Source organism: Maribacter sedimenticola (genome assembly GCF_900188415.1).
GTDB classification, from domain to species: domain Bacteria; phylum Bacteroidota; class Bacteroidia; order Flavobacteriales; family Flavobacteriaceae; genus Maribacter; species Maribacter sedimenticola.
Genome location: NZ_FZNV01000002.1, coordinates 43,339 through 504,711, shown reverse-complemented (window position 1 = coordinate 504,711; position 461,373 = coordinate 43,339). Strand labels below are relative to the sequence as shown.

Annotated in this window: 389 protein-coding genes, 3 tRNA genes, 1 pseudogene and 2 riboswitches (1 of these 395 only partly in view); of the genes and pseudogenes, 192 read left to right on the top strand and 201 right to left on the bottom strand. The window is 37.7% G+C overall.

All coding sequences use genetic code 11. From position 1 onward, the window contains the following. The 3 genes in view from mltG to dapF are tightly spaced (each overlapping or abutting the next) and all read right to left on the bottom strand, a layout consistent with a single transcriptional unit that may run on beyond the window. Nucleotides 1-767, bottom strand: partial view of an endolytic transglycosylase MltG gene (mltG, locus tag CHB68_RS07190; protein WP_089260179.1) — the 5' portion only. It extends 277 nt beyond the left edge of the window; the window shows 767 of its 1,044 coding nt (coding positions 1-767); the start codon lies at nucleotides 765-767; the stop codon falls past the left edge of the window. Beyond that, complete coding sequence (locus tag CHB68_RS07185; RefSeq protein ID WP_089260178.1) at nucleotides 767-1,291, bottom strand: GNAT family N-acetyltransferase; 525 nt, start codon at nucleotides 1,289-1,291, stop codon at nucleotides 767-769. Before CHB68_RS07185 ends, mltG begins: the two co-directional genes overlap by 1 nt. Then, entirely contained in the window at nucleotides 1,285-2,061 is a 777-nt protein-coding gene (gene dapF / locus CHB68_RS07180) for a diaminopimelate epimerase (RefSeq protein ID WP_089260177.1), read from the bottom strand. The genes CHB68_RS07185 and dapF overlap by 7 nt, the downstream gene beginning before the upstream one ends. A 127-nt stretch (nucleotides 2,062-2,188) precedes the next feature. Between dapF and CHB68_RS07175 the strand changes: the two genes are divergently transcribed. The 10 genes from CHB68_RS07175 (at nucleotide 2,189) to CHB68_RS07130 (ending at nucleotide 14,093) form a co-directional block, all read left to right on the top strand. Then, nucleotides 2,189-3,580, top strand: a complete 1,392-nt coding sequence (locus tag CHB68_RS07175) for a S1C family serine protease (RefSeq protein WP_089260176.1) — start codon at nucleotides 2,189-2,191, stop codon at nucleotides 3,578-3,580. Between the two features lie 118 nt (nucleotides 3,581-3,698). After that, nucleotides 3,699-5,147: a glyceraldehyde-3-phosphate dehydrogenase gene (locus tag CHB68_RS07170; protein ID WP_089260175.1), complete on the top strand. Its 1,449-nt coding sequence runs from the start codon at nucleotides 3,699-3,701 to the stop codon at nucleotides 5,145-5,147. Nucleotides 5,148-5,291: 144 nt separating this feature from the next. Beyond that, on the top strand, nucleotides 5,292-5,912 hold the full coding sequence (locus CHB68_RS07165; protein ID WP_089260174.1) for a tRNA (guanine-N1)-methyltransferase: 621 nt from the start codon (nucleotides 5,292-5,294) through the stop codon (nucleotides 5,910-5,912). A 36-nt stretch (nucleotides 5,913-5,948) separates the two neighbouring features. Continuing rightward, nucleotides 5,949-6,392: a GNAT family N-acetyltransferase gene (locus tag CHB68_RS07160; protein WP_089260173.1), complete on the top strand. Its 444-nt coding sequence runs from the start codon at nucleotides 5,949-5,951 to the stop codon at nucleotides 6,390-6,392. Between the two features lie 14 nt (nucleotides 6,393-6,406). Further along, nucleotides 6,407-7,081, top strand: coding sequence for a tRNA (guanosine(37)-N1)-methyltransferase TrmD (gene trmD, locus CHB68_RS07155; RefSeq protein WP_089260172.1), 675 nt, complete (start codon nucleotides 6,407-6,409; stop codon nucleotides 7,079-7,081). A 137-nt stretch (nucleotides 7,082-7,218) separates the two neighbouring features. Continuing rightward, nucleotides 7,219-7,569: a 50S ribosomal protein L19 gene (gene rplS, locus CHB68_RS07150; RefSeq protein ID WP_089260171.1), complete on the top strand. Its 351-nt coding sequence runs from the start codon at nucleotides 7,219-7,221 to the stop codon at nucleotides 7,567-7,569. A 642-nt stretch (nucleotides 7,570-8,211) separates the two neighbouring features. Further along, entirely contained in the window at nucleotides 8,212-10,428 is a 2,217-nt protein-coding gene (locus tag CHB68_RS07145; RefSeq protein ID WP_089260170.1) for an NADP-dependent isocitrate dehydrogenase, read from the top strand. 114 nt (nucleotides 10,429-10,542) lie between these two features. Continuing rightward, nucleotides 10,543-12,942 (top strand): TonB-dependent receptor, encoded by a 2,400-nt coding sequence (locus CHB68_RS07140; RefSeq protein WP_089260169.1) that lies wholly within the window; start codon nucleotides 10,543-10,545, stop codon nucleotides 12,940-12,942. Nucleotides 12,943-12,946: 4 nt separating this feature from the next. Beyond that, the gene (locus tag CHB68_RS07135) at nucleotides 12,947-13,861 is read left to right on the top strand and encodes a DUF4249 domain-containing protein (RefSeq protein ID WP_089260168.1); all 915 of its coding nucleotides are present in this window, start codon (nucleotides 12,947-12,949) and stop codon (nucleotides 13,859-13,861) included. After that, complete coding sequence (locus tag CHB68_RS07130) at nucleotides 13,848-14,093, top strand: DUF6095 family protein (RefSeq protein WP_089260167.1); 246 nt, start codon at nucleotides 13,848-13,850, stop codon at nucleotides 14,091-14,093. Before CHB68_RS07135 ends, CHB68_RS07130 begins: the two co-directional genes overlap by 14 nt. Here CHB68_RS07130 and CHB68_RS07125 read toward each other — a convergent pair. After that, nucleotides 14,083-14,775 carry a DUF4294 domain-containing protein gene (locus tag CHB68_RS07125; protein ID WP_089260166.1) on the bottom strand — a complete coding sequence of 231 codons (693 nt, stop codon included), beginning with the start codon at nucleotides 14,773-14,775 and terminating at the stop codon, nucleotides 14,083-14,085. The two genes, CHB68_RS07130 and CHB68_RS07125, sit on opposite strands and share 11 nt — an antisense overlap. 104 nt (nucleotides 14,776-14,879) lie before the next feature. Between CHB68_RS07125 and CHB68_RS07120 the strand changes: the two genes are divergently transcribed. Together CHB68_RS07120 and CHB68_RS07115 are read left to right on the top strand one after the other, a co-directional pair. After that, the gene (locus CHB68_RS07120; RefSeq protein ID WP_089260165.1) at nucleotides 14,880-15,971 is read left to right on the top strand and encodes a M42 family metallopeptidase; all 1,092 of its coding nucleotides are present in this window, start codon (nucleotides 14,880-14,882) and stop codon (nucleotides 15,969-15,971) included. A 46-nt stretch (nucleotides 15,972-16,017) separates the two neighbouring features. Continuing rightward, nucleotides 16,018-16,572, top strand: coding sequence for an NUDIX hydrolase (locus CHB68_RS07115; RefSeq protein ID WP_089260164.1), 555 nt, complete (start codon nucleotides 16,018-16,020; stop codon nucleotides 16,570-16,572). On the opposite strand, the gene hisS is transcribed toward CHB68_RS07115, so the two are convergent. The 6 genes from hisS to rpsF all read right to left on the bottom strand — a co-directional run bounded on the left by hisS (nucleotide 16,561) and on the right by rpsF (nucleotide 22,878). Then, nucleotides 16,561-17,937 carry a histidine--tRNA ligase gene (gene hisS / locus CHB68_RS07110; protein ID WP_089260163.1) on the bottom strand — a complete coding sequence of 459 codons (1,377 nt, stop codon included), beginning with the start codon at nucleotides 17,935-17,937 and terminating at the stop codon, nucleotides 16,561-16,563. The two genes, CHB68_RS07115 and hisS, sit on opposite strands and share 12 nt — an antisense overlap. A gap of 82 nt (nucleotides 17,938-18,019) precedes the next feature. Then, nucleotides 18,020-18,496, bottom strand: a complete 477-nt coding sequence (locus CHB68_RS07105; RefSeq protein WP_089260595.1) for a DUF6495 family protein — start codon at nucleotides 18,494-18,496, stop codon at nucleotides 18,020-18,022. A gap of 59 nt (nucleotides 18,497-18,555) precedes the next feature. Then, nucleotides 18,556-21,663: a TonB-dependent receptor gene (locus CHB68_RS07100; protein WP_089260162.1), complete on the bottom strand. Its 3,108-nt coding sequence runs from the start codon at nucleotides 21,661-21,663 to the stop codon at nucleotides 18,556-18,558. 102 nt (nucleotides 21,664-21,765) lie between these two features. Next, nucleotides 21,766-22,218, bottom strand: a complete 453-nt coding sequence (gene rplI, locus CHB68_RS07095; protein ID WP_089260161.1) for a 50S ribosomal protein L9 — start codon at nucleotides 22,216-22,218, stop codon at nucleotides 21,766-21,768. A gap of 13 nt (nucleotides 22,219-22,231) precedes the next feature. Next, entirely contained in the window at nucleotides 22,232-22,528 is a 297-nt protein-coding gene (gene rpsR, locus CHB68_RS07090) for a 30S ribosomal protein S18 (protein WP_027067300.1), read from the bottom strand. Between the two features lie 5 nt (nucleotides 22,529-22,533). Then, nucleotides 22,534-22,878, bottom strand: coding sequence for a 30S ribosomal protein S6 (gene rpsF / locus CHB68_RS07085; RefSeq protein ID WP_089260160.1), 345 nt, complete (start codon nucleotides 22,876-22,878; stop codon nucleotides 22,534-22,536). 230 nt (nucleotides 22,879-23,108) lie between these two features. Between rpsF and CHB68_RS07080 the strand changes: the two genes are divergently transcribed. Next, a complete protein-coding gene (locus CHB68_RS07080) occupies nucleotides 23,109-23,801 on the top strand; it encodes a LytR/AlgR family response regulator transcription factor (protein ID WP_058103007.1) in 693 nt (230 codons plus the stop codon). 53 nt (nucleotides 23,802-23,854) lie between these two features. On the opposite strand, the gene priA is transcribed toward CHB68_RS07080, so the two are convergent. From priA to nadC, 4 genes are read right to left on the bottom strand one after another with little or no spacing between them, the layout of a single operon-like run. Then, the gene (gene priA, locus CHB68_RS07075) at nucleotides 23,855-26,311 is read right to left on the bottom strand and encodes a replication restart helicase PriA (protein WP_089260159.1); all 2,457 of its coding nucleotides are present in this window, start codon (nucleotides 26,309-26,311) and stop codon (nucleotides 23,855-23,857) included. Between the two features lie 5 nt (nucleotides 26,312-26,316). Next, the gene (locus tag CHB68_RS07070) at nucleotides 26,317-26,757 is read right to left on the bottom strand and encodes a DUF2147 domain-containing protein (RefSeq protein WP_089260158.1); all 441 of its coding nucleotides are present in this window, start codon (nucleotides 26,755-26,757) and stop codon (nucleotides 26,317-26,319) included. Then, entirely contained in the window at nucleotides 26,754-27,722 is a 969-nt protein-coding gene (locus CHB68_RS07065) for a YihY/virulence factor BrkB family protein (RefSeq protein ID WP_089260157.1), read from the bottom strand. Before CHB68_RS07065 ends, CHB68_RS07070 begins: the two co-directional genes overlap by 4 nt. After that, the gene (gene nadC / locus CHB68_RS07060) at nucleotides 27,723-28,580 is read right to left on the bottom strand and encodes a carboxylating nicotinate-nucleotide diphosphorylase (protein ID WP_089260156.1); all 858 of its coding nucleotides are present in this window, start codon (nucleotides 28,578-28,580) and stop codon (nucleotides 27,723-27,725) included. A gap of 64 nt (nucleotides 28,581-28,644) precedes the next feature. Between nadC and rlmH the strand changes: the two genes are divergently transcribed. Then, complete coding sequence (gene rlmH / locus CHB68_RS07055; RefSeq protein ID WP_089260155.1) at nucleotides 28,645-29,118, top strand: 23S rRNA (pseudouridine(1915)-N(3))-methyltransferase RlmH; 474 nt, start codon at nucleotides 28,645-28,647, stop codon at nucleotides 29,116-29,118. A gap of 113 nt (nucleotides 29,119-29,231) precedes the next feature. Here the strand turns inward: rlmH and serA are convergent, their stop codons facing one another. From serA to CHB68_RS07030, 5 genes are all read right to left on the bottom strand, one after another. Further along, nucleotides 29,232-31,124: a phosphoglycerate dehydrogenase gene (gene serA / locus CHB68_RS07050; protein ID WP_089260154.1), complete on the bottom strand. Its 1,893-nt coding sequence runs from the start codon at nucleotides 31,122-31,124 to the stop codon at nucleotides 29,232-29,234. Between the two features lie 141 nt (nucleotides 31,125-31,265). Beyond that, entirely contained in the window at nucleotides 31,266-32,051 is a 786-nt protein-coding gene (locus tag CHB68_RS07045; RefSeq protein WP_089260153.1) for an alpha/beta fold hydrolase, read from the bottom strand. Nucleotide 32,052: 1 nt separating this feature from the next. Continuing rightward, a complete protein-coding gene (locus CHB68_RS07040) occupies nucleotides 32,053-32,757 on the bottom strand; it encodes a DUF3307 domain-containing protein (RefSeq protein ID WP_089260152.1) in 705 nt (234 codons plus the stop codon). Nucleotide 32,758: 1 nt separating this feature from the next. Further along, nucleotides 32,759-33,364: a SatD family protein gene (locus CHB68_RS07035; RefSeq protein ID WP_089260151.1), complete on the bottom strand. Its 606-nt coding sequence runs from the start codon at nucleotides 33,362-33,364 to the stop codon at nucleotides 32,759-32,761. Nucleotides 33,365-33,460: 96 nt separating this feature from the next. After that, nucleotides 33,461-33,913 (bottom strand): methyltransferase family protein, encoded by a 453-nt coding sequence (locus tag CHB68_RS07030; protein WP_089260150.1) that lies wholly within the window; start codon nucleotides 33,911-33,913, stop codon nucleotides 33,461-33,463. A gap of 60 nt (nucleotides 33,914-33,973) precedes the next feature. Here CHB68_RS07030 and CHB68_RS07025 point away from each other — a divergent pair, with 60 nt between their 5' ends. From CHB68_RS07025 to CHB68_RS07005, 5 genes are all read left to right on the top strand, one after another. Next, nucleotides 33,974-34,561 carry a non-canonical purine NTP diphosphatase gene (locus CHB68_RS07025; protein WP_089260149.1) on the top strand — a complete coding sequence of 196 codons (588 nt, stop codon included), beginning with the start codon at nucleotides 33,974-33,976 and terminating at the stop codon, nucleotides 34,559-34,561. Next, complete coding sequence (locus CHB68_RS07020; RefSeq protein WP_089260148.1) at nucleotides 34,548-35,192, top strand: DUF4337 domain-containing protein; 645 nt, start codon at nucleotides 34,548-34,550, stop codon at nucleotides 35,190-35,192. Before CHB68_RS07025 ends, CHB68_RS07020 begins: the two co-directional genes overlap by 14 nt. A 157-nt stretch (nucleotides 35,193-35,349) precedes the next feature. Then, nucleotides 35,350-37,152, top strand: a complete 1,803-nt coding sequence (locus tag CHB68_RS07015; RefSeq protein ID WP_089260147.1) for a DEAD/DEAH box helicase — start codon at nucleotides 35,350-35,352, stop codon at nucleotides 37,150-37,152. A 74-nt stretch (nucleotides 37,153-37,226) separates the two neighbouring features. After that, entirely contained in the window at nucleotides 37,227-37,997 is a 771-nt protein-coding gene (locus tag CHB68_RS07010) for a carboxypeptidase-like regulatory domain-containing protein (RefSeq protein ID WP_089260146.1), read from the top strand. Between the two features lie 51 nt (nucleotides 37,998-38,048). Then, entirely contained in the window at nucleotides 38,049-39,746 is a 1,698-nt protein-coding gene (locus CHB68_RS07005; protein ID WP_089260145.1) for an alpha-amylase family glycosyl hydrolase, read from the top strand. 192 nt (nucleotides 39,747-39,938) lie between these two features. Here the strand turns inward: CHB68_RS07005 and CHB68_RS07000 are convergent, their stop codons facing one another. Both CHB68_RS07000 and CHB68_RS06995 read right to left on the bottom strand, forming a co-directional pair. Beyond that, a complete protein-coding gene (locus tag CHB68_RS07000; protein ID WP_089260144.1) occupies nucleotides 39,939-40,469 on the bottom strand; it encodes an SRPBCC family protein in 531 nt (176 codons plus the stop codon). Between the two features lie 41 nt (nucleotides 40,470-40,510). Beyond that, nucleotides 40,511-41,164, bottom strand: a complete 654-nt coding sequence (locus CHB68_RS06995) for a TrmH family RNA methyltransferase (RefSeq protein ID WP_089260594.1) — start codon at nucleotides 41,162-41,164, stop codon at nucleotides 40,511-40,513. Nucleotides 41,165-41,215: 51 nt separating this feature from the next. On the opposite strand from CHB68_RS06995, the gene CHB68_RS06990 reads away from it, so the two are divergent. After that, nucleotides 41,216-41,896 (top strand): SIR2 family NAD-dependent protein deacylase, encoded by a 681-nt coding sequence (locus CHB68_RS06990; protein WP_089260143.1) that lies wholly within the window; start codon nucleotides 41,216-41,218, stop codon nucleotides 41,894-41,896. On the opposite strand, the gene CHB68_RS06985 is transcribed toward CHB68_RS06990, so the two are convergent. Next, nucleotides 41,865-42,338, bottom strand: coding sequence for a heme-binding domain-containing protein (locus CHB68_RS06985; protein WP_089260142.1), 474 nt, complete (start codon nucleotides 42,336-42,338; stop codon nucleotides 41,865-41,867). The genes CHB68_RS06990 and CHB68_RS06985 overlap by 32 nt on opposite strands. A 34-nt stretch (nucleotides 42,339-42,372) precedes the next feature. Between CHB68_RS06985 and CHB68_RS06980 the strand changes: the two genes are divergently transcribed. The 3 genes from CHB68_RS06980 to CHB68_RS06970 all read left to right on the top strand — a co-directional run bounded on the left by CHB68_RS06980 (nucleotide 42,373) and on the right by CHB68_RS06970 (nucleotide 45,405). Next, the gene (locus CHB68_RS06980; RefSeq protein ID WP_089260141.1) at nucleotides 42,373-42,939 is read left to right on the top strand and encodes a hypothetical protein; all 567 of its coding nucleotides are present in this window, start codon (nucleotides 42,373-42,375) and stop codon (nucleotides 42,937-42,939) included. 115 nt (nucleotides 42,940-43,054) lie between these two features. After that, a complete protein-coding gene (gene purB, locus CHB68_RS06975) occupies nucleotides 43,055-44,398 on the top strand; it encodes an adenylosuccinate lyase (RefSeq protein WP_089260140.1) in 1,344 nt (447 codons plus the stop codon). Between the two features lie 119 nt (nucleotides 44,399-44,517). After that, on the top strand, nucleotides 44,518-45,405 hold the full coding sequence (locus CHB68_RS06970) for a mechanosensitive ion channel family protein (protein ID WP_089260139.1): 888 nt from the start codon (nucleotides 44,518-44,520) through the stop codon (nucleotides 45,403-45,405). 54 nt (nucleotides 45,406-45,459) lie between these two features. On the opposite strand, the gene CHB68_RS06965 is transcribed toward CHB68_RS06970, so the two are convergent. The 6 genes from CHB68_RS06965 to CHB68_RS06940 all read right to left on the bottom strand — a co-directional run bounded on the left by CHB68_RS06965 (nucleotide 45,460) and on the right by CHB68_RS06940 (nucleotide 49,171). Beyond that, nucleotides 45,460-46,269 (bottom strand): mechanosensitive ion channel family protein, encoded by an 810-nt coding sequence (locus CHB68_RS06965; RefSeq protein WP_089260138.1) that lies wholly within the window; start codon nucleotides 46,267-46,269, stop codon nucleotides 45,460-45,462. A gap of 149 nt (nucleotides 46,270-46,418) precedes the next feature. Next, nucleotides 46,419-46,958 carry a DUF4252 domain-containing protein gene (locus tag CHB68_RS06960; protein ID WP_089260137.1) on the bottom strand — a complete coding sequence of 180 codons (540 nt, stop codon included), beginning with the start codon at nucleotides 46,956-46,958 and terminating at the stop codon, nucleotides 46,419-46,421. Nucleotides 46,959-47,022: 64 nt separating this feature from the next. Beyond that, nucleotides 47,023-47,565, bottom strand: a complete 543-nt coding sequence (locus CHB68_RS06955) for a DUF4252 domain-containing protein (protein WP_089260136.1) — start codon at nucleotides 47,563-47,565, stop codon at nucleotides 47,023-47,025. Between the two features lie 112 nt (nucleotides 47,566-47,677). After that, the gene (locus tag CHB68_RS06950; protein ID WP_089260135.1) at nucleotides 47,678-48,235 is read right to left on the bottom strand and encodes a DUF4252 domain-containing protein; all 558 of its coding nucleotides are present in this window, start codon (nucleotides 48,233-48,235) and stop codon (nucleotides 47,678-47,680) included. 5 nt (nucleotides 48,236-48,240) lie between these two features. Continuing rightward, a complete protein-coding gene (locus CHB68_RS06945; protein WP_089260134.1) occupies nucleotides 48,241-48,675 on the bottom strand; it encodes a hypothetical protein in 435 nt (144 codons plus the stop codon). Further along, nucleotides 48,662-49,171, bottom strand: coding sequence for an RNA polymerase sigma factor (locus CHB68_RS06940; RefSeq protein WP_089260133.1), 510 nt, complete (start codon nucleotides 49,169-49,171; stop codon nucleotides 48,662-48,664). Before CHB68_RS06940 ends, CHB68_RS06945 begins: the two co-directional genes overlap by 14 nt. 230 nt (nucleotides 49,172-49,401) lie before the next feature. Here CHB68_RS06940 and CHB68_RS06935 point away from each other — a divergent pair, with 230 nt between their 5' ends. Together CHB68_RS06935 and CHB68_RS06930 are read left to right on the top strand one after the other, a co-directional pair. Beyond that, complete coding sequence (locus tag CHB68_RS06935; RefSeq protein ID WP_089260132.1) at nucleotides 49,402-50,931, top strand: S41 family peptidase; 1,530 nt, start codon at nucleotides 49,402-49,404, stop codon at nucleotides 50,929-50,931. Nucleotides 50,932-50,958: 27 nt separating this feature from the next. Then, nucleotides 50,959-52,425, top strand: a complete 1,467-nt coding sequence (locus CHB68_RS06930) for a S41 family peptidase (protein ID WP_089260131.1) — start codon at nucleotides 50,959-50,961, stop codon at nucleotides 52,423-52,425. Between the two features lie 57 nt (nucleotides 52,426-52,482). On the opposite strand, the gene CHB68_RS06925 is transcribed toward CHB68_RS06930, so the two are convergent. Beyond that, complete coding sequence (locus CHB68_RS06925; protein WP_089260130.1) at nucleotides 52,483-54,354, bottom strand: TonB-dependent receptor plug domain-containing protein; 1,872 nt, start codon at nucleotides 54,352-54,354, stop codon at nucleotides 52,483-52,485. Between the two features lie 70 nt (nucleotides 54,355-54,424). Beyond that, nucleotides 54,425-54,680, bottom strand: a riboswitch (cobalamin riboswitch). 70 nt (nucleotides 54,681-54,750) lie between these two features. Here CHB68_RS06925 and CHB68_RS06920 point away from each other — a divergent pair. The 6 genes from CHB68_RS06920 (at nucleotide 54,751) to CHB68_RS06895 (ending at nucleotide 60,263) form a co-directional block, all read left to right on the top strand. Beyond that, complete coding sequence (locus CHB68_RS06920; protein ID WP_089260129.1) at nucleotides 54,751-55,899, top strand: ABC transporter substrate-binding protein; 1,149 nt, start codon at nucleotides 54,751-54,753, stop codon at nucleotides 55,897-55,899. Next, entirely contained in the window at nucleotides 55,900-56,931 is a 1,032-nt protein-coding gene (locus CHB68_RS06915; RefSeq protein ID WP_089260128.1) for a FecCD family ABC transporter permease, read from the top strand. An 18-nt stretch (nucleotides 56,932-56,949) separates the two neighbouring features. Next, on the top strand, nucleotides 56,950-57,732 hold the full coding sequence (locus CHB68_RS06910; RefSeq protein ID WP_317043817.1) for an ABC transporter ATP-binding protein: 783 nt from the start codon (nucleotides 56,950-56,952) through the stop codon (nucleotides 57,730-57,732). Between the two features lie 113 nt (nucleotides 57,733-57,845). Further along, nucleotides 57,846-59,195: a DNA recombination protein RmuC gene (rmuC, locus tag CHB68_RS06905; protein ID WP_089260126.1), complete on the top strand. Its 1,350-nt coding sequence runs from the start codon at nucleotides 57,846-57,848 to the stop codon at nucleotides 59,193-59,195. A gap of 120 nt (nucleotides 59,196-59,315) precedes the next feature. Beyond that, nucleotides 59,316-59,681 (top strand): 6-phosphogluconate dehydrogenase, encoded by a 366-nt coding sequence (locus tag CHB68_RS06900; protein ID WP_089260125.1) that lies wholly within the window; start codon nucleotides 59,316-59,318, stop codon nucleotides 59,679-59,681. Nucleotides 59,682-59,717: 36 nt separating this feature from the next. Beyond that, nucleotides 59,718-60,263 (top strand): acyl-CoA thioesterase, encoded by a 546-nt coding sequence (locus CHB68_RS06895; protein ID WP_089260124.1) that lies wholly within the window; start codon nucleotides 59,718-59,720, stop codon nucleotides 60,261-60,263. Here the strand turns inward: CHB68_RS06895 and pgl are convergent. After that, nucleotides 60,244-60,969, bottom strand: a complete 726-nt coding sequence (gene pgl, locus CHB68_RS06890) for a 6-phosphogluconolactonase (protein WP_089260123.1) — start codon at nucleotides 60,967-60,969, stop codon at nucleotides 60,244-60,246. The genes CHB68_RS06895 and pgl overlap by 20 nt on opposite strands. Nucleotides 60,970-61,003: 34 nt before the next feature. Further along, on the bottom strand, nucleotides 61,004-62,536 hold the full coding sequence (zwf, locus tag CHB68_RS06885) for a glucose-6-phosphate dehydrogenase (protein ID WP_089260122.1): 1,533 nt from the start codon (nucleotides 62,534-62,536) through the stop codon (nucleotides 61,004-61,006). Nucleotides 62,537-62,721: 185 nt separating this feature from the next. Here zwf and gndA point away from each other — a divergent pair, with 185 nt between their 5' ends. Genes gndA through CHB68_RS06865 form a run of 4 tightly spaced genes read left to right on the top strand, consistent with a single transcriptional unit; the run spans nucleotide 62,722 to nucleotide 65,868 of the window. Continuing rightward, nucleotides 62,722-64,122: an NADP-dependent phosphogluconate dehydrogenase gene (gene gndA, locus CHB68_RS06880; protein WP_089260121.1), complete on the top strand. Its 1,401-nt coding sequence runs from the start codon at nucleotides 62,722-62,724 to the stop codon at nucleotides 64,120-64,122. A gap of 10 nt (nucleotides 64,123-64,132) precedes the next feature. Beyond that, the gene (locus tag CHB68_RS06875; protein ID WP_218822489.1) at nucleotides 64,133-64,672 is read left to right on the top strand and encodes a DUF3124 domain-containing protein; all 540 of its coding nucleotides are present in this window, start codon (nucleotides 64,133-64,135) and stop codon (nucleotides 64,670-64,672) included. Between the two features lie 32 nt (nucleotides 64,673-64,704). After that, the gene (locus tag CHB68_RS06870) at nucleotides 64,705-65,040 is read left to right on the top strand and encodes a n-acetylglutamate synthase (protein WP_179213158.1); all 336 of its coding nucleotides are present in this window, start codon (nucleotides 64,705-64,707) and stop codon (nucleotides 65,038-65,040) included. A gap of 15 nt (nucleotides 65,041-65,055) precedes the next feature. Further along, the gene (locus tag CHB68_RS06865; RefSeq protein WP_089260118.1) at nucleotides 65,056-65,868 is read left to right on the top strand and encodes an SDR family oxidoreductase; all 813 of its coding nucleotides are present in this window, start codon (nucleotides 65,056-65,058) and stop codon (nucleotides 65,866-65,868) included. Between the two features lie 7 nt (nucleotides 65,869-65,875). On the opposite strand, the gene CHB68_RS06860 is transcribed toward CHB68_RS06865, so the two are convergent. The 6 genes from CHB68_RS06860 to CHB68_RS06835 all read right to left on the bottom strand — a co-directional run bounded on the left by CHB68_RS06860 (nucleotide 65,876) and on the right by CHB68_RS06835 (nucleotide 80,623). Beyond that, nucleotides 65,876-69,904, bottom strand: coding sequence for a hybrid sensor histidine kinase/response regulator transcription factor (locus tag CHB68_RS06860; protein WP_089260117.1), 4,029 nt, complete (start codon nucleotides 69,902-69,904; stop codon nucleotides 65,876-65,878). Between the two features lie 65 nt (nucleotides 69,905-69,969). Continuing rightward, a complete protein-coding gene (locus CHB68_RS06855; RefSeq protein ID WP_089260116.1) occupies nucleotides 69,970-71,505 on the bottom strand; it encodes a glycoside hydrolase family 28 protein in 1,536 nt (511 codons plus the stop codon). Nucleotides 71,506-71,511: 6 nt separating this feature from the next. Then, nucleotides 71,512-73,821: a GH92 family glycosyl hydrolase gene (locus CHB68_RS06850; protein WP_089260115.1), complete on the bottom strand. Its 2,310-nt coding sequence runs from the start codon at nucleotides 73,819-73,821 to the stop codon at nucleotides 71,512-71,514. A gap of 54 nt (nucleotides 73,822-73,875) precedes the next feature. Further along, nucleotides 73,876-75,666 carry a hypothetical protein gene (locus tag CHB68_RS06845; protein WP_089260114.1) on the bottom strand — a complete coding sequence of 597 codons (1,791 nt, stop codon included), beginning with the start codon at nucleotides 75,664-75,666 and terminating at the stop codon, nucleotides 73,876-73,878. A 209-nt stretch (nucleotides 75,667-75,875) separates the two neighbouring features. Further along, nucleotides 75,876-77,537, bottom strand: a complete 1,662-nt coding sequence (locus CHB68_RS06840; protein ID WP_089260113.1) for a RagB/SusD family nutrient uptake outer membrane protein — start codon at nucleotides 77,535-77,537, stop codon at nucleotides 75,876-75,878. A gap of 17 nt (nucleotides 77,538-77,554) precedes the next feature. Then, nucleotides 77,555-80,623 (bottom strand): SusC/RagA family TonB-linked outer membrane protein, encoded by a 3,069-nt coding sequence (locus CHB68_RS06835; RefSeq protein WP_089260112.1) that lies wholly within the window; start codon nucleotides 80,621-80,623, stop codon nucleotides 77,555-77,557. A 368-nt stretch (nucleotides 80,624-80,991) separates the two neighbouring features. Here CHB68_RS06835 and CHB68_RS06830 point away from each other — a divergent pair, with 368 nt between their 5' ends. Then, entirely contained in the window at nucleotides 80,992-81,363 is a 372-nt protein-coding gene (locus tag CHB68_RS06830) for a GIY-YIG nuclease family protein (RefSeq protein WP_394339887.1), read from the top strand. A 39-nt stretch (nucleotides 81,364-81,402) separates the two neighbouring features. Here the strand turns inward: CHB68_RS06830 and CHB68_RS06825 are convergent, their stop codons facing one another. The 4 genes from CHB68_RS06825 to rpmH form a co-directional block, all read right to left on the bottom strand. After that, nucleotides 81,403-82,620 (bottom strand): Pycsar system effector family protein, encoded by a 1,218-nt coding sequence (locus CHB68_RS06825; RefSeq protein ID WP_089260111.1) that lies wholly within the window; start codon nucleotides 82,618-82,620, stop codon nucleotides 81,403-81,405. A gap of 52 nt (nucleotides 82,621-82,672) precedes the next feature. Then, complete coding sequence (locus CHB68_RS06820; protein ID WP_245838857.1) at nucleotides 82,673-83,968, bottom strand: hypothetical protein; 1,296 nt, start codon at nucleotides 83,966-83,968, stop codon at nucleotides 82,673-82,675. Nucleotides 83,969-84,187: 219 nt separating this feature from the next. Further along, a complete protein-coding gene (carB, locus tag CHB68_RS06815) occupies nucleotides 84,188-87,040 on the bottom strand; it encodes a carbamoyl-phosphate synthase large subunit (protein ID WP_089260110.1) in 2,853 nt (950 codons plus the stop codon). Between the two features lie 89 nt (nucleotides 87,041-87,129). Then, nucleotides 87,130-87,297, bottom strand: a complete 168-nt coding sequence (gene rpmH, locus CHB68_RS06810) for a 50S ribosomal protein L34 (protein WP_027067351.1) — start codon at nucleotides 87,295-87,297, stop codon at nucleotides 87,130-87,132. A 255-nt stretch (nucleotides 87,298-87,552) separates the two neighbouring features. On the opposite strand from rpmH, the gene CHB68_RS06805 reads away from it, so the two are divergent. Continuing rightward, complete coding sequence (locus CHB68_RS06805; RefSeq protein WP_089260109.1) at nucleotides 87,553-88,068, top strand: hypothetical protein; 516 nt, start codon at nucleotides 87,553-87,555, stop codon at nucleotides 88,066-88,068. A 6-nt stretch (nucleotides 88,069-88,074) separates the two neighbouring features. Here CHB68_RS06805 and CHB68_RS06800 read toward each other — a convergent pair. Together CHB68_RS06800 and CHB68_RS06795 are read right to left on the bottom strand one after the other, a co-directional pair. After that, nucleotides 88,075-89,030, bottom strand: a pseudogene (locus CHB68_RS06800) (transglycosylase SLT domain-containing protein). Between the two features lie 64 nt (nucleotides 89,031-89,094). Further along, nucleotides 89,095-89,757: a YqiA/YcfP family alpha/beta fold hydrolase gene (locus CHB68_RS06795; protein WP_089260108.1), complete on the bottom strand. Its 663-nt coding sequence runs from the start codon at nucleotides 89,755-89,757 to the stop codon at nucleotides 89,095-89,097. Nucleotides 89,758-89,935: 178 nt separating this feature from the next. Between CHB68_RS06795 and CHB68_RS06790 the strand changes: the two genes are divergently transcribed. Then, nucleotides 89,936-90,232 carry a GNAT family N-acetyltransferase gene (locus CHB68_RS06790; protein WP_089260107.1) on the top strand — a complete coding sequence of 99 codons (297 nt, stop codon included), beginning with the start codon at nucleotides 89,936-89,938 and terminating at the stop codon, nucleotides 90,230-90,232. Nucleotides 90,233-90,270: 38 nt separating this feature from the next. Here CHB68_RS06790 and mtaB read toward each other — a convergent pair whose 3' ends face one another. From mtaB to CHB68_RS06775, 3 genes are all read right to left on the bottom strand, one after another. Beyond that, entirely contained in the window at nucleotides 90,271-91,599 is a 1,329-nt protein-coding gene (gene mtaB / locus CHB68_RS06785; RefSeq protein ID WP_089260106.1) for a tRNA (N(6)-L-threonylcarbamoyladenosine(37)-C(2))-methylthiotransferase MtaB, read from the bottom strand. Between the two features lie 84 nt (nucleotides 91,600-91,683). Next, a complete protein-coding gene (locus CHB68_RS06780; protein ID WP_089260105.1) occupies nucleotides 91,684-92,859 on the bottom strand; it encodes a GlmU family protein in 1,176 nt (391 codons plus the stop codon). 160 nt (nucleotides 92,860-93,019) lie between these two features. Continuing rightward, complete coding sequence (locus CHB68_RS06775) at nucleotides 93,020-93,289, bottom strand: type B 50S ribosomal protein L31 (RefSeq protein ID WP_089260591.1); 270 nt, start codon at nucleotides 93,287-93,289, stop codon at nucleotides 93,020-93,022. 180 nt (nucleotides 93,290-93,469) lie between these two features. Here CHB68_RS06775 and CHB68_RS06770 point away from each other — a divergent pair, with 180 nt between their 5' ends. The 7 genes from CHB68_RS06770 to CHB68_RS06740 all read left to right on the top strand — a co-directional run bounded on the left by CHB68_RS06770 (nucleotide 93,470) and on the right by CHB68_RS06740 (nucleotide 100,189). After that, entirely contained in the window at nucleotides 93,470-93,991 is a 522-nt protein-coding gene (locus CHB68_RS06770) for a DUF4199 domain-containing protein (protein ID WP_089260104.1), read from the top strand. A gap of 47 nt (nucleotides 93,992-94,038) precedes the next feature. Continuing rightward, nucleotides 94,039-95,001, top strand: coding sequence for a glycosyltransferase family 2 protein (locus tag CHB68_RS06765; RefSeq protein WP_089260103.1), 963 nt, complete (start codon nucleotides 94,039-94,041; stop codon nucleotides 94,999-95,001). Nucleotides 95,002-95,039: 38 nt separating this feature from the next. After that, nucleotides 95,040-96,749, top strand: a complete 1,710-nt coding sequence (locus tag CHB68_RS06760; protein ID WP_089260102.1) for a phospho-sugar mutase — start codon at nucleotides 95,040-95,042, stop codon at nucleotides 96,747-96,749. Continuing rightward, nucleotides 96,749-98,578 (top strand): ABC transporter ATP-binding protein, encoded by a 1,830-nt coding sequence (locus tag CHB68_RS06755; protein WP_089260101.1) that lies wholly within the window; start codon nucleotides 96,749-96,751, stop codon nucleotides 98,576-98,578. Before CHB68_RS06760 ends, CHB68_RS06755 begins: the two co-directional genes overlap by 1 nt. A gap of 74 nt (nucleotides 98,579-98,652) precedes the next feature. Beyond that, nucleotides 98,653-99,219 (top strand): RNA polymerase sigma factor, encoded by a 567-nt coding sequence (locus CHB68_RS06750; protein ID WP_245838856.1) that lies wholly within the window; start codon nucleotides 98,653-98,655, stop codon nucleotides 99,217-99,219. Between the two features lie 33 nt (nucleotides 99,220-99,252). Further along, on the top strand, nucleotides 99,253-99,759 hold the full coding sequence (locus CHB68_RS06745) for a hypothetical protein (RefSeq protein ID WP_089260100.1): 507 nt from the start codon (nucleotides 99,253-99,255) through the stop codon (nucleotides 99,757-99,759). Beyond that, nucleotides 99,752-100,189, top strand: coding sequence for a hypothetical protein (locus tag CHB68_RS06740; RefSeq protein WP_089260099.1), 438 nt, complete (start codon nucleotides 99,752-99,754; stop codon nucleotides 100,187-100,189). Before CHB68_RS06745 ends, CHB68_RS06740 begins: the two co-directional genes overlap by 8 nt. Before the next feature lies 1 nt (nucleotide 100,190). Here the strand turns inward: CHB68_RS06740 and CHB68_RS06735 are convergent, their stop codons facing one another. Beyond that, nucleotides 100,191-101,213: a WD40/YVTN/BNR-like repeat-containing protein gene (locus CHB68_RS06735; protein ID WP_089260098.1), complete on the bottom strand. Its 1,023-nt coding sequence runs from the start codon at nucleotides 101,211-101,213 to the stop codon at nucleotides 100,191-100,193. A 152-nt stretch (nucleotides 101,214-101,365) separates the two neighbouring features. Here CHB68_RS06735 and CHB68_RS06730 point away from each other — a divergent pair, with 152 nt between their 5' ends. Beyond that, nucleotides 101,366-102,580, top strand: a complete 1,215-nt coding sequence (locus tag CHB68_RS06730) for an RsmB/NOP family class I SAM-dependent RNA methyltransferase (RefSeq protein ID WP_089260097.1) — start codon at nucleotides 101,366-101,368, stop codon at nucleotides 102,578-102,580. 9 nt (nucleotides 102,581-102,589) lie between these two features. On the opposite strand, the gene CHB68_RS06725 is transcribed toward CHB68_RS06730, so the two are convergent. The 4 genes from CHB68_RS06725 to CHB68_RS06710 all read right to left on the bottom strand — a co-directional run bounded on the left by CHB68_RS06725 (nucleotide 102,590) and on the right by CHB68_RS06710 (nucleotide 108,379). Then, nucleotides 102,590-105,259, bottom strand: a complete 2,670-nt coding sequence (locus CHB68_RS06725) for a carboxypeptidase-like regulatory domain-containing protein (protein ID WP_262494222.1) — start codon at nucleotides 105,257-105,259, stop codon at nucleotides 102,590-102,592. Between the two features lie 23 nt (nucleotides 105,260-105,282). Next, nucleotides 105,283-106,056, bottom strand: a complete 774-nt coding sequence (locus CHB68_RS06720) for a GLPGLI family protein (RefSeq protein WP_089260095.1) — start codon at nucleotides 106,054-106,056, stop codon at nucleotides 105,283-105,285. Between the two features lie 208 nt (nucleotides 106,057-106,264). Further along, nucleotides 106,265-107,860 (bottom strand): zinc-binding metallopeptidase family protein, encoded by a 1,596-nt coding sequence (locus tag CHB68_RS06715; protein WP_089260094.1) that lies wholly within the window; start codon nucleotides 107,858-107,860, stop codon nucleotides 106,265-106,267. Nucleotides 107,861-108,013: 153 nt separating this feature from the next. Further along, entirely contained in the window at nucleotides 108,014-108,379 is a 366-nt protein-coding gene (locus CHB68_RS06710; protein WP_089260093.1) for a winged helix-turn-helix transcriptional regulator, read from the bottom strand. Nucleotides 108,380-108,655: 276 nt separating this feature from the next. On the opposite strand from CHB68_RS06710, the gene purL reads away from it, so the two are divergent. The 8 genes from purL to CHB68_RS06670 all read left to right on the top strand — a co-directional run bounded on the left by purL (nucleotide 108,656) and on the right by CHB68_RS06670 (nucleotide 122,449). Then, nucleotides 108,656-112,378: a phosphoribosylformylglycinamidine synthase gene (gene purL, locus CHB68_RS06705; protein ID WP_089260092.1), complete on the top strand. Its 3,723-nt coding sequence runs from the start codon at nucleotides 108,656-108,658 to the stop codon at nucleotides 112,376-112,378. A 191-nt stretch (nucleotides 112,379-112,569) separates the two neighbouring features. Then, nucleotides 112,570-114,339 (top strand): AMP-dependent synthetase/ligase, encoded by a 1,770-nt coding sequence (locus CHB68_RS06700; protein WP_089260091.1) that lies wholly within the window; start codon nucleotides 112,570-112,572, stop codon nucleotides 114,337-114,339. A gap of 256 nt (nucleotides 114,340-114,595) precedes the next feature. After that, on the top strand, nucleotides 114,596-115,045 hold the full coding sequence (locus CHB68_RS06695) for a MarR family winged helix-turn-helix transcriptional regulator (RefSeq protein WP_089260090.1): 450 nt from the start codon (nucleotides 114,596-114,598) through the stop codon (nucleotides 115,043-115,045). A gap of 15 nt (nucleotides 115,046-115,060) precedes the next feature. Further along, a complete protein-coding gene (locus CHB68_RS06690) occupies nucleotides 115,061-117,466 on the top strand; it encodes a 3-hydroxyacyl-CoA dehydrogenase/enoyl-CoA hydratase family protein (protein WP_089260089.1) in 2,406 nt (801 codons plus the stop codon). 7 nt (nucleotides 117,467-117,473) lie between these two features. Then, the gene (locus CHB68_RS06685; protein WP_089260088.1) at nucleotides 117,474-118,664 is read left to right on the top strand and encodes an acetyl-CoA C-acyltransferase; all 1,191 of its coding nucleotides are present in this window, start codon (nucleotides 117,474-117,476) and stop codon (nucleotides 118,662-118,664) included. Nucleotides 118,665-118,709: 45 nt separating this feature from the next. Then, on the top strand, nucleotides 118,710-119,066 hold the full coding sequence (locus tag CHB68_RS06680) for a four helix bundle protein (protein ID WP_089260087.1): 357 nt from the start codon (nucleotides 118,710-118,712) through the stop codon (nucleotides 119,064-119,066). A 48-nt stretch (nucleotides 119,067-119,114) separates the two neighbouring features. Then, nucleotides 119,115-120,926: an acyl-CoA dehydrogenase family protein gene (locus tag CHB68_RS06675; RefSeq protein ID WP_089260086.1), complete on the top strand. Its 1,812-nt coding sequence runs from the start codon at nucleotides 119,115-119,117 to the stop codon at nucleotides 120,924-120,926. A gap of 101 nt (nucleotides 120,927-121,027) precedes the next feature. Further along, nucleotides 121,028-122,449: a pyridoxal phosphate-dependent decarboxylase family protein gene (locus CHB68_RS06670; RefSeq protein WP_089260085.1), complete on the top strand. Its 1,422-nt coding sequence runs from the start codon at nucleotides 121,028-121,030 to the stop codon at nucleotides 122,447-122,449. Here CHB68_RS06670 and CHB68_RS06665 read toward each other — a convergent pair whose 3' ends face one another. Further along, entirely contained in the window at nucleotides 122,450-124,252 is a 1,803-nt protein-coding gene (locus CHB68_RS06665; protein WP_089260084.1) for a glycoside hydrolase family 15 protein, read from the bottom strand. It abuts the gene before it with no gap. 103 nt (nucleotides 124,253-124,355) lie between these two features. Between CHB68_RS06665 and CHB68_RS06660 the strand changes: the two genes are divergently transcribed. The 8 genes from CHB68_RS06660 to CHB68_RS06625 all read left to right on the top strand — a co-directional run bounded on the left by CHB68_RS06660 (nucleotide 124,356) and on the right by CHB68_RS06625 (nucleotide 134,918). Next, complete coding sequence (locus CHB68_RS06660; protein ID WP_089260083.1) at nucleotides 124,356-126,569, top strand: bifunctional alpha,alpha-trehalose-phosphate synthase (UDP-forming)/trehalose-phosphatase; 2,214 nt, start codon at nucleotides 124,356-124,358, stop codon at nucleotides 126,567-126,569. Nucleotides 126,570-126,590: 21 nt separating this feature from the next. Continuing rightward, a complete protein-coding gene (locus CHB68_RS18420) occupies nucleotides 126,591-128,114 on the top strand; it encodes a nuclear transport factor 2 family protein (protein ID WP_143815177.1) in 1,524 nt (507 codons plus the stop codon). 4 nt (nucleotides 128,115-128,118) lie between these two features. Beyond that, nucleotides 128,119-129,294 (top strand): MFS transporter, encoded by a 1,176-nt coding sequence (locus tag CHB68_RS06650; protein ID WP_089260082.1) that lies wholly within the window; start codon nucleotides 128,119-128,121, stop codon nucleotides 129,292-129,294. A gap of 135 nt (nucleotides 129,295-129,429) precedes the next feature. Further along, complete coding sequence (locus CHB68_RS06645) at nucleotides 129,430-130,761, top strand: M28 family peptidase (protein WP_089260081.1); 1,332 nt, start codon at nucleotides 129,430-129,432, stop codon at nucleotides 130,759-130,761. Nucleotides 130,762-130,806: 45 nt separating this feature from the next. Beyond that, nucleotides 130,807-132,423: a M1 family metallopeptidase gene (locus CHB68_RS06640; protein ID WP_089260080.1), complete on the top strand. Its 1,617-nt coding sequence runs from the start codon at nucleotides 130,807-130,809 to the stop codon at nucleotides 132,421-132,423. Between the two features lie 101 nt (nucleotides 132,424-132,524). Next, nucleotides 132,525-133,640, top strand: coding sequence for a DUF2914 domain-containing protein (locus CHB68_RS06635; protein ID WP_089260079.1), 1,116 nt, complete (start codon nucleotides 132,525-132,527; stop codon nucleotides 133,638-133,640). Nucleotides 133,641-133,753: 113 nt separating this feature from the next. Continuing rightward, the gene (locus tag CHB68_RS06630; protein WP_089260078.1) at nucleotides 133,754-134,359 is read left to right on the top strand and encodes a YkgJ family cysteine cluster protein; all 606 of its coding nucleotides are present in this window, start codon (nucleotides 133,754-133,756) and stop codon (nucleotides 134,357-134,359) included. A gap of 88 nt (nucleotides 134,360-134,447) precedes the next feature. After that, nucleotides 134,448-134,918: a GAF domain-containing protein gene (locus tag CHB68_RS06625; protein WP_089260077.1), complete on the top strand. Its 471-nt coding sequence runs from the start codon at nucleotides 134,448-134,450 to the stop codon at nucleotides 134,916-134,918. A 79-nt stretch (nucleotides 134,919-134,997) separates the two neighbouring features. On the opposite strand, the gene CHB68_RS06620 is transcribed toward CHB68_RS06625, so the two are convergent. Continuing rightward, nucleotides 134,998-138,393: a ThuA domain-containing protein gene (locus CHB68_RS06620; RefSeq protein WP_089260076.1), complete on the bottom strand. Its 3,396-nt coding sequence runs from the start codon at nucleotides 138,391-138,393 to the stop codon at nucleotides 134,998-135,000. 122 nt (nucleotides 138,394-138,515) lie between these two features. Here CHB68_RS06620 and CHB68_RS06615 point away from each other — a divergent pair, with 122 nt between their 5' ends. The 3 genes from CHB68_RS06615 (at nucleotide 138,516) to CHB68_RS06605 (ending at nucleotide 141,911) form a co-directional block, all read left to right on the top strand. Continuing rightward, a complete protein-coding gene (locus CHB68_RS06615) occupies nucleotides 138,516-139,112 on the top strand; it encodes a YdeI/OmpD-associated family protein (protein WP_089260075.1) in 597 nt (198 codons plus the stop codon). A gap of 117 nt (nucleotides 139,113-139,229) precedes the next feature. Next, a complete protein-coding gene (locus CHB68_RS06610; protein WP_089260074.1) occupies nucleotides 139,230-140,654 on the top strand; it encodes an amidohydrolase family protein in 1,425 nt (474 codons plus the stop codon). A 12-nt stretch (nucleotides 140,655-140,666) separates the two neighbouring features. Further along, entirely contained in the window at nucleotides 140,667-141,911 is a 1,245-nt protein-coding gene (locus CHB68_RS06605; protein ID WP_089260073.1) for a metal-dependent hydrolase family protein, read from the top strand. A 21-nt stretch (nucleotides 141,912-141,932) separates the two neighbouring features. Here CHB68_RS06605 and CHB68_RS06600 read toward each other — a convergent pair whose 3' ends face one another. From CHB68_RS06600 to CHB68_RS06560, 9 genes are all read right to left on the bottom strand, one after another. Next, nucleotides 141,933-142,553, bottom strand: a complete 621-nt coding sequence (locus CHB68_RS06600) for a DUF998 domain-containing protein (protein WP_089260072.1) — start codon at nucleotides 142,551-142,553, stop codon at nucleotides 141,933-141,935. A gap of 102 nt (nucleotides 142,554-142,655) precedes the next feature. Next, nucleotides 142,656-142,928: a DUF1272 domain-containing protein gene (locus tag CHB68_RS06595; RefSeq protein WP_317043816.1), complete on the bottom strand. Its 273-nt coding sequence runs from the start codon at nucleotides 142,926-142,928 to the stop codon at nucleotides 142,656-142,658. A gap of 70 nt (nucleotides 142,929-142,998) precedes the next feature. Beyond that, nucleotides 142,999-143,898, bottom strand: a complete 900-nt coding sequence (locus CHB68_RS06590; RefSeq protein ID WP_089260070.1) for a sterol desaturase family protein — start codon at nucleotides 143,896-143,898, stop codon at nucleotides 142,999-143,001. Nucleotides 143,899-143,972: 74 nt separating this feature from the next. Next, entirely contained in the window at nucleotides 143,973-144,956 is a 984-nt protein-coding gene (locus tag CHB68_RS06585) for an aldo/keto reductase (protein WP_089260069.1), read from the bottom strand. 412 nt (nucleotides 144,957-145,368) lie between these two features. Further along, nucleotides 145,369-146,544: a serine hydrolase domain-containing protein gene (locus tag CHB68_RS06580; RefSeq protein WP_089260068.1), complete on the bottom strand. Its 1,176-nt coding sequence runs from the start codon at nucleotides 146,542-146,544 to the stop codon at nucleotides 145,369-145,371. A 230-nt stretch (nucleotides 146,545-146,774) separates the two neighbouring features. Next, nucleotides 146,775-147,140 (bottom strand): hypothetical protein, encoded by a 366-nt coding sequence (locus tag CHB68_RS06575; RefSeq protein WP_089260067.1) that lies wholly within the window; start codon nucleotides 147,138-147,140, stop codon nucleotides 146,775-146,777. Between the two features lie 195 nt (nucleotides 147,141-147,335). Next, nucleotides 147,336-148,460: an alpha/beta hydrolase gene (locus tag CHB68_RS06570; protein WP_089260066.1), complete on the bottom strand. Its 1,125-nt coding sequence runs from the start codon at nucleotides 148,458-148,460 to the stop codon at nucleotides 147,336-147,338. A 245-nt stretch (nucleotides 148,461-148,705) separates the two neighbouring features. Beyond that, nucleotides 148,706-149,440 (bottom strand): DUF3667 domain-containing protein, encoded by a 735-nt coding sequence (locus CHB68_RS06565; RefSeq protein WP_089260065.1) that lies wholly within the window; start codon nucleotides 149,438-149,440, stop codon nucleotides 148,706-148,708. Nucleotides 149,441-149,558: 118 nt separating this feature from the next. Beyond that, nucleotides 149,559-152,786, bottom strand: a complete 3,228-nt coding sequence (locus tag CHB68_RS06560; protein ID WP_089260064.1) for a S41 family peptidase — start codon at nucleotides 152,784-152,786, stop codon at nucleotides 149,559-149,561. A gap of 147 nt (nucleotides 152,787-152,933) precedes the next feature. Between CHB68_RS06560 and CHB68_RS06555 the strand changes: the two genes are divergently transcribed. The 7 genes from CHB68_RS06555 to CHB68_RS06525 all read left to right on the top strand — a co-directional run bounded on the left by CHB68_RS06555 (nucleotide 152,934) and on the right by CHB68_RS06525 (nucleotide 160,249). After that, a complete protein-coding gene (locus CHB68_RS06555) occupies nucleotides 152,934-153,524 on the top strand; it encodes a methyltransferase domain-containing protein (protein WP_317043807.1) in 591 nt (196 codons plus the stop codon). A 370-nt stretch (nucleotides 153,525-153,894) separates the two neighbouring features. Further along, nucleotides 153,895-157,146 (top strand): VPS10 domain-containing protein, encoded by a 3,252-nt coding sequence (locus CHB68_RS06550; protein WP_245838855.1) that lies wholly within the window; start codon nucleotides 153,895-153,897, stop codon nucleotides 157,144-157,146. A 22-nt stretch (nucleotides 157,147-157,168) separates the two neighbouring features. Continuing rightward, the gene (locus CHB68_RS06545) at nucleotides 157,169-157,894 is read left to right on the top strand and encodes a DUF2490 domain-containing protein (protein WP_089260062.1); all 726 of its coding nucleotides are present in this window, start codon (nucleotides 157,169-157,171) and stop codon (nucleotides 157,892-157,894) included. Between the two features lie 111 nt (nucleotides 157,895-158,005). After that, on the top strand, nucleotides 158,006-158,599 hold the full coding sequence (locus tag CHB68_RS06540; protein WP_089260587.1) for a superoxide dismutase family protein: 594 nt from the start codon (nucleotides 158,006-158,008) through the stop codon (nucleotides 158,597-158,599). 74 nt (nucleotides 158,600-158,673) lie between these two features. After that, on the top strand, nucleotides 158,674-159,207 hold the full coding sequence (locus tag CHB68_RS06535; protein ID WP_089260061.1) for an RNA polymerase sigma factor: 534 nt from the start codon (nucleotides 158,674-158,676) through the stop codon (nucleotides 159,205-159,207). Between the two features lies 1 nt (nucleotide 159,208). Beyond that, nucleotides 159,209-160,000: an anti-sigma factor gene (locus CHB68_RS06530; RefSeq protein WP_089260060.1), complete on the top strand. Its 792-nt coding sequence runs from the start codon at nucleotides 159,209-159,211 to the stop codon at nucleotides 159,998-160,000. A gap of 66 nt (nucleotides 160,001-160,066) precedes the next feature. Further along, the gene (locus tag CHB68_RS06525; protein WP_089260059.1) at nucleotides 160,067-160,249 is read left to right on the top strand and encodes a hypothetical protein; all 183 of its coding nucleotides are present in this window, start codon (nucleotides 160,067-160,069) and stop codon (nucleotides 160,247-160,249) included. 14 nt (nucleotides 160,250-160,263) lie between these two features. Here the strand turns inward: CHB68_RS06525 and CHB68_RS06520 are convergent, their stop codons facing one another. Further along, nucleotides 160,264-161,313 carry a VOC family protein gene (locus CHB68_RS06520; protein WP_089260058.1) on the bottom strand — a complete coding sequence of 350 codons (1,050 nt, stop codon included), beginning with the start codon at nucleotides 161,311-161,313 and terminating at the stop codon, nucleotides 160,264-160,266. Then, on the bottom strand, nucleotides 161,306-162,010 hold the full coding sequence (locus tag CHB68_RS06515; protein WP_089260057.1) for a glycosyltransferase: 705 nt from the start codon (nucleotides 162,008-162,010) through the stop codon (nucleotides 161,306-161,308). Before CHB68_RS06515 ends, CHB68_RS06520 begins: the two co-directional genes overlap by 8 nt. Before the next feature lie 220 nt (nucleotides 162,011-162,230). On the opposite strand from CHB68_RS06515, the gene CHB68_RS06510 reads away from it, so the two are divergent. Next, nucleotides 162,231-163,019, top strand: coding sequence for a DUF547 domain-containing protein (locus CHB68_RS06510; RefSeq protein ID WP_089260056.1), 789 nt, complete (start codon nucleotides 162,231-162,233; stop codon nucleotides 163,017-163,019). Nucleotides 163,020-163,024: 5 nt separating this feature from the next. Here the strand turns inward: CHB68_RS06510 and CHB68_RS06505 are convergent, their stop codons facing one another. Further along, nucleotides 163,025-164,122, bottom strand: a complete 1,098-nt coding sequence (locus tag CHB68_RS06505; protein ID WP_089260055.1) for a BamA/TamA family outer membrane protein — start codon at nucleotides 164,120-164,122, stop codon at nucleotides 163,025-163,027. A 109-nt stretch (nucleotides 164,123-164,231) separates the two neighbouring features. Here CHB68_RS06505 and CHB68_RS06500 point away from each other — a divergent pair, with 109 nt between their 5' ends. Continuing rightward, nucleotides 164,232-166,478, top strand: coding sequence for an efflux RND transporter permease subunit (locus tag CHB68_RS06500; protein ID WP_089260054.1), 2,247 nt, complete (start codon nucleotides 164,232-164,234; stop codon nucleotides 166,476-166,478). Nucleotides 166,479-166,814: 336 nt separating this feature from the next. Here CHB68_RS06500 and CHB68_RS06495 read toward each other — a convergent pair whose 3' ends face one another. The 3 genes from CHB68_RS06495 to CHB68_RS06485 all read right to left on the bottom strand — a co-directional run bounded on the left by CHB68_RS06495 (nucleotide 166,815) and on the right by CHB68_RS06485 (nucleotide 169,755). Continuing rightward, nucleotides 166,815-168,095, bottom strand: a complete 1,281-nt coding sequence (locus CHB68_RS06495; RefSeq protein WP_089260053.1) for a tetratricopeptide repeat protein — start codon at nucleotides 168,093-168,095, stop codon at nucleotides 166,815-166,817. 129 nt (nucleotides 168,096-168,224) lie between these two features. Then, nucleotides 168,225-169,022, bottom strand: coding sequence for a DUF4331 family protein (locus tag CHB68_RS06490; RefSeq protein WP_089260586.1), 798 nt, complete (start codon nucleotides 169,020-169,022; stop codon nucleotides 168,225-168,227). 22 nt (nucleotides 169,023-169,044) lie between these two features. Beyond that, on the bottom strand, nucleotides 169,045-169,755 hold the full coding sequence (locus CHB68_RS06485) for a DUF4331 family protein (RefSeq protein ID WP_089260052.1): 711 nt from the start codon (nucleotides 169,753-169,755) through the stop codon (nucleotides 169,045-169,047). Between the two features lie 214 nt (nucleotides 169,756-169,969). Here CHB68_RS06485 and CHB68_RS06480 point away from each other — a divergent pair, with 214 nt between their 5' ends. Further along, nucleotides 169,970-171,172, top strand: a complete 1,203-nt coding sequence (locus tag CHB68_RS06480; RefSeq protein ID WP_089260051.1) for an LETM1-related biofilm-associated protein — start codon at nucleotides 169,970-169,972, stop codon at nucleotides 171,170-171,172. A 24-nt stretch (nucleotides 171,173-171,196) separates the two neighbouring features. Here CHB68_RS06480 and CHB68_RS06475 read toward each other — a convergent pair whose 3' ends face one another. The 9 genes from CHB68_RS06475 to CHB68_RS06435 form a co-directional block, all read right to left on the bottom strand. Then, nucleotides 171,197-171,961 (bottom strand): LytR/AlgR family response regulator transcription factor, encoded by a 765-nt coding sequence (locus tag CHB68_RS06475; protein WP_089260050.1) that lies wholly within the window; start codon nucleotides 171,959-171,961, stop codon nucleotides 171,197-171,199. Continuing rightward, nucleotides 171,958-172,308 carry a 2TM domain-containing protein gene (locus tag CHB68_RS06470; protein ID WP_089260049.1) on the bottom strand — a complete coding sequence of 117 codons (351 nt, stop codon included), beginning with the start codon at nucleotides 172,306-172,308 and terminating at the stop codon, nucleotides 171,958-171,960. Before CHB68_RS06470 ends, CHB68_RS06475 begins: the two co-directional genes overlap by 4 nt. 2 nt (nucleotides 172,309-172,310) lie before the next feature. Continuing rightward, complete coding sequence (locus tag CHB68_RS06465; protein ID WP_089260048.1) at nucleotides 172,311-172,649, bottom strand: 2TM domain-containing protein; 339 nt, start codon at nucleotides 172,647-172,649, stop codon at nucleotides 172,311-172,313. Next, nucleotides 172,640-172,930 (bottom strand): 2TM domain-containing protein, encoded by a 291-nt coding sequence (locus CHB68_RS06460; protein WP_089260047.1) that lies wholly within the window; start codon nucleotides 172,928-172,930, stop codon nucleotides 172,640-172,642. The genes CHB68_RS06465 and CHB68_RS06460 overlap by 10 nt, the downstream gene beginning before the upstream one ends. A gap of 17 nt (nucleotides 172,931-172,947) precedes the next feature. Then, the gene (locus CHB68_RS06455; RefSeq protein ID WP_089260046.1) at nucleotides 172,948-173,232 is read right to left on the bottom strand and encodes a 2TM domain-containing protein; all 285 of its coding nucleotides are present in this window, start codon (nucleotides 173,230-173,232) and stop codon (nucleotides 172,948-172,950) included. Between the two features lie 359 nt (nucleotides 173,233-173,591). Beyond that, on the bottom strand, nucleotides 173,592-174,914 hold the full coding sequence (locus CHB68_RS06450; protein WP_089260045.1) for a 2TM domain-containing protein: 1,323 nt from the start codon (nucleotides 174,912-174,914) through the stop codon (nucleotides 173,592-173,594). Between the two features lie 203 nt (nucleotides 174,915-175,117). Continuing rightward, entirely contained in the window at nucleotides 175,118-176,248 is a 1,131-nt protein-coding gene (locus tag CHB68_RS06445; RefSeq protein WP_089260044.1) for a Gfo/Idh/MocA family protein, read from the bottom strand. A gap of 10 nt (nucleotides 176,249-176,258) precedes the next feature. Then, a complete protein-coding gene (locus CHB68_RS06440) occupies nucleotides 176,259-177,122 on the bottom strand; it encodes a sugar phosphate isomerase/epimerase family protein (RefSeq protein ID WP_218822488.1) in 864 nt (287 codons plus the stop codon). Between the two features lie 19 nt (nucleotides 177,123-177,141). Next, complete coding sequence (locus tag CHB68_RS06435; RefSeq protein ID WP_089260042.1) at nucleotides 177,142-180,633, bottom strand: PVC-type heme-binding CxxCH protein; 3,492 nt, start codon at nucleotides 180,631-180,633, stop codon at nucleotides 177,142-177,144. A 160-nt stretch (nucleotides 180,634-180,793) separates the two neighbouring features. Between CHB68_RS06435 and CHB68_RS06430 the strand changes: the two genes are divergently transcribed. Beyond that, nucleotides 180,794-181,663: an AraC family transcriptional regulator gene (locus CHB68_RS06430; RefSeq protein ID WP_089260041.1), complete on the top strand. Its 870-nt coding sequence runs from the start codon at nucleotides 180,794-180,796 to the stop codon at nucleotides 181,661-181,663. Between the two features lie 62 nt (nucleotides 181,664-181,725). Here the strand turns inward: CHB68_RS06430 and CHB68_RS06425 are convergent, their stop codons facing one another. Next, the gene (locus CHB68_RS06425) at nucleotides 181,726-181,992 is read right to left on the bottom strand and encodes a hypothetical protein (RefSeq protein WP_179213157.1); all 267 of its coding nucleotides are present in this window, start codon (nucleotides 181,990-181,992) and stop codon (nucleotides 181,726-181,728) included. A gap of 81 nt (nucleotides 181,993-182,073) precedes the next feature. After that, complete coding sequence (locus CHB68_RS06420; protein ID WP_089260040.1) at nucleotides 182,074-182,550, bottom strand: Hsp20/alpha crystallin family protein; 477 nt, start codon at nucleotides 182,548-182,550, stop codon at nucleotides 182,074-182,076. Between the two features lie 304 nt (nucleotides 182,551-182,854). Between CHB68_RS06420 and CHB68_RS06415 the strand changes: the two genes are divergently transcribed. The 6 genes from CHB68_RS06415 to CHB68_RS06390 all read left to right on the top strand — a co-directional run bounded on the left by CHB68_RS06415 (nucleotide 182,855) and on the right by CHB68_RS06390 (nucleotide 187,962). Further along, the gene (locus tag CHB68_RS06415) at nucleotides 182,855-183,052 is read left to right on the top strand and encodes a glycosyltransferase (protein ID WP_089260039.1); all 198 of its coding nucleotides are present in this window, start codon (nucleotides 182,855-182,857) and stop codon (nucleotides 183,050-183,052) included. Between the two features lie 33 nt (nucleotides 183,053-183,085). Next, nucleotides 183,086-183,646, top strand: coding sequence for a hypothetical protein (locus tag CHB68_RS06410; protein WP_143815176.1), 561 nt, complete (start codon nucleotides 183,086-183,088; stop codon nucleotides 183,644-183,646). 110 nt (nucleotides 183,647-183,756) lie between these two features. Further along, complete coding sequence (locus CHB68_RS06405; protein WP_089260037.1) at nucleotides 183,757-185,229, top strand: potassium/proton antiporter; 1,473 nt, start codon at nucleotides 183,757-183,759, stop codon at nucleotides 185,227-185,229. A 1-nt stretch (nucleotide 185,230) separates the two neighbouring features. Beyond that, a complete protein-coding gene (locus CHB68_RS06400; protein WP_089260036.1) occupies nucleotides 185,231-185,605 on the top strand; it encodes a hypothetical protein in 375 nt (124 codons plus the stop codon). A gap of 107 nt (nucleotides 185,606-185,712) precedes the next feature. After that, complete coding sequence (locus CHB68_RS06395) at nucleotides 185,713-186,186, top strand: hypothetical protein (RefSeq protein ID WP_089260035.1); 474 nt, start codon at nucleotides 185,713-185,715, stop codon at nucleotides 186,184-186,186. A gap of 225 nt (nucleotides 186,187-186,411) precedes the next feature. Beyond that, complete coding sequence (locus tag CHB68_RS06390; protein ID WP_089260034.1) at nucleotides 186,412-187,962, top strand: NAD(P)/FAD-dependent oxidoreductase; 1,551 nt, start codon at nucleotides 186,412-186,414, stop codon at nucleotides 187,960-187,962. Between the two features lie 192 nt (nucleotides 187,963-188,154). On the opposite strand, the gene CHB68_RS06385 is transcribed toward CHB68_RS06390, so the two are convergent. Next, nucleotides 188,155-188,391, bottom strand: a complete 237-nt coding sequence (locus CHB68_RS06385; protein ID WP_089260033.1) for a hypothetical protein — start codon at nucleotides 188,389-188,391, stop codon at nucleotides 188,155-188,157. A gap of 468 nt (nucleotides 188,392-188,859) precedes the next feature. On the opposite strand from CHB68_RS06385, the gene CHB68_RS06380 reads away from it, so the two are divergent. The 11 genes from CHB68_RS06380 to CHB68_RS06330 all read left to right on the top strand — a co-directional run bounded on the left by CHB68_RS06380 (nucleotide 188,860) and on the right by CHB68_RS06330 (nucleotide 204,511). Continuing rightward, nucleotides 188,860-190,164 (top strand): DEAD/DEAH box helicase, encoded by a 1,305-nt coding sequence (locus tag CHB68_RS06380; RefSeq protein WP_089260032.1) that lies wholly within the window; start codon nucleotides 188,860-188,862, stop codon nucleotides 190,162-190,164. A gap of 53 nt (nucleotides 190,165-190,217) precedes the next feature. After that, nucleotides 190,218-190,910 (top strand): Type 1 glutamine amidotransferase-like domain-containing protein, encoded by a 693-nt coding sequence (locus CHB68_RS06375; protein WP_089260031.1) that lies wholly within the window; start codon nucleotides 190,218-190,220, stop codon nucleotides 190,908-190,910. A gap of 416 nt (nucleotides 190,911-191,326) precedes the next feature. After that, complete coding sequence (locus tag CHB68_RS06370; protein WP_089260030.1) at nucleotides 191,327-191,674, top strand: hypothetical protein; 348 nt, start codon at nucleotides 191,327-191,329, stop codon at nucleotides 191,672-191,674. Beyond that, the gene (locus CHB68_RS18725; protein WP_245838854.1) at nucleotides 191,667-193,832 is read left to right on the top strand and encodes an ATP-binding protein; all 2,166 of its coding nucleotides are present in this window, start codon (nucleotides 191,667-191,669) and stop codon (nucleotides 193,830-193,832) included. The genes CHB68_RS06370 and CHB68_RS18725 overlap by 8 nt, the downstream gene beginning before the upstream one ends. A gap of 6 nt (nucleotides 193,833-193,838) precedes the next feature. Continuing rightward, nucleotides 193,839-195,959 (top strand): ATP-binding protein, encoded by a 2,121-nt coding sequence (locus CHB68_RS18720; RefSeq protein ID WP_245838852.1) that lies wholly within the window; start codon nucleotides 193,839-193,841, stop codon nucleotides 195,957-195,959. A gap of 6 nt (nucleotides 195,960-195,965) precedes the next feature. Continuing rightward, nucleotides 195,966-198,083 (top strand): sensor histidine kinase, encoded by a 2,118-nt coding sequence (locus tag CHB68_RS18670; protein WP_245838850.1) that lies wholly within the window; start codon nucleotides 195,966-195,968, stop codon nucleotides 198,081-198,083. 18 nt (nucleotides 198,084-198,101) lie between these two features. Next, nucleotides 198,102-201,749 (top strand): sensor histidine kinase, encoded by a 3,648-nt coding sequence (locus CHB68_RS06350; protein WP_089260029.1) that lies wholly within the window; start codon nucleotides 198,102-198,104, stop codon nucleotides 201,747-201,749. An 18-nt stretch (nucleotides 201,750-201,767) separates the two neighbouring features. Further along, the gene (locus tag CHB68_RS06345) at nucleotides 201,768-202,142 is read left to right on the top strand and encodes a response regulator (protein WP_047245016.1); all 375 of its coding nucleotides are present in this window, start codon (nucleotides 201,768-201,770) and stop codon (nucleotides 202,140-202,142) included. A 4-nt stretch (nucleotides 202,143-202,146) separates the two neighbouring features. Then, complete coding sequence (locus CHB68_RS06340; protein ID WP_089260028.1) at nucleotides 202,147-203,187, top strand: adenylate/guanylate cyclase domain-containing protein; 1,041 nt, start codon at nucleotides 202,147-202,149, stop codon at nucleotides 203,185-203,187. 164 nt (nucleotides 203,188-203,351) lie between these two features. Beyond that, the gene (locus tag CHB68_RS06335; RefSeq protein WP_245838848.1) at nucleotides 203,352-203,897 is read left to right on the top strand and encodes an HD domain-containing protein; all 546 of its coding nucleotides are present in this window, start codon (nucleotides 203,352-203,354) and stop codon (nucleotides 203,895-203,897) included. A 20-nt stretch (nucleotides 203,898-203,917) separates the two neighbouring features. Beyond that, nucleotides 203,918-204,511 carry a Pycsar system effector family protein gene (locus CHB68_RS06330; protein ID WP_222430287.1) on the top strand — a complete coding sequence of 198 codons (594 nt, stop codon included), beginning with the start codon at nucleotides 203,918-203,920 and terminating at the stop codon, nucleotides 204,509-204,511. A 105-nt stretch (nucleotides 204,512-204,616) separates the two neighbouring features. Here CHB68_RS06330 and CHB68_RS06325 read toward each other — a convergent pair whose 3' ends face one another. The 4 genes from CHB68_RS06325 to CHB68_RS06310 form a co-directional block, all read right to left on the bottom strand. After that, on the bottom strand, nucleotides 204,617-206,098 hold the full coding sequence (locus CHB68_RS06325) for a hypothetical protein (RefSeq protein ID WP_089260026.1): 1,482 nt from the start codon (nucleotides 206,096-206,098) through the stop codon (nucleotides 204,617-204,619). Beyond that, a complete protein-coding gene (locus CHB68_RS06320) occupies nucleotides 206,095-208,314 on the bottom strand; it encodes a hypothetical protein (RefSeq protein ID WP_089260025.1) in 2,220 nt (739 codons plus the stop codon). Before CHB68_RS06320 ends, CHB68_RS06325 begins: the two co-directional genes overlap by 4 nt. A gap of 98 nt (nucleotides 208,315-208,412) precedes the next feature. After that, nucleotides 208,413-209,738, bottom strand: a complete 1,326-nt coding sequence (locus tag CHB68_RS06315) for an adenylate/guanylate cyclase domain-containing protein (protein ID WP_089260024.1) — start codon at nucleotides 209,736-209,738, stop codon at nucleotides 208,413-208,415. A 9-nt stretch (nucleotides 209,739-209,747) separates the two neighbouring features. Beyond that, nucleotides 209,748-210,944, bottom strand: coding sequence for an FIST signal transduction protein (locus CHB68_RS06310; RefSeq protein WP_089260023.1), 1,197 nt, complete (start codon nucleotides 210,942-210,944; stop codon nucleotides 209,748-209,750). A gap of 402 nt (nucleotides 210,945-211,346) precedes the next feature. Between CHB68_RS06310 and CHB68_RS06305 the strand changes: the two genes are divergently transcribed. Both CHB68_RS06305 and CHB68_RS06300 read left to right on the top strand, forming a co-directional pair. Further along, on the top strand, nucleotides 211,347-212,843 hold the full coding sequence (locus CHB68_RS06305; RefSeq protein WP_089260022.1) for a M28 family peptidase: 1,497 nt from the start codon (nucleotides 211,347-211,349) through the stop codon (nucleotides 212,841-212,843). A gap of 52 nt (nucleotides 212,844-212,895) precedes the next feature. Then, nucleotides 212,896-213,639, top strand: coding sequence for a DUF6090 family protein (locus CHB68_RS06300; protein WP_089260021.1), 744 nt, complete (start codon nucleotides 212,896-212,898; stop codon nucleotides 213,637-213,639). Nucleotides 213,640-213,949: 310 nt separating this feature from the next. Here CHB68_RS06300 and CHB68_RS06295 read toward each other — a convergent pair whose 3' ends face one another. Together CHB68_RS06295 and CHB68_RS06290 are read right to left on the bottom strand one after the other, a co-directional pair. Continuing rightward, nucleotides 213,950-214,933, bottom strand: a complete 984-nt coding sequence (locus CHB68_RS06295) for an SDR family oxidoreductase (RefSeq protein WP_089260020.1) — start codon at nucleotides 214,931-214,933, stop codon at nucleotides 213,950-213,952. A 46-nt stretch (nucleotides 214,934-214,979) separates the two neighbouring features. Beyond that, nucleotides 214,980-215,360, bottom strand: coding sequence for a glyoxalase superfamily protein (locus tag CHB68_RS06290; protein ID WP_089260019.1), 381 nt, complete (start codon nucleotides 215,358-215,360; stop codon nucleotides 214,980-214,982). 136 nt (nucleotides 215,361-215,496) lie between these two features. On the opposite strand from CHB68_RS06290, the gene CHB68_RS06285 reads away from it, so the two are divergent. Further along, nucleotides 215,497-216,330, top strand: a complete 834-nt coding sequence (locus CHB68_RS06285; RefSeq protein WP_245838846.1) for an endonuclease/exonuclease/phosphatase family protein — start codon at nucleotides 215,497-215,499, stop codon at nucleotides 216,328-216,330. Between the two features lie 57 nt (nucleotides 216,331-216,387). Here the strand turns inward: CHB68_RS06285 and CHB68_RS06280 are convergent, their stop codons facing one another. Both CHB68_RS06280 and CHB68_RS06275 read right to left on the bottom strand, forming a co-directional pair. After that, nucleotides 216,388-217,521, bottom strand: coding sequence for a M23 family metallopeptidase (locus tag CHB68_RS06280; RefSeq protein WP_089260018.1), 1,134 nt, complete (start codon nucleotides 217,519-217,521; stop codon nucleotides 216,388-216,390). A gap of 62 nt (nucleotides 217,522-217,583) precedes the next feature. Next, nucleotides 217,584-218,417: an alpha/beta fold hydrolase gene (locus CHB68_RS06275; protein WP_089260017.1), complete on the bottom strand. Its 834-nt coding sequence runs from the start codon at nucleotides 218,415-218,417 to the stop codon at nucleotides 217,584-217,586. A gap of 127 nt (nucleotides 218,418-218,544) precedes the next feature. Here CHB68_RS06275 and CHB68_RS06270 point away from each other — a divergent pair, with 127 nt between their 5' ends. The 3 genes from CHB68_RS06270 (at nucleotide 218,545) to CHB68_RS06260 (ending at nucleotide 221,100) form a co-directional block, all read left to right on the top strand. Then, nucleotides 218,545-219,153, top strand: coding sequence for an FMN-binding negative transcriptional regulator (locus CHB68_RS06270; RefSeq protein ID WP_089260016.1), 609 nt, complete (start codon nucleotides 218,545-218,547; stop codon nucleotides 219,151-219,153). A gap of 306 nt (nucleotides 219,154-219,459) precedes the next feature. Next, complete coding sequence (locus tag CHB68_RS06265) at nucleotides 219,460-219,954, top strand: CIA30 family protein (protein WP_089260015.1); 495 nt, start codon at nucleotides 219,460-219,462, stop codon at nucleotides 219,952-219,954. Nucleotides 219,955-220,164: 210 nt separating this feature from the next. Continuing rightward, a complete protein-coding gene (locus tag CHB68_RS06260; RefSeq protein WP_089260014.1) occupies nucleotides 220,165-221,100 on the top strand; it encodes a LysR substrate-binding domain-containing protein in 936 nt (311 codons plus the stop codon). A 1-nt stretch (nucleotide 221,101) separates the two neighbouring features. Here the strand turns inward: CHB68_RS06260 and CHB68_RS06255 are convergent, their stop codons facing one another. After that, complete coding sequence (locus tag CHB68_RS06255; RefSeq protein ID WP_089260013.1) at nucleotides 221,102-221,512, bottom strand: lipocalin family protein; 411 nt, start codon at nucleotides 221,510-221,512, stop codon at nucleotides 221,102-221,104. A 77-nt stretch (nucleotides 221,513-221,589) separates the two neighbouring features. Next, nucleotides 221,590-221,787 carry a hypothetical protein gene (locus CHB68_RS06250; protein WP_089260012.1) on the bottom strand — a complete coding sequence of 66 codons (198 nt, stop codon included), beginning with the start codon at nucleotides 221,785-221,787 and terminating at the stop codon, nucleotides 221,590-221,592. Nucleotides 221,788-221,930: 143 nt separating this feature from the next. On the opposite strand from CHB68_RS06250, the gene CHB68_RS06245 reads away from it, so the two are divergent. Beyond that, the gene (locus CHB68_RS06245; protein WP_089260011.1) at nucleotides 221,931-223,199 is read left to right on the top strand and encodes a D-alanyl-D-alanine carboxypeptidase/D-alanyl-D-alanine-endopeptidase; all 1,269 of its coding nucleotides are present in this window, start codon (nucleotides 221,931-221,933) and stop codon (nucleotides 223,197-223,199) included. Here the strand turns inward: CHB68_RS06245 and CHB68_RS06240 are convergent, their stop codons facing one another. The 4 genes from CHB68_RS06240 to CHB68_RS06225 all read right to left on the bottom strand — a co-directional run bounded on the left by CHB68_RS06240 (nucleotide 223,200) and on the right by CHB68_RS06225 (nucleotide 226,742). Beyond that, entirely contained in the window at nucleotides 223,200-223,700 is a 501-nt protein-coding gene (locus CHB68_RS06240; RefSeq protein WP_089260010.1) for a peptide-methionine (S)-S-oxide reductase, read from the bottom strand. Between the two features lie 23 nt (nucleotides 223,701-223,723). Further along, nucleotides 223,724-224,305: a GDP-mannose pyrophosphatase NudK gene (gene nudK / locus CHB68_RS06235; protein WP_089260009.1), complete on the bottom strand. Its 582-nt coding sequence runs from the start codon at nucleotides 224,303-224,305 to the stop codon at nucleotides 223,724-223,726. Between the two features lie 136 nt (nucleotides 224,306-224,441). Further along, a complete protein-coding gene (locus tag CHB68_RS06230; protein WP_089260008.1) occupies nucleotides 224,442-225,038 on the bottom strand; it encodes a gluconate 2-dehydrogenase subunit 3 family protein in 597 nt (198 codons plus the stop codon). 3 nt (nucleotides 225,039-225,041) lie between these two features. Continuing rightward, the gene (locus tag CHB68_RS06225; protein ID WP_089260579.1) at nucleotides 225,042-226,742 is read right to left on the bottom strand and encodes a GMC oxidoreductase; all 1,701 of its coding nucleotides are present in this window, start codon (nucleotides 226,740-226,742) and stop codon (nucleotides 225,042-225,044) included. A 318-nt stretch (nucleotides 226,743-227,060) separates the two neighbouring features. On the opposite strand from CHB68_RS06225, the gene CHB68_RS06220 reads away from it, so the two are divergent. Next, the gene (locus tag CHB68_RS06220; protein WP_089260007.1) at nucleotides 227,061-228,629 is read left to right on the top strand and encodes a M81 family metallopeptidase; all 1,569 of its coding nucleotides are present in this window, start codon (nucleotides 227,061-227,063) and stop codon (nucleotides 228,627-228,629) included. Here CHB68_RS06220 and CHB68_RS06215 read toward each other — a convergent pair whose 3' ends face one another. From CHB68_RS06215 to CHB68_RS06195, 5 genes are all read right to left on the bottom strand, one after another. Then, on the bottom strand, nucleotides 228,630-229,358 hold the full coding sequence (locus CHB68_RS06215; protein ID WP_317043806.1) for a DUF2461 domain-containing protein: 729 nt from the start codon (nucleotides 229,356-229,358) through the stop codon (nucleotides 228,630-228,632). Between the two features lie 192 nt (nucleotides 229,359-229,550). Next, nucleotides 229,551-230,348 (bottom strand): TIGR00266 family protein, encoded by a 798-nt coding sequence (locus CHB68_RS06210; RefSeq protein ID WP_089260006.1) that lies wholly within the window; start codon nucleotides 230,346-230,348, stop codon nucleotides 229,551-229,553. A 53-nt stretch (nucleotides 230,349-230,401) separates the two neighbouring features. Continuing rightward, nucleotides 230,402-230,905 (bottom strand): hypothetical protein, encoded by a 504-nt coding sequence (locus tag CHB68_RS06205; RefSeq protein WP_089260005.1) that lies wholly within the window; start codon nucleotides 230,903-230,905, stop codon nucleotides 230,402-230,404. Nucleotides 230,906-230,956: 51 nt separating this feature from the next. Continuing rightward, the gene (locus tag CHB68_RS06200) at nucleotides 230,957-231,424 is read right to left on the bottom strand and encodes an FKBP-type peptidyl-prolyl cis-trans isomerase (RefSeq protein WP_089260004.1); all 468 of its coding nucleotides are present in this window, start codon (nucleotides 231,422-231,424) and stop codon (nucleotides 230,957-230,959) included. 61 nt (nucleotides 231,425-231,485) lie between these two features. After that, the gene (locus CHB68_RS06195; protein ID WP_089260003.1) at nucleotides 231,486-231,944 is read right to left on the bottom strand and encodes a DUF4442 domain-containing protein; all 459 of its coding nucleotides are present in this window, start codon (nucleotides 231,942-231,944) and stop codon (nucleotides 231,486-231,488) included. Nucleotides 231,945-232,139: 195 nt separating this feature from the next. Between CHB68_RS06195 and CHB68_RS06190 the strand changes: the two genes are divergently transcribed. The 7 genes from CHB68_RS06190 to CHB68_RS06160 all read left to right on the top strand — a co-directional run bounded on the left by CHB68_RS06190 (nucleotide 232,140) and on the right by CHB68_RS06160 (nucleotide 238,478). Continuing rightward, on the top strand, nucleotides 232,140-232,622 hold the full coding sequence (locus tag CHB68_RS06190; protein ID WP_089260002.1) for a DUF4870 domain-containing protein: 483 nt from the start codon (nucleotides 232,140-232,142) through the stop codon (nucleotides 232,620-232,622). Nucleotides 232,623-232,803: 181 nt separating this feature from the next. Next, nucleotides 232,804-233,139, top strand: coding sequence for a PadR family transcriptional regulator (locus CHB68_RS06185; RefSeq protein WP_089260577.1), 336 nt, complete (start codon nucleotides 232,804-232,806; stop codon nucleotides 233,137-233,139). A gap of 2 nt (nucleotides 233,140-233,141) precedes the next feature. After that, the gene (locus tag CHB68_RS06180; protein ID WP_089260001.1) at nucleotides 233,142-234,929 is read left to right on the top strand and encodes a PspC domain-containing protein; all 1,788 of its coding nucleotides are present in this window, start codon (nucleotides 233,142-233,144) and stop codon (nucleotides 234,927-234,929) included. Nucleotides 234,930-235,025: 96 nt separating this feature from the next. Continuing rightward, a complete protein-coding gene (locus tag CHB68_RS06175) occupies nucleotides 235,026-235,757 on the top strand; it encodes a head GIN domain-containing protein (RefSeq protein WP_089260000.1) in 732 nt (243 codons plus the stop codon). An 86-nt stretch (nucleotides 235,758-235,843) separates the two neighbouring features. Further along, a complete protein-coding gene (locus CHB68_RS06170; RefSeq protein WP_089259999.1) occupies nucleotides 235,844-236,857 on the top strand; it encodes a dipeptide epimerase in 1,014 nt (337 codons plus the stop codon). Continuing rightward, complete coding sequence (locus CHB68_RS06165) at nucleotides 236,857-237,894, top strand: aminotransferase class I/II-fold pyridoxal phosphate-dependent enzyme (protein ID WP_245838844.1); 1,038 nt, start codon at nucleotides 236,857-236,859, stop codon at nucleotides 237,892-237,894. The genes CHB68_RS06170 and CHB68_RS06165 overlap by 1 nt, the downstream gene beginning before the upstream one ends. 137 nt (nucleotides 237,895-238,031) lie before the next feature. Then, entirely contained in the window at nucleotides 238,032-238,478 is a 447-nt protein-coding gene (locus CHB68_RS06160; RefSeq protein WP_089259997.1) for a hypothetical protein, read from the top strand. A 68-nt stretch (nucleotides 238,479-238,546) separates the two neighbouring features. Here CHB68_RS06160 and trxB read toward each other — a convergent pair whose 3' ends face one another. Continuing rightward, a complete protein-coding gene (gene trxB, locus CHB68_RS06155) occupies nucleotides 238,547-239,530 on the bottom strand; it encodes a thioredoxin-disulfide reductase (protein ID WP_089259996.1) in 984 nt (327 codons plus the stop codon). A gap of 228 nt (nucleotides 239,531-239,758) precedes the next feature. On the opposite strand from trxB, the gene CHB68_RS06150 reads away from it, so the two are divergent. Beyond that, a complete protein-coding gene (locus tag CHB68_RS06150; protein WP_179213156.1) occupies nucleotides 239,759-240,454 on the top strand; it encodes a LytR/AlgR family response regulator transcription factor in 696 nt (231 codons plus the stop codon). A gap of 5 nt (nucleotides 240,455-240,459) precedes the next feature. On the opposite strand, the gene CHB68_RS06145 is transcribed toward CHB68_RS06150, so the two are convergent. The 8 genes from CHB68_RS06145 to rpiA form a co-directional block, all read right to left on the bottom strand. Continuing rightward, the gene (locus CHB68_RS06145; protein WP_089259994.1) at nucleotides 240,460-241,596 is read right to left on the bottom strand and encodes a formylglycine-generating enzyme family protein; all 1,137 of its coding nucleotides are present in this window, start codon (nucleotides 241,594-241,596) and stop codon (nucleotides 240,460-240,462) included. 29 nt (nucleotides 241,597-241,625) lie between these two features. Then, nucleotides 241,626-244,814: a glycoside hydrolase family 2 TIM barrel-domain containing protein gene (locus CHB68_RS06140; RefSeq protein WP_089259993.1), complete on the bottom strand. Its 3,189-nt coding sequence runs from the start codon at nucleotides 244,812-244,814 to the stop codon at nucleotides 241,626-241,628. 224 nt (nucleotides 244,815-245,038) lie between these two features. Beyond that, on the bottom strand, nucleotides 245,039-246,601 hold the full coding sequence (locus CHB68_RS06135; protein WP_089259992.1) for an arylsulfatase: 1,563 nt from the start codon (nucleotides 246,599-246,601) through the stop codon (nucleotides 245,039-245,041). Nucleotides 246,602-247,105: 504 nt separating this feature from the next. Further along, nucleotides 247,106-248,797 (bottom strand): erythromycin esterase family protein, encoded by a 1,692-nt coding sequence (locus CHB68_RS06130; protein ID WP_179213155.1) that lies wholly within the window; start codon nucleotides 248,795-248,797, stop codon nucleotides 247,106-247,108. 219 nt (nucleotides 248,798-249,016) lie between these two features. Then, the gene (locus tag CHB68_RS06125) at nucleotides 249,017-249,583 is read right to left on the bottom strand and encodes a hypothetical protein (RefSeq protein WP_089259990.1); all 567 of its coding nucleotides are present in this window, start codon (nucleotides 249,581-249,583) and stop codon (nucleotides 249,017-249,019) included. A gap of 139 nt (nucleotides 249,584-249,722) precedes the next feature. Next, the gene (gene fsa, locus CHB68_RS06120; protein WP_089259989.1) at nucleotides 249,723-250,376 is read right to left on the bottom strand and encodes a fructose-6-phosphate aldolase; all 654 of its coding nucleotides are present in this window, start codon (nucleotides 250,374-250,376) and stop codon (nucleotides 249,723-249,725) included. 25 nt (nucleotides 250,377-250,401) lie between these two features. Next, nucleotides 250,402-252,432 (bottom strand): transketolase family protein, encoded by a 2,031-nt coding sequence (locus CHB68_RS06115; protein ID WP_089259988.1) that lies wholly within the window; start codon nucleotides 252,430-252,432, stop codon nucleotides 250,402-250,404. A gap of 470 nt (nucleotides 252,433-252,902) precedes the next feature. Next, nucleotides 252,903-253,580 carry a ribose-5-phosphate isomerase RpiA gene (rpiA, locus tag CHB68_RS06110; RefSeq protein WP_089259987.1) on the bottom strand — a complete coding sequence of 226 codons (678 nt, stop codon included), beginning with the start codon at nucleotides 253,578-253,580 and terminating at the stop codon, nucleotides 252,903-252,905. A gap of 292 nt (nucleotides 253,581-253,872) precedes the next feature. Here rpiA and CHB68_RS06105 point away from each other — a divergent pair, with 292 nt between their 5' ends. From CHB68_RS06105 to CHB68_RS06060, 10 genes are all read left to right on the top strand, one after another. Then, on the top strand, nucleotides 253,873-256,269 hold the full coding sequence (locus tag CHB68_RS06105) for a heavy metal translocating P-type ATPase (RefSeq protein ID WP_089259986.1): 2,397 nt from the start codon (nucleotides 253,873-253,875) through the stop codon (nucleotides 256,267-256,269). 250 nt (nucleotides 256,270-256,519) lie between these two features. Then, complete coding sequence (ccoS, locus tag CHB68_RS06100) at nucleotides 256,520-256,696, top strand: cbb3-type cytochrome oxidase assembly protein CcoS (protein ID WP_089259985.1); 177 nt, start codon at nucleotides 256,520-256,522, stop codon at nucleotides 256,694-256,696. Nucleotides 256,697-256,805: 109 nt separating this feature from the next. Then, a complete protein-coding gene (ccoN, locus tag CHB68_RS06095; protein WP_089259984.1) occupies nucleotides 256,806-259,010 on the top strand; it encodes a cytochrome-c oxidase, cbb3-type subunit I in 2,205 nt (734 codons plus the stop codon). Between the two features lie 5 nt (nucleotides 259,011-259,015). Further along, nucleotides 259,016-259,207, top strand: a complete 192-nt coding sequence (locus CHB68_RS06090) for a CcoQ/FixQ family Cbb3-type cytochrome c oxidase assembly chaperone (RefSeq protein ID WP_089259983.1) — start codon at nucleotides 259,016-259,018, stop codon at nucleotides 259,205-259,207. Further along, nucleotides 259,204-260,160, top strand: a complete 957-nt coding sequence (locus CHB68_RS06085) for a cbb3-type cytochrome c oxidase N-terminal domain-containing protein (RefSeq protein WP_089259982.1) — start codon at nucleotides 259,204-259,206, stop codon at nucleotides 260,158-260,160. Before CHB68_RS06090 ends, CHB68_RS06085 begins: the two co-directional genes overlap by 4 nt. Before the next feature lie 46 nt (nucleotides 260,161-260,206). Further along, nucleotides 260,207-261,625: a cytochrome c oxidase accessory protein CcoG gene (gene ccoG / locus CHB68_RS06080; protein WP_089259981.1), complete on the top strand. Its 1,419-nt coding sequence runs from the start codon at nucleotides 260,207-260,209 to the stop codon at nucleotides 261,623-261,625. Between the two features lie 15 nt (nucleotides 261,626-261,640). Then, nucleotides 261,641-262,087: a FixH family protein gene (locus CHB68_RS06075; RefSeq protein WP_089259980.1), complete on the top strand. Its 447-nt coding sequence runs from the start codon at nucleotides 261,641-261,643 to the stop codon at nucleotides 262,085-262,087. 6 nt (nucleotides 262,088-262,093) lie between these two features. Beyond that, nucleotides 262,094-262,798 carry a sulfite exporter TauE/SafE family protein gene (locus CHB68_RS06070; RefSeq protein WP_089259979.1) on the top strand — a complete coding sequence of 235 codons (705 nt, stop codon included), beginning with the start codon at nucleotides 262,094-262,096 and terminating at the stop codon, nucleotides 262,796-262,798. Nucleotides 262,799-262,816: 18 nt separating this feature from the next. Beyond that, nucleotides 262,817-263,305: a GTP-binding protein gene (locus CHB68_RS06065; RefSeq protein ID WP_089259978.1), complete on the top strand. Its 489-nt coding sequence runs from the start codon at nucleotides 262,817-262,819 to the stop codon at nucleotides 263,303-263,305. Between the two features lie 64 nt (nucleotides 263,306-263,369). Then, nucleotides 263,370-264,821 (top strand): vanadium-dependent haloperoxidase, encoded by a 1,452-nt coding sequence (locus CHB68_RS06060; protein ID WP_089259977.1) that lies wholly within the window; start codon nucleotides 263,370-263,372, stop codon nucleotides 264,819-264,821. A gap of 80 nt (nucleotides 264,822-264,901) precedes the next feature. Here the strand turns inward: CHB68_RS06060 and CHB68_RS06055 are convergent, their stop codons facing one another. Both CHB68_RS06055 and hemN read right to left on the bottom strand, forming a co-directional pair. Beyond that, the gene (locus CHB68_RS06055; protein WP_089259976.1) at nucleotides 264,902-265,723 is read right to left on the bottom strand and encodes a universal stress protein; all 822 of its coding nucleotides are present in this window, start codon (nucleotides 265,721-265,723) and stop codon (nucleotides 264,902-264,904) included. Nucleotides 265,724-265,767: 44 nt separating this feature from the next. Then, a complete protein-coding gene (gene hemN / locus CHB68_RS06050; protein WP_089259975.1) occupies nucleotides 265,768-267,129 on the bottom strand; it encodes an oxygen-independent coproporphyrinogen III oxidase in 1,362 nt (453 codons plus the stop codon). A gap of 186 nt (nucleotides 267,130-267,315) precedes the next feature. On the opposite strand from hemN, the gene CHB68_RS06045 reads away from it, so the two are divergent. From CHB68_RS06045 to CHB68_RS06005, 9 genes are all read left to right on the top strand, one after another. Further along, nucleotides 267,316-267,705, top strand: a complete 390-nt coding sequence (locus CHB68_RS06045) for a DUF983 domain-containing protein (RefSeq protein ID WP_089259974.1) — start codon at nucleotides 267,316-267,318, stop codon at nucleotides 267,703-267,705. Between the two features lie 7 nt (nucleotides 267,706-267,712). Beyond that, nucleotides 267,713-268,345, top strand: a complete 633-nt coding sequence (locus tag CHB68_RS06040) for a Crp/Fnr family transcriptional regulator (RefSeq protein ID WP_089259973.1) — start codon at nucleotides 267,713-267,715, stop codon at nucleotides 268,343-268,345. Between the two features lie 69 nt (nucleotides 268,346-268,414). Then, nucleotides 268,415-269,212, top strand: a complete 798-nt coding sequence (locus tag CHB68_RS06035; RefSeq protein WP_089259972.1) for a sulfite exporter TauE/SafE family protein — start codon at nucleotides 268,415-268,417, stop codon at nucleotides 269,210-269,212. An 83-nt stretch (nucleotides 269,213-269,295) separates the two neighbouring features. Beyond that, nucleotides 269,296-270,711, top strand: a complete 1,416-nt coding sequence (locus CHB68_RS06030) for an MBL fold metallo-hydrolase (RefSeq protein WP_089259971.1) — start codon at nucleotides 269,296-269,298, stop codon at nucleotides 270,709-270,711. Between the two features lie 122 nt (nucleotides 270,712-270,833). Then, nucleotides 270,834-272,243, top strand: coding sequence for an MBL fold metallo-hydrolase (locus tag CHB68_RS06025; protein ID WP_089259970.1), 1,410 nt, complete (start codon nucleotides 270,834-270,836; stop codon nucleotides 272,241-272,243). 207 nt (nucleotides 272,244-272,450) lie between these two features. After that, nucleotides 272,451-273,113, top strand: coding sequence for a peroxiredoxin (locus tag CHB68_RS06020; protein WP_089260576.1), 663 nt, complete (start codon nucleotides 272,451-272,453; stop codon nucleotides 273,111-273,113). An 85-nt stretch (nucleotides 273,114-273,198) separates the two neighbouring features. After that, complete coding sequence (locus CHB68_RS06015) at nucleotides 273,199-273,543, top strand: rhodanese-like domain-containing protein (protein ID WP_089259969.1); 345 nt, start codon at nucleotides 273,199-273,201, stop codon at nucleotides 273,541-273,543. 18 nt (nucleotides 273,544-273,561) lie between these two features. After that, on the top strand, nucleotides 273,562-274,203 hold the full coding sequence (locus CHB68_RS06010) for a Tll0287-like domain-containing protein (protein ID WP_089259968.1): 642 nt from the start codon (nucleotides 273,562-273,564) through the stop codon (nucleotides 274,201-274,203). Between the two features lie 3 nt (nucleotides 274,204-274,206). Then, nucleotides 274,207-274,476: a heavy-metal-associated domain-containing protein gene (locus CHB68_RS06005; RefSeq protein WP_089259967.1), complete on the top strand. Its 270-nt coding sequence runs from the start codon at nucleotides 274,207-274,209 to the stop codon at nucleotides 274,474-274,476. Nucleotides 274,477-274,503: 27 nt separating this feature from the next. Here CHB68_RS06005 and CHB68_RS06000 read toward each other — a convergent pair whose 3' ends face one another. Continuing rightward, nucleotides 274,504-275,385 (bottom strand): sterol desaturase family protein, encoded by an 882-nt coding sequence (locus tag CHB68_RS06000; RefSeq protein WP_089259966.1) that lies wholly within the window; start codon nucleotides 275,383-275,385, stop codon nucleotides 274,504-274,506. A gap of 226 nt (nucleotides 275,386-275,611) precedes the next feature. Here CHB68_RS06000 and CHB68_RS05995 point away from each other — a divergent pair, with 226 nt between their 5' ends. Both CHB68_RS05995 and CHB68_RS05990 read left to right on the top strand, forming a co-directional pair. Next, nucleotides 275,612-275,818, top strand: coding sequence for a YgaP family membrane protein (locus CHB68_RS05995; protein ID WP_089259965.1), 207 nt, complete (start codon nucleotides 275,612-275,614; stop codon nucleotides 275,816-275,818). A 130-nt stretch (nucleotides 275,819-275,948) separates the two neighbouring features. Next, on the top strand, nucleotides 275,949-277,259 hold the full coding sequence (locus tag CHB68_RS05990) for an NAD(P)/FAD-dependent oxidoreductase (protein ID WP_089259964.1): 1,311 nt from the start codon (nucleotides 275,949-275,951) through the stop codon (nucleotides 277,257-277,259). Nucleotides 277,260-277,314: 55 nt separating this feature from the next. Here CHB68_RS05990 and CHB68_RS05985 read toward each other — a convergent pair whose 3' ends face one another. Both CHB68_RS05985 and CHB68_RS05980 read right to left on the bottom strand, forming a co-directional pair. Beyond that, nucleotides 277,315-278,649: an OprD family outer membrane porin gene (locus CHB68_RS05985; protein WP_089259963.1), complete on the bottom strand. Its 1,335-nt coding sequence runs from the start codon at nucleotides 278,647-278,649 to the stop codon at nucleotides 277,315-277,317. Nucleotides 278,650-278,654: 5 nt separating this feature from the next. Continuing rightward, nucleotides 278,655-279,692, bottom strand: a complete 1,038-nt coding sequence (locus CHB68_RS05980; RefSeq protein WP_089259962.1) for a c-type cytochrome — start codon at nucleotides 279,690-279,692, stop codon at nucleotides 278,655-278,657. 182 nt (nucleotides 279,693-279,874) lie between these two features. On the opposite strand from CHB68_RS05980, the gene CHB68_RS05975 reads away from it, so the two are divergent. From CHB68_RS05975 to CHB68_RS05950, 6 genes are all read left to right on the top strand, one after another. Then, nucleotides 279,875-280,402 (top strand): DsrE family protein, encoded by a 528-nt coding sequence (locus CHB68_RS05975; RefSeq protein ID WP_089259961.1) that lies wholly within the window; start codon nucleotides 279,875-279,877, stop codon nucleotides 280,400-280,402. A gap of 210 nt (nucleotides 280,403-280,612) precedes the next feature. Continuing rightward, nucleotides 280,613-281,092, top strand: coding sequence for a Dps family protein (locus CHB68_RS05970; protein ID WP_089259960.1), 480 nt, complete (start codon nucleotides 280,613-280,615; stop codon nucleotides 281,090-281,092). A gap of 261 nt (nucleotides 281,093-281,353) precedes the next feature. Beyond that, on the top strand, nucleotides 281,354-282,667 hold the full coding sequence (locus CHB68_RS05965; protein WP_089259959.1) for a cytochrome ubiquinol oxidase subunit I: 1,314 nt from the start codon (nucleotides 281,354-281,356) through the stop codon (nucleotides 282,665-282,667). Then, the gene (locus CHB68_RS05960; protein ID WP_089259958.1) at nucleotides 282,664-283,683 is read left to right on the top strand and encodes a cytochrome d ubiquinol oxidase subunit II; all 1,020 of its coding nucleotides are present in this window, start codon (nucleotides 282,664-282,666) and stop codon (nucleotides 283,681-283,683) included. Before CHB68_RS05965 ends, CHB68_RS05960 begins: the two co-directional genes overlap by 4 nt. Before the next feature lie 66 nt (nucleotides 283,684-283,749). Next, complete coding sequence (locus CHB68_RS05955; protein WP_089259957.1) at nucleotides 283,750-284,310, top strand: YeeE/YedE family protein; 561 nt, start codon at nucleotides 283,750-283,752, stop codon at nucleotides 284,308-284,310. Nucleotide 284,311: 1 nt separating this feature from the next. Beyond that, nucleotides 284,312-284,725: a DUF6691 family protein gene (locus tag CHB68_RS05950; RefSeq protein ID WP_089259956.1), complete on the top strand. Its 414-nt coding sequence runs from the start codon at nucleotides 284,312-284,314 to the stop codon at nucleotides 284,723-284,725. Between the two features lie 7 nt (nucleotides 284,726-284,732). Here CHB68_RS05950 and CHB68_RS05945 read toward each other — a convergent pair whose 3' ends face one another. The 8 genes from CHB68_RS05945 to CHB68_RS05910 form a co-directional block, all read right to left on the bottom strand. Next, nucleotides 284,733-286,487: a DUF4369 domain-containing protein gene (locus CHB68_RS05945; RefSeq protein ID WP_089259955.1), complete on the bottom strand. Its 1,755-nt coding sequence runs from the start codon at nucleotides 286,485-286,487 to the stop codon at nucleotides 284,733-284,735. Continuing rightward, nucleotides 286,480-288,693, bottom strand: a complete 2,214-nt coding sequence (locus CHB68_RS05940) for a tryptophan-rich sensory protein (RefSeq protein WP_245838841.1) — start codon at nucleotides 288,691-288,693, stop codon at nucleotides 286,480-286,482. Before CHB68_RS05940 ends, CHB68_RS05945 begins: the two co-directional genes overlap by 8 nt. Nucleotides 288,694-288,716: 23 nt before the next feature. Further along, entirely contained in the window at nucleotides 288,717-290,012 is a 1,296-nt protein-coding gene (locus CHB68_RS05935; RefSeq protein ID WP_089259953.1) for a BatA domain-containing protein, read from the bottom strand. Nucleotide 290,013: 1 nt separating this feature from the next. Continuing rightward, a complete protein-coding gene (locus CHB68_RS05930; RefSeq protein ID WP_089259952.1) occupies nucleotides 290,014-290,913 on the bottom strand; it encodes a DUF58 domain-containing protein in 900 nt (299 codons plus the stop codon). A 21-nt stretch (nucleotides 290,914-290,934) separates the two neighbouring features. Next, the gene (locus CHB68_RS05925; RefSeq protein WP_089259951.1) at nucleotides 290,935-291,939 is read right to left on the bottom strand and encodes an AAA family ATPase; all 1,005 of its coding nucleotides are present in this window, start codon (nucleotides 291,937-291,939) and stop codon (nucleotides 290,935-290,937) included. 12 nt (nucleotides 291,940-291,951) lie between these two features. Then, the gene (locus CHB68_RS05920) at nucleotides 291,952-292,572 is read right to left on the bottom strand and encodes a DUF4159 domain-containing protein (protein WP_089260575.1); all 621 of its coding nucleotides are present in this window, start codon (nucleotides 292,570-292,572) and stop codon (nucleotides 291,952-291,954) included. A 94-nt stretch (nucleotides 292,573-292,666) separates the two neighbouring features. Further along, nucleotides 292,667-293,983, bottom strand: a complete 1,317-nt coding sequence (locus CHB68_RS05915) for a TldD/PmbA family protein (RefSeq protein ID WP_089259950.1) — start codon at nucleotides 293,981-293,983, stop codon at nucleotides 292,667-292,669. A 25-nt stretch (nucleotides 293,984-294,008) separates the two neighbouring features. Then, nucleotides 294,009-295,649 carry a TldD/PmbA family protein gene (locus CHB68_RS05910; protein ID WP_089259949.1) on the bottom strand — a complete coding sequence of 547 codons (1,641 nt, stop codon included), beginning with the start codon at nucleotides 295,647-295,649 and terminating at the stop codon, nucleotides 294,009-294,011. Between the two features lie 419 nt (nucleotides 295,650-296,068). On the opposite strand from CHB68_RS05910, the gene CHB68_RS05900 reads away from it, so the two are divergent. Further along, nucleotides 296,069-296,536, top strand: a complete 468-nt coding sequence (locus CHB68_RS05900; RefSeq protein WP_089259947.1) for a pyridoxamine 5'-phosphate oxidase family protein — start codon at nucleotides 296,069-296,071, stop codon at nucleotides 296,534-296,536. Nucleotides 296,537-296,611: 75 nt separating this feature from the next. Here CHB68_RS05900 and CHB68_RS05895 read toward each other — a convergent pair whose 3' ends face one another. Then, nucleotides 296,612-297,370 (bottom strand): RNA polymerase sigma factor, encoded by a 759-nt coding sequence (locus CHB68_RS05895; protein ID WP_089259946.1) that lies wholly within the window; start codon nucleotides 297,368-297,370, stop codon nucleotides 296,612-296,614. A gap of 156 nt (nucleotides 297,371-297,526) precedes the next feature. On the opposite strand from CHB68_RS05895, the gene CHB68_RS05890 reads away from it, so the two are divergent. After that, nucleotides 297,527-300,022, top strand: coding sequence for a cation-translocating P-type ATPase (locus CHB68_RS05890; protein ID WP_089259945.1), 2,496 nt, complete (start codon nucleotides 297,527-297,529; stop codon nucleotides 300,020-300,022). Between the two features lie 11 nt (nucleotides 300,023-300,033). Here the strand turns inward: CHB68_RS05890 and upp are convergent, their stop codons facing one another. The 4 genes from upp to CHB68_RS05870 all read right to left on the bottom strand — a co-directional run bounded on the left by upp (nucleotide 300,034) and on the right by CHB68_RS05870 (nucleotide 302,686). Next, on the bottom strand, nucleotides 300,034-300,687 hold the full coding sequence (upp, locus tag CHB68_RS05885; protein ID WP_089259944.1) for a uracil phosphoribosyltransferase: 654 nt from the start codon (nucleotides 300,685-300,687) through the stop codon (nucleotides 300,034-300,036). Nucleotides 300,688-300,795: 108 nt separating this feature from the next. Beyond that, complete coding sequence (locus CHB68_RS05880) at nucleotides 300,796-301,557, bottom strand: SDR family NAD(P)-dependent oxidoreductase (protein ID WP_089260574.1); 762 nt, start codon at nucleotides 301,555-301,557, stop codon at nucleotides 300,796-300,798. 5 nt (nucleotides 301,558-301,562) lie between these two features. Further along, nucleotides 301,563-302,195, bottom strand: coding sequence for a WG repeat-containing protein (locus CHB68_RS05875; protein ID WP_179213153.1), 633 nt, complete (start codon nucleotides 302,193-302,195; stop codon nucleotides 301,563-301,565). Between the two features lie 80 nt (nucleotides 302,196-302,275). Beyond that, nucleotides 302,276-302,686 carry a hypothetical protein gene (locus CHB68_RS05870; RefSeq protein WP_089259942.1) on the bottom strand — a complete coding sequence of 137 codons (411 nt, stop codon included), beginning with the start codon at nucleotides 302,684-302,686 and terminating at the stop codon, nucleotides 302,276-302,278. Between the two features lie 90 nt (nucleotides 302,687-302,776). On the opposite strand from CHB68_RS05870, the gene CHB68_RS05865 reads away from it, so the two are divergent. From CHB68_RS05865 to CHB68_RS05845, 5 genes are all read left to right on the top strand, one after another. Further along, a complete protein-coding gene (locus CHB68_RS05865) occupies nucleotides 302,777-303,931 on the top strand; it encodes a PAS domain-containing sensor histidine kinase (protein WP_089259941.1) in 1,155 nt (384 codons plus the stop codon). After that, complete coding sequence (locus CHB68_RS05860; RefSeq protein ID WP_089259940.1) at nucleotides 303,928-304,977, top strand: response regulator; 1,050 nt, start codon at nucleotides 303,928-303,930, stop codon at nucleotides 304,975-304,977. Before CHB68_RS05865 ends, CHB68_RS05860 begins: the two co-directional genes overlap by 4 nt. Before the next feature lie 99 nt (nucleotides 304,978-305,076). Continuing rightward, on the top strand, nucleotides 305,077-305,922 hold the full coding sequence (locus tag CHB68_RS05855; RefSeq protein ID WP_089259939.1) for a universal stress protein: 846 nt from the start codon (nucleotides 305,077-305,079) through the stop codon (nucleotides 305,920-305,922). A gap of 16 nt (nucleotides 305,923-305,938) precedes the next feature. Beyond that, nucleotides 305,939-306,781 (top strand): universal stress protein, encoded by an 843-nt coding sequence (locus CHB68_RS05850; RefSeq protein WP_179213152.1) that lies wholly within the window; start codon nucleotides 305,939-305,941, stop codon nucleotides 306,779-306,781. A gap of 35 nt (nucleotides 306,782-306,816) precedes the next feature. Then, nucleotides 306,817-307,659, top strand: coding sequence for a universal stress protein (locus tag CHB68_RS05845; protein WP_089259937.1), 843 nt, complete (start codon nucleotides 306,817-306,819; stop codon nucleotides 307,657-307,659). Nucleotides 307,660-307,700: 41 nt separating this feature from the next. On the opposite strand, the gene CHB68_RS05840 is transcribed toward CHB68_RS05845, so the two are convergent. Next, the gene (locus tag CHB68_RS05840; RefSeq protein WP_089259936.1) at nucleotides 307,701-307,994 is read right to left on the bottom strand and encodes a thioredoxin family protein; all 294 of its coding nucleotides are present in this window, start codon (nucleotides 307,992-307,994) and stop codon (nucleotides 307,701-307,703) included. A gap of 114 nt (nucleotides 307,995-308,108) precedes the next feature. Between CHB68_RS05840 and CHB68_RS05835 the strand changes: the two genes are divergently transcribed. From CHB68_RS05835 to CHB68_RS05800, 8 genes are all read left to right on the top strand, one after another. After that, the gene (locus tag CHB68_RS05835; protein ID WP_089259935.1) at nucleotides 308,109-308,945 is read left to right on the top strand and encodes a universal stress protein; all 837 of its coding nucleotides are present in this window, start codon (nucleotides 308,109-308,111) and stop codon (nucleotides 308,943-308,945) included. A gap of 3 nt (nucleotides 308,946-308,948) precedes the next feature. After that, nucleotides 308,949-309,803 carry a universal stress protein gene (locus CHB68_RS05830; protein ID WP_089259934.1) on the top strand — a complete coding sequence of 285 codons (855 nt, stop codon included), beginning with the start codon at nucleotides 308,949-308,951 and terminating at the stop codon, nucleotides 309,801-309,803. Between the two features lie 65 nt (nucleotides 309,804-309,868). Then, nucleotides 309,869-310,708: a universal stress protein gene (locus CHB68_RS05825; protein ID WP_089259933.1), complete on the top strand. Its 840-nt coding sequence runs from the start codon at nucleotides 309,869-309,871 to the stop codon at nucleotides 310,706-310,708. 20 nt (nucleotides 310,709-310,728) lie between these two features. After that, complete coding sequence (locus tag CHB68_RS05820) at nucleotides 310,729-311,142, top strand: hypothetical protein (protein ID WP_089259932.1); 414 nt, start codon at nucleotides 310,729-310,731, stop codon at nucleotides 311,140-311,142. Nucleotides 311,143-311,202: 60 nt separating this feature from the next. Then, nucleotides 311,203-312,102, top strand: a complete 900-nt coding sequence (locus tag CHB68_RS05815) for a mechanosensitive ion channel family protein (RefSeq protein ID WP_089259931.1) — start codon at nucleotides 311,203-311,205, stop codon at nucleotides 312,100-312,102. A gap of 1 nt (nucleotide 312,103) precedes the next feature. Then, entirely contained in the window at nucleotides 312,104-312,946 is an 843-nt protein-coding gene (locus CHB68_RS05810) for an ATP cone domain-containing protein (RefSeq protein WP_089259930.1), read from the top strand. A gap of 4 nt (nucleotides 312,947-312,950) precedes the next feature. Next, nucleotides 312,951-314,321, top strand: coding sequence for an MBL fold metallo-hydrolase RNA specificity domain-containing protein (locus CHB68_RS05805; protein WP_089259929.1), 1,371 nt, complete (start codon nucleotides 312,951-312,953; stop codon nucleotides 314,319-314,321). A gap of 97 nt (nucleotides 314,322-314,418) precedes the next feature. Further along, complete coding sequence (locus CHB68_RS05800; protein WP_089259928.1) at nucleotides 314,419-315,057, top strand: hypothetical protein; 639 nt, start codon at nucleotides 314,419-314,421, stop codon at nucleotides 315,055-315,057. Here CHB68_RS05800 and cls read toward each other — a convergent pair whose 3' ends face one another. The 15 genes from cls to CHB68_RS05725 form a co-directional block, all read right to left on the bottom strand. Next, nucleotides 315,058-316,464, bottom strand: a complete 1,407-nt coding sequence (gene cls / locus CHB68_RS05795; RefSeq protein WP_089259927.1) for a cardiolipin synthase — start codon at nucleotides 316,462-316,464, stop codon at nucleotides 315,058-315,060. Between the two features lie 144 nt (nucleotides 316,465-316,608). Beyond that, a complete protein-coding gene (locus CHB68_RS05790; RefSeq protein ID WP_089259926.1) occupies nucleotides 316,609-317,358 on the bottom strand; it encodes a LytR/AlgR family response regulator transcription factor in 750 nt (249 codons plus the stop codon). Nucleotides 317,359-317,364: 6 nt separating this feature from the next. After that, a complete protein-coding gene (locus tag CHB68_RS05785; protein ID WP_143815175.1) occupies nucleotides 317,365-320,397 on the bottom strand; it encodes a sensor histidine kinase in 3,033 nt (1,010 codons plus the stop codon). Between the two features lie 42 nt (nucleotides 320,398-320,439). Continuing rightward, the gene (locus CHB68_RS05780) at nucleotides 320,440-321,468 is read right to left on the bottom strand and encodes a hypothetical protein (protein ID WP_143815174.1); all 1,029 of its coding nucleotides are present in this window, start codon (nucleotides 321,466-321,468) and stop codon (nucleotides 320,440-320,442) included. A 9-nt stretch (nucleotides 321,469-321,477) separates the two neighbouring features. Then, a complete protein-coding gene (locus tag CHB68_RS05775) occupies nucleotides 321,478-322,368 on the bottom strand; it encodes an SH3 domain-containing protein (protein WP_089259923.1) in 891 nt (296 codons plus the stop codon). An 18-nt stretch (nucleotides 322,369-322,386) separates the two neighbouring features. After that, entirely contained in the window at nucleotides 322,387-322,950 is a 564-nt protein-coding gene (locus CHB68_RS05770) for a hypothetical protein (RefSeq protein ID WP_089259922.1), read from the bottom strand. 236 nt (nucleotides 322,951-323,186) lie between these two features. Then, nucleotides 323,187-325,334, bottom strand: coding sequence for a VIT and vWA domain-containing protein (locus tag CHB68_RS05765; RefSeq protein WP_089259921.1), 2,148 nt, complete (start codon nucleotides 325,332-325,334; stop codon nucleotides 323,187-323,189). A gap of 258 nt (nucleotides 325,335-325,592) precedes the next feature. Beyond that, a complete protein-coding gene (locus CHB68_RS05760) occupies nucleotides 325,593-325,928 on the bottom strand; it encodes an L-rhamnose mutarotase (protein ID WP_089260573.1) in 336 nt (111 codons plus the stop codon). Nucleotides 325,929-325,931: 3 nt separating this feature from the next. Beyond that, nucleotides 325,932-327,257: an L-fucose:H+ symporter permease gene (gene fucP, locus CHB68_RS05755; protein ID WP_089259920.1), complete on the bottom strand. Its 1,326-nt coding sequence runs from the start codon at nucleotides 327,255-327,257 to the stop codon at nucleotides 325,932-325,934. 6 nt (nucleotides 327,258-327,263) lie between these two features. Continuing rightward, nucleotides 327,264-328,046 (bottom strand): L-fucose dehydrogenase, encoded by a 783-nt coding sequence (locus CHB68_RS05750; protein WP_089259919.1) that lies wholly within the window; start codon nucleotides 328,044-328,046, stop codon nucleotides 327,264-327,266. A 48-nt stretch (nucleotides 328,047-328,094) separates the two neighbouring features. Further along, nucleotides 328,095-328,925, bottom strand: a complete 831-nt coding sequence (locus CHB68_RS05745; protein ID WP_089259918.1) for an amidohydrolase family protein — start codon at nucleotides 328,923-328,925, stop codon at nucleotides 328,095-328,097. Next, nucleotides 328,925-329,782, bottom strand: coding sequence for a fumarylacetoacetate hydrolase family protein (locus CHB68_RS05740; protein ID WP_089259917.1), 858 nt, complete (start codon nucleotides 329,780-329,782; stop codon nucleotides 328,925-328,927). The genes CHB68_RS05745 and CHB68_RS05740 overlap by 1 nt, the downstream gene beginning before the upstream one ends. Nucleotides 329,783-329,823: 41 nt before the next feature. Continuing rightward, entirely contained in the window at nucleotides 329,824-330,597 is a 774-nt protein-coding gene (locus CHB68_RS05735; RefSeq protein ID WP_089259916.1) for an SDR family NAD(P)-dependent oxidoreductase, read from the bottom strand. Then, nucleotides 330,587-331,918, bottom strand: a complete 1,332-nt coding sequence (locus CHB68_RS05730; RefSeq protein ID WP_089259915.1) for an L-fuconate dehydratase — start codon at nucleotides 331,916-331,918, stop codon at nucleotides 330,587-330,589. The genes CHB68_RS05735 and CHB68_RS05730 overlap by 11 nt, the downstream gene beginning before the upstream one ends. Nucleotides 331,919-332,023: 105 nt before the next feature. After that, the gene (locus CHB68_RS05725; RefSeq protein ID WP_089259914.1) at nucleotides 332,024-332,884 is read right to left on the bottom strand and encodes an AraC family transcriptional regulator; all 861 of its coding nucleotides are present in this window, start codon (nucleotides 332,882-332,884) and stop codon (nucleotides 332,024-332,026) included. 228 nt (nucleotides 332,885-333,112) lie between these two features. Between CHB68_RS05725 and CHB68_RS05720 the strand changes: the two genes are divergently transcribed. Continuing rightward, a complete protein-coding gene (locus tag CHB68_RS05720; protein ID WP_089259913.1) occupies nucleotides 333,113-335,215 on the top strand; it encodes a thioredoxin domain-containing protein in 2,103 nt (700 codons plus the stop codon). A 14-nt stretch (nucleotides 335,216-335,229) separates the two neighbouring features. Here the strand turns inward: CHB68_RS05720 and CHB68_RS05715 are convergent, their stop codons facing one another. The 6 genes from CHB68_RS05715 to CHB68_RS05690 form a co-directional block, all read right to left on the bottom strand. After that, a complete protein-coding gene (locus CHB68_RS05715) occupies nucleotides 335,230-338,541 on the bottom strand; it encodes a VCBS repeat-containing protein (protein ID WP_089259912.1) in 3,312 nt (1,103 codons plus the stop codon). A gap of 206 nt (nucleotides 338,542-338,747) precedes the next feature. After that, complete coding sequence (locus CHB68_RS05710) at nucleotides 338,748-340,241, bottom strand: SusD/RagB family nutrient-binding outer membrane lipoprotein (RefSeq protein WP_089259911.1); 1,494 nt, start codon at nucleotides 340,239-340,241, stop codon at nucleotides 338,748-338,750. Between the two features lie 11 nt (nucleotides 340,242-340,252). Further along, nucleotides 340,253-343,408: a SusC/RagA family TonB-linked outer membrane protein gene (locus CHB68_RS05705; protein WP_089259910.1), complete on the bottom strand. Its 3,156-nt coding sequence runs from the start codon at nucleotides 343,406-343,408 to the stop codon at nucleotides 340,253-340,255. Between the two features lie 220 nt (nucleotides 343,409-343,628). Further along, a complete protein-coding gene (locus tag CHB68_RS05700) occupies nucleotides 343,629-345,980 on the bottom strand; it encodes a glycoside hydrolase family 20 protein (protein ID WP_245838839.1) in 2,352 nt (783 codons plus the stop codon). A 16-nt stretch (nucleotides 345,981-345,996) separates the two neighbouring features. Further along, nucleotides 345,997-347,136: a glycoside hydrolase family 10 protein gene (locus CHB68_RS05695; RefSeq protein ID WP_089259909.1), complete on the bottom strand. Its 1,140-nt coding sequence runs from the start codon at nucleotides 347,134-347,136 to the stop codon at nucleotides 345,997-345,999. Next, on the bottom strand, nucleotides 347,111-348,151 hold the full coding sequence (locus CHB68_RS05690; RefSeq protein ID WP_245838837.1) for a carbohydrate-binding family 9-like protein: 1,041 nt from the start codon (nucleotides 348,149-348,151) through the stop codon (nucleotides 347,111-347,113). The genes CHB68_RS05695 and CHB68_RS05690 overlap by 26 nt, the downstream gene beginning before the upstream one ends. Before the next feature lie 218 nt (nucleotides 348,152-348,369). Here CHB68_RS05690 and CHB68_RS05685 point away from each other — a divergent pair, with 218 nt between their 5' ends. The 4 genes from CHB68_RS05685 to CHB68_RS05670 all read left to right on the top strand — a co-directional run bounded on the left by CHB68_RS05685 (nucleotide 348,370) and on the right by CHB68_RS05670 (nucleotide 354,627). After that, nucleotides 348,370-349,455: a sensor histidine kinase gene (locus tag CHB68_RS05685; RefSeq protein WP_089259908.1), complete on the top strand. Its 1,086-nt coding sequence runs from the start codon at nucleotides 348,370-348,372 to the stop codon at nucleotides 349,453-349,455. Beyond that, nucleotides 349,452-350,156 carry a LytR/AlgR family response regulator transcription factor gene (locus CHB68_RS05680; protein WP_089259907.1) on the top strand — a complete coding sequence of 235 codons (705 nt, stop codon included), beginning with the start codon at nucleotides 349,452-349,454 and terminating at the stop codon, nucleotides 350,154-350,156. The genes CHB68_RS05685 and CHB68_RS05680 overlap by 4 nt, the downstream gene beginning before the upstream one ends. A gap of 85 nt (nucleotides 350,157-350,241) precedes the next feature. Next, nucleotides 350,242-351,075, top strand: a complete 834-nt coding sequence (locus CHB68_RS05675) for an AraC family transcriptional regulator (RefSeq protein WP_089259906.1) — start codon at nucleotides 350,242-350,244, stop codon at nucleotides 351,073-351,075. 285 nt (nucleotides 351,076-351,360) lie between these two features. Continuing rightward, entirely contained in the window at nucleotides 351,361-354,627 is a 3,267-nt protein-coding gene (locus CHB68_RS05670; RefSeq protein ID WP_179213151.1) for a ThuA domain-containing protein, read from the top strand. A 65-nt stretch (nucleotides 354,628-354,692) separates the two neighbouring features. On the opposite strand, the gene CHB68_RS05665 is transcribed toward CHB68_RS05670, so the two are convergent. The 7 genes from CHB68_RS05665 to CHB68_RS05635 all read right to left on the bottom strand — a co-directional run bounded on the left by CHB68_RS05665 (nucleotide 354,693) and on the right by CHB68_RS05635 (nucleotide 362,303). After that, complete coding sequence (locus tag CHB68_RS05665) at nucleotides 354,693-355,373, bottom strand: ABC transporter ATP-binding protein (RefSeq protein WP_089259904.1); 681 nt, start codon at nucleotides 355,371-355,373, stop codon at nucleotides 354,693-354,695. A gap of 12 nt (nucleotides 355,374-355,385) precedes the next feature. Then, nucleotides 355,386-356,648 (bottom strand): ABC transporter permease, encoded by a 1,263-nt coding sequence (locus tag CHB68_RS05660; protein WP_089259903.1) that lies wholly within the window; start codon nucleotides 356,646-356,648, stop codon nucleotides 355,386-355,388. Next, nucleotides 356,645-357,727 carry an efflux RND transporter periplasmic adaptor subunit gene (locus CHB68_RS05655; protein ID WP_089259902.1) on the bottom strand — a complete coding sequence of 361 codons (1,083 nt, stop codon included), beginning with the start codon at nucleotides 357,725-357,727 and terminating at the stop codon, nucleotides 356,645-356,647. Before CHB68_RS05655 ends, CHB68_RS05660 begins: the two co-directional genes overlap by 4 nt. A 98-nt stretch (nucleotides 357,728-357,825) precedes the next feature. Next, nucleotides 357,826-360,084, bottom strand: a complete 2,259-nt coding sequence (locus CHB68_RS05650) for an alpha-L-fucosidase (RefSeq protein WP_245838835.1) — start codon at nucleotides 360,082-360,084, stop codon at nucleotides 357,826-357,828. A 393-nt stretch (nucleotides 360,085-360,477) separates the two neighbouring features. After that, nucleotides 360,478-360,551 (bottom strand) — tRNA-Pro (locus CHB68_RS05645). A 128-nt stretch (nucleotides 360,552-360,679) separates the two neighbouring features. Beyond that, the gene (locus CHB68_RS05640; protein ID WP_089259900.1) at nucleotides 360,680-361,615 is read right to left on the bottom strand and encodes an alpha/beta hydrolase; all 936 of its coding nucleotides are present in this window, start codon (nucleotides 361,613-361,615) and stop codon (nucleotides 360,680-360,682) included. Beyond that, the gene (locus CHB68_RS05635; RefSeq protein ID WP_089260570.1) at nucleotides 361,608-362,303 is read right to left on the bottom strand and encodes a M15 family metallopeptidase; all 696 of its coding nucleotides are present in this window, start codon (nucleotides 362,301-362,303) and stop codon (nucleotides 361,608-361,610) included. The genes CHB68_RS05640 and CHB68_RS05635 overlap by 8 nt, the downstream gene beginning before the upstream one ends. A 175-nt stretch (nucleotides 362,304-362,478) precedes the next feature. Between CHB68_RS05635 and CHB68_RS05630 the strand changes: the two genes are divergently transcribed. Both CHB68_RS05630 and CHB68_RS05625 read left to right on the top strand, forming a co-directional pair. Next, nucleotides 362,479-363,606: a glycoside hydrolase family 130 protein gene (locus CHB68_RS05630; RefSeq protein ID WP_089259899.1), complete on the top strand. Its 1,128-nt coding sequence runs from the start codon at nucleotides 362,479-362,481 to the stop codon at nucleotides 363,604-363,606. Nucleotides 363,607-363,630: 24 nt separating this feature from the next. Beyond that, entirely contained in the window at nucleotides 363,631-365,415 is a 1,785-nt protein-coding gene (locus tag CHB68_RS05625; protein WP_089259898.1) for an arylsulfatase, read from the top strand. A 56-nt stretch (nucleotides 365,416-365,471) separates the two neighbouring features. On the opposite strand, the gene CHB68_RS05620 is transcribed toward CHB68_RS05625, so the two are convergent. The 4 genes from CHB68_RS05620 to CHB68_RS05605 form a co-directional block, all read right to left on the bottom strand. Further along, the gene (locus CHB68_RS05620) at nucleotides 365,472-366,290 is read right to left on the bottom strand and encodes a sugar phosphate isomerase/epimerase family protein (RefSeq protein ID WP_245838833.1); all 819 of its coding nucleotides are present in this window, start codon (nucleotides 366,288-366,290) and stop codon (nucleotides 365,472-365,474) included. 13 nt (nucleotides 366,291-366,303) lie between these two features. Further along, nucleotides 366,304-367,026 (bottom strand): gluconate 2-dehydrogenase subunit 3 family protein, encoded by a 723-nt coding sequence (locus tag CHB68_RS05615; RefSeq protein ID WP_089259896.1) that lies wholly within the window; start codon nucleotides 367,024-367,026, stop codon nucleotides 366,304-366,306. A 3-nt stretch (nucleotides 367,027-367,029) separates the two neighbouring features. Continuing rightward, the gene (locus CHB68_RS05610; protein ID WP_089259895.1) at nucleotides 367,030-368,751 is read right to left on the bottom strand and encodes a GMC family oxidoreductase; all 1,722 of its coding nucleotides are present in this window, start codon (nucleotides 368,749-368,751) and stop codon (nucleotides 367,030-367,032) included. Between the two features lie 132 nt (nucleotides 368,752-368,883). Next, the gene (locus CHB68_RS05605; RefSeq protein ID WP_089259894.1) at nucleotides 368,884-370,254 is read right to left on the bottom strand and encodes a sialate O-acetylesterase; all 1,371 of its coding nucleotides are present in this window, start codon (nucleotides 370,252-370,254) and stop codon (nucleotides 368,884-368,886) included. Nucleotides 370,255-370,404: 150 nt separating this feature from the next. Between CHB68_RS05605 and CHB68_RS05600 the strand changes: the two genes are divergently transcribed. Further along, nucleotides 370,405-371,769: a Gfo/Idh/MocA family protein gene (locus tag CHB68_RS05600; RefSeq protein ID WP_089259893.1), complete on the top strand. Its 1,365-nt coding sequence runs from the start codon at nucleotides 370,405-370,407 to the stop codon at nucleotides 371,767-371,769. Nucleotide 371,770: 1 nt separating this feature from the next. Here CHB68_RS05600 and CHB68_RS05595 read toward each other — a convergent pair whose 3' ends face one another. The 7 genes from CHB68_RS05595 to CHB68_RS18540 form a co-directional block, all read right to left on the bottom strand. Further along, on the bottom strand, nucleotides 371,771-372,787 hold the full coding sequence (locus CHB68_RS05595) for a LacI family DNA-binding transcriptional regulator (protein ID WP_089259892.1): 1,017 nt from the start codon (nucleotides 372,785-372,787) through the stop codon (nucleotides 371,771-371,773). Nucleotides 372,788-372,947: 160 nt separating this feature from the next. Then, a complete protein-coding gene (xylA, locus tag CHB68_RS05590; protein WP_394339886.1) occupies nucleotides 372,948-374,264 on the bottom strand; it encodes a xylose isomerase in 1,317 nt (438 codons plus the stop codon). A 10-nt stretch (nucleotides 374,265-374,274) separates the two neighbouring features. Then, nucleotides 374,275-375,762 (bottom strand): xylulokinase, encoded by a 1,488-nt coding sequence (locus CHB68_RS05585; protein WP_089259890.1) that lies wholly within the window; start codon nucleotides 375,760-375,762, stop codon nucleotides 374,275-374,277. A gap of 231 nt (nucleotides 375,763-375,993) precedes the next feature. Beyond that, nucleotides 375,994-376,635 (bottom strand): response regulator transcription factor, encoded by a 642-nt coding sequence (locus tag CHB68_RS05580; RefSeq protein WP_089259889.1) that lies wholly within the window; start codon nucleotides 376,633-376,635, stop codon nucleotides 375,994-375,996. A gap of 642 nt (nucleotides 376,636-377,277) precedes the next feature. Beyond that, on the bottom strand, nucleotides 377,278-378,990 hold the full coding sequence (locus CHB68_RS05575) for a PorP/SprF family type IX secretion system membrane protein (RefSeq protein WP_089259888.1): 1,713 nt from the start codon (nucleotides 378,988-378,990) through the stop codon (nucleotides 377,278-377,280). 77 nt (nucleotides 378,991-379,067) lie between these two features. After that, nucleotides 379,068-380,294 (bottom strand): TolB-like translocation protein, encoded by a 1,227-nt coding sequence (locus tag CHB68_RS05570; RefSeq protein ID WP_089259887.1) that lies wholly within the window; start codon nucleotides 380,292-380,294, stop codon nucleotides 379,068-379,070. Between the two features lie 157 nt (nucleotides 380,295-380,451). Beyond that, nucleotides 380,452-380,595, bottom strand: a complete 144-nt coding sequence (locus CHB68_RS18540) for a hypothetical protein (protein ID WP_179213150.1) — start codon at nucleotides 380,593-380,595, stop codon at nucleotides 380,452-380,454. Between the two features lie 235 nt (nucleotides 380,596-380,830). On the opposite strand from CHB68_RS18540, the gene CHB68_RS05565 reads away from it, so the two are divergent. Next, nucleotides 380,831-381,283, top strand: coding sequence for a ferritin-like domain-containing protein (locus CHB68_RS05565; RefSeq protein ID WP_089259886.1), 453 nt, complete (start codon nucleotides 380,831-380,833; stop codon nucleotides 381,281-381,283). Between the two features lie 175 nt (nucleotides 381,284-381,458). Here CHB68_RS05565 and hpf read toward each other — a convergent pair whose 3' ends face one another. From hpf to sbnA, 5 genes are all read right to left on the bottom strand, one after another. Further along, nucleotides 381,459-381,761, bottom strand: a complete 303-nt coding sequence (gene hpf, locus CHB68_RS05560) for a ribosome hibernation-promoting factor, HPF/YfiA family (protein WP_089259885.1) — start codon at nucleotides 381,759-381,761, stop codon at nucleotides 381,459-381,461. An 11-nt stretch (nucleotides 381,762-381,772) separates the two neighbouring features. Next, complete coding sequence (locus tag CHB68_RS05555) at nucleotides 381,773-382,171, bottom strand: VOC family protein (protein ID WP_089259884.1); 399 nt, start codon at nucleotides 382,169-382,171, stop codon at nucleotides 381,773-381,775. A gap of 91 nt (nucleotides 382,172-382,262) precedes the next feature. Further along, entirely contained in the window at nucleotides 382,263-383,732 is a 1,470-nt protein-coding gene (locus CHB68_RS05550; RefSeq protein ID WP_089259883.1) for a type III PLP-dependent enzyme domain-containing protein, read from the bottom strand. Then, the gene (locus CHB68_RS05545; protein WP_089259882.1) at nucleotides 383,707-385,542 is read right to left on the bottom strand and encodes an FAD/NAD(P)-binding protein; all 1,836 of its coding nucleotides are present in this window, start codon (nucleotides 385,540-385,542) and stop codon (nucleotides 383,707-383,709) included. The genes CHB68_RS05550 and CHB68_RS05545 overlap by 26 nt, the downstream gene beginning before the upstream one ends. Then, nucleotides 385,536-386,540 carry a 2,3-diaminopropionate biosynthesis protein SbnA gene (gene sbnA / locus CHB68_RS05540; RefSeq protein ID WP_089259881.1) on the bottom strand — a complete coding sequence of 335 codons (1,005 nt, stop codon included), beginning with the start codon at nucleotides 386,538-386,540 and terminating at the stop codon, nucleotides 385,536-385,538. The genes CHB68_RS05545 and sbnA overlap by 7 nt, the downstream gene beginning before the upstream one ends. Nucleotides 386,541-386,867: 327 nt before the next feature. Between sbnA and CHB68_RS05535 the strand changes: the two genes are divergently transcribed. After that, a complete protein-coding gene (locus CHB68_RS05535; protein ID WP_089259880.1) occupies nucleotides 386,868-387,332 on the top strand; it encodes a (2Fe-2S)-binding protein in 465 nt (154 codons plus the stop codon). A gap of 53 nt (nucleotides 387,333-387,385) precedes the next feature. Then, the gene (locus tag CHB68_RS05530; protein ID WP_089259879.1) at nucleotides 387,386-389,590 is read left to right on the top strand and encodes a xanthine dehydrogenase family protein molybdopterin-binding subunit; all 2,205 of its coding nucleotides are present in this window, start codon (nucleotides 387,386-387,388) and stop codon (nucleotides 389,588-389,590) included. Between the two features lie 67 nt (nucleotides 389,591-389,657). Here the strand turns inward: CHB68_RS05530 and mqo are convergent, their stop codons facing one another. The 10 genes from mqo to CHB68_RS05480 all read right to left on the bottom strand — a co-directional run bounded on the left by mqo (nucleotide 389,658) and on the right by CHB68_RS05480 (nucleotide 402,117). Then, nucleotides 389,658-391,154: a malate dehydrogenase (quinone) gene (gene mqo, locus CHB68_RS05525; RefSeq protein ID WP_089259878.1), complete on the bottom strand. Its 1,497-nt coding sequence runs from the start codon at nucleotides 391,152-391,154 to the stop codon at nucleotides 389,658-389,660. A gap of 147 nt (nucleotides 391,155-391,301) precedes the next feature. Continuing rightward, a complete protein-coding gene (locus CHB68_RS05520) occupies nucleotides 391,302-392,627 on the bottom strand; it encodes a DUF3570 domain-containing protein (RefSeq protein ID WP_089260569.1) in 1,326 nt (441 codons plus the stop codon). 22 nt (nucleotides 392,628-392,649) lie between these two features. Further along, nucleotides 392,650-392,862: a DUF4266 domain-containing protein gene (locus tag CHB68_RS05515; RefSeq protein WP_089259877.1), complete on the bottom strand. Its 213-nt coding sequence runs from the start codon at nucleotides 392,860-392,862 to the stop codon at nucleotides 392,650-392,652. Beyond that, entirely contained in the window at nucleotides 392,859-393,803 is a 945-nt protein-coding gene (locus CHB68_RS05510) for an FAD:protein FMN transferase (protein WP_089259876.1), read from the bottom strand. The genes CHB68_RS05515 and CHB68_RS05510 overlap by 4 nt, the downstream gene beginning before the upstream one ends. 36 nt (nucleotides 393,804-393,839) lie before the next feature. Then, a complete protein-coding gene (locus CHB68_RS05505; RefSeq protein WP_089260568.1) occupies nucleotides 393,840-394,277 on the bottom strand; it encodes a thioredoxin family protein in 438 nt (145 codons plus the stop codon). An 82-nt stretch (nucleotides 394,278-394,359) separates the two neighbouring features. Continuing rightward, nucleotides 394,360-395,502, bottom strand: a complete 1,143-nt coding sequence (locus tag CHB68_RS05500) for an efflux RND transporter periplasmic adaptor subunit (protein ID WP_179213149.1) — start codon at nucleotides 395,500-395,502, stop codon at nucleotides 394,360-394,362. Nucleotides 395,503-395,512: 10 nt separating this feature from the next. Further along, nucleotides 395,513-399,847: a CusA/CzcA family heavy metal efflux RND transporter gene (locus tag CHB68_RS05495; RefSeq protein WP_089259875.1), complete on the bottom strand. Its 4,335-nt coding sequence runs from the start codon at nucleotides 399,845-399,847 to the stop codon at nucleotides 395,513-395,515. A 78-nt stretch (nucleotides 399,848-399,925) separates the two neighbouring features. Next, the gene (locus CHB68_RS05490) at nucleotides 399,926-400,327 is read right to left on the bottom strand and encodes a hypothetical protein (protein WP_089260566.1); all 402 of its coding nucleotides are present in this window, start codon (nucleotides 400,325-400,327) and stop codon (nucleotides 399,926-399,928) included. A gap of 71 nt (nucleotides 400,328-400,398) precedes the next feature. After that, nucleotides 400,399-401,328 (bottom strand): L,D-transpeptidase, encoded by a 930-nt coding sequence (locus tag CHB68_RS05485; protein ID WP_089259874.1) that lies wholly within the window; start codon nucleotides 401,326-401,328, stop codon nucleotides 400,399-400,401. Nucleotides 401,329-401,364: 36 nt separating this feature from the next. Next, complete coding sequence (locus CHB68_RS05480) at nucleotides 401,365-402,117, bottom strand: LOG family protein (RefSeq protein ID WP_089259873.1); 753 nt, start codon at nucleotides 402,115-402,117, stop codon at nucleotides 401,365-401,367. 343 nt (nucleotides 402,118-402,460) lie between these two features. On the opposite strand from CHB68_RS05480, the gene pta reads away from it, so the two are divergent. The 6 genes from pta to CHB68_RS05450 all read left to right on the top strand — a co-directional run bounded on the left by pta (nucleotide 402,461) and on the right by CHB68_RS05450 (nucleotide 407,709). Next, entirely contained in the window at nucleotides 402,461-404,554 is a 2,094-nt protein-coding gene (gene pta, locus CHB68_RS05475) for a phosphate acetyltransferase (RefSeq protein ID WP_089259872.1), read from the top strand. A 10-nt stretch (nucleotides 404,555-404,564) separates the two neighbouring features. Next, complete coding sequence (locus tag CHB68_RS05470) at nucleotides 404,565-405,749, top strand: acetate/propionate family kinase (protein ID WP_089259871.1); 1,185 nt, start codon at nucleotides 404,565-404,567, stop codon at nucleotides 405,747-405,749. 196 nt (nucleotides 405,750-405,945) lie between these two features. Next, nucleotides 405,946-406,275, top strand: a complete 330-nt coding sequence (locus tag CHB68_RS05465) for a YtxH domain-containing protein (protein WP_089259870.1) — start codon at nucleotides 405,946-405,948, stop codon at nucleotides 406,273-406,275. 5 nt (nucleotides 406,276-406,280) lie between these two features. Continuing rightward, entirely contained in the window at nucleotides 406,281-406,625 is a 345-nt protein-coding gene (locus tag CHB68_RS05460) for a hypothetical protein (protein WP_089259869.1), read from the top strand. Nucleotide 406,626: 1 nt separating this feature from the next. Next, a complete protein-coding gene (locus tag CHB68_RS05455) occupies nucleotides 406,627-406,881 on the top strand; it encodes a DUF6327 family protein (RefSeq protein ID WP_089259868.1) in 255 nt (84 codons plus the stop codon). A 39-nt stretch (nucleotides 406,882-406,920) separates the two neighbouring features. Next, on the top strand, nucleotides 406,921-407,709 hold the full coding sequence (locus CHB68_RS05450; RefSeq protein WP_089259867.1) for a patatin-like phospholipase family protein: 789 nt from the start codon (nucleotides 406,921-406,923) through the stop codon (nucleotides 407,707-407,709). Between the two features lie 69 nt (nucleotides 407,710-407,778). On the opposite strand, the gene CHB68_RS05445 is transcribed toward CHB68_RS05450, so the two are convergent. Further along, nucleotides 407,779-408,924, bottom strand: a complete 1,146-nt coding sequence (locus tag CHB68_RS05445) for a site-2 protease family protein (protein WP_245838832.1) — start codon at nucleotides 408,922-408,924, stop codon at nucleotides 407,779-407,781. 54 nt (nucleotides 408,925-408,978) lie between these two features. Here CHB68_RS05445 and CHB68_RS05440 point away from each other — a divergent pair, with 54 nt between their 5' ends. Next, a complete protein-coding gene (locus CHB68_RS05440; RefSeq protein WP_089260564.1) occupies nucleotides 408,979-409,914 on the top strand; it encodes a 1-phosphofructokinase family hexose kinase in 936 nt (311 codons plus the stop codon). A 15-nt stretch (nucleotides 409,915-409,929) separates the two neighbouring features. Here the strand turns inward: CHB68_RS05440 and CHB68_RS05435 are convergent, their stop codons facing one another. From CHB68_RS05435 to thiS, 10 genes are all read right to left on the bottom strand, one after another. Then, the gene (locus CHB68_RS05435) at nucleotides 409,930-411,234 is read right to left on the bottom strand and encodes a TolC family protein (protein ID WP_089259866.1); all 1,305 of its coding nucleotides are present in this window, start codon (nucleotides 411,232-411,234) and stop codon (nucleotides 409,930-409,932) included. 1 nt (nucleotide 411,235) lies between these two features. Continuing rightward, nucleotides 411,236-414,316, bottom strand: coding sequence for an efflux RND transporter permease subunit (locus CHB68_RS05430; RefSeq protein WP_089259865.1), 3,081 nt, complete (start codon nucleotides 414,314-414,316; stop codon nucleotides 411,236-411,238). Further along, on the bottom strand, nucleotides 414,316-415,395 hold the full coding sequence (locus CHB68_RS05425) for an efflux RND transporter periplasmic adaptor subunit (protein ID WP_089259864.1): 1,080 nt from the start codon (nucleotides 415,393-415,395) through the stop codon (nucleotides 414,316-414,318). Before CHB68_RS05425 ends, CHB68_RS05430 begins: the two co-directional genes overlap by 1 nt. A 295-nt stretch (nucleotides 415,396-415,690) precedes the next feature. Then, a complete protein-coding gene (gene thiH, locus CHB68_RS05420; RefSeq protein WP_089259863.1) occupies nucleotides 415,691-416,812 on the bottom strand; it encodes a 2-iminoacetate synthase ThiH in 1,122 nt (373 codons plus the stop codon). Next, complete coding sequence (locus tag CHB68_RS05415) at nucleotides 416,805-417,578, bottom strand: thiazole synthase (RefSeq protein ID WP_089259862.1); 774 nt, start codon at nucleotides 417,576-417,578, stop codon at nucleotides 416,805-416,807. Before CHB68_RS05415 ends, thiH begins: the two co-directional genes overlap by 8 nt. Next, complete coding sequence (gene thiE, locus CHB68_RS05410) at nucleotides 417,575-418,228, bottom strand: thiamine phosphate synthase (protein ID WP_089259861.1); 654 nt, start codon at nucleotides 418,226-418,228, stop codon at nucleotides 417,575-417,577. The genes CHB68_RS05415 and thiE overlap by 4 nt, the downstream gene beginning before the upstream one ends. Then, nucleotides 418,225-418,989 (bottom strand): hydroxymethylpyrimidine/phosphomethylpyrimidine kinase, encoded by a 765-nt coding sequence (locus CHB68_RS05405; protein ID WP_089259860.1) that lies wholly within the window; start codon nucleotides 418,987-418,989, stop codon nucleotides 418,225-418,227. The genes thiE and CHB68_RS05405 overlap by 4 nt, the downstream gene beginning before the upstream one ends. After that, nucleotides 418,982-419,569: a thiamine phosphate synthase gene (locus CHB68_RS05400; protein ID WP_089259859.1), complete on the bottom strand. Its 588-nt coding sequence runs from the start codon at nucleotides 419,567-419,569 to the stop codon at nucleotides 418,982-418,984. The genes CHB68_RS05405 and CHB68_RS05400 overlap by 8 nt, the downstream gene beginning before the upstream one ends. 144 nt (nucleotides 419,570-419,713) lie before the next feature. Further along, the gene (gene thiC / locus CHB68_RS05395; protein WP_089260563.1) at nucleotides 419,714-421,573 is read right to left on the bottom strand and encodes a phosphomethylpyrimidine synthase ThiC; all 1,860 of its coding nucleotides are present in this window, start codon (nucleotides 421,571-421,573) and stop codon (nucleotides 419,714-419,716) included. Between the two features lie 29 nt (nucleotides 421,574-421,602). Continuing rightward, nucleotides 421,603-421,806, bottom strand: coding sequence for a sulfur carrier protein ThiS (thiS, locus tag CHB68_RS05390; protein ID WP_089259858.1), 204 nt, complete (start codon nucleotides 421,804-421,806; stop codon nucleotides 421,603-421,605). Between the two features lie 117 nt (nucleotides 421,807-421,923). Then, nucleotides 421,924-422,020, bottom strand: a riboswitch (TPP riboswitch). Between the two features lie 350 nt (nucleotides 422,021-422,370). Here thiS and CHB68_RS05385 point away from each other — a divergent pair. The 6 genes from CHB68_RS05385 (at nucleotide 422,371) to pafA (ending at nucleotide 431,447) form a co-directional block, all read left to right on the top strand. Further along, nucleotides 422,371-425,142, top strand: a complete 2,772-nt coding sequence (locus CHB68_RS05385; RefSeq protein WP_089259857.1) for a TonB-dependent receptor — start codon at nucleotides 422,371-422,373, stop codon at nucleotides 425,140-425,142. A 194-nt stretch (nucleotides 425,143-425,336) separates the two neighbouring features. Next, nucleotides 425,337-426,014 (top strand): response regulator transcription factor, encoded by a 678-nt coding sequence (locus tag CHB68_RS05380; RefSeq protein WP_089259856.1) that lies wholly within the window; start codon nucleotides 425,337-425,339, stop codon nucleotides 426,012-426,014. After that, nucleotides 426,011-427,255, top strand: a complete 1,245-nt coding sequence (locus CHB68_RS05375) for a sensor histidine kinase (RefSeq protein WP_089259855.1) — start codon at nucleotides 426,011-426,013, stop codon at nucleotides 427,253-427,255. Before CHB68_RS05380 ends, CHB68_RS05375 begins: the two co-directional genes overlap by 4 nt. 45 nt (nucleotides 427,256-427,300) lie before the next feature. Beyond that, nucleotides 427,301-427,723 carry a PepSY-like domain-containing protein gene (locus tag CHB68_RS05370; protein ID WP_089259854.1) on the top strand — a complete coding sequence of 141 codons (423 nt, stop codon included), beginning with the start codon at nucleotides 427,301-427,303 and terminating at the stop codon, nucleotides 427,721-427,723. 18 nt (nucleotides 427,724-427,741) lie between these two features. Next, nucleotides 427,742-429,772: a phytase gene (locus CHB68_RS18820; protein WP_317043803.1), complete on the top strand. Its 2,031-nt coding sequence runs from the start codon at nucleotides 427,742-427,744 to the stop codon at nucleotides 429,770-429,772. Between the two features lie 34 nt (nucleotides 429,773-429,806). After that, on the top strand, nucleotides 429,807-431,447 hold the full coding sequence (pafA, locus tag CHB68_RS05360; RefSeq protein WP_218822487.1) for an alkaline phosphatase PafA: 1,641 nt from the start codon (nucleotides 429,807-429,809) through the stop codon (nucleotides 431,445-431,447). 357 nt (nucleotides 431,448-431,804) lie between these two features. Here the strand turns inward: pafA and CHB68_RS05355 are convergent, their stop codons facing one another. Both CHB68_RS05355 and CHB68_RS05350 read right to left on the bottom strand, forming a co-directional pair. Further along, nucleotides 431,805-432,530: a LytR/AlgR family response regulator transcription factor gene (locus CHB68_RS05355; protein WP_179213148.1), complete on the bottom strand. Its 726-nt coding sequence runs from the start codon at nucleotides 432,528-432,530 to the stop codon at nucleotides 431,805-431,807. A 2-nt stretch (nucleotides 432,531-432,532) separates the two neighbouring features. Next, complete coding sequence (locus CHB68_RS05350) at nucleotides 432,533-433,639, bottom strand: sensor histidine kinase (RefSeq protein ID WP_089259852.1); 1,107 nt, start codon at nucleotides 433,637-433,639, stop codon at nucleotides 432,533-432,535. A gap of 143 nt (nucleotides 433,640-433,782) precedes the next feature. Here CHB68_RS05350 and CHB68_RS05345 point away from each other — a divergent pair, with 143 nt between their 5' ends. From CHB68_RS05345 to CHB68_RS05330, 5 genes are all read left to right on the top strand, one after another. Continuing rightward, complete coding sequence (locus CHB68_RS05345) at nucleotides 433,783-434,151, top strand: hypothetical protein (protein ID WP_089259851.1); 369 nt, start codon at nucleotides 433,783-433,785, stop codon at nucleotides 434,149-434,151. Nucleotides 434,152-434,207: 56 nt separating this feature from the next. Continuing rightward, complete coding sequence (locus CHB68_RS05340; RefSeq protein WP_089259850.1) at nucleotides 434,208-434,906, top strand: outer membrane beta-barrel protein; 699 nt, start codon at nucleotides 434,208-434,210, stop codon at nucleotides 434,904-434,906. Between the two features lie 21 nt (nucleotides 434,907-434,927). Next, entirely contained in the window at nucleotides 434,928-435,959 is a 1,032-nt protein-coding gene (locus CHB68_RS05335; protein WP_179213147.1) for a S1C family serine protease, read from the top strand. A 91-nt stretch (nucleotides 435,960-436,050) separates the two neighbouring features. Continuing rightward, nucleotides 436,051-436,209: a hypothetical protein gene (locus CHB68_RS18530; protein WP_179213146.1), complete on the top strand. Its 159-nt coding sequence runs from the start codon at nucleotides 436,051-436,053 to the stop codon at nucleotides 436,207-436,209. 61 nt (nucleotides 436,210-436,270) lie between these two features. Continuing rightward, the gene (locus CHB68_RS05330) at nucleotides 436,271-437,338 is read left to right on the top strand and encodes an adenylate/guanylate cyclase domain-containing protein (RefSeq protein WP_179213145.1); all 1,068 of its coding nucleotides are present in this window, start codon (nucleotides 436,271-436,273) and stop codon (nucleotides 437,336-437,338) included. Between the two features lie 546 nt (nucleotides 437,339-437,884). Here the strand turns inward: CHB68_RS05330 and CHB68_RS05320 are convergent. The 3 genes from CHB68_RS05320 to CHB68_RS05310 all read right to left on the bottom strand — a co-directional run bounded on the left by CHB68_RS05320 (nucleotide 437,885) and on the right by CHB68_RS05310 (nucleotide 440,238). Then, nucleotides 437,885-437,959 (bottom strand) — tRNA-Pro (locus tag CHB68_RS05320). 39 nt (nucleotides 437,960-437,998) lie between these two features. After that, nucleotides 437,999-438,087: transfer RNA gene (locus CHB68_RS05315), tRNA-Ser, on the bottom strand. Nucleotides 438,088-438,198: 111 nt separating this feature from the next. Further along, entirely contained in the window at nucleotides 438,199-440,238 is a 2,040-nt protein-coding gene (locus tag CHB68_RS05310) for an HD family phosphohydrolase (RefSeq protein ID WP_089259846.1), read from the bottom strand. 122 nt (nucleotides 440,239-440,360) lie between these two features. Between CHB68_RS05310 and CHB68_RS05305 the strand changes: the two genes are divergently transcribed. Continuing rightward, nucleotides 440,361-441,536 carry an acetyl-CoA C-acyltransferase gene (locus CHB68_RS05305; protein ID WP_089259845.1) on the top strand — a complete coding sequence of 392 codons (1,176 nt, stop codon included), beginning with the start codon at nucleotides 440,361-440,363 and terminating at the stop codon, nucleotides 441,534-441,536. Nucleotides 441,537-441,545: 9 nt separating this feature from the next. Then, nucleotides 441,546-442,298, top strand: a complete 753-nt coding sequence (locus tag CHB68_RS05300) for a C40 family peptidase (protein ID WP_089259844.1) — start codon at nucleotides 441,546-441,548, stop codon at nucleotides 442,296-442,298. A gap of 47 nt (nucleotides 442,299-442,345) precedes the next feature. Here CHB68_RS05300 and CHB68_RS05295 read toward each other — a convergent pair whose 3' ends face one another. Both CHB68_RS05295 and gyrA read right to left on the bottom strand, forming a co-directional pair. Next, nucleotides 442,346-443,608, bottom strand: coding sequence for a tetratricopeptide repeat protein (locus CHB68_RS05295; protein ID WP_089259843.1), 1,263 nt, complete (start codon nucleotides 443,606-443,608; stop codon nucleotides 442,346-442,348). Nucleotides 443,609-443,647: 39 nt separating this feature from the next. Then, nucleotides 443,648-446,182 (bottom strand): DNA gyrase subunit A, encoded by a 2,535-nt coding sequence (gene gyrA / locus CHB68_RS05290; RefSeq protein WP_089259842.1) that lies wholly within the window; start codon nucleotides 446,180-446,182, stop codon nucleotides 443,648-443,650. 258 nt (nucleotides 446,183-446,440) lie between these two features. Between gyrA and CHB68_RS05285 the strand changes: the two genes are divergently transcribed. Next, a complete protein-coding gene (locus CHB68_RS05285) occupies nucleotides 446,441-448,993 on the top strand; it encodes an ATP-dependent Clp protease ATP-binding subunit (protein ID WP_089259841.1) in 2,553 nt (850 codons plus the stop codon). 208 nt (nucleotides 448,994-449,201) lie between these two features. Beyond that, nucleotides 449,202-449,603, top strand: coding sequence for an STAS/SEC14 domain-containing protein (locus tag CHB68_RS05280; protein WP_089259840.1), 402 nt, complete (start codon nucleotides 449,202-449,204; stop codon nucleotides 449,601-449,603). A 2-nt stretch (nucleotides 449,604-449,605) separates the two neighbouring features. Here CHB68_RS05280 and CHB68_RS05275 read toward each other — a convergent pair whose 3' ends face one another. Continuing rightward, nucleotides 449,606-451,159 carry an NAD(P)H-hydrate dehydratase gene (locus CHB68_RS05275; protein ID WP_089259839.1) on the bottom strand — a complete coding sequence of 518 codons (1,554 nt, stop codon included), beginning with the start codon at nucleotides 451,157-451,159 and terminating at the stop codon, nucleotides 449,606-449,608. Between the two features lie 266 nt (nucleotides 451,160-451,425). Between CHB68_RS05275 and thrA the strand changes: the two genes are divergently transcribed. The 8 genes from thrA to CHB68_RS05235 all read left to right on the top strand — a co-directional run bounded on the left by thrA (nucleotide 451,426) and on the right by CHB68_RS05235 (nucleotide 460,183). Beyond that, nucleotides 451,426-453,867 (top strand): bifunctional aspartate kinase/homoserine dehydrogenase I, encoded by a 2,442-nt coding sequence (thrA, locus tag CHB68_RS05270; RefSeq protein ID WP_089259838.1) that lies wholly within the window; start codon nucleotides 451,426-451,428, stop codon nucleotides 453,865-453,867. A 23-nt stretch (nucleotides 453,868-453,890) separates the two neighbouring features. Beyond that, entirely contained in the window at nucleotides 453,891-454,817 is a 927-nt protein-coding gene (locus CHB68_RS05265; RefSeq protein ID WP_089259837.1) for a homoserine kinase, read from the top strand. Nucleotides 454,818-454,853: 36 nt separating this feature from the next. Continuing rightward, entirely contained in the window at nucleotides 454,854-456,149 is a 1,296-nt protein-coding gene (gene thrC, locus CHB68_RS05260) for a threonine synthase (protein ID WP_089259836.1), read from the top strand. 98 nt (nucleotides 456,150-456,247) lie between these two features. Beyond that, nucleotides 456,248-457,336 carry a glycine cleavage system aminomethyltransferase GcvT gene (gcvT, locus tag CHB68_RS05255; protein WP_089259835.1) on the top strand — a complete coding sequence of 363 codons (1,089 nt, stop codon included), beginning with the start codon at nucleotides 456,248-456,250 and terminating at the stop codon, nucleotides 457,334-457,336. Continuing rightward, complete coding sequence (locus CHB68_RS05250) at nucleotides 457,333-458,247, top strand: glutaminase (RefSeq protein ID WP_089259834.1); 915 nt, start codon at nucleotides 457,333-457,335, stop codon at nucleotides 458,245-458,247. The genes gcvT and CHB68_RS05250 overlap by 4 nt, the downstream gene beginning before the upstream one ends. Next, entirely contained in the window at nucleotides 458,244-459,071 is an 828-nt protein-coding gene (locus CHB68_RS05245; RefSeq protein ID WP_089259833.1) for a sugar nucleotide-binding protein, read from the top strand. The genes CHB68_RS05250 and CHB68_RS05245 overlap by 4 nt, the downstream gene beginning before the upstream one ends. Nucleotides 459,072-459,079: 8 nt before the next feature. Next, a complete protein-coding gene (locus tag CHB68_RS05240) occupies nucleotides 459,080-459,376 on the top strand; it encodes a 4a-hydroxytetrahydrobiopterin dehydratase (RefSeq protein ID WP_089259832.1) in 297 nt (98 codons plus the stop codon). Between the two features lie 96 nt (nucleotides 459,377-459,472). Continuing rightward, the gene (locus tag CHB68_RS05235; protein ID WP_089259831.1) at nucleotides 459,473-460,183 is read left to right on the top strand and encodes a YebC/PmpR family DNA-binding transcriptional regulator; all 711 of its coding nucleotides are present in this window, start codon (nucleotides 459,473-459,475) and stop codon (nucleotides 460,181-460,183) included. A gap of 127 nt (nucleotides 460,184-460,310) precedes the next feature. Here CHB68_RS05235 and CHB68_RS18525 read toward each other — a convergent pair. After that, on the bottom strand, nucleotides 460,311-461,373 hold a 1,063-nt coding region (locus tag CHB68_RS18525; protein ID WP_179213144.1), incomplete at its 5' end, for a T9SS type A sorting domain-containing protein.

Sequence of the window (461,373 nt, the reverse complement as noted above, 5' to 3'; positions counted from 1 at the left end):
TTTCCCGTTTCTTTTTTTATGGCATAGATTACGGTTGGATCTGCTTGTAACAACATATTTTTTCTTATCCTGTTCAAATAAACTCCCGCAACCCGTGGCCGCTCATCTACTTTGGCAGTTTCCTTATGTACTATGGAAGCCAATGCCATAACTTCGTTTGGAGATAACCCCAAAGCATTTGCCTTGTCCTTACGTTCCTTGGTCCAAAAACGTTGATATTCCTTCAGCATTCTATCCCTAAATCCTGTAGCAGATGTATTCCAGAAAAATTCATAACTGTTAGGAATATATACCGCTAATTTATTGGCATCATTAAAACCATTTTCATCCAAAAAAGGTTTATCCTCAAACGCTGCCAACAATGCCATACTATCCGCCTCTATCTGTGCCGCTATCCTACCCGCCAAATCCTGTAGGGTCTCTTGATTATTAAATGAAACCTTCACCGGTAAGTTGCCGCTTCTTAGGGAGTTTACCAGCTCATTATTATTCATGCCCTTTTTAAGCCTGTATTTACCCGCTTTAATATTCTGTAGATATCCTTTCTTGTCCGCTGCAGATTTAAATGATTCCCAATTGTCTATATAAGGTGTCAATTGTTCTTTCAATAAATCTGTTGAAGCATCGGTAGGAATGTACACATAAGCTTCTTTCGTTTCAAAACTGGTATTGGGCGTAAAAAAAGTACTATAAAGAATATAGGCAAATATTGCTCCACCGATTAATCCCAATACTACTACCCCTAAAATAATTCGCTTAATGTTCATTACGTATTCAATTTTTGCAATAAAATTTCATTCTTGTATGTACTCCCCACACGTACCCAATCTTTTTTTACACCTACGGGAATGAAACCTAATTTCTGGAACAAATGCATACTTGCTATATTATCTTCCAATATATTGGCATATACCTGCCGTAATCCCAACACCTGAAATACATAATTACACAATAAACTTATGGCTTCTGCCCCAACACCTTTATTACGCTGTGCCTCATCATGAATAACTATTCCGAGACCTGCCCGTTTATGGTAGGGGTCAAAATCAAATAGATCGATCAATCCAATTGTCTTATGTTCAAGATTGCAGATTACCAAACGTAATTGCTTTACATCATAAATATCCCTATGGGCATTGTCCAAATACAGCTGTAGCACATCTTTGGAATAAGGTGTAACCGTGCCACTTATTTCCCAGACCAAGGTATTGTTTTCCAATTCATATAGGAAATTCAGGTCCTTTTGTTCCAAGGCCCTTAAATACACTATATTTCCTTTTAATGTTACCACTCCATTTCGCCTTTAAATACTTGTTTAGCCGCACCTTTTAAATAAATATCAGTGTAAGAGCCATTATTATATTTAAAATCAACACTTAAATTACCGCCCAATGCACTTATTGCAATTTGGTTGGCACTAGTCTTTCCTAAATGGTGCATTGCCAAGGCTACCGCAGTAACCCCGGTACCACACGAAAGTGTCTCATCTTCTACACCACGTTCATAAGTGCGTATATTAAATCCGTTCGTTGTATTTGCTTCAACAAAATTAATATTACTTCCTTTCTCTCCATACACCCCGTACCGTAAACGAGCTCCTTCTTTTTTTACATCATATAGCTTTAGACCTTCCACCATTTGCACATGGTGTGGCGAGCCTGTATTCATAAATAGGGCGTTGGACTTTTCCTTTATTTCACTAACATCCTGCATTTTTAAACTTACCATGTCCCCCTGTATTAGTGCCTTATGGGGCCCATCTATGGCCATAAACTCCATTTCATCATCAACTATACCTAAAAAATGGGCAAAGGCCACAATACATCTTCCGCCGTTACCGCACATGGTACTTTCATTACCATCCGCATTAAAATATACCATCCTAAAATCTGTGTCATCATCATTTTCCAATAAAATGAGGCCATCTGCACCTATTCCAAACCGTCGATCACATAAATGCGCGACCAAGGTGCTATCCGTATGGGAAAAGTCCCCGTTTCGGTTATCGATCATGACAAAATCGTTCCCTGTACCCTGATATTTGTAAAATGTATTTTTCATGTTATTTTAAAGTGACAAATATACCACATAATTAAGTTGCAAAGAGTAGTTAAAAAGTAGTTAAACGCTTATAAATACTCATAAAAACCAGTAATTTTACAGGTAGTTTGCTAAATTTAAATAGATTATGAAAAAAATAGCTAGTCTTCTTCTTGTAGCAGTTTTTGCAGGTGCAATTACCTTAGTGGGATATAAATTTTTCATCGAGAAAGAAAACTTTACCATTATTACCCAAACCAGTGAGAATGGTTTTGTCAATACGAGCTATACACCCACTTCCGCAAAAGGAGCGGGTATAAATGAAGTTGATTTTACCACAGCTGCAGAAAATACGGTCAACGCTGTAGTTCACGTGGCCAATATTACCCTCAGGAAAAGCCCCACCACCATATTTGATATTTTCTATGGGCATGGCGGTAGTACCGTTCCCCAAATTGGAACGGGATCAGGAGTCATTATTTCATCTGACGGATATATAGTCACAAACAATCATGTCATTTCCAAAGCAAATCAGTTACAGGTTACCTTGAACAATAATAAAACATATGATGCGGAATTGATTGGGACAGATCCCAATTCAGATATAGCTTTATTAAAAATAGATGCAAAGGAAAAACTTCCTTATTTGGCATTTGCGGACTCTGACCAGACTAAGATTGGGGAATGGGTCCTTGCCGTTGGCAATCCGTTTAACCTTACCTCTACGGTAACTGCAGGTATCGTTAGTGCCAAAGCGCGTAATTTGGGCAAGCACCAATCCTTTATCCAAACGGATGCCGCGGTAAACCCTGGAAATTCCGGTGGTGCATTGGTAAATACAAATGGTGACCTGGTGGGCATCAATACAGCAATATCATCCCAAACTGGTTCATATATAGGATATTCCTTTGCAGTGCCCAGTAATATTGCCAAAAAGGTTGTTCAGGATATACTGGAATATGGAAATGTACAAAAAGGATTTATGGGTATTAGTCCCGCTCCTGTAAATACACGTGATGCCATTGAAAAAGGAATCAATAATATAGATGGTGTATATATTGAACGTATAGAGCCTGAATCCGCTGCAGAAGAGGCAGGTATGAAAATTGGGGATATTATTAAAAAAGTGGACGAAATTACCGTACACAAATATCCCGACCTAACCGGATATCTTTCTACCAAACGACCTGGCGACACCTTAAATGTTGTTATCGACAGGGATAAGGAACTTATGGAATTGCCGCTAACACTAAAAGAACGGCAACAGTTGGTAGTTCCAGAAATGGGTCTTGAAGTCAGAAACCTGACCGAACATGACAAGAAAGTGTATAGGACCAAAACCGGGGTTAAGATTATTGGTGTGCCCGAACGGTATAGAGGATATGGTTTGTCCGAAAAAGTGATCATAAAAGTAGATGAGGTAGAAATTGGGAATATTGACGATGCATATAATGCATTTGGCGCTATTTCAAAATATGATAAAACGGTCATTACCATGTTGGGATCCAATGGTGAACGAGATCGATTGATTTTCCAATAGTAAACTTCTAAAAATTAAAGCCTTCGCAACAACGAAGGCTTTTTTAATAATAATTCACATTAAAAGCTATTAATTTTCATAATTTCGCAAAAAACAACAAAAAACCCATCAACTGATTATGGTTCCAACCACCACGTATGAAAAGGAATTGGCCTTTCAGGCCGATCGAAGAAAGGCTACAACAGAATTCATAAAAATTGTAAGTGACCTATGGTATGATAAATCGATAGAAATTGTTCTGTTCAAGAACCAAGTAATCGATAAAAATGTAAGTGACATTATCCATTTGCATGAATATGCAGGTGAGTTTGTCCAGAAACCAATATCAATTTTTGATTCCGTAGAAATTTTACGCGCAATATCAAGTATTCCTTTACCTCCTGCCAAATTGGACATTGGTAAACTAACATATGAATTTCACTCTGACGATAATACCTTTGACAATGTAAAGGAATTTGTGTTCGATAAATTAAAAACCGCACAGAACTATAAAAGTATAGAACCAAAGGATGTTGTGCTTTATGGTTTTGGCAGAATTGGCAGATTAGTTGCCAGGGAATTGATGTCCAAAACCGGTAAAGGAAACCAAATGCGGTTAAGGGCCATTGTGGTTAGAGGAAAGGATACTAGCGAAAATCTTGAAAAAAGAGCCAGTTTATTACGTACCGATTCCGTACACGGAATATTTAACGGTACCGTAAATACCGATCATGAAAACCAAAAATTAATCATTAACGGCACAACGGTCCATGTAATCTATGCCAACGCACCGGAAGAAATAGATTATACAGCATACGGAATCTCCAATGCCCTAATCATTGATAATACAGGGGCCTTTAGAACAAAGGAACAGCTAGAAAGGCATTTAAAGGCCAAGGGAGCAGAAAAAGTATTACTTACCGCTCCCGGTAAAGGAATAGCCAATATTGTACATGGTGTCAATCATTTAGAATACGATCCTGATAGCGCCCAATTATTTTCAGCAGCATCCTGCACCACAAATGCAATCAGTCCTATCCTAAAAGTTATTGAAGAAACCTTAGGTATAAAACATGGACATTTGGAAACGATTCATGCATATACCAATGATCAGAACTTGGTGGATAACATGCACAGTAAATATCGTAGAGGTAGGGCCGCAGCATTGAACATGGTAATTACGGAGACCGGTGCCGGAGAGGCGGTTGCCAAGGCTTTACCCTCCCTTCAAGGCAAGCTGACTTCAAATGCCATTAGAGTGCCCGTACCAAACGGTTCCTTGGCCATTTTAAATATAGAAGTTGACCAAAAAACTTCCTTGGAAGGTATCAATACCATGATCAAAAAATATGCTTTGGAAGGAGATTTGGTAGAGCAGATAAAATATTCGCTCAACAAAGAACTTGTATCTAGCGACATCATTAGCACTTCTGCTCCATCTATATATGACAGTTGCGCTACCATAGTTTCAGATACAGGAAAAAAAATAGTACTTTACATATGGTATGATAATGAATACGGTTACTCGCATCAAGTCATACGATTAGCTAAATATATTGCCAAAGTGCGCCGCTTTACCTATTACTAATTTTAAGAAAAAACATCTTTTTTTTAATACGCTACGTACATTAATAAAGGCTTATAACCTTTGCCCTTTTTTTTTTCTAAATTGACTTTAATAAATTACTTTAGCCCACTCTAAATCATTTTTTTTAATACAAGAACCTATTACATGAAATTCAATAGAATACTATTAGTTCTGGCATTCCTACTTGTTGCAAACCTACAATATGCACAAGAAACTGAAGAAGATGACAAACTATCTTTGGATGAAGGACCCATTAGCAATCAGTTCGACTATATATCCAAACGCTCCGGTAATTACAGGGCAGATGGAGTCAGGTACGAGGTCGTCAAGGAATCCAACTTATTCAAGATACGTAAAAACGTATTGGATTCCATCGCTGCTATGAACAAAAAAACGAGTGAACTTAAGGCTACAATATCCGAACATGAGACAACCATTAGTTCTTTGAATAAAAAGTTGGAAGAAACCACTACTAACCTAGTGGCGGTAACAGAAGAAAAGGATAGCATGTCATTTATTGGTATTCCGGTATCAAAAGGAACCTACAATTTTATATTATGGACCATTATTGGAGGGTTGTTCCTGTTACTGGGCTTATTTATTTATAAATTTAGAAACAGTAACATCCTAACTCAAGAGGCAAAACAGAATTTATCCGAACTTGAGGTAGAATATGAAGATCATCGAAGAAGGGCACTGGAACGAGAGCAAAAAATCAGTAGGCAGCTTCAAGATGAAATCAATAAACAGAAAAAAACGAAATAAATACACAAGCTCCTTACCAAGGAGCTTTTTTTTACCATGAATACTATTTTACAAGTTGATTTAGCACAAGTTAGGGATATGGTTCATCTCTTTGACGGCTACCGTATTTTTTACGGACAGCAGTCAAATATCCACGCCGCAACTTTATTTTTGAACGAGCGAATCAAAAACCAAGAATCAATCATTTTTACATCATATATAGATGGCAAGGCCGTAGGCTTTGTACAATTATACTTTACGTTTTCATCTGTAAGTCTAGAACCCTCCCTAATTTTGAACGACTTGTACGTTGATCCTATTTTTCGCAATAAAAACATTGGAAAAGATTTGTTGCTAAAAGCCCAAGAGTATTGTACTTCCCATAATTATAAAGGTTTGGCCCTAGAAACTGCCGTAGACAATCCTGCCCAGAAATTATATGAAAAATTAGGCTGGAAGAAAGATTCGCATTGTTTTCACTACTTTTGGTCGGTTAAATAATCCGCTTACACACCATGCGTATAGACATCATTACGGTATTACCCGAATTATTGACCAGTCCTTTTGAAGCTTCAATACTTAAAAGAGCCATTGAAAAGAATTTGGTTGAAGTCCATTTTCACAACCTCAGGGATTATACCACAACTAAATATAGAAATGTAGACGACTACCAATTTGGTGGTGGAGCAGGAATGGTACTCATGATTGAACCAATTGACAAATGCATATCCAATTTAAGGTCACAACGAGATTATGATGAAATCATATATATGACCCCAGATGGCGAAACCCTAAATCAGCAAATGGCAAATCAATTGTCCATGGTAGACAACATCATAATTTTGTGCGGCCACTATAAAGGTGTTGACCAAAGAATAAGGGACGCCTATATTACTAAGGAAATTTCAATTGGCGATTATGTGCTCTCCGGTGGCGAATTGGGGGCAGCCGTCCTTTGTGATGCAGTAATTAGACTTTTACCCGGCGTACTCAATGATGAAACCTCTGCCCTAACCGATACTTTTCAGGACGGGCTTTTGGCCCCACCGGTTTATACAAGGCCAGCGGAATATAAAGGTATGAAGGTACCCGATGTACTTTTAAGCGGTAATTTTGGCAAAATAGAGGAATGGCGCGAAAACCAGGCCATGGAGCGAACCGAAAAACTACGTCCGGACTTATTAAAATAAAATATAACCCCTATAATTTTAAAAATCGCAAAAAATACTTGTAGGTTATAAAATTAGTATTATTTTTGCACCCTGTTAGAACAACCTCTGACGAAAATCGTGAATGTTGCTTTGACCTAATTCCAATTAACAATACAATGGAATCATTAATAAAATTTGTACAAGACGAATTCGTAACCAAAAAAGAATTCCCAAAGTTTTCATCTGGTGACACTATTACAGTGTACTATGAGATTAGAGAAGGTGAAAAGACCAGAACACAGTTTTTTAAAGGTGTAGTAATTCAACGTAGGGGAACCGGCGCTACTGAAACTTTTACCATCCGTAAAATGTCAGGTACCGTAGGTGTAGAGCGTATCTTCCCTATCAACTTACCTGCTCTTCAAAAAATTGAAGTTAATAAGCGTGGTAAAGTACGTAGATCTAGAATTTACTATTTCCGTGAATTGACCGGTAAGAAAGCCAGAATCAAAGAAGTTAGAGGATAATAAATATCCGCAGTCATATAAAAGCTCCGTTTCAACTATGAAACGGAGCTTTTTTTATTAACAATTGTGAACAACACAAGTTTACAACCTGTTGATTAATAAATAGTTAAAAAAAACGAAAACAAACAAAATTTTTTATATCTTGAGGTGTGATTGTTAAATAAGGATAACCAAGAAATCCGATGTTAAGGTCATTTCAAAGTTTGCGTTCTTTGGATTATTACTGAACTTGATAGTTGCAATGCAATAAATTCAAGTGAGTTAAAACAAATAAGGCTGTCGCTTTATCCTAGTTTTAATGAATTAATTATTAGGACTTATGTAAGTAAGCATTATGTAATTAATGAAGGTAATAAAAATGAAATATGATGTTATCCTGAACGGCTTGTTAGGGATGTCCATTATTTCAAACGTTGAATCAGTGAAGCGGGTGCAATCAAGGGTTGCCGTTTTAATGAAAAATTAAAACAAACTGTCCGTAAACTTTTTCTAAAAAGCCATATCAATGTACTTGTACAATGATATGGCTTTTGTTATTTCACAAATCTTCCTTTCTATCCTTAAATATTCAGGCAAATCCTATCTTTTTAGCCTATATAAAATTGTATATTTGTTCCGCTTTAATTAAAAACAAAACCAAATATGTCCAAAATATTTTATACCAAAACTGACGAGGCGCCAGCATTGGCAACAGAGTCATTTTTACCTATTGTAAAAGCTTTTACCAAAACTTCGGGAATACAGATTGAAACCAAGGATATTTCACTTGCAGGCAGAATAGCCGCAACTTTTCCAGAATTTTTAACGCCAGAACAAAGGGTATCTAACGATTTGGAAGAATTGGGCAAAATGGCCAAAATGCCGGAAGCAAATATTATTAAGCTACCTAATATCAGTGCCTCCGTACCGCAATTGAACGGCGCCATTAAAGAGCTGCAGGCAAAGGGATATAACTTACCCAATTATCCTGACGAGCCTAAAAATGACCAAGAAAAAGAAATAAAGGCTAAATACGATAAGATTAAAGGTAGTGCCGTAAACCCCGTGTTAAGAGAGGGCAACTCTGACCGTAGAGCTCCAAGAGCCGTTAAAAACTACGCCAAACAAAATCCACATAGTATGGGGGCCTGGAGCACAGATTCCAAAACCCATGTTGCTACTATGGGCGAAGGTGATTTCCAAGCCAATGAAAAATCCTTGACCGTGCCCAACGCAACTGCCGTACAAATAAAATTGGTAAGCAACGGTGCTACATCCATATTAAAAGAAAATATTGACCTATTGGCCGGTGAGATTATCGATGCCACCGTTATGAGTAAAACAGCGTTATTAGACTTTCTTAAAAAAGAGATTAAGGACGCTAAAGATAAGGGTGTATTATTTTCCGTGCATTTAAAGGCTACAATGATGAAAGTATCGGACCCAATTATCTTTGGACACGTAGTAGAAACGTTTTTAAAGCCGGTATTCAAAAAATATGAGGCCACATTTGACAAGTTAGGTATCAGTCCTAACGACGGTATGGCCAGTTTATATCAGAAGATAGCACAATTACCTTCCGAAGAAAGCAGCCAGATTCAAAAAGATTTGGATGAAGCTTTTAATGACGGTCCAGATTTGGCCATGGTAAATTCAGATAAGGGAATTACCAATCTACATGTACCAAGTGATATAATTATTGATGCTTCAATGCCAGCAATGATTAGAAATTCAGGAAAAATGTGGAATTCCGAAGGTAAATCACAAGATACCAAAGCTGTTATTCCAGACAGTAGTTATGCCGGTATTTATACTGCAACAATAGATTTTTGCAAGAAACATGGTGCTTTTGACCCCACCACTATGGGCACGGTACCTAATGTAGGCTTAATGGCACAAAAGGCAGAAGAGTATGGCTCCCATGACAAGACTTTTGAAATTCAAGAGTCTGGTAAAGTTCAAGTAGTGGACATTGCTTCCGGAAAAGTGCTTTTAGAACATGAAGTTGAACAAGGGGATATTTGGCGTATGTGCCAGGTGAAAGACGCCCCCGTGCAGGATTGGGTGAAATTGGCCGTATCAAGAGCAAGGGCCACCAATGTCCCTGCAATTTTTTGGTTGGATAAAAACAGGTCCCATGATGCGGAACTGATAAAGAAAGTCAATGTTTATCTAAAAAACGAAGACACCCAAGATCTTGATATTCAAATTATGGCTCCTACGGCAGCTACGGAATTCACCTTAAAAAGGATGAAGGCCGGTAAAGATACCATCTCCGTTTCAGGAAATGTTCTTAGGGATTACTTGACCGACCTATTCCCAATTTTAGAAGTGGGTACCAGTGCAAAAATGTTATCGATCGTTCCTTTAATGAACGGTGGAGGATTGTTCGAGACTGGAGCAGGTGGTTCCGCTCCCAAGCATGTGGAGCAATTTATGGAAGAAGGACACTTGCGTTGGGATTCGTTGGGAGAATTTTTGGCCTTAGGCGTTTCTTTGGAATTTTATGGTGAGAAAAATGATAATGCCAAAGCTAAGATCCTAGGGGATACATTGGACAGTGCCACTGAAAAATTCCTATTGAACGATAAGTCTCCATCAAGAAAAGTAAAGGAACTGGATACTAGAGGTAGTCATTTTTATTTAGCCAAATATTGGGCGGAAGCTTTGGCCGAACAGAATGACAACGCAGATTTAAAAGCTATATTCACCACGGTAAGCAGTCAAATTAACCAACAAGAAGACCAGATTCTTCAGGAATTGATCGATGTCCAAGGTTCTGAACAAAATATAGGCGGATATTATAAACCAGATGAAGTACTAGTAGAAAAAGCTATGCGTCCTAGTACAACGTTAAATAATATTCTTAATACCCTATAAAAGCAATAATATTTACAGTCAATACCCTTAACCATTGGTTAAGGGTATTTTTATTGGGTCAATTTTTAACTTAGGAACATCTTACTTTTCTAAGTATTTTTACAAAAAAAATTGATGAAGGAATATTTACTCATTATTCTTTTTTGTGCTTTTCTTTTTCCGTCTGTTTCTTGTGCCCAACAAAAGTATACGCTAAGTGGTACCATTTCAGAAAATCAAAGTAATGAAACACTAATTGGGGTTACCGTTGCGTTTCCTGAATTACAAACAGGGGTTACTACCAATGAATACGGTTTTTACTCCATCACCCTACCAGAAGGAACCTACAAACTCCGTATCAGCTATTTAGGTTTTACCGATATCACACAGGAAATCGTCTTATCCGAAAATAAAAAAATAGATTTTTTTATGAACGAAGAGGCCGAGCAGTTAGATGAAGTAATTGTTAGTGAGAACGTGGAGAAAATGGATATTAGAAAACCTCAAATGAGCGTCAATACCTTATCCATTGGCACTATTAAAAAAATACCGGTTATTTTAGGCGAGGCAGATGTCATAAAATCTATTCTTTTACTACCTGGCGTAACAAATGCAGGTGAAGGTGCATCTGGTTTTAATGTTCGTGGTGGAGCTGCCGATCAAAATCTAATTTTATTGGATGAGGCCATAATCTTTAATTCTTCTCATTTATTTGGTTTCTTTTCTGTATTTAATCCAGATGCAATAAAAGATGTAAAATTGTATAAAGGGGGGATTCCGGCTCGTTATGGTGGCAGGGTTTCTTCTGTACTGGATATCTTTCAAAAAGAAGGAAATAGCAAGGAATTTAAAATGAATGGCGGTATAGGAGCCGTGGCAAGCAGACTATTGTTGGAAGGCCCAATTAAAAAAGATAAGTCCGCCTTCTTGATTGGTGGAAGAGCTTCATACGCACACCTTTTTTTACCCCTGTTCGATATTGATAATACCGCTTATTTTTACGATTTAAATACCAAATTAAATTATAGGCTTAACGAGAAAAACAACATTTTCCTAAGTGGTTATTTTGGAAGGGATGTTTTTGGAATCAATGATAGTTTTGTAAACACTTATGGTAACGCTGTTGGAAATTTTAGGTGGAATCATCTATTCTCAGATAAATTATTTTCCAACCTATCATTAATTTATTCCGACTATTATTACGGCCTAAAATTGGATTTTGTTGGGTTTAACTGGAATTCAGGCATACGTAATTTTAATGTAAAATATGACCTTAAGCATTACCTAAGCGACAAACTTCAAGTAAACTACGGTATCAACAATGTATATTATCAATTTAATCCGGGTAAGATTGAACCTAGCAATTCCGAATCCGGAATTGTAGAAGAGCAATTAATACAAAAATACGCCAATGAATTTGCCGCTTACATTGATGTGGAACAACGTATTACGGATAATTTAAGCGTTGGTTACGGATTACGCTATAGTCATTTTATGCGTTTAGGCCAAGATGAGCTAAATGTCTATGCCAATAACAATCCTGTGGAATTTGATCCTTTATTACTAATCTATAAGGAAGCGGAGCCCATAGATATAATCAATCCCGGTAGAGGCACCACATTATCTACTTTTGGAAATTTTGAACCTAGAGCTTCCCTTTCCTATACAATGACAGCGACCAGCTCGGTCAAGGCCAGCTATACCAGATTGGCACAATACCTACATCTCTTATCCAACACAAGCTCCCCTACCCCTTTAGATGTCTGGACGCCAAGTGGGCCATTTATTGAACCACAGTTGTTGGACCAATATGCCCTTGGCTATTTTAAAAATTTGGCAGATGGGGATTATTCTGTGGAAAGTGAAGTATTTTACAAAGATGTACAGAATAGAATTGACTATATAGACGGTGCAAACCTTATAGCCAACAATGCCATTGAACAGGTTATTCTAAACGGTGAAGCAAGAGCGTATGGTCTTGAACTTTTGTTACGTAAAAATGAAGGTAATTTACAAGGATGGCTAGCATACACACTATCTAAATCTGAACAACGAACACCGGGAAGAGCAGCGGTTACCGATAATGGCAGGAGTAATTTGGAATCTGGCATCAATTTTGGCAATTGGTACAATACACCGTATGATAAAACCCACGATATATCCGTATTCGTTAGCTACGATTTAAATAAAAAATGGAGCTTTAGCAGTAATTTCACTTATCAAACCGGTCAACCTACCAATTACCCCATAGGCCAATTTGAATTTGAAGGGTTAACCATTCCATACTATGGACAACGAAATAGCGAGCGCTTACCGGACTATAATCGTCTTGACTTATCCGCAACTTTGACCCCTAGAAAAAATTCGGATAGAAAAATTAAGGGAGAATGGGTTTTTAGCCTTTACAACGTCTACAACCGTCGTAATGCCGCTTCAATTAATTTTAGACGTAATGATGACACCGGGGCCAATGAAGCTGTTAGAACCTCTATATTTGGCATTGTGCCCGCAGTAACTTATAATTTTAAACTGTAAGATCATGAAAAAACTAGCATTGATCCTATTGATGATCTTAGTTGCATCCTGTGAGGATGTAATAGACGTGACCTTACCGGAAAACGATACAAGACTTATTGTCAACGGCGTTATACGCGTAGATGAAACGGAAGAATATGTGCCTATTGAAATCACGGTAACACAGAGTAGTTCCTTTTTTGAAACCAATACTGTTGCCAATATAAAGAACGCTGTTATATATTATGGCACACCAAATATAGATGCACCCGAAATACTTGAAGGAGGCGGAGTTTCTAATTTAACCGAACTTGAACCTGGTAGTGGTAAATGGGTGCCTGATCCATCATTTGATAGTGATCAAAGAATTAGGGTTCAAAATATTAATGAAGGAGATGTTTTTCAACTTATTATCGAGACCGAACAAGAACGCTATTTTGCTTCTACCACATATGTAAAATCAGTACCAATAGACAGTTTGGAACAAGGGGATCAAACTCTATTTTCCGGAGATGAAACCGAGGTCATTGTAACTTTTACCGATAATGGAGAACGAGATGATTTTTATATTCTGGATTTTGACTTTAATGAATATTTAGTTACCGAAGATGAATTCTATCAAGGTCAAACATTTGTATTCTCCTATTTTTACGATGCCGATCTGGCCTTGGATACAGATGATACCGTAGAAATAAGTCTATTGGGTGCTACAGAGGCATTCTATAACTATATGAACCAAATTATTGTACAATCAGGTGGTGACCAGGGTCCTTTTCAAACTCCTGCAGCTACGGTTAGGGGCAACATTACCAATATAACCGGTATTGACAATGATGATGTCAAAGATAATGTAGAGCGGTCAAACAATTTTGCACTAGGTTATTTTGCAATTGTGCAGGAATACAAAAAAAGTATTGTTATTCAACATGAAGAGAACTGATAAAGATTTGCTTGTTAAAGGCCTTAAAAGACTAGCAACCACGGTAGTGTTAATGTTTACTGCACCGTTTGTATTATGGCAAGCTTTTAAAAATCAAGAGCATCCGTTATTTTGGCCTGTGTGCATTTTGGGGATTATTTTAGCCGGCTGGGCAGTCATTATGGGGTTTAAAGGAATATCCACCATTGTTGAATCCGTCTTCGGCAAAAAACAAAAAACAGCTAATCCTTAGGTACTTTGGTCGTTTTTTTCCATTTGTTGTAAAGTTGGTCATAATCATAGTCCAACACGGTTGCCTGCCGTTCCAATTTCCCTTTTGAAAAAGCGCGCTGTAAGATATCCTCTATAAGATAATCCTCTTCAATCTGGTCCGGATGAAACTCTTCCTTTATACTGATTTTAAATAATTTGGCAGTGGTATTGTACCAAAATGCACGCCATCCATTTCTTAAGTCCTTTACCAAATCAAATGCGGTAGAACCCGTTTGTCTATAGATCAGTTTTACCAAAATTTGGCCTTCTGTACGGGTAAGCTTTTTTAACTCTTCAGAAAATTCCTCTTCAATATATTTCTGAACCTTTTTTGTATACTTATTACGTTTTCGCTTATTCTTTATACTTGCCAAACTATCATTCAATTCCACCAACCGTTCTGCGGCAAGTTTGGCATAAGGATAGACTTTTTCAGTTTTTCTACGCAGAATATAATACCGCAATTTATCGTCATATGACGAAAATTTAAGTTTCCCAAAAACATAGGCCTCTTCAAGTGCAATTGAACTTTGTATCAATGAGTCACCTGCAACAATGATCATTCTTTCGGAAATGGAATCCAATTCCTGTTCCTCTACTTGGGAAAAACATAATGGTATGGAACCTCCTATAATTAAAAAGAATACGAATACATATTTCATTGACACAGGTTAAGCAAAAGTCTTGCCAAAATTAACGATTAATACAAAAGGTTATTATTAATACAACGCTAATATTGTTAAGTTTGTATCTTAAAATTATGTAGATGGCGAATAAAAAAATAATTACGGATAAGTCCTTGGACTTTTTTGAAAAATACTTAAATAATGCTGCACCAACCGGTTATGAATGGGAGGGGCAAAAATTATGGATGAACTATCTTAAACCTTATGTGGATACCTTCATTACCGATACTTATGGTACGGCCGTAGGTGTTATTAACCCAGATGCCAAATACAAAGTGGTTATAGAAGGTCATTCCGATGAAATATCTTGGTACGTAAACTATATTACGGACAATGGTTTGATCTATGTCATAAGAAATGGAGGTAGCGATCACCAAATAGCAACTTCCAAATGGGTAAATATCCATACTAAAAAGGGTATTGTAAAGGGCGTTTTTGGATGGCCTGCCATACACACCCGCAAAGGCGAAAAAGAGGAACTTGCTCCAAAATTGGACAATATCTGTATTGATATAGGCGCTAAGGATAAAACCGAGGTAGAGAAAATGGGCGTACATGTAGGATGCGTTATAACCTATCCTGATACATTTCATGTTTTGAACGGTGATAAGTTTGTATGTAGGGCAATAGATAACCGTGCCGGTGGTTTTATGATTGCAGAAGTGGCCCGTTTACTTCATGAAAATAAAGTTAAACTACCTTTTGGTCTTTATATTACCAATTCCGTTCAAGAGGAAATTGGACTTCGCGGGGCAGAAATGATTACACAGACCATAAAACCCAATGTGGCCATTATTACGGATGTATGCCATGATACCACCACACCAATGATCGAAAAGAAAACCCAAGGTCATACTGAAATAGGATTGGGACCTGTAATTTCCTATGCCCCTGCTGTACAGAATAAACTCCGTGAGCGTATAATAGAGACCGCAGAAGCAAAGAAAATACCTTTTCAACGAATGGCCGCATCCAGATCAACAGGTACGGATACCGATGCTTTTGCCTATAGCAATGGCGGCGTTGCATCTGCATTGATCTCTTTACCTTTAAGGTATATGCACACAACGGTTGAAATGGTTCATAGGGAGGATGTTGAAAATGTAATTCAACTTATTTATGAAACATTATTAAATATTAAGGAAGGGGAAACCTTTAGTTATTTCGATTAAACTTTAAAATCCCTCCTCATTAATATGGAGGGATTTTTTTTTACAAATGGATGAACTAATTGATATATTAAATAAGGATGGTTCCGCTACAGGTACATCTCAAATGAAGTCTATTGCCCATGCAGAGGGGCTATTTCATGCAACGGTACATATTTGGCTCTTTACAAAAAGGGGACAAATTTTATTGCAGAAACGGTCTATAACCAAAGATACATTTCCGGGATTGTGGGATGTTTCCGTTGCTGGCCACATAGGGTTCGGAGAAACCGCACTTTATACTGCAATAAGGGAAGTAAAGGAAGAAATAGGGCTGGATATCCAAAAAGAACAACTTATAAAAATCGGAATTTTCAAATCGGTTCAAAACCATTCCAATACGTTGTTGGATTGTGAATTTCACCATACCTATATTTCTGAATTATGCGTACCGGTAACCTCATTGATTAAACAACAAAGTGAAGTAGATGACCTTAAGCTAATGTCCTTGGAAACTTTCCAAACAGAAGTGGAAAACATAAATACCACGCAATACGTTCCCCATTCGCTACAATATTACAGCACAATTATCAAAGCCATACAACATCAGCTGCTAGAGGGTTGAAATAAACTTATCCAATTCAGAAAATGAATAGGTAGTCTGTTGACCACTTTCCATATGTTTTACTATAAAGGAATTTGAATTCAATTCTTCCGCGCCCAAAAGAATGACATACGGTACTTTTCTATTGTTGGCATATTTAAATTGCTTCTGGATTTTGGCATTGGACGGATACACATCTGCAAATACACCATTTTTGCGTAATACGGTTATCAACTTTAAGGAGGCAAGTGCCTCTTTTGCCCCAAAATTAAGACAAAGCACATCCAATGTTCTATCTACGGACTTCGGAAAAAGGTTTAGTTCCTCTAACACCAAGTAGATTCTATCCAATCCAAATGAAATTCCCACTCCGCTCACATCCTTCAATCCAAAAATACCGGTAAGATCATCATATCTTCCTCCACCGCCAATAGAGCCCATTTTAACACCTTCTGGAGCTGCTACTTCAAAAATAGCCCCAGTGTAATAATTTAGTCCTCTGGCCAAAGTTACATCTATAGTAAGTTTTGCGGTCTGCAGACCAATGGACGAAATGGTTTCCAGGATATACCGGAGCTCCTCCAAACCTTTCTTACCTTCCTCTGAACTTTCAAGTAAGGTTTCCAAACGTTCTAATTGATTTACATTACTGCCCTGTGGTTCAAACAAAGGTGACGCTTTATCAATAGCTTCCTTGGAAATGCCTTTTGACAGCATTTCCTTCTTTACACCTTCTTCTCCAATTTTATCCAATTTATCCAAAGCAACCGTAAAATCTATCAATAAATGTTTGGCACCGATTACTTCCGCAATACCGGCCAAAATTTTACGATTGTTCATTTTAATGGTTACGCCGTCTAACTTTAAATCTGCAAATACCGCATCATAAAGCTGTATGAGCTCCACTTCCTGCAGCAATGAGTCTGAACCAACCACATCCGCATCGCATTGAAAAAACTCTCTAAAACGGCCTTTCTGTGGTCTATCTGCACGCCAAACCGGTTGAATTTGATAGCGTTTAAAAGGAAAATCCAATTCATTCTGGTGCATAACCACGTAGCGGGCAAAAGGAACGGTCAAATCATACCGTAATGCCTTTTCCGTTATTCTAGGAGCTATAGTTGCCGAGTTTTTAGAACTATAGGTAACATCGTCTACCTTGCTTATAAAATCGCCCGAGTTTAATATCTTAAAAATTAAACGGTCTCCTTCTTCCCCATATTTACCTAATAAGGTTTCGGAATTTTCAAAAGAGGGTGTTTCTATAGGTTGAAAACCATAGGTTTGAAAATTTTTCTTTATACTATCGAAAATATAATTACGTTTTGCAATTTCTGAAGGAGAAAAATCTCGCGTACCCTTTGGTATGGATGGTTTTTGTGCCATGAATGTTTGATTGATTTACAAATATAACCTTCATTGACCTAGACTACAATGAAGAAGAACTAATAAATAAATGCAAGTAGTTTTATGATGGTTCAATTACATTCTCAAACCATTGGTACAACTCCCCTTTGGTTATGACCGCACCTTGTTGCAGCAACAAAAACTTATCTACGTTCTTATCATCGGTATAGGCTTTGGAAGCCGTAAGGTATTCTACAAAGTCCGATTGCCAATTTTTCTTGAACCAACCAAAGCCTTCTTTTGTGGTGAGGTCAACTTCTGGGTTCATTACTTTGACCGAAATTAATTTCATTTCTTTATCCGTGAGATGAAACAAATGCATTTGATCCTTAGAAATATTTTCCAAGTAGCCTACCTTGGTCAACACTCCTTCCCACACCAAATCACTAAAAATATCTATTTCCTCTTCTGCAATTTTTGGCTTATCCTTTTTTATCTTCTCCCACTCATCTCCCGTAATGGACTGTGTAGCCAAAAAATTAATGAATTCTTGGTGCAATTCTTCCAATTGTTCCTTTGTAAGTCTTGTATACTTCATATTGCAAAAATAAAAAGCCCCAACAGAATTGTCAGGGCTTTTTAACTTTATTTCACTTTTTAAAAAATATAGCGTAGACCAAATTGGGCTTGCCATCTTGACAATAGACTTGCATCATAACCAAAAGTTTCCGTTAAATCTGGATTAAATGTATAGGTAGGTACGTTTGTATCCGAATCTACAGATACACCAACCGGCTGTATATTATTTGGTTGTTGCACCAAGCCCCATTCAGAACTGATCATATTTCCAATATTCAATACATCTATACTGAATTGTATAGTATTTGTTTTAGTGGCAGATACATTAAACTTATAATCCTGAAGAATTTTAAGGTCCCATCTACCTCTCCATGGCGCCAATGCCCCATAGCGTTCTGCATACTGTCCTCTTCTACCGCTCAAATAATCGTCCTGCTCAATATAGTTATTGAATGCAGCTCCCTGTCCAGCAGCTGAAAATTGCATTTGATCAATTTCTGCTGGTGTAGGTACATAGATCAAATCATTGATCCCGGAACCGTCACCATTAATATCACCTCCATATGTGTAGTTGAATCTTCCTCCTTGTGCATATTCAAAGAATGTTGAAATGGTTGTCCCCCATTTATCATTGCCATAAGTCCAATTTTTACTGGCCACACCAATGAATCTATGCTTATCCCCATATTTTGAAGGTGCCAGAACATCTGCATTGGCGTCGTTGACCACTGGGTTACCTACAAAGGCATCTGATGTAATCTCCGCTTCAATAGAATTTACATCCTTGGCGTCCAAATAGCTATAAGCCACCATAGTATACAGACCGTTATCAAAAGTTTTCTCAGCTTTTAATGATGCGTTCCAAATTCTACCCTTGTTGGAATTGGTAAATACATACGGACCTGCTCCTAGACCAAAACTATTCAATAAATCGGCATCTGTATAAATTGCCCTTGTATCCACGCCGGATAAATTACCGGAAGGGGACGTCAATGCCCAATTCTGGACATGGGGACCATTAATATCTTTGGTGTAGGAGACATCAGCAGTAAGTACCAGACCGTTATCCAAACGCTTGTCCGCACCTATGTTGGTTCTCCAAACTTGTGGAAATTTATATTCTGGATCTACAGCCTGAAGGAAAAATACATCTGGGGCAGCTATTTGGTTTCCTAACCATACAAATGGGAAACGTCCTGTAAATAATCCTGACCCACCACGTAATTGCAATGAACGATCTCCGTAGACATCATAATTGAAACCTACTCTTGGAGAAATCAGCCAATCATTGGTTGGCATTTGGGTATTATCAATAAATACCGTTTCTCCTGTATTTGGGTTTTGATAAGGTTGATCTGCAATTACAAACGCCCTATCTATAACATCTTGTGCTTTTTCTGCAGAATCATAAAACAAAGGCTTATCAAACCTTACGCCGTAGGTCAACTTGAACTTTTCACTCAAGTTCCATTCGTCTTGTACATAAAATGCCAATTGACCCACATTGGTTTCTGCCAGTGCCCAACCTTCACCATCCGGAACACTATTATTTGCGTTAAAGGTTGATAGCGGGCCTGCAAAGTCATATGTGGTTGCATCGAAATCTGCTATATCCACACTACCGAACAAATCAAAACCATAAGCAGTAAGGTTAAATGAATTGTCGAACATAAATTTTTCCAACGAAAAACCTACAGTATAGGTATGATCGCCCTTATAGAAATTAAGATTGTTCGTTACCTGAAATACTTTTTGATCCAATCTGTTATTTGCGGAAAACGGTTCATGACCCGCAATAATGTAATTAGAACCATCCTTGGATATATTAATTGATGGCGCTGGAGTGGAAAATGGATTTCTATAGTCGTTGAAATGGGTATACCCTACCTGTAATTTATTCGTAGCAGTTTCCGATAGGGTACTGTTCAATTCAATTTGAACCGATTTTAATTCATTGTTGATCTCATAACCGGAGTTCTGGAATTGAAGCGTATTGGCACTTGGCCCTCTAAACTGAATAGCAGTAGGGTGCGCCGGCTTTTCCTTACTGGCGTTCAAGAAATTATAAATGACCGCCAATCTATTGTTATCATCAATATTCCAGTCTAATTTAAGCAAACCCTTTGTAGACTCTGCCTTATGCACAAAACCTTCATATGCACCGGGATCATAACCAACTGCCAATAATTGATCTCTCACTGCAATTAAGTCGCTCTCTAACACCCTAGATTCGTTAATTGCACCAGAACCTGTATTAGGCACCCAACCATTGGTTCCTAAATCTGTTCTATCATCTTTTTCAAAATTGGCAAAAAAGAATAGTTTGTTTTTTATAATAGGGCCACCTATACTTACACCATATTGATTTTGTTCCAATTTTGGTTTAACAACATCTTCTCCTTTTACCTTGCCCCCGGTCATATCCTCATTTCTAAAAAAACCATAGGCAGTACCATGGAATTCATTAGATCCACTTTTTGTTACCGCATTAACGGATGCTCCGGTGAAACCTGACTGTGTAACGTCATATGGTGCAGTAGAAACCTGTATTTGGTCTATGGCATCCAAGGAAATAGGTTGAGAATCTGTCTGGCCGCCAGGTGTTGCCGCATCTAATCCAAATGGGTTATTGAATATGGCACCGTCCAACGAAAAATTATTGAACTGATCGTTTCTACCCCCAAAAGAATTACCGCTGGCCGTTGGTTCCAATCTTGTAAAATCCTGTGCTGGTCTGGTAATTGTAGGCAAACGTGTCAGCTCCCTTCTGCCCACATTGGTCTCTGCCCCTGTCCTATCACTATTAAAAGTCCCTGAACGATCAGATACTACGGTCACCTCGTCCAAGGATTGACTTTCGCTAGTTAACTGGGTATCTACATTAAATGTTTGGCCCAAGGATAAATAGACATCATTTAGGGTATAGGTCTTAAAACCAACATATGTAATTTCCAATATATAGGGACCGCCTACACGGAGGTTTAATAAATTGAATCTACCATCTTCATTTGTAATGGAACCATACTTTGTTCCCGTTGGAGTATGGACCGCTACAATATTGGCGCCAAACAAAGGCTCCTTTTGATCATCTACGACCAAACCCCTAATGTTGGAGGTCGTAACCTGAGCGTAACTTGTTACTGTTAGTATCAAAAATAACAGTTGAAACAATACTTGTTTTTTCATAAAATTAGTTTTGAGGTGGTTATGAGTTATCGGCCAAAAATAAGCATAAAAAAAAGAGCTATGCATGCATAGCTCTTTTTAAATTATTAACAAATCTTGTTATTACTTTTTCTCGGCAACAACTTCAAATCCAAAATCAACGATAACCTCACGGTGTAATCTGATCTGTGCATTATATGGTCCGGTTCTTTTAACCGCACCACCCAAGATGCTAATGAATTTTTTATCGATTTCATGCCCTTCTTTTCCAAGTGCATCTGCCAAATCACCGTTAGTTACAGAACCAAACAATTTATCTGCAGCTCCTGTTTTAGCAGTTATCTTCAATTCCAAAGCCTTTAATGCCTCTTCTGTCTTTTTGGCGGCATCAATTACTTTTTTCTCTTTGTGTGCTCTTTGCTTTAGGTTTTCTGCCAAAACTTTCTTAGCCGATGTAGTAGCCATAGCGGCCAAGCCTTGAGGAATAAGGAAATTTCTTCCATATCCGTTCTTAACATTTACTATATCGTCTTTAAAACCTAAATTCTGTACGTCTTCTTTTAATATAAGCTCCATGATACTTTTCTTATTATTTTAATAAATCAGCAACATATGGCATTAACGCCAAATGACGAGCTCTTTTTACCGCTTGGGCTACTTTTCTTTGATACTTCAACGAAGTTCCTGTAAGTCTTCTAGGTAGTAATTTACCTTGCTCGTTTACCAACTTCAATAAAAAATCCGCATCCTTATAATCCACGTACTTAATACCGGATTTTTTAAAACGACAATACTTCTTTTTTGTGTTGGTCTCAATGTTCAATGGAGTTAGATACCTGATCTCCCCATCTTTCTTTCCTTTTGCCTGTTGTTGTAATGTTGCCATAATACTTAAGCTTTAGCGGTTTTTTTGTTTCTTGTTCTTCTTTTTTCTGCCCATGCAATGGCGTGCTTGTCCAATTTAACGGTCAAGAAACGCATAACACGTTCATCTCTTCTAAATTCCTGCTCGTAAGGCATAACGACCTCACCGTTGCTAGTGAATTCGAACAAGTGATAAAATCCACTCTTCTTGTTTTGGATAGGGTAAGCTAATTTCTTTAGCCCCCAGTTCTCTTTGGCTACCATTTTGGCGCCATTCTTAATTAAGAAATCCTCGAATTTCTTAACTGTTTCCTCTATCTGAACATCAGATAGAACGGGATTCAAAATGAAAACAGTTTCGTAATGGTTCATATTATATTTGTTTTAAGGAGTGCAAAAATAGATATTATTTTAAAATAATTATAAGAAATGTGAATATTCTTCGTTATTGAATGGTAACAACATTAAAAAAATAAACCAAATCTTAAACATATGATCATTACCAAGTACACGATCAACACTGCATTGTTCACATCTTTTGTTGTAGTTCAACAGGTTTTTTCGGTTATTTGTCGATGATTTAACCCCACAAATCAGCCCTTATGAAGTTAAGAAGTATCATCGTTGACGATTCGTCCATGCAAAGGATGGCCGTAGCAAAGTTGGTAAACAATCATCCTAATTTAACTATGGTAGCAGAATACAGCAATGCTATCGAAGCAAAAAATGGAATCAAGAACCATGAGATCGACCTTATTTTTCTTGATGTTGAAATGCCAATTATCACAGGATTCGACCTACTCGAGTCCCTAGAAAACAGTCCTCAGGTAATATTGATTACCGGAAAACCAGATTATGCACTAAAAGCATTTGACTATGATGTAACGGATTATTTACATAAACCCATTACCATGGCACGCTTTGATGCATCTGTGAAAAGAGCGGTTGCAAATTATGAACAAATGCATCGCGTGAACGAAGATGAAGAACACATTTTCGTAAAGAGCAACCTTAAGAAAAGAAAGGTTATATTAAATGATATTAAGTGGATAGAAGCACTTGGCGACTATATAAAACTAGTAACCGATGAGGCAAATATCGTAATCTTATCAACAATGAAATCTTTTGAAAAGCAATTGCCGGAAGACAAGTTTTTAAGAATACACAAGTCTTATATCATTAACCTAGAGAAGGTTGAAAAATTCAACAGTAAAAATGTTGAGGTTAGCGGTAGATCAATACCACTGAGCAGAAACAAAAAAACAGAATTGGCCGAAGCGCTAAGTAACGTATAAGAAATATGAGATAATTCTACTTTAAAAGACCGCCTAACAGCGGTCTTTTTATATTATATATGGTCTACATTATAAATTACCCGTACACTACGGTACATGGATACCGCCTTAAAGGATGTTTCTATGCGCCTAATATTGGCTTTAGTCCTTGCCAAGGATTCCCCACTATGCACCTTTACAATAATATGCTTTAAATATTGATTTCTTATCCTGGCAACAGGCGGATACTCCGGACCCAAGACCGTTCCTCCAAAATTTGATCGTAACGCCCCAGCAAACCAATCTGCAGCCTCATTGATTACATTGTAGTTTTTATGTTTAAACGTGACCTTAATGATCCTACATATTGGCGGATACTTAAATTGCCCCCTTTCATACAGCTGTTCCGCATACATATTTTCATAATCGCCCGTGGTAACCTGCTTTAAAATTTGATGGTAGGGATTATAGGTCTGTATAAGGACCTTACCCCGCTTTTTCGTTCGTCCAGCCCTTCCTGAAACTTGGGTCAATAATTGATATGTACGCTCGTGGGCCCTATAATCCGGGAAATTCAATAAGGAATCCGCATTCATAACACCTACCAAGCTCACATTCCTAAAATCCAGACCCTTGGTCAACATTTGCGTACCTACCAAAATATCCAATTCCTGTTGTTCAAAAGCTGTTATTATTTTTTCGTACCCATGTTTTCCGCGGGTAGTATCCAGATCCATACGGCCAACCTTTGCGCTGGGAAATAATGCAGAAACCTCTTTTTCTATCTGTTCCGTACCAAAACCTTTGGTATCCAATTCTGGACTACCGCATGCAAAACAACTTTCTGGTAAAGCGGTATGATGTCCACAATAATGGCAGCGCAACTGGTTTCTGTATTGATGATAGGTCAAGCTTACATCACAATTGGGACATTGAGGCGTATGGCCACATGTTAAACATTCCAGCAAAGGGGCAAAACCCCTTCTGTTCTGGAACAAAATGATTTGACCGCCTTCGTTTAGGGTTTCATCTATACCCACGAACAGTTGTTCAGAAAAATGTCCTTTCATCCGCTTTTTACGGGTTGCTTCCTTTATATCCACAAGCTCCATATCCGGCATGAGCACATTGCCATATCTTCTCGTAATTTCCGCATAGCCATATTTATGTGACTGTGCATTAAAATAACTTTCTATACTAGGGGTTGCCGAACCCAAAAGTACATTTGCCTTGTGCATAAGGCCAAGCACTATAGCAGCATCACGCGCATGATATCTGGGAGCCGGATCAAATTGCTTAAAGGATCCCTCATGCTCTTCATCTACAACTACCAAACCTAATTTGCCAAAAGGTAGAAACATGGCCGATCTAGCCCCAATGACCAATTGCGCCTTTGGCTTGCCCTGCAATACATTCTGCCATACTTCTACCCGCTCCTGAACATTATATTTAGAATGATATATTGCAATCTTATCACCAAAATATTCCTGTAGCCTGCTTATCAACTGGGTAGTCAAGGCAATTTCCGGTAACAGATACAATGCTTGAAGACCTTTTTCCAAACATTCCTCCAAGAGCTTTACATATACCTCGGTTTTACCGGAAGATGTTACTCCTTTCAGCAACGTGACCTTATCTTCTTGAAAAGATGCTTTAATATCCAGCAAGGCTTGTTCCTGATACTCGTTCAGCGCTTTACTATCAACATGCTCCGTACCACCATCATAGTTTACCCTATCGGTTTTTATATAATATTCCTCTAGAATAGCCTTGTCCACCAAAGATTTAATAATAGCTTTTGAAGTGTTGCTCGATTTTTCCAGCTCGGAAACCTTTATTGGTTTTCCGGTACTTCCCTGTAATTGAAATAAAGTGAGTACAACTTGGCTTTGTTTAGGTGCCCTATTTAAGGTATGTAATAGGGCCTCTAATTTCTCATCCGTTGTATACTGGGAACCTAACCGAACATAGCGGACCAACTTAGGTTTATATTGTTCATATACCTCTTCTTTAAGCACAATGACTTTTTTGGCCAATAACCGTTCTAGGACGGGCAAAATGTTTTTCCGTTCCACAATGGCAGAAACTTCTTGAACCTTAAGGACAGATTGATGCTGCAATGCCTCGAACACTAAAAATTCATCGTCCAGCAAATCATTTTCATCAATCTCATAAGCCGTATTACGGAGTACCAAGGTTTCACTTTCCAACAAAAATGCACTTGGCAGTGCACTGCGCACCACTTCCCCCAATGTGCACATGTAATATGAAGCTATCCATTCCCAATGTTTTAACTGTGTATCATGTACAATAGGATAATCATCTAAAAGCTGGTGAATCTCCTTAGCTTCATAGGCTTGTGGCGGGTCTTGGTGTATACTATATACCAAACCTGTATAAATTTTTGATTTGCCAAAAGGTACCGCAACACGCATACCAGGCTTTAACAAACCAGCTTCTTCACTTGTAATACTATATGTAAATAGACGCTCTAACGGAATGGGCAATATGACATTGATAAAGTTTGCCATACCAATTACCCCTCTACGCGGACCCAAGTTTGCGTCCTATAGATAAAGGCCAAATACCCCCTTACCTTCAATTCATCTGAATTATCAGGATTCAACCAAATCTTAAACCTGAATGTCATGGCCTGTTCTGGGTCAAAAAGCCTTTTACCTTTCCACTCCCCATCATCATTTCGTTCTCCTGCCGTAATAATTTCCATGCCCTCTACCGGTTTATCCTTTAACTCCCCATCGCATTTAACACAGGTTACCCCCTCTTTACCTTCTTCCAATATTTTAATGACCTTACCATACATTAAACCGTCCTTTTCATAAATTTCTATGACCCCTTTTGGTAATCCGGTACGATCATCTATGGTTTTCCATTTACCAAATACGGATTGACCGTATGCACTTACCGTACACATTATTATACATAGGTAACTAAACTTTATAATTAGGTCTCTCATTCTTTTCTTGTGATTTTTCTAAGTGTATTCAGGGAGGCATTAAGCTCAAACCCCAACAGCAATATATTGGAATTTAACCAGATGTATACCATTAATATCAATAAACCTCCCAACGCCCCATATAATTCATTATACCGTGCAAATTTCTCTACATAAATACCGAACAAATATGAAGTGATTAAAAAAAGAATGGTTGTCATTAATGCTCCAAAGGAAAAAAACCTAGCTTGCTTTCCTTCCCTGGTTCCAAAATAATATAAGATTGCCGTAGTAAAGTACGATAGAACAATAAAAAATAACACTTTTGCAATTTGGACACCTACTACTTCCTCTTCACCAAGAATGTATCCTCCTTGCCTTGCTGCAAATTCCGATAAATAGCCCAGTACGTAAAATTCAAAATATACAAAGGCCACAAAACCAAGGATTATTAAAATGGCCAAAATAAGACCTACCATTAACGCATAAAGATACTGCCTGAAAAAATGACGTGTAAGCTCTATATGATACGATGTCTCAAAACCCCCAAAAATGGAGTTGACACCATTGGCAATTAGAAAAATGGACAATACAAAAGATGAAGAAAGAAGCCCACCTCTCTTTTGATCCTTGATCTGTTGAAACACCTCTCCAAAATATTCTCCTGTGGCCGTGGGCAAAAATGATTCCAAGAACAATCTAAACTGTACCTCAAAATCTCCATGTTCAATATTAATATAGGGTAATAAAAAAGGGACCAAAGTCACCATAAAAATCAATAAAGGGAAAAGTGCCATAAACAGGCTAAATGCAATTGCACTTGCGCGTGTGGACAAAGTTCCTTTTAATATGCCCAAAACATACATTTCCAAAAGGTCATATACAGATAGCCCCTCAAAGCCTGGCAACCTAATCTCTTTCAATAACTTTACGAGCCAGTTAATAATAGGGATTTTATCTAGTTTTTCTTCGACCTCCAATGACATTTACACCGCTTTTAAGCTTAAGTCCATATTATATACAGAATGGGTCAAAGCCCCAGAGGAAATATAATCTACCCCACATTCAGCATATTCCCTAATGGTTTTTTCATTAATACCCCCAGAAGATTCTGTAAGGCATGTATCTCCAATTAATTCTACTGCTTTACGGGTATCTTCATAATTAAAATTATCTATTAAAATCCTGTACACACCACTGGACTGTAAAATTTCCTTTATTTCTTCCAAATTTCTTGCTTCCACGATAATCTTTAGATCTTTGCCGGTAACTTCTAAATATTTTTTTGTCTTTTCGATAGCTTTGGTAATTCCTCCTGCAAAATCTATATGGTTATCCTTTAACATAATCATATCATACAATGCGAATCTATGATTTTCCCCTCCTCCTATTTTTACCGCCCATTTTTCCAATGCACGTATTCCCGGTGTAGTTTTTCTGGTATCCAAAATTTTTGTTCCCGTGCCATTTAATAAATTGACGAACATATTGGTCTTTGTTGCAATAGCACTCATTCGTTGCATGGCATTAAGTACTAAACGCTCCGCCTTTAAAATACTTTGTGAACTTCCTTCAACATAGAATACAATATCACCATATTTAACAGATGACCCATCCTTAATCTTTACATCAATTGTTAAATCTGGGTCTACATAGTAAAAGACCAGTTTTGCAAAATCTACACCAGCTATTACACCTTCGTCCTTTACGAGTAATTTTGCCTTTCCGGTAGCGGTATTGGGTATACAGGCCAATGAACTATGGTCTCCATCACCCACATCCTCACGAATGGCATTGGCTATTATTAACTTTATCTCCTCCTTAAATTGTGCTTCTGAAATCATATATTAGAATGTATTGCTATGCTAATTTACAAATCCATTTGTGAAATTGATTTACTTTTGAACTATGACTATAAAACTTTTGGCCATTGGCAAAACCGATAGTTCCCAATTACAAGAACTAATTGATGTATACGATAAACGATTACAGCACTATATCAATTTTGAAATAGAGCTGATACCCGATTTAAAGAAAACCAAAAATCTATCCGAAGAACAACAAAAAAGCAAAGAGGGCGAATTGATTCTTAAAAAAATAGCCCCTACCGATGTACTTATAGTCCTTGACGAAAAAGGTAAACACTACTCCTCTGTAGAATTTTCTACTTTTTTACAGAAAAAAATGAATTCAGGTATAAAGCAACTGGTCTTTCTAATTGGTGGACCTTATGGCTTCAGTCATGAAATATATGCCAAAGCTTCTGGTAAAATCAGTCTATCCAAAATGACCTTTTCACATCAAATGGTGCGCTTATTCATTACAGAACAAATATATAGGGCCTATACCATTTTAAGAAACGAACCGTATCATCACCAATAGATTAGCCTTTGTAACCGTTTTAAACTTTTTATATGTACAAAAAAAGTCCGAATTTGAGTACTTAACCCAATTTCGAACTTTTTAAGATGTTATGTTCAAATTTCTAAGAACTTTTAATATAGGACCCTAAACTTAATGGTATTCTCTACTTTTTTCAAAGCCTTGATTACATCCTTATTATATTCCCTATCCAAATCCGTTATTACATAGCCTACTTCATTATCGGTAGATAAATATTGACTGGAAATATTCAACTCATATTCTGCCAATACCTTATTGATTTTGGCCATAATACCAGGTACGTTTTTATGAATGTGTAAGAAACGGTGAGATTTATTTTGCTTTGGCAAACGTATGTTTGGGAAGTTTACCGCATCTACCGTATTACCGGAATTGATATAATCCATAATCTTGTTGGGTACAAAGTCCGCAATATCCCTTTGTGCCTCTTCTGTACTGCCACCCACATGTGGAGTTAATATTACATTGTCAAAACCTTGAAGTTTTGTTTGGAAACTACCGTTACTGGCAGGTTCATCCGGATATACATCTATGGCCGCACCGCCAATATGACCTTCTTTTAACGCATCTGCCAAAGCATCTATGTCCACCACAAAACCACGAGACAAATTAATAAGCATGGCTCCTTTTTTCATTTGCTTTATCTCACGTGCCCCAATAAAATTCTTATTGGCCTTATTATCGTCTATATGCAACGTGACCACATCCGATACGTTTAGCAAATCTTCCAATGAGTTGCATTTTACCGCGTTGCCCAAGGCCAATTTGTCATCCACATCATAATAATATACCCGCATGCCCATGGCTTCTGCAAGTACGGATAATTGTTTACCAATATTTCCATAACCTACAATTCCCAAGTTCTTTCCACGTACCTCACGAGAGCCTGCAGCCGTTTTTTGCCATTGCCCTTCGTGTATTTCCCTACTACGATCAAATACACTACGCATTAACATAATGATCTCACCAATGGCCAATTCTACTACTGATCTTGTATTGCTGTAAGGAGCATTGAATACTACAACACCTTTTTTCTTAGCATGTTGTAGATCTATTTGGGTAGTTCCTATACAAAACGCACCTACTACCAATAATTTATCCGCGGCGTCCAAAACTTTTTGGGTAACCTGGGTCTTTGACCTTATACCCAAAACATGTACGCCCTTGATTTTTTCAAGTAGCTCCTCTTCTGGCAAGCTGTGTTTAATAAGTTCTACGGAAAATCCGTCTTCAGATAGATTTTCAAATGCAGCGGTGTGCACATTTTCTAATAATAGGACCTTAATCCTATTTTTTGGGTACGAGATATTTCTTGGCAATTTATTCACAAATAAAAATTCATCTAAACTTGGTGTAACATAATCCGCATTGTTTGCGGCCTTTTCTCTATGCACGTTCTCGGTATATGCAAAAAATTTATCTGCAATACCTGCCTCGCGCATTACGTAATCACTATACCCATCTCCTATTACTTGAACCTCTCCGTCCAAATCCATTTGCCTAAGACAATCAATTTTGCCATTATGCTGAGATAGTACATTTTTTTCATCAAAACCAATGATATTACCTTCTTCGTCGAATTTAAATGTATTTGCATACACTCTTTCAGACGGAATATTATATTCCTCTACAATTGGATCAATAAATTCTTTAAAACCACAGGATATTACATAGATATCATCTGCGTATTTCTGAAAAAACTCTTTATTGGATTCAATAGATTTTGAAATCTTATTACGTAGTTCCTTTACCAAACCGTCCAAATCTTCCTTTTTGGCATTGAGCAACTTGATACGACGTTCCAAGGATTCCGTAAACGAGATATCTCCATCAATACCCAGATTAGTAATCTTCTGTATTTCCTTGATCACATCTTCTTTATTGGACTTACCCTCTAAGGTCATTTCCGCAAGAACATCCAATGCCTCTACCCTGGTCAAAGTACTATCGAAATCAAAAACGTATTTTCTACTCAATTCGGTCATTGCCAACTACTGTTTTAGATTTAGGTTTCTGGTTAAAATTAAGCATCAAAAGTAAAAATTAAATTTGTCCTGTTAAACGATATCCTGTAAATAAAACAAAAAGGATTGGTTATGATGCATATATAATCAAAAGACATAGACCTACTCCAAAAATTGTAGTATTACGCTGGCAAAACCCTTGGTCTTATATGTCTTGTTATGATCTCCTTTTACTATGGCAAACTTACCGTTTTTAAAGGCTTTGCTCAAACTTTCTGAATTTCCGTTTTCAAGATCCTGATCTCCGCGCACCACCAAAACTTCCGTTTTAACGGCCTTCAATTCTTTTTTTAAAGTTACAGGTTGATATTTCTGCTGCAAATGCAATGACCTTAGATCTGCATTGATCGACTTTGCATAATTGACCGCACCAATAGTTAGTTCGTTTACATCTCCGTTGAATGCATTTGCGAACATGATCCGCCTATCCCACTGTGGGTTGATAAAATCTATTCCCATACCGCCCAGTACCGCTTTTGATATTCGTTTATCCTCGGTCAACAATTTGGCCAACAGAATACTTCCCCTGGAATATCCAATTGCTAAATATGCAGTGATCCGCAAATGATCCATTAATAATTTAAGATCCATAATTTCGGAATTACCGGCATATGCAGCATCCTTCTGGGGTTTTCCAGATTCTCCATTTCCCCTTAAGTCTGGTATTATTACCCGGTAACCATTTGCCAACAAATCTTTTTTTAGTTCGGTATTGTCCCATGACTTTCGTGTATTTATAAACCCATGTATTAACAATACCGGCTTTCCTTCCCCTTCATCTGTATATACAATAGGTACCCCATCAAATGAAACAAAGGTATTTTCCTGGGCACCACCAATTGAACAAAAAAGTATAAGGCATGTTATTAGAACACTTTTTCCACACATACTAATGGTATTGAGACATATATAATAATCCGGCCAAAATTGCCAAACCAAAACTAACCAGAGTTCCTATCAAAATATATTCCGTAAGCTTTCTATTGTTTCGTTCCTTAAGGTCATTAAACCGGAATACGGATTTAGCGGCTATCAATAGACCAATGACCTCCCACCTGCCAATAACGATGAAGATCAAAACAAATAGACGCTCTATCATTCCAATATATTTACCGGCATTTGGCAAGGATTTATGATCTGTTTCTATCTGGTTGGCCATGCCTTCCAAAACTTTACCCATTATGATCGCTGCCGGATAAGTTACAAATACAATTGCCGTAACCAAGTACCAGTCCATATCCTGAAACAACAAAACGGTCCTTCCACTTAGATCCCCATAAAATACACATATGTATATCAATAACACATGTAATCCTTGATCTATAAAAAAAGGAATGCTCTTATTTTTAAACATGGGATCGGTATATAATTTAAGAATATCTATACCTAAATGGCCAATAGCTATGACCATCGCCATTTTCCATAGGGCAAGGTCCCACAATAAAAGCATATAAAGTACAAAATGCAGTAAAACATGTAAGTACAAATACTTGGAGGAAACTTTATTGGATTCCTTATGTACCACCCACTTAGTTGGCTGAAGGACAAAATCCCCTATTAAATGTGCCAAAATCAATTTTATAAATATCAACATCTTAAATTTCCGTGATTATCTCTTTATAATAATTCAATAAATCCAATACCAAATCCAGCCTGGCACGTTTTAAACGTTGGCTAACCGCAGATTGCTTTATTCCCAGTTTTTGGGCTATTTCTTTTTGGGAATCATCAGGATGATCTAAGACCAAGGCTACAATTTCTGCAGATACCACACTCCAATCATCCATAAAATCAAGTGCTAATTGCAACATTAGGTTCAAAGTACGATCATATTGGGCCACGCCTGTTGCAATGCTTAAATTGACCTTGCTATCCTTGAGCGATTCAAAATTCCTACCTGAACGTTGGTATGCAGGACCATTAGATTCCGTTACCCCAGAACCTATATAGGTTTCTAACCCTATTCCTATTCCCATTCTAACATCAAGACCCTTTATGGTCTTAAGCATTGCCTTTATTCTTATTGCAGTAAACAGCGCATTTTGTTTGGTAACCTTTAATTGAAATTCATCTCCTCTATAAATTTCCCAATTCATGGGCGATGCACCAAATTGATTAAAATATGTTTTTAACATTTCAATCCATTGTGAGGATGGATAATTTTCAGAATTTATAATGTCACCTGTTATAATTGCAATCATAACTATTATTTAAAACACTAATATATTCAATTATAAGCAAATTAACTAATATTTTTAAGTATTAGTGATTTAGATAATATATACATTGTAAATTGTCTAAAACCAACGTCTGGTCAACGTACAATATTCCTTATATGCACGCCCAAATTTTTCCTTTAAAACCAATTCTTCCGGAATTATCTGAAAACGGTTCATATAAGCAACAAATGCAGCGGCTACCAGAGTATTAAACGCATTGCCCAAATACACTCCTAAGGCCAATAACGTAAGCAACATGGCTAAATACATAGGATTTCTAGAGTATTTAAAAATACCATCTACCACTAATTTGGCCGCCTTGTCCGGACGGGTTGGATCCACGGTAGTCTTTGCCCTATAAAATTGAAATAAGGATATAAAAACAATTACAAAGGCTGAAACCATTAAAGCCTTAAAAAGCAACATGCGTCCAAAAAAATCAAAATGGCCAAAAGGCAATACAAAATCAAGACCGTACATTAAAAAGCCAAAGACCAAAAACACCAAAGCGGGAGGTAACTTTAATTCCATTTTATAAAATTACTACTTTTGAAAATCAAAACTAATTAATTGGTCCCCCAAATTATTGCAATGAAACTTGTTTTTGCTACACACAATCCTAACAAATTAATAGAATTACAAAAATTGGTTCCTCCTTCGTTAGAACTAATAAGCTTAGAAACGCTGGGGTGCCACGAAGCCATTCCAGAAACCGAGAATACTTTGGAAGGCAACGCAAGATTAAAGGCCAATTATATTACGAACACCTATCAATTACCATGCTTTGCAGATGATACAGGACTGTTGGTAACCTCACTAAATGGTGAGCCCGGCGTTCTCTCCGCACGATATGCCGGTCCTGAAAACAATGCACAGGCCAATATGTCTAAATTATTGACCAAATTAGAAGGGTCAAAAGATCGTTCGGCTTATTTTAAAACCGTTATAGCACTAAATCTAAACGGTGAAACCCATATATTTGAGGGAAAGGTGGATGGTGAAATTACCATGTCTCAATATGGAGAACAAGGGTTTGGCTATGACCCCATATTTAAACCTACAGGCTATGACCAAACATTTGCACAATTACCTTTGTTCGAAAAAAATAAGATTAGTCACAGAGGCAGGGCGTTTCAAAAATTAATAGCGTATTTAAAGCATACTAATGTCACAAGATAAAAACTACAGGGAAACAGTAGAAGTTTCGGTCGCATCTGAAAAAGCGGAAGCCATAGGCGGTGTCCTTATTGCAATATTTGCCGCCCTCATGGCTATTTCACAAATGGTAAACGGAGAGCTGGAGGAAGAAATGATGATCGCACACAACAATGTAGTCAGCTACTCCAACTGGTACCAATCCAAAAGCATCAAGGAAAGTCTCAAGGAAAGTGAATATGACTATTTAAACGCCTTGATCAGCACAGGAATCGTTACCGAAGATAAAATTCCCATTGTAGAAGAAAAAATTAAAGCGGTACAATACAAGATAGAGAAATATGGAGCCGAAAAAACTGAAATTCTAAACGGTTCCGCCAGTGTAGGACAAGATAACTGGACCCAAGACCTTGAAGGCGAATTAGGAAAAATAACCGGTGTCAAGGAATGGCAAGAACTGGCAGCATCTTATGATTATGCCACCAAAAAATTTGACTATGGTATGCTTTTTTATCAAATATGCATTGTATTGGGCGCTGTCTGTATAATTATTTATGATAATCCCTTGTTGCAAAAAAGCCTAATCGTACTTATGATTATATTTGGCATTATAGGAAGCATCCTATCTATATACGGCTATGTATTGGCTCCTTAATACTTTCCTATTTATTATACTAGTCCAATAATTCGTAGTACCTTTGCAAATTAATTAACGCCGCTGGTATAGCATGTGTTGCGCTGAGTCTAATTTAAGGTTATATCGATAATCGCTCTATGCAACATTCATATTTGCGATTTAGTATAACATATTTATGACAAAGTTTGAAGCACTGGGACTGCAGAAGTCCTTATTAGATGCTGTTACCGACATGGGTTTTGAAAATCCATCTGAAGTACAAGAAAAAGCAATTCCAATTTTATTGGAAAGCGAAACCGATCTAGTTGCCTTGGCACAGACCGGTACCGGTAAAACCGCCGCATTCGGTTTTCCATTAATCCAAAAAATTGATAGTGACAGTAGAACCACACAAGGTTTGATCCTATCTCCTACCCGTGAGCTTTGCTTACAGATCACCAAAGAAATGCAAGCCTATTCCAAATACGAGCGCAACATCAACGTTGTAGCCATTTATGGTGGCGCCAGTATTACGGAGCAAGCAAGGCAAATTAAGCGTGGTGCCCAAATTATAGTGGCCACCCCCGGTAGAATGAAGGATATGATCAGTAGAAGACTGGTAGACATTTCCAAGATCGACTATTGTATTCTTGATGAAGCTGACGAAATGCTGAACATGGGCTTTATGGAGGATATCAAGGATATCCTTTCCGGAACCCCCAACGACAAATCTACATGGCTGTTCTCTGCAACCATGCCCAAGGAAGTCGCCATTATTGCTAAAAAATTCATGCACTCACCACAGGAAATTACGGTGGGAGCCAAAAATTCAGGCGCTACTACGGTACAGCACGAATATTATGTTGTAGGCGGACGTGATCGTTATCCTGCGCTTAAAAGATTGGCAGATACCAACCCGGACATATTTGCAGTTGTTTTTTGTAGAACCAAGAGAGACACCCAAAAGGTTGCTGAAAATTTAATAGAAGACGGATATAATGCAGGTGCACTGCATGGTGACTTGAGCCAAAACCAACGAGATTTGGTAATGAACTCGTTCCGTAAACGCCAAATTCAAATGTTGGTAGCTACGGATGTTGCTGCACGTGGAATTGATGTTGACGATATTACCCATGTAATCAATTACCAGTTACCGGACGAAATAGAAACCTATACACACCGTAGCGGAAGAACGGGACGTGCAGGTAAAACCGGAATTTCAATGGTTTTGATCACCAAAAGCGAACAACGCAAGATCAGGGCAATCGAAAACAAGATCAACCAAAAGTTTGAATTGAAAAAAGTACCCACGGGAATGGAAATCTGTGGTATTCAACTTCATCATTTGGCCAATAAAATCAAGGATACCGAAACCAGTTCTGATATAGACAGTTACTTACCCGCCATTAACGAAATATTGGAAGGTATAGATCGTGAGGAACTGATAAAAAAATTGATTTCCGCGGAATTCACAAGATTCTCAAACTATTATAACAAATCCAAGGACCTAAATTCACCTGATGGCGGAAAGGACAGGGGAGATAGCAGAAGAGGTGGTGAAATACCTACTAATGGTGCGGTTCGTTACTTCATCAACGTTGGTGAAAAAGATGGGTATGACTGGATGTCATTGAAGGATTTTGTACGAGATACCGTTGGTCTGGGACAAGAAGACGTATTTAAAGTAGATGTAAAGGAAAGTTTTTCTTTCTTTAATACTGAATCTTCATCCACGCAACAAATTTTGGACAAGTTTACAGATTTTAAGGTAGATGGTAGATTTGTTAATGTGGAAGTATCCAAAAACCCCGGTGGCGGTGGCGGCGGTAAACGTAGAAGCTTTGGCGGAGGCGGTGGCTTTAAAGGCAAAAGAGGCGCAAAAAGGGATGATGACAGAAGTGGTTCCGGCAAGGGACGAAGAAGGGAACGGAGCAAATCTGATAGTCCAAACTCGGGAAAAAGAAGATCAGGCACTAAAAGAAGAGGTGATTTCTTTTAGTTAATTGTATATTAAAAAATACGCTTCGGCGTATTTTTTTGTTTTGTTTGCATATTAAACCCCTTGTTAACAGCATGAAGCATATTCTAGTCTTATTTTTTATTTGTTTATCATTTATTGGTTTTGCCCAGGACGGGGATGACGCACAACGTATAAAAGCAGTAGTTATCAATGCGCAGACAGCTTCCCCTTTAGAAAGTGTGCACGTTGTCAATTTAAACCAGGTATTTGGTACAATAACCAACGAAAAAGGGGAATTTACCATTACAGCGGCAGTAAATGATACGCTATACTTTTCATTTCTTGGTTTTAAATCACAAAAAGTACGCGTAACCAATGACATGTTCAAATTTGAAAATACTGAAATTGCCCTTACTGAATTGGCCTATGCCCTTGAAGAAGTTATTGTAAGGCCTTATCAACTTACCGGCTATTTAGAAATTGACGTCAAAAACCTTCCGATCAACAATGCATACCAATATAGTATTTCTGGATTGGGCGTAAGCTATGAGGGCGGAAACAAGAACCCTAGCGCGGTAACAAAGGTATTGGGTGCCATATTAAATCCTGCTGACCTGTTACGGAATCTATTTGGCAAAAAACCCGCACAATTACGTAAATTAAGGCAAATGCGCGAAGACGACGAAATAAGAAATCTACTTGCATCTAAATTTGATCGTGAAACTTTGACGGAATTTCTTCAATTGGAAAAAGTTGATATTCAAGACATCCTTAATAATTGCAATTACTCCAAATCATTTATCACAACGGCCAATGACCTTCAAATTTTGGATGCCATAAGCAGTTGCTATGAAGAATACAAAGTTCTAAATAGAAAAAAATAATATTTTTTAGACTCGGTTCCTTGTTATAGCTTTAGCAAAAATAACACGGAAATGAAATCTAACATACTTGCCATACTTTCTATTTTTCTTTTTGTAGCCTGCCAGTCTACCGTTAAAGAGAATAAAGAAAAAACCCAGAATTCATCCCTCACAACAGGTCAAGCGGTTACTCCAAACCCAAATTTTCAATGGGAATCTGCCACAATCTATTTCTTACTTACCGATCGTTTTAATAACGGCAACCCTAATAATGATATTAATTATGGGCGCGATCAAGAGACTGGCAAATTAAGAGGGTTCATGGGCGGTGACATACAGGGAATAATCCAAAAAATTGAAGATGGTTATTTTACGGACCTTGGTGTTAATGCAATTTGGTTTACTCCGGTAATTGAACAAGTGCATGGCGCAACGGACGAAGGTACCGGTAACACATATGCCTATCATGGATATTGGGCCAAGGATTGGACCTCTTTGGACCCTAATTTTGGTACCGAGGAAGATTTGAGGAATTTGGTAAAAAAGGCACACAATAAAGGAATTCGCGTTCTGTTGGATGTAGTTTTGAACCATACCGGCCCGGTAACGGACCAAGATCCGGTCTGGCCGCAAGAATGGGTCAGGACCTCACCAACGTGTGAATTTACAACCTATGAAAATACTACAAGTTGTACCTTGGTTGAGAACCTTCCAGATATACTAACAGAATCCAATACAGCTGTAAAACTACCCGATGCCTTATTGGCCAAATGGAAAAAAGAAGGTAGACTTAGTGAAGAACTAGACGAGCTTGACGTATTTTTCAACAGAACAGGACACCCCAGGGCACCCCGCTTCTATATCATGAAATGGCTTACGGATTATATACACCAATTTGGAATAGATGGCTTTAGGGTAGACACCGTTAAGCACGTCAACGAAAACGCATGGGCAGAATTATATACGGAAGCTGCTGCTGCATTTAAGCTTTGGAAGCAAAAAAATGCATCATTGGTCTTGGACGATAATCCGTTTTATATGGTGGGCGAAGTTTACAACTATGGTATCTCAAGCGGAAGGGATTTTGATTTGGGGGATAAAAAGGTTGACTATTACGCCAACGGTTTTAAGAGTCTTATCAACTTTGAACTAAAGACAGACGCAGAAAAGGAGTATGAAACCATATTTAAAAAATACAGTAAACTGTTGCACACAACCTTAAAGGACAAAAGCGTGGTTAATTATCTTACCTCACATGATGATGGCCAACCGTTTGACAAAGAGCGTAACGACCCGTTTAGGGCTGCCAACGTATTATTATTGACCCCAGGAGCCTCTCAGATTTATTATGGTGATGAAACGGCAAGAAACTTAACGATTGAAGGTACTCAGGGTGATGCCACACTGCGGTCCTTTATGAATTGGAACGAATTGGATAGCATTCCACAAACAAAAAACATTCTGGAACATTGGCAGAAAATTGGGCGTTTTAGAAATGATCACCCAAGTATCGGTGCAGGAATCCATAATCGCCTTACTGAAAAACCTTATGCTTTTAGTAGATATTTCTCTAACGAAAAGTACACGGATAAAGTCGTAATTGGACTAGACCTTCCTAAAGGTAAAAAATCAATCTCCGTAAAAGGCATTTTTGGCAATGGCACAAAATTATATGATCGGTATACGGATACCTATGTCGTTGTGGCCAATCAACAGGTTGAATTGGAAAATGAGTTTAACACTGCTATTCTGGAACTCGCCGAGCAATAATTATTTGATTTCATATAATCACATGATAATTAATTAGAACGAATAAAGAGCAGCTGTAATAGTTAGTACCCAATATAAATAACGATAGCAAAATTGATATAGACCGCTTTAAAGTTTTATGAACTCAAAATGTCAATTCTGTGCCTACGAAAAATTCTAACCATTTAAGATGGTTTGTTCACGAATAACTAATTATTCACCTTGCAGTTGAGCCTTTAAATTTTGCAACCCTTGTTCAAAATCTTTGCCTACCATTTTATCCATGTTCATAAACAACATCATTATACTCATTGGAAATTTATTCTGCCCGGCAAAGCCCCATGTTAATTTACTTTTATTAGGGCCTAATTCTATTAAATCCATATAACATTCAGATTCGGACTTATAAGGTTTTAAGAACCTTAAATCTTGTTCCACACGCTTTCCTTCTACAATTTTGGTGATTTCTTGCTCCCCCTCTCCTACTTCTTTATTACCGTTCCAGTAACTGACAGCACCTACAGTACCATCTGTACCAATAATTTTTTGTTCCATGTTAGGATCCTTTCTAGACCAAGGTGACCATTGGGTCTGCTTTTCCAAGTATTTAATATGTTCCCAAACCTTACTAGTTGGATGATTTAATTCTATACTTCTATAGACATGATAATTTTTAGGGGCAATCAAGGCAAGTACCAATACAATGAACAATACTATTCCTAAAATAATGATGAGGGTATACATGTTGGTGGTAAATTGGTTATTTACAACAAGTTAATAAAAAATTAATTATCCCGTTCATATCGTTCAAGAATATCATCAATGCTTTTAATGGATTTTTTGGTCCAATCTAATCGCTTGGCGATCATTTCATCGGGAGTTAGTTGCCAATCTATTTCGGTTGCTTTTAATTGTGCGGTCAATTGTTGAAGGATTATTGCAGCCGAGACGGAAATGTTCAAACTTTCCGTAAAGCCTACCATTGGTATTTTTAAGGAGGTATCCGCATTATTTAATACATATTCACTTAAACCTTTTCTTTCCGTACCAAAGAACAAGGCTATTTTATCCGTTACTTGAAAGTCTTGAAGTAAGGAACTATTGGCATGGGGGCTTGTTGCAACAATTTTATAACCTTGGCCGCGCAATGCAACCATAGCTTCACTTGATTCCTGATAACGTATAATATCCACCCATTTTTGGGCGCCCATTGCAATTTCGCTATCCAAACGTTGACCGTATTTACGCTCAATAACGTGTGCTTGCTGTATTCCAAAAGACTCACAGCTACGAATGACCGCACTGGTATTGTGCATTTGATATACATCTTCTATGGCTACCGTTATATAATTGGTCCTTTGGCTCAATACCTCATTAAAACGCTCGATTCTTTCCTCGGAAATAAATTGCTCCAAATATGTTAAAAGCTTTTCATTTATCATGTTGACAAGATAAGAAAAGTATATTTTTAAGCTGAAATGAACGACTATATGAAAAACATTGTTGTATTGACCGGAGCTGGAATTTCTGCAGAAAGTGGATTAAAAACCTTTAGAGATGCCAATGGGTTATGGGAAGGTCATGATGTTATGGAGGTTGCCACCCCAGAAGGGTTCAATAAAAATCCGGAGTTAGTGCTTGAATTCTATAACCAACGCAGAAAGCAGCTACTGACCGTTTCGCCCAACCAAGCCCATAGGGCACTGGTAAAGTTGGAGCAGCTCTACAATGTTACGATAGTTACCCAAAATGTCGACGATCTTCACGAAAGGGCCGGCAGTAGCCATGTTGTGCATCTTCATGGAGAATTATTAAAGGCCAGAAGCACAAAAAATCCACATGATATATTTTACTGTTCCAATAATATCTGCGTAGGTGACCTCTGCAAGAATGGTCATCAAATTAGACCACACATTGTTTGGTTTGGCGAAGCGGTACCATTATTGGAGGACGCCGTTGCGTATACCCAAATGGCAGATATTTTGATCATCATAGGAACTTCTATGCAAGTATATCCTGCCGCTAGTCTAATAGATTTTGCCAGACCGGAAACCCCTATATATTTTGTTGATCCCAATCCTGCTTTAAGCAGTGCAAAAAATTTAACCGTAATTTCCAAAAAAGCGGTAGAAGGGGTCCCTACTTTGGTAGCTTCCCTAATTGATAAATAACTCGAGTGCGCTTTACCCAATCTAAAATTTCATTTTTTTCAATTTCGGTCAGTGCGGCCTCACGGTGCAAATAGGTATATGAAGTCAATGGCATTTCTTCATTGCCTACCACCTCTTCAATTTCCTGTAACAAATGATTTTTTTTATCCAATGTGTAGTGCTCCCATTTTGAAAAATTCAAATGTTCCTTACCTTCCTGTACATGGTCAGCGATCCAATAAGATATAGGCGCAATATTATTGTACCATGGGTAGGCCGTATTGTCACTATGACAATCAAAGCAAGAATTTTTAAGGGTATTTTTAAGGCTTTGTGACGGGTTTGTTTCCTTAGTAAAAATTACGGTATGATCACCTGGGGAAATATTTTTTGTAGGACTATAAAACTGCATGGCAACCAATATCAAAACCACGCCTAGGCTAATTTTTTTTAGTATTTTCATATTTGGGGGAAATATGAAATAAAGATACAATTTTATGACAAAGGAAATGCTTTGTAATGCTTTGAATTACATCAATGCATCACGGGAGAAAAGAGGTGAAATGGCGGCAACCATTTTATCCCAACCCTCATTAATACCTTTGCTAATCGAAATTATGAAAGACGATAAGGCTCCGTTGTCCGCCAAGGCCAGTTGGGTGTTGGAATTTGTTGCCAAAGATGATATTCACCATATATTCCATAACATACAACCTTTTAAGGATGCTTTGCCTTATCTATCACTTGAATCTTCCATTAGGCCCGCATCCAAGATTTGTGAACTATTGGTAAGCTATCATTACGGCGACGGCCCAAAATACAAACTCACCAAAACAGAATTAAATACTATTGCAGAGGTAGCTTTTGATTGGTTGATAGGTGAGCATAAAGTGGCCACCAAAGCGTATGCAATGACCACATTATTCTCACTAGGAAAAAGTATTGATTGGATACATCCAGAATTGGAGCAAATCTTGAAACTTAACTTTGAATATGGGAGTGCCGCTTATAAAGCCCGCGCAAGGATGACATTGAAAGCAATTGAAAAGCTTAAAAAGGACTAAGACATCTACCCGTATACCTAATTTTAAATAAATGCCCTTGTAACTTCTGCGCATAAGTGTTTTAAACTATAGCGCTAATAGGTATATTTGCCGCTTAATAATACAACCATTGATTATGTCTCTTAACGCACTTAATGCCATTTCTCCAATTGATGGCCGCTATAGCTCAAAAACCAAAGCACTATCTCCCTTTTTTTCTGAAGAAGCACTTATAAAATACAGGGTTAGGGTAGAAATTGAATATTTCATAGCACTATGCGAAATACCATTGCCCCAATTGGCCGATTTTGATAGCAATAAGTTCGAAGCGCTCAGAAAACTATATACAGATTTTTCTACCGCTGATGCACAAGAGATTAAGGAAATTGAAAAAACTACCAATCATGATGTCAAAGCTGTAGAATATTTTATAAAAAAAGCGTTCGATTCTTTGGGCTTGGCAAAGTATAAGGAATTTATCCATTTTGGATTGACATCCCAAGACATTAACAATACTGCTATTCCGTTATCGATCAAGGAAGCCATGAACGATGTTTATGTTCCCCAGTATCAAGAATTACTGGAGAAAATCAACGCCCTATCAGAAGAATGGAGCAATGTACCCATGCTTGCCAGAACACATGGGCAACCTGCATCCCCTACCCGTTTGGGCAAGGAAATTATGGTCTATGTAGTACGCTTAAAAGAGCAATTTAATTTATTGAACGATATCCCTAGCGCTGCAAAATTTGGTGGTGCTACAGGAAATTTTAATGCACATTTGGTGGCATACCCATCTATAGATTGGAGAACGTTTGGTCGCAATTTTGTTCAGGAAAAATTAGGTCTTCAACATTCATTTCCTACAACGCAAATAGAGCACTATGATCATATGGCCGCTTTATTTGATTGCCTTAAACGCATCAATACCATTGTCTTGGATTTAGATAGAGATTTTTGGACCTATGTTTCCATGGATTATTTTAAACAAAAAATTAAGGCTGGTGAAGTTGGCTCTTCCGCAATGCCGCATAAAGTGAACCCTATAGATTTTGAGAATTCCGAGGGTAATCTTGGTATTGCCAACGCCGTTTTTGAACACCTGTCTGCCAAACTACCCGTCTCCAGATTACAAAGAGACCTTACGGATAGTACCGTTCTACGTAATGTAGGAGTACCTTTTGCACATACGATGATCGCTTTTCAATCTACCCTAAAAGGATTGAACAAACTATTATTGAACAAAATAAAGTTTGAACAAGACCTTGAAAATAACTGGGCCGTAGTTGCAGAGGCAATACAGACTATATTAAGACGAGAAAGTTATCCTAATCCTTATGAAGCTTTAAAGGGTCTAACACGCACCAATGAAACTATAAATAAAAATTCCATTGCCAATTTTATCGATACTTTAGATGTATCCAATGAAATTAAAGAAGAGCTAAAACAGATTTCTCCAAGCAATTATACGGGAATTTAAGTCACTTTTAATTCATTTACATTTTTCTTTGGTTCATTTCGATTAAAGCTAATGATTTGACTTTCAAAATTTTAGTTTTGTGTTTTAACATTATTAATTAAACACAAAATTAAACGTATATGCAAGCAAATTTCTCAGTAGAAGAATCAGTTAGTAGTCTTTGGGAAAAATTAGGGGGCTGGTTAGATGCCATTATTTTAAAATTGCCAAATTTGATAATGGCAATTTTGGTCATGTTCTTATTTTATTTATTGGCCAGGGGAATACGTAAAGTTTTACGAAGAACCATCCTAAGGAAAATCTCTCAAGTATCCATACAGGAAATTATTGCAAAAGTCGTTTTCGTAACCATTATTTTAATAGGGTTTTTTATAGCTCTTGGCGTATTGGACCTTGATAAAGTGCTTACCAGTATTTTGGCCGGTGCAGGTGTTGTTGGTTTGGCCATAGGTTTGGCCTTACAGGGCACACTTAGCAATACATTTGGCGGATTGATATTGTCCTTTATGCCTCAGCTTAAAATAAATGATTTTATAAAGGCAGACGGTGTATCTGGATTTGTTACTGAGATAAGTTTACGCAATATCATTATAAAACAACCGGACAATAATGTTGTGGTTATTCCAAATTCAAAATTTATTGACGGTTCCTTTACCAATTATTCCATGAACAACAGAAATAGAATTTTTGTTCATTGCGGTGTTGGTTATGAAAGTGATCTACAAATGGTAGAAGACTTGACAGTGAAGATTATCCAGGATAATTTTAAACAGAACGACGGGGAATCCGTAGAGTTCTTCTTTACTGAGTTTGGAGATAGCTCCATTAATTTTATGGTTCGGTTTTGGGCAGATTGTGTCAATGTAAAACAAGAACATGCTGCAAGACATAAGGCCATTAAATTGATCAAGACACATTTTGATGATCGGGAAATCAATATTCCGTTCCCAATACGTACCTTGGATTTTGGCAAGAACAGTCTACAAATGGTCAAAGACCAAGCATAAATAAAAAATCCCGTTGTAAAACTACAACGGGATTTTTATTAAAATTCAACTAATCTATTTATTAATTTGTACTTCATGTGGATAAGGTATTTCAATACCAGCTTTATCCAATGCATGTTTACTTCCTTCTACCGTAGCAAAAAATACATCCCAATAATCTTCTGGCTTACAAAAAGGTCTTACCACCAAGTTTACGGAACTATCTGCCAGTTCTGAAACATTAACCGACGGAGCCGGATCTTTTAGCACTTTAGGGTTGGCCACCAACATCTCTAACAAAACTTCCTTGGTTTTTTTAAGATCAGAACCGTAATCCACACCTACCGTTGTATCTACCCTCATTTTACCTTCTGCTGTATAATTAATGATATTACCGTTGGCCATGGCTCCATTTGGTACAATAGCCAATTTGTTCTGTGGGGTAATTAATTTTGTGGTGAAAATTTCAATTTCCTTTACATTTCCCAAAACACCTTGTGCTTCGATCAAATCACCAATCTTGTAAGGTTTAAATATGATTAAAAGCACACCTCCTGCAAAATTGGACAGTGATCCCTGTAAAGCCAAACCTATGGCCAAACCTGCCGCTGCAATAACAGCTGCAAAACTGGTGGTTTCTACACCTAATACGGATATTACCGTAATAATCAAAAAGATGGTAAGTGCCCACTTTACCAAACTCAACAAAAATTTCTTTAAAGATTCATCGTAATCTTGGGCGGCCATTCCTTTTCTTATTACCCCTACCAATTTCTTTATAATCCATGAGCCTATCAAATACATTATAATGGCCATAATTACTTTTGGCCCATATTCCATTACCAAATCAATTCCTTTGTCAATCCATAATTGTGCTTTCTCCATGTTTTTCAATTTTAGGTTGTTATTTATTGTTCTTATTTATAAGACACCATAATTTGTTTAAAGTCACTTTAATCGCTCTCTACTGCGTTAACAAAAAAAAAGCCCGTTATCTAAAAATAACGGGCCGTTTATAGTTAAAACTCAAAAACTCAACCTTTAAAAAAACTTCCTAACTGTTCCAAGCCTTCTCCATTAAAGTCCGATTTTTCCATAGCTTGCAACAATTGAACGAAACTGGCGGGATTCATATCGTCACCCAAGACACGAACGAGAATCAACCCTTTTTCATCATTATCGCCGTAAATAACAATTTCGTCTATTGAATCGTCATCACCCTTTAATTGTATAGTGGCTTTACCAAAGGAGGTATTCATTTTCATTAATTCGCTAAAATCACCACCTTTTAAAATATTCTTTATCGCTACCTTTTGCGTTTCATAATCGGCCGCGTTCACTTCATTTTTCTTGAAGGCCAGAATATTTAGCTTTTTGAGAGAATTTGCGGTCTTTGCCTGGGTCTCGCTTAAATTGGCCTTTTCTACGTTTAATATATTTGCCGGGATATCAAATGACATAAAGTTGGGGTTTTCCGCATTTGCAACAAAATATTGCTGTAGGCTCTGTTCAGAAGAACACGAAGTAACTACCACGACCAATAAAACAACCAAAATCCTTTTTATATTTTTCATACTATTCAGTTATTAAATGACAAAGGCCTTTTCCAAAAGGAAAAGACCTTATATCCTATTTTATCTATTTGCCCGATGCCTTGTTCAAATCCTTTGGCAAATTCATTTTATTGGTCAATGAACCAATTTTATTTAGATCAATATCACCCGTAAGACTTACCAATACGGTCTCCAATTTGCGACCATGATCACCGACCTCAACATTTTCCAAACCGGATACGAACATTAACAGTTCTGTGACATGGTCCTTTTTGGCTCCATCCCTAACATAGAATTTTACATTAACATCTTTATCCTTTACACGCATCAGTTCCTCAAGTTTAGAAGATTTAAGATATTTTTTAACGGTCGCCGTCATATCTGCCGAAACCCCGGCATCCTCTGTCATAAAGACCTTAACATTCTTTAATCCACTTGCGATGTCCATAAATTCCTTAGCTTCAGCATCATCGCTCATACCGCCAATTTTAGAGACCAGGTCTATCATCCCCTTATTAACGATTACAGAACCTACGTTGTCCATATTCTCGTATTTGTCGAATACAGATTGTGAAAAGCCCATTAAGGGTACCATTGCCATTAAAAATACTACTGCTACTTTTTTCATGATTGTTGTTTTTAGATCACTTCACTTAATTAGTTTCCATGATCGATTAATTGATGAATATTAGTCGTTCATTTATGATGCGTTGTGTAAGGGCCACCATATCCTGAACTTGTTACTTATTTCCCTTATTTCCTGCTTTACCTAATTGATCGCCACCAGGTAAATCCATCTTATCGGTTAATTTTGAAACTGATTTTAAATTGATATCTCCCGTTAAGGACAATAGTACGGTTTCCAATTTTTTACCGTTGATATCAATATCCATTTCCTTCATGCCGGTCACGAACATTAGCAATTCCTTTACGTGATCACTATCCTTGCCTTCCTTGACATAGAATTTCACATTAGAACCGCCATCGCGTACGCGCATTAACTCTTCAAAAGATGAACTCTTTAACCGGTTGGTCACCCAATTATCCACATCCTTGGAAATGGCCGGGTCCTCCGTTGTTATTACTTTAAAACTGGTGATTGAATTGACCAGTTCAAAAAACTCCTTTGCCTCTGGATCATCTGAACTTACACTCATTTTACCGAGCATCTGAAACATTTTTGGCTGCATGGCAACAAATGTCACCTTATCATTGTCCTCATACTTTTCAAATATATCCTGTGCTTTAGAAAGTATTGGGGCCAATACCAACAGGGCCAATAGTATTATCTTTTTCATTTTATTTACTTTTTCGTTAAAAATTTATTCGTTGTTTTCTCAAATTCCTCTAAGTGATAGAGTTGCTCTGTGCCTTTATTGAAATTCATTGCCAATAACGCAAAGGCCTCTTTTGCGGACTCTATTTCCTCTTGGGTATACTCATCTGCCAAAGTAACCGGCGCCGGTGTAGGTTGATAAAAGTATAGCCCACATATAAAGACTGCAATTGCAGCTACAGAAACCCATTTTAAATACTGTTTTCTAGGTTTTAATGGGACCGGCTTTGTAAAGCGTTCTTTTTTTGCCTGGGTAAAATAATTGAACATAGGGGCATGCTGCGCTAAATGTGGTGCAACATCGTCACCTGAGAAATACGACCTTAACATTTCTTCCTCTGCTACCGTAGTGGTCGCTTCAAAATATTTCTCTATTAATCTTTCTATATTATGCAATTCCATAATTATGCTTTTCCATTAATTTTTCTCTTACCGTTTTTCTTGCCCTGGACAATGCAACCCGTATAGCTGTAGGTTTCATATCCAGTAATTTTTCTATTTCATCGTAATCATATTGTTCCACATCCCTTAATTGTAACACCATTTTCTGCTGTTCCGGCAACTCATCCATAATACGTTCTACCCAATTGACACTATCCTTAGCTTCTACCTCGTTCTGCAACGATGTACTGGAATCCGTATAATTACTATGAACCAATTTTAAATTTCCAGCTTGTTTTGACTTTAATCTATCCAAACAAAAATTTTTGGTCATGGTCATGGCAAATGCCTCTACGTTATTATAGGATGTAATTTTACTTTTCTTGGACCATAATTTGATCAGTATCTCTTGCGTAGCGTCCTCAGCTTCTTCCGTAGATACCAACAACCTTTTGGCCATGCGAAAAAGTTTATCCTTAAAAGGCATTACAATATTTAAAAACTCTGTTTGTTTCATTTTTGGTTTGGCTGTTCATAAGCTTGCTAACAGGCTTACAAAATGAAGACGAAGTAGAACGATTTTTGTTACAATTAATTTTTATTCTGATGACTTGTGAGTAAATTTAACATCTTAAAGCTTGTAAATTACGTACATAAATGAAAATGCATTTACTTAGGTGCTATACAAACATTCTATTTTTGGAATGTTTTTTGTTCTTTAGGTAAATATTCACTAAAAAAATTATTATGAAAAAATTTTTCCTATCCCTACTGTGCCTAGGGTTAATTGCAACTTCTTGTAACAAAAATGACGACGACCCCATTATTGAAGAAGAAGAAAAAGAAGAGATTGAACCCCCCGTTGAGGAAGAAGAAGTTGTTGACATTGAAGTACAGAATTTTTTATGGCAGACCCTAAACCTATATTATTTTTGGCAGGGCGAAGTTACGGATCTTGCGGATGACCGTTTTGATACACAAGCTGCTTATGAGGCCTATTTAACGGAAAATGATAATCCAGTAGACCTGTTGGAAAATAAGTTGCTTTTTTCCGAGGACAGATTTACCTTTTACGATGAAAATTATAGAGAATTGGTCAACAGTTCTGCAGGGGTATCCAAAAGTAACGGTCTACAATTTGGACTTTCCTTGATCGGCAATACGGATGATGTATTTGGTTATGTAGAATATATTATCAAAAACTCTGATGCAGCCGGTAAAGATATTAAAAGAGGTGATGTTTTTATTGGTGTTAACGGTACCCGGTTGAACAGGGATAATTATATTTCGCTTTTGTTCGGCGATAATGATACGTATACGCTTAACATGGCCGAAATAAATAATAATACCATAAGCCCTACCGATAAGGAAGTAACACTGAACAAGGTAGAAGGTTTGGTAGAAGACCCAATTCATGTTACTGAAATCATTACTGCTGGCGACAGGAAAATCGGCTATTTCATGTACAATCAGTTCGTTTCTGGTACAGAAGATGAAATGAACGCAATTTTTGCCGATTTTAAAGCGCAAAACATCACGGACTTGGTATTGGATTTAAGGTATAATCTTGGAGGTCGTGGCTCAACTGCCGCCGTATTGGCCAGTTTAATCTATGGTACCAATACCAACGACCTTTTTTATAGAACCAGGTACAATGATAAACTACAATCGCAATTTGACAGTAGTTTTACCGATAATTACTTTGTAGGTACTACAGGTACGCAAGATGGTAATAGCGATGCGGCATTGACATCGTTAAATTTACCTCAAGTATACATTATAGCCACAGGTAGCTCTGCCTCAGCCAGTGAATTGGTCATGGTAGGCCTTGAGCCATACATTAATGTGGTACACGTTGGTACGACCACCATAGGTAAAAACCAAGGTTCAGTCTTATTTGTAGATGACCCGGAAGGCGGCAATGTATATGATCCAGAAAGAGAAGATCAAATTAACCCCAACGTGCAGTGGGGATTACAGCCTATTATAAGTAAAGTGGAGAACGCCAGTGGGTTTTCTGACTACTCAGAAGGTTTAAATCCAGATATTGAACTTGACGAAGATATTACCAACCTTGGAATTTTGGGAGATGCAAATGAGCCCCTATTGGCAAGGGCTATTCAGGAAATCGTTGGTCAAGGAGCCAAAAGAAATTTTGAGGTACAGATACCTGCAAACCTTATTTCCAGTTCAAAGCTTCATAATCCACGTAACGCCACGCTTTTGCTTAATAATGGTAGAATGCCTACCGGTGATTTACTATTGCCCAAAGAATAAATAAGGAATAGTTTAGTTTAAACATATATGAAAAAGAAATTTTTGGCGCTTCTCATCTTTTGCCTTGTACTATCATGCTCAAAGGATGAGGATTTAACCTTGCCCACTACGGTAGACCCAGATGGCTCCGCAGATGTAGAGGTACAGGATTTTATGTGGAAGGCCATGAACTTTTGGTATTTCTGGCAAGAAAATGTAGATGACCTTGCAGATGACCGGTTTACAAATACTACTGAAGGTAGGGCAGAATACACCGCATTTTTAGATTCTGAAAACAGTCCTGCTGCGTTCTTTGTAAACAAGCTTCAGTATATTGAGGACCGTTTTAGTTTTTACAACGATGATTATAGGGAACTCACCAATTCTTTAGCCGGTATTTCAAAAAGTAACGGATTGGAATATGGTCTGGTACGTTTTCAGGATAGTGAAGAACTGTTTGGTGTGGTTCGTTACGTTGTTCCCAACTCCAATGCTGCAACTACCAGCATCAAAAGGGGCGATTTGTTTACGGGAGTGGATGGACAAACATTGACCTTATCCAACTATCAGCAACTCTTATTTACTGGCAACGATACCTATACGTTGAATATGGCCGAATTTGTCAATGGCTCCATAAGCCCTACTGATGAGGAAGTAGAACTTACCAAAGAAGAAGCTTTAGCGGAAAACCCAATTTTAATTTCCAAATCCTTTGAAATTGGCGGTGCCAATATTGGTTATATCATGTATAATCAATTTACCAACGAATATGATGATCAGTTATATAGTGCCATACAAGCCTTAAAATCAGCAGGTATTACCAGCTTGGTGATGGATTTAAGATATAATCCGGGTGGCTCGGTAAATACAACACGTTTGCTTGCAAGCATGATTTATGATACCAATACTTCTAATATTTTTTTAAGGAAAAGGTACAATGATAAATTGCAGGAGCAGTTTAACGATAGTCAGTTAGAGGTATATTTTACGGACAAGATAGATGGTACCACCATTAATAGCTTAGGACTTGATAAATTATATGTGCTAACATCCGCTAGTTCTGCCTCGGCAAGTGAATTGTTGATCAATAGTTTGGAACCTTATATGGACGTTATTCAAATTGGGGATGTTACAAGAGGTAAGAACGAATTTTCAACCACTTTGGTAGATGATCGTGACAATTCCTATTTATATACCCCATCAAGGGTCAATAAAATTAATCCTGACAATCAATGGGCCATACAGCCCTTAATAGGTAGAAACGAAAATGCGGAAGGTTTCTTTGACTATACCTCTGGATTACAACCAGATATTTTTTTAAAGGAAGATTATGGCAATCTAGGTATTTTAGGTGATCAAAATGAACCTTTATTGGCAAGGGCCATACAGGAAATAACGTCAGAAACGGGCAAGCGCGATTTTACGGTCCATAACCCTATAGATATCATCGGAAGTTCAAAGATGACAAATCCTATGAACAACAAAATGATTGATGATACGGTCTATGACCAATAGTTTTCATTTAACTTTAATAAAGAAAAAAGGGCAGCTTATCAGCTGCCCTTTTTTTTGCTATAAATTTAGTTTAAACCCTAATCTTAAATTTAAACCTTTAGTCGTATAATCAACTAATTCTGTATATTCTGCATTCAAAAGATTATCAACACCTACAAAAGCTCCGAAATTATCCGAAAACTGATGTTTCACCTGAAGGTTTACCAATGAGAAACTATCTAAGTTTACATTGGTAAAGGTGGCAAAATCAGTATCGGTACGATCAGATACAAACTGATAAGATGCGCCTAAAAATGTATTATCCGCAATAGTGTAACCAATTGTAGCGTTGACCTTGCTCTTTGGTATTCTCAATGCCAAACCTTCTTTTGAATTGGTATACGTGTAGTTGGCGTTAATAGTTAAATCTTTTGTTGGTACAGCAGAAAACCCTACTTCTACCCCATTAAAATGTGCTGTATCTACCAAATTGCGATACTGACTTTCAAACGTATTTGGGTCTATGGTTACATAATCGATTCTATCATCTTCGGTTCTATTAAAATAAACCGCATTTATCATAAACCTATCTGAAAGTCTATATTCTAAACCTCCTTCAATAGTAGTATCCTCTTCAGGATTCAAATCTGGGTTTGCACCAAATGGCCCATATAGCTGTGATAAATTAGGCGCTATATATGAGGTAGCAAATGAACCTAAAAACTTCAGATATCCAGAATTAATATTTATTCTATATGATGGATTAAAATTGTAGATAAAATTAGAACCATAATCACTATGATTATTTAAACGCACACCTGCATTTAGGTTAATTCCACGCTCACCCACATACACAACATTTATATAAGGGTCTACTGTATTTGTGTTTTGCTCTTCACTGAACAAAGTCTGACTGTCTATATAATTTAAACCTACAATAGTATGTATGTTCTCATTAAATGTATACTTATTGAATACATCTAAAATATAAGATTGTGAATCGTATGCCGCGGGAAAGCTTGAAACAAAAGACCTGTCTATTTGATTAAACGCCGTATTTACATGAATACTTCCTTTTTCATACCCATACGTTGAAGCTAGACCAAAACGAGATTGCTCACCGGAAAACGAGAAATCGGCATCTTCAATTGGAAAACCGTTGTCATAATCACTGTTCAGTTTATTATAAAATGCAGAAGCTGTAACGCCAAAACGTTCTGTAAATTGATAACCTACTTTCAAATTACCATCAACTCGTGAAAAAACATCTACTTCAGTACCAATAGCTGCAGATAGCCCATCCGTAAATTGATGTCCGCCAGAGGCCAATACAGAGAGTTTTCCATGTTTTGCCGATACATTTACCGTATTGGAAAAATCAGAGATATTAAAGTTTTGGTCATCCTGAGATTGATTGGTTCCCATACTCGAAATTACCTCCATAGCAAGTCCCTCTTTCTTTGCCTTTTTGGTAGTAATATTAATTACAGCTGTTGCCGCAGAGTTACCATAAAGTGTACTTGCAGCTCCTTTTAAAATTTCAATGCTTTCGATTTGTGAAGTATTTAATAAACGTAAATCAAACTCTGCACTGGTACCTGATGGGTCAGAAACCTGAATTCCATCAATTATCACCAATACCTGGCGGTTATTTCCTCCCCTAACATAGGTTGATAAATTTTGACCGGCATAACTTCTTGTACCATTTATTTCTATACCGCTTTTGGTATTGATGATTTCGGCAACGGACCTACCTTGATTTTGCTCCAATTCTTTTTGAGAAATGGAAATGACTGTTTTACCGGAGTTTTCACGCTTTAGCTCAAATCGTGAATCACTCACCACGACCTCGTCTAGTTGTAAAATGTTGGTTGAATCCTGTTCTTGTTGCGCTCCTACTTTAGCGCATAACAATAATGTGACCGTAGGCCACAAAAAATAATTTTTCATTCGTTTAAATTCATAAACGGGAGCATAGTATGTCTGTACCCATACGTAAACCTTTATCCCGAAAGTTTAACATTGTTGTTTGAATAAGGCAGGTCTCCTGACTCGTTTTATGTTATTTTGCCTTCCCATGTTTCTATACCGGATTAGAAAACAAAGTGGCTATGCAGTAAATAACATCCTCTTAAACGAGGTACCAATTAAAACCTATTCGTCAATAGATGTGGTCGGTATAAACTTACAGTTGCGGGAACAGTTCCGGATTTACACCGGATTCCCTTTTAATTTCACTGCCATAAGCAGCGAAAACCAAAATTCACGGCGAAAATAAACATTTTGTTTAATCTTTCTAGGTAAACTTTTATAATACTACTTTTGAAAAATAGATGTAAAATACAAATGCTTAAACAACTTCTCTTACTCAGTTACTTACTCTTTTTATGTGGGTGTAAACAACAAAAGACAGAATCGCCCCCACTAGAATCTGCAGTTGAAAATGTAGCTATTAGTCATGCAAATGGTTTTACAATAGAAAAACAAGCCTCTGGCATTACGATTCTTAAAATATTGGCACCTTGGCCAAATGCGGAAGCTTCTTTTACGTATGCATTGATTCCTAAAGAGAAACAAGCATTTATATCGTTGGATAAAAATCAATATGACGCCATAATTTCCGTACCAATCGATAATATTGTAGTAACCTCAACTACCCATATACCTGCACTTGAAGCTTTGGGAGCTCTGGATAAGCTTGTAGGGTTCTCAGATACCAAATACGTATCTTCTAAAGCCGCGCGAAAACGAATTGACGCTGGCCAAATCAAAGAACTTGGCATCAACGAAAGCTTAAACACAGAAGCTGTTTTAGCCCTTAAACCCGACTTGGTAGTGGGTTTTGCCGTTAGTGGCAGTAATAGCGCTTACGAAACATTACAACGCTCTCAGATACCCGTAATTTATAATGGTGATTGGGTTGAAGAAACACCATTGGGTAAAGCGGAATGGATTAAATTTTTCGCACCCTTTTTCAATAAAGAATCTGAAGCAGATGTCATTTTCGCTGAAATTGAAAAGTCCTACCTCGATGCAAAAAAATTAGCAGAAACTGCAGATACAACGCCCACTGTACTTAGCGGCGCAATGTATAAAGATGTATGGTATTTACCGGGTGGTAAAAGTTGGGCGGCAAATTTTCTTAAAGATGCCAACTCAAATTACTTATGGAAAGAAACACCTGATAGCGGTAGTCTATCCTTAAGTTGGGAAAATGTTTTACTCGAAGCCAAAACTGCTGAATATTGGATTGGACCGGCGCAGTTTAAGTCGTACACTGAAATGGAATCCTCGAGTGCACATTATGCTCAGTTTGATGCGTTTAAAAATGAAAAAGTATACACTTTTGCCAATACCGTTGGTGAAACCGGTGGTAATCTGTATTATGAACTAGCACCTCAACGCCCAGATATTGTGTTGAAAGATTTAATTCATATTTTACATCCCGGTCTTTTACCCGAGCATGAACCTTTCTTTTTTAAACCACTAAATTAATTGGTTAAACAACCTACATATAGTATCCATTTTATTGCTTTACTGATAGTACTGCTTTTTTGTTTGGGCTTAAATATCAGTCTTGGTTCTGTCAGCATTTCGGTCATGGACACCATGAATGTTATTTTTGGTGCCGATATTACCGATTCATCAACTTCATATATTATTTGGAATTATCGTATACCGAAAGCCCTAACCGCCATTTTAGTTGGTAGTGGTTTGGCCTTAAGCGGTCTATTAATGCAAACCCTGTTCAGGAATCCACTTGCTGGCCCGTATGTATTGGGTATCAGTTCCGGGGCAAGTTTAGGCGCAGCGTTATTGATTATGGGCTCCTCCCTATTTTCAGGAATTATGACGTTTTCCGCTTTTAACGACATAGCTTTGGCAGTCGCAGCAAGTACAGGTAGTTTTCTTGTGCTTTTAGTTGTGCTTACCGTAGCCATTAAAATAAAAGATACCATGGCACTTCTTATTATTGGTTTAATGTTTGGTAGTATTACGAGTGCTATTGTAAGTGTACTCTCCTATTTTACAAAAGCTGAAAAATTACAGCAGTATATCTTTTGGGAATTTGGAAGTCTAGGTAATCTTACCTGGACACAATTATCAATTCTGTGCCTTTGTACATGCATAGGCATACTATTAAGTATATTTTCCATTAAATCTCTCAACGCATATTTACTAGGTGAGAATTACGCAAAGAGTTTAGGTATCCATTTGAAAAAATCGCGTTATACCATTATCATTGCCACCGGACTTTTAGCCGGATGTATAACCGCATTTGCAGGACCCATAGCGTTTATTGGTTTAGCGGTACCCCATTTAACCCGACAACTATTTCACACAACCAACCATAAAATTTTAATACCAGCTGTTCTATGTTGTGGCGCTATCTTAATGTTGATTTGCGATACAATTGCGCAACTACCAGGTTCAATGAGCGTATTGCCAATTAATGCCATAACAAGCTTGTTTGGGGCTCCTGTAGTCATTTGGTTATTGGTCCGGAAAAAGAAAATGATGTTTTAATGCAAACGAGATAAAGTTATCAAAGACAAAAACATAAATAGCACACTGACTGTCAGTAATTTATCTATTGGATATGACAAAAAAGTCATTGCCGATAGTATTTCATTCGACTTAAAAAAAGGGGAACTTGTTGCTATTGTTGGCGTTAACGGCATTGGTAAATCTACATTACTACGCACCATTGCCGGATTTCAACCAAAACTATCCGGTTCCATACAAATTGAAGGAAAAGAATTAGCAAATATTGATTCGTTGGACTTGGCCAAAAAGGTGAGTGTAGTACTTACAGAACCTATCGCTTCTAAGAACATGTCCGTAAAAGAGTTATTGGCATTAGGAAGACAACCATATACAAATTGGTTAGGGAAATTATCTGATGATGACATAGCATTCATTACCAAAAGTGTTAAGCTATTGGAGCTAACCCCGTTTCTCGATAAAAAATGCTTTGAATTAAGCGACGGACAATTGCAACGTGTAATGATTGCTAGGGCCTTGGTTCAAGACACAAGTATGATTCTTTTAGATGAACCTACTACGCATTTAGATTTATATCATAAAGTGCAGATTTTAAAACTCTTGAAATCTATAGCTCATCAAACCGAAAAAACAATTCTTTTTACGAGCCATGAAATAGAATTGGCCATACAGTTATGTGACAAAATGTTGATTTTAGACGGACATACCAATTCGTTTGAAGAGCCTTGTAAACATATTGAACATAAAAATTTTGAAACTTTATTTCCTGCAGAACTGATTTCATTTAATGCCAACTCTGGTTCTTTTAAAATTAAAAAATAAAGGGTTTAAAATCCATATCAATTTAGGTCTTCCTTATGTTGAATAAATCAGGATAGGTGCTTTATATTTTTAATACCTGATCCAGTATCTTTACTGTATCACATTAAACACTCATGAACGAATTATATATTTACTTCCTAATTGCTATTCTATGCCTTGCAATCGGCTATTTTCTAGGTAATTATATACAGCAATTAAAAACAACTTCTAAGCAAAGTGCTTTGGAGGAGCGCGAACAGCAAATGCAAGCTAATTTATCGGTTTTACAAGAACGCCTTAAAGAGACAGAGCAACAGAAACTTTCGCTACAATCAGAAAAGGAACAGCTTGGTAACAGAATTGTACGGGCACAAGCTGATATGGAGCACTTGCACGATAAAAACCGTGAACAGAAAGAAGAGGTAGAAAAGCTACAGGAAAAATTTACAAAGGAATTTGAAAACTTAGCCAATAAGATTCTAGAAGAAAAAAGCTTAAAATTCACGGAGCGGAATGAGAAAAATATTAAAGATATTCTAACCCCTTTAAATGATAAAATACAGCTTTTTGAAAAGAAGGTAGAAGCTAGTCAGAAAGAGAATATCAGCATTCATTCTGCCCTGAGAGAACAACTGTTGAATCTTCAATCTCAAAACTTGAAAATTACCCAAGAGGCTGAAAACTTAACCAAAGCCTTAAAAGGTGATAGTAAAATGCAAGGGAATTGGGGCGAATTGGTTCTAGAACGTGTTTTAGAAAAATCAGGTTTAGAAAAAGACCGAGAATATACGGTTCAACAAAGTTTTACTAGAGCTGATGGTAGTCGTGTACTTCCCGATGTCATCATCAATCTGCCCGATGGCAAAAAAATGATCGTAGATTCTAAAGTGTCACTTACTGATTATGAGCGTTATGTAAATGCTGATGAAGAGCTTAAGGATTCCTATTTAAAAGACCACATCAACTCATTACGTAGGCATGTTGCCCAGTTGTCCGCTAAGAAATATGAGGACCTTTATGAAATGGAAAGTCCCGATTTTGTATTGATGTTCGTTCCCATAGAACCCGCATTTGCAATAGCGATTAATCAAGATAGTTCATTATACAATAAAGCCTTTGAGCAGAATATTATCATTGTTACTCCCTCTACCCTTTTAGCTACGTTACGTACTATAGACAGTATGTGGAATAATGAAAAACAACAACGAAATGCCATTGAAATTGCACGACAAGCAGGCGCGCTCTATGATAAGTTTGAAGGGTTTGTTGGGGATTTAATGAAAGTGGGCAAAAAAATGGATGAGGCAAAAAGTGAATACAAAGGGGCTATGAACAAACTGGTAGAAGGCCGCGGCAATATTGTAACGAGTATTCAAAAATTAAAGAAAATGGGTGCCAAGGCCAAAAAAACGATTCCGGAAGCTGTTTTAAATAGAGCTTTGGAAGATGAAGACATAAAGGAAGAACCAAAATTGGAATTATAAGAAACTTTAACAACTACGGTATAACATATTAAAGGTTTACTAGTAAAACTAAAATTTCAGCTATATCTTGACCTCGCATTAATTTTGTTGTTGAACAGATTTATTTAAAATATAAACCACATGAAAAAAATACTTTCACTAATAGTTTTTGGTGTTATAGCACTGGGAGCCATTTATTATGCCTTTATCTACTTTGTGTCATTTAGCGAAGGAGTGCGTTCCGGTGAATTGATCAAACTTACCCGTAAAGGCGTTATTGCAAAAACATGGGAAGGTGAGATCAGTCAAGGAATATCCGGTGCACAAATTTTTTCTTTTTCTGTTCTGGACAAGGACAAAGAGGTCATAGAAAAGTTAAAGGAATACCAAGGCCAGTACGTTAAGGTAAATTACACAGAGCGTTATGCCACTTTTTTCTGGTTGGGAGACACTAAATATTTTATTACCGATGTAGAACGTGAACAATCTCCACATTTTAGAAATTAGTTGAATTTATAATTGTTTAAAGCACATCCCCAACAGATGGAAAAGTATAAAAACGTAAAGGAATCAAGGGTATCCATAACAGAACTTATGCTACCCTCACACTCCAATTTTGGAGGCAAGGTTCATGGCGGCTATATTTTAAACTTAATGGATCAAATAGCATTTGCATGTGCATCCAAACATTCACAACAATATTGCGTTACGGCATCTGTCAATAGGGTGAATTTTCTTAATCCAATTGAAGTGGGCGAGCTGGTTACCTTAAAGGCAAGCATTAATTATACGGGGCGTACCTCAATGGTGGTTGGTGTACGCGTGGAATCTGAAAATATTACCTCAGGAAAGAAAAAGCATTGTAATTCCTCTTATTTTACAATGGTTGCCAAAGGAGATGATGGCAAAAACGTTCCCGTTCCCGGACTAATCATATCCGATGATCAAGGGGTACGCCGTTTTGCAAGGAGCAAATACCGCAAATTAGAAGCCCAGGAACGTGATACCAAATTTGAATCAAAGACGTTTAACCCGCAAGCCTATATCAAGGAGTTGGAAAATGAAAATATTAAGATTGATCTAAAGTAAGCAGTTTTGCCGCTGCGGCATCCAAGAACCAAACTAAATCCTTAGTCTTTGGAGATACATGACTTGCAGGGTAATCCAAATAGTCCTCTTCCCGATCAATTATAACCTTTACTTTCTCCGCCTTACTTTCTCCAGTAACCAAAAACGTTACTGTTTTAGCATTGTTGATAATCCTACCGGTCAATGAAACCCTAAGTTGACCCGATTCCGGATGCATGGCCACCTCACAATTGTCCGGTGAGACCCACAACTTTAATTCATGTGGAAATATGGATGCCGTATGCCCGTCATCTCCCATTCCAAGTATGACCAAATCAAATTGTGGCAAACCCAATTCCTTGGGCAACAGATCTTCTAAGAGTTCACCATAACGTTTTGCCTCTTCCTTTGGATTTTCTTCACCTTTGATTCTATGGATATTTTTCTCCGGTATATTAATTTTGGACAACAAATGTTCTACCGTCATCTTATAATTACTCTCGTCATCATCCGGTGCTACACAACGCTCATCTCCCCAATAAAAATGAATAAGGTTCCAATCTACTTTATCGGAAAATTTTTCCGCTAGGACATCAAAGACTATTTTAGGGGTACTACCACCAGATAACGCCACATGAAATGGGCTTTTAGTGGATGATTTTTCTATAAAATACTTTGAAAATTCCTCTGCAACCTTTTCTTTATTTTGATAAACTTTAATTTCCATTCTCTATACTATATTTTATAACGTATTACAGGTTTTAGCAAATTACACAGAAACCTGGGTCATCGGCTAAATTTTCACTAGGGTTGCGCCACTCCCCTAGACCCTCTATCAAATCATTGGCATTTTCCGGACCCCAAACACCTGCGGCGTATCCGTACATTTTAACATCTTTACCATTTTTCCAGTAATCCAAAATAGGATCAACAAAGGCCCATGCCGCCTCCACTTCATCTGCCCTGGCATACAAGGTGGCATCTCCTTGCATAGCGTCCAATAACAGTCGCTCGTAAGCTTCCATAACATGATTTTCGGTCAAGCTAGAATAGTAGAAGTCCATATTGGCACGTTCCACCTCAAAACCTTGGCCCGGAACCTTAACACCAAATTTCAACAATATACCTTCATCTGGCTGTATCCTAATAATTAATTTATTGTCTTTATTGCTTACACCGGATTCCTTAAAAATTTGATGATGTGGTGTCTTAAAATGTATGACCACCTCTGTTACCTTTGTGGGCATACGTTTGGCCGTTCTTACATAAAAGGGTACATCTGCCCATCGCCAATTATCAACAAAAAACTTAATGGCGGCAAAGGTTTCCGTTGTTGAATCCTCGTCCACACCATCTTCTTCCCTATATCCCTTAACTTCCTCCCCTTCTATTTTAGAGGCCACGTACTGTGCCCTTATTGTATTTTCATAGAGGGTTTTTTCATCTGTCATTATCTTAAGGGACTTCAACGCCTTTAACTTCTCATTACGTATTTCCTCTGCATTGGCACTTAATGGGGGTTCCATTACGATCAAGGCTACAATCTGTAATAGATGACTTTGAAACATATCCCTTAACGCCCCACTCTTATCGTAATATCCTCCACGTTTTTCAACACCCACGCTCTCCGCATTTGTAATTTCTACGTGGTGTATGTAATTTCTGTTCCATAACGGCTCAAAAATACTGTTGGCAAAACGGGTAACCAATAAATTTTGAACGGTCTCCTTGCCTAAATAATGATCGATTCTAAATATCTGTCCTTCTTTAAAATAGGAATGTAGCCCTTTGTTAAGATCCTGTGCTGTTTCTAAACTATATCCAAACGGTTTCTCAACGATCAGCCTTCGCCAACCATTGGTCTGATCGTTTAATCCTTGATCGGATAAATTTTTAGCTATAGGCTCGTAAAGACTTGGTGGGGTAGATAAATAAAAGATATGGTTTCCGTTAGTGCCATATTTTTGATCAAGGTCAGAAATGCGTTTTTCCAAACGTTCATACGAAGTATCATATTCTGAACCCAAGTCCTCATAAAATAGTTTATTGGCGAACTTTTGAATAAATTCCTCATCAAACTGCTTACGGTCCTCCTCAAGATAAACACTTTCCAAAACTACCTTGTTCCTGAATTTTAGATCACCAAGGTCACTTCTACTAACACCAAGCACTACAAAGTTCTCCGGAAGATGATTGCCCTTATATAAATTAAAGATTGCGGGAATTAATTTTCTTGCGGTCAAATCTCCAGATGCTCCAAATATGATGAGCATTTGATTGTCTGTGTTCTTCATAAACGCTTTCTATACTATTTTTAGAATATATTGATAAGAAAAGCAAATTTACGTTGCTTTGCAACTGCATTAACCATTAAAGTCAATATTTTAAATTAATTTTGAACTATACCGTATAGGGCCTAGGAATTCCTATAACAAAATAAATTCCTAAAGTGATAATTTAATTCTATAAACAACTTTTTATGTACGATTTTGGATTGGTAGGTCTTGGAGTAATGGGACGTAATTTTATACTTAATGTTGCGGATAACGGATTCTCTGCCTTTGGGTATGATCTAGATGCCGAAAAGGTGAATTCCTTAAAAAATGAAGGAGGAAATTTAGAGCAAGTAGATGCCTCTACCAATATTAAGACCTTTGTAAAGAATCTTAAGCAGCCACGTAAAATAATGTTATTGGTACCTGCCGGAAAAGTTGTAGATGCCGTAATAGAATCATTGTTACCACATATTGACAAAGGCGATATCATCATTGATGGCGGTAATTCCTTTTTTACCGATACCGACCGTAGGGAAGCTACGTTACAGAACCGGGGCATCAATTTCTTTGGGGCCGGGGTTTCAGGAGGTGCCAAAGGAGCTCGTAAGGGCCCAAGTATTATGCCCGGCGGATCCAAATCTGCCTATGAGCATATAAAGCCCATATTTGAAGCTGTATCCGCAAAATATAATGGTGAACCCTGCGTAGCTTATTTAGGTCCAAAATCTGCAGGTAATTATGTTAAAATGGTGCATAACGGTATTGAATATGGCCTAATGCAACTTACTTCCGAAATATATGATGTATTAAGAAAAGGGGGCAATCATGATAATGATGAATTACATGACATTTTCGCCAGTTGGAACGCTGGTAGGTTACAGTCTTTTCTTGTTGAAATAACCTCTGAAATCTTTAAGCAAGAGGACACACTGGTCAAAGGCCGTTTGGTTGATCAAATTTTGGATAAGGCCAAGCAGAAAGGTACGGGTAAATGGACCAGCCAAAATGCGATGGACTTGGGTATACCAGTCCCCTCTATAGATGTGGCCGTTAGTATGCGCGAGATTTCTGCATTAAAAGATGAAAGATTCAAGGCAGATGCCCTTTATGATAGACCAACCGTGCAACATATGGAAAAGGCACAATTGACCGATCTTTCAGAAAAGGCATTGTATTTCTCGTTTATTGTTACCTATGCCCAAGGATTGCACCAATTGGCAGATGCCTCTAAAGAATATGGATATCAACTGGATATTTCTGTCATTGCTAAAATATGGAGGGCCGGTTGTATTATCCGTGCAGGCCTACTAGCAGATATCACCGAAGCTTTTAAGGCGGAGCCTGCATTACCCAACCTTTTGCTCTCTGCCACATTTGTGGATAAGATCAAAGATACCGTTGATGCAGCCAGGAAGTTAGTTGCCTTTGGGGCAACAAACGGTATACCGCTTCCAGGACTATCCAATTCACTTACCTATTTTGATGCCTATACCTCTAGTAAGTTACCGCTGAACCTTATTCAGGCTCAACGCGACTACTTTGGGTCTCATACCTATGAGCGATTGGACAGAGAAGGAATTTTCCATACCGAGTGGGAAGCTTAATATCACAAAATTGAAAACATCCGTATTTAAAATATTTGGATATTGTACAATGGCACTTTTGGTACATACCATGAGTTCATGTAAAGAGGTCAACCCCAAGGAACAACCTGTAGAAATTTTGGATGACCATACATTGAACAGAAGGGCAAATGCCACCATTAGCGATTCATTATTGCGACAGGTTTATGTGCCAATCTATTCCGATATCTATAACCAGACGAGGGACACAAGGACGTTACTTACCGCTACGTTAAGCATACGAAACACCAGTATTCGTGATAGTCTATTCGTTAGTAAAATAGATTATTATAATACTCAGGGAGATTTGGTTAGAAGTTATCTTGATGCCCCTATTTACCTTAAGCCTATGGAAACTATTGATTATGTTATAGAACAGCAGGACACCTCAGGAGGTAGCGGTGCCAATTTTATCATAGATTGGTATTCCAAGAAAAAATTGAATCCCCTGTTCCAGGCAGTAATGGTAGGTGGTCTTGGCGCACAGGCTTTTTCCTTTACAACGGAAGGTGTTGAAGTAGAGCAAGAATAGACCTTTTTTAATCTGGTATTGGCAAGTTTATTATGAACTATGACAACAAACGTTTTAAAGTTGTTACAACTTCAGAAAATGGGGAAACCGGGAATGGAACCATTTTTCTTTATAAACAAAACGGTGCTGTACTTACTGCCACCTATTCAGGAGGCCAAATTACAACAGGACACATACTCGGTATTGTTGATGCCAACGGAACAATAGATATGCGCTATCATCAAATTAATGTGCAAGGTGAGCTCATGACAGGCATATGCCGATCAACGCCCCAAGTTCTGCCAAATGGAAAAATTAGACTTCATGAGCAATGGCGTTGGACATCAGGAGATAAATCCGAAGGTGTTTCCATTATAGAAGAGATTTAAGCTAAAAACAGTACAATGCAAACGTTCCACAATAAGATTGCCCTCGTAACCGGAGGAGCTTCGGGTATTGGAGAAATCATGGTTAGATTACTCCTTGAAAGAGGAGCTACGGTCATTATATGGGACATTGACGATAGTGCTTTTACCAGGTTGCAATCTACTTACGGCACTTTGGGCTCTTTGGTGCTTATGAAGGTTGACGTTACCGATATCCAAAGTATACATGCTACGGCAAAAAACGTCTTAAACAACTTTAACGGGGTAGATTTTCTTATTAATAATGCAGGTATCATTGTAGGCAAGTATTTATCTGAACATACCGTAGCGGATATTGATAGGACCATGCAAATTAATGCCAAAGCCCCTATACACGTTACCCATGCATTTATAAATTCCATGATGGAGAGAAATACGGGTCATATATGTAATATTGCTTCGTCCGGCGGCTTATTATCTAACCCAAAAATGTCCGTGTACGTAGCAAGTAAATGGTCCCTAATAGGTTTTTCCGAAAGTGTACGCCTAGAAATGGAACAATTAAACAAGAACATTAAGGTAACCACCGTAATGCCTTATTATATAGCTACCGGAATGTTTAATGGAGTACGTTCAAAAATTCCCATCTTGGAACCTGAAGCAACTGCATTGACCATCATTACCTCTATAGAGAAAAACAAAAAAATGGTTACGATACCCGGTTATATGTATAGATTGATACGCTTTGCGCAAGCTGTACTACCAATAACAACTTTTGATTGGCTTACCGGTAAAGTCCTAGGGGTATATCATACCATGGACCATTTTACTGGAAGACCACCTAAAGAATAAAAGTTTTCTATTTTAATAGCTTACTGGGGGGATATCCAAATTGTTTTTTAAAGCAACGGCTAAAATATAACGGATCATTAAACCCAATTAAATTCGTAACCTCAGAAACATTGTACTTTTTTGATTTTAATAAGGACGCTGATTTTTTCAATCGTACCGTCCTAATAAATTCCGTAGGTGCCAAATCTGTCAGTTCCTTTATTTTCTGATATAATTTAGAGGAGCTCATTCCCAACTCTTGGCATAGAAAAGAAGTTGATAAATCTGATTTATCCAAATTGGAATTGATCAACTCCGTAACCTTGAGCATAAGCGACTTATCTACGGGAGAATGCGTGAGCAAGCTGACCTCACTTTCTGTTTCGGCCGCAAATTTTGCTTTAAGATCCAAACGTGTTTTAATAATATTCTCTATCATTAATCTTAACAATGACGGATCAAAAGGTTTTACCAAATAACCGTCCGCACCTGTGCCATATCCTTTGACCTTATCCTTATTATCTGACAATGCAGTCAATAATACTACGGGAATATGACTTATAAATTGATCGTTCTTTAGTTTCTCACAAAACTCGAGTCCGTTCATTACGGGCATCATTACATCGGATACACATAAGGTAGGTCTTATCTGCCTACAAATAGTCAATGCCTGATCTCCATTTTCCGCTTCATATACTTTATAAAATCCAGACAAATAATCCACTAAATATTTTCTTAGTTCCGCATTGTCATCTATTACCAATATTTTTTGTTTTAATCCGGTATCTTGAATAATTTTTTTGGGTGCATCTTTCAATTCTTCGTTTTTGCTATGTTTTGGCAACGAAAGTTCAAACACCTCATCGTCCTCATAAAATCTACGTTCTATAGGCAATTCTACCATAAATATGCTACCCTTGTCCAAATTACTTTTTACCTCAATGCTACCTTTATGAAGTTCCACCAATGATTGTACTAATGAAAGACCAATTCCTGACCCCGTGTTGTTTTGTTTAGTAGAGGTGGCTTGGTAAAACCTATTGAAAATCTTTTTCTGACTTTTCTTGGAAATACCTATCCCATTATCACTTACTTCTATATTTAATTTTCCTGTTTTTTCATTATAGCGTAAATAAAGTTCTACGTTACCAAAGTCCGGCGTAAATTTTAATGCGTTGGATAATAGATTATACAGAATTTTATCAAATTTGTCATTATCTATCCAACCATGTATATCTTCATTTTCTGTGATAAAGCTTAGTTCAATATTCTTGTTATTGGCCAATTCCTTATATGAATCGAATATATTTTTTGAATAGGCCAAAATATCCGTTTCCATTGTTTTTAGCTTAAGTTCACCACTTTGTGCTTTTCTAAAATCAAGAACCTGGTTTACCAAAGAAAACAACCTGTTTGCATTGTTATGAATTAGCTCATACCTGCTTTTTTGGTACGTTGTCACTTGCTGTGCATTATCTTCCAACAGTTGTTTAACAGGTCCTAAAATAAGGGTCAGTGGTGTTCTGAGCTCATGTGAGATATTCGTGAAGAAACGTAATTTTTCATTGTTCAATTTAACATCATGTTCCCTATTGACCTTTTCCGTCAATAATTCTTGTTTTAATCGAATACGATTCTTAATCTCCCTCCTTACCAAATAAATTACCGAACCTAAAAGAATCAAAAATAATAGGATTGCCTTGGGGGTCATCCAAAAAGGGGGGGTAATCTCTATTTGATAAGATGCGGTCTCACTCCATTGTCCATCACCGTTCCTGGAACGAATCTTGAATATATAATCCCCTGGAAATAAATTGGTATACTGTACCGTACGGGAAAAACCTGTGGTAGTGATCCATTGATCATCAAAACCCTCTAACATATATTCAAAACTGTTCAGCTTTTCGTTGGCAAAAGTAGGTTCTGAAAATTGCAACGAAAAATTTCGGTTATCATAGTTGAGCTCTACCTTTTTAGAAAGGTTGATATCCGATCGTAACGGAACTTGGCCGTTGACTTCCATACCAGGCGTAACTTCTTTGTTCTGTATCCTAAACGCAGTTATAACCGGTGTTGTACTAGATAGGTTCCTCTCCAATGTTTCCGTAGAAAAATGGATAATACCACTTTTGGCGCCAAGATAAATATTCCTGCCATCTGCGGTGTAAAACCCCCCGGAGCTAAATACGTCTAATCTATTACCACTATTTACTTGATAGATATTTGCCTCATTGGTCAAAGTATTGAGTTTTGCAATACTGTTATTGTTCATATTGAGCCACAGGTTATTATCACTATCGTTCAAAATATCGGTTACCCATCTGCCCGAAAGTTCTTTATGTTTTAAGTAGGTCTGAAAACTATCTGATGTACGGTCATAATAACTAAATCCATATCTTGAGGAAGCCCAAATAATATCGTTATCATCTTTAAGGATATCACTCACGTTATTAGCATCAGGAAAGTTTATTTTTTCGTCCGAAAGTGCATCATAAACCTTAAATTCCCCAGAATCCATACTTAAACGAACAATACCTGTCTCTGTTGCGGACCATATGTCATTACCATCCTTGACCATGGTATTGATTTGAAAACCATCTAAAAATCTTTGATCATAAGGTGTTACGCTTAAATTTTCCGTATTCAAGAGTACTGCTCCCTCACCAAAAGAACTTACTAAAATAGTATTTGTGTTGAGCTGTGTAAATGCCAACACTGGCGAAGCCGTAAAACCGGTCTCAATGACTTTTGCTTTATTACGGATGTAGTCATATACCTGCACTTTGCCGTTCCATAGTCCACAATAGAAAAGCTTACCATCTACCGTATAAATACTGGCCATATCCGTACCAATGTCCAATAATGCTTCATACCCATTACCATTGGAAACAAAAAGACCGTTATTTCGCGTAGCTACAATGATCCTATCATCAAATGCTTTTGAGAATCCCCTGATTCTAGGGGCCTTGTTACCTATTAGTCTTGAGATATCCTTATTGAGCGCAAACTGATTTTCAACCGGATCATACTTGTCCAGACCATCTTCGGTGCCTATCCACAACACACCAGATTTATCAAAAAACAATGCCGATACCAAATTGTCCACCAACGATGTACCGTCTGACAAAACGGATTGGTGAAGTTCATACTTCCCTGTGGTCAAATCTTCCATTTGATGGCATACCACTACCCCATCTAAAGTCCCTAACCAATATTTGCCATCAGGGGCCCTTGCCAATGCCAAAAAATACGGTCCTAGATTATTACCTTGTTCATTTTTAGAAATAACCAAATTGTTAAAGCCATCTATTGCCAAATCTAACTTATACAGTCCCTCACGTGTTCCTATAAATAGGTCTCCCTTATGATCTTGATCTATGAAATTTATATAGGGGTTTATTTCGGTACTATTGGGAATATCCAAAGTATACCTTTTAATCTGTTGAATGGCTCCTGATGCATTTAAATAAATTTTTGCCACCCCGCCAGAGCCATAACTACCGATCCAGATATTACCTTCCTTATCTTCAAATATATCTTTAACGTAGTTAAACCCCTCTATTTCAACATGCTCAAAACTATCTTTATCAGGATACAGGATACTTAAACCCTCATTCTTAGTTCCTACCCAAATCCGTTGAAATTGATCAATATATATAGATCTGATCTCTTGATCTGGCAAGGCATCTTTTTTATTGTCCTCAGGAAGATAGGTATGGAACGTGTGGGTATCCATATTAAAACGAGTTAGTCCGCCACGGGTACCTATCCACATGGTATTGGTCCGCTCATCTATCTCAAGGGCGGTTATATCATCGTTCAACAATGTTTTTTGTCCTGGAGAAGTACTTAGATATTGTTTGAATTGATAGCCATCAAATCTATTAAGCCCGGAAAATGTACCAAACCATAGAAAACCATGTTTATCTTGGTTAATATATCTAACCGAATTATGGGAGAGCCCGTTGTTATCATTATAATGATTGAATTTCAGGTTTTGCGAACTTAACTGTAAGCTCACCAACACCATCAACATAAAACTATAACAATATTTCATTGAATTTTCACTATCTATTTATTCTCATAAAATAGGCATTTAAACGCTTAACAAACAAACTTTACCTAAAGCTTTTCTAGTTGTTGCAAAAGCTCCTCATCTATAGAATTAATTGATGCATCTTTGAGGATAATCTCACTTTTATTACTTTTTGGCACCTCTAATCTTGAAAGTGTAATATTGGAGACATCATCAAATATTATGGCAGGTCTAAAATCCTCATTTTCCAAAGTAAAGATGATATTTTTCATAGTAATGCCCGTTACATGACGTACATATAGCCCATACGCAGGAAGCTCTCCAAACATTGAAAATTCTGGATAGCCTTTTACCTCTTCCTTTACTTGATTTAATCTACTCAATGGCACATAGGCCATTCCTTTTGACGCCCTGCCCGGATATCTAATCGTAATATTTTCTAATTGAACATTTTCTACATGGTACCCTTCAATACCTGTAATAGAAGATGGAAATGGATTATGAAAGAAATTTACTTCTGGTCCCCTTAAATCATAATCGATATCGGGCCTGCCAAATGGCACCTGAACATCTATATTCGTTATACTAACATCCTTGACTACACCTGGTCTGTCCCCTGATCGATGACCCAAACGTATAAATAATGCATTACCGGTATTTAAGGCCGTTATGTTATTTACCTTAACGTTTTCTATAATTCCCCCATCAACCGATTCTATGGCAATGGCAGATCTAAACGTATCAAAAACTTTAATGTTCTCTATGGTTACGTTCTTGAAACCACCTAAGGATGCCGTACCAAACTTAATGGCACTGGCGCTGGACCTAATGGTGCAATTTGCAATATATATACCATCATTATAATGGTCTTTAGAATGCGATTTTAAACAAATACCGTCATCTGCAGCATCTATATTACAATTGGTTATACTTACATTTTTACAATCTACAATGTCAAAACCATCGTTGTTCCAATAGGCTCGGTTATGAATAGTGACACTGTCATACCTAACATCCGTACATTGCTCAATGGTCTGGAGCCAACTGGCGGAACTCTTTAGGGTAACATTGGAAAAATTTACATTGGTACACCTAAGTAAATTTATCAATTCTGGTCTATGCAACTCATTTGGCCGCATGCGTTTCTTGTTATATTTAGGGTCTATACGCTCCCCAATGTGGTGAAGACTATCTATGGCCAATGCCAATTTCCTCCCTTGTCCATCTATAGTTCCTTTACCGGTTATAGAGATATTATTGGCTTCCTTTGCCACGATCAGAGCCAGGTTACCCTGCTCCAATTTTTTATATTGATAGGCGTCTGTAGTGCCCAATAATATAGCACCCTCGTTTAATTGTAGATGTACATTATCCTTTAGCTCAATGGTACCTGATAAATATGTACCCTCTGTTAAAACAACCTTACCTCCCTTAGCTTTATGTGCCGCATCTATAGCTTGCTGTATGGCTTGCGTACTTAATTCCTCTCCTTTGTCCGATGCCCCAAAATCAGTTACTTGGTACTCTTTTATGTTTTGGAGTTGCGTTTGGCCCATTGTGGTACAGTGGGTCAACAATAACAAGGTAAATACTAATGGTATATATAATGGATTCGTTTTCATTCCTGTTTAATTTGCACTGTTTTTCATATTCAATATCAATTCTCCTCCTTTTACAATATCTGAATGCCGTATGTTATAATTGGGCAATTCCGTACCATTGAATACCGGTATGTCAGAATATATATTGGATGCATTGTTGTCCTTTGCCTGTATGGTAAATGTTTCTCCTTGATAATATCCAGGATGAAGTTTAATGCTAATTTTATTGAAGATAGGACTCCCTATTTGGTATTCAGGATTTTCCTCAGTGCCTCCGTTCATTTGAAATAATCCTATTTTATATAATACATTAAGGCTTCCCATTAACCCCTGATCTTCATCGCCATTATATCCTGTATTTGGTGCTAGTCCGCTAAAGGCTTTTTCAACAACCTTACGGGTCCAATACTGCGTTAAATCTGGTCTACCCAGTTTATTGAACGCAAAAGGGGTCTGTATAGAAGGTTGATTACCTAGGTTTACGGGAATTCTTCTATACTCCGGATGCAGTTCACTTTCATGGGAATTTCCCGAGGTAAAATTCAATTCCTCTGCCTTTATAAATTGCGCGTTTAATTTTTCAACGGCAGTATCCTTTCCTCCCATTAAAGCACTTAAGCCATCCATGTCATGGGGAACAAACCAGGTAGATTGGGCCGCATTAGATTCTACAAACCCGTTTTCATATACGTAGGGATCAAAATCTTTTGACCATTCCCCCTCCACATTCCTAGCCTGCATCCATCCGCTAGCAGGATTGAATACATTTTTGTAATTCTTTGAACGATTTTCAAAATATTGCCGATCTTCCTCCCTGCCAATTTTTTTGGCCAATTGAGCCAAGGTAAAATCTTGATAGGCATACTCCAAGGTTTGTCCAGATCCATCTAAATGAATACCAAATTTACCCTCTGGCAAAGGCCAAGGCACATAGCCTTTCTCCAAATAATATTTTAGCCCTCCACCTATATCCGTATCATGTTCATAACCTGCTTTGCCCATGATTCCTCCAAGCATATGGTTTTTTTTCAGAGCAGAATAAATGGTATCCAATTGTTCGTTTACAATTCCTTTTTGAATGGCAGATACAATAAAGGGTGTTGAGGATGCGCCAGTCATTACATTGGTATAGTTGCCGCCAGATGGTCCTCTTGGTACCAGCCCACCATCTTTATAATACTGCATTAACGATTGGCTAAATTCATGCATAATATCAGGGTATACCAATCCCCAAAGGGTATTTATCGTCCATTGCGCACCCCAAAAGGAATCCGAGTTATAGTGGTTAAACTTTGGAGTTCCTTGCTCATTAAGGGGTAATTGCCCTATTCTAAACTCCTTGCCCGTGTTGTCCGGATACGCCCCATTGACATCACTAATAATCCTTCTTCCCTGTAAGGCATGCCACAGATCGGTATAAAATCTTCGTTGGTCCTGATCGGAACCCCCTTCTATCTGAATACGGGACAACATTGTATTCCATTCCAACTTGGACTCGTTTACAGTTTTACTAAAGTCCCAATGGGGAAGTTCCGTAATTATATTGGTCTCCGCATTATTGATAGAGGTATATGAAATACCAACCTTCATCAACACAGGATCTTCAGTGTCGTTCAATACCACCATATAATTATTGGTCTGCTCATCCTGTTCAATAGTACCTATGGGTGTATTGAACTTTATTTTAAAATATGTAGTCAACGGTTTTGGCCTTCTTCTGGTAGGTGTCATCACAAAACTCCCGGAAAGTTCCATATTGGAATCTTTTTGCAGGGTGCCATCAATATTTTCGTTTGGTCCCAATACGGTATTCAAATTCAATAGAACCGATCGTGACTTAGTTCCTTTAGCATAGGTATATTTATGAAAACCTACCCTCTTTGTACTGGTCAATTCTGCTGTGATACCATACCGCTCTAATTCCAAATAATGATACCCCGGTGATATAATTTCCTCATTATGGTCAAAACTTGAATAAAAATCAGTAAAAATAGTGCTATCCCTTTCTGTTGTGGTTTTTATAGGCATAACGGAAAGACCGGACATTTGCCATGCATGTATATGGCTAAATCCTTTAATAGTGTCCACTTTGTAACGATAACCACTACCCCAAGCACCATTAATTTCCGTATCTGGACTTAGGTTTACCATACCAAAAGGCCTGTTGGCAGATGAAAAGAAAAACCAACGTGAATTTTCAGTATCCAATTGTGGGTATACCAAATCTACCAGTTGTACTTCCATATCATTCTTATCCTTTTCGCAAGAGGTAAGGCACAAGGCTAGAATTATCAATTTTAAACTATCCCAGAATAAAGATTTTTTCTTGTTGACCATTGGTGTGGTTTATTGATTGCTTACTTATAATTTTATATCGATTTTACTTCAACCTTAACTTAAGGTTAAGCTATGGGCAAAAGGTGTAATACCTGTTATATATACATATTCGCCATCTGTTTGTAGTGTTCCGTTATGATATCCGTATTGTTCACTTTCCAATCTAGAAACCCGATCATGCATGTACAGCCCCGGCCCAAATGTAATTTGATCCTCTCCTACCTGATACATTCCAAAACCCGATTTAAGTAAATGTTTATCGGTATCCAAGGTTGTTGTTCCGGTTAACGTACCCCCTTTTTCAAAACACATCTCTAAGGTAACTTCCACATGGGGCGGTCCATCTACCTTGATATCAATGTTAAGTTTTCCGTTATGCTCAATTAATGTTATGTCCGTAACCTGTGTTTTAACATTACTCTTTTTCCTAGAATCAAAGTCCATTTTGTTCCAAAATCTTTTATCGTGAGATTCTGACAATTTATAATCCCCATTATACAAATGATACTGCTTTTCTAAAGGCTGGTAATAATAGGCTTCTTTCTTTTCATGTAATTTATAGGATGTTCCTTGTTTTGTAATTCCTTCGCTTCTAAAATAACCCATTCTAAAGAATGATGTTGACAATCGCATGTGTTTTAATATCACCGCTCCCTTACGATACGTTAGAAAATTTGGGTTCGATGATTTCCCCGATACAATTTCCAACGGCCTATCAATACCACCAAATAAGGCCATTGTAATATTACCTCTCTTTATCCTAACCAAATGGGACGACGAAAACATCTTTTCATACTCCTCAAGTATAAGATTGGATTTAGGCAACTCATACCCCAATTCTGGCTCAATCATAAATTCTATCAAGGAACGGGAAAGAATAACCGAATCAAAATCAGCAAATCCTTCTATTTGTTTCGTCATATATACCAGTAAAGGATTTTTAGTCCGTAGAGCCATATATCTATACTGCACATAAAACTTGGTTATTGTAGAAGGTCGTAATTGATCTTGCCTTCGAGAATCAATAGAGACTACATCACCATTTGGCTCTGTATAATAGCAATAAGTAATCAAGTTTTTAAGAACCGAATCTAGAAGCGCTGGCCTTTGTAGTGTTTTTGCAATGGTTATCAATGCCCTGTTGATGACGGCGGAATAATTGGCACTACGCTCAAGATAATGACCATCATTATTGGTATAAACACCTTCCGCCAACCATTGCTCTATCCTATTGACGTATTTTTCGTCAGGATAAAGTTCATAAATTCCCGCTAAAGCTGCACAGACCACCCATCTATGGTTTGGGGTATGTACACCACCAGTTACCATTGCTTCCCCGGCATTTAAGATAAATTTTTCTATGCTTTTTGTCAAAATATTGGTGTTCTTGAAGTTGTCTTTTTTCAAAACACTCATTGCACCACATACATGCTCCAATACAAATGCCGTATCCGGAGGTGATTGCCGGTTTCCTCCAGAATCCAACGTACCATCTTCATATTGACCTTTCAATAAAATATCAGCATAAAGTTGCAAAGCTTCCAATACGCGTTGTGACCGATAAAAGTCTGAATCCTTATGGGAAAAAGAAGCTGCCATAACGGATATATTCCTGGCAACATTTCTAAAGGAAGAAAATCTTGTTGAACTGGACAATTTCTCTTCATTTAACAATGATTTGACACTTTGATCATTAGCCTCTAAAAATCTTGATATTAGTAACTTATCACTTTTTTTATCTACAAATTTTGTACCCATTGCCCATATACCTTGACTATACCATAATCCGGCCATGGCCAAGCTACCCACTGATAAAAATTGTGCACGACTTATATTATTTTTCATGGTATGTTATAATGGTAAATGATTTCTTCCTTTAAATGTACTATTTCATTCTCTTAATTGACCCTGAACCATTCAATATCCTAAGCTGATAGTAGTCTTTAGTGAATTTCTTACGTATTATAAAAATGAATAGAAGAAGGGCGGACAAACCAGTCCGCCCTAACTAACAAAAAACTGCTCACTCAACTAACAAATTTTCATGTATGCTTTTAATATCCAGGATTTTGCTCAATGTTATTATTGGATAAAATAATTTCCGTGGCCGGAATTGGTCTTAACAAATGAACAGATGGATCAAATGAACCATGGTCCACTACATGCGGGTTGTATTGATTAATACGCTCCTGCAATTTTCCGGTTCTTTTCAAATCGTTCCACCTACTGGCTTCACCGGCTAGTTCCAAGGCTCTTTCATTTAAGATATCGTCAATTGTTACGGTAGCATAAAAATCCGCTTCTCCTGTTGCTCTTTCCCTTACAATATTGATATGGGAAAGCGCCTGTGCAGGACTTCCCGCTCCCAAATAAGCTTCTGCTGCAATTAAATGCGTTTCTGCAATCCTAAATACAAAAGTATCCCGGTAACCACCTTCAAGCTCATCAAAACCAACATCTTCAAATTTTTTGAATATCGGGAAATTTGCAAAGATTGTATTATCCGTATACTGATAATTAACTCCGGCCACATTTTCCGGCGAATCATTAAAGTAATATTCATCTGGCTGATACACATAGTATCTGTTTAATTTATCCGATAGGTCATCTTCTGAAATCGCCTGCTTTGGAAAATAGATGATGGTATCACCAACCGCAATGTTATCCGTACCTACCGCATCCTCAGTATCTGTATACAACACCCTATGAAAGGTTGCCTCATCCCTGGTATCGTTTTCATCAAAAAGGGAATAGAAAAATTCTGTAGGCATAACATCACCACCTCTTATACCGTATGGGTTTTGTCTGCTCATACCCGGTAATTCATTTACTGCAAATCTTATGATTGAATGCTTGGTGTTGTTTCTATCCTGAAAATCTCCTCCGGAACCATATTGAATGGAAAACAAGATTTCATCGTTTACCTGATTGTCATAATCAAAAACTTCAGCATAACTCTGTGTTCTGATATCATATCCACCTATAGCAGTTTCCGCCAAACTTGCGGCCGTACTAAAATCATTACTATCTCCAAAAGATGTATAAGCCCTAGTCAAATATACCTTTGCCAATAGATGCTGTGCCGCTCTCTTTGAAAGTCTGCCGGTTGCGGGCACATCCTCCAAATTTGGAATGGACTCCTCTAAATCGGTAATTATTTGTGCATATGTTTCCTGCTCACTAGCACGGACATAATCAGAACTAATTTCATTGATTTCCTCTAAGGTAAGTACTACCCCACCAAACTGTTGCACCAGATTAAAATAAGCCATAGCACGCATTGTTCTAGCTTGTGCAATACCATTGTCCCTTGCAGGAATATTAGAAGGTGTCCATTCTATTTCATTGGTATATCGGTTTATTGCAATATTGGCTTTACTGATAACATTATAATTATCTCGCCACTCATTGGCAAACTCCCCTGTACTACTATTAATGTTTACATATACGTTTAAAGGGTGTAAATCTGTATTTATATTGCCCTGGGTGGTAAATATATCCGTACCGAGCATATGGATATCATATCCTTTGTACACGGCCCGTAATGAGTTATATACACCAACAACCAGCCTATCTGCATTGTCTTCCGTTATAAAATCCTCCCCTGTTAAATTAGAGAAATTTTCCTCTTCAATATATTTATTACAAGAATAGGCAGTAACAGCTAGAGCTGCAAGCATAAGCAACCGCCCTACATTTTTTTTATATCTATTCATTTTCTTAAATTTTATTTTTAGAATGCTACTTTTAAACCAATTAAGGTAGTCCTGGTCTGAAAACTCATATCATATGAATTCTGTAAACCTGTTTCTGGATCGGGTCCTTGAAAATCCGTGAACGTAAAAGGATTTTGAACATCTATGGACAACCTTGCGCTGGTCATATGAAATTTATCCAACAAGGTTGCAGGAAAACTATAGCCTAGACCAATATTTCCAATTTTAACAAAAGACATATCCTCAAAAAAGTATTCACCTTGTGTTGGGCCTATTCCCGGTAACGGGTTTTCTGCATTTGGTGAATCAGGTGTCCAATAGGCAGCATCTATCTTACTAAACCTCGTTTCGCCATTGGTATCATGATGTTGATGAAATTCCGAATGGCCAAAAACACCTTGTCTTGTATACATCATCACTGACATATCCAAATTCTTGTATTTAAAATTATTGGTCATACCCCCCGTCCAATCAGGTGCCGTAGTCCCAATTACGACCTTATCATTGGCGGCATCAAGTATACCATCATTATTCTGGTCAACATATTTATGTTCCCCTGGTACTGCATTATATACTGCGGCCTCAGCTGCTTCGTCTATTTGCCAAATACCATCCTTTTCATAAGAATATATAGCATCTGATGGCTGGCCCACTATTAAGGCACTATGCCTACCAAATACTTGTAAGTCCAAATCTCCTTCCAACTTCAAAATCTCATTTTTGTTCTTGGCAAAATTTAAACTGGTATTCCAGCTAAAATCCTCTGTCTGTATATTCTTGGTATTCAAGGTAAATTCTATACCTCTATTGTTCATAGAACCAAAATTCCCTACCGCACTGCTAAATCCGGTAACATTCAACAAGTTTCTTGAAAATATGGCACCTTCCGTGGTCTTGTCATATAATTCCAACGAAAAATTAACCCTGTTGTTCAGCATACCAAAATCTACACCTAAGTTCACCTCGTCTGAAACTTCCCATGTCAATTCCGGATTTGAAAGACCGTTTACAATATTTCCGTTCGTTAGATCATCACCAAATAGATAATTGCTATTGTTCAAGAAAGCGAACGATCTATAGGGCGATACCGTATTGTAGTTTCCGGATTTACCATAACTGATCCTGAATTTTAAGTTGGTCAACCAATCTGCATTCTGTAAAAATTGCTCTTCACTGGCACGCCATGCAAAAGCAGCGGATGGAAAGAAGTTCCATTTGTTACCTTCGGCAAGTTTAGAGGCTCCATCATATCTACCTGTAAAAGTGAACAAGTACTTATCATTGACATTGTAATTTATACGTCCTGCCACAGAAGCCGTGGTTTCCTTTTCATAATAAGAACTATATTGCCTAACATCCGTACCGGCGCTTGTATTATAAAAACCGTGAAAATCCGGAACATTCCTGGTTTCTATATTATTTCCTTCCAATTGGTTGTAATATACAGAAGTGATTAATGTTGCACCCAGTTTCTGCTTGTCCGTAATGTCAAAATTAAAATCGGCCGTATTATCCCATGTATATGAGTTCCTTAAATCTACCCCATAATAAGCCCTGGTCCTGGAGGGATCGTTTCTTGCAGATTTAGTAAGTAGTCCCCTATGCTCACCATTTCTGGTAGATGATAAATTAGGGGAGAACGTAGTTTTTAACTTTAACCAATCGCTAGGCTCATATTGAACATAGAAATTAGAGATTACATTTAAAATCCTTTGATTGTTTTTCCATGCCCCGTTTACCTCATAATACGGATTTACGAATCGCTGGTCCTCGTTATCAGGATATAATATCAATTCACCATTATCATCAAAAGGATCTGCGGTAACCGGCAATCTATAGGCGCTTCTAAATAGTTCCCTACTTCCTTTTTCTTGTTCTGAATAGGAGAGATATGCCCGTAGACCTATGGTAAAACGATTCATCTTTTTGGACAAGGAAGTTGAGGCGGTATACCGCTCATATGCCTGGTCATTACCTACGACACCCTCATCTTTTAAGTAACCTATAGAACTGCTGTATACCAAACCATTTTGCCCTCCGGACATAGAAACTGTATGGCTTGACTGAACCGCTGTCCTGGTAATATAGTCTATCCAATCAAAATAATTTCTATTGGCAATATTGTCCGTTTCGCCATTATCAAAGAATGATTGGCTTCTATTAATCGTATAATTATCAAAATCTGCAGGGGTAGGATCTGGTGTTGAACTATTCAACCATTCTGCCTTCCATTGCTGTGCCCTTAAATTATCATCTATAAATTCAATATATTCATCTCCGGACATGATATCCACCAAATTGCTCGCGGAACTTACCCCAAAAGAGGCGTCATATGAAAATTGTGTTTTACCTTCAATACCGTTCTTGGTGGTAATTATAACAACACCGTTAGCTCCCCTTGATCCATAAATAGCAGTGGCCGAAGCATCTTTTAGAATATCCATTTGTTGAATATCCGCAGGATTTAAAATATTGATGTTATCCAAGAATATCCCATCTACCACGTATAAAGGTCTGGATAAATCTGCCGTAACATCATCACTCTGCCCATCCGCATTTGCCTGGTTACTATTGGTAATTACCGTATTACCCCTTACCCTAATGGATAACGGTGAACCAGGCTTGGAATTTAAACGCCTTACATCTACACCGGCAACCGTTCCACGAACCGCCTGACCCAAATCCGTTCTGCGCTGTTCCGTTAATTCCTCTGCTCCGATAGATGCTACAGCGCCCGTTAAATCTGTTTTCTTAACGGACCCATAACCAATGACTACGACTTCATCTAGCTTTGCCGTATCCTCCATAAGAACTACATCTATTGTAGTTTGATCCTGGTAGATAATTTCTTGACCCTTAAAACCTAGATAACTGAATACCAACGTTTCTCCTTTAGAAACCCTTATTTGATAATTTCCATCAAAATCAGTTACCGTTCCGTTAGAGGTTCCTTTTACCATAATGTTTACACCGGGTATAGGAGTACCGGTTTCATCATTCACAACCCCAGAGAGTTGATCTTGGGCCCATAATGTAGAGCCCAGGCCCAGACAAATGACCCATATTAATTTTTTAAGTCCGTTCATAAGTTGATTGTTTAGTAGTTACGGACCGAATATATTTTAGCTTAAGGAAATTAATATGGACAAATCATTCCGAAACATGGATTTAAAGTTTACAAAACAATTAATTGATTGATTTTCAGTTATTTATAGGTTGTAAAAAATTAACATTTTATTTACAAACAATTTATTTTTTAAAAAAATACATGCATATTCTTCAATTTTATAGTATGAATTTTAGCAAAACAAAACAATATTGACATGGATTTATTAAGATTAATAAATTTTACACCCTACTATTGCGATTTTAAAAAAGATGATTGCCTATATAATGCAAAAAGGTTGATTTTCTTTTGTTTTATAAACCCTAACTTGTATGTAGAATTGTTATAATGATATTCACTCCATTAGGTATGGCAAAAGCACAATATTCCATTTATGTTATTGAACTATCCAAGAAAATATATACTGAAAACAAAAAGTTCAGGGAGGCCAACCCTCAATTTAATGGTGTCCTGGAATGTTTGTATGTAGGTATGACCAGCAAAACACCCAAAGAACGTTTTGAACAACATAAAAATGGCACATTAAGTAAAAAAGGAATTAATATTTCATCATCCATCGTTAGAAAATATGGGCTCTATCTTAGGGGAAGCCTATACAATCATATTCCATTAATACCAACTAAAGTAGAGGCGTTAAAGATGGAAAAACAATTGGCATTGGAATTGCGCAGAAAAAAATATGCGGTCTGGTTCAATTAATATAGATTGTCCTGTAAAGCATTACACGTTTTTCATAATCTATTGTACTGCCGGAGTGACGGCATCTAACAGTTCATCCTCCATACCAAAATATTTTAAAGCGAAGCCGAAAGCAATTACGGATAATATAACGCCAACCAAAAATATGGTATAGGTCCAACGTAGCAATCTATACTTGTGCTGAAGTACTTTTCCTAAATAGTAAAGATCTATGGTCAAGGAGTCATATATTGACTCTTTATTTTTTATTATGTTCCTTATTTTTGATTTAAAATCTGAAAGATCCATTGAATGAAAGTTGCCAAAAAATAAAAAATTGGTATCCTTTTTCTTTATATCATCTTCCATAAGATTAGCGTTATCCACTTTGGGTCTGGTTGCTAAAACGGACATAATCATAGAAGCAATACTAAACAATATAAAGATTACTGTTGGGTAAATTAAATATGAATTGGAGGGCGCATCCAACTTGGGCAAAAGATTGGCCAATAACAATGAAATGATAATAGCATTGACCGATAGTAAAATATTTGCTTTTGTATCTGCTATATCACTTAATTTAATATGGTTTCTTAATTCAATACGGTAAAGGGATTGTATAGCACGTTGAGGACTCTCATCTTTCAATTTTGCCTTTAGCGTCTCTTTTTTATAATTCTTTTCCGCTTTTTGGATGGAAGAAATTAAGGAAAGCATATTATCTTCCTTTTTTTCCTGCCAATTTTCCTTGGCATAATCCGTATAGAACGTATGCTGAACCCTAAGTTTTTCCACATATTCCATTCGCCATGTATGCAGATCCGGAACTTTTTTCTCAAAATTTTGAAGTTCTAAACGCAATAATTGTAAAAGTTCCTCAAAATCATTAGAAGCATAAAAATAGGTATTGATATCCTTAACCAATGCTTCCTCATTAGTTGTAGGATGTTCATTGGACCAAGCTTTTTCAATAAGCTTACCAACTTGATCTATTTCTTCTTCCGCAACTTCTTCTTGCCTTAAAAAATCTACGGCCAATTGTACACTTTCTGTAATGTGCCCATCATAATCTTTAGCGTATCCTGCATTTAAAAACCAAATTGCGACCAATACAAGATTTTGATCTATTTGGGTGTTATCCTCCTCTAAAATCAATTCCGCTTTTTTCACCAACTTATTGGTATACCCTTGACTATGAAAAAGAAAATTTTTATTCAATTGTTCCGCTAACAAAATTTTTACATATTTGGCCGCTTTTTTTACATGGGTAGAATTCATACTTGTGGTATTTACCTTATTTCTTTATTATGACTTTTAATGTTTTGATTTATTATCTTTCATTGTTATCGTTCCCCGAACAACTGAAACAGGCCAATTGGGTGTCATTCAACTTTAAATCCTCTGAGCCGTTTAATGGTTCGGTTACTGGTTCTGCGGAAGCTACAACATCATGAAATTCCTTGGCATAGGTTACCAAATCATTCCTTCTTTGCTTTATTTTACCAATCAAATTATCGGCATCCAATTCACGAATTTCTTTAGGCCATACCGCAAATGCCTTGGTAATTTCCTCATCTGATAATAATACTTGCAGTTCCCTAGCTTCCACCTCAAAAATATTTTCATCAAAATCTCTCATAAAATAAATATCAAAGGGAGAAACCAAACCTTTTAAAAAATCAATATCACTTTCAAATGATTGAACCTCCGGCAGAAATGTATTATTGGAAATTAATGTGGGGAGTACGCCCTCAAGATTAAAGAACGCATTATCTCGATCACAGGGCATGGGAATTGCTACCTTCATCTCTGAACTATCCTTGATTGCCCACCCCCACTGTTTGGAATGGCGGTCCCAATCACCAATAAGCAGATCGAACAACCTGGCCCTTACCAAGGCGCTATGATCAACAATTACATTTTTATTTTTCTCAAATTTAAGTTCTTGTAGATCCTCAGTATCAAGCAATGTCCTTACCGCATTTATTCCTAGCCACTGTGCGTTTCCTTCTGTCTCATATTCCAATAGAAATAAACGGTTACCGAATTTCTCGTTATAATTGCCCAAAAAGTCCTGTTCCGGAACAAAGACCAACCGTGGTCTGGTATTTAATATTTTTGCCGCATCAGCTAATTTGGCGACCACCAAGGCTGCATAAGGATGTTGTGCAGAAATACCATCCACCACTATATTTTCCAATCCAAGTGATTCTGCCACTTTAGGAATTAATGGCGAGGGATCTTTACTAACACTTCTAAGGGTAAGCAATGTACCATCTGCTGTTTTCAACTTTAAGGAATGTGTCTGGTGACCCCCACCCTCTTCTAAAATATGTACCCCGTCAAGTAAGGTATCCAAAAAGACGATAGGTACTTTTACTGGAGTTGACCACGCTTTTCTATATTGCTCTCCTTGCATTATGTTCTTAATAGTATTGCCTTCATAAAGTGTGCTGGCCGCAACCAAAACAGAATCAAATTCCCTGAAATTGATTTGTTTCATTTCTTCACGACCAACAATTTCACAAGTGTCGAAGGTTTTAGAAGTACTGGAAAGCGACCAATACGTGAAACCCACAAAAAGTGCTATCACAATAATTACAGCTAAAAGAACTTTTTTGCCCATTTCTACAGTTAAATTCCTATACTGTAAGATTACCTATTTTTTGAACGAACTTAGTTTGCTATAAATTTTTATTTTAACCTTAAACAATAATTTTAAAAGGATAATGTAGATTGTAAAGAATATTGCTGAAAGTTATCGTTACACTAAAAATCCGGTACAAAAAAAGGGGTAAACAACGGCCTTGGCCATGTTTACCCCAAATTTTCTGATTTAAATTTTTTATTTACTTAAATACATTTTACGCCTTGCGTAAAGATTGTAAAACTCATCGTCCTTAAGACTATCTATAAATAATATACTTTCACCTGTACTCTTCATTTCAGGCCCCAAATTCTTATTGACATTAGGGAATTTATTGAAGGAGAATACCGGTTGTTTAATTGCAAAACCTTCCAATTGTGGATTAAATGTGAAATCCTTCACCTTTTTTTCTCCCAACATTACCTTGGTAGCGTAATTTACATAAGGTTCCTTATACGCTTTTGCTATAAACGGCACCGTACGTGATGCTCTTGGATTGGCTTCAATAATGTAGACTACCTCATCCTTGATAGCAAATTGTATATTGATTAGACCTACTGTATTCAATGCCAATGCAATTTTCTTGGTATGATCTTTTATCTGCTGCATTACCAATTCCCCTAAGTTAAAAGGTGGCAATGTAGCATTGGAATCCCCGGAATGTATACCGCAAGGCTCAATATGCTCCATTATACCAATAATGTAAACATCTTCCCCATCACAAATGGCATCTGCCTCTGCTTCTATTGCACCGTCTAGATAATGGTCAAGCAATAATTTATTATTTGGTATTTTGCGAAGAAGGTCCACAACATGCTCTTCCAATTCTTCTTTGTTGATTACAATTTTCATTCCCTGACCACCCAATACGTAAGAGGGTCTTACCAATAATGGAAAATCCAATTCTTCTGAAAGGGTCAATGCTTCATCTGCCGTTTCTGCTACCCCAAATTTTGGAAAAGGAATATCATTTTCTTTTAACAGCTCTGAGAAGCTTCCCCTATCCTCTGCCAAATCTAGCGATTCAAAACTAGTACCTATGATCTTAATACCGTATTTGGATAATTTCTCCGCCAATTTCAATGCGGTTTGACCACCTAACTGAACAATTACACCTTCTGGTTTTTCATGACGGATAATATCATAAATATGTTCCCAGAATACAGGCTCAAAATATAGCTTGTCCGCAGTATCAAAATCGGTAGAAACCGTTTCTGGATTACAATTGATCATTATAGTCTCATAACCACATTCTGCCGCGGCCAAAACACCATGTACACAACAGTAATCGAATTCTATACCCTGACCAATACGGTTAGGTCCCGAACCTAGAACTACAATTTTCTTTTTATCGGTAACTATACTATCATTCTCCACATAACGGGCACCTTCAGCAGTTTCAATTTCTGCTTCAAAAGTAGAATAGTAATACGGTGTCATTGCCTTAAATTCTGCGGCACAGGTATCTACCAGTTTATACACCCTGTTGATGTTCAGTTCGGTACGTTTGTTATAAACTTCGCTTTCATAACAATCCAACATATGGGCAATTTGTCTATCAGCAAAGCCTTTTTGCTTGGCCTCTAACAACAAATCCTTAGATAAAGTTGCAATGGTGTATTTGGATATTTCCTTTTCCAAGAAATGAAGCTCCTCATATTGCTTTAGGAACCACATATCTATTTTGGTGATTTCATGAATCCTACTCAACGGAATTCCTATTTGAATGGCGTCATAGATCACGAAAACACGGTCCCAACTTGGAATGGTCAATTTACTGATGATCTGCTCATAATTTTTATAGCCTTTACCATCCGCTCCCAATCCATTTCGTTTTATTTCTAGGGATTGAGTTGCTTTATGTAAGGCCTCTTGAAATGAACGCCCAATACCCATAACTTCCCCTACGGATTTCATCTGAAGCCCTAATGTCCTGTCCGAACCTTCAAACTTATCAAAATTCCAACGAGGTATTTTTACGATCACATAATCCAAGGTTGGCTCAAACAATGCCGATGTAGACTTTGTAATCTGATTATCCAATTCATCAAGCGTATAACCTATTGCCAATTTAGTTGCAACCTTTGCTATAGGATACCCAGTAGCTTTGGATGCCAATGCCGATGACCTTGATACACGTGGGTTAATCTCAATTGCTATTATATCTTCTTTCTCATCTGGACTAACGGCAAACTGCACATTACACCCTCCTTCAAAATCTCCAATACTGCGCATCATATGAATGGCCATATCACGCATTTTTTGGTATGTTTTATCAGATAGGGTCATTGCCGGCGCCACGGTTATGGAATCTCCGGTATGAATACCCATTGGGTCCATATTTTCTATAGCACAGATAATTACGACGTTATCGTTCTTATCCCTTAATAGTTCCAGCTCATATTCTTTCCATCCCATCAAGGCCTTATCGATCATTACCTCATGAATAGGTGAAATCTCCAGACCATAACTCAACTGTTCGTCAAAATCCTCTGCCTTATAAACAATAGAAGCTCCCGCACCGCCAAGTGTATATGAAGCCCTAATTACCAATGGAAATCCAAATTCCTGGGCAATTTCCTTTCCTTGCAAGAATGAGGTTGCCGTTGCCTGTGGTGCCATGCCTACACCTATTTTCAACATAAGTTCCCTAAACTGCTCCCTATCTTCGGTTATATTGATTGCGTCGATATCCACACCGATCAACTCTACTCCAAAATCTTCCCAAATACCCTTTTTATCGGCCTCTATACAAAGGTTCAATGCTGTTTGACCTCCCATGGTGGGCAAAACCGCATCAATTTGTGGATGGGCCTTTAAAATTTCAACAATAGATTTTGTGGTCAACGGTTTTAAGTATACATGATCCGCCATAGAGGGATCCGTCATAATGGTTGCCGGGTTACTATTAATTAAGATAGTCTCTATACCATCTTCACGTAATGAACGCAAAGACTGACTACCGGCATAATCAAATTCACATGCTTGGCCTATTACAATTGGGCCTGATCCTATTAATAAAATTGAGTTTAAATCTTTTCTTTTCGGCATTTTTGAAATATATATTTTGGGAATTGGTCAAAAAAAAGGTGTTACTTTCAGAAAAGTAACACCTAAATATTTTAAAAACTATACAATCATTATTTTTTATGTCTTGTTTCAGAGGAAACAGTCAATTTCTTTCTTCCTTTTGCTCTTCGTCTAGCAAGAACCTTTCTACCGTTTACGGAAGCCATACGCTCACGAAAACCATGTTTGTTCTTTCTCTTTCTCTTTGACGGCTGATATGTTCTTTTTTGTCCGGGCATCTCTTAAACCTTTTCTATTATTTGATATTTTACAGAATCCTCTGTGAAACTGGGCGCAAATATACAAAGAGTTTTTTCTTTGGCAAGTGCTTATGAAAAAAATATTTTTATAATTCCGTACGGCTGAAAACAATGCTTTTGACTAATTTTGCCAGAATTAAACTTTAGTAGTGCCGTTGCCTATATTTTATTGGACTTACATGTACATACCATAGTATAGGCCAACAACCAATTAGATAAAAACAAACCTAAAACATGTTCAATAAAAATTTAAAATTAGTCATAGCCGGACTCATCATTGCTTTTGCCATTTATCAATTTATAGAAGGATATATAGGTAATGGTATAAGCCTTCTATTGTTATCCACTATTTTTATCTTCCTTTATTTCAGAAATGAAATCATTCTTTTGGCATTTATGCGCATGAGAAAACAAGATTTGGAAGGAACAAAGAAATGGCTCGATAAAATAAAAAAACCAGAAGCGGCATTGACCGTAAAACAACAGGGATATTTTAATTACCTACATGGCATTATATTCTCACAGACCAATCTTACCCAAGCGGAAAAATATTTTAAGAAAGCCCTAAAACTTGGCCTGACCATGGATTATGATGTAGCCATGGCCAAACTAAGCCTTGCCGGTATAGCCATGCAAAAAAGACGTAAAAGAGAGGCGACTACGTTACTGAACGAAGCTAAAAAATTGGATAAAAACAATATGTTGACCGATCAGATTAAGATGATGCAACAGCAAATGAAAAAAATCTAATTATTTCTACTTACCCATTACATAGTATCCTTTATTAGGAATTTCTATAGTATATTTTTACCGGAGGCATTATTTAAATGAGGCTCCCTTAACCAAGGATTGTGGCGCTTTAAAATTTTGTAATTGATTTCGTATTCCTGTGCAAAGTCGGCAAAATCACTTACAGGTGTATCTACCTCTACCGTAAAGGTCGGTACTGCAGTATACATATCATCCTTATCGATATGAAATCCATATTTCTCAGGATTGGAAAGTATTTCCTTAATGGCCATAATCCTAAATACATACCTACCGGTTTCGCTACCCAATAAAAGATCCCAATACGTATCTACCTGTTGAATCTTTAAATATTTGTTCACGGCCCCAGGGCCTGCATTATATGCTGCCGCTGTCAATGCCCAACTACCATACCTCTCCTTCCATTTCTTTAAATATTTACAGGCAACTTCCGTGGACTTTTCCAAATGATAGCGTTCATCTACGTTAGCGTTAACCTCAAGACCGTATTCCCTACCAGTATCTCTCATTATTTGCCAAAATCCTGTTGCACCTGCGGGTGAAACCACATTGGTAAGACCACTTTCCGCAACTGCCAAATATTTAAAATCATCTGGAATACCATTTTTAGCCAATATTGGTTCTATGATCGGAAAATATTTGTTCGCCCTTTTCATTAACAATAAGGCATTGGACTGCCAATAGGTATTGACCAAAAATTCCCTATCCACACGCTCCATAATTTCTGGATCTTGCTGTGGTACCACCTCGCCGGCAAAATTTAAGTCCTCCGGAATATCTATAGACGAGATTCTATACTCAGATGCTACATTAATTTGTACACTATCATTGGCAACCACTGTAGCGTTTAAATTATTTACACTAGTAGATTGTACGGCAAAAATTAAAGTTCCCGCTACAAAAACGACGCCCAAAAGCATCAATATATTCTTTATGACTTTCATATATGACAATTTAAAAATTTTCAACCTCTAATAGGTTTCTACCAAAGGTATATATAGAACTTTCTTATTCCAAAATAATTGCAGGCAAGTTCTCATTAAACCATTTTGCGCGATGTATTATCATTGTATGCGTACCGTTGGGAACCGTAATACAATCCTTTATCTTGGTTATGGGAAATACCGTATCCTTTTCTCCGTGAATGTGTACTAAATTATTGGGCAACTCACTTTGTTTCCAATGAACCATTTTGTCAATACACCAATCTATATAGTTTGTATCTCTAACGGACATATAACGCTTATACAAGTCCAACCTTTTGACCACTGGTTCACCAAAGGCATATTTGGCCAGAAATTCAACATTATTCACTAAACTGGTAGGTAAAATTTTATGAACGCCAGTATAACGGGCAAAATTCATCTTATTGGGCATTTCTTGGGTCAACTTAATGCTTGATATTATAATTATTTTTTTTACCTCTATAAATTTCGACATTTCCTGCACCAATAGCCCTCCCAAAGAAACCCCGAGCAATACACTGTTCCCATGTTCTATCTTTTGACACATCTGTTCTGCATAGCTTGTAAACGTACAGTTATGCGGAGGTATATCCCATTCTAAAAAATGCATCTTAAAATGCGTGTTGGGCAATTTTATATATTCAAATATAGCTGAACTAGCAGCCATACCGGGCATACAATAAACATGTATTAAATTATCGTTCATACGCATCAAACCATGTAAAAGATAGGAAATTAGGGATTTTTTAACTACTTTTGGTACAGAGTGTGAAAATCACCTATAACGATATAGGAAAAATTACGTACAGCATTTCAACAACAATAAATTACGATAGGAGAACGTCGTAATTTTTTTGTCTAGTACCAACACAAAAATAATCTATATGAACGATGTTATCATTAAGGACAATTCTTTTTTGCGCCAATTTGAAACGACCGTAAACGGTCATCTTGCCAGAATAGAATATTCTTCTCAAGAACGCAAAGTATTTCTTACCAAATTAGTTGTTCCTGAAGAAATTACCGAAGAAGGTTTTAGGGAAAATTTCATCAAAGCCGTTCTTAGCACCATACAGGAAAAAAATCTAAGAGTGGTACCTACGAGTCCGCACATTGCAGGATTTTTAAGAAAAAATCGATTACAGTATAAAGAAATGCTTCCTATCGGTATTCGAATTTAAGACATGTAAAAAGCCTTTCCGTTGGAAAGGCTTTTTTTTTATACTTCTACACTTTGTTTTATAAATTCAAACCTCACTAAACCATCATTGGCTATTTCGGTCAATCTTACCTCATGCAAGGTATTTACCAAGTCCGGGTCCCAAGGTGACTTTACCTTAACGTAGTTTTCCGTAAAGCCATGGATATACCCTTCTTTATTTTCCCCTTCAAACAAAACCGTCAGCTCGTTTCCTAATTGGCTTTCATAAAACGCCCTTCTCTTTTTTACGGAAAGCCCACGTAACATTTTGCTTCGCTTACTCCTTACCTTTTTTGGAACAACACCTTCCATATTTGCAGCGGGAGTATTGTCCCTTTCAGAATATGTAAACACATGTAAATAAGAAATATCCAAATTATTTAGATAATGATAGGTCTCCAAAAAATGTTCCTCTGTCTCACCTGGAAAACCAACAATGACATCTACACCAATACAACAATTTGGCATGATAGTCTTTATGCGTTCAACACGCTCAGTATACAGTTTGGTCATATACCTGCGCTTCATCAATTTTAATAACCTATCGCTACCACTTTGCAAAGGAATATGAAAATGAGGTACAAAGGTATTGCTCTGGGCAACAAAATCTATGGTTTCATCCTTAAGTAGGTTAGGCTCTATAGAAGAAATGCGCAACCTATGGATGCCCGATACGTTGTCCAACGCCTGTACCAGGTCTAGAAAAGTATGTTCATGTCTTTTGTTCCCAAATTCACCTTTACCATAATCACCTATATTAACACCTGTCAAGACAATTTCCTTAATTCCCTGAGCAGAGATATCTTTGGCATTCTGCAATACATTTTGCAAGGTGTCACTTCTGGAAATACCACGTGCTAACGGTATAGTACAATAGGTACACTTATAATCGCAACCATCCTGCACCTTTAAAAAGGCTCTTGTACGGTCACCAATGGCATAACTACCTACGTAAAAATCAGCGTGCGCAATTTCACACGAATGAATTTCACCATGGTCATTCTTGGTCAAATCATTAATGTAATCCGTAATCTTGAACTTTTCCGTGGCACCAAGTACTAAATCTACCCCATCTACATCTGCCAATTCTTCTGGTTTTAACTGGGCATAGCACCCAACCGCAGCAATAAAGGCATCTTCATTATTTTTTTGTGCCTGCTTAACAATGGTCTTGAATTTTTTATCCGCATTGTCCGTAACCGAACAGGTATTGATTACGTACATATCTGCCCTTTCGGTAAAATCTACACGCTCAAATCCTTCATCGGTAAAATTTCGGGCAATGGTAGATGTTTCCGAAAAATTCAATTTACATCCTAATGTATAAAAAGCTACCTTTTTTTTCATCCTACTATTTCTTGCAAGGTGCAAAAATACTTAAAGTTTATTGGAGCCACCAAGAACCAAAGTACCTCATAAAATACACGCTGCTTAATATTTTCTCCATTTTTTGGTAATCTCGAACACATGCCTTAAAATATCCGCCTCTATTTCGTTGAATTCCACACCCCTTCTTGCCATCATTACCTTAGCTACATCAAATGCCTTTTCTGGCTGATAGGAAGAAAATCCAGAAGCGCCTCCCCAACTAAAGCTAGGGACAAAATTTCTAGGAAATCCCGGGACGTAGATATTACTGTTTACCCCAATAACCGTACCCGTATTGAACATGGTATTGATGGCCGTTTTACTATGGTCCCCCATCATGAGTCCGCAAAATTGCAGACCGGTCTGCTCAAAACTTTCCGTAGCATAATTCCATAAACGCACTTTTGCATAATTGTTCTTAAGGTTAGAGTTATTGGAATCCGCACCTATATTACACCATTCTCCCAATACCGCATTACCTAAATACCCTTCATGCCCTTTACTGGAGTAGCCAAAAATTACCGAATTGCTTACTTCACCACAAACTTTACTATAGGGACCAATGGTAGTCGCCCCATAAAGCTTACCTCCCATTTTAATGATAGCGTGGTCACACAATGCCAAACCTCCCCTAATAAGACTACCTTCCCATATTTCTGAATTCCTACCTAAATATATTGGTCCGTCAGTGGCATTTAATATACTATATTCCACTTTTGCCCCTTCTTCCAAAAACACCCGCTCAGGATGTATTACCTGATTGGTCTTGGGTATAGGGCAACTTGTTCTGCCTTTGGTCAAAAAATCAAAATCTGACTGTAAAATAGTGGCATTTTTCTCAAAAATATCCCATGTATTGTTTATCTGCTCTAGAGTCTGATCAAAAACAATTTGCTCAAAAACAGAAAGTTGTGCATTATCCTTAACACTTGCACTGCAATAGGCCACCACCATTTCATCTTTCATGAGTACTTGACCCATTTTTAAAGAACCAATTGCCTTTAACAATGTATTTGATGGTAAGATGGATGCATCAATAAACACATTCTCGCTCTCTATGTGCAATGGAAACTTAGCCCTTAAATAATCTTCGGTCAAGGACGTAACCCCAACTTTTAAGTAAGCCGCCCAGCGTTCACGCATCGTCATAATACCAACCCTAATTTCAGCAACCGGACGTGTAAAGGTAAACGGCAATAAATGATCCCTACGTGGACCATCAAAGAGAATATAATTCATACAAGATGATTTTTAACAAAATTAATAAATATCCGCAGAGGTACTATATTTTATGGTTAAGTGTTCCTAAAACCAAGTTGAATGCAAAAAGAAACGCCCTCGAACAAATTCGAGGGCGCTATATTCTAGTATATAAGAAAAATTAATTGTACACCAATTTCTACTCTTCCTTCTTTTCTTCCTTAGCAAATTTCTTGTACTTGTTCTTAAATTTATCGATACGACCTGCGGTATCCAAAAATTTAGCCTTACCAGTGTAAAACGGATGTGATGTTCTTGAAATTTCCAATTTAACCAAAGGATATTCAACACCTTCAACCTCTAAAGTCTCTTTTGTTTCAGCTGTTGATTTAGTTAAAAATACTTCATCATTAGACATGTCCTTAAAGGCCACTATCCTGTAATTTTCTGGGTGTATATCTTTTTTCATTTTAAAAACTTTATTGCGCCCATTCCGACGGGCACTCATTTTAAGGCTGCAAATTTAGTGAAAAACTCCAAAGTACCAATTAGAAACAACAAAAAATATAAAAAAATAAATTGCAGACTTATGTAACATTGTCATACATTACCATACCTATATAGAAATCAACCTTTAAAAATAAAAATCATGGAAGAAAACCAACCAAAAACTGGCAAGTTTGCCTTGAATTATGGGCTTGTTACTGGAATTATCGGAGTTATATTCGGCATCATGCTCTATATCATGGACATGCATTATGAGCAAGGAGCGGCCGTACAAATTACACAGACCTTAATTCTTGCCGCAGGTATTGTTATGGCAATCATACAATTTAAAAAGACGGGCAACGGACTTTTATCAATTTCTGAAGCTTTAAAAGTTGGTGCAGGTGTAGCTCTAATTGCAGCAATTGTAGGATTATTGTATTTCTTTTTACTTTCCAATGTCATAGAACCTGACTATTTAGATAAAGTATACGAAATAGGTAAAGTAAAAGCTATGGCAGACAACCCTAGCCTTACCGAAGAGCAAATTGATCAAGGTATAGAGATGCAAAAAGGGTTTGCATGGGTCATGTATCCTATAGGTCTTATAATTAATGTTGTAATTGGACTGATCATTGGCCTAATCACCGGTCTTATTCTAAAAAAAGAAGAAGCGGCTTATTAATACCTAAGTAATTGTAGTATTTTTGGGGGCAATACCAGAAGTAGCACATGCAATTATCTATTGTAATTCCATTACTTAACGAAGAAGAATCACTTAAGGAACTTCATGATTGGATTGTATCCGTAATGCAATCCAATCATTTTTCTTATGAAATACTTTTTGTGGACGATGGCAGTACGGACGGTTCCTGGAATGTCATCAACCAACTTTCACAGAAAAACCCATTTGTAAAAGGAATACATTTTCAAAGAAACTTTGGCAAATCACAAGCCTTGCACGCCGGTTTCAAGGCGGTTACAGGTGATGTAATTATCACCATGGATGCAGACCTACAGGATAATCCAGAAGAAATACCCCAGTTATACCAAATGATAACCGAACAAGGTTATGAGCTGGTATCCGGTTGGAAAAAGAAACGTTATGATTCTATAATCTTCAAAAACACCCCATCTAAATTATTCAATTGGGCCGCCAGAAGAACATCTGGAGTTCGTCTTCATGATTTTAACTGCGGTTTAAAGGCCTATGCCAAGGATGTGGTCAAAAATATTGAAGTTTCTGGAGAAATGCACAGGTATATCCCCGTATTGGCAAAAAATGCGGGTTTCTCAAAAATTGGGGAAAAAGTAGTTCAACACCAAGCCCGCAAATACGGCAGCACTAAATTTGGTATGGAAAGATTTATAAACGGTTTTTTAGATTTATTGACCATTTGGTTCGTATCAAGATTTGGAAAACGGCCCATGCATTTGTTCGGTGCCCTTGGTGTACTTATGTTCTTTATTGGCTTTTCTTTTGCCATTTATTTAGGTATCGATAAATTATTCATAAATCCGTTTGGAAGATTGATTACGGATCGGCCTCAATTCTATATTTCATTGGTTGCCATGATTATTGGTACTCAGCTGTTCTTGGCAGGGTTTCTTGGTGAAATATTGATCAGGTCCAAAAAGGGGGAAAACAGATATATTGTATCCGAAGAAATTAACACGTCGCTTTCTGATAACTAAAATTCTCATTAACTTAATAGCATATAAACAACAACCATATGGATAATATCCTTGACACGGCCAAAACATGGCTGACCGATTTTTTTGATCCTGCAGTCAAAAAAGAAATTGAACACCTGATCGCCAATGATCAAGAGGAACTGAACGACCGTTTTTATAAAAATATGGAGTTTGGTACAGGTGGCATGAGGGGCGTAATGGGCGTAGGAACCAATAGAATAAATAAATACACCTTGGGCAAAAGTACGCAAGGACTTAGTAATTACCTGAATAAAGTCTATACAGGTGAGGAAATTAAGGTCGTAATAGCTTTTGATTGCCGTAATAATAGCGATACTCTGGCAAGAACCGTCGCAGAAGTGTTTTCTGCCAATGGTATCAAGGTTTTTCTATTTTCAGAATTACGGACCACCCCAGAACTTTCATTTGCCGTAAGGTATTTAGACTGCCATGCCGGTATAGTTTTAACGGCATCCCACAACCCACCAGAATATAATGGATATAAGGTTTACTGGACGGATGGCGGACAAATTGTACCACCACAGGACGGAGAAATTATAGCGGAAATCAACGCCCTTGGTTTTGAAGATATCAAATTCACTGCCAACAATGCCCTTATACAAGTTATTGACAAAGAAGTTGATGATGCCTTTATTCAACAATCGGTTCAGGCCGGTAGTTTCAATGCAGATGGCAAAGATGATTTTAAAATTGTGTTTACCTCTTTGCACGGAACCTCTATCACCGCAATACCGGAAGTATTAAAACAAGGTGGGTATGATAACGTTACCATTATAGAAGAACAAGCAAAACCAGATGGTAATTTTCCCACGGTGAAATCCCCTAACCCAGAGGAGTCGGAAGCACTTTCCATGGCCGTAAAAAAAGCTGAAGAAATTGGTGCGGACATGGTTGTAGGTACTGATCCAGATAGTGACCGTTTAGGTATTGCCGTGCGTAATCTTGAAGGTGAAATGGAAATTGTTAACGGAAACCAAGCTATGGTTTTAATGACAAAATTCCTTCTTGAAAAGAGAAAGGAAAAAGGCTTTAAAGGAAATGAATTTATTGCCACAACAATTGTATCTACCCCAATGATGGAGGCTATGGCTAAAGCTTACGGAGTAGAGTTCAAAACATCACTTACTGGTTTTAAATGGATCGGTAAAATGATCAAAGACTTCCCTGAATCTGATTTTATTGGTGGAGGCGAAGAAAGCTTTGGATATATGGTAGGTGATTTTGTCCGTGATAAAGACGCGGTTACCTCTACCCTATTGGCATGTGAAATAGCCAGTCAGGCAAAAGCTAATGGCAGTTCTTTCTATAAAGACCTAATTCAATGTTATGTTGATTATGGCTTCTATAAAGAGCATCTAGTTTCCATTACCAAAAAAGGCATTAGTGGTGCCGAGGAAATTAAGCAGATGCTTAAGGATTTTAAAGAAAACCCAGTGGAATCAGTTGCTGGCTCCAAGGTTAAATGGATCGAAGATTACAACACATCAATCGCAAAAAATGTATTGACCGGTGAAGAAAAGGCCATTGATATTCCAAAATCCAACGTATTAATATACGAAACCGAGGATGGTACCAGAATTGCCGCAAGGCCTAGCGGTACGGAACCTAAGGTTAAATTTTACATCAGCACGAATACAAAATTGGAGAAGACTGAAGATTACAAAAAAGTATCGGCAGAACTTGATCAGAAAATCAAGAATATTCTTTCTGAGCTTAACTTAGGTTAATGAACTATTTTAAAAAGATCCTTCGCTTTGCGAAGCCTTACAGGATATATGCGCTACTGAACATTATATCCAATATTTTTTATGCACTGTTTTCAACATTGGCAATGATATCCTTATTTCCAATGTTGAACGTGCTCTTTAAGCAAACAGAGAAAATATATACCAAACCAGAATGGACAGGTATTTCTAATTTAAAAAATTATGTAACCGACACTTTAAACTTTTTTGTTACGGAACAAAGCGAACAAAGTGATCCCGGAGAGGTGCTCATGCTTATGGTTGGGTTGATCATTACAATGTTTCTTCTTAAGAATCTTTTTAATTACTTAGCCATGTACTTCATTACATTTCTGCGCAATGGCGTTCTAAAAGATTTGCGAAACGAACTGTATGATAAAACAATAGAATTGCCCATATCCTATTATTCCGAAAAAAGAAAAGGCGATACAATTGCCCGTATTACATCAGATGTATTGGAGATTCAACATTCGTTTTTATCTATATTGGAATTAATTGTAAGAGAACCGTTGACCATAATTTTTACAATTGCAGCCATGTTGGCTATTAGTCCCAAGCTAACATTGTTTGTATTTTTATTTCTACCGCTCTCCGGTTTTCTAATTTCATTGATAGGAAAATCCTTAAAACGAAAATCTGACAAGGTTCAAAATGAACAAGGTTTCTTTTTATCCATCTTAGAAGAAACTCTAGGTGGGTTACGAGTCATTAAAGCATTTAATGCGGAATCTGTATTTGCCAAAAAATTCCAATCCTCCACAAAAAGGTTTTTCAATTTTTCCAATAGTCTGCTCAATAGACAAAACTTAGCATCCCCAACGAGCGAGTTTTTTGGTATTGCCGCCATAGGCGTAATTCTTTGGTATGGAGGTCAAATGGTTCTTGTAGACAAAACATTGGAAGCTGAACTCTTTATTACGTATATGGCACTGTCATATCAGATACTAACTCCTGCCAAATCTATAAGCAAAGCATCCTATAGTGTCAAAAAAGGTAATGCGGCGGCTGAACGTGTTTTAGAAATTTTAGAGACAGAGAACCCTATTGCAGAGATTAAAAATCCTATTGAACTAACGTCATTTGACAGTGATATAAAACTTCAGCATATTTCGTTTAAATATGAGGATGAATACGTACTTAAAAACTTTGACCTGACGGTAAAAAAAGGTACGACCGTAGCCCTTGTTGGGCAATCCGGTAGCGGCAAAAGTACCATAGCCAACCTTGTTACAAGATTTTACGATGTCAACGAAGGTGAAATAAGTATTGACGGCAACAATATTAAAAACCTGAGTAAAAAATCGCTCAGAGGTTTAATGGGCCTTGTTACCCAAGACTCCATTCTGTTCAATGATACCGTAAAAAACAACATAGCGCTAGGAAAGGAAAATGCTACGGAAGAAGAGATTATGGCTGCGGCCAAAATTGCCAATGCACATGATTTTATCATGGAACTACCTAAAGGCTATGACACCAATATTGGGGACAGTGGCAACAAATTAAGTGGAGGACAAAAACAACGGCTGTCCATTTCAAGGGCTGTCTTAAAGAATCCGCCCATTATGATTTTAGACGAAGCAACATCTGCCCTGGACACTGAGAGCGAACGTTTGGTTCAGGATGCCTTGGAGAAAATGATGAAGAACAGAACCTCCATAGTAATAGCCCACCGTTTATCTACCATTCAAAACGCGGACAACATTGTAGTTCTGCAAAAAGGGGAAATTGTGGAACAAGGTACCCATACCCAATTGTTAGCGTTGAACGGCACTTATAAAAAATTGGTACAGATGCAATCGTTGGCATCCTAAAGGCCGCTTATATTGAACAAGTAGTAGCGAAAATTAACGTTGCCGTTAAACCTTTTTATAATTTCTTAGTCCTAATGATGAACAAACCTCAAGAACCATTGATAGCAGAGGAAACACTTGTACAGGAACTCAAGACCCAGAATACCCAGGCAAAAGCCTTTGAGGTATTGGTAAGTACGTACAAAGAACGACTCTATTGGCAGATCAGGGGCATTGTACTAAATCATGACGATGCTGATGATGTGTTGCAAAATACGTTCATCAAAATCTATAAGAATATTGATGGCTTTAAAGGTGACAGTCAACTTTTTTCATGGATGTACAGAATTGCTACCAATGAAGCCTTAAGTTTTATTAAACAAAGGGCAAAAATTCAAGGTTTGAACGATGTGGACTACCAAGAGAAGCTGGTTGCCAATTTACAAAGTGATGTTTATTTTGAAGGTGACGAAATACAGTTAAAGTTGCAGAAAGCAATTGCAACCTTGCCCGAAAAGCAAAAATTGGTGTTCAATATGAAATATTTTCAAGAACTAAAATATGAACAGATATCGGAAATTCTTGAGACATCCGTAGGGGGACTAAAGGCCTCTTACCATCTTGCGGTAAAAAAAGTAGAACAATTTTTAAAAGAGGATTAAACTATTTATGTATTTGATAGTCAAATAAGTATCATGAACAATAAAAACAAACATCCGTTTAAAACTCCAGAAGGCTATTTTGATAGTTTTCAGGATAAACTTATGGCTCAATTATCAGATGATCATGTAGCTATACCAAAGGACAATGCTTTTAAGGTTCCCGATAATTATTTTGAAAACTTCAATGAAAAGCTTACTAAAAAGCTATCTGAGGACACCAAGGTAATACCATTGTTCCCAATCAAGAAAGTAATAGCTATTGCAGCATCCGTAGCGGCTATTGCACTTGTTTTTTTCGGTTATCAATGGAACAATGTAGAAGATGTCAATTTTAGCGATTTGGCCAATACCGATATTGAGGCCTATTTTGAAAATACGGAGTTTGATCTAACCTCTTATGAAATAGCAGAAGTGCTGCCTTTTACAGACGCAGAGTATTCCAATATGTTGAGCCTACCTATTGATAATGAAAACATATTGGATTATTTAAGTGATAATATAAATGATTTTGAAGAACTTAATTTACAGGAAAATGAATAAATATATTGTAATACTATTTATGCTTTTTACCGCTTTCTCTTTTAGTCAAAATAAAAAAGATTGGGAAAAAATAAAATCCTTAAAAGTAGCCTACATTACAGAGAAATTATCCTTGGACAGTAGGGAAGCACAAGAATTTTGGCCTATATACAATGAATATGAGGAGAAAAGACATGCTTTAGGTCGTAAAGACCATAATGAAATTAGGAGCAAATTAAAGAACAGTGATGATCTTACGGAAAAGGATGCCAAAAAATTACTGGCGTTAAAAATTTCCATTGAAGAAGATGAAGAGGAACTGGACAAGGCCTTACTTTTGGAAGTCAGTAAAGTTACTTCTGCTAAGAAAGCATTGCTTTTACTAAAGGCCGAAGAGGATTTTAAACGTGATCTGATCAAACAATATCGCCATAACAAAGGTGGTAAATAGCCTATTGAAATTTAATTTTGGCAATGCGGTTCTTGCCTGCGGCGTAAGCTATGCTATCATTTTGAAACCTAAGGGTGTAAAATGACTCTTTTGAAAGTTCTCTCCAACTGTTACCCCTGTCAGATGAATAGGAGATACCGGTGAAGCCAACCGCAACTATTCCGTAACCATTGGTTCCCGGCACAAATTGTACACAACTTTTATATCCTGGTTCCATGTTGTTGGCCAATAGATTCCAAGTTTTTCCTCCATCTACCGTAATGGCCTTATTGGCATTGGCATCATCTGGTTCAGTATAATCGCCCCCAATGGCAATTCCCGTATTGGCATTGTAAAAATCTATGGAATAAATTCCTTCCGTAGGTTGGGTATTGCGGATGGGCGTACCGAACGCTTGCCATGATTTACCTTTATCCGGAGAGAACAAGATTCTACCCGAGGTGGTGGCCAACCAAATATTATCCCCTATAGTTTTGATATTGCTATTACTGGCAGCAAAAGCACCTTCACCCACAATACCTTCCGGTAGTAGGCTACAGGGTATCTTGGACCAAGTATTTCCTCCATCGGCGGTTGTGATAATACTTAAGCACCCCCCTACGCTATCACCAAGTGCTATACCGTCCAAATCATTTAAAAATGTCATGGCATCATAAAAAACACCTTCTCCCTCCTCTTTGTATACCACTTGCATCTGTCCATTACCACCCGTTTTATACAATAGAGCCGGTGATTCTATGGACAACATAAAAAAATCATTAGATGTATGTGCCACAGCCCTAAAATGCGGATTTCCTTCTGGTGAAGAAATCGTATTGGCCCTTACTTTTCCAGTACCTAATTCAATAGTGCCAAAAACACCGTTATTGGCCGCAAAAGCCAAACTATTACCCATAAGCTCAATAGCTCTTACACTTATAGAATCGGTATAAAGGGTTTCAATTGTCGCAGATGTAAATGTCACCGGTTGTTTACTTTCGGTACAGGAAACCAGTAAAACAATTAATAGAAATACATAGCGCATGATATTATCGTATAAAGTTTCTCAAAAATAAATGGAATCACTTCTAAAACAATACCTTTGCACCCTAATTTTTTGAAAGACCACAACTTAAAAGTTGCAAGCTTTTTCTCAGTGACACAATCTTTCAACCATAATAAACAATATCTCTTCTCATGAAATTACATAGAAATCTCGTGTTTGCCGTAATAGATGCCCTTAATCTCATTTTTAACGAAAATGAATATGCGGACAAGGTCGTTCAGAAAGTACTTCGTTTTGACAAACGATGGGGTGCTCGCGACCGAGGATTTATTGCCGAGACCACTTATGAAATGGTAAGGTACAAAAGATTATATGCAGAAATTGCAGAAGTAAAGGCACCTTTCAGCAGGCCCGACCTGTTTCGTATGTGGGCCGTTTGGGCGGTTTTGAAAGGAATAAAATTACCGGATTGGAAACAAATAGAACCCACACCGGAAAGAAGGATAAAAGGAAAATTCGACGAGCTTTCCAAAATTAGAAAATTTAGGGAAGCTATTCCAGATTGGATAGATGAACTGGGTGAAAAAGCTTTGGGCGATAAGTTGTGGACAGAAGAAATAGCCAAACTCAATGAGCCGGCTGAAGTTATCTTACGTACCAATACTTTAAAAACCAATAAAGAAACATTAAGAAAAGCATTACTGGACGAGAATATTGTAGCCGAACCTATACGTGGTTACCCAGATGCCTTAAAATTGGTTGAGCGTGCAAATGTATTTGTAACACAAGCCTTTAAAAATGGTATGTTTGAAGTACAAGATGCTTCCTCTCAGTTGGTTGCCGCATTTTTGGATGTAGAACCTGGTCAACGGGTAGTTGACACCTGTGCAGGTGCCGGTGGAAAATCATTGCATTTGGCTTCCTTGATGGAGAATAAAGGACAGCTGATTTCCATGGATATTTATGGTAGCAAGCTTAAGGAACTAAAAAGAAGGGCAAGACGTAACGGAGCACACAATATTGAAGTTAGGGAAATAGATTCTTCCAAGGTATATAAAAAATTATATGGTAGTGCAGATAGAGTGCTTATAGATGCCCCATGTACGGGATTGGGCGTTTTAAGAAGAAACCCAGACTCCAAGTGGAAAATGCAACCCGAATTTCTGGATAAAATTGTGCAAACGCAACATGAGATTATTAGAAACTATAGCAAAATCGTAAAACCTGGTGGAAAGATGGTCTATGCTACTTGTTCCATACTGCCACAAGAAAATAGTCATCAAGTACAGTCTTTCCTTAAATCTGAAGAGGGTAAGGATTTTACGTTGGTTAAAGACAAAAAAATATATGCCTCAAAGAGTGGTTATGATGGTTTCTTCATGGCTTTATTGGAAAAAAGCAATTAATTAAAAAATTCAAAATCTATAAGCAAGTTTCAATAGTAATATTCTTGGCAACAACCTATATTCAGTTGTTGTATTACCTACATCATTAATAGAGAATGTTCTAAAAGTGTTATTGTCAAATAAGTTCCTACCATCAAAAAATAACGTCCACTTATTTTTCTTTAAAACATACTTTGCGGTCACATCTAAAAAGTAGTAAGTATTTACACCTTGAAGATTGCCAAAGAAATAGCGTTCGGTTTTAACGTCTAAAGTTAACTTATCGGTAAAGGCAAAAGCTAAGTCCAAATAACTAGTGTTATTAGTGAATTTATTATTTAACGTGCTAATTTCTATTGAATTTGATAACCACTCGGTTCCTACATTGTAATTAAAAAAACCGCTAAAAGCAGATTTTAATTTTATTTGGTAACTGTTAGTTTGATTTTTAACTATCCTAAGGCCAGTATCATTAATATTATTCTGAAAATTAGATTTTGAGTACCCTAAACTAAGTTTAAGAGTAGATTTCAATTTCCTAAAATAAAAGTTTGAATATGCAGCAGCATTTAAAAATTCTCTATCCTTAATTAGTATTTTCTCCGACAATGAAAAATTTGGATCATACGAAGTATTGGTTGAGAAAAAGTCATTGTTCTTCATATAATTTAGAGACAATCCCGAAAAAAAACGGCTTGAAAAGTCGCCTACTTTATAATTGAAAGAATAATTAAATGCGTTTAATTGATTAAAATCTCCTGTGCCCTTCGAAAAAAACCTAAACCCTGTAAGCGAATAATTGTTAGAGGTACTTAAAACATCAGCGTTATTAGTTGTTATACTTACCGATGTTTCTAATTCATTAGATTTATTTATTTCCCAGTTAAGACCTAAGCTTGGATTAATAAAAAATACTGATTGACTCTTGTTGTTTTCTGAAAATTCTAAATTATTGAAGAGTTGGTGAAAATCTAATTTACCTATAAACCCAATCTTATTTATTTTAAAAAGATACTTGGTTTTAAAATACAAATCATTTGTTCTATATTCTAAAGTATTCTGAAAGCCATCTGGATTTTCTAAAAGTACATCGTTATTTTTTATATTAAAAATTGATTGTAAATCATCTATTCGCAGTTCGTTACCTAACTTAAATTCTAGTAAATTACCATTTTGTTTTTTTTCTAAAAGATGACCTTCTACCCCAAAAAATTGATATTGATTCTCACTTATTTGAGAAATATTATTAGCATTTGAGATTTCAGGAAACAAATCTTGATATAAAAAACGGTTAATAGTAAAGTTTTGTGGCGAACTTTCTTTTATATATCGCCCAGTTAATAAGAAAACTTTTTTATCAGCAAACCTATCAGAGTAACCGATTTTATAGTCAAAAAGATTATTATTAGATGCTAATGATTGCAAAGTGGAAAGTCCGTTAAAATTTAAATCAGAGTTATCCTTAAAATTAGAGTAATTAAATTTTGTTGTTGATTCCAACATTTTACGTTCTGATATATCATACGTTATATCTATCTTACCAAAAGCAGTAAGCTTGTTATTTGATATTATAACGTCCTCTGTGTTTGTAAAACTAAATCCACTAGAATTAAAATTATCTATAGTATTGCTAAAAAACTGAATTTCGTCTGTATTTAAAAACCCCAAGGTTTTCAATTTTACTTTATTAGACAGGTTATAAATAGCATTCAAAGAAAGTAGTTCCGCATTATTAAAGTTAGTTCTGCTCTCTTTAAAATCATTAATACCACCACTAATATTGTTTAAGGTCTGTAATCGCTGATTATCACCTATACTTGAGGGCTCACCAGAACGGTAGGGTCTTATTAATTGATTAATATCACCTGTAGAATCATCCCCGGTATTATTAAGATTACTTAAAAAATAAAACTTTTTCTTTTTACTGAAATTAGCCAGATTACCTTTAATGGTATAAAAATTAGATAATTCTAAGCCATATCCCATGGTAATATCCCCAAACCAAATGTTTTTAGCTTCTTCCTTAAGTTTCAAATTAAGCGCAACTTTATCGCTATTTTCAATACCTTTTAATAATCTACTATTAGAATATTTTTGAAGTAACTCAACACTCTCCAAAGGGTGTACCGGCAAACTTTTTGATAATATTTTATATCCTTTTTCAAAAAAATCATCACCGTCTACCATCAATTTTTCAATTTCTTGGTTTCCAAACTTTATAGTCCCGTCAGAATCTACATTTATTCCAGGTAAATTTTTAAGCAAATCTTCTAGTATTACTTCATTTCCTCTTAAAAATGTTTTTACTTTATATACAACCGTATCCTTTTTAATATCAATAGGTAGATCTGCATTGACAATTACCTCATTTAATTCAAAAAGTTTCTCTTTAAGTTCAATATCCTTTTTTAAATTTTTAGTGTTCTTAGTAATAGAGATGGGCTGTATTAGTTTTTCATAACCTAACATAGAAACAATGAGGTTAAAATCTCCTGTTTCATCTAACTCTAGCTCGTAAAAACCGCTATTGTTACTATAAGTATAAGCAACAGTTATTGAATCTTGTGATTGAAGTAATAGACTACTGTAAGGAATTGGTTTTTGGAAGGCATCCATAATAAAACCAGTAATTTTTGTTTGGGAAATAATCGTGCCTGTCGACAGAAAACTTAAAATCAGAAAAAAAAGTTTTATCCGCACATTACCTTTGTTTATAAAATCTATTATTCTTTATTTGAATCGTTCTTTTCCCACTCATATATAAGCTCAAGTCTTGGTGGCTCTGTATAGCTAGAAGATACGATAGTAGTATTTCTATCGGTATTCAGAGAACTGACATATGCAAAAAACTCTTTTTGCTTTTCAGGCTTTTCTTTGGTTACAAATTCTTTTAAGGACATTTTTTTAGTCCCTACCGGAATCTGTATGTTTTCACCTTGGTTTTGGGTACTATATTTTGATAACCTGAAAAGTATTAAACCCTCATCATCTGTAGCTTCTACGATCAATCCAGGTAAACCCTGTAATTTCCATGGACCATAAGGCACGGGGATGTCATTTGCAAACCAGACTATATAAGTTCTACCCCTAAAGTATCCAGTAGCCTTCTGACATATTAAAGTATTTAGATTTTTGAATTCCTGTTCTATTTTCCAATTAATATTCGGTATTTCTTCTTCAAGAATATACACTTCTCTAAATCCGTAAACTTTATTTAAAAAGATTTTTAACTCTCTATTTAAATAATATTCTGGTCTATCATCAGAATCAGGTAAATTTATTTGCACGTTTCCATTTTCATCCAATGTTCTTTCTTCTTCAACAAGTGCCTCTGATCTTAATAAAGTATAATTTGAATGATTGGATGTAAATTTTAAAACTCCTTTACTTTTGTAATTAATTATTTTATTTACATATACATATTCTGCGACACTAGTTATTTGAGAAAATGAAAAATATCCAACTAAAAAAATCAAATAAATAAATTGTTTTATCATAGCATTCGTTTTAATGACAAAACCTTTATAATAGGTTTTGTCATTAGATTTCTTTTACTAATTGGACTCCAGAAAAGAACAATTTCATTCTAGCATCAAATTCAGCTACATTGGCTGCAGCAGTAAAATTTGGATGGCATAATTTCTACAAATGAGGTGTGTTCTATAGTTACTAGTTATATAAGTCTATTTAAGTTAAACTAAAATACTACTCTGATTTCAATGTTGGATACTCAATCCCCAACTGCTCTAAATAAGTATCATACTTAGTCTCGTCATAATAGAATTTTTCCAAAGCTGGTCTAAATTGTTCTTGTTTATCCTTGTTCAGGTAAATTGGAGGCATATCACTTTCTGAAATCATAGGTTGATATTTGGTATCCTTTTGTTGTTCATTGTTAAAATAGTCCCACGCACCTTTCATCAATTCGGGTTTTAACAGAAAATCCAATATGGTCATGGCTTCAACCTTTGCTCCGGCTACAACTCCTTTATGTGCTATTGGTGTGGCCATGGCAATGGCATTGCTCCAATGATGGCCTTGAAGTCCGGGTATGTTAGACGGATACCTCAGGGTAACCGTTGGAACTTTCCAAGAAATATCGCCAATATCATCAGAACCACCACTTACGGGTTCAATTACAGGAAGGCCCAAATCAGCTAATTCCGTAGATAGACCTTCTACCTTTTCCGAACCGACTTCTGTCTGTACCGCCTTTGCCAATTTTTGGTCCGCCTCTGACCATTCCGGCAAACCTACTTGTTTTATATTCCCGTACATAGTTTCGGCAATAACCTTATTATAGTGCCTTGGCCAGGCAGTACCCAAAACCTTGGAGGTCATGGTAGTGCCGGTCATCATAGCCGCTCCTTTTGCCATATCGTTGGCCATGGCATACATTTCCATGATCCCTTCATATTTAATATCCCTAAAATAGAACCATATAGATGCTTTTGAAGGTACCACGTTTGGCTGATCTCCAGAATCCGTAAATATAGAATGGGAACGTTTTAAGGGGTGTAGGTGCTCACGCTTATAGTTCCAAGCTATGTTCATTAGTTCAGCAGCGTCCAGGGCACTTTTTCCTCGCCAGGGAGATCCTGCGGAATGTGCGGCTTCACCATCAAAACTATATTCAACGGATATTAGACCGGTGCCCCTTGTGGGTCCATAGGAGACTCCTAAATTATTGCCCACATGTGTAAAGATGCACATGTCTATATCATCGAACAAACCATCTCTAACGTACCACGCCTTTGCGGCCACAAGTTCTTCGGCAATACCGGGCCAGACCAATAATGTACCTCCTATTTGCTCTCGTTCCATAATCTTCTTTACGGCAAGGGCAGAAGAAATATTCATTGGAATTCCGGAATTGTGACCTTCACCATGGCCAGGCGCACCTTCTACAATGGGCTTGTGATAGGCTACACCAGGATATTGTGATGCTTTAGGAATGCAATCCACATCACTTCCCAAAGCTATAACAGGGCCCTCACCATTGCTCCAAGTAGCAAACCACGCCGTAGGTATGCCAGATATTGAAGTTTCTATTTCAAATCCGTTTTCGGTTAATATCCCGGTAAGGTATTTGGACGACTCTACTTCCTGGAAGCCTAATTCGGAAAAACTGAAAATTTTATCGACCATGACTTGGGATTGCTTCTTATTATCCTCGACTATGGATGCGACTTCGGCCTTTAATTTTTCAATTTGTTTGTTTGATCTTTTCTTTTGGGCAATTGCACTACTCATCATAGAGAGTGAGCAAATTGCCGCTAATAGGATAGTTTTTTCTTTCATGGTTGGTTTGAATTAGCTTCCAAAAAGATACGCAAATTCAATCGCCCTACCGTGGCTCTACATTAATTTTTGTCTAATTAAGAACCAACAACCCATTTTTTTGATATTAATAGTAATTTTTGCATGCCAAAACCATACTATTGTAAAGCTGTATTAAAACAACGGCAACTGTTGGTTCTGCGGCGCGTCTGGCACAACTACTTTTTCCGTCTGTTGTTTTTGCCCCCAACGCATCATAGCTTGTACAACAGGTAACAATGACTTTCCTGCGGGTGTTAAAGTATATTCCACACGTGGCGGAATTTCTCCATATAATGTGCGGTCCAATATGCCCGTCTTTTCCAATGATTTTAATTGTTTGCTTAACATTTGGCGATTTATCCCATCTATGGCTTCAAATAATTTATTAAATCTATTCGTACCCTTAGAAATATGATATAAGAGTATGGGTTTCCATTTACCTCCTATCATATCCATACATTTTGATAGCGCCTGTATATCGCTTTTATGCTTTGTCATTTTGTCCCAAATTTAATATTGATGCCTATTTTAGTCGTGTAAACACTGCCTTTATAAAAGTCTTAAAAACAGACTATAATTTAATCTTAAATAAAAATCTAAAATTAAAACCTAATTTAGAAACTATCGGCAATTTTTAGTTCATTGGATAAAGGTAAAACAAAATCCTACTTTTTTCATTAACAATTACTGTTTAAAAGTGTTTCAAATTACCGTGAAAAGTAACTGCTAAAACCTTAATTTTGTACTTTAAAAATCAATACCAGACTCGTTATAATGATTCACTTTTTTGGGGAACCTAGCAAAAAGGTTTTTGCGGTACAGACCGCTAAGGAACTTTCAACTGAAGATACCGGTAAACTTATATGGTTGTTTGGCAACCTACCGAAAATAAATGCGGCGTCACTTGACGCCTTTTTTGTTGGGCCTCGTGCCGCAATGATAACTCCCTGGAGTACCAATGCTACTGAAATCACCCAAAATATGGGTATTGAGGGTATCATTAGAATTGAGGAATTTAATGCCGTAGATGAGCATTTTACAGGATTTGATCCAATGATTTCGCAGAAGTATAAGGTATTGGACCAAGATGTGTTCACTATTAGCGTTGCACCCAAACCTATATTGGAAATTGAAGATATCCAAGCCTTTAATCTACAAGAAGGTTTGGCCCTCAACGAAGAGGAAGTGCAATACCTGGAAAACTTGAGTAAAAAAATAGGTCGCAAATTGACCGATTCAGAAGTTTTTGGTTTTAGTCAGGTCAATTCTGAACATTGTAGGCATAAAATATTCAACGGTACATTCGTAATCGACGGAGAGGAAATGCCTACCTCCTTATTTAAATTGATCAAGAAAACATCCCAGGAACATCCTAATGATATCATATCTGCCTATAAGGACAATGTAGCTTTTGTAAAAGGACCAAAGGTGGTACAGTTTGCCCCTAAAAGTGCAGATAGACCAGACTTTTATCAGGAAAAGGAATTTGATTCCGTTATCTCCTTAAAAGCGGAAACCCATAATTTTCCTACTACGGTAGAACCTTTTAACGGGGCGGCAACCGGTGCAGGTGGTGAAATACGGGATCGCTTGGCCGGCGGAAAAGGGTCCTTACCTTTAGCTGGAACGGCCGTATATATGACCGCATATTCCCGTTTGGAACAAAACAGACCTTGGGAAAAGGGAATGCCAGAAAGAAAATGGTTATACCAAACACCAATGGATATTTTGATCAAAGCATCTAACGGTGCTTCCGATTTTGGAAACAAATTTGGTCAGCCGCTCATCTCTGGCTCGGTTTTAACCTTTGAACATGATGAAGCTTCCTCGCCTTTTGACAGTACCGATGACAATATGTCGTCAGCTTCACAAAATCAACGCAGATTAGGCTTTGACAAAGTTATTATGCAAGCTGGTGGTATAGGCTACGGGAAAGTTGAACAAGCCATTAAGGACAAGCCCCAAACCGGAAATAAAATTGTAATTCTTGGGGGCGATAATTATAGGATCGGTATGGGCGGTGCGGCTGTGAGCAGTGCAGATACGGGGGAATTTAGTTCCGCGATAGAACTTAATGCTGTTCAACGCTCTAATCCTGAAATGCAAAAAAGGGCCGCAAACGCTATACGCGGTATGGTGGAAAGTGATGAAAATACCATTGTCTCTATTCATGATCACGGAGCTGGTGGTCACCTTAACTGTCTTTCTGAACTTGTTGAGGAAACAGGCGGAAAAATAGATTTGGATAAATTACCCGTTGGCGACCCTACATTATCAGCCAAGGAAATTATAGGCAATGAATCACAGGAGCGTATGGGGTTGGTCATTGGTAAGGACCATATAGATCTATTAAAACGAATTGCCGATCGCGAACGCTCACCAATGTATGAAGTGGGCGATGTTACAGGTGATGATCGTTTTACGTTCGAATCCAAGACCAATGGAGATAAGCCAATGGACCTGGAACTTTCAGATATGTTCGGCAGTTCTCCAAAAACAATTATGACCGATAACACCGTAACTCGAAATTATGCCAATGCCAACTATTCGCTTGAATATTTTCATGATTACTTGGACGCGGTTCTTCAACTAGAGGCAGTGGCCTGTAAGGATTGGCTCACCAACAAGGTTGATCGTTGCGTAGGTGGTCGTGTTGCCAAACAGCAATGTGTGGGGCCGTTACAGTTACCTTTGAACAATTGTGGTGTAATGGCTTTGGACTTTAAAGGCAAGGAAGGGATTGCCACTAGTATTGGGCACTCCCCCATCTCTGCGCTTATAGACCCATCCGCAGGTAGCAAGAACAGTATTGCAGAAGCTTTGACCAACCTGGTTTGGGCGCCGTTAAAAGATGGTTTGGCCTCCGTTTCCTTATCCGCCAACTGGATGTGGCCCTGCAAAAATGAAGGAGAAGATGCCCGCTTATATAAAGCAGTACAAGCTGTTTCCGAATTTGCAATTGAATTAGGCATCAATGTACCCACTGGAAAGGATTCCCTTTCCATGAAACAAAAATATAAGGATGGTGATGTAATATCTCCGGGTACCGTGGTTATATCCGCTGCGGGTAACTGTAACGATATTACCAAGGTTATAGAACCTGTTCTACAAAAAGATGCCGGGTCTATCTATTACATTAATCTATCTAAGGATGCCTATAAACTAGGAGGTTCTTCATTTTCACAAACAAGGAACAGTATTGGTAGCGAAACCCCAACCATTACGGACTCCGCATACTTTAAAGCTGCTTTTAACACCATACAAACCTTAATTAAGGAAGATAAAATTGTTGCAGGGCACGATGTTGCCTCCGGCGGGTTGATTACAACACTTCTGGAACTGTGCTTTGCGGACACTGAACTAGGGGCCGATCTTGACCTTACCTCATTGGGCGAGGCAGATACCATAAAAGTTCTGTTTTCTGAAAATGCAGGAGTTGTGCTACAAGCAAAAGATGACAGTATAGCAAACATTTTTGCATCTAACAATATAGATGCCATTAAATTGGGTACCGTTACGAGCAAAGCCGTTCTTACCATAAAAAACAATGGTATGGAAATGGGACTAAATATAGAAACCTTACGGGACACTTGGTTCAAGACATCATTCCTTCTTGACAATCAACAGACTGCAAATGGTCTGGCCAAGGACAGATTTGAAAATTATAAGGTTCAACCTTTGCAATATACCTTTTCCAATAAGACCCCTATAAGCGTGCCAAGTAAAGCCTTAAACGCAACCAAAGACAGACCTAAGGCCGCCATTCTCCGTGAAAAAGGCAGTAACTCTGAACGCGAAATGGCCAATGCAATGTATTTGGCCGGTTTTGATGTGAAAGACGTTCATATGACCGATTTAATTTCAGGACGCGAGAATTTAGAGGACATTCAGTTCTTAGGAGCTGTTGGAGGTTTCTCCAACTCAGACGTTTTGGGAAGCGCCAAAGGATGGGCGGGTGCCATCAAGTACAATGAAAAGGCCAACACCGTTATCAAGAACTTCTTTGCTAGACCAGATACGCTATCGGTCGGTATATGCAATGGTTGCCAATTGTTCATGGAACTGGACCTAATAAATCCGGAGCATGAAACCCATGGTAAAATGACATATAACGATTCCCATAAACACGAAAGTAACTTTACATCCGTAGAAATACAGAAAAACAATTCCGTAATGCTTTCCTCATTGGAAGGAAGCAAATTAGGGGTTTGGATTTCTCACGGGGAAGGTAAATTCTCATTACCGCTTTCTGAGGACAACTATGATATCGTTGCCAAATATGGTTATGAAGGATATCCGGCAAATCCAAATGGTAGTGATTTCAATACGGCAATGCTTTGTGATAAAACCGGTAGACACCTGGTGACAATGCCCCATATAGAACGTTCTATTTTTCCATGGAACTGGGCACATTATCCATCAAATAGAAAGGATGAAGTTTCACCTTGGATTGAAGCCTTTGTGAATGCCAAAGATTGGATTCTTAATCACAAATAATTAAATTTTGAGCATTATGCACACATAACCCATTCATTTGCAATTTATTGTAGACGAATATTTAGAATTAGCCCGAACCCTGTTGAACTTTCAGATTAAGAAATTTATAATCATAGGCTATTTTATTTGTCAATACAATTTTAAAATACCGAGTTCTTTCATTATTTTGCAAAAAAGTTTATAATCTGCATATGCAAAAAATAACCCGTCTATTCGATATACCTTATTATCAATTAGAGCATTTTAACCTTGAAAAAGCTCTTGTAACCAAAAAAAACGGGAAATGGATCGCCACTTCCACGCAAGAGTATATTAATAAAGCAAATGCCATAAGCAGGGGTTTGCTTCGCTTAGGAGTTAAACCTAATGACAAAATAGCCGTTATCTCATTGACAAACAGAACGGAGTGGAATATTTTGGATATTGGAATATTACAGATCGGCGCACAGAATGTACCAATTTATCCCACTATTTCTGAAGAGGATTATGAATATGTGCTAAACCATTCAGAAGCACAGTATTGTTTTGTATCGTGTACAGAGGTATTGACAAAGGTCAACAATATCAAGGGCAATGTAAAATCCCTTAAAGGAGTATACTCGTTCAATGAAATAGATAATTGCCCTAATTGGCAAGAAGTATTGGACCAAGGTGCGGATACGACCAACCAAGAAGAAGTAGAAACGTTAAAGAATAACGTTCAACCATCTGATCTTGCAACTTTAATCTATACTTCGGGTACCACTGGAAGACCAAAAGGTGTAATGATGAGCCATAATAATTTGGTGTCCAATGTTGTAGCAAGTAAAGAACGTGTTCCCTCTAGCACCAATGATACAGCGTTAAGCTTTTTACCCGTTTGCCATATTTTTGAACGTATGATTCTTTATCTCTACCAATATTGCGGAATTGAAATTCATTTTGCCGAAGGGTTGGATAAAATAAGTGATAACTTAAAAGAAGTAAAACCAAATTTAATGACCGTAGTACCCAGGTTGTTAGAAAAGGTATATGAATCTATAATTGCAAAAGGATCAAGTCTAACGGGTATAAAAAAGAGTCTGTTCTTTTGGGCCGTTGGTGTAGGTCTAAAATTTGAACCTTATAAGGTCAACGGGTGGTGGTATGAATTTAAACTTTCCATAGCACGCAAGTTAATTTTCAGCAAGTGGCAAGAAGGCCTAGGAGGTAATCTTGGCATAATGGTGTCCGGTAGTGCCGCTTTGCAGCCCCGTCTAAGTAGAATTTTTGGCGCCGCAGGTATTCCTGTAATGGAAGGTTATGGTCTCACCGAAACTTCACCTGTCATCTCTGTAAACGATGTACGTAACAACGGGTGGAAAATTGCCACCGTAGGTAAGGTCATTTCAGATGTGGAAGTAACGATTGCCGAAGATGGCGAAATTTTATGCAAGGGTCCTAACGTAATGATGGGTTATTATAAGGATCCGGAAAAAACCGCCGAAGTCATCAAGGATGGCTACTTCCATACAGGGGATATCGGTGAAATAGACCATGAAGGTTTTTTGCGGATTACCGATCGCAAAAAGGAAATGTTCAAAACTTCCGGCGGTAAATATGTAGCACCCCAATTGTTGGAGAACAGATGCAAGCAATCCCGTTTCATTGAGCAGATTATGGTTATTGGTGAAGGTGAAAAAATGCCCGCTGCACTTATTCAGCCCAATTTTGATTATATCTATGAATGGGCCAAGAAGAATAAAATTACCGTAGGTGAAAATTCTGATATTGTACTTAATGAAAAAGTAATTGCAAGATTGGACGAAGAAGTTACCAAGGCCAATGAAAATTTTGCCAAATGGGAAAAAATTAAACAATTTAGGCTTACACCGGACATTTGGAGCATTGAGGGCGGACATCTTACCCCTACAATGAAATTGAGGAGAAAAATCATCAAGGAAAAATACATTGACCTATACAATGATATTTATGGATATTAAGACCATATTCCACCAAAATTAGAAAAGCCCAAACGGAATTTTAACCTACTGCCCGGGTTTAATTAATCTATATGGATTAACTTGGTATTATACCAAGTTAATCTTTTACCCAATTCTTATTAAATACGGCATTCCGTAATTTTATATAGGCAATTGTACCAAATTCAAAAAAGGAATAGGTTTTGCTTAAATATTTCATAAATTTATTATGCATGCATAATAAATTTTATTATATTTGGGCTGCAACCACCAGCGTATGAAAGAAGTAACAATTGATTATGCACTTAGAGCTACATGGCAAGCCGTAGCTAGAATGTATAATGAAGAAGCAAAGAATTTTGATTCTACAATGGCAGTAGGTTTTACTTTATTGAGTATTGACCCCAAAACGGGAACTCCATCTACCGCTTTAGGACCTAAAATGGGCATGGAAGCTACAAGTCTTTCCAGAATCTTAAAGAGTATGGAAAAAAAAGGGCTCATTCTAAGAAAGCCTAACCCAGATGACGGAAGAGGGGTATTAATCTACTTGACCGAAATGGGCCTGGAAAAAAGAAACCTTTCTAAAAGTACCGTACTTCAATTTAATGAAGCTATTAGGCAAGAAGTGGACCAGGAAAAAATTCTGAACTTCTTTGAGGTTACGGAAACCATCAATAAACTAATTGCGGACAAAAAATTATTTTCAAAAAATATATCAAATTAATACCGATTAAACTACATGAACAAGCATATTAAAAAAGTAGCAGTTATCGGCTCTGGAATAATGGGTAGTGGCATTGCTTGCCATTTTGCCAATATTGGAGTCGAAGTATTACTATTGGATATCGTACCAAGAGAACTTACGGAAAAGGAAAAAGCCAAAGGCTTAACACTTAACGATAAAGTTGTTCGTAATAGATTGGTTAACGATTCATTGGCTGCAGCACTAAAATCTAAGCCCTCCCCTATTTATCATCAAAAATTTGCAGATAGGATATCTACTGGAAACTTAGAGGATGATATTGCAAAAGTGGCCAAGGTTGACTGGATCATTGAAGTAGTTGTTGAACGACTTGATATTAAAAAAATGGTGTTTGAAAACTTGGAAAAGCATAGGACTCCAGGTACATTGATTACATCCAATACATCGGGTATTCCTATTCATTTTATGAGTGAAGGCCGTAGTGAGGATTTTCAGAAACACTTCTGTGGAACACACTTTTTTAATCCCGCACGATATTTAAAATTGTTTGAAATTATTCCTGGACCCAAGACTTCTCCTGAAGTACTGGAATTTTTAAACGGATATGGAGAAAAATTTCTAGGTAAAACATCGGTTATCGCAAAAGATACCCCTGCTTTTATAGGTAATAGAATAGGCATATTCAGTATCCAAAGCCTTTTTCATATGGTCAAGGATATGAACATGACTGTAGAAGAAGTAGATAAATTGACCGGTCCGGTAATAGGTCGTCCAAAATCCGCAACGTTTAGAACCGTAGATGTTGTTGGTCTGGACACTTTAGTGCACGTAGCCAACGGAATTGCGGATAACTGTAAGGATGATGAAAAGTTAGAACTCTTTAAACTGCCTGGTTTCATCAATACCATGATGGAGAACAAGTGGTTGGGTAGTAAGACCGGCCAAGGTTTTTATAAAAAATCCAAAGATGAAAAGGGCAAGACAGAAATTTTGACCTTGGATTTGGATACCATGGAGTACCGTTCCAAGAAAAGTGCAAAATTTGCCACATTGGAACTTACCAAAACAATAGATAAGGTCGTTGATAGATTTAAAGTATTGGTTGCAGGAAAAGACAAGGCAGGTGAGTTTTATAGAAAGAACTTTGCGGCCCTATTTGCCTATGTATCACATAGAATACCTGAAATTACGGACGAACTTTATAAGATTGACGATGCCATGAAAGCTGGGTTTGGTTGGGAACACGGACCTTTTCAAATTTGGGATGCCATTGGTGTAGAGAAGGGAATAGAAATAATGAAAGCGGAAGGGGAAACACCTGCTGCTTGGGTAACAGAGATGCTCGCAGCCGGAACTACTTCTTTTTATGCCGTTAAGGATGGCGCTACCTACTATTATGATATTCCAAAAAAATCGATAGAAAAAATACCTGGCCAGGATTCGTTTATCATTTTGGATAATATTAGAAAATCCAAGGAAGTATTTAAAAATAGCGGCGTAGTCGTTGAAGATTTAGGAGACGGAATCTTGAATGTAGAATTCCAATCCAAAATGAATACGATTGGGGGCGATGTTCTTGCCGGACTTAATAAGGCAATTGACCTTGCCGAAAAAGATTTTCAAGGTCTTGTTGTTGGTAATCAAGCCCCAAACTTTTCTGTTGGTGCTAATATCGGTATGATATTTATGATGGCCGTTGAGCAAGAGTATGATGAATTGAACATGGCAATAAAAATGTTTCAGGATACCATGATGCGCATGCGCTATTCCGCCATACCCACAGTATCCGCACCCCACGGTATGACTTTGGGCGGTGGCTGTGAGCTGTCATTACATGCAGATAAAGTCGTAGCCGCTGCAGAAACCTATATAGGTTTGGTTGAATTTGGAGTTGGTGTAATCCCAGGTGGTGGCGGTTCTAAGGAGTTTGCCTTGCGAGCACAAGATTTGTTTCATAAAAACGATGTTGAACTGAACGTACTTCAAGAATACTTTTTAACAATAGGTATGGCCAAGGTATCCACTTCTGCCTATGAAGCGTTTGATCTAGGAATTTTACAATCGGGCAAGGATATTGTGGTGGTGAATAAAGACCGACAAATTGCTACCGCTAAGGCCCATGCTCAATTAATGGCCGAGGCAGGGTATACCCAACCTGTAAAACGTAAGGATATTAAAGTTTTAGGCAAGCAGGCTTTAGGTATGTTCTTAGTAGGTACGGACTCTATGCAAGACAGTAACTATATAAGTGAGCATGACAAAAAGATTGCAAATAAATTGGCATACGTAATGGCCGGTGGTGATCTGTCTGAACCAACACGCGTATCGGAACAATATCTTTTGGATTTAGAGCGTGAAGCATTCCTGTCATTATGTACGGAACGTAAGACATTGGAAAGAATTCAGCACATGTTAAAAACAGGTAAACCATTAAGAAACTAAAAAGGATATGAAACAAGCATATATAGTAAAAGCATATAGAACGGCAGTAGGAAAAGCGCCAAAAGGGGTTTTCCGTTTTAAAAGAGCTGATGAATTGGCCGCCGAGACCATTCAGCATATGATGAGTGAAGTACCCCAATTGGATAAAAAACGTATTGACGATGTTATTGTGGGCAATGCTATGCCAGAAGGTTCACAAGGTTTGAACATGGCACGTTTAATATCACTTATGGGATTGGATATTGTGGATGTACCGGGTGTGACCGTAAATCGTTTTTGTTCTTCAGGAATTGAAACGATTGGTATTGCAACGGCAAAAATTCAGTCAGGAATGGCAGATTGTATCATAGCAGGTGGTGCAGAAAGTATGAGCTCCGTTCCCATGACAGGTAATAAACCGGAATTAAACTATGATTTGGTAAAATCTGGCCATGAGGATTATTATTGGGGAATGGGTAATACCGCAGAAGCCGTTGCTAAGCAATTCAAAGTGTCAAGAGAAGATCAAGATGAATTTGCTTACAACTCACACATGAAGGCTTTAAAGGCACAAGCAGAAGATCGTTTTCAAGATCAGATTGTTCCTATAAAAGTAGATCAGACATATGTAGATGAGAATGGCAAAAAAGCAAATAAAAGTTATACCGTTTCCAAGGATGAGGGACCAAGAAAAGGTACCAGCAAAGAAGCTTTGGCCGGTTTAAGACCTGTGTTTGCCGCAGGTGGTAGTGTAACAGCCGGTAACTCCTCGCAAATGAGCGATGGTGCCGCTTTTGTTCTTATCATGAGCGAAGAAATGGTCAAAGAGCTCAATATTGAGCCTATTGCACGTTTGGTGAATTATGCCGCTGCTGGTGTAGAGCCTCGTATTATGGGTATTGGACCTGTAAAAGCAATTCCAAAGGCACTAAAGCAAGCTGGTTTAAAACAAGACGACATTGAGTTAATTGAATTGAACGAAGCATTTGCCTCACAATCCTTGGCCGTTATGCGTGAGCTTGACCTAAACCAAGATATCGTGAATGTTAATGGTGGAGCAATAGCCTTAGGACATCCATTAGGATGTACCGGAGCGAAACTTTCTGTTCAATTGTTTGACGAAATGCGTAAGCGTAATATGCAAGGCAAATACGGTATGGTAACAATGTGCGTGGGTACAGGACAAGGTGCCGCAGGTATTTTTGAATTTTTAAACTAAACGATAGAATTTAGATATTAGAATAAAGAGATAAGATTAAGATAAATGGCTTTCAGGCATAACTATAGAAATTTAAAAATTTGGAAGTTAGGGATAAGCATAGCTAATGATATATCTGATACTATCTTAAGTTTCCCTAAGCACGAGAGATTTGATTTGAGCTCACAAATGAGCAGATGTTCTATCTCTATTCCAAGCAATATTGCAGAGAGATCTGCAAGAACAGATAAGTCGTTTAGTCATTTTTTAAGTATCTCTTTAGGTTCATCTTTTGAACTAGGAACACAACTACTAATAGCATATCATAGAAATTATATAACTGATATTAAATTAAAATTACTCGAAGACAAGATTGAAGAATTTCAGAAAATGACCATGGGGTTTCAAAATAGCCTTGTATAATTCTCTTTTCTATTCTCTCAATTCTAATTTCTAAAAACAATTAATAACATGAGTGCAGAAACAATAAATAAAGACATTCTTAGAGGAGGACAATTTCTCGTCAAGGAAACCAATTGTGAAGATATTTTCACCCTAGAGGACTTAAATGAGGAACAACGAATGATGCGTGATAGCACCAAGGAATTTGTTGACAGGGAATTGTGGGCGCATTGGGAACGTTTTGAGAAAAAAGATTATGCGTATACGGAAGAAACTATGCGCAAAGCCGGTGAATTGGGCTTATTGAGTGTTGCCGTTCCAGAATCCTATGGTGGAATGGGAATGGGCTTTGTCTCTACTATGTTGGTCTGTGATTATATTTCTGGCGCTACAGGTTCTTTTAGTACTGCATTTGGAGCGCATACCGGTATTGGCACCATGCCTATAACGTTATACGGTACAGAAGAGCAGAAGCAAAAATATGTACCTAAATTGGCTTCAGGTGAATGGTTTGGTGCATATTGCCTTACTGAACCAGGTGCCGGATCAGATGCAAATTCCGGTAAAACAAAAGCGGTGTTATCAGAAGATGGGAAAACGTATAGCATAACCGGTCAGAAAATGTGGATTTCAAATGCTGGTTTTTGTAACCTGTTTATCGTATTTGCCCGTATAGAGGATGATAAGAATATTACAGGATTTATCGTTGAAAATGACCCTAGTAATGGCATATCATTAGGAGATGAAGAAAAGAAATTAGGAATTCACTCCTCCTCTACCCGTCAGGTATTTTTCAACGAAACAAAAGTTTCTGTGGATAATATGCTCTCAACAAGAGGAAATGGCTTTAAGATAGCAATGAATGCATTGAATGTAGGTCGTATTAAATTGGCGGCTGCATGTTTGGAAGCCCAAAGAAGGGTAATCAATGAAGCAGTAAATTACGCTAATGAAAGAATCCAATTCAAAACTCCCATTGTTAACTTTGGTGCTATAAAAGCCAAATTGGCAGATATGTCCACCAATGCCTATGTAGGAGAATCTGCCTGCTATCGTGCCGCAAAGAATATTGAAGACCGTATTGCTATTAGGGAAAGTGAAGGTAATACCCACCAAGAAGCCGAATTAAAAGGTGTGGAGGAATATGCAATTGAGTGCTCAATATTAAAGGTAGCGGTATCCGAAGATGTTCAACATACCGCTGATGAAGGTGTTCAGATTTTTGGTGGAATGGGCTTTAGTGCAGATACACCAATGGAATCTGCTTGGAGAGATGCAAGAATTGCACGTATCTATGAAGGAACCAATGAAATCAATAGAATGTTAGCTGTAGGTATGCTTGTTAAAAAGGCTATGAAAGGTCATGTAGACCTATTAGGACCTGCAACTGCCGTTGGTGAGGAACTTATGGGAATTCCTTCCTTTGATACTCCTGATTTTTCTGAATTGTTTGCTGAAGAAAAAGATATTTTAAAAAGACTTAAAAAAGTGTTTTTAATGGTAGCTGGATCTGCAGTTCAAAAGTACGGACCTGAATTGGAAAAGCACCAACAATTAATGTTGGCGGCATCTGATATCCTTATTGAAGTATATATGGCAGAATCTGCCCTATTACGTACGGAAAAAAATGCGAAACGTTTTGGTGAAGAAGCACAGGCTACGCAAATAGCCATGTCCAAACTTTATCTTTTCAATGCCGTTGAAAAAATCATCAATAAAGGTAAGGAAGCTATAATCTCCTTTGCAGAAGGTGATGAGCAACGCATGATGCTAATGGGACTTAAACGCTTTACAAAATATACGAACTACCCTAATGTAGTAGCTTTACGCACACAAATTGCCGATAAAGTTGCCGCAGACAATGGGTATACCTTTGACTAGTTCAGATTACCTTTTTGTTGTTTGGTAAAATGAATAGGAACCGCTCTTTTAAGGGCGGTTTTTTATTTGCTCAAATTCTAACATACCGCTAATTTTGAACAATGCACAAGGAACTACTCAAACAAGTATATAGTCCATCTGAATTTAATTCCATTGGCCATTCACTTATTGACCAATTAACCGAACACCTGGAGAACAAGCTTTTTCAATTATCCAGTACGGCGATACCATGGAATACTCCTGAGAACGAGCTACAATTCTGGAAAGAGTTTTTGCACCATGGGGACAAAGCGGATATATTCAAGGAAATAACAAAACATACCACTTATATCCACCATCCCCATTATATGGGCCATCAGGTTGCCCCTCCTGCTCCTATAACCGCTCTTTCTGGATTGATAAGCTCGTTATTGAACAACGGAACAGCAGTTTATGAAATGGGTATGGCGTCAAATGCCATAGAACGCATAATAACTGAAAAACTATGCGAAAAGATAGGATATGGCCCCCACTCTGCCGGGTTCCTTACTTCTGGCGGAACCCTAGCCAACCTAACCGCTTTGTTGAGTGCCCGCAAGGCCATTACCCAAGCAGATATATGGAACAAGGGTATGGTGAACCAACTAGGTATTATGGTTAGTGAAGAAGCTCATTATTGTGTTGATCGTGCTGCGCGTATTATGGGCTTGGGTGCGCAAGGTATCGTTAAAATTCCCGTAACCGATAATTTTGCAATGAATACAGACGTGTTACTTGCAAAATATGAAGAAGCTAAGGCAAAAGGCATTGAAATATTTGCAATAGTTGGTAGCGCACCATCTACGGCAACCGGAATTTTTGATGACTTATCAAAGATTGCCGCATTTGCCCAAAAAATGAATATATGGTTTCATGTGGACGGTGCCCATGGAGGTGCAGGGATATTTTCAGAAAAATACAGGCATACCTTAAAAGGAATAGAACATGCGGATAGTGTGGTGATAGATGGACATAAGATGATGATGATGCCCGCATTGACGACTGCTCTCCTTTTTAAGGATGAAGTCAATGCCAAGGCCACGTTTAGCCAAAAAGCAGACTATTTATTGTCAGACTCGGAACATGAAGATTGGTATAATTCTGGCAAACGTACCTTTGAGTGTACAAAGAATATGATGGCCATCCATTGGTATACGCTACTAAAATTTTATGGTGAAGAAGTTTTTGACGCTTACGTAACCCAATTATATGATATGGGAAAACTGTTTGCGGACCTTATTGAAGATGAGCCCAATTTTGAAGTTGCCATAACCCCAATGTCCAACATTGTTTGCTTTAGATATTGTTCCCCATCTTTGACCTTAGAACGTGAGAATGCGCTAAATGCAAAAATTCGCCAATCTTTGTTAGAAGATGGCGAATTTTATATTGTACAAACCAAATTGAGGCAAAAATTCTATATGAGGATTACCGTAATGAATCCGTTTACGAACATTGCCCACTTTAAGAATCTCTTACAAAAAATAAAAAGATTCGTATTATAATCAATCTCGTAACGACTCTACCATTTGATCTTCACTGTCTTTCTTTGAAAAGTTAATGGCACATTCTATTAACGCTAGATGTGAATAGGCTTGTGGAAAATTACCGAGCAATCGTTTGGTCTTGAAATCTATGTCCTCACTAAATAATCCTAAATGATTGCTATAGCCCAATAAACGCTCAAAATATTCCAAAGCCTTCTTACGCTCGCCAATTTTAAACAAACTATTGATATACCAGAACGTACATACGGTAAAGGAAGAAGATGGCAGTCCAAAATCGTCCTCATTTTTGTAACGGTACAATAGTCCATCATTACTTAACTCTTTTCCAATGGCATGGACCGTACTAATGTAACGTTCATCTTTGGCATCCACACATCCGTAGGATTCCATTAACAAAACTGAGGCATCCAATTCCTTAGAACCGTAAGATTGGGTGTAGGCGCCAACTTCATCATTCCACGCGTTGTCATAGATATCTTTCCATATCTCCGCTCGTATTGGCTCCCATTTTTCAATTTTATGCTTCTTATCAAGCATTTCCGCTACTTTGATCGCCCTGTCCAATGCGGTCCAACACAATACCTTAGAAAATGTAAAATGTCTGTCCTCAGCTCTAAATTCCCAAATACCCTTATCCGCATCTTTCCAGTTATTACTAACGATCCAAACAATTCCTTTGGTAATGGCCCATAGATCCTCCCCGTTATCGATATCAACACTAAACTTTACCATTTGCTCATATATGACATCCATTAAAATACCATAAATATCATTCTGCTTTTGGTGATAGGCCGCATTACCTACTCTAACGGGTTTGGAACCTTTGTAACCGGCCAAGTGATCCAATGTTTCCTCCGTTAACTTCTTCTCCTTATTAATCCCGTACATTATCTGTAGTTTTTCTGCCTTATCCGGGATTAAATCAATAATAAACTGCAAGTAGCGTCTTGCCACATTTTTATGGCCAAGTTCAGATACTACCTTGATTACCATAGATGCATCACGGATCCAACAAAAACGATAATCCCAATTCCTAACCTCACCTATGGTTTCTGGCAAGGAGGTTGTTGCCGCAGCCAGTACGGCACCGGTCTTATCATAACTCAATAACTTTAACGTGAGGGCACTTCGTGAAATTTCCTCGTTGAATTTTTTATAGGTTGGCGTTAAATTGGACCAATTCAACCAATAGACCCTTGTATTTTGTAAATCTAAATAAGCACGTTCCGTAGTAGGCAACAACAGTTTTTCATTATAGCCTATTAATATATATCCATCCTCAGTAAGTTCTATTTGCTCAGAATTTACAATACGTTCTTTAGCAAAGGATGAATATAGAAATATGGTATCAAACTTTACATCATGGGTTAAACTGGCCACAAAATCCTTTTTTATAAAGGATTCCGTTGTTCCTATAGCATATTCAAGCTTTGGATCATATAGTACCGAGAATTTGGGTGTACCGGATACGTATTTAAAATAGCGAATCAATTCTGGCGGAGCATGATATGCGTTACCTTCCTTCCTATACCTTGGCATAAAATCATGGATCTCAAAATGATGTTCCCCAGATTTAAAGGAAGTGATCAATATATTGGTATATGGTTCATATTTCTGGGTAATTTTATAACTATCATCAACATGTATTTCAAAACTACCCCCTATTTCCTCATCCAGTAATTTTGCAAACACAGATGGACTGTCAAATTCTGGCAAACAACACCAATCTATGCTTCCTGTTTTTGATATTAATGCTGCACTTCTACAATTTCCTATTATTCCGTAGTCTAAATTATCCATTCAATAAAATTCTTGATTCATTTGAGGTTTCAATTGGTATTGCCCTCCTTTTTCACGAAATTTAGAAAAATAATTTTCAAGAAGAAGCAAATAAATCTCTTTTATGGCTAAAACTATCATTATCTCAAATAGATTACCTGTTCAATTACAAATTAGCAATGGAGACATTACGGCCGTTCCAAGCGTAGGAGGATTGGCAACCGGTATGAAATCCGTTCATTCTGGTGGAGATAGTCTGTGGATCGGATGGAGCGGACTTACGGATGAGGAAATACCAGAGGAACTTGTTTCTAAAATTGACAGCGCCCTAGCCGAACATGGTTCCAGCAAGGTAAACCTTACCGAAAAGGAAGTGGATGGTTTTTACTATGGTTTTAGCAACAGGACCATTTGGCCCTTATTTCATTATTTCTTGGAATATTCCGAATTTGAACTGGAAAGTTGGGAAATCTACAAAGCGGTCAATCAAAAATTTGCCGATGCCATTTTAGAAAAGGCCAATAACGATGATACGATTTGGGTACATGATTATCAATTAATGCTTGTACCACAAATGGTGCGTGCAGAAAGGCCGGATATTTCAATTGGTTTCTTTTTGCATATCCCATTTCCCTCTTATGAGATTTTTAGAACATTGCCATGGCGTAAAGAGGTACTTTCCGGGCTTTTGGGCTCTGATCTAATTGGTTTTCACACCTATGATTACGAACGTCACTTTTTAAGTTCCGTAAGAAGGCTTTTAGGCTTAGAAGTAAGCTTTAATGATATTTATTTGGATGACCGTATTATTAAGGTGGATTCTTTTCCTATGGGCATTGACTATAAAAAGTTCAGCAATGCGGCCAAAGAACATTCCCAACGAAGCGAAGACGAAAAATCAGAACTTCAAAAAAGGTTGGATACCCATAAGAAATCTGCTCCAGATGCAAAATTCTTTTTGTCCATTGACCGCCTTGATTACACAAAAGGTATAGCCAAACGTCTTAAGGCATTTGAGTACTTTTTGAACAAATATCCGCAGTATAAGGAAAAAGTACGTCTTATTATCCTTGCCGTTCCTTCTAGGTCAAACGTTCCCCAATACCAGTTATTGAAAAGGGAAATAGATGAATTGGTGGGCAGAATCAATGGTGAACTATCTACCGTAAGCTGGACACCTATTTGGTATTTTTATAGGTCTATGCCTTTTGATAATCTGATCGACCTATACACATCATCGGATATTGCATGGTTAACCCCCATTAGGGATGGTATGAATCTGGTAGCCAAAGAATATATTGCTACAAGGACAGATCAGACCGGAGTGTTGATATTGAGCGAAATGGCAGGTTCTGCCAATGAGATGAACGAATCCTTATTGATCAATCCAAATAACTTTGAACAGATCGCCGATTCTTTGAACGAAGCCTTGAACATGCCTAAGGAAGAGCAGATTTCACGTAATGCCCTGTTGCAAAAAAGATTGGAACGCTATAATGTAGAAAAATGGGCCAATGACTTTATGAACTCCTTGATCAATCAAAAACATAATAATCAAACTTATGTGTCTAGCCGTTTATCCGTGGATGTGATGAACGTGATCATGAAAGAGTATAAGAATGCAAAAAGAAGGTTGGTCTTCTTGGATTATGATGGCACGTTGGCCGGTTTTCATAATGACCCTCAAAAAGCTTCACCTGATGAAGCGTTGTACGAACTGCTAGATCAAATTTCTTCACAGGAAAATACGGATATGTATTTGATCAGTGGAAGGGACAAGGAAACATTTACCAAATGGTTCCTTCCCAAAAAATACAATATGATCGTTGAACATGGCGTATGGATCTCACAAGGTGGAGAAGAGTTTAGAATGCTTGAAACGGTCAAAAAAGATTGGATGGAAAAAATTCTACCGGTTCTTGAGTCTTTTGTTGATCGAACACCTGGAAGTTTTATTGAAGAAAAGAATTACTCTTTAGCTTGGCACTATAGAAACACCGATCCAGATTTTGGACAAAAGAGATCGGTAGAACTAAACACGGTATTAACCAGTCTTATAGCCAATGATGATCTCAGCGTTCTAAATGGCAACAAGGTTATGGAAATAAAAAGCAGTAACGTAAACAAAGGTAGAGCCTCTATGCGAGTTTATACGGAGCATGAATATGACTTTGTTTTTGCTATTGGTGACGATTGGACCGATGAATTTATGTTTCAGGAATTACCTGATGACGCCGTAACCGTTAAGGTTGGCAGGCAAAAAACACAAGCTAAATACTTTGTGGACAACACTAAAAACGTGCGTTCCATTTTAAAAAGGTTTGCAGAGAAGCATTGATATTTACCTCAATTTAATTTTATGAAATTTAAGTGTTTTTGGCTATTGCTTAGTATTATGCCCTTTATTCATCTGCAAGCCCAACAAAGCACAGAGGTATATTTGACCAATTTGGAAATGGAAATTGATTCCTTGTATATAAATAATGCCATTAATATTTCCAATAACGAAGGCTATGATAATCAGCCTTCGTTTTTTGATAATGACAATTTGTTATTTGCAGCTACGAGAAACGGTCAAACGGATATTGCGTTGTACCATATTAACGACAGGTCTATTTCATGGCTTACCAATACCCCAAATGGCAGCGAATATTCCCCAGCGAAAATACCTGGGAAAAATGCGGTTTCAGCTATTAGATTGGATGACAATGGTTTACAAAGACTTTATGAATATAATTTGGACACCAATGAACACGGCGTTCTTTTGGATAGTTTAAAAGTTGGTTATCATGTGTGGTTTTCTAAAGACTTACTGGTCTGCACGGTTTTGCGCGAAAATAGAATGGACCTAGTTATATCCAACTTAAAAAATCTTACCAATATTACGGTTCAACAAAATGTGGGCAGATCTTTACATAAATTACCTGATAGTGATCTTATAAGTTATATTTCAAAATCTAACACCACAAATATGGTCAAATCGTTAAGTCCTCAATACTTAAATACAGAGGATATCATATCATTGCCAGAAAATTCAGAAGATATTAGTTGGTTGAAAAACGGAAGCCTAATTACTGCTTTTGACAATAATATTCTATCGTTTAATCCAAAAAAGGATAAGAATTGGAAAATGGTCTACCAAATCAATAATCCAGATGTGAACAGTATCTCTAGGTTGGCCATAAGTCCGCAAGGAAATTATTTAAGTTTTGTTTCCAATGATTCACAAAAAAGAATTGTTGACCAGCAAGTTGAAACGTTCAATGCCCGAGATGTCAATGCATTTGCAAATTGTTTTTCCGAAAACGTTATTGTATCTAATTATCCAATGGATACACTGTATGTTGGACGACAAATTCTCAAGGAAAAATATCAACGTTTCTATGATAGAACACCGTCTGTAGAGGTAAAAGTCGCCTCTAGGATACATCTGGGGCAGACCGTCATAGACCAAGAACAGGTTACCATTGGTGGAAAACAGCATCAACAAGTTGCAATATATAAAGTTGATGGACTTATAAACAGTATGACCTTTATCCAGGATTTACCCACTAAATATGATCCGGAAATACTTGTACAACGCCAGCTTGAAGGTTATAACCAAAAAAACATCAATACTTTTTTAAGCCCGTACGCTGAAAATGTAAAAATTTATGGTGACAATGGCGTACTTAGAACAGCGGGTATTGAAAACATGCGAAATCGATATTCTGATTTTTTTGCAACGACACCAGACCTACACTGTGAATCAAAGAATAGAATCGTGATCGGTAATATTGTCATAGATGAAGAATTTATAACTGCCAACGGTAAGTCCTTCTCGGCAATAGGTATTTATGAAATTGAACATAATAAAATAGCCAAGGTTACCTTTTTACATTGATCTATTGAAGCAAACGCTACATATACTCCCTATTATAATAGTTTCACAGTTTGCCTGTACCTCAACTTGGTTTGCGGGCAATGCCATTATACGATCGTTGGCCAAAAATTTAAATTTTGGTCCTGATATTGTTGGTTATGTCATCTCATCAGTACAATTCGGATTCATAATAGGCACATTGATTTTTGGAATTCTAATGATTGCCGATCGATTTTCGCCCTCAAAAGTTTTTATGGTGTGCGCTTGTTTGGCTGCTTTATCCAATTTAACCCTTATTGCACCTAATTTGAACATCTCTGGTTTATTGCTTGCTAGATTTGGTACCGGCTTTTTCCTTGCCGGTATCTATCCGGTAGGAATGAAGATTGCAGCCGATTATTATGAAAAAGGACTAGGGAAAGCTTTGGGCTTTTTGGTGGGCGCCTTGGTTTTAGGTACTGCATTTCCTTTTCTAATAAAAGGTACATCTTGGGCAAATGATCCTAATAGTGTTATAAAGCTTACTTCTGGTATAACCGTCTTGGGAGGTTTTCTACTAGTAGCACTTGTACCTAACGGTCCCTACAGGGTGGCAAGCACCTCTTTACAATTAAATGCAGGTCCAAGACTTTTCAAAAATCATGATTTTAAAAAAGCCGCTTTTGGGTATTTTGGCCACATGTGGGAGCTTTATGCCTTTTGGGCATTTACCCCTATTGCCTTGCAATGGTTTTCTAATAAGACCGACAACGATTTATCGGTTTTTTTATGGACGGGAATCGTAATTGCGCTCGGTGGGCTATCCTGTGCTTTTGGAGGAATGATCTCTCAACGTATAGGAAGTAAAAAGGTTGCATTGAAAGCGTTGCTTACATCCGGCATATTCTGTTTTATTTCGCCCGTAATATTCGTATTGCCCGTATATCTATTTTTGACATGTTGGTGTTTATGGGGAATAGCCGTTACAGCAGATTCTCCTCAGTTCTCTAATCTGGTAGCCTCTTCTGTATCCCCACAATTAAAGGGTACAGCGCTTACTATTGTAAATTGTATTGGTTTTGCAATTACTATTGTTAGTATTCAGCTCCTTGGATTGCTTCAAACAATTATCCCAATTAATTTGTTATTCATACTGCTAGGTATAGGCCCATTATTAGGTGTCTACTACCTCATCCAAAAGAAAACGAAAAAAAGCTATTGAAAACAACTCTTTAAAACTTTTTAATTACGGTTAGACCGGATATAGTTTTTCGCATCAAATTATGGCCGCCCTTATATTTTACTTAATTTTAGAAGCAAATTGCCAACACTATATTTTCCTATTAAAAAACTTGAAATGAAAAACCTTTACCTATTCCTATTTTTAGCTTTTACGTTTGTAATAAACGCCCAGACCGATCAACGCATTTATGATATTATAGATGCAGTTTCTGCCGAACGTATTAAAAACGATGTTACCAAACTGGCAAATTTTGGTACAAGGCATACATTAAGCGATACGGTTTCCAGTACCAGGGGAATTGGTGCTGCAAGAAGATGGATCAAAAGCGAATTTGAAAAAACCTCAGCTGCATGTAATGGTTGTCTAAATGTGTTCTTTCAAAAAGATTTGGTAAAAAAAGGAGCCAATCAACGTATTGTAAAGGATGTTGAAATTGTAAATGTCCTGGCAATACAAAAAGGAACAACTTATCCTAATAGATTTATCATCATGAGTGGTGATATAGATTCACGTGTTAGTGACCCTACCAATTTTACAGATGATTCACCGGGCGCAAATGATAATGCTAGTGGAATGGCCGGTACCTTAGAGGCTGCCCGCGTACTTTCTAAATACACCTTTGAAAACAGTATAATCTATATGGGACTTTCCGGAGAGGAACAAGGTCTCTTTGGCGGTGGTGGCGTAGCTCAATACGCTAAGGACCAAGGCTGGGAAGTTATCGGTATTTTTAATAATGACATGATAGGTAACATTAAAGGTGTGGACGGCACAATCAGCAACGTAGATTTTAGAATTTTTTCAGAGCCCGTTCCCCCTACGGAAACAGAAGAACAAAGAAAGGCAAGACGTTTTTATGGAGGTGAAGTAGATGGCGTTTCTAGACAATTGGCTAGATATGTTCACAAAAACGTAACGCTGTATATGCCCGAAATGAACCCAATGATGATATACCGTCTAGACCGTTTTGGTCGTGGTGGTCATCACAGGCCATTTAATGACGCAGGTTTTCCAGGTATACGTATCATGGAAGCCCATGAAAATTATACCCAACAACACCAAGATATACGTGTAGAAGATGGCATTGCCTATGGTGATGTACTGGAACACGTAAATTTTGAATATGCCGCTAAACTGACCGCGGTAAATGCTATCAACCTGGCATCACTGGCCTGGGCGCCACCAGCACCTATGACCGTTAAGATTGGCGGTATCGTTCAGCCTGCGGCAAAATTTCAATGGAGTAAGGTAAATGGTGCCAAAGGTTACAAAATCTATTGGAGGGATACTACTTCCCCTACTTGGGACAATAGCCGTTATGTTGGCGATGTCACTGAATTTGTTTTGAACGGTATTGTAATCGATAATTATTTCTTTGGCGTATCTGCAGTTGGTGAAAACGGATTTGAAAGTCCCGTTGTATTTCCAAATGGAATATTTAGGTAAACACCTTTTAACATTATTGAATCCCAAACTATTTTAATCGCAAACATGAGAAAAACAGCATTTGCAATTTGTTTAGGTCTTGCTGGACTTTTACAAGCCCAAACTTTTACTGAACAAGATACCCTTAGAGGCAGCATAACTGCAGAACGCGCTTGGTGGGATTTAAATTACTATCATTTAAATATTGAAGTTGACCCTGCCGAAAAATATATCAACGGTACCAACACTATACGTTACAAAGTATTACAACCGCATCAGGTCCTACAAGTTGACCTACAACCTCCTTTGCAGATTGAAAAAGTTATGCAAGACGGAAAAGTTTTGGATGTAGAGCATAACGGCAATGCCCATTTTATTACATTGACAAAACCACAGATTAACGGTGATTACAATGAGGTAATTATCACATATTCCGGAAAGCCCAAAGAAGCGGTCAATGCTCCTTGGGATGGCGGATTTTCTTGGAAAAAAGATAATAACGGCAAAGATTTCATTGCCACTTCCTGCCAAGGTCTGGGAGCAAGTGTATGGTGGCCCAATAAAGATCACATGTATGACGAGGTAGATAGTATGTTGATTAGTGTAAAAGCCCCAAAAGGTCTAATGAACGTATCTAATGGACGACTAAGAAGTATCGACAAAGAAACCAATACCTATCATTGGTTCGTTTCCAATCCTATTAACAATTATGGAGTAAATGTAAATATTGGAGATTACGTTCATTTCGATGAAATATACCAAGGAGAAAATGGTGCCCTGGATATGGATTACTACGTTTTAAAGGATAATTTGGAGAAAGCAAAAGAGCATTTTAAAGATGCCCCAAAAATGATGAAGGCTTTTGAACATTGGTTTGGTCCCTACCCGTTCTATGAAGATTCGTTTAAGCTGGTTGAAGTACCTTATCTAGGCATGGAGCATCAAAGCTCCGTAACTTATGGCAATCAATATCTAAAAGGGTATTTGGGTAGAGACCTATCACGATCTGGATGGGGACTAAAATTTGATTTTATCATTATCCATGAAGCGGGTCATGAATGGTTCGCCAATAATATCACCTATAAGGATGCAGCGGATATGTGGGTGCATGAAGGTTTTACCTGCTATTCTGAAAGCCTGTTCTTGGACTATCATTATGGTACTGAGGCAGCGAACGCTTATGTTCAGGGTATTCGTAAAAATATACGCAACGATAGACCAATCATTGGTATATACGATGTTAATTATGAAGGTAGTGGAGATATGTATTATAAAGGCTCCAATATATTACATACGTTAAGACAGGTTGTCAACAACGATGAAAAATGGCGCACGATACTACGAGGTCTAAACAAGGAATTTTATCATAAAACAGTTACTACGGCACAGATTGAAACATATATTGCCGAGCAGATGGACTTGAACTTAAAACCTTTCTTTGACCAGTATTTACGTACTGTTGAAATTCCTGTCCTGGAATATAAAATTAAGGACAATAAATTCATGTACCGGTACACCAATACTAATACAGACTTTAGGCTTCCTATACGTATTTATTTAGAAAACAACCCCTTTTGGATCAAACCTGGCAATAAGTGGCAAACCAAAAAACTTAAGGGCGATCTAAGTACACTAGCAGTAGACCCAAATTTTTATATCAATAGCCAACAGGTAAATGAATAACAAGCGTATTAAGTACAATGGTTATAAGGTATAAATGTTGGCCTTAGCGTCAAGGGTGCACAAATAATTGTGTTATTTTTAGTGCATACCATCCTTAATCAATGAAAAGAACTTTCGTAAAATTTAGAAATAGTGCTTTTAGAAGTTTTATTCGAAGGCATTCTAAATACGCCCCCATCCTTTTCTTCATTGGGGGTTTTATATTTGACACATTGACCTTAGGCCGCATAGATCGTACTTATGACCTAACGGTTCTATGCCTACACATGACATCCCTTTCCATTACCCTTTACCTCTACAATTTGGCAGACGACGGTAAATGGAAACATACATTCCTTGAACGATATACAGAGTATCTGCCCTTGGCAATTCAATTTTTCTTTGGAGGTCTTTCCAGTGCGTATGTCATCTATTTTTCAAGAAGTGTCTCCTTATCCAAAACGGCATCATTTTTTATAATTCTGGTCCTATTATTGATTGCCAATGAATTTTTAAAAAAAAGAATCTCCAACAAATACCTGCAATTTGGGGTTTATTATTTTATCAGTTTTACCTTCTTTGCATTTATGGTACCCGTATTCCTAAAGGAATTGAACAATATGGTCTTTTTGATTTCTGGCGGAATAAGCCTATTATGTACCTTGGTTCTTTTGACCTTTATTTACAGTAAAAGTCCTAGCACAAGAAAAGAAATACAATTAGGCAAGATGATCGGTATTATATTGGTCATATATGCGGTAATAAATCTGTTCTATTTTATGAAGCTCATACCTCCGGTACCCCTTGCCCTGGATAAAGGAATCGTAGCCCATAACATTGAACTGAAGAATAATGAATACCACGTTACTTATGAGGCAGAAGATTCTTATGTTTTCTGGCGAAAACATAATTTGGAATTTAGCTATACTCCAGACCAGAATGTCTATATCTTTTCTTCAATCTTTGCTCCTACCAATTTAAAAAAAGCGGTTTTTCATCGTTGGAGATGGTATAACCCAAAGACCGAAGAGTGGGAGAATTTAGATGACATTGGTTATGATATTACCGGTGGTAGAGATGGAGGCTTTAGAGGATATACGTTCAAAAATAATATTAGGCCCGGGGAATGGGAAGTACAAGTGCTAACCGAGGAAGAGCAGGTCTTGGGGGTGATCGGGTTTACCATTATTGAGAGAAATACCAATTATGGCAAAAAACTAAAAACAGAGCGATTTTAGTTGGTTTTACTACGTACCCCCATTCATTTATAGTAAAAAAATTCATAATTTTTCAAAGCTTTTGGTCGTTGTATGCAAACTTAGCCTACCTTCGTTCCCCTAATTTTTATTGATTGTCAATATACCATAAAGTCCGAGCCGTAGAACGTGTTTTCTACCAATTGGAAAAGGAGGTGGGCTCCTTTCAAAAATCCACTGGGTTAGGCTGTGTTGCCGGTTGCGGCAAGTGTTGCACAAAACCGGATATCAATGCCACTGCTTTGGAATTTCTACCTTTTGCCTATTCATTATTCAAGAATGGAGAGGCGGAGCTATATTTGGACCAATTGAACAATGATCGCTCTACAACACTTTGTCCTATACTGAATTCAATTTTATCCCCCGGGGAAATAGGTTTTTGTTCAGATTATGCACATAGGGGTCTAATTTGTAGACTATTTGGTTTTTCAGCTATGCTCCACAAGAACAATAAGCCTACGCTAGTAACATGTAAACCTATTAAGGAAGGAAAACCGGAAGCCGTCCTTCATGCAGAAAGACATATTGCCGCAAATAAAAATTATCCCCTAATCAGTGATTATTACATGCAACTTAGGTCAATAGATGCTTCATTGGGAGAAGAACTATACCCTATTCGCATAGCTATTGCAAAGGCCATTAACGCCGTACTAGGCTATTATGCTTATCGCAGACCGCCCAGAGGAACTAAAGTTGCTTAAAATATATATGACTTCAAAAAGATAAAAATGTACATTTATTGGTCTAAATAAGATACAACCCCTTTAGTGGGCATGAACACAAATTATAATGAGTATTACTTCTGAAATTCCTAAAACAATAACTGACGAATTAGGGAATGATCACCCAAATTGGGAACTGGTCTTAAACGCCACCTTGAATTTTTTCGATTGTACCACGGGTACCATACATACACTTGACCAAAACTCACTATTACAATTGACGGCCCATAAAGGAATTCCCGAATTCTTAATACCTAAACTTACCACCATCCCCATAGGAAAAGGTATGGCCGGTATTGCTGCAGAACGAAAAAAACCAGTAGAAATGTGCAATTTACAAACCGATGATTCTGGTGTAGCCAGACCCTCTGCCAAGGATACTAAAGTAGAAGGTTCATTGGCCGCACCCCTATTACATGACAATACCCTTTACGGTACTATTGGAATAGCAAAACCTATCCCCTATGACTTTTCCGAAAAAGAAATATCCCTATTGATGCAAATTGGAAAATTGATCAGTAAGAAAATGATCAAATAAAAAGTATGTAAACAATAGAATCTAATTATATATCAAAAAAAAAGCCCGCTATTAGCGGGCTTTATCATTTTTGAATTTCCTATTTAAAAATAGCACTGGTCAAGGCCAGCTGTGAAAGTTCCTTACCTTCCTCCCCTTTAAAGGTTACATAATACGGGACGGTACCTGAAATCGTTCCCGTTATGGGAACTGTGAACATGGTACCTTGCGTGCCTTCTGGCTGTGCATTTAATCTTCCAGATCCAACAAGAGGACCATCTGGAGTGTTCTCATGGATTTCAAAATCAAAATACATAGTAGGAGGCGATTGCCATCCAGCGGTAAAAGAAACTGATTTTACTCCTTTTAAAGATATGTCTTCCAACATGAACCAACCGCTAGATTTTCCTATCAGCAGTAAATCCATGCCACCAAATTGCATAGCCTGCATTCCGTCAAGCTTCATCTGGTCATTAAATTTTAAGGTACTGCTAGGTATTGCTATTGATTTGGAACCTGTTAACGGTATGGTACCTTCCCCACCATCATCCGTATAACTTGCCGTAATTACGAGCATATGCCCTGGTGTAGTCGGTGCTGCGGTTATACTGCCTTTGGCAGGTAATGATTTCTCCTTCTTCTGCTCTCCGGACAATGAAAGAATATATAACGCAATCTGTCTAGACTCATCTGAAGTAATTTTTGGGTGTGCGGGCATGGTAACCTCTCCCCAAACACCACTACCACCGGTAACGATTTTACCCTGCAGATATCTGGCGGCATCACGCCTATCCTTATACTTCATTGCAATATCCTTATAATTTGGTCCTATGGACGCTTCTGCTTCCTTATGACAGGTTTTGCAGTCCATTGCCTGTGTAAGTGCTTTTCCGGTCACCGCCGCTGATACCTGCTGATGTCCTAAATTCATAGCTACTTTATCCATGCCTTCCAAATAATCGACACTAACAAAAATATTGTCCGAATCTATAGGAGTCCCATCGGCGTCAGTAACGGTAACATCGTAAGCTATCTTTTGTCCCGGCAGGTAAAAAGAGGGGGTTTCCCCACCTAATGATATATTAATCTCCGGCCTTGAATTTCCTGCTACAATACTTGAACTTTCACTTGTAGCGGACGCTCCTTTATCATCGCTAACGGTAACGTTCAATTTATAGGAACCTGCATCATTATACGTGTAATTTACACTTGGATCCGTCGTTTCCTTGGTATTTCCGTTTCCAAAATCCCAAAGATATTGTACGGCATCGCCCTCACGATCATTGGATACTACATTGGCCGTTACGGTCAACGGTAATTTACCCGATGTTTTATCAATTGTAACTTCGTTTATTAAAGGTGGCCTGTTTCCGCCATTGAACTCTATGTATCCCAAGGCTGAATTTGCATTCTGTGAAAACCATCCACTACCATATTCCAACAAATAGATCTTACCATTGGGACCTACTTCCATATCTATAAGGTTGTTCAGTTTTATTTGGGGTGCAAATGGCTCCATTTTACTAAAACTGCCATCCTCCGCTAAATGAACGGCAAACATCCACCCACGCATCCAATCATATATTATGACCTTGCCGTCATAATAACTCGGTAGTTTTTCATCACCTTCATATAAATCGGAATAGTATGTTGGACCGGCCATTGCATTTCTACCACCAGTTGTTGTTTGTGGAAAGCTAGCGGACTCATCATAAGGGTAATATACATAAGCTGGTATTGCTGGTGGTAATTCATTTAGCCCCGTATTGTTTCGGGAGGTGTTCATTGGTCTTTCCGGATTAAATTCCTCACCAGTTTCGCCCGTTTCATAGTTATATTCCTTGTAAGCAAAGTTGTCCCCAATAAATAAAGGCCAACCAAAATTGCCCGGTTTACGCGCCTGGTTCATTTCATCATATCCTTTAGGACCTCTTGTGGACAAACTATCTGCCCTGGCATCTGGCCCTACATCTCCCCAATACAGATAGCCCCTTTTGATATCTACGGATATCCTATACGGGTTTCTATGTCCCATGGTATAAATTTCCGGTCTTGTTTTCTCGGTTCCTACGGGAAACAAATTTCCTTCTGGAATAGCATAACTACCGTCTTCATTGACCTTAATCCTTAAAATCTTACCTCGTAGATCATTGGTATTGGCCGATGTTCTTCGGGCATCATATTGTTCATGACCCGGGGTATCGTTCAACGGGGCAAACCCATTGTTTACATATTTTTGGTCCGGCTCATTAAATGGTGTAGAATTGTCTCCCGTTGAAAGATAAAGGAGATTATCGGGTCCAAAGGCAATGGATCCTCCCGTATGGCAGCATATTTCCCTTTGGGAATCTACTTCAAGAATCACTTGTTCAGATTCTAGGTCAAAATTACCGTCCTTATATTTAAAACGCGATAATCTATTGACCCAATCATCTCCTGTTGGTGCGTAATATAGATAGATCCAATTGTTATTTTCAAAATCAGGATCTTTTTGTAGGCCCATTAATCCCTCTTCCGCATTTACTCCCGGGGTGTTCAAGGTTTTGCTGTACACATCCAATTTTGCAACCTCGGTCAATGCTTTTGTCTCATCATTATATAAGATAACTTCTCCCCTACGTTGGGCAATCAACACATCACCATTGGGCAAAACGGCCATTTCAGTAGGTTCAAAAAATCCTCCTTCATTTAATGTAACCTTTGCAAAACGGTCAGCATCTGGGGGTATTTGTGACGATACCTTGGAATAGTCCAAATTTAAATTGTTACCAATGGCATATTGTATTCCGCCCAATACATGTTTTAGAAACAGCTCCTCGGAAAAACTGGCATCGGTATGGCCTCCTCCTGTATAAAATGCGCGTCCTCCATCAAAATCATGATACCAAGCAATAGGATGGAAATCTCCATTGGCCCCTCCTTCATAAGTTGACTCGTCCAAGGTCATCAATACCTTAACTTCTGGATTGATATTTTTGTAATTGTAGAGTTCATCTGTCCTGTTCCAAACCGTGTCCGTGAAAAATTCCGTGGCTTTAAAGGTATTGTCCTTAATGATAAAATCCGCCGTAGGCGTACCACTAGGATGGCTTAGAAATTGGGCGCCGGCAAGTTTATTGTACCATCCCCAGTCATATTCCGTATCTGCCGCTGCATGAATACCCACATAGCCACCCCCGGCCTGTATATAACGTTCAAATGCTGCTTCTTGATATTGGTCCAGCACATTGCCCGTGGTACTTAAAAAAATAATGGCGGCATACTGCCCTAAATTTTCCTCGGTAAAGAGTGATGCATTTTTAGTGGTATCTACCACAAAGCCGTTCTCCTTACCCAATTTTTGAATTGCCGCTATCCCGGCAGGAATAGAAGCATGTTTAAACCCCATGGTTTTAGAGAAGACCAAGACCTTAGGTTCTCCCTCCCGTTTATTGCCACCACAAGAGACAATAGTAAGTGCAAAGCCCAAAAGCAGCACCAGTAACATTTTTTTCATACGTAAGTTGTTGATTAGTTGTTGTTGAATTGCTAAAAGTAGGGCGTGTAATTGTAAATACCAATACTTTAAATACCAAAGATTGTATTTTTATGAAAATTTAACCCTTAAAATGTAGGATTATGACAAAAATACCTGAATTCTATTTCAAAAATGATACTGAATTTAGAGAATGGCTACACAATAACCATATGCAATATACGGGGATACATCTCATTTTTTATTCCGTTGCCCATATAAATGAAAGCATGCGCTGGGAAGAGGCGGTACAAGTAGCTTTATGTTACGGCTGGATAGACAGTACGGTTAAAAGTTTGGGTAACGGTAAGCGCAGGCAATATTTTTGTCCTAGAAAACCTAAGAGCGTTTGGAGCAAAGTCAACAAAGACCATATTAAATTTTTGAAAGCTGAAGGTCTTATGCACTCTGCCGGATTGGATGCCATACAAGTTGCAAAGCAGAATGGTTCCTGGACCGCTTTGGATGATGTTGAAAGCGGAATAATCCCCAAAGACCTTCAAATAGCCTTCAATGCCAATGCACAAGCTTTTACCCACTTCAAGAATTTTACCCATAGCCAACGGAAAAGCTATCTGTATTACTTGAACCAAGCCAAAAGACAAGAAACCAGAGATAAAAGAATTATAGAAATTATTTACCATTGTGATCAAAACCTTAAATACAGAGGCAATGGAGGTTGGCAAACTTCCAAAAAATAAAAAACAGCTTATCCGTAACCCTTAGTATAAAATCCTACATGTTATAAAATGCCGTTTCCTTTAAAAGAATGATCTATCATATATTCTTTTTACCTTTCCTTGACCAAAATACAATACATGATGAAAATTTGGAAAACGGGAAAGATATTTACCGCAGGTGCAATCATATTCCTTTTTGGTTGTAAGGAAACTAAACCAACCTATGATGTAGTTTTTAAAAACGGAAACATCATCAACCTAGAAGATGGTAGTATTGTCAATGCCGATATTCTGATAAGGAACAATAAAATTGATACCATATCCACAAACACCGACTTTAATTCGTTTGAGGCCAATACCATAATAGATGCCAAGGGCAAATATATTGTCCCCGGCTTTTGGGACAACCACACACATTTTAGGGGTGGCGACTCGTTAACAGAAGCAAACCAAAAGTTTTTAAACCTTTTTATGGCCAATGGAATAACCACGGTCAGGGATGCTGGCGGAGATTTAACGACTGCCGTTCTTTCATGGCGTAAGGCCATTGCCGAAAATAAAATGATCGGTCCAAGAATTTTTACATCAGGACCAAAAGTTGATGGCGTTGGAGCTACTTGGGCCGGTTCTTTGGAAGTGGACAGTGACAATGATATTGCAAAAGTGTTGGATTCATTGCAATCCATACCCACAGACTTTGTAAAAATCTATGATAGCCGCATTACTGCGGACCATTACTTGCAGACCATTGCAGAGGCTGAAAAAAGAGGTCTAATTACATCTGGTCATATGCCCTTTACCGTTGAATTGGATGCTACAATTAATGCCGGTATAGATGCCATTGAACATTTATATTACATTATGAAAGGTTGCTCTACCAAAGAAAAGGCTATTACCCAGCAACTGCTAAAAAATGAAATTGGATTTTGGGATGCCATGCCCTTACTACAGTCTTCCTTTGCAGATTCAACTGCCTTAAGAACATTCAAGAACCTTAAGGATCATAACGTATTTGTGGTACCTACCCTTCATATAGGAAGAGTACTTAGTTATTTGGATGAAGTAGACCATACCAATGACGACTATCTAAAATATATTACACAGGGCGTACAAAAAACCTATAGAGGAAGAATTGCGCGTGTAGAACATGCTACGGAACAACAAGTTGCGGACCGCAAGGCATTGGACCAATTTTTTGGGGAACTTGCCCTTAAACTTCAACAAAACGGCGTATCCCTCTTGGCGGGTTCGGATAGTGGTGCCTTCAATAGCTATACGTACCCAGGTATTTCCCTCCACAAAGAAATGGAAGCTATGGTCAACATTGGTATTTCACCATTAGATGCGTTAAGGGCTTCCGCGTACAATGGTGCCCTATTTTTAAAACAGGATGCCGATTATGGAAGCATTGCGGCCGGTAAATACGCAGATATTGTTTTACTGAACAACAATCCGCTGGAAAACATTAGACATACTAGAGATATCTTTATGGTCCTGTCCAACGGAAATTTACATACAGCATCAGATCTGCAACAACTTTTAAAAGAGGCCGAAGTCAATTAAACATTATAAATTATGAGATTAGCATTCTTTATCTGCCTATTCTATTCAGCATCCGGTTTTGGGCAAATACTCTTAAAACCAGACCGGGTTTTTGATGGTACCGAACTGCATGAGAATTGGGTCGTTTTAGTAGAACAAAATCAAATTACCTATGTGGGCAAGTCAAACGGCGTAGCGCTACCGGTGCATACCCAAGAAATAGTATTGTCGGGGAGTACTTTAATGCCGGGCATTATTGAAGGACATTCCCACGTATTGCTGCATCCTTATAACGAGACGGATTGGAATGACCAAGTTTTAAAGGAATCGCCAGTGGAACGTGCCATAAGAGGCACCGTACACGTAAAAAATTCATTGATGGCGGGTATTACCACTATGCGGGATTTGGGCGCTGAAGGTGCAGGCTATACAGATGTGTATTTAAAGAAAACCATTGACCAAGGTATTATAGATGGACCGCGTTTATTGGTTGCCGGACCTGCAATTGTGGCAACAGGAGCATACGGACCAAAAGGTTTTCATGACGGGGTAAGTGTTCCCCTTGGCGCAGAACCAGCAAGTGGGGTGCAGCAATGTATGGAAACCGTACGTAGACAGATGGGCCATGGTGCGGACCTGATCAAAATATATGCAGATTACCGATGGACGCCAGGAGCCGATTCCCAACCAACATTTTTACAGGAAGAAATCAATGCCATGGTTGAAACCGCCTCTACAGCAGGGAAATATGTGGTTGCCCATGCCAGTACCCCAGAAGGTATGAGACGTGCCATCTTAGCCGGCGTGGAAACTATTGAACATGGCGATGGCGGTACTTTGGAAATTTTTAAGTTGATGAAGGAAAAAGGAATTGGACTATGCCCTACCCTAGCTGCCGGAGACGCCATTACCCAATACCGTGGCTGGAACAAAGCTACGGACCAAGAACCCGAGCGAATAGTACAAAAACGCAACTCCTTTAAAAAAGCCTTGGAATCTGGTGTGCAAATTGTTTTTGGTGGTGACGTAGGTGTATTTCCACATGGTGAAAATTACCGCGAAATGGAACTAATGGTAGCATATGGAATGAAACCCATAAAAGTATTGCAAACTGCAACGTCTGGCAATGCAAACATGTTTCATCTAAAACGCTTAGGACAGTTGAAAACAGGTTTTTTAGCCGATATCATTGCCGTAAAAGGAAATCCTACCAAAGATATATCTACTATGAAAAATGTTTCTTTTGTGATGAAAGATGGGGTAATTTATAAGGAATAGATTAGTTGAACTAATATCTATTTATTGGCTGTCCTTTATGTTCAAGGCACTGGAAATTATAAAAATGATAAACGAGGTTTCAATTACCCGTTGCAACAAACCACGGTACCCAGATTCCGCATTTGAAAATAAAACAAAAATGAAAATGGCACTTATAATACCTGTTATTAATGCAATTTGAAATAATCGTTGATGAGATTCGGTTTTCTTCAATCCTAGACCAATGGCGATAATACAAAGTGGTAGAAAAATATACGTCAACGAAGCCACCGCATTATGAATTAATTGTGCCGTACTGGAATTGCCTATGGCGGTTGGACAACCAGCATCGCATGGAAATAAGCCCACAAGGATGGTTCCCAGGCCATAAAAAATAGCAAGTCCAAAAAATCCGGATTTAATCAACCTTGAACTAGGAAGATATTTTGGTGCGCTAAAACAGAAAATGGTGGTCAAAATTCCGCTAGGTACATAACCGAAGTGCTGTAAATACAATCCGTATTCAGTATTAGAGGCAAACGATTCACTAATGTATTGACTAACTACACTATAATCATCTATTAACAATGGACCAACAATAGCCGCAATAGCAAATAAGCTAACTCCTACAATTCCGATATACGCGACAAGTCTATTGTTCATTTTAATCTCTTGGTTGGTTATATGTAATAGACGAAATAACCCATATATTGTTACTTTATATATGGTGATAAATACTATATCTAAATAAAACTAAAATTGACTCTACCTTTTATTTGGTGCTATATGCTTATTTGGTTCTAAATATGTATTAATTTTAACCGGTTTTAAGACCTTATCTTTTCGTGGAGGATGCTTAATCATTCCATTTTTTGGTCTGCTTGGTCGCTTTTCAAAACCTCCTCCACAATTTGGGCAAACATTATGTAAAATATTTTCAACACAGTCTTTACAAAATGTGCACTCATAGGTGCATATCATGGCCTCTATACTGTTATTGGGTAATGCTTTGTCGAAATTCTCGCAGTTGGTTCTAATCTCCAGTATAATTCATTCATTATAAAATATAAAGGAAGGTACAACATAAACTTACAACACCTTTTTAGAATTAGTTTTGGGCCTTATTATTTTCTTTCCATTCTTTTCTTAAATCAGATGATAAAATACTAGTACCATCATGTTTCCATCCGGGTGGTTTTACCAAATATTTTAACCTGTTCCACAATGAGGTTTTGGAAGTAAAGAAATCGCCCAACATTTTATACCATTCCATAAAGGCAATTTTTACTGGGTTATAGGTGTCTATATTCTTTACCAATCCATAGACAGGTTTTTCGTCTTCCGGCTCAAAAGTTCCGAACATCCTATCCCAAATTATAAAGATTCCTGCATGGTTTCTATCCAGGTATTGGGGGTTAGTTGCATGATGAACCCTATGGTGACTTGGTGTATTGAAAACAAATTCGAACCAGTTGGGCATTTTGTGTATCAGTTCCGTATGTATCCAATATTGATAAATTAAACTTACGGACATTTGTACCAATACCATAACAGGATGAAAACCAATTATTATTAAGGGAATCCAGAAAATAAACGTATAAAATCCACCGGACCAGGTCTGTCTCAATGCCGTACTTAAATTATAATTCTGTGAAGAATGGTGAACAATATGACTGGCCCAAAACAGTCTACTTTCGTGACTTATCCTATGAAACCAATAATAACAGAAATCTTCGGCAAAAAGTAATATCAACCATGCCCACCATGAAAACGGTATCTCAAATAGGTGAAATAAATTATATAAAGCATAAAAAACACCCAATGCCAGGCCTTTGGTAAACAAACCTATAGCTACATTACCCAGACCCATAAGTATTGAGGTACCGGCATCCTTAAATTCGTAATCTTCCAATTTTAACTTAACGGTCAAAATAACTTCCAATACCACCGTTGCCGCAAAAAAGGGAATTGCGTAATGAATTAAATTAGGAATTTCCGGTATCTCCATATGTTTATATTGCCCTATACAATTTACGAAACTATTGTAATCCCAGCAATTTGTTTATAATAGAAGTTGCTCATCTAATATACCCCGCGTATGTGTGCATGCACCTTTTCTTTATAAAAAGTGTCCAAATCGTTCATTAGTTTTTTAGATAATGGAGTTAATTCACTTGCTTTGGCATTATCTTTAATATGGTTAGGAGAACTTGCTCCAGGTATTATGGTAGTTACCTCTTTATGGTCCAAAATCCACCTTAGTGCCATCTCAACCATACTTATTTCCGAGGGACAAATTGTTTTAAGCTCATTGGCAAGTTGCACCCCTTTATTGAACGGTAGACCCGCAAAGGTTTCACCTACATTAAAAATTTCACCATCCTTATTAAAATTTCTATGGTCGTTTTCCGAAAATGTGGTACCCGAACTAAATTTACCGGTGAGCAATCCACTGGCCAAAGGCAAACGTACAATGATGCCCACACCTTTATCAGCGGCCTGTGGTAATAACTCTTGAGTCAATTTTTGTCTAAAAATGTTATAAATAACTTGGAGCGATTGTAACCCTTCCTGCTCTAGGCAAATGAAACCTTGTTCCACACTTTCGACACTAGCCCCAAAATGGGCAATTTTGCCTTCTTGCTTCAACGCTCTTAACCACTCAAAAATCTTACCCTTCTTTAATTCTTCTGTTGGAATACAATGCAATTGCAACAAATCTATACAGTCTACATTTAACCGTTCTTTTGAAGCTTCTACACTGTCTCTTAATGCTTGTTCGGAATATTTATCTGGAAAAACATTTGCGCCTCGCCCAAATTTAGTCGCAATTTTTATGTCGGCTTTTGTAGTTTTTAGAAATTCTCCAATGAGTTTTTCACTTCTGCCATCTCCATATACATCTGCGGTATCAAAAAATGTAATGCCACTAGCTACGGCTTCTTCCAATATTTCAAAAGCCTTATTTTCTTGGATGCCATTGCCCCAATTGCCGCCAATCTGCCAACAACCTAAACCCACTTCACTTATTTCAAAACCTTTATTACCAAGTATTCTATTTTTCATTCAAGTATTTTATTTTCTATATACCATTGATTAAGATAAAAACCAATGTATAAATTTTGTTCGTTATTTATCTACTTTAATACTTTAGACTAAATATTGGGTCATTAAATAAATACAACCAAAACTTTCACCAAGTACCATTTTGATTTTTTTTAAACGATGGCTTTTTACTAAGATATTTCGCCCTTTTCAGGGTTGGTTGCTTCACTGACGAATTTGCTATAAAAAAATTACTATTATATCGTAAAACTTTGGTTGCTTGAATCTGTGGATTGTTTACTACCTAATTTTTATAAGAATAATGGTGTAGCTATATTTTATTTTTATGTAAATTATTTTCACTAATGCGGGAAAACATGCAAGCTTAATACACTATGGCACTGCCATCATTTATATACGTTTAGCCTAATTATTATTTCTTAAGCGTGGGGATTATTCTATCTCGCAAAACTCTATAAGTTGACTTTTCTGGCTCACTATTAATATTCCAACCATTAAAGACAATTATTAACTTGTGTTTTGGCGCCATCATTAAGTATTGCCCACCATATCCGTTAGCTGAATAAATACCGACGCTGCCATCTTCGGCGTATTCAGGAATCCACCATTGATACCCATACCCTGTTACATCGCGCCATTGCGGTTTTACATTTTTAAGTAAAGGACTTGTAGATGTGGAGACCCAACTTTCAGATACAATTTGCTTACCATTCCATTTCCCTTTATTTAGAAATAGGGCACCAATGGTAGCCAAGTCTTCTGCCTTAAGATACAGCCCACCTTCCGTATCTATTTCTCCATCGGGTGTTTCTTTCCAGTAGTAATCTGTAATGCCAAGTGGCTCAAAAAGTTTTTCTTCTGCCCATTTATCTATTCGTTTTCCTGTAATGGTTCTTACGATTTTACCTAAAAGCACAGTACCTCCACCATTATACACGAATTTTGTACCTGGTATGGTATCCATAGGTTTGCTCAGTACATATTCTATCCAGTTATCACTTGCTTCCAATAAAAAACAGTCATTTGTATGGTCATTATGATCGGTTTCTTCATTCCATTGTATTCCACTTCTCATAGTCAATAAATCTTCAATAGATATACTCTGTTTTCGTTCATCTTTAAAATCAGTATCATAACCAATCAGCAAAGGCATTGCTTTGGTGCTAACATTATAATCCTGGTTCAAATCCAACGCAATACCCAGAAGGATCGAGGTAATGCTTTTGGTTACAGATTGAAGGGTGTGCAATTCGCTTTTTTTATAATAGGGATGCCAATTGGTATTATTGAAATTGTATTGATGATTAGTGGTGTCATATTTTTGAACGATTGTCTCATAATCCTGGTTATACCTAAAATCTGCCAATAGCTTATCATTTTGTATGACCAGAAAGCGGTCAATTAATCCATAATCCCCATTATTTATTTCTGAGTTAACAGAATCTATTACAGCAGAAAGAGCATTTTGGGAAGAGACCTTTTGTGTATCATTAACCGCTTCTTTATTTTCTGATTTACAACCAATTAAAGTAATTGCAAGCAAAACTAAAAGTGATATTCTTTTAATCATGTCCATTAAAGTTTTCATAATTTTCGTTTTAATTGGGTATAACGTCTCGTTTAAGCTTAGTGGCGAGATAAGGAAACATTTCGTTTCCGCCTGCCGGCAGGTCTACTCACGTAGCATAAACTTTTTGTTTTGGTTATATTTTTATTTCCATGCAAAATCCTAAAAATTTGGAGGACTTTATAACAATATGCAAACCTTACAATTAAGCCCGTAGTACATATTGCTTATGGGTTTTGTACACAAAAATTTTATTCCTCTATCAGTGTAATGGTTAGGTCGAGAAAGCCTTCATTATAACTAACCAAATCTAGCTGATAGGTGTAATTACCATTAGTCAGCGGTGTTTCGCCAACATAATCAATTGGTTGTATAATATACGTTTCCTCTCCAATATTCAATTCTACATAGGCATATCGATAGGCCTTGTTGAAGTTTTTGTATTCAGAAACTTGGTTGGACTTTAAATTACCATAGTTTGTGGTATTGACTATAATATTTTCGAAGTCCATATCGGTGACATTAGATAAGCGAATGTTTACATCATTATTGGAATCATCTTTTGAACAATTAGAGAAAAGACAAATTGCAAAAATTAAGATTAAAATTTGTTTCATTTTTATTGTTTACTGTTTAGATAAGTCAATCACATTAAATTGATTATAACTATTTGCCAACGCTTTAGTATAATCGCCAGTTACAGGCTGTATAGGTTAATATTCGTTTTACACTGACCTTTCTTTATTGTTCATGTTTTTGTTTTCGTTCTTAGCCGCTATTATTTATGTACCGTGTTGTAAAATGTGTTTTAATTAGTTTGTTCCGTTTTTCGCATCAATAAGTCCCTTTTGCATTTCTTCCTTAAATTGTGAATCTGGGTAATCGACAAGACCTGCTTCAAAATATTTGATCGCATTTTGGTAATCTTTGTGTTTTAAATAAAATTGGCCAAAACGATTTTGCCAGTAGCCTGAAGAATATCTTTTGGTCGTCAAGACGTCACTGAATTCATTCATAAAGAAATTAAAATATTCAAAATTATCCCTGTTCCATGCTAACCAAATTAATGCATTTTTTGTGCTATTATCTATTTGTCCATTCCCCCCAAAACGTCGTGCTTTTTCTTTGAAATAAGTAGTCAGGTAATTCATTCCGCCTAAATCTATAAATTGTTGAATACTTTCAAAAACTGGTGAATCGTAATTATGATAATAGTATTTCAAACCTTTAAATAGCGCTAAATGGGCTAATGTTTCATGCACTTCATCATTAAACAAATCGTATTTCCAAATAAGGTTCTTAGGATTGTTCTCTTTTAATATTTTATGGAATGCATCTGTTGAACCTATATAATAAATATCTTTTCTGGAGTTGGCCATAAACAGATATTTATCTTCTTTTGATGTAAACTCTTTCACTAAATCTTCAGAAGCATAACCACCGTCAGTTATAATAGCTCCATTAAATTCACTTGTTGTTAAAATTAATTCACTTAAATAATAAGCGGCAGCTTCCCACCCAAAAATGACCCTTTCATTATTTGTCCTGTAATTAGTATCTATGTAGTGTACTATTTCATTAATTAAGAATTCAGTAAACTTTTTACTTTCATCATTGAACAATGTTCTTCTTAATGGATTGCTATTGTTGATACCTACAACAATCATTTCTGGTATAGCACCAGGAGTTCGTAGGCTTTTTTGAATTGCTACGCCGCTTAAAAAATACCATTGTCCATCTAAAATATATAGAACAGGATAGTCTTGACTTGAATCTGAATAACTATCTGGTAAGTAAATTTGAATTGTCCTATCTTGATTTAATATAGCAGACTTAATAGTATGATTAACGCCAATAGTAATTTGAGAGGTATTTTCCTGTGCTATACCAATTGTACTGACAAAACCGCAAATGATAAAAATGAACCTTAACTTCATGGATTTGAGTTATTATTTGAATTTCAAAACATTCGTCAACGTGTTTGTACACTATTAGTTGCGTGGTTTAAGTACTAAATTTAGCAAATAAATCACAGATAGAAAGTGCTCTAGGACTTTGGCAAGTAGGCTAAAAATCTGTAATTAAATTTATACGGTGTTGCCAATTCGTTATTTTTAATCGTTCATATTATTCAATCATTCAGATTTCCATATTCAGCGTTTGAGTGAATTTAGTCAGCATTTTAATTCGTAAGCTTATTAATTTCAAGTAAAGCAGCAAGTGTAATAAATCTCAAAATATGTGATATTATAAGTACCAATAACACTCTTAAAACTAAATATATTTTTTTGTATCGGTATCCTGAAAAAAATTGATAAAAGAACCAAAAAGCATAACCAAAACCAATTAACGCATATATATTAATTAGTGGTCTTATCAGCGATTTATCATCAATGAAAGCAAATGATAAGGTAAGAGGTAATCCCAGTACAATTAAACCAGACCAAGAATAGATATTCATTATTAAATGTTCAGCAAAATTCAGTTTGCTTCTTCTAAAAAACAGATAACTGGAAATAGTTGTGACACAAATAACAATTAAATAGGTGAGTTGCGGATAAGTTTCGAAAATTTGATCCAGTGAATCCCCAGAATTCTTAAACATTTCCGGTAATGCCTCATTACTATTTACATTGCCAAAATCGAGCAAAAATTCAATTGCAATTAGCAATATTAATAGACTAAAAGCATTAATATGTCGTATTCTTTTTCCTTGAATATATTCTCTGATGCTATGCCCAGGTCGTGTAAAAAGCTCTTTTATAGTGAAGAAAAAACTTTTGTTAACGTTAAAAATTCCGTTTAATACTCCATTATCAAAAATATAACTAAACGAAAACCGGTGTGTTGATGTTTTTTGTCCACAATTTGGGCAGAAATTTTCCTTGACCGAATTATTACAATTTAAACATTGCATTTATTTGTGTTTTTTTCTTTAATTAAAGATTGCATTCCACAATGAATGGCAACAACTAAAAAATAGTACCAGTAACTATATTAAGTTGTTGCGCGTATAAATTTAATTGTGGAAATAACTATTCTACTTCTTTCATCAATACCTCAATGGACTTTTCCAATTGTTGATCAATACCCTTTACAATTATTTCTGGTTGGTTTTTAATTAAAATATCTGGATTGGTTTCGTTGTTCTCCATCCACTCACCTGCTTTGTTCTTTGCACTTATTGGAACAACGCCCCAACGCCCACCATTGGGCAAACGTTCCCAACCGGCCCAACTACAGGTTCCCGGTACCGGCATACCAACCGTTTTACCAATTTTTAAATCAACATATCCACTTGCAAAGCATGAACCATCACTGTACATTGATTCATTGAACATGGCCAATGTAGGCTTGGTCCATCTAGACGTAGGTTCACCGCCTACTACCCTGGTCTCCGTTTCATAGGACAAAAAGGGTACTCCCGTAAAGAACATGGCCAAATCCGCAACTAAATCTCCACCTCCATTAAACCGCGTATCTACAATAACCCCCTTCTTGTCATTAAACTTACCCAACATTTCTTCATAAATGCTTCTATAAGGCCCGTCACTCATACCGGGAATATGCACATAGCCCAATGTACCGTTACTCTTTTTCAATACATCCTTTTCATTGATGTTGACCCAGCGCTTATACAACAATTTATTTTCTTCGTTCAAGGAAATGGGTTTTACCGTAATTTGCTTTCTTTTGTTATTGTCTCCCAGAATATCCAACAATGTGAATTCCCCTTCTATCCGGTTTAAGTAAAAGGCTGCATCTACTGTCGTATCTATTTCAATACCGTTTATCCTTTCAATGATCATTCCCGGTTCTATATCAAATCCGGCTTTGTCCAAGGGTCCATTTTTAATGACCTCCATAATCCTTAATCCTTTACCCAAATAACCATAATCTATAAAAATACCAAGAGAAGCTGTCTTATCGCCGTTTTCAATTGTATCGGTGAACCGGCCTGCGGCATGGCTTACATTCAACTCTCCCAACATTTCCGAAATCATTTCTGCGAACTCATAATCATTACCAATGTGCGGCAAATACTTTTCATATTCGGTACGCATAAAGTCCCAATCTACACCATGAAAGGTAGAGGTATAAAAAATTCCCTTTGTCCTTAACCATATGTGATCGAACATATATTCTCGCTCCGCATCCACGTCCAAAACCATTTCGGCATTTAGTTTTACCGGTTCTGTCTTTTTTGCAGTTAAATCAACTTTTGAAATCTTACCGTCCGCTAAAAGAAACAAATTTTCCTTTTTTGTATCCCATTGCAAACTTCCGGATTTGGCTCCCAAGGCAACCAATTGTTTGGTGTTCTTGGTCCGTATTTCGGTTTCCCATAGATTAAGATTTTTCTCAAAGCGGGTCAGGTAGTATAATTTTTCTCCATCCTTGGACAACACGGCATCCGCCAATAAAGAAGAGTGAATGGTTAAACGGGATTTTCTTTGTTCCACATCTTCCAAATCAAACATCAAGGGTTTTACCTCTTCTTTATTATCCGCTTTCTTTTTCTTCTTATCATCATTGGAAGCCGCTTCCTTTTTTTCCTTTTCCGCATCCTCTATCAGTTTTAACAAATCATACTCTTCCTTGGATTTGTTGAACTTGTCCCACGAATTTTTATTTAGGAACATACTGTACACATCTAATTCTGACCTACCGCTTGTAGCGTAACTTTTAAGACCATCCCTATTGGAGAAATATAGCAACTGGTTTCCTTTGTCTACCCATTTTGGCGAACCATCATAATAGCCACTTTGCGTTAAATTCTTCCTTTGCTTGCCATCCTTGGAAATCAGCAATACTTCTGAATTACTTAATGATACCCCCCAGCTTACCAGCAGCCAATTACTATCTGGGCTCCATTTAAAATATTGATCTCCATCTTGCATATGGTAAAGCTCCTTAGGGGTTAGCAATGTAAATTCTTCCTTTGTTTTTAGATTCTTCACTTTTAAGGTTCTTCTGCCTTCTACATAGGCCATATAGGTGCTGTCCGGGGAGAATTCCGGTAAATAATTGTCCTTGTTTGAACTCACTAGTGTATCCTCCCTAAAAACGGTTGCAGCAAAAAAATAAGGCTCCTGTGATCGTGCTTTTGAAGTTTTAAAAATGGACCACTTGCCATTTCGTTCACTTGCATAGGCCACACTTCGGCCATCTAGCATGAACTTTACAAATCTTTCCTGTTGCGGAGTATTGGTAATTCGTTTGGTCAACGCACCATCTACCGAGGTAACAAAGACTTCCCCCCTGCTTATAAAAGCTATTTCCTTTCCATTGGGCGCTATATCCATTTCACGTACACCACCGTTAATGGAAATATACGCGGTAGGGTTATTTTCTTCTTGTGTTCTAATAATGATATTGACCTTTTTTGGATCTTGACCCTCCTTAAGGGTATAAATTTCACCGTCATAGCCAAAGGCCAATATATTGTTTCCTATACTTAAAGAGCGGATGGGATGTGTCTTGAAATTGGTTAGTTGGGTAGGCTGAAGGTTTTCATCCAAACTTTTGGAAAATACGTTGAACGACCCTTTGCGTTCACTTAAATAAAATATGGTCTTTCCATCCTTTGCAAAAACCGGATTACGGTCCTCCCCCTCAAAATCGGTTAATTTTACATGCTCCCCTGTTACGGGTGTATACGACCAAATATCTCTGGTAATGGCAGATACGTGATGTTTTCTAAATACATCTTCATATCCTTTTTTATCATGATACACCATTTTTGTACCCTCATTGTTTATTTGAACATCTTCTGCAGGAACGGTCAGTACCTGCTCCACGCGCCCTCCTTCCTTGGAGACACTATAGAGTTCCGGTTGTGTGCCAGTAGGATACTGTCTGTGCGCAACGGCATCTAACCGGGTTGCCCCAAATAACACCTTATCATTTTCCGCGGAAAAACAAAACGGTGTTTCATCATTGCTATGAAACGTTAGTCGGTTTGCGGGACCACCATCTGCATTCATTACAAAAACATCAAAATTTCCATACCTATTGGACGAGAAAGCAATGTGCTTGCCATCCTTACTCCATACAGGAGCGTAATCATGGGCGGCATGAAACGTTAGTTGTTTGGCAAGACCACCAACTGCATCAACGGAGAATATATTGCCCTTATAGGTAAACGCTATGGTTTTACCATCTGGCGCTATAGATGGATACCTTGCCCATTTAGGGTTGGTTTGGGCAAAACCGGCAAGGGTAAAACAAGCCAAAATTATGGCACAAATAAATTTTCTCATACGTTATTCGTTAATGGTTAGCTGGTGGGTAAGGTAGGAAATTGATTTGTTTGCCACAAAGGAAGAATGACCAATGGATGGGTTTTCTACATACTTGGCATTACCCTTAAATCTGTTTAATTTTATAAATCAATAAATATCCTGATTTTGAACGAAGAGCAATATTGGACACAGCGCTATAAGAAACACCACACCGGATGGAACATTGGATACCCGTCTACCCCAATAAAAGATTATATAGACCAGCTAGAGGACAAAGAAATTAAAATATTGATTCCCGGTGCAGGGAATGCCTATGAAGCGGAATATTTATGGCAACAAGGATTTAGGCAGGTACATATTTTAGATATTTCTATTTTACCATTACAAGCTTTTATTGAACGAAATGAAAGTTTTCCTAGATCACAGGTGCATCATGGGGATTTTTTTGATTACCATGACCAGTTCGACCTTATCCTGGAACAGACGTTCTTTTGCTCCTTTGTACCTACGGATGAAAATAGAAGGGCCTATGCCAAACATATGGCCAGCCTTTTAAAACCTAATGGTAAACTTGTTGGTGTCTGGTTTGATTTTCCCTTGACAGAGGACATGGAAAATCGCCCATTTGGGGGAAATAAAAAATTATATATCAGTTATTTAACCCCTTATTTTAAAACGATCACTTTTGATCGCTGTTACAATTCCATCCCCCCAAGATTAGGTAAAGAGTTGTTCGGTATTTTTGAGGTTCTGTGACCATAATTTGTAGCAAGCAGTCTTCTACTCGCTTTTCGTTGTCCCAAGTCCTTTTTTGGTTATTCTGGTTGCGTTCAATTAACAGTTTGGATCTTTGCCACATCTTACATTATCGAGATGTTAGGAACACTGATCTTATGGATTGCATCTTACCTTGCTATTAAAAAACTGAACATTGCTCGCTGATTCTGCCACGGATACGAACAGCAGCACACTGAATATCGTAGATCGGCAACAATCAACCAATAACCAACACCAAAACTGTTAAAGGATTATAGATTCTTCAAAAGTATTCACTGTTAACATCCTTTTAAGAATACTTCCCTTTCTTTTCTGCTATTTTTAGAAACATAACTAACAAACCACTCAAATGACAAGAAAATTACTCTCCATTTTGATGCTTTTCGCATCTGTTTTACTTACTGCCCAAGAATTTAAAATGGACCTCGTACAGGACCTTAAACCCCGTAATATTGGACCTGGCGGTATGAGCGGCCGGGTTACGGCAATTGATGTCGTTATCAGCAATCCAGATATTATGTATGTAGGAACAGCTTCGGGAGGTTTATGGAAATCTACCTCAGGCGGTATAAAATGGGAACCTATTTTTGACAAAGAGGTCACGGCGTCCATAGGTGCGGTCGCTATTCAACAAAATAATCCTTCCGTAATCTGGGCAGGGACCGGTGAAGGTAATCCTAGAAATAGTTTAAATGGAGGGTACGGTGTCTTTAAATCCTTGGATGGGGGAAAAACCTGGAAATCCATGGGGCTTGAAAAAACGAGACACATCCACAGAATAAAAATAGACCCCATGAATCCTAATACCGTATATGTGGGAGCCATTGGTTCCCCTTGGGGCGAGCACCCGGAACGTGGTGTCTTCAAAACTACGGATGGTGGCGAAACTTGGGAGAAAGTTCTCTTTGTAAATAATAAAACCGGTGTGGCGGACTTGATCATGGACCCCACAAACCCCAATAAACTGATTGCGGCCATGTGGGAACACAAACGTGAGCCTTGGTTCTTTAACTCCGGTGGTGCCGGCAGTGGACTATATATGACACATGACGGCGGTAAGAATTGGAAAAAATTGACCGAAGAGGATGGGTTGCCCGCAGGTGATCTAGGAAGAATTGGTGTGGCCATAGCCGCAGGCAAACCTAATGTAGTCTACGCTTTGGTAGAGGCCAAAAAGAATGCGCTCTATAAATCTGAGGATGGCGGATTTAAATGGAAAAAGGTCAATGATAAAGGAGATATAGGCAACAGGCCTTTTTATTATTCCGAAATTTATGTAGACCCGGAAAACGAAAACAGGGTATTTTCTGTCTTTACCTATGTCAACGTATCCCAAGATGGCGGTAAGAACTTTGAACAATTAATGCCGGCCTATGGAGTGGATAACGGGGTACATCCAGATCATCATGCTTTTTGGATACATCCGGAGAATGGTCAGTTCATGATGGACGGTAACGATGGCGGACTCAATATCTCTAAAGATGGAGGTAAAACATGGCGCTTTATCGGCAATTTGCCGGTGGCCCAGTTTTATCATATAGCCACGGACAACGATTATCCGTACAATGTTTATGGCGGAATGCAGGATAACGGTTCTTGGCGTGGACCAGCCTATGTTTGGAAAGCACAGGGCATTAGAAACAGTTACTGGCAAGAAATCAGTTTTGGAGACGGTTTTGACGTAGTTCCCGATCCTGAAGATTCCAGATATGGCTATACCATGAGCCAACAAGGTTTTGTACAACGTTTTGATCACGAAACGGGTAACAACTATATTGTTAGGCCTACCCCGCCAGATGCAAAAACAGAACTGCGGTTTAATTGGAACTCGGCCATTAGCCAGGACCCTTTTGATAATAGCACCGTATATTTTGGAAGTCAATTTGTTCATAAGAGTAGTGATAAAGGTTTGACCTGGGAAATAATTTCCCCTGACCTGACCACGAATGATCCAGAAAAACAAAAACAAAGTGAAAGTGGTGGACTTTCCATGGATGCAACAGGTGCAGAAAACCATACCACGATTTTGGTCATTGAACCTTCTTCAGTAGAAAAGGATATGTTATGGGCTGGATCAGATGATGGTCGTGTGCACTATACCCAAAACGGTGGTAAAACCTGGACAGAGGTAACCGCCAATTTAAAAGGTCTGCCCAAAGGAAGTTGGATTCCCCAAATTAAAGCATCTACACGCAATAAGGGTGAGGCCCTTTTAATTGCCAATGACTATAGAAGGTTCAATTACACCCCTTATGCCTATAGAACAAAGGATTATGGCAAAACATGGACCAGGATTGTAGATGCCAACGATGTGGAAAGTTATACCTTATCTATTATTGAAGATCCTGAAAATCCTAATCTAATGTTCTTGGGAACGGATGACGGGCTATACCTATCGTTCAACGCTGGAGAAAAATGGCAAAAATGGACCGAAGGATTTCCAACAGTATCAACAAAGGACCTGGCCATACACCCAAGGGAACAAGATTTGGTCATTGGTACATTTGGAAGGGCCGCATGGGTGTTGGACGATATACGTCCGTTACGAGCCTTGGCAACGGATTTAAGTATATTGAACAAGGACGTTGAGCTATTTAATCCTCCTACCGCTTATCAAGCAGCCTATCAACAACCAACGGGAAGCCGTTTTGGTGGAGATGCCCTTTACCAAGGTGAAAATAGAAAACAAGGTGCAATGATTACGTATTACCTGAAAACGGGCAAGAAAAAGGGCAACGCAAAAAAAGATAAGGAGGAAAAAGGTACCACAAATAAAGCCGATAAGGGCAACGTAGCCAAGGATTCTTCATCTACGGAACAGCCCAAATTAACCGGGGTACAAAAAAAGGATTCCGTACAGTTTGATTTTTATGATGGTGACCGACTTATAAGAACCTTAAAGTATAAGACGCCTGAAAAACCTGGGTTTCATAGAATATACTGGGGAATGGATGAAAAAGGACCGGACAGGCCATCCAGAAAAATTCAGACCAGGAAAAGGGAATCCGGCGGTGTAGACGTTAAACCGGGAACGTATACTATTAAAATGATGTATGGGGATGCAATTGAAGAATCCTCCATTACCGTAAAATCAGACCCACGTTTACAAATTTCACCAGAAGCAATCAATGCAGTATATACCAATGGAAAGCTTTTGGAGTCCTATATGCAAAAGGCTACGGATGCCGTTAAGCAATTGGTAGAAAGTAAAACAGTTGCAGAACAATTTCAGAAAGACCTCAAGAAATTGGACGAGAAGAAATACAAGGAACAAATTGAAGCATCCAAGGATATTATCAAACAAACAGATTCTGTAATAGCCCTCTACCTGGGCAAGGTAGATAAGCGTCAAGGAATTACCCGAAATAAGGAAATTACGGTAATGCAACGGCTTCAAAACGCAAGAAGCTATGTAGGATCCCGCAAAAATGGTATGACCGCCACAGAAACCCAATTAATCAATTTTGCCAAACAGGAATTAGGAACCGCATTGGACAAAACAAATAGTTTTTATACGGATGATTGGGCAAAATACAAAGCGGCAATGGAACGTTTGGACCTATCGCCATTTAAAGAAACCAAAACATTTAATATCAATTAATAGATAAAGAAGAGGATAAAAAATGAAGAACATTATAGCTATAATGGCATTATGTATTACTACACTACATGTCAATGCCCAAAATGAAGGTACGGGTGAAGATGATTTTGGCAGTTGGTTCATGTATTTTGGCACTAATAAAGTTTCAGATAAATGGAGTGTTCATACAGAAGCTCAGTTTAGATATTATGAAATGGCATCCAATTTTAACCAATTGTTATTGAGGACAGGTGCAAATTATCATATCAATGACAACGCTATAGCTACTTTAGGATACGGTTTTATAGAAACGGATCCTACCTTTAGTGCTTTTGATATTCTAGGTGATGATGTATTTTTTGAAAACAATTCCATATCGGAACACAGGATCTTTGAACAGTTTATTTTGAAAAATAAGGTATGGGAATTTAAATTTGAACATCGTTACCGATTGGAACAGCGTTTTGTGCAGGACAATTATACCAAGGTAAGCAATACCTTGCACCGGGCCAGGTACAGAATACAGATGACCTTGCCCCTAACCGATATCTTTTTCTTAAATTTCTATGATGAAATTTTCATAAACCTACAGGACAATGCTTTTGGTCAGAACCGTGCCTATGCCGCACTTGGGGTAAATGTAACTGAAGATTTAAGCATGCAATTTGGATACCTAAAAAATCATTTTACAGGGGCTAATTTTGACCGTTTGCAGGTTGGGGTATTCTATAATACGGATTTAAGCGGTCTGTTCAAGAAAAAGGAATAATTTTCAGCCTCATATAAATGCAATCGTTTTTCATGTTAAAATCGATTGTATATGAGCAAAGATTGTAGGTATTAATATGTAACTTTATGGTCTAACCTAAAAAACATGAATATGAAAATATTAAAATTTGAAATAGCATTTTTAGCGCTAATTGCAGCTTTTAGCTGTAAAGAGGTCAAAAAAGAGACCAATGAGGCCAAAGAAGAAGTAGAGGAATTTATGGAAGAAGCCAAAGCGGAAATGAACGAAGAGGTCACTACCATTAAATTCATGATGGAACCCAAGAGCGATAGCGAAGTAAAAGGTGAAGTTACTTTTACCGAAGAGGATGGTAAAGTAAGCATGACGGCAAATTTAACCGGTCTTTCTGAAGGAGAGCATGCCATACATATTCACCAAACTGCAGATTGTTCTTCTGCTGATGGAACATCTACCGGTGGACATTGGAACCCTACCAATGAACCACATGGAAAGTGGGGAGCTGCAGAAGGCTACCATAAAGGAGACATCGGTAATTTTACCGCTGATGCAGATGGTACTGCCAATGTTGAGTTTTCCACAGATGAGTGGTGTATTGGTTGTGGTGATGAAAACAAGGATATTCTTGGTAAAGGTGTAATCGTTCACCAAGGTGTTGATGATTTTACCTCGCAACCCAGTGGCGCAGCCGGGGCACGTATAAGTTGTGCGGGCATTATTGAATAGAGTTAAATATAAAATTTATAAAAGCTGTTCTAAGAGCAGCTTTTTTTATTTTTAGCGAATATAAAAATTGATGTATGCAACTAGACCTATTGGTTGAGCAGTTCAGGAAAAAAGACCCCAACGCTTTCAAAACACTACACGAAATGTATGCAGATAATATCTGTGGGGTCATCAATACCATTGTAAAAGATGACGGAGTAGCTCAAGAAATCTGCCAAGACGTATTTATTAAAATTTGGAATAATGCAGAAAGCTATAATTCCAGTAAAGGAAGGTTCTTTACATGGATATTGAATATAGCCAGAAATGCGGCTATCGATGAAATACGCAGTAAAACGTATAAAAATCAAAAAAAGAACCTTTCTGCAGATTACTTCGTAGGTATTTTAGAAAGCAGGGAAGAGGAACATATGGCGGTAGATACCAAAGGGTTAAGAAAACTCGTGAAAAATTTAAAGGAAAAATGTGTTCAGATCATTGAACTATTATACTTTAGAGGTTATACGCAAAAAGATGCTGCCGAAGAGCTGAATATTCCTATAGGAACTGTAAAAACAAGAAATAGAAGTTGCATTTCCCAACTAAGGGAAAACATGGAAAGCATATAGAATGGATGTACAAAAATACATAGCATCGGGAATATTGGAACTTTATGTGGCCGGTATCCTTTCTGATAAGGAAAATTTGGAAATAGCCAACTATGCCAAGGAATATCCGGAAATCAAAAAGGAAATTGAAGCCATTGAAGCTTCCATATTGACCTTATCCAAAAAAGCATCTCCGGGTGTTTCTTATACCTTTCAATCCTTAATGGACAGAATTAACAAGGGAGGTAAGGTTATTTCAATGAATAAACGATCTAGTTCCGCTATGACGTATATTGGTTGGGCCGCCTCATTATTATTGGCAATTGGTCTGTTCTTTATGTACCAACAAAATCAGGAACTTAAATCTAACATTGAAGTTGTTGAACAACAAAATACTTCTTTGGAACAGCAAATAGCGGACACTGATTCTTCATTGGAAAAAACGCAAGAATTATTGAATACGATTAGGGACAAGGATATTAATGTTATTGCCCTTGGCGGGCAGACGGTATCCCCTACCTCCTATGCAAAGGCTTATTGGAACAAAAAAGAAGAAAAGGTTTACATAGATGCCAAAGGCTTACCAGAACCACCAGATGGTTTTGTGTACCAAGTCTGGTCTTTGAAATTATCGCCCCTTACACCAACAAGTATGGGACTCCTTGAAGATTTTACTACAGATGAGAACAAGGTATTTGCTTTGAACAATCCTAACGAATCAGAGGCATTTGGTATTACACTTGAACCAGCGGGCGGAAGTGAATCTCCCACCTTGGAACAATTATATACACTTGGTGTAGTGTCCGCTTCTTAAAAAATATATGTATAGTTTAAAAGGGCAGTTAGTTATTAACTGCCCTTTTTTTATTATTTTTCGCCCATGGATTTAAAGAAAATTTTTGGGACCGTATTGACCTTATTAGGTATTGGCGGTCTGGTATACGCGGCAATCTTATTTGGAAACAGTTCCGGCACTACCAAACAACTTATTGTATATGGAGTGTTGGGCGCAATATTTTTCTTTTCGGGCATTGGATTGATACGAACGACGAGTAAGGGTTAAATGATTATTGAGGGCTATAGGTCTTTGCTTACCTTATGCAGACCAAGACTTTTAACCAACCATTTAGGTAGTGTTTTATACGGATCTCTTTTCTTGAGATTTAAATAAATGCCCAATGATTTTACGATAGGTACCTTATGGGTTTCTACCAATTCTATCAACGTACCGTCCGGATCTTCTATATAACTAAAGTGACCCGCGGCATCTCCCATATCAAAACTGTTGGAACTATCCACCGTGAAGGGCGTTTTCAGAATCTTGGCCTTTTCCCTTAAGGAGTCCATACCCTGTACATCAAAACAAAGATGTATATAACCCAAATCTCCCCATAAACGGTCCTTGAAAATTTTTGTAGGCGTACCTTGTAGCATTTCTACCAATTCTAATTGCGTAGGACCCAATAAATCTCCAAAACCACCTATATGCTTACGATTTTGACCAAGGATTACCTTTCTATACTTTTTATTGGCTGCAGTACCATTAGTCTCTATATCATCATACAGCACTACCGTATAACCCAACATCCTTTTATAAAATTCTATGGATTGCTCCATATTGCTAACTCCTATAACAGCACCCATAACACCACCACATATAGACTTTTCCGCACTGAACATATAGGAATCCTGTACCATTTGCACTTTATTTCCAAATGGATCATCAAAATAAAAACTGGCACTATGTGGTAATGTTTTTATGATATCGGTTAACTGCAATACCCCTATTTGTTCTAGGTAACCATGCATGGCAACAAGGTCCTTACACCTGATCTTCATGGCATATATTCCAAGATCACCCAGAACAATATCATTTTGAGCAGCTGCAGGAAGCCTATCCTTAAATTGCCAAATTTCCAGACCGCCACCCCCCATTAAATTTAATGATAAATAGGCATCACGCTTTTCTGCCTTACCATTGGTATACCGTGTCATTAACGACGCAACTGCCTCATCCTTAAACAATAACACATTAAAACCTAAATGCTTTCTATACCAATTAAATACGGTTTTAGTATCCAGGACCCCAATACCAATTTGCTGAATACCATTTATTACCTCAACCATTATATGGGGTTCGTATCAATTTATTATGAAGACTTTTTAATGTGCAACTGGGACAACCCAATTTGAACAACATTACTAAAAGCAAATTGGAAAGGTTAATCCTAAGATAAGAATTACACTCATACTTACGGGCAGAGACCACTAGATCATTTTTTATAATGGTATATGGCACCTTGCCCTTTTTCATTCGGTTAAAAAATTCAAAATCCTCCATAAGCACCTGTTGCTCATCAAACGCGCCTAAATTGTTAAAAACAGATTTACGTATGAACAGACATTGGTCTCCCCCTCCGGTAAAAAAACCATCCCTTGCGGTAAACGATGCGTTCATTTTAAGAAACCATGTTTCCTTATCAAACCTATAGGAAAAGAAACCGGCATCAAAACCATTCTCCAAGCGGTCTAAAATATTATCCAAAAAATTGGCCGGTGGTAAGACATCCGCATGTAAAAAAACCAAAACATTGCCCATAGCCATTTGTGAAGCTTCATTCATTTGGGCCGCACGACCTTTGTTAATACAATTGATTACATTAACTTTTGGAATACTGCTTAGCGATGACGTTGCGTCATTTGTTGATGGGGATGCGGCAATGATAACTTCCAGAAGTTGCCGGTGATGTAAAAAAACCGCACTGTTAAAAAGACGTTCCAAATTAACATACTCATTATGTGCTGGTATTATTATACTGATCATATATTCGTACTACTTTTGGAAAATTTTTACCTTAGAAATACCGTCTTTCAATTTTTAATGTTTTGACTTTCCTCTACCTACGCAAATTGATGAAAATAGTTTTAATTCTGATACAAATTATAAAAAAAGGTCTTTGTAATCACTTAATTATTGATACGACTAACAATCCACAAACCTTTTCCCCATATTTACGTAATTAAGATACTCTAATAGTATATATATGAAAAATTACCTGTATTCCTTGTTGGTGTTCTGCTTTACATTCTTGGTCCATTGTGAAAATATAAACGCACAAACTTCGACAGATACACCAGAAGACTTTAATAAATTGTCAGAATTATTTCTACAAAAAATTATCGATAAAGAAAACACGCAAGAGCTACAGGATATTTTCGCTAATACCACCATTGCAACACTTGACGAGGCCCTGGATTCCAATGCTAAACGGTTGGCATTTTGGATAAACATCTACAATGCGTATATACAGGTGATATTACAGAAAAACCCAGAATTATATGATGATCGTGGCAGTTTTTTTAAAAAAGAGCAAATTAAAATAGCCGGAGAAACCATTTCGTTTGCCAAAATAGAACACGGTCTTATACGAAAGTCACAATTTGAATATGGCCTTGGCTATATTAGAAAATGGTTTCCTAATAAATTTGAACGAAAATTACGTGTTAACGATCCCGTGTATCATATTCATTTTGCCTTAAACTGTGGTGCAAAGGACTGTCCGCCCGTAGCAATATATGAGTGGCAACGTTTAGATGAGCAGTTTAATAAAGGTACCCAACAGTATCTTGAAAGAACCACCGACTATGACCCAAGAACCAAAGTTGCTACAATTAGTTCTTTATTTAATTGGTTTAGGGGCGATTTTGGTGGGAAAGGCGGTATCAAGAAAATATTGAAGAATAAAGGTTTTATTCCTACTACCAAGGGTATAGACTTGGAGTATCAAAATTATGACTGGACTTTGGACCTCAATAATTTTATTGAGCTTTAATAGGTTTAAAATGCCTCGTTTATGGTAAAATAAAATTGACCTCCTTCACTGGAGATTCCATAGTCTACCCGTAATCTTGTACCTTCCTTTTTGTTGACTATATATCTGAACCCACCACCAAATGCACTTTTGTAGGAGGTATTAATGGCCTGGCTCAACGATGGTATTACAGTTCCAGTAGCACCAAATACAGCTCCTTTAAATCTTCTATAAATAGGAAAACGCAATTCCGTTGCCAAACTAATTTCATTCTTATCAAGATAACGCCTGTTATCAAATCCCCTTGTTCTCTTAGTTCCCAAATAATTTAAATCCTGAAATGGCGTACCATTACTACGGGTACCAAAAAATAAGTTGGAAGCTAAAATGATATCACCTTTTATTCGCTGATAATAGCGGGTATCCAGCTCAAATTTCCGATAGGTGAAATCAGATCCCAGCCATGGGGCACTATTGTAAAAGACCCCCTCTATATACCAACCTTTTGTAGGGTGAAATATATTATCACGTGTATCGTAAAGGGCCAACAATCCAATATTGGATATTGTTCCCCCATCCTTTCCTATAATATCCGCTGTTGCATCAAGAAGTCCATTAGGTTCTGGCTCCAATACATTATATCCATCAAATTCATAGCCCAAACCAACAGAGAATCCTTGAAACAATTCCCTATATGCAGCTAGGCGAAACCTAGGAAAATCTGCAGTATACAGTTCTTTGTCCTCCTCTATGGAATCCATTCCCAAACCGTAATAATTATAGAAATATTTATAATAGCCCAGCTCTCCCTTAAACCTCCAACGTTCCTCATCCAAATAAAATTCATATGGCATGAACATTAAAAACTGTTTTTTAGAGGTAAAGGTAATGCCCAGTTGTACGGAAGAGGGTCGCGTAGTTGTTTTTTCACCCTTTAACCTAAATGTGGATAGACCCAATGCCCCATATCCCAAACCGGTTTCCGGTGTATAGAATACTACGGGCAAGACATTTAATCTTAAGTTTTTTATAGTGTCCTTATCCACTTGCTGTGATTGTCCATGTAAAAGGCAACACCCACCTGTAAACAACACAAAAAGTATTCTTGCTATATTTTTTTGCATATGGGTAAAATAACAACATAATAGTTGCTATTAATGCTCTTAATGCAGTAAATACTAACTAGAATGGTAAATTTGCACAGGAATTATAATTTTCACCTCACTTCGTTATATGAAGGTCAACCTAGGTCTACTCAAAAAAATATGTATAGGGGTATTTGTATTGTTGGGCACAGTATCCGCCACTCAATTGGGCAATTTAAAATTCTCCTTTGATTTTAGTCAGTTCTTTCCCGAAGAGGATCCGGACTTGGCGTTTTATGATGATTATGTAGAGAAATTTGGTACAGATGACAACTTCTTGCTTATAGCTGTAAAAAACAGTCCCAATATCTTTCAACAGGAATTTCTAACCAATTTTAATTCCTTTTCCCGTGAAAGTAAGGGTTTTGAACATGTGTTGGAGAGTAGTTCCTTGACCACCCTATCCTACCCGCTAAAAACATCGTTTGGTTATACTACCCTACCCATTATACATATTGATGATACTTTACAATATGAAAAAGACTGGCGCAAAATTCAGGAAGATTCCTTATTTACCAATGTACTCATAGATGCACATAGATCATCAATTGTACTGGCCTTAAAAACCGAGGATAATTTGGATTATAAACAGTCCGGTGTGTTATTGGACAGTGTACGTGCCTCCTTAAAAAGGCATCATTTAAATTCCTACCATATTTTGGGAAGGGCGTTTTTTTACGAGGCCATAGTGGATATGCAGAAAACAGAGGTACTAACCACCACCATTGTTGCCTCTATCCTTGTTTTTATAATCCTACTATTGGTTTATCGTAGTATGCCCGTTGTCTGGATTTCCGTATTTTCCATAGCCCTTTCATTGTTACTGTTCATGGGACTATTAGCAGTTTTGGGGAAAGAACTAAATGCCATGGCCGTATTTTATCCTGTGCTAATGCTCATTGTTGGTACGTCAGATGTTATTCATCTTACGGATAGTTATATACGAAAACTTCAAAACGGCTTACCGCGCTATACCGCTATACTATCTTCGTTAAAGGAAGTAGGTATGACTACCTTATTGACCTCGGTAACCACTGCTATAGGTTTTGTAACTCTTTTATCTTCTAGATTGGTCAGTATCCAAGACTTTGGAATCAATGCCGCAATTGGTGTTTTAGTTGCCTATTTTACGGTCATTTTCCTGACCGGTTCATTATTGATCAGTCTACCGGAAAAAAAACTGATTGGGGGCAAAAGTGTATCTACAAAATGGACAACCTATTTATTGCGCCTAAATACATTTACTAGGGAATATCCTAAAAGTATAATTTTTGGGACCGTAGTTTTTACACTACTCTGCTTTCTAGGAATTTATCTCATAAAAACCGATTATGAATTTAAGCAAGCCTTACCGGCAAGAAGTAAGATTGCTGCAGATTTTGATTTTTTCCAAGAAAATTATGCAGGTTTTAGACCACTGGAAATTGCAGTAACCAGCAAGCCAAAGTTCAAAGTGACCGATTTTGAGGTTGCGCAAGAAGTTGAAAAATTATTGATCCATTTAAAAACCCTTAAAAGCATTGGCAACGTACAATCTGCAAACTTGCCCTATAAAATCATCAATAAGGCCTACCATCTGAACAACGTTGATTATTTTAAACTCCCACCAGACAAATCTACTTTTGAAAAATATAAAAAAGATGCCAATCGCTTAGTACGCAAACAATTGAGACAGTTTATCTCTGAAGATGAAACCGTGGCCCGTATCAACGGAAAGTTGCAAGACGTAGGAACGGACAGCCTTAGCGTAGTTTATAAAAGTATTACTGATTTTGCCACAACCCAGATGGATACTTCTATCGTTACGGTAAAGATTACAGGCAAAAGCATCTTACTGGATAAAAATTCAAAATACATTAGAAAAAATTTATTGGAAGGACTGTTGTACGGTCTTCTTTTAATTGGGGTGATCATGGCATTTATTTTCAGGGACATTAAAATTTTCCTGATATCACTTGTGCCCAATATTCTTCCAATTTTATTTGCCGGTAGTGTACTTGGCTTTTTAAATATACCGCTAGAGGCATCATTATCCGTGGTTTTTGCAATTGTATTTGGCATAGCGGTAGATGATACCATTCATTTCTTGGGAAAATACAAACTAGGAATTACCCAAGGGCTAAGCAAAGAGGCCGCGCTGGAAAAAACCTTTGTACAGACCGGTAGGGCATTGGTCATCACCACCATTATCCTGTTCTTTGGATTTATGGTCATGTTATTCTCAATTCACCAACCCAGTAGAACAATAGGATTGATCATAAGTGTAACCCTGGTAACGGCCTTAATACTGGATTTACTCCTGCTACCGGTACTTTTAAGAAAATTGATTAAATAGAATTATTGGTTTTATTAAGCGTTTTTTGAAGAGATCTATACGCGAAAATTGTTTTTCCAACCAATAAAATCATTAAGCTAATCCATAATGTGAAGAGTAGGTATTCCATAACATTACTAGTTTTAGTGACAACATTTAGTTAACGTATTTAAGATGCTGGGGCATTTTAAATGTATTTGGTCGATAAATATATGCATTTCATCCATACAAATCTTAAAATCTGTTAATTTTTCGACGAAATACCTAAAAAATAACAGAGCCGCGGATAAACCACGGCCCTGAAAAAAAACAATCCAACCTAAAACAAACCAGAAATGAAAATAATTGGGCAATTAATTACAAATCTTGGATCTGCTTTTCCATATGGGGCCCTAGTTCATATAACGCCCCTATTAATTCTCCTTTAAGTTCCTTGACCTTGTCATAGATACCATTGGCTTTATATACTTCTGCCGCCTGATACAATAAAGCGGGCTCAAAGGTTTTTCCATAAACATGGGTATCCATTAATTCCATAGCCTTTTCTTTATCACCCTTTCTTAAATGGCTAAATGCCAGCCAGCTATATGCCTCTGGCGTAGGTCTGTTCATTACTTCACGATTAGCCAAATTGAGCGCTTTGTCGTATTGTTTGGTTTCGTCCAAGTACAATCCTAAATTGTATGCATTGTACATGTCACCATAGGCCGGGTCCTGAACCAAGGTAAAATAGCGATCTAAATTTTTTGTACGAACCAAGTCGTTACCCATATAATCCGCTATTTCCGCTTTTAGTAAAAAGTAGTCCGGAGCACGGTATGTCTCGGTCACGGAATCCAAAATTCTAATGGCTTCCTTAGGATTGTTATCATTAGAAAAAAGAATCCAGGCAATACCTTTTTTGGCATAGGCATTATGTTTATCAATGGCCAACGCTTTTAGATAATGGTCATATGAATCCTTTATTCGCCCTGCATGTCCGTAATAATCCGCCAAGTTGGTATAACTCCACAGCATAAGTTCACTGTTTTTAGCCGACTCCGCTTTTTTTCCTGCCAATTCCATAAATTTTATGGTCGTATCCAAATCTCCCTTATAATCGTTCCATTTGGCAAGACGAATCATATATCCAAAATCTGACATATTCCTTATACTATCCAAATACTTTTCCGCTAGCGTATAATTGCCCAACTCCATATGGATATCAAAATAAAGGCGTTGTCCCTCTACTTTACTTCCATTTATCGCCATGGCCGAATCCGTTAATTGTAAAGCTTCCTTAAAACGGTGCTGTGAAATAAAATTTCTTGCCAAAGCCCTGTAATAACCGGCCTTACCAATTGCCGCAATCTCTACGGCCCTTTTAAGACTTTGCTCTGCCTTTTTCAAGTATTGGATATTCCCAGTCTGTTGAAAGTATCTGCTGTATTCACCGCCTACTATACCAAAACTGGTAAGCTGCATACTATCTGGCCTAATTTTAGAGTTCCATAAATCAAAATATTTAGATGAAGTGCTCAATTCCTCTACTTCTAAATAGTTATTATAATCCGCTTGTTGTGCTATACTCCCATTATTCTCTTTGGAACTACAGGAGGATATCAATATCATTATTATTAAAAGCCTTACAAATTTCATTAGGTTGTGTTTTATTTTGGATTGTTTAAAAAAAGGGGAGCTTTTCAACTCCCCCGCCCTTCTTTTTCATAAGCAATTAGGGTTGTGCCTTTCTTATCATAGCTATTACGATAAGGGGAAGGCAACTTTTTATTCTGGAGCTCCCAAATATGGGAAGGTAGTACCTACAGTTGCGGTAAGCCCAACACCGTCTGAAGTTAACCTTGGTAAATCTGCCATACCGTCATCATTGGTATCCTGTCCACTAAATCTAGCACCGTCACCACCACCGAACAATAAGATCAATGAAACATCGATTACATCATCTTGAGGGGTTCTTCCGGTTAGTCCTACTGCACCTTCATAATTTGGAGCACCACTACCTCCGTTAAAATATGTTGTTGGCAAATTTGGTGCTACTTCCAATACATCGTTGGCCAATACAGTTGTCAAAACCGTAGCCGTAACCGGGTTATTGGTATATCCATCATCTGTAGGTCCGTTCAAAATATCACCTAAAATATTAGGCTCAAAATTTACCGCTTCTGGGTCAGCTCCTAAAATGTTGGCATAAACATCATGGTATGCTTCCAATCTTGCTTCAAATGCAGCTTGAAACGTTGCTTCCATTTCAGAAGGGATAGAAACGTTATGCATTTCCTTCGTGGCCTCATCTGCACTTAATACCGTATTGATACCTGGTCTACCCATAAAATCTGCCTGTGCGTAGGTCCCAGAGAAATCCGGTTCCATAGGCTCCATAGCATCTTCACAAGGTTCACAGGTTGAACCGCCGCAATCCACGCCGGTCTCATCACCGTTCATAATACCATCATTACAGGTTGCAGTATCTACAACCGGTGTATTATCATCATCATTGTTACAAGAAGCCAAAGCCATCATTGCACAAAGCGACAAAAACGTATATTTTATATTTTTAAATTTCATTTTATTACTTTTTATAAGGTTATTATTGTTTAACATTGGTAGTTACCCAAGTTTTGTAAACAGGTAGTTGTAATACATTAACAGCGGTTGTTTCGCCTAACATACTATTTGGTATTTCAATGACAATGGACATTGTGTTTGCACCATCAAAAGTATCTACTGCGGTTTCATCATCATCGTCTGTTGTATTGGGGTCTCCAGCCGGTTTAAACCCTAAGGGAGCCGTACCACCAATTACTTCGTTAAACTGAAAAAAATCAAAGAAAAATGCATCTTGCCTAGGGCCTGCAAATAATGATACCCCGTCTGCCGTAGTTTCTACAATTGCAGTTTCAGCCGAAATATCTACCGAACCTAAAGGGGAATCTACCATAACGGTACCGTTCAATCCGGTTTCGCTAGGTGCAACGGGTCCAAAAAAGTACATTTTACCGTTTCGTGGAATGGCCTGAATGACCAAATCTTCTACAAGATCACCGGTTCTGTCTATATTGATTTCCATCAATACGTTTTCATCAAATGTACCATAGGCCAAATCTGGCAGCACATTGGTTTGTAAGTCTACCGCAAAAACGGTATTGTCCGAACCTTCTGTAGGTTCAAACGCATAAAAATCGGCAATGTCTGCCGTTGTGTTGGTTACCCCGGGCGCATCAATATGATCTGCCGCAACTAAAAGGCCCCCAACTAAGGCCAAAGCCCCAAGTCCCATAAATAATTTTGATTTTTTCATTATCTTATTTTTAGATTAGAATCACCCTTACTTACGAGACATTAAATTGAAGGTTCATTTTTTTTCAAAAAAAAATTAAAATATCCTATATAATTCACTAAAATTCAGAATACAACAATTATAAATACCCTTTTTTATAAGACTTTAGATAATATACATTACTTAACCAACCTTATAATATTTGGCTAACTTTGCGCATTAAAACAGTGAAAGTATGAACCCGTCTGCCTCTGGCTGGATTGAAAAATATGGCTCGGTCGTTCAAAAGAACCAAAACGCATATCCAAATTTTGATACCCTATATTCCGCTTTGAGAAAAAATGGATTTGTGTATGGACTAAATGCGGACATACCCCATTTCATACGACCGGAACATACCTTATCGGAAGATGAAAAGGCAAAGATAAATTTATTGAATGCCCTATATTTTACCTATAAGATAGAAGCGCACTCCACAGATTATACTGTTTTTATTACCGAGGTCTTTAAATTTTATCAAATTCTTAAAATTAACAAAGTAGGTTTTTTCGATAAATTGCTTACAGGAAACAAAACTTCCTCAAAGTTGGAAAAACTCATGGCCTCCCGTATATATATAGAGGACAACATTTTCAGCAAAACATTCAATAACCTTATTACCAACTCCTTACTGTTTATTGATGTATTGCTTTTTAAACATTATTTAAACCATGCCGTTAATTTAAAGTCAAAAGCCGAAGAAATTGAATATTTGGCCATTAACATTACGTACCATGCTTTAAGTTCCAAGGAGGCTAAACGAAAGGATAACAAATTATCCCAATTACTGGCTTCATCATTAACCTATATAGAATGTGCCAGTCATACCTTTGATGGGTCTTATAGAGATCGATTGCTTAACAATAAGGATATATGGGAAAATAGATATTTTCTGGATATGGCCTGTTTGACCGTTTGGGAAGACCACTCCTTAGATTATACGGAGTCTGATTTTATTTTTGGAATAGGAAAGGATTTGGGACTTGCCAATGCTATTATCTTGGAATCCATTACCCATGTTACCGCTTTTTTTAAGCTTAATATGCATACTATTCATTATTTGAAGGAGAAAAATCTGGCCCATCAATTTTACGACAGTATGGGTAAGATCGTAAAAAAATTAATTCTCAGAAATAGCAAACGTCTGGTTAAAGAGCTTTCACAAAGTGCGGAATTGGTTTCCTTATTATCCAAATCTACGGTGAGGGACCTCAGTAATGATGAAAAGAGAAAAGTACAAAACCAACTCTTGGATATTTTTAAGAGCATACCCTCATTGGCCATTTTTATTTTGCCCGGTGGGGCTATACTACTACCTATATTTATCAAATTAATTCCTAAATTACTGCCGTCTGCCTTTGACGAAAATAGGATCGATGATGAAGATTTTACTGATTAAGCAAAACAGCATTGACCATTATGGTTATTCCAGCCACAATTTAAAGTCTTTTACCTTTTCCCTACTTACTATAATTTCCAATTGTGGATTGTTGTTCAATTTAATCTGTAGTCTAGAATTGGTGTAGGAGATGATATCCTTTATATAATCCACATTTATAAAGTATTTGCGACTTACCCTAAAAAAGGTTTGTGGTTTCAATTCCGGTTCCAACTGTTCTAATGTAGTATCCAATAAATAATTGCGTCCATCCTTGGTCGCCGCATAGGTCCCTTTATTTTCACTAAAGAAACACTCTACATCTTCTGCATTGATGATCTTTAAATGTTGCCCTACTTTTGCCGTAAACCTTTTTTTGTATTCCCGTTCTAACGGATTTACCAATAATTTCTTGATGTCCTCAAAATCCAAAGCTATTTTATTGGGCTCTACGGCTGTTTTAAAACGAGTACGGTATTTATTTACCGCCTGTTCCAGGTCTTCATCATCAATAGGTTTAAGGATATAATCTATACTGTTCAATTTAAACGCCTGTAAGGCATATTCATCAAAAGCCGTTGTGAATATTATTGCACTATGCACCTCAACCACATCAAAAATTTCAAAGGATAGACCGTCTGATAACTGGATATCCAAAAAAATTAAATCTGGATGCTCATTGTTCTGAAACCATTCTATGGCCTCGTCAACGGAGTGTAACATAGTCGCTATGGTTACATCTAGTTCTTCCAGCATTCTAGATAGTCTGCGTGCCGCAGGTTTTTCATCCTCAATAATAATGGTCTTCATAATTCCTTTTGTATAATATCCTGTATCATTTTTTGTTCCCACTTAATCAGCATTTCAGGCTTGGTCCACTTAAAACGAACTAAACGTATCCTGAAGACTACCAGCGCATGAATTGTTAGAACAATTGACCAAATTATTGGAATACTTGCAATATTCCACATAACCCATTGCTTAAATCCATTGTCCGTAATAGCCGCTATATCAAACCAATTAAATATATCTTTTGACACAAATAAAATCAATACGTTGGCCGTGATGAACAATCGACAATGTTTGAAAAATTTTTTAATACTTTCAATACGTAGAAGGGCCCTTTTCTCTTTACTATGTTGTTCCAATTTGTTCATGCCTATCTAAATTTATCTGCTTCCTTTTGCTCTTGTTCTACAAATTTTCGTATTTGCCTTTCCTCCCAATCTTTTGAGAAAAAGGGATTAAAATGATATACCCTTGCCCCATGAAATGCTAAACCAATCCCCCAAAAAAACGGCGTAGAAAAAGTTCCAAAGTTAAAGAACGCTTCATTGAAAGATTCCCCGCTGTTCATTCTGGCCATAACGGTCAAACTCATTATAAAGAGATTTACCAAAATGTAGACAAATAAATGAATATAAAATCCTTTTAACTCCTTAACCTGTTTTTTGGCTCTTGCCAATTTCTCGTTTTGTTCAAATTCGTTTATTTCCATCGTTGTTCGTTTTCTTCCTGTTGAATAAATTCGCGTAACTTTCTTTCTTCCCAGTCCCTACCAAAGAAAGGATTAAAGTTAAAGATTTTAATCGCCTTTAAAAAAAGGCTAATTGCGAATGCAAATACCACCCATAAAAACCAAGGGTAACGCCATTCATTAAAATAATAATTTATTGCGGCTACGATTACTATTGTACCTAAGGCCGAAAATACCTTGCCATAGAACTCCTTTAACTCAACAACCCGCTCTTTTGCTTTATTATATTTTGTATTGTCCATGATGCCTATATTTTTTATTAAAACTCATTCATATATTCCTTGATCTTTCTCTCCTCCCATTTCTTTCCGAATAAAGGATTATATCCATATGCGTAAAGACCGTTCATCAACAAACCAAACCCCCATCCTAGCGCAGGAAAAATAGCCCATGGAAATTCAGTAGTCCTATAATTTATATACGCCAAAATGGGTATTACTATACAGTAGGCCAATAGATTTCCGTAAAATCCTTTTATGGCATTTACTTTTTCCTTTGCTTTTTGATACTTATAGTTTTCGCTGTTCATTAAATTGGTTTCCATCTTAATTTGTTTTAGGTTATTATTTGTTTTCTATACCTCAAATCTCGGTAGAAAGTGCAGGTTTTAAAAAATAGAACTACCCAGTTGTAAATTTTAATGACTGAATTGTAAAAAGTGGTCGTATACAATATTAAAAGCCAAATTACCATGCCCGTACTATATAGAAGTTTGATGATGGTACGTGTAAATTAACTCGTAAAATCCCCTAAAAGCGGACCATGAAGCTTAAAATAATTGATTAGGGATAAGGACATAACCATCCTTAAAATGTGAGATATTATAAAATTATCCAGTACTATTTATATAGGTGTATAGCTATCATACGGGTCGGGTATGGGTATTTAAGCAATGATGAAACCCTAAAAGTTCTCATCCTCCATATATTGTTTTATTTTGCGTTCTTCCCAGTTCTTACCAAAGAACGGATTATAGCCATAGGCTTTAAGACCATGGCCCACAAGACCAAAACCCCAACCCAAAGCCGGAAAGATTACCCAAGTAAAACTTGTTGTTCTATAATTGATATAGGCAAGTACGGGTATCACTATACAATACGCCATAAGGTTTCCATAAAACCCTTTAATCATCTCAACGCGCTCCTTTGCCTTTTCATAGCGTTTACTACTTATAAAGGATTCCTGTGTTTCCTTAAATGCAATTTCAGTGGTCAACATAGGTAAACGTACCTTAAACTCCCGGTCGCTTTTAAAAATCTGCATTTCTTCTTTGGTAAGAATGGCATATCGTTGACGTATATTCTGTAGGCCTACCCCACTACTTTTTTTAACCACTTGTTTTTCCTGCAAATTATTACTTACGTACAAATAGTTGCCCTCTTCATAAATTTTGATATGAAGTGGTTTGGCAGACGTTACAATATTGTGCTTTACGGCATTCTCCAATAATAATTGTAGGGATAAAGGAACAATTTTGGCTTCTGGATTTAAGGCCTTTTCCGGAATTTCAAAAATGATACTGTCCTCAAAACGCATTTTTAACAAGCGCACATAGGTTCTGGCAAATTTAAGTTCTTCATCTACCGAAATCAGATTTTTACTTTTCTGCTCCAATACATATCTATAGACCTTGGATAGGGATGTGGTAAATTTTTGAGCCTGATCGGGATCTTCTTCAATTAAACTGGTCAATACATTTAAACTATTGAACAAAAAATGGGGGTCTAATTGATTTTTAAGTGCATCGAACTTTGCAGAGGCAGAACCTGCTATGATCTTTTGTTCCTTTACCTTGGTATCTTGTAGAGCCTTATAAAAATAAAAAGCGTGCAAAAAGAGTGAAACAATAAGGGTAATGACCAAAATGCCCAAGTAATGACCAAGATTCTCGGTCTCTAAAAATTTAGAGAAGTCATTTCCAAAAAGTACTACCTCTATAAAACATCTTAGTAGGGCAAATGCTAAAATAGTTAGAAGTATAGAACCTATGGCACCATACCACAATCGTTTTTGAGTATGTTTTTCCCAACTATATATTTTGGAGATATATTGGTTGAAATATGCATTTACAAAGGTCAGTACAAAGGAATAGAGAAAAGTTATACCTGCAAATTGAAGCTCCCCAAACCACGTAATAGTGTCCCAGTCGGAAAATAAAAGATTAATGATTACAATGACCAGGGTAATGATTACCCCTATTTTTAACACTTTTAAAAAATTACCCATACCCTTGATCAATTAACACTACGCCAAATATGCAGTACCCCTTCCAAAATTCTAAAAATAGGTATTTGTTTCATAACCTGTAATCTTAAACTGGATCATAATGCAAGCCTAAAATTGCATTCCTTTATATAAAACAAAAAAAATTACAGTCCGAAATGTCAAAAATGACCTCCGAACTGTAATTAGGGTTGGTTGCTTGGTTGTTAACTTGTAAACGTAAAACTGGGTAATTTTATAAGTTCACCGCCTTTCATGGCAGATTCATGGGACAGTATTCCTACACAAGTGATATTTGCGGACTGTCTAGCATTTGGATAGGGCGAAGTACCTTTTAGCAAGGCATCTATAAAAGCATGTACCAAATGCGGGTGAGAGCCCCCATGTCCCGCTCCTTGGGTAAAGGACAAATGCTGATTATCATCTTCATCATATACTCCTTCTGTCGTGAATGATTGAATTTCCTTTGGTAACAGTTTTGCAAAATCTGGACTTTCCACTTCTTCCGGAATTTCCGGTTCCGGTTTTTTAGCGGTATGGACGACCAAAGGTTTGCCTTCAATTAAAGGCCATTCCACTGATTTTTTGGAACCATAGACTTCTATACTTTCCCGGTACTGTCTGGCTACATCAAACAGGGAACGGTATACCTGGGCACTTAAATCAGAATTTCTAAACTTAATATGTGTAGTTTCTACGGCATATGGCGAATTGTATTCCTTTATAAGTTCCTCACGTATAGTTCCGGAACCAAAACAAGAAACATATTCCGCTTCATCTCTGGTCAAACCTAACACCGGGCCAACACAATGGGTAGCGTAATGCATTGGCGGTAAACCAGGCCAGTAATTTGGCCAACCGTCCATATCCTGTTGGTGGCTAGCTTTTAAAAACTGAACCTTACCCAATTCTCCATTATCGTATAGCTCCTTCATATATAAAAACTCACGCGCATAAACCACGGTTTCCATCATCATGTAGGTAAGACCTGTTTGCTCTGTTAACTCCACTATTTGTTTACATTCATCCACCGTCGTAGCCATGGGAACAGTACAAGCAACATGCTTGCCCGCCCTTAATGCCTGGATAGACTGTTCCCCATGGTTTGGTATAGGCGTATTTATATGAACAGCCTCTATTTCATCATCCTTTAGTAGTTCTTCATAAGACGTATATCTTTTAGCTATACCAAATGCATCTGCAATTTCATTTAATTTATCTTCATTACGTTGGCAAACCGCCACCAGCTCCGCATTAGGGTGCTTCTTGTAAATAGGAATAAATTCTGCACCAAAACCTAGTCCTATGATGGCTACTTTTATCTTCTTTTCACTCATTTTTGATCTCTTAATCGTTAAACGTTCTTTTTAAAAATTCCAATCCTTGTTTAGCAAAAGAATCTTGGTCATCGGCTAATTTTCTCCAGATATTTACAGCAGCGGCCAACTCCTTTATTTCTGGTGTAAAACTTTCAATTACCATTGCGCCGTTATACTCAATATCCTTTAGACCATCAGCAAAATCTTGCCAAGGAGTTAGACCGGTTCCCGGAATTCCCCTATGGTTTTCAGAAACCTGTACATGTATCAATTTATCACCAACGGAGTTTATGGCCTTACGTATGTTGTTTTCCTCTATGGTCATATGAAAACCATCTAACGCAACTTTAACACAATCTTCATTGATGTCCCCAATTAAGCGCATTACTTCATCTGCGGTATTTATAAGGTCGGACTCAAACCTGTTCAAGGGTTCCAATGCAATTTGTAATGCATGTTCCCGAGCCAGGGATGCAAGCTTTCCTAAATTCTTTACCGATCTATCCCATTCTATTTTACGTTGTTCATCTGTTGCCAACCTGGCCTTACCTACGGCTGCATATAATGGACCTGCCACAAAATCAACCTCCAAGGCTTTTGCCTGTTCAAAACATCTTTTGGCAAATTCAAAACAATTTTCATGGAGAATTGGGTCTTCCGCGGTCAAATCCTTATCATCCCCAAATACAATACATACGGTAGGCGTTAAACCATTATCGCTTAAAGCCTGTTTAACTTGGGCAACATCTACAAGCGAAGGGTTTTCCAATGGAATTTCCACCACATCAAAACCCATACTTTTTATCTTGGGAAAAAGTGCGATCGAATTGGTCGTAAACGGTGACTGCCACAACCAAGTACTTACGCCAAATGTTATGTTACTTTTCATCATTGCTATATTTATTCCTCAATTATTCTACAATCATTACCCCTTGCATAATTCTCCAATGCCCAGGGAACGTACAAATGAAAGGATATTCCCCCGGCGTAGAAGGAGCTTTGAACTTTAGGGTATAGGTTTCATCTGGATTCAACAATGGTGTCGCAAAAAGAACATCACTCATTTGTGGTACATAATTTAACTGTGCCGCATTAGGGTCAGCGGCCATCTTATCCGCCGCGGTACCCACTACCTCTTTTTTTCCGGGTTTGGTAATTACTAGATTATGCTGCATAAAATCAGGATTCTCTAAAACCAAGGCAACTTGTTCACCCGCCTTAACCCTAAATTGAGTTACATCATATTTCATTTCATTGGTGATGGTTTTCATCTGTATGACTTTAGCATTGTCATCCTCTATTTCATCTGCCAAAGATTCTGTGGCACCTTCTCCATAATACTTCATCAATAGCGTGGCGATATCGGTGTTGGAATATGTTTTGGCCAATTGCCCAGTACTATTTTTTTCTACCTTATATTTCCATTGTCCATGAATCCTGATCAACTCATCACCTGATTTAATATATAATTGCCAAAAATTACCATAAAGTCCACCTTCTCCACCATTATCCTCTACCCTTACGGCAATTGTGTTTTTTCCTGACCTTAAGACTCCCTTGGGAATATCATAAGTTCTATTGGAACTATAACTAGAAGCCATTCCACCAACTTCAACACCGTTAACGTACGTAATATCAGAATCATCAATAGGTCCCAGGGAAAGAATACTGGCCTCTTTTGCCATTGCGCCCGGTACATTTACTTCTTTTCTAAACCAAATTACACCGTCCATGTCCAAACCGGCATCCTCTATATACTGGGGAATTTCCATAGACTCCCAGTTGCTATCGTCATATGTTGGCGAACTAAAATCGCTAACCTCATTACCGGGAGCTTTAAAACCGGGATTTGCTTCCATAAATGCATTTAGATATCCACTTACATGTTTTGCCGCAGCGGCATATAACGCTTTAAACAACCATAGGTCATTGATAACTTCATCATTTTTTCCAAGATCGTGTAGTAATGAACCTACTTTTTGTGATGATGGCCTTGATGTAAAATAGATAAGGGCGGACAATTGTACATTGGGATCGCGATCATTTAAAGTATTGGCCTTGAACAATGCATCATCACTATCATCATTCTTAGGCAATAACTGAATGGCCGCCTTACGTACTGCAGAGGCTTTATGGTACAAAGCTCCCTTAACAACACCCACTGCATTGCTATCGGTATCCATGGCATCCAAACCATCAATAGTCCAAAGGGCATGCATTGCCGCATTGCTTAAGCCTTCATCATCTACTTGTTTGGTATTTACCAATTTATATAGATCGTTCAACACATCTGTCTTACCTCTTTCTACCAATAGGCGCTGTGCCGTTAACCTCCAAAATTGATTATCGCTACCCAAAGCTTCGAGTAGAGCGTCTGGGTCATCCTTGGATAATTGCATTTCCTCATAGGTATAATCATGTTTGGGTACAATACGCCAGATTCTTCCATGTCCTTTATCACGTAACGGATTAACATAGGCATTTCCCTCTCCATTTTCGGCATCATAACCACCCCTTTCCGTATTGGGCGTGGGGTTATGCTGTACAATAAAATTATACCAATCCGCTATCCAAACGGCACCATCAGGGCCGGTTTTAGCATCTACAGGTGAACTCCACTCATCTGAGGAGGCAAATAGATTTCCTGCATCTTCTTCCAAATATCCTGCGCCATCCCTTACAATTTTTGCTTGATGCACCACACCACCGGTTGGCTCACATACAAAAGCAATACGGTTCCAATATTCCTTTGGATATGCCCTTGCGGTATAGAAATGATGGCCAGCAGCTGCCGTAAATCCTCCAAAAACATCTACTTGCCTTACGTTGGGCGTAATAGGCTGCATAAAATAATGGCCGTCTATTTTTGCACTTCCGTCTTTTCCAATACCTTCTACATGGTCCAAGGTGGCATTAGGAATCCCTACAAATACACTATGGGTATTATTGGCCGTGGATGCAAAAATTGAATTATCCTCTGTAAGCCCCAAACCCCACGTATTGTTGCTAGTATTGGTCAATACTTCAAACGTCTTACGCTTGGGATGAAACTTGTATACATTTTGATTGAATTTATATTCCTCTCCAAAAATCTCACCGTCAAACCCGGAATATCCTACTACCCCATAAAGGTTATTGTCTATACCATATTGTAGATTGGACGGTCCTGCATGGGTATCGAACGTACCCCAACCGTCTATAAGAATCTCTTTTACATCGGCCTTATCATCACCATCTGTGTCCTTTAAAAAAATAAAATGTGGAGCTTGCGATACGACAATGCCTCCGTCATAAAAGGTAAAACTGGTAGGTATATTCAATTTATCCGCAAAGATGGTTACCTTATCTGCCTTACCGTCTCCGTTGGTATCCTCCAAAATTTTCACTTTATCATCACCTTCACTATTATCATTACGTACCGTATTGGGATAATCTACGGTTTCAATGACCCATAGCCTACCTTTTTCATCCCAGTTCATAGCAATTGGATTAATAATCTGTGGCTCCGAAGCAAATAGTTCAACTTTGAAACCGGCAGGAACCTGAATTAATTTCTTTGATCCTTCTGGCGACAACGGTAATTGATATTTTGGCGCGGGATCTCTCTTCTCATAATTGGGAATATTTGCGCGTTCCTCATAAGTTAAGGTCGGCATATCTTTCATAAAACCCTCCCAATTCTTTTTTACCTGATCATTGACCGCCCAAAGTATTCCGTTCTTTACCAAGTCCTGAAATCCTTTGTTCTGCCATGTTCGTTCATCATGTCCATAAGCGGTATAAAAAACCTTACCCTCTCCTAAACGTTTAACCCATGTCCAAGGTTCACGATGGTCTTCCTCAACCCTTTCCATTAAAACGGTAATATCATCTGCAATTTTATCATGTACATAGGTTTCGTCCCATGTTTCAAAAGGGGTCAGATTTTTTGTGATAGGATGTGACTTATCTACAATATCCGCAGTAAAGGTACCGGTATCGTGACTCATGAATTGCGCCCCTACCAAATTGATGTATTCAGGAGAATTTTTAAAACAGAAGCTAGCGGAATGAATAGGAATAAACGCATTACCTTCCTTTACAAAATTGAGCAGGGCGTTCTCCTCTGCTTTTTCCAATTCCTCATGATTGGCATACACAATGAGTCCGTCATATTTTGCAAGATTTTCGGTATTTAGGTCAGAAGGCTTTTCTGTATACGATATATTAATACCATCCTTGGTCAACGCCGAAGCCAATATTGGAAAATATTCCCTTGAGTTATGGTGCTCTATTTCATGTCCTAAGAATAAAAGTTCTATCCTTCGAGGAGCATCATCCGTTTGTTTCTTTTCGGTGGGTGAACATGCCGCAAAAAACAAGAGTATAATTAGTACTTTGAGCGACGGGTAGTTGATTTTCATAATGAGCGTTGTTTTGTTATCTCAATATTACATAAAATAGTACCTTGAAAATCACTCTTATTTACCACATACTGACTGTATTTTATCATTTCATTTTATAAATGATAGTTTTATTGATAAATTAGTATGCAATTACGACCTTTCAATTTGTAACACTTTAATGAAATCTGCTCTTCAAAAATCTCCGATTCCAGAAACAAAGGCCTATTTGGCTAGAACGTTGAACGAACCGGTTTTTGACCCACACTGGCACTTTCATTCTGAATATCAATTGTTCCTTGTGCTGGAAGGAAGTGGCACCAGGTTTATTGGTGATAACGTAAAATCCTATAAAGCGGGAGATATTACCTTTACAGGTCCAAATCTACCACACATGTGGCGTAGTGAGCATGTGCATGAACAGGAAAAAAATATTGCATGGTCCAAAGGGGTGGTAATTTATTTCCATGAAAATTTTTTGGGGGAGAATTTATTGAAGACCGATGAGGCCATACGCTTAAGACAGGTGTTTCATAAAAGTCGTAGGGGTATGGAATTTACTGGCACGACCGCCACAATTTTACAGAAATTAATGCTGGAGTTATTGGACAAAGATGGCTTTGAAGGAATTCTACATCTATTAAAAATACTGGACTTCATTAGCCAAACCAAGGAATATGGTATATTGGCCAGCCCCGGTTATACCAATACCCTACGCGAAGCCGATACCCAACGTATGTTCAATGTCTATGCTTTTGTAATGAATAATTTTAAACGTAGGATGACATTGGATGAACTGGCTCAATTGACCAATATGACACCTACCTCGTTTAGTAGATATTTTAAACTTCATGCCAATAAATCATTTTCTGAATTTGTGAGCGAAATACGCATAGGCCATGCCTGTAAACTGCTTATAGAACAGAAAATGAATGTATCCCAGGCTTGCTATGAAAGTGGATTTTCTACCTTATCCAATTTCAATAAACAGTTTAAGAACATTACCCAACGTACGCCCTTGGCCTACAAAAAAGAATATGAAGTCTATTAATAATTAATGGTACCCGTTATATAAATTTGACTGTGGTTTATATGGCTTAAAAATTCAGCATGCTATATTTTAGAATATGTTGTTTTTGATTTTATTGGCACCGTTATGAACAGTCCACCGGTATCCATGGCATGTACCAACTTGTACTGATGGAAAATGTCTGACTTTCGTTCACCATTTTGGTACCATACACATTCTACGTAGCTATTATTATATAAAACGCCAAAGATGGGATTCTTTTTTGAAACGTATTTGAGCACTTGCATTTTAGGCGAATTGAGCAATCCTTTGACCTTTACCCAATCACCTGGTTTAAACTTTCTTGACATAATACTACCTTTTAAATGATTGAACATTTTGGTAGTTAGGAGGCCTATTGGCCTCCTATTATACCATTCTTTAAACTGTAATTAAGAAATTTTAATATTCCTTGCCGGCTTTTGTTTGGCCTCTTCTTTTTTGGGCAAGAGAATACTTAAAATACCATCCGTGTAATTGGCATTGATCTTATCATCATCTACGGTTTCAGGTAAAGTAAATGATCTTTTAAAAGAAGCATAGCCAAACTCCCTTCGTGTATAATTGGAATTTTTTTCTTCCTTATCTTCCTTGGTTTCCGTAGATATGGACAAAACTTGATTATCTAGGTCAATATGAAAATCAGATTTTTTAAGACCCGGTACTGCCATCTCCACCATAAAGGCATCGGCAGTTTCCTTGATGTTTACTTTAGGTAAGGTTATTCCGGTATTAAAATTAGAGGTGAATACCGATGGTAAATCCCGGTTAAACAAATCATCGATCCAATTAGACCATAATGGGAAGTTTACATTTGAAGTAGTGTTTGTTAAACTTCCGTTTTTAGGAACAGTTACTAAATTGCTCATAACTACAAAATTTTAAATTAAACATTATTTCAAATCTGAAATCGTATAGACTTCATTATCATACAAGCAAATTAAATACCAAATTAGAACAATACCATAAGTTGATTATGATTCAATTATAAATTCTGTCAAATTATCAGAAGTGATGTCAAATTTTCTTTTTTCAAAAATGTCAGATTGACATTTTTAAATGACACCATTGCACCTATTATAGCTTTCTCTTTATTGTACCTATATTTTATCTGTTTTACCTTAATTTAAGGTCTTTATTGTTATGGGTCAAATTTGCCATCTTTTTTAATTTATGAACCACGATCAACCAATACAATTACCTGAACCAATTTCCATAACCCTTGTCATCCCTTGCTATAATGAGGAGTTTCATATAGAACATACGTTAAGACAAATTACTTCACATCTTCTTGAATACCCTGCCTTTTCTTTTCAAATCTTGGTCTTGGACGATTGCAGTACGGATAGTTCCCTGGCTATTTTAAAATAAATTGCCAAAAACAATCCGGTAGATATCACAATTTTGAGTAATGAAAGCAATATGGGAATCGTAACCTCAACCAAAAGATTATTGCAAACCGCGCTGTCCCTAGGACCACATTATATTCTAAAATGTGATATGGATACCGATGTACCCCATAAATTGGCCATTTCAATGTTCTTGGAGTTCATTGAGCAAAACAGATCCAGCAAAATACAAATTCTTATAGGTGAACGCTTTGTTGCAGATCAAAGCCAACTATCACCACTGGAAATTTCGGAGCAAGAAAAAATGAGGGTCTATCTAATGGAAGGTTTAAAAATTAAAAATTACAACCCTGTTTCTTCAGGAACGGTACTATTCACAAAAAGTGTCATTGAACAACTTTTGCAACTGCCCATTGTAGTCTCCTATGATATGAAATGGGGATTGGATTTTTTATTATGTCTACTGGCCCATCAATTAAATTTTCCCGTGCAGAAAGTAACTATTACCAATGGCAACTATAGCCCCAGTCGACGTAGTAATGCCAAAATCAAAGCACAATATGCAGCGTATTATAACGTACTTCAACTCGTGGAAAACTATAAAAAGCACAATTAGTACCACTCCATAATTCGATGTCAAAAATTATATAAACAAAACCGTACAATACATAGCTTAATACAATCAATACAGTAAATTTGCAGGTGTAAAATTGGCACTTTGAACGCATGAATTTAACCATAGAAAACATATTACTGGTGGGCTCCTTATTGCTATTTATTAGCATTATAGTCGGGAAAACCTCGTATAAGTTTGGTGTGCCTACCCTTATTCTATTCTTGGCCATAGGTATGTTGGCAGGATCGGACGGTATTGGCGGCATTAGGTTCAATGATCCACAACTTGCACAGTTCATAGGAATTGTATCGCTTAATTTTATCCTATTTAGTGGTGGCCTGGATACCCACTGGAAAGCGGTTAAACCTATTTTAAAGGAAGGCTTGGTACTTTCTACCCTTGGGGTATTGCTTACCGCGGTTACCCTAGGTACCTTTGTGTACTATATTACGGATTTCACCATCTATGAAAGTATGTTGCTTGGCTCTATAGTCTCATCAACAGATGCGGCGGCGGTATTCTCTATATTGAGGTCAAAAAATTTAGCCCTTAAAAACAACTTACGGCCCACCTTGGAGTTGGAAAGCGGTAGTAATGATCCAATGGCCTATGTACTCACGCTTGCTTTCTTGACCTTGGTCATCAATCAAGATTTAAGTGTGTTCTCTATTATACCCTTGTTCCTACAGCAAATGGTTTTGGGTGGAATTGGCGGATTTGCATTTGGGAAATTGAGCGAGATTATCATCAACAAGATTAAACTTGGGTTTGAAGGTCTGTATCCCGTGTTGGTCATAGCGCTAATGTTCATTACCTTTTCTGCCACGGACGCCGTTGGTGGTAATGGTTTCCTTGCCATCTATATTTGTGCAGTGTATCTGGGCAATCAAGATTTGATCCATAAGTCTACCATTATAAAAATGTTCGATGGTTTGGCTTGGCTAATGCAAATTGTATTGTTCCTTACATTAGGACTTTTGGTATTTCCCTCAGAAATCATCCCGTATATGGGACTTGGAATCCTTATTTCCGTATTCTTGATCGTTGTGGCGCGCCCCGTAAGTGTATTTCTAAGCTTAATGTTTTTTAAGATGAGAATGCGTAGACGGTTTTATATTTCTTGGGTAGGTCTACGCGGTGCCGTACCCATTGTGTTCGCCACTTACCCATTATTGGCCGGTATAGATAAAGCAAATATGATTTTTAACATCGTATTCTTTATTTCCGTAACCTCTGTTCTTATACAAGGAACCACACTTTCTATATTCGCAAAATGGTTGCATGTGGCCTTGCCAGATGAAGTGAAGCCAATTACAGAGAATGATCGGTATATTTTAAACCTCCCCAAGTCCGAAATGGAAGAGGTGACTATTCCTGAAAATAGTTTTGCGGTCGATAAACGAATTATTGATCTGCATTTCCCAAGGTCCGCATTTATTGTAATGATCAAAAGGGATAATAAATTTGTACGTCCCGGAGGCGCTACCGTTATTAAGGCAAACGATATCTTGGTATTGTTGTTGGATAATGAAGATAGTTTGAAAGAAGTGAATCAAATTCTCGACCAAAATTTTGTCGCATAACATGAAAAAAGTGGGTCAATTACTTAAGGTTTTTACACTTCTCTTAACGTTTAGTTTTGGGTTGTTTAACGCAGCGGACAATGCTTCCACCGTTAACGAAATCCATGTAGTCCAGAATGAAGGTCAAAACCAAATTTTAAAGGCCTCCTCAAGGGCCCTGTCCCCGCATGCACAACAGCCCCAGATAACATTTTCCGATAGCACCGAAAGTATTACCATAGATTTTAAACTATCGCTATCGTATTTTAGCCTGCTAAACAGTAACCAAGAACTTTTCTTTTATTCTAGTTTTAAGCAGTACAACAATTACTTTACTACCCTACTGATCAGACACAGAAAGTCTAATCTTATATTTCCTTTTCATAATTTCTGGTAAGTCCGTTCCCCTGCCACATATACGATTATGTTGGCTATATCCTTAATATAAAGCAAATCAATTGCTTTATATACATAGCAGTCTTATCAATTTTAAAAATTACCAATATGGAAATAGGAGTTGCCGTAATTGGCATTACATCTGTTGCACTCTGTGCAATACCTTTTATTCTAACCAATAGAAATAGAAAAATAAAGGAAAGAAAATTATATACAACCTTACAAAATGTTGCAAAGAAGCATAATGCAATTGTAGAAGAATATGAGCTATTTGGCCATTATGCCATAGGTATTGATCAAAAGAACAAGTTTGTGTTTTTTACTTCAATTACAAACGAAATAATTCAAGAACAATACATTGATTTAAGCAATATCCTAACATGTGAAATTGCAAATATTGGCCGTAACAATCATAAGAAGGAAAAGATAACGGAACGGTTAAACCTAATATTTTTTCCAATAGATGTAAATGAGAGCAACAAGGTGCTGGAATTTTACAATGCTGAAACGCATTTTCAATTAAGTGGTGAATTTCAATCTATTCAAAAATGGAACAATAGAATCAAGACCTTGTTGGCCTAAAACCAAGTAATTTATCATTAAACAAAAAACAGCAGGTGCATGGTTATATCATTTAGCATTTAAAAGATCAAGTACCTGCTGTTCTCTTATTATTTTTATAGCCATTTGCTTAGTACACATTTTGAATCTGTAACCACAGTTTAAATTGTGGATACGCAGTAATTTCCTGAAAAGGATTTATATGTTATTGAAATAGGATCACTTTATTTCATTTAATTTTGCGGCATGGTCAGAAATGTACAATTGCGGTTATCATTAAAAGAAGAAGCTACACCTAACGGTCTAGAATTGCGTACCGCCAACTATTTAGGTCTGGAAGAAGGTTCCTTTAAGATCAAGGTGCTTAGAAAATCTATAGATGCCCGTAAACCAAAAATTGTTTTCAACTATAAATTGGCCGTATATATCAACGAACCGGCTCCTAAAGATGCCATAAATTTTGACTATAAAGATGTTTCCAAAGCCAAACCAATACATATTATAGGCTTTGGTCCTGCAGGAATGTGGGCCGCACTGCGCTGCTTGGAAATGGGGTACAAACCCATTGTACTGGAACGGGGAAATAATGTTAAAGATCGTAGGCGAGATTTAAAAGCCATTAACCAAGACCATCAGGTAAATCCGGAAAGTAATTATTGTTTTGGTGAAGGAGGCGCAGGAACTTATTCTGACGGTAAATTGTATACCCGTAGTTTAAAACGGGGAGATGTTCGTCGCATCTTTGAAAGCCTTGTATACCATGGCGCTACAGACCAAATTCTTGTAGATGCCCATCCTCACATCGGCACGAACAAATTGCCCAAAATTGTACAGCATATTAGAGAGGTGATCATTGATCGTGGTGGCGAAATCCACTTTAATACCAAGGTGACGGATTTTATCATTGAAAACAACACCTTAAAAGCCATTATTCTTAACGAAGAAGATGAAATGCCCGTTAAACGGGTAATTCTTGCTACCGGACATTCCGCTCGAGACATTTTTACTTTATTGCATAAAAAAGACATTGCCCTAAAAGCAAAATCTTTTGCCATGGGTGTGCGTGTAGAGCACCCGCAACATATTATTGACAGCATTCAATACCATTGTTCCGGTGAACGACATGAATTGTTGCCCGCAGCGTCATATAGTCTGGTAGAGCAGGTTAAGGACAGAGGCGTTTACTCCTTTTGTATGTGTCCGGGTGGCTTTATTGTTCCCGCCGCTACATCACCAGGCGAAGTTGTGGTCAATGGTATGTCCCCATCAAAAAGAAATAACCTTTATGCAAATTCAGGAATTGTAGTAGAAATTAACGTTGACACGGATATTCCCAAATATGAAAAATTTGGCGCATTAAAAGGTTTGGAATATCAAAAGGATTTGGAGCGGTTGGCATACACTTCTGGCGGAAGAACGCAGACCGCACCGGCACAGCGTTTAACTGATTTCGTAAACGGAAATTTGTCCGAAGATTTGAATCCTACCTCTTACCAACCCGGATTGAAATCTGCACCATTACATTCACTATTGCCCAAATTAATAGGTAGTAGATTACGACAGGGCTTTAAAGCCTTTGGAGAAAAAATGCATGGCTATTACACGCATGAAGCTAATATAGTTGGGGTTGAATCACGAACTTCTTCCCCAGTAACAATCCCAAGGAACGAGCAACTGGAACATCCGGACATTAAGGGTTTATTTCCTTGTGGAGAAGGCGGTGGATATGCAGGTGGTATTGTTTCAGCAGCTATGGATGGTGAAAGATGTGCCGAAGCTGCCATGGCAGGGTTGTAAGTTCAAGTGCAAGATTCAAGTTCAAAATGAGTTGTTGGTTGTTGGTTGTTGGAAAAAATAAATTTAGCGAAGCTAAATACACTTGATTAGGTACTAATCAAAAAAGTCTAGTCTCTTTGTTCTATTTTCTCCTTTCCACTTTGTACTTAATACTGTAAACTGTAACTGGCAACTGAAAACTGAACATTGAAATTATGCCATTTTTGGTTTGTTGGCCTTAGTGATGAAATTCAACGCTTTTTTAATTTTTGAATTTTTATACTTGTACAAACGCGCAACCTCCATTTTATTGTTAGCAGTTTCTGTGATTGTGATGTCCTCTACAATGCTCATTTCTATAGTAGCTACCTTAACTTCCTTTGTGGAATTTTGAGCTTGGGCAGTGAAGCAAAAAAAGATGATGAAGATGATTGTTACTATTGTTTTCATGACTTGCGTTTGTTACACTAATAGAACGCCCAAGACCTTGTTTTACTAGGTGGTGAATCGCTGAAAAACACCAAATTCTCGTTACTTGACATAGATTCGGACTAAGTGTAAAATCTTGTCGATAAACGACATCAGCCCTGCTTTCAGGTTACCGATATTTAATGTCGTTAATCGATGTACAGGTGAAATTCAAGTACAAACTCAAGTACATAAAAAGAAGATAGAATATAGAGAAGAGAAAATAGATGTTGGTTGTTATAAAATTTAGCTTTGCTAAATACACTTGATTAGGTACTAATCAAAAAAGTCTATTCTCTTTATTCTATTTTCTATATTCTTACTTTCAACTACTTTGTACTTCTTACTTCTTACTTCTTACTTAATACTTAATACTTCGTACTTTGTACTTTAACCTCACTTTACATTTCCTTCCACATTTAAGTGTACCTTTGCGGCTTATTAAAAATTATGACATTTAAAGAACTCGGCTTAGCCGAACCCATCCTTAAAGCCTTGGAAGCTGAAGGATATACCCACCCAACACCAATTCAAGAACAATCTATTCCTATATTACTAAAGGGCAAGGACCTTTTAGGGGTTGCACAGACCGGTACAGGAAAAACGGCTGCTTTTGGCATTCCAATTCTTCATCATCTTTATGAAGGAATTAGTCTTAGCCAATCCAAAAGAAAGGTAAAAGCTTTGGTAGTGACCCCCACACGTGAACTTGCCATTCAAATAGGTGAAAGTTTTACCGCTTATGGCAAACACACCGGACTAAGGAATACCGTTATTTTCGGTGGAGTAAAACAAGGTAAACAAGTTAACGCCTTAAGGGGCGGAGTTGATATATTGATTGCCACACCTGGGCGTTTGTTAGATCTAATGAACCAAGGTTTAATCTCCTTTAGGGATTTAGAGCATGTTGTTCTGGACGAAGCCGACCAGATGTTAGATATGGGCTTTATTCACGATATTAAAAAAATTATAGCCAAACTGCCTCCAAAAAGGCAATCCCTATTTTTTTCAGCCACTATGCCAAAAGATATTGTGGAGCTATCCCGTAAAATGTTGGGCGATTTTGAACGGGTGACGATTAAACCTGAACAGGCTACCGCAGAAAAAGTTGAGCAGGGCGTATATTTTGTGCAAAAAGCCAACAAACCTAAACTATTGGTGCATTTATTGGAACAACAACCACAAGATTCGGTACTTGTATTTTCGCGCACAAAACATGGCGCGAACAAAATTGTCAAAAAATTGGCCCAAGCAGATATTCGTTCTGCCGCAATTCATGGCAACAAGTCCCAAACAGCAAGGCAAAAAGCTTTGGGCGACTTCAAGGATGGCAAGCTAAAAGTATTGGTAGCTACTGATATTGCAGCAAGGGGTATAGATGTTGAGGAGTTGTCCTTGGTCATTAACTATGACCTACCCAATGTTTCTGAAACCTACGTACACCGTATTGGTAGAACAGGTCGTGCCAATGCAAGCGGTACTGCCCTTTCTTTTTGTGATAAAGATGAAAGACCTTATTTAAGGGATATTGAAAAATTGATCAAACAAGAAGTTCCCCGTTTAGGTCCGCATCCTTTTATGGATGATTCTCCAGAGGAAAAAGAGGATAGGCCACAAAGACAGCCAAGATCCAACAACCGTTCCAGGGGTCAGAACAACCATAAAAAAAAATCCGGGAATTCAAATTTTAGAGGTAAGAACAACAGAAATACCAATAAACCAAAACCTAGAAATTTTAATAGCAGTTCTGAATAGCATTTTATAAAATACGATGTATCCTGTATCTTTAACCTTTATTTTGACAAGGCATGAAGAAACAGGTATTGGTTTATGGTAGCGGGCGACATACCGTGCCCTTTTTAAGATACATGGCAGAGGCAACCGGTAAGGATAGACCCAACCTCTGCTTTATACCAACAGCTAGTGGTGAAGACCGGGATTATATAAATTCTTTTCATGAAGTCTGTTCCCTAATCAATGTAGTACCACATATCATGAGCGTTTGGATCAATTCCTATGACCAAAAAGAAAGTTTCGAGGAAATTATCTCTAATATGGATGCCATTGTTGTGGGCGGCGGCAACACCCTAAATATGCTTGCCATTTGGAAAGCCCAAGGTATAGATACTGCACTTAAAAATGCCTATGACAACGGCGTAGTAATGGGTGGCGGGAGTGCTGGTTCCCTTTGCTGGTTCAATGGTGGCACTACGGATTCCAGACCTAAGGAATTGAGTATTGTAAAAGGGATGTCATTCATTGATAAAAGTCACTGTCCGCATTACAACTCAGAAAAATATAGACGTCCACTCTATCATGAAAACATTCTATCCGGAAAACTTTCAGAAGGCTACGCTTGTGATGACCGCTCTGCAATTCATTTTATTGATGGCGAAGTTCATACGTCCATATCATTAGATGCAGATAACCACTCTTACCATGTTTACAGTAAAAATGGTGAAATCGTGGAAAATTGCTTACCAAATTCCATAATCAGCTAATCTTATTTTGATATCGAATTTATAGGTAGATATAAAAATTTCAAGGTTTTAAAGATTGTTTACTGCCCAAAAAGTAATTCCAAATGGCTTTACTCACTCAAAAAATTATAGCGGTATTTAAAAAAAATCAGCTATAACCCTATTCATTCGGCAATATTCAATTAAAAATCAGGATGTTAAGCCTTTAAGTAAATTCTATTCTGGATTTAATACAAGTTAAAGCTAATTTCCTTAATTTAAACAACTACAAAGTCTCCCCAAATTTTATTTTGAAAATCAAATTATGATTGGTCATTAAATTGATCAATTAGAATACGGTTTTGTTTTAAATATTTAGAAATGGCCTAAAACTCCATTGATAGTATTATATACTTCATTTTTCTAAATAGCCGTAGTTATATAGTATCGACCAAGTAATGAAACCGACCAAGAATATTGAAGTTACGGCATTAGATATTTATAATAAGTGGTTACACTGTTATTTAAATGTCTACGCAAAAACCTATGTTTTTAATTTTAATTATGACACTTGTTTTAACGGTACTTCCTTATATGGAACATTTTTAATTCGTTCTACTACTACCAATTTATTTACTGGCATTATTGAACAAGGTTCAACCTCAGAATCTATAATTCATAGATCCAACTTTGGCGTGAGCATGAGCTATGATATGGTACCCAAACCACACGATATAGAATTCCACGAAACCAAGAAAGAAGGTGAAGGCACCACTTTCATAATTAACTTAAGAATACATGATTAAACAATCCCTCCTATTCATCACGCTATTTTTCTTTATACTATTTACGGCAAGTGGGCAAGAAAACCCGGTAGATAAAAATGGATTGGCACTAGATACAATCGTGCATTTTACGAAAGCAGATGTAGATTCAATTTTTGGTTTAAGGTTGACAAATAAAGCAGGTTGGATTTTTAAATCAGGAAATAGCCAAGATGCATCATCTATTGACATTGATTTAGGGGGTTGGGAACGATTAAACCCCTCTCAGATAACCAATGATATGGCAGATAGTTCCGGAAAATTTGAAGGCTGGTTCAGGTTGCAATTTACCATTGATAGTGCTTTCGCAAAGCTTCCACTCTACTTGGACAAAGAAGACCATGCAGCAGAGGATATTTATATAAATGGAAAGTTGTTCCGTCAATTTGGAGAAAAAGGGAATGACAGAGCCTCGTTTAAAGAGCATATTCAAGATTTTGAGATACGATCTCCTATTTTTTTAGAGCCTGACACTACATATACATTAGCCATACATTATGTTGACTATAGTACCTATTGGGGCATTGCTAAATTGCTTCCTTTGGGCTCTACCAGATTTGTTACCAATGACTATTTTGACTACATGGGTTTTATAGGTTACAGACATTTATTTGACTTATTGAGTTCTTTGATTTTCTTCATTCTTTTCTGGCTTCTTTATTTCCTTATTAAAGAGGAAAGTGAACTACTCTTTATCGCTCTTTTTTCTACTATAATGGTATTAGAGAATTTTTGCACAGCTTTCTATGGTGGTGATAGTTTGTACTTTACAATTCCTTCTCATTACATGATAATACTTGCCTATTGCGGATTTTATTTAGAATTATGTTTTTACTTATTCTGCGTTTTGTTCGCCTATAAAATATATTATAGAAAAGTTCCTAAATGGCTTATTTTGGCAAGTTTGATCATACCTTTATTTTTCTTCTTTTTAAATAACGATATTGGGGATTTCCTATATTTTATATTTAAAATCAGTATTGGCCTTTTCTTAATCTACCTATCCATAAAGTCTAAGAATAAAGTTTTATCTGCTAGAATACTTCTTTATTGTTTAACATTATCTTATGTCCTTACTCTTGTTGGACTTTTAGTAAGACAATCCTCTATAAAAGATGATTTTAGTCTAAGGTTAATAATGGTTCATAGTGATACGATCGGTAAAGCCATTCTTTTTTTAGGCATGTTGGCATTTGTCGCTTATCGCATGAGAGAGAAAAATGAGGATATGAGGCAAAATGCAATGGAACTTGTAAGGGTTGAAGCTGAAAAGAGTGCACTTATTACTTCACAAAATGAAAAGTTAGAATTAAAAGTAAAAGAAAGAACATCAGAATTAAATCAATCCTTAGATGAATTAAAAGCCACCCAATCTCAACTCATCCAATCCGAGAAAATGGCTTCCCTTGGAGAGTTAACTGCCGGCATTGCCCATGAAATTCAAAACCCTTTAAACTTCGTCAATAATTTCTCTGAAGTAAGCAATGAGCTTGTTGATGAAATGAACGAGGAATTGGATAAAGGAGATCTTGAAGAGGTGAAAGCTATTTCGTTGGATATCAAACAAAACCTTGAAAAAATAAACCATCACGGCAAACGTGCGGACAATATTGTAAAAGGTATGTTACAACATTCTAGAAGCAATAGCGGCACAAAAGAACCAACTGATATTAATGCCCTTGCAGATGAGTATTTGCGCTTGGCCTATCATGGTCTACGGGCAAAGGATAAATCATTTAATGCAGAACTCATTATAAATTTTGACGAGAGCATTGGAAAAGTAAATATTGTACCACAAGACATGGGGCGGGTAATTCTCAATTTGATCACCAATGCTTTTTATGCGGTAAACGAGAAAAAACAAAGGGATGTTAGTTTTAAGCCGATAGTTACTGTCAGTAGCAAAAAGTCTGATGAACATATCACCATTAGTGTTTCTGACAATGGTGATGGCATTCCTGAAAAAGTCAAAGAGAAAATATTCCAACCCTTTTTCACCACCAAACCTACCGGGCAAGGTACCGGCTTGGGCTTAAGCATGAGTTATGATATTATTACTAAGGGGCATAGTGGTGAATTGCTGGTAACAACACAACAAGGTGAAGGAACTACATTTAAAATCATTTTTCCTTTAATTTAAATAGCAATGAAACGCATATTATACATTATTGGTTTTCTACTACCGTTGACAGTTTTTAGTCAACAGGAAAAAGTATTAACAATTTCAGATACTACTGTGGCTGATAAATGGATGATTCTTGGTGAAGATTGGCGTTATCAAAAAGGAGATAATATAGTATGGGCTAATCCAGAATTTGATGATTCTACCTGGAATGAATTCTCTAGCACTAACTTAAATCTGCTTGACGGAAAAAACGTAATTGCAGATAGGGGCGAAATTGTATGGTTGCGTAAACGTATTATGGCAGACCAGTCGTTTAATGATGCACTGGTTTTAAATATCTTTCAAGAAGGAGCTTCAGAAATTTATTTAGATGGCAAACTAATTCACCAATTGGGCAATGTAAGCTCTAATAAGGATGAAGTTATCTACCATAACCCATTTAGCCAAGTGCTTCATTTACCTTTAGAGATAGGCAAGGAACAAATTTTAGCTGTACGCTTTGTCAATGCGCAATACAAATACCCTATCTACAATCATAACGGCCTAATTAGAATTTTTATATCGTCTTTGCGTAATGCCAATTCAACTGATGTGGTAAAGAATAAACGTGTAGCTTATTTTCAACAATTTGTCAATAGTTATTATATCTCACTTGGTCTTGCTATTCTAATGTTTATTATTTTCCTATCGTTTTTTATTTTCTTTCCTAAAGAGAAAATTAACGGTTATTTTGCTGCCTCTTTATTATTCTTAATTCTATTTACCTTAGGAGTATTGTCGTTTCATCAAAATACTACTGGCACTTATTTTTGGCTCACGTTTTATTATGACACTTGCATTCTTATTTCAAGCCTTATCCTTTTATTCTGTTTTTACAAAATATTAGAAAAGCCTATAGACCTTGTTTATAAAGCTATTAGTTTTTTATGTTTTTTAACTATAGGTTGTTACTTTTTATTTAATCCTGACGCGTTGGGGCCTATCTGGTCAATTTTCTATTATGTTGGTATTATACGTTTAAGTTTAAAATCTTGGAAAAAAAATAAAATTGCCAGCTTTTTATTTTTAAGTTCTAGTTGTATTAACCTTGTCTTTTGGACTTTAATGATATGTTGGTATATGGGTTTAGTAGACCAGCGCATAGATAAATTTATTCCTTTTTCTTTTATGCTCGTTCCTGTTGTTTTAGCTATCTATTTAGGTTACGCATTTGGAAAGCGCAGTCAAGATTTAAGATTAAATTTAAATCGTGTCCAAGAATTATCCAAAGAAAAAGAATCTATTTTATCTCAACAAAAAAATACTTTAGAGCAACTAGTTAAAGAAAGAACATCAGAATTAAATCAATCCTTAGATGAATTAAAAACCACCCAATCTCAACTCATCCAATCCGAGAAAATGGCGAGCCTTGGAGAACTCACGGCCGGCATTGCCCATGAAATTCAAAACCCTTTAAACTTCGTCAATAATTTCTCTGAAGTCAGCAATGAACTTGTTGATGAAATGAACGAGGAATTGGATAAAGGAGATCTTGAAGAAGTGAAGGCTATTTCGTTGGATATCAAACACAACCTTGAAAAAATAAACCATCACGGTAAACGCGCGGACAATATTGTGAAAGGTATGCTTCAACATTCTAGAAGTAGCAGCGGCACAAAAGAACCCACTGATATCAATGCCCTTGCCGATGAATATTTGCGCTTGGCCTATCATGGTCTGCGGGCAAAGGATAAATCATTTAATGCAGAACTCATTACAAATTTTGACGAGAGCATTGGAAAAGTAAATATTGTACCACAAGACATGGGGCGGGTAATTCTCAATTTGATTACCAATGCGTTTTATGCGGTAAACGAGAAAAAACAAAGAGATGTTAGTTTTAAGCCCATAGTTACTGTCAGTACCAAAAAGTCTGATGAACATATCACCATTAGTGTTTCTGACAATGGTAATGGCATTCCTGAAAAAGTCAAAGAGAAAATATTCCAACCCTTTTTCACCACCAAACCTACCGGGCAAGGTACCGGCTTGGGTTTAAGTATGAGTTACGATATTATTACTAAGGGGCATAGTGGTGAATTGCTGGTGACAACACAACAAGGTGAAGGAACTACTTTTAAAATCATTTTTCCTTTAATTTAAATGATAATGAAACATATATTATACATTATTGGCTTTCTACTTTCGTTGACAGTTTTTAGTCAACAGGAAAAAGTATTAACAATTTCAGATACCACCTTAGTAAATAGATGGGCATATCTGGAATCCAATTGGAGTTATAAAAAGGGTGATAATATCAATTGGTCTGACCCTAAATTTGATGATTCATCTTGGACAAAAATCTCAAGTAAAAATTTAAACAAACCAAATAATAAAATTATTGGTGGCGACAATGAAATTGTATGGTTTCGCAAGCTTATTAAAACAGACAGCACGTTCAATAATCCTATTGTGTTAAATGTTTATCAAGCAGGTGCTTCTGAAATTTATCTTGATGGTAAACTTATACGCACCCTTGGTAAAGTGAGTTCCAATCCAGAAGAAATTGAAACGATCTTTTCATGGAAAATCGTATTTCACTTGCCTTTAGAAAAAAATAAAGCACATCTATTGGCTGTTAGGTTTGTAAATTCTCAGCGAAAATATCCTAAATATTTTATGAACGATGGTCATATTTATATACAAGCCACCTCAATACATAATATACTAACCACCGACCCAAGACTTGTTACTCCAATTAAAGAAACAAGAAATTATTACAACAATTTATATATAGTCTTGGGTATCGTATTATTTATGTTTGTACTTTTTCTTTTTTTGTATATATTTTTTAAACGCGAAAAAATCAATGGTTATTTTGCACTAACCAGTCTATTATACTCCTGTTTTCTGGGTGCCATTTTGTTAGAATATAAAACTAACTTTTATGAGTTTAAATATGATTTTATTATTGGTATTCTTAATGTACTCTACCCCTTAGCTGCTCTCTATTGCATTTACAAAATTTTCAATAAACGTATTGGGTATTTTTACTGGGGTATTACTGCAATAGGTATCCTATTAATCCTTTCAGGGTTTCTTGTCTCTTCAGTATATACCGGACATATTTTTGGAGTTATCATTCTTGTTGAATTTCTACGAATTAGTAGTCTTTCATATAAATCTGATAAAATTGGAGCTCTAATTTTTCTTTTAACGGGTGTCCTTAATTTAATATTTTGGATTATAGCTACATTACATCAACTAGGCTATTTTGATCTACCACAATTAATCTACTATGTACCTTTTGCCTATATCCTATTACCCTTAAGTATCGCCATATATTTGGGCTATTTCTTTGGTAACCGAAGTCAATCCTTACGTTTAAATTTAGAACGTGTTCAAAAACTATCCAAAGAAAAAGAATCCATTCTATCTGAACAAAAAGATACCTTAGAACAACAAGTTAAGGAGCGCACATCAGAATTAAATCAATCTTTAGATGATCTAAAAGCCACACAATCTCAACTCATCCAATCCGAGAAAATGGCGAGCCTTGGTGAACTCACGGCCGGCATTGCCCATGAAATTCAAAACCCCTTAAACTTCGTCAATAATTTCTCTGAAGTAAGCAATGAACTCATTGATGAAATGAACGAGGAATTGGATAAAGGAGATCTTGAAGAAGTGAAGGCTATTTCGTTGGATATCAAACAAAACCTTGAAAAAATAAACCATCACGGTAAACGTGCGGACAATATTGTAAAGGGAATGCTTCAACACTCCAGAAGCAGTAGCGGCACAAAAGAACCAACTGATATCAATACCCTTGCAGATGAGTATTTGCGCTTGGCCTATCATGGTCTGCGGGCAAAGGATAAATCATTTAATGCAGAACTCATTACAAATTTTGATGAGAGCATTGGAAAAGTAAATATTGTACCACAAGATATGGGGCGGGTAATTCTTAATTTGATTACCAATGCGTTTTATGCGGTAAACGAGAAAAAACAAAGAGATGTTAGTTTTAAGCCCATAGTTACTGTCAGTACCAAAAAGTCTGATGAATATATCACCATTAGTGTTTCTGATAATGGTGATGGCATTCCTGAAAAAGTCAAAGAGAAAATATTCCAACCTTTTTTTACCACTAAACCAACTGGTCAAGGTACCGGCTTAGGCTTAAGTATGAGTTATGATATTGTGACAAAAGGACATGATGGAAAGTTAAAAGTAGAAACAACAAAAAATAAAGGAACCGCTTTTTTTATAGAATTACCAAACTAGACCAACAACCAAACCAGTATGAAAAATATACAACAAAGTAAACTTGTACTTATAATAGGCTTTTTCTGCTGCTTGTTTTTGGTTTCTTGCCACAAACAAAGCAAGTCCGAAACGGAAACTACAGTAGGTAATTTTAAGGTTCCAGAAACCATGCCATTACAATTTACGGACCCCGAACCTTTTGAATGGGAAATTATAACCAACGACACGCTGACAACTCCTATATCGTATGATTTAAATGTGGATGCCTTGCCCAGCAAACCTTTTGAACTAAACACGTTTAAACCATTGAAGTCTCCCATGAAGGAGTATGATCTGGATTGGAATAATTTTCCGACAGAAAAAATAATACTCGATTCTGTTTCATTTACTATTACAAAATCAACCATAAAAAAACCGAACATTACCAAAATGAAACCCCCAGCGAATGTGGCCGGTACTCACGTAAATCTTTTACAACTTTCAACAAATGAAGGATTGCCCTCTAATGATATTACCTCCTTTTTAGAAACTGAGGATGGTAGTATTTGGGTAGGTTCATCGTCCTTTACATCATTAACACTTTATGACGGTGAAAATGCATTTATCTATGACTACAATACAGTTTACAAAATGGAATTTGACAAACAAGGCAAACTTTGGTTGGTTAGACCTGCAGATCGTATTATCAACGTATTAGATTTTGATAATAATATAGAATATACCATTACTAGAACTGAAAATTTTACCCCGTTCGATGTTCTCTGCGACCATACCGGTACTATGTATATAGCATCGCTAAACGAAGGCTTCTATACTATGGATCCGGAATTAAAAAGTTTTCAAAAAGTAAGCAACGTTAATAGTAATAAACCTTGGAGACTTTTTGAAGATAGCAATAATAACCTTTGGTTAGGTTTTACAAATCATTTGAGGGTTTTAGATAGAGACAGAAAGAAACTTAAAACACTTTCAAAGATTGCAGACATTGAAATAAACTCAATAGTTTCGGATGTTACAGAAGATCAAACGGGTAACATTTGGCTTAATTATCCGTATCCTTTTGCTACCAATAACACCGCCTATCCCAGGGTTTTACGGCTTTCATTAAAAGAAAATACCGTAAAAATATTAGACCCGGAAAATGGCTACAGCATAATAGGCACCGAATTGGAACAAGATAACGAAGGTAACTTCTGGATCTTGGGAGCCAAAGAGGCATTTATATTAAGTAATAATCTGGAAAAACACAAAACAATAGCTTTAAACAGCGCACTACAAGGCTCTCTAAAGATTCCTAGACCCTTAAAAAGAAATGATGGCTCTTTATGGATTGCCAGTACGGATAATGGAGTGCTAATAACCACAGATTACACTTTACAAACAGAATATTTTGATGACACAAGAGGTTTAATAAATAATGAAATATGGGAAATAGTAGAAGACTCAAATGGCGACATATGGTTAGGTACGGCTGCGGGAATCAATATTATCAACTTGAATAATAATTCTATAAGAGCTCTTAGTTTTGAGCAATTACATTGTAATCCTAACACAATTAATTTCATTAAAGAGATAACACCTAATATGTACTTTTTAAATACTAGAGATGGCTTTTCTATTCTTGATCGGCAAAAAAATAAACTCACCTCATACGCCAATGGTTCTGATCTTTTCGGAGCAGGTATTGCAATTATCAATGAGCATACTTTTGCCATATATTCGAGAACGGGTCTGTATGTCTATAATATTAAAACCAATAGCTTTAAAAAAATAGTATCCAAAAGTGACCCTGATATTTTAATAGCGGGAAGCGGATCTATAATGGTTTATGACAAAGAAATTCTTTGGACCCCTACTACGAACGGATTAGCCAAAGTAAATTTAAAAACGAACACCGTAAGTTACCTTAGAGAAGAACAAGGTCTTAGCAATAACAATGTATCCACAGCCAAAATTTCAAATGAAAGAGAGCTATGGTTAGCTACCGAAAATGGTGTTAACATACTTAACTTAGAACAAAATACGCTAACCCCAATAAAGAAAGAAAACGGACTATACCCTACAGATTTTTATGATCTAACAGAAAAAGGAGGTATCATGTACGCTGCTAGTGGTAATGGCTTAATTGCCATGGAAAAAGCCACTGCAAAAACAACAGATAAAGGCTTCTACAATTTTAATTCGGGACTTGGTTTTAAATCGAACGATTATTTACAAGATTCCCCTAAGTTTTTAAAAAACGGTCAGTTTTGGTCAGGTGTTACGAGTACTTCCAATGAATGGAAACTACTTGTTCTTAACTCAGAACCACAACAAGATAGCACTATCGGAACAGTGAAAATCAACAACATGTTCGTCATGGATGAAAACCCGTGGTTCGATTTAACTATTATAAAAGATTCTACAAATGTGCAAACTTCAGCCTATGCCAGTACCAATAGTATAAGTTGGGATTCCGTTAAACCTCCTTATAATATTCCCGAAGGTCTTACACTCCCCTATGACCAGAACAGTATTAGTTTTAGCTATGGTAGTGATGCTATATTTAATAGGGATAAACTAAACTATCGATTTATTCTAGATGGTGAAGATGAAGATTGGAGCTATGCTGCAAATGCCACAAAGACCAAAAATTATTATAACTTAAAACCAGGGGATTACACCTTTAAAGTGGCTGTTAAAAGTGCTAATAGCGATTGGTCCGTACCAGATACACTTTCATTTAAAATAAAGCCGCCATGGTGGCAAACTTGGTGGGCATACTTGCTCTTCGGTTTAATTGCAGCTAGTATTTTAAGGGCATATATTGTATTTAGGGCCAGAAAACTAACTAAGGAAAATAGAATATTAGAGGAGCGAGTTAGTCATAGAACAGTTCAGCTTAAGACTAAAATAGACGAATTAAAATCCACACAATCAAAGCTTATCCAATCTGAAAAAATGGCAAGTTTGGGTGAACTTACTGCAGGTATTGCCCACGAAATTCAAAATCCGCTAAACTTCGTCAACAACTTCTCTGAAGTAAATAAAGAACTTCTAGAAGAAATGGAAGAAGAAATTGAGAATGGCAACTACGAGGAAGTAAAAGCCCTGGCCAAAGATGTTTCTGATAACGAGGATAAAATCATTTTTCATGGCAAGCGTGCCGATGGTATCGTAAAAGGAATGCTGCAACATAGCCGTAGTAGTACCGGTCAAAAAGAAATGACCGATATCAATACTTTATCAGATGAATACCTACGTCTAGCCTACCATGGTTTACGTGCAAAAGACAAAAGCTTCAATGCCACGTTGAATACCGATTTTGATGACTCAATCGGCAAATTGAATATCGTAGCTCAAGATATGGGTAGAGTTATTCTCAACCTTATTACCAATGCCTTTTATGTGGTAAAAAAGAAAAAAGAAGAAAACCAAAATGGTTACGAACCTACCGTTTCGGTAACTACGGAAAAGAAAGATACTATGGTATTCATAAAAGTATCGGACAATGGCAACGGAGTACCTAAAGAGGTATTGGATAAAATATTTCAACCTTTTTTCACGACCAAACCTTCTGGGGAAGGAACCGGATTAGGACTATCACTAAGCTATGATATTGTAAAAGTACATGGCGGTGAATTAACTGTTGACACCAAACAGGGAGAAGGCACCACCTTCACCATAGCATTACCAATAAAATAAACCACTAAAAACTACCTTATGAAAATATTAGTTGTAGATGACGAACAAGATGTTAAAGTGCTTTTTCAACAGCGTTTTAGAAAAGAAATACGAAAAGAAGAATTAGAGTTTGTATTTGCCTTTTCTGGCGAAGAAGCCTTAAACTTAATGAAAGCAATGGAACATGAAGCAGTACTTATATTATCTGACATTAATATGCCTGGTATGAGCGGATTGGAATTATTAGATACCATCAAAAAAAATTATGTAAAACCGCCTCCTATGGTTATGATGATTACCGCCTATGGAGATGATGAAAATAGAACAATGGCAAAAAATCTAGGTGCGGACGACTTTCTAACCAAACCTTTAGATTTTTCTCTCCTTAAAGATAAGCTGATAACCTTAACGTAAGACTATGGCAAAGATAATGGTAGTAGATGATGAGACGGACTTAGAGATACTCATCAAACAAAAATTTAGGAAGCAAATACGGCAAAACGAATATGAATTTGTCTTTGCGGTAAACGGGAAGGATGCATTGGATAAACTTGCTGAACATCCAGGGGTGGATATTGTTTTGAGCGATATCAACATGCCAGAGATGGACGGTCTTACCCTACTCTCAGAATTGCATGAATCCAGTCCGCTTATTAAAGCGGTCATTGTTTCCGCCTATGGTGATATGGAAAATATTCGTGTGGCCATGAACCGTGGTGCTTTTGACTTCATTACCAAGCCCATCAATTTTGAGGACCTTACTTTGACCATGGAGAAAACCCTGAAGCATGCCAAAGAAATAAGAAAGACACTACAGGCAATTAAGGAAAATAATATCCTTAAAATGTACGTGGATGAAAACGTGCTTAATTTCATGGGGGGACAGGAGTACGAGTCAAAGATCATGGCAAACGAAAGCATTGAAGGCACGGTCATGTTCGTAGATGTATGTGGATTCACAAAAATAAGTGAAACTACAAGTCCGGATGTAGTAGTCACCATGCTCAACACTTATTTTGATGCCATGGTCAAAGAAATTATGGAACAGAATGGTATTATAGATAAATTTATAGGTGATGCCGTAATGGCCGTATTTAGAGGAGAATATCATTTAGATCGCGCCATTGATGCCGCTCTTGCCATTAGAAATCAAGTGAACCTTTTACCCAAAGAGGAAGGCAAAGAAACATACCAGCCAAAGGTTTCCATAGGTATTAAAAGTGGTGAAATGATTTCGGGCAATATTGGTTCCGCCACTCTTAAGCGTCTAGATTACACCGTAATTGGCGATACCGTAAATACGGCCGCTAGGTTGCAAGATGCCGCAAAGGAAAATCAAATAATTATCTGCGAAGGTTGCTATGAGCAGGTTAAAGAAGCTTTTAAATGTGAGAACCTTGGTAGTATTAACATGAAAAACAAAGCGCAACCTCTTACTGTTTATAATGTAATAGAATAACATGTTTAACCCGAATAGTATTTAAAACAAAATGATTTTTATTCTATAAATCGTAAATTGAAAATATAAATTTTATTTTTTTCAAATTTCGTTACCATACAATGGTTACACACTTACATAATAAAGCATCTTACCCCAATTTAAGTTTAGAAATTCTTTCTTATATGAAAGACAAATGGCCTTGTCATCTAACTTATCATAGCATATTACACACTATAGATGTAGCCAATGTTTGTAATACATATATTTCTCACTATGCAATTGACAAAGACAACGCAGATTTAATTCGTATTGCTGCAATAAGTCATGATATAGGTTATTTAATTTCTCCAGTTAATCATGAAGAATTAGGTATTAAAGAAATTGAACCTTTTTTAAAAAAGGAACTTAATGAAAGACAAATTGCCACGGTTAATGGTTTAATAAGGGCTACTAAAGTTCCTCAAAAACCAACCACTTTTTATGAAGAAATTTTAGCAGATGCCGATTTAGATTATCTTGGAAGAACAGATTATAATAAATTGAGCAAGGAATTATTTAAAGAATTTATTTATTACAATGTTTTAGAAACAAAAGAAGAATGGTTACAAGTACAGGTGGATTTCTTAGAAAATCATGATTACCATACTGCTTTTGCAAAAGAAAATAGGTCCTCTCAAAAAATGTTAACCTTACAAGAAATAAAAAGTAAGATAAGGCCTCAGAAATAATTAATTATTATACCCCTAAAATGGAAAAACAGACCAAAACACAAAAAGATGCTAAAAAAAAGGTAGGCACATTGGTTAAGGGAAAAAGTGCACATACCGAAGAGCTTGTAGATCATTATTGGGGCAGCATCAATTATGTTTTTAGCTTAATAAAGGCATCTGAGATAAAAGCGGGTTTAATTTTATCTTTTTATGGTATTTTACTGAATATCATTTATCAAAATATTACGGCCGTATTACAGGACGAAGTGAGCAATATCCTCATATTAATCTTATTGGGCATTTGGATGCTATGCACTATTATTTCAATTTACTTTAGCGTTCGCTGCTTTATACCAAAAATAGAAGCCCAATACGACCCTAATATTTTCTTTTTTGGAGATATCATATCAAAATTTGGAACTATACACGAGTTTTCGCAAACCTTTTATAATATCAGTTTAAAAGAAGAAGAACTTTTTGATCAATTGGGTCAGCAAATTTTTATTATTTCCAAAATCTCCGCATATAAATTTAAATGTGTAAACTTGGCTATACGCTTTTTAGCATTTGGCCTCTTTGCCCTTCTTGGTGCCAGTATTATTTTTACCATGCTTAAGTTTTTATTTAACTAACATAGTGTATTAATATACAAAATTGGTAAAACCAATACGTTAGGATATGTATGTTCCCAAAATATTTTTGGATAACTGTTTAGTCTATTTTAAACATGTCCTTTATTAACTTCCAGGTATTTTCATGGTCATAAAAACTTCATAAAGTTTTTTATTTGTTGATGTACTCATATGCCCGTTACTTGTAAAAGTATTAGGAACAGGTGACAATATACCACCATACATATAACCTATAGAAACTGGTTGATTAAAATCTATGTTATTAAATATCTTATTTAAATCCAATATTTCTGGATGTCCTTTTAATGCAAACCCAGGATTTGCAAAAAACGTTGCATTAGTACCCAAATAGGTAGGTAAGATTTCATTAGGTGGTAATTGTACTTTTTCAATTGAATAAAATTCCCCATCTGTTAAAAATGAAGAAATCACATTGGAAAAAGGCAATTCGTTACCCATTTCGGGTACCGATAAACTATCTGCACCCGGCTTTAACGTCATATAGGATATACCCCCTAAAAATGTGGTATGATTGTAAAACCAACCCTTGTCGTTATAAAAAAGTGCAGCTTGTATCTTAGCACCGGTGTACAGGTTTGTTTTTTGATGAAAGCTGGTGTCAATTTCAATAGTAGGTATACCCGATACCAAACCATTTATATAAACGGGGTTCCTGTAGGCCATTTCATTATCTGTAAATACCCCACCGTAAATTACCGCCCCTATGGAATCATTTCCGTACATAACCGTTTCCGTCATGTTAAAGTCCCTTCTGTGTAGATTTTCACTATCCTCTAGTGTTAAGGTATCGCTCAATTGCCAAATTCCATTATTATTCAGCAAACTAAATTTTCGTATTGCATTCGTATAAACTCCAGTATAACCTGGAACATAGGCCTGCTGATAATTTTGACCACCTATAATGTAGAAATTATTGTTAACGACCATCATTTCGCCCCCAGTTACCTGCACATAAGGATTTTGAATAACTTTGGTAAAAACTTGTTCTAACGGTATTGTGGCATTATTAGTTACATAATCAATTAAGGATGGAAGATCAATTTCAAAAAATAGATCAGAGGTCCAATTATTTACGGCTGACGTATCCTTTACGGTAAAACCTCCTGCCAAGTACAATTTTTCATTAACCTGATAATATTGTTGACTTGTTGCCGATAGATTTCTACCATATTCCTTTGGTACAGGTACACCAATGCTTTGTTGGCTTTCTAGATCTATTACCCAAATAGAATCGTTTGCTTTATCCTTCCTAAAAGCGGGCGGATCATTATCCAAACTATGCAAACCAACAGTTCTGCCCCCAATAAGCAACCATTTACCATCATATTTGGCAACAGCTGCACTCTGAAATGCCGGGATTTTAAAATTCATCTCTGCCTCACGTACACTTACTTGAAACACATCTGGCACCTCATCATCTATTTTCGCCTTTTCTAAATGAGCGGCAACATGCAATTGCAGATTATTTTTAATTTGTACTTGTTTGGTCTTGTTTTCTTTACAGCCTAAAGTAAATAGCACTATTATAAAACAGACAATACCCCATAAATTTTGTGTGTTGATCATGCTTCTTGATTTTCATTCCCTAAAATTTGATATGCCCACTTTTGCAGTAATTGTCTTTGCTGTGCAGAAAGTTCCCTAGTTACCGGCATATACATAGGGCCGTTCCAACTGGTTTCGGCTATGGAGGCGAGCATTCTTCTTAATACCCACGGCTCTCTCCATGTTTCTTCAGTAAAGGGTAAGATTACTGCCATAATAGGTAATACCGTATGGTAATTGACCAATACATTTTCATAAATATCATCAAATGTTATGGAGGATTGGGCTAAAAGATTTTGAAGTTTTGTACTATATTCCAACACGCGTGTTGTTATAAAATAACCATTGGAAAGAAAATATTCCAATTTACTCCAATCTCCAGGCATTAGTTGAGATGTGGTAGCTGCAAAACCATACATGCAACACCCAGGTTTATCTACCGGATATGAAAATGGCATTCCGTCATAAATTGAAATGGGCATTTGAGATTTAGATTCTTCAGCTAAATTGATGGTTTGTACCCAACCTTGACAAGGCTCCTCTTTTTTTATAGGTATACCATTTTTGAAAGCCCTGATAAATATAGGCCCCTTGGGTAAACCATCGGACATATATCCTTCATTTGAACTTTGATTTTGTTCCGCATAAGAACCTTGTTGATCACTCAATATAAGATATTCATCTTCCACTGCTATTTTTTGTGTTGGCGTACTTAGATAGAAAGTACCATTGGTAAAATCAACTCCTGGTTTAGTAGGAAAATTAAAAACCCCTCCAATACTGATAAACCTTTCATAATTATAATGTTCACTATGACTTATACTGCCTATCAAACTAGGAATACTACTGCCTCTTTGCATAAAGTAGAGACTTATTACTCCTAAATCATAATTTTCGAATTTCGTAAATGGAGGTATAGAAGTATCGCCTCCATAGGGATAAGGAACTCCTAAATCCATACCATATTCCGGTATGCTGTTTATCATATCCAAAGAAATTATATTGTTTATTTGGTCATGATGAAGAAATGACGGTGGCAGTTGAACAGAGGTAGGTACCTTTAACTTGTTTGGAACGAATTTTAAGCCTTCTTTTACCGTTGGCGGTTTAATTTTATTGTCCGTATTGTCAATAGGAATATTCACAGATGGTGGATTCTTCAATATTCTAGCTATGGTATTGGTTTTCATATCACCATCCACATAAGGACATATAGATCCTGAAAAAGCTACTCTGGCCGGGTTTTTAGGCACTTTAGTTTGATTATTACCCATAGGCGTTGTAGGCATTTTACCGTAATCTGGATTGTGGACTTCATAAACTTCATGCACTGAAATTTTCATAGAAAGTGCAGTAACATTTTGTCCGGCATATTGGTTAAACAATGCCTGAAGTTCTGGGTCATTGTAATTGTTACTTGTACTATCCGTATTTGTTAAATCTATTGTAGAATAAAAATAGGTAGCACCACTCATTGGCATTAAACTTTTATCCATCCAATTCAGCATCTTACTCAATGTCATCCAATTAAATGTAGACTTACATGGTTTACCATTGAAAAAGGTTCGTTGCTGCCCGTTAGAATCATCGTAAATTCCCGCTTTTCCATAAAATAATTGGGTACAAGTCTGACCCTCGCTATCCACATCACAAAAAACAGCAGATGATCTTGGGTCTTCTGCAAAAAAATCGGTGTGAAAGGAAAGAGATGTTCCTAATATTTGAGATAAAATAGGAGGACAACCATTTGTATTTCCTGGACTCCATGTACTTACACCATTTCCATTAGGTAACTGTACACCTGTTATTCTCACATCTTCCGTATAAACACTCATATCACCATAATAGTTCCAATATCCGGGTTGTATCCAATTGGGTGAGTCTTTTGTAATTCCGTTATCAGATAAAAAAGTATATAGGTAAAACTCCAAAAACTGTTTGTCTTTATCATAAGTACCAATATTACATTTAGACCACTCAATAAAAATATCAGCATTGCTTATAGGGGTAATTTCCACATAGAATTCTTCTCCATCTGAAATTACCGGGAACTGCGGCCAAGTTAGTTTAACATATGCAACTTGGTCTTTTAATAAATATACTCTTGGTGGAAAATAAGGTAAAGCTGCGTTTTGGTCATACACTTTTAAAGGATGAAAGCGACCATTATTTGCTGTAGCAACGTCTAACAATACGCTGCCATGAAAATTGATACGTGGAAAATTAAATTGGCTCATGGTATGGTTCTAAAGTTATTTTTATAAAATAATCAAGGCATTATCCCTGGCGAGAACCAAAACGTTGTTAGCGTAAGCTAGCTGTTATAAGCGATAAATCAGCTTAATCTCTCTACGAAATACATATCTATTACTCCCTTGTTTTTAACATTTATGGCGCCCCTATGCGTGCAATCAAAATCTTTCCAAACCAAGTCATATGTAGATTTACTTATATTTATTTTACCAGGTTCGCAACTAGATTCCATCCGGGATGCTATATTAACAGTATCGCCCCATATGTCATAGGCAAATTTCTTTATACCTACAATACCGGCTATAACCGGACCACTATTAAGGCCAATTCTAATATCAAAATAATGCTTGTTCTCTTTTATTCGTTCCAATTTCGTTTTTTCTACAAAATCACGTATATCCAGTGCCGTATTAATGGCATCTATAGCATGTGTAAAATTTTTAACGGGTAACCCCGCGGCGCACATATAGCTATCACCGATCGTTTTAATTTTCTCAATCTCATACTTACTGATGATGTTATCAAAAGCACTATAGTAAAAATCGATTTCCGCTACTAATTCTTGTGATTCCAAGCCTTCACTGAACGAGGTGAAATTGACAAAGTCAGTAAAAAGTACAGTTACTACACTGTAATCCTTAGCTTTTGCAAACCCATTTTTCTTAAGCTCAAGCGTAGTTTCATAAGGAAGTATATTCAACAAAAGTTTTTCGCTTATTTCCTTTTCTTTCCGCAATTCTGCCGTTCTTTTTGCTACTTTTTTTTCTAGAATTTTATTACGATCTATTTGACTTCTTAAAGCTGAAATTACACTACTAATAGCTTCCAAAATATTGTGGTGATATGATACCAATCCTGTGCCGGTCTGTAATAATTGAGATCTTCTTCCAGTAAATATGTAACCAATTATTTCTTCCGTATTAATTATAGGGGATAAAATAAAATGGTCTATTTCTAATACTTGCCTAATTTTTGATATAAAATCTTTGTAATTTTCATTGTCATCACTAATGATATAGGATTTACTTTCTACAAAATCAGTATTGAAAGAAACACTTTTTTTTAAAATTGCTTCTTTATTATAGCCGTTAAATGCCTTTATAAACTTAGGCTTAAAAGATTGGTTCATTTCATTTTCTGGGATAAGTAACAGCGTTACATCCATTTTTAAACGAACATTGATATTTTCCGTAAGAAAATCTAAAAGTTCTTCTAACTTTAGGCCAGAATCTTTTTTATACTGTAAGGAAGAAATTACCTTAAGCCCCTCACTCATTTCCAATACATCTTTTGCCAATGCAGCATTTCTATACTCCAAAGACATATAAGAACTTGTCAGTTTTTTAAGTCTTTCTTTATAGTAATCAATTTCTTTCTGCGCTGACTCTGTATGTGTTGTTGAACTCATTTATTTAAATTATAACTCTGAAAATACACATAAAACACCTGTCCAATCAAGGGCTTGTAAATGCTCACCTACTTTGGCAACTTCCACACCTGAATAAAATCCAGCCAATGGAATTCCGTTTAAATTGTTACGTACTTCTTCCGCATCTTCGAATCCAACGCCAGAGAAGGGTTTTGCCCTACCCCCACAGTTAATATAAAAAGCAAACGAAGGATTTGGATTTTTTTCTTTCAACACATTAATAACATCTGTTACGTAGTTAGAATCCAAATTACGTCTCATTAATTGAACCTCGGTTCCCTCTTTAAGGTCCGGTTCAAACATTATTAAAGCCTTATTTTCTTCATCAACTGCCAGGGTAAGTCTATTGGCGTATTCACTTTCTTTAAACGCGCTGAATTTATCGCCTCTATTTACACCAAGGGTTACGTTCATGGCAAAGTCCTTGACATTTATACCGTGATTACCACCAAGTAATCCATCTATGACTTCTAATGCTGGTTGGTTGTCAATTTCTAACAATACTGGTCCGTTCGTTTTTGTAACCGTAATATAGTCACTACAAGGTTGGCAACCGTGCAATATTGCAACGTCCATAGTAAAATTACCAGACATTAAAATTCCAATAGCATTTTGGGTGTACACGTTATTATCTATATACTGGTAACAAGAACTCAGCATCATATCCGCCAAAAAACCACCTCCAGCTACTGCAAGCCCTGAGGGCAAGTATTTTTCTAAAGCAGCAAAAAGGGGTGTTGCAAAATTTAGCATTGGAGGATTTTGCTGCTTACTGGAATCATAGAACACAAATAAACCTTGGGAGTCGTCACTAATGGCTTCTTTAATTTTTTTACCAAGTTTATCCCCTACTGCGTACTCATCTTCCTTAAGATTTCCAGCGGCAAATGTTTGAAACCGAATGTTGTCAGAGCTGAATACGGTTACACCTACTTCAAAACCATCATAACCAATAAAATCATCTGTAATAATACCGAAGGAAGAACCGCCTGCCTTGGCAACATTAGGTAAAACTTGGTTTACACCTTTTAAAAACTCGTTGGGATCATGTTTGCCTCCACTAAAAATAAGAGCAAAATCAGGTCTTTTTATATTTCCATTTTGGAGAGCTAGGTTCGCAGCTTCAATTCCAGCACGTTCAGATACTGTCTGGTTGCTAAAACCAATACCTATTTTTGTTTCCATCTTTTAATTTTTGGTTTAGACAACCTTAAGGGGAAACGGCTGGCACTCACGTAAATATATGAAAAATATAGTTGAAAATCATTATTATGGATTTCAACATAATTCAATTTCATAATATCAAAATTTCAAGCCTAAATCATTCAATATTCTAAATTATTTTTACTAATTATGTAGTACTTCTAAAATTTTTAAAATTTATTGCGAATTATTCAATGCGCTATTAATTGGCGTATATTTCATTTAAAAGCTATGGATTCTAGTATTATTTTTAACAAAGAACATCCAAATACAAACTATAGTTTTATATCATTGGATTAACAGTAATTGGCCAAAAGCCTTTTGGACGGAGCTAGAAACTGTAAATAGGCAAACGACAGTATAACCATTTAAAAAAATAAAAGTATGAAATCCATAAAAATAATATTTACTATTCTAGGACTTTCCATATCTACCTTTGTTGCTGCACAGACAGATTCAGAAATAGCCGAGGAAACCGTTAATAAGAACGAAATTGAGGGCCATATTTACTTTTTGGCAGATGATGCATTAAAAGGACGCGCTACCGGTTCTCCAGAATTGAAAATAGCCGCATCATACTTAGCCAACACATTAAGAGGATATGGTCTTAAGCCCAACCCCAAAAATGGAACGTACTATCAAAATGTAGATTTGCACCATTACTTTTTGTCCGAAGACATAGAACTTTCATTTGGTGGACAAAACTATCCTGAAGTGGTTGCTTTTGATATAGATGCCATTGATAGTGAAGAGGATGCCATCTATCTTAATTATGGTCTTGAAGAAGATTATAAAGGCAAAGATGTAAAAGGTAAAATAATTATTGTAAAGGCTGGTACTCCAGAAAATAATGAATTGAGACCTGCCCTACGTAGTAGAGCACCTAAACGGGAACTAGCAATACATAATGGTGCAAGGGGTTTAATTGAAGTTGGTTCTTTTGATACTGCTTTATGGCCACGTTTTAAACATGCTTTTGAGGAGCGTACAAGTCTAACAGAAAGTGAAAAAGAACCTTTACCGCTTTTTTTATGGGTACAGACTTCTCCTGAAAACTTAGCAAAACTTGGTAACGAATCCATACCAATAAAAATTAAGAGTGCGGGAATCCAAAATGAAATACTAAAAACGCAAAACGTAATTGGAGTATTGGAAGGAACGGACACAAAGCTAAAGGAGGAGTATATTATCTATTCTGCCCATTATGATCATATTGGTATTGGCACACCCGATGCACAAGGTGATAGTATTTACAATGGCGCCAGAGACAACGCTATTGGAACCACAGCAGTTTTATCAATGGCAGAAAATTTATCCAAGTATCCTACCAAACGCTCAGCTCTATTTATCTTATTTACAGGTGAAGAATTAGGACTTTTAGGTAGTAGGTATTACGTAGAAAACCCGGTTATACCATTACATCAAATGATTTACTGCTTCAATACAGACGGCGGCGGTTACAATAATACAAGCTTAGCTACGATTGCCGGGTTAAACCGTACCACTGCTAAAAACAAAATGATTAAAGGTGCTAAGACCTTTGGGTTAAAAGCTTTGGATATTGATGAGGTAGCCCCGGAAGAAGGGCTCTTTGACCGAAGTGATAATGTAAGCTTTGCCAGAGTCGGTATCCCTTCTCCTACATACTCTACAGGTTTTGATGCCTTTGATGATGAAATAAACAAATACTATCATCAGGCTGCTGATGAGGCCAATAGTTTAGACTATGATTACTTGGTAAAATTTTATAAAGGATATATACTTTCCGGTCGTTCTATTGCCAATGACCCAGAAAGGCCTTATTGGATAAAAGGAGATAAGTATGAAGCTGCAGCAAATGTATTATATAGTAAAGTTCCTGAAGCTCCTATTAAAAATTGAATGCACTCTAAAATAAATCAATTTGACGCCCAGAAATCAGAACAATTGACCAATGATTAATTTCTTTAGAAAAATCCGAAGAAACCTGCTCGAAGAAGGCAAAGTCTCCAAGTACTTAAAATACGCCATCGGTGAAATTTTTCTCGTTGTTTTTGGAATATTGATTGCATTACAGATTAATAATTGGAATGAGTCTCGTAAAAGCAGAGAAGTAGAACTGAATTACCTCAAGAACATTCAAGAAGATTTACTATCGGATTCATTATATTTTGAAAGGAGTTGGTTTAAAAGAGGTGATAAAAAAATACAAGGCTTAAATAAAGCTAAAAATTATTATCTGAACGGTATTATACCAACCGATACCATCACATTTATAAATGATGTAGCTTATGGTGGTATTTATGGCATCGGCAGGCTTACCCCTAATAACAGAACTTATAATGAATTATCAAGTACCGGTAATATTAGTCTAATCTCAGACCAAGACATTCGTGATGAGATTGTTGCGTACTATTTAAATTTAGAATTCTTATATGAATATGGTGCAGATGCACGTAGTGATTATCCGCATTTTATGAACTCATATAAAGTATATAACCCTAAATTTCCAGATTCCGTAAGTCCCACCGAAATCCCCATTCTTTTAAAAATGATGCGTAAGGATAAATTTTACCAACTCACTAATTCAGAATTAACGTATGCCTATTCTATTTTAAGTAGGCTTGAGTATGCTAAAAGAGATGCTGCACTCCTATATCATAGAATAGATAATTATTTAGAGCATCATGAAAAGTAAGATTCAAGTTAGTATATAATTACTCATCACTTACCACTCCACGGTGAAGAAAATGATTGTGCACAATGTATACTTTTATTATAATTTCACAGTAAAGAAAAAATTCAGCAGACTCAAAGAACCCAACCCTTAATCTCCTCCCAAGAGGGGAAAACACGTTTTAGTTTGTGGGTTTCTGGCAAATTTGAAGTTTTAAAAACAACAATAATCTACCCAAAGTTCTTTTAAAGCAATAAACTATTCCCCTCCATGCAGGGTCTAGAGGTGGGCAATACAAATGGTGAATCAATCTGCTAGTGCTCTCAAAAATCTACAAACCTTTATAAGCCTTTAACACATTCTCAATCTTAGCCTCTGTCTCTTCATCTATGTTTTGAAGTTCTGGATGCTCTAACAACCACTTTACGGTCCTCTTTATCCCTTCCGAAAATGGAATTGTAGCTTTAAAACCCGGTACAAAGGTTTTTATTTTAGTATTATCAAAAAGTACACTTTCTGCCTTATCCGCTAATAATGTTCCTGTAAACGATGGTTCTTTCTTGCATATGAAATCTGATGCTATATGGACTATTTTCGCCTTTTTGCCCAGGGCATCGGCTAAAATTTTATAAATCATGTTCCAGCTTAGCACTTCATCAGAGGTAATGTGAAATGCATGTCCTATAGCCGTTTGTAAACCTAACAGACCAACGAAGCCTTTTGCAAAATCATCGGAATGGGTTACTGTCCAAAGAGAGGTACCATCACCATGAACTATAATTTCCTTACCGTTCAATATACGTTGAGCGGTATTAAATTTATCAAATCCGCCAATAGCTATAGGTATGACCGTGTCATAGGTCAATGATGGCCTTACAATTGTAATAGGGAATCCATTATTTCGGTATTCTTGCTGCAAACGGTCCTCACAAGCAATTTTATCCTGTGAATAATCCCATAACGGATTGTGCAACGGCGTAGATTCAGTGATTACCGGATAACTTAACGGAGTCTGGTAACAAGACGCGGAACTAATAAATATATATTGTTTGGTCTTTCCACTAAATAGTTCAATATCACGTTCAATATCTTCTTTGGTAAACGCGATCCAATTGACCACAACATCCCAATCATGTTTTTTTAATTCGCTTAATTCCTCGGGTTTATTGATGTCACCTATTATGGATTGTGCACCTTTGAGCTCAACTTTTGCCTTGCCCCTGTTCAACACATATAAATCTATTCCGTTTGCAATGGCCAATTTACTACTAGGTGTACTTATATTTCCGGTTCCACCAATAAACAATACTTTCATTTATTATTCTATTTATCTGATAATCAAATTTTTAAATTAACTTATATTATATATCCCTATAAAAGGTCAAACCATTTTTAAAGGGATCGTAAAAGGCAAATTCCTTGGTACCCCACGCCGTTTCTCGCAATAAGGTGTGGGGATTAAAAATATCCATTTCTGCGTATTCATTATACAATGCTTGGATATTTTGGGTAACGATACGCAACATGGGCCGATCAATTTCCAATTCCCATTCCTTAACATCGTGCCATTGTAAATGTATTTCTATAGCATCTCTTATGACCCCGGCATACTTAGGTTTTTTGGCATCATCCGCAAATGCAATCCTAAAACCCAAACGGTTGACATAAAAATCCAACGCCTCTACAACATCCCAAACGGGAAGCACGGGATGTATTTGATGTAAATAGCCTTTTACCTCCATACCGTGAAAATACAAAAAGCAATAAATAACAGTTGTTAAGAAAGCGTTTATACTTTGAATTTCACCTTATTCGTGAGTGAAAACAATAACAATATCATTATCTTCATAAAGCGAAAACAACCTATAAATTCAACAAATGAAAATTGCGCTTCAAATATTAATATTTCTACTATTTACAACAACTACTATAGCACAAGATGCCATAGTAATGAGCTATAACATTAAATATGACAATACCGGTGACACCATAAATAATTGGAACGATAGAAAAGAAGCCATGGTTAATCTAATTACACATTATCAGCCGGGGATTGTGGGTATGCAAGAGGTGTTGGACAGACAATTGAGTTATTTGAACCAACATCTAAAAGGATTCAATTACGTTGGCGTGGGTCGTGAAGATGGCAAAACAAAGGGCGAGTATTCCCCTATTTTATTCAATGTATCTAAATATAAAATGATACAAAGTGAAACTTTTTGGCTGTCCGATACTCCCCAAAAAATTTCTGTGGGGTGGGATGCGGCACTAGAACGAATATGTACCTATGCCTTATTCCAAGACCTACAAACGCAAAAGCAATTTTGGGTGTTCAACACACATTTTGACCACAGGGGAACGTTAGCCAGGGAAAAATCCGCACAGTTGATCGTGGCTAAAATAAAAGAGCTCAACACAGAAAATTTACCCGTTATACTTATGGGTGATTTAAATTTAAAACCCCAAGAAGCACCAATTCAATATTTAAAAAATGTGCTACAAGACGGCCAATCAATTTCCAGACAACCCTTTTATGGGCCAACTGGTACGTTTAACGGGTTTGATCATAAAAAAAACCTTACGGATAGGATAGACTATGTATTAATAAAGAATGCAACCGTAAACAGGTATATGCATATTGATGACCGCATGGAAAATAATAAGCATATCTCTGACCACCTTCCGGTATTGGCACATGTTCAATTAAATTGAACACTTAATTCTGTGGGGTCATAAACAATGCTCAAGGCCTTTTTGAACAACCGTTTATTAGGGTGTAGCTACTAGACTACTATGAACGAAAGCCTTTTTACCGCTAGCGGTAAGTACATGGGCCCACTTGTTTGTATAGCCCAGTAATTGTAACGTATCACTTTTAATTGCCTCTCCCACAACCAAACTATTGGTGGTAGGACTATTTCTTAGATTGGCCCTTGTTGAAGAAACCATTAGTTGAGGTATGATCGGCAAAGGATTCGTCAGTTCCGGCTTGGTGGTCTTCCATACAAATGGTAACGGATTAACCGCTCCTTTACCAGTTTTATATATACCGAAATGTAAATGCGGCGCAGTAGTCCTAGCATTGCCTGTATTACCTACCAGACCCAATGTATCTCCTACGTTGACCCTATCTCCTACCTGTGCCATAATACTATCTAAATGGGCATAGTAAAGCGACTTTCCCAACAAACCGGTACGCAACCATACTTGTTTACCGCCCAACCCCCTATTACCTGCTGAAGTAATTCTACCCTCCGCGGCGGCAACCACCGGGGTGCCGCGTGTGGCAAATATATCTATACCTTCATGTAAACGTGCGCCGGCATCACGCTTGGCACCCCAAAAACTTTGTACGGCATCATTAGTGCTCCCTGCCACAGGAAACATGAACCTGGGCGTATTGTACATTTGTATCTCAAAATCACCTAGAGCATTTATTTCCGGTTGTATCAATATTTTATAGGTACCTGTTGTTTCAATGTCAACCTGCAATATAGGGCTGTTGATTTCATTTTGTGCAAATTGAGTAATGCTACTATCTGATTCTATTTGCAAGACGTCTATAAAAAACCGACTCTCTTCTTCCCTATTTTTTATATCAACATGTAATGTTACTCCCTCTTCCAAAAAGAGGTTATAACTATAGACCACATACCTATGGGAAAACCCTTTGGCTATTTCCACATAGGGCAAATTAATGAGCAAACTATCTTTTCTTGCTTCTTTAAACGCTCTTTCCCATATGGCAAACTGTTGATTATCGTTCTCAAAATTTCGTGCATAAATTTCCCTTGCGGTAGGTTGTACCAGTACATCTGCCACCTTTCTTATCTGCTTGCAACCTATTAAAATAAGTACAAGAAGTAGAATTGCACATTGTATAAAAGTCGTTCTTCTTATCATGAAACTTCTGGAAAAGAAAAAATCGGGCAAAGTGGCCCGATCTTTTCAACTTAGTCAAATGCTTATTTTTTTAAAAAGCCTATTAGGATATCGTTCAGTTCTTTGGCATGGGTAATATTAAGCCCATGTGGAGCCCCTTCAATGATTTTATAGGTATTATCGTTAATTTCCGCTGCTGCCTGTTTGGCCGAGGTTTCAATGGGCACCGTAGCATCTGCATCTCCATGTACGATCAACGTAGGTACATCCACATTCTTCAACTCGGACCTAAAATCTGTATGCATCCAAGCCAAAGCAGTCTGTATGGTAGCTCTGGGCGAAGCAAAGGAAGCAATGGTAAAATCATAATCTAGTTGTGCCTGACTTACCCGCTCACCTTTATTCTCGTCAAAATTATAGAACCCTTTGCTGAACTCCTTTAAAAACCCTACCCTATCGTTTTGTAGAGCATCTATAATTCCATCCAAATCCTTTTCCGCTACCCCATCTGGATTGTCAGATTTTTGTTTCACCAAAGGAATAATTGAGCTGATCAATGCCGCTTTTGCAATTTTATCAGAACCGTAATCCGTTAAATAACGGACTACTTCTCCACCACCCATAGAAAACCCGACAATAATGGCATCATTTAAATCCAATTTTTCAATTATGGCCTGTAAGTCACTGGCCAAAGCAGAATAACCATAGTCTTCCCATGGTGCGGAAGATGTACCAAACCCTCTCCTGTCATAAGAGATACACCGAAACCCTTCCTCAACGATTTTCCATACTTGTTGTTCCCAAGATTTCCTACTTAACGGCCAACCATGTATAAGTATGACCGGTTGTCCACTTCCATAATCTTCATAAAATATATCTACAGGTTCTTTTGCTTTTGTATTTGTTATAAATGGCATATTCTTTATTTAAAAATTTCAATACAAGATAGCTATCGTCATTGAGTAGACTTAGCGTAAAACATTAAATAATTTGCTCATAAAAAGGAAGGAATATCGTTTATATTTACGGTATAAAACGTAATCCATGTTTATACCGGAACACTACAGGAACAATGACCCAACAGAGATACGCAACTTCTTAAAAAATAATAGTTTTGGTATTCTAATCAATACCATAGAAGGTAAACCTTGGGGTACACATATTCCTTTGGAACTTACCCAAAATAAAAAAGGTTCTGAGGTTTTGGTAGGACATATAGCCAAGGCAAACCTTCAAAGTAAAAATCTAGCAAACGGAAATCAAGTCCTATGCATTTTCAACGGTCCGCATAGTTATATCTCCTCCTCTTGGTACACAAAAGAAGAGGTTCCAACATGGAACTATGTTGCCGTTCACGTTTATGGAACGGTTAAATTACAAAGTCAAGAAGAGCTTCTAGATGCCCTGCATCAATTGGTTAATAAGTATGAAAAAGCTTCTGAACATCCTATCTCCTTAAATGATATGTCCAAAAAAACCATGAGACAGGTTACGGGCATAATAGGATTTGAAATTACCATTAATGAGATACAGGCCGTTCACAAATTATCGCAAGGCAGAAACCAAGATCATGCTAAGATTATTGACGAATTGGAAAAAAGAGGCCCTGCAGAGAAGGCGGTTGCGGGTGAAATGAGAAAAATGATTCCTTAACATAGTAGAAACAACAAACCATTTTCAATTTTTGACGTAAATAAGGTAGATTCTTAAAAAGGCTATTATCATGACCTATCTACTTTTTTCCCTAATTATGACGTTTGTATCGGTATTATTATCAATTACCTATTTTGCCTATAAGGACTTAGAACACTATTTAGAACATAGGCCATAAATGGAGAGAATATAACATGGCCCCTTTTTACTTACTCCAATTTTATTAAGTCAAATTATACTTTAAATGGATGTACATGTACCTTAGGCATCGTGTACTTTTAAATGGTTATTAATTTAAGGAAATTTATGAGCGATGTTTTAATGATTTATCAATTTTCCAAAGAAAGGAAACTTAGCAACTGGCATATAGTAAATGATGAGGTCATGGGCGGTGTCTCCATGGGACTTGTTCAACTGAACAAAGAGGGTAAAGGTGTTTTCAGCGGACATGTATCCTTAGAACACAATGGCGGTTTTTGTTTAGTGCGGTACGATATGGATAGGATAGATGTATCAAAGTTTTCATCTTTTGAAATTAGGTTAAAGGGCGATGGAAAAAAATATCAATTTAGATGTAAATCCGGAGAGCATCAACGGCACTCTTATATTTATCATTTTACGAGTAGTAAGGAATGGAAAACCATTAACATACCATTCTCGAAAATGGAACCATTTTTTAGAGGAGATGCCCTAAAGATGCCTAATTACCATGGCGATTTTCTTACTCAGATAGGTATTCTAATTGGTAATAACAAAGAAGAGGATTTTAATCTTGAATTGGACTATATCCAATTAAAATAACACCTTTTCATAACACCTGTAAGTATTATATTATCAACGTTTTATCAATACCATTATCAGCATTTATTAGAATTAATACCATAATTTAAGAGCATCTGTTCAACCGTAGTATTTCATTTCCAATTTGGATTAATAATTTAATGATACAGTGAAATCATTTATAGGTTCTAAATATAGTTTTTGGTAACTTTATAGCCTTAAACTATACATATGACCATTACCCAATTGCAATATGTACTTGCCGTAGCGGAATATAAAAACTTTACGCTTGCTGCAGAAAAGAGTTTTGTTACACAGCCTACCCTTAGTATGCAAGTACAAAAGTTAGAGGATGAACTTGATATTCTTCTTTTTGACCGTAGTAAAAAGCCCATTACCATAACAGAAGTTGGTAAAAAAATTGTGGAACAGGCCAAGAATATTGTCAATGAGGCATCACGGATAAAAGATATTGTTGAACAGGAAAAAGGATATATTGGCGGGGATTATGTGTTAGGAATTATACCTACCATAATGCCAACGTTACTACCTATGTTCTTAAAAACCTTTATACAGAAGTATCCAAAGGTAAATTTGATCATAAAGGAGCAGAATACGGAAAGCCTGATCAAAAATATACAAGATGGCCATTTGGATGCCGCAATAGCGGCTACTCCTTTAGAGATAGATTTTATAAAGGAACGACCCTTATACTATGAACCTTTTGTTGGGTATGTACCTAATGAGCATCGTTTGGGCAATAAAAAAGAACTGGTCCCGGAAGATTTGGATATAGCCGATATTTTATTGCTACAAGACGGACATTGTTTTAGGGAAGGCGTATTAAATCTTTGCAAGACACCAAAAATAGGCGGTGAACATTTTAGTCTGCAAAGTGGAAGTTTTGAAACCTTGATCAACCTATCTAACGAAGGACTGGGAATGACATTACTCCCCTACCTGAACACCATTGAACTAGATACCGGAAAAAAGAAACAACTTAAATATTTTAAAGAACCTTCACCTGCCCGTGAAGTTAGTTTGATCTACCACAAAAAAGAACTAAAGGTACAAATAACCGATGCCCTAAAAGATGTAATTACAAGTGTAGTACGCGGTGCAATTGCTTTTCAGGATGTTAAGATTATTAGTCCGTTGAACAAATAAACTACTGCTTCTTGTAGCGGTAATAACAGCCTTCTATACACATATTGGGGTACGTAGGCGACAATGTCAAAATTGTTTTCACGTCATTAAAATTGGCGTTAAAGCCCAAGGTATCTTTTGCCGTATCGTTATTTACATATAGAATTAGTTCATTTTCATTTATTTCATAATCTCCTGTTTGCCCTGGTGTTGTTGCCGTGGCCGTTTTTTGAAAACTACCATCTGATCGGAATAAATACATATGCCCTTCGGCTACATCTTTCCAATCGGTTTCGCCACCTGGGCTTATATACGTTTCCTTTAGCAACCACTCACCCACTATACCCGTTTCATCTATTGGGGTATCGTAAAAAACATCATCTTTTTGACACGTTAGAAAGAACAATAATAAAATTGATATGGAAATTTTCATAACATCTATTTATTAAATAGATACAGAAACAGCTAATTGGTTGCTTACAAAAAGAGCCACTTTACAGTGGCTCTTTGTTATGATTTTAAGTAAATTAAACTTTGTTGTAATTCTGGCTTGTCCGTAATATAATGTTCCAACCAGATTTTCAATTCTTCTACCTCTTCCGGTAGTAAGGTCATGAGCGCTTTTTTTAATTCTTTGCAAAAAAGCAATGTATCAAAGCTCACTTTTTTAAGTACTGTCTTACTATACTCTAGCATTGAAATAGCCATGATTTACATTAATTAATTAGTTTGTTGTGGTATAAAGATAAACAGATTTGGAGGGTTAATATTGCATATAAAAAGTTAAAGTAAACGTTTGCGTGTTAAATTTTTCAAGATTTTAAAGATGAATCTTTTGTACTTTAGAAGCCATGAAGAATTTACTTTATATCCTTTTAGTTACATTGACCTTTACCGCTTGCCGTAGCTCTAGGGCCTTGCTTACAAAACAACTGGATAATAAGTTATCTACCCCATTTTATAAAAATCAATTTACAGGTATTTTAGTGATCGATGCCGAAACCAAGGATACCATATACGATCGTGAAAGTGATAAATATTTTATACCTGCCAGTAATACCAAAATATTCACCCTGTACACCGCTATTAAAACCATCCCAGACCACATACCTGCCCTTAAATATATAGAATCTAATGACACCCTATATTTTGAGGGAACAGGCGACCCATCATTTCTACACCCGTATTTAAAGGATTCCACTGCATTTACATTTTTGAAAAGCAAGACCAATTTGGTGTATGTAACGGATAATTTTCAGGATAAAAAATATGGTCCAGGTTGGGCATGGGATGATTATCAATGGTATTATTCCCCAGAAAAAAATGCTTTGCCCTTATACGGAAATGTGGTAATGATAAATACAAATCAAGGAATACAGGTCACTCCCCCTTATTTTAAGGATAGTGTGCTAAATATGAACCATACCGACCAACGCAAGGAAACTTCCAATTTATTTTTTTATCCAACCCAAGGTCGTGATACTTTAGAAATACCCTTTATAACGAGTACGGCAACTACACGCTCTATCTTGGAAAATACCTTGAATCAAAAAATTACAACACGGCCGCGTATGCCCAAGGGAACAAAAAAAACCTTGCGTGGCATAAATGCAGATTCCCTATACATTAGAATGATGCACGAAAGTGATAATTTTATTGCAGAGCAGTTATTGATCCTTGCGGCATCTGAGTTAAAAGATACGTTGAGCAGTGCTATGGCCAGAACTTACATCTTGGAGAACCAGCTGGCCGATCTAGGTCAATCACCGCGTTGGGTAGATGGTTCCGGCTTATCAAGGTACAATTTGTTTACCCCACAGAATATGGTTGAAGTTTTAAACAAACTATATATAGATTTACCTAGGGAACGTTTATATACTATTTTCCCTGCCGGAGGACTATCCGGTACATTAAAAAATAGATTTGCCGGCAATCAAAAACCATATATTTATGCCAAATCGGGTAGTCTGAGCAACACTTATTGCCTAAGTGGATATTTAATTACAAACTCTGGAAAAACCTTGATTTTCAGTGTAATGAACAATCATTTTAGAAATTCAACAAGTGATGAACGCACCCATCTTGAAGCAATGTTGCAAATGCTACGAGATCACTACTAACTAAGTTAACCTTGTAGAAACATGTTCAACATACTTCTCTTTCAACAAGTTAATCTTGGGCGCTATGTGGGTTTTACAGAACGGTTTATCAATATCGCTGAAATAATAATTTTGAAATTGTTCTTCGGATGAATTAAAAGTTCCGAACGAAAGTATATCCGTAATAATCGGGGCATTAAAATCTTGTTGCAACTCTGACATAATTTTTAATAGAACAGGCTTGTCATTTTTCTCAAAATAGTAAATGGCAGAACGATACTTGTTACGCATAGAATGGTTCTTGGTACTTCTATGAGTATCTAAATGAATGGCAACCAAATCCTTCAAATCTATTATCTCTGGACTATAATGTACAATCACCGCTTCCGAGAAACTTCCCATATTCTCCAATGGCGCAATAAAACCTTGTTCAACCTTAACAACGCCTTTAAGTGCCATAAATACAGCTTCCGTACACCAGTGACAACCACCTCCAAACCCTATGGTATCTAAATCATCCATATATTTTTGTCGGATGTTTTTGTTTAAACTAACCCATTTAATTTGGCATACTGTAGTAGTACAATGGTTTTTGCGTCATTGATTTCACCAGTGGCGATCATTTCCATTGCTTTATCAAACGGATATTCCAATACTTCAATATTTTCAGTTTCGTCCTCAGCGCCACCACCTTCACTGACTTTCATACTGTCATCGTACTCACCTACGAACAAATGCAAGATTTCGGTTACGGACCCGGGGGACATATAAGTTTGCATCACTTTTTTGACATTATTGATCTTATACCCAGTTTCCTCCTCGGTTTCCTTCCGTACACAGTCCGCCGGGTTGTCACCGTCCAATAAACCGGCACAAACCTCTATCATCATACCATCATCATTTCCGTTTACATAGGTAGGCATCCTAAATTGTTTGGTCAATACCACTGTACCTTTATGCGCATTGTACAAAAGTATGGCCGCCCCATTTCCGCGGTCATATGCTTCACGATTTTGCGTTTCCCAAGTACCATCTGGTCTTTGGTATTCAAATGTATATTTATTAAGGGTGTACCAATTATCCGATAAAATTTCCCTCTTTATGTTGCGCACTTTATTATTTTTCAATCTACAAGAAATTTAAGTTTGACCATAAATATACCTTAGAATCTTGATTCCATTAAAAAACCATCATAAAGAATATGCATTATGATGGTCTATTGTAGTGAAGCTATTTAAAGCATCTTACTAGAATTTTAAAAACTTAGCCTAAACTCCATTTATTCCCAACCTCGGAAAGCGGCTTGCAAGGTTCATATTCTCCTGGAACGGGATCATAATTCAAAACATTTTTACCAATTTCTTCAGACGTCATATATGCCCAAATGGCCATGGACTTCATTGACCTGTAAAAACCAATTTCTTCTTGAGGCCCTACACCAGCACCCCATACGCCTTTGCCAAATTTACCTGAACTTTTTTCGGCCTCATTCAATACGGCCGTTTTATCATCATCGCTTAAATTATAAAATACATCACCATATTTAGAAGAACAATTTTCATTAAAAGCGGCTATATCCGCCCTCATATGTTCTTGTCCGGCCTTATCGTAAGATTTAGCAATTACCGTATCGATGAAAATATCAGATTTTACATCTAAGGCCCCTGGCGTATCTGTTCTAGGTAAAATCTTATCTACCAAGGAAGCAATAGTTTTTGCCTCTACATCCGTAAAGTACAACGGTTTCCAATCTAATCTATTTTCAGATTTACAAGATTCAAATAATGAAAGCATGGAAGGCATTAAAAATGTTGCTCCCGCAAAAAGTCCTGTTTTTTGTAACGCTTTTCTTCTGTCCATTGCCTAGATATTTAATTTTTTTAATTCGGATACCGCATAGTCCGCTGCCCTGGCCGTTAATGCCATATAGGTTAATGAAGGATTTACACAAGATGACGAGGTCATACACGCACCATCCGTCACAAATACATTTTTAGCGGCATGCACTTGGTTAAATCCATTTAATACGGAAGTCTTTGGATCACGCCCCATTCGTGCTGTACCCATTTCGTGCACTCCGTATCCGGGCGGATGCTCATTATCAAAGCCTAAAACATCCTTGACCCCGGCTTTTGTGAGCATTTCTACGGCATCTTCCTGTATTTGTTTGTTCAACGCTTTTTCATTTTCCTTGAATTCAGCATCTATAGTTAATGTCGGTTGCCCCCATTTATCCAAAACGTCCGTATTCAAGGAAATTTTATTATCGTGGTACGGTAGGCATTCCGCAAAACCTGTTATGAACATTTCCCATGGACCGGGTTTTAGTATGCTATCCTTATAATCTGCTCCAAAGGCTTCTACATTTGCCGCATTACCTCCTCTATAGGCTCCTCCTTGATAACCAAAACCACGTAAAAATTTATCAGATTTACTCTTCTCATCAATATTCACATATCTGGGAATATAGATACCATTTGGTCTTCTCCCTTTATAATATTTATCTTCAAAACCTTCTACCGTTCCTATTGCACCTACCCTATAGGTATGGTCCATTAGGTTATGGCCCAACTCACCACTATCATTACCCAATCCGTTTTCAAAACGGTTAGATTTAGAGTTCATGAGTATCTGTGTTGTGCTTAAGGTCGATGCGTTGACGAATATTATTTTTGCCGAATATTCTATGGCCTCATTGGTCTCGGAATCAATGATTCTTACTCCGGTGACTTTTTCCTTTTTTTCATCATAAATCAAAGATTGAACAATTGAGAAAGGTCGTATGGTCAGGTTTCCTGTAGCATTTGCCGGAGGTAAAGTAACGGCATTACTACTAAAATAAGCTCCGTACGGACAACCACGGCTACATCTATTTCTATTTTGACATTGGCCCCTACCGTTGTGGGGTTGGGTTAAATGGGCTACCCTTCCAATAATCATGTTTCTACCGGAAAACTCCTCCTCTATCCTACTTTTCACATGTTTTTCAACACAATTTAATTCCATTGGTGGTAAAAAATGACTGTCCGGTAATTGCGGTAAACCTAAGGCCTCTCCACTAATGCCCGCAAATTTCTCCACATAGGTATACCAAGGTTCTATATCCTTGTATCGGATAGGCCAATCTACTCCATGGCCGTCCTTGGCATTTGCCTCAAAATCCAAATCGCTCCATCTGTAGGTCTGCTTGCCCCATAACAAAGACTTACCCCCCATTTGATGGCCTCGCAACCATAAGAAAGGCTTTTCTTCCGTATATGGATTAGCTTTATCATCTGCCCAAAAATGTTCCGTATCTGTACCGATCCAACCAGACCTGATTGCCTTATAATGTTTTTCTTTCTGCTCTGGTGTTAGACCGCCCCGTAGTTCCGTTTCCCAAGAATCCACGTTCATGGTAGGATAATCCACTACATGCTCAACAATACGCCCACGCTCCAGCACTAATGTTTTCAATCCTTTTTCACAAAGTTCCTTTGCCGCCCATCCGCCACTAATTCCCGATCCAATAACGATCGCATCATAGGTAACCTCCTTCTTTGCATCAATATTAAAATTTGCCATTATTTGGTTTGAGTTGATTTCTACACCCAATTTAGTTGATTTAATGCACGTGTCAAACTTTGTTCACTTTCTAGCTATTTGCTATCTACATAGATTTCAGCCTAAACTTTAAAATTAAGTGTTGTGTTTACATCATAATATGGATTAAACAATCAAAAAACCAACATCCATATCTTCGAAAACCTTTTCGTTAAAAGTGTGCCTAACAGGTTATTTTATTACATTGATAGCCTCATACAGGTCATCGGGCAAATACTATTGGTTTTAACACTGCTTTTTTTCTATCTTTTCGTAACAAACCATAAACCAACTTCTGTATTGAAAACTACTTACATTTACTTGATTCTGTTCGTATTGGTTCTTTCTTCCTGCAATGAGGGTACAAAGGACCTGCAACAAAAAAAATTACCGAGAATTGCCATTGCCGGTCTAGGAATTGAAAGTAGCACGTTTTCTCCAGCCCTTTCTACGGAAGAAGCCTTTCATGCAAAAATTGGGGATTCCGTCTATAACAGATATCCTTTTTTACAGGTGGATTCATTACAGAGACAAAGGGCAGAATGGATACCAACACTGGTAGGCAAATCTTTACCAGGAGGTACCGTAACGAGAGAGGCTTATGAATCCTTGGTAGCCAAAAGTTTAAAACTTCTTGAAGAAAACGGACCGTATGACGGACTTTTTTTTGATATACACGGTGCAATGAGCGTTGTTGGTTTGGATGACCCCGAGGGAGATTTGATAGCCCGTATACGTGAGGTCATTGGCGATGATGTTCTGGTATCAACTTCCATGGACTTACATGGCAATGTCTCTGAACGATTGGCACAACATTCCGATCTCATTACATGCTATCGTATGGCGCCGCATGAAGATGCAATACAGTCTAAAAAAAGAGCTGTTTCCAACCTTATAGATAGATTGGAAAATGGCAAAGGTAAACCTGCATACAAAGCTTGGGTTCCCGTACCCATACTTTTACCAGGGGAAAAAACGAGTACGCGCATAGAACCGGGCAAAAGTCTGTATGCAAAAATTCCGGATATCACAAAACAAGACGGAGTCATTGATGCGGCTATCTGGATAGGCTACGCTTGGGCAGATGAACCAAGAAATCATGCCGTGGTTATGGTGACCGGTGATAATAAAGAGCAAGTTGAACAGGGAGCTGAACATCTAGCACAAAGTTTTTGGGAGGTTAGAAAACAATTTGAATTTGTAGCCCCTACCACCACTTTGGACGAAAGTTTGAAATTGGCATTGGCCAGTGACAAAAAGCCATATATGATCAGTGACATGGGAGATAACCCTACCGCTGGCGGTGCAGGTGATGTAACATGGACATTAAAACAATTGCTCGCAAGGCCAGAGTTTGCATCTGATAATGGTACATCGTTAATTTATGCCTCCATTCCCGGACCAGAATTTGTAGCTAAAGCCCTTGAAATAGGAGTCGGCGGAAAAATTAAAGCTGAAGCTGGAGCTGCAGTGGATAACCGCTTTGCAGGACCATTGACTTTAGAAGGTACTATTACGGCCATAAAGCAAGGCGATGTCAATGCAGAAGTTGAGGTCGTAGTGAAAATTGGGAGCATACATGTTATAGTTACCAAAAAAAGAAAGCCTTACCACCATTTAAGCGATTTCACCAATTTAGGACTGAACCCAAAGGAAACAGATATTGTAGTCGTAAAAATAGGTTACTTGGTACCTGAACTATATGATATGCGGGGGGATTGGATTATGGCCCTGACTCCTGGAGGGGTTGACCAAGACCTAAATAGATTGGGGTACAAGCGTATTAAAAGGCCAATGTTTCCTTTAGATGCCGATATGGAAAACCCGGATCTATCCGCACGGTGGATACCGGCCTCCAATGCCGATTAACTAAACCGTAATCGCCTTATTCAAATAACGTCTAAAGGGTAGCATCTCCTTATACACTTCAATTAATCGTTCTTCGAAATTTGTATGAAAAGTCTGCTCCGTGGCAAAGGTTATCTCAACCGCAAAGGTTTTATGACGGAGCAATTTTATATGCTTATGGTCTTGCGCAAACCCTTTAGGTGCTTTGGTCAGTTTTACATCTTCATATAATCCGCCAAACAGCTTTTTGAATGAATTTTTATTCAGAATTTTTTGAAGTTCATCACCATCATAATCTATAGCCTCCCTAACACTACGTACTATTTTTGGTTCCGGTCTCCATAAACCGCCAGCAAAAATGCATCGTTCTATACCCAACTCAAAATAGAAATCTGCTGTCTTTGGTTTTTTATCAAATCCGGCACCAAAGTGATCTTTGTACACGGGTTTGTTGGGATGAAACATCAAATTATTATTAATTCTATTGATGCCCTTTTTACCGGGCGTATCGTAATAATCCTTATCAATATTTGATAGTCTATTATTCATACCATCTAGCCAATTGATATATTCATCCCGTACTTCCTTATACCATTTTCGGTTTGCGTCCATCCATTCCTTATTGTTATTCTTTTGAAGTTCTTTAAGGAATTCTATTTGATTTTTGAAACTCATTAATTGGTTGTTCGTTGATGGTTGATGGTTGTTCGTTGTTCGTTGCACGTTGATGGTAAAAAAATATAAACTCAAGCTCAAAAATCTAGTTCGAGAATCAAATTCATTTTGTACCTCGTACTTAATACGTTGTACTTAATACTTTGCACTTAATACTTAATACTTAATACTTGATACTTGATACTTGATACTTGATACTTGATACTTGATACTTAATACTAAATACTTGATACTTAATACTTGATACTTACCACTTAATACTTAAAGTTAAAACCGATTATCACCACCAACGATATCTCCTAATGTACCTAAAATACTTCCTTCACCTTTGTCCTTTCCTCCACGAGGAATAGAAGCAAGAACCCTGCCCGCCAAACGACTGAACGGTAATGATTGAATATATACGGTACCCGGACCTCTTAACGTCGCAAAAAACAGTCCTTCACCCCCAAATATGGTATTTCTGATACCCCCAACAAACTCTATATCATAGTCCACATCTTTTGTAAAGCCAACAATACATCCTGTATCAACTTTCAACACTTCTCCAGGACCTAAGGTTTTCTTAGCCAAGGTTCCGCCGGCGTGAATAAAACTCATTCCGTCCCCCTCTAATTTTTGCATGATAAATCCTTCACCTCCAAAAAGTCCACGTCCCAATTTCTTTGAAAATTCAATACCAACTGAAACGCCTTTAGCGGCACATAAGAAAGCATCTTTCTGACAAATAAAACGACCACCCATTTCAGATAAATCTATTGGTAAAATCTTACCTGGGTATGGCGATGCAAAACTGACTTTTTTCTTTCCCTGACCAATATTCAAGAAAGCGGTCATAAAAAGACTTTCTCCTGTTAACATACGTTTACCCGCAGAGAATATTTTACCTAAAACACTATTATCTTGATTACTGCCATCTCCAAAAATGGTATTCATTTTTATATCCGTATCCATCATCATAAAGCTACCCGCCTCGGCTACTACCGCCTCCTGTGGGTCTAGCTCTACTTCTACATATTGCATTTCTTCTCCAAAAATTTCGTAGTCTATTTCGTGTGCGTTCATTGTATAATTTATTTTTGATTGATGACTATTAGATGTGCATTAGCATTCAAATGTTACATATCCGGTAAGATTTTTTTAATGACACCTGATAATTCTTTCTTTTTTTGGGTGCCAATCAAATACTTTGAACCATTTTTTAAGATAATGGCCAGTCCAGTATTTCCTTTAACGTTATATACCGTACCATGTTTTAAACTTAGCCGAATACCATAGCCTACAAAACCATATGTAATCATTTCGGCTTTTTCAATATCCTTAGTGTTGATAATCTTTTTTACAAATAACAAATGCCTAATTTGTATAGTGTCTTCTGTAATTATCGTCTTTAGTTTTGAGAATGCGATCAACAGAATTACCAATAACAATACTAAAAAACTAATCCAAAAACTTTTAGGTGCTGTTATAGAAAATGAAAGATTGCCAGATGTATTGGGAACGGTCTGAAAAATAGGAGCTAGAACTTGATATACCAAAAGAGCCAAAGGAGTTATCAATAAAATCCATAACCATCCTTGGGTGAATTTCTGAGTTTCCTTAAAATATATTTTCTTCGCCAAAGGTTGCTTAAAATGATAAACTTCCTTAAATATAGGGGAAATACTACTTTGTTAATTGACCGATTGCAATTCTATATCAAAAATTAAAACGGCTCCACCAGGAATTCCCGATCTACCCGCATTACCGTATGCCAAACGAGAGGGTATCAATAATATACCACTACCGCCTTCATTAAAATATGTGATGCCTTCTGTCCACCCAGCAATAACTCCACTTAAATTAAAGGTAATGCCATCTCCTTGACTATCGTCAAATACAGAACCATCTGTAAAATATCCTTTATACGCAACGGTAACATCAGAACTTGCCGTTGGTGCAGCACCTGTTCCTTGATTTTCTATTACATAATAAAGTCCGGATGCACTTTTTTGAGCATCTAAATTATTATCGTTTATATAGGTGATTATCTCTTCCTCGTTCGCAGCCGTAAAATCCGTCGTTGGAATTTCTGATTTCGAATTATCGGGTAAACAACTTACTACCAACAATAACAGCAAGGGAACTAAACACTTTTTCATTATTATATATTATTATTTATTCAATTAAATTTCTTTCTATTTTGGGTAATTCTCCCTTAAACTATCTCTTTTTTAAACGCACCGTCCATTCAAAATCAAATGTGCTGACCACAACCCCTTCTTCGTTTACACCTACGGACTTCATCCAAATGGTCTGCCCTTCTCCCGTGGCAATGGTTCTTTCCAACGCACCTTTTATTAAATGGCCATCCGTACAGGTAAATGTTATCTTACCTGTTGCCTTTTTAGAAAAATTGGCTTTATTATTGGCCACCAGCATTGAAATTTTTTTTCCAGTAGCCTCTATTTGGTCTATCATCATGGCCCCTGTGGACAACTCTGCGGCCATTCCTTGCACGGCCCAAAACATGGAATTAAACGGATTTTGATTGATCCATCTATGTTTTACGGTAACAATTGCACGTTCCTTATCTATTTCCCTTAAACGCACTCCGCACCACCAGGCGGCCGGTAGTTTCATAAAGGCGAACATATTGAATTTACTAGCGGTAACAGCCATATACTTTTATTATTTCGATAAAAGTAGCCATAATTTACAGTATTCTAAAATGTTAAATTAATGTTAAATATTAGTACTATGCGTTACATAGTACCTTTTTTTAGACATATATTTGCATAGGAAGTTAATAGGTTATCAACGTAATTGGTCTTAACCTAGTAACCAAAACATCAATCATCAAATAATACATCAATCATGACAGAAACATTAACCAAGCACGAAAGAAACCTCTCTGCAATTATCCATGCAAGTACGTTTTCCAAGTATTTTATTCCTTTTGGGAATTTTATTATTCCCCTTGTATTGTGGACCGCCAATAAAAAGGAATATGATTTCGTAGACCATAACGGTAAGCAAGCGCTGAATTTTCAAATTAGCATTTTGCTCTACTCCATTTTAATTGGCATGATCAGTTTGCCCTTCTTTTTAGGCGGACTGATTCCAAATCTCTTTGATTTTGACCATTTTGGATTTTCAACATTTTCAAATCTGAACTCGGTAAATTTTCATTTTGATAGTGACCATTTCTTTGGACCGTGGATGATACCTGCAGGAGTTTTGGTTTTTGCCCAATCAGCTTTGTTCATCATTAATATTGTGTACACCATATTGGCTACCATACGTACTAATGAAGGCCAACACTTTCAGTATCCGCTAACCATTAAGTTTATTAAATAATTACCGTAATCATTAAAAATAGGTACTCATCACACCTAAAAGAGTTTATCAATCAATCAAAAAAAATCAATCAGGATGTTTATTCATCAATCAAAAAACGAACAGTTAATCTATGCAGACAACAGGGACCATGGAGCAACCCCCAGCAAGAGGGGGTCTGCATAAAAAGCAAAAAGACATTATGAACGTAGAAAACACAAAAGCGCAAATGCGAAAAGGGGTTCTGGAATACTGCATCCTGTCCATCTTAAACGGGCATGACAAGTATGCATCAGAAATCCTAGAAACGCTAAAAGATGCCAAAATGCTGGTAGTAGAAGGAACAATCTATCCGCTACTTACCCGGTTAAAGAATGCCGGACTCTTGAACTACAGATGGGAAGAATCCACATCTGGACCGCCAAGAAAATACTATACCTTAACCGAGACGGGAAAACTCTTCTTAAAGGAATTGGACACTACTTGGGACGAACTGAGAAAAGCAACCAACCTGGTAACCAACACTAAAAAAAGCTAACAATGAACAAGACAGTAAATATAAATCTAGCAAACATGCTCTTCCATATTGACGAAGAGGCATATAATAAAATGCGAAGGTATTTGGAATCGGTAAAACGGTCCTTTGCCAACACACCTGGAAGTGACGAGATCATTGCGGATATAGAAGCCCGTATTGCAGAATTATTCCATGAAAAGTTGGAGAACGACAGACAGGTAATTACCCATAAGGAAGTGGACGAGGTCATTGCCATTATGGGCCAGCCCGAAGATTATATGGTAGATGAGGAAATTTTTGAAGATGAGCCAAGGGCAAAAAGTACCGGTACAAAGACCAGGGTCAAAAAATTATTTAGGGATACCGATAAAAAATATGTTGCAGGTGTTTCTTCCGGACTTGCCCATTACTTTGGCATTGACCCCCTTTGGATACGTTTGATATGGATTTTCCTTACCATTTTTACATGGGGCGGCTTCATCTTTATCTACGGCCTGTTATGGATCCTTATTCCAGAGGCAAAGACTACCTCTCAAAAATTGGACATGAGCGGCCAAGCCGTTAACATTAGTAATATTGAACGTAAGGTCAAAGAGGGTTTTGATGACGTAGCGGATCGTGTAAAAAGTGTCGATTACGAAAAAGTAGGCGACACCGTCAAAAAAGGAGGGAAAACAATTTTTGACACCTTTGGTGATATTGTCATGTTTATTTTCAAGATTTTTGGCAAATTTATAGGTATTTTATTGGTCATTATTGGGGCCACAACCTTAATAGGTTTATTTGTAGGTATGTTTACCGTTGGTATTTTGGATGTGATCCATGTACCGGGCATTGATTTTTACAATGTGGTGAATTCTACCAACATGCCAATCTGGGTGGTATCTTTACTGGCATTTTTCGCTATTGGCATTCCTTTTTTCTTTCTAATGTACCTTGGGCTTAAAATACTGGTGAACAACCTAAAATCCATAGGTAGTATTGCTAAGTTTTCATTGCTGGGCTTATGGCTCATATCCATAATTCTATTAATTGTCTTTGGAATTAGGGAAGCGGCATCGCACGCATATACGGGTAGCACATCCGTTGAGAATGAAATTACGAGCGTAATACCTTCAGATACCATTGCCCTAAGAATTATAACGACAGATGAGTTCGATTATGAGAAAAACATGCATATGGGAGATACGTTTATTTCTTATGATGAGGCAGGTAACAAGATCTTGGTTTCTGATGATGTGCGTTTCCGCATAAGAAAGTCAAAGGACAGTTTAGTGCGTATTCAAGTACGTAAAGAAGCAGACGGACCATCTAACAGGGAAGCAAAGGAAATTGCGGAGCAGATAAATTATGATTATGAGATAAACGGTAATACCATTTCCTTAAATGATTACCTGACCACACAAGGTCCAAAGTTCAAAGATCAGGAAGTACGTGTAAATGTATTTTTACCGGTAGGCACCATATTAACCTATGAACAGGACAATAGCAGAAATTGGATTACGACCATGTCTACGGACAGGGATGTGGATAACCTGGAAGGCTATGTTTGGGAAATGCAAGATAATGGTGAACTCCATTGTTTAGACTGCCCTGATTATCTGGGTATTCAAAATGAGGATGAAAACAAAAACCGTATCAACATTAATGGCCAGGGCATAGATATCAATATTAACGGCAATGGGGAAAAAGGAAAAATTATGATCAATGAAAACGGTATTGATATCGATGTCAACGATAACGGAGAAATGTTTAAAATGAAAGTGGACGAGAACGGCGTAAAGATCAACGCCAATGACAGTATCAATTAATTACAGTTCGGTTACCAGTATCTACAGTTGGGTAAGATATTGTGGTAACAACCTTATAAAAACATCAAATTTACATCAATCTAAAAACAAACAATCATGACAACATTAGTAAGAATTACAGTAGCTCTAGTCTTAGCCCTCTTATTATCCTCTTGCGGCTTTGACATTAACTTTGGGGATTTTGGTTCAGGGGAAAAAGGTAACGGCGTGGTCGTTGAGGAAACCCGTGAAATAACCGAAGAATTTACCGTAGTATCGGCATCGGAAGGTCTTGAGGTATATGTTACCCAAGGAAGCGATTTTGATATTTTGGTAGAGGCAGATGAAAATATTATGGATTTGATCGGTACCGATATTAGAAACGGCAAACTTAAAATTCATGCCATAGAGAACATTGGCAGAGCTACCAAAAAAGTATACGTTACTTTACCAAAAGTAAGTGGTCTTCATGCTTCTAGCGGCTCACAATTAACGGCAGAGAACATGATACAGTCAGAAAAACTGGAAGTAGATGCCAGTTCCGGTGCAATTTTAAACGCCAATGTAAATGTTACGGATATGGAGGTCGATGCCAGTAGCGGAGCCAATATTACATTATCCGGTACGGCCAAAGAAGTATATGTGGATGGTAGCAGTGGTGCCAATATCAAAGCCGGCGACTTAAAGACGATTGCCTGCAATGCGGATGCAAGCAGTGGTGCAAATGTGAGCATCTATGTACAGGATAATTTAACTGCAGAAGCATCTAGCGGTGGCAACATCTCGTACAAAGGCGAACCTTCCGTACAAAAGAACAAATCGGTTTCCGGTAGCGTACACAAGTATTGATTACAAGGAACAGGATAATTAAAAACCCGCTGAACGTTCAGCGGGTTTTCATTTTTTAGTAGCATCCTTATCTGTATATTAGTACTATGCAAGTACTCTTAAAAAAATATTCCCTCCCCCTAAAACATACATTCAGTATTTCCAGGGAGTCCCATGATGTTCAGGATACCCTCATCGCTGCCTTGACACTAAACGGTAAAACCGGATATGGTGAAGCTACCTCTAATCCCTACTATAAAATTACTGTAGATAGTATGGAAAAGGAGATAATGGGGATCGAGGAAGAAATAACCACCTTCAATTTTACCACCCCAGAAGTATTTCATCAATTTTTAACCTCCAAAGGCTTATCCAATTTTGCTGTCTGTGCATTAGATTTAGCGGCACATGACCTTTATGGTAAATTGAAGGAAAAACCTCTTTACACCCTTTGGGGTACGGACAATAGCCATTACCCCATTACCAACTATACCATAGGTATTGCCAGTATTGATGTTATGCGGGATAAAATGCAGGAAATGCCGTGGCCTATCTATAAAATTAAATTGGGCACTCCAGACGATGTAGCCATAGTGAGAGAATTACGAAAACATACCAACGCCGTTTTTAGAATAGATGCCAATTGTGCCTGGACCGCCCAAGAGACGATATTTAACGCCCCAATTCTTAAAGAACTTGACGTTGAATTTTTGGAACAGCCCTTAAAGGCCAATGACTGGGCCGGTATGGAAGAGGTAATGCACCATAGCGTATTACCGGTAATAGCAGATGAAAGCTGTATTGTGGAGAGCGATGTTGAAAAATGTGCTCTTCACTACACGGGTATCAACATAAAATTGACCAAATGTGGCGGTCTTACCCCTGCCCTGCGCATGATTAAAAAAGCCAAACAATTGGGCCTAAAAATTATGGTGGGTTGCATGACGGAGTCTACCGTTGGCATCTCTGCCATTGCACAATTATTGCCACAGCTAGATTATGTAGATATGGACGGTGCCTTATTGTTAAAAAAGGACATTGCTACGGGAGTACAGATTACTAACGAAGCAAAGGTTATCTTTCCTAAATTGGCCGGCAGCGGTATTCAGCTCCTAGAATAATGCATATCCTAAATGAATTTCCGGGAAGAGAAGTAAAAATAGGGGGTAAAAATTATCTGTATTTTGGCGGTACCTCCTATTTAGGGTTACAGACCAATATGGCTTTTCAAGCGCTTTACCTTAAAAACATGAAAAGATATGGTACGGGGTACGGTGCATCGCGTAAATCCAATATTAAACTTTCCGTGTATGATGAAGTAGAGCATAATTTAGCCCATATCGTTGGTTCAGAACAATGTATGACCATGTCCTCCGGTTATCTTGCCGGTCAGTTAATTTATCAATACTTGTACAAGAACGACCACAAGCTATTTTACGCACCACAAACCCATTCTGCATTATCCAATGAGATGACCAATAAGTATGCTACTATTTTAGCAATGATCACGGATTTAAAAAAATTTCCAAATCAGGAAAAAATAATCTTATTGGACAGCATAGATTTTAACGGTCAGCATTATCCGGATTATCATTGGCTAACGACCATACCCTTGCAACATACCACCTTAGTGGTCGATGATTCCCATGGAATTGGCATTACGGGAATTAACGGTGGTGGAAGCTATCGATTTTTACAATCCCTTAACCCTAAGAATCTAGTGGTTTCATGTTCCTTAGGAAAGGGATACGGTATAGGTGCCGGTGCCATTTTTGGCTCTAATACCATGATAGAACGATTAAGGGATACAGAAATGTACGGAGGCTCCAGTCCTGCCGCTCCAGCTGCTTTAGCTACAATTAAGGATGCGGAACACATCATTCATGAGAAACAATTGGTATTACAAAAAAATTTAACCTTGTTCACCAAGAATGTACAGTTACCATCCTTGTTCAAGTTCTCTACAGGCCATCCTACGTTTAGCTTTCAAAATGAACAATTGACATTGTACCTAGAAAAAAATGGAATTATCGTTACCAATTTTAGATATCCTACTTGCAATGATGCGGTAATGAGCCGTATTGTAATCAGTGCGTTAAATACGGCGGAAGACATTCTTACCCTATGTGATACCATAAATCGCTTTGACCCTTCTTGATTTATTATATCAACAATCAAATAGATACATAATTATTAAATCCATAATTAACATGGATAATTTATGTTAATTTATAAATAATTATCGTATCTTTTTAGTACTCATTCAACACAATTATTAACTTAAACCTTACCATTATGAAAAAAATTATAGGATTAATTGCATTATTGCTCATTTTGGTTTCAGCAGCCTCTACCAATACCCTTAAAACTGACTACATGCACACTATTGAGGGCACTTGGGAATTAGAAAGTTTTTATAATTATGATGGCCAACAGGTCATTGATACCGTACCCACAACAGACGGTTACCGGCAGGTTAAAATGTACTACAACGGTAAAATAATGTGGAGCCGTTATGTACCGGTAGACAAAGTAGGAAGGTTCGGTTATGGAACGTACCATATTACTGAAGACCGCCTGGTAGAAACCTTGGAATACGGTGACAATGAAATGATACAGGCTATGGATACTATGAGGATCTTTACCTTTGAACTATTGCTGAGCGATGATAAGTTCAGCCAAATTAGTTTAGACGAGGAAGGAAACCGGACGTTCTCCGAAAATTACAAAAGAATCGATTAGACCGTTTCTAAACATGAAAAAGCGCCATTTTCTAGAAAATGGCGCTTTTTTCATGGTATTCTTGCAATTTATATTTTATACTGCCCTGCAACGGTCTCTTCCACAGAACCAATTTCTGCCAAATATCGTTCCGCATCCAATGCGGCCATACAACCTGATCCAGCAGCGGTAACCGCTTGCCTGTACTCTTTGTCCTGAGCATCGCCACTTGCAAACACCCCAGGTAAATTGGTCTTGGTTGACTTGCCTTTGGTTATTAAATAACCCGTCTCGTCCATATCCAGTTGACCTTTAAATATATCCGTATTTGGCTTATGCCCAATGGCAATGAACAGACCCGTAATGGCAATTTCATCTTTTTCGCCGGTTTTATTGTTCACCATACGTAAACCTTCTACCACTTGGTCGCCCAAAACCTCATCTACTTCCGTATTATAACGTACCTCAATATTCTTAAGGCTGTTTACCCTATGCTGCATTGCTTTGGAAGCCCTCATTTCATCCCTTCGTACCAACATGGTCACCTTATTACAAATATTGGCCAGATAAGAAGCCTCTTCCGCAGCGGTATCACCTGCCCCAACAATGGCAACATCCTGACCTTTATAGAAGAATCCGTCACAAACGGCACAAGCAGATACTCCGCCGCCACGCAAACGCTGCTCACTTGGAATATTTAGATATTTTGCCGATGCTCCTGTAGAAATGATAACCGTTTCTGCCTCAATCTCCTTTTCGCCATCTGCAATAACCTTATGGATGCCTCCCGGTACTTTGGAAAATTCCACTGCAGTTATCATCCCGATCCTTACTTCCGTTCCAAAACGTTCCGCTTGTTGCTGCAACTGCACCATCATCGTAGGCCCATCGATACCATCAGGATATCCGGGAAAATTATCTACCTCGGTCGTGGTCGTTAACTGACCTCCAGGTTCCATACCCGTATACATTACCGGTTTTAAATCTGCCCTGGCGGCATAAATTGCCGCAGTATAACCTGCGGGACCAGATCCTATAATCAATGTTTTAACGCGTTCTATTTTATCAGACATAATTTGAAGTTGTTCAGTTTTCGTTCTACTACAAAAGTAGGTTTTTGAGCAAAAAACTTACAATTAAGTTATCAAAAGTTTTAATCTGCACATAAGGAGAACATATACTAAATAAAGGGATGCCAATAGTTAATATAAAATTATAACGAAGTCTTAATTTTTTGTAAATTTATGAACCCCAACACCTTTTCTCCCGTACATATTAAGAGAACCATTAACAATTACTATATGAGAACATTAAAATGTGTCATAGTAGAAGACTCCAACGTACACAGGATTTTACTGGAAAGACTGGTTGAAAAGAACGTTCAATTGCAACTATACCGATCTTTTAACAGCGGTTCAGAGGCACTGTCGGTAATTAACAAATTACCGGTTGATCTCATTTTTTTGGATATTGAAATGCCCATTATGAACGGATTTGAGTTTCTAAGAAAACTTAAAGTATCGGCACAAGTCATTATTATAAGCCAAAATCCCAAATATGCCCTAGAAGCCTTTGATTACAATGCGACTGATTTTTTATTAAAACCTTATAGCAAGAATAGATTTGATATTGCGATAGGAAAAGCCATTGAAAAATTTAGAAAACGCTCGTTGTCCAATACGGACGGTAAATTAATGGTAAAACATAACTTAAAACAGGTAGAACTCAACATACATACTATTCATTGGGTAGAGGCCTTAGGCGATTACGTAAAAGTCATTACCCCAGAAAAAAACTATGTAATCTTGTCCACTATGAGTGCTTTTCATGAGCGACTAAAAGATGATAAATTTGTTCGCATCCATAAATCCTTCATCATCAACTTAAATATGGTTGAACGGTACAATCATGAATTCATAGAAATAAAGGATAAAAAAATACCGATAAGCCGAACCAAAAACTTAGAGTTGGACAAACTTCTCAATTGTGTGGATTAGTGAACTTATTGCAGCATTTTTACAGTTGCAACCGTTCTAAACCCTGTGTGTTCCAAAGCAGAATCCATGCTGGAACCCATACGTGCCGATATACGATAGCTTGCACAATACGATGCACTACATAGAAATGACCCCCCTTTTATCACCTTCTCCCTAGCTAAAGGATTGTTCGGTGTAAACGGTTCCAATGCCCCTGTAGGATTTAAGATCACTTTGCCCCTATTTGTATACTCCTTGTAATACCCACTATTATACCAATCACTGGTCCATTCCCACACATTACCCGCCATATCATATATTCCATATGCGTTTGGTGGATACGATTTAACGGGTGCCCTTAATTCAAAACCATCTAGTTTAGTGTTTTCATTTGGAAAATTTCCTTCCCATGTGTTGGCACTCTTAACCAGTTGGCCGCTATCATTGCCCCACTGATAGATTGATCCAAATTTTCCAGCCCTAGAGGCCAATTCCCACTCGGCTTCCGTAGGTAAGCGTCTTCCCGCCCATTTGCAATAAGCCATTGCATCTTTATAAGCCACCTGCACCACTGGGTAATCCTCTTTACCCTCAATTGAACTTTCAGGCCCATTGGGATGTTTCCAATTGGCCCCAATAGACCATTGCCACCATTGTGAAAAATCATAAAGATTTGCAACCGGAGATTTGGTTTTTTTGAATGTCAACGATCCTGGGCGTAAAATGGAATCATGTGGTTTTGGGGTTCCTTCGGGTACTTGTTTCTTTAATTCATTCCAATCTATACCGCGCTCCGCCACGGTTATATATCCAGTTTCCTTGACAAATTGCGCAAATTCCTTATTGGTAACCTCCGTGACATCCATAAAAAACCCGTCTACCAAGACTTCTATTGCCGGTTTCTCATGCCCCATGGCCATTTTATCCAAACCTACGGCTCCTTGCTTAAATGCCGCCCCTGGCACCCACACCATACCCTCTGGTACGGTAATATCAGCTGGTTTTTCCTCTATAAGTTTATGATTTGGTGCTACACCACCCGTTTCTTGCACAGCTTCTTCATGCACGTTAGCATTGCTCTTTGGTTCCGTTTTGCAACATGCTAACATAGAACAAATCAGCATCAATACAATTAAATTGGTCCTTCTTTTCATCATAATCATTTACATGCCCAAATTAGTTTTTTACTGGGTTATTGAGGACTGATTATATAAGAAAATGATAAATTTTTCGGTTTTATCTGATACTCGTCATGTGGCAACAATCCCCAACTATTATCCCCGCCTACTCCCATCTGACTATGGTCTATGTTGATATTTATCAAGTCTCTGTTAGGAATATCATAAGTATGTTGCTGTCTTTTTTCATCGCCCTCATCAAAATCTGAATTTAACTGGTGATGCGCACTAAATCCAAAGAGTTGAGGAGCGCTTACGGTAATCCCCTGTCCGGCATCATTGGTAAAGGATACTGTCCTAATATCCGTTCTATACCCATTTTCTTGAGGTCGGATATATTCATAGTACAGATCTGATACTTTAGATTCATATACCCCTACCAACGCGGAAGTTTTACGATCCTGGTAATTTTCATGTTCTCCACGGCCATACCACGTTACATTGTCATAACTTTTATCAATGATCAAATTATTTCCGAATCTTGGCAATATTGGCAGATTATTATCAATGCCATCCAATGCAGTACGTACCAATATTTGCCCTTTGTTATTTATGGTATAGGTTACGTTCACCTGCCCTTTTACGGAGGGTAACCCATATTTTGCGGACAATTTAAAATCTTTCCGAATCTTAAATGGATTCTTGGTCAGTTTTACGGCATCTATACTCTTTTTTCCTTCATTGGAATTCACCTCTAAACTGACTAAACTTTGAGTTTCCGTAGCTTCTTTCCAAACTTTTAGGTGCTTGGGCATATTATAGCCATAATCATTATCCGTTGGCGCCCTCCAGAAATTTACGCTCGGACCTTTTTGCAGTAAATTTCCCTGCTCATAATCTATATTTACCAACATACCATTGGCACTGTCAAAACCAATTTTAAAGCCATTTCCCGTTACGGTAATAATCTTATCCTCTTTGGTAACTTCAAGTCCGTCTATATCTTCTTCAAAAATAGTGGGCGTATAATCCGTAAGTTGAAATTGCTCATACGCCAGTAAAAAATGTTCCGGTATCAAGGCATCTGCCTTTTTAGTGGTCATATAGACATTTAATAAATACTCGGCATCTTCTTCCTTAAGCTCCGGTAATGCTATTTGTACGTCTTGAGTGGCATAAGGGGCAACATTGACATCCGCTATTTTACCATTGGCGATCTGTTCACCGTTCTTCAATAGCCTCCATGAAAAATTATATGCCGATAAATTGGTGAAATCATACATATTCTTCAATGAAATTACACCGGATTTAGGATCGTCAGAATTGAACTTTACATACTGGTAAACTTTTTTCACCTCATATAAGGATGGGTGTGCAGAGCGATCCGGATCTACCAAGCCATTTAAACAGAAATTATTATCGTTCTGTATTTCGGCACCGCCTAAATCGCCACCAAAGGCATAAAACTCCTCACCGTTCTCATTTACCGCCTTTAAACCTTGGTCTACCCAATCCCAAATGAATCCTCCTTGAAGAACATCATATTTTTCTATCACATCCCAGTAATCTTGAAGATTGCCTACACTATTTCCCATGGCATGGGCATACTCACACTGAATCAAAGGGCGTTGAGGATTGTTTTCCGCATATGCAATAGTTTGTTCTATGGTAGCATACATGGGTGCCTGTATATCTGAATTTGCATAATTAGTGGCACCCTCATACTGCACGGGCCTAGTCTCATCTTTAGACTTTAACCATGCATACGTAGCTTCAAGATTTTTACCGTTACCCGCTTCATTGCCTAAAGACCATGTTACGATAGAGGTATAATTTTTATCCCTTTCATACATCCTAATGGTCCTGTCCAAATGCATTGCTTTCCATTGCGGCAAATAACCCGGATGTATTTTTTTTGCCTCCTCATTATTGTCCAATCCTTGATTGGTAGTACCCATACCGTGTATTTCTATATTGGCCTCGTCCACCACATAAAATCCGTATTTGTCCGCCATTCTATAAAAGAATTCATTTTTTGGGTAATGGCTGCACCTAATGGCGTTTATGTTACTGCGTTTCATCACCTCCATATCCTTCAAGGTAATTTCTTTACCGATTACATGCCCCGTAACCTCATCATGATCGTGAAGGTTTACCCCTTTGACCAATACTGGTTGGCCGTTCACCAAGAACTGATTATTCTTGATCTCTATTTTTCTGAAACCTATTTTAGAACGTATAGCCTCTACAACATTACCTTTTTTGTCCTTTAGGGCAAAGAGCAATGTATAAAGGTTTGGTTGTTCCGCGTTCCATGTTTTTATTTTGGGCAATTCCTTATTAAACTGGACTTTGGTCTTTCCCTTAGGCAAATCAATTTTTTGAGTTGTGGTGTAAATTTCTTGGCCATCGTCCATTAAAACAATATCCAATTGGTACCCTTTTATATTTTTACCCGTGTTCCTATATTCCATATCCAGGTTTAAAATTCCGTTGGAATAGGTATTGTCCAAATCTGCAATTACCCTGTAATCATATAAAGTTGCGTCATTGGTGGCATATAGATACACATCCCTGTCAATACCGCTTAATCGCCAAAAATCTTGGTCTTCCATATAACTGGCATCAGACCAACGCAACACCTGTACGGCCAAAGTATTGTCACCTTCTGTCAAATACTCCGTAATATTGAATTCCGCAGGTGTTTTACTGCCTTCGCTATAGCCTATCATTGTACCATTAAGATATACGTACATTGCCCCGCTAACGCCACCAAAATGCAAATACACTTGCTTACCGTCCCAATCCTTTGAAATCTTAAAATTACGTTTATAGCTACCAACAGGATTTTCATCATGTGGTATGAACGGTGGATTCTTTGGAAAGACGTATTCTATATTGGTATAGATAGGTATACCATGCCCTTGCAATTCCCAATTGGAAGGCACCTTTATCTTGTCCCAACCAGAGGTGTCAAAGTCATTTTGAAAAAAAGTAACAGGCCTTTCCGGAACACTAGCCGCATATTTAAAATCCCATTCTCCGTTCAAGGATTGATACAATGGGGAATTCTCCCAACTCTCGTTTGCCAAGGCATTTTCAATGTCCGTATACCTGTAAAAAGAAGCAGTAGGTTCTAAACGGTTTATTTGAAATATTTCCGGATTCTCCCACTCAGGGTTCTCCCATTTTGGAGCCTGGGCCTGACCAAAAACTGAAATTAACAAAAAAGTGAAGGCGTAAAATTTTAAGCTGTTTTTCATATTATGCGTGTTCTACTGTATGCTTCCGTACAACGGAAAATTGGATTTAATACTATTGTTTTCTCATTTTGACCCTAGCCAATTACCAATATTCATATTTTATAGCTTAAAAATATAAATTTTCGGCAATTTTGAATCCCTGCAAAATACAACTAAACTTGGTAAACGAGAAGGAAAAATAAGTGAACGGGACCATTTCCTTTCATAAAATGGATGGCCAATAATTATTGACTTAACAATCCATTTTCCAATAAGGGAATTTGAAAACGTACCGTAGTAGGCATGGTATGCTCTATTTTGAAAATGCTGTCCGCCTTTTGTAGAATTTCAGGATGTTTAGATGCAATATTGTGCTGTTCCAATGCATCTACAGTTAGGTCATAAAGTTCTAAGGTGGGCGGCATATCATCCTTTATATGTTGGCGTACTACCTTCCATTTGCCCATTCTAATGGCAATCTGGCCTCCGTATTCCGGAAACTCCCAATACAAAAAATTATGTTGTTCTTGATTTTGTTGACCTAGCAGCGTAGGCAATAAACTTATACCGTTCGTTTCATGCTTAATTTCAAAATCTGTAATATCTGCAAAAGTGGCCAACATATCATAATGTGCAGATACGTGGTCACTAGTAGTACCTGGATTAATTTTACCTGGCCAAGTAAAAAATGTAGGCACTCTAATTCCGCCTTCATAAACAAATCCTTTGCCCCTACCATACCCACCCTTGAATGGTTTGGCACTATCAAAATATTGGGGATCCGCTCCACCGGCATAACTTGGTCCGTTATCCGATGTAAAAACGATCAATGTATTTTCATAAATATTCTCATCTTTCAATTGCTGAACCAACTTACCCACATTTTCATCAAAATAGGAAACCATGGCAGCATAGGCGGCATGTGGTGTACGATGCGAAAAATACCCATTACCGTTACCTGAAAGGTAGGGTTCTTCTTCACCGAATTTTTCTATATAATAATCTACCCAACGCTGTGGTGCCTGTAATGCTACATGCGGAATGGGAGTTGCCCAATACAGGAAAAAAGGATGGTCCTTATTCTGAGCAATAAAGCCGGTAAGTTCTTGGAACATTAAGTCCGGTGCGTAGTCCGTTAAGGTGTAGTCCTTATAATTCTCAAGATTCATTGGATCCAAGCCTTTTGGAAAAGGTGAACTAGGTGCAACGGTATCATTTGCCAAATGCACACGGTTTCTGTTCTTGTATAGGTGTAACGGGTAGTATGTATGTGCCTGACGTTGGCAATTGAATCCATAGAAAAAATCGAACCCCATTTCGTTGGGTATGGAATGCGTATGTGGCGCTCCCAAACCCCATTTACCTACCAAAGCCGTTTTATAGCCAACACCCTTTAAATAAGAAGCAATTGTTTTTGTTCCTTGAGGTACCGGTCGCTGCCCCTCTAACGTAGAATCTTTTGCCATTGCTTTGTAATTCCAGACATCACCACGCTCGTTCCACTCATCATTGCCACGAATAAAGGCCTTACCGGAATGTTTACCGGTAAGAAACATATATCTGGCCGGTGCACATACCGGAGCACTTGAATAATGCTGGGTAAAAATCATACCCTGTTTTGCCAGGGCATCTATATGGGGTGTTTCTATCTTTTCCTGACCAAAAACCCCTATTTCAGCATAGCCCAAATCATCTGCTAATATGTAAATGATGTTCGGTTTTTGTTCTGTAGGCCCTTCTGACTTCTTTTCTTCATTACAGGACAAAAAAGACAAAGCAATAAAAAGACTTAGAAATAGATTTCTCATGTGGTATAGGTTGATTGATAACTTTAAAGATATTGAAATATCTAAAACTTTAGGGGCGAATAGCGTTCTCAACCATTACATATTCATATGTTCAACGTTGTCCTATATCTTAAGAATTCAGTTCTATATAACCGGATGATTTTGCATCTACTGAATAAACGCACAGATAATTTTAACTTCTAATTACTTACTGATAATTTGGGATTTACATCGTACTATTATCACTACCAATTAATTGAAACCCTTAAAAGTCATTGTAGCAACCTAAAAAACGTACTGCTAGTTGGTAGGTATTCTTAAATATTAAGAATTAATGGAGTTCATTTACATTAAGACATAATTAGCCGAAGTTTTTACTCTATGTCATAATATATTTTTAGAATGTCAACAATTTTACTTTTTTCAATTCCATATTCATTCAATTTATTGACTATAATTTAGGCTAGAAACTATTAATCGTAGTAGAAATTCTTTTTTCTAATGTACTATTAAAGACTGTTCTTTTCACTCGAATATAGGTTTGGTTGAATTAGTTTCTTTAATGAAAATCATTGTATCAAAATTCTTGATTAATGGAAGATAATAAATATCCTCCTCTGACTCTTTTGAATATCCAATTAGCCTTGTAGGACCGATTAATCTGTCTGTGATTAGTTCATTTTTTAAGTCTGTCATATCTAAAATAAACGAGTTGTTAATTTTAGAAAGCTTATTTTCCCAAAACAAGCTGTCAATAGGTTTAAATGATTCGGTTTTAAGTTTCTCATTATAACTGTGGTCTCCGTTTATATACTTTTCATTTATATAAGAATAACTGCCATTTAAGGTCGTAAGTCCAATTGTATAATAATCTTGATCGAAATCCTTTTTTAAATCTCTGCCCATAATCCCTATTTCATTATCTGTGATAATTTCGTTTGAAATATGTGCATTGTGAGCCCAAACAATAATTTTACTATCTGAATGTTTTGCTAAAAATGATATTCTGTCAGCCATTATTTCATCTCTGCTTTGAATTGGTTTTTGGTTTTTAATGTTCACATAGTTGATATATGTGTTTTTACCATTGAATAGTATTTCCCTGATTGATTTAGTTATTTTTTTAGTTGATTCTAAATAATTTTCAATTTCTAAGATGTTATTGTGAATAGAATATTTGACCTTATATTCTTTTTTTAAATTGTCAGTTGAACTTTTTACTATGTTGGATTTCAATTCTTGTAAAAGATTATTCAAAATTTTATCATCGACAGAATTAATGTTGTTTTTTAGCAGTTCAAAGAAAACCCAGTATGAATCGTCGCAGCCTTTAAACTTAATTTTATATTTGGTTTTATTATACTTAAACCATTCTAAGAATGATTTCATTTCTTGGGTTTGATAAATTGAAAACAGATGTTTTTGCATTAAACTATCTAAGGGTGTTTTATCCAAGTTTTTGTTTAAGATTTCAATATCATCGTATGGATTTTCCAAAACAACGAGACTAAACCCTTTTTCTGTAATTAGTCTTTTTGTTATGATTTCTCTAAGTTGATAAAATTCTGAGGTTCCGTGTGTACTCTCACCTATTGCAACTATTTTTTTGTCACCTATTTTTTCTATTAATGGGTTTAAACTATTGTGCAGAGTTTCTTCGTTGGAAAAGTGTAATTTTTTAGAGGATTTTGATATAGCCAATTCTAGTTCGTTAGAATTGTAGTTTTCTAAAGTTAACTTTTTAGTTTCTTTTAGTTCTTGAATGTCTTTACCGTCGATCCTCACCTTAAAGTCATCAAACCAAGCAATACCTTTTTTACCTAAAATTCCGCCTACAAAGATTGTTTTTGCATTGGATGGAAAAGGAAGTTTTATAGAATATTCTTTCCAATCACTTGTCCCTCTTATTTTTTGATTTTGCATTGATTTAAATGCTAAAGGACTTTTTTTTGAATGTCCGTCAATCCGCATTAAAAGTCCGACAAATCCTTTGACATTTTCGTATTTAATTAGACCAGAAAGTACAATAGTGTCACCAACATAATTGACTGGAATCCTATACGTTATACAGCCAAATGTACCATCATTATCGGAAACAACTTTACCGACAGAATTACCATCGCTAATTATTTCTCCAGTCAAATTTTCAAAATTTCCCCACTTAAACCATCCTGTAGGCATTTTTTGTTCTTCCTGGTTAAAATCGTTAAAGTCCAAATTATAATTATTTTGACTATTAAGAATAAAGGGTGTTACGATTGATAACAGTAAAAGGCACACTGAATTTTTTGTGATTTTCATGACTTATTTAAAAGATAAATTTTAGTTGATACCGCCTATTATAAGATGGTTTGAAAACTTTTCACACGGCAGATGTCCGCCTGATTTTAAAGATAATTAATAGCTAACGATTCTATCTAAATATTGCGCCCGCAATTAATTACACACTGTATTTTCGCTAGTTTTTATTTTAAAAATAGTTTTAAAATGTTCAGGAAATTTATGATGAAAATATATTCCAAGATTAAAAAGTCCCATTATTATGAAAAATGGAAAAAGCCAATAGAGCTCAGACTTCACATCGCTCAAATCATAAAGAATACTTTCTTTTCCATTCGCAATTTGGAAAACCTCGGGTTCTAAATCAAACTGAGCACTTGCCTTAATCCAAATAGTTGCTTCTCCTGATTTTTTCAGTTCCTTTTCAATTTGTTCATATTTTTCATTATTCCAACTCTGTTCTATATTTTTTGCCAATTTGAAGACCCTGTTGTCATCCTGAAGATTCAATAAAAGTTCAGATTTTACGCTTTTATGTCCTTGTGAACTGACCTGAGTGTAAACTGCTTCAACATTTTGAACTTTTCCATTAATTGGAATTAAGTTTTGCTCCGTAGTGAATAATGTAGGTATAAAAAAGAAAGCACCTCCTATACAGGCCACACCCACTCCAAACGCAGCATCCGCAAAAAATCTTTTACTCGAGTTGCTCTTTTTAAACATTATTTTATAAAACTTGATTACAACAATTAAGCCTAATCACAAATAATCAGATGCCACCTATATACATACTAATATAAAACAAAAAAAAGCATCACTTAAAAGTGATGCTTCTTATATCAATTAGACTAATTGGTTATAATTAGTTTCCTTTTTTATAATCGGCCAAGAACTTCTCCAAACCACTATCAGTCAATGGGTGCTTTAAAAGTCCAGTAATGGCACCTAAGCCACCGGTCATTACATCGGCACCGATCTTGGCACAATCAATAATATGCATTACGTGACGTACAGAAGCCGCTAAAATTTCTGTTTCAAAACCGTAGTTATCATAGATTAAACGGATATCCGCTATTAAACCTAACCCATCCGTAGAAATATCATCTAAACGGCCAATAAACGGCGACACGTAGGTTGCACCTGCTTTTGCAGCCAATAATGCCTGGCCAGAGGAGAATACCAACGTACAGTTTGTTCTGTATCCCTTATCGGAAAAATACTTAATTGCCTTAACCCCTTCTTTGATCATAGGCACTTTAATGACGATCTGTGGACTGATCTTAACCAGCTTCTCCCCTTCTTCGATCATACCCTCAAAATCGGTAGAAATTACTTCTGCACTTACATCACCGTCAACCAGGTCACATATTTTTTTGTAATGTGCCAAAATATTCTCCGCGCCGGTAATGCCTTCTTTTGCCATCAAGGAAGGATTAGTGGTTACACCATCTAAAATACCCATATCCTGAGCTTCCTTGATCTCGTCTAAATTTGCTGTATCTATAAAAAATTTCATCCTTATCTTATTTTAATATTGTTAATTACTTTAAAAAATCGACTACTTGTTGATATACCTGATCTCCGGTAAAGCCAAATTTCTCATCAAGAACCGTTGCGGGTGCAGAATATCCAAAATGCTCCAATCCAAAAACCTTACCATTTGGTCCGGCCAGACCTTCCAAGTTTACGGGCAAACCTGCCGTAAGACCAAATACCGGTTTGTTTGGCGGAATTACCTTCTCCTGGTAAGCCTGCGACTGCTGTCTAAATATACCTTCTGATGGGATGGATGCAATATTCACCTTCAACCCTTCTTTTTCTTCCAATAATTTTGTGGCCGCTACCAAGGTAGAAACCTCAGAACCATTGGCAATTAAAATAACATCCGGGTCAGCTACTTCCTGCACCAGGTAACCTCCTTTTTCCGCTCCCAAAGCTGCCTCGTAACGGGTACCGTTCATTGCCGGAACATCTTTGATACCTTGTCTGGACAAGATTAGGCCCGTGGGTGTCTTTTGGTTTTCCATTGCCATTTTCCAAGCTACATTCGTTTCTTGAGAATCTGCAGGACGCAAGGCCACAAAACTCTGCTCATGACTATGGTTCTTTAATTTTTCCAACAAACGTATTTGGGCTTCTTGCTCTATTGGCTGATGTGTAGGACCGTCCTCACCTACCCTAAAGGCATCATGTGTCCAAACAAACTTTACCGGTAATTCCTGAATGGCACTTAAACGAATGGCCGGTTTCATATAATCAGAGAATACAAAGAACGTGGCCACCACTGGGATTACCCCACCATGAAGGGCTATACCGTTTGCTATCGTTGCCATTGTCAATTCCGCAACGCCGGCCTGTAAGAATGCACCGGAGAAATCACCCTTCTGCAATACGCTTGTTTTCTTAAGGAATCCATCGGTTTTATCACTGTTGGACAAATCTGCGGAGGAAACGATCATGTTTTCTACGTTTTCAGCCAAGTACGCCAATACATTGGACGATGCCGCCCTTGTTGCCTGACCTTCTTTTTGCTGAATTGAAGAAAAATCCAATGCTGGCATCTTCCCTTCCAAGAAACCATCTAGCTTAGCGGAGAGCTCGGTGTTTTGTGCACGCCATGCGTCTATTTCCTTCTTTTTAGCTTGGGCCTCATCTTTCTTTCTATTGATGATGCCTTCATAATATTCTTCTACCTGGGCATAAATATCAAAAGGATTTTCTACATCTGCCCCTAAATTGACCAAGGTCTTCTCATAGTCCGCCCCTGTATCGCCAATTGGCTTACCATGTAGTTCTGTATACCCCTCATATGAAGTACCATCTGCGGTTACACAACCTTTCCCCATAATGGTCTCCCCAATGATCAACGTAGGTTTTTCGGTTTCCGCATTGGCATCCTTCAATGCCTGTCTGATTTGTTCATGGTCATGACCATCAATAGTGACAACCTTCCATCCCCATGCTTCATATTTCATGGCCGTATTTTCAGAGGTAACCTCATCTGTTTTAGAGGAAAGCTGAACATCGTTGGAATCATAGAACATAATAAAATTGCTCAATCCCAAATGACCGGCAATCCTTCCTGCCCCCTGTGATATTTCTTCCTGTACACCACCATCGGATATAAATCCGTAAACCTTATGGTTCATCCAATCTCCAAAACGTGCTTTTAGAAAATTAGCCGCAATTGCCGCACCAACACCCATTGTATGACCTTGGCCCAATGGACCAGATGTATTTTCAATACCCCTTGCCACATCTACTTCTGGGTGACCCGGTGTTACCGATCCCCATTGTCTAAAATTGGCAACATCATCCTTTGCATAATTACCCAATAAATAATACTGGGCGTACATTAGTGTGGATAGGTGACCAGCATCCATGAAAAAACGGTCACGAAATGGCCAGTGCATGTCAGATGGATCGTAGTTAAAAAACTCAGAATATAAAATATGCATATAATCTGCCCCACCCATTGGTCCGCCTGGGTGTCCGGAGTTCGCCTTTTCAACCATGGCAACCGCCAATGCCCTAATATTATCTGCCGCTAATTGATCTATTTCCTTATTCATTTATTAATCAGATTATTTTTTAAGGTTCGTGTTTTTTTGATTTCTTAAAAATCTACCCAAAGATACTTTATCTAAAGCGCTAATTAAAATATTTGAAGCAACATAATTCTATAGCTTTCAAGTCATAAGCCCCTTTATACCGATAGTGTGGATTATTAGCGCTTTCGAAAGGGTTTTCGAAAATATATTAAGGGAAAAGAATAACCTATAACCTTTCTTAGTTACTAAAAACAAGACCATTACACCTTTAAAAGATATGCTCACCAGCAATCTTAATCATGCCAATATTCCTTTGCTAATTATTTCCAGCCGCGTTAAAGTCCAATTTGACCTTTATTAATGTAACAAAATTTTCATTTTCTGTATTTAGGACCGGAAGGCAATACCCACCTACAAATAATACTTACGACCAAAATCAAAGATTATATCCTTGTTTCTATGGACACCATTAAAGCTTTCTTCCAGACAAGCTACCTTTTTCTACTTACCGCTTTTTCTCCTTCTGCAACAATGACCACATTGGTCGTGGTTAAAAACAAGCCGGTTTCTACAATCCCCGGTATAGCCTTTAAGCGTTGCTCCAAATCTGATAACGGTTCATCACAATTCCAAATATTTACATCAATGATATCGTTATTTTCATCTGTCCTATAGACTTGATCACCGTTTAATCGTTGTATAGGTTCCAAATTCATGGCCTCCAGTTCACTAATGATCAATTGGGTAGCAAACGGTATGGTCTCTATGGGCAATTTAAATTTTCCCAATCTTGATACCTTCTTGGACGAATCTGCTATGATAATATTTAGATCGGTATTATGGGCTACAATTTTTTCCCGTAACAATGCACCGCCCCCGCCTTTAATCAATTGAAATTCTTCATTGACTTCATCCGCGCCATCTATGGTGATGTCCAGCCTTTTTGCCTCAGCAAGCGTAATTATTTCTATTCCGAGGCTTTTTGCCAATTTTTCGGTCTCCACGGATGTTGCCACTGCCTTGATATTAAGTCCGTTCTTGACCATTTCGCCAATGGCCTGAATCATATAAAAGGCCGTAGAACCCGTACCCAAGCCAACCTTCATTCCAGATTTTACATATTTTACCGCTTCCAAGGCAGCAACTTTTTTTTCGTTAACCCCGCTCACTTTTCGTTTATTGTTAGTTACTAATTTCTGGCGCTAAAGATATTTATAATAAACCGAAGCGTTTGAACTATATTTTGCAAATGCCGAATAATTAGTGATACCCATAACTAACTTTGCCATATTTCAACAAAAGCCTTATCCGGTAACCTTTTTCGGCCACACATTTAGAAATATTACTATCAATAAAATCCAAATTATGATGGTTATTTATTGGCTGAAGTTAAAAGCTGACAAATGTCATAGTATTAAAATGTCATCATTTTCATCTTTGATATAAGTTTTAGCAATAACTATGCAGACTACAAATTGTTTTCATTGCGGGGATACATGCACGGGTACGCCAATTACATTTGACGAAAAACCTTTTTGTTGTGCAGGATGTAAAACGGTCTATGAAATCTTTAGCAGTAACGATCTCTCATACTATTACGACCTGCAGGAGGCTGCGGGTACAACACCTAAAGCTATAGAAGGTAAATATGATTTCCTTGATAACGAAGAAATCATATCTAGGTTAACGGAGTTTAATGATGGTGCCGTACAGATCGTAAACCTTTACATCCCTACCATTCATTGTAGCTCCTGTATCTGGATATTGGAGAATTTAAACAAGCTAAACCCACAGGTAACCAATTCTCAAGTAGATTTTCCACAAAAAACTATTCGGGTTACGTACAAGCAGGAAGGCATTAGTTTAAAGGAACTGGTATTGCTATTGGCAAAAATTGGCTATGAACCTTACATATCCTTAGAGGATTTTGAGGGCAGTAAAAAAACAACGGATAAAAGTCTGCTCTATAAGCTGGGCGTAGCCGGATTTGCATTTGGGAATGTCATGTTCCTATCCTTTCCGGAATATTTTGACCTAGGCTCTAGCGCCGCTTCTGGGGGAGAATACTGGCTGAACAAATATCAAGATGTATTCCGTTGGCTCATGTTTGTTTTCTCGTTACCAGTGGTTTTCTATGCCGCAAGTGATTATTTTGTATCCGCCTTTAAAGGCTTACGTGCCAAAATCTTAAATATTGATGTACCCATTGCCCTTGGCATCGTAGTTCTTTTTCTTAGAAGCACGTTTGATATAACCTTTAACCTTGGCAGCGGATTTTTTGACTCGCTTACCGGGTTGGTATTCTTTCTCCTACTTGGTAAATTCTTCCAACAGCGCACCTATAGCTTTTTGTCCTTTGAGCGAGATTACAAATCTTATTTTCCCATAGCCATAACTCGCCTAACCCCTAATGGAAAGGAAGAAACGGTACCCGTACAGGAAATTGCCAAAGGTGATAGAATTTTAATCAGAAATGAAGAAATGATTCCGGTCGACGGCAAGCTTACCTATGGCAATGCGCAAATAGATTACAGTTTTGTTTCAGGAGAGTCAGAACCGGTATCAAAAAAAATTGGAGAACAAATTTTTGCAGGCGGAAAACAATTGAGCGGGGTCATAGAAATGATTGCCTCCAAATCCGTTTCCCAAAGCTATTTAACCCAGCTATGGGGCAATGCAGTCTTTAAAACGGATAAGGCTACCGCATTCCAAAACCTTACGGACAGTATTGGCAAACGATTTACCATTGGGGTACTATCCATTGCTTTTTTAGCCACGGCATTCTGGCTTTTTTATGACCCCGGTAAAGCCTTGAACGTATTTACCGCGGTATTGATCATTGCATGTCCTTGCGCAATAGCATTGGCCTCTCCTTTTACACTTGGCAACATGCTCCGTATTTTTGGGAAGAAAAAATTCTATATAAAAAATACGCAGACCATTGAACAATTGGCCAAGATAGATACTGCAATATTTGATAAAACAGGGACGATTACGACCACACAAAAAAGTACGGCGCACTATGAGGGTATGCCTTTAACACCTGATGAGGAATCTATATTGAAAAATACCATTAGGGCCTCTAACCATCCTTTAAGCAGATCTTTATATGACCTTCTTAAAGAACAGGATATCATAACGTTAGATGAATACGAAGAACATATTGGTAATGGGCTAAAGAGCTCAAAAGACGATATTAAAATGAAAATTGGTTCAGCAAATTTTGTGGGTAAGTTTACTACTGAAAATTTAATGGATACCTCAATTTATATCAGCTCCAACAATGCGTATAAAGGGCGCTACGTTTTTCATAATCAGTATCGCGAAGGGTTGTCCTCCGTTTTCAAGAACATGTCAGAAACATTGAATCTAGCAATCCTGTCAGGTGATAATGAGGGTGAAAAAGAACGCCTAGAGGCACTACTTCCTAAACTGACCCCGTTGTATTTTAACCAAAAACCGGAAACAAAACTTAATTTCATCAAAACTTTACAGGATCAAGGAAAAAAAGTGTTGATGGTTGGTGATGGACTAAATGATGCCGGTGCCTTAGCCCAAAGTAATGTAGGCATTGCCATATCAGAAAACATCAATGTATTCTCCCCCGCATGTGATGCAATTTTAGATGCTTCCAAATTTCAACAGTTATATCAATATATCCTAGCATCCAGAAAGTCAATACAAATAATTAAAATGAGTTTTGTACTATCCTTGCTCTATAATTGTATAGGCCTCTACTTTGCCGTCACCGGGCAATTAGAGCCAGTTATTGCAGCAATCTTAATGCCGCTAAGCTCTATAAGTATAGTTGTGTTTACGACGATAATGACCAATCTTTTAGGAAGAAAACTTTCTTAAAATTGAACACTAACCCAATTGGGGTATTCAATTTATTTTTAATAAAAAATCAATTCTTCACTCCTTTAGTTTTTAACTAATCTGAATTTTTACATTACCCTAAATTATTGATTTAAAGCAATATAACAACACGTGGTTTATATTTTTCAAACCCGAAAATACGGTTGTACACGGAAAATAATAAAGTATGACAAATGTCATTTTCTAAGGGCTTTTCCACTCCTAATTTTACAGCATAATTCAATTAGGTATGAGTGTAATTTATGTGTTATTGACGATTAGCCTGGTAGTGGCAATCATCTTTTTTATCGCTTTTATCATTTCGGTCAGGCACGGCCAATACGATGACTCTTACACCCCTTCTGTTCGCATGCTTTTTGAGGACGAACTGGTTAAACCTAAAAAAAGTAAAGTAAAGAGTAAATGATTAAACGTGTAGGACATTTGCAAATTAACAAGAGTCTGTTCTCTAATTTCTTTTCTCTCTGTTCTCCATTCAATAAAAATAAAATCCAACTAAATAAACAAGTATAATTATGGAAGTACAGCAGTTTTATTACGATAACAAAATCGTGAAAAATTTCCTTTATGCAACCATGTTCTGGGGTATTGTGGGTATGTCTGTAGGCTTATTATTGGCCTTCATGTTCATGTTTCCAAATTTAACCGACGGTATATCATGGTTAAGTTTTGGTCGTTTACGCCCGCTGCATACCAACGCGGTAATCTTTGCATTTGTAGGAAATGCCATTTACGCGGGAGTCTACTACTCTACACAACGATTGTTAAAAGCCCGTATGTACAGTGATTTTCTCAGCAAATTTAATTTCTGGGGATGGCAATTGATCATTGTAGCCGCCGCTATTACCCTTCCGTTGGGTTATACTAGTTCTAAGGAATATGCAGAGCTGGAATGGCCCATAGATATAGCCATTGCATTGGTATGGGTAGCTTTTGGTATTAACCTTATAGGCACCATGATCAAAAGAAGACAGCGCCACCTGTATGTGGCCATATGGTTTTACTTGGCAACATTTGTTACTGTAGCAGTACTACATATTTTCAATAGTTTAGAATTACCTGTAACGGCACTAAAAAGTTATTCCGTATACGCTGGGGTACAAGATGCTTTGGTACAATGGTGGTATGGGCATAATGCCGTGGCATTTTTCCTTACTACTCCCTTTTTAGGGCTTATGTACTATTTTGTTCCCAAAGCTGCGAACAGACCGGTGTATTCATACAGACTGTCCATTGTACATTTCTGGTCATTGATTTTTATTTATATCTGGGCCGGTCCTCACCACTTATTATATTCCGCTCTACCAGATTGGGCCCAAAACCTAGGAGTAGCTTTTTCGGTCATGCTTTTGGCTCCATCATGGGGCGGTATGATCAACGGATTGTTAACCTTACGTGGTGCTTGGGACAAAGTGCGTACCGATCCGGTCCTAAAGTTTATGGTTGTCGCAATTACCGGTTACGGTATGGCCACTTTTGAAGGTCCTATGCTATCCCTTAAAAATGTAAATGCCATTGCCCACTTCAGTGATTGGATTATTGCCCATGTTCATGTAGGTGCCTTGGCTTGGAACGGTTTCTTGACCTTTGGTATGATCTATTGGTTGGTTCCAAAAATGACCAAGAAGAAATTATTCTCTACCCCATTGGCCAACTTCCACTTCTGGATCGGTACACTTGGTATTATACTTTATGCCTTACCAATGTACGTTGCCGGATTTACACAGGCCCTAATGTGGAAAGATTTTAATCCTGATGGCACTTTAGTGTATGGAAACTTCTTGGAAACCGTAAACGAAATTATGCCTATGTATTGGATGCGTGCCATTGGTGGCAGTCTTTATATAGTTGGTGCAATCGTAATGGTTTACAATGTAGTACGAACCATTAAAGCCGGTAGTGTCATAGAAGACGAATTGGCAGAAGCTGCTGCCCTTACAAAGGTTTCAAAAAGAAGAACGGCCGGTGAAACATTCCATACTTGGTTAGAGCGTAAACCAATTCAATTGACCATTTTGGCTACTATTGCCATATTGATCGGTGGTATCATACAGATTGTACCTACCATATTGGTGAAGTCCAATATACCGACCATTACCAGTGTAAAACCTTATACACCCTTAGAATTGGAAGGTCGTGACCTATATATTAGAGAGGGCTGTGTAAGTTGCCATTCACAAATGGTTCGTCCTTTTAGAAGTGAGGTTGAACGTTATGGCGAATATGCCAAAGCCGGTGAATTTGTTTATGACCATCCTTTCTTATGGGGAAGTAAGCGTACAGGACCAGATTTATTAAGGGTTGGTGGTAAATATTCCGATAACTGGCACTTGAACCACATGTATGACCCACAAAGTACATCATCTGGCTCCATTATGCCTGCATATGCGTGGTTGGTACGTAATAAGCATGATAGAAGCGATATTCAAGCAAAAATGGAAGCTATGGTTACTCTTGGTGTTCCTTATACAGAAGAAGACATTGCAAACGCCAATGCCATGATGGATGCACAAGCGGAAAAAATAGAACAAAACCTATATAGTGATCCTGACTTTGCAAGAACCTATGAGGCCGATAAAAAATATGCGGCAGAAAACGGTGAGGAATTTACAGAAATGAGAGACCGTGAAATTGTATCCTTAATAGCCTACCTACAACGATTGGGTACGGATATTAAAATTAAGGAAACTGGCGAATTATTATCTGATAACGAAAACTAAAAAACATGTTCAAATTTGTAAAAGGTTACATGGAAACCATAGATGGTGTAGCAACCTACCCCATGATATCATTGCTCATATTCTTTGTTTTTTTCACCCTCTTGTTTTGGTGGGTAATAACAGCCTCTAAATCATATATCAAAGAAGTTAGCGAATTACCCTTAGAAGAAGATAACCAACAAAATAAAGACCTATGAAAAATAATACAGCTTGGTGGTTTAGAATAACAGTGGCCTTTTTTATGGTCGTTGTACTTATGGAGATTTATATAGAAAGTGGCGATAAACCGGCTTTCATTGCCTACCCTACTATGATGTTCGGCTTTATGGCCTTGATTTTACTGTTACTATTGGCCATTGCATTTATTGTTCAGGCTATAGAAAACGTATTGTTCAACACCTTGGATGAAGAAGCCAAACTACGGTATCTGGCAGAAAAAAATAAAAAATGGGAATGGACATGGGGCAAAAAGATGTATGCCAAAATGTTGGGCAGCAAGCCTATAGAGTCTGAAGAGGAAATTATACTTGACCATAATTATGACGGTATACGAGAACTGGACAATAACTTACCACCTTGGTGGGTATACCTGTTCTATGCATCAATAGTATTTGGTGTGGTTTACCTATTGCGTTTTCATGTCTTTAACGATTACGACCAAAAATTGGAATACGAGCAAGAAGTTGCAGCAGCCCAATTGGAAATTGAAGAATACAAAAAAACGGCTAAAGGCCTTGTAGACGCCAGCACGGTAGAACTATTGACCGATGCCGGCGACCTTAATGCCGGTAAAGGCATATTTGAAAGTAATTGCGTGGCCTGCCATATGGCAGATGGTGGCGGTGGTATAGGTCCTAACCTGACCGATCAGAATTGGATTCTTGGCGGAGGCATTAAAAATGTGTTCAACACCATTTCCGAAGGTGGACGTGATGGTAAGGGTATGATCGCTTGGAAACAAAATCTAAAACCAGCAGAGATAGCCCAGGTTGCAAGTTATGTACTGAGTTTTCAAGGCACTACACCTGCAAACCCTAAAGCACCGGAAGGAGATATATGGGCAGATCCCAATGCTCCGGCCCAGAAAGCTCCGGTAGAAACTGATGTACCTGAAATCGCAATAGACTCGGCATCGGTTACTATGAACTAATATTGATGGAGGGCCATACCTCCCAAATGCAGTAAAGAAAAATAGTATGTCACAAGATCAAGATCATTTCAGGGATTCTATAGGCACCATAAAGGAAGATGGTAAACGGGCTTGGGTATTTCCAAAAAAACCCAGCGGCAAGTTTTACCAGTACCGTAAATATGTTAGCTATGGACTCCTTGCATTCTTGATCTTGTCCCCTTTTATCAAAATTAACGGCAACCAATTTTTAATGTTCAATGTCCTGGAAAGACGTTTTAATATTTTTGGTTTTCCATTTTATCCTCAAGATTTTCACCTATTTGTAATCTCCATGATCATTGGGGTGGTCTTCATTGCATTGTTTACCGTTGCATTTGGCCGTATTTTTTGTGGATGGATGTGTCCACAGACCATATTTATGGAAATGGTCTTTCGTAGAATTGAATATTGGATAGATGGTGACCGTGGTGCCCAAATGCGATTGGACAGACAGGAATGGAACGCTGAAAAAATTAGAAAAAGAGTGATTAAATGGAGCATCTTTTTTATCATATCCTTTATTATTGCGAATGTGTTTCTTGCTTATCTGATTGGTAGTGACCGATTGATACAATACATTACTGACGGACCGGCACAGCATATAAGCACAATGATCTCTTTGTTGATTTTCACGGCCGTGTTTTATTTTGTCTTTGCTTGGTTTAGGGAACAAGTTTGCATCATTGCCTGTCCTTATGGACGTATGCAAGGAGTACTATTGGACAACAAATCAATTGTTGTTGCCTATGACCACAAACGTGGTGAGGCTGAAAATGGAAGAAAAAAATGGCGTAAGAACGAAGACCGTGAAGCACTTGGCCATGGTGATTGCATAGACTGTTTTCAATGTGTAAACGTTTGTCCAACGGGAATAGACATCAGAAACGGAACTCAGTTGGAATGTGTTAATTGTACGGCATGTATTGATGAATGCGATACCATCATGGAAAAAGTAAACCTACCAAAAGGTTTGATCCGTTATGCCAGTGAAGATGAAATTACCAAAAAGGAGAAATTTAAGTTTACGCCACGTTTAAAAGGGTATACCGCCGTACTGATTATATTGACAGGGGTACTAATAGGTATGATGTTCCTGAGAAACGACCTTGAAGCAAATATTCTAAGGCTACCAGGGCAACTGTACGAACATAAAGAAGGAAACATCATCAGTAATGTGTATACCTACAAATTGCTGAACAAAACCACTAAAACGGTTGAGGACGTTCATTTTAAATTAATATCTCCAAAAGGTGAAATTAAACTGGTACGCCATGAAAATTTTGACGTACAACCAGAAGCCTTGGCAGAAGGTACGTTGTTTATAGAGATAAATGCAGCGGTCTTAAGCGGCGATAAGAACAACCTTAAGATAGGGGTTTACAGTAAGGATAAATTAATAGAGACCACTACAGCGCGCTTTTTGGCACCACGCAGTTATAAATAGCAAAATAAAATCACCATGAAAATTAATTGGGGTACCGGTATTGTTATAGCCATAATAGGTTTCATAAGTTTTATCATGTTCTTCGTTGTCAAAATGACCACGAGCCATGACGCCAACCATGATTTGGTTACCGAGGACTATTATAAGGCAGAATTAGGCTATCAAAAAGAAATAGATGCGGAACAAAACGCAAAGGACGAAATAGAACCGCTACAGGTAACGAATGTAAAGGAAGGCCTTTTGATCGTTTTCCCAAACCATTATGACGTATCTGCGGTATCAGGAAATGTGTCCCTTTATAGACCATCTAATAAGCACTTGGATTTTGACTTACCCATTGCCTTGACAAACTCAAAATTCCTCATACCTAATGAACGCTTGTTGGATGGTCGTTGGGACATTAAAATAGCATGGAGCTATCAAGGAAAGGAATTTTTGTTTAAAAAAAGTATAACCCATTAATAAAAAATGATTCTGTCTGCCCTCATATTAGGATTTATGGGAAGTTTGCATTGTGTAGGAATGTGCGGACCCATTGCCTTTTTGCTTCCGGTAGATAGGACAAACCCTTATAAAAAATTTGGACAAATATTCATCTATCATATAGGACGTTTATTGGCATACGGCATTATTGGATTATTATTTGGTTTATTGGGAAAGGGCTTATCCGTTTTTGGATTACAACAAAAACTTTCCATTGCCATTGGTATCCTCATGATCTTCATCGTATTAATTCCATATCAAACCTTTAACAAGTATAATTTTTCCAAACCTATTTTTAAATTGGTATCAAAGGTAAAGAGTAGATTGGGCAAAGAGCTCCAAAAAAAATCTCCCGATACCTTCTTGACCATAGGATTCCTAAATGGATTTCTACCTTGCGGTCTGGTTTATATGGCCCTTTTTGCTTCTATTGCAATGGGTAGTTCAATACAAGGCGGACTATATATGCTCCTATTTGGCGTAGGTACCATACCACTAATGACTACCGCAATTTATTTTAGCAGTCTGTTAAAGGGCGGTATTAAACAGAAAATTCAAAAGACCATACCTGTATTTGTAGTTGCCATTGGTATTCTATTTATACTAAGGGGTTTAGGCTTGGGTATTCCATATATCTCTCCCGCTCCTGCTACGAATATGGTTAGCAGCTCCATAGAATGTCATAACTAATTTCCAATATTCCAAACCATGAAACCTTTACCAAATGATATTGTACTTAGGCCAAGGTTTCAGCTTACATTGGTTCAGGATAAGGAAACCATATTGACCCATTTTCAACATGCTATGGACCACCCTTTTGTAATTAAGCGATTGGATGAACATGTCTTTATAAAATTCAATAACCTCAACAATCACTTTTGGTCGCCACAATTGCATTTAGAAATTGTAGATGAGGATAATACTTGTAAACTATATGGAGTTTTTGGCCCCAACCCTACTTTATGGACCTTTTTTATGTTCATCCATTTTGTCATTGCCATACTATTTATTGTGGTGGGGATTTGGGCCTATTCAAGTGCTTCCCTTGGCAAAAACTACCATATACAATTAGGAGGCATGGTCATACTTATACTTTTATGGACGGTACTTTATTTCCTTGGCAGGGCAGGAAAAAAAAAGGGAAAACCACAAATGTTACAATTATATAATTTTATGATGAATGTTCTTACAGAATGAATTTAAAATCTTTAACTCACTTTAGTATATTTGATTCTTGTTCAATAGTCTAATAACCAAACTAATGAAGCGTATTTTTATTTTTTTACTGACCCTATTTTCTCTGCAAGTGCATATGACCGCACAGCAACAGAACATTGAACCAACGGGTACCGAAAACATTGCCTATAAATGGGGCAAAATGGCATTGGACGCCACTGCATCCGATACCGAAAAATTTAAGCCAAGGCCAACCATCACATCCAGATATTTAGGTTTGATATTTACCACAATTTTCGATGCATGGTCCAGGTATGACCAAAACGCTATTCCGGTATATTTAAAAAATGTGGAAAGAAGACCTTTGGCAGAGCATTCCCTTTCCAATAAGGAAATAGCCATTAGCTATGCCGCATTTGGCGCCATGAAGGAATACTATTATTCCGATACCGATATGCTCCGAAAATTTATGATAAATCTAGGCCTGGATCCGGATAACGAATCTTTGGACCCCTCTACTCCGGAGGGCATAGGTAATCTTGCAGCAAGGGCTACTATTGAAGCCAGAAAAAATGATGGAAGCAATCAATATGGTGAAGTATCAGGTTCCAATGGCAAACCCTATTTTGATTATACTAATTATAGTCCTGTAAATACCGCAGATGAAAGTACGGATATCAACCGTTGGCAACCCAAATATTTTTCAGATGGCAAAGGAGGGCAATTTGCACCTGGTTGCCTAACCCCATATTGGCAAAAGGTTACCCCTATCACCCTTACCTCAGCCGATCAATTTAGACCTGGACCGCCACCAATGGTGGGCTCGGAACAATTAAAACTTGAGGTTAAAGAAGTGGTTGACCTGCAGGCAAACCTAACCGATGAGGATAAGGCCTTGGTTGAATTTATGCGAGATGGACCACAATCTGTTCAACAGGCAGGTCACTGGCTAAAATTTGCGCAAGATGTTTCTAGAAGGGACAACCATACCCTAGATGAAGATGTGAAAATGTATTTTCTAACCGAAATTACAGCCATGGATGCATTTATAGCCTCTTGGGACTCTAAAATGTTCTATGATTTTGCAAGACCTTATGCGTTGGTTCATGAATATTATAAGGATAAGACCATTAAAGCATGGGGCGGACCCGGAAAAGGTATCGTAGAAATGAAAGGTCAGGAATGGAGACCGTATTCCCCAGATGTTTTTCTATGCCCTCCTTTTCCCAGCTATACCTCTGGCCATAGTACCATTAGTGGGGGTTGTGCAGAAGTATTACGGCTCTTTACCGGGGATGACAATTTTGGTGTATCTGTTGAATTGGTACCAGGAACCTTAACGGAATTAGATGCCAAATACTATGGAAAACCGGTTACCATAACTTTCCCGACCTTTACAGAAGCAGCCAATATGGCCGGTATTTCTAGGGTTATGGGAGGCTACCATATTCAAGCGGATAATATTGCCGGATTACAATTGGGAAGAGATGTAGCGCACCAAGCTTGGAAGTTCTACAACAAACACCTAGGTAACTAAAATTTTACAGGAAATACATTAAATAAATAAACCCAAGGCATATGCCTTGGATTTATTTTTGTTTATAGATGTGGTTAGAGCTATATCTTAAATGTAATTACAGGAATCCTGGCATGGTTAACAACATCCTCACCTATGCTTCCATTAAAAAAATGCGATATGCCTTTACGACCGTGGGTAGGTATGGCTATAGCATCTGCTAAAATTGTGTTCCCATAATTAATAATACCCTGCTCTACGCTATAATCATTATATACTTCAACTTGGTCCGCTGCGTTTGCCTTGGTCAAAAATTTATTGATTTTCTGGTAAGCATCCCTATTGCTCATAAAATTATCGTTGGGGGTATTGATATAAACGACTTCCATAGATGCTTTGAACAATTCTGCAAATTCCCTTGCTTTTTGAAAAGCCAGTAAACTATCGTCATTAAAATCACAGGCAAAAACAAATCTTTCAATAGTAAAATCTGTTATTTCCCCTTTAATGACCAAAACGGGTACGGTAGCATTACGTACTACCCGCTCGGCATTGCTACCAATAAAAATTTCCTCAAAACCATTTGTGCCGTTAGATCCCATGACGATTAAATCTGCACTATGGTCTTCGGCAATTGAATCCAATTCACTATACACCTTATAATGTTTAATGATGGGAGTTACCGTTAGTCCTTCCAGATAAGGCTTGGACAAAAATTCCTTCAAATTCTTTTCTGCCAGTTTTACTAGGAATACGGTCTGTTCCGCATACACCCCATCTGGTGAGGTAAGCAAAGCTTGATTAAGCTCCAACATATGAACCACCAACAGCTCCCCGCTGAATTTTTTAGCCAAGTCCGCCGCAGCCTTAAGGGCATGATTGGATTGTTCCGAAAAATCTGTAAGTACAATAATCTTTTTCATGATTTTGTTATTTGAAGTTCATTTTATGTTATCTAAGTTACTTCTTAAACGGTCATTGAAAACAACTTTGTTTCCGGTGCTTTCTTTTGCAATGGTAAATCAAATGCCATACAAACATTCCGCACAAAAGGTCTTCCCTTTTCGGTTATCTTTAAGTTACCTTCCGTAATTTCAACTATACCGTCTTCCGCTAGCTCACTCAATCTTTCCAATATACTGTCCATTTGGGGCAAGTGTAATTTAAAAGCGCTCCAAGAAGTCTTGAACTGGCACATTAAATTTAAGATATGTCTACGTATAATTTGGTCTTCTTCAGTTAAAATATGACCCCTATACAAGGGTATAATATTGTTGTTCACCAAATTTTGATATTCTTCAACATTCTTAACGTTCTGCGCAAATCCGTACCAACTATCACTAATACTGGATGCACCCAAACCAATCATTAAATGGGTATTGGAGCTGGTATACCCCATAAAATTCCTGTGCAAGCTGCCCGTTACCATAGCCTGGTACAATGCATCTGTCTCCAATGCAAAGTGATCCATACCTATTTCTTGATACCCACTGGTCTGCAACATTTTTTTACCCATTTCATACTGGGCCCTTTTTTCATCGCCCGCCGGGAGATCTGCATCATTATATCCCCGTTGACCATTACCCGCCAACCAAGGCACATGGGCATAACTGTAAAAAGCGATCCTATCTGGTTTTAATTCCTTGGTTCTTTCAATAGTGTGTACCACATGTTCCAATTTTTGATGTGGCAATCCAAAGATGATATCATGGCTCACGGACTCATACCCTATTTCCCTGGACCATTGGGTAACGTTACGTACATTTTCAAAAGGTTGTATCCTATTAATTGCTTTTTGTACGGTTTCATTGTAATCCTGTACCCCAAAACTGACCCTTCTAAATCCTACATCGTATAATGCCTGTAAATGTTCCTTGGTGGTATTGTTGGGATGACCTTCAAAACTAAAGGAGGCATCTGTAGCCTTGTTCGCTATCCTTAGAATTCCCTCTATGAGAAATTTTAAGTTTTCTGGTGAAAAGAAGGTTGGTGTACCACCACCCAAATGAAGTTCTTTGATTATTGGCCTATCATCGAACAACGCTGTATAAAGTCGCCATTCCTTAATAACGGATTTAAGATAGGGTAATTCCACATCATGCCTCTTGGTTATACGTTTATGACAACCACAGAAGGTACACATGCTTTCACAAAAAGGCAGATGGATATAAAGGCTTATACCCGTAGTTGAATTGCTCGCATGAAAGCTTTTTTTGACCGTTTCTTCCCATTTTTTACCGGAAAATGTAGAAATATCCCAAAATGGTACGGTTGGGTAACTGGTATACCTAGGGCCTGGTACATTATATTTTTGAACAAGCGAACACATAGTATTTGATTTTACTACAAACTTATGTACCCATCCTAAAAAATAATATGACTTTTATCAGTTTCATATTGGGTACTGGCCGTTAATTTTGATTTTTTGGGATATCAACTTAACCAAGGCCTTGTGTAACCATTGTTACGTTATCAAAAAGTGCAATCCAATAACTTTGCTCTAAATTTTAATCATATGCTATTAAAGGGTACCAAACTATATAGTATACTTTTTATTAAGTGTCCTAGATGTCATAAAGGGGAATTTTTAGAAGCCAATCCCTATAAATTAAGTAACTTCAACAAGGTGAAAAAACACTGTCCCAAGTGCGATTTAAAGTATAGCATAGAACCCAGTTTCTATACGGGGTCCATGTATGTCTCGTATGCTGTTGGTATTGCCGTAGCGGTTGCAGTTTACATGCTGACCTTACTTTTTGGCCTACAGACAAGCATAGGTACATTGTTTACGTTGATTGTTGTTGCCTTGGTATTGGCAATGCCATGGATTGCCGCAGTCTCTAAGATTATTTGGGCCAATTTCTTTTTTAAATTTGACAAGAAAATAGCACAGAACGTTAACTAAAATTGATATGATACAGGATTTAAAAGAACAGTACGGAACTATTTTTGAAAATGAACTAATCAATGAAATTGTTCAGGTAGGTACTTTTAAAGAGGTCCCCGAAGGTTTTAAATTAATTGAAATAGGTGATTATTTAAGGGGTATGCCCCTTCTCATATCTGGAGCTATTAAGATTTTAAGGGAGGATGAGGATGGGGATGAGTTATTGCTATACTATCTTGAAAAGGGAGACACCTGCTCCATGACCATGGCATGCTGCATAAACGATGCAAAAAGTGAAATAAGGGCCATTGCCGAAACCAATGCAAAGTTGATAATGGTGCCCATTCAAAAAATGGAGGAATGGACGGCCAAATACAAATCATGGCGCAACTTCGTATTCAATAGTTACCACGAAAGATTGAACGAGCTTTTGAGTACTTTGGATAGCATCGCTTTTCAAAAAATGGACGAACGCTTGGTAGGCTACTTAAAGGAGAAGGCCAGGGTTACCAAAGATGATATCATACATAACACGCATCAGGAAATTGCTTACGACCTACACAGCTCTAGGGTGGTGATCTCTAGACTATTAAAAAAATTAGAGGAAATGGGCAAAATAAAACTTCATAGAAATTATTTGGAAATAATTCAATTATAGTGCCTCTGTAACCATTGTTACTGCCAAGGACAGGCACCCGCAATACTTTTGTGGTATTAAAAAAATATCATGGAAATATTGCACATTATTGGATACTTCAGCGCCTTGGTCATTGGCATTTCATTAGGACTCATTGGCGGTGGCGGTTCTATTTTGGCCGTACCTGTTCTGGCCTATCTGTTTACCATCAATGAAAAAGCTGCCACGGCCTACTCTCTATTTACTGTAGGGGCCAGTGCGCTTGTTGGAGGCTGGCAACAACATTTAAAAGGGTATGTAGATTGGCGTACCGCCATAGTTTTTGGCATACCTGCCATTATTGGTGTTACTATGGTAAGACATTATGTAGTTCCAGCAATGCCAGATGTCCTCTTTGAAATTGAACAATTACAATTTACCCGGAGAATGGCCATGTTCGGCCTATTTGCACTTTTAATGATTCCTGCGGCATACTCCATGCTTAAAAAGGAAAAAGTTATAACAACTAAAGGTGATGTTGCCTATAATTATCCGTTAATTCTTCTAGAAGGATTATTGGTTGGCGGTATTACAGGACTGATCGGTGCTGGTGGCGGTTTCTTGATCATACCCGCATTGGTCATTTTGGCAAATGTAGAAATGAAAGTCGCCGTAGGAACCTCATTGGTCATTATTGCCATAAAATCTTTGCTTGGTTTTCTTTTGGGCGATGCTATGACAATGCTCATAGATTGGAGTTTTCTCTTCCTCTTTACCGGCCTTTCGCTCATAGGCATCTTTATTGGTAGCTACCTTGGCACTTTCATTGACGGCAATAAGTTAAAGAAAGGTTTTGGTTATTTCATTCTTGTTATGGCGGCCTTTATTTTCTACATGGAATTTTTTTAAAATAAAATTCCTTATGTGACCAATGTCACTGTACAACATGTTTTCTTCAAGTAATTTTAGGTATTAATCAATACAATTATATCATGAAAGTAGAACAAATTTATACCGGATGTTTGGCACACGCTGCCTATTATATAGAAAGTAAGGGTGTAGCCGCAGTTTTTGACCCATTGCGCGAAGTTCAGCCTTATTTGGAACGTGCCAAAAAAGATAATGCAAAAATCAAATATGTCTTTGAAACACATTTTCATGCAGATTTTGTCAGCGGACATTTAGACCTACAGAAAAAAGCAGGAGCTGAAATCGTATTTGGCCCCGGAGCTAAACCGGCATACAAGGCAACAACGGCAAGGGACAATCAGATATTTGAAGTTGGCGATTATAAGGTGAAGGTTATCCATACCCCTGGCCATACCATGGAGAGTACCACGTATCTTTTAATTGATGAAAATGGTAAAGAACATGGATTGATAACGGGAGATACCCTGTTTATTGGTGATGTAGGTAGACCAGATTTAGCACAGCATGTAGTGGCCGATCTTACCGAAGAAAAATTAGCGGCACATTTGTACGATTCGTTAAGGAATAGAATCATGCCCTTAAATGATGATTTGATCGTTTACCCTAATCACGGGGCGGGCTCCGCTTGCGGTAAAATGATGAGCAAGGAAACAACGGATACTTTAGGTCATCAAAAGAAGGTCAACTATGCCCTAAGACCAGACATGACCAAGGAAGAGTTCATTAAAGAATTGTTGACCGGTTTAACCACACCTCCGGGGTATTTCCCCAAAAATGTTATTATGAACATACAGGGGTATGAAAGTCTAGATCAAATTATGGATCGGGCAACTACGCCATATTCTCCAGAAGCTTTTGAAACCGTAGCCAATGAAACAGGTGCATTGGTACTGGATACCCGAAATGCGGAAGATTTTGCAAAAGGCTTTATTCCAAACAGTATCAACATAGGACTGGATGGTAGTTTTGCCCAATGGGTAGGTGAAATGATTCCTGATATAAAACAGGAAATTCTCTTGGTAACCTATAAGGACAAGGAGGAGGAAGCTATTACTAGACTGTCCAGGGTTGGATATGACAATACGGTAGGATTCTTAAAAGGTGGATTTGATTCCTGGAAAGGCGCAAATAAGGCATATGAAACTAGTGATCGAATAGACGCTACCACATTGGAAAATTTAATTGCTACCAAAAAGCCTTTAGTTATCGATGTAAGAAAAAAGAGCGAATATGATTCTGAACATGTTATTGGGGCTATCAATGTTCCTTTAAACGAAATAAACCAGCACCTTGCTCAATTTCCAAAGGACCAACCTTTTGTCCTACATTGTGCGGGTGGTTACAGGAGCATGATCGCCGCATCTATTTTAAAACAAAGGGGATGGCAGGATTTTACCGATGTCAAAGGTGGATTTGACGCTATTTCCAAAACTTCTATTCCTGTATCTGATTACGTCTGCCCCACAACACTATTATAATTTAAACCAAAGAGAGCCTTGTAAGTACAGGGCTCTTTTTTTTGCCCCTACCCTATGTAACTTTAGTTACTGTGCATGATTGGCCCAACCAGTAATTTTGACCATAATTAAATCATTGAATAATGAAAGTAGAACAAATTTATACAGGTTGTTTGGCGCAAGGTGCTTATTACATTGAAAGCAATGGAGAAGTTGCCATAATTGACCCATTAAGGGAAGTACAACCTTACATAAACAAAGCAAGGGCCAATAACGCTACCATAAAATATATTTTTGAAACCCATTTTCATGCAGATTTTGTTAGTGGTCATGTAACCTTGGCCAAAGAAACTGGTGCTGATATTATATACGGACCAAAAGCAAATCCGTCTTTTGAAGCTATAATAGCAAAAGATAATCAAGAGTTTAAATTAGGTGATATTACCATTATTGCATTACATACTCCAGGGCATACAATGGAAAGTACCACATATTTACTAAGAGATGCCAATGGTAAAGACTATGCTATATTTAGCGGAGACACTTTATTTTTAGGTGATGTGGGCAGACCTGATCTTGCTCAGAAAATGGGCGAATTGACAGAGCGTGACCTAGCCGGATTCTTATTTGACAGTCTACGTGAAAAAATTATGCCTTTAGAAGATGACGTCATCGTCTATCCCGCTCATGGTGCCGGTTCTGCATGTGGTAAGAATATGATGAAAGAAACAGTAGATACCTTGGGCAACCAAAAGAAAATGAATTACGCTTTACGTTCAGATATGACCAAAGAAGAGTTTATTGATGAAGTGATCGATGGTTTACTACCACCACCTCAATATTTTCCTTTAAACGTAAAATTGAACAAAGAAGGTTATGAAGATATAAAAGAAGTCTTGGAACGTGGTACAAGAGCTCTTTCCCCAAAGGCTTTTGAAGCTGCTGCAAATGAAACAGGTGCCATTGTATTAGATGTGCGAAACCAAGATGATTTTGCGGCTGGTCATATACCACGTTCTATTTTTATTGGTCTTGATGGTAGCTTTGCTCCTTGGGTAGGTGCTTTAATAGCCGATGTTAAACAGCCTATTTTATTGGTTACCCCTGTTGGTTTGGAAGAAGAGGCAGTGACTAGACTTTCTAGAGTTGGTTTTGATGGTACTTTAGGGTATTTAGAAGGAGGTTTTGATGCTTGGAAAAAGGCAGCAATGGAATATGATACCGTTAGCCAAGTTGATGCCAACAAGCTTAAAGAAGTTCTTGAAACTGAAAAAGCACCTGTATTTGATGTGCGTAAAGAATCTGAATTTCTATCTGAACATATCCTAGATGCAAAAAATACTCAGTTAGATTTCCTAAATGATCATTTAGCAGAATTTCCAGAAAAGAAACAGTTTTATGTACACTGTGCCGGTGGTTACAGAAGTATGATTGCGGCATCTATTTTAAAAAGTAGAGGTATTCATAATCTAATAGATGTAAAAGGAGGATTCAAATCAATAAAAGAAGCAGGAATACCTGTATCAGATTTTATCTGCCCTACTACACTATAGTCCAAATTATTATTGGACACGATATTTTATTATGTTAAAACTTGATTTAGTTTTTTATGCTGTTTAACGGCAGTTTGGTTGATGTTAGGAGGGGTACTTTTTATACTAAAGTACCCCTCCTTTTTTTTCTGATTTATTTATGCTATGTAACTAGTGTTACTGTACCTATTGCCTCCTAGCTGTACCTTTAGTTAAAATTAGATGAACATGGAAACAATACAAAATAATGAAATAGCAAGCATGCCTAGAATTGGGGATATTGCTCCAGATTTTGAAGCTGTAACAACTATAGGAAAAATTAAATTATCTGAATTTGCAAAAGATAAGTGGATCGTCATGTTTTCGCATCCTGCAGATTTTACACCGGTATGCACAACTGAAATGAGTGGATTTGCACTAAGAAAACCAGAATTTGATGCACTTAATACTGCACTGTTGGGTTTAAGTATAGATAGTGTTCATGCGCATTTAGGATGGGTACAGAACGTTCGCAAAAATACAGGCGTATATTTTGATTTTCCTATTATAGCAGATTTGGACATGAAGGTTTCCAAGAAATACGGAATGCTTCAGCCTAATGAAAGTGAAACTGCAGCAGTACGTGCCGTTTTCTTTATAGACCCAAAGAAAAAAATAAGACTAATAATGTATTACCCACTAAATGTTGGGCGAAACATGGACGAAATCTTAAGGGCTTTAGAAGCTTTGCAAACATCAGATGAGTATAAGGTAGCAATGCCTTTGGATTGGAAAAAAGGTGACAAGGTCATTGTATCCCCTCCAAAAACCTTAAATGAACTTAATGCTCGTATTGCCGATGATACTTTGGAAAAGGTTGATTGGTATTTAGCTAAAAAAAGTCTTAATTAATTTTTTATTGGTTGGTTTTGAAAGTAACGGTCAAATAAAAGACCGTTACTTTCTATTATTGAATATTAATTTTAAATAAAACACTATGTCATTTTTAAGTACCCTCTTTGGTAAAAAAGAAGTAACCACAGGTAATATCACTATATTGAACAAGAACGAATACGCAACCCAAATCATCACCAATAACATTAAGCCTATTGATGTAAGAACTGCCTTAGAATATGGGGGTGGCCATATAAAAAATGCTATAAATGTGGATTTTTTCAATACTGGTAATTTTGAAAAATATTTTGAAAAATTAAATAAAGAAAAAGCTGTTTATGTGTATTGTAGATCAGGAGCTAGAAGCCAAAAAGCAGCACGCAAACTGTTAAAGATGGGCTTTGAACAAGTGTATGACCTAAGGGGTGGTTATAGTGCATGGAAATAAACTATAAAATTGATTTAAATGAAACATTTTACTTTACTATTAGGGCTACTTTTTTTAATAGGGTGTAAAGAGTCTCCGAAAATTAAACAAGAGAGCTTAGATGATGTTACGAATGAATCCAAAATCAATAATACTATGGTGGTTGACCTGAAAACCAACGATAGTATCCTGCTAGAAAAAGGAAAAAAGTTTGCACAGAGTACCCAAAAAGTTCTAGGTAAAAATCTTATGACCAGCTTACAAAAAAGCGGTACCGTTGGTGCTGTAGAATTTTGTAATGAAAAGGCATATCCGCTAATGGATAGCATGGCAATTGTTCATCATGCCAAAATTAGAAGGGTCAGTGACAAACCAAGAAATACCAACAACCAAGCAAACCAAAAAGAACTGGAGTATATTGAATTTTTTAAATCAAAAATCAATAACAATGAGCCTTACGAACCAATAATCTCAAACGAGGACGGTACTACTAATTTCTATTCCCCAATTATTACCAATGCTATGTGCTTAAATTGCCACGGAGTTCCAGAAATGAATATTGATCCAAAGGTTACACAACTTTTGAAGAATAAATATCCATATGACCAAGCGGTTGGCTATACAGAAAATGAGGTAAGGGGTATTTGGAGTATAACTTTTAATAACGAACTAAGTAAATAAGATATGACATCAATAATTCCTATTCAAAATTTAAAATGTGGTGGCTGTGCCAAAACTATTATATCTAAACTAGAAGAAATTCCTGCTATTACCAATGTATCCGTAAATGTTGAATTATCATCGGTTTCTTTTGATGCTTTAAAAAAAGAAGATATCGCTACGGTAAAATCTAAATTAAAGTCCATAGGATACCCCAGCTTAGATGAAGAAAATTCCGTCTTGTCCAAAGCCAAGTCGTTTGTAAGTTGTGCTTCTGGTAAACTAGCAAACTAAATTTAAGAATAGAAAAAGGAGAAGAAACTAAATGTTACTTCTCCTTTTTTTAAAACCGTGGGTAACCTGCCCTAAAAAGTCCTTAGGTAAATTTTCGTCACCAGGATAACCCAACTTCACCTTGCCACTGTCTTCAGGTATATAATTGGTCTTAAATAAATAATCCCATAGACTAAGGCTAATTCCAAAATTAACACCATACGTACCTGGCGGCAAATCATAGGCATGATGATACAGATGCATGACCGGATTATTGAACACATATTTTAAAGGTCCCCAAGTAATTTTTATATTGGAATGGTTTATATGACCAATTGCAATAGCAGCAAAATGAACAATATAAGCCTGTTCCGGTTCAAAACCTCCCAATACCATAACCCCAAAAGTCTTTAATGGTTTATAGAGTATATTCTCCATCCAATGGTACCTTAGGTGGGCTGCAAATCCCATTTCTTTTACGCTATGATGTACCTTATGAAAATTCCATAGAAAAGCATACTTGTGAAGCATGATATGGGTAAACCACTGAACAAAATCCAACACTATAAAGAATACCAATAACTGTCCCCACATGGGCCAAGTAGATATATCGATCAAGGCCAAACTATTGGATGAAATGCCAATATCCTCAAAAAATACTTGAAGTATCTTATAAATACCGCTTATCGCAATTGCAAAGAGAAAGAAATTGAAGAACATATAAAAAGCATCCAGCCAAAAATCCTTTCTAAAAACACCTTGTTCCTTACGCCATGGAAATATAATTTCCAAAACCCACACCAACAAGGAAATCAGTATCAATCCCCAAAAATAATTCAGGTACCATGGAACATTAAAAATAATTGATTTCCATGTCCAACTTAACGTTCCGGTGATTGCGTTTAAAAATGCATCTAAATATGCTTCCATTGATTATTAGATTTTTACAAAAATACCATAAATACGCCCTCCTATATGCAACCTATGTTACCTAAACCATACTTTTGACTATCTGTTGAACATGACCAATGTCATACCATATTTAAGTGATTGCGATTACCTTGCAAAGGTAAGTCCAGTTAAAACAGGTAACTTTAAACAAGTCAATGCTTGGCTGTGATCTTACATCTTTGTTTAATTATTAAAACAACCTATCATGAGAAAAAATATGGGAAGTACAGACAGATTTATTAGAATCTTTATTGCCGTTGCACTTTTAACTACTTTTTATACGGATACCGTAACTGGAACTTTTGGTTATATATTGGCTGCTATTGCAGGCGTTTTGATTCTTACCACATTTGTTAGTTTCTGTCCGCTATACACGCTATTAGGCATAAATACCTGCAAATTGAATAAATGATCGTTCGATGGACAAGAATTACTACTCTTAAATGAAGATGTGCATTATACACAATCTTATGTAACTTTTGTTACATAATTATCATTTTTCAAAGACTATATTTATTGAATCCTAATTAAATAGTCTAAAAATGAACTCACATCATCAAATAGTGATTATAGGAGGAGGAACCGCCGGAATTATGGTAGCTGCCCAACTTCTACATTTAAAAAAAGCAAAAGACGTTGCAATTATTGAACCTGCAGAGACCCATTATTACCAACCTGCATGGACTTTAGTTGGTGCCGGCACGTATGATTACAAAAAAACGGCAAGACCAATGTCATCGGTCATTCCAAAAGGTGCAACATGGATCAAGGATAAAGCAACAGGATTTGACCCTGAACATAACAAGGTACATACAGCCACCAAAGGAGATATTACTTATGACTATTTGGTAGTAGCACCCGGTTTGGCATATGATTTTAGTTTAGTACCAGGGCTAGGTGAAGTTATGGACAAAGGTGTGGTCTGCAGTAATTATACCGACCCAGAACATACTTGGGACGTAATAAGAAATTTTAAAGGCGGAACCGCCCTATTTACACAACCTACAACGCCTATAAAATGCGGCGGCGCACCTCAAAAAATAATGTATTTAGCAGAAAGCCATTTTAGAAAAAGTGGTATTAGAAAAAAGACTGATGTGATTTTTGCTACCGGGGGCACCGTTATTTTTGGTGTAAAACAAGTTGCGAAAACTTTAATGGAAGTTGTTGACAGAAAAGATATCAACTTAAGATTCCATCATAAATTGGTTGCTGTAGATGGTGATAAACAAATTGCATGGTATGAAATGGGACAAGAAATTACCGCTGGTGGTTGTGTGGTTATTTCTAGTAATAAGGTCGATGACTTAAAATTAGATGAAAAATTTCAATATAATTATAAAGATGTAAAAGTTAGCGTTGATGGCAACCGCTATGGTATTCACTATGATATGATGCATACGGCACCGCCTTCTGTGGCACCAAAATTTGTAAAAGATTCGACTTTAGTAAACGCAGCTGGTTGGTTAGATGTAAACTACCAAACCTTACAGCATAACAGCTACGCCAATATCTTTGGCCTGGGCGATGTAGCAGCATTACCGACTGCTAAAACCGGGGCAGCCATTCGTAAACAAGTTCCTATCGTAGTAGATAATTTGAACCTTTTGATGAACAGTAAACAAATGGGAACTAAATCCTATAATGGATATTCTTCTTGCCCATTGGTTACGGATTATGGCAAAATGGTGTTGGCAGAGTTTGATTATGACAATAATTTCACCCCGGATCCTAAGTTAAAAAGAATGCTCATAAACGATTCTTCTAAAGAACATTGGAGATTATGGATGCTTAAAAAATACGGGTTGCCCTACTTGTACTGGAACAAGATGATGAAAGGTAAAAACGTTTAACTGAACATAATATGAAGTCCCCATTAAAATGGGGACTTTTTTTATGTATTATCATTTAAAAATTATAATTCAAGATTATATCCAAATGAAACAAATCAACCTTATTGAAATAGAAATTAGGGTTATCAGGAATATCCCCGTTTCCCATTTTAGAGGTAATCAATAATTCTGGTCGTAGGTTTTTAATTTTCTTTATTTTAAAGAAAATATCCAGGTTGATATGGGTATAATCTGGCATTGCATATTTATTTAAAATAGCATTGGTTACATCTGGTTTCCAATGCTTTCCAATACTTAATATTGAAATTAGGTTTAGATCCTCTTTAAGAATTTTAAACTCTTGTTTATAGTTTAGAACCAGTGCATGATTATCCGCAGAACCTTCGCTACGCTCTCGTTTTTGAAAGCTGAACAAGTCTTCCCTACCCCATTCTCTTGGAGATATGAATTGACCTTGAGGTAAAATTCTATTATAGGCCAAAGAAACTAATCTTACCTTATCCGTATAGGACATTTTCAATCCTAAAACATCTGCTGTATTTTGATTAAAATATCGCAGGGAATCTATAGCATTACCCCCATCTCCAATTTTATTTTGATGTAGCCACTCCCCTGCTATTTGCACAGATTTAGATAACTTAAAAGAAGGTTTAATATAAATAGAATTGAACACATTTTCTACATATTGGTTCCATACGTTTATTCTTAAGTTCTTCGCTAATTCAAAATCCGAATTAAACATCAGTATATAATCCGACTCCGTATTATCAGTATATAGGGAAGCATTTCCATACTTATTTCTACCTACAGGGTATGTTCCAATACTCTCGCCTATACCATAAAATTGACCTGTAGACCTTGGTGCTATTTCATTTAATAACCCAAATTGAAAGGTGTTTTTACCTATTTTATAATTATACCAAAAACCCTGTACTAAAGTTGGTATCATTCTACCATCTTCAGGGTTTATAAGAGGTGTATTAATCTTCATACGCCCTAGGGTAAAGGCATGCTGGTTCAATTTATATTTTGCATATAATTCACCCAATAAAAAAACTGCATCGTTATTTAAGTTCAATCGATCAAACAATCCTTCTTCATACCTACTAATTCTACCAGTAGCATCGTCAGGAACAGTTAAATCCTCTAGGCCTATATTAGTAGAATTATATAAGGCTGTACCAACTTCTAAATTATCTGTAAATTGAAATTGGTATTTTAATTTACCTCCTGTGGCCAAGGCATTAAAGTTTTTTAAATCACCTTTGTTTGCTGTCCGCATATAATAGGTTCGCCATTGTCCGGAAAAGGTTCCTTTCTTGGTGGTGAGGGTATCTTGACCCATGGACAAAAACGGAAGGCAATAAATGAGTATTAATAGAATTCGCATAATGCCTACTTTGTTTTTGTAATTCCGTATTTCTTTTTATAAAATTCCATGATGGGCGGAAACGGTCCGTATTTGTGTTGTTCTGGAGAAAAATCATCTACCCAAGGACCGTAAGGTGTAGATACCGGTTTTAGTTTTTTGTCCGGATAATCATTTTCGGTATTAAATTTATGAGGGCGAGAAAAACTATTGATATAGCCCGCTACATGATAAGCTTCTTCGTCCGTAAGTTTAGGATTGTCCCAAGTAGCCTGTAAATAAGGCATATTACTTTTAATGAATTCTGCAGCGGTAATAACCCTGTTCATACCTGCCCCATCGTTAAAGCTATCCGATCCCCACAAAGGCGGATAGGTATATCCCTTACCAACTTCAGTATTAAGAACGCCAGCTCCATTTTCACCATGACAAACAACACACTCTTTGCTATACACTTGCTTACCTTTCACTAAATCTACCTTTTCATCTGGAATCTTAATTTTGGGATATCCCTTAAACTCAGCCTTTTTACTTTCCGGAATATCTTCGCCCAACCATTCCATATATGCTATAATGGACTTCATTTGTTCTGAATCCACTGGTAGTATTTTACCGTTCATACTTCGTTCCATACAACCATTGATACGATCTTCAATGGAGCCCATTTTATTTGCTCTACCCCCAAATTGTGGAAAGCGCTCCAAAATACCTACCCAAGAGCCAGAACCTGCCTGGGCCCCTTTTTGCAAATGACAATTGGAACATGCCAAATTATTGCCACTATACCGATCTTCTGGCCTAACGGCGTAAGGACCCATATAAGCAGACGTTTCTGAAATAAGATAATATCCAGATTTAACCCTACGGGGCATATTGGTCAACTCCAAAATTGCATCTTTAGCTTTCCAATTCTCAATAGAAACTATAATTTCAGTTTTATCTAATTTTTCCTTTTTAGAATTCGGTTTATAGGTCAACAACCATATAAAGACAAGGCCTATTAAAACAAAGACTATTACAAATAGCTTAAAAAGTTGTTTTGCCAATACCCGCAATTCATTCATAGAAATATAATCTTAAGCTAATTTAAATAGCGAATCTATAATTATACGATCAATAGTACAGTAACCAAGGTTACAGTTACGTTAAATACATTAATTTACTTTTATTCCTTTTAAAATAACTGACATTAGCGATAAATAATATTTAAATTTAAACCAACACTATCTCTATAAATTCAACGAAAATGAAAAATGCACTTCTAATTGCCATTTTACTTATGGGAACACAAATTGTAACATCTCAAGATTGGACCACGCCCATTATAGATGGTTATGGAAAAATAAAAGATTTTAAAAATATGGCCTCTTTACCTGACCCCACCAAAGAATACAATGTGGTCTTTGACCTTAAGGATGAGCGGGAAATGGAAGGTACCAATATTGGGTATTTTAAGATTGCACGCTTGATCAACATGTTGGGAGCCAATGGTATTTCTGCTGACAAGGTTCATATAGTGGCCGCCATTCATGGTGGTGCTACCTTTACTGCCCTGAACAATGAAAAGTATAAAGCAAAATATGAAAAGGAAAACCCAAATGCAGAAGTTATAAAGCTTTTAAAAGATTATGGAGTACAATTTTATGTTTGTGCCCAAGCTACTGCGGCCAGAGGAATTGAGGCTAACGATTTAAACCCAAACACCGAACTAGGTCTATCGGCTATGATGGTCCTTGCCAATTATCAAATAGATGGATATATTTTGATGCCATAAATACTGTACTACTTTACTAAAAATTAGAGGGGCTTTTGGCCCCTTTAGTTTTTATATGTCTTTTTGATTGTTCCAACCGTTAAAATTCGTTAAAAACCTTCAAATGTAACTAAGGTTACCTCAATCCATACGACTATAAACTAAATTTATCAACTGTTAATACAGTAATAAGAACAACTAATCAATACATCCAATTTAAATAGAAAGATTATGACAAATTCAAGTTTATCAAATATTGGTCTAGATACCAACAGCTCTAATGAAACTGCCAAATTTTTAAATGATTTACTCTCAAACTATCAAATGTTCTATATGAACTTAAGAGGTTTTCATTGGAATATTAAAGGAAAGAAATTTTTTGAACTACATCTCAAATTTGAGGAATTATACAACGATGCTTTGATAAAGGTCGATGAAATTGCGGAACGGGTACTTACCTTGAGCAATACCCCACATCATTCCTTTTCAAAATATATTGAAAACGCTGAAATCAAGCCTGTGGAAAATGTAGTGGATGGCGATAAAGCTGTTGATCATATTTTAAGTAGCTTGGGTATCTTATTGCAAAAAGAGAGAGCTACCCTTAAAATAGCCGCTAAAGCCGATGATGAAGGTACCGTTGCCCTAATGAGCGATTATATTGTTCAACAAGAAAAATTGGTTTGGATGCTTTCCGCATACAAGGACTAATTTTATATAGTTATGTTCCTAAGAATCCTGGAGTCAATTATCAAACTCCAGGTTTTTTTTTTACAATAAACTATGTCTCAATTTATTTATGTCAGTGATATCATTATACAATTTCATTAGTAGTTTCATTTTCGGGCAATTTGGACAAGTTTATGTTCAAGGACATTATTTAACATTAGAACTTGATTTATGTAACCTTTGTAACCATATAAAAATTCCCCAGTTCGTATCTTTGTTATCTTCTTAACAAATTGATTTTTTATGGAAAATATAGATGCTGCAAGACTACAAATGGCGTTTACCCTTATTTTCCATATTGTGTTCGCCTGCATTGGTATGGTTATGCCATTTTTTATGGTGGTATCCCACAAAAAATGGTTGAATACACGCAATCCCATTTACCTTACGCTCACAAAATCATGGCAAAAAGGTGTTGCCATTTTCTTTGTAACAGGTGCCGTATCCGGTACTGCACTTTCCTTTGAACTAGGTCTCTTGTGGCCTGAATTCATGAAACATGCAGGTCCCATTATTGGTATGCCATTTTCATTAGAGGGTGCAGCATTTTTTGTGGAGGCCGTTGCTTTGGGATTTTACCTTTACGGATGGAAAAAAATTCCTGAAACTTTTCACTGGTTCACCGGTATCATCGTAGGTATATCTGGAGTAATGTCCGGTATTTTAGTAGTTTCCGCCAATGGTTGGATGAATGCACCTTCCGGTTTTGATTACATTAACGGCGAATTTTTAAATATAGATCCGGTAAAAGCACTATTTAATCCTGCATGGTTTACCCAAGCTTTGCATATGACCTTAGCCGCTTTTACGGCTACAGGGTTTGCCGTAGCAGGTATTCATGCTTACCAAGTTTATAAAAAACGTAATATTGAATTACATAAGAAAGCGTTTAAAATAGCCATAACATTTGCCGCCATCGCTGCTATTCTACAGCCCTTAAGCGGAGATCTTTCTGCCAAGGATATTGCCGAAAGACAACCTGTTAAGCTGGCCGCCATGGAAGCGCATTACGAAACCAAAAAAGGAGCACCGCTCTATATTGGCGGAATTGTGGATAACGAAACTCAAGAGGTCAAGTACAAGCTGGAAATCCCCAATGCCTTATCCTTTCTTGCTTTTGGAGATTTTAATGCCGAAGTAAAAGGATTAAATGATTTTCCCAAAGATGAGCAACCTAATGTTGCCATGGTCCATTACGCTTTTCAGACCATGGTGGGACTAGGCTCTCTTTTAATGATAGCGGGAATGCTATTTTTTGTAGCCAAGTACAAAAAGAAATCTTGGTTCAATATGCCAAAATTCTGGTTGTTGTTTGCGCTTTTAGCTCCATTGGGCTTTGTTGCCCTTGAAGCTGGTTGGATCGTTACCGAAGTTGGTAGGCAACCTTGGATCATTCACAACATTATGAAAACCAAGGATGCCGTTACCCCAATGCCAGGTATTATATTTAGTTTGTACACGTATATAGCTGTATATACCATATTGACCATTGCGGTAACATGGTTAATGGCAAGGCAAATTAAATTCTTGAACAGTGTTAAAACCAATGAAGCATGATCTACGTTGTACTAGCCTTTCTTGCCGTTTCTTTATTGCTCTACGTTTTACTGGCAGGAGCAGATTTTGGCGCGGGAATCATTGAGTTGTTCTCCTCTAAAGAAAACCAGGCTATCAATAAGAAGACCGTTTACCAAGTAATGGGTCCAGTTTGGGAGGCTAACCATATTTGGATCATTATTTTAATCGTGATTCTATGGATCGCCTTCCCCCATTACTACAACATTTTAGTGCTCGCACTACATATTCCATTGACCTTGGTGTTACTGGGTATAACCCTTAGAGGTGTAGCCTTTGTATTTCGATATTATGATGCCTATAAAGACAGTTCACAAATTTTATATGATTGGATGTTTAAGACCTCTAGTTTAGTTACTCCCATATTTTTAGGCCTTACCATGGGCGGCGTGGTCAGTGGAGACATCATTAATCCGTCGCAAATGGAAAACCACAGTTTCTTGGAAGTTTATGTACACTCTTGGTTCAATGTTTTTTCAATTTTAACGGGATTTTTCTATGCAGCCCTTTGTGCTTTCTTGGCATCGGTATTTCTAATTGGCGAGGTAGATGACACCAGTAAATCCATGTACATGAGAAAAGCCTCTATAGCAACTATAGTAGTGGTCTCTTTGGGTTTTATAACATTGGCATACGGGTATTTTTCAGGTATCGCTTTTGTTGTGGATTTCATTGGTAATATATGGTCGGTCTCTGCCATTATCGTTTCCGGCATTTTATTGTTTCCGCTATGGAAAAGTATTAAATCCGGTAGAAGAATTATCTCTAGGGCATTGGCCGGTATGCAAATATTCTTTATTCTATTTGCGGCCACCATTACACATTTTCCAAACATACTTTTCACTACCAACGGTAGCATCAGTATTTATGAGCATCCTGTTCCTGATAGTGTAATGAATGTTTTAGGTATTTCATTGCTCATAGGTGGTGTACTGATTATTCCTGGACTTATTCACCTTTTAACATCTTTTAAATTAATCAAACTATTGGAGAAATAGCTTTTGTAACCAGGGTTACACAATACTACTTTTAAATTCCATTACTTTGCAAATTAAATGAATGTTATGAATTTGATTTACGATCCCTGGCCATGGTATGTAGCCGGACCTTTAATTGCTTTGACCATGTTTGTACTGCTGTACATAGGTAAACAATTTGGTATGTCTTCCAACTTAAGAACCATGTGTTCTATTGGTGGTGCCGCAAAATATTCCGATTTCTTTAAGTTCGATTGGAAAGAACAACGATGGAATCTAATTGTTGTTCTTGGCGCTATTATTGGCGGATTTATCGCTTCTCAATTTATGTCCAATAATACGGTAAAAATAAATCCTGAAGTTGCACAACAACTTTCAACGGATTACGGAATTGAAAGCGCGGGTGAAGCTTATTTACCAACGGAGCTTTTTGCTTCTGAAAATCTTACTGATCCATTTGTACTTGCGGTGCTGATTTTAGGCGGATTCATGGTTGGTTTTGGTGCGCGTTATGCGGGTGGTTGTACCAGTGGTCACGCTATATCCGGACTAAGTAATTTACAGTTGCCATCTTTAATTGCCGTGATTGGTTTTTTTATTGGCGGCTTGGTTATGATTCACCTTTTATTCCCCCTAATTTTTAGTTAACATGAAGTATTTAAGTTATTTGACCATAGGTATATTTTTCGGCATCATCATGTATAAATCTGAAGCTGCTTCGTGGTTTCGTATTTATGAAATGTTTCAGTTTGGATCTTTTCATATGTATGGCATTATTGGCTCCGCACTTGTTCTAGGGGTAATTGGCGTACAGATTATAAAAAGAAATAACATCAAAGCCATTGGAGGAAAAGAAATGAATTTACACCCTAAAACAAAAAGTGTTGCCCGTTATTTAATAGGTGGTATTATTTTTGGTTTAGGATGGGCGTTGGCAGGTGCTTGCCCAGGTCCTATGTATGTGTTGGTAGGTGCTGGATTTCCTTCTATACTAGTCGTTATAGGAGGTGCGCTATTGGGAACATTTGTGTATGGTTTGTTAAAGGACAAACTACCGCATTAAAACTGATTTAGCTTAGGGCGGATAATTTTGGTGATAACCACAACCATCCAATCCCCAGTAAAAAAAGGATATAAAAAAATAGTAGCGATATAGGACGGTTTACCATAACTGTCCTATTTTCTTTTATTGCATTACCAAACTGTTTTGCATTCGCTTCTCTTTTATGAGATGCACTTAAAGATTTCCAATCATCGACATCATAAACGTAATAGGAAAATTGAGTGGTACTGTCGCCTTCTACTTCCAAAGTATTCCACCCTGCTTTCTTCAGATAGGTAGTACCCGAATATTTAAAAGACACATTTGCGTTTTGTAGCAAGGGAACACGTTTTTCTTCAGTATTCAATACTTGAAAATCTTCCAAACCGGTACGTAATACAAAAGAAAAAGGCTCGCCCACTTTTGGCAATTCCGTTTGCGATTGCCATGCTACCACTTGTTCTTTTCGTTGTACAATCTTATCTAAAATCTGAGTCCAAATACTTTTATAAGCTTGATTCTTTCCCTGCAACACTAACTGATAACTATTTAACAATGTAGTGGTTGCAACTCTACCCAAGCCCAATTGCCTAAAATACGATAATTTGCCAAGTTCATTTGAATCTATTGCATTCACGGCGAATGTTTCATTAAATGTAAAAGGATATTTTTCTATGTTGATGGTATTATTGGGTAATTGTACCTCATTTACGCCATCGCTTTTAAAACTAAAATAAGGCATTGCTTTACCAAGTTTAAACAGCAGTTCGGTTGGTTGAATAAACAAGCCTAATCCGTTTTCACGTATGCTATGTTCAAAGCGATTTTTTACCGTTTTTCCGAAATTGAAATAGGTTTCGGCATCTGTAATGACCACATTGAACTTACGTAAGCTCTCCTCGGTAAATTGATAAATCGGCAATGCTTTGGTATTAAAATACTCGAACTTAAACTTGCCTTTTGTCAACTGACTACGAACCGTAACTTCATACCCTTCATCCGCTAAAAAATTCTTGAGGTATTTTGTTTCAAATGTTGGAAAAGTATTTACAATCAAAACGCGAATAGGTTCTTTTTTACGAATTGTAATTGGAAGCGGATTTGACTCTAACATCTTGCCCACACTATCTTTTTCCGATAATTTAAAAATAAATTCACCACTAACTTTTGGTACTGTTTTTAAAGAGAAATTTTGCGAACTCTTGTCTTTTAAAAGTATTGAATCCAAACCATTACCTCGTGAATCTTGCAATACCAAGATGGAACCTAGTTTCGGTTTGGCATAAGTTCCGTTCAGCTTAAACTCATCCCCTAAAACAAGATGATCATTACACTTTACTTTGGTAATACCTGATGTAATTTCGTTTGGTAAGTAGCTAGTGGGTATACTATCAAACTTATAAAAATCAAAGGGTGCTACCCCATCGCCAATAATCACCAGACTTGTTAGCGAATCTAAAGCCCTACGAACCGATTGCTTGTGGTTATATTCCAATACCTGAATCCCCTCATAAATAGCCCCTAAACTATCTTGTTGTTCCGCTCGGTAGCCTTCGGTTAAAAGTAGTCCTTGCTTGTGCTGTATTTCTACTTCTTTGCTAGGTTCTAAAATAATTAAAATTAAAGCGAACAGGGTTATAATTGCTACGATAACATTTAAAGTAAACCTGCCCTTGTTTCGTGTTTGCCATTCCTTAAAAATAAATGCAGCAAATAACAATACACCACCTAAAATAATAGGTAGTAGCAATTCTTTCTGTACAAACGAAATTCCATCAATCATACACTTCCAATTGTTTTAGAAATAGTGAATTGATTTCGTCTGTGTACACTTTTTCAGATCCGGGCACCTGCGGTGTACTTGGCAAAGCCAATAGCAATCCTTTTTGAACGAATTGGTAATTTTCAAGGGTTCTTCCTGTGTTGTTCTCTATACTTTTTAAGCCTTGCAAGACCTGCAAATATTTACCCGGGTTGTCTATAGCCAACTGTGCCAGCTCATTGCCTGCAGCAGTAAAAAGTATAGTATCATCCTCTTTAAACTCCTGTTCGTCGTGCACCAACTGTTCCAAACGGCTAACTGCGTTTTCAATGGCTTCAAAAGGTAGATCTGCACTAGTAGTTTCGTTCTTACTATAATTTTTGATGTCCTTTATTTTGCCGGTAAGTCGGCTATCTTCCTTAATCGGTGGTGGGTCAAATCCTATTCGGTGCACATATATACGGGCACTATTTTTAATTTCTTGAATATATTTTAAAGCCTCATATTGAAATGGCAACGACTTTTCCGGTTCGTACAATCGCAAATGTAATTCGGCATCCCACATGATACTTAATGCCTTTCTTAATTTGGTTTTTAACGATTCTTCAAACAAGGTAGATTCTTCTGGATCATCATGATTATGAAGGTAATCATGTAAAGGGTCTTCTGGTTCTTCGCTTGTTTCTTCATGTTCGTGCCCATGCTGTTCTACCAAGTTATGCTCGTTATCACCATCATGGTCATGCATAAATTCTTTCAGTATATTTTCTTGATCTTCAGCATGATCATGGTCTTCACCTTCTTTATGACTTTCGATCACGGCAGGTGCTTCTTCCATCTCAGATTCATCGCCCATAAACTGTCCGTACTTTAGGCGAAGCGCTTTTTGGTCAAACCCCAATTCATTACTTCTCGATTTAAATTCTTGAATTGAAATGCTGGGCTTATCCTTTATTAATTTCTCGGTGTCAATAATCAGTTGTCGCTGACTTCTAAAATAATCGGGCATTTGGTCTACGCCTAAAGTTCCTTCTACACCAAATTGCTCTCCAACGGTATCTTTGATTACTGCAAAATACGTTTCGCTACGTGCCACATTACGCTTCGGCTGTTTTTCATCAAAGGCTTCTATATAAAAATAAAGCTCATCACCTACTTCCATTTTCAATGCATTCAAATCTAGTATTTTGGTTGCTCGTATAGATTTGGTTCCTTTTAAAATGGCTTCCTTAAAATTCAATTTTTCTTCCCTAAACTTTACAGACTCTCCTGTTCCTTTACTTACCGTTGCAATAATGTAGCTTTCATCAATTCCAAAATCATCTGTAATGGTACTTTGCAGTTCTACTAATTTTTTATCGGAAAAATCAAAATAGGTGTATTGCTCCAATCCTAAAATCTCTATTTCGGGCGGATTATCCGATACCGCCTCCAACGAAAACAAATCGGATGTAAACTCTGTTCCGTCTTCATTTTGAAATTTGAAACTATAAAAACCTGATGCTGATAAAGGCAATTGCACTTGATAACCTCCGTCTTCTTTTTGCATGGGCTTTAACTCGCCCATCACATCTAATACCGGTGCTACAACTGCAGCATCAAATTGTAACCTCCATTGAATTTTAGCTCCGGTAACTGCCTTTATATTTGGGTCTGCTGTAGTTTTACTCCCTAATCTTGTATACGATGGATAAATAACCCGTATTTCCTGCTTCTCAATTGCTGGAATACTGCTTTTAACTTGTATACTATCCGTTGCCACGAACTGAATTTGCTCGGTATTTTTAGGATTGTTCAGCTCGTTAGCAACCCCGGGAAATATAGCCAACTTGTGAAATATAAAGCCGAGCAATATACAACCCAGCATGACTAAAACCGCTTGTTTTAAAGCGTTTGGCGGACTTATATTTCCCAATCTTTTACTAAGCTCTTCCGAAACCTTATAGCGTTGCAACCTCGCTAAATTGGATAAGTTTTCTTCTGGTTGTAATAGTAGTCCCGTACTAAATGAGGCTTCTGAAACGTGGGCATCTATATAGGAACTGGTAGCGTTCAAATTATGCTTCCAAGGCTTTTTTATGAAGACAAAAAGTAACACGCTTAAAATAAATAATACCAAGCCAAACCATACGTTTTCAGTAATAAAATAGCATAGTACAGCAATGCCCAAGGCATACAGAACAGCCTCGGCGTATGACAACAACTGCCATCGCTTTTGAAATTTCATCAAGTGTAGTTTGCCCTGTTCCATCACTGTTTGCGTTTATATGCTACAAAGCGTTCCACCAATAACAATACTAAGAGGATTAACCATAAGTACGGATTCACATTCTGACTAGCCAATTGCCTTCCGTTTTTATTAGAATCAATAACTGTGGTTTCCAATTCAGCCGCAGTTACCGAACGATGATCCACCTCAGCTACAAATTTTTTAACCTCTTCATTGATTTCCAGCATTTGCAACAATTGCTCCGTTAATCGCTCCGTAACCGCATTCTCTGAGTTTATGCGTTTGGTCAGATAGAAACTATGCTTCTCTACGCCGGGAATTACCATTGATTGCGATAGCGCATCCTCTTTGAAGGCTAATAACTTTTTTGTCGTTTTAGGGGAAGGTTTTGCACTAAGCCAGATGATGGCATCTGCTTCTATGTCTAATACTACTTCAGTATCTAAGCTAGATTCTACCTGAATCTCCCTATCCAAATAAATGGAAAGCGCCTTTAACGATGCCTCTATATACGATTTGTCCTTCTGTAAACTATCGGTATAATAAAGTGCTATTTTAATGGGGTACTGAACATACACATGAACTTTCTCTACCGGATTCTTTCCTGAAATTACTAAGCTATCTCCATTGTTGCTAAGCGCAAAATCATCGTCTAACTTGATATATTTTTTGCTGACTTTGGTGTCAAACGGAGTACTCTTGCCTGTAAACAATTGTAAACCATTCTTCTTTTTATAGGCTAATAAAGGTGTCTCTTTCGCTAATGCGGAATCAATGACTACCCAATGCATTTTATGCTTGGTTTCCGGTCTTGCCCCTTTTAACCCCTTTGCTAAACCCTTGGTAAAGACAACAATACTATCGGTCTGTAGGGCATCCATTTCAGATGCCAAAGCCCAATAATCAGGTAAGAAATGCTGCGCAGTTATGTCTTGTTCTTTTTCCTTTAACGGTAAGCCTTTTCGCAACAGTCTAATTTCTTGATCATCGCTTATTTCATTGAAGCGAGACATAAAACCAGTATGCTGTACCAGCTCTGGTTCAATAATATAGATCAGGGATGTATTGCTCACTTTTGAATGCCATTGTGGTTTTGCCATCAACAATACCAATAGCGAAATGATGCCCATGCGTAACACCAACAACCACCATTCATTCAATTGAATACTGCTAGATTGTTTTGATTTTGACTCTGATAACCACTGTACACTACCAATTTTTATGGTCTTTGCTTCCTTTTTACTCCACAAATGGATGGCTATGGGAACTAGAAGTCCCAATAAAGCCCATAGATATGAAGGATGTGCAAATGACATACTAACCGATTCTTTTTCGTTGTTTTAAAAATAATTGAAGCGCTTCACCCAAAGGTGCATCCATTCTAAATACATGATGGTCTATTCCGTTAGAAAGCAATTCTTCTTTTATACTTTTCAATCTGTTTTCAAGAGCATTTAAGTATTCAGTTTTCGCCTGCTGCGTATCTACTTTTATTCTTGCCCCTGTTTCCCAATCCTCAAAAGTGATATTAGCACCGTAATTGAAATCCATCTCGGCAGCACCCATAATTTGTAAAACCACTACTTCGTTCTTGGCAGATTTTAATCCCTTTACAAATTTTGAAATCTCGTCACCGGTTTCATACATATCCGTCAAGAAAAAAATTAGCTCCTTCTCTCCTCTGTTCGGTATCCGCTTGTTTGAAATATGGGCTGCCGGCCACTTTCCTATGTTTGAAAGTTTAATCAACTCTAACAGCAACCGGTTGTAATGCTTTTTATCCGCTTTAGGATATATGCTAATTGCATCTTTTTCATTTAACGCGAATAAGCCCACGGCATCACCTTGCTTATGCGCCAAATACGCTAAGGTAGCCACCAACACGCGAACAAAGTCTACCTTTGACAATTTGGTTTCCTTGTGCAACATGGATGCACTGGTATCTACAATAAACTTAATGGTTACCTGACTCTCAATTTCCGACTGTTTAATGTAATACCTGCCCGATCGTGCCAACATTTTCCAATCCAACAGCCGTAAATCGTCACCAGGTTCGTAACCTCTGTACTGACTAAATTCCATTCCAGGACCCACACTGGCACTTCTATTTAAACCCGCCGTAAAGCCCTCTACAACAATGCGCGATATTAAGGAAAGTCCCTCAACCGTATTGATGACTTCTGGTTTTAATAAATCTTGATAATCCTGTTTTGCCATAAACTCGATAATCGAGAGTTATTATTTACCTTTTAGTTGAATGGCGCTCAGTAAATGGGTTGCCACTTTATCAGACGTAATGCCTTCCGCTTCTGCCCTGAAATTCACTAAAACCCTATGACGTAGTACGGGCAATGCCACTGCTTTAATATCATCTAATGTTACCGCTAACCTACCTTCTAACAAGGCATTAGCCTTTGCCGTTAAGATCATAGCTTGACCTGCACGCGGACCTGCTCCCCAATCTACCCAGTCTTTTACAAACGCATCGGTCGTGGTTTCTGGGCGGGTTGCCCTGATGATATCACTCACAAAACTGATGAGGGCATCACTTATGGATACCTCTCTTACCAGCTGTTGCAAACGCACAATATCATCGCCCGAAATAACTCGGTTCAATTTCTTTTTAAAGGTACCCGTGGTCGCTTTTAAAATGGCTTCTTCATCTTGCTGTGTAGGATATCCTATTTTGATGTACAACAAGAATCTGTCTTGCTGTGCTTCGGGTAAAACAAATGTTCCTGATTGTTCAATGGGGTTTTGTGTAGCCAGTATAAAAAATGGCTTATCTAACGGATAGGTCTTATCTCCGTAAGTTACCTCAAACTCCTGCATAGCTTCCAACAATGCAGCTTGTGTTTTTGGTGGAGTACGGTTAATTTCATCCGCCAGGATAATATTAGAGAAAATAGGCCCCTTATTGAACTTAAAGAACTTTTTGCCCGTGGTATGGTCTTCTTCTAAAATCTCTGTCCCAATAATATCCGAAGGCATTAGATCTGGTGTAAACTGTATTCTTTTAAACTTTAAATCTATGGCATTTGCCAAAGTCCTGATCATTAGTGTTTTTGCCAAACCGGGAACTCCTTCTAACAATGCGTGACCACCGGCTAAAAACGTAATCAGTAATTGCGATACGGTTTCTTCCTGCCCAATAATCACTTTCCCGATTTCTTGCTTTAAGGCACTTAATTTATCGGAAAGCATTTCTACCTCATCTGCAATGCGTTGTAATTCTTTATCCATTCAAAAATGTGTTTATGAGGTTAGGGCATACATGACAATGTTGACCCCAAACCGTGTATTGTCTATTTTGTACCAACGTTTGTTTCTAAAATCATAATCCCACTCGCAACCGTAATCCTTATTACTGTATAGTACTCCTATTCTACCGTTGATGACTATTGCCTTTAAATAATCGTGCACCAAATCATCGCCCCAGCCGTTCAGCTCTTGTGATGTGGTAGGTGGACCGTCTTCAAAATCAAAGAATATGGTATAGATTTCATGGTCGTTGGGTATTTTTTTTAATTCCGACGGACCAAAAATTTCTTCCATTTGCCGTTCGAAGGATTTTGCGAACAAGCCGTCTATATCGTGATTGCAGTCATCGGCAAAAACAAAGCCTCCGTTGCGCACATACTTCTCAAAATTCTCTTTTTCCTTTTTAGTGAACTCTACCAATTTATGACCTGAGATATAGCAAAACGGACTCTTAAAAATATCATCGCTTGCCAAGGTGATTATCTTCTCTTGCGTATCTACTTTCAAGGTGGTGTACTCAACCAATGAGTTCAACAGATTGGATGGCATGCGCTGATCCACATCCCAATCGCCGGACTCATACTGTAATCTCGTAAAGAAAAATTCGTTGCTCAAGGGCAAGTAATTAGTGTTTTTATTCCGCTTGAAAAAAGAAAACTGGCTGATGTGAAATGTCACAATCAACCAGTTTATAGTGCTTTATGATGCCTTAAACCGCATCTGAAAGACTGGTAAACGTAAAGTCGCGCACCTTCATATAAGGTATTAAATTACCATTGATACGTACTTGTTTTCCAAGGGTTTCTAGATTGTTCAGCATGATGATCGGACTCTCATTAAACCTGAAGTTTTTTACAGGATATTTAATTTCACCGTTTTCTATATAGAACGTTCCGTCTCTGGTAAGTCCTGTATATAACAAGGTCTGTGGATCAACACTACGTATATACCATAAACGTGTTACCAAAATTCCTTTTTTGGTACTCTTGATCAAATCCTCTAAACTGGCATCGCCACCAGCCATAATTGCGTTCGACGGAAAAGGAACTGGCTCCACACCTTTTTCCTTTGCCCAAAAACGGTCATACGCCAAGTTCTTCACCACTCCGTTTTCAATCCAACTCGTCTTTTTTATAGGTTGCCCCTCTCCGTTCCAAGTAGATGTAGGTACTTCTGGGTGCAATGGGTCCGAATAAATATTGACACGCTCATCCACTATTTTTTCCCCAATCTTATTTTTACCTTCAGGAGCGGACATAAAACTTCTGCCCTCATCTGCAGAACGCGCATTTAAAGAACGGAACATATTACGTAACAAATCTGCCGAGGCGGCTGGCTCTAATATCACCGTATATTTCCCTGGCTCAATTGCTTTTGCCTCTCTTGAAAGTACTGCTTTATCAATTGCAGTTTTTGCGGCTTCATCGGCATCAAACTTATCTACATCGTTGAAATCTCTTTTAACCCAACCAGAACCTGTACCGTCATTGGTACGCATGGTTACTGTAAAATCAACATCGGTAGATTGATTGTAAGCGAACAGCCCTTTAGAATTGATCATAGCGCTAAATCCTGCCGAATCATTTAAAAATCCTGCTGCAGTAACATCTTTTGCAGCTGCAGGTACAATACTGCTACTGGCTACTTCTGCTCTATACTCCGGCGTTATGTTTGCTGTTGACTCGCTATATGTGATTGATTCATCATACATCTGCGGACCTAAAGGTTCCATAAACTCAGGATTCTCAGGAGAAAGTTGTGCCAACTCCTCAGCCCTTCTTACCACCTTTTCCAATGATGCATCATCGAACTCATCAATAGTTGCCGTACCTGATTTTTTACCGAAGCTAGACTGTACCGCCAAGCTTTGGTTAGAACTGTACCCAGATGTAGATACCGTATTTCTTGCATATCTTATATTACCACTATTATACCCGCTTAAATTAATCTCGCAGGTATCGGCTTTGGAAAAGCTCAATGCCGTCTCCAATATTTTTCTTGCTTCTTCTTTTGTATAAATTGCCATTGTTGTTCTTTTTAGAGTGAAACAATTAAATGTTTCTACCTGTGTTAATTACGTTTACATCATTGAACCTGGCAGTAGAACTACCATGAGATACAGCGCTAACCTGAGAAGGCTGCCCTTTACCATCGAAGAACGTACCGAACAAACGGTAATCATCCTTATCGCAAATCTTAACACATGAATTCCAAAATTCTTGGGTATTACTTTGGTAGGCTACATCTTCTAACATACCTACAATTTCACCATTTTTAATCTCGTAAAAAACAGTACCACCAAACTGGAAATTATAACGTTGCTGATCAATGGAATACGATCCACGACCTGCTATATAAATACCTTTTTCTACATCCTTTATCATTTCGGCAATAGAGTACTTTTCTTTACCGGGCTCTAATGATACGTTTGGCATACGCTGAAACTGAACATCGTCCCAACTTTGGGCATAGCAACAACCGTGAGATTCCTCTTCACCGATCATATGTGCTTGGTCACGTATGGCTTGGAAATTTGTTAATACGCCGTTTCGTACCAAATCCCACTTTTTAGCTTTCACACCTTCATCATCATAACCAACAGCGCCTAAAGAACCTACTTGGGTCTTGTCCGCAACAAGGTTTACAATGTCGCTACCATATTTAAAGTTGCCCGATTTTAATTTATCCAACGAGGCAAAACTTGTACCTGCGTAGTTGGCTTCGTAACCCAATACACGATCTAATTCCAATGGGTGACCCACAGATTCATGTATTGTTAACCCAAGGTGATTCGGTTCTAAAACCAAATCGTACTTACCGGCATCAACAGATTTCGCCGTTAATTTTTCTTTAGCTTGTTTAGCCGCGATAGTGGCATCTTCTACCATATCGTAGCTGTTTCTGTATAATCGTAATCCTGCCGGACCATCTATTTTCTCAGATTCCAATCCGTCTAAATACTCATAACCCATACCTACGGGCGCACTCATATTTTCTCTAGTTTTAAAAGTACCTGCAGATTTATCAACTGCGGTAACTCTCAAAGTAGGCCATAAACGGTGAATGTCTTGATCAATATAGGAACCATCTGTAGAAGCAAAGTATTTTTGCTCGTTAACCATAAATAAGGCGGAGTTCACAAAGTTTGCTCCATTATCCAAAGCAGCGGCATTTGCACTTAGCAAAAGATCCACCTTTTCCGAAACAGGCACTTCTTTAAAATCTTTCTTTATAGGGGTTTTCCAAGAAACCTCTCCATATGCATTTACCGGCGCTAACTTAACCGGTTCTTTTTGAATTTTAGAGTTAGCTTTTGCTATGGCAACTGCCTGCTCCGTTGCTTTTTTAATACCATCTTCAGTAACACTATTAGTAGAGGCAAAACCCCATGTACCGTTAGCGATTACACGTATACCTATACCAAAGGATTCTGTATTGACCACGTTCTGTACTTTGTCTTCCCTAGTGAATACATACTGATTTAAATACCTGCCTATACGGGCATCTGCATAGGTAGCACCCAATGATTTGGCAGTATTTAAGGCAACATCTGCCATTCGTTTTTTCACCAAGGCATCCATACCTGGTTCCAGTAACGCCTCTGTAGGGATGTCGTTACCTAGCAATAATGATGGCATCATCAATGCTCCGGCACCCAACCCGGCGTACTGTACAAAATCTCTTCTTTTCATGTGTTAGTTTTAAGTGGTTTTTTAGAATATGATATATATTTCCAAGGAAATACATAGGTTATATGCCAATGTGCTCAAGATCCATATGGGAGGCGAATACAAAAGAATGCCGGCCATACACAAGTTCCACATTGCATTACTACTTATCCTTCTCTAAAAATAGAGAGGCTTTTTTAACAATTATGTTAATCTTAACATAAAATATAACTTTACACCCTGTTTTTGAGAATAATGTAAAATTATATCCTACCTTTTTATTTTTCCTTTTTAAAGCTTTAATAAAATTGGTTAACCACAATTGAATAGTTCTACCTCTCCGAAACTTTAACCATGCAGATGATATGAACATACCTGATTTATATCATAGGTTGTCCACATAATGCCACCTATATTTAATTCAACATCAAATCACCATAATTATGAGAAGAAATTTAACTGAAGAGGAATGCAGGGCAATACTGGAACAAAATTATATTGGACGGTTAGCTTACATAACTGCAGGATTTCCACACATAGTACCCATTACTTTCTTCTATGATGTGGAACATAATTCTATTATAAGTTATTCTGCCGAAGGACATAAGATAAAGGCCATGCGAAAAAACAATGCAGTTAGTATGGGCGTAGATGAAATTTCTTCCATAGAAAACTGGAAATCGGTTTTGGTGCAAGGTACTTTTGAAGAATTGTCCCGCATTGACGCCAAACATATGCTACATGAATTTTCTGAAGGGGTAAAGGATGTGCTGCTAAACAAATACGGGGCACACCCAAAATATATCAGTGAATTTTCTGCTAAAATACATGCCGAAGATGCACCAATCGTATTTCGCATTACTATTAGCGATTGTACCGGAAAACTTAGGGAAAACAAATCAGTGAATTAAACTTGAGCTTTAAACCTTATACCTACAAAAAGCTCCCAATAATCAATTGGGAGCTTTTTTCGTTCCTATTCCTCCTTAATTACTTTCGATCAAGAACCTTTTCTCAAAACTCTCCTTTAAAAATTTACGGGCATCCGTTAAAATCCGCTCCACCTCAGTAAAATTGGTCCCTCTTATGTGCGCTATTTCCTTTAAGGTAAAACCTTGATGTACAAAAAGTTCAAAGACGGTTCTCATGGCTGAATTCATTTTTCCAAGTACCAAACGCATATGACGTTCAATGCGTTCCTTGTTCAAGGACTCATCTAATTTTGCGGCAAGTTCCTTTTCATCATCCGTGATAAAGACATGATCCAAGCTATAATCCCCTTTATCATAGGAAGAATCATCCAGTTCCTCTAGCATGACCAGGTCACCATCCCCATCTGTACTATAATTTTCCTCCATGGCATCCCATTCCGGTTTGGAATACGCATCTATATTCTCAAAAAAAAGCTGATCAAATTCCTCCTCCACTAAACTATCCTCTAACAAGCGGTCTACCGTTTTAAAAAGAAATGCATGAAGTTCATCCTCATTACCAATTTTGTCCATATGATCATAGACTTCTATAAATAGCTGATCGGTAAAATCACTGGGATCAAACATATCCTTGTTCAACGTACCATTGGCCACAGCACTATTGAGCCTATTGGAAACATACCGGTAAATTCTGGGTAGTATTTTCATTAGTTCATTGTTGAATGCTTCTTGGTCATCTTTCTTTTTTAAAGTAATTAAATTGGTATATGTCTCTTTTAAAATAATGCGAACAGTCTTGTTTACGGTTTCCATAGTACTGAGATTAAAGTTTTTATAGTACCCTAAAATTGCATCCTTTTACACATAAATACTATGATATTTATCAGTACCGACCAATTGATTTTCCTATAATTTGGTGATTTTCAAACAATAAAGAATTATCTTAAAACGGTCTATCAATTTGCATTCATGAATACACCCAAAGATTTTGGAATTTCTGGCCTTACGGACCAAGAGGTGATGGCATCAAGGACCAAATACGGCTCCAATACCTTTGATCACCAAAAGGAAAATAGCTTTGTGGACGCCCTTAAAAGTTTAGCCAAGGAACCTATGGTCATTCTTCTATTGGTAGCCTCTGCTATATATTTTATTACAGGTAATTGGGGTGACGGTATTTTTTTGGTTGCGGCCATTATATTGGTAGGTTCCATTTCCCTATATCAAGATTCAAGAAGCAGAAAGGCCCTTGAGAACCTTAAAAATCTTACTCAACCCAAAAGTAAGGTCATTCGTAACGGTGAGGTAATTGCCATTGATAGTCATGAATTGGTCATAGGCGATTATTTTATGGCAGAAGAAGGTAGCACCATTTCTGCTGATGGTGTCATTCAACATTCTAACGATTTTTCTGTAAACGAATCTATTTTGACGGGCGAATCTTTACCGATCTACAAAGATGCCAATGGCCCAAATCCGGAAATATTTACCGGAACAACCGTTGCAAGTGGATTGGCCATAGCACAAATTACAGCTATTGGCGCCAAAACCTCATTAGGTAAAATTGGTAAGAGCCTAGATCAAATTACCGTAGAAAAAACCCCTTTAGAACTAAAGATCTCAAATTTTGTAAAATTAATGTCCATCTGGGGCGGAGCAGTATTTATCCTTGTTTGGATCATTAACTACCTTCGTTCCGGTGCCGTTCTTGATAGCTTATTAAAAGCACTCACTTTGGCCATGAGTATTCTTCCTGAAGAAATTCCCGTTGCCTTCACAACCTTTATGGCCTTAGGAGCATGGCGACTCATGAAAATGGGCATTGTGGTCAAACAAATGAAAACAGTGGAAACACTGGGCAGTGCCACGGTCATTTGTACGGATAAGACAGGCACCATTACCCAGAACAAAATGGCCTTGGCCAAACTGTTTACGCTGCAAACCTATGCCATTGTCAATGCGGATGAAAACCTGGAACAACCAGAAAAAGACCTAATTAAAATGGCCATGTGGGCCAGTGAACCCATACCGTTTGACCCTATGGAAGTGGCATTGCACAATGCATATGGTAGCTTCTCCCAAGTTGATGAGCGACCAAATTACAAAATGGTTCACGAGTATCCTTTAGGGGGTAAACCACCAATGATGACCCATTTATTTGAAAATGAAAAAGGAAATTTGATCATTGCGGCCAAAGGAGCGCCAGAAGCCCTAATTGCAGTCTCCAACCTTACGTCAAAGCAGATAGAAAAACTACAGGAGACTATTTATAACCTAGGAAGGGAAGGGTATAGATTACTGGCCGTTGGTCAAGGTATTTTTACGGGATCAACCTATCCAGAACACCAGCAGGATTTTAAGTTTGATTTTATGGGGCTTGTAGCATTTTACGACCCTCCAAAAGATAACATTAGCCAAGTATTACAGGATTTTGACAAAGCGGGAATACAAGTTAAACTGGTTACGGGGGATAATGCAAATACCGCTATGGCCATAGCCAAACAAATTAATTTTATTGGCTATGAAAAATCAATGACCGGTGATGAACTTATGCAATTGACCGATCAGGAATTAAAAGAAAAGGTCAAGACGGTAAATGTTTTTTCAAGGATGTTTCCAGATGCAAAACTTAGAATCGTAAATGCCCTGAAAGAAAATAACCAAATTGTAGCCATGACGGGGGATGGAGTTAATGACGGGCCAGCCTTAAAGGCTTCACATATAGGTATAGCAATGGGCAAAAAAGGAACGGAAATAGCCAAAGAGGCCGCCTCCTTAATCTTGGTGGACGATGATCTCTCCAAAATGGTCGATGCCATTGCCATGGGCAGAAAAATCTACACCAATTTAAAAAAGGCCATACAGTATATCATATCCATACATATTCCCATAATATTGACCGTTTTTATTCCCTTGGCTTTGCGGTGGATATACCCAAATATATTTTCACCTTCACATGTTATTTTATTGGAGTTGATCATGGGACCTACATGCTCCATTATATTTGAAAATGAGCCTATGGAAAAAAATTTAATGGACAAAAGACCTCGCCCGTTCTCCACCACTTTTTTTAATTATAAGGAATTGGCCACTAGCATTCTACAAGGACTTGTCATCACCATTGGCGCACTGTTTATCTATCGTTATGCGGTTGAAGCTTCCTATAGTGAAAGTACTACCAGGACTATGGTATTTTTGGTCTTGATCGTAGCCAATATTTTTTTGACCTTGGTCAACCGCTCATTTTATTATTCCATTTTTACGACCATTAGGTACAAGAATTCATTGGTCCCCTTAATTATCGGCATCACCATACTTTTAACATTATTATTACTCTACCTGCCCGTATTGACCCACTTTTTTGAGTTTGAACGTTTGACACTAACACAGATCGGAATGTCCATCATCGTAGGCACGGTATCCGTTTTATGGTATGAACTGGTGAAATGGGGCAAACGCCGCTAAACTCTTTTAAACTACAGTTTTTGACCATAAGCTAAATCACCCGCATCCCCAATACCGGGAACAATGTATCCTCTGGTGTTTAATTCGGGATCAATGGCAGCGATCCATAAATGGGTGTTATCCGGAAAAACATTGGCTACCTTATCTATTCCTTGCCGGGAACCTATAACGGAAACGATATGAATGGCCGCAGGAGTTCCGTGCTCCTTTAATGCCAATAGTACATTTTCCAAAGTGCTTCCCGTGGCTAGCATAGGATCTGTTAAAATCAATATTTTGCCAGTCAAGGTAGGTGCCGCAAAATAATTTACGATTACTTTAAAATCATCGGCATCCCCTTCATGTTTACGAAAGGCGGATATAAAACCATTTTCCGCAGTATCAAAATAGTTCAATAATCCTTGGTGAAGGGGTAGTCCTGCACGTAAAATGGAGCAAATAACCAATTGGTCCTTACTAAGGTTCATTGGTTTAGAACCTAAAGGTGTTTCTACCGTAGTAGCATTATACGACAATGATTTGCTCAGTTCATAACCTAACACCTCCCCAATACGTTCTATATTTCGTCTAAAGCGCATAGTATCTTTCTGAATATGTACATCTCGTACTTCAGAAATAAACTGATTTAGAACAGAATTTTGTTCACTTAAATTATGAATGATCATGGTTGTCAATTTTAAGGTAAGGTACCATTTACAAATATAAAAACTTGAATGTATCAATATCACGTATCAATACATTCAAGTTTTTCTCACCATTTAAACCGATTATTATTAGGCAGTGAGCATACCACCATCTATTAAGTGCGTACAACCGGTAATGAACTTACTTTCATCAGAGGCCAAGAAAACGGCTATCTCCCCTATCTCCTTAGATGTGGCATAACGTCCAAAAGGTACTGCAGCAGTGAAGCCATCCTTTACCGTCTTAGGGCTTTCCGGAGACATATCGCTTTCAATCCTACGCATCATATCATTATCTACCGGACCGGGATGTATTGTATTCACACGTATTTTTCTTGATGCATTTTCTATGGCAGCAACTTTCATTATTCCTACCACGGCATGTTTGGAAGCCACATACGCTCCAAGGTTGGCAAAACCCTTTAAACCCGCAACAGATGACGTAATCATAACGCTACCGCCAATTTCCATTTTAGGGATTATGTGTTGACAGCCCAACCAAACGCCCTTTATATTTACATTGATTACCTTATCAAATATATCTTCCGGATAATCTGCTATATGCTGGGCAACTCCCTCAATACCGGCATTGGCAAAAAAGATATCTATTTTGCCAAATGTCTTTAAGGTAAAATCCAAAAACTTAAGGGTATCAGTCTTATTGGAAACATCCGCTTGAACAAAAGCTATGTTTTCATGTGTTAACTCTTTACGTAATCTGTCAATGGCATTGGCATCATTATCGACCAACACTACTTTTGCACCTTGATCCAAAAATAAATTTGCTGTAGCCATACCTATACCTCCAGTACCCCCGGTAATAACTGCTACTTTATTGTTCAACCTTTTCATAATTCTTAATTTTTTGTTTGTAGTTGTTGTATGGCCCATCCTTGATCTGGCTTATGGGTGGCCACTAGTTGTGCATTGAGCATTTTTGCACCAATAGTGGGTACTTTGTACCGTTTAACGGTCATTTGTATATGGTCTCGTTTCCCAAAATATTCGGCAATCTCACCGTTGCTAGAGATAAGTACATCAAAAAATTTATATTCATAAATTTTAAGCTTGAATTCATTTTCGCCCTTAAATGTTTTGTCGACAAAAACAGCGGTAGCGTAACCATCTTTAAAAGGGGTCACATTTAAGAACTGTGGGGGGAACACCACCGCTCCGGTTTTATCCATAAATCCAAATACGGGTACACCATCTTCAACTTTCTGTGTAATGGCACAAAGTCCTTCATTGAACATGGGGTATGGTGCACCAAGAGCAATTGCGTTATCTTGAGATGGGTTCCAATACACATCATCACTAAAATCTATTACCAGCTTTCCTTCCTCATCTATAAATCCCCATTCACCACCTTTACGAACAGCGGCCAGGCCTTCAATAAAAGGTGCTATTTCATCTATACCTTGTACCATTTGTGCCGAAACGGGTAGTACGGCCAAGACGGTTATCGCTAAAAGCATCAATCTATTTTTCATAATTCCCATATTTTAAGTTTATTAAAGTAATTCCATATTAATCCATTTATTATGACCATTGTCATAGAGGTAGATTACCACTATCCATGCTCCGTAAACAAAATTTCAATTTTTGATAAAACAATCAATTCTGCCTTATTTTTACCGGCATAAGCCTTGGCCATTGCGTTGGCCGTATCCAAAATCAATCGTTTTACCTCAGGAATAAATAGGTTATAATGTTCCTTATAGAACATGTTAAATTGCTGAAGACAGTCCGCTGATTTTTTATCATATTCCAAACACCAGTCAAACGTTGTTTCTATCCTAAAGGCAGCATCAGAACCATATTCATCCTCTACATCATCTATGTGCAACCAATAACTTCTAATAAAGGATCTTAAATGATCAATTTCCTTAATATGTACTGTACCGTCCGCACTTGCCAAAGCGTAAAATACTTTCCCTAAATTTTCATATAGCTCCAGACCAAATTTTTGAGAGTTCAACATTTTTTTAGATTTAAGATTATCATGAAGAAAATTTACTTTTATATTATCACCTTTACTATGATAATTATCAGTTAAGGATTATATTTAGAAATGAATGTTTTTGAAAAGGACAGTAACGTTTTCCATCTGCTTTCAGAAGGAATATCCGAAGGAATTATTTTAGTAAATACCGCACAAGAAATTGTAGCGACCAATTCCTCTGCCGAGGAAATGTTTGGATACGAAAAGCAGGAACTCATAGGAAAATCGTTGGAGTGTATTATTCCTAAGCGGTATCATCATAAACATGAAGGGCATTTTTCAAGCTTCATGAAAAAAAGCGAAAAACGGAAAATGGGACATGGCCGTGATCTTAGCGGACTAAGAAAAAATGGCGAGGAATTTCCTGTTGAAGCCGGTCTTAATCCTTTTACGCTATATGGAAATACGTATGTTATGGCTTTGGTCACCGATATTACGGAACGTAAAAACTATACGTTAAACTTAGAGCAGACCGTACAGGAACGCACAAAGCAACTAACCGATGCCCTGGAGAAGGAAAAAGAACTTAACGAACTGAAAACTAGATTTTTATCTTTGGTATCCCATGAATTTAAAACTCCCTTGAGCAGTATTCTTACTTCCGTGACCTTATTATCCAAGTATACAGAAACTGGCCAACAAGAAAAAAGAGACAAACATGTAGACACCATAAAATCCAAGGTACGGCAGTTAGATACTATACTTAATGACTTTTTATCCGTTGAGCGCCTTGAACTGGGCAAAGTAAATTACAGCATTGAGGATTTTCCTTTAAGCAGGGTCATTAATGAGGTGGTCTATGATGCCAATATGTTATTGAAAACTGGTCAAAAGATCCGCTATCCAGACAATATAGATGAAGTGGTCGTTACCTTTGATGAAAAAACTTTGGCCCTAGCCCTGTCCAATTTGCTTCAAAATGCCATAAAATATTCTCCGGAGGAAACCACTATAAAAATTATTTTCACCATAAAGGATGATTACTTTACCATTCAGGTTGCGGATGAAGGTATAGGAATTCCCAAAGAGCAACAAAAATATATATTTGACCGGTATTTTAGAGCAGAAAATGCCCTGCTTAATCAAGGAACCGGTATAGGTCTAAACATATCAAAACAACATCTTGAAAATTTGGGGTCTACCCTTTCTTTTGTAAGCCAAGAAAATGTGGGGTCAACATTTACCATCCAAATTCCAAGAAACATAAAAAGTAATACCCAATGAAAACCGTTTTACTCATAGAAGATGACAATATTTTAAGGGAGAATACCGCAGAACTTTTAGAATTATCAGGTTATGACGTGATTACGGCTCCTAATGGAAAAATTGGCATAGCGACCGCAAAGGAAAAAAAACCGCATATAATTGTATGCGATATCATGATGCCGGAAGTGGATGGCTACGGTGTGTTGGATGCCCTTTCCGCCGATGAATCCACCCAATATATTCCGTTTATATTCTTATCCGCAATAACGGAGCATAAGGCTATACGCAAAGGAATGGATCTTGGTGCCGATGATTACCTTACCAAACCTTTTGAAGAAGAGGATTTAGTTAGCGCCATTGAAAGTAGATTGGCAAAATCCAAATTACTCCATCAGCTAAAAACAAATACTACTGAAGAGGTTAACGATCCAGATGCCATTGGTAACCTCAATCAATTAAAAAACTATTTTGACGATCATGGAGAGATCATTAAAATGAACGAAGGTGAGACCATTTATGAAGAAGGGGTCCGATCAACCTACGTATATTTAATTTTAAAAGGAGCCGTAAAGTGCCATACCATGGACCAAGATGGTAAGGAATTGATTACCACGCTATACCATGCAGATGATTTCCTTGGGTTTACCGCTTTGATGAACAATAGTGTAAACCAAGAATCTGCTACTGCCTTGGAACAAGTAGAACTAGCTGCGGTAAGTAAGGAACATCTACACCAAATAGTTGCCGAAAACCACACCATACCGTTAGAGCTCATGACACTTTTATCGGATAATATTTCTGAAATAAAACATCAACTACTACAAATGGCATACAGTTCCGTACGAAAAAAAACTGCCCAAACTTTACTGCAGTTTGCGGAAATCATGAACAATGAAGCCTCAAAGCCAATACGAATCTCACGTGCAGATCTGGCAAGTGTAGCTGGTATTGCCACTGAAAGTCTAATACGCACCTTATCTAGCTTTAAAAAGGAAGGACTGATTGAAATTGAAGGTAGGAACATACGTATTAAAGAACTAAAAGTACTGCAATATGTAACCTAACTCAACTTAATAACACTCACTTTAAGCTCCTCATGACATTTATCATAGGTTTTCTTTTGGACCTCAAATACTTTTATCACGTCCATAAAAAGAATTGCCATGAAAAATATACTCATACCTACAGATTTCTCCGGTAACGCAGATCATGCTATCTCTTATGCCTTAAACCTGTTTAAATGTGAACGTACCAATTTTTATTTCATCCATGCCTATGCAGATGAAGTTTATGGTCCTTTTCATAATGTGGACGATACCAATTTTGAAAAAAACAAAAATTCAATTGAAAATTTAACCAATAGCAAACTAAACGAATTAGTAACCGAAATTAGTGAGCGTACGCACAATCCCAAACATGTATATGAAGCGGTATCTTCTTTTGAATCGCTCGTAGATGCAGTCAATAATTTTAGCAACCTTAAAAATATTGATCTAATTATTATGGGGACCAAAGGCAAAACAGATGATGCACGTATAACCTTTGGAAGTAATACCATTCAAGTATTTAAATATGTTCAATGTCCGGTTTTGGCCATACCCGATGGAATTGAGTATACCCAACCTAAAAAAATAGTGTTTCCTACGGATTATATGGTACCCTATAAAAGAAGGGAGCTTAAGCTTTTGGATATTTTGGCCGCCCAATTTAAGTCGCAGGTCCATAGTCTGTACATTTCGGATTTTGAGGATCTGAGCGTAAGACAACTGGATAATAAAAAATTCTTGGAGGAATCGTTGCCCAATGCACGACTTTCTTTTGTGGTTACCGCAGTAGCAAACCGGGCCACGGCAATCATGAACTATATTCAGGAACACCAAATTAACCTTTTGGTCATGGTAAATAGCAGGCATTCCTTTTTAGAGGATATGTTATATAGGTCCACTATTGATGAGATCGGGCTCAAACCACCGGTTCCTTTTTTGGTCATGCAAAATTTACCGCGATAACCTTAAACCCGTTACCATGAAAAAAATACTTGTTACAACAGATTTTTCAGAAAATTCTTGGAATTCTATTTTCACGGCATTAAAAGTGTATGCCCAAACGCAATGTCACTTCTATATACTGCATGCCTATGAGCCCTCTGCATTAAATGTTATGGGGAGTAAGACCCAACAACGACTGGGGGTAATTTATGATTCCTTAAAAAAATATTCAGAGAAGGAATTGGAAGAAATGTTCTCCTATTTCCAGATCAACCATAAAAATCCACTTCATGAAATTTCCACAATTTCCAAAGCGGGTGCTTTGACCGATGCCGTGGCAAACATTATTGCAAAAAACGATATTGATCTTCTAATTATGGGGACACAGGGAGCTACGGGAGCCAAAGAAGTATTTTTGGGCAGCAACACCGTTAAAGTTCTTAAATCCATTACGCATACCCCCATTTTAGCCGTACCTGCGGGATTTAACTTTCAACGCTTAAAAACCGTTTTGTTCGCCACGGATTTCGCAGAACCATTCAAGAAGAATGAGTTGGAGCCACTGATAGAACTGGCCAAATTATGGCAAGCGGGCATAGAGATAGTGCATGTGGCCGTAGAATTTATCCTTAGTGATACGCAGCAAATGAACAAGGAAAAATTAATTGAACGCCTGAAAGATATTGACCTCAGCTTTAATAACATACCTTTTGAAGTCAATGTTTCCACTAGTATTAATAAATATATTGCCGATGACACTGCTAGTATTTTAGGAATTATTAGACATCAACATACATTCTGGGAAAAAGTAATTGGAGAGGCGGTAGTCCATAAACTGGCATTTCATGCCAATATACCGGTATTGTTCCTGCCCCAATAAATAGTTAAGGTGATCGTATATCAACAACAGAGAAAATGAAAAATATTTTAATCCCGACAGATTTTTCAGATAATGCATGGAATGCCCTGCTTTATGCCATTTCTTTTTTTAAAAAGACCCATTGTACGTTTCATATACTTAACGTAAATGCAATCAATACAAATGTTAGTGGAGAAACGGCAATGTACATTGCCCCAGAATTATTGGAAGAAACATTATTGGCGGAAAGCAAAGAAAAATTAAAAGCCCTGATCAAAAGAATTGAACAACTTCCGCTCAATGTAAAACATGAATTTAATACACTGGCACTCTATGGTTTTCTGACCGATCATATTAAAATGCAAGTAAAGGAAAAAAATATTGACCTCATCGTTATGGGGACCAAAGGTGCTACCGGTTTAAAATCGGTTTCTATTGGAAGTAATACCGGAGATGTGATTACTAAAGTCCCATGCACTGTAATGGCTGTACCGGAACATGCTACCTATCACAGTGTTAAGGAAATAGGATTACCGTCAGATTTTCAATTGAAATATCATTATAAGATCTTAAGTACACTAAAAGATATTATTTCACTTAAAAATGCGGCATTACGATTATTGTATGTTTCGTTAAGAAACGAAAAACTTAGTTCCATACAAGAATGTAACAAAGCATTTTTAATTGAATATTTTAAGGATATTGAGTGCTCGTTCCATTTAGTAACGGGAAAAAAAATAGATGAATCCATACAGTGTTTTACGGAAAGCAGAAATCTGGATTTACTAGTCATGGTTGCAAAAAACCTAAATTTTTTGGAACGTATACTTTTTAGGCCTACGGTAGAGAAAATAAGTTATCACACCAAAGTGCCATTTCTTGTCATCCACGAAACATAATAGCTATTATTTATTGGCAACCCTATCTTTTGTCACAAGGTTTAAGTTAGTTCAGATATTATTTTTTTAAGTTCAACTTTTTCCAACATACCAACGTGTCTCCATAAGGGTTCCCCATTTTTAAACAGAAGTAATGTGGGTACACTTTTGACGGTATATCTACGCCCAAGTTTCTTCTTGACATCCACATCTATTTCCAATATGTTGAATAGACCCTGCACTTCTTTATTTATCGTATGCAGCATTGCGGACATGGTTTTGCACGGCAAGCACCATGGTGCAAAAAAATGAACCAATGTTGGCACTTCTGAACTTATTTCTTTTCTAAACCCCATAATGATAGCTTTTAAGTTCTTTAATACTAAGAAGATACAAAAAGTTGACAACTGACAAATATCATAGCCTATCTAATGGTCTCTCCTTAACTTCATATCATAAAATTTACTCCTATGACACGTATTTTGTTACCTACGGATTTTTCTGCAAATGCCTTGAATGCCATAACGTATGCACTTACGTTATATAAGGACGTTAAATGCACATTTTATCTATTGAACAGTTATATGCCCCCTGTATACCATACGGAATACTTAATGGGGAGCCCGGCACAAATTGGTCTGGGTGACGTGGTTCAGCAAAAATCAATGTCTGACCTTAAGGAGTTGAAGGAACAACTTATTCGTGATTTCAACAACCCTTTACATACCTTTATTACACATTCAGCACTAAATGTACTTTCTAGCGAAGTTACCCGAACTATCCAGGCAGAAGGTATTGACATTGTCATTATGGGTACACAAGGTGCTACAGGGGCAAAAGAAATATTGTTGGGCACCAATACCGTACATGTAATTAAAAATGCACAATGTCCGGTTATGGCCATACCTTCCGGGTTTGAATATGAAATACCGGAGCAAGTTCTTTTTCCTACGGATTATGAAGTATCCCTTAATGAGCAAAAGTTATCACAACTGTTGCAAATCGTAAGGATACATGGTTCACTTATCAACGTTATGCATGTACATACCGGTTACGACCTAAATCCCGTTCAAAGAAAATACAAAGAACAACTGGAAAAAATATTACATAAAAAAGCATTGTTCCATGATGTACCCAGTAATGAAATCACTACTGCTATAAACAATTTTCAATTAAAGCAAAAAATTAATTTACTGGTCATGGTTCAAAACAAACATACTTTTTTGGAGCGCCTTTTCATTGAACCGGTTATTAAAAAAATAGGGTTTCATGTCAACATTCCTTTTCTGGTAATTCCTCAATTTTAAGCTATGCAATTAAAAAATATCCTAGTCGCCACAGATTTTTCCCATGAGGCATATAATGCACTCTTTTATACCACCCAGCTTCTAGCTTTAGAAAAATGTACCTTTCATATCATTAATTGTTATAATGACCAAAGTTCATCCTTAGGTTCAAGCAAAGGGCTTTTTATAAGTAAGAAAGAACTTTCTGACTTACATCATTTATCCCAGGAAAAACTCACGGAGACAGCACATAGAATAGTGTTGGACACCAATAATACATTACATGAATTCCATACAATTTCCGAAAAGGGAACAATATTGAACGTAATATCAAAAACCTTGGAAAACCTTTCCATTGATCTCATTGTAATGGGCAATAAAGGGCAAACCGGCGCCAAGGAACTTTTTATGGGGAGCAATACCATACAAATTGCCAAAACAATAACCCAATGTCCTATTTTAGCTATACCCAAGGAAATTGCCTATACCCCATTTGATGATATTGCATTTGTCACCGACTTTAAAAAAGGATGTACCCGTAGTACTTTGTCCATGCTGTTGACCATTTCCAAAATTGCTAAAGCAGCTATCAACGTCCTCCACATCAAAGAGTCTGAAATAATGACCCATAAACAGGTATCAAATAAAAAGCTATTAAAACTTTCACTTGCAAAAACACCCCATAATTTTGAAGAGGTCCTAAATTACACGAACAAGGCCAACGTTATTCAAGATTTTTTAACCTCTAGGGATATTAAGTTTCTAGCTATGGCCTATCACAGAAGAAACTTTTTAGAACGCCTGGTCAAGGAACCCGTAATTATGGATTTAAGTATTTATGCCGCAGTTCCTTTCTTGATCTTACCGTTAAACGACTGATATTTATCATAGTAAATAAAAGGATTGCGCTCTACATTTAGTACACAATCTAACACGTACTTACTATGAACAAGCGTATACTTATACCCACTGATTTTTCTAAAAACGCATTGAATGCCGTAAGATATGCTATAGACCTATATGCAAAACTTCATTGCGACTTTTACTTTCTAAATGTCTTTAGCGTTGAATCATATACGAACACCAATTTATTGATGCCAGATGAGGATAGTGAGGTCTTTATCAGGGCAAAGGAAAAGTCAGAAAAAAATTTCTTAAAACTCCTGGAATCCCTTGCTGCCCATGGCGATAATTTTAAGCATAATTTCTTTACCATTTCTACCTGTAGCTTTTTATCCGAGGCCATAAAAAAAATTATCGCGGAAAAAGATATAGAACTGGTAGTTATGGGTACCCATGGTGCAAGTGGCTCCAGAGGATCCTTAATGGGAAGCAATACGGTTATGGCAATGGAAAAGATTAGGGAATGTCCCGTAATGGCCATTCCTAGCGAATACTCCTTTTCCCCGCCTACCGAAATTGTATTTCCTACGGATTACAAGGATGCCTTTAAAAGAACGGAACTAAGATATTTAATGGAAATTGCAAAAATGCATGAAGCAAATATTGCAGTTCTTCACTTAAACATGTCTAAAGAATTATCACAGATGCAGGAGGACAATAAAAAATTATTACATGCTATTTTAGGGGAAGTTGCTCATGATTTCCATGTATTGCCAGAACGTAATCTTGCTAAGGGCATCCAATCTTTTGTTGAGGAGAGAAATAGCGACATAATTGCATTTATCAACCATAAACATTTCTTTTTCAGTAGTGTTTTCACCAAACCTTTGGTCAAGGCAATTGGTTATGATTCAACTATCCCAATTCTGGCCCTACATTAATTATCATTAAAATATTGAACATGAAAAATACAGGTATATGGCTTAATAGCAAACATGCATATGTTGTTCACCTCACGAACGGAAAAGAGGAAATGGAAAGCGTAGCATCCAATATAGAATTCTTCAATAGGACCGGTACAGGGGGAAGCCGTAAAAAAACCGGAGCTACACAAGATATTAGTAAAGAGAAAAAATATCTGGAGAAATCCAAAATTCAGTTTAAAGCCTATTTTAAGGCTATTGCGACTGCCATTGAACACAGTGATCGCATTGTCCTTTTTGGACCTGCGGATATTGACCAAAAGTTTAAGAAAGAATTGACGGAAAATTATCCGGCCATTGCCCAAAAACTTTTAGGAACGGTGAAGGTAGATCGTATGTCACAGAATGAGATTGTAGCATTGGTAAGGGATTATTATCTCAAAAACCAGTAATTAGCAGCATTAAACTAACCCGTATACGTCCCTTTAACGAACGGTTTTTAAAAGTAAACTATGGATACTATAGCACAGCTGACCGAAAACCCAACAGTATTAAAAGTGGCAAAACTGCTTTTATGGATTTTAAGTATAGTTCTTACCATTGGTTTTATACGAAGAACCCTCAAAAAACGGATAGAAAACATAACCATCCGTTACAAGGCCCAAAAAGGTGTAGAGGTTATTGGCTATATGCTTATCATTTTCTTGATATTAATGGCTGTTACCGTTGACAGTATGAAAGATTATACCATTATTATAGGGTTATTCACTGCCGGTATAACTTTTACTTTACAGGAACTGATCTTAAGCATCGCAGGGTCGTTCTATATCTTTTTTGTGAGGGTCTACAAACCTGGTGATCGTATTGAAATCAATAATATTAAGGGTGATGTTATTGATATTGACAGTATTTATACCACTATAATGGAAATGGGAGAATGGGTAAATAGCGACAATTATTCCGGTAGAATCGTAAAAATCAGTAACGCTTTTGTGTTCAAGGGACCAATTAAAAATTACTCAATGGATTTTCCTTTTGTTTGGGATGAGCTAAACATATTGATCACCTTTGACTCTGACACGGATTTGGCCAAAACCATAATGCTGGATTGCGCCACGGAACTATTATCATCGTATACGGAAAAATCAAGGGCCAAGTGGCAAGAAATGGTGGAACATTACTACATAGAAAATGCCACTTTGGAACCTACCATTGCTATAGAACTAACGGATAATTGGATTCAATTGAACCTTAGGTATATAACGGATTATAAAAGAAGAAGACATACAAAACATGAACTTTTTGATCACATAAAAAAAGCAATTTCCAAATCTGAGGGCAAAGTAAAACTAGCTTCTACCACCTTACAATTGTTACCGGTACCACCTTTGGACATTCATTTAAAAAATTGATATGAACACGCACCATACCATTGAAATCATAAAATCATCTGGACAAAAGGTAAAGTTTTCGCTAGACAAGTTAAGAACTTCCTTAAAGCATAGTGGAGCCAATCATGAATTGGTAGAAGAAATCCTGAGCAAGGTTACCGATGAACTTTTTGAAGGTATTACCACCAATGAAATTTACAACCGGGCATATGCATTGCTTAAACAGCATAAATCCGTATACGCTTCTAAATACAAATTAAAAAAGGCCATTTATGAACTAGGGCCTACCGGTTTTCCTTTTGAGCGTTTTGTTGGTGCCATTTTACAATATTCCGGCTATACGGTAAATATAGATATTGTACTAAATGGCGCATGTGTAACACATGAAATTGATGTCGTTGCCGAAAAAAATGAAATGGTTACCGTGATCGAATGTAAATTCCATAACGAGGAAGGCCGTAACTGTAATGTAAAGGTTCCGCTTTATATACATTCAAGATACAACGATGTAAAGGCACATTGGGTAACCAATAGCAACAACAAACCATTGGATAAGGGTTGGGTGGTCACCAACACAAGGTTTACGGAAGATGCCCTGGCCTATGGTAAATGCGCCAACCTCTACCTCTTAAGCTGGGACTACCCCACAAATGATGGGCTCAAGGAAAGGATAGATAGATTAAGCCTCTACCCTATTACCGTTAGCAATCTACTTACCAACAGGGAAAAACAGTTCTTATTGGGACGCAATATTGTACTCTGTAGGCAATTGATAAAAGATAAATTTTACTTGGATCATTTAGGCGTTTCAACGGAAAGGAAAGCCAAAATATTGAATGAAATAGAGCAACTCTGTAACGCATAGCCCCATGAATAAAATTAAAATAACCTTCCTAGGTGCTTCGGGCACGGTAACAGGCTCCAAGTTTTATTTGGAAACACCTGAAAAAAATATAATGATAGATTGTGGTATGTTCCAAGGTTTAAAGGAATTACGCACAAAAAATTGGGAACCTTTATCCATAGATGTTTCCTCAATGGATTATGTTCTGCTTACACACGGGCATTTGGACCATACTGGATATTTGCCAAGGTTGGTGAAAGAAGGATTCAAGGGTACCATATTGGGTACGGAACCAACACTTTCCATTGCAAGGACCATATTATTGGACAGTGGAAAAATTCAGGAAGAGCAAGCCAAAAAAGCCAATGAGGAGGGGTTCTCAAAACATACTCCCGCATTGCCCTTTTATACGGTTAAAGAGGCAGAAGCAACCATTAAACTGTTTTCAAGTTGCGATAAGGACGAATGGATTACATTATCCGATCATTGTAGGTTCAAGTTTAGATATAACGGTCATATTATTGGGGCAACTTTTATAGAATTGGAGATATTTGAGAAAATATTTGTTTTCTCAGGTGATATTGGAAGGTTACACGATGAACTGTTAAACCCTCCTGAACGTCCCCAATGGGCAGACTTTCTTTTTTTGGAAAGTACATATGGCAACAAATTGCACCCAAAGGAAGATATTACTGAAATCTTAAGTGAACTTATCAATAATACCATACATGACAGGGGCACCCTGATCATTCCTTCCTTTGCCGTAGAAAGGTTACAGCTGCTCATGTATATTTTATGGCAGTTGTACAAAAAGAACGCCATTCCCAATATTCCAATTTTTATAGATAGCCCCATGGGCAATAATGTATTGAACGTATTTGAACAATTTCCAGATTGGCATAAACTTACGACCAAGGAATATCAGACCATGTGCGATCATTTTACCATTATATCATCCTTTGCGGATACCTGGAAAACAATTGATGATAAAAGGCCAAAAGTTGTCATTGCCGGTAGCGGTATGGTTACCGGAGGCAGGGTCCTTACCTATTTAAAACAACTTGTAGACGTCCCAAGCACCAAAGTGCTATTGGTAGGGTTTCAAGCAGAGGGCACCAGGGGAAGGCAATTGTTGGAAGGTGCTCATGAAATTAAAATTCATGGAAGGTATTATCCTGTAAAAGCAAGCATACATCTTATTGAAAGTCTTTCTGCCCACGCCGATCAACATGGACTACTGCATTGGATAGGTGCCATTAAAAACATTCCTGAAAAAGTATTTCTTATTCATGGTGAGGCTACTGCCTTAGATGCGTTTCGGGTGAAAATTAAAGCTACAAAAGGTTGGGACTGCCATATTCCCAAGTTGAACGAGATTTTTGAGCTGTACATCTAGTTTGCTAGTTAGACAAAAATCAGGCTGACCATTATCATTTTCTGACATTATTATAAATACTACATTGTCGGTTGTAAAGACCGATAAAAATAGTTCCATGAAAAAATTACTGATTATCCTATCCTTGACATTAGTGAGCTGCTCTTCCATCAGTTTGGTGGAAAACTGGAAAAATCCGGATATTGTTTTATTCCACGCCAATAAGGTTCTTTTGGTAGGAATGGCCAAAAATTCAGATACCAGAACACATTTTGAGACCGAACTTTTAGAGGAGTTCAAAAAAAGAAATGTTGATGCCATGCGCAGTATAGATGTCTTTGACCTATCCCTAACGGATTCCAGAAAAACCGAAAAAGAACTTGACGATGTAGAACAAAGCCTTTTGGACAAGGATTTCGATGCCATTTTATTGACCAAGATTACCGGTTCTGAAGATCGTGAAAAGTTTTTAAAATCCATAAAAAGATGGGACGACCACCAAGCCCGGTTCAATGATGATTATCTGGAACACCAAGGTATTTATTGGGATGACAATTACTATGAAAAATTTACCGTATATCACGCGGAAACAACTTTATACTGTATCTGTGAAGGTAAGGAACGGTCCATGATATGGAGGGGAATTATTGATATTACAGACCCTAACGATATTGATAAGGCTATTGAAGATTATATTAAATTAGTAATTACGGCAATGGAAGAGCAGGATTTGGTCTTCCTATTACAAGATGATTGATTAAAACAGCGGACTTAACACCCTACCAATACCTTCCTTAAGTTTTTTGCCCCAAGGTCTTTCTATATACTCCGTATAATTTAATTCCTTACCAATGGCGCAATCCTGAAGAAAGTCTTGTTTTAACAACTTAGCGAACTCTTTATTGTAGACCAGTGCATTTACCTCATAATTCTGTTCAAAACTACGGTCGTCCAAATTAGCGGTCCCTATGGAGGATACCGCATCATCGCTTACCATTATCTTACTGTGTAAAAAACCGTCCGGGAATAGATAAATTCTAATTCCGGCTTTTAAAAAGAGCTCAAAATAAGACTGTACCGACCAGCTTACTACCGTATTATCTATATTTTCAGAAACCAGTAAACGTACATCTACCCCACTAATGGCCGCAGTAAGCAAGGCACGTATCAAGGCCTGTCCTGGAATTATATACGGATTAGTGATGAAAATATAATTTTTGGCCATATTGATGATTGAAAAATAGGTCTGCTCCAAAACAGGAAAATCATCATCTGGGCCACCGGCAACAATCTGTACCAAATTTTTTGAAGGTTCAAATTCATCTTGCTCTAAATATTGCAAAGGCTGTAGAACTTTACCACTCACCAAATACCAATCTGTCATGAATACTTGGTTTAAATGTAATGCGGACGGTCCTTGCAACATTAAATGCATATCATGCCATTTGCCCAAACCAACTTGACCCTTTAGGTACTTATCCGATATATTGATACCTCCGGTAAAGGCTATCTTACTATCAACCACAATAATTTTCCGGTGGTTTCTATAGTTTAACGACGAAAAATAACGCCCAAACTTAAAAGGCAGAAAAGGATACACCTCTACCCCTATTTTAATAAGTTGTTTAATGTATTTTTTACTTAACGAAAAACTCCCTATGCCATCATATATCATTCTAACTTCCACCCCATTGGCAATCTTTTTTTCAAATAGGGCCAAGAGTCTATCCGCTAATTCACCCTCCTCAAAAATATAATACTGAATATGAATGTGCTGCTGTGCATTTTCCAATGCATTAAAAATTGTATTGAAGGTGGTACTGCCATCCTTTAATAATTGTAACGTATTATGGGGTGTAGGGGGAAAATGGGAAGTAGCATACCCATGGGTCATTAATTTACCGTATTTTCCATCAAATACATTGATATGGTTATCCTGGGGCTTTGGCAGTTTATTGAAAAGGTCTTTCTTTAACCTGATCAACTTATTCTTTCTTCTATTTCTGCCCAATAATAGATATAATAGAATACCGCCAACAGGAATGGCAAATATGGCCAATAGCCATGCTAAACTTTTGGTTGGCCTTGCACCATGAATGATTATGGAAATCACGATTACAATGGTCAGTACAATATAAATGCCAATAAAAATTACCGTCCACATAGTCTTACAATTTACGACCTAACTTTAGAGTAACCCATAGGCTACCCCATTTATTGGTATCACTTACAAGATATACCTGTACGGTCAATAGCTCAATGATATTTGTCATACACCACGATCACGGTGGTAAACATAATCACTATTCTATTTATGCATCTTATCCAAAATATCTATAATCTCGGTTTTCTTTCTAACCGAAACGGGAACATTTTCTCCATTCTTGAGCATTAGATAACCACCATCGGTTTTGATATAGGCGCTGATGCATTGTAGGTTGACCAAGTGACTTTGGTGTACACGAACAAAATCGTGACTGCTTAATAAATCGGCAAAGTATTTTAGGGTCTTTGTAACGAATATCTTGCGTTTGTCTTGAAGGTGGAAAATGGTGTTGTTACTATCGGATTCACACCTGATAATATCATCTAGACTGACAATGATAATTTGGTCAAGTGTGTGTAACGATATCTTATTAGGTTTTTTCTCTGGCGCTGAAATGGTCTCCTTTAAAATCTGCAAACGCTCTTTATTGGGCTGTAACTGCTCCTTTGCCCTTGCAATTGCCAAGCTTAAATCTTCGTTGGAATAGGGTTTTAACACATAATCGATTGCGGCAAATTTAAAGGCTCTTATCGCGAACTCATCACTTGCTGTTACGAATATAATTTTCGATTTTAAGTCGGGGAAAATTTCCAAAATATCAAAACCTGTACCGTCACCTAACATGATATCTAAAAACAGAATATCCGGCTGATTTTTACGCAGTACTTTGGCAGCTTCCACTACACTCTGCGCCGTGGCGATAATTCCAATTTCTGGGTGTTGCGTCTCAATATCCTTTTTTAAAAGGGTTAAGGCGTCAATCATATCTTCTACTATTATCGCTGTATGCATAGGTGTTTAATAATCTGTTAGTAATGGTATTTTAAAGGCAATCTTGGTTCCTTCAACGCTACCGTCTTCATTTTTAATTTCACTGATATGCAAGGTATTTTTACCTGCAATGGATGCCAATCTTTCTTTGGTAACGGTCAATGCCATTGATTGATGGTCCGTTTTTGCCTTTTCGCTCTGTGATTTAAAAATACCCAGTCCGTTATCAATGATACTACAATGCAAATGGGTTTTTGAGGTAGTAAAGCCTATCTCCAATTTCCCTTCCTTTTCTCCTTTTAATATTCCGTGTCTTATGGCATTCTCCACAAATGGCTGAATAAGCATGGGCGGTATCAATATCTCTTCGGCATCGGGAGTGGTTTTAACTTTTATCGCGTATTCAAAAGGCTTCTGCGCCATTAACTGTTCTACCTCTATGTAATGTTTTAATGCCTTTATTTCTTGATCTAAACCGATATGCTCTTTTCTTGAATTTTGAAGTGTTTCACGTAACAGTATGGCAAAACTATTAATGGTAGCATCCATCTTATCTGGTTTGGTGCCTGCCATTGCCTTTACACCATTTAAAACATTAAAAATGAAATGCGGATTCATTTGTAACTGAAGCGCTTTTTGCTCTAAGGTCAACAAATAGTTTTGTGTTTTCAATCGTTCTTGTTCCGCTCTATTTTTTGCCTTTATCTTACGTATATACCACCATCCAAAGCTTAACAATAGTACCACCGCCAATGCCAAAACCGACCATTGAAACCAGTCTTTTTGGTATATCGGACTATCAATGAAAAAACGGAATGCTATAGGTTCACTTTCTTGCCATCTGTAATTTCTGGATTGTACCGAAAAAGTATGTGCGCCATACGCCAAACCTGCAAAATTCTGCTTGTTCTCCTTTACCCAAGGGCTCCATTCATTATCATCTAACCGAGTTCTATACGCTACTTCGTTTGGGTGGTCAACATCTACCGTTCTAAAGGAAAAACCCAATTGTGTTTGATCGGGAGTTAATTGTAAAATTTTGTTCGTATTCGTCCAATCTTTTAAGATCAAGGAATCGATAGTTTTATACCGCTCTTCTACTCCCGTAAAATATACTTTTGGTGCAGCCGCTGTTTTCTTACTTTCGCTAGGGATATGCTTGGTCAACCCATAAATAGCACCAAACCACAAATTGCCATCCTCATCTTTATCGACCGCATTTAAGCAGGTTTCTATACCTAAGAATCCGTCGTTTCTACCAAAATGATAGATATCTACAATTTCGTTCGTTGCGTTAAGTTCTATTTTATCAACACCGCGTTCAGAACCTGCCCACAGGTTGCCTTGGTCATCAAAAATAAGCTGATATACGTTATTGGACGATAAGCGCTTACTACCTTTCAGCTGCTGAAAATTTACCGGATTCGTGCTGTTCGCATACCAAATTCCCTTACCAGATGTACCCAGAAAAATATAATCTCCTTGAAACAAAATAGTTCCTATTGCGGTTTGTTGTTCCAAGTCAGTGGTGACCGTAGCAACTTTATTATGCTCAATATACCCTAGATATCCGTTTTTTGTAGCATACCAAAACCTATCGTTTTGGTCCTTTACCAAACTTGTAATGAGCATATCCGTTATGCCATCTCGCTTGGTAAATGTTTTATGAACGACCAAACTATCCTTTTCTGAATAATACTTGAATTTTACAATTCCGTTTGCATAGGTTGCCGCCCATATGTAATCATCGTCTGCAATTACGGTTCTAACCCAATCCGAAGGAAATCCTTTGCTTTCATCAATGATATGATTTGTGGTACGTTCTACCGAAACCGTATCAATTTGTATGAGGTAATTTTCGCTCGATGAAAACACCAAACTGTCTACCATTTTGGTCTCTCTAAAAAGTAAACCTCTATTATCCGACCCTGCCCAAATATTGCCCTTGGCATCACTAGTGATGGTCTTGATTTTTACATCAAAAAAAGTACTCTCGTTAGGTAGTGGATGAATGCCTTCGGAATCAATTTTTGTCAAGCCTTTTTCCGAAGTGGAAAACCATAATCCGTCCGGAGCGTTATGGACCGCATAAATGCGATTGCCCTTTAAGCCTGTTCGCTGATCATAATGTTTAAAATTGTTCTGAAAATACTTATAGAATCCGCCACCTGATGTAGCAATCCAAATATTGCCGTTTTCATCATTTATAACCTTTCTTATGTGTGGTGTTGCCAACCCATTGGCTGTATTCAATCTTTTTATTTCTGAAAATGTTTTGGTCTCCACAATGGTAACTCCCTCATTATCAGTAGCTATCCACAACTCATCTTCATTTTGAATTGACATGGAATTTATACGTGAGGGCTCCGGCATTAAAAAGCGATTATTGGTTGTAGCCTTATCGATTATAAAAACACCATCATCAAAGGTTGCTGCAATGATGTGGTTGTTATGTGCTATGACCGACTTAAAATTATTCTTCTCAATTTTTATAATTTCGGTAGTGTTGTTACTCAATTCCTTTAATTTCCACAAAGCTTTATTGGTCGCTAGCCAGTAATAATTTCCATCAAAAAAAACCGAATTGATTTCACTATTGTCAATTTCTGAATTGAAATTAACCTTGCTTACCAGCTTATTTTTACTGTAGGCATAGAGTCCATTTTTGGTCGCTAAAAACAACTGACCATCAACTGGAAAAAATTGAAGAATTTGCGGAGCTTCTAGATTAACAAAGTTGTTTTTTACTTTTATGGAAAGTCCTTTTTTTGTTCCAATAAACAAGGAGTCGTTAACGGCGTAAAGTGCATTAATATAATTGGAAAGCAAGCCATCACTCTCATTCCATACTTCAAAAATTTCTCCGTCAAAATTTGCCAGTCCGCCACCTTGAGTCCCTAGCCACAAGTAGCCCATATCATCTTGTACAATATCATATACCTGTGATTGCGGTAAACCATCTGCAATGGTATATGACCGTAGCTGACTGTTTTGCGCAACCAATTGTATTGTACCAAAACAACAGCAAACAATCAACAAGTATTTAATAATCGGATTCAAAAAAACGGATTTCTTTTATGTATTAAACTAACGCCATTGCTACTATAATATTTGATAAAGCGAACGGTCTTCTACCGACACATTTTGGTACTCATTGGCACCATTGGACTGCAAAATAGGTGCCAATACACACAGCACCGTGGTTTTTCCTTTAATAATTAGCGTATTACCATTTACCGTACTTCTCCAACGGAATTTTTCTATCGGAATTTGTAAGGCAAACAATACCTCCGCCATTTCTGGAGATTCTGAAACCCAATCCATAATAGCTTCCTTATCTGCCAATTTAGGCATATCGTTGCTGTTGTCAAAAGTAAATTCCCATTCAACCGGAATATTAAATTTAAAACTATAAGCCTCACCAAATGAAGACTCTTGTCTAGTGGTTAAAGCAGTTAACCAATCTATATGTACATCTGGGTAGTTTTCTCTAAATTCTTGGGATAGAAAAGCAGGACCTTTAGACTCTGCCGTTGGGTAATACCCATAATAAGGTTTTGCCAGGTAATGTTCTGCATATTTACCGCCAAATACATTAAAATAGGGCGATGCACTTACTTGACCTGCCTTAAAAAAATGCTTCAATTTTGTTAGCAATGCCTTGTTTTCGCCCAATCCACATGAATGAAAAACAATCTTAGTATTGCCTGTATATTCTTTGCAAATGGTTTCTATGTTATACTCCTTAACTGCACGTTCTAAGCTATTTATGGTAATGCGTTCGCCATTTTCCTTAATTCTCATGGACATACCCAACCAGGCATTACTATGACTTACTATGTGAATTTCTTTGAACTGAACTTGGTTCTCCCCTGCATTGTTAATGTAAGCGATAATCTCATTTATAGTATGTAAACCCTCTACAATAGGCATACCCTGTTTTTTAAAATACTGTTTTGCATTGCTATAATAGGTATTGTCACTCTCATCAAAACCAGCTATAAATACGATAGATTCCTGAATGCTCGTGTTTGGGAAAGCAAGTGCCGTTCCCGACTGCTGCGAAAACGGCTTCTTGCCACCAAGCATTAGCACACTCACCAAAACGATAATAAAACACTTATACATCATTGCTTTATCTTAAAAGTCTATACTTACTACGGCATTATCTTTTATATCACGGGTTTCTTGCTTTTTCACCAGCTTAGATCCGTTCCATGAATACGGTGTGGTAATAAATTCAACATTATCCTGAGCCAAGGCATCATCTAAGGATTTAATGTTCTTCGTAATCGTTGTCTTCAATAGAATGGTACTTTTTACCCCTTGCATATCAGACGGAAAAACAAAATGTTCTGTCTTTAAATAATTATTATCGGCATAATCCACCAAATCTGCCACTTTTATGAATCTGCCATTGTTCCAAAATACATAGCTCTTCCCTACTTGATATCCGGATTCCGCATCGGCCAGATCAACTGTAATAACATCTTCTACATTGAACAAACCAAGACTACCATGGTTTTCAATATGAACAGGTATTGCATGTAGGCTATCGAATACGATCTTATCTAACTGTTGGCCGTTTTTAAAAGCCCGAAGTTGATAGTTTACCTTGGTAAGACCTGCTTCGTTTTGCGTGCTACTTTCATAACCGTACACAAATTTTACTTGATTGTCCGCAATACTACCAAAGGATTTTTGAGCTATCATACCACCCCAAACCCATCCGGTTTCATTTTCCGTGGTAACCCTGTACCAATGGCTATTTATACCGTCTATTTCTTTGCTGTACAGACTTTTTTCCCATAATACCATTTTGGTACCGATATCCAACAAACCTACTTTTTTACTTCGCACCGATGGCTTTTCCCGAAGAAAAACCTTGTGTGCAAGCAGGTATTCATAATTTAATTCTTCCACTGGAATTTCTTGGTCCATAATTTCAAATTCTACTTGTTCTGTTTGGGCAAATAAGTTTACCATTGCAAACAAGCTTAGGAACAGGGCACTTTTCTTTACATTTCTCATTTTTCTAAAATTTAAGGGTTAATAATTAATTGCCGTTAAGGCTTCTTCCTGACCAAAGTCATCATCGTTCCAAGCAATACTTCTTAAAACTGAGATATCTTTAATCGTATGGGTTTCCGTGTATTGCACCACTGCGCGTAGTATGGTTCCTTCCTTCCCAAAGGGTTGATTGGGAAAAATGTAGTGTATATCCGAAATTGGATCATAACCGTATTCATTTTTAATACCAGGCAGCGCTATAACATCATAATCTGCAGTTACCAAATAATACTGTTCTTCCGTACTTGCACAACATGTATTATATTCCAGGGTGATTTTCAAAATTTCGGTGATACCTTCTAATGCCGGTTCTTCTAAAACCGAGATTCTTATTTCATCTAACAGACCAAAATCTGCAATATTTAAAGTGGCAATAGACTTCTCTGGATTGTTGGTTACAATGACATCTACCGCCCAGGTATCTTCTTCCTCTTGACCAACGGTTCTTTGATTGGCAACATCGTAGGTATCGGTTAGATTAAACTCTTGTGCATTAGTGGCACTAACACAAAATACGAACGCTATAAAGATGAATTTTCTCATGATAATTATTTTAGTTGTTTTCTATCTACACTACTAAATTACTACCGAGACAAGGCTTTTATTAGGCTGTTCTAGTATTCGTAGCTGTTCATCTAGAATTCGTTGAACAGACCGTATTTATTCAGGTTTCAACATGTTTATTCTTCAATTTATAACAAAATAAAAACCTGCAAAATGACACACATCTTACAGGTTTTCTTCTCCTTTTGGAGAGCCAACTAACCAAAACTAACTACCTATTTTTTCAATGTTAATGTGATTTCTTTTTTAACGGATTTTAAACTTATTTTTTCAAATTCTAACTGCATACTTTCATCAACGAACCAGCTGCCATTTTCTAATTTTTCTACACGTATAACCTTGCCTTGAACATTGAATTTAATACGCAGACTTTCATACTTTTTCAAGTATTCTGATACTAATTTGGCATACATCACTTTAAATTCCATCGTTAACTGTCTTTTTTCATTCTTTGCTATCTCATCTTCAAAAATTATGTTGAACGTGCGTTTGAATTTGCTGGTTTCTTTGACCTCCGCTTCTGCTCCTACGGCGGAATTGTTTACGTTTTCTGGCATTGGCAACGGCTGTTTTACTTTCGCCAACGTACCGTTTTTATTGACTATGGCTTCATCGACCGCTACAAAAGAGGTGTAATTCGTCAGCAAATTATATTTTAGTCCTAATGCCACCACCTCAGCTTTCACATCTTCATTAAATAGCTTGTGGTAATCATCTAACTCCCCTATTCGCTTTCTAGCCCACAAATAACCCAAGGCTTTGTTCCGCTTGCTTAAATGTCCGTCAGTTACATTATACACTTGTCTAAAGCGTTTTTTGCCTTGATATCCGGTGACAATAATTTTCCCTTCTGCCTTACCCTTATATTTGCCGTGAACCACAACCGGTCTTGCTGCAAATACATCTGGTATGCTCTTTTGGGCAAGGTCATACATATCAAACCCTTTGGATTCAATCTTTACTCGTGTCAATAATGGAGTTGCTATATAATTTGCAAAGTCTTTAGCCACTTCGGCAGCTTCTTCCGACGTTGTGGCAATGAACGATTCGCTGTTAGAAACCTTCGCCATACCTTCAACTAAATACCTATTGACACTAGAACCGATACCAAAGGTGAAGACACTGGCTTGGTCTAGATTGTTCCGTATAAGTTCAAAGGCTTCTTTTTCAACGCTAACATAGCCGTCGGTGATGACCACCATAGACCTTGCTACGCTCATATCTTTTCTAGGCAGTTTATATGCTGTTTGCAGTGCACTTAACAATTGTGTGCCTCCACCGCCTTGGCCTTCCGATAAAAACCGAATTGCCGCCTCTATATTCTGCTCGTTGATTTCTACAGGCACAGCGCTAAACATGGTAGAACTTGATGCAAATAGCTGAACATTGAACGTATCCGTCATTCGTAATCCACATAGAAGATTGCGCATTAAGGTTCGCGATACTTCTAATGGGTAACCGTTCATAGAGCCCGATACATCAACGATAAACAAATATTCACGTGAAGGAATATCGCCTAACACTACATTCTTGTGAGGTTCCATTTGAAAAGAAAAGAAGTTTTCTTCTTCGCCTTCGTATAGCAATAATCCGGTTTGTATTTGATTGCCCCTTAAATTGTATTTCAAGATAAAATCTCTGTTCGACGGATTTTTATTTTTTTCGGATAGTACAATCTCGGCTGTTTTCACATCAGGATAATCCACTTTAATTTCGTGTGATGTACTATTGACATGCTGAATGACCATACCTGCGTTTAGCCTAACCGAAATATCGAAATCAAAACTATCTGCAATACCTTTTGCCGTGTAGGGCATTGCAAAACCACCTTCTATTTCAGTACTTTCCCCGGTAAATCGTGGACCCACTACGGCAGGTGCCACAAACTGATATTCGCCATTTACAGGCACTAACATTTCGGTATAATAAATGTCGATCGTAATTTCATCGCCAGGCATAATATTGCCCACATTCATTTGAAACACATTGGGTCTATGTTGCTCTAACTTTGCAGCACGTTTACCTTCTTCAATGGCGGTATCGTATACTTTTTTAGCTTCTTGCTTTTCAAATATTTTGGCAACTACAAGTCGGTCATCAACAATCATATGCATTTTATGAACCGCTGCCTGTGTAGATAGCGGAAACACATACTTAGCTTCTATAGCCTCCGTTCCTTTATTTTGATACACTTGTGTAACGCGGACATGGGCAATGGTACCCGCTATATTTGCTTCTGTTATGGAAGATTTTAAAGGTATAATGGCGTTCTCGGTAGAGACCAATAAATACGGACTGTCAGTATCTTGGGAAAAACCTGCATAACAGATTGCGCACAATAAAAAAGTGTAAAATAGTTTCATGATCGTTGTATTAGATTAATATTTCTTATTCAAATCTAACAGTGAACAATCGCTAAAAAGGATGGGTTTTAGTATTCGTTGGGTATTATCTAGAATTCGTGATTAATCTTTCCTTTAAGATGGTAAATATGGTCAGAAGTGATATCCGTTAAAAGACAAGGAAAGTTAAATTAGTCCTTTAAAGAAGTATACCTTAAAAAATATCTTTGCTAGTATTGGAAATGCGCATTATCAACTGCACTTAAAAGATATAACTGATTATAACTTAAAAATTCGTTCCATGGGCACCCATTTTTGTCCGGGATTAGCACTTGGAATAGCTTGTTGATATTGCCACATTAATTTTTCCCATTCTTGTACTTTGGGATTTTCCGCATCATTTTTTGCTTTCGTCTCCGCATCATAATCTTTGCCCACCTCCATGATCATGTAAAGTCTATTGGCATGAAGATATATTTCCATATCCACTATTCCCGCACTTTTAATGCTCTGTATAATCTCTGGCCATACCTCATTGTGATAAGCCCTATACTCCGCAATTAATTTAGGGTCATCCTTAAGATCGCAAATAAAACAGTGCCTAATGGTTTTCAACACCTACATTTTTTTAAGAGATAATTTAAATACATAATGACCATAAAATGCTACAACAAGGAAACAAGTAAGGGGTAAAACGAACGAAAAATTGACTTCCGGTACTCCTAAAATTTTCAAATCGGTATAACCTACTCCTCCCATATCTAAAATTACTCCCTGTAATGTAGGCATCAATGCCCCGCCCACAATAGCCATGACCAAAAATGCCGCTCCAAATTTTGCATCTTCCCCTTGACCTTCCAAAGCAATGCCATAAATGGTAGGAAACATGATGGACATAAAAAATGAAACCATAACCAATGCAAATAGCCCAACCATACCGGGAACAAATATGGTAATTACAGTACAAAGGCAGGCGCCAATGGCGAACAACCGCAAAAGTTTGCCAGAATCTATATATTTTAACAATAATGTTCCCGTGGCCCTGCCCACCAAAAACAATATTAATGCCGCAATTCCAAAATTTACTGCAGTGGCATTGTCCATACCAAATGATTCCGCATACTGGTAAAGATAGGTCCAACACATGATCTGTGCCCCAACATAAAAGGCTTGTGCCACTACTCCTCCTACAAATTTTCTAGATTTAAAAAGGCGTCCTATGGACTTACCTACGGCCACTTTGTTTTCCTGTTCTTTATGACGGGGCATTTTTAAGACCGCAATCACTACCAAGAATATTAAAACAACCAAACCCAAAAAAACGTATGGATCGCGAATTACGGCCAAATCTGCAGTACGTACCACTGCCTTGGCGCTATCCGATAAAGTAGCATATACTGCAGAACCATCTGGTAATGTATCATCTGACCGTAAGGAGGATAAAATAAATTTTTGCGCTACCAATAAACCTAAAAGTGCTCCAACGGGATTAAAGGCCTGTGCCAAATTTAGACGCTGTGTAGCCGTTTCCTCTGACCCCATAGACAAAATATAAGGGTTTGCCGTAGTCTCTAAAAATGCTAGTCCAAAGGTTAATATATACAATGCCGCCAAAAAAAAGTTGAATTCCTCATAGGCCGCCGCTGGATAGAACAACATTGCACCAAGGGCATAGAGTGCCAGTCCCAGAATAATTCCCTTTTTATAGGAATACTTATTTACAAAAATAGCCGCCGGTAGTGCCATTGTAAAATAGCCGCCATAAAAGGCAAACTGGACCAAAGAGGCTTGAAAATTATCCAGTTCCAATACCTTTTTAAATGCAGAGACCATTGGGTTGGTGATGTCATTGGCAAAACCCCACAGCGCAAATAAAGAAGTTATCAGCACAAAAGGAACAATGACTTTTTTGGAAACTATTGGTGTTTTTTGTGGCTGATCCATGGGTAGTTATAATACTGGTTTATCTAAATGAGTATATCCTCCGTCCACAAAAACAAGCTGACCGGTGGTATGGCTAGATCTTGAAGATAGTAGAAAAAGTACCATATCCGCTATTTCTTTTTCTGTCGTCATGCGTTTTTCAAGAGGAATTTTATCGGTAATGGACCGTAATTTTTCTTCGGGATTATCAAATGTTTTGATCCAACGCTCGTATAATGGGGTATAGCACTCCGCAACTATTACTGCGTTTACACGTATTGAATAAGGTACCAATTCTACCGCCCATTCCCTGGTCAACGCATTGCGTCCTCCATTGGCCGCCGCATAACCGGAAGTACCGCCCTGCCCCATTACGGACGTCTTTGAGCCAATATTCACTATTGATCCCTTGTTTTGTTTTAGCTGTGGCAAAACCAATTGGGCCATTTGATAATAATGTGTCAAATTTTTATGGATCGATTCCGTAAACTGTTCTACGGTACCATGTTCCAATCCTATGGAATCATTTACCCCTGCGTTGTTAACCAGGCCGTCTATTTTACCAAATTCGGCAATTGCATCATCTACGGCTTGCTGACATGCTTGCCCATCCATTAATTCCGCATAGGCCTTACCTGCTCTAAACCCTAAGCGTTCTATTTCCGTAGCGGTGGCATCTACGGTCTGTTTATTTCTACCAATGATAAATGGAATTGCTCCTTCGGCAGCCAAACCCATACTTATACCCTTACCAATACCGGCGGAACCACCGGTAACTAAAATCACCTTATCCTTTAAGTATAAATCCATTTACTATTAGAAATTAATAACTAGCCTAAGGTATAAGAATTTTTGGATTTAACTACCTATTGAATAAAATCCGCAGGCCGTACCACCTAAAACCAATGCCCTTTCCTTATCACTTAACTTTTTCAAATAATTATCTACCAATGCTTTGACCTTACGGTAATCGGAAGCCAAAAGACATACGGGCCAGTCTGACCCAAACATGATTCTCTCCGCCCCAAATACATTAAATACAACATCGATAAATGGTATTATCTCCTCTACTGTCCAATTGGTCCAATCTGCCTCTGTAACCATACCGGACAATTTCACATAAACATTAGGGAACGCAGCTAATTTTTTTATGTCATTAGACCAGTTGACCAACCCTTCTTCCTTAATTGCAGGTTTTCCGATATGATCCAACACAAATTTGTTATCGGGAAAACTATGTACCAAATCTAAAACATGGGGCAATTGGTTGTGGTAGACCAATAGATCATACGTTAAATTAAACTTGGCCAGTTCTGCCAAACCTTTCCTGAACGCGGTATCATAAAAGAAACTATCGTTCTCTGCTTGTAATATCCAACGAACTCCTTTAAAATAAGGGTCTTCCTTATATTTACTTAAGCGTTCGGCTACCTGCTCATTACGAAGGTCTACCCAACCTACGACCCCTTTAATACAATCATACTGGTTGGCCAAATGCAACAAAAATTCTGTTTCTTCCTCAGTTTGTGCCGTTTGTACCGCAATACAACCGTCTACACCATTTTCTTTTAATATGGGCTCCAGGTCATGCGGTAAAAAATCGGTTTGAATAATGGACATATCATCAGAAATCCACTCATGATGTTCTGGATGGTAAATCCAAAAATGTTGATGACTGTCTATGACCATTACCCCTTATAATCTATTACCTTTTGCTTTGAAACTCCTAACCCATCAATACCCAATTCCATAACATCTCCGTTTTTAAGGTAAAGAGGTGGGTTTAATCCCAGTCCAACACCAAAGGGTGTTCCAGTAGAAATAACATCACCGGGCAATAAGGTCATAAACTGGCTGATATAGCTAACGACTTCCTGCACATTGAATACAAAGTCCGATGTTGAACTGTTCTGCATCATTTTTCCGTTTAATTTTAACCAAAGGTTTAAATCATTAGGATTTTCTATTTCTTCCTGTGTAACCAAATAAGGTCCTAATGGCGCAAACGTATCGCAACTTTTACCTTTTACCCATTGGCCTTCACGTTCCAATTGAAAGGCTCGTTCACTGATATCATTGTGCAAAACATAACCTGCAATATGATCCATGGCCTCCGTTTCCGATACATAAGAAGCTTTTTTACCAATAACTATCGCCAGTTCTACCTCCCAGTCGGATTTAGTACTGTTTTTGGGAAGAATTACCGTATCATAGGGTCCTATGATCGAGGAAGTAGCCTTAAAAAACAACACAGGTTCTTTAGGTATTGCCATACCGCTTTCGGCTGCATGTTTGGCGTAGTTCAACCCTACGCATACTATTTTTGAAGGTCTACAGATCGGAGATCCCAAACGTACCGCACCGTCAATTCTATTACACGTATCCGTATTTTCCTTTAGCCATTTGGCCAGCCTCTCTACCCCATTGCTTCCAAAAAATGCTTCATTGTAGTCCTCTCCAAATGAAGAAACATCTATCCGCTCGCCATTTGATAATTGTATACCCGGTTTTTCTGAACCTACCTCTCCAAATCTAATCAATTTCATATGTAGTAATTTTCAAATTTTATTAATTCCCTTCTAAAGCATCAACCATTCAATTTTATGAATCCGCCGTCTATTGGGAAATCGGTACCCGTTACGAAAGAGGCTTCGTCCGCGCACAGGTATAAAGCTAAATTAGCTACTTCTTCTGGAAGTCCCATACGCCCAATAGGTTGTGTTTTGGACAATTTAGCAAACATTTCCTTTTCCTCCCCTGGATAGTTATCCTTAATGAATCCATCTACAAAAGGCGTGTGTACCCTTGCCGGCGAAATACAATTACAGCGAATGCCATATTGTACATAGTCTTTTGCTATGGAATAGGTCATGGTCAATACCGCTCCTTTTGACATGGAATAGGCAAACCGATCTGCCACCGCAACGGATGATGCCACGGAAGCCATATTGATGATTACACCTCCTTTTTCCTTCATGTGGGGCACTACGCTATACAGGCAATTGTACACACCCTTTACATTTACATTATAAATTCTGTCAAATTCCGTTTCACTGGTCTGCTCCACATTACCTACATGAGCAATACCTGCATTATTGATTAATATATCTATGGTATGTTCTTTCGCAATTGAACCTACAACTTGCCCTACATTTTCTTGGTTGGCCACATTACATTGATAAACAGAGGATTTTCCACCTTCTTCCAAAATTTCGCGCTGGGTCTGTTCCGCATTTGCAACGTTCATTTCCAGAATCATAACATGGGCTCCTTGTGCCGCCAAGGTTTTTGAAATTGCCTTTCCAATTCCACTTCCACCCCCTGTAACGATGGCCGTTTTATGTGCTAAACTAAATTTCATATAACTTATTATTCATTTCGGACACCCAATACTCCCCTTCGGGAAAACTGTACGTATCCATGGATGCCTTTTTCATAGTAATACTATAACCGGGGTTTTCCGGTGCCATATAGGCCCCATTCTTAATAATGACCGGATTTACAAAATGTTCGTGCAAATGATCCACATATTCTATAATCCTATCGTTCATGGTGCCGCTAAAGGCTATAAAATCTATCATGGATAAATGCTGTACATATTCACAAAGACCAACGCCTCCCGCATGGGGACAGACCGGTATCCCGAATTTGGCCGCCATTAACAATATGGACAGTATTTCATTAACACCGCCAACCCTACAACTATCTATCTGACAAATATCCATTGCCCCGGCCTGCATTAATTGTTTAAATATAACCCGATTTTGACAATGTTCACCCGTGGCCACCTTGATCGGGGCTATGGCATTTGCTATTTTTGCATGACCAAGAATATCATCTGGACTGGTAGGCTCTTCTATCCAATACGGATTAAATTTCTTTAAGTGCTCCATATTTTCAATGGCCTCATCCACGTCCCACTTTTGGTTGGCATCCATCATTAGCTGTAAATCGTCACCAATTTCCTCCCGTATGATACCCGCCCTGCGCATATCATCATTTAGGTCAGAACCTACTTTCATTTTCATATGCTTAAAGCCCTGATGCTTGGCTTGTTTACATAAATTACGCATCTTATCATCCGAATACCCTAACCATCCGGCAGAAGTAGTATATGCAGGATAACCATTTTCCACAAGATATGCCATACGCTCATTTTTTGTGGATTCCTTGGCGGTAAGCAATTCCAAGGCCTCATCTGGCGAAACAGCATCCGTTATGTACGTAAAATCTATACATTTTATCAATTCTTTCGGAGTCATTTCCGCAATTAATCTCCATAACGGTTTGTTCTCGGATTTAGCATATAGATCCCACACCGCATTTACCATTGCTGCCGTTGCCAAATGTATTACACCTTTCTCAGGACCTAACCAACGTAGCTGGCTGTCTCCCGTAATCATCTTATAAAAGGTGCCCATATCCTGGGTAAACGTGTGCAAGGATTTATCTTTGACCAAATAAGAAAGGGCTTCTATAGCCTTGGTACAAATCTCGTTGCCCCTACCAATGGTGAACGTTAGTCCATGGCCTTCCAAATTGGGGATATTTGTTTTTAGAATGACATACGCCGCAGAATAATCGGGGTCCGGATTCATTGCATCTGACCCATCAAGTGCTTTACTAGTGGGGAACCGGATGTCCTTTACCAAAACATCCTCTATTATAATTTCATTGTTCATTAACCATACATTAAAGATTGAAAGTTATATTGATTTGAACCCCACAACAAATGAATTAACGACCAAAACCTATACTTTTTTTGCATCACGGTTTTTGTTATTCTACTATTTATACTTTGAAATAAATTCGGTAGGAGTAATTCCTTTTATAATCTTAAACTGTCTGTTGAAATTTGAAATATTGTTAAAGCCCGATAAAAATGCAATGCCAGTAATGCTCTCTTCATCATTCAACATTAATTTACAAGCATATCCTATACGCATTTCGTTTAAGTATTTGGTAAACGATTTTCTGTGCACCTTTTTAAAATACCTGCTGAAAGCAGATTTGTTCATCCCTATCTTGTCCGCTACGTCACAAGCACTTATTTGGGAATTAAAGTTTTCATAGATGAACTCATAGATCTGGTCCAATCTTTTGTTCTCTGTTCTACGAAAAGAGTCTAAATAACCCAGACTTGAAAGCAGTTCATAATGTTCATGATCGGCAAGTAATGCAAGAATATCCAGTAATCTAATGATTTGATCAATTGGTCTCAATTCATTTAATTCCTTTATTTTATGAATAATTCCGTCTTCAACATCTATAAATTTAATTCCTAATTCCGCCCGGTCCAAAAGCTGGGAAATTTTGTTCATTTCCGGTACTTCCAAAAAATCATCGCCTAGAAAATTTTTTAAAAAATGCACGGATATGGCCTCTGCACTTAGCCCACTTCCCTCTTCAAAATATGCGTCGTCATTTAACCACATATGGGGAATATTCTTTCCGATCAATACCAAATCGCCCCCTGTAAAACGTTCTATATTATCGCCAATAAAACGCGTACCCGAACTTTTGACCACATGGACCAATTCTATTTCTGGATGATAATGCCAGACCCTTAAAAAATTACTTTTGACCTCACGATTTATGGTCAAGGACCTATTTAATTCACTAGTTCTGTTAAGTAGATGTAATTTCACGTATGCAATTGAAATTTAAAAGAACATGAATTTACGAATTGTATAAATAGTATTGATGATGATTTTGGTTTTAACACAAAGAATAATGGTTTTCTTAATTTTAGCACCTTACTTATGGCTTAATAATTCTATATAGGCCAAATCCAAAATTCTTGACAGGTCATGGCAAACCGCATTTGTTTCTAGAATAAATACGGTATTTTTACTTTAATATTCAATCTTCATTATATGGGCTATTTCCAGTCTTATAAAAAAACCAATCTATTTGCCGTTACCATGCTATTTTTAAGTTTGGCAGTATGGGGCCAAAATCATGGAACTGAGAAAAAACACCCTTTCAACAACGGATTGATTCATGAAACCAGCAGCTATTTACTTGAGCATGCACATAACCCGGTCAATTGGCAACCTTGGGACGAAACTATCTTAAAGGAGGCAGAAGAATTGAACAAATTAATAATTGTGAGCGTGGGGTATTCCTCTTGCCATTGGTGCCATGTTATGGCCAAGGAAACTTTTGAAGATGAGGAAGCAGCAAAATTAATGAACGCCAATTTTATCAACATAAAAGTTGATCGGGAAGAACGCCCGGATATTGATCAATTATACATGACAGCCGTGCAATTGATAAAAGGACAAGGAGGTTGGCCCTTGAACGTTATATTATTACCCAATGGAAAACCGCTATATGGCGGCACCTACCATACCAAGGATCAATGGATGAGCATACTTCATAAAATTACCGAATTGTTTACCCAGGACCCTGAAAAACTATATGAATTTGGTGACACCATTACAGATGGTATTTCTTCTCTTAATTTTATGTCTCCTGAGGATTCCGCGGATTTTGCAACTAGTGGTCAATTAAACGAGTCAATCATTAAATGGAAAAATTCTTGGGACACCATTTGGGGCGGCACCAAAGGTCCCGAAAAATTTATGCTTCCAGAAAATTTGACATTTCTACTAGATTATGGATTGCTTTTTAAAGATGACATTGCCCTTGAACATGTAACAACCACCTTAGACAATATATTGCTTGGCGGCATTCATGACCATATAGAAGGTGGGTTTTATAGGTACAGTACGGACCCGTATTGGAAAGTTCCCCATTTTGAAAAAATGCTTTACGATAACGCCCAATTAGTAAGCATATTCTCAAAAGCCTATAGTGTGTTCAAAAAAGAATCCTATAAAAATGCAGCTATAAGAACCCTTTCTTTTCTTGAGTCTAAAATGAAAAATCAGGATGGAGGATTTTTTGCCACCATTGATGCAGATAGTAACGGTAAGGAGGGTGCATTCTATATTTGGAGCGAACAAGAACTTAAGAAGGTCATCACCAAAAATTATGACCTTTTCGCCACCTATTTCAATATTGATAAAAAAAATGAGATCGAAGGCGGAAATTATATTTTACATCTTTCCAAAAACGACCATGAGTTTGCCAAGGAACATGGATTAAGTCTGGCAGATTTCACAAAATTGCGCAACCAATGGATCAATACACTAAAGGTCCAAAGAGATTTGCGCAATGCACCACGTATAGATAGCAAAATAATTACTTCTTGGAACGCTTTAATGATTACCGGATATGTAGATGCATACCGTGCGTTCGGCACAAAAAAATATCTTGTAGAAGCTCAAAAAACCATGGATTTCATTAAAACGGAAATGTGTACGAGTACACTTAGTCACTCTATGGTAAACAATACCCTTAACACCAATGGTTTCATAGAGGATTATGCATTCGTAATACATGCCGCCCTCAATCTCTATTCCGTTAGTCTTGATGAAAAGGACCTTTATTTTGCCCAAAAATTAACAACACAAACAAATTCATTGTTTCTAGATGAGGAAAGTTCATTTTACAGGTATACCGACCATACCAAACATATTGCAAAAATCATTAAAACCGATGACGGGGTCATTCCTTCCCCAAATTCAATTATGGCGCTTAATTTATTGAAATTGGGCCATTTGTTGTACAATACCGATTTCATGGAGCAGAGCGACCGAATGTTAAAGGCTATGCAGCCCCAACTACTTACGCATTTAGAAAGTTACAGTGTTTGGGGTTCTTTACTTTTAAAAAAAACGCACCCCTACTATGAAGTTGCAATTGTTGGCAACAATGTTAACACAATGATGCGGAACTTAACTGCAAACTACACGCCCAACACCTTGGTCATTGGCACCCGGAACAAAAGCGAACTTCCGTTGTTCGAAGGCAGGTTCATTGAGAACGAAACATATATCTATGTCTGTCAGAACAGTACGTGCCAACTTCCGGTATCTACTGTAGAGGAAGCATTGCAACAAATGCATTAACCAAAAATGATGCTTTAATCCGTATTGATCTTTAAGAGCTGAATTTCATCATTATTATTGGCAATGATAAGATAGTCAGAGTCCTTGCCCTTTAATTGTCTTATCCTTTTAGCGTCCTTGTTGATGAACAATCCTGTTTCATTAATTGTTTTTGCGGCAAAAGAACCATTACCATTTCCCAGCATCAATAAGCCAGTGCCAGCATCGTTTCTAGGAGTTTCAACTTCAAATCCGTAACAATTACCAACGACCAACACATCTAAATTACCGTCATTGTTAAAATCATGCACTACCATATCCTCAATATTAGAGAATTGGGCCTGTACAGGTAAAGGAGTATGTTGAAATCTACCATTGCCTAAATTTTCAATATAGATAGATGCAAAGGTATCGGTTATATAATGCAGGGCTTCTTCTAAATTGTCCTTGCCATAAACCTGATCAATTTCTAATGAGGCAAATAGATCATATTTTTTAAATTCTTCCTTTAGGCTTGGAATTTGCTGGGACGAACAGGAAAAACCCCTTAATGGAAAATGTTTGTCATTGTTATAGTATCCCAAAACAATATCACTACTACCATTACCATCAAAATCATCATAATACACATCAAACGGGGTTTCATTGGTGGTTTTGTATTTATTATTTAGACCTAAGTTTCCCGCTATCAAATCTATATCCCCGTCATTATCAAAATCTCCCTGTTGTACACTATACCACCAACCAGCAGTAGTTTCAAAATCATTGACCATGGCTTTAGAAAGTGTTCCATCGGTATTTGAGAACAATGTAATTGGCATCCATTCCCCTACCAAAAACAAATCTGCATCACCATCTGCATCATAATCGGCCCAAATAGCATCGGTAACCATACCAACCTCATTGAATTCCGGCGCCAATTCATCCGTTTTATTAATCAATTGCCCTTTTTCATTAACAAATAACATACTTGAACTTGGTAAGGGGTACTGGTGAGGTATATGTCTACCTCCTACAAAAACATCCATATCCCCATCTTTATCGTAATCCATAACCTTTACTACGGAACCACTTATTGGTTTACCGTTCAGCAAGGCTCCTTTGTTAAAATTTCCCTTACCATCGTTGAGGTAAAGGCGATCCATATAATGGATATCATTTTTTACGTAGGCATTGCCACCACTAACTACAAAGAGGTCTTTAAACCCATCGCCGTTAATGTCCACAAATACGGCATCTACGTCCTCATAATTTTTTTCCCCTTCCCATAAACGTTCAGCAATACTTTTATAACTCCCCGTTTCATCTTGTATATACAGCATAGCCTTCTCCCCAAATGCACCACCAATGAACACGTCATCCAATCCGTCATTATTAATGTCGGCAACGGCCAATGCAGGGCCAAATTCTGACATGGTATGGGGCAATAGAACTTGATGTGCATAGTCATTGAATCTGTTTTCCTTATGTTTAAATTTTAATGAACCCCTCGTATGTTCCGAAAACATTTTCGGCACTTCAAAAGAGGACGATATCACTTTTTCCTTTCCGGAAGTAATGCTTAGGTCTATCTGTTGGTTTATTACCGGATCATAGATTTCGGTACGCAATCCAGTAGGCCAGTTAACGAACAAACTATCAACACGGGCGTGATTTCCCAAACCAAAATGAATAACGGGTTCGCTTACCGAAAACATGCCACGTGCGCTAGTAGTCTCTGCATATTGCTGTTTACCGTCACCATAATAAATTTGCACATTTGCCCCCAATACGACTTCATTCTTGGGGCCTGACAATTGTATCCTTAAAAAATTGTTATTTGTATTGTTCCTTAAAATATGTGCTATTTCATTGACATTGTTCAATACCATATCCAAATCACCATCATTATCCAAATCACCATAGGCAGCACCACTTGAAAATGTTTTTTTATCGATCCCCCAATTTTCGGATACATCCTGAAATTGATACCCATCTACGTTCTTGAAGGACTTGTTTTGCATTTTAGTTGAAGGAAATAGGGCCACCATTTCATTATGGTCTACCACATCCCAAAGAGAATTATAGTCGGCATTGCCATGTTTGCCTATATATTCCTGTAATTTTTTATTGATATACAGTTTTATCTTTACATCGGCATCTGTGTTTCTGATATCCCTAACAATACCGTTTGAAACAAAAATATCCTTGTACCCATCATTATCGAAATCAGCGATTAATGGAGACCAGCTCCAATCTGTACTGGATACACCAGATAGCTGCCCGATCTCACTAAACGTACCGTTTCCATTGTTTAATTGTAGGGCATTGTACATATATTGATAGTTCCATCCCTTATCCACAATTTTCCAAAACTGATCCGGATTCATACCGCTCATATTGGATTTTAGCCTAAAATTATCATTGGCCGCCATATCTACGGTAAAAATATCCAACAACATATCATTATTGATATCGGCAATATCTACCCCCATTGCATAATATGAAGTATGTTTAAATGCCGTATTGGACAAATTTTTAAACGTTTTATCTCCCTGATTGATATAAAGTGCATCCGGTGCATCAAAATCATTGGCAACCACAATATCCGGATAACCATCTTTGTTGATATCCCCTACGGTTACCGCATTGGCATAAGAGGGACTCAAGACCTTGGCTTCTTTGGATACATTATAAAATATACCGTTCCTGTTCTCATAGAGCTGTGGAGCATATTGTTCATCTGTTAGCTCCCCATTATCTGACATGACCTTATATTTGGAATATAAACCGGGATTAGGTGGCTGCCTCAACAAGAATGCATCTAGGTCACCATCTAGATCATAATCCAAAAATGCGGCACCCCGGGTTCTAGTAGTATCTCCCAAACCAACTTTTTGCGCTACTTCCACAAATGTGCTGTTTCCCTTATTGATGTATAATTTATTACGCCTCCAGTCCGGACGATTATCATACAATTCTTTGGTCACATAAATGTCCAAGAGTCCATCATTATTGATATCAATCATGGATACAGATGAGGACCAACCTTCATCCACTGCTAGAATGCCACTTTTTTTGGTAATGTCCTCAAATACAAAATTGCCCTTATTTAAGTACAACCTATCTTTTTCCTGATTTCCACAGAAATAAATATCCAATAATCCATCATTGTTTATATCTCCCAAGCCAACCCCGGCCCCTTGATAAAAATTATCGTAAATGAAAAAATTCTCATCGTCCGTTGGTTTTAATTTATTATTGAAATCAACGTTGCTCTGCCTAGCCGGAACATAGTCAAATAACCTAGCTTGTTGGCCTTTGACATACACTGAAATAAAAAACATTAAAAGAATGATTTTCTTCATGAACCTAGATTGAATAGGGTTATTAAATACTTATTGATTGGAGAAAAGTAACAATTTCCAAAGATATAATCTTGAAAGCTGTTTGTAATATGAACTTAAAATGAAAAAAGGAGATTTATACAAATCTCCTCTTTCCCTTACACTAACTCAACAATTGTATCTGTACTAAAAGATGAACTAATAAAACAGATTTCATATTTTAAAAATTATTCGGCATCCCACCATACTCTAGTGGTAAGCAAATCCGGACCTTGACTTGCAACGGCCGCATCATAATTTTCTTTGTTCGTTACGGCCTCACCCGTAAAATAAGTCAACCTTCTAGGAATGGTACCATTGGTAACATTACCAGGATAGTTTACTGGAGTCAATACAGGAAACCCTGTTCTTCTCCAGTTTGCAAATGCCTCATATTCGTTCAAGAACGTAGCAGCCCAGTATTGGGTATTGATTTGCTCCAATGCATTTGCCGGGTCATATGGGTTATCTGCCAAGTAAGTTGCAATATCCGCATCATCAATGGCTGCATCCTCAGAATACAGTTCTAAAAACTTCATGGCAGCGGTTACACCAGCATTATAGTGATCTTCTGCAGCGGCAGCACCACCAGCAAGACCCCATCTTACGGCAGATTCTGCCAACATAAATTCAACTTCTGCATATGTTTGGAAGAACATTGGTGCATCCAATCCTTGCAACGTGTTGGAATTTACTTCAGAATAAGTAGACATATCATCACCACCCGGTGCATTTGCTATGGTTGTACCATCATACCCATTTGGCAATCCTTTCTGAACAGCAACATCATTATTACCATCTGGCAATGCTACCAAAACCGGCATTCTTGGATCACCTTGCAAGAAATCCATGAAAGTTTTACTGATTCTTGAAGAACGGTCGGCAAGGAATACCTCACTATTTCCGTTTTGTAAAATTCCGTTACCAGATTGGTGAATGACATAAGCTATATCCTCATTTGAGGTCATTACACCACCCTCTATAGCGGTTTGTGCCCATTGTTGCGCCAAGGCAGGATCTCTCTTTACCAATCTTAATCCTAAACGTAACATCATGGAGTTGGCCCATTTCTTCCATTTGGTCAAATCACCATTGAATATGATATCTGAAGTACCCAAGGCACTTGTACCACCGCTCAAAGCATCCGATGCTTCCTTAAGTTCGTTCAACATGTCTTTGTAAATGAACTCTTGGTCATCATAAACCGGTCTCAATACCCCATCAATAAATCCTTTACCAGCTTCACTGTAAGGAATATCACCATAGATATCCGTTAATCTGTGAAAAGAGAATACACGTAGTATCCTAACCATAGCATACTCTGGAGACGCGGTCAATTCATCGGCCTCTAATTGAGCTTTCATATCTTCCAAGGTCTTAATGGCCTGTGGATATTCCGCTTCCCATAAAGCACCGGCGTAACCTGTACTTAACGTATACTTATCCCCATTCCAATATCCTTGCGTGCTTGCTAGGTGTTGCATCATTACGGAACAGTAAATAAAATTACCTCTCCAAGACTCATAACGTTGCCCCGCAGTATACAATACCGCTTGTGGAAATTTGTATTTTACATCTAATGTTGGAGCATATGTAGGGTCTACATTGATATCCTCAAAACCTTTATCACACGATGTGAAGAAGAGCATTGAAAATACCGCTAAATAAAATATATTTTTCATAGTTTTCCTTTTTAAAATTTAACATTTAAACTTAATCCGTAACTTCTAGTTGAAGGAAGACCAAAACGCTCTAAACCTGCACCAAAACTAGCGTTGAATGAAGATTCTGGATCAATATCCTGTGTATTTCTCATGATGTAGAACAAGTTTCTGGCTATCAAGGAAATGTTGGCACTCTTTAAGAACGTTTTAGATATTACACTAGATGGCAGATTATAGCCTAAACTAAGTTGTCTAAGTTTAATAAAGTCGGCATCTTGAATATGCGCTTCTGCTATAGAGTATATTCTCTGATAGTAAGAACTTACATTTTCTGGGGCTATAGTAGTAGAGAAAGGCGCTCCTGCAGCATCTACACCACTAACTGACAATCCGTTTTCCCTTCCTTCCAATGTGTTTTTACTTGCACCGTAGTAGGTAGCATAAGCACTGGTACCAGAGGCAATCTCTGCTCCAAATTTAGCATCGATCAAGAAGTTAAGGTTAAAGTCCTTGTAACGGAAATTATTGGTAAGACCCATTGAGTAAGGTGCTACACCGTTGCCCAAAAATTTATTCTCACCAATGGATGGAGTACCGTTACTGTCATATTGAATTTCACCTGCATCATTTCTTACGAAAGATGTACCGTAAAGTGCACCGATTGGTTTACCTACTATTGCACCAGACTGAACATTGACACCAGTTGCTTGGTCACCTGCAAATATAGGATTGTCATCAGCATCTGTCTTGACCACCATATTTTCGTTATATCCTAAGTTATAGGTAATGTCCCAATTAAAGTTTTCCGTTCTTACAGGAGCACCGGTCAATAGAAGTTCCACACCTTGGTTGGTTACCTCACCAATGTTGATGACCGCTTTTGTAAATCCTGTAGTTCTTGAAATATCTATAGGCACAATATCATCTGTAGTCTTATTGTTGTAATAAGCAAAATCGATACCAAATCTATTATTGAACATCTTAAGATCAAAACCTATTTCATATTCTGACTTGGAGAATGGCGTAAGGTTGATGTTCGGTAATTTATTGGAATCCGCACCACCTACACCACCAATGGAAACAGGAGTTCCCGTAGCAGTATATGTATCATTGATACCATATACCAATGACAATTGATAAGGGTCGTTAGCTCCACCACCTATATCAGAATATCCTGCACGAATTTTACCAAAGGTAATCCAGCTAGGCATTTGAAAGGCATCGGAAAAAATGAAACTTGAACTGACCGATGGATAGAAATATGAGTTTGGAGATGTTTTCCCTGCCAACGATAATGTAGAGAACCAGTCATTTCTACCGGTAACGGTAAGATATAAATAGCTGTCATAAGAAAGTTCCGTTGAAAAATAAACGCCTGATCTTTTATTCTTAGAAAAAGAATACCCGTAGTTTTTTCTGGCAACGTTACCAATGGTCACTAAATCAGGAATTACAAAATCCTGACCATTTAACTCTGTTCTTTCATTGGTGAACGTATTACTGTTGGCCCCTAAAACAATGTTGGTAGCAAACTTTTCCGTAATATCTTTTTCTATACCTAAAATTACGTCCGCATCTACCGTAGATACATTGTATGTAGTTTCGGTCATTCCTCCCAAATTTTTGTAAGCCGTACCGTAAGGTTCTACATTGGTAATACTTGCAGTATATTGATCAATACCTGCCCTACCCATTGCATATAACCAATCTGTCAATTCATATCTTAAAGTACCGGAACCAATGAACCTGTTTTTATCACTCTCATTGTTGAATCTTTCGGTTACCCAATATGGATTTTGATGATAGGTACTTGCCGTAGAAATTAAGTATTCTGAACCAACTTCATTGTAACCTGGTCTTGAATCCAAACCAGCAACCGTTGTTCCTTCCTGAAAGAATCCTGGTTGATAGTCGGCAACATTTACGTTGGCCGGTGATAAGGCAACCGTAAAGTTAGAGTTACCTGGAGAATCTGAAAGTCTTGGTCTGTTCTTAACGTTCTCTATTACATACTTACCGTTAACATCCAAGGTTAATTTTTCGTTCATTACCACACCTGCGTTTATAGAGAACGACTTTCTGTTCAAACCTGCATTTGGCGTAATATCAGAGTTAGTTAGATCGGTACCTGAAAACCTAAAGTTATACCCGTCACCAGATTTGCTTACCGCAACCGTATTGGTAAAGGTAGTAGCAGTGTTGAAGAAGTTTTTTACGTTATCTCCAGCATTACTATATGGTCTACTAACACCGTCAAATTGAGCAACGCTTGAACCATCAAGTTTTGCTCCCCAAGAGTTGATACCGGCATCCAATGCCTCTAATCTATCAGATGGGGCAACACCATTGGTTCCTTGACCATATTCTTTTTGGAAATCGTACAAATCTGTCATAGCAGATTCCATCAACAATGAACTTGAATATTCAACACCGAAACCATTTTGTTGTTTTCCTGATTTGGTGTTGATGATAATAACACCATTTGCTGCCCTAGATCCGTACAATGCCGCGGCCGCACCACCTTTAAGTACACTCATACTGGCAATGTCATCTGGGTTGATACTGGAAATACCATCACCAAAATCCGCCCCGCCCCAACGGCTTGCAGATCCTAAATTCTGGTTGTTGATAGGAATACCATCTACAACATATAAAGGCTGGTTGGTACCACTTGCAGAAGAAGCACCACGAATAACCACGTTACTGGTACCAGAAGCTCCCGTTGCGGATCCGGTAATATTAACACCAGCTACCTTACCTTGTAAGGAATTAATGGCACTCACTGTCTTTACGCCGGAAAGCTCACCACCGTCTACTTGTGTAAGGGAGTACCCTAAGGCCTTTTCCTCCTTTTTAATACCCAATGCAGTAACGATCACCTCGCCCAACTGTTCCGCATCCTCTTCCAAGGTTACGTTGATAACTGTTTGGCCAGATACCGCAATTTCCTTTTTGGTATAGCCAATAGAGCTAAATACCAAGGTAGCACCATCGGTAACATTGATAGTATAGTTACCATCAAAATCTGCAGATGTACCATTACTGGTACCCTTTTCTACAACGTTCACACCAGGGAGAGGAGAACCCGACTGGTCTGTTATTGTACCTGAAACCGCTTGTGAAAATGCTCCTTGAAAGGACAGCATAGCCACAAACAGCAATACATAGTTGAATTTTTGAATCATTATCGAATTGTTTTAATTAGTTACTTAGTTTAATGTTATCTTAAGGTTTTCTTAATACCAAATATATAGTCTATAGAAACCTTTCAAATGAAGGATATTCGCCATCACTTGTACAATATTTGCAATACCATTTTTTTTATTTCTGAACCCTACTGATTTTCAGATCAATTCAGATTTTCCTCACCTCCTTCCATTCTGGTTGTGCAACTTGGCTTATATGTTAATTGATTTTAACTTCATCCATGAATAACCATGAACCCCCGTCATTTCCAGGATAGGGACCATTGACCGCATGAATTTTTATATACCTGGCCTTGGTCCGGCCAAAAGAAATCTTAACGTCCTGTATTTCATCCGTATTGGCACTTTTAAACGGAATTTCCATGATATCCACTTCTTGAAATTCAATATTGTCCTTGGAAAGGGAAATGGAAATTGCCGTGGGATAGAAAATATCCGGACCTTGGTTTTGTAGAAAACCCAATACGATTTCAGAAATGTCTTTCTGATTCAACAGATCTATGGTCAGTTCCACATCCGTGTTCAGCCAAGCCTGCCATTGTCCGTCGTGAAAATTTTTACTGCCCCGCAACACATTGACCAATGTAGATTCTCCCTCACCTGCATAACTACTATTATATAAGGTATGATATGTAACCTTTGCACCCACACCTTTATGAAAATCATATTGCTGTGTAAATAATGGAGACATAGCCTTACCGTCCTCATAAGCTTTTGCAGTAATCGTTACCGATGAATCAATGGTAACGGGAACGGTATAGGGTATGAAATTATCCGCATCATGGGCAAATGCATAACGTATGTCGGCATCATCAAACTCATTATGTAGTTTAACCGATATCGATTTTGAACCAATGTCCACTGTTGCACTATCCCTAATGGCATACGCACTTTTGGAAACATTGACACCCATGAACTCCAACCTTTCGTTGATTACTTTTAATCGTTCGGAAAAATTGCTCCAATTACGTTGTTCCTTGGTACTCCATAGGGTTTCCGATAAGGCGAGCAACCTAGGAAAAAGCATATATTCAGAATGTTCTTCCGTAGGTATATATTCTGACCATAGATTTGCCTGTCCCCCCATCACAAAAGATTCCTGTTCCTTGCTCATTGTTGGAATTACTGGATCAAAACCATACACTTTCTTAAGCGGCAGATAACCGCCAATGGCAATGGGCTCCGTATTCTGTGGTCCTTGGTATTGGTCAAAATAACAGAACTCGCCAGGCGTCATTATGACCTTATGCCCTTGTTCTGATGCCTCCATACCTCCTTGTGTTCCACGCCAGCTCATTACTGCAGCGCCTGGTGCCAAACCGCCTTCCAAAATTTCATCCCATCCAATTATCTCCTTGCCTTTAGCATTAATATACTTTTCCATTCTACGGATAAAGTAACTCTGCAATTCTTCTACGGACGCCAACTTTTCTTCTTGCATTCTTTTTTTGCAGTGGGGACAAACTGCCCAATTGGTCTTGGTGGCTTCATCTCCCCCAATATGGATATATGTTCCTGGAAACAAGTCCGCCACCTCATCTATTACATCTTCCAAGAATACAAATGTTTGCTCCTTGCCAGCGCAATAAATTTCAGTTATTGGCCATACTCCACCGGAAGGTACACCAATAGGCTTTTCAAAACAGCTCAACTCAGGATAAGCGGCAATTGCACTCATTACATGTGCAGGCATTTCAATTTCAGGTACTACGGTTATTCCCAATTTATCCGCATAATCAACCACTTCCTTAATTTGTGCTTGAGTATAAAATCCACCATAACCAGCTGCTTCACCTGCTTGGGTAACTTTTCTTGAGTTCCAGTGTTTATCTTCCTGATCTACCCTAAAGCCGCCTATCTCGGTAAGTTTTGGATATTTTTTAATCTCTATGCGCCAACCTTGATCATCTACCAAATGCCAATGAAACGTATTTAATTTTAGGAGGGACATACGGTCCAAGGTTTTTTTAATATATGCGATATCAAAAAAATGTCTTGAAACATCTAACATTACCCCTCTGTAACCATATCTGGGACTATCCTCAATTTCCATGACCGGAACCGACCAATTTACGTGAGATTGTATTTGTTTGCTTTCCATTTCCTTGGGCAAAAGCAAACGCAAGGATTGCATACCATACACCAAGCCATTTTTGGTTGATGCCTTCAACTGTATATACCCTTCATTGATGGATAGTTTATATGCCTCGGCAGCAAGACTGGTATCTACCATTATTTGTACATAATTGGCCGTGGGAGGGCTATAGACTATGGCCATATCAAAACCTGCAGCAATCTTCAACCTTTGGGACAAGATCAACGTTGGTTCTACATATGCATCATTTTTAACAACCAATACGGTACCTTTATCAAAAGTAAAGTACCCTTTGTCCTTTTTCATTTGGTTGGGCTGTGGAATAATGGCTAAAACACTATTGGCAGGACTTTCAGCTGGGTCATAACACGATGTGAGCACCAACGCCAAACCCATAATAATTAACTGCCGTATTTGTTTCATTCCCACAATACCTTGATTTGCAATACCATTCATGCCGTTATGTATTGTATTACTTAGCTTTTGATTCCTTAAAATCCTTGATCATCTTCCATTGCGCTTCGGTAATTGCCGGACCATCAAAGAAGGATACGCCCTTGGCCCCGTTCTTTTGTGCATATTTCATGGCACTCAACAATTCTTCCGGTTGCATATCCGGTACATAAATACCTGTATGTAATTCCACATTACGCTTCTCAAGATCAGTCACCCCTTGCCCAGTTGCATAACCTATCCAATCTATTTCCTCATTATAAAATTGATTGTATATCATAGGCAAGACGGCGTCAATATTCCATTTATCCCAACGTTGGCGTACCATATGGTCTGCCATTTCCGGATACGGAAATACGGCGGCAGTTAATTTTTTACCATTTTTATGTGCAATTTCATAAGAGGCATCCACCACTGCCTTTACCCTGTTCAACCTAAAATTTTTCCATTCCATATCAATGGCAGGATTATCAAAATCGTTAGGGTTCTTATGGTGCATTTTTTCAAAGGTTGACGTACAAACCTCACAATAACAAAAATCATAGGTAGGTTGCTCTACCTCTTGCTGTAAGTTATATTTTGGTAATAGACCTATTGGCAAGAAAATATCCGAATAACGTATATAATCCAAATGTACACTGGCCACACCATCGACCTTAGACAAGCCTTCTACCAAGCTTAAAATGTGCTCTCTAGATTCCTTTCTGGTAGGACAAAGCCACTTATAATATCCTACATAAGGCGGTTCATCATAACATGATTTCCCATCCCTACTTACCGCATACCACTCTGGGTGTTGTTCCGCAATTTTATCTCCTGGTCTATTCATGGTAAACATCCATGCATGCACTTCTAACCCCATACCTAAGGCCAACGGTGTCAATCTTGCCAAAAGTTCAGGATCAGTGTAGGTATTGATCAATACGGCATCTATGCCATTATCCGCGTATTTGGCAAACTCTTCTACATAGGAATCATCTGTACGGGACGCGTCTGCGGTTATCCAAGTCCAAAATTTAAATGGGCCGGACTCCTCTTTCTCCAATAGTGCCGTTTCCTTTTCTTCCTTATGCCCACCATTGCATGAGACCATAAAAACACTTAAAAGAATACAGGACATGATCATGCCCACATTACCTCTGTTCAATAAATTTCCCATCTGTATCTATGATTAATTGTTTACCACTAAAAGGACTCTTGGTATAAACCACATAACCCTTTAATTCCTTTTTAATTTTTACTACAATAGATTTGCCCTTTATCTCCTTGGGCGGATAAGTAAAATTTTCCATTTCATTTTCCTGCATCATTTTGCGATATATTTCATACATATACCACTTTATATAGTCATCATCTGGAATGACCACCTTATCCTGTTGTAAATTTTGTTCCGCAAAGTAAACATAGCCCCATCGTTCCGGCTCATGCATATTTATGACTTCTTGAGGGCTCCATACCCAGTTGTATTCCGGTTCATATTTACCGTTTTCTTTTTTCTTCCTGCCATAACGGTCGTTCTCCAGATCAAACTGCCAATTGACCCTAGAAAAATTTATTCTCCAAAACTGGTTCTTAGGTGGTACCGTACCTTTACTGGCCTCTCCCAAAACATTCCATGGTATGGATATCTCAACGGCCCATCCTTTATCACGATCTTTTGAATTGTTTAAGGTGCCATTAATATGCACAGCAGATATTACACCCTCCATATTCCAGTGATTCAATACATTGCCTTGATTTCGGTATGGTTTGGTGAGGTACAGATCCCAAATAGTATTTAAAACATTAATTTCAAATTCCATATAATTATGGGTATCCCCATCTGGATCCATAAATATCTCAAAATCGTTATTGTAGAAAATAACCGTATCGCGCTGTTTTAACGTTCCCCAAATATGGGGTTCTTCCATTTCCGCATAAAAATGCAAATATGTATCGTCCCATACCATCTTTACCCGTGTTCTGTATTTTGGCGTTAGGGTTCCTTCTATATCTATAAAATCCGATGTCCATTTTGCATTTTTCCATGCGACTTCATTAGCAAGTCCGTCAATGGTCAGTTGCCCCTTAGCCTTAACGGCTACGTAAGTCTTGGGTACTTGTTGGGCAGTTCCCGTACATGCAAAAAGGATGCATGTTACCATGGCAATGAACAGGTTTGGTGTTTTTGGCATTAAGATTAGTTAGTTGGTCTGTTTAAAGCTAGAACCGCTTTCATATCAATTTTCAGAAATCAGTTTATGACGTCCGGAAGACGGCAAATTTAGATAACGTCCAATAAAAATTAACAGCGGTACTCTCAAATATTGGAAACCATTTGTTATTATCGCATAAAATTTAGACCAACAACGGGTTTAGAAAGTCGAATACAGTATTTGAATAGCGTAAATTAATGGCCGCAAAGAAGAAAATAAATGACATTATAGAAAGTAAAGGCTCCGAGAGTTATAAAATTCATTACAAATACCATATCATCTTCTGGTCTATTTATATTTTGTTCAACACATTACGTTGGGGAAGCTTACATAACGACTATATTTATTCTATCAAAACCAATTTAATAGGATTCCCCATACACATGGCATTGGCATACTTCAATGTATATTTTCTAATGCCGGTTTTCGTCTTTAACAAACGATATTTGGAATACACCCTGGCCATTTTGGGGTCATTGGCGCTTATGCTTGTCGTAAAATTTAATTTAACCTACTATTTGATCGACACCAATGTAATGCCAGAGGCTTCTGAGGTAGTCAACAGTATTACCCTTAATTATGCCATTGTTACCATGTTCGGTGAACTGTATGTAGTATCGTTCGTTACGGCCATAAAAATAACCATAGATTGGCTAAGGGAACACCAAAAGCTTCATGAATTAGAAACCAGGCAATTAACATCTGAACTAAGTTTTTTACGATCACAGGTATCTCCCCATTTCTTCTTCAATACCTTGAACAATATTTACTCACTGACATTGGAAAAATCAGATAGGGCACCAGAAGTAGTTTTAAAACTGTCTGAATTAATGCGTTACCTTTTATATGCAGCAAGGAAAAACAAACAGGATCTACAGAGTGAAATTGAATTGATACAGAATTATCTTGATCTGGAAAAAATAAGGTTTAATGACTCCCTGACCATTTATATGAACATAACGGGCAATCTTGACAATAAGCGTATTGCACCTATGCTGTTAATCCCTTTTGTAGAAAATAGCTTTAAACATGGTGCCAATAAAACTATTGAACCTATGACCATAGATATTAATATTGCCGTCAAGGAAAAAAAACTATATTTTGAAATCGCCAATCCTATACCCGAAACCTTGGTCACGAACAGATTGGCCGAAGAAGAAGGCGGTATTGGCCTTTCTAACGTTAAAAAACGGTTGGAACTGGGATACCGGCCAGATGAATACGAACTGAACATTACAACTACAAATAATATATTTAAAGTGTTTTTAAAATTGAACGTATGAAGAATTTAAAAGCTGTAATTATTGATGATGAACCATTAGCGGTCAATGTTATTAAAAAATATATTAAAGAGGTCAAAGAGCTTGAGCTCATTAAAACCTTTACCAATGCCGTAGAGGCATCTTCCTTTGTACAAAAAAATCCGGTGGACATCCTATTTCTGGATATTAATATGCCAATACTCAACGGACTGGATTTTTTGGAAAATCTAACGAACAGACCAATGGTAATCATTACAACGGCACATGAGGAATATGCACTTAATTGTTACGAACTAGAGGCTATAGATTATTTGGTAAAACCTATACCTTTTCCAAGATTTCTAAAAGCCGTTAATCGGGTACTGGAATTAAAGACCAGTACCAAGGAAATTGTTTCGGAAAAAGAAGAGGTAGACCATCTTTTTATAAAAATAGACAAGAAAAAGCATCAAAAAATATACTTTGCCGACATCAGCATTGTAGAGAGCTTAAAAGATTATATAAGGATAAAAACAACCAAAGGAAATTTCATTGCCCATAGGACCTTGAGTAGTTTTACAGACGAGCTGCCTTCGCATAAATTCATAAGAATCCATAGATCGTTTACCGTTGCACTGGATAAAGTAGAATTCATTGAAGGTAACAGCCTATCTATTGAAGGGGTAAGATACACCATAGGTAGAAGCTATATTGAAGATGTAAAAAAAGCCATTTTTATGTAATCTAAGGATTAGCAGTATCTTTAATCGGAAATTTAAAGTTATAATTTAAACAAATCTGTATTTCCAAATTCATTAAACATATTGTTTGAAATTACATCTACTACATAAAAATTTAAGGTCCAACGTTTTATTTTCTTCATTTACCGGAGATGAATTTTTAAAACTATGGCATTACCACCCTGAACTGGAACTTGTATATATAGTTTCTGGAAAGGGCACTTTATATGTAGGGGATTTCATTGGAAATTTTGAAAGCAACAACATTTTCCTAATAGGCTCCAACATTCCCCATATGTTTGACAGCGCACCTAATTTTGAAGGTGAATCCTCTTCTATAGTGGTACACCTTAATTATGATTTTTTAAAAAAATTGGGACAGTTGGGAGAAGAATTCAATTACATAAATTCATTACTGCTTTTAAGCAACCGTGGCCTAAAATTCAACACCAAGGAAAGCCAAAAATTCAAAAACCTTTTTCATGAATTGGCAGAAACCTCCTCAGATGAAAAAGTATTGCAGACCTTAAAAATTTTATATCGTTTGTCCTTAATTGAAAATCTAGCCAAATTAGGAAGTATTGAATGGATTGAGCAAATTAATATTGCTGATGACCGTATTAATACTGTTATAGAATATATCATGATGAATTTCAAGAACGAAATTCAATTAAATGAAATTGCTGAAATGGTAGCCATGAACAAAACAGCATTTTGTCGCTACTTTAAACAGAACACCCAAAAAACATTCGTGAATTTTTTAAATGGCGTGCGTATTAATTATGCATGTAAATTACTTAAGGAAAACAATGCCTCCAATACCATTTCAATGGCATGCTATAATTCCGGATTTAACAGTCTATCCTATTTCAACCGTATTTTTAAAAAAAATATAGGATGTGCGCCTTCTGAATACCGATAGACTTTATACCCTTTTCTCTATATAATTTTGACTTAAAGTATAGGAGGTATTCAAATTTTGCACAAATTGTATTGGTTTAGGTAAAAATTTAGTTTGAATTCTTTTATTATTCCATTTATTTTGGCCTCAAATTTTAAGCTTGTCCATAAGCATTGAAAAAAACATCAAATCTATCATTTAATGTACAGACCTAATATTTCACTTAGTTCCCCTTATCTCCTGTTAGCACTTTGTTTTTGCATTCTTTTCATACAAAGTTGTTCGCAAAAAAATGATACCATATTGGTGTTTAGCAAAACCCAAGGTTTTAGGCACGGGTCTATTGAGGCAGGAAACCTTGCATTGCAAAAATTAGGCACGGAAAATGGATTTAAGGTCGTTACTACCGAAGATGCCGACTATATCGTAGAGGACTCCTTAAAAAACTATGCTGCGGTAATATTCAACAATACTACTAGAGATATTCTAAATGACGTTCAACAAGCAGATTTTGAACGCTACATCCAGGCTGGCGGTGGTTTTGTTGGTATCCATGCCGCTACGGATACCGAGTATGATTGGCCATGGTACAATAAACTTGTGGGTGCTGTCTTTAACGACCATCCGCGCATACAAGAAGCCAAATTGAATATTGAAAACAATGCTCACCCGTCTACACAACATTTAGGGGAAACGTGGTCCAAGAGCGATGAGTGGTACAATTTTAAAAATATCAATCCAAATATAAATGTCCTGATTTCTATTGACGAAAACAGTTATGAGGGCGGCACAAATCCTGAGGGCCATCCCATAGCATGGTATCACGCATATGATGGCGGTAGGGCCTTCTATACCGAGATGGGACATACCAATGAGACTTTTGAGGACCCGTTATTTTTGAAGCATCTATTGGGGGGTATTACCTATGCCGTAGGCGATGCTACCTTAGATTATTCCCGAGCCACTACGGACAGAGTGCCGCCAGAGGACCGCTTTGTTAAGAACGTATTGGATTTTAACCTAAACGAGCCCATGGAGCTCGATGAGTTGCCCGGAAGGGGAATTTTGTTCATTGAACGCCACGGTGCTTTGAAGCTTTTTGATTTTGAAACGGAACAAACAAAGACCATTGCACAGCTAAATTTGTTCTATGGCAACGAAGATGGATTATTGGGACTGGCAGTAGACCCCAATTACCTTGAGAACAATTGGGTATATCTTTTATATTCCAACAAAGGGGATATTTCCAAACAACATGTATCCCGTTTTACCTTAAAGGATGACATCCTTGATCTTGATTCCGAAAAAATTCTACTGGAAATTCCTACGGACAGGCAGTGTTGCCATAGTGGTGGCGCCTTGGAATTTGGTCCTGACGGAACCCTTTTTATAGCCCTTGGCGATAATACCAATCCTTTTGAATCTTCAGGATTCTCACCTATGGACGAAAGATTGGACCGTGCAGGGTTCGATGCCCAGCGCTCTGCCGCCAATACCAATGACTTAAGGGGAAAAATATTGCGGATAAAACCAGAGGAAGACGGTAGCTACACTATCCCAAAAGGCAATCTGTTTCCCGTAGGTACGGAAAAAACAAGACCGGAAATCTATGCTATGGGACTAAGAAACCCTTTTAGACATTCTATAGATAGCAAAACTGGAATTCTATATTGGGGAGATATAGGTCCAGATGCAGGTAAGGCTGATCCCAACAGGGGACCTAGCGGAATGGGAGAATACAACCAAGCAAAAAATGCAGGTTTTTGGGGCTGGCCTTTTACTAGAGGGTACAATGAAGCATACAATGATTTTGATTTTACGACCAATATGTCAGGTGCAAAATTTGACCCAGATAACCTTATCAATAATTCCCCACATAATACGGGTATCCAGAAATTACCTCCGGCACAAAAATCCATGATTCCTATGACCTATTATAGATCAGAAGAATTTCCATGGATGGGCCAAGGAGGAATCAACCCTATGGCAGGCCCCGTATTTCATAAAGCGGATATGCCCAACGCAGAAAATCTATGGCCTCCTTACTTTGAAAACAAATGGTTTGTTTATGAATGGATGAGAGATTGGATTTATGTGATCACTCTAGATGAGGAGTTCAATTATGTTAAAGCCGATGCCTTTATGCCCAATGAGGAATTCTCCCATCCTATGGATATGATCTTTGCATCCAATGGCAATATGTATATTCTGGAATATGGTCAAAAATGGAACTCCCAAAACCTGGATGCCAGATTAAGCAGCATATCGTATATCAAAGGCAATAGGGAACCGGTCGCAAAATTTACACACGACAAAACGGTAGGTGCGGCACCGTTGACCGTTGCTTTCTCAGCAGAAAACTCAAAAGATTTTGACCATGATGCGCTTACATATGACTGGTATTTTACAGGAGATTCTCCTCAATCGCAAGAAATGAACACCGAGTTTACCTTTACCGAAGACGGAATTTACAATGTAACCTTAAAGGTAACGGACAGCAAAGGAAACACAACGTCTGCCAACACGAAAATTTTGGTCGGTAACGACGCCCCTACCCTAACCATACAAATAGCCGACAATGACACTATATACTGGGATGGAAAAAAAATAGATTATACCATTACCGTAGAAGATAAACAGGATGGCTCTACTGCTGATCAAACCATTGCCGCAGAAGATGTAAAGGTAACTTTTGACTACATACCGGAAGGTCGTGATTTCGTTAAAGCCACATTAGGGCACCAGCGTAATCTTGAACCCATTGGCAAAAAGGCCATTGAAGCTTCTGACTGTAAAGCATGCCATGCCGTTAAGGAAAAAGTCAACGGTCCAAGTTATATAGACATTGCAAGGCGTTATGGCGCGGAAGATACCGGTTATTTGGTCTCTAAAATCATAAAAGGCGGTGGTGGTGCCTGGGGAGAAAATGCTATGTCCGCCCATCCCCAGCTTACCGTAGAGGAAGTTACGCAAATGGTAGATTACATCCTTAGCCTAAAACCACAAAAAGAGACAGGCCAGAAATCATTGCCGTTGTCCGGAACCATTACATTCAACGATCATATAGGTAAGGCAGGTGAAGGTAATTATGTACTTATGGCTTCCTACCGGGACAAGGGCAACAAAACCCAACCTAACTCTGAACTTACCGTTAGCGAACAGGTCATCTTTAAAAGTCAAAAAATTGAAGCAGAAAACGCCAACGAAATCAAAGAGGGCACGGGTACCTGGAGTACAAGCAAATCTCGGGTTGTGGGTGTTTTACAGCATGGGGCATATCTAAAGTTCAATGCTATTTCTCTTCAGGACCTAGAGCATTTAAAGTTTGCCGCCTTCTATAATATGGATCAAGAATTCAAAGGTATTATGGAGGTTCGTGAAAATAGTGTGGACGGACCATTGATAGGCAAGCAAAATCTAGAACATAATGGTAAGGAAGAAACCATTTATTATACCATTCCTATATCCCCTAATGTTGAAAAGGCCGATCTGGTCCTTGTTTTTAAGAACGAACAGGACCCCACTCAAAATATTTGCCATGCAGACTGGATTTCATTTGACTATAAACGATAACACAGTATGGTAATGTAAGAGGGCTTCAAACTTTTTGAAGCCTTTTTTATGCATTGATTATTCCGTTATTGGCCAGATACTATACGCCCATCCTCCATTTCAATGATATAGTCCGTTCGTTTTGCAAAATCTTCGTCATGGGTTACCACTAACAAAGATAGCCCTTCCTCTTCCTTTAATCTTTTAAAAATATTGAACACATTGTCAGAGTTATAACTATCCAAATTACCGGTAGGTTCATCCCCCATTAATATAGAAGGATTATTGATCAATGCCCTGGCAATAGCAACCCGTTGTTTTTCACCACCAGAAATGCGCGACGCCTTTTGCTTTGCCAATTTTTCAATTCCTAGCATGCTTAATTTTTCATAGGCGTCATGCTCTATTTCCTTATTGGACTTACGGGCCAATTTTTTAGCGGGTAGCATTACATTTTCCAATACACTAAATTCCGATAACAAATAATGGAACTGAAATACAAAACCAATATGTTCATTTCTAATTCTGGAAAGCTCAGATGCAGGTTTACCCGTTACTAAGGTATCGTTTAAGAATAATTCTCCGGTGTAATCAGTATCCATTGTTGAAAGTATATACAATAAAGTAGATTTCCCAGAACCAGACTTTCCCATAATTGATGCAAACTCTCCTTCTTTTATGGCAAAGGAAATATCCTTTAGGACATGAAAATCCTTAGGTTTCAAAAAATGCTTATTGATATTTTTTGCTTCTAAAACATTATTCATTCCTACACCATGTTAAGTACCTCTAATAATTTTAACCGGATCAATATGCTTTGCCTTATTGGATGGTAGCCAGCCCGCAATACAGGTAGAGATCAGCGCAAACACAATACCTATGATATAGTAGGTAAGACTAAAATTTACCGGATATGTATCTATGGTAGGCAGCGCTTCAGTCTCAAAAGGTAGACCATCAATGATTACAGAAAGGACAAAGCCCAATACCAAACCTAAAATGCCTCCTATAATGCCTATAATCATAGCTTGACTCATAAATATAAATTGAACATCCGTACCTGAAAAACCTGTAGCTTTTAAAATTGCTATATCCTTCATTTTTTCATAAATGAGCATATTAAGGATATTATAAATACCAAAACCCGCAACGATGAGCAAGGTGATGGATACGGCATAGGTAATTAAATTTCTAATATTTGAACCGGTCTCAAATTGTGCATTGGCCTCATTGATGTCCGTGGCCGTAACATTAAATTGCTTTTCAAGAAATTCTGCCAATTGTGGTGATTGTTCAATATCGTAAAGTTTAATATTGATATCGGTTATATAATTTTGAGATTCACCCAGAATACGTTGTACCGTTTTTAACTTGCAAAAACTCTGAACATTATCCACATCCGCAATACCGCTTTGATAGAAGCCTACAATTTTAAGGGGCACAAGTGCCCCGGCTACCGTGCTCACTTGCACCCTATCTCCTACAGATAAGGACATTTTATCTGCCAACCCGGCACCCAACAAGATTCCATTATCCATGTTTTTTAATGCTTCTGGCGAACCCTGCACAATGTAATCCCGCATATTGGACAATCTGGTTTCTTCCATAATATCCACGCCTACTATACTGCCCCCCAGTTCAATAGAACCGGACAGGTAAAAAATCTGTGCGCGTACTTGGGGAGTGGCCCCCTTTACTACATCTTTATTTTTTAGATAATTAAGTATTGGTAGCGCATTGTGAATTTTCTTTTGCCCCTGTTTGGGTTTAATGGAACTTATTATATGTACCGAGTTTTCAAATTCTTCATAGAGTGAAATAGGTTGATCTTTTGTTGGTGCAATTTCATTGTATAAATGAATATGGGGAGTTTGGTTTAAAATTAAACTGTCCAGCATAGTATTGAGTCCGGTCATAAAACTGACCAAGGTGATATAGGCCCCAATACCAAATGTTACTCCCAAAGCTGCCGTTACGGTGGATTTCATCTTGGTTAAAAGATGTGTTTTGGCAATATTTAAAATTACCTTCCAGTTTATCATTGCGTTGGCTTAATTATCAAGGTGGTTTCCGTTATTCCGGACAGAATTTCTACCTGTTCTAAATTTTGTAACCCTACCTCAACATCTATATCCCCTTCTGGGGTCATAACCTTGTTGCCGTCCATCAAATAATCACGCGGTATGGTAAGAACGTCTTTCTTTTGGGCTATTACAATATTTGCTTCACCGGCCAATCCTGGATACAGTAATTTAGGCGGTTCGTGAAACAATGCCTCAATTTTAAAGGTCTGCAATCGCTCTTCTTTTTGCGGGTAAATCTTACTTACCCTTGCAGTATATATTTCATTGGGATATGCCTCTAAAACAATAAGTACCTGCTGATTTAATTGTATTTTGATGATATCTACCTCATCAATCAACATTTCAATTATAAAATCATTGGCACTACCAATGGTACCAAGCGGCTCTACGGTGCTAACCAGTTCCCCAGGTTCCTTATATAGTGCGTATACCCTTCCTGCAATTCTGCTATTTACCGTAAAATCATCTGTGGTTATCTTGTTAGATTGGTAACTGTTCTTTGCCTGTACCATTTTCGTTTCCAATTCAAAACGCGTTCTGGCATAACGTGCTTTTAAAGTTTTATGTTGATTTTGGGATAGTTGAAAAGCCAACATTTTGGTGTCATACTCGGCTTTGGAACCAATTCCTTGTTCCCATAGGCGTTGCTGCCTGCTAAAATTAAGAGAATCGTTCAAGTATTTTAATCTAGCCGCATAAACCTCGTCTTCAATCTCTTTTAAAACTGCGGCATTACCTTCTAAATTCTCTTTGGATTGTCTTAATGCCAAGTAGGCATTCTCGGTCTGTAGTTGTGGGGCACGATCAATAATTTGAAGAATGGGGTCACCTTTTTGAACCAGATCTCCCTCCTCTTTAAAGTTATTGTCCAAAATACCACCTACCGCGGCGTATAGTTGGTATAAACTATCCGGCTGTATAGTTGCAGATGCATACACGGACATGGTAAGGGTCGTTCTTTTAGGTAAAATGTTATCTTCATTACCTTGACAACCCCCAATTAACAATGAAAGGACTATAATTTTAAAAAAGCGCATATTTCTTAGATTACCTTAACCAAAGTAACTACTAAAGAATATGTTAGCCTATGAGTAAAATCATATAAATTTAATTACCACCCCTAATATAAAGGCATTTAGTAAAAATCCAATTCTGCAATAGTCGCCTTAAGCCCATTGCCCGCAATTTCATTAGCCTGTAATTTAATATACCTTGCTTGGAACTTCTTATTGAACGTGTAGGTACGTTGTGTTGGGTCATTGATCAGGTTGCCAAAGGTAAAACTATCCTGTTTGGTCCAAACCTTACCATCTTGACTGGAAAAAATAGTTCCTTTTTCAATCATGCTATTGGATATTGAAGTGGGCGGTGTATATGCAAAAGCACTAATTTCCAATTCTTTACCCAAATCAATTACTACGGATTTATTCCCATCATTTTCTTGGGATTGCCAATATGTATTGGGATTCTCATCAAATAGTAATTCTCCCTCATGCTTTTTCTGTGCGCTACTTGACTCTACCAATGTCCAAGACATTTTTGGAATTCCAAACCTAAACGTGGCGGTACTTCCTTTCTCCCCATTCATAATAGCCACCGCTTTGACCTCACCTTCCCCAAAAACAAAGGGATCGGTAAACAAGGAAGACGATGAATTTGGTACTTGCCCATCCGTAGTGTAAAATATCTGCATGCCCTTGTTTAAATTGGCCCCGGCGTTCTCCCCATTGGGGTTCCATCCAAAATCAGACATTTTAGGAACAATACTGACTTCTCCCTTACTATTTCTGCTAAACTGTAACTGTGGTGGCCTACTCTTAAAATAATGCGCTGAAATATGCTGCAAAACGGGTGTATATCTTGATGACAAGATACGGAGCCTTAATTTGGTAGTCTCAATTTCCGGAAAACGCAATATTCTTTTGTAACCAATGTTGGTTGCACTGGCAACCTCTTTCCATTCATCATTGATCCAGGCATCCAACGCATGTTCGGATACACGTTCTCCATATACCTCAACATGTTCCTGAACTAAAAATCTATTGATCTTAGTAGCCTTAGGTAACGTCACCTCAACAATCGGTTCTTTATCCTGCAAAATTAAATGCGTTTTATTATCCTGGTCCAGGAGTTCCTTAGGCCCATCTGCGCCGTCCAATAAGCTTACCCTGTACGTTTCCTTAATTCTTTGGCCGGTTTCTTTAAGTACCTGTACATCTTGGTCAGAAAATTCCCCTTCCCTATTTGGGGGTATGTTCAATAAAAATATGGAATTGCCACCAACAGAACGTTCATATATATCAAAGACATCGTCTGTAGTTCTTACCTTTTGGTCGGTATCATCCCTGTAAAACCATCCTTCCCTTATAGAGGTATTGGTTTCTGCTGGCTGGTAATGTAAAAACTTACCGGCAACCAATTTTTTCATACTCCCAACATCTTCGTCCGTTATATCGGCAAAGAGATTCATAGTCCTAGGGTCTTCATCATATGGCACAACGTTCCACTCGGTATCTCTGGTTGCCCCTGCTTCATTACCGCACCATCGCGTACCTTCTTTTCCAAAAACTACTGCATTAGGCGCTAGGGCAGTTATTAATTTCTTCCAATCCCTATATTTATATCGCTGATTTCCTTTACGTTTGGGGTGGGCACCATCAAACCAAACCTCATCTATAGGTCCATACTCCGTCAACAATTCAAACAATTGATTTAAGAAATATTCATTGTAATCATCTACTTCAAATTCAAAAGTGGTTTTATTCTCAAAAGGCCTACCCTCAATTTGTCTAGGTATTGTGCGTTTGGTATACTTACTTAAATTACCGTACAATCCTTCTGGATGTTCTATTTGATACAAATCTGCTGGAGAGAGATAGACCCCCAATTTAATGCCATATTTTTTACAGGATGCAGCTAATTCCTTAACGACATCTCCTTCTCCATTTTTATACGGAGAAGACATTACCCCGTGTTTTGTATACCTGCTCTGCCACAAGACAAAACCATCATGATGCTTGGCCGTAATGATTACTTTTTTCATTCCCGCATCTTTCATTGCCTGGCACCATTGATCTGTATTTAGATTTTTTAAATTAAAGATAGCAGGGTCTTCCATACCATTACCCCACTCCATTCTAGTAAAGGTATTGGGTCCAAAATGTACAAACGCTATGAATTCGTCCTTTAACGCTTCAAATTGATTTTTGGATGGAACAATATGTGCAGCTTTTACCCTAACGGAATCTTCAATGTCATCATTATCAAGTGCCATAGTGTTTTCAGTTGACAAGGCCAATGCAGGCTTGCCTTTTGGCGTACAGGATGTCAACCATATGCACAATGTAATAATGCTTAAGAAATAACCGTATTTTTTTGGGGCTATCATACACATATCCATAATTTTTAATTATTAAGAATGTACATATTGTACAGACATTTTCAAAACTAATGGAATATATAAATAAATGCCTACGCAAAGATGACCAAAAGCAATACTTTTTTTGCAAGCTTTACTGTTGACCAAACCTTATAGTTCAATGAAATGCAAATAACAAAGTGAAGGCTATAGCCTACCACCCTTTTTGTTCCCAATTCCTTACATGAACTATGTTCATGACCTCATTGAAAACAGGATTTGTATAATCCTAATGAACCCTCATTGCAAATAACAAAGTGAAGGCTATCGCCTACCCACTTTTTGCTCCCAATTCCTTTCATGAACTATGTTCATGACCTCATTGAAAACAAAAAGTGAACTGCTTTCACAGTTCACTTTCTCATTCAGTCGGGATGACAGGATTTGAACCTGCGACCACTCGACCCCCAGCCGAGTGCGCTACCGGACTGCGCTACATCCCGAGACTACCAATACAGCAAAAAATAAAAGTGCTATACCGTTTATTTACTTGAAAATTAACCGGATAATAGTGCTTAAACTTTTTATTTAACGATTAGATTCTCAAATTAAGGTTGCAAAAATAAAAAAGTTAATCGGTTTCCAAACTATTAATCCAATCTAAAACCAATAAAGGCCATTTTCTTAATATTTCATTGTCCTCTGCCATCCCAAACCCATGCCCCCCTTCTTCAAAAATATATAATTGGCCACGCTCGTTGGACTTTGCATTGTGCAGGGCAAAAAAATATTCACTATTGGCCACCGGAACGGCTTTATCATCCATTGCATGAATTAAGTACGTAGCCGGGGTATCTTCATTAATCTGCAGATCGCTGGAAAATTGCATGACCTTTTCGGCAGATGGATTTTTTCCCAACAGATTATTCCTTGAACCTTTATGTGTGTTTTCTCCCATGGTAATTACCGGATACATCAAAACCATAAAATCCGGTCTAGCACTTAAGCTATCAACCTTATCCACGGCCGTATACACCATATTATCGTATTGGGTACCTAAAGTTGAGGCTAAGTGCCCACCAGCCGAGAAGCCTATTATACCAATATTGGCGGGATCAATGTTCCATTCTTTTGATCTGCTCCTTACCAACCGTATAGCCCTTTGGGCATCTATTAAGGGCACATAGTGCTTATCTATTTGGGTTTCATCAGACGGCAATCTATACTTGACTACAATGCCCGCTATACCATGATCTACCAAAAACTTGGCAACCGAAGTACCTTCCCAGTCATAGGCCAGAATACCATACCCTCCTCCCGGAAAAATCAACATGGCCTTTCCCGTAGCTTTTGATGCATGTGGCAAAAAAACTTCTATTGTAGGTTTTTGTACCCTGCTGATTTTTAAAATGTCCGTATACTCTTGAACTTCCCCTATATCGGTTTTTAATTGGTTGGGAATTTTATCTTTGGGCCAAATATCAATAACCAATTCCTTATTTGCGGCACATCCACCCAAAACCGTCAGTGCCAGGACAAAAATCATTATTAAAGGCAGCCTAATCATTACACTCCCAATTAAAATTAGCTATGGGGTCATTTGAGGCTCCTTGAAGGTTATAATGCCACCATTCTGTCCTAGTGGACCAAAATCCATGTTTTTCCATTGTTTCCTTCAATAATTTCCGGTTGTCCAAAACTTGTTTGGGCAGATCATAATTATCGTGATAAGCTCTCTTTCCAAAAAAATCAAAATCTGTTCCCATATCCAGTTCCTCACCGGTCAATGACACCAAGGTTATGTCAACAGCCCCTCCTTTATTGTGTATTGAGCCCTTAACAGGATTGGCGACGTATTGTGGATTGGGCACAATTTTCCACATTTTATATTGAACAGAATTTGGACGGTAGCAATCAAAAAATTTAATCTTGACCCCATTTTTATGAAAATCGGCATTTGCAGCCAATAAGGCCTTAACGGTTTTAACCCTGGTATAACATTCCGCACAGTCATAAACCTGTTCCTTTAAAAAATTGTTTTGGGTAGCGTATCTTAAATCAAAGGCAAAACCATCACTGTAATCGGCTAATCTCACAAAGGTGGTGTCCCTTAACGAATCCAATGGTATTATTGTTTTCAAACGTGGCGTTTTCGCAATATCGGTTTTGGATATGGTATCCGTTGTGGGAATAGGCTTACGGGTCTCCAAATCGCCATTTGCGGATTTGACAGTGTCCTTACAACCTACAAACATAACGGTAAGTAAAAATAAGCATATCAACGTTTTAAAATACTTCCCATTTTTAACCAAACCCATCCATTTCATATTAAGCAAACTACCTTATAATTTCTTTTAAGCTGTAAGCCAGTAGTAAAGATTTATTACCTACCTTATACCTACTGATTTTTAAGCAATTTAACCAAAAACAATGAACCAACATATTATTGTTCCCTTCTGCATACTATTCTTATTTATTTCCTGCGGCACACCAAAGGAAGTCGTTTTGGACACTAACAACATAAAAGAATCTCCTTGGTTATTGGGGTTTGAAAAAACAGCCCTTAACCCTATTATGCAGGCAGATTCATCTTACTCGTTTATTGATCCTATTTCGAAAAAACCGGTTTCTTGGCAAAAAGCCGATGTTTTCAACCCTGGAGCCATTGTACGGAACGATACCGTTTTTCTATTGTTTAGGGCAGAGGACAATCCCGATGCCATATTAGGTGGAAGAACTTCAAGAATTGGGTTGGCGTATAGTACAAACGGCATCAATTTTACCAAATATCCAACACCAGTACTATATCCTGACAATGATGAATTTGCACAATGGGACCAGCCCGGTGGAATAGAAGACCCAAGAATCGTTGAAACAGAAGATGGGACGTATATTATGCTATACACCAGTTGGAACAAGAATATTGCCAGACTATCCAGTGCCACTTCCAAAGATTTGAAAAAATGGACAAAACATGGCCCTGTTTTTGAACAAGCACATGGTGGTAAATTCTTGAACGAATGGAGCAAATCCGGTGCTATCGTTACAGAATTGGTCAATGGTAGATTACTAGCTAAAAAAGTAAACGGAACATTCTTGATGTACTGGGGCGAGTTATTTGTTAACTTGGCCACCTCCACTAATGGCATAGATTGGAAACCGACTCTGAACGAAGAAGGGAAATTACTGCATAGTTTTACCCCTACCCTCAATGAATTTGACAGCCATTTAACCGAACCCGGACCCCCTGCAATATATACTGATGCCGGCATTCTTTTATTATATAATGGAAAAAATCTTAGTGGAGAAGGCGCTACCTCTAAATATCCGGAAGGGACCTATTGTGGTGGTCAAGTATTGTTTGACAAGGAAAATCCTACAATTATGATAAAAAGACTGGAAACCCCTTTTATATGCCCAAGCCTACCTCATGAAATTAGTGGTCAGTACAAAGCGGGGACCACCTTCATCCAAGGCTTGGTATTCTTTAAAGAAAAATGGTTCCTGTACTATGGTACGGCAGATTCAATGGTTGGTTTAGCAGTAAGAAATAAATAAAACCATTCGTAAACCCAGTGTACAATGAAGTTAATTAAAGTATTCATACTTTCCCTTTTTATAACAGGTATTGGCTGTACAGAAAAGAAAACCATAGAAAAACCTTTGCCTACACAAAAAAGACCAAATGTCATCCTGTTTTTGGCAGATGACCAAGGTTGGGGCGATTTGAGCAGTAGCGGCAATTCCAATCTGCACACACCACACATAGACGCTATTAAAAATTATGGGGCATCTTTTGATAATTTTTATGTGCAACCCGTTTGCTCCCCTACAAGAGCTGAATTATTGACCGGAAGATATTTTACCAGATTAGGCGTATATGAAACTTCATCGGGTGGAGAACGTTTTAACCTTAATGAAACCACCATAGCGGAAATACTTCAGGAAACAGGTTATAGAACGGCGGCATTTGGCAAGTGGCATAATGGTATGCAACCGCCTTACCACCCTAATTCTAGAGGATTTGAACAGTTTTATGGTTTTGCGTCTGGGCATTGGGGTAATTATTTTAGCCCCATGCTGGAAAACAATGGGAAACTTGTTCAAGGAAAAGGTTTTTTGGTAGATGACCTTACCGGCCAAGGAATTAATTTTATAGAAAAGCATGCAAACGAACCTTTTTTCCTTTACCTACCCTATAATACCCCACATAGCCCTATGCAGGTACCGGACGAGTATTGGAACAAAATGAAACATAAACCATTAGATTCATTAGCCTCCGTAGATAAAGATGAAGACCTGCAATTTACGAAAGCCGCTTTGGCCATGGTGGAAAATATCGATACCAATGTAGGGCGAATAATGACTACCATAGAACAATTGGGATTGGAGGAAAACACCATCATCATCTACTTATCTGACAATGGACCTAATGCATACCGATGGAACGGTGGAATGAAAGGTAAAAAAGGAAATGTAGATGAAGGCGGCGTGAGAACACCTTTCTTTATTAAATGGCCCGGCCATATAAAAAACGGATTAAATCTTGTTGATATAGCCGGAAGTATTGACTTGCTACCTACTCTTTGCGGCTTATTGGAAATACCCGTAAGCACCAATAAACCTATTGATGGCAAAGATTTAAGTGCTTTGCTATTACAAAAGGACACAACGGTACAGGAACGTTTAATATTTAACCATTGGAACGGAAAAACAAGTGTTAGAAATCAGCAATTTAGGTTAGATGAGGAAAACAGGCTTTATGATATTACCATAGACCGCGGACAGAAAATAGATGTTTCCCACATATATACCACATTAAGAGATTCCTTGATAGCGGCCAAGGAGAATTGGCAAGAAGAAACCATGACACTTCACAAAAACAACGATAAACGTGCTTTTACATTAGGCTATCCACAAGCAATATACACACAGCTACCTGCAAGAGATGGTATTGCCCATGGTTCAATAATACGCAGTAACCAATGGCCCAATGATTCTTTCTTTACCAATTGGAAATCAGTCAATGATTCCATTAGTTGGGATGTTGAGGTAATGGAAGAAGGACGATTTCAAGTTCATCTCTACTATACCTGTCCAGAGAAAGATTTGGGTTCAATAGTAGAATTGAGTTTCAACGGAAGCAAAATAGCAAGTAAAATAACAGAAGCCCACGACCCAGAACTAATAGGCATGCACAATGATCGTGTACCGAGAATGGAATCTTATGTAAAAAATTTTAAAGCGCTTGATTTAGGAACTATTTCCCTTACTAAAGGTAACGGCATTCTTACCCTTAAAGCTCTGGAAGTAAAGAAAAGCCAAGTTGGCGATTTTAGGTTGTTACAATTTAAAAAGGTGGAATAAAAAAAGCTCCAATTCATTTATGATCGGAGCTTTTTATGTCTACTATATCCTTGAGGCTATTCCAGCGATTTTAAATACGTTAAGCTTTGCGGTACCTGAGATACCACATTTGTAGATTCATCTTCAATAAACATATATTCTATACCCAATTTCTTTGCTTCGGCAACAATACCTGCAATATCTATTTGCCCTGTACCCAGGACTACATTGGTTTCATCATCTTCATGCCCTGTATCATTACCCTCAACACCTTTTTCCATATCCTTTAAATGTAGCAATGTAATCTTACTAGGATATTTTTTCATTAATGCCAAAGGGTCCTCACCGCCATGTTGTGCCCAGAATACATCTAGCTCAAATGTATAATTGGTTGCATTCCTTACCATATAATCAAACAAAGTTCCTTTTCTATAAGGTCTAAATTCGTAGCCATGCGGATGATAAACCAAAATAAGTCCACTTTCCTGAAGCTTCTTACCTGCTTTGTTGAATACTTCACTGGCATGTTTGGTTTCTTCCAAAGCCCATTTATTACCTTCATGCGGCACCCAAGCGCACATTACATATTTTGCGCCAAAATCCTTGGCATCCTTAATGACTTTGCCCACATTATTTTCAAGGTCTTCAAAACTGGCTCCTACACTAACCATCTCCAGTTTATTCTCTGCAAGCAAGGCCTTAAACTCCTCTAAAGGCATGTCATACGTTCCACCGCCTTCAATTTTAGTAATACCCCACTCATTGATCAACCCCAGTGTATTGGCTACATCAACCTTAAACTGATTCCTAAGACTATATAGTTGAAGTCCCACTTCTTGGGCCTGTGCCAAATATCCGCTTCCGATAAATAAGGCTGCAATGATTATTTTTTTCATCCTCATAATCCGTTTATGTAAGTAAATTGCCTTCGTCATCCCATTCAGCAATGACATTTCTCTTGCTTTGGTCCACACACTTGGCTATCCATTCCGGATCATAGGCAACACCGTGCTGATCTAGAACATCTTGCGGAACGCCATCCCACACATTAGGGGTATTCCCTTTATAACCCAAATCTGCAATACCTACTTCAGAAGTATAATAACCAGTTACCGTAAGGCCTCTCATGGTGTAAAAAAACTGAATTTCCAAAGGTTGTTCACTCAATGGCTTTTCCGTATCATGCCAACAGATCTCATCACAAATCTGTTTTTTCTGTTCCAAGGTCGCCGATTTAAATTCGGTTCCAAATTCCGTATTACTTTTATGATCTAACCACATTAGTCCACCAAGAAGTGTAGGAGCCATTTCAGGAATATCCTTGCCCATAAATTCAACAAGTTCCGGTACTCCTGCCTCTATTGGTCCGCCATGGGGTTCTTTAGGTGGAAGAATTACTACTGCCAACGCAGCTATAGTTTCCATTTCATGCTCATTGAACAATTGTTCTGCATTCAATTTTTCTATACGCTCCAATTCGGCGGGGGTTCTTCCAAAATATTTTTCGGTACTGGTAGTGATGGTTTCGTCTATAGACTCGCCATTTTCAGTCTTACAGGAATTGAACACCAATCCGGTACCCGCAGCGGCACCACCAAGTATTAGGGTTTGTAAACTTTTTCTTCTATCCATCTTCTAAATATTTTGTGCCTTTAACTGTTCTATGATATAATCAGATGCCCTCCATGAAAGTGCCATAATGGTCCAGGTACAGTTCTTGTCCGCTTGTGATACAAATACCCCTGCATCCACTATAAAAACGTTATCTACATCGTGCAATTGCTGAAACTTGTTCGTAACCGATGTTTTTGGGTCATCTCCCATTCTTGTCGTACCAACTTCATGAATAATCTCACCTGGTTTATGCAATCCATAATCTTGGTCTTTACCGGGTTTTTCCCCTAAATAATGTCCGCCCATGTTATGTATGATTTCTTCAAAGGTATCATGCATATGTTTGGCCTGGTTTCTTTCATACTGAGACCATTTATAATTGAACTTCAGTACGGGGATACCGTATTGATCAACAGTAGTTGGATCTATCTCACAATAATTATCATAGCTGGCCAAGCCTTCTCCACGACCACCAAAACCTATGACAGAACCATAGTATTTCTTGACATCGTCCCGTAAACTATCGCCATATCCTCCAGACTTTAATCCAAAATATTTATTCAATGCATTTGGGTCCCAACCAAACCCGTAATTAGGCTGACTCATACCGCCCCAAACTTCTATATGGTATCCTCTAGGGAAATCCAATTTTGAATTATCTCCCCACCAGGGTGAGTAAACGTGCATACCCCCAACACCATCTTCATTATATGATGTTTTACGGTTCATTAGACCTGGTATTACCCCAGCGGCACTAGCTCCGGTAGAATCATGCAGGTATCTTCCCACAAGGTTACTACTGTTTCCTAGTCCATTAGGGTGTTGTTTACTCTTTGAATTTAAAAGTATACGTGCTGAGCTACAAGCAGATGCGGCCAAAACCACTACCTTGCCCCTTAATTTATACTCTTTTCTGTCCTCTTTGTTGATATAGGAAACCCCGGTAGCCTTACCTTCTTCATTTGTCGTTATTTCACGTACCATGGCATTTACGAACAATTTTACTTGACCACCACTTTTTTGGGCAGGAAAGATTAAACAGCTACCTGCGGAAAAATCCGCATAAATTTGGCAAGACCTACCACATTGGCCACAATAAAAACAGACCCCACGATCTTCATTGATACGTTTGGTCAACATTGAAAGCCTACCCGGTATAACCGGTATGTTAGATTTTTTTGCTCCGTTAATATAGAAAAGCTCATGCAATCTTGGTTTTGGAGGAGGCAGGAAAAATCCGTCAGGATCGTTTTCCCTTCCTTCATTGGTTCCAAAAACCCCAATAAGTTTGTCCAATTTATCATAATAGGGTTTTACGTCCTCATAGCCAATAGGCCAATCATCTCCATGACCATCCCTTGTTTTTCCTTTAAAATCCTTAGGTCCAAATCTCAAGGATATTCGTCCCCAGTGGTTGGTTCTACCACCTAGCATTCGCGCCCGCCACCATTTAAACTCGGTACCTTCTGCATGGGTATATGGTTCTCCCTCAACTTCCCAATCCCCCCAGGACATATCCCATTCTCCAAATGCACGGGTGGTTCCCGCACCCCTTCTTGGGGAATCATAAGGTTGTTTTAACTGGGTCATGGTCTTTGGGTCCGCAGGATCAAAAAATGGCCCTGCCTCTACAACGGCAATATTAAGGCCGGCATCTGCCAACTGTTTTGTTGCCATACCACCACCGGCTCCTGAACCGACTATGATGACATCATAAATTTCTGAGGATTCTTTTATCTGCATAATCTTTCTATTTGTTCGAGCATACAATGTAAATATTAATAAAAAATTATAAATATGTTTTTAGCTGAATAACCTAATATGTTCTACAGGCGTCTGCTTTTATAGTGCTATCGAAACCTATTTATCCGGATATTATTCGCTGGTAAATGTAGAAGCGGGCAAGCCCGCCGCATTAAATAGATTACCTATAGCCGTACTTTTCCAAGCATAACGCACATGCACCGGTAATTTCACTTCCTTGGCACTTACACGCACCACTCCTTTCTTTAAACTTGCCTTAGCAGGATACCAAACCCCATTCTCTCCACTAATTTCAAAATGGTCTATTTGCTTACCCTTGACATACATTCCTTCATCATTATGAAAAGATACTTCTATGGCATTCCCCTGGACTTTAACCATATCATACAACGGACCATTAACTTCCCCGTCAAAAGCATTAAAATGATATTTTAGGGCGATATTGGCAAGTCGCAATCCCACATCTTGCTTGTTTTGGGGGTGAATATCATCAACAGTGCAAATATCACTTGTCATGGCCATGCCGGTATTCTTTAAGGACAACGTTCTGCGCTGTTGGTCCCTGACAATACCTCCTTCATACGTTCCTCCATATTTAAACGGAGCTATTTGTACATAATAAAATGGAAAATCATATTGCCATGCCGTCCTCCATGAAGTAATCATATGGGTAAAAAGATTTTGGTACGATGATGCGTTGGCCGTGTTGGATTCTCCTTGATACCATAGAACCCCAGAAATCTTAAAATTGGTAAGTGGGGCAATCATTGCATTATATAACACAGACGGTTCAATGGTAACCCATTTATTGGGTTTTATGGCTTTATGCGCATTAGCTAATTCCGGAAAAGATTCAAAGACATTTTCCGGTGTCCACACTTCGGCACAGGATGCTCCCCAGGAAGCATCGACCAAGCCAATGGGTACGTTTAACTCCGTTGCCACTTTCTTAGCAAAAAAATAGGCTACTGCACTAAAATCGGGCATGGTTTCCGATGTACAGGCTTCCCACGTTCCCTCTACATCTTCCAGTGGATGAAGTGCCGTTCTTTTTTGCACGGTAAACAATCGTATTAAATCATTGTTCGCATTGGCAATTTCAAATTCCTTATTGTCTATTGTACTGTTGGCACTCCACTCCATATTGCTTTGTCCTGAGCAAAGCCAGACTTCCCCGATCAAAACTTGCGTAAAAATAATTTCATTTCCTTTTCCGGTAAACTTAATGGAATACGGCCCACCTGCTTCAGGTGTTTGCACGGTTACCTGCCATTTTGCATTATTCCCGGTCTTTACAGCTACCGTCTTATCGTTCCAACCCGTATAAATTTCAAATTCCTCGTTGGGGTCTGCCCAACCATACAGTAATACTTCCGCTTCTCGTTGAAGCACCATTTTGTCCGAGAAAATATTGGGTAAGGTAATTTCCGCTTTGACAATAGCCGTTGAACAAATGAAAATCAATAATAAATAAAATCGCATTTTAAAGATAGAAGTGTTAACAGATTTAAATATAAGCAATTATTCAACCTATTTTTTAATAAATAATTAATTTACACTTCCTTTTTATTGCTAATTTCATTACGATGAAATAATTTATTAATACATATCCCTGATTAAAAATTGAACATTATGCCCAATACCCTTCATAGACGACATTTTTTAAAAGCCGCTTCTGCCTCTCTCCTCCTATCTTCCTTAAGCACATATGGATTTGAATTCTTTAAGGACGAGCAGCCTAAAAAAGTTGCTTTGATCGGTACCGGCTGGTATGGCACAAGTGATTTATTGCGACTTATACAAGTAGCCAATGTGGAGGTCACTGCGCTTTGTGATGTAGATTCGGTTTTTCTAAACAATACCGCAAACTTAGTGGCCCAGAGACAGAAAAACGGTAAAAGACCAAGATTGTTCATAGATTACAGGAAAATGCTGGATACCATGGATTTTGATATCGTGCTCATTGGCACACCGGATCATTGGCATGCGCTTATGTGCATAGCGGCACTACAATCTGGCGCTCATGTATACGTTCAAAAACCCACCAGCGTAGATGTTATAGAAGGTGAGGCCATGATTGCCGCGGCAAGAAAATATAATAAAGTAGTACAGGTTGGCACACAACGAAAGAGCACGCCCCATTTAATATCGGTCAAAAAAGAAATTATAGATACAGGATTACTTGGTACTATTGGCCATGTAGATATGTGCTGCTATTACCATATGCGTGCCAATGACAATCCGCCCGAACAACCGGTACCTGATCGTTTGGATTATGAAATGTGGACGGGTCCGGCCCCTATGCGGCCCTATGACGGGTTACCGCATAGAAGGTGGTGGCGAACATTTAGGGAGTATGGAAATGGTATAACCGGGGATATGTGTGTTCATATGCTGGATACCGTTAGGTGGATGTTGAATTTAGGGTGGCCCAAACGCATAAGTTCCGAAGGTGGAATTTTTGTTCAAAAAAATGGTAAGTCAACTATTTCCGATACCCAATCTGCAGTATTTGAATACGATAATTTCAATTGCAACTGGCAGCACCGTACGTGGGGAAATGCCGCTGATCCGGAATACCCTTGGGCCTTTAAAATTTATGGAGAAAAAGGTATGCTCAAAGCCGATGTCATGAAGGCGGAATTTGTTCCTGCAAACGGTGATGCCCCAATAAAATTCGAGGTACTTTATGAGCGAGAGGCCTATCCTGAAGACCTTAATGAAAAAGACATAGAACTACATGCAGCACCGGCAACCAGAAGACATATGCTCAATTTTTTAAATGCCATACAAAATGGCACAAAACCTATTGCGGATATTGAGGAAGGACACATCTCCTCTGCCAGTTGCATATTGGCCAATCTGTCAATGGACCTAAAAAGGCCATTGGTATACGACCCCAAGAGCAGAATGGTTGTTAATGATCGGAAAGCAACTGACCTATTGCAACGTACCTACAGGGGAAATTGGGTACACCCACACCCAGATACCATTTAGACTATTGCATTTTTTTGGTTGAGCCCCTTACCAATAAGCTGGTCTTTACCGTTTTAGTCTCATAAGGCAGTCCCGGATTTTGTATTCTATTGATCAAGAGTTTGGCGGTAAGTTCACCAATATACTTTCCATGTTGGCTAACCATGGTCAACGACGGAGTTACATACTTGGACAATTGCCCATTGGTAAACCCAATTATAGAAATATCATTGGGCACATTATACCCCCTAGCCTTTACAATTTCCAATACTTTTACAGCAGTAATCTCATCAAAGCCAATAATACCCTCTATTGTTTTATAATTTAAAAGAAAGGACATTAGCAGATCAAGGTCGTCCTTGGGCGTAAGGTTCATGACCAATTTGGCATCGAACGGAATCTTAAATTCCTCTAATGCCTTCTTATAACCCAGTAACCTTAATTTCCCTACACTTGAACTTCCCGTTGGGTTAACGACCGCTATATTGGTACAGCCCACATTGATCAAGTGCTTGGTCGTTTTATAACCAGCCTCAAAATCATCTACTACCACCTTATCACATTCCAAAGCATCTGCAACCCTATCGAACAAAACAACAGGTATGTCATTGTTTATAATATCTATAAGGGCATCATGCTTATTTTCATTTTGCGTTTCCTCTGCAAGGGATATAATCAATCCATCAACGGTGCCAGAATCAAAAAACTCCAAGGTTTTACTCTCTTTTTCACTGGATTCATCGCTTATACAGCTAATAATATTATACCCGTTCTCATTGGCTACTTTTTCAATACCGTACAATACTTGAACAAAAAAATAATTAAGGATATTGGGTACTACGACACCTATGGTCTTGGTACTTCTATTTAAAAGGTTTAGGGCCAGCCTGTTTGGCTTGTAATGCTTGGCTTTTGCATATTCCTGAATTTTCGCCTTTAAATCAGCACTGATTTCATGGCTATCGTTCACAGCTTTGGAAACTGTTGAGATAGAAACCTTAAAATGCCCAGCAATGTCCTTTAAAGTAACTTTCTTCATGCGTTTATTGATTAAAACGTACCCATTACAAACTTAGCAAACCTTTTATATATAAAAAGCAAACTGTCCCAAAGGAATACCAAGGGACAGATCGCTATTACATTAAGCTTTTACAATCCCTAAACCAACATATTAAATGCCGGTATAAGGGATCGATGAATTATATATATTGGTTGATGATATTTTCAAATAATTCTTGCTTACCGCTTTGCAAGGTCAACTCACCATTTTCCTTTGCAATTTCATAAAGATCCATGAAGTCCAATTTGCCATTTTCGAAATCTTTTCCTTTTCCGGCATCAAAGGAACTATATCTTTTTTCACGTAACGCATTGTAGGCCGATGAAGAAATGATTTTATCCGCAGTCAATAATGCCCTGGCAAAGGTATCCGCACCGCCAATATGTGCCAAGAACACATCTTCTAGATCGGTACTGTTTCTTCTGATCTTGGCATCAAAGTTTACGCCACCACCTTGTAAGCCACCTGCGGCCAAAAATACCAACATGGCTTCTGTGGTTTCTTGGATATTGTTAGGGAACTGGTCCGTATCCCACCCGTTTTGGTAATCTCCTCTGTTCGCATCCAAACTACCTAACATGCCCGCTTTGGCGGCAACGGCCAATTCATGTTGAAAAGTATGCTGGGCCAGAGTTGCATGATTGACCTCTATATTCATTTTAAAGTCCTTATCAAGACCATACTCCTTTAAGAAACCAATAGCCGTAGCAGAATCAAAATCATACTGATGTTTCATTGGCTCCATTGGCTTGGGCTCAATAAAGAAATTACCTTTAAACCCTTGTGATCTAGCATAATCCCTTGCCATGGCCAAAAATTGACCCATGTGGTCCAGTTCACGGCCCAAGTCTGTGTTCAACAAGGACATGTATCCTTCACGACCTCCCCAGAACACATAATTTTCACCACCTAGGGCAATGGTTGCATCTAACGCCAACTTAATTTGGCCACCGGCCCTGGCCAGTACATTAAAATCTGGATTGGTCGCTGCACCGTTCATGTATCTTGGATTAGAAAAACAGTTTGCCGTTCCCCATAATAATTTTTTCCCAGACGCCTTTTGCTTCTCCTTTACATAATCTGTTATAGTGGCCAATCTCTTTTCAGATTCCGCAAATGTGGGTGCTTCCTGTATTAAATCAAAATCATGAAAGCAATAGTAATCAAAGCCAATTTTTTCAAAAAATTCAAATGCCGCATCGGCCTTATCCTTTGCCGCTTGTATGGGATCGGATGATTTATCCCATTCAAAATTTTGGGTACCAGGACCAAATGGGTCCGAACCCTGACCACAGAACGTATGCCAATAAGCGGTAGAGAACTTAAAATGCTCTCTCATGGTCTTACCGGCCACTACTTGCTCTGGGTTATAGTATTTGAAAGCCAATGGATTATCGGATTCCTTTCCTTCAAACTTGATTTTATCAATTCCTTTAAAATATTCCTTGTTTGCCATTATGTTGATTTTATTTGTTGTTTAAGATTAATTCCAATTCATTTTTCCATGCGGCATATGCTTTTTCATACCCCGTTTTGTCCATTTTGGGACTAAAGGTCATAACATAATCATTCTCTAAAATTGCCTTGCCGTACGCCTCAAAATCTCCCCTGTGCAAATTAGCGGCCCTGGCCGCACCAATTGCACCGGTTGTATTATAAATTTCAATATCGTACCCTATTAGCGTTGCCACGGTGGAAGAAAATATTTCCGACCTAAAAAGGTTATCGTTTCCTGCACGCATGACATTGACTTTTATACCGTCTGATTTCATGATTTCCATGCCGTAAACAAAAGAGAAAGCAATACCTTCCAATGCCGCCCTACATAAATGTCCTTTGCCATGATTGTTCAAGTTCAGGTTTACGATCCTTGTTCCAATATCCTGATTTTTAAGCATTCTTTCCGCTCCGTTACCAAAGGGTATTAGCGCAATACCATCAGAACCGATCGGTACTTCATTGGCAAGGGTGTTCATTTCATCATAGGATGCTACATTCAGGTTGTTCAATAGCCAACGGTATTGTATTCCAGCACCATTAATACATAATAATTTACCAATTCTTGCAGGTTGCCCCGGGGTATAGTTGACATGCGCAAAATTATTTACCCTAGAACTTTCCTTGACCGACAAATTATCCGTAACCGCATAAACTACACCAGATGTACCACCAGTAGCCGCCACTTCACCCGGTTTAAAAACATTTAAGGTCAATGCATTATTGGGTTGATCACCGGCCCTGTACAATATAGGTGTGCCAATCTTAATGCCACTTTCCGTTGAGCCCTTCTCGTTTACGTTGGATTGTACCGAAAATGTATCTACAATATCAGGAATCAGTTCTTTTTCCAAACCATAATGATCTAACAATAGTTGGGCAACGGCATCATTTTTAAAATCCCATAAAATACCCTCTGACAACCCTGATACAGTTGTATTTACCACTCCCGAAAATTTATAAGCAATATAATCCCCAGGCAGCATGATCTTGTGAATTTTAGCGTATACCTCAGGTTCATTTTCTTTTACCCACTTTAATTTAGAAGCGGTAAAGTTTGCAGGAGAATTCAACAAGTGGGTATCGCATACTTCCGGTCCAATTTCTTCATAGGCTTTTTCGCCAATTTCAACTGCCCTACTATCGCACCAAATAATTGATTTGCGTAACGGAACACCATCCTTATCTATTAGGACCAATCCGTGCATTTGATAAGAAATGCCAATACCGGTAATCCCCGTTGCATTAATATGGTATTCATTACATAAGCGTTTTATGCCACTACATACATACCCCCACCAATCTTCCGGGCTTTGCTCTGCCCAACCATTTTTAACCGCCTGCATGGACATTTCTGTCTCCGGTTCCGTAACTACACCAATACTTTTACCTGTTGAGGCTTCAACTAAGGCAATCTTTATTGATGAACTTCCTATATCTAGTCCTAGATGATACATATTTGTTGTGAGTTGATTTTAGCTTTATTAAGTTAAACCAAAAATAACGACTATACGCCCACAACATGTTTATTGCCACGAAAATAAATAGTAGAGCGCTATATACTGTAGGTAAAAAAAATAAAAATATCCTATAACAAATTGAAAATCAATTTATTATAGGATATTTTACTGTTCGAAAATTATCGAAAGGGTTTTCGTAAAAGGCTATCCTAGTATAATTGCAATCTACTAATATTCCTCCAATTGGTTTTGTAACCGTTCCAATTTGGTAAGTGCCTCTGACTTGGAATTTACATCTAGTTTAAGATAAATGTTCTGGATATGAAAATTGACCGCGCTGGGTGTCACGAACAGTTTTTCAGCTATCATTTTATACGTTGCGCCTTGACATAGAAAATCTACTATCTGGTTTTCACGTTCAGAAAAGAAAGCAAACGTTCTTTTATGGAAATTGCTTATAAACTTTTTTACGATATCATTGCTCATAGCAGCACCTTCCTTTTCTATACTGCTTAAGGCATGCTCAAGTTTGTCCAAGGTCAATGGTTTGGTCAAATATCCGTTGGCCCCTTTTTTAAAGGCTTTTTTAATAACTTCAAAATCATTGATTTCACTGAACATAATAATATTGATACCCCAGTTCTTTTTTCTAAATAATTTAATGGCATCTATACCATTAACATCATCCAGGTCAATTTCAGATAACACTATTTGTGGCCTAGTATGCTTAAAATCCTTTAAGGCTAGGTTGGCAGAAGTATAACTTCCAACTAGTTCATAATCTTCCAATGCATCAAAATGGTTTTTATAAACTATGTGCATTGAGCTATCTCTTTCTAAAATTATTATTCGAGTCTTGGTATTTTTCATTTTTTCCAATATTTAATACTGTTATGCCGGGAGCCGCACAACAAAAGTTTTGTTTTAAATACAATTAGGAATCCAAATACGTACTTGAAATTTTTACAAAATCTACCATTATACACTTATACCCTGTAAAAGGATATTGTATTGAAAAGGCATAAAATTGTCCTATAAAAATTCTGTACTGAAGTAGTAGTTTAAATTCCGGTTACAATTTAAAATCTAGCTAGTGACCTGTCTAGATGTAAAATTGAATGAATTAAAACGCAAATAACTTTTTAGGAAAATGATTTCTGAAAGGAATCCAGAAATTGAAAAATTACGATGAATGAGATCGCTTAAAAATAGTAGGTAATTGTTTTTCATGGTTTTGGGGGGATTTGGGATTAAACAATGTTTACAATTAATTTGGTTCGAGAAATATAATGTTAAAAGTTATAAAATCGTTAAAATCATAGGAATTTTCGTTCAAATGCAATGTTTTGAAGAAAAATGCTACCGTTCATCGATATTTTACTTTCCAAAAAAAGAAAAATTATGTTCAATCAATAAGAAAAAAAAGGAGGGGCACCCGTTATCCCCCCGGACAACACCCCTCCTTTTATTGACAATTTAAATCAATCATAAATCCCCGTTATCTAAATCATACTATTCAATACTCATATCATCGTCTTCAAACGTGTTGGATACTGTAGCAGTGGTTTCATTCACCTGCATTATCCATTTTTCATCATTATACTTACCGTTTAAATTTGTACTTGCGGCCATTTGGGCCTCATTCTTATAATCATAATCTGCCAAGTATACATAGTAAAGTCCGTTTTCCTTATTATAAAATTGTTTTGGATCCAAGCCTTTTGACCTTAACTCTTTCATAAAAGCATTTAAATATTTTGTTTGGCTGTATACATTGGCAATTACATAATATCCGGAATTCATTCCTATAACATCTGAATCTACCATCATCTTTACGGGCAGTTCCTTGAAATTGGCCCTTCTGCTATTTGTATTTGCAATTACCGATTTATCTTTCTTAGGTATTTCATTGGCTACATAAGCAGTGGTTTCCTCTGCACTGTAGTCTTGTAACGAATTCTTGATGGTGGTGTCTATATCATTTCTTAACATCCTAACAATAAGATTGAACCTTTCTTCGAAAGCTGCAATTCTTACTTCTTCAATAGAATCCTGCCTCATGATCAGCTCATCCAAGACCATTTTATTCTGGTAGGCCAAATCTGTTGCACTTGCACTATACATCTCCTTGGCATTGCTTGTTTCCAATTCTTTTTCCACATTTTTGGCTTTGCTAGATGTTCTGGCATTGTCCCGTTCCTCTATAAGGTGGGCTATTTGTTCTTCGTAGTTTCGCACAATATTATCTATTTGATTATCTGTACTATTATCCGCAACGGTAATGCCCAAATCATCATCCTTAAACGTATAGGCCAATGTTATTTCATGGTTCCAACCCAAATTGGCGTCTTGCTTTGCAATATCTTTTTCCATTAAATATCCCAACGACATTTTCTCGCTTAGATTAAACCCAAGACCTGCAGATATACCATAATCCCGATCATAAGTAGTTTGAATCCATCCATAATTTGGCATATCCAACAATAATGAACCAAAGTAATACAGACTACTGTCATAATTTTGTCCTACCTGCACCATGGGCATAAAACGGGCATTTTCAAATAGCCCTCTAGAATTTTTAAAGTCATGGGTATACTGCATAGATGCCTTGACACTTTTTGTGGAGAATTCTGTTAAAAACTCATTGGTTGTTTGGTTATATTTCAACAAATCCTCAGCGTACAGGCCAAAATCAAATTTGCCCAATGATAGATTGATACCTGGTTGAACAGCTATTTTACTTTCCTTTCTGGCCTCTGAAAGTTCTGGATCTTCTTCACTGATCACAATTCTATTTTTATCCAACCCTTGATTAAAATAGGTGATATTGGTACCGAACGTTAATACGGATTTATCGGCCAAACGTACAGAGGTGGCATAGTTGGCATTGAAACCAAATTCCTGGACCACACCGGCCCATTGGCTATATACTCCTATACCTACGGCTGTTTGATCACTTAGCTTGTTACTGAAGCCTAAGAAATAATTTTGGCTATTATCATCGAACGTGGCATATTGGTTTCTATGAAGAATATTTAAATACGATTTATTCTCTCGTACCAAGGAATAAGTAGGGTTAATAAAGAACCTATTGAAATATAATTGATTGTGGTACGTACTACTGGACCCAAGATTGGCATTGGTCTCCTGGCTTTTTACAGTCTGGATCAGAGCCAACAGGAACAAAGCAATAAGAAAACTATTGATTTTTAATGGACTTTCCATAACGTATGATTTTATGATTAAAGATTTATTTTGTCTGGGGTTTGGGGGGAACTATTTCAATGAATAATTGGGGGAGATTATTCATCATCAAATACAGAACTTGAATACTGCATTTGTTTATCTGTATTAAATGCTTCTAAAAAACGATAATCCCTATCTTTTTCACTAGCCGGCTTATCATTAAGGTTAAATGCTATGTGATGCCCTATTCCAGTAGTAGAACCCCTATTGGAGACTACAAATCCGGAACCATCTTTTTGCAACATGTTTACAGAATACTCATCATATGCGCTATTAATGTTTTCTCCCATATTTACGGCAAGGCCCACATTTCTTTCCCCTACCTCAACAAGGTAAACATCTAGACCTCCAAAGCCTTCATGGCCTTCTGATGCAAAAACCAATTGATTGTTGGAAAGTGGATTAGGATGCATATCATCTTTGATGGTATTTACCTTTGTTCCAAGATTTTTTGCCATGCCCAGGTTTCCATTCTTATGAATGGTGGCCACATATATATCATATGCCCCAAAACTGCCCGGCATATTGGAAGCGAAAAATAAACGATTACCATCTGGAGATACGGCAGGGTGTTTTGCGGAATAGTCCGAAGGGCATACGGCCACCTCGGTGATTTTTTTCCATTCGCCCGCTATCTTATCGGCCTTGTAGATTTTATGTACCTTTCTTTTTTTCGAAAAAAGTCCTGTAACAGGCTTACGATAGGTTGCCTTACTGAAATAAGCCGTGTTACCGCCATTGGTCAATGCTACGGGTGGTGCATACTCACCGTTTAGCTGAACAACATTGGTTCCGGTTGATACCATTTCTGCATTGGAAGAAGTGGTGTTCCAAGGCAAAAAATTGGACCTATTATTGGAAGATAGTTCTGTAGGTGCCACATAATGGGTCATTTTGTAGTCATCCTTTACCAGTTCCGTCCAGTTTTCATCACTGATTTCATTCTGGACTTTTTTACCCAATTGGGATACGGCATGGTCGTATCTCTTCTGATAGCTTTTACTTAAGGTTCCATCTTCTGAAACCTCAATTAGCCTACCATACCAATACAGTGCATTTTCGTATTTTTTAGAAAGAAAATTGGCATTACCAAGGTCTTCAAAAATTTCTTCATCTTCATAACCAAGCGCTTTTAACTTATTATAGTTCTCAGTACGTTTGGAAATTTCCGAAACCTTACGTTGTTGAAATTTGGTGGGTTCTTGATTCATGGCCAAATTTTGACCATAACCCACTGTAGCCATGCAAGCAAGCAAAAGGCCACATTTAATTGAATTGTTCATGATTGTAGATTTTGGGGGTTAATACCCCAAAGTTCCAATAACAAATTCAATACGTTCTTAATAAAAATTCATAGGTTTTTTTAAAATATATGAACCAATTCATTCATAAACCAACTTAAGTCATTGATAATCAATTACTTTTTAAAATTTACAGCCCCTATGAATTAATTTTTTTCTTTTTCTTTTTATCCGATACATATTTATATCCTAAATAGGCCAACTGTAAACCTACTGCGGCAATCTTTAATTTTCTACTACGTACTAGAAGTTTAGCAACTCCGAACAAAGGTGATAATCCCATAATTCATTCATTTTTAAGTGAATCACAAATTACCATTAGTACTAGAGTTTGCTTAACTCTATCCATTTAAAATATAGGCATAAACCCACTAACTTATTGATAGAATGCAAAACATATCTTAAATAATGCTTACAGCAAAACTCTTGTTGTTTAAGGTCAACTAAAGGTCTTTTTTCAATTTAATTTAGAGTTGAAATGAAACCGTAAGGATTATCCTTACATAAAACAAAATAATATGAACACAGATATAGAAAAAATTGAAAATCGTTTAAAAGACTTAGTTTCCAAGAACGAAGATGCCATAAAAGGTTTTGAAAAAGCATCTGAAAATGCAGAACAAGTAGGTATAAAGAGTTATTTTGAGAACAGGGTTGTAGAGCGTATGCAATTTTTAAGGGAGTTAAGGGCCGCAGTGCCGGAACTGGATTTGGGCAGCGTTGAAATTAAAGGTAGTGCTGCAGGAGCCGTTCATAGAACGTGGATGGACGTTAAATCATTTTTTTCCGGAGATAATGACGAGGCCATGTTAGAAGAGGCCGTTAGAGGTGACAAGGCCGCCATTGAAGATTACGATAAGGCTTTAGCGGAAACCATGATACCTCCCAGAGTCAAAGACCTTATAAGAGCGCAAAAAGAGAAATTGCAGAACGACCTGGAAACTTCTGAAATATTGGAAGAATATAGGTAACAACAAACAAACAAAAGCCCTTGCAAATGCAAGGGCTTTTTTATTTTCATAAGCATTAATTATCTACAAATTTTTACGACGTCTTAAGACTTTTGTTTTTTCGCTTTTTTTGTAACCATTGCTTATAGAACTTTTTGCCAAAATAAAGTATTAGGGCCTTCTTCATTGTTTTAATTTAATAGGTTTTTAGTTTATCCTTCCTTTTTCTCAACTGTCGTTCCAGTTCACGTACGGACTCACTCACCGATTCCTCAAAATTTTCGTTACTGGCTTCAGCAAAAATTCTGGGACCGGGCAAACTCAATCTAATATTACAGATTTTACCCGTATCAGTAGATGATGTGTTTTCATCCTTAAAAAACACATCTGCCCGTATTACATCATCAAATTTAGCGTGCAGTTTATTTAATTTTTCCTTGGCAAACGCTTCAAGCCTATCACTTGCCGTTACTCCGTCATACTCATATATAATATCCATATATCTATTTTCTATTTATCAACGTTAACCATCCAACCAATTCCAAAACGATCGGTACATCTACCAAAATGTCCCCATTCACGTTCCCTAAATTCATGATGAACCTGTCCTCCACTGGACAAATCCTTGAACAATTGTTTTCCCTCGTCCAAATTATCCAAATCAACACTCATATTAATCTGGTTTCCATTGTTCAAAGGGGTATCTGGTGAAGCATCATAAGCCATAAAATGCACGCCTTTACCTTTTAATTCCGCATGCTGTAATTTTTGACGGTATGATGATGGAACATCTATTTCCTTATCTTCATACGTTTGCCTATTCTTTACCTCCGCACCAAATAAATTGGCGTAAAAATTCAATGCCTCTTGGCAGTTTCCGTTAAATGCTAAATATGCTTGTATTTTCATTTTATATTGTTTTATTACAAGGTACCACAAGAAGCATTTTTAGTTTGGCTTATACCATTTTCTTATTGATTCATTTCATTTTTGCCAAATATTACTCCAATACAATCTTATTATCATCAATAAATTGAAAAAACGATAACTTTTCATCTGTACCTGTATGCATTAAATTAGTGGAAAGATCAAATAAATGTGCCTCCGTTTCGAAAAAATGCATCATATAACCAGCTGTATTTACAAAAGCGACATAATCCCCAATGGCCGGTAGCCTGCTTAAGCTTATTTTTCGCTTCAATAATACATCCCTTTCTAAACAATAAGCTCCAGTAAAAAATACATCAACGTTCTCCTTATCTGAAGTTTCACTGGTATGAATTATATATGGATCCAATAGAAAATCTGCGCTTGAGCTCATCATCTGGCTCATATTCATCTCAAGGCCAACCAACCATTGTTTTTTGGCATCTTGTTTTCTATAGACTACTTTGGCAATGGTCACGCCTACTTGGTCCAATAAGGAACGACCGGGTTCTATCCTAATTTCAAAATGGTTTTTACGAAGTAATGCGGCCAAGGATAATCCAGAATCGGCATCTACATAATCCAAAACTTCTTTTAAAAATGAATTTTTGTTAACCTTATTGAAGTACGGATAGGTATTTAATTTTCCACGTAGCTTACCATCTTCTAACCTATACCCCAACCCATTATCATTGAAGGTAATGGTATTGTTTCCTGTTGTAACGGCTTTTTGTAGCGAATCATTAAAATCTATCCATTGGCGTTCATCTTCTAAATAATTCATGAGAATACCCCCGCCCATATCAATAAATGTAACAGGAAACCCTTTTCGTTTTAAGTCATTTCCAATTTTAATACAAGTTAATAGTGCAATACTACGCTGGTAGGTTGAATATCCGTCCAAATGAAAATGAAGTCCTGTAACATCTAAGTTTTCAAAGGTCTTTGTATCACCTACATATGATGCAATAAAATTTGTGACTTGGTCAATATCAAAACCAAACCTGCTATATAACTTTTCACCTTTGACCTCAAATCCACTTATACGGAAACCAACTTTGGCCCGCAGACCCATTTTTTTGGCTACTTGTTCCGTTAACACACATTCATCCTCGTTATCTAAAATTATTGGAACCTCATTATTTATGGCCAATGCTATTTGTTCTTCAGTCTTAATGGCCGATGTCAATACTAAATTTTTACCATTTCCTCCTAGGGCCAAAGATTGTTCCAACTCTTTAAAACTTGCGGTATCCACTCCTATGCCAGATCTAAACGCTTGTTTTACCAAACCCTTGGATTTATTGGCCTTTCTAGCATAGAAAATTTGATATTTTAAATCGTACGATTTAAATAAATCTTTATAACGCGCACAGTTATCGTTAAATGTTGGTAAATGGTGAACATTAATGGGAGAACCGTACTTTTCCATCACCCCTCTTAATACTTCTTGGTCATTGAAAATTTCGTGCATCCAATGCGACGTAATTGGGGTCAACCCTTTTTTTTGATTGCCTTTATAATACTTGTTCTTCTCTTTCATAATGTGCTATTCTTCTATTTTTGTTCTGTAGATCCTTACAAATATATTTGGCCCAGATGGTAGCAAAATCATTGCGGGTACGTGAAAGGGTATCATTGTCATACGTTATACCCTCTGTAGGTGTTCCGTAAAACGTAAAGGCCTTATTGACCTCACCATATTCATTTACTGGATTTCCATTTTTATTTAAAGCGATACAACCGGGATGGTAAGTAGAACTTGATGAATTTATAAAAGGAGTGATATACTTGTTTTTCTCTAAATTCTGATAAAGTTCATTTTTAAATCCCTGCTGTCCGGCCCTGGGAATGGTAGCATTGATTAAAAATTGAACCTTTGTTTCTTTTCTCTTTTCCCCAATTAGCGACCATTCCCCATCATCATTACCTTTCACCACCGTTACCGATTTTGCAAAGGAAAAATTTAACAACCCACTGGTATGAAGCGCCAATATTTTCTTCATGTTCTCAATAGGCGGTCCGTACGACAGCCTGTTGAACAGCCCAAAATAATAGGTGTCAAATTCTTTATGCGAAGCTGCATCCAAACCACCATAACTGTATAGTTCATTAAACAACGGACTTATTTTTCTCCAGGTACTTACGGCCGCTATAAATGGACTTTTATCAGCCCCCAATTCCGCTTGATGAATTAAAAATTGAATATACTCCCTCAATTCCCCATTAGTAATATTTCTTTTTTCCGCAAAAGGATTTACAATACGCTGCCAGCTAAAATAGGTCACATTTCTAAATTGCTTATGAAATTGCACTACTTGCGCCCTTATCTTCTCAAAATCAAGACCTCCCTTTAGTTCCCAACCATATTGTTGAAATAAGGTACGGTAATATGCCCAATAGAATTCTTTCTTTATTAATGGTAAAAGAGTTTCATTAAAGTTGATTGGTCTTCTCGCTTTTATTTTGATAAGCGCTTTCTCGGTAAAAAATTGAAGGGGTTTGTCATCTAACGGGGTTCCATCCCTGGGAACCATTGGCAACCCAGACCTTGAAAATAGATGCATTTGTTTGGGTTCCTGACCAGATGCCACGTAGTTAAAAAAATTATCTGCATTTTTAATAAAATTACCTCCCCTACCTTCCGTTAACGCTAAAACGGCATCTATGCAAGTTAGCCCCATTCCCTTAATCGCAACAGACGTTCCTGGCGCTACCACAACAAGTTTTTTATCGGTAGGATATATAAAGCCAATATTGTTCTCGGATGCCCGTTTTGGCGCAATGTGAGATTTATATGTAATGTGCCCCGTGGTAAATAGGATTTGATCTACCGCTATAGTTGATTCTTGTTCTTTTTCATTTGTATAATACAAGGCAAATCCCGGTTTACTATTTTCCACATTTACCACCCAGCCTATATGAGGTACAACGTTAACATTAACAGGTAAATGGCTTATTAGTTTATGATAGCTCTCATTTAAATATGTACCCACCATTGCCCTAGGGGCAAAATCAGTAGTTGAACTTTTCTTCACATTTCTTTCCTTCAACCATGCTACAAAATCTGGAGTATGGTTTGGTATCGGCTTCGGTAATTGCTTGGGCCACACGTTAATATTTCCATTGGCGTAATTCATGATAAGGCAGTGCGGCTGATCGGTTCTATACACATCACCTGCACCAAAAAAGGAGGTACTATTGAAAATATGAACCTCAACATTTTTTGAGATTGCCCTATCTTTCAAAAAAGCCGTAAGACGCTCAAGACCATACAGGCCCTTAGGTCCAAAACCTACAATTGCAATCTTGTATATATGTTCATCGTTCATTTCATCCATTCCTCTTACCATCCACCTAAAGGAGTAAATGCGGATTTACTTTCCGGCAATTCCCTTAACAGCCATTTTTTGTTATAAATTGTATCCAAATACCGTTCACCGCGATCGCAAAGAAATAATGCGCAATTGCTGTCTTCCCCAATCTTATCCGCATACTTTCTTACAGCACTTATCATACCGCCAGATGAACCACCACAAAGTATAGCCTCTTTTTCTAATATTGACCAACACCCCCTGGCGCAATCAACGTCATCAACATATATATAATCATGTATTCTGGAGGTATCCAAAAATTGGGAGGGCACCCCTGCACCATGACCTGGAATAAGTCGTTTTAACGGTGGACCGCCAAACAACACACTACCAACTGCGTCTACCGCAATGATTTTGGTGTTCAAATTATTCTCATATATAAAATCGGCACAGCCCATAAGCGTACCACAAGTACTTGTGGCAACAAATAGATAATCTAACTTTCCATGCAGTGCATCTAATATTTCCGTCATAGTGGAATGGTGGGTCAATGGATTATCCGGATTACCATATTGGTTGGTCCAAAAACTATTGGGTATGGTATTCAACAACCATTGTACCCGTTCTAACCTTGCCCCCAAGAACCCCCCATTATCCAAAGGTTTGGTTACCCTTTCAATACGTGCGTTATAGGTTTTCAATATTTTTTCTGTGTGTGAATTCAATTTTGGGTCTACCACCACCACAAGCTGAAGTCCATAATACAAACATGCCTGGGCCAGGCCTACGGCCATATTCCCGGAGCTGGACTCCACGATGGTATCTCCCTTTTTTATCCTGCCATTTTCCAACGCCTGCTTTAAAATAAACAACGAAGTCCTGTCCTTTATACTTCCTCCCGGATTTGCAGCCTCTAATTTGCCATATAGATTAAACTTTTTCTTTTCTACCATATTTGCAAGATTGACCAAAGGGGTACTTCCAATGGTGTCTATAATAGATTCTGATAGTTTATGTGTTATATTTTGAGTTATCATATGCTACGGATTTTGACCATGTTCAAGTAACAATGAGCACAGTCTCTTTGTATTTCATAAAAATACCCGCATCCTGCGCAAACAAATAGCACAATACCATCTATAAATAGCTCTTTTACCTTTAGAAGCAATAATTTGTAAATAAAGCACAGGCATACTTTTTTGTTTAAATCTCCTCCTTAATCAAGCATGAATACGAACTCTTATAACATAACCCTTACAATGCCATACGCCTTGCTAATTTTAACGCTATTTAATTGGAATTTTATGACCGATGCATATAAAAAATCCTTAATTTCAAAGGACTCAAACAAACAGTAAAAACAAATGGCTAATTTCAGTTTAAAAATCAACGGAAAAACAGAACAAGTAGATGTTGACCCTACCACCCCAATGCTCTGGGTGCTACGCGACCATTTACAAATGGTAGGCACCAAATTTGGTTGTGGTATAGCCCAGTGTGGCGCCTGTACGGTACATTTAAACGATAATGCGGTACGCTCCTGTCAACTTCCGGTCTCGGCAGTTGGAGAGCAAGCAATTACGACTATTGAAGGACTCTCAGAAAATGGCGACCATCCTGTACAAAAAGCTTGGTTAGAAGAGGATGTATATCAATGTGGCTACTGCCAAGCCGGACAAATCATGAACGCTAGTGCATTTTTAAAAAAGAACCCTAACCCAACTGATGAGGAAATAGAAAATGCCATGCACGGAAATATCTGCCGATGTGGAACTTATACGCGAATAAAAAAGGCTATTAAAAATGCCGCTAATCTACAAAATGCGTAGTTATTTTGCCCCCATATCCAAAGGGTTGTTCACCTCCATAAAATTTTAAACAAATGACACTCATAAAAACATCATATAACAGACGCTCCTTTCTTAAAAGCAGTACACTTGCCGGTGGAGGCCTTTTATTAGGTTTTAGCTGGTTGGCCTCATGTAACCCAACACCGGAACAGGTAAGCAGAATGCCCAAAGAATGGTTCAATATCAACGCCTTTTTAAAAATTGGCGACAACGGCATTGTAACGATTGCATCACCAAACCCTGAAATTGGTCAAAATGTAAAAACCAGTATGCCCATGATCGTTGCGGATGAACTCGGCGTAGACTGGAACAATGTAATCGTTGAACAAGCACCATTGAACACAGATATCTTTCAAAGGCAAATAGCCGGTGGAAGCCAATCTATTCGTGCAAGCTGGGAAGGCCTACGTATGGCCGGAGCCACCGCAAAACATATGTTGATCGCTGCCGCTGCTGATACGTGGCAGGTACCTGCTTCGGAAATTACCATTGACGCAGGTGTCATTACACACAAAGGTTCCGATAAATCCGCCGGATTTGGTGAAATGGCCTCAAAAGCGGCCACCATACCCGTACCCGAGGAAGTAGTGCTTAAGGATACCAAGGATTTTAGCATCATTGGTACCGATAAACGTAATGTGGACGGACCAAACATTGTAACAGGAAAACCATTATTCGGTATCGATATTCAAGAAGAGGGCATGTTAACGGCAATGATCGTGCATCCGCCAGCTTTTGGAATGACCTATAAATCAATGAATGCAGAATCCGTATCATCCATGCCCGGGATAAAAGAAGTGTTTCCCATAGATGTATACCCTGATGACATGGAACAACAATGGTCTGACGGTGGCGGTATTGCAAAACTGGTAGCAATAGTTGGCGAGAGTACGTGGCAATGTATGATGGCAAAGAAAGCGCTGAACGTTGAATGGGAAAACTCATCTACCCTAGAAAGTACAGCTTATCATGAAGAAGCTTTGGAAAAATTACTGAATACCAACGCCAAGGAACCGGCACGAAACGATGGTAATGTCGCCAAGGCTTTTAACCGTGCGGCACAAATCATTGAACGTACCTATAGTGCACCCTTTCTTGCGCATAATACCATGGAGCCCATGAATTTCTATGCCGATGTCACCGCTGAACGCGCTATACTGAACGGGCCTATACAAACCCCGGAATTTTTGGAAAAATCCTTGGCTTCACGTCTAAATCTACCGGTAGAAAAAATTGATATAAAAATGACCCGAATGGGCGGCGGATTTGGAAGGAGACTCTATGGTACCTTTGGCGTTGAGGCTGCCGTAATTTCGCAAAAGATGCAAGCCCCTGTAAAATTGGTCTATACCCGTGAGGATGACATGACACAAGGAACGTACAGACCCACCTATAAAGTGAAATATAAGGCCGGTTTGGACAAGGATGGAAATTTAATCGCCTGGCATGTAAAAGGCGTTGGCTCCAATGACGACCTCATTTTTGAAAATAGGTTTCCAGCGGGTGCGGTAGATAATTATAAAGCGGAGAAATTTGTTCTTGAAACCAATGTTACTACTGGAGCATGGCGTGCGCCCCGTTCAAATTTTGTTGCAGGTGCGGAACAATCCTTTATGGACGAAGTTGCCGAAGCGGCCGGAAAGGACCCTATAGAATTTAGATTAGAATTATTTGACAGGGCCATGAAAGATCCTGTGGGCAACCCTGAAAAGAATGATTATGACCCAGAACGTTATGCAGGTGTCCTTAAGTTGGTCAAAGAGAAATCTGGTTGGGACGGCAGTGTAAAAAATGGCGTGGCAAGAGGAGTATCCGCTTATTATTGCCATAATTCCTATGTTGCCCAAGTGTTGGATTTGACCAAGGATTCCAATCCGCCAAAAGTAGATAAAGTTTGGTGTGCGGTAGATTGCGGAATCGTAATCAACCCTATGGCGGCAAAAAATCAAATTGAGGGAGGTATTATAGATGGTATTGGTCATGCCACTTATAGTGAAATGACCTTTATGGACGGGATACCCCAACAATCCAATTTTGATACTTACCGCTTAATTCGCCATAAGGAAGCACCAAGGGAAATAGAAAGTTATTTTGTGGATAACGGCATTGACCCCACAGGACTTGGAGAGCCTTCATTACCACCGGTGGTGGGCGCATTGGCAAATGCCTTGTACAAAGCAACCGGTCAAAGATATTACAAACAACCGTTTATAACGCAAAAACCTGTTTTAGGTTAACACCCTTATGCTATAGTGAAATTTGAAAACGCCGTTATGAAACCCATTACGGCGTTTTCTTTTGCAATTATTCTTTTACCAAATCTCGGTTTAAACCTAATATTTCATTGGACCTTTGTAGGCAAGTATCAAACAAATTTTTGGTAACTTCCTGGGTATAAAACGGCACCATTTTTTTAAGTAATTGTGTACCCTTATCCGTAGTCATTATTTCGGGAAACGCTTTTTCCAAAACATTCAACATAATTTTCACGGAAGTAGATGCCCCTGGTGATGCGCCTAACAAACAAGTGATCTTACCATCCTTACTGCTTACCAGTTGGGTTCCAAATTCCAACGAACCACCTTCAAATTCATCTTTTTTAATGGTCTGCACCCGTTGACCGGCCACTAAAATTTCCCAATCCTCATTTTTGGCATCTTTTATAAAAGTTCTCAGGGATTCCATTCTATCCTCAAAACTCATAGCAACCTGTTCTATAAGATATTTTGTAAGTGGTAAGTTGTGCCAAAACACGCCCCACATAGAAGGTATATTGTCAAAATTGATAGATTTCAACAAATCCAAATTTGAGCCTTCTTTTAAAAATTTGGGACTAAACCCTGCAAACGGCCCAAATAGAAGTTCACGCTTACCATTGATATATCGTGTATCTAAATGGGGAACCGACATGGGTGGATCTCCTATACCCGCCTTACTATATACTTTTGCATTATGTTGTTCAATAATCTCCCTATTCTTACAGACTAGCCATTCCCCACTCACCGGAAAACCGCCGTAACCATCTTTTTCTTCAATTTCCACTTTTTGCAACAATAATAGACTGCCACCTCCAGCACCTATAAATACATGTTGGGCATCTAAAGTACTTTTTTTGCCATTTTTAAGATTTTCCATTTTAAGAAGCCAATCCTCATCATGGTCGGGATCAATATCCTCTACCTCCGTATTAAACAAAACTTTTGTATTATATTCCTTTTCTAGTATGGCAAATAATTGTTCTGTTAACGCCCCATAGTTCATTTCTGTTCCCCTATCTATTCTAGAGGCGGCCATAATCTCTTCATTTGTTCGTCCGCGCATCATAAGGGGAAACCAATTCTCCATCTTATTCACATCTCTAGTAAATGTTATGGTATTAAACATAAAATGCTCCTTCAACGCTTTATAACGTTTTTCCAAATAATCCGCATTCTCTTTGCCCCTTACCCAACTATGATGTGGCACCGGATTTATAAATGATCTGGGTTCTTTAATTAATCCTTGGTCCACTAAATAAGACCAATATTGTTTAGAAATTTCAAATTGTGTACAGATATCAATTGCCTTGGTAATGTTTACATCCCCATTTTTATCCGCTGGGGTATAATTTAACTCGCACAAAGCTGAATGACCTGTACCGGCATTGTTCCAGGCAGCTGAACTTTCTTGTGCCACTTTATCCAACCGTTCAACAATAAGTACCTTAAGATCTGGCTTTAACTGTTTTACCAGTAATGCCAAGGTTGCACTCATTATACCCGCTCCTACACATACTAAGTCATATTCTTTTCTTAAGTCCATTCACATCACTATTTTATTTCACCATAAACGTTTGAAAAGTTACTTATTTCAAATGGCATTTTCTAAATGATTTGGCATTTTAAACCTTGTTCCAAAAACAAAAAACAGGCCTAGAGGCCTGTTCAATACCTTGTTCTAGCTAGCGGGTCAGTCCATTACAAACTTAAATCCTGCGGTAATAATACTGGAACTGAACGTGGTATCCCTATCGTATTTATAAAATTTCACATCAATACTCTTAAGACCTAATTTCCAAATATGCATTGTGGTAAAAATGTCCGTATACGATATGCCCACTCCAAATTGATTTGCCGAATATTCCGATAAATCATAATCTGAAGTATAAAATGTATCCGTAGACAAAGCTTCTTCATATCCCTTAAAATAATCTGCGGCAGACTGTTCGTAAAATCTGTACGAAGGATATACCGTAAACTTATCCGATAATTTAATGGGCAGTTCCACATTTGCGGTGTGTGACCTTATTCCCCAATCATCATTATAATACCGATAATAACTTCTTACAACTATGGTTTCATTAACAAACCAGTTTAAACGCCCGCCCGCCGCAATTTTAAATCGGCTATCAGGTAATTGCTCTATGGCATCCGCAAGTTGAAAATTTTCGATAAACGAATCGGCCACATCTGCAAAATATACGCGTTGAAACGGTGTGGACAGCAACCCTTGTTGCTTAACCAAATCCAATGCCAATGAACCTTGCAGATTTTTACCTAAAATTTGGGAGAACCCAAAGCCCAAGGTGTAAGAATTTCTGGATTCATCGGTAAATTTTTCAAACACAGGATCGTAATTGGCATTACCCGTTATTGTTTTATTTGAAAAGAACCCATTGGCCAAGCCATTGGCTCCACTGGCAAATGGCCTCAACTCCGTGGGATAAATAGAATTCCAAGTATCGAGATATACATTTGCATTTATACTAACCTCGGTATTTTTCTCATTGAACAATTTGGTTAATCCACCCCCAAAACCAACAGAAAAATAATCGTATTCCGAGGATACCGAAAGTTTACCTGTAACTATTGTATTTCTATCATCTGAACTATGGCTATATGCGCCCGTAATATTTGCCCAAGTATCTGAACTTGAAGCTCCGGAACTAGCTACAAAAGGATCTGCCGGTTGTGCGCCGTCAAATGGATCAACATTACTTGATGATGCCGATGTATACGCTGAAACGCCTGCATCAATGGTTAACACGTCATCATCGTTAAGAGGAATGGCCACCACAAATGTCCCCGTAATGTCCGTTAACTCTTCAGTTCCCAAACCTCCACTTACAGCGGCATTATCACCGTCCTGTGAATAATAACTGGTCAAAAAATCTACCTCGGTAGTTTCCAACACTCTTTTTTTATAGGTCTTAACAGAATCCTGATCTTGCTGGGCATAGCCCGTTGCAGTTAGGAACAGTAATACCAAACTACCTATTTTCTTGAAAAAATTCATTTTTTGCAACTTTACGTCCCCATTAATTACAACCACAACCTCCGCCTGTTTTACCTCCATTGGCCCCAGCGGCAGCTTCCCTATACGAATGCATAATCGTTACATTACGGTCCACCTTTTTATCCTGCAAAGCCATATCCGGGTCATTGATATTTATTTTTTCATATTCCTTTAAAACCGTACAGCTACTCAACGCGCTAATAACAAGCACCAGAACTAATAATGTTCGTATCATGATTTTTCTATTTCTATATTTTTTGATGTAATGATATTTCCTTTATCATCTATAATAATGCACGCTACTTTGGGCAATTGTTCGATACGATTTAACCCGACATCCTTACCCATTACAAATACCGATGTAGCGAGGGCATCTGCCAATTCCGCTTTTGGTGCAAACACTGTAACGCTAATGATTCCCGTAGCCGGATAGCCACTCCTTGGGTCTATTATATGCGTATATCTTACATTATCAAAAGTTACGTACTTTTCATAATTACCGGAAGTTACTACCGCCCCATTGGTAATGGGCAATACAGCGAACACCTTGTTTTTGTCCATTGGGTTGGTTATGGCAACATTCCATTCGTTTCCATTTGGTTGCTTGCCCCAAGTATTCATATCACCGGACGCATTGATAATCCCTGCAACGACACCCTTGGCAATCAATACATCTTTAGCCTTATCTGCCGCATACCCTTTACCTATGGCTCCAAAACCAATTTTCATGCCTTTTGATTTTAGAAAAACCGTACTGTTCTCCTTATTCAGCACAATATGCTGATACCCTACTTTAGAAACGGATGCCTTGATTTCCTCTGCGGTAGGCATTGCCTTCATACTACCATCAAACCGCCAGATGTTGTCCATAGAGGCATAACTGATATCAAAAGCCCCATCTGTCAATTTGGAAATACTTATCGCCCTTTGTATAAGTTCAAATAATTCCGCATTTACCTGTACCGGTCGTATACCTGCATTTCTATTGACCTCAGCTGTCTGGGAATTTGCGTCCCAAGAGGAAATTAATTGCTCTATTCTTGTTATTTCATTGACAGCCAGGTCAATATATCCATTAGCTTCAACAAGATCTTTAGCAACCACCGTAATATCAAAACGGCTACCCATTAACTTCATGGTACGTTTATAGGGTTCTTGGGCAACCAATAGGCCCATATAGCACAGGGTTAGTATGAAAAAACTATTCTTCACCTATTCAATAAAGGAATTTAGTTCATTTATATATTCAACGGGAGAAAGCTTTTTATAACTTGTTTCACCATACACCTTACCTGTAGCGTCCATGACCACTACAAAAGGAAATATTCCGTTACCATTATATTTTTCAGCCAAGGCCTTGTTCTTATTCAATTGTTCAATAGGCAAGGCATTACTCTTTTTTCGCGGAAAATCTGCCTGTAGCATGACATAATGGTCATTGGCATATTCCCTAAATTCCTCCGTAGACCATACGCTCCTATCCAATTTAATACATGGAGCGCACCAATCCGAACCTTGAAAGACAAGGACAATGGGCAAATTTTTAGCTTTTGCCAATTCCTGTGCCCTAGTAAAATCTGTCTGCCAATCTTGAGCAAACGAAACGTTTATGTAAAGGATAGCACATAAAATGAAAACTACTTTTTTCATTGTGGTCATTTTTAAATTGCAAGTTTCAATTATTGTTCCAATTATTTCTTAAGGTATCTTAATAATTATGGTTTATGGTCATTTACTCTCCCATTAAATTAAAAGCGCCCTTGGTCAAAAATTGCCTGTTTAAATTATCGCCTGATAGGTTCTCCAGAGCTGTCATTTCATTATAATCACCATTAGTTGTAACTGTCATCCGCTTAAAATAGTATTGATCATCCAATTTATCGTCAAGGACCAATATATAAGCTTGGTCATCTACAATGTTTATAGCCTCTGTAGGCAACGCCATTTTCTTTGTTGATTCCGTAATTATATTTGCTTCTACGAACATGCCGGTTAAAAAATTTGCCTTTTCCTCGTTTTCCAAATGTGCATGAACCTTTATTGTTCTATTTTGGTCAATAGAAGTCCCTACCAAATGCACTTGGGCCTTAAAAGTCTCCCTTGAAGATTCAGGAATTTTGAACTCGACCATTTGTCCTTTCTTGATGTTCATGATATCCTTTTCAAATACGGACAGTTCTAAATGGATATGATCATTATTGATAATCTCCATAATAGGTACCGCAGGGGAAACATACGTTCCTTTTGAAACATTTACCTTTGTAATACTACCCGCTATGGGCGCAAAAATTGATGCCACAGAACTAATATTACCTTTTTCAACCTGTTCTGTAGATATGTTCATCATACTTAATTGTTTACGTAAGCCATTATAGGTTGCAACGGCAGTTTTAAAATCGCTCTGAGCCTTAAGAAAACTTTTCTGTGAAGAAATTTTCTCGTCTACCATGGTCTGTTGCCGGTCGTACTCTGCCTGTAAATAGCTTAATTGCCCATGAATTTCCATATATTTTTGCTGTAAGGCTACGAACTCCGGATTTTCTATAGTCACCAATAATTGACCTTTACGAACCCGATCACCTACAAGCAACGGAGCCCTTTTAATATAACCGCCCATTGTGGCACTAACTACAGCCCTATTTTCCGGTGGTACATCTATCATCCCTGAAGTAGTAATCATAACCGGAAATTGCATTTCTTTCATAACATCCAACTTCATATTATTTTGGTCAAATTGTTCTTGGGAAATTTGAATACGGTCATCAGTACCTGCAACTGATTCCCCGCTTCCCTTGGGCGACTTTTCTTCACCCCCACAACTTACAAGAAATGCAAGCATTAAAACGTTCAAAATTTTATAACTATGTTTTTGCATGATGCAGAATTTATAAGGTTAGGTAATTAATATTTGCGGCGGTTTGGTTATACTCCTTTAATTTTTCCAAATAGCCCAATTGAATATCATAGGCACTTTCCAAACTCTGTATATATTGATAGAAATCAATTTCACCATTTTTAAAACTAATCTGGGCGGTCCTTAATATTGCGTCTGATAGTACCGTTCCCTCATTTTCATAATAATTGAGAGAATTTTGTATCTGCTCCAATTCCTTTAATAGGATGTTTTGTCTTAATTGCAGTTGAACCCTGTACGAAACCGATTCTGTCACTGCCCGTTCCTTAGCAATTTTGGACGCTTTAATTTTGGCGGCCTGCCCACTGAACAGTAAAGGAATTTTCAACCCCAATTGATATCCTATGAGATTGTCGTTCAATGCTGAATTTGACCCTTGAAAGTAAGCTAAACTGATATCTGGAAGCAATTGCTGTTTTTCAACAGTACTTTCTGCAGCCATTAGTTGCATTTGTAACTCATAAAAGGCCATCTCCGGAGAATTTTCAATTGGCGCATTCAATACATCCATTTTAAGATGTATTTCCTGTGATAATATCAAGCTATCTTCAACTTGAACCAATCCGGACAAATTACTATATGCCGTAGCCAATTCTTGAACGGCCCGTTCATAGTCCAAGTTAATTTTTCGTTGTTTTGAAGCCGCTGTAATCTTTTCCAAATAATTGGTTTCACCTAGTTCAAACTTTCTGGCGGCAACAGAAGAGAAATTGGCATACAGACTATCTAAACGTTTGTAGACCATTATTTTTTTACGTGCAACCTGATATTCATAGTACCTAATTGTCATAGCTCTTTTTAAAGCTTTACGCTGAATATCGAATTCCGTTAGTACTAAATTGTTTTTTACTTTATTCACCCTCTTTTGGAAGAAATATTCAGTAGGAAAACGAAAATCCTGTTGCACACCAAATACTTTTAACGGCACCCCGTTAATGGCTAAATTATTTTCATCATACTCATAATACACATGGGTCTTATCAAAATTAAAGGCACTATTGACCATGGTCCTTGATACCTCAACTTTAGACTGCCCGGCTTTTATACCCATATTGTTTTCAAGGGCCAAGGATATCAATCCGTCAAGATCTTGAGTTTTTGTATTCTGTGCCGATGCGCCAACCGATAATAGCAGTGCAATAAAAGCGATACCATTATGCAGCGTTGTTTTAGGAATTGGTTTTCTTGAATGTTCATATTTACCAAAGATTGAATAGAGCACCGGTAAAACGACCAAAGTCAAAATGGTGGCCGTAAAAAGCCCCCCAATTACTACAGTTGCCAAAGGTCTTTGGACTTCTGCCCCTGCATTGGTAGATATTGCCATTGGCAAAAACCCTAGGGCAGCAGCTGAGGCCGTTAACAATACAGCTCTTAAACGGTCTGTAGTCCCTTGTTTTATCAACGCATCCAAACTGGGGAACGCCTGCTTCCTTAATTCCTTAAAATGCTCTATTAAAACTATTCCATTGAGTACGGCTATACCAAACAGCGCTATAAAACCCACGCCTGCGGATATACTGAACGGTAGACCTCGCATCCACAACAGTACAACGCCACCTACAGCCGCCAATGGTATTGCGGAATAAATTATCAATGCTTCCTTTACCGATTTAAATGCAAAATACAGGAGCACAAAAATGAGCAATAATGCAATAGGCACAGCAATTAAAAGGCGGTCTCTTGCGCTCTGTAAATTCTCAAATTGTCCGCCATAGGTTATGGTATACCCTATTGGTAGTTTAACGTTCGCCATTATCAATGTTTGAATATCGTCCACTACAGATTGTAGATCGCGGTTACGAACATTAACCCCAACTACTGTTCGGCGTTTGGTATCGTCCCTAGAAATTTTTGCCGCCCCTTTTTTATAGCTGATTTCCGCCAGTTCTGTCAAAGGCACTTTACCACCTGTAGGAATATCTACATATAGGTTTTTAAGGTCATCCAAATCTTTTCGCTTATCCTTTTCTAAGCGAACCACTAAATCAAAACGCTTTTCTCCCTCAAATACACTGCCTGCAGTTTTACCTGCAAATCCCATGGATACCAAATCATTCAAGTCTTGAATGTTCAATCCATAACGGGCAATTTTGGCCCGGTTGTAATGAACCCTCATTTCCGGTAGACCCGCTATTTTCTCTACACTTATATCTGCAGCACCTTCTACCGTTTTTATCAAATTACCTATCTCGCTCCCTTTTTGAGCCAGCACATCTAAATCCGGTCCAAAAATCTTTATGGCAATATCTGCCCTAACTCCAGTAATCAACTCATTAAAACGCATTTCTATAGGTTGGGTAAATTCTACTTCCATACCCGGTATTACGGCCAATGCTTTTTTGAACTTGTCCGCAAGTTCATCTTTGGAGGTTGCACTGGTCCATTCCCCTTTTGGAGCCAGTTTAATGATAACATCGCTTTCTTCCATTGACATAGGATCGGTAGGAACTTCTGCGGCACCTATTCTCGTAACAACCTGTTGTACCTCCGGAAAGTTTTTCAATAGAATTTTCTCGATTTCGGTAGTAATTTCAACAGTCTTGCTCAATGAAGTCCCTGTTTTTAAAACGGGCTGGATCACAAAATCCCCTTCATCCAATGTAGGTACAAATTCACTACCCATGGTACTATATAATACTATTGCACCTAAAAGAAATACCGTTGCAATACCTAAAACAATTTTTTTACTATTTAATGCCCATTCAATTATAGGTGCATATTTCTTGTTCAACCAATTCATTAAACGAACGGAGATGTTCTTATCGGTTTGCTTGGCGGGCTTTATAAAGATTGATGCCGCTACCGGTACATAGGTAAAACATAAGATCATTGCCCCGATCAGCGCAAAACTAAATGTCAATGCCATAGGCCTGAACATTTTGCCTTCTACACCACTCAAAGACAATATGGGTATAAATACGATCAAAATGATCAATTGTCCAAAAATGGCCGAATTCATCATTTTTGAAGCTCCATTAAAGGTGATTTCATCTTTTAAATACTGCTTTTCTAACTTTTGCAGACTATTTAATTCTTGCTGTTTCCTAGTAATCTCGAACGCTATGAATTCTACAATAATTACTGCCCCATCGATGATAATGCCAAAATCAATAGCTCCTAAACTCATTAAATTGGCATCTACTCCGAAAATGTACATAAGCGATAAAGCGAACAACAAACACAACGGAATTACTGATGCAACCACTAAACCAGACCTAAAGTTGCCCAATAAAAGTACCACCACAAAGATGACGATCAGACATCCTAAAATTAAATTTTCCGTAACCGTAAAGGTTGTTTTTGAAATTAGCTCACTACGCTCCAAAAACGGATTAATGTAAACGCCCTTTGGTAGTGAAGTTGAAATTAATTCCACTCGTTCCTTGACCGCTTCTATCACTTTTTTAGAATTTGCATCCTTAAGCATCATCACCTGTCCTAAAACTTTTTCCCCTTCCCCGTTGCCGGTTATTGCTCCAAAACGTACTGCACTTCCAAAATCCACTGTGGCCACGTCTTTAATATAAATTGGAATACCATCATTCTTTACTACTATATTTTTAATGTCATCCAAAGAGGCAACCAAGCCTTCACCACGAATAAAATACGCTTGATTGACTTTTTCTATATACCCACCACCAGAAACACTATTGTTATTTTCAAGCGCCCTAAATACATCACTAGCAGTAATGTTCATGGCGTTTAACTTTTGGCTATTGATGGCTACTTCATATTGCTTTAAAAATCCGCCCCAGGTGTTCACTTCAACAACACCGGGTATACCTGATAATTGTCGTTTTACTATCCAATCCTGTATAGTTCGCAAATCCGTTGTGGTATAGGTGTCCTTATACGCTGGCTCCACCTCCAAAATATACTGGTAAATTTCTCCTAGTCCCGTAGTAATGGGTCCCATTTGTGGAGTACCAAAGCCTGTAGGAATGTTTTCCGATGCAGACGCTATCTTTTCCGCAATTAATTGCCTGGGCAAATATGTTCCCAGATCATCATCAAATACAATGGTTACGACAGATAGTCCAAATTTGGATACAGACCGAATTTCCTGAACTCCGGGTAAATTGGCCATTTCCAATTCTACGGGGTAGGTAATGAATTGTTCCATATCCTGCGTAGACAGATTCCGTGATGTGGTAATGACCTGAACCTGATTATTGGTTACATCGGGTACCGCACCTATGGGAATCTGTGATAGTGCATAAAGCCCATACCCCACAATGAACAGAGTGAACAACAGTACTACGAGCTTATTCCTTAAACTGAATTTAATAATTTGTGAAAGCATCTTTTCATATACATCAATGTTAGTCGCCCAAAATCACAACAAGTGAATTTGAACTAAATAAATTAAAAATCGATTATGTTATGAAAAGCGCGGGGGCTGTAAGATACCCTGGGTATGTAATGTGGATGTAGGCGCATGGTAATGAAAATTTGCGGCGCTATAATCCAAAAATTCCACTAGGTTAAAATCTGCCTTATAGGTATTTATAAAAATGTCCGCTATACAGGTGTGTGACGTACTACTGTGATTAAACGGCAGTTTTTCATGGTCTTTCTTCTCTTCTTGATGGTCCCTTTGGTGCTCTGCCTTTAATTCACCATAATGTTTGGACAGAAAAACGATAATATTGTCCCCATACTGTTCACTATGGAACTGCGCATGCTCTATCAATTCATCCAATTGAACGATATCGTCATAGTGCACACCAAAACTTTGCAGCATGATCAGCGATGATAATAGTATGGAAAACAGCTTGTTCACTTTAGTAAAATTAATAAAATTATGTTTGCACAAGTTTCTTAACACGTTCAAAAAGCCAATTCATATTCATTCTAATTTGATAGATTATACACATCCTTTAAAACGGAAATGACCATACCTTCATCATACGTTTTCAAGTCATATCGTATACGGAGCTTGGTACCTAAAGGGGCATAGTAATAGACCCTCCAAGAATCTGCTTCGCCTAAACCTATACAACCATTGGAATACGCTTTACCCAAGGTTTTAGGATTTGTGGTGGGGTGAATCATTTGACCATTCCTAATTGCATTGATCTCCGTCTCTATCCATGGTATTTGTGGCATCATCGTAGTTTTTTCATCATCCCTTTTGGTAACATAAAAACGCTTGCCGTTTACTGGGTTATAAAAATCAGGATGCCTTACATGTTTAATGATGGAACCTTTGCCCGTTTTTGTCCTTAAATCTGTTACACGGTCACCAAATTTTAGGTACCGCTCCCTATGCTGGCCCACTCTAACCGGAAACGTATATAACAATATGGAATCTTGAAAGATGCGCAGTTTATATTCCGGTACATTTACATCAATTTCCGTATTTGAAAATGCTTCCAACAATTTACACGCACTTAACGAATCTGGAATTTGAAGTTGACTTCCTTTAGGTAATACGATCATTTGTCTTTGATCATATACAAATGAATCACGAGCAATCATTCTATAATAATCCGTGTTTTCCAAAGTATCTATAATCCAAGGATTATGGCGTACCAACAAATGTTCCGATAAATCATATGGCACAATGCTATCATATGTATTGACCACAGAATCCATATACTGAAAATAGGCACCTACTTTTACATCGTTCAATATCTGAACAAACCTCTTCTCTTCTACCAATGGCCTATACTCCATTGCCACACCAATACTATCGCTTTGCATCTTCTCTGCATAATGTTGTGTATTTGTCTGGCAGGCGACAAAAAAAACCAAACAACATATCTGTATCGTTATTTTCATATATCTTAAATGATTTTTAACCATTATAATTTTTATCTAGCGTTTACTTTCACCAAACCACCATCGTGTTCGCATGGGTTTTTTAATGAGCCCAAATCTTTTAACTGCATGTTCCTTTAAATGAGCCTTCATTTCCTCAACGGAATCGGTTAAAAACATCAAATCCAAATCTTCTTTTGAAATACTTTCATTTTCAGCCATAATCTCAATATGCCTGTATAGTTCCTTATGGTATTCCTTACCGAAAATAATTACGGGGAAATTGTGGATCATTTTTGTCTGTATCAACGTTACCGCTTCAAACAGTTCATCTAACGTGCCTATACCGCCAGGCATTACAACAAATGCATACGAGTACTTCAACAACAAAAACTTGCGTACAAAAAAATAAGGTATGTTGATCCATTTATGTAAATAGGGATTGGGCTCCTGTTCATGTGGCAATATAATATTACACCCTACAGAATAACCATTGTTTAGAAAAGCCCCTTTATTTGCTGCTTCCATTATACCGGGACCGCCTCCGGTCATAACGGCAAACCCCATTTCGGACAAAGTTTTACCAACTTCCTCCGCCTGCTTATAATAATCATTTTCCTCAGAAAAACGTGCAGAACCAAACACGGTAACACAGGGGCCTATAAAATGTAGTTTTCTAAATGCTTTGATAAATTGAAACTGCACCTTAAACGTAAACCAAAGTTCCTTGAACCTGCTCCGTGGGCCATCTAGGAAAGCACGCTCTTCCGTTAAAAACCAAGGGGAATCCTTTTTATTTGTTTTAAGCATTTTCTGTACTTTGATTAAATACCCAACCAAAGTAACTTGAACAAAGTAATTTAAAAATGACAATGCTCATACCTGAACTATGAGCATTGTCATTTGCAGCCATGATTATCCTATTTATGTTTGTCGCTTTTAGTAATAATCGTATGAATTATGGAAATTGGCCTATATAGCATTCAATCTTGTTTCATATCATTTAAAAGGGCCTATTTAGGCGTAACAATACTTATATTTATAACGAAGATTTTTAGCATACGGTTCATTTAAACATTATCCATAACCAAGTATCCGGGATGATACAAAAGCGAACTTTTAAAATGTAGTACATACCAAAAAATTACAATACGTGAGCAAAGCCATTTATATTGTCACTACCGAGCCCAATAGCGGAAAATCCATTGTTTCTTTAGGACTTATGCAACTCTTACTGGGCAAGACGGCCAAAGTAGGGTATTTTAGACCTATTATAGACGACGTTCCTGATGGAAATATAGATAACCATATAGATACCGTGCTAAGTTATTTTAATGTAGACATGGTACCTGAAGAGGCTTATGCCTATACCCGTAGCCATGTGGTTCAACTTAAAAACCAGGATAAGGACGATGAAATCGTAGGGCACATTATCCACAAGTTCAAAACCATTGAAAAACGTTTTGATTTCGTATTAGTGGAAGGAACAGATTTTTCTGGGGAGGGAACAATTATTGAATGGGATATTAATGTGCTCATTGCCAAAAATTTAGGCATCCCCGCAATTATCCTTGCCAGTGGTAAAAACAAAACGCTAGATGAACTTTTGGGCAATCTTTATATGGCCTATGATTCGTTTATGGAAAAAGGTGTTGAAGTACTATTGATCATTGCAAATAAAATACAGCCAGAAAATTTAGATATCGTCAATGAGGGGCTGCAGAAAAAACTCCCTGAAAATGTCTTGATCGGTACTATCCCCATGAATACCATTTTAGGACGCCCAACCATCAAGGAAATATCGCAAGAATTAGATGCTAAAATATTATTTGGCGAAGCATTTATAAATAACCAAGTAGCCGGTTTTGGTGTTGGTGCCATGCAATTACGTAATTATATTACCCATTTAAAGGAAGATAGCCTGGTCATTACTCCCGGTGACAGGGCAGATATTATTTTAGGTGCTTTGCAAGCCAATATCTCAACCAACTACCCCAAACTTTCCGGTATAGTATTAACGGGCGGACTCCTTCCTGAAGATTCCATTACAAAATTGATTGAGGGCCTAACGGATATCATCCCCATACTTTCTGTTGCCGGTGGCACCTATGCGGTAACCAATAAAATTGGTACCATAAGACCTCGTATATATGCCGATAATACAGAGAAAATCTTGACCTCTATCCAAGAATTTGAAAAACACGTGCCCACCAAGGAATTGTCTGAACGCTTGATTACCTTCAAGGCAAAGGGCATTACCCCTAGAATGTTCCAATATAATTTGCTGCAAAAGGCCAAATCCTCCAAAAAGCATATTGTACTGCCCGAAGGACTTGATGAACGTATCCTTTTAGCCACTAAAAAATTAATAGATGCGGATGCGGTCTCCATTACTTTATTGGGCAACAAAGAACAGATTAGGACAAAAATTACCGAATTGGATATTGACCTTGACCTTGAGACCATTAATATCATTGATCCAACTGCATCACCAGTTTTTGATGAGTACGCCAATACCCTATTTGAATTAAGGAAACATAAAAATGTGAACTTGGCCATGGCCAAGGATTTAATGGAAGATGTTTCTTATTACGGTACAATGATGGTTTATAAAGGACATGCAGATGGTATGGTGTCCGGAGCGGTACACACTACCCAACACACTATTCGGCCTGCGTTACAATTTATTAAGACCAGACCTGACGTATCCATAGTCTCCTCCATTTTCTTTATGTGCTTGCCCAATAGGGTTACCGTTTTTGGCGATTGCGCGATCAATCCAAACCCAACAGCTGAACAATTGTCAGAAATTGCCATTTCCTCTGCCGCTACAAGTACCGCATTTGGCATAGAACCAAAAATTGCCATGCTATCCTATTCCTCAGGTGCATCTGGCGTAGGAGAAGATGTGGACCGGGTTCGCAAGGCTACTGAAATCATCAAAACAAAAAGACCCGATCTAAAGGTAGAAGGACCAATACAGTATGATGCCGCCGTAGATGCCAAGGTAGGATTAAGTAAGTTACCCGATTCTGAAGTTGCCGGACAAGCAAGTGTATTCATTTTTCCCGATTTAAATACCGGCAACAATACATACAAGGCCGTGCAACGGGAAACAGGAGCATTGGCAATTGGACCTATGTTACAGGGGTTGAACAAGCCCGTAAACGATTTAAGCCGTGGTTGTACGGTAGAAGATATATTTAATACCGTAATCATCACCGCCATACAGGCGCAAGGCCTTTAACCCAATTTTCATGAATATCTTAATTATAAATTCCGGTAGTTCTTCCATCAAATATCAACTTTTGAACATGCCTTCCGCACAAATTATTTGCGCAGGTATAATTGAGCGTATTGGCAGTATCGATGCCATTTCTTCCTTTACATCAAAAGATCATAAGATAGAAAGGACCTGCACGATAAACAACCACAGGGAGGGTCTGGAAAGAATAACGGAATTACTTTTAGATTCTGAAAAAGGAGTTATTAAAAGTACGGACAACATTGATGCCATAGGCCACCGGGTGGTACATGGGGGAAGCACTTACACAAAAACCACCTTAATAAATGATGATGTAAAAAAGAGTATAAAAAAACTATCTCCTTTGGCGCCACTTCATAATCCTGCCAATTTAGTAGGCATAGAAATGGCGGAAGCGATCTTTAAGAACGCTCAACAAGTTGCCGTCTTTGACACCGCTTTTCATGGTACTATTCCCGTAAAGGCCAAACAATATGCCATTCCCCTACCCTTATATGACGAAAAAGGCGTACAGGCGTACGGATTTCATGGTACCAGTCACAAATATGTATCTGAAAAAGCAAATGCTTATTTAAACAATCAAAAGACCAATTTAATTGCAATTCACTTAGGGAATGGGTGTAGTATTACGGCCATTAAAAATGGTAAAAGTATAGACCACAGTATGGGTTTTGCACCGTCTAACGGATTAATTATGGGAACACGTAGTGGAGATATTGACCACTCCATAATCTTCTATATGGTTGACAACCTGGGCTATAGCCTATCCGAAATAAATGAACTTCTGAACAAAAAAAGCGGTATGCTAGGCCTTACCGGTTATAATGATTTGCGGGATATTGAAAGCCAGGCAAGTAATGGCAACCAAAAATGTATGCTGGCCCTAGAGATGAACGCCTACCGCATAAAAAAATATATAGGCGCCTATACTGCCGCCATGAACGGATTAGATGCCATAATCTTTACTGCCGGTATTGGGGAAAATTCCAGCTTAATGCGTAAGCTTGTCTGCCAAGATATGAGCCATTTCAATATAGTTTTGGACGATGCAAAAAATGACTTAAGAGCGGCTACTATCCGTGAAGTAAACACCATTGATTCCAAGGTTAAGATTCTGGTGGTTCCAACCAATGAAGAATTGGAAATTGCGCAACAAGTGTATCAGTTACTTACTTAATTACAGCATACAGCTACTGCTCTTTAAACCACAAGACTATATCAATCCCTTCATGCAGCGGAATAGTGCATTGTGGTTATATACAATAATATAGTGCTATAATAACTTGTAGAATATGATGCATGTCATATCAACCGCATTTTAATGGATGTACATTTAGGTTGAGTAAATTCTATAACACCTAAATTTAAACATCATGCAGAACGACAACGGAAATGTATTATTGGCCCTATTAACTGGCGCAGCAATTGGAGCAGGAATCGGTATACTTTATGCTCCGGACAAGGGCGTTGAAACCCGCCATAAAATAAAAAGAAAAGTAGAGGATACCGGACATGATTTAGCAGAACGTTTATCCCATGCCAAAGACGAACTAACCAAAACGGCAAACGAAAAGAAGGACGTATTCGACAGAAAATTGGATGAGGCCATTGCCACCATGAGTTACAAGGCAGATGACATCATTGATAAATTGGAGAGAAAACTAGAAGACCTTAAAGCTAAAAATTCCCAACTACAAAAATAGTACGTATGGCTTTTGAAGAACTAAAAAATGACCTCATTGGGTTACAGACCGAAATGGGGTCATACATAGAACATAGCGAGGAATATTATAGACTTAAAATATTCAAGGTCCTATCCAAAAATGCAACAGGTCTATTACAATTGGTACTAATTGGCATTAGTGCTCTCTTGGCATTATTGTTCCTATCCTTTGCAGCATGCCTTTGGCTTTCTGAATTAATGGACAGTTATTTTAGTGGGTTTGTGGTCATTTCCGGTTTTTATATCCTACTGGCATTTGTATGCTATCTATTCAGGGAAAAATTGAACAAACCTGTACTCAAAAAATTATCCACCTATTATTTTTCGTGATATGACAAAAGCATATACATCCTTCAAAGAAATTGATAATCGACTTAAAGTTTTGGAGCTTCAACGGGAAATCAACAAGGAAAATTTAAAACTATTGGCGCATCATGCTAAAGTAGATTTGGTTCCACAGACGTTTCGTACCGGTATAGGCGCACAAATGCTAAACACCTCTACGGTTAAAAGTGCTATCATTACTTTCTTTTCCAATAGATTGTTACGGTTTATTCAACATAAAAGAACTTCAAAAAAATCCTAACAACTACATGACCATCACAATAATATTAAAACATCTAGTATGAAAATTGGACTTGTACTCTCTGGTGGGGGTATGCGTGGTGTAGCGCATATTGGGGCCATAAAAGCATTAGAGGAGCATAATATTTTCCCTTCGTACATTGCCGGTACAAGTGCAGGTGCCGTTGTAGGAGCACTATACGCCAACGGTTGCAGTTGGCAGCATATGCTTGAACTTTTTAAAACCGTAGACCTGTTTTCAGTAAAGAAATATGCAAGAAACAAACCAGGATTTGTGGATGCTTCTAAATACTATGATCTCTTACGCACCTATTTACCTCATGATAATTTTACCTCCCTTAAAATTCCATTATACATCACCGCTACCAATTTATTGGATGGAAGCCTGAAAGTTTTTCATCAAGGTGAACTTATTAGACCAGTATTGGCTTCTGCAGCAGTACCCGGTTTTTTTGCCCCGGTACAGATTGAAGATGGATATTATATTGACGGTGGTACCTTAAATACGTTTCCCGTAGAACTTATTAGCCATTTTTGCGATCAAATTGTAGGTGTATACGTTAATCCATTTAAAAAGGTACGTATGGAACATCTAAAACATTCCTACCACATTTTGGAACGTGCCTATCATATCATCCTTGCCAATGAATCTCTGTCAAAGTTTGAGGATTGCAACTTGTTGATTCAACCCAAAGGGCTGGAAAATTACAACATGTTCGCCGTAAAGAACATTGACACCATATTTCAATTGGGCTATGAATCCGCAATGGAGGAAATACGTTCAAATCCTTCCTTTATACTTACTATGACTTCAAGCGTAAGGGATTAATTATCCCGTTTTCCTTGCGCTTCCATCATACAGCCCATTTATAAACCAGGTTAAGAACAATGTGTCATTTTAAGTAGCTGCAGTTCTCAACAATATAAATTCGCTAATATTGGTCGTATCAATTACTCCAATTAGTTTCCCCTGTTCAAGTACTGGAAAAAAACCATTTCCTTCCCTTCCCAACCCTTGCAATACTTTCATTAACCCGTCAGATGAATTAACGGTAGTAAATTTGGTTTGCATGATGCTGCCCACCAAAGTTTCGGGTGCTTTGGCGTGTTCTATTATATTTTTTTGTGTCAATACACCTACAATTTTCCCATTGTCAACTACCACAAAATCTTTCTCTGTTCCCCCCAAAAGGATTGCAATGACTTCCTTTACTTTATTTTGGGTATTCAATTGTGTTATATTGGTCATGGTAGCATCCTTGACCATATATCCTTTGAGCAAATCTCCCTGTTTTACCATTTGGTTTTCACCATAGGCCGCAAGAAAGATAAACAGTGCTATCAATATTAAGAAAGGATTAAAAAATAAGCCGAGTACAAAAAATACCACAGCTAACCCTTGACCAAGACTTGCAGCGATTTCAGTAGCCTTTACACGCCCAAGTTTAAAGGATAGCAATGCACGCAATACGCGGCCACCATCCATAGGAAAGGCTGGTATTAGATTAAAGACGACCAACATTACATTGGCAATAAATAGGTAGAATAAAAAATTCTGTAAGGTTGGTTCATAAAGCAATTCCTCCATAACAATAGCATCAAAATTAAAGTAGCTACGTACCGGGACTACCAAGAGAAGTAAAATGGCAATAATGATATTCACCGCAGGACCTGCCAATGCAATCCATAACTCCTGCACAGGTTTTTCAGGCATTTTTTCCAATGTTGCAACACCGCCTATTGGCAATAAAAGTATGTTCTTGGTCTGTACCCCAAATTTTTTAGCGGTCAGGGCATGCCCCAATTCATGTAAAACGACACAGAAGAACAATACCACAATAAGGGCTTCATTGAGCAATATTCTGTTTAGACCACTGCCTTTCTGAAACTCCAAAAACGCTACCCATAAAAGTAAAAGTATAAAGGTCCAGTGAACTTCAATCTTTATTCCGGATACCTTTCCTAAACGCATGACACCTTTCATATCTACCAATTTTATACCAAGATATTCTAGACCTTGATCTATACCAATGACAATGGTCATAGCACCAACATATTCCTACGGCTATATTTGAACTATGTTTTGAACATTACCACCATGAACAGAATTATTACTCTTACCGTAAACCCTGCGGTCGATAAAAGCACCACGGTCAATGGTATAGTGCCCGATAATAAATTAAGATGCGGCACGCCGGTATATGAACCCGGAGGGGGCGGAATCAATGTGTCTCGCGTAATACAGGAACTTGGGGGCACTTCCTTATGTATGTATTTATCCGGCGGACCTACTGGGATTCATCTTCAGGAACAATTGACAGATTTACAAATTGACCAACAGATAATCCCTATATCTGGTTGGGTACGTGAAAACCTTGCCGTAACCGATACCAAGAACAATGCCCAATACCGATTTGGAATGCCCGGACCCGTAGTTCAAAAAACGGAATGGCAAAGAACATTAAAACAACTGGATACCGTTCTTGAAGAAGATGATTTCTTGGTAGCAAGTGGAAGTCTTAGCCCTGGTATGCCCTTAGACTTTTTTGCCCAAGTTGCTAAAATAACAACAAAGAATAAGGCCAAATATATTTTGGATACCTCTGGGGAAGCATTGATAAAAGGTGCAAAAGAAGGGGTTTACCTCTTGAAACCAAATTTGGGCGAGTTGGCTACGCTATGCGGCATTGAAGCAATTACCTATACGGAACTTGAAGCCGTTGCCAAGCATTTCCTCAAAAATAATACATGTAAAGTGCTGGTAATCTCAATGGGTCCAAAAGGAGCCATGGTCGTTGCCAATGATATGGCCTTTCATATAAAATCGCCCGTTGTCTTACAAAAAAGCACCATTGGCGCCGGTGATAGTATGGTAGCGGGTATGGTGTTGGCCCTTTCTAAAAATAAATCAATCAAGGAAATGGGTATTTACGGAGTAGCCTGTGGTACGGCGGCAACCATGACAGAAGGTTCACAACTTTGTAAAAAGAACGATGTAGATGAGCTGAACAGCTGGATTTTGGAAAATTCCTAAATAATGGACAACTGATTATATGGCCAAATCTCCGGACAACTGCCTTAAAATAATTTCCGATAGCTTAGCCTGAAACTTGGCATTGCTAAACCTCACCTTGGCATTAATATAGTTTAATTGCGCAGTTCTAAACTCTAACGTTGGTATTATGCCTATGCGATATTTCTCTACGGTTATGTCTAAATTCTCCTTTGCTATGGCCTCATTACTTTCTTCCAATTCAATTAAACTGATATTGGTCAGATAGGTTTGATAAGTAATACTAAGAATAGATAATAACTCTTGTTGCTGTTGGGCAATGGCAATTTCAGCATTCTCCAACTCTAAACGTCCTATTTTTTCATTTCTGTTTTGATTAAAGCCATCAAAAAGATTTAAAGTGGCCCCAAAACCATAATTAAAACCTCTGGAATTGGCACTCGTAGTAAACCCAAGACTTGATTCTGACCTGCCAAAATTATAACCTGTTGTTGCAAAAACAGTAGGATATCTGGCCGCACGTACCTGTTTTAACTCCAATTCATTTATACGTTTGTTAATACGCTCTGCATTTAATTGTGGGTTATTGGAGATGACATCCGCTTCCAACTCCGGTAATAAAAGACTTTCATCTACATTAATTTCCGTAGCGACCACAAATGCCGTCTTTAAATCTCGTGCCAGTTGTTCATTCAATTGGATTTTGGTGTTGGCATATAATTCCCTCTGCCGCTGCATTAGCGTTTGGTCCGTATTTAAATCTACCTGGGCGTTCAGGACTTCCAATTTTGAGGCCTTACCAATGGTAAACCTATTTTGGGCCAGCTCAACCCGTTGTTTGGATATTAGTATGGTACTATCCAAGGCCGTTAGCTGTTGCTGTTGCTGTACCAAATCATAATAAGTGATCATTACTTCGCCCACTTTGGTCAAAATAACTTGTTTTAGTTCTACCTCGCCCAAATTCTGATTTTGTTTCAATTGTTCCAGATTGGCGAACATGCGTAGGCCGTCAAACAATGTCCAATCCATGGCCACACCATAATTTAAACTATTGTTCTTTGCATTGTCCTGTTCTACCTGGGAACCATCTGAACGGGTTTGCGATAAATTCTGCACACTATTATTATCCGTAATACGGGCTTCCAAAGTAGGAAGCATGCCTGCATAACCCGGACTTACCCCTATGGAATCAATTGCGAGATTATTGCTGGCGGTAATAATACTGTAATTATTCTCTATTGCTATTTTTACCGCTTCCTGCAAGGAGAGCACTTCTTGTCCCCGGACATTGCATCCAACTAAGAATACAATAAAAAATATAATCCTGTAATAATTCATTTTAATATGTTTCAAGCACTTTAAACTCCGGTCTTTCTACTTTTTCACGTGACCACAACATATAAAGTGCAGGAATTACAAATAACGTTAGCAATAAGGAGAACATGGTCCCACCAATGATCACTACCCCCATGCCTATTCTACTGGTAGAAGCCGCTCCCAAGGATAACGCTATGGGCAAAGCTCCCAAGGCAATGGTTAAACTGGTCATTAGAATAGGCCGTAGTCTTGATTCCGATGCCTGTAAAATTGATTCTCTTTTTCCTAATCCCTGTTCCCGTAATTGATTGGCAAATTCTACAATAAGAATACCGTTCTTGGTTACCAGACCAATTAACATTATGGTGCCTATTTGACTGAAAATATTCCATGACTGTCCAAATAACCACAAGGAAAACATGGCTCCGGCAACGGCCATAGGTACGGTCAGGATAATGATGAAGGGATCTATAAAACTTTCAAATTGTGCAGCAAGAATTAAGAAAATCAACAGTAATGCCAATCCAAAAGCAAATAGGGTATTTGAACTACTTTCAACAAAATCCCTTGATTCTCCACCCAAATCTGTAGTAAAGGATTCATCCAATACTTTATCCTTTATCCGCTCCATGGCCTCTATACCGTCGTTGATGGTTTTACCGGGTGCTAAATTTGCAGATACGGTAGCAGACATGTACCTATTATTGTGATATAGTTGTGGTGGACTACTATGTTCTGATGTTTGAACCAGGTTATCTAATTGAATCAACAAACCGTCCTTATTTTTGACAAAGATTGATGTTAAATCCATCGGTGCATTTCTGTCCTCTTTATCAAATTGACCAATTACTTGATATTGCTTTCCGTTCATTAGAAAATATCCAAAACGTTGTCCGCTCAAAGATAGTTGCAGGGTTTGGGCAACATCTATTACGGACACCCCTAAACTTTCAGCCTTCTCACGGTCTATGGTCACATAGATTTCCGGTTTGTCAAATTTTAGATTAACGTCTACAAAAGAAAACGTCTCATCATTTTCTGCCTCTGCCATAAATGCAGGAATATTTTCTTCTAATTTCTTAAAGTTCTGTGCCTGAATAATGTATTGGATCGGGGGGCCACCTCTTCTATTTACGGATATTGTTGGCCGTTCAGATACGTTGGACTTACCACCAACATATGCCTTAGCCCATCTGCCCAAATCTTCCGCAATTTCATGTTGGGAACGTTCCCGTTCACTAGGATCTACCAAAGCAACATTGGCCCTACCACTATTTACGGAAGATGATCCAAAACCTGGTGAAGTAAGTACAAGGCTGACTTTCTTTTCTGGTATGGAATCATTGATCAAGTCAGTAATATTCGTCATAAGACGATCCATGTATTCATAGGATGATCCTTCTGGTGCGCGCACGTTCAGCCGCACAAAACTACGGTCATCATAAGGTGCGGTTTCTTTTGGAAGTAGTATGTAGAACACCACAATTAATCCTAAACATCCTGCCAAAATTGGAAAACTCAACCACTTTCTTTTCATAAATTCCCTAAGCGATTCTGCATAGGAACGGTTCATTCTCAAAAAATACTTCTCCGTAAAATGATAGAATTTTGATTGTTTCTGTTTGCCGGGTTTGATCAAGTAGGCATTAAGCATAGGGGTCAGTGACAAAGAAACAAATGCGGAAATCAATACTGCGGCACCTAAGACCACCCCAAACTCACGGAAAAGCCTGCCTACAAAACCTTCCAAAAAGATTACCGGAAGAAACACTGCTGCCAATGTTATTGAAATGGATATGACCGCAAAGAATATTTCATTAGACCCTTTTATGGCCGCCTCTATAGGGCTCATACCCTCTTCTACTTTTTTATAAATATTTTCCGTTACCACAATACCATCATCCACTACAAGTCCCGTGGCAAGTACAATGGCCAAAAGTGTAAGCACATTAATACTATACCCAAACAGCCACATAATAAAGAAAGTGGCTATCAAGGATACGGGAATATCTATTAAGGGCCTTAGGGCCATGGACCAGTTTCTAAAGAAGAAGAAAATGACCAGGATAACCAATACTATTGAAATCAATAAGGTTTCCGCAACCTCGGTTACAGCCCTTCTAACAAAGACCGTATCATCAATTACCACGTTCAATTTAAAACCTTCCGGCAAATCTTTTTTTAGCTTTTCATATTCCTCATAAAAAGCATCCGCAATCTCCAAATAATTGGTTCCTGGTTGTGGAATGACCGCGGTAGCGACCATGGGCTGCCCAGAATCGCTCATCTTGGTCTCCATGTTCTCCCCTTCCAAACTTGCCTTACCAATGTCACTTAAACGAACCAATTTTTCCCCATCTGCCAGAATAATGATATCGTTGAACTGCTCTTCCGTATTAAGGTTCCCGATTGTCTTTACCGTTAACTCCGTATTATCTCCGGTTAATTTTCCAGATGGCAATTCTACGTTCTGTGCCAACAATGCGGCCCTAACATCTGCCACTGTAAGTCCATAGGAAGCCAATTTCAATGGGTCTATCCAAAGGCGCATTGCATATCTTCGCTGTCCCCATATTTGTACGCTACTTACCCCAGGTATCGTTTCTATCCGCTGGGCAATAACGTTCTCTGCGTAGTCTGATAGTTCCAATATATTCTTTCCATCGCTTTGCACGGTCATGGAAAGGATACGTTGTGCATCGGCATCAGATTTGGAGACTACCGGTGGGGCATCCAAATCTTCCGGCAAACGCCTTACCGCTTGTGACACCTTGTCCCTTACATCATTGGCCGCATCTTCAAGATTTTTGTCCAAGTTAAATTCTATACTAATAGAACTTGAACCTTGTACACTAGAAGAGGTTATATTACGTATACCGTCAATGGAATTGATCGCTTTTTCCAATGGTTCAGTGATCTGAGATTCAATTATATCTGCATTGGCACCTGAATAACTGGTTCTCACAGATACTTGCGCCGGATCAATGGAAGGAAACTCACGCACCCCTAAATATGTATAACCAATGATACCGAATAGGATTAAGGTAAGGTTCATTACAATGGTCAGAACCGGTCTTTTTATACTTAAGGTCGATAAGTTCATTATTCTGCGGTTAACGTTACAGGTTCTTCAAATTGAATATTGACGGGAGTACCATTTTTCAAGGCCATTACTCCATAGGTCAAAATAGTGTCCCCTACCTTTAGTCCAGAAACCACCCGTACCTCATTACCCGTCCTTGCCCCGATCTCAACATCGATTTCCTTGGCTTTACCTTGTTCTGCAATAAATATTCTTTTACCGTTCTGTACAGGTATCAAGGCTTCTGACGGTACCATTAGGGCATCATCTATACTTTCCAAAGGCAACATTACATTGGCATATGTTCCCGGGTACAATTTACCTTCCTTGTTTTCCGCAATGGCCCTCATTTTCAATGTTCTAGTAGCAATCTCTACTTCTGGCTCAATGGCATACACCTTGGCCTTATATTCCTCTTTGGTATCTGAAGTAGTAAAACTCAACTGCGAACCTACAGATACCTGAGATGCATATTTTTCCGGAATTGAAAATGTAATCTTGAGCTTGCTGGTATTGACCAATTTGGCGATCAATGTCTGTGGAGTTACATAGGTGCCTTTAGAAATATACCTCAACCCAATGGTTCCCGAAAAAGGCGCCCTAACTATAGTTTTTGAAAGTTGCGCCTGTATTAATTGCGATTCTGCACTGGCAGATTGGTAGTCCGCACTCACAATATCATATTCCTCTTGACTTATGGCCTGTTTTTCCAACAATAATTTTGCCCTCCGTTCATTTTCCGAGGCTAGTTTTTGGGCCGTTTGCACTTTGGATAATTGCGCCTGTAACTCTATATCATTGACCTTGAACAACACTTGACCTTCGGTAACCTTACTGCCTTCATTAAAATTAATACGTTCAACAATACCGGAAACCTCACTCCTTATCTCAATTTGTTCATTGGCTTCTATGGTTCCGGATAAGGAAATATTATCATTGAACTGTTGGGCATTAAGCACCATTCCCTTTACAGAAGTTGCTTGTTCTACCGCATCATTGGCCTTAGATCCGCCAATTTCATTGTTTGCATCTATGCGGTATACTATTAGGGCGGTAATTCCTATTAAAAGAAGGCTATAAACAATGTATTTTATTTTCATTTGGAAGTTTGGATAGTTATTTGGCAAACCGGTATCGTCTACTTCACAAATCTAATTCTTAAAGGCTGTTTTATAGAAATGTTAGGTATTATTTAACACCGTTTTAATACACCAATTAGCTCTTTTTATAGATATACACATTAGATTAAAATGTGCATTACATTGTATGACTTCCAATATTTGAAAAGGTTTAACGAAATAAAAATTTTAACATTTTATCCGTTTGAGTGAACTGTATTACCTTAAAACGTTCAATAAGGTTTCGCTAACATGATGAAATATATAACGCTACCTCTTATTCCGAAACCAAATAACTTCTATCCCAATCTTTCCAAACGACTTCATATCCTTGGGATTGGATCATTTCAGTGATTTCCACTGTGCTGCGCTCGTCAGATATTTCAAACTGTTCCAAAGATTCAGGGGCAACCGCATAGCCACCTGGATTGGTTTTTGATTCCGCACTAATGGATGTAATACCCAGGTTAATAATATTATCCCTAAACACTTTACTCTCCCTAGTGGACATAGATAATTCCACATCTTCGTCCAACAGACGATAGGCACAAATTAACTGGACCAAATCCGCATCTGTCATTGCTACCTTGGGCTCCACATCTCCTTGGTGCGGACGTAGCCGTGGAAAGGAGATGGAATACTTGGTTTTCCAATATGTTCTTTGCAAATATTTTAAATGTAACGCCGTATAAAAACTATCTACCCGCCAATCTTCCAAGCCGAACAAAGCACCTAACCCAATTTTATGAATGCCCGCCCTACCCAAACGGTCCGGTGTTAACAATCTATAATCAAAATTTGATTTTTTACCTTTTGGATGGTGGGTCCTATATGTTGCCTTATGATAGGTTTCCTGATATACCAAAACTGCATATAGTCCTTCCGCGATCAAGGTTTCATATTCTTCTTGGTCCAATGGCTGTACCTCTATACTAATATTAGAAAAATGTTTACGAATTAAGGCTATGGCATTTTTTAAATATGCTACACCTACCGTTCTGTTGGCTTCTCCCGTTACCAATAGAATATGATCGTAACCCAATTTTTTTATATAGGCCACCTCATCCAAAATCTCCTTATCCGTTAGGGTTTTTCGTTTAATGTTATTGATCATACTGAACCCACAGTAGGTACATATATTTTGGCACTCATTGGAAAGATACAAGGGTATATACATTTGCATGGTTTTCCCAAAACGTTTTTTGGTCAATGCGCTACTTCGCTGTGCCATTTGTTCCAAATATGGTTTGGCCGCAGGGGAAATCAAAGTTTTAAAATCCGATAACGTAATCTTTTCCTTTGCCAACACACGTTCCACATCTAATGAGGTACAGCCATAAATTTCCTTTTCCAGCGTATGCCAATCATACCTTTCAAAAGTTTCCTTAAAACTATTCATGCAAAAAAGAAGTTAGCGGGCTGCTTGCAGCAGCATGTTCCTGAATAGGTGCCAATTTTGCCAAGTAAGCCATTCTCCCCGCCTCTACGGCCTTTGCGAATGCCATTCCCATAGCTACTGGATCGTCAGAAACGGCAATTGCCGTATTAACCAGAACAGCATCTGCACCCAGCTCCATGGCAAAGGCCGCATGGGACGGAGCGCCAATACCTGCATCAACGATAACCGGTACATTGCTTTGCTCAATGATGATCTCCAAAAAATCTTTGGTCATAATTCCCTTATTACTGCCAATAGGTGCTCCCAATGGCATTACGCACTGTACACCAACTTCTTCCAGGCGTTTGCACAACACGGGGTCTGCGTGTATATAGGGCATAACCACAAAGCCCAACGCTACAAGTTCTTCAGCGGCCCTTAAGGTTTCTACAGGATCTGGCAATAGGTATTTTGGATCCGGATGAATTTCTAACTTTACCCAATTTGTTTCCAAAGCTTCCCGTGCCAATTGAGCTGCAAAAACAGCCTCTTTGGCCGATCTTACTCCAGATGTATTTGGTAAAAGATTAATGTGATTATCCCTTAAATGTACCAATATATCATCTGAAGAATTATGGACCTCTACCCGCTTTAACGCAACGGTTACCAGTTCACTTTTAGAAGCAATAATGGCCTGCCGCATATTTTCCGAGCTTTTAAATTTTCCCGTACCGGTAAACAATCTTGACATAAACGATTTACCGGCAATTGTTAACTTATCTTTCATTTATTTTCATGTTTAAAGGCAGTCCAAACCTGTTCCTGTACATTACCATCCAGTAATTTTTTAAAGTGTGCTATGTTATTAAAATCCTTGGTTATTCCTCCCGATGCCGCTATGCCGTACACCCCGGTCTTTAAGATATCCGGAACGTCCTCCAACGTTATGCCGCCAATGGCAATAATTGGTGTTTCCGTGTTCAGCTTTTTTATGATTGTAGCATAACCATCAACACCCAATACGGGACTCAAATTTGCTTTGGTCAATGTGAATCTAAACGGCCCCATACCAATATAATCTACTTTTTTAGCAATTAATTCTTGTGCCTGTTCCAATGTATTGGCCGTACCACCGATTATTTGCCAAGAATATAAATGTTTACGGGCCGCTTTTGGACAGGTATCGTTCTGTCCTAAATGAACTCCATCAGCTTTTACCTCTTTGGCTACTTTATAATAATCGTTAATAATCAACCGGGTTTGGAAACGACCAGTAATTTCCCGTGCTTGTTCTGCTGCTTTTAAAACGGCAGGTTCTTTAAATTTCTTTAATCGCAACTGCACCAATTCAATGCCACTACTACAGGCATTTTGAATGTTCGATAAATGCTCGTCTACTGTTCTACCTTGCGATATATAATGCAATTTCGGTATCATTCTGTAATTATTTTTTTGTGTAACCCCAACAAAGAGGGGTGGGAATTTAAATATTCCTCCGTATATTTTTTAGCGTTCCTAGCGGCATCCTCCAAACCAATATCAAGCGCCAAATTACTGGCAAGTGCAGATGACAACACGCATCCACTACCATGTTTTTCCAATACCTCACTTAAAAAGGGAGGTATGTTCACCATAACAATTTGACTATAATACAACTCGTCATACCCCTTTTTATCCGCTCGGTGTCCACCTTTTAAATAGATGTTGGTATAATTGGCCATATGCTCAAGTGTCTCTTCAATAGTCATTTGCGGATACAAACACTTAATCTCATCATAATTAGGGGTAACGATGTAACATTTACTCCATATTTCATCCAATACATTTTGTCCTTCGCCATTGTGAAAATCAAACCCTGAGCTTGCTTTTAATATTGGGTCCAAGACAATTTTGACCTTGGGATGTATTGCGTGTAATGTATTTACAATACGGAGCATTGCAGGCCAAGATTCTACAAGCCCTATTTTGACGATGTCGATGGTATATTGTTCAAATAAAACTTCTATCTGAGCCAAAACAGATGTGACGGGCACCCAACTACATTCCTTAAAATCATTCTCATTTTGCACCGTTATGGCCGTACAAACCGAAAGGCCATATAATCCGTGCGCATCAAATGTTTTTATATCTGACGTAATACCGGCACCACCACTAGGGTCGTGACCTGCAATAGAAAGTATGTATTTTAAATTATTCAAAATATTGTTTCATTTTTTTAAAAGCTTCAACAGGTTCATTGCTGTTCCAGATACCACCTAACACTCCAACTCCTTTAAAACCTAAAGTTTTGAACTCTTCTATATTTTCAATTGAAACACCACCCATACCAATGATTGTTTTATTAATATGGTTTACATCAAACCCACGACCTTTATACCCCGGTTTTGAGATAGACGAAAAAACAGGACTCAATAAATGATAATCGAATTCAAAATAACAATTGCCCAATACTTCCGGTTCATGAAATGAGCTACTAATGGACTTGCCATACATCTCAAGGTTTTTAAAATAGCGCCCAGGATTGTCAATATGGTTTATTCTGTGTTGTTCTTGAAAATGAATTCCCTTTAAGTCAAATTCATTTACCAGTTCGTGGTACAAGTGTACCACTACCCTATTATGATATTTGACATCCAATTCATTTAAATAAGCTCGGTGGTCCTTTAAACTTTTATGGGGCTTACGCAAATGAAAATAGTGCAACCCTTCATCAAACAATTGGTGAAGAATGTTCAATTCATGTTCCATATCATGCTCCGGGGCTATAACTACTATCATTTATTATGGTTTATATAAAATTCTGTTTTAGGCACTAGTATCATTTAAGTTAGGGATTGAAGCGGCATCCTTTTTTTATTTCAAAAAAAGATACAGCTGAAAGCCCGACCGCACTTTTACAAGTGCGGGAACTACCTACACATTTTACAAATACACTTCTGATCCGTTTTGCTTGAATTCTTCTGATTTTTCCTTCATGCCCTTTTGCATGATTTCATTGTCCACAATATCATTTTCCGCGGCAAAATCCCTCACTTCCTGGGAAATCTTCATGGAGCAGAATTTTGGTCCGCACATAGAGCAGAAATGGGCAATTTTGGCACCGTCTGCCGGCAAGGTCTCATCATGATATTCCAATGCGCGTTCCGGATCTAAACCTAAATTGAACTGATCGCGCCAACGAAATTCAAAACGAGCCATACTCAAGGCATTGTCACGATGCTGCGCCCCAGGATGCCCTTTAGCCAAATCTGCCGCATGGGCCGCAAGTTTATAGGTCACCACGCCAACGCGAACATCTTCCTTATTTGGCAATCCTAAATGTTCTTTTGGCGTTACATAGCACAACATGGCGCAGCCGTACCAACCGATCATGGCGGCACCGATACCCGATGTAATATGATCGTAACCTGGTGCAATATCTGTTGTCAATGGTCCTAAGGTATAAAATGGTGCTTCATCACAGACTTCTATCTGCTTTTCCATATTCTCTTTGATCATATGCATGGGTACATGCCCAGGTCCTTCTATAAAACACTGTACCTCATGTTTACGGGCAATCTGTGTGAGCTCTCCCAAGGTCTCCAATTCGGCAAATTGTGCTTCATCATTTGCATCTGCAATAGAACCGGGCCGTAGTCCGTCACCTAATGAAAAAGCTACGTCATACTGCTTTAATATCTCGCAAATATCTTCAAAATGTGTGTATAAAAAACTCTCTTTATGATGTGCCAAACACCATTTAGCCATGATCGACCCGCCACGGGAGACAATGCCCGTTACACGATTTGCGGTCATGGGCACATAGCGCAACAATACCCCGGCATGTATGGTGAAATAATCCACGCCCTGCTCTGCCTGCTCTATTAGGGTATCCCTAAAAATTTCCCATGTTAAATCTTCTGCAACACCATTTACTTTTTCCAATGCTTGGTAAATGGGCACCGTGCCAACGGGCACCGGTGAGTTTCTTATAATCCACTCCCGGGTTTCGTGGATATTTTGCCCCGTGGAGAGGTCCATAATATTATCTGCCCCCCAACGGCAGGCCCAGACCGCTTTTTCCACTTCTTCCTCTATTGATGATGTTGTGGCGGAATTTCCAATATTGGCATTGATCTTGACCAAAAAATTTCTACCCAAAATCATAGGTTCCGCCTCTGGATGATTAATGTTGGACGGTATTACCGCACGACCCCTGGCTACTTCTTCCCTTACAAACTCCGGTGTGATCTTAGCTGGAATAGAGGCTCCAAAATGCTCCCCTGGATGTTGCTTTCTAATTTGGGTCATTTCATCTATACGCTGATTTTCACGAATAGCAATATATTCCATTTCTGGAGTAATGATACCCATTTTGGCATAATGCAGTTGCGTTACGTTCTTACCTTTTTTGGCACGTAGCGGTTTTTTTAATAATGAAAAACGCATATGATCCAAACTGCTATCATTTAAGCGCTCATTACAATATTTAGAGGTAAAACCGGGCAAGCGCTCTACATCTCCACGATCTAGAATCCATGGTTCCTTAATACGCTCTATACCTTCATGGACATTGATGACCTTATTGGGGTCTGTATATGGCCCAGAAGTATCATAAACGGTTACAGGTTCATTGGTCGTAACCTTTCCCGTAACAGAATGCTTGGTATCACTAAGCGCTATTTCTCGCATAGCCACTTTTATCTGTGGATGTATACGACCCTTTACATAAATCTTTTTTGAGTTAGGAAAGGGTTGCCTGGTAATTTTACCTTCTTTTGGTGCGGTGTCTTTATTTTTCATTTGAAATGTGTTTTTTAGTTCAGGATAGGTCATCCTCCTTGCGTGGCCTGAATTATCAGTATATTGTCGTCATTGGACAATATTGTGGATTCCCATAAATTTTTAGGTACAATGGCGTTCTGTATTGCTACAGCAATACCGGTCTTTGGAGAGTCTAAATGCTGAAGTAAATGAAGAATAGAAGTGCCTTCCTCAAATTCTAATCGTTCCTCGTTGACCCAAATCGTTATCATATACAGTATATTTTAAATATGCTGTAACCAATAAGGATGTTGAGAAGCTTTTGAATTGACATTTTGTGGCGCAGAGATCCACCACTATCATAAAAAGATGCGTAAACACATATTGCAATGCGTTTTTCAACTTTTCCCTTCGTTGGTACTAACCAAATCAGGTTCAAAGGGTTTTTCTCAGTCCTAAATCAATAGAACACCCCTAAAGTTTACGGTATAAAGTTATATAAAAATTTTAATGATTATGAAGATAAAATGTTTTAAAATTTCTATTAAGATCAATAATTGTTTTTACTATTGATGTAAATAACTTAAAACTTTTTAAATAAAAAGTCCAGTTTTTCTTCATTGTACAATAACTGAAATTGCAGAAATCAACTAATATATTCTCTTAAACAAAAAAGGATATAATTTTAAAAACCTTTTTAAAAAGCGAATTTGAAAAATTTTCACCTTAAAAAATGAATAATCTTAATTTTAAATACCAAATTTCTACAGATTTCCTACAGATTTCCCCTTTAGGTTTGAGGTATATCCTAAATAATAAACCAAGAACCAATCAAAATGAAAAAACATCAATTGGTCATTAGGCCATACAATACGGTCTTGTTTACGCTATTGAGCCTGTTTACCATCCTTTGTGCCAGTGCCCAAGAAAAAGCTATCGTTAAAGGTACTATTAGAGATGCTGAACTAAAAAGTCCGTTACCGGGAGCCAATGTAATAATCTCCGGTACAACCAATGGAACTACGGCAAACTTTGATGGTCAATATACCCTTTTCGTATCTGAAGGAACTTTTGAAATAGAGATAAGTTACTTGGGCAATGAAACAAAAAAAATCAATGTGCAGGTAAATGCAGGTGAAGTAAAAATTATTAATGTGGAATTGGTTCCCCAAGCAACACAATTAGATGATGTTGTCGTAACCGGTTCTCTTGAAGGTCAACAAAGGGCGCTGAACCAGCAAAAGGCAGCGGACAATCTAAAGAGTATTGTCTCTGCGGATCAAATGGGTAAATTTCCCGATCAAAATTCCGCAGAATCCTTACAACGGGTCTCTGGCGTAAATTTACAACGCGATGAGGGTGACGGCCGTTTTGTACTGGTTCGCGGACTGGCTCCGCAATTTACGAACATTAGCATCAATGGTGAACAGATTCCTTCCCCTGAGGGTGAATCTAGATTTGTTGCATTGGACGCCATACCCTCTAACCAATTGTCCTCATTGGAAGTGAGCAAATCCATTACACCGGATATGGATGGCGACGCCATTGGTGGTTCCGTCAACCTCAATACACCAACCGCCACCAAAAGAGAACTTTCCATAAACGGTTCTGCCGCAATGGAATATAATAACGCATCCGATAAAACTGTAGGACAAGGCAGTGTCAATATTAGTAAGCGCTCTGAGGATGGTAAATTCGGTTTTATTCTAAGCGGTAGTTATGCAGGTAGTAAGAAAGAAAATGATCGCTATGAATTTGATGGCTGGGGAGACGTAGGCTCCAATGATATAGAACTACTGGAAATTGCAGATTACACTATAGACCGTAACAGATACGGGGCAAGCTCCACATTGGACTTTAAAGGACAAAATACCAATTTATACCTAAGAGGCCTATTCAGTGAGTTGAGGGAATATGAAGTGCGTAGAAGGGCTACGTTCCAGGCAGAGGAGGAAGATGGTGAAATAGAATATGCATACACCAAAGAATTAAAGGACAGACCAGAAAACCAAGGTGTTCTTAGCCTTAATTTAGGTGGCAGCACGGTTACCCCGGGTTTAATTTTTGACTATGAAGTTTCCTATTCCAAAGCCTGGCAAGATACCCCCCGTAACGACCAAGTGGTGTTTGAAAACGAAGGCTCCCCTTTTGCGTTCAACGTAACGGACAGATTAAACCCTAAATTGGTGAGTTTAAACGGCATTGGTGCCGAAGCCGACCCCCTGACCAATTTAAGCCTGCTCGAGTTTAAGGAATATGAAAAGGAAAGCACACTTGCAGAAGATGAGAATATAACCTTAAAATCTAACATCATTATGCCCTTTACCATTTCTGAAAATACAGGAGAATTTAAATTTGGAGGTAAAATTAGGCTAAAGGAAAAACAATATACCGTAAGGAACTTTGAACTACTTGAATATGACGGAGACCAAGACCTTACGTTGGACAGTAATAGCTTTTCAGATAATTTCAATGCCATAGGATTTATGGACGGTAGCTTCAACACCCCTTTGGGCAACTTTATATCGTTAAATGCGATAGATACCTTTGTAAATGCCAATTTAGGTGATTTTGAATCTGATACGGAAAAAGCCATTGAAGAAACCGTATCCCAAGAATATATTGCTTCCGAAAATGTTTATGCCGCCTATGCCATGGGTAAAATCAATTTTAAAAAGCTAATGGTTCTTGGTGGGCTACGATATGAAGCTACACGTTTTACCTATGATTCCGGCATATTTGATGAGGAAGCCGGTGAGGCTATTGCTGTAAATGGAGAAAACGACTATAATTTTTTACTACCCATGCTTCACCTCAAGTATAATGTTAACGAAAATACCATATTAAGGGCATCTGCAACACAGAGTTATTCAAGACCAAATTTTCAAGCCTTAGCCCAAGGCGCCGTATTTAATTCCGCAGATTTGGAAGCAGAAATATTTAATCCGGATTTGGTACCTGTAGAAGCAGTAAATCTTGATATTTTTGCGGAGCACTATTTTGGTACCGTAGGTCTGGTAAGTGCCGGTGTGTTTTATAAAAAGTTGGATAACTTTATCTACCAACAGACTACGGATAGGGAGTATAGGGGAATACCAAATGTAGAAGTAACGCAATCGGTTAACGGTAATACGGCCAATCTAATTGGTTTTGAACTGGCCTATCAACAGAAATTAAGTTTCTTACCTGGCTTTTTAAGTGGGTTTGTTATTTATGCAAATTACTCGTACACCAATTCTAAAGCTGAAGTCGAAAATTTCTCCGAGGATGACGAGATTACCGAAATAGATTTACCTGGTCAAGCTAAACATGTTGGTAATGCTGCATTGGGCTATAATAATAAAGGATTTGATGCGCGACTTTCCTTCAACTATAATGGTGCTTTTACTAGTGAATTTGATGGTAGCGATTTAGTAAGGATAGATGACCGTATGCAAATTGATTTTACCATGAGCCAGTCTTTTGCCAAAAAAAGAATGACGGCATATATAGAGTTGGTAAATATTAATGATGAAAACCAAATTGAACTATACAATACCATTGCCACGCCCCGTGAACGTCAGCGTTATGGTAGTTGGGGCAGATTAGGGTTACGCTTTAATTTTTGATTAAAATAGAATTCTTGACGATTCTATAAGCCTTTAAATTACGAATACAGGGTTATAACAAGCTATTTTATAAAAAGACATCATACTATGGACATAAGGTCTTAATATTTTTTTCAACAACTAGTTTAATCACTTTAAGTATCTTGGAATATCCATAGGCTACAAATAATATATATGGCCTTAAAATGTGAGTTATGAAACTGCTGATCATAGAGGACGAGAGCGAACTATTGGAAGATTTAATGGATTTTTTCAAGAAAGACCATTTTCTATGCGAAAGTGCTACAACGGTTGCCGAAGCCCAAGAAAAAATATATATGTATAATTATGATGCCATTATATTGGATATAGGCTTACCGGACGGATCAGGTCTGGAGGTTTTAAAATCGTTAAGAACAGTAGACAATAATGCCGGTGTTTTAATTTTAAGCGCATATGATGCCATTGAGGATAAAGTGAGCGGATTAAATCTTGGTGCAGACGATTATTTGGCCAAACCCTTTGACTACAACGAACTCAATGCACGTATAAAATCCATTATTAGGAGAAAACATTTTAAAGGTAGCAACATGGTAGTTTTTGATACCATAAGCATTAATACGGATTCTCAAGAAGTACACATAAACCAAAAATTGATAGACCTTACCCAAAAAGAATATCAGCTACTCATCTTTTTTATCAGTAACGAAAACAGGGTCATCACCAAAGAATCTATTGTAGAACACCTTTGGGGAGACAATACGGATAGTTTTGATTCTTTTGATTTTATTTACACCCACATAAAAAATCTCAGAAAAAAAATCATTAAATCTGGTGATAAGGATTATTTAAAGACCGTCTATGGTATAGGCTATAAATTTCAAAAGGAGTGAAACTATTAATCAAGACCACCCTTTATTATGTAATTGCCTCGCTTCTATTTTTCATAGCTGCGGGATTTATTATCGTTTATGATTTTAATAATATTCTTGATCAAGAAATCAACAATCTCCTCATAAATAGTGAAGAAATAGTAACAACTCAAATAGTAAATGACATTCCGTTGGAATCTCTCAACAACTATGAACAGGTCATTGAAAAAACAAATTCAAAGGCTTTTTTGGACAAGCCCTGTTTTAAGGATACCACTAGATATGATATCATTGATGACAATTTTCACAAATACAGAATGTTGCGGGTTACCAGAAGAATTGGAAACAATTATTATGACATCTCCATTTTTAGGTCGCTAATACAACCCAACACCCTGGTCAAGCAAGTATTACTTTCTCTATTTTCTGTTTTCTTGGGTCTGTTGGCCTTTTTAATCGTTAGTAATCTGTTGATTTCACGAAAAGTTTGGCTTCCATTCAAGGAAACCTTACGTACATTAAACAATTATGAACTGGGAAGTACCAGTCCTATCTTGCTCAATAAAACCAGTACGCAAGAGTTTAATCAACTTAACGACATTATTTTGGCAATGACCGCCAAAATTAAGTATGATTATATAAACCTAAAGGAATTTACTGAAAATGTAGCGCACGAAATACAAACACCTTTGGCCATAATTCGTAGAAGATGCGAAAAACTATTGCAGCAGAACGATCTTAATAATGATCAGACCAAATCTATTATGGCAATATATAATAACTGTCTTCGCCTATCCAAAGTAAACAAGGGTCTAACGCTATTGACCAAAATTGAATCAGGGGCATATCAAGTAGAAAAAAATGTAAACCTAACTCAAATCCTGATATCCCAAATAGCGCATTTTCAAGAAATGATTTCCTTAAAAAATTTGACTCTAAACCAAGAGGTTAAGCATGAAATCTTACACGATATCAATCCAGAACTGGTGGTGGTCCTATTTTCCAACTTTATTAAAAATGCCATAAACCACAATAATGCCGGCGGTCATATAGAAATTAGTACAAAAGCCGGAGAAATAGGTTTTTACAATACCGCCAAAAATGGCCCAATAAACCCTGAACTGTTTCAACGTTTTAAGAAATCGGAAAGTAATTCTTTAGGTCTTGGCCTTTCCATCATTACAAAAATTTGTCGTCTTCATAACATTAAGTTATCCTATGAATACGTGAACGACACCCATAAATTCCGACTTTTATTCTAAAACAGATTCTCTACAGAATTAACATATAGTTTTACGACCAAGAAAATGAAAAAATCAATTTTTATCATCATCGTATGCATTCTTGTTATTACATGCAAACAGGTAACCATACCCAAACATGTGCAAAAATCATTTATGGATAAGGTTCCTGAAGCAGAGGATGTACTTTGGACTGTAGAAAATAATATTTACCAGGTCGACTATTTTTTATCGGCCAAACATACAAGCTCCTATTTTGATGAACAAGGTCAATGGTTAGAGACAGAAACAGAAATAGCAGTAGATGAACTACCCCACAAAGTTTTACAAACGCTACGAACCAAGATGGGAGAATATGAAATTCTGGATATAGAATTGGTAGCGACCAGAGCGGGTAAAATACTCTATGAAGTTGATTTGGAAAAAGATGGTAAAACCTATGATATCCTTTTTGATCAGGAAGGAAAAATTTTAAGAAAGAAAATTTAAAGCAACTGCAAAAACCATATGATGAATCTTAGACCCCTTTTTATATTAACCATTATCCTTTTTCAAAGTTGTAAGCAAGCTGTTCAACATAGTGAAAATGCGCTACGACCTAAAATTATTACAGAACAAACACCACATGATACAGATGATCCGGCCATATGGATCAATGAGGACAACCCTGAAGAAAGTTTGATTATAGGAACAGATAAAAATGAAGATGGCGGTCTATATGTATATGATTTAAACGGAAAAATAATTGAAAGCAAAACCGTAAAAGGCCTTAAACGCCCTAATAATGTTGATATTGAAGAGTTTGAAATGGGTGAAGAAGAATTCTCCATTGCCGTCACCACAGAAAGGTTAACCAATAAAATACGAATCTTTAGAGTGCCAGAAATGACACCTATTGATAATGGCGGAATACCTGTTTTTGAAGGCGAAGAATTAAGAGCCCCTATGGGTGTAGGGCTATACAAAGATGCTGATGACCAAGTGTTTGCTTTTGTTGGACGAAAATCCGGACCTACCGATGGTTACATTTGGCAATATAAATTGGAAGGTGATTTACAAGGAAATATTACCGGTAAAAAGATTCGAGAATTCGGAAAATATAGTGGTAAAAATGAAATAGAGGCTATTGTTGTTGATGATGAATTAGGTTATGTTTACTATTCTGACGAAGGTATTGGCGTAAGAAAATATTATGCGGATGCCGATAAAGGAAATGAGGAACTAGCCTTATTCGCAACTCAAAATTTCACCGAAGACCATGAAGGCTTAAGCATTTATCAGACCGATTTAGGTACAGGGTATATCATTGTATCTGACCAACAAGCAAATAAATTTCATCTTTTTTCTCGTGAAGGCACTAATGACAACCCACATGACCATCAAGTTGTAAAAGTGATTGACTTGATGACCAATGAAAGTGATGGTTCTGAAGTTACCAATGCGTCATTGGGAACACTTTTTCCAAAAGGACTTTTTGTGGCCATGTCTGATGATAAAACTTTCCATTTCTATAGCTGGGAAGACATTGCAGGTGAAGACCTATTAATTGCTCCCGATGGTTTACCTCAGCACACAAAGAATGCCATCCATCCAAAATACATTACGGAAAAAGTAGTATTCGATACCGATGATCCTGCTATATGGATTGACAAAAAAGACCCATCCAACAGTTTCATTATTGGCACGGATAAAGAAGATGGTGGCGGATTATATGCCTTTGATTTACAGGGGAAAATTATTAAAGAAAAATGCGTACTAGATTTACAACGCCCCAACAACGTTGATATCGCATATGACTTTAAGTTACACGGAAATTTTGTAGACATTGCCGTTACCACCGAGAGAAGTAATAATCAATTGAGAATATTTTCACTACCAGACATGAAACCTATTGATGGAGGAGGACTTCCTGTATTCACGGATAGGGAAATTAGTGACCCAATGGGGATAGCGCTCTACACCGACCAAAAGACCAAAGAAATTTATGCTATTGTTGGTCCAAAAACAGGGCCTGCCACTGGGTATTTATCGCAGTATAAAATTCATAGTTCACCAAAAGGTACAGCCATGATTACCAAGGTTAGAGATTTCGGAAACTATAGCGGTGTTAAAGAAATTGAAGCCATCGCCGTCGATAATGAATTGGGATATATTTATTATTCTGATGAAGCTTATGGGGTTAGAAAATATTATGCCGACCCGAAAAAGGGAGACGAAGAATTAGCCTTGTTCGGTACTAAAGATTTTGGCCGTGATATAGAGGGTATCAGTATTTATAAAAATGATGATGGAACTGGATATATTCTTATTTCCGACCAACAACGAAATACGTTTAACATCTACCCTAGAGAAGGCGCTAAAGACGCTCCTAACAAACACGTATTACTAAAATCCGTAGAACTTTTAACCCTAGAAAGTGATGGGTCTGATGTTACTTCCGTTGCTATAAACGAAGAGTTTCCAAAAGGTATGTTCGTTGGTATGTCTACGGATAAAACATTTCATATTTACGACTGGCGCGACATTATGCCCGAATAGAGTATATGAATATATAACTTGAAACACTACCTAAATGAAACTTCAATTAAAACCTTTTTTACTTCTAGCAATACTGGCAATATCCTTTAATGGGTACATGCAAGATGGAAAAGCGGAAAAGCCAAAGCTAGTTGTTGGCATTATTGTGGATCAAATGAGGGCAGAATACCTCACCAGATTTCAAGACAAATTTGGCGACAAAGGTTTTAAAAGAATTATGAATGATGGTTATGTTTTTAAGAACGCCCATTATAATTATATCCCTACCAAAACGGCTCCTGGTCATGCTTCGGTATATACCGGAACAACTCCTAAATTTCATGGAATCATTAGTAATAGTTGGTACCACAAGGATATAAAAAAAGATGAAAACTGTGTTTTTGATGGTAACGTAAGAACAATAGGAAGTACTTCAGATAACGGGGAACGATCCCCGCATAAAATGTTGGCCACCACAATTACTGACGAGTTGCAACTTTCAAGTCAGGGTCGTTCTAAAGTCATTGGTATATCCCTTAAAGATAGAGGTGCTATCCTGCCAGCAGGCCATATGGCAGATGCTGCCTATTGGTATGATGACAGTAATGGTAATTTTATTAGCAGTACTTATTACATGGAAACCCTACCCGATTGGATGCAAAAATTCAATAAAGAAAATAAGGTAAATAAGCACCTAAAAACAGATTGGAATACGCTTTTACCTATTGAACAATACAAAGAAAGCACAAAAGACCAACAGGTGTATGAAACGGTATTTGCACACAAAAAGGATTCAAAATTTCCTTACGCGTATAAATCCTTATCGAATAAGGAACGTTACGAGATACTTCCAGAAACTCCTTACGGAAATACAATTGTTGCCGAACTAGCTATTGAAGCCATTGAACATGAAAATTTAGGACAGGGTGATGAAACGGATTTTTTAGCCGTAAGCTTTTCAAGTACCGATAAGATTGGCCATGCTTTTGGTCCCTACTCCATTGAAGTGCAAGACACCTATTTACGTTTAGACCAAGACTTGGCGCTTATATTAGAACAACTAGATAGCAAAGTTGGCAAAGGCAATTACACGCTGTTTTTAACGGCAGATCATGCGGCTTCAGATGTGAGCGTATACCTTGAAGAACAGAAAATACCTACCGGAACGTATCATCCTGAAGCGGTTATGGCTCAAGTTCAAAACAAGCTTAAATCCCTTTATAATCTTGATGGAATGATTGAGGCTATATCAGGTGATCAATTGTTTTTAAATAGAGAACTTATAGATTCAAAAAAGCTGGATTTTAATGCGGTATTAAATGTATGTAAAAATGAGTTGATGAAAGTACCGGGTGTTTTTGAAGTTATGCTAAGACCGGATTTAGAAAGATTTGAATATACTACAGATGAAAAAGGAATGGTACAGAGAGGATACCATATACAGCGCTCAGGGGACGTTGTAATATTATTTAACGCAGCTTGGAGTTCTTTTAGGGAATACGGAACCGGACACGGTAGCGGATACACCTATGACACCCATGTGCCTATGCTTTGGTATGGCAGTAATATTCCAAAAGGGTCGAGTACAAAACGTAAAAGTATTACCGACATCTCACCCACCTTAACACTTATGTTGGGCTTGAAATTCCCAAATGCCACTACAGGAGAAGTTATTCAAGAGCTTTTTAAAGAATAAGCCTTTTTGAAATTTAAACTACAAGTCTAAAACCTTAAAAATAGGATATAAAAAAAGCCACTGAAAAATCAGTGGCTTTTTTAGTCGGGGTGGCAAGTTAAAACTATACCACTCAATATATTGCATATCAATAAGTTAAGGATTTAAAAACCTAACTGTTAAACGATTTGTTGACGATACTATAAATGAACTTAAAGTAAAATGCTTTACTTTCTGATGCTGTAAATATATCATTTGTCTGATTAAAAATAATATTAAAGGCGAACAAATTTTATCTACATCGATATTTACCAATAAATATCAGTTATAGAAAACCTTCTTTTAATGGGACACTTATCTTTTTAAGTAATCCCTAAATCAGTCCCCCAATAAATTGTGCTGATCAATTAGCTTAAGAAATTCGTCTCGTTTGTTTTTACTCACTATGGCCGTATGATTTTTTAATCTAACCATATAACCATCAATACTGTCTATATGATTGATATTGACAATGTGAGAACGATGTATCCTGTGAAAATTGGCAGGAAGCATTTCTTCTAATTTACTCATTGACTGCAACGTCATAATTTTACGATCATGAACGGTAATTAACTGTACATAGGGACCTTGGCCATTAATGACAATGATGTCCTGAAATGCGACGCTGATGATTTTACTGTCTGCTTTAATAAATAGTTTGTCCGTAGGCGGAGAGATTGAGGGTGATGCAGTTACGGGATAATCAGCTTTTGAATCTTTAAGTGAAATAGCTTTGGTGACCGCTTTATAAAATCGGTCGAAATCTATCGGTTTTAACAAATAGTCTACAACATCGAGTTCATAACTCTGAACTGCAAACTCGGAATAGGCCGTGGTAAGTATGGTAGCTGGCCTGTTCGGTAAGATTTTCAGAAAGTCCAGCCCCGTAAGATCGGGCATTTGTATATCGAGAAACAAAACATCTATACGATCATTTTTAATATGGTTGAGCGCTTGCAGTGCAGAACTGCAGGAAGCCACCAGTTCCAACTCAGGGACTTTGCCAACATAATCCGAAAGAATCTTTCGGGCAATATGTTCATCATCGACAATTAGACATTTCATTTTCATAACGTAATCTTTAGGTCTAGTTGATAGACGTTATTTTCCTTGGTGATATCAACTTCGTGCTTCTCTGGGTAATTGGCCTCTAAAAGTTTTAATGAATTTCTAAGCCCTATTCCCATTTGATCCCTTTCAACTTCCTTAACTTTATCCTTGAAGGTATTTTCTGTCTTAAAACTAAGTTCGTTTTTTTCCACTTCCAAACCAATCTTGATCCAACCTCGGGGATTGGTTTCCAAATCGGAGTGTTTAAAACAGTTTTCAATAAAATTGATAAGGATCATAGGCGCAATTTTATTGTTATCCGTAATTCCTGCATGATAGAAATCAACATTGCGGGAATCTTCATGCTTAAGCAACTGTATACTCAAATAGTGTTCTATCAGTTCCTTTTCTTTGGCCAAAGGTACCTTGGGCCGATCGCAGTCATACAGTAAATAACGCAACAGCTTGGATAGTTTTGAAATCATTTCAGCAGCTCTTTCATCTCTCAAGTAGGCAAGCCCGTAGATGTTATTCAACGTATTGAATAGAAAATGAGGGCTTATTTGACTTTTTAACAATCTCAGTTCGGCCTCGGCTCTTTCCACTTTATGTTCAACTTTTTGAACTGCATTAAGGTAATAAACATGTGCTACTCGAATACTGGCCACAAAAATTATCCCTAATAAAACCATTAAAAGCCACAAAGCGATACGAACCGATTTAGGGGCGTATTGGTCACTGATCTGGTTTAACCCCAATATTTCCGCCATAATGGTATGCGCATAGATTCCGATAACAAAAAGAATGATATTCGTGGTAATCAACAGTCCCAATCTTCGATTGATGTTCCCTTCCCTTGCCAAGTATTCGGGAAAGAGTTTATATCCAAAAAGCCAAATAATCAAGGACCCTAAAAATATATAGGTTACCAAATAGTAAATAGTATCTGCGAGACTTCTTTGATATGCAAGTACCAAACTGATGGAGATATGTATCCCAAACCATAGGATGTAGGGGCCGACTTTAAAAAATCGCTCCGTTTTAGACAATGCGCTGCTCATAGGAACAATATTAGCGTCATCTTCTAATTTTTCATAATCAAATGAATTAAATGATGATTTCATGGTACGAATTGTTCGTTTTGATAATTAAAAGGCTTAGTTGCCCTCAACATCCATTTGGTTCATTTATACAGCAATTTCGTAAATTTTTTTTGCCACTGGCCCGCTATCAAAATAGTTTCGCCCCGTAATCAAAAAATATAATCATGAGAAATATGAATCACTTAATCACAATTTCCTTTTTTGTCCTATCGATTAACTTCTTTGCACAAGATAAGCAAGATGAACAAAATGAGATAGTTGCTGTTTGGATTACCCCAGATGAAATAAAAGTAGAAATCTATAAAGAAGGTACTAGATACATAGGCAGCCCGATAAATTCTGAGGGAGAGCGAAACACGGAAATCGAAGTACTCAACTTAGAGTATAAAGAAGGTAAATGGTCGGGAAAGATATTTTCCAAAAAAAGAGAAAGGCTGTTGGATGTAGAATGTCAGGTGGAAGGGGATAAACTGCATCTTGAGGTAACTGCACGCTTCATATCCGCTGATCTACAGTGGAGCCGAGCGAGATAATAAAGCTTGTTCCGAATCTGAGTTTTTCTTTATCAAGTTTTCAAAACTAATTTAAAATGAAAAAATATATTTTTATAATCGTTTTTCACATAACCACAACCGCTGTTTTTGCTCAAGAAAGCAACTATTATCTTGGAATTTCTTATGGAAAAAGTTTTCCATTAGTAGATTTTAAGGATGACGCTAGCAACAATTCCAATGCAGGTTTCGCAGAAAGCGGATACAAGTTGGATTTATATGCAGGAAGTGCTTTAAGCGAAAAGCTGAATTTAACATTAACTTTTCGTTATCAGAATTTTGATACCGATGTCACCACATTGGTAAAAGAATTGGAAACAACAAATAAAGCAGCAAATTTTGTTAGTAGTTCCGATGTTTGGAAAACCTATTCCTTTCTTACAGGAATTGAATACAAAATAAATTTGGGCAGAAAATTCAGTCTCTATCCCCGTATCGGATTGGGCCCTATGCTTGTTTCTAACCCACAGATGTCAATAACGGCTACGAATGAAAACACCAATACTGAAGTAAATCGCTCTAGTGAGACCGGTTTGGGTTTAGGCTACGAATTTGGTATTGGGCTTAAACGTGACTTAGGAAACTACTTTTGTCTAATGCCCACTTTTACTTTCAGCGGTGGTTTTGTAACAATTTCCGATGTTGACACAACAATTGACAATGGGCACATCACTTCAAATTACAAGCCCAAAATCATCACATTCAATTTAGGACTTTCACTAGCCTATAAATTTTAAACTAACAATAAAATGAAGTCAATGATTTCAATTAAAATGCCCATCTTTCTTGTGGTATTCTCTTTTACATTAGGCATCGCCAATGCCCAAGATATAGCATCCCTTTACAAACAAGTAAATACATCCGTTGTTACTATTCTGACCGAATCAAGATTATTTGAAGAAAGCCATCAAATGATTGTCGATGAAGGTATCGGTTCAGGTGTTCTTATTTCAGAGGATGGAGAAATCTTAACGGCAGCCCATGTCGTCAATGATGCTGAAAAAGTCGTCGTCAAATTTTTAAATGGGGAAGAAATTCCCGCTAAAGTGATTAGGTCGGCCCCAGTTGCGGACATAGGGTTATTGAAATTATCGTGGATGCCCAAGGTATATAAAGTGGCAAAAATGGGAGATTCGGATAAGGTCTCGGTAGGAGAGCAGATTATTATTTTAGGAGCTCCGTATGGTTTGGAACATTCACTTTCTTCCGGCTACATTAGTGGCAGACAAAAGCAAAAAACCAGGACCTCTGGCTTTGTAATCAATGAGTACTTTCAAACGGATGCATCGATAAATCAGGGAAATTCCGGTGGTCCAATGTTTAACTTGCAAGGAGAGGTCATCGGAATTTCAAGCTACATCATTTCAGAATCTGGAGGTTTTCAGGGGTTGGGTTTTGCAGCTACTTCCAATTTAGCCAAGAAATTGGTTGTGAACGGCAATAGAAGATGGAACGGTATTAATGGTTTTATTCTGGATAAAGAATTGGCATGGATGTTAAATGTCCCCATTAATGGCGGCTTGCTGGTTGAATCCGTAGTTCGGTTTTCACCTGCATATTTCGCCGGAATCAAAGGCGGATTTGAAACTATTACCATTGAAGATGAGCATTTGATTTTAGGAGGGGATATTATACTATCGGTAAACGGATTTCCATTGACCAAAGAAGCTTTTGAAAAAGTGGATAATGCAATGGCTAATAGATCGGATTTCTACAAAATGAAAGAATTCGTGCTAAAAGTATTGAGAGGTGGTAAGGTAGAAGAGCTTACAATTAGCTTTAAAGGCTAGGAGCTTTGATTTAGGATACATCTTCATTAATTAGACAACAGCTACATATAATCTAAAACTAAAACATTCATTAATTTAAATTGTACATACAATGGAATTAAATACAAATCAATTGAAATTTTTAAAAATTTACCGATCTAGTGAATCATACAGTGTTTCTTTAGTAGACAAAGAAGAATTTGAAATAACAAAAGGGTATGGTAGTACGATAATTGAAGCTTTGAATGATATGCATGAAAATTTAATTTAGGAGATGCCGATTAAATTTTTCATGAAAAAAAATCCCAAGAAAACTCAAGATGATGTTTCCAATGAAACACGTGTACTTTATACTTGAATCCGTACTTTATTGGACACTGGCTTTTCTGTTTTATGTATTTCTGAAATTCTATGGTATCGACAACCTTGGGTTGCGCCCAACCCAACATATTATCTTTAAAGACCTTCTTTTGCCCGCAGTTTATACAGGTGCTTTGCTAGGTGTCTTTTTTACTTTAATTGAATTTGTTTTTCAAAAAACATTCCTAAAAAAGTTGGTGCTTTGGTTACAGCTCCTGATTAAGTCCTTGGCATATTTTGTTATCCTTGTTGCGCTACTCACCGCGGCCAGAACGCTTATTTTAGATGATGGTAATGAATTTTTTTCCAGTGAACGATGGTGGTGGATCCAAAATAAATTCTTTAGAACTTCTTTAGTATACTTTCTAGTCGCACTCTTTGTGTTTTCATTTTTACAGATGGCAAAAGATAATTTCGGCAAAGGTATTTTTGCTAAAATGCTCTTGGGCGTCTACAAAAAACCACAAAAACTAGCCCGTATATTTATGTTTTTAGACCTAAAATCATCGACTGCTATTGCTGAAAAATTAGGTGATTACAGATACAGCCAGTTTATTCAAGAGACATTCGTTGAGCTAAACGAAGTTGTATCAAAACACGATGCTACCATATACCAATATGTAGGTGACGAAGCAATACTTGTATGGACCTATAAAGGCGGGTTACAGTTTAATAATTGTGTGGAAGTTTTTTTCAAGTTCAAAGAACAATTAAAAAGTAAGAAAGACTATTACCACAACAAGTATGGGTTTTATCCCGAATTTAAGGCTAGTGTCCACGGTGGAACTATTGTATTTACCGAAATCGGAACAATAAAAAAAGAGCTGGCGTACCATGGAGATGTTATCAATACTTCATCAAGAATTCAATCACTTTGCTACAAATACCAACAGGAACTGTTGGTTTCTGAAACGATATGGAATGTAATCAATAGTAAGAAACAATATGATAGTCAGCTATACGTGGATACTTTCTTAAAAGGAAAAGATGAAACACTTACGCTATTCGGAGTTCAAAAAGTTGGAGATTTAGTTTCGTAAACTACTTTTTTTTTTAATGACCAACTATTAAACGACCGTTTTATAGGAATACCTCGTAAAATCACGACCTATTCTCATCATGTCCCTTCGTGGTTTCTTTTCATTCTATTTTTAATAAAGAATTTCTATATAATAAGACTTGGACCCAATCCCAGATTTTGGCTATCCTCTTCCCTACCTCATCATATTGTGTAGGGAATGAATGCTTCATTCTCTGGTCAAAATCATTAATCAAGTCCGCTTTTAATCGAAAAGTCAAAACCTCGATTTAAGATATATTCCAATTCTCAACATTAAATATACGAATAGCAAAAATCAAGTGATGGAGATCAAAATATATAGGTTCTAATCCCATTTCCCCGATGAACCTTTTCAAAGTCTCCTTATTTTCGATACGTTTGGCGTACTGAAGTAATTTGTTATCCGATTTGCTGACCTTTTTCTTGGGTTTTAATACAAAAATAGCGGTTTTCGACAAATTCCTAAAACGCAAAAACCTGATAATCAATTGATTATCAGGTTCTAAATGTTAACAAAATGTTAAAGTCGGGGTGGCAGGATTCGAACCTGCGACCTCCGCGTCCCAAACGCGGCGCGATAACCGGGCTACGCTACACCCCGAAATGGTTATCAAAAAATATGTCTCTCAACATATCGTTGCGGAGAGACAGGGATTCGAACCCTGGGTAAGTGTTTCCACCTACGACGATTTAGCAAACCGCTCCTTTCGGCCACTCAGGCACCTCTCCAGTAATTCTTCAATGAACTGTTGCTCTAAATAGCGGATGCAAATGTATAAGTATAACTGGTTTTACACAACTATTTTTACTATTTTTTTTGAATATAAAATTAGCCGCCTGTTACTCAGGATATTCCACACGTAAATGATAAATATTGGTCAGCTTTTGTTTGAATATTTTTTTGATGGTTTCTATCTCCTTAAAAGTAATATCCGCATTTAAAAATTGGTTGGCCTTCATCTGGCCCGAAATTATCTTGTCCACAAATTCATCGATAATTAAAAATGTTGGATCCTTTAAACTTTTAGATGCGGCCTCTACAGAGTCCGCCATCATCAATATTGCCGTTTCCCTTGAAAAAGGTAAGGGACCGGGATACCTGAAATCTTCCTCGTTGACGTCATCACCTTTTAAATCCTTCTGTTTCTTATAGAAATAATACACCATTGTTGTTCCATGGTGAGAACGTATAAAATCAATAATACGATCGGGAATTTTATTTTTCCTTGCTAACTCTATCCCTTTTATTACATGGTCTATAATTATTTTGGCACTATGCTTTGGGCTTAATTCATCGTGTGGGTTTACATTGGTAATCTGATTTTCCGTAAAAAATGTTGGGTCGTTCATTTTACCTATATCATGGTACAGTGCCCCTACCCTTACCAACATGGCATTTGCACCAATCTCGTTAGCTGCGGCCTCCGCCAAATTGGCAACTTGCAAGGAATGATGAAAGGTACCAGGAGCTTTATTGGATAGTTCTTTTAATAATTTAGAATTTGTATCGGATAGTTCAAGTAAGGATACATCGGATACAAGGCCAAATAATTTTTCATAGATGTAAATAAGTGGCTGTACAAATAAGGTTATCATACCATTTAAGAGAAAAAGGCCAAATGTAAACCATTGTATATCGCTTAAATCTCCTTCATGAATGGTATGAAAGGCCAAATAACCAATAATATAGATTAGGGTAATCTGTCCTACACTAACAAAAAGATTTGCTCTTTTATATAGTTCCGAAACAGTTAGAATCGTTACAATACCGGTAATTATCTGAAGAAATATATACTCAAAACTATTGGGCACCACAAACCCCAATATCAATACGGCCAAGACATGGACAAAGAGCCCTAAACGGGCATCAAAAAATGTTTTTAAAATTAATGGCAATATGCACAAAGGCACTACAAACACCAGTTCATCATTATATTTTACTACCATGGTAGTAATGAATACCATGAGCAACATATTAAAGAAAATAAAAGTGACCTTGGTATTATTGTCATATACTTCTTTTCTATATTTTTTGAGAAAAAGAAATAGCATAATCAACACTAGGGCCACCAGAACGGTATAACCTATTAAAATGTAGTAATAATTATTTGCCGTCCATAATTCCGACTCATATTCCCCTTTTAATGATTCTAGTATTTTTAGATTTTCCGCCTCAACAACTTCACCCTTTGCTATTATTAAACGCCCTTGGTCAACAGTACCTCTCGTATAGGATAGTTTGGTAAGGGCCTCATCCCTTGCTTTCTTCGTTAAACTATTATCAAAACTTACATTTGGCGTAATTAAATCAAAAAATAAGGCTTGGGTTTCATTTTCAAATAATGAGAGGTTGTTCTGGGCCAGAACGCTGCTTACCAATTCATTGATTTCATTTATTTTAAAAAAATCCGTTACCCTAACCTTTCTTGCCTCATTTTCCTTAACTAAATAAATAAAATTACGCTGTACCTGCTTTCCACTATTCTGTAAAATACCTTTGGTATAAATAGAATCCAATATGGCCTCCGAAACATTTTTTAGTCTATTTCTTTGACTGTTCCTTAATCCTATATCCTGCCAAGTTTCATTAAAGGCTACTTGAAATTCTGCCCGTAGATCATCAACAATATTTTGATCATACCTATAATATGGTAACTGATTACGCTCAATAGCCTGTGTTTCTTCCGCTATTTCCGCATCGGTTTTTTGTATGGAAAAGTCAAAGGGCGCATAAAGATTATCGTACTGCCATGGTTTTCCTTTCTGAAATTCATATTTGAACTTTCCTCCCTTGGGCAAGAAGAAAACAATAAACGCTATCGCTACTATATATAATATATATTTAAATATGAGCGATTGCTTTTTATATAGATTGTCCAAAAGAAAATATTATTATGTTCATCAAAAATAGAAAATATTAATCTGATAACTAGTAATTGAAAGGATATCCCGCGGATTGCTATAGAATTTAGTAATTTCGTAAAATCAACAAAAATAGAATAATGAAAGAGGTTGTTATTGTTTCAGCAGTTAGAACGCCAATTGGAAGTTTCATGGGTGGTTTATCTACCATTACCGCTCCCAGATTGGGAGCTTTAGCAATTGAAGGCGCATTACAGAAAATAAGCTTGGATGCCAATTTGGTCAATGAGGTCATTATGGGCAACGTTGTGCAGGCCGGTACAGGTCAAGCTCCCGCCAGACAAGCGGCAATTTATGCTGGAATCCCTAACACCGTACCATGCACCACCATCAACAAAGTTTGTGCATCCGGTATGAAAGCGGTTATGCAAGGCGCACAGGCTATAGCTTTGGGAGATGCTGATATTGTCGTTGCCGGTGGCATGGAAAATATGAGCTTGATACCACACTATGTACACATGAGAACAGGTACAAAATTTGGGCCCGGCACCTTAATTGACGGTATGCAAAAAGATGGACTGGTAGATGCCTATGATGAAAATGCAATGGGTGTATGTGCAGATGCTTGTGCCGTAAAATATGAGTTCTCAAGAGAGGAACAGGACGCCTATGCCATACAATCCTATAAACGCTCTGCCAGTGCCTGGGATAATGGAAAATTCTCCAATGAAGTAATACCCGTGCCTGTACCACAAAGAAGAGGTGAGCCCATACTAGTTGAAAAGGACGAAGAATTCAGCAATGTGTTTATTGATAAGATACCTAATCTAAGACCTGCTTTTTCCAAAGATGGTACGGTAACGGCCGCCAATGCCTCTACCATTAACGATGGTGCTGCAGCATTGGTATTAATGAGCAAGGAAAAGGCCAAGGAACTTAATTTAAAACCCTTGGCAAGTATTAAAGGATATGCGGATGCCGCCCATGAACCGGAATGGTTTACGACCGCTCCTGCCAAAGCGCTTCCAAAAGCCTTGACCAAGGCACAGGTGTCTATTGACGATATTGATTTTTTTGAATTCAACGAAGCCTTCTCCGTCGTAGGTTTGGCCAATATGAAATTATTGGGGTTAACGGACGACAAGGTAAATGTTAATGGTGGCGCTGTATCACTTGGCCATCCACTAGGATGTTCCGGAGCAAGGATATTGGTTACCTTAATCAATGTGTTGGAGCAAAATGAGGCAAAACTTGGTGCGGCCGCAATCTGCAACGGTGGCGGTGGAGCATCGGCAATGGTAATAGAAAGAGCATAAATAAGCTGCATGCAATACGGAATTTGTCATTTAAGTATTATTCCCGTACGGAGTACTCCAGATGAAGTAGCTGAAATGGTCACCCAACTTTTGTTCGGAGAGCATTTTAAAGTGTTGGAATCTAGAAAAAATTGGTCAAGAATCAAGACATTGTTCGATAAATGCGAAGGATGGATCATGAACAATCAACTGGTATTTATTCCCGAAGATGAATTCAACACTTTGAAAGAATGTAAAGAGGAAAAATTGGCGGCAGAATTGATTACCTATGTTGAAGATGAACATAAAATTCTTACCCCAATCTTAATAGGGTCCAGCATACCCAACACCCCCTCTTTACCCTTAAGTTTTGATGGAGTTATTACAAGCGAAAAACAATCAAAGGACAATATTGTTAGAACAGCGTTACTATATTTAAATTCCCCTGAGGTTAAAGGTGGAAGAACACCTTTTGGTATTGACGCGGCGGGATTTGCCCAAATGGTCTATAAAATTAATGGATATAAACTTTTACGAACAGCAGAAAGACAATCAACGCAGGGTGATGCACTAAGTTTCGTTGAAGAAAGTGAGGCGGGCGACCTAGCCTTTTTTGATAATTCCAGCGGGTCAATTGACCATGTAGGCATCATTATGGAAAACAATTATGTTATTCATGTACACGGTAAGGTACGTATAGACCGCTTGGACCATACGGGTATTTTTAATAACGACTTAAGAACGTATACCCATCAATTAAGGGTCATTAAAAAAGTGATATAAAAAAAGGCCCTTTTTAGGGCCTTTTACATTTTTAAGATTACAAAGGATTACTCTCCTAACATCTTTTTCATTTTCATGAAATTTTCATTGTCTCCCATTGCTCCATAAATATTCTTCAATTGGATCATGATATTTTCATTTTCAGGATTAGTCTTTAGTGCTTCTTCCAAAATATCTGCACCTTGCTTGAACAAACCATCTTTTTTCTTCTTTAATTCATCATACTTAGCAATGTCCGCTCTTGAATTACCTAATGAATTCATTTCATCGATCATACCGTTACCCTCGTTTACATACGTAGTAGATAAGTTAAGATACGCATTGGTGTAACCTGGATCTATTTCAATTGCTTTATTATAAGACTTTCTGGCATCTTCATAATTTTCTTGCTCCATACTAATAACACCAACGTTGTAATGCAAATCCGCATTGTCCGGTGCCAAGGAAATGGCCTCTGCCATTAACTCCTTAAATTTCTCCTTGTCTCCTTGGTTGAAATAAAGATTGGCTTCGTTCAATATTAAATTAACATCTTCCGGATCGTTCTTTCTAGCTGCCTTATAAGCCTCCAAAGCTTTCTCGTCTTGTCCTAATTGCGTATAAATCAATGCGGTATTCTTTACGATTTCAGCTTTTTTAGAAGGTGTTTTTTCATCTATGGGATCTGTATATGTCCCTGATTTAACCATAAGGTCACGTTGAACCTTATCCATTTCCTCCACTTCACCAGATGCAGTGTTGGTAGCTTTATAAACTATACCACCCCCATCGTAACCGATTTCCTGTAGTTTGTTGTAGTAATCCAAAGCCATTTCATAATGACCACCATTAACAGCACTACCGGCCGCATAATATAAATATGATGTATCCCTAGGACTAAGGGTATAGCTCATATATAATTTCTCTGCAGCTTCCTTAAATTTTTTGTTACCATTGTCACTTACCGCAGAATTTACCAAATCTGCCGTTAGCGCAGCCATATATTGCTCTGTTTCACCGGTATACTTTTGTTTACCGGAAGCCTCCTCAATTTCAATTACCTTTTTGAAAGCATCTGCTGATTGCTTAAATGCATCATTATTGCCTTTTTTGGCCAAATCACTGTAAATTTTACCTTTTGTAAAATAATATTGAGCCTGCACTTTTTCATCTGCGGAAGCTATGGTTCCCGAAGCCGCATCAATAGCAGTTTGAGCCGCCTGCGCATCGCCACCTTTCAAAGCCTTTTCCGCAGCTTTTATTTCATTCTTTTGTGCAAACCCGACCATAGTAAAGGCCAAAGCCGCAACAAGTAAAATCCTATTCTTCATTTTTAATATATTAATTATTAGTGTTTAAAATTTAGATGTTTATTCTTCAGAATCATCCGGTGTATTCGTATCAAGCTCCGTGCCATTATCCGTATTTACCTCAATATCAAGTATTTCGGATTCTTCCAAATCATCTTCATCTTTCATGACTTTGGCAACAGCGGCTATGGAATCGTTCCCCTTAATATTAATTAACCTAACACCCTGGGTTGCTCTACCCATGACCCTTAAGTCTTCTACGCTCATACGAATTGCGATTCCGGATTTATTGATAATCATAAGATCATCCGAATCCGTCACATTTTTAATGGCTACCAATCCTCCGGTCTTTTCGGTAACGCTTATGGTTTTGACCCCTTTACCACCTCTGTTTGTAATTCTGTAATCCTCAATACTTGATCGTTTACCATACCCTTTTTCAGAAACCACCAAAATCTCATCCTCAAAATTATGTACGGAAACCATACCGATTACCTCGTCCTCTTCATTGGCCAAGGTAATACCCCTTACACCAGAGGCATTTCTACCCATTGGCCTGGTCTTACTTTCTTCAAAACGGATTGCTTTTCCAGATTTAAGTCCTAAGAATATCTGACTTGAACCTGTGGTCAATTTAGCCTCTAACAATTCATCCCCGTCACGCACGGTAATAGCATTGATACCATTTTGCCTAGGCCTTGAATATTGTTCCAAAGATGTCTTTTTGACCACACCTTTTTTAGTGGCCATTATGACATAATGTCCGTTTATATACTCCTCATCCTTTAAATCTTGCGTACAGATAAATGCCTTGACACTATCATCCTGCTCAATATTGATCAAGTTCTGAATTGCCCTTCCTTTGGATGTTCTACTACCTTCTGGTATTTCAAATACACGCATCCAGAAGCATTTTCCTTTTTGCGTAAAGAAGAGCATATATTGATGATTGGTACCTACGAACAGGTGTTCCAAGAAATCTTCATTTCTGGTAGAGGAGGCTTTTTGACCAACCCCGCCCCTGTTTTGCGTTTTATATTCTGACAAAGGTGTTCTTTTGATATAGCCCGCATGAGAAATGGTAATCACCACTTGCTCGTCCGGGATCATATCTTCCATACTAAGATCACCACCAGCCAAATTTATTTCAGATCGTCTTTCATCACCGTACTTATCCTTTATCTCTAGCAATTCATCTTTGATGATCTGCATCCTACGCTCCTTTTTCTCAAGAATATCTTTCAAATCAGCAATTAATAGCATGATTTCCTCATATTCAGACCTTAGCTTGTCCTGTTCCAGACCGGTAAGTTGGCGCAATCTCATTTCAACGATTGCCTTGGCTTGGATTTCACTAAGCTTAAAGCGCTCGATCAAGTTGGCCCTAGCTTCCTCTGCATTGCTGGATGCCCTGATGATGGCAATTACTTCATCAATATTATCCGATGCAATGATCAACCCTTCCAGGATGTGTGCACGATCCTCAGCCTTTTTCAATTCAAACTGCGTTCGCCTAACTACCACTTCATGGCGGTGCTCAACGAAATAATGAATCATGTCCTTAATGTTCAATAATTCTGGCCTACCATTGACCAAAGCAATATTATTGACACTAAAAGAAGTCTGCAGCGCCGTATACTTATACAGCATGTTCAATACAATATTAGGTATTGCGTCTCTCTTTAAAATATAGACGATACGCATACCGTTACGATCAGACTCGTCACGTATATTGGATATCCCTTCAATTTTCTTTTCATTGACAAGATCGGCAGTCTTTTTGATCATGTCTGCCTTATTGACTTGATACGGAATTTCATGCACTACAATACATTCCCTTCCCTGTACTTCCTCAAAAGTAGCTTTGGCACGCATCATGACACGTCCCCTACCTGTATGAAAGGCCTCCTTTACCCCATCATAACCATAGATAATACCACCGGTAGGAAAATCCGGTGCCTTGATATGGGTGATCAGCTCATCTATTTCAATATCATTATTGTCAATATAAGCTACCGTACCGTCAACAACTTCAGATAAATTATGTGGTGGCATATTGGTAGCCATACCTACCGCAATACCAGATGCACCGTTCACCAAAAGACTGGGAACCCTGGTTGGCAATACAGTAGGCTCCTTTAATGAATCATCAAAGTTTAATTGATAATCTACCGTCTCTTTTTCGATATCAATAAGCATGTCATCCGCAATCTTGCGCATACGGGCTTCCGTATAACGCATTGCAGCAGGGCTATCACCATCTATAGAACCAAAGTTTCCTTGCCCGTCCACAAGCATGTAACGCAAACTCCACTCTTGGGCCATACGCACCATTGCATCATAAACCGAGGTATCTCCATGGGGATGATACTTACCAAGAACCTCCCCGACAATACGGGCAGATTTTTTATGGGAGCTATTACTTCTAACCCCTAATTCATGCATTCCAAACAAAACCCTTCTGTGTACTGGCTTTAATCCGTCTCTAACATCTGGAAGAGCCCGTGACACAATGACCGACATTGAATAATCAATGTAGGCAGATTTCATTTCATCCTCAATATTAATAGGTATTAATTTTTCACCGTCTGCCATTTAAAATCTTCTGTTTTTTAATTAGTAAAAAAGCATGCCAATATACTTAAATCCTAGGCGTTATAAGAATAACTAAGTTTAATAATATTATAATTTATTAACAGTTATGGCACAAATGTTAATTTTTAATTTATACGCATAATTTTTAACCGATAGACGCACATTTCAAGGGTTTTACAATAACTTTAACGATTATAGGTACGGTATTTGCCATTGATTGAAGGAGATTTAGTAATTTTATAGTTGATAATATAGTATATGGATGATAATTTTTCCCCAAGAGTTAAGGATGTAATTGCTTACAGCAAGGAAGAAGCATTGCGACTTGGTCACGATTTTATCGGAACCGAGCACCTTATGTTAGGGCTTCTTAGAGATGGAAACGGGAAGGCCATAAGCATTTTAGATGCATTGGAAGTTGATTTGGACCACTTACGAAGAAAAGTGGAAATTCTTAGTCCGTCCAACCCAAATGCTAGCGGCGTACAAAAAGATAAGAAAAACCTGCACTTAACGAGACAAGCGGAACGTGCCCTAAAAACAACTTTTTTAGAGGCAAAATTATTTCAGAGTTCCTCGATCAATACTGCACACCTCTTACTTTGTATCCTGAGAAATGAAAACGACCCTACAACTAAGCTTTTACATAAGTTAAAAGTCGATTATGACGGCGTAAAGGAACAGTTCAAGTTTATGATTACCAGTGATGACGATATGGTAGACGGCCCAACGGCCGAATCTTTCCCAAGTGATTCCGAAGAGACCAATGAAGGAAAGGAAAGTACATTTGGATCTACTGCAGGTCAAAAAGGAACCAAAAAATCCAAAACTCCGGTATTGGACAATTTTGGTAGGGACCTTACACATATGGCCGAAGAAAACAAGTTGGATCCTGTCGTTGGTCGCGAAAAGGAAATTGAACGTGTTTCACAGATATTAAGCCGTAGAAAGAAAAACAATCCTTTACTTATTGGCGAGCCCGGTGTTGGTAAAAGTGCCATTGCCGAAGGTTTGGCTTTGCGTATCGTCAACAAAAAGGTTTCAAGGATACTTTATAATAAAAGGGTGGTGACCCTAGATTTGGCTTCCCTTGTTGCGGGTACCAAGTACCGTGGTCAGTTTGAGGAGCGAATGAAGGCGGTCATGAACGAACTTGAGAAGAACGATGATGTAATTTTGTTCATTGACGAAATTCATACCATTGTAGGTGCCGGTGGAGCAACCGGTAGCCTAGATGCTTCCAACATGTTTAAACCTGCCTTGGCAAGAGGTGAGATACAATGTATTGGTGCTACGACATTGGATGAATATAGACAGTATATTGAAAAGGACGGCGCTTTGGAAAGAAGGTTCCAAAAAGTAATCGTTGAACCTACTTCTATTGACGAAACCATAGAAATACTTCATAATATTAAAGGTAAGTATGAAGATCACCATAACGTGACCTATACCGATGAGGCCATTGTCGCCTGTGTTAAACTTACCAATAGATATATGACAGACCGTTTTCTTCCAGACAAGGCCATTGATGCCCTGGATGAGGCCGGCTCACGCGTGCACATTGTAAATATGGACGTTCCCAAACAAATTCTTGAACTGGAAAAGAAACTGGAAGATGTTCGTGAGCTAAAAAATAGCGTTGTCAAAAAACAAAAGTATGAAGAGGCCGCTAAATTGCGAGATGACGAAAAAAGTTTGGAAAAAGAACTTGCCATAGCACAAGAACGCTGGGAGGACGAAAGTAAACTCAATAAAGAAACCGTAAGTGAGGACAATGTTGCAGATGTGGTTTCCATGATGAGCGGTATACCCGTAAATAGGATTGCACAAACAGAAAGCAATAAATTGGCAGAATTGCCACAGCTTATCAAATCTAATGTTATTGGCCAAGACGAGGCAGTTGCCAAAGTATCCAAAGCCATTCAAAGAAATAGGGCTGGACTTAAAGATCCCAATAAACCAATTGGCTCTTTTATCTTTTTAGGGCAGACCGGTGTAGGTAAGACACAATTGGCCAAGGTTCTGGCTAAGGAACTTTTTGACTCGGAAGATGCTCTTATCCGTATAGATATGAGTGAGTATATGGAGAAATTCGCCATTTCTAGATTGGTGGGTGCACCTCCAGGATATGTGGGCTACGAAGAAGGAGGACAGTTAACTGAAAAAGTTAGAAGAAAACCTTATTCTGTCATTCTATTGGACGAAGTAGAAAAGGCGCATCCAGATGTGTTCAATATGCTTTTACAAGTGCTTGATGATGGATTTTTAACCGATAGTCTGGGACGTAAGATTGACTTTAGAAATACGATCATTATTATGACCTCCAATATTGGAGCCAGACAATTAAAGGATTTTGGGCAAGGTGTTGGTTTTGGAACATCGGCAAAAAAATCTCAGGAAGACGCCCATCAAAAAGGAGTTATTGAAAATGCGTTGAAAAAAGCATTTGCTCCTGAGTTCTTGAACAGAATAGATGATGTTATCGTTTTCAATGCATTGGAACGAGTTCATATACATCAAATCATTGATATTGAACTTGCAAAACTGTATAAGAGAATTAAGGATATAGGATATCATTTAAATCTTACAGACAACGCAAAAGATTATATAGCGGAAAAAGGTTTTGACAAACAATACGGTGCCAGACCACTAAAGAGGGCAATCCAAAAATATATAGAGGATGCATTGGCTGAAGAGATCGTAAATTCCAAACTTAAAGAAGGGGACAGTATTTATATTGACCTTGACAAAAAGACCGAGGAATTGACCATAGATATAAAGAAGGCTGAAGAGGAATCTCCCAAGACCTGATACAAGTATTAAATTATCTAAAAGAAAAGGAGTCCAAAGTAGGACTCCTTTTTTTGTGCAAAATTTATATGATTATGTAAGAATTGAAATACACCGATATCAGCTGTACGCAGTACGTACGATATTTATGTGTTTTAACTAATAATTTGCCCCAAGAATACGCTTCAATTTACATTTGCTATAGACACACTATATTAATACAAGCCGAATGAAAGTTGGATCAACCAAAAAAAAGAAGGTAGTAGTACGCGAGTACGAATTGGAAATAGGAAAAATTCAAGTATTTGATAATTATATGGTATCCATCTTTGATGAAGGTGCAACCCTTACACTTGAACGAGCATATCAAATTATAGGCATCTCGGAAATCCATTTTAGGAATAAAAATTTTGGATTCATTAGTTTGCGCAAAAACTCATTTGCCATTGACCCTACCATTTATAACTATTTAAAGCAACTGGAAAACCTTAAGGCTTTTGCCATCGTTTCTGTAAAAGAAATAGATATGCATAACTTTAAGATTGAAAAATTGTTCTACAAAAAACCTATGAAGTTTTTTATAGAATACGACAACGCCTTAAAATGGGTAAAAAGAAGGGTTAACTCATAAAACTATTGCTGAGCTTCCGGTTCCGCTTCACTAGGTTGGGGCTGTTCCGGAATCTGAAACAAATCAAGATACGCATTTCCTAAATTGGATATTAGGTCTGTTGCTACCATAGATTGATATCCTGTTTTTTCAACCGCTATATCCCCTGCTTTGCCATGCAGGTACACACCAAATACTGCGGCATTCAAAGCTGAATAACCTTGCGCCCGCAAGCCGGATATAATTCCCGTTAGTACATCTCCACTTCCCGCAGTGGCCATTCCGGGATTACCCGTAGTATTCACATACCCTTTCCCGTTTTGTACAACAATGGTATTTGCGCCCTTTATAACCACTACACATTGGTGTTGGTCAGAGAATTTTTTGACCTTGTTCAATTTATCAAAATCGTTTTTCCATTTACCAATCAACCGTTCCAACTCTTTAGGATGTGGCGTCAATATAGTATCTTTTGGCAAGTGCTTAAGCAAGTCCTTATGTTTTGAGAGAATATTGATCGCATCAGCATCCAACACCAATGGCTTTTCATTGCTTTTCAAAAATGAGCCGAATGCCATAATGGTTTTATCATCTGTACCCATACCCATACCTACACCTATAATTGTAGGGTCAATCTCAAATGTAATGTCGGTAATTATTTTTTCATCCTTATCCGTCAATACCATTATCTCTGGTAGGGAAGTCTGCAAAATAGAGTAGCCAACTGCTGGCAAATAGGCCGTAACCAACCCACAACCGGCATGCAAGGCCGCCTTTGACGATAAACATACCGCGCCGATCTTACCATAACTTCCCCCAAGAATTAACACATGACCATAAGTACCCTTATGGGCATATTTCTCTCGTGGTCTATAAACGGTCAACACTTCATTTTTACCAATTAATTCATATGCGGTTTCGGTAGAGCTTAAATAATCTACATCTAGCCCTATATCCAAGGCTTCCCATTGTTCTACGTAAGGACCGGATTCCGGTAAGAAAAAAGTAAGTTTAGGTGCCTGGAAGCTTAACACATAATTTGATTTTATGATAGCATCAAAATCTTTTGGACTTTGATCACTGAACAACCCCGAAGGAATGTCTATAGATAAAATAAAGGCTTGTGAATTATTAAGATGCTGAATTAATTTTATCACCCAAGCGTCAGGAGTTCTATTGATACCTATGCCAAAAATACCGTCAACAATAATATCATCCTTACCTATAACAGGCAATTCATCATCGGAATTCATAAAATTTGGCCAACATTTACGTTCCTTTAATCGTGCTAAATTGATTAGAAAATCTTCTGAACGTTTTTCGCTGTAGTTGACCACATAAACGGCAATATTGTAACCATGCTCCAACAAATGCCTAGCCAAGGCAATGCCATCTCCCCCATTATTGCCAATACCACAGAACAAATGTATTTTTACCGGGGCGCCTTGCATTCTTAAATGCATCCAATTAAATAATTGTAACGATGCGCGCTCCATTAACTCTTCACCGGCAATACCTTGTTTTTTCGTGGTAATCTGATCTGCCTTATATATTTGTTTTGCACTAAATAACTTCATTCTTTATGCTATTTTGAACTAAAAAGTAACGATTCCGTAAAAAATTGTGGAATCATTTGATTAAGATACCAAATGTACTACTTTTGATTTTCAACCAATAGTATTATGGACTGCGAAAAAACAGACATAACAATTAACATTACTTCTGTAACCAATTGCTATGGTTCTACAACCGCATGGTTCACCCTTAGGGGTTAAAAACTATATATCTCCGTTTCTGTGTTTAACTACACCATATCTTTTTAAAAAGTCAATATTTCAATAGCATGAAAGTTTTAAAATTTGGAGGTTCATCTGTAGCCAATCCTGAAAATATTATTAAAATAAAGAATATCATTTCCAAATATGAAGACCAAATTATTTTGGTCGTTTCTGCATTTGGGGGTGTAACGGACCATTTATTAGAAGCCGGTACGTTGGCATCTACACAAAATGAATCCTACAAAAAAGTACTAGCCACTTTAGAGGAAAGACATTTAACGGCCACAAAACAATTACTGCCCGTAAATGCACAAAGCCGCGTTTTGAGTAAGGTAAAAAGTGAATTCAATGAATTGGAAACCTTATTGGAGGGTGCTTTCTATATTGGTGAGATTACCCCAAGACTTTCTGACAGAATCGTAAGTTTTGGAGAATTACTTTCCTCTTACATTATTAGTGAATACCTAAAAAGCGAGCAATTGGATGCGGAGTTCAAGGATAGTAGGGAAATTATCATTACCCAAAAACTGAACGGCAAGAATATGGTGAACTTTGCCAAGACGAATGCCAATTGTATAGCATATTTCAAAGCCAGCAATGCAAAAATAACAGTATGTCCCGGATTTATTTCCACCTCTGAAGAAGGAAATTCTACAACATTGGGAAGGGGAGGTTCTGATTATACCGCAGCAATATATGCCGCAGCACTTGATGCTGAAATTCTGGAAATATGGACAGATGTTAGCGGTATGTATACCGCCAATCCTAAAATGGTAAAACAAGCCAAAGCAATTCCCCATATTTCTTACGAAGAAGCCATGGAACTATCGCACTTTGGTGCCAAGGTACTATACCCACCCACTATACAACCTGTGCTATCCAAAGGTATATCCATTGTCATCAAAAACACCTTTGACCCAGAGGCCAATGGCACCCTGATTACCAAATCAAAAAATGAAAAAGGAAAGACGGTCAGAGGCATTAGCCATATAGGAAATATTGCATTAATTTCTCTGGAAGGTCCAGGTATGGTAGGTATACCAGGTATATCCAAACGTTTTTTTGAAGTACTTTCTCAAGCAGACATTAGCGTTGTCCTTATTACGCAGGCTTCATCCGAACATTCTATTTGTGTAGGTATTTCAGCCGATGATGTTGAAAAAGCGGTTCACATAGTAAATGAAGCTTTTGAATATGAAATAGAAAGGGGACGAATTAAAACGGTCATTCCCGAGAAAGATTTAGCTATTGTAGCATTGGTAGGTGACAACATGAAAAGCCACCAAGGATTAAGTGGTAAAATGTTCAGCACACTTGGAAAGAACAATGTCAACATCCGCGTAATTGCACAAGGTGCCTCTGAAAGAAATATTTCATGTATCATAGATCAAAAGGATGTTAAGAAAGCTTTAAATGCCCTACATGAAGAATTCTTTGAAGAAAATATTAAACAACTGAACCTATTTGTAATGGGCGTTGGTAATGTAGGTGCAAAATTTCTTGAACAGATAAGGTCTCAACGTAAATTTTTGAAAGAGAACTTAAAATTGAACATTCGTGTTATTGGCATGTCCAACTCTAGAACCATGTTTTTTGATGAAAAGGGTATAGACCTAAATACATGGCAAGAAAAATTGGCAAATGGTCAAAAAGCAGACAAGTCCAAATTTCTTGAATTGGTGAATACGCTAAACTTCAGAAACAGCATATTTGTGGACAATACCGCAAGTGAAGATGTTTCTACTTCTTATAGCGAATATTTAGGCAATAGTATTTCCGTTGTTACCTGTAACAAAATTGCATGTTCTTCGGCCTATGAAAATTATGCCCATTTAAAATCTTTAGCAAGAAGTTATAATGCCCCATTTTTGTTTGAAACCAATGTTGGTGCAGGTTTACCTATTATTGACACGCTAAAGCACCTTATTGCTTCGGGCGATAAAATTTTAAAGATTCAAGCTGTCCTATCCGGTAGCCTAAACTTTGTGTTCAACAATTTTAACGATACCACAACTTTTCATGATGTGGTAAAACAAGCCCAGGAAGAAGGGTACACGGAACCCGACCCTAAAATAGATTTAAGCGGTGTAGACGTTATGCGCAAAATATTAATCTTGGCAAGGGAGAGTGGTAACGTACTGGAAATATCCGATATAAAAAATAATCCTTTTCTACCTGAAGAAAGCTTAAAGACCACTAATAACGAGGATTTCTTTGCTTCATTGATAAAGCACGAACCTCATTTCCAAAATCTCTATGCCAGCGCTAAAAATGCTGATAGTAAATTAAAATATGTTGCACAATATGATAATGGAGTGGCCAGTGTAGGTCTGCAAGAAATTCCAAAAGGCCATGATTTTTATAATTTGGAAGGTAGTGATAACATCGTTTTGTTTTATACGGAACGTTACCCTAACCAACCCATGATTATAAAAGGTGCCGGTGCAGGTGCCGATGTTACGGCTTCTGGTATATTTGCCGATATTATAAGAATAGGTAATTTTTAATTGACGTATAAATCGTTTTGACCATGAATGAGAACGAAGTTAAAGTCTTTTGCCCTGCTACAGTTGCGAACATATCATGTGGATTTGATGTTTTGGGCGTTGCCCTGGATGCGGTAGGTGACGAAATGACCGTAAGAAAAGTTACTGAAAAGGGAATAAAAATTACCAAACTTAGCGGACAAGACCTTCCCAAGGAGACCTTAAACAATGTTGCCGGGGTTGCCGGTAATGCATTTTTGCTGGCTGCGGATTACGAAGGTGGTTTTGAAATAGAGATTAATAAAAAAATAAAACCCGGCAGTGGAATTGGCAGTAGTGCAGCAAGTTCTGCCGGTGCAGTCTGGGCCATGAACCATCTATTGGACTACCCCTTCAATAATACCGACCTGGTTAAATTTGCCATGGAAGGTGAACGGTTGGCAAGTGACGTTGCCCATGCGGATAATGTAGCCCCTGCCCTATTTGGTGGCTTTACCCTAGTGCGCAGCTACAGCCCGTTGGACATTATTACCATTCCGGCACCATCAGAACTATATATTACCATAATACATCCACAAATAGAAATTAAGACATCTGATTCCAGAAAAATCTTGAAAACAACGATTTCAATGGAAACAGGAATAAAACAATGGGGAAATGTTGGAGGTCTAATTGCAGGACTTTTTAAGGAGGACTACGCCCTTATCGGCAGATCTTTGGAAGATCATATTGTTGAACCCATACGTTCCATACTCATCCCCGGATTTGACGAGGTCAAAAAAACAGCTTTATCTGCCGGTGCCCTTGGTTCTGGAATTTCTGGGTCGGGACCATCCATATTTGCCTTTAGTAAAGGAAAAGAAACCGCCATCAAAGTCGGTGATGCCATGAAGTTGGTATATGATAAAATTGACATTGCCTATGAAATCCATGTATCCAAAATTAATACGGACGGCGTACGTCCCCTTTAAAAAACTCACATTTTCATAACCTAAAAAATAGTCATCTTGAAATTCTATAGTTTAAATGGCAAAGCGCCAGTTATATCATTTGATGTTGCCGTAGTCAACGGTATTGCCCCGGACAAAGGATTATATTTCCCAGAACAGATAAATTCCTTACCTAAGTCGTTTTTTGAGACTATTGAAAATTTATCCAATGAAGACATCGCCTTTACCGCCATTCGTCAATTCGTGGAAGAAACCATACCTGATGATATTCTTAGAGGTATTTTAAAAGAAGTGTTGGACTTTGATTTCCCCGTAGTCGATATAACTCCTAATATTGGCACCTTAGAACTTTTTCATGGCCCCACCATGGCCTTTAAAGATGTTGGCGCAAGATTTATGGCGCAATGCCTTGGCTATTTTTCACGGTCCCATAAACAAGAGGTTACCGTATTGGTCGCTACTTCCGGTGATACGGGAGGTGCAGTTGCCAATGGCTTTTTAGGCGTAGATGGAGTAAACGTGGTCATACTTTACCCAAGTGGAAAAGTCAGTGATATTCAAGAACGACAATTGACCACCTTAGGACAAAATATTACTGCCTTAGAGGTAGACGGCACTTTTGATGATTGCCAAGCAATGGTAAAAAATGCATTCTTGGATAAGGATTTGCTACAACATCTAAAATTAACATCGGCAAACTCTATCAATGTTGCCAGATGGCTTCCCCAGCTATTTTATTTTTTATTTGCGTACAAGCAAGCGAAATCCAAAGGAAAGGACATTGTATTTTCCGTACCTTCTGGAAATTTTGGTAATATTTGTGCTGGTTTCGTGGCTCAACGTTTAGGAATGCCGGTTAACCATTTTATAGCTGCCACCAATGTAAACGATACCGTACCCCAATATATGATGACAAAGGAATATAGTCCAAAACCATCTACCGCTACCATATCAAATGCAATGGATGTTGGCGACCCAAGTAATTTCATCCGTATTCGCCATTTATTCAGAGATAATTTTGAAACATTAAAGGAGAACTTATCCTCCTACTCCTTTAATGATGTGCAAACCAAGCAAGCTTTGAAAGAAATATACGCTATTAACGGATATATTGCCGACCCTCATGGTGCCGTAGGTTATTTGGGCTTAAGGAAATACCAAGAGCAACACCCAAATGTATATGGTATATTCCTGGAAACCGCGCACCCTGTAAAGTTTCTGGATGTCGTTGAGGATACCCTAACGGAAAAACTGGAAATTCCTAGCCAGATATTACGGGTTATGGGCAAGAACAAAGCATCTATTAAAATTTCCACTTATCAAGATTTAAAGCAGTATTTGAAAAGATCATAAGCTAAAATTGTAGTTGACAATATTTTCCTAAATAGCTGATTTGTCAGAATTGCTTCTATTTATTTTCGATAAATTTGTAAGGTCGATAAATATAGAAGATGAAAAATACAGCACTTACTACAACACATGAATTGCTAGGGGCAAAAATGGTTCCTTTTGCCGGATACAATATGCCAGTTTCGTACGAAGGCGTAAATGCCGAACACGAAACGGTACGGAACGGTGTTGGGGTTTTTGATGTTTCGCACATGGGTGAATTTTTAATATCCGGTCCCAATGCATTGGACCTTATACAGCGTGTAACTTCCAACGATGCTTCCAAATTAACCATAGGAAGGGCACAATATAGCTGCCTGCCCAATGAAACGGGTGGTATTGTGGATGATCTTATTGTTTATCGCATAAAGGATGATCAATATCTATTGGTCGTTAACGCTTCCAATATTGATAAGGATTGGGCACATATTGCTGCTTATAACAAGGAATTCAATGCAGATATACGCAATATTTCTGAAGGTTACTCCCTTCTTGCCATACAAGGGCCAAAAGCAGTTGAAGCTATGCAATCACTTACTTCCATTGACTTATCTACTATAAAATTTTATCATTTTGAGGTGGCTGACTTTGCCGGTATAGACCATGTTATTATTTCTGCAACGGGCTATACAGGCTCCGGTGGATTTGAAATTTATTGTAAGAACGAGGAGGTAAAACAAATTTGGGACAAGGTTTTTGAAGCAGGAGCCGAATTTGGAATAAAGCCGATCGGATTGGCCGCTAGGGACACCTTACGTTTGGAAATGGGGTATTGCCTATATGGAAATGATATTGATGATACAACTTCCCCATTTGAAGCAGGCCTGGGCTGGATCACTAAATTCACTAAGGATTTCGTGAATTCAGAGGCTCTGGAAAAAGAAAAGAAACATGGCCCGGAACGAAAATTGGTCGCTTTTGAATTGAATGAACGAGGTATACCAAGACATGGGTACGATATTGTAGATGGAAATGGAAAAACTATTGGTACCGTAACTTCCGGTACAATGTCCCCTTCTATGGGAACTGGTATAGGTTTAGGTTACGTACTTACGGTATTTTCAGAATACGGTAGCAAAATCCAAATCCAAATCCGTAAGAAGGCCATTCCTGCAACAGTGGTCAAATTGCCATTTTACAAAGCCAAATGATCGATTTTCAACACGTACTTGATACTATACATCAAACAGCACAAAAAACGGACGACCGGGGTAAAATAGCAGATTATATCCCAGAATTGGCAAAAGTGGATAAGAACAAGTTTGGTATTCATCTAGTGAACATGAACCAAGAGAATTTTAGTGCAGGTGATTCTAATGAGAGGTTTTCCATACAAAGTATTTCTAAAGTTTTTACCTTAACCATGGCACTTGGTTTAATTGGCGAAAAACTCTGGACGCGGGTAGATGTAGAACCTTCCGGTGACCCTTTTAACCATTTATCCTTGTTGGAGTTTGAAAAAGGAATTCCTAGAAATCCCTTTATAAATCCGGGTGCCATTGTTGTTGCCGACGTCTTGATATCCCATTTAAAAAATCCTAAGGATGAGTTTTTAGCTTTTGTTAGAAATATTGCGGATGATGAGACCATAGATTATGATAGTACAGTAGCGGCATCGGAAAAACAGACCGGGTTTCATAATTATGCAGCTGCCAATCTGCTTAAATCGTTCAAGAATTTGGAAAACGATGTAGAGACCGTGCTCGATTTTTATTTTCATCAATGTTCACTTACAATGAGCTGCGCCCAATTAGCGAATACATTTTATTTATATATCAATAATGGACGGTGTAGAAGAAAGAACACCCATTTAACGAGCGGTCAGGTAAAACGTATCAATGCCTTAATGCTTACGTGTGGTTTTTATGATGAAGCCGGTGAATTTGCCTTTGAAGTAGGACTACCCGGTAAGAGTGGTGTAGGCGGTGGTATAGTAGCACTGCACCCCAATAAATTTTGTGTCGCCACGTGGTCTCCGGGTTTAAATGAAAAAGGAAATTCCAAACTAGGTATGCTAGCTTTGGAAAAATTAACAACTGAAACAGAACTCTCCATTTTTTGAAATTAGATAATAAGAAAATATTAATCCTTGGTGGTAGTGGATTTATTGGTAATGCTATATATAAAGAGCTTTGCAATTATTTTGACACTTATGCCACCTATTGCCATGCCGCTAGTACATATGCGGACAACAAACAATTTATACACTACAATTTAGAAGAAGATGATATCGTAGAGCTATTGGAGGAACTACGGCCACAGATAATCATATCTTCATTACGGGGTAATTTTGCGGCGCAGGTCATTGCACATGAGCATATATTGGAATATGTCACTAGAATGAATTGTAGAATATATTTTATATCATCTGCCAACGTTTTTGATGCCTACAGCAAGTATCCATCCTACGAAATGGACAAGACATTAAGCGAAAGTATTTTTGGCCGACTTAAAATAAGGATCGAGAATATGATGTTACGCTTACCTAAAGAGAAGATGGTAATACTAAGGGTACCCATGGTATTTGGCAATAGCTCTCCTAGAGTTCGTGAAATGAAAAAGGCCATTATAAACAATGAGCCTGTTGAGGTCTTCCCTAATTTAATTTTAAATGTAACCAATGACGATAAGGTAACCCAACAAATTCATTATCTTATCAATAGAAACAAAACTGGTATTTATCATCTGGGCAGTAATGACCTAACACACCATGAGGATTTTATAAAAGAAATTCTGGAACGTGTAGGAAATTTTAACCCAATCTTAAAAAGGGTATATACGACCAATGAAGACAGATATTTGGCCGTACTGCCCAAAACCAATAAATTACCTAAAAATTTACAGTTTACGTATCAGGATATAATTGATCATCACGTACTTAATTAAAAAATCATATGAAAGAAATAGAAAAATTCACAGATGAACAAATTGCCGACTATCTAGGTCAATTAGATGGTTGGGAATATATAGACGGGGCCATAGAAACTACGTTTGAATTCAAGGATTTCAAAGAAGCGTTTTCCGTTATGACCCACATTGCTTTTGAATGTGAAGCACAAAATCATCACCCAGATTGGAGCAATGTATACAAAACATTGAATATTAGGCTAAGTACCCATGACGCCAATGGGGTCACTGAAAAAGATTTTGTTCTTGCACGGACAATTGAGGATATTATTGAAAGCGAATAATCACAAATTAACATGTAAACCCTATTTGTACGGACAATGGTCTTCAAATTTTTGAACATCGACTGTTTTTGTACATTTGTCTTAAAATAATTTACCATGGGAAGAGCTTTTGAGTTTAGAAAAGCACGTAAAATGAAAAGATGGTCTGCCATGTCCAAAGCCTTTACTCGTATAGGTAAGGATATTGTTATGGCCGTAAAGGAAGGCGGACCCGATCCAGACTCCAATGCACGTCTTAGAGCGGTCATACAGAATGCCAAGTCCGTAAATATGCCAAAAGACAATGTTGAACGCGCCATTAAAAGGGCAAGTGACAAAAGTCTTGGGGATTATAAAGAAGTATTGTTTGAGGGCTATGCACCACATGGTATTGCCGTATTGGTAGAAACCGCTACCGACAATAATACAAGGACAGTGGCCAATGTAAGAAGTTATTTTAATAAATGTAACGGTAATTTGGGCACCTCGGGATCTGTAGAATTTATGTTTGACCATACGTGTAACTTTAGGATCCCTGCCGAAGGTATTGACCCAGAAGAACTAGAATTGGAACTGATAGATTTTGGTGCAGAAGAAGTGTTCGTTGATGATGACGGAATTTTGATTTATGGCCCGTTTGAAAGCTTTGGAGCATTGCAAAAAGAGTTGGAAAACCGAGAAATAGAAATATTATCATCTGGTTTTGAAAGGATACCACAGGTAACCAAAGCTTTATCTGAAGAAGAGGCTGCTGATGTGGAGAAACTTTTAGAAAAGTTAGAAGAGGATGATGACGTACAAAACGTATACCATTCTATGGAGGAATAAATCTTTATAGAATGTAAGCAATAAAAAAGGAGACCAATTTGGTCTCCTTTTTTTATTATATCCTAAAATGTTCGACTTAGGAAGTAAAACAAAACATTATTGAATAAAACTTAGTTTTCACATGTTTTTAATGCCTAAGAACTTTTAAAACTTCGTTTCCATAATCTGATTTCACATGAATGAAATACATACCTACAGGTAATTCAACTACTTGTAGCTTTATTTCATTTTCTCCTTTTTTAAGATTATGCATTCCAAAATCTTCAACTTTTTGACCTATTGCATCATATATGTACAGCTCCCCACTCATTTTTCTTGGTGTTGTTATTTTAAGATTTATTTCTTTCTTAAACGGAATTGGATATGCTGTTAGCATAACACTAGATGGAGCTGATTTCATACCATCTGTTTCGTTCGGACAAACCTTGGCATGAAAAATCACATAGAAATTATCCATATCGCCAGGATTCAAATTTTCAAACGTATAAGCGTAAAAATCACCGTTTACATCATCATGATATGGATATTGACCAGGCGCAACAGTTTGGCTACCATTATTCCTTAAAGGAATTGGACTGCCTCCTACATATAACTGAGCCTCTGTCATCTTATACCCGTTTAAAACAGATACCGTAACATCAACCAAACCATTTTCATAAACCACTATTACGTTACCCACCAATGCGCCTTTAGTTATATCACATTGACCGGCAGCTGCATACAATTCGAGTTCATAGCTACCATTTACAGAAGGTATACTATTGGTCCAGCCCCATCGATTGGCGGTAATACCAGAAATATCCAAGAAGCATGTTCTTACATTTTCGTTCGTAGATCTAGCAAATGCCGTTTCACATTGATCGATTGTTCCTGAACCACAATCATTATTATTTTGAAAAATGTCCCAGTTACACGTTTGCGCGTTCCATTCAGCTGTTTCATTACATTCAGTTTCTGGCATCTCCGGTTGTTCGCCAGTAACTTCCCAACTACAGGTTTGTGTATTCCATTCTGCTGTTTGATAGCACTCTGTCATTGGCATCTCCGGTTGTTCACCAGTAACTTCCCAACTGCAGGTTTGTGCATTCCATGCCACTGTTTGATAGCACTCGGTCATTGGCATCTCCGGTTGTTCGCCAGTAGCTTCCCAACTACAGGTCTGCGTGTTCCATACTGCAGTTTGATAACAT

Bases quoted from the DNA above. Each gene is read 5' to 3' on its own strand.
- CHB68_RS05630 (WP_089259899.1), top strand. From the start codon at position 362,479: ATGAACCAACATATTATTGTTCCCTTCTGCATACTATTCTTATTTATT.
- CHB68_RS05425 (WP_089259864.1), bottom strand. From the start codon at position 415,395: ATGAAAATAAAATACATTGTTTATAGCCTTCTTTTAATAGGAATTACC.
- CHB68_RS05605 (WP_089259894.1), bottom strand. From the start codon at position 370,254: ATGCGATTTTATTTATTATTGATTTTCATTTGTTCAACGGCTATTGTC.
- CHB68_RS05520 (WP_089260569.1), bottom strand. From the start codon at position 392,627: ATGAATTTTTTCAAGAAAATAGGTAGTTTGGTATTACTGTTCCTAACT.
- CHB68_RS06580 (WP_089260068.1), bottom strand. From the start codon at position 146,544: ATGAAAACTTTAATGGACATGATTAAAAGAATATCACTTTTAGTTTTG.
- CHB68_RS06165 (WP_245838844.1), top strand. From the start codon at position 236,857: ATGCATATCCTAAATGAATTTCCGGGAAGAGAAGTAAAAATAGGGGGT.
- CHB68_RS06625 (WP_089260077.1), top strand. From the start codon at position 134,448: ATGAGTATTACTTCTGAAATTCCTAAAACAATAACTGACGAATTAGGG.
- CHB68_RS05465 (WP_089259870.1), top strand. From the start codon at position 405,946: ATGCAGAACGACAACGGAAATGTATTATTGGCCCTATTAACTGGCGCA.
- CHB68_RS06820 (WP_245838857.1), bottom strand. From the start codon at position 83,968: ATGGGCAAAAAAGTTCTTTTAGCTGTAATTATTGTGATAGCACTTTTT.
- CHB68_RS06620 (WP_089260076.1), bottom strand. From the start codon at position 138,393: ATGAAAAAAATGTTACTGGTGCTGCTTTTGGGCTTTGCACTTACTATT.
- CHB68_RS06985 (WP_089260142.1), bottom strand. From the start codon at position 42,338: ATGAAAATACTAAAAAAAATTAGCCTAGGCGTGGTTTTGATATTGGTT.
- CHB68_RS05825 (WP_089259933.1), top strand. From the start codon at position 309,869: ATGAACAAGCGTATACTTATACCCACTGATTTTTCTAAAAACGCATTG.
- CHB68_RS05570 (WP_089259887.1), bottom strand. From the start codon at position 380,294: ATGAACAATTCAATTAAATGTGGCCTTTTGCTTGCTTGCATGGCTACA.
- CHB68_RS05300 (WP_089259844.1), top strand. From the start codon at position 441,546: ATGCAATACGGAATTTGTCATTTAAGTATTATTCCCGTACGGAGTACT.
- CHB68_RS05430 (WP_089259865.1), bottom strand. From the start codon at position 414,316: ATGAACTTATCGACCTTAAGTATAAAAAGACCGGTTCTGACCATTGTA.
- CHB68_RS05765 (WP_089259921.1), bottom strand. From the start codon at position 325,334: ATGAAACTATTTTACACTTTTTTATTGTGCGCAATCTGTTATGCAGGT.
- CHB68_RS06795 (WP_089260108.1), bottom strand. From the start codon at position 89,757: ATGAACGATAATTTAATACATGTTTATTGTATGCCCGGTATGGCTGCT.
- CHB68_RS06640 (WP_089260080.1), top strand. From the start codon at position 130,807: ATGAGAAAAACAGCATTTGCAATTTGTTTAGGTCTTGCTGGACTTTTA.
- CHB68_RS06420 (WP_089260040.1), bottom strand. From the start codon at position 182,550: ATGAGCAATTTAGTAACTGTTCCTAAAAACGGAAGTTTAACAAACACT.
- CHB68_RS06600 (WP_089260072.1), bottom strand. From the start codon at position 142,553: ATGAACAATAGACTTGTCGCGTATATCGGAATTGTAGGAGTTAGCTTA.
- CHB68_RS05910 (WP_089259949.1), bottom strand. From the start codon at position 295,649: ATGAAAAGAAGAGATTTTGTACAGTACGCCGGGTTGGGTGCCGGAGCA.
- rpmH (WP_027067351.1), bottom strand. From the start codon at position 87,297: ATGCCCGGACAAAAAAGAACATATCAGCCGTCAAAGAGAAAGAGAAAG.
- CHB68_RS05770 (WP_089259922.1), bottom strand. From the start codon at position 322,950: ATGAGAAAATTCATCTTTATAGCGTTCGTATTTTGTGTTAGTGCCACT.
- CHB68_RS06340 (WP_089260028.1), top strand. From the start codon at position 202,147: ATGGCAAAGATAATGGTAGTAGATGATGAGACGGACTTAGAGATACTC.
- CHB68_RS07080 (WP_058103007.1), top strand. From the start codon at position 23,109: ATGAAGTTAAGAAGTATCATCGTTGACGATTCGTCCATGCAAAGGATG.
- CHB68_RS06160 (WP_089259997.1), top strand. From the start codon at position 238,032: ATGAAAAAAATTATAGGATTAATTGCATTATTGCTCATTTTGGTTTCA.
- pgl (WP_089260123.1), bottom strand. From the start codon at position 60,969: ATGGAAATTAAAGTTTATCAAAATAAAGAAAAGGTTGCAGAGGAATTT.
- CHB68_RS06960 (WP_089260137.1), bottom strand. From the start codon at position 46,958: ATGAAAAATATAAAAAGGATTTTGGTTGTTTTATTGGTCGTGGTAGTT.
- CHB68_RS06615 (WP_089260075.1), top strand. From the start codon at position 138,516: ATGACAAAAATACCTGAATTCTATTTCAAAAATGATACTGAATTTAGA.
- CHB68_RS06760 (WP_089260102.1), top strand. From the start codon at position 95,040: ATGGATAATATCCTTGACACGGCCAAAACATGGCTGACCGATTTTTTT.
- CHB68_RS06375 (WP_089260031.1), top strand. From the start codon at position 190,218: ATGAAGAAACAGGTATTGGTTTATGGTAGCGGGCGACATACCGTGCCC.
- CHB68_RS06300 (WP_089260021.1), top strand. From the start codon at position 212,896: ATGATTAATTTCTTTAGAAAAATCCGAAGAAACCTGCTCGAAGAAGGC.
- CHB68_RS05900 (WP_089259947.1), top strand. From the start codon at position 296,069: ATGAGAAGAAATTTAACTGAAGAGGAATGCAGGGCAATACTGGAACAA.
- CHB68_RS05640 (WP_089259900.1), bottom strand. From the start codon at position 361,615: ATGATTAGGCTGCCTTTAATAATGATTTTTGTCCTGGCACTGACGGTT.
- CHB68_RS06350 (WP_089260029.1), top strand. From the start codon at position 198,102: ATGAAAAATATACAACAAAGTAAACTTGTACTTATAATAGGCTTTTTC.
- CHB68_RS06370 (WP_089260030.1), top strand. From the start codon at position 191,327: ATGAAACCGACCAAGAATATTGAAGTTACGGCATTAGATATTTATAAT.
- CHB68_RS07165 (WP_089260174.1), top strand. From the start codon at position 5,292: ATGAAATTCAATAGAATACTATTAGTTCTGGCATTCCTACTTGTTGCA.
- CHB68_RS06605 (WP_089260073.1), top strand. From the start codon at position 140,667: ATGAGATTAGCATTCTTTATCTGCCTATTCTATTCAGCATCCGGTTTT.
- CHB68_RS06305 (WP_089260022.1), top strand. From the start codon at position 211,347: ATGAAATCCATAAAAATAATATTTACTATTCTAGGACTTTCCATATCT.
- CHB68_RS06150 (WP_179213156.1), top strand. From the start codon at position 239,759: ATGAGAACATTAAAATGTGTCATAGTAGAAGACTCCAACGTACACAGG.
- CHB68_RS06645 (WP_089260081.1), top strand. From the start codon at position 129,430: ATGAAAAACCTTTACCTATTCCTATTTTTAGCTTTTACGTTTGTAATA.
- CHB68_RS05620 (WP_245838833.1), bottom strand. From the start codon at position 366,290: ATGAAAAAAATAATCATTGCAGCCTTATTTATCGGAAGCGGATATTTG.
- fucP (WP_089259920.1), bottom strand. From the start codon at position 327,257: ATGGATCAGCCACAAAAAACACCAATAGTTTCCAAAAAAGTCATTGTT.
- CHB68_RS06180 (WP_089260001.1), top strand. From the start codon at position 233,142: ATGAACAAGACAGTAAATATAAATCTAGCAAACATGCTCTTCCATATT.
- CHB68_RS05635 (WP_089260570.1), bottom strand. From the start codon at position 362,303: ATGTTTGTAGGTTGTAAGGACACTGTCAAATCCGCAAATGGCGATTTG.
- CHB68_RS05250 (WP_089259834.1), top strand. From the start codon at position 457,333: ATGATCGATTTTCAACACGTACTTGATACTATACATCAAACAGCACAA.
- CHB68_RS05810 (WP_089259930.1), top strand. From the start codon at position 312,104: ATGAACACGCACCATACCATTGAAATCATAAAATCATCTGGACAAAAG.
- CHB68_RS06295 (WP_089260020.1), bottom strand. From the start codon at position 214,933: ATGAAAGTATTGTTTATTGGTGGAACCGGAAATATAAGTACACCTAGT.
- CHB68_RS06395 (WP_089260035.1), top strand. From the start codon at position 185,713: ATGGAAATAGGAGTTGCCGTAATTGGCATTACATCTGTTGCACTCTGT.
- CHB68_RS05685 (WP_089259908.1), top strand. From the start codon at position 348,370: ATGGCCGCAAAGAAGAAAATAAATGACATTATAGAAAGTAAAGGCTCC.
- thiH (WP_089259863.1), bottom strand. From the start codon at position 416,812: ATGAATAGTTTTAAGGAAACTTTTGAAAGGTATGATTGGCATACGCTG.
- CHB68_RS18420 (WP_143815177.1), top strand. From the start codon at position 126,591: ATGAAATTTAAGTGTTTTTGGCTATTGCTTAGTATTATGCCCTTTATT.
- CHB68_RS06015 (WP_089259969.1), top strand. From the start codon at position 273,199: ATGTCATTTTTAAGTACCCTCTTTGGTAAAAAAGAAGTAACCACAGGT.
- CHB68_RS05435 (WP_089259866.1), bottom strand. From the start codon at position 411,234: ATGAATTATTACAGGATTATATTTTTTATTGTATTCTTAGTTGGATGC.
- CHB68_RS05575 (WP_089259888.1), bottom strand. From the start codon at position 378,990: ATGGAAAGTCCATTAAAAATCAATAGTTTTCTTATTGCTTTGTTCCTG.
- thiE (WP_089259861.1), bottom strand. From the start codon at position 418,228: ATGATACCGAAATTGCATTATATATCGCAAGGTAGAACAGTAGACGAG.
- CHB68_RS05925 (WP_089259951.1), bottom strand. From the start codon at position 291,939: ATGGATAAAGAATTACAACGCATTGCAGATGAGGTAGAAATGCTTTCC.
- rmuC (WP_089260126.1), top strand. From the start codon at position 57,846: ATGAACGAATTATATATTTACTTCCTAATTGCTATTCTATGCCTTGCA.
- CHB68_RS05965 (WP_089259959.1), top strand. From the start codon at position 281,354: ATGGAAAATATAGATGCTGCAAGACTACAAATGGCGTTTACCCTTATT.
- CHB68_RS05790 (WP_089259926.1), bottom strand. From the start codon at position 317,358: ATGCATACAGCGATAATAGTAGAAGATATGATTGACGCCTTAACCCTT.
- CHB68_RS07065 (WP_089260157.1), bottom strand. From the start codon at position 27,722: ATGTCATTGGAGGTCGAAGAAAAACTAGATAAAATCCCTATTATTAAC.
- CHB68_RS06850 (WP_089260115.1), bottom strand. From the start codon at position 73,821: ATGGTCAACAAGAAAAAATCTTTATTCTGGGATAGTTTAAAATTGATA.
- CHB68_RS06505 (WP_089260055.1), bottom strand. From the start codon at position 164,122: ATGCAAAAAAATATAGCAAGAATACTTTTTGTGTTGTTTACAGGTGGG.
- CHB68_RS05330 (WP_179213145.1), top strand. From the start codon at position 436,271: ATGAAACACGTGTACTTTATACTTGAATCCGTACTTTATTGGACACTG.
- CHB68_RS07045 (WP_089260153.1), bottom strand. From the start codon at position 32,051: ATGTGTGGAAAAAGTGTTCTAATAACATGCCTTATACTTTTTTGTTCA.
- CHB68_RS06430 (WP_089260041.1), top strand. From the start codon at position 180,794: ATGAAATCTGCTCTTCAAAAATCTCCGATTCCAGAAACAAAGGCCTAT.
- CHB68_RS05370 (WP_089259854.1), top strand. From the start codon at position 427,301: ATGAAAAAATCAATTTTTATCATCATCGTATGCATTCTTGTTATTACA.
- CHB68_RS06170 (WP_089259999.1), top strand. From the start codon at position 235,844: ATGCAAGTACTCTTAAAAAAATATTCCCTCCCCCTAAAACATACATTC.
- trmD (WP_089260172.1), top strand. From the start codon at position 6,407: ATGCGTATAGACATCATTACGGTATTACCCGAATTATTGACCAGTCCT.
- CHB68_RS07135 (WP_089260168.1), top strand. From the start codon at position 12,947: ATGAAAAAACTAGCATTGATCCTATTGATGATCTTAGTTGCATCCTGT.
- CHB68_RS06895 (WP_089260124.1), top strand. From the start codon at position 59,718: ATGGAAAAGTATAAAAACGTAAAGGAATCAAGGGTATCCATAACAGAA.
- CHB68_RS06480 (WP_089260051.1), top strand. From the start codon at position 169,970: ATGAACCCGTCTGCCTCTGGCTGGATTGAAAAATATGGCTCGGTCGTT.
- CHB68_RS06065 (WP_089259978.1), top strand. From the start codon at position 262,817: ATGAAACCTTTACCAAATGATATTGTACTTAGGCCAAGGTTTCAGCTT.
- CHB68_RS06445 (WP_089260044.1), bottom strand. From the start codon at position 176,248: ATGAGTGAAAAGAAGATAAAAGTAGCCATCATAGGACTAGGTTTTGGT.
- CHB68_RS05735 (WP_089259916.1), bottom strand. From the start codon at position 330,597: ATGAAATTTAGTTTAGCACATAAAACGGCCATCGTTACAGGGGGTGGA.
- CHB68_RS05280 (WP_089259840.1), top strand. From the start codon at position 449,202: ATGAAAGTTGGATCAACCAAAAAAAAGAAGGTAGTAGTACGCGAGTAC.
- CHB68_RS05870 (WP_089259942.1), bottom strand. From the start codon at position 302,686: ATGTTGAACTCTCAAAAATTTGGTCTGGAGCTATATGAAAATTTAGGG.
- CHB68_RS06835 (WP_089260112.1), bottom strand. From the start codon at position 80,623: ATGAACGGACTTAAAAAATTAATATGGGTCATTTGTCTGGGCCTGGGC.
- rplS (WP_089260171.1), top strand. From the start codon at position 7,219: ATGGAATCATTAATAAAATTTGTACAAGACGAATTCGTAACCAAAAAA.
- CHB68_RS06405 (WP_089260037.1), top strand. From the start codon at position 183,757: ATGAATTTAACCATAGAAAACATATTACTGGTGGGCTCCTTATTGCTA.
- CHB68_RS06245 (WP_089260011.1), top strand. From the start codon at position 221,931: ATGAAGAATTTACTTTATATCCTTTTAGTTACATTGACCTTTACCGCT.
- CHB68_RS05750 (WP_089259919.1), bottom strand. From the start codon at position 328,046: ATGGATTTATACTTAAAGGATAAGGTGATTTTAGTTACCGGTGGTTCC.
- CHB68_RS06460 (WP_089260047.1), bottom strand. From the start codon at position 172,930: ATGGACAATACAAAATATAATAAAGCAAAAGAGCGGGTTGTTGAGTTA.
- CHB68_RS07035 (WP_089260151.1), bottom strand. From the start codon at position 33,364: ATGATTGCAATTATAACAGGTGACATTATAAATTCTGAAAATTATCCA.
- CHB68_RS05960 (WP_089259958.1), top strand. From the start codon at position 282,664: ATGATCTACGTTGTACTAGCCTTTCTTGCCGTTTCTTTATTGCTCTAC.
- ccoS (WP_089259985.1), top strand. From the start codon at position 256,520: ATGAGTGTAATTTATGTGTTATTGACGATTAGCCTGGTAGTGGCAATC.
- zwf (WP_089260122.1), bottom strand. From the start codon at position 62,536: ATGAAGAACACAGACAATCAAATGCTCATCATATTTGGAGCATCTGGA.
- CHB68_RS05730 (WP_089259915.1), bottom strand. From the start codon at position 331,918: ATGAACAATGAAATTATAATAGAGGATGTTTTGGTAAAGGACATCCGG.
- CHB68_RS05700 (WP_245838839.1), bottom strand. From the start codon at position 345,980: ATGAATGGTATTGCAAATCAAGGTATTGTGGGAATGAAACAAATACGG.
- CHB68_RS05350 (WP_089259852.1), bottom strand. From the start codon at position 433,639: ATGAAATCATCATTTAATTCATTTGATTATGAAAAATTAGAAGATGAC.
- CHB68_RS06935 (WP_089260132.1), top strand. From the start codon at position 49,402: ATGAAAAAATTTTTCCTATCCCTACTGTGCCTAGGGTTAATTGCAACT.
- CHB68_RS06825 (WP_089260111.1), bottom strand. From the start codon at position 82,620: ATGAATTCTACCCATGTAAAAAAAGCGGCCAAATATGTAAAAATTTTG.
- CHB68_RS06310 (WP_089260023.1), bottom strand. From the start codon at position 210,944: ATGGAAACAAAAATAGGTATTGGTTTTAGCAACCAGACAGTATCTGAA.
- CHB68_RS06000 (WP_089259966.1), bottom strand. From the start codon at position 275,385: ATGGAAGCATATTTAGATGCATTTTTAAACGCAATCACCGGAACGTTA.
- CHB68_RS05780 (WP_143815174.1), bottom strand. From the start codon at position 321,468: ATGATGTATAAGTGTTTTATTATCGTTTTGGTGAGTGTGCTAATGCTT.
- gyrA (WP_089259842.1), bottom strand. From the start codon at position 446,182: ATGGCAGACGGTGAAAAATTAATACCTATTAATATTGAGGATGAAATG.
- CHB68_RS06670 (WP_089260085.1), top strand. From the start codon at position 121,028: ATGCACAAGGAACTACTCAAACAAGTATATAGTCCATCTGAATTTAAT.
- CHB68_RS05535 (WP_089259880.1), top strand. From the start codon at position 386,868: ATGGCTAATTTCAGTTTAAAAATCAACGGAAAAACAGAACAAGTAGAT.
- CHB68_RS05860 (WP_089259940.1), top strand. From the start codon at position 303,928: ATGAAAACCGTTTTACTCATAGAAGATGACAATATTTTAAGGGAGAAT.
- CHB68_RS05450 (WP_089259867.1), top strand. From the start codon at position 406,921: ATGAAAATTGGACTTGTACTCTCTGGTGGGGGTATGCGTGGTGTAGCG.
- CHB68_RS06475 (WP_089260050.1), bottom strand. From the start codon at position 171,961: ATGAAGACCATTATTATTGAGGATGAAAAACCTGCGGCACGCAGACTA.
- purB (WP_089260140.1), top strand. From the start codon at position 43,055: ATGTCTCTTAACGCACTTAATGCCATTTCTCCAATTGATGGCCGCTAT.
- CHB68_RS06940 (WP_089260133.1), bottom strand. From the start codon at position 49,171: ATGAAACAAACAGAGTTTTTAAATATTGTAATGCCTTTTAAGGATAAA.
- CHB68_RS06700 (WP_089260091.1), top strand. From the start codon at position 112,570: ATGCAAAAAATAACCCGTCTATTCGATATACCTTATTATCAATTAGAG.
- CHB68_RS06260 (WP_089260014.1), top strand. From the start codon at position 220,165: ATGACCATTACCCAATTGCAATATGTACTTGCCGTAGCGGAATATAAA.
- CHB68_RS06780 (WP_089260105.1), bottom strand. From the start codon at position 92,859: ATGAATTATATTCTCTTTGATGGTCCACGTAGGGATCATTTATTGCCG.
- CHB68_RS06745 (WP_089260100.1), top strand. From the start codon at position 99,253: ATGAACAATAAAAACAAACATCCGTTTAAAACTCCAGAAGGCTATTTT.
- CHB68_RS06860 (WP_089260117.1), bottom strand. From the start codon at position 69,904: ATGAAATATTGTTATAGTTTTATGTTGATGGTGTTGGTGAGCTTACAG.
- CHB68_RS06490 (WP_089260586.1), bottom strand. From the start codon at position 169,022: ATGAAATTTAAAAATATAAAATATACGTTTTTGTCGCTTTGTGCAATG.
- CHB68_RS06115 (WP_089259988.1), bottom strand. From the start codon at position 252,432: ATGAATAAGGAAATAGATCAATTAGCGGCAGATAATATTAGGGCATTG.
- CHB68_RS18540 (WP_179213150.1), bottom strand. From the start codon at position 380,595: ATGGGATTATCACCTTTGTTCGGAGTTGCTAAACTTCTAGTACGTAGT.
- CHB68_RS07170 (WP_089260175.1), top strand. From the start codon at position 3,699: ATGGTTCCAACCACCACGTATGAAAAGGAATTGGCCTTTCAGGCCGAT.
- CHB68_RS05610 (WP_089259895.1), bottom strand. From the start codon at position 368,751: ATGCAGATAAAAGAATCCTCAGAAATTTATGATGTCATCATAGTCGGT.
- CHB68_RS05975 (WP_089259961.1), top strand. From the start codon at position 279,875: ATGAAAAATGCACTTCTAATTGCCATTTTACTTATGGGAACACAAATT.
- CHB68_RS18530 (WP_179213146.1), top strand. From the start codon at position 436,051: ATGGAATTAAATACAAATCAATTGAAATTTTTAAAAATTTACCGATCT.
- serA (WP_089260154.1), bottom strand. From the start codon at position 31,124: ATGACCGAATTGAGTAGAAAATACGTTTTTGATTTCGATAGTACTTTG.
- CHB68_RS06945 (WP_089260134.1), bottom strand. From the start codon at position 48,675: ATGGAATTGCATAATATAGAAAGATTAATAGAGAAATATTTTGAAGCG.
- CHB68_RS07125 (WP_089260166.1), bottom strand. From the start codon at position 14,775: ATGAAATATGTATTCGTATTCTTTTTAATTATAGGAGGTTCCATACCA.
- CHB68_RS06525 (WP_089260059.1), top strand. From the start codon at position 160,067: ATGGATTTAAAGAAAATTTTTGGGACCGTATTGACCTTATTAGGTATT.
- CHB68_RS05545 (WP_089259882.1), bottom strand. From the start codon at position 385,542: ATGGTAAGAGGAATGGATGAAATGAACGATGAACATATATACAAGATT.
- CHB68_RS06720 (WP_089260095.1), bottom strand. From the start codon at position 106,056: ATGATAAAACAATTTATTTATTTGATTTTTTTAGTTGGATATTTTTCA.
- CHB68_RS06770 (WP_089260104.1), top strand. From the start codon at position 93,470: ATGGAAGAAAACCAACCAAAAACTGGCAAGTTTGCCTTGAATTATGGG.
- CHB68_RS05890 (WP_089259945.1), top strand. From the start codon at position 297,527: ATGAATACACCCAAAGATTTTGGAATTTCTGGCCTTACGGACCAAGAG.
- nadC (WP_089260156.1), bottom strand. From the start codon at position 28,580: ATGATTTCAGAAGCACAATTTAAGGAGGAGATAAAGTTAATAATAGCC.
- CHB68_RS05470 (WP_089259871.1), top strand. From the start codon at position 404,565: ATGAATATCTTAATTATAAATTCCGGTAGTTCTTCCATCAAATATCAA.
- CHB68_RS07115 (WP_089260164.1), top strand. From the start codon at position 16,018: ATGGATGAACTAATTGATATATTAAATAAGGATGGTTCCGCTACAGGT.
- CHB68_RS06845 (WP_089260114.1), bottom strand. From the start codon at position 75,666: ATGAAAAATAATATAAGTCGTGCACAATTTTTATCAGTGGGTAGCTTG.
- CHB68_RS05940 (WP_245838841.1), bottom strand. From the start codon at position 288,693: ATGAAATTTCAAAAGCGATGGCAGTTGTTGTCATACGCCGAGGCTGTT.
- carB (WP_089260110.1), bottom strand. From the start codon at position 87,040: ATGCCGAAAAGAAAAGATTTAAACTCAATTTTATTAATAGGATCAGGC.
- CHB68_RS06090 (WP_089259983.1), top strand. From the start codon at position 259,016: ATGTTCAAATTTGTAAAAGGTTACATGGAAACCATAGATGGTGTAGCA.
- CHB68_RS06440 (WP_218822488.1), bottom strand. From the start codon at position 177,122: ATGATGAAAAGTAACATAACATTTGGCGTAAGTACTTGGTTGTGGCAG.
- CHB68_RS05990 (WP_089259964.1), top strand. From the start codon at position 275,949: ATGAACTCACATCATCAAATAGTGATTATAGGAGGAGGAACCGCCGGA.
- CHB68_RS06830 (WP_394339887.1), top strand. From the start codon at position 80,992: ATGATATTCACTCCATTAGGTATGGCAAAAGCACAATATTCCATTTAT.
- xylA (WP_394339886.1), bottom strand. From the start codon at position 374,264: ATGGCAAACAAGGAATATTTTAAAGGAATTGATAAAATCAAGTTTGAA.
- mtaB (WP_089260106.1), bottom strand. From the start codon at position 91,599: ATGAAAAAAAAGGTAGCTTTTTATACATTAGGATGTAAATTGAATTTT.
- CHB68_RS05915 (WP_089259950.1), bottom strand. From the start codon at position 293,983: ATGGCAATTTATACAAAAGAAGAAGCAAGAAAAATATTGGAGACGGCA.
- CHB68_RS06665 (WP_089260084.1), bottom strand. From the start codon at position 124,252: ATGGATAATTTAGACTACGGAATAATAGGAAATTGTAGAAGTGCAGCA.
- CHB68_RS06590 (WP_089260070.1), bottom strand. From the start codon at position 143,898: ATGGAGATACCGGAAATTCCTAATTTAATTCATTACGCAATTCCCTTT.
- CHB68_RS06740 (WP_089260099.1), top strand. From the start codon at position 99,752: ATGAATAAATATATTGTAATACTATTTATGCTTTTTACCGCTTTCTCT.
- CHB68_RS06325 (WP_089260026.1), bottom strand. From the start codon at position 206,098: ATGATCAACACACAAAATTTATGGGGTATTGTCTGTTTTATAATAGTG.
- CHB68_RS05830 (WP_089259934.1), top strand. From the start codon at position 308,949: ATGCAATTAAAAAATATCCTAGTCGCCACAGATTTTTCCCATGAGGCA.
- CHB68_RS05615 (WP_089259896.1), bottom strand. From the start codon at position 367,026: ATGGATAGAAGAAAAAGTTTACAAACCCTAATACTTGGTGGTGCCGCT.
- CHB68_RS06270 (WP_089260016.1), top strand. From the start codon at position 218,545: ATGTTTATACCGGAACACTACAGGAACAATGACCCAACAGAGATACGC.
- CHB68_RS05460 (WP_089259869.1), top strand. From the start codon at position 406,281: ATGGCTTTTGAAGAACTAAAAAATGACCTCATTGGGTTACAGACCGAA.
- CHB68_RS06955 (WP_089260136.1), bottom strand. From the start codon at position 47,565: ATGAAAAAAGTAGCAGTAGTATTTTTAATGGCAATGGTACCCTTAATG.
- CHB68_RS05515 (WP_089259877.1), bottom strand. From the start codon at position 392,862: ATGATACGAACATTATTAGTTCTGGTGCTTGTTATTAGCGCGTTGAGT.
- hisS (WP_089260163.1), bottom strand. From the start codon at position 17,937: ATGGCACAAAAACCATCCATACCAAAGGGTACGCGAGATTTTTCTCCT.
- CHB68_RS06635 (WP_089260079.1), top strand. From the start codon at position 132,525: ATGAAAAGAACTTTCGTAAAATTTAGAAATAGTGCTTTTAGAAGTTTT.
- CHB68_RS06230 (WP_089260008.1), bottom strand. From the start codon at position 225,038: ATGGACAGAAGAAAAGCGTTACAAAAAACAGGACTTTTTGCGGGAGCA.
- thiS (WP_089259858.1), bottom strand. From the start codon at position 421,806: ATGATAACGATTTGGGTCAACGAGGAACGATTAGAATTTGAGGAAGGC.
- CHB68_RS07070 (WP_089260158.1), bottom strand. From the start codon at position 26,757: ATGAGAGACCTAATTATAAAGTTTAGTTACCTATGTATAATAATGTGT.
- CHB68_RS06390 (WP_089260034.1), top strand. From the start codon at position 186,412: ATGGTCAGAAATGTACAATTGCGGTTATCATTAAAAGAAGAAGCTACA.
- CHB68_RS06530 (WP_089260060.1), top strand. From the start codon at position 159,209: ATGGATGTACAAAAATACATAGCATCGGGAATATTGGAACTTTATGTG.
- sbnA (WP_089259881.1), bottom strand. From the start codon at position 386,540: ATGATAACTCAAAATATAACACATAAACTATCAGAATCTATTATAGAC.
- CHB68_RS06290 (WP_089260019.1), bottom strand. From the start codon at position 215,360: ATGGAGGTAAAAGGCTATTTACATCAAATACATCCCGTGCTTCCCGTT.
- CHB68_RS05850 (WP_179213152.1), top strand. From the start codon at position 305,939: ATGAAAAAAATACTTGTTACAACAGATTTTTCAGAAAATTCTTGGAAT.
- CHB68_RS06105 (WP_089259986.1), top strand. From the start codon at position 253,873: ATGCAGACTACAAATTGTTTTCATTGCGGGGATACATGCACGGGTACG.
- CHB68_RS06320 (WP_089260025.1), bottom strand. From the start codon at position 208,314: ATGAGCCAATTTAATTTTCCACGTATCAATTTTCATGGCAGCGTATTG.
- CHB68_RS06020 (WP_089260576.1), top strand. From the start codon at position 272,451: ATGGAAACAATACAAAATAATGAAATAGCAAGCATGCCTAGAATTGGG.
- CHB68_RS06400 (WP_089260036.1), top strand. From the start codon at position 185,231: ATGAAAAAAGTGGGTCAATTACTTAAGGTTTTTACACTTCTCTTAACG.
- CHB68_RS05445 (WP_245838832.1), bottom strand. From the start codon at position 408,924: ATGACCATTGTCATTGGTATAGATCAAGGTCTAGAATATCTTGGTATA.
- CHB68_RS06870 (WP_179213158.1), top strand. From the start codon at position 64,705: ATGAACTATGACAACAAACGTTTTAAAGTTGTTACAACTTCAGAAAAT.
- CHB68_RS05665 (WP_089259904.1), bottom strand. From the start codon at position 355,373: ATGAATAATGTTTTAGAAGCAAAAAATATCAATAAGCATTTTTTGAAA.
- CHB68_RS06570 (WP_089260066.1), bottom strand. From the start codon at position 148,460: ATGAAGTTAAGGTTCATTTTTATCATTTGCGGTTTTGTCAGTACAATT.
- CHB68_RS06455 (WP_089260046.1), bottom strand. From the start codon at position 173,232: ATGGAAACCAATTTAATGAACAGCGAAAACTATAAGTATCAAAAAGCA.
- CHB68_RS06550 (WP_245838855.1), top strand. From the start codon at position 153,895: ATGACAAGAAAATTACTCTCCATTTTGATGCTTTTCGCATCTGTTTTA.
- CHB68_RS05555 (WP_089259884.1), bottom strand. From the start codon at position 382,171: ATGAAAATACAAGCATATTTAGCATTTAACGGAAACTGCCAAGAGGCA.
- CHB68_RS06980 (WP_089260141.1), top strand. From the start codon at position 42,373: ATGACAAAGGAAATGCTTTGTAATGCTTTGAATTACATCAATGCATCA.
- CHB68_RS18720 (WP_245838852.1), top strand. From the start codon at position 193,839: ATGAAACGCATATTATACATTATTGGTTTTCTACTACCGTTGACAGTT.
- CHB68_RS05865 (WP_089259941.1), top strand. From the start codon at position 302,777: ATGAATGTTTTTGAAAAGGACAGTAACGTTTTCCATCTGCTTTCAGAA.
- CHB68_RS06920 (WP_089260129.1), top strand. From the start codon at position 54,751: ATGCTTAAACAACTTCTCTTACTCAGTTACTTACTCTTTTTATGTGGG.
- CHB68_RS05985 (WP_089259963.1), bottom strand. From the start codon at position 278,649: ATGCGAATTCTATTAATACTCATTTATTGCCTTCCGTTTTTGTCCATG.
- gcvT (WP_089259835.1), top strand. From the start codon at position 456,248: ATGAAAAATACAGCACTTACTACAACACATGAATTGCTAGGGGCAAAA.
- CHB68_RS05385 (WP_089259857.1), top strand. From the start codon at position 422,371: ATGAAAAAACATCAATTGGTCATTAGGCCATACAATACGGTCTTGTTT.
- CHB68_RS06005 (WP_089259967.1), top strand. From the start codon at position 274,207: ATGACATCAATAATTCCTATTCAAAATTTAAAATGTGGTGGCTGTGCC.
- CHB68_RS07120 (WP_089260165.1), top strand. From the start codon at position 14,880: ATGGCGAATAAAAAAATAATTACGGATAAGTCCTTGGACTTTTTTGAA.
- hpf (WP_089259885.1), bottom strand. From the start codon at position 381,761: ATGGATATTATATATGAGTATGACGGAGTAACGGCAAGTGATAGGCTT.
- CHB68_RS07105 (WP_089260595.1), bottom strand. From the start codon at position 18,496: ATGAAGTATACAAGACTTACAAAGGAACAATTGGAAGAATTGCACCAA.
- rpsR (WP_027067300.1), bottom strand. From the start codon at position 22,528: ATGGCAACATTACAACAACAGGCAAAAGGAAAGAAAGATGGGGAGATC.
- CHB68_RS06540 (WP_089260587.1), top strand. From the start codon at position 158,006: ATGAAAATATTAAAATTTGAAATAGCATTTTTAGCGCTAATTGCAGCT.
- fsa (WP_089259989.1), bottom strand. From the start codon at position 250,376: ATGAAATTTTTTATAGATACAGCAAATTTAGACGAGATCAAGGAAGCT.
- CHB68_RS07010 (WP_089260146.1), top strand. From the start codon at position 37,227: ATGAAGCATATTCTAGTCTTATTTTTTATTTGTTTATCATTTATTGGT.
- CHB68_RS06970 (WP_089260139.1), top strand. From the start codon at position 44,518: ATGCAAGCAAATTTCTCAGTAGAAGAATCAGTTAGTAGTCTTTGGGAA.
- CHB68_RS05265 (WP_089259837.1), top strand. From the start codon at position 453,891: ATGAATGAGAACGAAGTTAAAGTCTTTTGCCCTGCTACAGTTGCGAAC.
- CHB68_RS06255 (WP_089260013.1), bottom strand. From the start codon at position 221,512: ATGAAAATTTCCATATCAATTTTATTATTGTTCTTTCTAACGTGTCAA.
- CHB68_RS05950 (WP_089259956.1), top strand. From the start codon at position 284,312: ATGAAGTATTTAAGTTATTTGACCATAGGTATATTTTTCGGCATCATC.
- CHB68_RS06380 (WP_089260032.1), top strand. From the start codon at position 188,860: ATGACATTTAAAGAACTCGGCTTAGCCGAACCCATCCTTAAAGCCTTG.
- CHB68_RS05550 (WP_089259883.1), bottom strand. From the start codon at position 383,732: ATGAAAGAGAAGAACAAGTATTATAAAGGCAATCAAAAAAAAGGGTTG.
- CHB68_RS06790 (WP_089260107.1), top strand. From the start codon at position 89,936: ATGAACGATGTTATCATTAAGGACAATTCTTTTTTGCGCCAATTTGAA.
- CHB68_RS06925 (WP_089260130.1), bottom strand. From the start codon at position 54,354: ATGAAAAATTATTTTTTGTGGCCTACGGTCACATTATTGTTATGCGCT.
- CHB68_RS05480 (WP_089259873.1), bottom strand. From the start codon at position 402,117: ATGCTTAAAACAAATAAAAAGGATTCCCCTTGGTTTTTAACGGAAGAG.
- CHB68_RS06765 (WP_089260103.1), top strand. From the start codon at position 94,039: ATGCAATTATCTATTGTAATTCCATTACTTAACGAAGAAGAATCACTT.
- CHB68_RS06200 (WP_089260004.1), bottom strand. From the start codon at position 231,424: ATGAAAAAGTGTTTAGTTCCCTTGCTGTTATTGTTGGTAGTAAGTTGT.
- CHB68_RS05835 (WP_089259935.1), top strand. From the start codon at position 308,109: ATGACACGTATTTTGTTACCTACGGATTTTTCTGCAAATGCCTTGAAT.
- CHB68_RS05530 (WP_089259879.1), top strand. From the start codon at position 387,386: ATGACACTCATAAAAACATCATATAACAGACGCTCCTTTCTTAAAAGC.
- CHB68_RS06075 (WP_089259980.1), top strand. From the start codon at position 261,641: ATGAAAATTAATTGGGGTACCGGTATTGTTATAGCCATAATAGGTTTC.
- CHB68_RS07175 (WP_089260176.1), top strand. From the start codon at position 2,189: ATGAAAAAAATAGCTAGTCTTCTTCTTGTAGCAGTTTTTGCAGGTGCA.
- CHB68_RS05415 (WP_089259862.1), bottom strand. From the start codon at position 417,578: ATGAAAGATAAGTTAACAATTGCCGGTAAATCGTTTATGTCAAGATTG.
- CHB68_RS06345 (WP_047245016.1), top strand. From the start codon at position 201,768: ATGAAAATATTAGTTGTAGATGACGAACAAGATGTTAAAGTGCTTTTT.
- CHB68_RS05240 (WP_089259832.1), top strand. From the start codon at position 459,080: ATGAAAGAAATAGAAAAATTCACAGATGAACAAATTGCCGACTATCTA.
- CHB68_RS06085 (WP_089259982.1), top strand. From the start codon at position 259,204: ATGAAAAATAATACAGCTTGGTGGTTTAGAATAACAGTGGCCTTTTTT.
- CHB68_RS05855 (WP_089259939.1), top strand. From the start codon at position 305,077: ATGAAAAATATACTCATACCTACAGATTTCTCCGGTAACGCAGATCAT.
- CHB68_RS06275 (WP_089260017.1), bottom strand. From the start codon at position 218,417: ATGCCATTTATAACAAATACAAAAGCAAAAGAACCTGTAGATATATTT.
- CHB68_RS05565 (WP_089259886.1), top strand. From the start codon at position 380,831: ATGAACACAGATATAGAAAAAATTGAAAATCGTTTAAAAGACTTAGTT.
- CHB68_RS05235 (WP_089259831.1), top strand. From the start codon at position 459,473: ATGGGAAGAGCTTTTGAGTTTAGAAAAGCACGTAAAATGAAAAGATGG.
- CHB68_RS06855 (WP_089260116.1), bottom strand. From the start codon at position 71,505: ATGAAAACGAATCCATTATATATACCATTAGTATTTACCTTGTTATTG.
- CHB68_RS06510 (WP_089260056.1), top strand. From the start codon at position 162,231: ATGAAAAATTACCTGTATTCCTTGTTGGTGTTCTGCTTTACATTCTTG.
- CHB68_RS05585 (WP_089259890.1), bottom strand. From the start codon at position 375,762: ATGTATCATCTAGGACTAGATATAGGAAGTTCATCAATAAAGATTGCC.
- CHB68_RS05840 (WP_089259936.1), bottom strand. From the start codon at position 307,994: ATGGGGTTTAGAAAAGAAATAAGTTCAGAAGTGCCAACATTGGTTCAT.
- CHB68_RS06040 (WP_089259973.1), top strand. From the start codon at position 267,713: ATGATACAGGATTTAAAAGAACAGTACGGAACTATTTTTGAAAATGAA.
- CHB68_RS06045 (WP_089259974.1), top strand. From the start codon at position 267,316: ATGCTATTAAAGGGTACCAAACTATATAGTATACTTTTTATTAAGTGT.
- mqo (WP_089259878.1), bottom strand. From the start codon at position 391,154: ATGGACTTAAGAAAAGAATATGACTTAGTATGTGTAGGAGCGGGTATA.
- CHB68_RS06865 (WP_089260118.1), top strand. From the start codon at position 65,056: ATGCAAACGTTCCACAATAAGATTGCCCTCGTAACCGGAGGAGCTTCG.
- CHB68_RS06140 (WP_089259993.1), bottom strand. From the start codon at position 244,814: ATGAAAAACAGCTTAAAATTTTACGCCTTCACTTTTTTGTTAATTTCA.
- hemN (WP_089259975.1), bottom strand. From the start codon at position 267,129: ATGTGTTCGCTTGTTCAAAAATATAATGTACCAGGCCCTAGGTATACC.
- CHB68_RS05580 (WP_089259889.1), bottom strand. From the start codon at position 376,635: ATGAAAAATACCAAGACTCGAATAATAATTTTAGAAAGAGATAGCTCA.
- CHB68_RS06225 (WP_089260579.1), bottom strand. From the start codon at position 226,742: ATGGCAAATTTTAATATTGATGCAAAGAAGGAGGTTACCTATGATGCG.
- rlmH (WP_089260155.1), top strand. From the start codon at position 28,645: ATGACTATAAAACTTTTGGCCATTGGCAAAACCGATAGTTCCCAATTA.
- CHB68_RS05945 (WP_089259955.1), bottom strand. From the start codon at position 286,487: ATGATTGATGGAATTTCGTTTGTACAGAAAGAATTGCTACTACCTATT.
- CHB68_RS05955 (WP_089259957.1), top strand. From the start codon at position 283,750: ATGAATTTGATTTACGATCCCTGGCCATGGTATGTAGCCGGACCTTTA.
- CHB68_RS06730 (WP_089260097.1), top strand. From the start codon at position 101,366: ATGAAATTACATAGAAATCTCGTGTTTGCCGTAATAGATGCCCTTAAT.
- rplI (WP_089260161.1), bottom strand. From the start codon at position 22,218: ATGGAGCTTATATTAAAAGAAGACGTACAGAATTTAGGTTTTAAAGAC.
- CHB68_RS06070 (WP_089259979.1), top strand. From the start codon at position 262,094: ATGATTCTGTCTGCCCTCATATTAGGATTTATGGGAAGTTTGCATTGT.
- CHB68_RS05800 (WP_089259928.1), top strand. From the start codon at position 314,419: ATGAAAAAATTACTGATTATCCTATCCTTGACATTAGTGAGCTGCTCT.
- CHB68_RS06190 (WP_089260002.1), top strand. From the start codon at position 232,140: ATGACAGAAACATTAACCAAGCACGAAAGAAACCTCTCTGCAATTATC.
- thiC (WP_089260563.1), bottom strand. From the start codon at position 421,573: ATGAAAAATAAAGACACCGCACCAAAAGAAGGTAAAATTACCAGGCAA.
- CHB68_RS06575 (WP_089260067.1), bottom strand. From the start codon at position 147,140: ATGAAACAAATTTTAATCTTAATTTTTGCAATTTGTCTTTTCTCTAAT.
- CHB68_RS06010 (WP_089259968.1), top strand. From the start codon at position 273,562: ATGAAACATTTTACTTTACTATTAGGGCTACTTTTTTTAATAGGGTGT.
- CHB68_RS07145 (WP_089260170.1), top strand. From the start codon at position 8,212: ATGTCCAAAATATTTTATACCAAAACTGACGAGGCGCCAGCATTGGCA.
- CHB68_RS06415 (WP_089260039.1), top strand. From the start codon at position 182,855: ATGAACCACGATCAACCAATACAATTACCTGAACCAATTTCCATAACC.
- CHB68_RS07130 (WP_089260167.1), top strand. From the start codon at position 13,848: ATGAAGAGAACTGATAAAGATTTGCTTGTTAAAGGCCTTAAAAGACTA.
- CHB68_RS05505 (WP_089260568.1), bottom strand. From the start codon at position 394,277: ATGAAAAAAGTAGTTTTCATTTTATGTGCTATCCTTTACATAAACGTT.
- CHB68_RS05745 (WP_089259918.1), bottom strand. From the start codon at position 328,925: ATGGTCATAGACAGTCATCAACATTTTTGGATTTACCATCCAGAACAT.
- CHB68_RS05820 (WP_089259932.1), top strand. From the start codon at position 310,729: ATGAAAAATACAGGTATATGGCTTAATAGCAAACATGCATATGTTGTT.
- CHB68_RS06425 (WP_179213157.1), bottom strand. From the start codon at position 181,992: ATGTCAAGAAAGTTTAAACCAGGTGATTGGGTAAAGGTCAAAGGATTG.
- CHB68_RS06055 (WP_089259976.1), bottom strand. From the start codon at position 265,723: ATGAAAAAGATTATTGTACTTACAGATTTTTCGGAACAATCCAATCAT.
- CHB68_RS05600 (WP_089259893.1), top strand. From the start codon at position 370,405: ATGCCCAATACCCTTCATAGACGACATTTTTTAAAAGCCGCTTCTGCC.
- CHB68_RS18820 (WP_317043803.1), top strand. From the start codon at position 427,742: ATGATGAATCTTAGACCCCTTTTTATATTAACCATTATCCTTTTTCAA.
- CHB68_RS05705 (WP_089259910.1), bottom strand. From the start codon at position 343,408: ATGATTCAAAAATTCAACTATGTATTGCTGTTTGTGGCTATGCTGTCC.
- gndA (WP_089260121.1), top strand. From the start codon at position 62,722: ATGTACGATTTTGGATTGGTAGGTCTTGGAGTAATGGGACGTAATTTT.
- CHB68_RS06930 (WP_089260131.1), top strand. From the start codon at position 50,959: ATGAAAAAGAAATTTTTGGCGCTTCTCATCTTTTGCCTTGTACTATCA.
- CHB68_RS06840 (WP_089260113.1), bottom strand. From the start codon at position 77,537: ATGAATAGATATAAAAAAAATGTAGGGCGGTTGCTTATGCTTGCAGCT.
- CHB68_RS06035 (WP_089259972.1), top strand. From the start codon at position 268,415: ATGGAAATATTGCACATTATTGGATACTTCAGCGCCTTGGTCATTGGC.
- CHB68_RS05720 (WP_089259913.1), top strand. From the start codon at position 333,113: ATGGGCTATTTCCAGTCTTATAAAAAAACCAATCTATTTGCCGTTACC.
- CHB68_RS06695 (WP_089260090.1), top strand. From the start codon at position 114,596: ATGAAAGAAGTAACAATTGATTATGCACTTAGAGCTACATGGCAAGCC.
- CHB68_RS06715 (WP_089260094.1), bottom strand. From the start codon at position 107,860: ATGAAAGAAAAAACTATCCTATTAGCGGCAATTTGCTCACTCTCTATG.
- CHB68_RS05845 (WP_089259937.1), top strand. From the start codon at position 306,817: ATGAAAAATATTTTAATCCCGACAGATTTTTCAGATAATGCATGGAAT.
- CHB68_RS05455 (WP_089259868.1), top strand. From the start codon at position 406,627: ATGACAAAAGCATATACATCCTTCAAAGAAATTGATAATCGACTTAAA.
- CHB68_RS06175 (WP_089260000.1), top strand. From the start codon at position 235,026: ATGACAACATTAGTAAGAATTACAGTAGCTCTAGTCTTAGCCCTCTTA.
- CHB68_RS06565 (WP_089260065.1), bottom strand. From the start codon at position 149,440: ATGCAATGTTTAAATTGTAATAATTCGGTCAAGGAAAATTTCTGCCCA.
- CHB68_RS06330 (WP_222430287.1), top strand. From the start codon at position 203,918: ATGGAAAAACAGACCAAAACACAAAAAGATGCTAAAAAAAAGGTAGGC.
- CHB68_RS06560 (WP_089260064.1), bottom strand. From the start codon at position 152,786: ATGAGAAAATTTATTTGTGCCATAATTTTGGCTTGTTTTACCCTTGCC.
- CHB68_RS05935 (WP_089259953.1), bottom strand. From the start codon at position 290,012: ATGTCATTTGCACATCCTTCATATCTATGGGCTTTATTGGGACTTCTA.
- CHB68_RS07140 (WP_089260169.1), top strand. From the start codon at position 10,543: ATGAAGGAATATTTACTCATTATTCTTTTTTGTGCTTTTCTTTTTCCG.
- CHB68_RS07015 (WP_089260147.1), top strand. From the start codon at position 35,350: ATGACAAAGTTTGAAGCACTGGGACTGCAGAAGTCCTTATTAGATGCT.
- rpsF (WP_089260160.1), bottom strand. From the start codon at position 22,878: ATGAACCATTACGAAACTGTTTTCATTTTGAATCCCGTTCTATCTGAT.
- CHB68_RS05690 (WP_245838837.1), bottom strand. From the start codon at position 348,151: ATGCCAAAAACACCAAACCTGTTCATTGCCATGGTAACATGCATCCTT.
- CHB68_RS05305 (WP_089259845.1), top strand. From the start codon at position 440,361: ATGAAAGAGGTTGTTATTGTTTCAGCAGTTAGAACGCCAATTGGAAGT.
- CHB68_RS06315 (WP_089260024.1), bottom strand. From the start codon at position 209,738: ATGAGTTCAACAACACATACAGAGTCAGCGCAGAAAGAAATTGATTAC.
- CHB68_RS06385 (WP_089260033.1), bottom strand. From the start codon at position 188,391: ATGAAAACAATAGTAACAATCATCTTCATCATCTTTTTTTGCTTCACT.
- CHB68_RS06750 (WP_245838856.1), top strand. From the start codon at position 98,653: ATGATGAACAAACCTCAAGAACCATTGATAGCAGAGGAAACACTTGTA.
- CHB68_RS06500 (WP_089260054.1), top strand. From the start codon at position 164,232: ATGAAGGTCAACCTAGGTCTACTCAAAAAAATATGTATAGGGGTATTT.
- CHB68_RS07100 (WP_089260162.1), bottom strand. From the start codon at position 21,663: ATGAAAAAACAAGTATTGTTTCAACTGTTATTTTTGATACTAACAGTA.
- CHB68_RS06210 (WP_089260006.1), bottom strand. From the start codon at position 230,348: ATGAACGCACACGAAATAGACTACGAAATTTTTGGAGAAGAAATGCAA.
- CHB68_RS05625 (WP_089259898.1), top strand. From the start codon at position 363,631: ATGAAGTTAATTAAAGTATTCATACTTTCCCTTTTTATAACAGGTATT.
- CHB68_RS06950 (WP_089260135.1), bottom strand. From the start codon at position 48,235: ATGAAAAAGATAATACTATTGGCCCTGTTGGTATTGGCCCCAATACTT.
- ccoG (WP_089259981.1), top strand. From the start codon at position 260,207: ATGTCACAAGATCAAGATCATTTCAGGGATTCTATAGGCACCATAAAG.
- CHB68_RS06900 (WP_089260125.1), top strand. From the start codon at position 59,316: ATGAAAAAAATACTTTCACTAATAGTTTTTGGTGTTATAGCACTGGGA.
- CHB68_RS05380 (WP_089259856.1), top strand. From the start codon at position 425,337: ATGAAACTGCTGATCATAGAGGACGAGAGCGAACTATTGGAAGATTTA.
- CHB68_RS06465 (WP_089260048.1), bottom strand. From the start codon at position 172,649: ATGGAAATAAACGAATTTGAACAAAACGAGAAATTGGCAAGAGCCAAA.
- CHB68_RS07020 (WP_089260148.1), top strand. From the start codon at position 34,548: ATGTCACAAGATAAAAACTACAGGGAAACAGTAGAAGTTTCGGTCGCA.
- dapF (WP_089260177.1), bottom strand. From the start codon at position 2,061: ATGAAAAATACATTTTACAAATATCAGGGTACAGGGAACGATTTTGTC.
- CHB68_RS05805 (WP_089259929.1), top strand. From the start codon at position 312,951: ATGAATAAAATTAAAATAACCTTCCTAGGTGCTTCGGGCACGGTAACA.
- CHB68_RS07160 (WP_089260173.1), top strand. From the start codon at position 5,949: ATGAATACTATTTTACAAGTTGATTTAGCACAAGTTAGGGATATGGTT.
- CHB68_RS06675 (WP_089260086.1), top strand. From the start codon at position 119,115: ATGAGTGCAGAAACAATAAATAAAGACATTCTTAGAGGAGGACAATTT.
- CHB68_RS06285 (WP_245838846.1), top strand. From the start codon at position 215,497: ATGAAAATTGCGCTTCAAATATTAATATTTCTACTATTTACAACAACT.
- CHB68_RS06515 (WP_089260057.1), bottom strand. From the start codon at position 162,010: ATGATCAGTATAATAATACCAGCACATAATGAGTATGTTAATTTGGAA.
- cls (WP_089259927.1), bottom strand. From the start codon at position 316,464: ATGTGGACGGTAATTTTTATTGGCATTTATATTGTACTGACCATTGTA.
- CHB68_RS06030 (WP_089259971.1), top strand. From the start codon at position 269,296: ATGAAAGTAGAACAAATTTATACCGGATGTTTGGCACACGCTGCCTAT.
- CHB68_RS06545 (WP_089260062.1), top strand. From the start codon at position 157,169: ATGAAGAACATTATAGCTATAATGGCATTATGTATTACTACACTACAT.
- CHB68_RS05400 (WP_089259859.1), bottom strand. From the start codon at position 419,569: ATGATAGTAGTTATAGCCCCGGAGCATGATATGGAACATGAATTGAAC.
- CHB68_RS05980 (WP_089259962.1), bottom strand. From the start codon at position 279,692: ATGAATGAATTGCGGGTATTGGCAAAACAACTTTTTAAGCTATTTGTA.
- CHB68_RS06060 (WP_089259977.1), top strand. From the start codon at position 263,370: ATGAAGCGTATTTTTATTTTTTTACTGACCCTATTTTCTCTGCAAGTG.
- CHB68_RS05875 (WP_179213153.1), bottom strand. From the start codon at position 302,195: ATGAAAAATAGATTGATGCTTTTAGCGATAACCGTCTTGGCCGTACTA.
- CHB68_RS05335 (WP_179213147.1), top strand. From the start codon at position 434,928: ATGATTTCAATTAAAATGCCCATCTTTCTTGTGGTATTCTCTTTTACA.
- CHB68_RS05285 (WP_089259841.1), top strand. From the start codon at position 446,441: ATGGATGATAATTTTTCCCCAAGAGTTAAGGATGTAATTGCTTACAGC.
- CHB68_RS07040 (WP_089260152.1), bottom strand. From the start codon at position 32,757: ATGTTGATATTTATAAAATTGATTTTGGCACATTTAATAGGGGATTTT.
- CHB68_RS06680 (WP_089260087.1), top strand. From the start codon at position 118,710: ATGGCTTTCAGGCATAACTATAGAAATTTAAAAATTTGGAAGTTAGGG.
- CHB68_RS06450 (WP_089260045.1), bottom strand. From the start codon at position 174,914: ATGGGTAATTTTTTAAAAGTGTTAAAAATAGGGGTAATCATTACCCTG.
- CHB68_RS06250 (WP_089260012.1), bottom strand. From the start codon at position 221,787: ATGGCTATTTCAATGCTAGAGTATAGTAAGACAGTACTTAAAAAAGTG.
- CHB68_RS06535 (WP_089260061.1), top strand. From the start codon at position 158,674: ATGCAACTAGACCTATTGGTTGAGCAGTTCAGGAAAAAAGACCCCAAC.
- CHB68_RS05740 (WP_089259917.1), bottom strand. From the start codon at position 329,782: ATGAAATTGATTAGATTTGGAGAGGTAGGTTCAGAAAAACCGGGTATA.
- CHB68_RS05660 (WP_089259903.1), bottom strand. From the start codon at position 356,648: ATGATAAACTGGAAGGTAATTTTAAATATTGCCAAAACACATCTTTTA.
- CHB68_RS06025 (WP_089259970.1), top strand. From the start codon at position 270,834: ATGAAAGTAGAACAAATTTATACAGGTTGTTTGGCGCAAGGTGCTTAT.
- CHB68_RS06965 (WP_089260138.1), bottom strand. From the start codon at position 46,269: ATGGAGAAAGCACAATTATGGATTGACAAAGGAATTGATTTGGTAATG.
- CHB68_RS05970 (WP_089259960.1), top strand. From the start codon at position 280,613: ATGACAAATTCAAGTTTATCAAATATTGGTCTAGATACCAACAGCTCT.
- CHB68_RS06990 (WP_089260143.1), top strand. From the start codon at position 41,216: ATGAAAAACATTGTTGTATTGACCGGAGCTGGAATTTCTGCAGAAAGT.
- CHB68_RS05595 (WP_089259892.1), bottom strand. From the start codon at position 372,787: ATGAAGAAAGTTACTTTAAAGGACATTGCTGGGCATTTTAAGGTTTCT.
- CHB68_RS06145 (WP_089259994.1), bottom strand. From the start codon at position 241,596: ATGATTATGATGAAAAGAAGGACCAATTTAATTGTATTGATGCTGATT.
- CHB68_RS06125 (WP_089259990.1), bottom strand. From the start codon at position 249,583: ATGTTTAAAAAGAGCAACTCGAGTAAAAGATTTTTTGCGGATGCTGCG.
- CHB68_RS05895 (WP_089259946.1), bottom strand. From the start codon at position 297,370: ATGGAAACCGTAAACAAGACTGTTCGCATTATTTTAAAAGAGACATAT.
- CHB68_RS07025 (WP_089260149.1), top strand. From the start codon at position 33,974: ATGAAACTTGTTTTTGCTACACACAATCCTAACAAATTAATAGAATTA.
- CHB68_RS05930 (WP_089259952.1), bottom strand. From the start codon at position 290,913: ATGGCAAAACAGGATTATCAAGATTTATTAAAACCAGAAGTCATCAAT.
- CHB68_RS06195 (WP_089260003.1), bottom strand. From the start codon at position 231,944: ATGGCTGTTACCGCTAGTAAATTCAATATGTTCGCCTTTATGAAACTA.
- trxB (WP_089259996.1), bottom strand. From the start codon at position 239,530: ATGTCTGATAAAATAGAACGCGTTAAAACATTGATTATAGGATCTGGT.
- CHB68_RS06135 (WP_089259992.1), bottom strand. From the start codon at position 246,601: ATGAGAAATCTATTTCTAAGTCTTTTTATTGCTTTGTCTTTTTTGTCC.
- CHB68_RS05485 (WP_089259874.1), bottom strand. From the start codon at position 401,328: ATGAAAATAACGATACAGATATGTTGTTTGGTTTTTTTTGTCGCCTGC.
- CHB68_RS05815 (WP_089259931.1), top strand. From the start codon at position 311,203: ATGGATACTATAGCACAGCTGACCGAAAACCCAACAGTATTAAAAGTG.
- CHB68_RS06520 (WP_089260058.1), bottom strand. From the start codon at position 161,313: ATGGTTGAGGTAATAAATGGTATTCAGCAAATTGGTATTGGGGTCCTG.
- CHB68_RS06735 (WP_089260098.1), bottom strand. From the start codon at position 101,213: ATGCGCTATGTATTTCTATTAATTGTTTTACTGGTTTCCTGTACCGAA.
- CHB68_RS05440 (WP_089260564.1), top strand. From the start codon at position 408,979: ATGAACAGAATTATTACTCTTACCGTAAACCCTGCGGTCGATAAAAGC.
- CHB68_RS06240 (WP_089260010.1), bottom strand. From the start codon at position 223,700: ATGGATGATTTAGATACCATAGGGTTTGGAGGTGGTTGTCACTGGTGT.
- CHB68_RS05695 (WP_089259909.1), bottom strand. From the start codon at position 347,136: ATGGGAAATTTATTGAACAGAGGTAATGTGGGCATGATCATGTCCTGT.
- upp (WP_089259944.1), bottom strand. From the start codon at position 300,687: ATGATCATTCATAATTTAAGTGAACAAAATTCTGTTCTAAATCAGTTT.
- purL (WP_089260092.1), top strand. From the start codon at position 108,656: ATGATTCACTTTTTTGGGGAACCTAGCAAAAAGGTTTTTGCGGTACAG.
- CHB68_RS05650 (WP_245838835.1), bottom strand. From the start codon at position 360,084: ATGTGTATGATAGCCCCAAAAAAATACGGTTATTTCTTAAGCATTATT.
- CHB68_RS05495 (WP_089259875.1), bottom strand. From the start codon at position 399,847: ATGCTTTCACAAATTATTAAATTCAGTTTAAGGAATAAGCTCGTAGTA.
- CHB68_RS06470 (WP_089260049.1), bottom strand. From the start codon at position 172,308: ATGAACAAATTGGAACAACATAGTAAAGAGAAAAGGGCCCTTCTACGT.
- CHB68_RS07000 (WP_089260144.1), bottom strand. From the start codon at position 40,469: ATGTATACCCTCATCATTATTTTAGGAATAGTATTGTTCATTGTATTG.
- CHB68_RS05710 (WP_089259911.1), bottom strand. From the start codon at position 340,241: ATGAAAAATATATTTTATTTAGCGGTATTTTCAATGCTCTTCTTCACA.
- CHB68_RS06265 (WP_089260015.1), top strand. From the start codon at position 219,460: ATGAGCGATGTTTTAATGATTTATCAATTTTCCAAAGAAAGGAAACTT.
- CHB68_RS05680 (WP_089259907.1), top strand. From the start codon at position 349,452: ATGAAGAATTTAAAAGCTGTAATTATTGATGATGAACCATTAGCGGTC.
- CHB68_RS05995 (WP_089259965.1), top strand. From the start codon at position 275,612: ATGAGAAAAAATATGGGAAGTACAGACAGATTTATTAGAATCTTTATT.
- CHB68_RS06280 (WP_089260018.1), bottom strand. From the start codon at position 217,521: ATGATAAGAAGAACGACTTTTATACAATGTGCAATTCTACTTCTTGTA.
- CHB68_RS18670 (WP_245838850.1), top strand. From the start codon at position 195,966: ATGAAACATATATTATACATTATTGGCTTTCTACTTTCGTTGACAGTT.
- CHB68_RS06660 (WP_089260083.1), top strand. From the start codon at position 124,356: ATGGCTAAAACTATCATTATCTCAAATAGATTACCTGTTCAATTACAA.
- CHB68_RS05715 (WP_089259912.1), bottom strand. From the start codon at position 338,541: ATGAAGAAAATCATTCTTTTAATGTTTTTTATTTCAGTGTATGTCAAA.
- CHB68_RS05775 (WP_089259923.1), bottom strand. From the start codon at position 322,368: ATGAGAAATGTAAAGAAAAGTGCCCTGTTCCTAAGCTTGTTTGCAATG.
- CHB68_RS18725 (WP_245838854.1), top strand. From the start codon at position 191,667: ATGATTAAACAATCCCTCCTATTCATCACGCTATTTTTCTTTATACTA.
- CHB68_RS06685 (WP_089260088.1), top strand. From the start codon at position 117,474: ATGAAACAAGCATATATAGTAAAAGCATATAGAACGGCAGTAGGAAAA.
- CHB68_RS05340 (WP_089259850.1), top strand. From the start codon at position 434,208: ATGAAAAAATATATTTTTATAATCGTTTTTCACATAACCACAACCGCT.
- priA (WP_089260159.1), bottom strand. From the start codon at position 26,311: ATGGCAAACTTTATCAATGTCATATTGCCCATTCCGTTAGAGCGTCTA.
- CHB68_RS05275 (WP_089259839.1), bottom strand. From the start codon at position 451,159: ATGAAGTTATTTAGTGCAAAACAAATATATAAGGCAGATCAGATTACC.
- CHB68_RS05510 (WP_089259876.1), bottom strand. From the start codon at position 393,803: ATGGGCCTATTGGTTGCCCAAGAACCCTATAAACGTACCATGAAGTTA.
- CHB68_RS05295 (WP_089259843.1), bottom strand. From the start codon at position 443,608: ATGAAGAATAGGATTTTACTTGTTGCGGCTTTGGCCTTTACTATGGTC.
- CHB68_RS05345 (WP_089259851.1), top strand. From the start codon at position 433,783: ATGAGAAATATGAATCACTTAATCACAATTTCCTTTTTTGTCCTATCG.
- CHB68_RS07005 (WP_089260145.1), top strand. From the start codon at position 38,049: ATGAAATCTAACATACTTGCCATACTTTCTATTTTTCTTTTTGTAGCC.
- CHB68_RS06710 (WP_089260093.1), bottom strand. From the start codon at position 108,379: ATGACAAAGCATAAAAGCGATATACAGGCGCTATCAAAATGTATGGAT.
- CHB68_RS06585 (WP_089260069.1), bottom strand. From the start codon at position 144,956: ATGAAAAATAGAATACTTGGTAATAAAGGTTTTGAAATAAGTGAAGTG.
- CHB68_RS06775 (WP_089260591.1), bottom strand. From the start codon at position 93,289: ATGAAAAAAGATATACACCCAGAAAATTACAGGATAGTGGCCTTTAAG.
- CHB68_RS05355 (WP_179213148.1), bottom strand. From the start codon at position 432,530: ATGAAATGTCTAATTGTCGATGATGAACATATTGCCCGAAAGATTCTT.
- CHB68_RS06185 (WP_089260577.1), top strand. From the start codon at position 232,804: ATGAACGTAGAAAACACAAAAGCGCAAATGCGAAAAGGGGTTCTGGAA.
- CHB68_RS05655 (WP_089259902.1), bottom strand. From the start codon at position 357,727: ATGCGCTTTTTTAAAATTATAGTCCTTTCATTGTTAATTGGGGGTTGT.
- CHB68_RS06755 (WP_089260101.1), top strand. From the start codon at position 96,749: ATGAACTATTTTAAAAAGATCCTTCGCTTTGCGAAGCCTTACAGGATA.
- pafA (WP_218822487.1), top strand. From the start codon at position 429,807: ATGAAACTTCAATTAAAACCTTTTTTACTTCTAGCAATACTGGCAATA.
- CHB68_RS06690 (WP_089260089.1), top strand. From the start codon at position 115,061: ATGAACAAGCATATTAAAAAAGTAGCAGTTATCGGCTCTGGAATAATG.
- CHB68_RS06610 (WP_089260074.1), top strand. From the start codon at position 139,230: ATGATGAAAATTTGGAAAACGGGAAAGATATTTACCGCAGGTGCAATC.
- thrA (WP_089259838.1), top strand. From the start codon at position 451,426: ATGAAAGTTTTAAAATTTGGAGGTTCATCTGTAGCCAATCCTGAAAAT.
- CHB68_RS07030 (WP_089260150.1), bottom strand. From the start codon at position 33,913: ATGGAATTAAAGTTACCTCCCGCTTTGGTGTTTTTGGTCTTTGGCTTT.
- CHB68_RS06805 (WP_089260109.1), top strand. From the start codon at position 87,553: ATGTTCAATAAAAATTTAAAATTAGTCATAGCCGGACTCATCATTGCT.
- CHB68_RS05880 (WP_089260574.1), bottom strand. From the start codon at position 301,557: ATGAAAAGGTTGAACAATAAAGTAGCAGTTATTACCGGGGGTACTGGA.
- CHB68_RS05500 (WP_179213149.1), bottom strand. From the start codon at position 395,502: ATGCAAAAACATAGTTATAAAATTTTGAACGTTTTAATGCTTGCATTT.
- ccoN (WP_089259984.1), top strand. From the start codon at position 256,806: ATGGAAGTACAGCAGTTTTATTACGATAACAAAATCGTGAAAAATTTC.
- CHB68_RS06485 (WP_089260052.1), bottom strand. From the start codon at position 169,755: ATGAAAAAATCAAAATTATTTATGGGACTTGGGGCTTTGGCCTTAGTT.
- CHB68_RS06435 (WP_089260042.1), bottom strand. From the start codon at position 180,633: ATGAAAATCAACTACCCGTCGCTCAAAGTACTAATTATACTCTTGTTT.
- CHB68_RS06495 (WP_089260053.1), bottom strand. From the start codon at position 168,095: ATGAAATTTGTAAGGCTTTTAATAATAATGATATTGATATCCTCCTGT.
- CHB68_RS06335 (WP_245838848.1), top strand. From the start codon at position 203,352: ATGAAAGACAAATGGCCTTGTCATCTAACTTATCATAGCATATTACAC.